The organism is Burkholderia sp. Leaf177, assembly GCF_001424345.1.
GTDB lineage: Bacteria > Pseudomonadota > Gammaproteobacteria > Burkholderiales > Burkholderiaceae > Caballeronia.
Window position 1 is genome coordinate 114,192 of the sequence record NZ_LMPF01000001.1, and the last position, 461,373, is coordinate 575,564.

Below are 461,373 nucleotides of genomic sequence, written 5' to 3' on the forward strand. Positions count from 1 at the left end.
ATATCTACAAGTCGGTGTCCGCCTTTGCGCCGATTGCCGCGCCTTCGCAATGCCCTTGGGGCGAGAAGGCGTTTTCAGGATATCTGGGCGATGATCGGGAAGCGTGGAAGCAGTACGACGCGAGCGAACTGGTGAAATACGCGAAGGCGAAGTTCGATGCGGGGATTTTGATCGACCAGGGTCTCGCCGATAACTTCCTTGCCACGCAACTGCATCCGGAGATTTTCGAGGCAGCCGCAAAAGCGGCGGGGCAGGCGGTGACACTGCGCCGGCATGAAGGATACGACCACGGGTATTACTTCATCTCGACGTTTATTGGCGAGCACGTGGCGTTTCACGCGCGGACGTTGTGTGGGTGAGGCGGCGTCAGGCGGAAGCGCTTGACGCGCTTCCCAAAAACTGCTGCCTATCTCCGCCCCAACAAACTCACGCCATAAACCGCTGCCGACAGCATCGTGATCCAGAAGCTCGTTGGCCAGTCGGTGTAATACGCCAGCGTCAATCCGACCCACGCTTGCCCCAGCGCGAAAACCGCCGCGAGCAATACGCCGGTCGATAAACGCGTAGCGATGTTTTGCGCCGCCGCGGCCGGTCCGACCATCAATGCAAAAACGAGCAACACGCCCACAATTTGCGTCGATGCCGCCACCGCCAGCGCCGTGATCGCGAGAAAAAGCACAGACACGAGTCGCAGCGATACACCCTTGGCCTCGGCCAGCTCTGGCTGCAACGACGCAAACAACAGCGGTCGCATGATCACGGCCAGCGCGCCGAGACTGACCACCGCGAGCCCGACCAGGACCACGAGCGTTTCGTGACTCACGCCAAGCACGTTGCCGAAGAGCAGCGCGGTCGCCTGGCTCGCGTACGCGGTGAAGAAATGCAGGAACAGCAACCCGAATCCCAGCGATAAAGACAGAATCACGCCGATGGCGACATCGCGTCCCGTCAGCTTTTCGCCGAGTGCGCCCATGCCGAAGCCTGCAGCAAGCGTAAAACCGATCATGCCCCAGAGCGGCGACACGCCGACGAGCACCGCGCCGGTCGCGCCGGTAAAACCGACGTGGGACAAGGCGTGACCCGCGAACGTCTGCCCGCGCAGCACCAGGAAGTACCCGACAATGCCCGCCAGCACCGCCACGATTCCCGACGCCGCAAAGGCGTTGCGCATGAATTCGTATTCAAACATCGTGGGAATGCGTTCCGGAATGGTGATGACCGTGATCGTGTCCATGATCGTGGTCGTGAGAATGCGAATGGCCGTCGGGACCGTCTTCGTGCGCGTGATCGAGCTTGTCGACTTCCACGTCGCCGGCCATGACAAAGATGCGGCCGTTCACGCGCATCACGTCGATGGGCGATCCATAAAGCTGCGAGAGAATTGGCTTCGTAATGACTTCATCGATAGTGCCAAGCGCCGCCCGGCCATTGCCGAGGTACAGCACGCGATCGATCGAGTTCAGCAGCGGATTGAGCTCGTGCGCCGAGAACAGCACGGTAATGCCGAGTTCGCGCTGCACGCGCCGCACGAGATCGACAACGCCGGTTTGATGACGCGGGTCGAGGCTGATCAGGGGTTCATCGAGGAGCAGAAGTTTCGGGTCGCCGAGCAGACATTGCGCGAGCAGCAAACGCTGCCGTTCGCCCCCCGACAACTCCGACAGAGGTCGCGCGGCGAGGGCGCGGCCATCGACGAGATCGAGCACGCGATCCACATCGGCTTGCGCCTTGGCACTCGTGCGTGGCAAACCCCAGCGATGTCCGTCGGCGGCCATCGCGACAAAATCGCGGCCACGCACGCGCCGGCCGGAAAGCCCGCTGCGAATCTGCGGCATATAGCCAATCGATGCATTGCCGCGCACAACGCTCGATCCATTTACGCGGATCGTGCCTTGGGACAAGGGCAGAAGCCCGAGCATGGCGCGCATGAGCGTGGTCTTGCCGGCGCCGTTCGGCCCGAGCACGCCGATAAACTCACCCGCCGCGACATTGAAGCTCGCGTCCTTCAGGATCGGCCGGCCGCCGAGCTCGAGCGTGACGTGCTCGACGGTAAGCGCCCCCGCTTTGATCGATGCCATCATCGAGCCGTATCCTCGAACGTCCAAACACTCATCTCGTCTTTCCCTGCAACGCAGCCGACAACGCGTCGAGCTGCGAGGTCATCCATGTCTGGAAGGTCTTGCCGGCGGGCAGCGTCTCGGTGACGCTGATGCTCGGCACGTGTGAATCGTGCGCTACTTTCAGCATGCGCTTGGTCAGCGCTTCCGTTGCCTGACTGTTATAGATCAGTACGTGCACCTGACGCTCGCGCAAATCCTTTTCGAATGCGGCGATATCCGACGCGCTCGGTTCCGTGTCGTTCATGGCGGCAAGCTGGAAGCGGGCATTGCGCATATCGAGGCCAATTGCGTCCGACATATATCCGAACACCGGTTCCGTCGCCGTCACGGGCACGCCCTTGAACTGGCTTTTGAGCGCGGCGACCCGCGTATCGATGGGTTTAGCCGACGCCAGGAACGTGCTCAGGCGTGCATCGTAATCCGCTTTGTTCGCCGGGTCCGATTGGACCAGATACGCGCTGACCGCTTTCGCGACCGTGGGCATGGTGGCCGGGTCGTACCAAAGGTGGGGATTATCGCCGGATTTCTTGCCCATCAGTTGGGCCGCGACGATCGTCGTGCGCCCTTTTCCCTTCGATGCCGCCAGCAGCTTGTCCATCCACGGATCGTAGTCGGCGCCGTTATACACGACAAGCGCCGCATTCTGCAACGCGCGCGCGGTCTTCGGGCTAGCTTCGAAGAGATGCGGATCTTCGTCCGGGTTGCTCAGGATGCTGGTCACCGCAACGTGATTGCCACCGAGTTGCCGCACGACATCGCCATAAAAGTTCTCGGCCGCGACCACCGCGACCGTGCCGCTGGCCGATGTTTGCGCCATGGCCGTGCCGCCGAAAGTCATGGAAAAGAGGGCGGTGCAAGTCAATAAGGCGGCGACAAGTTTGCTCATGGCGTTTCCTGAAAGTTTAAGAATAGCGGGTCGATCAAATCGTCGGCGATGATATAACGTATCACTCCATTTTGCATCCACGGACGTATTACAGATCGATGTCCGGAACGCGTTCAGCCGAGAACACGCTTCGCGCAAAGCCGCGCCGCTTGGGGTTTTCCCGCGGTTTTCGCACCCTTTGCGCGTCGCAGCATCGAAACATCGCAACGTGCCTTGACACCGCCTCACTCGTCACCGATCATTCGACCACGCAGAGAGCAATTGATCGCGCACAGAGCGTTCGCTCACTGCCTTTGTGACTCAAGCGCGGCCAAAGCACGACTCAAGCGCGAATAAAGCGGCCAAAGACGAACCGGAGACAACCGTGAAATTGCAGGACAAGGTAGCTATCGTGACGGGTGCGGCCAGCGGGATTGGCGAAGCGGTCACCAAACGATTTCTGGACGAAGGCGCGAAGGTCGTCGTCGTCGATCTGAAAGACGAAGCCGAACTGGCGCAGCGTTTTTCGGACTACGCGGGCAACGTGCTCGCCGTCAAAGCCGACGTCACCAAGCGCGAAGATCTCGAGCGCATCGTCTCGTCCACCGTCGACAAATTCGGCGGCATCGACATCCTGTACAACAACGCGGCGCTTTTCGACATGCGCCCGATCCTTGATGAATCCTGGGATATTTTCGATCGCCTCTTCGCGGTGAACGTGAAGGGCATGTTCTTCCTGATGCAGCTCGTCGCGCAGCAAATGGTCCGCCAAGGCCGCGGCGGGAAGATCGTCAATATGTCGTCGCAAGCCGGACGTCGCGGCGAGGCGCTAGTTTCCCACTATTGCGCAACGAAGGCCGCCGTGATCAGCTACACGCAATCGGCGGCATTGGGTCTCGCACAGCATGGCATCAACGTGAACAGCATTGCGCCGGGCGTGGTCGATACCCCCATGTGGGAAACCGTCGATGCGCTTTTCGCGAAGTATGAAAACCGTCCGCTCGGCGAAAAGAAGCGCCTGGTCGGTGAAGCCGTACCGCTTGGACGCATGGGCCTGCCGAACGATCTGACGGGCGCGGCGTTGTTCCTGGTATCGGCGGATTCGGATTACATCACCGCGCAGACGCTGAATGTGGATGGCGGCAACTGGATGAGCTAAGTGCCTGGGGCGGGCACGAAACCGCCCGCTACGAATTCAAGTTTCACGAGTACCAGAAAGTATGTAGTAGCCCGTATCAATCCGATCAGCCGATGATCGACGCGTCATGCAAGCCCGCAGCACGAGCGCCGTGCTAACGATAAAGGAGACGAAACAACATGAAACGCGCCACATTCACCCTTAAAAACCTGCCGATGCGCTCGTTCGCGTGCGCCGCTTTCGCCGCGGCCGCGCTTGTGCCGGTTGCCGCGAAGGCCGCGACCGTGACCATCGCGACGCTCAACAACCCGGACATGATCGAGTTGAAGAAGCTGTCGCCGGCGTTTGAAAAAGCCAATCCGGATATCCAGCTGAAGTGGGTGATCCTGGAAGAAAACGTTCTGCGTCAGCGCGCCACCACCGACATCACCACGAATAGCGGCCAGTTCGACGTGATGGCGATCGGCACGTACGAAGCGCCGCAATGGGGCAAGCGCGGCTGGCTCGTGCCAATGACGAATCTCCCGGCCGACTACGATCTCGACGACGTGGTGAAAACCGCGCGCGATGGTCTCTCGTACAACGGCCAGTTGTACGCGCTGCCGTTCTACGTTGAAAGCTCGATGACGTATTACCGCAAGGATTTGTTCGAAGCCGCCGGCCTGAAAATGCCGGATCAGCCGACCTACGACCAGATCAAGCAATTCGCCGACAAACTCACCGACAAAGCCAAGGGCCAATACGGCATCTGCTTGCGCGGCAAGGCGGGCTGGGGCGAGAACATGGCGTTTGTATCGACACTCGTGAACACGTACGGCGGCCGCTGGTTCGACGAGAACTGGAAAGCGCAACTTGATACGCCGGAATGGCACAAGGCGATCACGTTCTACTCAGACTTGCTGAAAAACGATGGCCCTCCGGGCGCCAGCTCGAACGGCTTCAATGAGAACCTGACGCTGATGTCGTCGGGCAAATGCGCGATGTGGATCGATGCAACGGTTGCAGCCGGCATGCTCTACAACAAGTCGCAATCGCAGGTCGCGGACAAGATCGGTTTTGCCGCAGCGCCGGTTGCCGTGACGCCGAAGGGCTCGCACTGGTTGTGGTCGTGGTCGCTGGCGATTCCGAAGACGTCGAAGTCCCAAGACGCTGCGAAGAAGTTCGCGACGTGGGCGACATCGAAGGAATACATCCAGTTGGCCGCGAAGGACGAAGGCTGGGCATCGGTTCCCCCGGGCACGCGCAAGTCGACATACGCGAACGCCGACTACAAGAAGGCCGCGCCGTTTGGCGACTTCGTGTTGAACGCAATCGAATCGGCTAACCCGAATGATTCCTCGATGAAGAAGATTCCGTACACCGGCGTTCAGTTTGTCGGCATTCCGGAATTCCAGTCGTTCGGCACGGTGGTTGGCCAGTCGATTGCCGGCGTGGTTGCAGGGCAGACGACCGTGGATGCAGCGCTGAAAGCGGGCAACGCAGCCGCGGACCGCGCCGTGAAGCAAGCCGGCTATCAGAAGTAATCGAGCACGCTCTAGCAGTCGAGGCCCACACTCCTGGCGCCTAATGTAGTACAGCAGGCCGCGCCGCTCTTCGTTGGAAGGGCCACGCGCGCGGCCTGCGCTTCATCGAGAGGTGACACGACCATGAGTCAACTTAATCCCCCCATATCGAACACGTACGCGGAATCCGCGGCCGAGCGCGACAAGAAACGCGCGAAGTCGGTGCGCTGGCTGATCACGCCATCGACTGCCGTATTGTTTTTGTGGATGGCCATTCCGCTCGCGATGACCATCTGGTATTCGTTCTCGAAATACAACTTGCTGAACCCGGACGTAAAGGGTTTTGCGGGTATCGATAACTACGAGTTCCTCGCAACGGATCCTGCATTTGGTCCGTCGATCGTTCATACGCTGGTTCTGATCGGCTCCGTGCTGGCGATCACCGTGATCGGCGGCGTGCTGCTCGCGGTGCTGTTCGACCGGAAGTTCATCGGGCAGGGCATTGCGCGCTTGCTGGTGATTGCACCGTTTTTCGTCATGCCGACGGTCAGCGCGCTGATCTGGAAGAACATGATCCTGCATCCGGTGTATGGCCTCGTGGCTGCCGCGATGCGAGGTTTGGGCATGCAGCCGATCGACTGGTTCGGCGAGTATCCGCTCTTTGCCGTCATCATGATCGTTGCGTGGCAATGGCTGCCGTTCGCGTTCTTGATTCTCTTCACCGCGATCCAGTCACTGGATCAGGAGCAGAAGGAGGCGGCGCGTATTGACGGTGCGGGCGCTTTCTCGATGTTCTTCTACATCACGTTGCCGCATTTGAAGCGCGCGATCGCCGTGGTCGTGATGATGGAAACCATTTTCCTGTTGTCGATCTTCGCCGAGATCTACACGACGACCGGCGGCGGTCCCGGCACCGCGACGACCAACCTGTCGTACCTGATCTACTCGCTCGGCCTGCAACAATTCGACGTTGGTCTGGCATCGGCGGGCGGCATTCTGGCGGTCGTGCTGGCGAACATCGTGGCGTTCTTCCTCGTGCGGATGCTCGCGAAGAACCTGAAAGGGGAGTACGAATCATGAGCCATCCCGTAACTGCAACAACGTCGGCGCCGTTCATCGATACGCTGAAGCGCAGCGTGCTGGGCGTGATTGCGTGGCTGTTCGCCTTGCTGCTGTTTTTCCCGATCTTCTGGATGACCATCACGGCGTTCAAGACCGAGCAGCAGGCGTATTCGTCGTCGCTCTTTTTCACGCCGACGCTCGACAGCTTCCGCGAGGTCTTCGCGCGCAGCAACTACTTTGCGTTCGCGTGGAATTCCATCCTGATCTCGGTGGGCGTTACGGTGATCTGCTTGTTGCTCGCCGTGCCGTGCGCGTACGCAATGGCATTCTTCCCGACCAAGAAAACGCAGAAGGTCTTGCTGTGGATGCTGTCGACGAAAATGATGCCGTCGGTGGGCGTGCTCGTGCCAATCTACTTGCTGTGGAAAAACACCGGCATGCTGGACACGGTGTGGGGTTTGATCATCGTTTATACGCTGATCAATTTGCCGATCGCCGTGTGGATGTCCTACACGTACTTCAACGAAATCCCGCGCGACATTCTGGAAGCCGGGCGTATCGACGGTGCGGCGACGTGGCAGGAGATCGTCTACTTGCTGATGCCCATGTCTTTGCCAGGGCTGGCATCCACGGGTCTGCTGCTCGTGATCCTGTCGTGGAACGAGGCTTTCTGGAGCATCAACCTGTCGAGCTCGAACGCAGCGCCGCTGACGGTTTTCATTGCGTCGTATTCGAGTCCTGAAGGTTTGTTCTGGGCCAAGCTCTCGGCGGCTTCCTTGCTGGCGGTCGCGCCAATCCTGATCGTCGGCTGGCTGTCGCAGAAACAACTCGTGCGCGGCCTGACCTTCGGCGCGGTGAAGTAGCGCAGTGACAAGTACATGTAGCACTTTAGAGGCCGATCCAGTGAACCTGAACTTGTCCCAAGCCGGCGCAGCGGATGTTTCCAGTGCAACCGCTGCCCATGACGATCACCTGTTGATTTGCGATTGCGATGGCGTGCTGATCGACAGCGAAGCCATTGCGGGCCGCATGCTCGTGCAGGAGATCGAGGCGCTCTGGCCCGGCGTGGACGCTGAACCTATCGTCACGCCGCTGCTCGGGTTGCGCATTGAAACGGTGTTGCGGCGTTCGGCTGAAACGCTCGGAAAAACGCTCGACTCCGCGCAGATCGATGCAATCCGCGCGGTCGTGGAAGCGTCGGCGGTTGAAGCGCCGGCGGTCGATGGTATCGATGCAGCGCTCGGCCGCATTGCGTTGAGAAAAGCCTGCGCGAGCAACAGTTTTACGTCGTATGTGGAAGCGGTGCTGAGCCGCACGGGCCTCGTGCGCTATTTCGGCGAACGGCTTTTTTGCGCCGATACCGTGGCGAATCCGAAACCCGCGCCCGACGTGTATCTCTCGGCGGCGCGCACGCTGCGCGTTGCGCCCGAGCGGTGCGTGGTGGTGGAAGACAGCGTGACCGGCGTGACGGCGGCTGCGGCGGCGGGCATGACCGTGCTGGGTTTCGTGGGCGGCGGTCATGCAAGTGAAGGACAAATCGATGCGCTGAAACGTGCTGGCGCAAGTGTCGTGTTCGACGAAATGGGGCAGCTCCCCGCGCTTGTCGAACAATGGCTGCAAAACGCAAGCTTTGAACTGCCCTGAGCCGCGTGCTCGCAGGAAACAAAGCGAAGTTAAAGACGGAGACTCCATCATGGCAAGCCTGAATCTGCGCAACATCAACAAGCGCTACGAAGAAACCGAAGTGATTCGCAGCGTGAACCTCGATATCGCCGACGGTGAGTTCGTCGTGTTCGTGGGGCCGAGCGGTTGCGGCAAGTCCACGCTGATGCGGATGATCGCCGGTCTCGAAGACATCAGCGGCGGCGATCTGAATATCGACGGCGTGCGCGTGAACGACGTGCCGCCCGCCAAGCGCGGCATTGCGATGGTGTTTCAGTCGTATGCGCTGTATCCGCACATGACGCTGTACGACAACATGGCGTTTGGCCTCAAGCTTGCGGGCGCGAAGAAGCCGGAAATCGACGCAGCAGTGCAGCAAGCCGCGAAGATCCTTCACATCGATCATTTGCTCGACAGGAAACCTAAGCAATTGTCGGGTGGTCAGCGTCAGCGTGTGGCAATTGGCCGGGCGATCACGCGTAAGCCGAAAGTGTTTCTCTTCGATGAACCGCTTTCCAATCTCGACGCCGCGTTGCGCGTGAAGATGCGTCTCGAGTTCGCGCGCCTGCACGACGAGCTGAAGACCACGATGATCTACGTGACGCACGATCAGGTCGAAGCCATGACGCTCGCGGACAAGATCGTGGTGTTGTCGGCGGGAAATGTGGAGCAGGTCGGCACGCCGAACCAGCTTTATCACGCGCCGCAGAACAAGTTCGTCGCGGGTTTTATCGGCTCGCCGAAGATGAATTTTTTCAATGGCGTAGTTACGCAGGTTTTAAGCGATGGCGTGCTGGTGAAGTACGAAACCGGCGAGACGCAGCTTGCCGCGGTGGAGCCGGGGAATGCCAAGGTCGGCGATTCGGTGACGATCGGCATTCGTCCGGAGCATCTGCACGCGGGAACGGCGGCGACCGTTGAACACGGGGTATCGGCGAAGACGATGGCCGTCGAATCGCTCGGCGATGCCGCGTATTTGTACGCGGAGTCATCGGTGGCGCCGGAAGGGATCATCGCCCGGATTCCGCCGCTCGAGCGCCATTCGCGCGGCGAAGTGCTGAAGCTGGGCGCCATGCCCGAGCATTGCCACTTGTTCAATGCCGAAGGGAGCGCGTATCAACGGAAGATCGTCGAGGTGTTGTCGGCGGCATGATTTTTTGAGCACGCATGAACAAACGCCCGGACATGTCCGGGCGTTTGTTCATGCGAGGCCTTTAAATCAGGCTTCCAAAGCCGCCTGCGCGCACAACTCGTCCGTCACCAAACCCGACAGCCATTTCCCTTTCAACGCGGCAATCACAGCAGCGCGTTTTCTTACCCCGCCAGCAAAGCCGATAGTCGGGCGCTTCGGCGGTGTATCGAGCCGCAAGCTCGTCACGCGCTCGCCGGTCGTCGATTCCACCCTGACACCTTCTGCATCGATAGGCAAACCGAGCAGCTCGGCCACGGCGCCGCCTTCCATCATCTCCTCAACTTCGGCCGTGGTGATGAAGCCGTCCTCATGCAGCGGGCAGTTGATCCCCATATTGCCGATCCCGACAAACGCCACGTCGGCATTCTCCGACAACGCATCCACGATCCTGTACAAGCGGTGATTGACCCATTGCGCGCGCTCGGCACGGCTGTCGGCCATCAACGGTGCGGGGAGCATGAAGTGCTTGCCGCCGGTCTTCTCTGAAAGATGCTGCGCGACGTCGTAGCGGTTCGATGAACCGTCCTGGGCGATTGCCCCGACCATCGAAACCAGCCTGTGTTGCGGTCGCTCCAGTTGCCCGATTTGCGCGACCACGGCCTTGAGCGTCCGGCCGCTGCTGATCGAGATGACGAGCGGTTTTTCGTCGGTGAGATAACGCTCCATGACTTGCGCGCCCGCGACCGCCAGCTTGCGGTCTACTTGCTCGGGCGAGTCGCCATCTATAGGCACGACTTCGCACATCGACAAGCCGTATCGCTTCGATAACCGCGCCGCCAGCGACAAGCAATCTGCCACGCGATGATCCACGCGCACGCGAATCAGGTTCTTTTCCACGGCGAACGCGACGAGCCGCTGCGCGACGGGACGCGAGATCTGCAGCTTCTCCGCAATTTCATTCTGCGTGTTTCCCGCGACGTAATAGAGCCACGCGGCGCGGGTGGCGAGATCGAGTTTTTCGTTGGACTTGGGCACGGGAGCTCGATGTCAGGTCGTTTATATCGAATGCAGATGTAGATCGCGCGCCGGAGAGGCGCGCGGATTTATCGATATTGTGCACGCGTGGCGCGGAAGGTTTCGACGAAAAACTTCCGCGCCGTGTGTTCAGGCAAGCCGCGGACGCGCCGGATCGAACAACGGCTTCACGTGCTGGTACAACTCGCGAAAGCCCTTCAGCCGCTGCCGCAAGATTGCGTGACGTTCCGGGTTCGGAATGAACTCGTCCTTGACCGGCGGTTTCGCGAGTACGACCGCGGGATCGCCGCCTGCCGCAAGCCAGCCAAGACGTGCCGCGCCCAGCGCCGCGCCCGTCTCGCCGCCACCGTGTGTGCGCGTGCGGGTGTTCAGGGCATCGGCCAATAACTGGCCCCAGTATTTGCTGCGCGCGCCGCCACCCAACAACGACAACGCGTGCACTTCCGTGCCGGCTGCCTGCAATGCATCGAGGCCATCGGTCAGCGCCAACGTCACACCTTCGAGCACCGCATATCCGAGCAACGCGCGATCGGTGGCGTGCGTCATGCCGAAGAACACGCCTTGCGCGTACGGGTCGTTGTGCGGCGTGCGTTCGCCGCTGAGGTACGGCAGGAATAATGGCGCGATTTCGAGCGCGGCGGGATCGAGTGCTTCGATTTCGGCGAGCAGGGTAGGTTCATCGGTGGAAGTCAGTTTGCAGACCCAGCGCAAACAACTCGCCGCCGATAACACCACGCTCATCTGATGCCATCTGTCGGGAATTGCGTGGCAGAACGCGTGGACAGCCGATGCCGGATTCGGCCGGAAGCGGTCGCCCACCACGCACAACACGCCCGATGTTCCCAGCGACAGGAAGCCATCGCCCGGTTCCGTTGCACCGATACCCACCGCGCTCGCCGCGTTGTCGCCCCCGCCGGCCGCGACGATCACGCCGTCGCGCAGACCGAGTTCGCGTGCGAGTTCCGGCAACAACGTGCCCGACGGTTCGCTGCCTTCCGCCAGCGCCGGCATTTGCGCGCGCGTCATGCTGCACGCGGCGAGCAGTTCGTCGGACCAGTCGCGGCGCGCGACATCGAGCCATAACGTACCCGCTGCATCCGATGGATCCGACACTTTCGTGCCCGTCAGATGCAGACGCAGATAATCTTTCGGCAACAACACGCATGCTGTGCGATCGAAAATTTCCGGCTCGTTGTGCTTCACCCAAAGCAGTTTCGGCGCGGTGAAACCGGGCATCGCGAGATTACCGGCTATCCGATGCAACTCCGTCGCGGTTTGCGTCAGCTCGTCGCATTCCTTGTCGCTGCGCATGTCGTTCCAGAGAATCGCTGGACGCAGCACGCGATCTTCGGAGTCGAGCAGCACGGCGCCGTGCATCTGTCCCGACAATCCGATACCGCGAATCTGCGCGAATTCTTCCGGGAATTTATCGCGCAAGGCGAAGAGGGCGGCGCGCGTGCCGTCCCACCAGTCGAGCGGATTTTGTTCCGACCAGCGCGGTTTCGGACGCGATACGGTGAACGGCGTACCCGCCGTGCCGATGACGCTGCCGTCGCTGGCGAGTAACAAGACTTTAACTTCGGAGGTGCCGAGATCGATGCCTAAATACATGGACGAACCCTTGATGAAGGCTTGAAGCGGAGAAAACCGGAGGCGCTAATGTAGCGCCGCTGCCGGTCTTACGCCATTGGCATAACACCGGACGCGGTTTTGAAGAGTGTCGGTGGACCTGTGCGCGACTGGCTCAGGCGCGTTTCGCGAGCCATGCATCGACACGGCCGAGCGCGGCACGCAGCACACGTTCGAGATCGGTGCTCTGCGCGAGGCTGCCCCAAAGCAGTTTATCCGCGACGAACGCCTTCACCGGATCAGCTGCTTCGAAGAATGCGTGCGCGGTCGCGGCGTCCATCACGCCGTCCTGATACGCGTACGGCAGCTTGCCTTCGTGCCAGCGTCCGAGGAAACGGAAGAACAGCGCGGGCAGCATGGCGGTCGCGTCGGGATCGGTCTTGCGTGCAAAACACTCACGCAGCGTTGGTGCGATAAACCCCGGGATCTTCGAAAAGCCATCGGCGGCGACGCGCTGGTTCGTGTCCTGAATGTACGGATTGACGAAGCGATCGAGCACGACATCGCGATATTTCGCCAGGTCGATGGGACTCGGCGTGAGGCACGGAATCACGTCTTGCGTCACGTAGTCATCGGCGAGAGCACGGATTTCCGCGTCTTGCGTCCCTTCGTGAATGTACTGGTAACCGACCAGCGTCCCCGCCCACGCAATGCAGCTGTGCGTGGCGTTCAGGATGCGGATCTTGGCTTCCTCGTAGGGATGGACCGAGTCGACCATTTCCGCGCCGACCTTCTCCCAGGCAGGCCGTCCGGCGATGAATGCGTCCTCGATCACCCATTGGATGAACGCTTCGCCCATGACCGGGGTTTTGTCGTCGAAACCGGTGGCGGCCAGCACGCGCTCGCGGACATCCGGCGTGGGACGTGGCGTGATGCGATCGACCATTGCGTTCGGGCAGGACGTATTCGCGATCATCCAGTCGCGCAGTGCCGTTTCGCCGCGCAATTGCAGGAATTCGAGCATGCCCGCCTTGAACCGGTCGCCGTTGCTGCGCAGGTTGTCGCAGTTTTGCAGCGTCACTTTGCCGGCGTTTTGTTTCATGCGGGCATCGAGGATTGCGGCGAGCGCGCCGTAAATGGTCGTGCGCGCGCCTTTCAGGTCCGCGGCCAGGTCCGGATTGGCGGTGTCGAGTTTGTGGTGTTCATCGAGGTAATAACCGCCTTCGGTCACCGTGAACGATACGATCTTGCACTCCGGCGCCGCGCCTGCCGCGACCAGCGCGTCCAGGTCCGCGGCCCATGGCACGACTTTCTTGATCGAGCGGATGGTTTCGTATTTGCGTTCGCCCTGCGGCGTGACGGTTTCGAGCGTATAGGCGCCGTTTTGCGCGGCGAGCGCTTCGAGCACGGGATTCATGTCGCCGCGGATGTTGCCGACGGTCAGCGACCATTGGGTATCGCCGGATTCGATTAGTTTGTGCAGATACCACGCCTGGTGCGCACGATGAAAAGAACCCGCGCCGATGTGCAGGATCACATCGGGGGTTGTTTGGTTTCCGGACGTCATGGTGTCTTCCTCTGATCTGGATGCGCCGCAGGCGGGGCCGGGCGCGGTGCGCTGTTTCATGCCATGGCGTGGTTGGGGTGGGTGGCTAAACCGCCAGTTTCACGTATTGGCACGATCAATTGCTCGTTGTGTGAGCGAATGATCGTATTCGGATCGGGGAATGTCAAGGCGCTATGCAGCAATTTGAATCGGACGGGGATGGGCGGGGGGGCGGTGGTTGGGGTTAATGCTAGGTTGCTGCTGTTTAGGTCTTCGCGGGTTCTGTCTTAGCTGTTCTTTTTAGCACTGTTAGCCACTGTCCGTGGCGGGACTTCATTTCACGAGGTTTGGCCCTGGCGCTTGGGCGGTTGTTTGTAGCGGTCGGGGTCGGTGCTGGGTTGCTGCTTTTCAAGTCTTCGCGGGTTTCATGCTAGCTGACTTCTTTAGCACTGTTAGCCACTGTCCGTGGCGGGACTTCATTTCTTTGTCCAACGGCGACAAAGAAACGAAGCAAAGAAAACGCCTCTCACTGTCCGTGGCGGGACTTCATTTCTTTGTCCAACGGCGACAAAGAAACGAAGCAAAGAAAACGCCTCTCAACCGCTAATTCTTAAGTGTCCACAGCGTGCAGTGACAACTGTGTGGCACGCAAGAAGCACCCTCAGCGCAAAACCCCGAACACTTGAAACCCTCCCCCTCCGTCCACGGCAACCCACACGCTTCGCCACCAGTGTGGGAATCCACTAACCAGGCCTCCGCGCTACGCGCGCTGGCGCCCAAATAGAACGGGCGACGATATTAACGGCGATGTTTGCAGCTCAAGATGCTTTGATCTGTTATGGGCTAAACCGTTGTTATATGTGTGACGGGTTTCCGTATTAACGGATTCCGACGCTGGTGGCGAAGCGTGTGGGTATCTGTTGCCGGAGGGGGAGGGTTTCAGGAGGACGTGGTTATGCGCTGAGGGTGCTTCTTGCGTGCCACGCAGTTCTGGTTGCACGCTGTGGACACTTAAGAATTAGCGGTGGAGAGGCGTTTTCTTTGCTTCGTTTCTTTGTCGCCGTTGGACAAAGAAATGAAGTCCCGCCACGGACACTTAAGAATTAGCGGTGGAGAGGCGTTTTCTTTGCTTCGTTTCTTTGTCGCCGTTGGACAAAGAAATGAAGTCCCGCCACGGACAGTGGCTAACAGTGCTAAAGAAGTCAGTTGAGACAGAACCCGCGAAGGCCTAAGCAGCAGCAACCCGGCATCAACCCCGACCGCTACAAACAACGCCCAAGCGCCAGCGTCAAACCTTGTGAAATGAAGTCCCGCCACGGACAGTGGCTAACAGTGATAAAGAGATCAGCTAGAACCAAACCCACGAAGGCCCAGGCAGCGACAACCCGGCATAAAACCCCAACCGTTACAAACAACCGCCCAAGCGCCAGCGTCAATCCCACCACTACCCCTCATGCACTTCAAACGCAGGCCCCTGCACAAAATTCACATCAAACTGCTGCAAGGCATCGAACTGCGCCTCATCCACCACGTTGCTGAAGATCAGCGGAATCTTCAACCGGTGCGCATACCCGACCAACGGCTTGACAACCGAATCCCGCAACGCCGCGCCCGCATCCATCTTGATGAAATCAAGCCGCGCCATATCCGATACCGCCATGACCTGCCCCGCGTTCGCGAGATTCCCCGCCACCTTGAACCCATACTTCTGATAGCTCTTGACGAGATACCCAAGAAACGTCCGGTGCGCCACCGCCGCCGACGGCAACTCGATCACAATCCGCGCCGGATTCAATCCGAACTCGATCAGCACAGAAGAAAAGTGCTTCCCATGGTCGTATTTGACGCTCTTCAGCAAGCGCTCATGCACCCGCAAGAACAACAATCCAGGCCGCTGCGCGCCAAAAAAATTGAACGCGTGCAACGCGCGTGACAGACGATCGAGCTCAACGAGCCGCGGGTCATCGTCGAGTTGAGCAAAAGGATCGAACGGCGCGCCGTCGGCCGTGAAAGTCAACGCCTGAAAGCCCAGTTCATCGCCGAAACGCTCCGCGCTTTCCACCGATGCCGTCAGCGATTGCGGCAAGCCGCGCGTGCTGACATCGAAGATGGGCTCGTAAGCGCTCGCCAGCGCAAAGCCGTCGTAGAACGCAACGGCCGATTCCGCGCGCGCCCCTTCGCCCATGACAATGCGCGCGCCCGGAAACGGATAGTCCGAGGCGCGCGCGACAAGTTGCTGAACGGTCGGCGCAATCATTTAGGCGTTGCTCTCTTGCAATGTAGCGTCGATGGTAGCAGCGCCACGCATGACGCTTTGCACAAAATCCGCATATTGATATAAGTCCGCGCCTAGGGTTAACAGCAGTTCTACCTATCGTAATTCGTTTTACCATGCGTAAAAATTGCAGATGGATAAAACGATGAACCCAGAAACGCCCACTGTTTTCACTAGCCATACCGATGCCAGCCAGCATTACCAATCGGGCTTCGCCGCCGATTTTGCGACCGAGGCATTGCCCGGCGCATTGCCTCTCGGACGTAATTCGCCGCAGCGCGTGAACTATGGTTTGTACGCCGAGCAGCTTTCGGGCACGGCGTTCACCGCGCCGCGCGGGCATAACCGGCGCTCGTGGTTGTATCGGATCAGGCCGGCAGCCGTGCATCGGCCGTTCACGCAAATGGAGGCGGGCAACAAACTCGTCGCGAACTTTGCCGACGTGCCACCCACGCCGCCGAATCAACTTCGATGGGACCCGTTGCCCATGCCCGACGCGCCAACGGATTTCATCGACGGCTGGGTGACGATGGCCGGCAACGGCGCCGCCGAAGCCATGCAAGGTTGCGCGATCCATTTGTACGCCGCGAGTCAATCGATGCAGGACCGGTTCTTCTACAACGCCGATGGCGAGTTGCTGATCGTGCCGCAAGAAGGGCGCTTGTCGATTGCAACGGAACTCGGGCGCATCGATATCGAACCGTTCGAAATCGCGGTTATTCCACGTGGCGTGCGCTTCTCGGTCGCGCTGCCGGATGGCGCGGCGCGCGGTTATATCTGCGAGAACTTCGGCGCGTTGTTGCGCTTGCCGGACTTGGGTCCCATCGGCTCGAATGGTCTCGCGAACCCGCGCGATTTCCTTACGCCGCACGCATCGTACGAGGATCGCGAGGGCGCGTTCGAACTCGTCGCGAAATTGAACGGCGTGTTGTGGCGCGCGGACATCGATCATTCACCGCTCGATGTGGTCGCGTGGCACGGCAATTACGCGCCGTACAAGTACGATCTGCGCCTGTTCAATACCATTGGCTCGATCAGTTTTGATCACCCCGATCCATCGATCTTCCTCGTCTTGCAATCACAGACGGATACGCCGGGCGTCGATGCCATCGACTTCGTGATTTTTCCGCCGCGCTGGCTCGCGAGCGAGAACACGTTTCGTCCGCCGTGGTTTCATCGAAACGTTGCAAGCGAATTCATGGGCCTGATCCATGGCGTGTACGACGCGAAGTCCGAAGGCTTCATGCCAGGCGGTTCGAGCTTGCACAACTGCATGTCGGGACATGGGCCGGATGCGGGAACATTCGATAAAGCGTCGAACGCGGATACATCGAAGCCGGTAAAAGTAGGCGACACGATGGCGTTCATGTTCGAAACGCGCACGCTGATCAAGCCGACGCGTTTCGCGCTCGAAACCGCGCAATTGCAGGCGCACTACTACGAATGCTGGCAGGGGCTCACCAAGCATTTCAACCCCGGGCAGCGCTAAGCGTCCTTGCTCAAACCGCCTGCCCGATTCCCATGCGGCGCGCGCGTTTATCGAGCGTAGCAGAGAGCAACGTCAAGCCGAACGCGCCGCACGCCATCAGCACGCCGACCCACGGAAGCGTGCCCAGCGACGCGCCCGCGCCGATCGCCATGCCGCCGAGCCACGCGCCCGTCGCATTGCCGAGATTGAAGGCGCCTTGATTGAGCGTGGAGGCGAGATTGGGTGCATCGCTCGCACGATTCACAATCAGCATCTGCAACGGCGGCACGATCCCGAACGCAAGCACGCCCCAAACGAAGATGGTGATCATCGCGGGAATCGCGGCGTGCATGGTCGCCGCGAAAATGGCCTGTATAACGATGATCGCCACGAGAAACGTCAGCAGCGAGCGCAGCAGTTTCCAGTCGGCGAGCTTGCCGCCAAGCGTGCTGCCAACGGTCAGTCCAAGCCCGAACAGCAACAACACGAGCGTGACCGCGTGCGGAGAAAAGCCGGTGACATCTTCGAGAATCGGCGTGATGTACGTGAAAACAGAAAACAGACTCGCCGATGCCAGCACGCTGATACCCAGCACCATCAGCACTTGCGGATTCTTGAGCACCCGGAATTCGCGCAGGATGCTGGATTCGCGCATTTCGATGTGCTTCGGCAAACACACCCACAACGCGCCGGCCGCCGCCAGTCCAATCAGCGTGACGACCCAGAACGTGGCGCGCCATCCGGCGGCCTGACCGAGCGCGGTGCCGAGCGGCACGCCGAGCACGTTCGCGAGCGTGAGCCCCGTGAACATCAACGCAATGGCTTGCGCGCGGCGGTTCGGCGCAACGAGGTCCGCCGCGACGACCGAGCCGATGCCGAAGAACGCACCGTGACAGAACGCCGTGGCAACGCGCGCAGCCATCAGCACCCAATACCCGGGCGCAACGGCGCACAGCATATTGCCGATAATGAACACGCCCATCAAAACCATCAGCGCTTTTTTGCGCGGCATTTTCGAAGTGACGATGGCGAGGATCGGTGCGCCTATGGTGACGCCGAGCGCATAGCCGGACACGAGCATGCCGGCAGCGGGTATCGATACACCAAGATCGCGCGCGACGTTGGGCAGCAAGCCCATGATCACGAATTCGGTCGTGCCGATGCCGAACGCGGCGATAGCAAGGGCGAAGAGAGGCAGGGGCATGAGGTACGCGGCGCTTTGAGCTGCCGGTCGCGCGTTATCGGGGTGAAGAACGCAGGCTCGGGCGGCTGAAGGGTTCAAATTGTACCGAACGTTTTACGATTTGATCGGTGGAAACCCTGAGATTTCAAGCGCTGATTCAATGAGTTGGCCATTTCGCCGATGAATGTTGCTTTTCGTCATCGGCAGGTCTAGTTTGCGGAATGCCGTTTTCCCAGAAGGATTTTTAATGAACGTTTTTCGTGCCATTTTTCCGTTGCTGCTGGCCATGTGCTTCGTGCCCGGCGCCTTCGCACAAGACGCCGATTCGAGCGCCGGACCCATCCGGACCAAGGCGGGAACCGTGACGTTCGTCCAGCAGGGAAACAACGTCGATGCTCAGCTCGACGGCGCAACGTTCGATCGTTTCAACGCTCGGCGTATCACGCATTTTGTCGAGCCGTCCGGTGCGCGCATGATCGTCGAGGCCTTCGATAACGGCGCGCCCGAACTTCTTCTCTACGACTTCACGAAACGCCCGCCGGCGGTCGAGCGCATCGGACGACGCATGAAACTGACCGGCGTGTTCTGGCAGCGCGATGAAGTCGTGCTCAAAAGCGCCGAAGGCTGGTACAGGTTCCAGCGCGGCACGCTGACGAAGCTGGTTTCATCGAAGACGATCTATCACTGAGCGCCGTTAAGAGGACGCACCGGCATCACGCGTTCGCCCGCGACCACGAAGATGCGTTCGTTGCGGGCGTTTTCGTTGACCTCGTAACCGCCCGTGAACGCGCCGAATGCCGGGAGCACGCCGGCATCGGCGGCGAAGCGAAAGCACGGCAGGCGCACGCTGTCACGCCGCGTCGCCACGCGATACACCGGATGCTCATGCCCGGCGAGCGCGAACGCACCCGGCACGCGCTGCGGGTAATGACACAACGCCCACGGACCCAGCCGATACGGTTCATCGACCACTTCCATTTTCAGCGCTTCGGGCGGGCCGCCCGCGTGGCGATCGTGATTGCCTTCTACCAGCACGAGCCGCAAATCGGCATGCCTCGCGCGCCACTCGGCGAGCGCGCGCAACGTTGCCAGCGCGTGCGATTCCCTCGCGTGCAGCAAGTCGCCGAGAAACACTACACATGCTGGCCGATGCATCGAGATCAACGCATCGAGCCGCGCCAGCGTCTCGGCGGTCGATCCTTCCGGCACCGGAATGCCGCGCGCGCGAAACACGGCGTCCTTGCCAAAATGTGCATCGGCGATAAACAAGGTTTTCAGCACCGGATCGAATGCCGCGCGCGCCGCCGATAACACCAGCGCATGGCCGCCCGCATCCACCGTCAACGCTTCGATCATCATGCGCGCGCCGCCTTCTCCAGATCGGCGAGCATGCGCGCAACGCGATCCGAGAGCTTCTCGGTGCTTACCTTTTCGCGAAGCCGCGCGATGATCAGCGGAAACGCAAACGGCGTCGGTTTCTTCGGATGCGTAAGCGCGAGCCGGCTCGTGCTCATGCTTTGAAGCGCGGCCCGCATGCGTTCGAGTTCGAGTTCCTGCAACATCACTTCTTCCTCGGCCTGCGCGAGCAGCAGGTTGTCGCTGTCGTGCTGACGAAAAACTTCATAGAACAATCCGCTCGATGCCTGCAATTGCCGCGCGCTTTTTTGCTGGCCGGGATGGCCTTGAAAGATCAGCCCGGACACGCGCGCGATTTCGCGAAAACGCCGCGCCGCAAGCTCGGATGAATTGAGGCTCGCGAGAATGTCGTGTTCGAGATTATCGGGCGAAAATAGACCTTCCTGTATCAGCGTTTCCCAGTCGAATGGCCGCGCGGAGAGCAACTCGAAACCGTAGTCGTTCATCGATATGGAGAAGGTGCTGGGTTGATCGCGCGCCACGCGCCAGCCGATCAGCGACCCCAGTCCGATATGCGCCATGCGTCCCGCGAACGGATAGCAAAACAGGTGATGCCCTTCGCGCGAGCGGATCATTTCGACCAGCAGTACGCCGGGTTCCGGCAACGCGGACCACTTCGCCTGCAACTCCAGCAGCGGACGCACGGCCTGCATCTCGGGTTCGTCGTAGACGCCGTTGACGGCGCGCGCGAGCATCATCAGCGTGGCTTCCGCGAGCTCGGAAGAAAGCGGCATGCGGCTGCCGGCCCATTGCGGCATCGCGCCACGAGACGACGTCGCGCGCTTCACGTACGCCGTCATGTCGCGCACGCGGATCAGTTCGAGCGCGCGGCCGCCGAAGGTGAAGACGTCGCCGGGTTTCAGGCGCGAGATGAACGATTCCTCCATCGCCCCGATCCGGCCGCCCGTCATGTACGCCACGTTGATGGTCGCGTTCGCGACGATCGTGCCGACGTTGTTCCTGTGGCGCCGGATCAGATCCTCGCGCGGCACGCGATACACGCCGTCGGAATCGGGCATCACGCGATGAAAATCCGGATACGCCGCGAGCGACGTGCCGCCGCGTTCCACGAAGGCCAGCGCCCAGTCGAATTCCTGCTGCGTGAGATCGCGATACGCGTAGGTGTTGCGAACTTCACGGAAGAGATCCGGCGCCTTGAAGCCCCCGCCAATGGCAATGCTTACCAGATGTTGCACGAGGACATCAAGCGGCTTGTAGGGCATCTCACGGCCTTCTATGTGCCGTTCCTCGACCGCCCATCGTGCAGCGGCCGCTTCGACGAGTTCGAGCGCATGCGTGGGCACGATGGTCACGCGCGACGCACGTCCCGGCGCGTGTCCCGATCGACCCGCGCGTTGCATCAAACGCGCGACGCCCTTCGGCGAGCCGATCTGGAACACGCGATCGACCGGCAGGAAATCGACGCCGAGATCCAGGCTCGACGTACACACCACGACTTTGAGCTGACCGTTCTTCAGGCCGAGTTCAACCCATTCGCGAACTTCCTTGTCGAGCGACCCGTGATGCAGCGCGATCAGCCCGGCCCAGTCGGGCCGCAATTCCAGCAACGCCCGATACCAGATCTCCGATTGCGAGCGCGTGTTGGTGAAGACGAGCGAACTGCGCGCGTTATCGATTTCAGCCGCGACCGGTTCGACTTGCCGAACGCCGAGATGTCCGCCCCATGGAAAGCGTTCGATCGTATCGGGAATCAGCGTATCGACAATCAAGGTTTTCGGTTGCGCGCCGCGCACCGAGACGCGCGGCGTTTTCACGGGCGCGAGCAACGCGTCTTTAGCCAGTTCGAGATTGCCGAGCGTCGCCGATAAACCCCAGACCTGCAGCTCCGGCCGCCAGTGTGCGAGACGTGCGAGCGCAAGCTGCGTTTGCGTGCCGCGCTTGTTGCCGAGCAACTCGTGCCATTCATCGACGACAACAAGGCGCACGTGCTTCATTTCGTCGATGGCGTTCGCGCGAGTGAGCATCAACGTGAGGCTTTCGGGCGTGGTGACGAGCGCCGACGGCATGCGCTTGTTTTGCCGCGCGCGTTCGGCGGATTGCGTGTCGCCCGTGCGCAAGCCAATGCTCCACGGCACGGCGAGTGCGGTCACGGCGGATTGAAGTGCGCGGGCGGTATCGGCGGCAAGGGCGCGCATCGGCGTGATCCACAACACGGTCAGCGGTGCGGGACTTTTTTGTTCGCGCCCATACGCGGCCAATGCGCCGAGCCATACAGCCCAGGTTTTGCCCGCGCCGGTCGTTGCATGCAGCAGGCCGCTCGCGCCGCCTTGAATCGCTGCCCATACCTCACGCTGAAACGGAAATGGCTGCCATTCGTTGCGCTCGAACCAGGCGTTCAGGCGGGTATCGAAGGGCGTGTCTTCAATAGCCGGATCGACTACGACCGGCACCGGTTGAAACAGCTCGGCAAGCGCGTCCGATTTTGCCTGAGCCGCGCGCGTTTTCGGCACCCGGCGCGGACGCGGACGTGGCGTGCTCATTGTGCGGCTCCATCGAGGAAACCCTTGAGCATGTCGAGCGTATCGGCGTCGTCGATCTGCTTGTCCGTGCGCCATCGCAACATGCGCGGGAACCTTACCGCGATGCCCGATTTATGGCGCGGACTCGCTTGTATTCCTTCGAAGCCGATCTCGAACACGAGCGTCGGCGTGACGCTTCGCACCGGTCCGAATTTTTCGATGGTCGTCTTGCGCACGATGGCATCGACCTTGCGCATTTCTTCGTCGGTGAGGCCGGAATAGGCCTTTGAGAAAGGCACCAGCGTGCGCACGCCATCGGCTTCGTCCCACACGGCGAACGTGAAGTCGGTGTAGAGATTCGCGCGCCGGCCGTGACCGCGCTGTGCGTAGAGCAGCACGGCGTCGATGGCATACGGCTCGACCTTCCACTTCCACCACGTTCCCGATGCCTTGGTACGGCCAACGCCGTACATCGAATCGCGGCCTTTGAGCATCAGGCCTTCCACGCCGCGTCCGCGGCTTTCTTCGCGCAACGCGGCCAGCGCGCTCCAGTCACTGGCATTCACCACCGGCGATACACGCAGCAAATCCACCGCGAGTTCGTTCGCCAATGCATCGAGTTGCGTGCGGCGTTCTATCAAAGGCGTCATGCGCAGGTCGCGGCCATTGGCTTCGAGCAGATCGTAGGCAAGAAACGTTGCGGGAGAATCGGCCAGCACTTTCTTCGACAAGGTCTTGCGCGTGATCCGCGGTTGCAGGCGCGCGAACGGCAGAGGCGCGTCGGCGCCCGGTTCCCATGCGAGGATTTCGCCATCGATCACGGTGCCGTCGGCCAGCGCTTCGCCCAACGCGGCGATCTCCGGAAAGCGGTCGGTGATGAGATCCTCGCCGCGCGACCAGACCCACACGCGCCCGCCGCGCTTCACCAGCTGCGCGCGAATCCCGTCCCACTTCCATTCAATGACCCAATCCGCCGGCACGCCGAGCGTCGCGGGATCAGCCTGCAACGGATGCGCCAGGAAGAACGGATAAGGCAAGCCGATATCGCTTTCATGCGGCGCGGCGGTTTCATCGTCGGCTGACGTTTCGGGCGCGATCAGCCGCAGATAACGCGCGGCGTCCGGCGCTTGTCGCGAGTCGGTCCAGCCGACCATGCGTTGTGCGATGCGCTTGTGATCGACGCCCGCGACTTCCGCCAGCGCGCGCACGACAAGCTGCCGGGCGACGCCCACGCGAAAGCCGCCGCCGATCAGCTTGGTCAGCAGGAAGCGCTCGCCCCAGTCGAGTTCGTCCCAGTAACCGAGCAAACGTGTCTTGAGTTCATCGGGTTCGACGCCGCGCAGAGTCAGTACGCGCCCTTCGATCCATTGCGCGAGCCCAAGCTCGGACGTGCGTTGCGCCGGCGGCAAGATATGCGCGATGGTTTCGGCGAGATCGCCGACGGCCTGATACGACTCTTCGAAAAGCCATTCGGGCAGCCGGGCGCGCTCGCGGGCGAACTCGCTGAGAAGGCGCGTGGGCACGGATTGACGCGGCTTGCCGCCGCTCAGGAAATACGATGCCCAGGCCGCGTCCTCGGGTTCCGCCGCCGAGAAATACGCGATCAGCGCCTCGAGTTTTTCTTTCGTCGATGTCGTGCCGTCGAGCGCGGTGTACAACGCGGCGAAGCGCTTCATTGATGGGCCGCCTCAGCTTGAGTGGCTTGAGTGGCTTGACTGACTTCGGCGGCGTCGGCGGCGTCAGCTTCGATAGCGTCGTCGCCGTATTCGGTCGTGAACGCGCCGGCTTCAAGTCCTTGTTCGCGCAGCCAGCGCACCATCGGTTCAATCTGGCCATGCGTGACGATCACACGTTCAGCACCGGTTGCGCCGATAGCCTGCTGCAAGCCAGGCCAATCGGCGTGATCGGACAGCACGAAACCGCGATCCAGCCCGCGCCGGCGCCGCGTGCCGCGCAGGCGCATCCAGCCGGAAGCGAAGGCGTCGCTGTAATCGCCGAAGCGCCGCATCCACGTGCTGCCTTGCGCCGACGGCGGCGCGACGACCAGCGCGCCCTTGAAAAAGGCTTTGTCCTTCGCGGCAATATCGCTGACAAGACGCGTCTCGGGCAACGCCACACCGGCCGCCCGATAAGCCCGGTTCAGCGGCTCGACCGCGCCGTGACAAAAGATCGGCCCGATGCTGGCGTCGATACCCGCGAGAATCCGCTGCGCCTTGCCGAACGAATAGCAGAACAGCACGGAAGGGCGTCCTTCGGCTGCGTTGTGCCGCCACCATGAATCGATGCCGCTGAAGGTGACGTGCGACGGGTCCCATCGATAAATCGGCAGCCCGAAGGTGGATTCCGTGATGAAGGTATCGCAGCGAACGGGTTCGAACGGTGCGCAAGTCGGGTCCGGGTCGACCTTGTAGTCGCCCGATGCAACCCAGACGCGGCCCGCATGTTCGACGCGCACTTGCGCCGAACCGAGCACATGGCCGGCGGGGTGGAGCGACACGGTCACGCCATTGATCACGAGGCGCTCGCCATACGGAACGCCTTGCAAGTCGATGCCCGGCAATCGCGAGAGCAATACGCCCACGCCTGCTTCCGCCGCGAGGTAACGCGCGTGCCCAAGACGTGCGTGGTCGGCGTGGGCGTGCGTGATGATTGCCCGTTCGACAGGCCGCCACGGATCGATAAAAAAATCGCCGGCCGCGCAATAAAGGCCTTCCGGCCTTGCAACAATCAGGTCTTTCGATGCGTCCAACCGCCCACCTACTTGAGAAAGGCACCATGCCGCAGGTCGCGGCCGTTAATGCTTTCGGTCAAGCAAATGCTGTGCCTTTACGAAAAAGGCGCCCGCAAATTAGCAATAAATTAGTAATCGTATGAAGAATTAATTTGATGGTGAAATGTCCGGACAAATCAATTAAATGGTTTGAAATTATCTTATTAAATTCGGTATTAACGAATGCAGGTTTTTCTAGTTCGACGCTTTAAAAATGCGTTTGATTGAGCGGCGCACCGTTAAACCAGGCTCTTACATTTTCAAGGGTTGTGCTGGCAATTTCGCTCAATGCTTCTCGCGTAAAAAACGCTTGGTGACCGGTAACGATCACATTGGGAAATGACAACAGACGCGCAAGGACGTCGTCCTGAAGAAGATGATTCGAATGATCTTCGAAGAAAATCCCGCCTTCTTCTTCATAAACATCCAGGCCGAGATGGCCGAGTTGGCCGCTCTTCAATGCATCGACGAGTGCGCTGCTGTCGATTAAACCTCCGCGTCCCGTATTGATCAGCATTGCGCCGTGTTTCATCTGCGAGAGCGCACTTGCGTCGATCAGGTGATAGGTGGAAGGCAGAAGCGGGCAATGCAGACTGACGATATCGGATTGAGCCAGCAGTGCCTCAAGCGGCAAATACTGCGCTCCGGCGTCGAGCAAGTCTTGTGCAGGCGGCCCTGGATCGTGTGCAAGCAAAGTCATACCGAAACCCGACATGATTTTGCCAAACACACGTCCAATGACTCCTGTACCGATAATGCCGAGTGTTTTACCGTGAAGGTCGAAACCCAGCAGGCCGTTAAGCGAAAAATCACCATCGCGGGTTCGGGCATAAGCGCGATGCAGCTTTCGATTAAGCGTGAGGATCAAACCCGCCGCATGTTCGGCAACTGCATGAGGCGAATAAGCGGGCACTCGGACCACGCCGATACCAAGCCGCTTTGCAGCGGCCAGATCGACGTGATTAAAACCTGCCGAGCGCAGCGCCACCAATTGCGTGCCGCCGTCGCGAAGTGCCTCGAGGACCGCTTCGTCGACGACGTCATTTACAAATGGACAAACTACCTTGCAACCATGCGCCAGAACTGCCGTTTGCGCGTCGAGTTGCGATTCCTGGAACTGCAGGGCGTAGCCGAAAGCCGCGTTTGCCTCGGTGAAGACGTCGCGATCATATTGACGGCTGCTGAAGACGATCATTGAGATCGGCATCGATATATAACCCCGCTTTCATGCATTAAAACGATCTAGTTGGCAATAGCGCTTGCTGGCCGCGCCATTGAAAGCCGGGCCAGGACGCTGTCCGGATGCTGCGGTACGCCGACTTCTCCGCCGGGGCCCATGTGCTCGAGAGTGTAATCGATGAAAGCGCGCGTCTTGGCAGGCAAATACTGGCGTCCGGGATAAACGATCGATACCTTGACATCGGGGTCGTCGATTGCATAGTCGCCAAGTACGCGCACCAGTGATCCGTCTTCCAGATCTTTCGACACGATGCCTTCCGGTACGATCGAGATGCCCATGTGCGCGAGCGTGCCGAGCCGCACCATTAGGGCGCTGTTGACCGTATAAACAGGCGCGAGCGTGACCTGATCGGCGCTGCCGTTGCTGCGGTGGCGGAAGTGCCAGGTGGCGCTGCGCATTTCGCTGGGTAGTGCCACGAACGAATGGTGCAGCAGGTCGGCGGGCTGGCTCGGCGAGCCGTGTTCTTCTAGATAGGCCGGCGTGGCGACCGGAATCAGCGTGTTGGTGGCAACGGGACGCTCCACGAGCGCTGTGCTCGACACCATGAATGCAGTCACGATGCCCACATCGAAACCATCTTCGACCAGATCGACATGACGCTCGGAAAGTGTCAGCCGGACATTAACCTTCGGATAAACCTGCCGGAATCCGTCGATAAGCGGCGTAAGCGCCATTAATGAAAGTGATCCGGACGCCACCACGCGCAATGTGCCGCTGGGGTCGCCTTCCGTATGGGCGACCATGGATTCCAGATGATCGAGTTCTTCGAGTAATGCGCGGCAACCTTCTAGATAACGCGTGCCGGCTTCCGTGAGTGAGAGGTTGCGAGTCGTTCGATTGATCAGGCGTGTACGCAAATGCGCTTCGAGCATCGCAATGGCGCGAGTAACTAGGGCGTTCGATACATCAAGTTGTTGTGCGGCCCGTCTAAAGCTTTCGGTTTCCGACACCCGCACGAACACCCGCATAGCATGAATTTGATTCATCGTCTCTTACCTCTCAGTGTCCTGAATAAATGTTGCCGCATTGCGTATCACCCACGTATGCGGCGTTTTTTGTTTCAGTATCAATCAAGCGCATTGACACCATGCGGAATTGCAATATGTACTTTATTTCTCGTCTGCATTCCGCAATATCGTAAGACTTTCACATTTGGAAAATCATTGCAATGAAAAATTACACTTCTACCGATTTTGAAGTGGATCATCAGATTTATGCAGGATTTTGTTTCACACATACATCCAGGCATTCGCGCCTATGACGCCCTTTATAGCCAGCAGTTATCTCTGATAGAAGCGTGAGAACGTTTAAGACGGTTGCTTTTTCCGATCATACGAGCGTGTAAAAATTCGAAAACTTTGCTCGAATGAGGTATTGGTATCGATACCGCATGCGTTACAGAGCAGTGACTATAAGGAGTTCAAACCCGGGTTATCAGTATCTTGACAAGTGTTGCCGGGAGACATGCGGATGTGTCAATTAACTTCCGGGATAATAATCGATTTAACTGAATTGTTAATTCAAAGGCATTGCGGTATTTGATCGTTGCAAATCGATATTCAATCGAGGCGATAATTTCATGATCTGGAACCTGTTGGCGCGTCAGCCCGAAATTGCCTTATTCGCTAGTCTGGCTATTGGATTTTTCATTGGTTCTTTCAAGTTGGGTCCCATTCAGTTGGGCGGTGTGTGCGGAACGCTGATCGTCGCCTTGATACTCGGACAAAGCGGTGCGCGGCTTTCTCCGGATTTGAAAAACATCGCCTTTGCACTGTTTATTTTCGCGCTTGGTTTCACCGGCGGGCCGCAATTCTTCGCCAATATTGGAAGAGGCTGGCGGTATGGGCTTTTGTCGATTGTGGAAATCATCGTCGTGCTTGGACTCGTGCTCGGCGCCGTGGCGTTGTTCAAGCTGGATCGCGGAACCGCCGCCGGCCTGCTCGCGGGCGCCGCGACGGAATCCGCTGTAGTCGGCACGGCCTCCGAAGCCATCGGCAAACTGGCTCTGCCTGCCGCGGAGATCGCGCGGCTGCAGGCAAATATTGTCACTGCGTATAGCGTCAGTTACCTGTTCGGGCTCGTCACCATCGTCCTGTTCACCAGCCAGATCGCGCCGTTGATGTTGCGCGTGAACCTACGCGACGAGGCCGAGCGCCTGTGGCGGACGCTCGGCGGCGACAGCGCGCTCGGGGAAGGGCAACGGCTCGCGGCGCCCTCGCTCGTGGCGCGTGAAGTGCGCGTGACGAACGCGGCCCAGATGCGGGTCGATGCATTGGAACAGCAGTTCGGCAACGAGATCACGGTTGGGCGCGTGGTGCGTGGCCGCGCGATAGTCAAGGCGCAACCGGGTCTGGTTCTGAGGCGCGATGACCGGATCGTGATCGGCGGCCGGCGTGCGGTGCTGGTGGAAGCGCTGCCATCGATTGGCGAGGAAGTCACGGGCAGCGACGTGGCCGACGTCTACGCCGAAACGCTCGATGTCATGCTCACCCGGCGCGAGGCACATGGCTTGACGGTTGCGCAAGTGCGCGCCCGCGCCACGGCAGCCGATGGTCACGGCGTCTACATCGCGGCCGTCACGCGTCTGGACAGCACGATCCCGGCGCTGCCCGGAACGGAGTTGCATCGCGGTGATGTACTGACGCTGATCGGCGCGCCCGAAGACGTCCGGCGCGGCGCGGCGAAGCTGGGTTACATCGTGCAGGCAACGATCAAGACCGACTTCGTGTTCCTCGGCATTGGCGTGATCCTCGGGATTCTGATTGGACATCTGAGCGCGCGGCTGGGCGATATCCAGATCGCGCTCGGCACGGGCGGCGGCTGTCTGCTGTCCGGCTTGCTGTTCGGCTGGATCCGATCGCGCTTTCCGGTGATCGGCTCGCTGCCTTCGGCCGCGGCGCAAGTGCTCAAGGATCTCGGCTTGTGCACGTTTATCGCGGCGGTGGGTCTTGGCGCCGGCGCCGATGCAATTCGCCTTATCCGCGAGTACGGCATTGCCTTGCCGCTCGCCGGTGTTGTCATCACGCTCGGGCCGGCGCTGATGTCTCTCGTGATCGGACGATGGCTGTTGAAACTCGAAGTGCCCATGTTGCTGGGCGCGATCGCAGGCCAGCAATGCAGCACGCCTGCAATAAGCGCACTTGTCGGCGTGACGGGAAACGCAACACCTGTTATTGGTTACACGATCACGTATGCATTGTCGAACGTGCTGCTGCCGCTGATGGGTCCGTTGATAGTCGGGCTCGCCGGCAAGCTCGGATAACAAGCCTGGAAATCGCCTTGAAGCGCGAATCGGCACGCGCTGACCAGGAAGGTCGGACGGGAACACAAATCTAGCGAGGGCATCATGGAATGGATACATCAGATTCTCACGAAGTCTCCGGAAATTGCGCTCTTCCTGTCGCTTGCGGCGGGGTATTTCATCGGCCAGATCAATTTTGGGAAATTCCAGCTAGGCGGCGTTGGCGGCTCGTTGCTGGCCGCCGTGGTCATCAGCCAGTTCGGCGTGCAGATCGATAACGGCGTGAAGTCCGTGATGTTCGCCATCTTCATCTATGCAGTCGGTTACGACTCGGGCCCGCAGTTTTTCAATTCCTTGTCGCGCAAGACGCTTCGCGAGATCGCGATGGCCGTGTTTCTCGCGGTATCCGCGCTTATCACCGTGCTCATCTGCGCGAAGCTCTTCGGGCTGAACAAGGGCATTGCGGCTGGACTGGCCGGCGGCGCGCTGACGCAATCGGCGATCATCGGTACTGCGGGCGATGCCATCGCGCGCCTCGGCTTGCCTGTCGCCGAAACCAAGTCGCTGCAATCCGATGTCGCCATTGCCTACGCCGTGACCTACGTGTTCGGCTCGCTCGGTGCGATCATCGTGTGCGTCAACATCCTGCCGAAGTTCATGGGGCAAGGCTTGAGAGAAGCTGCGGTCGAAGCCGAGAAGAGCTTGCTCGGCGGGACCACCGCGCGCGGGCCGGGCCAGACGGCGGCGTTGCCGGAACTCGTCGGACGCGCGTATCGGATAACCGGAAACAATGCGGCAGGCGTGGTCACCGGAACGGGTGGCGGAGCAGGCCGGACAGTTGCCGAAATCGAGCTGGCCGGATCGGACATGATTACCATCGAGCGGATCAGGCGTGCCGGCAAGCCGCTCGAACCGCGTCCCGACGTGATGCTGCAAGTCGATGACGTCGTGCTCGTAGTCGGACGACGCGAGGTGATGGTCGCGACGGCGCCGAACATTGGCGAAGAAGTGTCGGATACGGACGGCATCAGCGTCGTGATGCAGAACCGGCAAGGCGTCTTCACGCGCAAGGGCATGAATCACATGACGATTGCCGCGGTACGCACGACGGTCGATCGCGACCTGCGCCACGGCGTTTTCCTGCAGGAAATCAGGCGCGCTGACCAGCCGCTGCCGATCCTGCCCGAAACCCAGCTCGAACACGGCGATGTGATCACTTTCTACGGTTCGCCGCAGGACACAAAACGCGCCGTCGACGCAGCCGGTTACGAACTCCCCGTCACTAACAAGACCGACTTCATTTATATGGGCGTCGGGATTGTGCTCGGTTTGCTGATTGGTTTGATCGTGGTGAATGTGGGCGGTGTGCCATTGACGCTGGGTTCGGGCGGCGGCTGCCTGCTCGCGGGGTTGCTGTTTGGCTGGATGCGCGGCAAGCATCCGATGTACGGCGTGATGCCATCGGCGGCATCGCAATTGATGAAAGATTTCGGACTTGCCGCGTTCGTGGCCGCGGTTGGTTTGAACTCGGGATTGCAGGCCGTGGTGACGGTAAAACAAAGCGGCATGACCATCTTTTTGTTGGGCGTGGTCGTGACCGTACTGCCGCTCATTCTGACGATGATCTTCGGTCGCTACGTCCTCAAGTACAACAATGCCGCGCTGCTGGCGGGTGCGCTGACCGGTTCGCGCAGTGCAAATCCTGCGTTTGGCGCGTTGCTGGACAAAACGGAAAGCGCTGTTCCCACTGTGCCGTTCGCGATCACGTACGCGCTGGCCAACGTCTTGCTGACGTTGCTGGGACCGCTGCTGGTCGGTCTGGTCTAAAAAACGCGTGAAGGCAAGCTGAAAATGGGCGTGCCTTCGCGCGATGAAAAGTTGAACTGCGACGCTCATCCCGAGCCCAACCAGACTTCGAGACTGAGTGAGACTTCCGATGACATCAAAGCAAAAAACAGTTCAATTGCCGTCTGGTGAACAGATTCCCGCGTTGGGTCAGGGAACGTGGGAGATGGGTGAAAAATCGCGTGTGCGCGCCGATGAAATCAAGGCGTTGCAAACCGGCGTGGACTTGAGACTGACGTTAATCGATACGGCGGAAATGTATGGCGATGGGGACAGTGAAAAGCTCATTGCCGAGGCGTTGGGACATCGGCGGAATGATCTGTTTATTGTCAGCAAGGTTTATCCGCACAACGGCAGTGAATCCGGCGTTAAGGCGGCATGTGAACGCAGCTTGAAGCGTTTGCAGACAGATCGAATCGACTTGTATTTGCTGCATTGGCGTGGCGGAGAAGATCTGGAGGGCGTAATTGCCGGATTCGAGAATCTCGTTTCGGCCGGCAAGATCCGTCACTGGGGCGTGAGCAATTTCGACACAGACGACATGGTCGAACTTTTTGCGCTTGAAGGCGGTAACCGCTGTGCGACTAACCAGATCCTTTACAACGTTGCGCGCCGCGGTCCCGAGTTCGATCTTTTACCTTGGATGCGTGAGCGGAGCATGCCTGCGATGGCGTACAGCCCGGTCGATCATTCGCGCTTGCCAAAACACAGCGTCCTCAACGATATAGCCGCCGCACGCAACGTTTCCCCGATGCAAATCGCGCTTACGTGGGTGTTACAACAACCTCAAGTCCTGGCGATCCCGAAGGCGTCCACTGTGGCGCATGTCCGGGAAAACGCGGCGGCGCGGGACATGGAGTTATCGGCGGAGGAAAGGGCTCAAATCGATGCGCATTTCAAACCGCCGAAATCAAAGCGGCCGCTGGAAATGCTTTAAGCCGCGAATTTAATAGCGTTGCGTTAGCCAACGAGCGTAAGAACTTGCCCGAGACCACTGGTGGCGAAGCGTGTGGATGTAGGGATACGGAGGGGAAGGGTTTCAACTGTGCGGCGTTATGCGCCGAGGGTGCTTCTTGCGTGCCACACAATTAAAACTGCACGCTGTGGACACTTAAGAATTAGCGGTTGGGAGGCGTTTTCTTTGCTTCGTTTCTTTGTCGCCGAAGGACCAAGAAATGAAGTCCCGCCACGGACAGTGGCTAACAGTGCTAAAGAGAACAGAAAACAAGAAACCCGCGAAGACCCAAGCAGCAGCACCCTGACCACCACCAAAAAAACCCCTCACATACACCCATGATGCGAATGCACGGACCCCAAAACCGCGACCTCGGCCGGCGTCCGTTTCAACGCATCTTCATCGACTTGTTTCGCATCGGCGAGAAACTCGTCCACCATCGTAGAAACTGGCGTATTAGTCAAACATAGCGAAACCGCTTGCGTCTCATTAGGATTCAACTGCGAGTGCTGTCCAAGAAACAGCACCCCATATTGATACCCTCGCACGATCCCTCGCACTGCGCCGATACATTGCCCTAACGCTGCGTTATCGCCTTTTTGGGCGCATTCCTGCGCGAGTGTATAAGCTGAAAAACTCGGATCGACGGAAGGTGTTTGCGGCGCTGCCTGCTGCGCGTGGGCCAAAGAACCAGCCCCAAACAATGCAACTGCAACAGGCACAAAAGCCGCGAAGAAATTAAGTTTCATGTTGTAACCCTCGTGTCGGACGATGAACACGATAAGAGGTGACGCACGACGATTGGTTCCATCGGCAATCAGCATCAAGCCCCGCTCACCCGACCTTCTGCAATTGCTTCAACTCTTCCAGCGGAATATGACAACGAATCCGATGCCCATTCGCGGCATCGACGTACGGTGGTTCCTGCTGCTCGCACACAGCGCCAATCTTCCTCGGACATCGCGTATGAAACACGCAACCCGAAGGTGGATTCGCCGCGCTCGGCAATTCGCCCGATAAACGGATCCGCTCCCGCGCAATGCTTGCTCCATCGAGCGCCGGCACCGACGACAACAGCGCTTCCGTATAAGGATGATGCGGACCATCGAAGACATCGGCGGCGCGGCCGATTTCCATCAGCCGTCCGAGATACAGCACCGCGATCCGGTCAGACAGATACCGCACCACATGCAGATCGTGCGAGATGAAAACGTAGCTCACGCCGCGCTCGCGCTGCAGGTCGGCGAGCAGATTCAGGATCGCGGCCTGCACGGAAACGTCGAGCGCGGACGTGGGTTCATCGCAGACGACCACGCGTGGATCGCCTGCAAAAGCACGCGCAATCGCGACACGCTGTTTCAAGCCGCCGGACAACTGCTGCGTGCGCGAGCTCAGATACCGCTCGGGCAATCGCACGGCGGCGGTCAGCGATTGCAGACGCGCTTCTTTCGCGGCGCCGCGCAACGCGCCCAGTTTCGACAACGACCGCGCGATCAGCCGCCGCACCGAATGCGCGCGGTTCAACGCCGAATCCGGATTCTGGAACACGATCTGCAGCGACTTCACTTGTTCGTCATTGCGGCTCGTGACGCGCGGCGGCAGCGTGGCGCCATCGAGTTCAATGGAACCGCCTTCGTCCGGCGACAACAAGCCGAGCAGGAGCTTCGCAAGCGTCGTTTTACCGCTGCCCGATTCACCCACGAGGCCGAGCGTTTCGCCGAGCGCGAGTTCCATCGATACATCGTGAACAGCGCGTATGGATTCCCCGCCGACATTGAACGTCTTCGATAAACCCACCGCCCGCAACGCGATAGCCGTCTCATCTCGCTCGACACGCTTGCTCAACACCTCGGGCGTCGCGCGTGGCAATTCGGTTGCGCGCTCGTGGTAATGGCATCGCGACATCTGGTCGCCGTGAGCGGCCTGAACGCGATAAGGCGGCGGCGCTTCGCGATGACAACGCTCATCGGCCAGCTTGCAACGCTGTGCATAGATGCACCCTTGCGTCACGGTTCCCGGCAGCGGCAGCGAGCCCGGAATGGTGTCCAGGCGGCCCGTGTCCTTGCTGCGCCCCGTGGTCGGCAGGCAGCGCAACAGCCCGACCGTGTACGGATGCCGTGGCTTGGCGAATACATCTTGCGTTGCACCTTCCTCGACCAATTTCCCTGCATACAGCACGCCGACGCGATCGCACATGCGCCCGATCACCGCGAGGTTATGGCTGATGAAAAGCACCGCCGTGCCGAGTTCCTCGCGCAGTTGCGCGATCAGGTCGAGCACTTCGGCTTCCACGGTGGCGTCGAGCCCGGTCGTGGGTTCATCGAGGATCAGCAGTTCCGGGTTGCATGCAAGCGCCATGGCAATTACCACGCGCTGTTGCATGCCGCCCGACAACTGATGCGGGTAACTTTCCATCACGCGTTCGGGCGACGAAATGCGCACGCGCCGCAGGATATCGATAGTGCGTTCCAGCGCCTCGCTGACCGACGACCCCGCTAGTTCGAACGCCTCCGACACTTGCCGCGCGATCGTCAGCGATGGATTCAGCGCGCGGCCCGGGTCCTGATACACCATCGATACCGCGTTCGCACGCATGTTCCGCAACGCGTCGGCGTTCATCGAGGAAATGTCGTGTCCGGCGATGGAAATCTTGCCCGCCTTCACACGCCCGTTGCGCGGCAGATATCGCAGAACCGCGAGCGCGGCCGTGGACTTGCCGCAACCCGATTCGCCGACGAGCCCATACGCTTCGCCACGTTTTACCCGCAGCGATATGTCTTGCAGGACTTCACGATCCCGCCCGCGCATGCGATATGCGACCGTCAATCCGACGATGGTCAGCGCATCGGTTTCGGCGCTTTTCGATCCATCGAAAATGGGGAAAGCGGATGGAGGCGGGCCGTTCATCGGTCGAGGACTCCCTGAATGCCATCGGCGACGAGGTTCACGCCTACGACCAGCGAGGCGATCGCGGCGGCATCGAACACGACCGTCCACCATGCGCCGCCTGCCATCAGCGTGTAGCACTCGGACAGCGCGAGACCCCAATCCGCCGATGGCGGCTGAATCCCGAAGCCGAGAAACGACAGCGTCGCCACCGAGAAAATCGCGTAGCCGAGCCGCACGGTCGTCTCCACGATGATCGGTTGAAGCACGTTCGGCAGAATTTCCGCGAACATGATGTAGAACGCGTTTTCGCCACGCAATTGCGCGGCGAGCACGTAGTCGAGGTTGCGTTCGGCGAACACGGCGGCACGCACGGTGCGCGCGGTGATGGGCGTGAACGTGATGCCGATCACGAGAATCACGGTCAGGTTGCTCGCGCCCACGGCGGCGAGCGCGAGCAGGGCGACGATCACGAGCGGCAGCGCAAGAACGGCGTCGATCAGGCGGCCGACCACGTTGTCCACCCAGCCATCGAAATAACCGACGATCAAGCCCACCGCCGTCCCCGCAACCGTGCCGAGCAGCGTCGCCAATGGCGCGATGGTCAGGATGTCGCGCGCGCCGACGATCACGCGCGCGAAGACATCGCGGCCGAGCTGATCGGTGCCGAACCAGTGCGTGCCGTCGGGTGGCGTGAGCGAATTGAGCGGATCGGACGCGTAGGGATCTTGCGGCACGACCCAATGTCCGCCGATTGCGCACGCGACCCAGAACAACAGGATCAGCGCGCCGGCCAGAAACGTGGGCGAGCGCAACAGCGCTTTCGTGCGTTCGTATTTTGGCGCCTTGTATGCCGGCGCGGCGGTCGTCGTGCTCATTGCGCGTTCCTTACCCGCAAGCGCGGATTGAGCACTACATACAATGCATCGGCGATGAGATTGGCCGTCGTATAGATCACGCCGATGGTCAGCACGCCCGCTTCGAGCATCGGGAAATCCTTGCCTTTCGCGGCGTTGTAGATCAGCGAGCCGATGCCCTGATAGTGGAACAGCGTCTCCACCACGACCAGCCCGCCGATCATGTAGCCGAGCTGCGTTGCGGCGACGGTGACGGTTGGCAGCAATGCGTTGCGCAACACGTGCCGCATGATCACCACGCGGCGCGGCAAGCCCTTCAGGATTGCGGTGCGCGTGTAATCGGCATCGAGCGCTTCAACGGTTCCGGCACGCGCCATCCGCGCGATATAACCAAAAAACACGAGCACGAGCGGCAACACCGGCAGGATCAGATGCTTCAGTTGAACCAGCACGTTCGCGCCGGGCGGATACGTGGCTTCGATCGGCAGCCATTGCAGCCAGATGCCGAACACGAGAATCAGCACAATGGACGAAACGAACTCAGGCACGACTGTCGCCGATAACCCCGTGATGCTGATCGTCCGATCGATCCATCGGCCTTCGTGAAGCGCAGCGTACACGCCGCCGGCAATTCCCAGCGGCACCACGACAATGAACGCTAGCGCGCCGAGCTTCGCCGAGTTGAGCAAAGCCGCGCCAATGAACGGCGCGACCGGCGCGCGATACGAATACGACTCGCCCATGTCGCCGCGAAGGAAATGCCCGATCCAGCCGGCGTATTGCGTGAGCAACGGCCGGTCTACGCCAAGCTGATGATTGAGTGCGGCGACCGCGCGTGCGTCGGCGAGAGGACCGAGGATTGCACGGCCTACATCGCCGGGAAGCAGCTGGCCGCCCGCGAACACGATCACCGAAAGCAGCCCCAACGTGATGGCTGCCAGAAACAGCCGCACGCCGATAAACCGCGCGATGCGCAGCGCGCTGCCTGCATTGGAACGTGACGCGGCTTTCGAAGCGACCGGTGGAGAAACCGTGTTCATGGATCGAGGCGTCCTGTGATCATCGACGAATCACCCACTAAGCGCCAAGCGTCGCGCGTTCGAAATACAACTGCGAAATGGCGTTGAAACGCACGCCCTTCACGTTTGCCCGCGTGACGATCAACTGGTCGTAGAAGTACGGAATGATGACCGGGGTTTCATCGAGCAGAAGATTTTGAATCTGGCCGGAAAGCTTTTTCTGCGATGCCACGTCGAGCGCCGCCACGAAATCCGCGACGAGCTTGTCGTATTGCGGGTTCTTGAAATGCGCTGCGTTCCACGTGCCTTCGCTTGTCAGCGGCGCGTTCAAAAAGACATTCGGCACGCCACGATGCCCGTAATCCGTGATGCCGAGCGGCGAATCGAGCCAGTCCGATTTGCCGTACGTACCCGCGCCGTAATACAACTCCTGGCTCTCGACCTTCAGCGTGATCTTGATGCCGATCGCCTTCGCCGCGTTCTGAATCACGACCGCAAGATCGGGAATCTCCATGTACTTTTCGGTCGTGAGCGTGACATCGAAACCATTCGGTACGCCGGCCGCCGCGAGCAGTTGCTTGGCTTTCGCTATATCCAGCTTGCGTTGCGGCACGCTCATGTCGCTCGATGGAAACACCGGCGAAAACGGGCTGTCGTTCCCGAGCGCCGCATGTCCCTTGAACAAACCCTTCACGATCACTTCCCGATTCACCGCGAGCGCGAGCGCCTGACGCACGCGTTTGTCCTTGAACGGACCCGTGTCGGTGCGCATGTGGATCTGGCGATGCGCGCTCGACTTCACGCCGAGCACCTTGAACTCCGGGTTCGTCATCATGCTGACGCCGCCCTGGACCGTAAAGTCGCCCATGACGTCGGCCTGGCGTCCTTGCAGCGCGAGGAGTTCCGATTGTTCGTCGGCGTAGAAGGAAAACTTGATACGTTCCGGCAGCGCTTTTTCGCCCCAGTAATCCGGATTTCGTACGAACGACGCACCCACTTTCGGCGTGTACGACTCGAACTTGAACGGGCCCGTGCCGGGAAACGACTTCTCGTACGTGCCGCTGAAGTTTGCCGGGAGGATCACGGCGTTATACGTATCGGAGGAAACGTAGTACGGGAAATTGCCGTTCGGCGCATCGAGATGAAACTCGACCGTCATATCGTCGATGGCCTTCACCGCGCCTTTCGACAACACGCCTTTCAGCACCGACAACGCGGCCGAACCGCTGCCCGGATCGGCCAGCCGGTTGAAGGTTGCGGCGACGTCTTTTGCGGTCATCGGCTGGCCGTCGTGGAACTTGACGTTCGGGCGCAGCTTGAACGTCCACACATCGCCTTTTGCGTTGGGCTTCCACGAAAGCGCGAGGGAAGGGCGCAGCACGAGCGCCTGACCGTCGTCGTCGATCAAGAACTCACCTGTTTGATTGATCAGCGCCAGTCCGGCCGGATCGGTCACGGTCAGCGGATCGACCTGACCGGATGGCGTCAGATGCGCCACGCGGATCGTGGCTCCGGGCTTGCCTGCAGGCGCCTGGGCACGTGCCGAGGGCATGCCGATCAAGCCACCCGCCGCCATCGAAAGACCGAGCAGACTCGCGTGCCTCAACAATTCGCGCCGCGAGAGCCGGCCTTCCTTGAATTCATCGATGGCGTGATTGCCCAGTTCTCCCGCTGAGTTGCGCGCGGAATCGAGCGCGGAATCGGAGAAAAAAGGCGAGTTGGTTTTCTTCATCGGGCTGTCCGGTTCGGGGTTCGGGTTGTTGTTCTCGACTCGACGACACTGCGCGCACCAGCGCGGTCCAAAGCCGCCTGCCGATGCACATCCAGTTTAGCGGAGCAAATTGCGTTCCGATTCCCGGTCCGCGTTTCGCCGCGCAAAATATTCGCGCCAGGAACGCGCGTTTTATCAGTGCTGATGCGGATGCTTGTGGATTGGATCGACCCAGAACACTTCTTCGGGTTGCTCGACCGCGTCGATATTCAGGTTCACCACGACCGCATCGTTGTCGCTTCGCACGAGCACGCATTCGAGCGGTTCATCGGTCAACGCATTGATCTCCTGATGCGGCACGTACGGCGGCACGAAGATGAAATCGCCGGGGCCGGCTTCAGCCGTGAATTCCAGATGATTGCCCCACTTCATGCGCGCTTGTCCGCGCACCACGTAGATCACGCTTTCCAGCGCGCCGTGATGATGGGCGCCGGTCTTGGCGTTCGGATGGATCGTGACCGTTCCGGCCCAGATCTTCTGCGCGCCGACCCGCGCTGCATTGATCGCGGCGGCGCGGTTCATGCCGGGCGTCTGCGCGGTGTTGGTATCGAGCTGGTCGCCCTTGATGACCTTGACGCCGTTCTCGCGCCAGTCGGTGTGCTCGTGCTCATGTTCGTGCTGATGCTCGTGATTATGGTCGTCGCTCATTCTGTTCCCCGGCTGGACGATGGATTAAACACATGAAAAAGTCCGCTGCCACCGGCAGGCAACAGCGGACTTCATATGAACTGCCAAGCTTATAACTTGACGAGATTTACTTCGACTTCGAATTGACGATGGCTTCCGCGACGTTGTTCGGCGTCTCGGAGTAATGTTTGAACTCCATCGTGTACGTGGCGCGGCCCTGCGTCAGAGAGCGCAGCGTGGTCGAGTAGCCGAACATTTCCGCCAGCGGCACTTCGGCGCGAACCAGTTTGCCGCCGCCGCCCGCAATGTCTTCCATGCCTTGCACGATGCCGCGCCGTGACGACAAATCGCCCATCACGTTGCCCATGAAGTCTTCGGGCGTTTCCACTTCCACGGCCATCATCGGCTCGAGCAGCACCGGCTTGGCCTTCCGCATGCCGTCCTTGAACGCCATCGATCCAGCCATGCGGAACGCGTTTTCGTTCGAGTCCACGTCGTGATACGAGCCGAAAGTCAGCGTCACTTTCACGTCGACAACCGGATAACCCGCCAGCACGCCCGCCTTCAGCGTTTCCTGAATACCTTTGTCGACCGCCGGAATGTATTCGCGCGGCACCACGCCGCCCTTGATGGCATCGACGAATTCATAACCCGTGCCGGGCTTTTGCGGCTCCAGCTTCAGCACAACGTGACCGTACTGGCCGCGTCCGCCCGACTGCTTGACGAACTTGCCTTCAATGTCTTCCACCGGAATGCGGATGGTCTCGCGGTACGCCACCTGCGGCTTCCCGACGGTCGCTTCCACGCCGAATTCACGACGCATCCGGTCGACGAGAATTTCCAGGTGCAATTCGCCCATGCCGGAAATGATCGTCTGGCCGGACTCTTCGTCGGTCTGAACGCGGAACGACGGATCTTCCTGCGCAAGGCGATTCAACGCGATGCCCATTTTTTCCTGGTCGGGTTTCGTCTTCGGCTCGACCGCTTGGGAGATCACCGGTTCCGGGAAAATCATGCGTTCCAGGATGATTGGATGAGCGGGGTCGCAGAGCGTGTCGCCCGTCGTGGCTTCCTTCAAACCCACGGCCGCGGCAATATCGCCGGCGCGCACTTCCTTGATTTCCTGACGCTCGTTCGCGTGCATCTGGAGAATCCGGCCGAGCCGTTCCTTCTTTTCCTTGATCGAGTTATAGACCGTGTCGCCCGAATTCACGACGCCCGAATACACGCGGAAAAAGATCAGCTGGCCGACAAACGGGTCCGTCATGATCTTGAACGCGAGCGCTGCGAACGGGTCCTCGTCGGTCGGATGACGCTCCGCTTCCTTGTCGTATTCGTCCACGCCCATGATGGCGGGCACGTCCGCCGGCGACGGCAGATAGTCGATGACCGCGTCGAGCATCGCCTGCACGCCCTTGTTCTTGAACGCGCTGCCGCAGAACATCGGCACGATTTCGCTGCGCAGCGTGCGTGAACGGATGGCAGCCTTGATCTCGTCCTCGCTGATTTCTTCGCCGCCGATGTACTTGTCCATCAGCGCTTCGTTCGCATCCGCGGCGGCTTCGATCATCTTTTCGCGCCATTCCTCAGCGGTTTCGCGCAAGTTCGCAGGGATTTCCTGATACTCGAACAGCACGCCCTGGCTCGCTTCGTCCCAAATGATCGCCTTCATCTTGACCAGGTCGATCACGCCCTGGAAATGATCTTCGGCACCAACGGGGATTTGCATCGGCACGGCGACGCCTTTCAGGCGTTCGCCAATCTGCCGCTGAACGCGGAAGAAATCGGCGCCCACGCGGTCCATCTTGTTGACGAACGCAATGCGCGGGACCTTGTACTTATTGGCCTGGCGCCACACGGTCTCGGATTGCGGCTGCACGCCGCCGACCGAGTCGTAGACCATGCACGCGCCGTCCAGCACGCGCATCGAGCGCTCGACCTCGATGGTGAAGTCGACGTGTCCGGGTGTATCGATGATATTGATCCGATGTTCCGGATAATTTCCGGCCATGCCTTTCCAGAAGGCCGTGGTCGCGGCGGAGGTGATGGTGATGCCGCGCTCCTGTTCCTGCTCCATCCAGTCCATCGTCGCCGCGCCGTTGTGAACCTCACCAATTTTGTGGTTCACGCCGGTGTAGAAAAGAATGCGTTCGGTGGTCGTGGTCTTGCCGGCATCGATATGAGCGCTGATACCAATATTCCGATAGCGGTCGATGGGAGTCTTGCGGGGCACTTGAACCTCCTGTTGATTGGATGGAGCTTTTTGATGCCAGACCGGCACGAAATGCTGAAAAGGGCGGTTTGGCGGCTCCGGAGCAAAGCGCTATGCGCGTTTCGCTGGTTTATTAGGATAGCGCGTCGAGACTCTCTTTGCAGGAATCTTGCCAGGGCGGGAAAAACGGTAAATTGGCGCGCGCAAAGCGAAGAAAGCGCTTCAAGCGCCTTGGAATGCAAAAAGCCGGCGCGCGCTCGAAAGCGGCGACCGGCTTTTAAGTCTGGTGTGGCGCGGCCGGCGTTCCGGGCGCCTCCTAATTCGCCTACTGAACGGGCGGCAAGCCCTGAATTTTCATGCCCGGCTTGATTCCCTTCGCGGTGAACCAGCCTTTGCTCATCTCAAGCGCGTACACGCCGTTGTTACGCGGACAGTGGTTATTTTCCGTCTCGGCCTGCATTTCATCGATATCCGTCACCGTGCCGTCTTCACGAATAAACGCGATCGACAACGGGATCAACGTGTTTTTCATCCAGAAGCAATGCACGGCGCGCTCATTGAACACGAACAACATGCCCTCGTTGGGCGCGAGTTTCGTGCGATACATCAGGCCTTGCTCGCGATCGGCATCGTTTGAAGCGATGGCGGCGTCGATCACATACATGCCGGCCGTCAGCTTGGTGTGCGGAAAGTCGCCGGGCTGCTTGGCGCCCGCCGGCATTTGCTGCGCATGAGCGCCCAGCGAAACCAGCGGCACCGCGAGCGCTACGAGCGCACGGCGAACCAGGCGGCCAAGATCGAACGATGAAACTGAGCGGGGCGAAAAACAGGAAAGCCACGAAAGACGCACGGCGAAACTCCTCACGGGATAAAGCCGGTTCAGTGAATGATCCGGCATGACTGGCGCATGTTACTTGAGCACGTGCAAAAAGAAAAAGGCAGAACCTGTGTAGGTGTCTGCCTTTGAACGCCGCTTGACGCGGCAGCACTACTTGGTTTTAGCGTCGCGTTACCGCGATCTCTAACCAATTGATGCGACTTACTCCGACGCGGCCGAAGCTGCAGCAGCCGAAGCTGCCTTGTGGTGCGTAGCCTTCTTGTGGGTCGACTTCTTGTGTGCCGACTTGTGAGCGGTCGAAGCAGCTGCAGGAGCCGATGCTTCCGGTGCCGAAGCTTGTGCGAATGCAGCCGTTGCGAACAGGCCAGCGACGAGAGCAGCGATCAGTTTGTTCATGTTGTGAATCCTCAGCTTTAGTTTGATTTAACCTTGTGACCCGGTCGATGGAGTCATGTCGGTAAACGAGCCATCCACCTTTTGGTTGACAGGGGTTTCGAACAAAATCTCGATCCCGCTGCGAGCATTTAAACCTTACGCAAAGCCTTCATAAAAGGCTTATTCGTTGCAGTTCTTCGCTAATGCCGGATGGCGGTTTTAAGGCATCTGCTGCGAATAACGCCGCACGCGGGGAGTCGGTTGACGACAATTCTCATCGGAGTTAAATAAGAATTCGTTTGGAAAACGAAATGAATTCGTAATTTTCCGCGGACGATGAAACGAGCTTCGATTTAAACGATGCCGTTCCATGGCGCGCGAGGAGACAGGTTCATCGACGCACCGGGTTCAAGGCCGAGGCTGAATATATCCAGCGCACCTATTCCCACGCGCACCAGACGCAAGGTCGGATATCCGACCGCCGCTGTCATGCGGCGTACCTGCCGGTTGCGCCCTTCGGTAATCTGCAATTCGATCCACGTCGTGGGGATTGCAGCGCGGTATCGGATAGGCGGGTTGCGCGGCCAAAGCGCTTCCGCCGATTCAACACGTTTCACTTCGCATTCACGCGTGACGAAGTCGCCAAGGTCCACACCCGCGGCGAGGCGTTCGAGCGCTGCCGAGTCGGGCGCGCCATCGACTTGCGCCCAGTATCGTTTCACGAGTTTGTGACGCGGTTCTGAAATGCGCGCTTGAAGTGCGCCGTCGTCGGTGAGAAGAAGCAGGCCTTCGCTGTCGGTATCGAGCCGGCCCGCCGGATAGACGCCGGGCGTCTTCACCCATTCAGCCAGCGACGGATGTTTTTCGTGCGCCGAAAACTGGCAGATCGTGCCGAACGGTTTGTTGAGGGCAATCAGCGGCATGGAATCAGTGCAATGTTGATGCAACGTGAATGCGTTGGTTGACGAATGCCCGCATCTTAAAGCACCGCCTCCCGCAACCCGGCATGAGGCGCGGTCCGGGCGGACGCTCCATACCGTGGGCTAGAATAGCCTTCGAAGCCGTCTCGGACGTGCTTCGGCCTTGATAGCGAGGCCGTTTGCATCGTCTGGCTACCTCTTTTTGCCGCCGATCTCGTGCATTTCCTTAATCTACAGCCCAGCTTTAATTGGAGTCGATCATGCCGTATCAGCACATCAAGGTTCCGACGGACGGTGAGAAGATCACCGTCAACGCCGATTACACCCTCAACGTGTCAGACCAGCCGATCATCCCGTTCATCGAAGGCGATGGTACGGGCGTGGATATCACGCCGGTGATGATCAAGGTCGTCGATGCAGCCGTGGAAAAAGCATACGGCGGAAAGAAGAAAATCCACTGGATGGAAATCTTCGCCGGCGAGAAGGCGACCAAGGTGTACGGCCCGGACGTATGGCTACCTGATGAAACGCTGGACGTGCTGAAGGAATACGTCGTCTCGATCAAAGGACCGCTCACCACGCCGGTTGGCGGCGGCATCCGTTCGCTGAACGTCGCGCTGCGCCAGCAACTCGACCTGTACGTCTGCCTGCGCCCCGTGCAGTACTTCAAGGGCGTGCCGTCGCCGGTGCGCGAGCCGGAGAAAACCAACATGGTCATCTTCCGCGAGAACTCGGAGGACATTTACGCCGGGATCGAATGGCCGGCGGAATCCGACGGCGCGAAGAAGATCATCAAGTTCCTGCAGGAAGAGATGGGCGTGAAGAAGATCCGCTTTCCGGAGACATCGGGTATCGGGATCAAGCCGGTTTCGCGTGAAGGCACGGAGCGCCTGGTTCGGAAGGCAATTCAATATGCCCTCGACAACAACCGCAGTTCCGTCACGCTCGTGCACAAGGGCAACATCATGAAGTTCACGGAAGGCGCATTCCGTGACTTTGGCTACGCGCTGGCGCAGAAGGAATTCGCGGCTGAGCTCATCGACGGCGGCCCGTGGATGAAGATCAAGAATCCGAAGGGCAATGACGTCGTGATAAAGGACGTGATCGCCGATGCATTCCTGCAGCAGATTCTGTTGCGTCCGGCTGAATACGACGTGATCGCGACGCTGAACCTGAACGGTGACTACGTTTCGGATGCTTTGGCGGCGCAAGTTGGCGGAATTGGCATTGCGCCGGGCGCCAATATGTCCGACTCGGTTGCCATGTTCGAGGCTACGCACGGCACGGCGCCGAAATACGCGGGCAAGGATTACGTGAATCCGGGCTCGGAGATTCTCTCGGCGGAAATGATGCTGCGCCATATGGGCTGGACGGAAGCCGCCGACATCATCATCAAGTCGATGGAAGCATCGATCCTGGGAAAACGCGTCACGTACGACTTCGCGCGCCAGATGGAAGGCGCGACGCAAGTGTCGTGTTCGGGGTTCGGGCAGGTGCTGGTCGAGAATATGTAGGCTGTAATGCTGTAGATATTTCGAGCCTTGGGGCGATTTGATCACCCCGGGGCTTTGCTTTGTACGCCGGACTTATGAGCGGGTTTGTTGCCGTTTGAATCATTGTCATAACTTGTCGTATTCGGCTCTTTTCGCGCCCAGCAGTGATACTCTGAATCTTTCCGAATCACTGTGTATCCATACAGCATTTTGCGGTGAGACAACGATGCGTCCGACCGAGAAACCTTTAGCAAGCTTGTGCTCTCGATGGCTCGCGCGCGAAACACGCGGGTTGCTCGGCGGGCTTCTTGGCGGGGTTATCGGCAGCGTGGCGGCTTTCGCGCTGATCAATCGATTCGCTTCTACCAGTGCTGTAGCTGGCGTTGACGCGGTGGCGATCGCAAACACATTTATCGTCTACACAACGCTCATGATTACCGCGGTCGCTGTATTCCTGACCGCAGCAGGGTTGATTTTCGCTCAGCATTTCGCAGTAGAGAAGGAGCGACATGTCGCGGATGCGTTTGCCGCGTTGGTGGCGGAAATGGCCCGTACGAATGGATATGCTGTAGAGGTCGTAAAGGAGGTGATGAAGAACGCTGAAGTGGTTCAGCACTTCGACGATCAGGTGAAAGAGAAGCTTAATGAGGTCATGCGCGCGCGAATGGACCATGCCGATCAACGGAAGGCGCAGGCGCTCAACGAGCGTGATTCATTGTCACGAATAGCCAGCGACCTGGAAAATGCGTAGTTGTTGAGAGGAGAGCGAAAAAATGCAAGCGCTATTCACCGTACCCGACCTTCGCACCCCTTCAGCGCTGGCGGACTATTTGTTGGCCGAATGCCAATACAAGATGTATGAGTTTGCACCGCCTGTTGATGTTGATGAAGTCGCCAAGCTTCTTCGGATCACTGTATCCGAACGCCCCGATCCATCTGCAGGCGCGACTATAGGAAAGATCACGTTAAGCGAGGCAGGACCAGCGGAGATCTGGATCAATCCAGCTGAAAATGCGTACGGACCGAGACGTCGATTCACCTTGGCGCACGAGATCGCGCATTTCTGCATGCACCGGTCGAGTGATCGTCTCGAGTTTGTTGATACGAGGAGCACCATGAACCGCACTGAATCCTACTGGAACAGCTACGAATCTGAGGCCAACCGTTTTGCCGCGGAAATGCTGATGCCGCAGCAAATGATCGAAAGTTTGGGACGGGAAGTCATCGACTCGTATAAAGCAGAACACAAGGTGGAGAAAATGCCGATAACACGCTTCGTTGACGTAATGGCCGTCAAATTCCGCGTGTCTCGCCCTGCAATGGAGTTTCGACTCAAGAATGTAGGAATCGGCACGTTTTGACGAGATGCGCATTCGGCGCGCATCGACGCAGGATCATCGCGCATCCAATCCTTCTTTCCACTCGTCCCCCAACAAAAAAACCCGGCTCGGAGCCGGGTTTCGAGGACAGTGCGCTATTTCGAACGGTCAGGCAGATTCCTGGATGTTCGATGCCTGTTTGCCCTTTGGTCCCTGGACAATCTCGAAGCTGACCTTCTGGCCTTCCTTGAGCGTCTTGAAACCATTCATCTGTATCGCCGAGAAATGTGCAAACAGATCTTCGCCGCCTTCATCGGGCGTGATGAATCCGTAGCCTTTCGCGTCGTTGAACCATTTGACCGTACCTGTTGACATCACTTCCCCTCTTACTCTCGTCGCTACCACGAGCACGCTCGAAAAGCTCGACGGCCCACTATGTGAACCGCCCCCTCCTCACAAGCTCACCTCGGCCTTTCTTCACCTGAAACACTTCGGAAAAAAGTGCCAATTTGATTGTTTAATCTCTTAAATCAGGTGTCAAGAAAATTTTGAGATGGCCGTAAAGCCGTTGTAAATGTCTCATTTCAAGGGTTTTTCCCGCTTTCCGCGTATCCCGCCGCACAAGCACGCCATCTTGAAAAGTCGCATAATCGACGCACATGCAGTACAGGCCGGAAGCGGCACGCGGCATGCGTAGTGATGGCGGGCTTCAAACGGTTTTGTTCAAAGCTGCAAAGTTGTCGGGGAAGTGATCAAGGCAGGCCGCACCAGGTGAACAATTCGTTTTTTTGAGAGCTGTGCGATACTGGATTCAATGGTGTTTCAAGAGGGCCGGTTCGGTAAAAAGGGCCGGCGGAATTCAGCAAGCGACAGGTTGCGCGAAGTGTGCGGCGACATCGATTCGGCCTCTATGGCGAACGGAGTTTTGGCGAGATGGCGAGCCTGTCCAAGTTGTTTAGAATGGGCGTATGGCGATCAATCCCAACAAGCAGGATGGCACCGTACTGGAGCGGCAGGAACAAAAGCTGAAACAGCCGTCCATGTACAAAGTGGTGCTGTTGAATGACGACTTCACGCCGATGGAATTCGTCGTGTTCGTTGTGCAAGAACATTTCAATAAGGATCGTGAGACTGCGACGCAGATCATGCTGAAGGTTCATCGCGAAGGCAGGGGAGTTTGTGGGGTCTATACGCGGGACATCGCGTCGACCAAAGTTGAGCAAGTCGTTAGCCACGCGAGGCAAGCGGGTCATCCGCTGCAGTGTGTGATGGAGGAAGCATGATTGCCCAGGAACTGGAAGTCAGTCTGCACATGGCGTTTATGGAAGCACGTCAGGCGCGGCACGAGTTCATTACGGTCGAGCATCTTTTATTGGCCTTGTTGGACAACCCGACCGCGGCTGAAGTGTTGCGTGCATGCGCAGCAAACATTGAAGATTTGCGGCAGAACCTGCGCAATTTCATTCATGACAATACGCCTACCGTGCCCGGCACGGACGACGTCGATACTCAGCCCACGCTTGGTTTTCAGCGCGTAATCCAGCGCGCGATTATGCATGTGCAATCAACGTCGAATGGCAAGAAGGAAGTTACCGGCGCGAACGTGCTGGTGGCTATCTTCGGCGAAAAGGATTCGCATGCCGTCTACTACCTGCAACAGCAGGGCGTGACGCGCCTCGACGTCGTCAATTTCATCTCGCATGGCATCGCGAAGACGAATACAGGCGACGCGGCGAAGGCAAGCAGCGACGCGAATCCGGAAGCGGAAGACGCGGCTGCGCAAAAGGAAACTCCGCTCGCGCAATTCACGCAGAACCTCAACCAGCTCGCGAAGGACGGCAAGATCGATCCGCTGATCGGCCGCGAACTGGAAGTGGAGCGCGTGGTTCAGGTGCTGTGCCGTCGCCGAAAGAACAATCCGCTGCTCGTAGGCGAAGCTGGCGTGGGTAAGACCGCCATTGCCGAAGGCCTTGCGTGGCGCATCACGCGCGGCGAAGTGCCGGACATTCTTGCGGACGCCCAGGTGTATTCGCTCGATATGGGCGCGTTGCTGGCGGGTACTAAATACCGCGGTGATTTCGAGCAGCGTCTCAAGACCGTGCTGAAAGAGTTGAAGGAACGCCCGCATGCGGTGTTGTTCATCGACGAAATTCACACGTTGATTGGGGCGGGCGCGGCGTCGGGCGGAACGCTGGATGCATCGAATCTGTTGAAGCCGGCGTTGTCGTCGGGTCAGCTGAAGTGCATTGGCGCGACCACGTTCACGGAATATCGCGGGATCTTCGAGAAGGACGCAGCGTTGTCGCGTCGTTTCCAGAAGGTCGATGTCGCCGAGCCGACCGTCGAGCAGACTGTTGCCATCTTGCGCGGACTGAAGTCGCGTTTCGAAGAGCATCACGGCGTGAAGTATTCGTCGGGCGCTTTGTCGGCTGCGGCTGAGTTGTCGGCGCGTTTCATCACGGATCGTCATCTGCCGGACAAGGCTATCGACGTGATCGATGAAGCGGGCGCGGCTCAACGCATCCTGCCGAAGTCGAAGCAGAAGAAGACTATCGGCAAGAACGAGATTGAAGAGATCATCTCGAAGATTGCACGCGTGCCGGCGCAAAGCGTTTCGCAGGACGATCGCAGCAAGTTGCAGACGCTGGATCGCGACCTGAAGAGCGTGGTGTTCGGGCAAGACCAGTCTATCGATGCGCTCGCGGCCGCCATCAAGATGGCGCGTGCGGGTCTCGGCAAGACGGACAAGCCGATCGGCGCGTTCCTGTTCTCGGGTCCAACGGGCGTCGGCAAGACGGAAGTCGCGAAGCAGCTGGCGTTCACGCTGGGTATCGAATTGCTGCGCTTCGACATGTCCGAGTACATGGAACGTCACGCGGTCAGCCGGCTGATCGGCGCGCCGCCGGGTTATGTTGGTTTCGATCAAGGCGGTTTGCTGACCGAAGCCGTCACGAAGAAGCCGCATTGCGTGCTGTTGCTGGACGAAATCGAAAAGGCGCATCCGGACATCTACAACGTGCTGTTGCAGGTCATGGACCATGGCACGCTGACCGATAACAACGGTCGCAAGGCGGATTTCCGTAACGTCATCATCATCATGACGACAAACGCGGGTGCCGAAGCGATGCAGAAATCGGTGATCGGATTCACGAATCGCCGGGAAACGGGCGACGAAATGGCCGATATCAAGCGCATGTTCACGCCTGAGTTCCGCAATCGTCTCGACCAGATCATCAGCTTCCGTTCGCTCGATGAAGAAATCATCATGCGTGTGGTCGACAAGTTCCTGATGCAATTGGAAGATCAACTGCACGAGAAGAAGGTCGACGCGGTATTTACGGACGCTTTGCGCAAGCATCTCGCTAAGCACGGTTTCGATCCGTTGATGGGCGCGCGGCCGATGCAACGCCTGATTCAGGACACGATTCGTCGTGCGCTGGCTGACGAGTTGCTCTTCGGCAAGCTGATGACGGGCGGTCGTGTAACGGTCGACGTGGACGAAAACGACAAAGTGTCGCTGACGTTCGACGAAAGCCCGGTCCCGCGCAATCCGAATCCGGAAGCGGTCGAGGTCGAGTAAGCAGCAAGCAGTGGATGACTGAAGTCAGGTGACACGCGTGTAAGGTGTGTCATCATCGGCGAGGCGGCGCGGAGAACTTTTCCGCGCCGCCTCGCTTTTTTGTGTCCGCGATCGTTGCGGATCTTGACTTCAAGAGGTTGATTTGAGCTTTGAACGTGGGTCGTTCGAGACTATTGTCGAACGGGAGAAAGGGCTGCACCGGAGCCTGACGGCCGGACAGATGTCGATGATCGCCATCGGCGGCGCGATCGGAACGGGATTATTTCTGGGCAGCGGTTTTGCAATCGGCTTTGCCGGACCGAGCGTGTTGCTGAGTTACGCGATAGGCGCGGTCATCGCGTTATTGCTGATGGGCGCGCTCGCCGAAATGACCGTTGCGCACCCAACATCGGGATCGTTCGGCGCGTATGCGGAGTTTTACATCGGACCGCTCGCGGGTTTTCTCGTGCGATACGCGTACTGGTCGGCGGTCGTCTTCGCGGTCGGCACCGAGGTCAGCGCGGTCGCCGTTTTCATGAAGTACTGGTTCGCGAACGTGCCTGGCTGGTATTGGATCGTCGGATTTTCAGGCACGTTGATCGCGGTGAACGCGGCGAGCGTGAAGGTGTATGGCGTTATCGAATACGCGTTTTCGATGCTTAAGATCGTTGCGATCGTCGCGTTCATTTTGCTCGGCGCCGTGTTCGTGTATGGCGCGCGGGTTTCTTCCGGCGTGGGTCTCGGCAATTTCACCGCGCACGGCGGATTTTTCCCGCACGGCTTGAAAGGCATGTGGTTCGCGGTGATCGTGTCGATCTTCAGTTACCTGAACATTGAGACGATTGCGGTCGCGGCGGGGGAAGCGCGGGACCCGCAACGCGCGGTTGCAAAGGCGTTCAGGTCGACCGTGTTCCGGCTCGTGCTGTTCTATTTGCTCACGCTTGCATTGATGCTTGCGATCGTTCCGTGGACGCAAGCCAGCACCGACGAAAGCCCGTTCGTCAAAGTGATGGCCGCGACCCACGTGCCGTACGCGGCCGGTGTGATCAATTTCGTGGTGCTGGTCGCGGCGCTTTCGGCCATGAACAGCCAGCTTTACATCACCACGCGCATGATGTTCAGCCTGTCGCGCGCGGGTTACGCGCCAGCGCGTTTCGGGCGCCTCAGCGCGAACGGCGTGCCGACCGCAGCGCTTTCCATCTCCACGATCGGCATTGCGCTCGCGACCATCCTGACCGCGTTCTGGCCAGCGATGGCCTTCGGTTTGATGATGTCGCTCGCCATCTTCGGCGCAATGTTCGCGTGGCTGATGATCTTCGTCACGCATCTGTTTTTCCGCGCGCGATATCGCGGTCCTTCGTTGTCCTTTCGCATGGTCCTGCATCCGGCCGGCAGTTTGCTCGGCGCGGCCCTGATGGCGGCGATCATGATCACGACCGCGTTCACCGACGAATTTCGCATGACACTTGTCTACGGAACCGCGTTCATGGCCGTCCTGATTGGCGTCTACGGCATCTGGTATCGAAAACGCGCTTGAAACGCGGGTAAACACCGAAGACAACCGCTTTGCGTATCTTTCGTTTCGAAACTAGAATCTTTCGAAACGAAAGTGCAAAGGTGGTTTGTCCGTGCTGGCCAATAAAAACTCGCTTCATCGGCGTCTGCGAATTGTCGAACTTGTCCGCAAGAGGGGCGAGGTTTCGGTCGATGAACTCGCAACCGCGTTCGATGTATCGAGCGTCACGATCCGCTCCGATCTCAATTACCTCGAGCAGCAGCGCTACCTCATTCGTGCGTTCGGCAAGGCGCGCTACGTGGCGCAGCGGCCGGGCGAAAACGTTTTGTCGGCGGTATCCGCGAGCGCCACGCGCCAGGCCGCCGATATGGCCATTGCGCGGCTGGCGGCGGATTTCATCGATGACCACGCGTCTGTGTTTATCGGCGCCGGCGTGATCACGCACAAGCTTTTGCCCTTGCTCGCGGATCGCGCGAATCTTGCGCTGACGTTGAACGACATTGCCATGGTGCCAACCGTCCAGCGTTTCATGCGATGCGAGTTGCGCCTTTCCGGCGGAACCCTGGACGACGATTCAACCGTTCTGCTCGGGCCCGATGCGGAGCGCTCGTTGTCGGCTTTATCGCTGGATCTGGTCGTGCTCGAAGCGATGGGTTTTGATCGCGAAGGCAATCTGCTGTGCGCCGATCCCCGTCTCACCGACGTGTATAAAGCGGCGTTGAAGAACGCCAAGCGGATTGTCGTCGTCGCTTATCAACCTGCGCTGCAAGGCGAAGGCAAGGCGTTTTGTCACGTAAGCCGTCTCGGCGGACTGGTCCTCGATGACGCTATCGACCCACCAACGCTCGATCTGATTCTGAAAGCCGGGCTGGATGTCACCCGGCGTGAAGAAGGCATCCTCGAATTTCGTAATCAGCAACCCTAAACAATATCTGGAGACATGTTCATGTTTCGTCGTTCAATGCTGGCTGTTCTTGTCACCGCTGTTACCGCCACGGCCGCAAACGCCGCCGATGTAAAGATTGGTGCATCGCTGCTTACACAGCAGCATCCGTTTTATGTCGAACTTGCCAACGCGATGAAAGCCGAAGCGGCGAAGGATCACGCGCAGATCGATATTGCAATTGCAAACCAGGACCTGAGCAAGCAGATCGCCGACGTGCAGGATTTCGTCACGAAGAAGGTCGATGTGATCGTGATCTCGCCGGTCGATTCCAAAGGCGTGAAAGCGGCCGTGCTGACGGCGGAGAAGGCGGGCATTCCGGTGATCACCGTCGATATCAGCGCCGCAGGCGTCGAAGTCGCATCGCATATTGCCACCGATAACTACGCCGGCGGTCTGCAAGCCGGCGCGTTGATGTGCAAGGTGCTCGGCGGCAAGGGCAAGGTCGGCGTGATCGATTACCCGACGATCCAGTCCGTGATCGACCGCGTGACGGGTTTCAAGAAGGCGCTGGCCGCGTGCCCGGACGTGAAGATCGTCGCAATCCAGCCGGGCATCACGCGCGCCGACGCGTTGAGCGCCGCGCAGAACATGTTGCAGGCGAATCCTGATCTGGCAGGCATCTTCGGTTTCGGCGATGACGCCGCGATGGCCGCAGCGGTCGCGGGAAAATCGGCGGGGAACAAGGTGAAGGTAATTGGCTTCGACGGCATGCCTGAAGCGCGCGCCGCGGTCGATAAAAACCCGAACTTCGTTGGCGTGATCCGTCAGTATCCGGACAAGATGGGTGCGCTCGCAGTCGATACCGCCATGAAGGTCGCGGCCAAGCAAGCGGTGCCGAAGCTGCAGCCGGTGACGCCGGGGCAGTATCTGAACGCGTCGGTGAAATGAATAGCGTATTGAAACCTCGCGCGGATCGAGCGTTGCTCGAGCTGCGCGGCATCGCGAAATCGTTCGGTCCGGTCGAGGCGATCAAGGACGTTTCGCTCGCGATTTTGCCGGGCCGCGTGCATACGCTGCTCGGTGAAAACGGCGCGGGAAAGTCAACGCTGATGAAAATTCTCGCGGGCGTTCATGCGCCCACGCGCGGCGAGATCCTGATGAACGGCGCGCCCGTTTCGTTCGCGAATCCCGGCGAATCGCAGAGTGCGGGCATCGCGATCATCTATCAGGAACTGAGTCTCGCGAAGAACTTGAGCGTCGCGGAAAACATGTTCGCGGGGCACGAGCCGCGACGTTTTGGTGTTGTCGATTTCAAGCGTTTGTATGCCGAAGCGCAGGTTTTGCTCGATGACCTTGGAATCGATATAGATGCAACCGCGCCCGTTTCGCGTCTTTCCATGGCGCAGCGCCAGCTCGTGGAGATTGCCAAGGCGTTGAGTCGCGATGCATCGCTCGTGATCATGGACGAACCCACGTCTTCGCTAAGCGATCGTGAAGCGGAGATCCTGTTTCATATCGTCACGAAGCTGACGGCGAAAGGCGCGGCGGTCGTCTATATCTCGCACCGAATGGACGAGATCATGCGCATCTCCGACGACATTTCGGTCATGCGCGACGGCCGCTACATTGCGACGTTGCAGAAGGACCAGACGACCATTGGCGCATTGATCGCGATGATGGTCGGCCGCGAAATGAACGATGTTTATCCGCGGCGAGAAACGCCTTTTGTGCGGCCGTCCTTGCCGTTGCTGAAGGTCGATCACCTGACTTTGCCCGGCCAGTTCGAAGACATCAGCTTCGAGATTCACGCCGGCGAAATCCTCGGTTTCTTCGGCTTGATCGGCGCGGGACGCTCGGACGTGATGAAGGCATTGTTTGGCATCGGCCGGCCGAGCGGCGAGATTTCGATGAGCGGCAAGCGCCTCAAGTTGCGCAATCCGGCGCACGCCATTCGAGAAGGTATTGCGTTCGTCACGGAAGACCGCAAGCACGAAGGTCTCGTGCTGATGCATTCCATTGCCAACAACGTGACGATGGCAAGTTTCGAAGAACACGGTTCGCGCTTCGGCATCTTGAACCGGCGCTTCGAACGCGATGAAACCGCGAACGCCATCGCGCGCATGAACATCCGCGCATCGGGTCCGTTTCAAGCCGTTGGAAACCTGAGCGGCGGCAATCAGCAGAAGGTCGTGTTTTCGAAATGGCTGGCGCTGAAACCAAAAGTCCTGATCCTCGATGAACCCACGCGCGGCGTGGACGTCGGCGCGAAATTCGAAATCTATCGCGTGATTCGCGAACTCGCGGCAAGCGGGACGGCGATCATCCTCGTTTCATCGGAATTGCCGGAAGCGCTTGCCATGAGCGACCGGCTTGTCGTGATGCGTGAAAAACGCATCGTCCATGAATTCAACGCTCAAGGTCCGACGCAGGAAGAAGTCATGTCGTACGCAACGGGAGCCACCACAGCATGAACCCGACTCAACTCAGCGGCGCGGCAACGCGGCGCTCGCACGCAAGCGGCGCATTCAATCGGGCGCTCCGGCATTACGGCGGCATTGTCGTCGGGCTGATCGTCTTGTGCGGATTTTTCTGGGCGTTGTCGCCCAACTTCATGTCCGTGAACAATCTGCTGAATGTCGTGATGCAGGTTTCCATCATCGCGATACTCGGCTTCGGCATGACCTACGTGCTGCTGCTCGGCGATATCGACTTGTCGGTCGGCGCGACCATGGCGCTGGTCGGCACCGTCTGCGCATTCGCGCTGGAGCATGTTGCATCGCCGTTCCTTGCCGTGCTCGCCGCCATGGGCACCGGGCTCGTTCTCGGGGCCATCAACGGCTCGCTTTCGGCGTTGCTTACCATTCCGTCGTTCATTGTCACCGTCGCGACAATGGGCGTGTTTCGCGGCTTCGCGTACTTGACGTCGAACGGCGTGCCGATTTCCATCGACAACGACGCATTCGCCTTCCTCGGCAACGGTTCCGTGCTCGGCATTCCGCTGCCCATCTGGATTCTTGCGGTCTTGCTGCTGCTGAATCACTTCGTGCTCTCGCGTACCGTGTTCGGACGCAAGGCGTATCTCGCGGGCGGAAATCGCGAGGCAGCGCTGTATTCGGGTATCGATGTGAACCGTCTGCGAATCATGATCTTCATGATCTCGGGATTGCTTGCAAGCATTGGCGGCGTGCTGATGACGTCGCGGCTTTATTCCGCGCAGCCGAACGCGGGTATTGGCTATGAACTCGATGCCATCGCCGCAGCTGTCCTCGGCGGCACGAGTCTCTCGGGCGGTTACGGAACGATCACCGGAACGCTGATCGGCGCGCTGATTATCGGCGTCATCAACAACGGCATGAACTTGCTGAGCGTTCCGTATTTCTATCAACTCATCGTGAAAGGCATCGTGATTCTGGTCGCGGTGTGTATCGATGTTCAAACGAAAAAACGTCATGCCTAATTCAAACGGTGTTCCCTCGAAGGCCGGCACCATCGTCGCGATGGGCGAGATCCTGGTCGAGATCATGGCCACGAAGATCGGCCAGCGCTTTAGCGAACCGGGCACGCTGATTGGCCCGTTCGCGAGCGGCGCGCCGGCGATTTTCATCGATCAGGTCGCGAAACTCGGCAGCCCGTGCGCCATGATCGGCTGCGTGGGCGACGACGACTTCGGCGTGCTCAACGTAGAAAGATTGCGCACCGACGGCGTGGACGTTTCCGGCATTGCCGTGCTGAAGGACGCGACCACGGGCAGTGCGTTCGTCACGTATCGGGAAGACGGCGATCGCGATTTCATCTACAACATCACGAACAGCGCGTCGGCGCAATTGTCGGTCGCGAACTTGCGCGAAGACTTGCTCGCGAACTGCGGCAATTTCCATGTGATGGGTTCGTCGCTGTTTTCGTTCAGGATCATCGAAGCGATGAAACAGGCTATCGAAACGGTGAAGAAGAACGGCGGCACGGTAAGTTTCGATCCGAATATCCGCAAGGAAATGCTGCGGATTCCGGAGATGCGCGACGCGCTCGATTTCATCCTCGATTACACCGATGTCTTCCTGCCGAGCGGCCACGAAGTGACGCTGCTCGCGAGCGCGACGTCGGAGCGCGGGGCTATCGATGAACTGCTCGAGCGCGGCGTGAAGGAAGTGGTGGTGAAGCGCGGCGCGCAAGGCTGCAGTTTCTTCAATGCCAATGGCGAGACGCATCGTCCGGCGTTCAAGGTCGAAGAGCTCGATCCAACCGGTGCGGGCGATTGCTTCGGCGCAACGTACATCAGTTGCCGCGCGCAAGGCATGGACGTGGAAACGGCGCTCAACTATGCAAGCGCAAGCGGTGCGCGGGCGGTCGGCGTGAAGGGTCCAATGGAAGGCACGGCGACGTTCGCCGAACTCGACGCGTTTTTGGCAACGGCAACCACGGAGTGATGTGATGAATTCGATCGTCTCGCGTTTGAGCAATGCGCATCCGGCGTCGGCGTGGCTGGCCGGCATCTATTCCATTTGTTCCGCGCATCCGTGGGTGCTCGAAGCGGCCATGCGGCAGGCGCTGGAAGACGGGACGCCGTTGCTGATTGAATCGACTTCGAATCAGGTCGATCAATACGGCGGTTACACGGGCATGAAGCCGGCGGATTTCGTCGAATTCGTGCGTTCTATTTCCGAGCGCGTCGGGTTCCCGCACGAACATCTGATTCTCGGTGGCGATCATCTCGGGCCGAATGCATGGCGTCATCTGCCGGCCGAAGAAGCAATGAAGCGCGCGGAAGCGTTGATCGACGCGTATGCATCGGCGGGATTCACGAAGATTCACCTCGATACCAGCATGGCTTGCGCCGATGATCCCGAGCGTTTGTCGGATGCAGTCGTTGCCTCGCGGGCCGCGCGTTTATGCGCTGTCGCCGAAGCGGCGGTCAAGCGCGCGAGCTTGAGCGTGAGTCCGGTGTACGTGATCGGCACGGAAGTGCCGGTGCCGGGCGGCGCGGCGGAAGAGCTTGAAATCGTCGAACCGACATCGCGTGAAGCAGCGATCGAGACGGCGCTGGTCCACAAAAAAGCGTGGCAAGAACAAGGCGTTCAGGACACGTGGCCGCGCGTGATTGCGCTGGTCGTGCAGCCGGGCGTGGAGTTCGATCATACGAAGGTGATCGACTACGTTCCGTTACGCGCCGAGTCGTTGAAAAGCGCGCTGGACGATCTTCCCGGCATGGTCTTCGAGGCGCATTCCACTGATTACCAGACGCCTGAAGCGCTGACGGCTTTGGTCGCCGACGGCTTTCGCATTCTCAAGGTGGGTCCCGGCGTGACGTTCGCGTTGCGCGAGGCGCTGTACGCTTTGGCGGATATCGAAACGCAATTGGTAACGGCGGACAAGCGCTCGGATTTGCGCGCGGTTGTCGAGCGCGTGATGCTCGACAATCCAGGCAATTGGGAAAAGTATTATCACGGCGATACCGAACAGCAACGCGTGTTACGCACGTACAGCTATAGCGATCGCGTGCGTTATTACTGGGCCGATCCGCAGATCACGAAGGCTGCGCAGAAGCTGCTGGATAACCTGAGCGCGTTGAAGATTCCGGAGAATTTACTCAGTCAGTTTCTGCCCGATCAATATTGGGCCGTGCGCCACGGACGATTGAAAAACGAGCCGCTCGCGCTCGTTCAGGATCGCGTGCGGCAAGTGATCAGGACTTACGCGGCGGCGTGCCGCGCATAGCGCTTTTTAATTGCGCAAAGCTCAGTGCTTGCCCGTGCTGCCGAAACCACCGGCGCCGCGCTCGCTCTGGGCGAAGTCATCGACAATATTGAACGTTGCCTGGACCACCGGCACGATCACCAATTGCGCGAGGCGTTCGAGCGGGTTCAACGTGAATGCGGTCTCGCCGCGATTCCACGTCGATATCATCAGTTGTCCCTGATAATCCGAATCGATCAATCCAACCAGATTACCAAGCACCACGCCGTGCTTATGGCCCAAACCGGAACGCGGCAAGATCAGCGCCGCATAACCCGGATCTTCAATATGAATCGCCAACCCGGTCGGCACGAGCGTCGTCTGGCCCGGCTCGAGCGTGATGGGCGCGTCCAGGCACGCACGCAGATCGAGGCCGGCGCTTCCCGGCGTGGCGTACGCGGGCAAGTAATCGCGCATGCGCGCATCGAGGATCTTGATATCGAGTTTCATGGATTCTGTTTGTTGAGTTCGAATGCGTCGGCCAGCAATTCATACGAGCGCAGCCGCGCCTGATAACTTCCCGCGACGCTCAGCACGATCAGTTCGTCGGCATCGAAGCGTTGCTGGAGTTCGTGCAATTGTTCGGTCACACGTTCCGGCGTACCGATAATGCTGCGGTTCTTTTCGCGCGCAATCACGTTCAGTTCACGCTCGCCGAACGCCTGGTTAGCGCCTTGCGCAATCGATGGAATCGGCATGTTCAATCCATAAGCCATCTGCACGCGACGCAAATCCACGGCGCGTTCGAGCGCGGCGGCTTCGGTTTCGGTGTCGGCGCAAATCACGAACACGGCGGCCGCGAGATAAGGCTTCGATCCATTACGCGACACAAAGCGCTCGCGATACGCCTCCGCCACCCGGTGCCCATATTGCGCGTTGATGAAGTGCGCGAACGCGAAGCGAATGCCCAGTTGCGCCGCGAGCAGGCCGCCGAAATCGCTGGAACCGAGCATCCATAATTCGGGACGCGTTTCGATTTCCGGCTGCAGCAGAACGCCATGCGCGAGATGATCTTCGGGCAGGGTTCCATCGAAGAGGCCAACGAGTTCGCCGACCTGCTGCGGAAAAATATCGCCGCGATTGTAGTCGCCGGCAGCCACCGCTTGCGCCGTGCGCATATCGCCGCCGGGCGCGCGTCCTACGCCCAGATCAACACGATTCGGGAACAGCGCTTCGAGCATCAGGAATTGCTCGGCCACTTTGAACGAGCTGTAGTAGGGCAGCATGACGCCGCCCGAACCAATCCGCATGCGCTGCGTGATGCTGCCGATTCGCGCAAGCAAGACTTCCGGACACGGATTCGATACCCCCCGCAAACCGTGATGCTCCGCGCACCAGTAGCGCGTGTAGCCGAGTTCATCGGCGAGACGCGCGAGATCGAGCGTGGCCGCGATGGCGTCCGCGGTCGTGTGGCCGTGAATGACCGGCGTTTGATCGAGTACGGAAAGTTTGATGGGCATGATGGCTCGAGCAGTCAGGACAACAGCGATCCGCCGCGTGGCGCGCGCTTCGCAATCTCGGCGATAAGCAAGCGAGCCAGCAGTTTTTTATCGGCGCGAGGCAGGCGCGTGATGCCTGAGGCTTCGAACAGCACGACCTCGTTGTCGTCGAGACCAAACGTCAGCGGCCCGAGATTGCCGATCAGCAAAGGCACGTTCTTGCGCGCGCGTTTGTCTTCGCCGTGCACTTCCAGATCGCCGCTTTCCGCCGCGAAGCCGACGCAAAACGGCGGGTTCGGCAGACGCGCGACGGTCGCAAGAATGTCCGGATTTTCGACGAAAATGAATGTAGGCATGGCGTGATCGGCGGCCTTCTTGATCTTGTGTTCGCTCACGTGATCCACGCGCCAGTCGGCGACGGCCGCCACCGCGATAAAAATGTCCGCGTCCGCCGTGGCATGCAGCACCGCGTCGTGCATTTGCTGCGCGGTTTGAACATCTTCGCGATACACGCCCCAGGGCGTCTCGAGCCCGACCGGCCCGGCCACGAGATGAACGTCTGCGCCAGCTTGAGCGGCCGCACGCGCCAACGCAAAACCCATCTTGCCGGATGATCGATTGGTGATGCCGCGCACGGGATCAAGCGGTTCGAACGTCGGGCCGGCCGTGATCAACACGCGATGCCCTTGCAATATCTTCGGCTGGAAGAACGCGCAAATTGCTTCGAACGTAGCCGATGGTTCCAGCATCCGCCCATCGCCTACTTCGCCGCACGCCTGGGCGCCGGAATCCGGGCCGAGCACTTGCACGCCGTCGGCACGCAGTTGCGCGACGTTGCGTTGCGTCGCCGGGTTCTGCCACATCTGGCGGTTCATTGCGGGAACCACGAGCAGCGGACAATCGCGCGCCACGCACAACGTGGACAGCAGATCGTCGCAATTGCCATGTGCAAGCTTGGCGATAAAGTCGGTGGACGCTGGCGCGATCACGATTGCATCGGCTTCACGCGATAAATCGATATGCGCCATGTTGTTCGCAATCCGCGCGTCCCATTGCGACGTGTACACGGGCCGCCCGGACAGCGCCTGCAGGGTCACGGGCGTGATGAACTGCGTGGCGGCTTCGGTCATGACAATCTGAACCGTCGCGCCCGCTTTCACCAGTAGCCGCGTGAGCTCAGCGATCTTGTAGCAAGCGATACCGCCCGACAGCCCGAGTACCAGATGCTTTCCTGCGAGTTCTGCCGTGTCCAACGCTGCCTCCGTGAGTCTCGCCGTAAGGCGGTTATTTGGCCCCGCGCACGCGCCGCAGTTCATCGAAAACGAGCAGCACCGCGCCGATGGTAATCGCGCTGTCGGCGAGGTTGAACGCCGGCCAGTGCCAGGTGTTGACGTGGAAATCCAGGAAGTCGATCACATGCCCGTAAGCCACGCGATCGATCACGTTCCCGAGCGCGCCGCCCATGATCAGCGCAAGCGCCGTGCAAAACAGACGTTGCGTGCCGTGGCGCTTGAGCAAATAGATGATCACGATCGCCGCGACCACGCCGAGCGCCGTGAAACCCCAGCGCTGCCATCCGCCGGCGGCCGCCAGAAAGCTGAACGCCGCACCTTTGTTATAGACGAGGAACAGATTGAAGAACGGCGTCAATGCGTGCGGTTCGGCGTAGCTGAACACGCGCGCAACGGCAATTTTCGAAAGTTGATCGAAGAGAATCACGATCAACGAAACACCCAGCCACGGCGCGAGGGAACCACTGCTTTGTTTCGACATCGTCCTTGCCATTATGCTGCGCTCCGCTTTTCGCCTTCGCCGAAGAGGTTGCTGATACACCGGAAACACAATCCCGGATGTTCCGCCGATGCCCCCACGTCCGCCGTGTAATGCCAGCAGCGCTCGCATTTCAGGTACTTCGATGCAATCACGTCGACGCCTTCATCCGCTTCCTTCGCCACTTCCACAACCTGCGCCGCCGACGTTATCAGCACGAAGCTGAGATCGTCGCCAAGACTGGTCAGCGCCTGGTAACGCGCGCCGCTCGCACGCACTTCCACTTCAGCCTGCAACGACGAACCGATCAGGTTGGCCGTGCGCGCCTCTTCCAGCGCCTTGGTAACGTCGCTGCGCGCCGAGCGGATCAGCGTCCACTTGTCGAGCAATTCGCCGGCATCGGGCACTTGCGGGTAGTCGTGATAAACCTCGGTAAAGATCGTATCGCGGCCGGGTTGCAGGACCTTGTACGCCTCTTCCGCCGTGAACGAAAGATACGGCGCGACCAGCCGCAACAAGCCATGCGCGATGTGATGCAACACCGTTTGCGCCGCGCGGCGTTCGTGCGAATCCGGCTTCATGGTGTAGAGCCGATCCTTGATCACGTCGAGATAAAACCCGCCGAGGTCTTCCGAGCAGAACGTCGCGAGCTTTGACACCACCGGATGGAACTCGAATTTCTCGTAATGCGCGAGGACGTCGTCTTGCAGGTTCTGCGCGAGCGCGACGGCGTATTTATCGATATCGAGCCATTCTTCGACCGGACGCGCGTCTTTCTCGAAGTCGAAATCGGAGAGATTGGACAACAGGAAACGCAAGGTATTGCGGATCCTTCTATACGTCTCCGTCACGCGCTTCAGGATCTCTTCCGAGATCGCGAGTTCGCCCGAATAATCCGTCGATGCAATCCACAAGCGGATGATTTCCGCGCCCAGCCGGTTCGCCACATCGTGTGGATCGATACCATTGCCGAGCGACTTCGACATCTTGCGGCCTTCGCCGTCTACGGTGAAACCGTGCGTGAGAAGGGCGTTGTACGGCGGCCGGCCATCGAGCATGGAAGCGGTCAGCAACGACGAATGAAACCATCCGCGATGCTGGTCCGAACCTTCCAGATACAAGTCGGCCGGGAATTGCAGCGAATCCTTGTGCGAGCCGCGCAGCACGTGCCAGTGCGTCGTGCCGGAATCGAACCACACGTCGAGCGTGTCGCGATTTTTCTCGTACATGTTCGCTTCGTCGCCGAGCAGTTCTTGCGGATCGAGCGTTTGCCACGCCTCGATGCCGCTCACCTCCACGCGCTTCGCCACTTCTTCGAGCAGTTCAAGCGTACGCGGATGCAATTCGCCCGTTTCCTTGTGCACAAAAAACGCCATTGGCACGCCCCATTGGCGCTGACGCGAAAGCGTCCAGTCCGGGCGATTCGCGATCATGCTGTACAAACGCTGCTTGCCCCACGCTGGGAAAAACGCCGTATTTTCGATGCCTTCCAGCGCCGTCTCGCGCAACGTGCGCGTCGTATCGTTCGGCTTTACATCCATGCCGGCAAACCACTGCGACGTCGCGCGATAAATGATCGGCGTCTTGTGGCGCCAGCAGTGCATGTAGCTGTGCGTGTACTTCTCGGTTTTCAGCAGCGAATGCGCGCCGCGCAGCGCTTCGATGACCTGATCGTTCGCTTCCCAGATCGACAGGCCGCCAAAAAGCGGCAACGATTCGATGTATCGTCCGTCGCCCATGACCGGGTTGATGATGTCGGAGTCGGTCATGCCATGCGCCTTGCACGACACGAAGTCTTCCACGCCATATGCCGGCGACGAATGCACGATTCCCGTACCGCTTTCGGTCGTCACGTACTCGCCGAGATACACCGGCGCCGTGCGCTTGTAGCCCGGATGCGCCGCGCTCAACGGGTGATGAAAACGCAGGCCGCTCAGCTTTTGGCCCGTCGTGGTCGCGATGGTCGTGCCCGTCACGCCGTATTGCTTCAGGCATTCTTCCACGCGATCTTCGGCCAGGATCAGCAGCCCTTTTTCGGTATCGACGAGGCTGTAGACAATCTCCGGATGCACGTTCAGCGCCTGGTTGGCGGGAATCGTCCAGGGCGTCGTGGTCCAGATCACGATGCCGCCGTCCTGCTTCGGCAACGCGGCGAGTTCGAACGCCTGGGCGGTTTTCTCCGGCTCGGCGAAAGCAAACATCACGTCGATGGTCGGATCGGTCTTGTCCTTGTATTCCACTTCGGCCTCGGCCAGCGCGGAACCGCAATCGAAGCACCAGTTCACCGGCTTCAGCCCGCGATACACATAACCCTTCTCGAGGATCTTGCCCAACGCGCGGATTTCGCCGGCTTCGTTGACGAAGTTCATCGTCTTGTACGGGTTGTCCCAATCGCCGAGCACGCCCAGCCGGCGAAAGCCGACCTTCTGCTTTTCGATCTGCTCGCTCGCATATTTGCGCGCTTTTTCCATTACTTCGCGCGCCGGCAACGACTTGCCGAACTGCTTCTCGATCTGGATTTCGATAGGCATGCCATGACAATCCCAGCCCGGCACATAAACCGCGTCGAAGCCCGCCAGATTGCGCGCCTTCACGATCATGTCCTTCAGGATCTTGTTCACTGCATGACCGAGATGGATGTCGCCGTTCGCATACGGAGGACCGTCGTGCAGGATGAACTTCTTGCGGCCTTTGCTCGCGGCGCGGATCTTCTCGTAGATCTTGTTGTCCTGCCATTCCTTGACCCATTGCGGCTCGCGCTTGGGCAAATCGCCGCGCATGGGAAACGGTGTGTCGAGCAGATTGACCGGATATTTCGACTGGGGCTTGGCTTCTTTCTTGTTGCTCATGGATGACTCGATATGGATTCGATGAAGCGGCGGTTCCGGATTTGGCTCGCATCCGGGAACGGGCTCGAAATGCTTGAAATGGTGTGAGCGAGGCTGCGGGCAGCGCGTCGGGATTTGCGGCCCGGCGCCACGCGCTCACCTAATTCGATCTGTTGCCGACGTTGCGAAGCCGCTGTCGCGGCCGCTCGAATTGACGTCGGCGGCGAAATACGCGCGCGCATTGGTTACGTCGCGGGCGATGGCCGCTGTCAGGGTTTCGAGGTCCACGTATTTTTCCTCGTCGCGCAGCTTTTGCAGGAATTCGATCCGCACGAGCTTGCCGTAGGCGTCGCCATGCCAGTCGAGCACGAAGGTTTCGAGCAGGACGCGGCCGGAATCGTCGACGGTCGGACGGATCCCAAGACTCGCCACGCCCGGCAGCGGTTCGGCTTCGAGTCCGTGCACGCGCACGGCAAAAATCCCCGCGAGCGCCGGACGCTTGTGGGCAATCGGAACGTTGAGCGTGGGAAAGCCGAGATCGCGCCCGAGCTTTTGCCCGTGCACCACATGGCCGCTGATGACGTAAGGACGGCCGAGCGCTATGCGGGCCGCGTCGAGATCGCCTGCAACCAGCGACGCCCGTACGCCCGAGCTCGAAATACGCGCACCGTTCACGTCCGCGACGGTCGCCATTTGCTCGACTTCGAAGCCGTATTTACGTCCTGCCGCTTCGAGCGATTCGAAATCGCCTGCGCGTTTCGCGCCGTAGCGGAAATCGTCGCCGATCATGACCCAGCGCGCGTGCAGCCCGTTCACGATGACATCTTCGACGAACCTGTCCGGCGACTGCGCGGCAAATGTCTTGTTGAAATGCTCGACCACCACGCGATCCACGCCGTTCGTACGCAACGCTTCGAGCTTGTCGCGCAACATGGCGATGCGCGGCGGCGCGCCGGCGGGATTGAAGAATTCGCGGGGATGCGGTTCGAAAGTCATGACGCATACCGGCAGCCCGCGGGCGTCGGCGGCGGCGCGGACGTGCGCGAGCAGCGCCTGGTGACCGCGGTGGACACCGTCGAAATTGCCGATGGTCAGCGCGCAGGGCGCGCGGCTTTCGGCATTGGGTAGGCCGCGGAAGACTCTCACAATATCGGCTGGGTCGGCGGTTGACGGTTAAATTGGCTGCAGCGCCTGAAGCACGAGTGCCGCAAAGCGTTCGATTATAAACGCTCGAACGGATCGGCGGACGCCGCGCCCGCTTTGCGCAGTGCCGAATCGGACGGTTTTACGGGCATCGAATGATAAAATCGCCCGATGAAAAAAATCGTCATCCTGATTTCCGGGCGGGGAACCAACATGGAAGCCGTCGTGCGAGCCTGCGCGCGCGAAGGCTGGCCGGCCCGGGTGACGGCCGTGATCTCGAATCGGCCCGATGCCGCCGGACTTGCGTTCGCGGCGGCGAGCGATATTGCAACACATGTGGTCGATAATCGTGAATTCGAGACGCGCGAAGCCTTCGATCAGGCGCTTGCACGCAATATCGACAGGTTTGAACCGGATCTGGTCGTGCTTGCGGGTTTCATGCGCGTGCTGACCGACGCTTTTGTCGATCGTTACGCGGGACGCATGATCAACATTCATCCGTCGCTGTTGCCGTCTTTTCCAGGGCTGAAAACGCATCAGCAAGCCCTCGATGCCGGCGTGCGCGTACATGGCGCAAGCGTTCATTTTGTTACACCGGCGCTCGATCATGGTCCGGTCATCGCGCAGGCAGCGGTGCCGGTCCTGCCAGGCGACGACCCGGCCACGCTCGCCAACCGGGTGCTGGCTGCAGAACACATTATTTACCCACGCGCGGTGCGCTGGTTCGTCGAAGGGCGTCTTGCCATCGACGGCGAGCGTGTCGTGCTCACGCCACCAGAGCCGCAATGGCTCTTTGCCGACATTGCCGGGGAGGGCGTATGAGGCTTCATGGATTTTTGATAGGACAGACAGAGACGTTGCTGGCCGACGTTTTGCGTTTCAGCGGTCCGGCGGATGCCGCCACCAGCCGCTTCTTCCGCGCGCATCCCAAGCTCGGGCACAACGAACGCGGGGTGATCGCCGAAGCGGTGTTCGCGGTCTTGCGCCGGAAAATGGAGTTTTCGCATCTGGCGGAAAGCGGCGCGGGCAACCAGGCACGGCGTCTCGCGTTGCTGGGCTTGATGCAGACGGCGGGTTTATCGGCGGTAAAACCGTTCATCTCCGCCGACGAATACCAGTGGCTCAACCAGGTTTCGAAGATCGATCCGGGCAGTTTGCCGGTACGCGTGCGCACGAATCTGCCGCAGTGGATCTACGATTCCATGACCAAGCGCTTCGATACCGACGAGCTCGCCCAACTCGCCGCCGCGCTGAATTACCCGGCGCCGCTCGATTTGCGCGCGAACCCGATCAAGGCGACGCGCGATCAGGTGATCAAGACGCTGACCGAAGCGGGTATCGACGCCGGCGAAATGCCGTTCGCGCCGTATGGCGTGCGAGTTGACGGCAAGCCTGCGCTGACGCGCCTGCAACCGTTCCAGGACGGCTGGATTGAAGTGCAGGACGAGGGCAGCCAGCTGCTTTGTTCGCTCGTCGCGCCCCGTCGTGGCGAAATGATCGTGGATTTTTGTGCAGGCGCGGGCGGCAAGACGCTGGCGCTCGGCGCAATGATGCGTTCCTCGGGCCGTCTCTACGCTTTCGACGTTTCCGATCGGCGCCTCGCGAAGCTCAAGCCCCGCCTGGCTCGCAGCGGTTTGTCGAACGTGAATCCGGTGTTGATCGACAGTGAGCACGACGCCAAGATCAAGCGGCTGGCGGGCAAGATCGACCGTGTTCTCGTCGATGCCCCGTGTTCCGGCCTCGGCACGCTGCGGCGCAATCCGGACCTGAAATGGCGTCAATCGCCGGAATCGGTGGCCGAGCTGACGCCGAAGCAGCTTTCCATTTTGACCAGCGCGTCCCGGCTCGTGAAAGTGGGCGGCCGTCTCGTATATGCCACGTGCAGCATGCTCGAAGCGGAAAACGAAGGTGTCGTGACGCAATTTCTCGCAACGCATCCGCAGTTCAAGCTGGTTCCGGCGAAGGATGTGCTCGCGGAACAGCGCATCGACCTCGATACCGGCGACTATCTGCAACTGTGGCCACACAAGCACGGCACGGACGGATTTTTCGCGGCGGTGCTCGAACGGCTGCCAAATCCGGCAAAAGAGACGCCTCCGGAAGAGGTCGTTGCTGAATAAGTGGTATTTGCCTATGTCGACGACGGATTGGCGGCAATTCGTAGTCAAGCTTGCTAAACAGGGGAAATCGGCGTTGAGCGCACTAAACGCGACGGGAAATGAGCGGTCAAAATTCCCGTTGCTTTTGCGCGAAATCAAAAATTTCCTCCATCGACACAAAGACTTGGAACGCATGACGTAGAATGCCGTCGAACCACGTGCATAATCCTTTCATGCACCCAACAGCCGTCGATACTGTTTTCGTTCGGCTAAATTTCACCGCCTTTTAGGTAAATTGCCTTGCTGAATTCATCGCTTGAATTTTTCGCCAACGGTTTGCTGGACCTCACGTGGTGGCAGATCCTGTCGTTCACCCTCGTGATGACACACATCACGATCATCGGCGTGACCGTCTATTTGCATCGCTGCCAGGCGCACCGCGCGCTGGAGCTGCATCCGGTCGTCAGCCATTTCTTCCGTTTCTGGCTGTGGATGACCACCGGCATGCTGACCGGCCAATGGGCCGCGATTCACCGCAAACACCACGCCAAATGCGAGACCGAAGAAGATCCGCATAGCCCGCAAACGCGCGGCATCTGGAAAGTCCTGCTCGAAGGCGCCGAGTTGTATCGTTCGGAAGCCAAGAACGAGGAAACCATGCGCAAGTTCAGTCACGGCACCCCGAACGACTGGATGGAACGCAATGTCTACACGCGTTACCCGATTCTCGGCATCAGCATCATGATGGTTATCGACGTTGCGCTGTTCGGCATTGTCGGTCTGTCGGTCTGGGCCGTGCAGATGATCTGGATTCCGTTCTGGGCCGCAGGCGTGGTCAACGGTCTGGCTCACTGGTGGGGTTATCGCAACTTCAATTCGGCTGACGCGAGCACGAACATCTTCCCGCTCGGTATCCTGATTGGCGGCGAAGAGCTGCACAACAATCACCACACGTACGCGACCTCCGCGAAGCTGTCGAACAAGTGGTACGAATTCGATATTGGCTGGATGTATATCCGCATCATGTCGGCGTTCAAGCTGGCGAAGGTCAAGAAGATTGCGCCTACGCCGCGTTTGTCGACGTCGAAGCCGGTGCTCGATCACGACACGCTGCAAGCCGTGCTGTCGAATCGCTACGAAGTGATGGCGCGTTACGGCAAAGCGATGAAACGTGCGTATCGTCAGGAACTGTTGAGGCTGAAGGACGGCGGTTCCACCGACAAATATCAGTTGATGCGCGGTGCGCGCAAATGGGCGCATAAGGAAGAAGCGGGTCTCGACGAGCCGCAACGCCAGCAGTTGCCGGCGCTTTTCTCGGATAACCACAAGCTGCGCACTTATATTGAGCTTCGTCAGGATCTGGCTGCCATGTGGGACCGTTCCAATGCATCGCGCGAACAGTTGCTTGCGCAGTTGCAGGACTGGTGTCACAGGGCGGAGCAAAGCGGTATCAAGGCGCTGCAGGACTTTGCTTCGCGCCTTCGCCGGTACGCCTGAACGGCGACTTGAAACGCAAAACCTACGTCACTGATATCCGTTAAAATTTTATGACGTTACGAGACCCCGCTCTGGCGGGGTTTTGTCGTTTTGGAGCGGCCATATTGCGCGCCGTTTTCACGAGATTGGAGACAAGCAGCAATGGAGCAGACGATAAAAAGCGTCGAGTACGACCGGCCGCAAGGATTGACGTGCGGCATTGGTCAGGCATGGGCAAAAGTGCCCGATATGCCGTCGCGCGAAGAAAAGCATCAGTTGAAGGAGCGGATTCGAGCGTTGCTCGTGCGTGAGAAGGCGGTGCTCGTTGCGCACTATTACGTCGATGCCGAGCTACAGGAACTCGCCGATGAAACCGGCGGTTGCGTCGCGGATTCGCTGGAAATGGCACGCTTCGGGCGCGATCATGCGGCGCAGACGCTGGTTGTGGCCGGCGTGCGTTTCATGGGCGAGACCGCGAAGATTCTTAGCCCCGAAAAGCGCGTGCTGATGCCCGATCTCGACGCCACGTGTTCTCTCGACCTCGGTTGTCCCGCCGACGAATTTTCAGCTTTCTGCGATGCAAATCCCGACCGGACGGTCGTTGTGTACGCGAACACCAGCGCGGCCGTGAAAGCGCGCGCGGACTGGATGGTGACATCGTCGATTGGACTGGAGATCGTCGCCGATCTTCATGCGCGCGGCGAAAAAATTCTTTGGGCGCCGGACCGGCATCTGGGCTCGTACATCCAGAAAAAAACCGGCGCCGACATGCTGTTGTGGCAAGGCTCGTGTCTCGTGCACGACGAGTTCAAAGGCGTCGAGCTCGACCTGCTGCGCGCCGAATATCCCGATGCTAAGGTCCTCGTCCATCCGGAATCGCCGGAAGGTGTGGTTGCGTTGGCGGACGTTGTTGGATCGACCACGCAATTGATCGATGCCGCCGTGAAGCTCGATGCGAAGCGTTTTATCGTCGCGACGGATCTCGGGATTCTGCACAAGATGCGCCTTGCGGCGCCAGGGAAAGAATTCATCGAGGCGCCAACGGCCGGCAACAGCGCGAGCTGCAAGAGTTGCGCGCATTGCCCGTGGATGGCCATGAACGGCTTGACCAATCTCGCCGCGGTTCTCGAGCGCGGCAACAACGAGATTATTGTCGACCGTGCGATCGGCGAACGGGCGCGTGTTCCTATCGACCGGATGCTCGATTTCGCCGCGCGCCACAAGAAGCGCGTGCAGGCAAGCGGCGATCTGGCGAAAGACGGGTCGTTATTTTCAAACGTTGGAGCGGCGTGAATGTCTTCTGCAAGTCAGTTGGTCAGTCCTTTATTCGATGAAATCCGTGCCCATTACGGTGCGGCCTTCGAGCACGCGCTGGAGCGCAACGTGACCGATGCGCTTGCCGAAGATATCGGCGATGGCGACCGCACCGGACTTCTTGTGCCGGCGAAGATCGAACGGACGGCGCGGATCATCGTTCGCGAAGAAGCGGTGCTGTGCGGCGTGCCGTGGTTCGAAGGCGTGATGCGGCGCGTGGATGCATCGATTCGGGTTGAATGGCTTTATCGGGAGGGTGCGCGCATGCGCGCTGATTCGCCCGTCGTGCTGCTGCGCGGTCCGGCGCGCGCCTTGTTGACGGCCGAGCGTAACGCGTTGAATTTTTTGCAATTGCTGTCCGGCGTGGCGAGCGCGACGCGGCGTTATGTCGATGCCATTGAAGGCACGCGCGCGCAGATCCTCGATACCCGCAAAACCCTGCCCGGCTTGCGTCTCGCGCAGAAATACGCGGTTCGTGTGGGCGGCGGCGCGAACCAGCGGCTGGCGCTTTACGACGGCATCCTGATCAAGGAAAACCACATCGCAGCGGCGGGCGGCGTGGGCGCGGCGATGGACGCGGCGCTCGCGCTGAACGCCGGCGTGCCCATTCAGATTGAAGTCGAAACGCTGGCGCAGCTTGAAACGGCGCTGGCGCATCGGGCAGAATCAGTTCTCCTCGATAACTTCAGCTTCGACGCCATGCGTGACGCCGTGCGCCTGACGGCCGGGCGCGCGGTGCTGGAAGTATCCGGTGGCGTGAATTTCGACAGCGTGCGCACGATCGCCGAGACCGGCGTGGACAGGATTTCCATCGGCGCGCTGACGAAAGATGTTCGCGCCACGGATTATTCAATGCGTCTGGAATAATCCGCCTCGACCTCAATGCATGACGATCATGGCGTGCAACGCGCCATGATCCTGAGCTCCCTCCCGCTTTCCTTGCCACGTCGTGTCTAGACAACTTTGTGACGTTCCCTGCAAGGTGCGCTGTTTCTCCTCCCAGTTACCGCCGCCAGCCATCGTAACTTCTGCGTAAGCCTTATCCATCAAGACGCTCGGTATTTTCCCTAGCTTTTCCCGCTTGCGTGCAAAAACCGTTGCAAGCCCTTTTTGTTCAATGCATGCTTGTCTATACAAGTTGGCGATCCGCCAATCGGTCAATCACTTATTTTCGGGAAAGTGGCTCAACATGACAGGCAAAATGAACTTGCTGGCTCGACTGGTGGCATCGGCGGCCGTTGGTGTCATCGCATTCGGCGCCGCGAGCGCACAAGCGAAGGACTGGAAATCCGTCACGATCGCCACCGAAGGCGCGTACGAACCGTGGAACCTGACCTTGCCGGGCGGCAAGCTCGGCGGCTTCGAGCCGGAACTGATTCAGAACGTCTGCGACCGCATCAAGATCCAGTGCAAGCTCGTCACGCAAGACTGGGACGGCATGATTGCAGGTTTGCAAGCGGGCAAGTTCGACGTGCTGATGGACGCGATCTCGATCACGCCGGAACGCGAAAAGATCATCGCGTTTTCGAAGCCTTATGCGTCCACGCCCGCAGCATTCGTGGCTTCCGGCGACGCGCCCGCCGCGCTCGCCAAGCAGCCGGGAGCCGGGCAGGTCGTCAAGCTCACCGGCGACGCAGCCCATGACAAAACCACCGTCGACGCACTTCGCGTGGCGCTGAAGGGCAAGACCATCGGCATTCAGTCGGGCACGGTGTACACCAAGTTCATCGATACGAACTTCAAGGACGTCGCCACCATCCGCGAATACAAAACCGCGCCGGAGCATGATCTGGATCTGGTGGCGGGCCGCATCGACGTAGCGTTCGATGACAGCACGTACTGGGCATCGGCGTTCGCGAAGCCGGAAAACAAGGGCCTGGCATTCACGGGACCGAAGATTTCCGGACCGGTCTGGGGACCGGGCGAAGCGCTCGCATTCCGCCAGTCCGACAAAGACCTCGTAGCGAAATTCAACGAAGGCATTGCTGCGGCGCTCGCCGACGGCACCGTCAAGCGTCTCTCGATGAAGTGGATGAAAGTCGACGCCACGCCTTGATCTGATCACGGCCCATCAACGCTCGAAGAAGACGCACCACTGCAGGAGATAAACGATGAATCTGGTTCAACTACTCGGCTTCGGCGAGCAGGGTTGGGGCGGCGCGTTGCTGATCGCGCTGCTCATGACCGTGCTTCTGACCATCGCCGCGCTCGCCGTGGGCGCTGTGTTCGGCGCAATGGTCGCGTCGGCGAAACTGTCGCGCAGCCGCACGCTGAGGGTCATCGGCGATGCTTATACAACGCTGTTTCGCGGCATTCCCGAACTGCTGATCATCTATCTCTTTTACTTCGGCGGTTCTTCGGTGATCACCGCCGTCGGGCAGTTTTTTGGCGCCGATGGGTTTATCGGCGTGCCGCCGTTCGTGGTCGGCGCGCTCGCCATCGGGCTGATTTCGGGTTCTTATCAGGCAGAGGTTTATCGGTCGGCGGTGCTCGCGGTATCGCGTGGGGAAATCGAGGCGGCGCGCGCAATCGGCATGTCGACGCCCACGATGTGGCGGCGCGTCCTGATCCCGCAAGTCGTGCGATTTGCGCTGCCGGGAATCGGCAACGTGTGGCAGTTGAGCCTCAAGGATTCGGCGTTGATCGCGGTAACAGGGCTCGCCGAACTGATGCGCACGAGCCAGGTCGCGGCCGGATCGACTCACCAGTACTTCACCTTCTATGTGGTCGGCGGCGTGCTTTATCTGGTCCTCACGAGCCTCTCCAACCGGGTCTTCGATCGCGCCGAGGCACGTATCGGCCGGTCGTTTCGCGGCTCGCTCGCGCGCCATTAAGACACACGTTCCCAAGCGAATCCGACCATGAACATCGATTTCGAATTTCTCGGCGATACGTTGTCGAAACTCCTCGCCGCCGTCCCGACCACGCTGGGGCTTTTTTTCGCCTCGCTGATTGTGGGCGGGCTGCTTTCCCTCGTGATCGTCGCGATGCGCGTAAGCCCGAACTGGGCGATCAACCGTTTTGCGCGCGGCTACATCCTGGTGTTCCGCGGCTCGCCGCTCCTGATCCAGATGTTTCTCGTCTATTACGGGCTCGGGCAGTTTCCGGCGGTCCGCGCGAGTATCGTCTGGCCCGTGCTGCGCGAACCGTACGCGTGCGCAATCCTCTCGCTGGCGTTGTGCACGGCCGGCTACACCGCCGAAATCATTCGAGGCGGTCTGCAATCCGTGCCGCATGGCCAGATTGAAGCGGCGCTTGCGTGCGGCATGTCGCGCTGGACGGTGTTGCGCCGGATCATCGCGCCGATAACGCTGCGCTACGCATTGCCCGCGTATTCGACCGAAGCCGTGCTCCTCGTCAAATCGACGGCGCTCGCAAGTCTCGTCACGGTTTGGGATGTGACCGGCGTCGCGCAGCAGATCATTCAGCGAACCTATCGGACGATGGAAGTTTTCATCTGCGCCGCGGCCATCTATCTCGTGCTGAATTTCATCATCGTGCGTGCGCTCGGGATGCTCGAAAAGAAGCTCTCGCCGCATTTGCGCGACCGCAATGGCTCGGCGCCGAAGAAGGCCGCTTCATCGCCTGCTTCGCTCGAGGCGGCGACGGTGCCGAACACGCATATCGATTCCTGAAACAGAGGGAGAACTCATGAACACCCGCAATTCCATCGCGCTTTCGGCGAGCAACATCCACAAGTCTTTCGGCGATGCGCACGTGCTCAAGGGCATTTCCCTCGATGCGCACGAAGGCGATGTGATCTCGATTCTCGGCGCGAGCGGCTCGGGAAAAAGCACGTTCCTGCGCTGTATCAACATGCTCGAAACGCCCGACGACGGCGAAGTGAAACTGGCGGGCGAAGCCATCGAAATGAAACGTGGCCGCGACGGCCGCCTGCAGCCGGGAAACCGCAAACAGGTCGACAGGATTCGTTCGCAGCTCGGCATGGTGTTCCAGAGTTTCAATCTCTGGTCGCATATGACGGTGATGCAGAACGTGATCGAAGGACCGTTGCGCGTTCAGAAGCGCACGCGCGCCGAATGCGTCGAGGAAGCCGAACAATTGCTGACTAAGGTCGGTCTGTACGAAAAACGCGATGCTTATCCCGCGCATTTGTCGGGCGGTCAGCAACAGCGTGTTGCGATTGCGCGTGCGCTGGCCATGCACCCGAAGGTCATGCTCTTCGACGAACCCACGTCCGCGCTCGATCCCGAACTCGTGGGCGAAGTGCTGCGCGTGATGCGCGCGCTCGCCGAAGAAGGGCGGACCATGCTGGTCGTGACGCATGAAATGGGCTTTGCGCGGCATGTATCGAACCGGGTGATGTTCCTGCATCAAGGACAAGTCGATGCCGAAGGCGCGCCCGACGATCTCTTCAATGGACGATGTTCGGAGCGCTTCCAGCAGTTTGTATCGAGTCATCATTCCCGTACTGCTAACTAATTTGCAAGCGAGGTTGACGTGCTGGCCAGTTCCCTTTTACAGGCGCCATCGATTGATTCCGTGGTCATCGGCGCCGGGTTGAACGATGGTATCGATCATGGATATAAAACGGCCGTGGTGAATCTCGATGCGCCTCTCGGCTGGCGCGATATCGCGCGGATCGCGAACGGCGCGAAGCTGGTTTTATCGCCCGATGCACGCGCTCGAATCGATCATGCGCGCGCGCTGGTCGAGCAAATCGTCGAGCGCCGGATTCGCGCTTATGGCGTGAATACGGGTGTGGGCGCGCTGTGCGATGTGGTCGTGTCGCCGTCCGAGCAGCGCACGTTGTCGCGCAACATTCTGATGAGTCACGCGGTTGGCGTGGGCGAACCGCTGCGGCGCGAGGAGACGCGCGCGATCATCGCGGCGGCTGTCAACAATTTCGCGCACGGGAACTCGGGCGTGCGGGTCGAGCTGGTCGATCTGCTCGTCACGCTGCTCGATAGCGGCGCAATTCCCGAAGTGCCGGCGTTCGGTTCGGTCGGTTATCTGAGCCATATGGCGCATATCGCGCTGGTGTTGATCGGCGAGGGATTTGTCCGCGATGACAACTCCAGCCGTTGCAGCGCGGCGCATGCGCTGCAACGGCTCGGGCGCGAACCGCTGGTGCTCGAGGCGAAGGAAGGCCTGAGCGTGGTCAACGGCACGCCGTGCGTGACGGGGCTTGCGTCGCTCGCCCTGGCGCGCACCGAACGCCTGCTGCAATGGGCCGATACCATTTCCGCGATGACCTTCGAAAACCTGCGCGGCCAGGCCGCTGCGTTCGACAGCGATTCGCTCGCGCTGCGGATATCGCCGGGATTGTCGGTCGTGGGCGCGCATTTGCGCGAGCTTCTTGCCGACAGCGGAATCATCGCGGCATCGTTTGGGCGCAGCACGCAGGACCCGCTGAGCTTGCGCACGATTCCCCATGTTCACGGCGCGGCGCGCGATGTGTTCGCAACCACCGCCGAAGTCGTGAACCGCGAGCTGGCCTCCGTCACCGATAACCCCGTGGTCACCGGCACGCTCGCCGCGCCGCGCGTGTTTTCGCAGGCGCATGCTGTGGGTGCGTCCATCGGCCTCGCGATGGACAGCCTGAGCACAGCCGTTGCCGAAGTCGCCGCGATGGCCGAGCGGCGTATCGACCGGCTGGTGAATCCGCTGGTAAGCGGCCTACCCGCGTTTCTCGCCGATAGCGGCGGCACGTGTTCCGGCTTCATGATCGCGCAATACACGGCGGCGTCGCTCGTCGCGCACAACCGGCGGCTCGCGATGCCCGCGAGTCTGGACGGCGGCATCACGTCCGGTTTGCAGGAAGACCATTTGTGCCACGCGACGCCGGCTGCACTGAAGGCGCTGGAGATCATCGCGAACGCGGAGCGGATTTTTGCCATCGAATTGCTCGCGACAACGCAAGCCTACGACCTGCAACCCGCCGACCTCGCGCGCGCGCCGAAAACGGACGCGGTGTACCGGAGCGTGCGTGCGGTGATCTCGCGGTATCGCGACGACCGTCCTCTCGCCGGCGATATCGCCGCTGCCGTTGCTTTCGTCTGCGAAGCCGCTCCAGCGTTTTGAATCCTGCTGTATAGACAGATTTATGCCGCTATTCAATGGCGGCTTTTCCTTTTATTTCGCTCGCCGACGCCCGCCTGGCTTGATTTTCGTTTCATTAAAGTAAACCCCTACGCGATTGCATAAAGCTTCACTTGCGCTCCTTTTTATTTTAATTCAGACTTGTATATACAACTTGCCGACCGACGCGTGAACCTTACTGAAAGCCGCGCCACTGGTCCCAGGTCACCGAATATTTTCCATCCTGTCCGAGGAGTGCCTTGATGAAAAACCACAATCCGCGTCCCCTGCGCGCACCGCGCGGCACCGAGCTCACGTGCAAGAGCTGGCTTACCGAAGCGCCGTATCGGATGTTGCTGAACAATCTCGACCCCGAAGTCGCCGAGAATCCGGACAAGCTGGTCGTGTACGGCGGTATAGGCCGCGCTGCGCGTAACTGGGAATGCCTCGACAAGATCCTGGAAACGCTGCAACGCCTGGAAAGCGATGAATCCCTGCTCGTGCAATCGGGCAAGCCGGTCGGCGTGTTCAAGACGCATGCCGATGCGCCGCGCGTGCTGATCGCGAATTCGAATCTCGTGCCGAAATGGGCGACCTGGGAGCATTTCAACGAACTCGACCGCAAGGGTCTGTTCATGTACGGCCAGATGACGGCCGGAAGCTGGATCTACATCGGCAGCCAGGGGATCGTGCAAGGTACGTACGAAACCTTCGTGGAAGCGGCGCGCCAGCATTTCAACGGCAGCTGGAAAGGCCGCTGGATCCTGACGGCGGGCCTCGGCGGCATGGGCGGCGCGCAGCCGCTCGCGGCGACGCTGGCGGGGGCGGTATCGTTAAATATTGAATGCGATCAGACGCGTATCGATTTCCGCCTGCGCACGCGTTACGTCGATAAACAAGCGCGAGACATCGATCACGCGCTCGAACTGATCAAGCAGCACACGGCCGCCGGCGATGCCATTTCCATCGCACTTTTAGGCAATGCCGCCGAAGTGCTGCCGGAGCTCGTGGGCCGCGCGAAAGCCGGCGCCATCAAGCCGGATCTGGTCACCGATCAAACCTCGTCGCACGATCTGATCAACGGTTATCTGCCGGCCGGCTGGAGCCTGGAAAAGTGGCGCGCGGCTTCGCTGGATGCATTGCAACACGCGGAACTCAAGGCCGCCGCGCAACGTTCGTGCGCCCAGCACGTCCAGGCCATGCTCGATTTCCACGCAATGGGCATCCCGGCCGTCGATTACGGCAACAACCTGCGTCAGGTCGCGTTCGACGACGGCGTGAAAAACGCCTTCGATTTCCCCGGCTTCGTGCCCGCGTACATCCGCCCGCTTTTCTGCGAGGGCAAGGGCCCGTTCCGCTGGGTCGCGCTTTCCGGCGATCCGGAAGACATCTACAAGACCGACGCCAAGCTCAAAGAATTGTTCCCGCACAACGCCGGCATGAATCGCTGGCTCGATATGGCGCGCGACCGCATCGCGTTCCAGGGTTTGCCGGCACGGATTTGCTGGCTGGGCCTGGGTGAACGTCACGTTGCCGGTCTCGCGTTCAACGAGATGGTCAAGAACGGTGAGCTGAAAGCGCCGATCGTCATTGGCCGCGATCATCTGGACACGGGTTCTGTTGCAAGTCCGAATCGCGAAACGGAAAGCATGAAGGACGGCACGGACGCCGTGTCCGACTGGCCGTTGCTGAACGCGCTTTTGAACACGGCCGGCGGCGCGACGTGGGTCAGCCTGCATCATGGCGGCGGCGTTGGCATGGGATATTCGCAGCACGCGGGCATGGTGATCGTTGCAGACGGCACGGACGCTGCCCACAAGCGTCTCGCGCGCGTGCTGGTCAACGACTGCGCGTCGGGCGTGATGCGTCATGGCGATGCCGGTTACGAGCAAGCCATCGAATGTGCTAAAAAGTTCGGTCTCGACCTTCCGTTCATCACGACCTGATATGTCATTTGCTTTCAGCACCATCCGCGCGGCCGATTTGAAGGCCGTGCCGTGGAAAAACGGCGGCGGCGCGACGCGGGAAATCGCGGCGTCGCCGAAGGGCGCCGCGTTCGACGCATTCGACTGGCGCGTGAGCGTCGCGGATGTATCGGAGGCGGGCGCGTTTTCGGTGTTCGAAGGGATCGATCGGGTGCTGACGCTGATCGAAGGCAAGGAGATGGTGCTCATCGATTCCGACGGGCCGGAGTACGTTCTCTCGCGCTGGGATTCGGTCGCGTTCGCGGGCGAAACGTCGATCAGCGCAGAGTTGCCCCATGGTCCCACGCGCGATCTCAATCTCATGTTGCGGCGCGATCGCGTGTCGGGAAATGTGTCGGTGCGCCGCGCTGCCGAAGCGCTTCAAGTGGAGCAGGGCAGCGTGGTGCTGGTCTGCGCGCTGGGCGAATTTGCGGTGGATGGCGAGCGATTGTCGCAAGGCGATGCACTGGTTATCGATGCAAGCGAGAATGGCGCGCTGAGCATCGAGCCGCTTTCGCATGATGCGGTTCTGATCGACGTCCGCATCGTTTCAAAGGATCACGGCCATGGCCCTCGATAAAACCCTGCAGATCTGGCGCAACGCGCGTCTTTCGCCGCGCGCCGATCCGGCGGACATCGTGGAAAACGCGGCGATCGTCGTACGCGGCGACCGCATTGAATGGTTCGGCGCCGAAGCCGAAATGCCTTCTGCGTATGACGACGTTTCAAGCCACGATCTGCAGCAAAGAATCGTCACGCCAGGACTGGTCGACTGCCATACGCATCTTGTCTACGCCGGAAACCGCGCGGAAGAATTCGCGATGCGCCTCGAAGGCGCGAGTTACGAGGACATTGCGAAACGCGGCGGCGGCATCGTCTCGACGGTACGCAACACGCGCGCTGCGAGCGAAGACGAACTCTTCGCGCAATCGCTGCGACGCCTCGACGCGTTGCTCGCCGAGGGTGTGACGGCGCTGGAGATCAAGTCGGGTTATGGCCTGGATCTCGCGACCGAACGCAAGATGCTGCGTGTCGCGCGGCGTCTGGCCGAAACCCGGCCGGTGACGATCTCCACGACCTTCCTCGGCGCGCACGCGTTGCCGCCGGAATACGCCGGTCGCGCCGATGACTACATCGCCCACGTTTGCAACGAGATGTTGCCAACGCTCGCAGCCGAAGGCCTGATCGATTCCGTCGATGTTTTTTGCGAGCGCATTGCGTTCACGCTGGAACAAGCCGAGCGCGTGTTCGTTGCGGCATCGAAGCTGAATCTGCGCGTGAAGATGCACGCGGAACAGTTGTCGCTGATGGGCGGCGCGGCGCTCGCGGCGAAGCATCGTGCTTTATCGGCGGATCACCTCGAATTCCTCGATGAAGCCGGCGCCATCGCCATGCGCGAAGCCGGCACGGTTGCCGTGTTATTGCCCGGCGCGTTCTATTTCATCCGCGAAAAACAGCTTCCTCCTATCGATTTGCTGCGTCGCCATGGCGTGCCCATCGCGCTCGCAACCGACAGCAATCCGGGTACATCGCCGAGCACGTCATTGTTGTTGATGCTCAACATGGGCTGCACGCTGTTCCGGTTATCGGTGGCCGAGGTGCTGGCGGGCGTCACGCGTCACGGCGCAAAAGCGCTGGGTCACGCCGATGTCACCGGCGAAATCAAGCTCGGCGCGAAAGCGGATTTCGTCGCGTGGGACATCGAAACGCTTGCGGAACTGGCGTACTGGACCGGGCTGGAACGCTGCGCGCTGGTCGTGCGGCACGGCGCGGTCACTAAAGACAAACGGAAAACCGCATGACAAAAAACAGCCTGTTTGCAGAACACGCGCGCTTGCAGGACGGCTGGCGCCGCGACGTGCTGCTCGAATGGGACGAGCACGGCACGTTGTTAGCTGTCACACCAGACGCCACGCACGCTTCGGGCGTGCAGAAAGCCAACGGCCCCGTGCTCGCTGGCATGCCGAATCTGCACTCGCACGCGTTCCAGCGCGCCATGGCCGGGCTCACCGAATATCGTGCGAATCCCACGGATAGCTTCTGGAGCTGGCGCGACCTGATGTACCGCTTTGCGGCGCGTATTTCGCCGGACAGTCTGGGCGATATCGCACGCTGGCTTTACATCGAAATGCTGAAAGCTGGCTACACGTCGGTCTGCGAATTCCATTACGTGCACAACACGCCGGACGGCGCGCCGTACGCGAATCCCGCCGAAATGGCCGCGCGCGTGGTGGGCGCGGCCGAGCAAACCGGCATCGGCATGACCATGCTGCCCGTGCTGTATCAATACAGCGGATTTGGCGCGCGCGAACCCACGCCGGGCCAGGCGCGCTTTATCCACTCGCCGGAATCCCTGCTGGACGCGCTCGTTTCGTTGCGTTCAACGCAACCGGAAAACGGCAATCGCCGATACGGCGTTGCGCCGCACTCGCTGCGGGCGGTATCGAAGGAAAGCTTGACGCGCATGCTCGCCGGCCTCGACCGTGAATTTCCGGGCGCGCCGGTGCACATCCACGTTGCAGAACAGACGGCGGAAGTCGATGCCTGCCTCGACGTCCTGAAAGCGCGGCCGGTGCAATGGCTGCTCGATAACTTCAATGTGAACGCGCGCTGGTGCCTCGTGCACGCAACGCACGTCGATGAAAACGAAGTCCGCGCGATGGCCAGAAGCCGCGCCGTTGCGGGTTTGTGCCTCACGACCGAAGCCAATCTTGGCGACGGCATTTTCCCGACGCACGCTTATCTCGCCGATAACGGCCGCTTCGGGCTCGGCTCGGACAGCCATATCGCGCTCGACTGGCGCTCCGAACTGCGTTTGCTCGAATACGGACAACGTCTTACGCGACGCGAGCGCAACGTGCTGGCATCGGAGCAACAAACGCACGTGGCCGATCGTCTTTTCGATGCCGCCACGCAAGGCGGCGCGCACGCGACCGGCCGCGCGGTCGGCGCGCTGGAAGCGGGGCGCCGCGCGGATTTCATCGTGCTCGATCCCGACCATTCGGCGATCGCCGGCCAGGCGCCGGACGCGTGGTTATCGGGCGTGGTGTTCTGCGAGCATGGCGAGACGCCCGTGCTGGATGTTTGTGTCGGCGGTAAAGTTGTGGTCGAAGCGCGCCGGCATCGCGATGAACGCGAGGCGTTCGGGCAGTATCGGAAAACGCTGGCGGGCTTGCTCACATAAAGGAACGCATTCATGACCGATCAGGTTTTCACCTTGAAGCGCGGCACGGCGCCGCTGCTGATTTCCATCCCGCACGCCGGCACGCAGATTCCGGCTGATATTGCGGCGACAATGAATCCCATCGCCCGCGAAGTCGACGATACCGACTGGCATCTCGAACGCCTCTACGCGTTCGCGGTGGAAATGGGTGCGTCGATTCTCGCGCCGTTCAATTCGCGCTACGTGATCGACCTGAACCGTCCGCCGGACGGTGCGAACCTTTATCCCGGACGCGATACAACCGGCCTGTGTCCCGTCGATACCTTCAACAGCGAGCCGCTCTACCCGGAAGGCGGCGCGCCAACAGAAGCGCAGATCGCCGATCGTCGTGAAAAATACTGGCGGCCGTATCACAACGCGCTCGCCGATGAACTCGGGCGTTTAAAAGCCGCGCACGGCAAGGTGTTGTTGTGGGAAGCGCATTCCATCCGCTCGCACGTGCCGCGTTTCTTCGATGGCAAGCTCTTCGACTTCAATCTCGGCACGGCGGGCGGCGAAAGCGCGGTGCCAGGTCTGGCCGAGAAACTCGAAGCGCTGGTTGTGGAGAACGGCGCGTACACGGCTGTTGCGAACGGGCGCTTCAAGGGCGGTTACATCACGCGGCATTTCGGCGAGCCGCAGGATGGCATCCACGCGGTCCAGCTGGAACTCTCGCAGATCACGTATATGGAAGAAACGCGGCCATACAAATACGATGAAACCCGCGCCGGGCAAGTCGCTCCGGTGATTCAAACCCTCGTGCAGCACGCGCTGGACGCAGTACGAGCGTCTTAGCTTTCCCGCCGCCTCACCACCGGCGGCGTGAGTACGGTCGGAAGCGCCTTCGGCAAAGTCTCCGGCCAGTCGCGGCTGAAATGCAGGCCGCGGCTCTCACGCCGTGAACATGCGCTTTCCACGATCATGGAAGCGACATCGACCAGATTGCGCAGTTCGAGCAGATCCCGGCTCACCTTGAAGTTCGCGTAGTACTCGTGGATTTCATCGCGCAGCAATGCAATCCGATGCTGCGCGCGAGCCAGGCGTTTATCAGTGCGCACAATTCCCACGTAGTTCCACATCAGCCGACGCAACTCGTCCCAGTTGTGCGCGACGACCACTTCCTCGTCCGGATCGGACACGCGGCTTTCGTCCCACGCCGGCAGCGGTTCGTGCGCGCTCGTGACATACCCTTCGGTCTCCATGGCCTGAGCGGCAGCGCGTCCGATCACGAGACATTCGAGCAGCGAATTGCTGGCAAGCCGGTTCGCGCCGTGCAATCCGGTACACGACGTTTCTCCCACGGCATAAAGCCCCGCGCGATCCGTGCGACCGGCCAGATCCGTGACCACGCCGCCGCACGTGTAATGCGCGGCCGGCACGACGGGAATTGGCTCTTTGGTTATATCGATACCAAACTCGCGGCAACGCGCCAGGATGGTAGGGAAGTGCTCCTGCAGGAACGCTTCGGGCTGATGGCTGATATCGAGATACACGCAGTCGATACCGCGCTTCTTGATCTCGAAGTCGATCGCCCGGGCCACGATATCGCGCGGCGCAAGCTCGGCGCGTTCGTCGTGCGCGGGCATGAAGCGAGTGCCATCGGGCAAGCGCAGGATGCCGCCTTCGCCGCGGACCGCTTCGGAGATCAGGAACGACTTGGCGTACGGATGAAACAGGCAAGTCGGATGAAACTGGATGAACTCCATGTTCGACACGCGGCAGCCCGCGCGCCATGCCATTGCAATGCCATCGCCCGTCGCGGTATCCGGGTTCGTGGTGTACAGATACACCTTCCCGGCACCGCCCGTCGCGAGCACCGTATGCGGCGCTTCGATTGTGATGGTGCGTCCGGTGGATATATCGAGCGCATACAAACCGTGACATCGATGCCCGGGAAGCCCGAGATGCTCGGACGTGATCAGGTCGATCGCGTGATGATCTTCCAGAACCGTAATATTGGGATGGTTCCGCACGCGTTCGTTGAGCGTGCTGACGACGGCGTGGCCGGTGGCATCGGCGGCGTGAATGACGCGCCTGTGGCTATGGCCGCCTTCGCGCGTCAGATGAAAGCCGAGCTCGGCGGAAACGTCCTTGGTGAACGGCACGCCTTGTTCGATCAACCATTCGATAGCGGCGCGCCCGTTCTCGACGATAAACCGCGTCGCCGCCGCGTCGCACAGCCCGGCGCCAGCGACGAGCGTGTCATCGAAGTGATTGTCCGTGCTGTCGCCGGAATCGAGCACGGCTGCAATTCCGCCTTGCGCCCAGTCGCTCGCGCCATCGCTGACGCTGCGTTTGGCGAGGATCACGACGCGTCGCGTGTCCGCAAGATTCAGCGCGACGCTCAGGCCCGCGAGTCCGCTGCCGATGATTGCCACATCGAAGTTCATCCTGCTACGTCTCCGTTATTGTTTGTCCGCCACGACCTTTTCGATTCACGCCTATAGCATGTGAAAAAGTATGGCCGACAAGCATAACGTGGAGCACGCAATCCGGTCACTTTGCCGTTTGGCAAGTAGGGCGAAGAACCAAAGAAACTTAAGCGCTGCGCGAAAGCAAAAAGCCTCGCGTAAGCGAGGCTTTTTGTGCAGCGATACAAACGAAACCAAGACCTTATTTGATCTTCGTTTCCTTGTATTCAACGTGCTTGCGGACAACGGGATCGAACTTCTTGATCGCCATCTTTTCCGGCATGTTGCGCTTGTTCTTCGTGGTCGTGTAGAAGTGACCCGTGCCAGCGGTCGATTCCAGCTTGATCTTGTCGCGTGCGCCCTTGGCCATATTCGTGCTCCTTAGACTTCACCACGTGCGCGCAAATCTGCGAGCACGGAGTCGATGCCGTTCTTGTCGATCAGGCGAAGGCCGGCGTTCGAAAGACGCAGACGAACCCAACGGTTTTCGCTTTCAACGAAGAAGCGACGGTTTTGCAGATTGGGCAGGAAACGACGCTTGGTGCGGTTGTTCGCATGGGAAACGTTGTTGCCGCTCATCGGCCCCTTCCCGGTTACTTGGCATACACGTGCCATGAGAGCACTCCTAAGACGCTTTAATTCTGAGTTCGAACGGCAAGTACACTTTGGACCGCTACGGGCTGCCGGAGAGGCTTGCCCGAAATGACTGCGTACGCTCGGAACAGGTTGGTTGAAAGAAGCAAACCGAGATTCTACCCGCAAAAAACTAGCAAAATCAACTCTTTTTGGTATCGGACGAGGTATTGCGCCACGCCACGTACAGCGGGATTTAGGGCTTTCAAGGCCGTCCGGGCGGCGTTTCGGCCTCGTTCGTATATTTAAAGCAGCATCAACCTGGCATCCAGCCTTGTCGTGAAAAAGAAAATACTTCGTTCGACGCCACGACCAGATGGTCCAGCAGCCGGATGTCGATGAGCGCAAGCGACTCGTGCAGCATGCGCGTAAGCCGACGATCACTCGCGCTCGGCGTGACGCCGCCGGACGGGTGATTATGCGCGACGATCAGGCTCGCTGCGTTCAGCGTCAGCGCCCGGCGTGCGATTTCCCGCGGATACACGGCGACTCGCGAAAGCGATCCTTTGGCCGATTCGTCTACGGTTATCAGGCAATGCCGGATGTCCAGAAACAGCGTGACAAACACCTCATTGGGACGGTTGCCGATCAGCCATTTCAAATAGTCTTCCACTGCCTGAGGTGCGTCCAGCAGCGGCCGGTCGCGGGTTTTTTCGGCCAGCGCGCGCTGACACAGCTCGGAAACCGCCAGCAACAGCGCCGCTTTGGCCGGTCCGATTCCGCCGAACATGCGTAATTCGGTCGCGGTCGCTCCGAGCACCCCGCGAATCGATTCGAACCGGGTCAGGAGATCACGCGCAACGTCCACCGATGTCATGCCGGGCCGCCCCGTGTTCAGGAACAACGCCAGCAATTCCGCATCCGACAATGCGTGCGCGCCCTGCTGCAAGAGCCGTTCTCGCGGACGATCGTGTTCCGGCCAGTCCAATATACGTGGAACGGCCGGGTTCTTTTCTTCAGCGAAAGGCGACAGTGGGGGACTGGTCAGGCTAATTGCGCTGGTCGGCACTATTTCAAGACGGGCATTCATGGTGTGCTCGTGCCAAAGGCAAAATGGTTGCAATGAGTCACAAGCGGTCGCGTAGAGCGGTCGGCGAGCCCGAGGCACTGTGGCTTACAATGGGGGTTTCGCGCCTGCCAGGGCGCCTTACTGATGGCTTGCCGGGCACTTAAGCTCGGCGTCAGGCGTTCGGTAACGCGGCTTCCAGGCGTCAGCCGGGCTTCTTCCACTGCTGCGTCCCATCTGGACGCGCGGCTTCTTATTGGACAGCGAGGCTGGCTGACCAGGTGATTACGGCGTTTACGGCTAATACGATCAAACATGAGCATCATCGATATCTCCGAAGTGAAACCCGGTTCGCACGTCACACTTCATTACCGGCTGGCGCTTGAGGGTGGTGCGGACATTGTCAGCACGTTCTCCGACAAACCCGCCACGCTTTTGTTGGGCGAGGGCCATCTTGCTCCGCCGCTTGAAGACATTCTGATGGGTCTGAAGGTTGGGCACCACTCGACCTTTCGGCTGACGCCTGAGCAGGCGTTCGGTCCGCGCAACCCGGAAATGCTTCAGTGGGTATCGCTCGCCACGCTGCGCGAGAACGCCATGATCGGCGAGAACTTTTCTCCCGGCGACCTCGTGGAGTTCAATGCGCCTGGCGGCGGCCGCTACGCCGGCGTGCTGAAGGAAGTCGGCGAGACCTCGGCATTGTTCGATTTCAACCATCCGCTTGCCGGCCAGCCGCTGGCGTTCGAAGTGAAAATCATCGGAATTCTGTAGCCATGAGCTCCACTGACACCCTTCTCGATGTCGAAATTCTCCTCGCCCAGCCGCGCGGCTTTTGCGCGGGCGTCGATCGTGCGATCGAAATCGTGGAGCGGGCGATCGCATTGTTCGGCGCGCCTATCTACGTGCGCCACGAGATCGTGCACAACGCCTATGTAGTTGAGGATCTGCGCAAGAAAGGCGCGGTTTTTATCGAAGATCTGGCCGATGCGCCCGAAGGCAGTACGCTGATTTTTAGCGCGCACGGGGTATCGAAGGCGGTTCGCGCCGAAGCCGAGACGCGCGGTTTGCGTGTTTTCGACGCCACGTGTCCGCTCGTGACTAAAGTGCACATGGAAGTCGCGAAGATGCGTCAGGACGGCTTCGATATCGTCATGATCGGTCACAAGGGCCATCCGGAAGTGGAAGGCACCATGGGGCAGAGCGGGCAGGGCATGCATCTGGTCGAGGATATCGAGGACGTGGAAGCGCTGGCGCTCACGGACCCGAACCGTATTGCGTATGTGACGCAAACCACGCTGTCGGTGGACGACGCGTCGGCCATCATCAATGCGCTGAAGTTGAAATATCCGTCGGTGAAAGAGCCGAAGAAGCAGGATATTTGCTATGCCACGCAGAATCGTCAGGACGCGGTCAAGTTTCTGGCGCCTCAATGCGATGTGGTGATCGTGGTTGGCAGCCCGAATAGCTCGAACTCCAGCCGTTTGCGCGAAGTGGCGGAAAAACGCGGCATTCCTGCTTATATGGTGGATTCGCCGACTCAAATCGATCCTGAGTGGGTTGAAGGGAAAAAGCGCATTGGGGTGACGGCGGGTGCGTCGGCGCCGGAAGTGCTGGCGCAAGCAGTGATTGCGCGGCTGCGTGAGCTGGGCGTTCGGAACGTGCGGCCGCTCGAAGGCATCGAAGAGAAAGTGTCGTTTCCGCTGCCACGTGGATTGACTTTGCCTTCCGAGAAATAACCGCGCTTCTATAATTTAGGCAAGGGATCGAGATCCCGGAATTCGTTTGGAAAAACCGCTCCAACTTCTTGTTGGCGCGGTTTTTTTTTCATCAAGAAATCGCGAGGTTTGTCGTCAACACAGCAGCACGGGACGCAAATTATCTTCAGCGTTGATTCAAGCAACGCACTATTTAGGTGCATCCGTCGAATATCGTTAAATCGCGGACCGACGATCCACATCGGTGTTTACCCATAACGCCAGTCCATGGTGCAACTCATGCACCGCCGCGGAGCGCAACCCGGTTGCGCCTTCGCGCGGTTTTGCGCGCCGAAGAGGGGTTGCAATGGAGGAAAACCCCTGTCAATCAACAATATTGCACGTCTCAAAAACCGAGTTACAATGCGCGCGTTCCAAGCCGGATGGGCTGGAAACACCAGCTTTTCAAGGCGCCGGAGACCTACTGAATGCGAATTAAGTTTGGCTTTGTCGTGACCATCGCAGCGGCAGTCGCTATGGCCACGGCATGCAGCAAAAAGAATGAAACCGAGCCGGCTGCGGGGGCATCGGCGGCGTCGGAAGCATCGGCAAGCGTTGCAGCGAGTGCGCCGGCGGCATCGGTATCGGCGGCATCGGCTGCGGATAGTTCTGCGAGCGCGGCGTCAGCGCCCGTTCCCGCCAGCAATGCAACCGTCGTCAAGATTGGCCATGTCGCGCCGCTCAGCGGACCGCTGGCTCACCTCGGGCAAGACAATGAGAATGGCGCGCGGCTGGCTATTGAAGAGATCAGCGCGCAAGGACTGACCATCGACGGTCACGCGATTCACCTCGAACTCGACGCGCAAGACGATGCCGCCGATCCCAAAAAGGGTGTCGCAGCAGCCCAGCAACTGGTGGCGGATCACGTGGTGGCGGTGGTCGGGCATCTGAATTCGGCGGTATCGATTGCGGCATCGAAGATCTATGGCGACGCGAACGTGGCGCAGATTTCCGGCGCCACGACAAACCCCGCGTTCACCCAACAAGGTTTGAAAACGACGTTCCGCGTGATACCGACGGACGCTCGCCAGGGCGCGGTTCTCGCGAGCTACGCGGTGAAGACGTTGCGCGGCAAGCGCATCGTGGTCGTGGACGATGCCAGCATCTACGGCCGCGGCCTCGCGAATGAGTTTGCGAAAGCGGTGGTGGCGAACGGAGGCCGGATTGCGGGTCATGAAGCCACGACCGACAAGTCCAAAGACTTCAAGGCAATCCTGAACAAGATCAAGCGCGTCCAGCCCGACGTAGTGATGTTCGGCGGCATGGACGTGACGGGCGGCCCGTTCGCGAAGCAGGCGGCGGCGCTCGGGCTGAAGGCGAAGATTCTCGGCGGCGATGGAATCTGTTCAGCCGACCTGGCCACGCTCGCGGGCAACGCGTTGCCGAACGTGGTCTGTACCGAACTCGGCGTGGGCCTGCCGAAACTCGATAAGGGCGCGGACTTCGAGAAGCGTTACGAAGCGCGTTTCCACTCGCCGGTCCAAAGCTACGCGCCGTTCACGTACGACGCGGTGTACGTCATTGTCGATGCAATGAAGCGCGCCAATTCCGTGGAGGCGCCCAAGGTGCTGACGGCAATCGGTTCTACCGATTTCAACGGGCTGACGGGTCACATATCGTTCGATGACAAAGGCGACCTGAAAGGCGGCGGCGCGATCACGCTTATCGATTTCAAGGATAACAAGAAGAACGTCATTGACGTCATAACGCCGTAACCCTGCTGCAGCGCCGCGCGGCGTTTGCACCGGACCTAAGGCAATCCCCTAGATACGTAGTCAGTTTCGGACGTTTTAAAGTTTTTTTTCAAGTACGCGCGGTGCCGTTGCGTTTTTTTCTTCCCTTCGGTTTATCGGCCAGCGATAAAGCGTAAATCTAGTCGCACGGGCTAAGGAGCCTTCAATGGATATTTTCATCCAGCAGATTATCAACGGGCTGGTGCTAGGCAGCGTCTACGCCATCATCGCGTTGGGTTACACGATGGTGTACGGGATTCTCGGCATCATCAACTTTGCGCACGGCGACGTGCTGATGGTCGGCGCCATGGTCGCGCTTTCTGCGATTGGCGTGATGCAGAATCACTTTCCCGGCATGAACCACGCGTTGATGCTGGTCGTCGCGCTGGCGATCGCCGCAATCGTCTGCGCGGTGGTCGGCTACACCATCGAACGCGTGGCTTACCGGCCGTTGCGCCGCGCGCCGCGTCTGGCGCCGCTGATCACGGCTATCGGCGTGTCGATTCTTCTTCAGACGCTCGCCATGATGATCTGGGGCCGTAATCCGCTGGCGTTCCCGCAACTGCTGCCGACCGATCCTATCAACGTGATCACCGCGACGGCCGATCGTCCGGGCGCCGTCATTTCGATGACGGAAATCGTGATCATCGTGGTCGCGTTTCTCGTGATGGGCGGCTTGTTGCTGCTGGTTCACAAGACGAAACTCGGCCGCGCGATGCGTGCAATCGCCGAGAACCCGGGCGTCGCGTCGCTGATGGGCGTGAACCCGAACTTTGTGATTTCCGCGACCTTCATGATCGGCTCGGCGTTGGCTGCCCTGGCCGGCGTGATGATCGCCTCCGAATACGGCAACGCGCACTTCTACATGGGCTTCATTCCGGGCTTGAAAGCATTTACCGCGGCGGTGCTAGGCGGTATCGGCAATCTCGGCGGCGCAATGGTCGGCGGCGTGCTGCTGGGATTGATCGAGCAACTGGGGGCGGGGTATATCGGCAATCTGACGGGCGGCGTGTTCGGCAGTAACTATCAGGACGTGTTCGCGTTCGTGGTGCTGATCATCGTGCTGGTGTTCCGTCCGTCGGGCTTGCTCGGCGAACGCGTCGCAGATCGCGCTTAAAACAGGGAGACCAAGAATGACTTCAATTCAACCGATCGAGCCGTCGACCACGCTCATCCCTGAACGCAAAACGGCGAAGAACTACGTGGTGACCGTGCTGGTCGCCGCGCTCGTGGTCCTGGCGCCGATGATCATCGGCGCAGCCGGCGGCAACTACTGGGTTCGCGTGCTGGACTTCGCGATGCTCTACGTGATGCTCGCGCTGGGCCTGAACGTGGTGGTGGGTTTTGCCGGGCTGCTGGACTTGGGCTATATCGCGTTCTATGCAGTTGGCGCTTATGTGGCTGCGTTGCTTTCGTCGCCGCAGCTGACGTCGCAATTCGAGTGGATCGCGCACATGTTTCCCGCCGGCCTGCATGCGCCGATCTGGGTGATCGTGCCGGTTGCCATGGCGCTGGCCGCCACGTTCGGCGTGCTGCTCGGTGCGCCTACGCTGCGTCTGCGCGGCGATTACCTCGCTATCGTGACCTTGGGCTTCGGGGAAATCGTCCGGATTTTCATGAACAACCTGGATCGTCCGGTCAACATCACGAACGGACCGAAAGGGATTACGGGCGTCGATCCGGTGTCGCTGTTCGGGTTTGATTTATCGAAGACGCATTCGTTGTTCGGATTCAATTTCCCATCTGTCTACAACTATTACTACCTCTTCGTGCTGTGTTCGCTCTTCGTGATCTTCGTGTGCGTGCGCTTGCAGCATTCGCGCATCGGCCGCGCCTGGGCCGCGATCCGCGAAGACGAAATCGCCGCGAAAGCGATGGGCATCAACACGCGTAACGTGAAATTGCTGGCATTTGCGATGGGTGCATCGTTCGGCGGTTTGTCGGGCGCGATGTTCGGCACGTTCCAGGGCTTCGTATCGCCGGAATCGTTCACGTTCTGGGAATCCATCGTGGTGCTCGCTTGCGTGGTGCTCGGCGGCATGGGCCACATTCCGGGCGTGATTCTGGGCGCGGTGCTGCTCGCCGTGTTCCCCGAATTCCTGCGCTCGACCATGGGTCCGCTGCAGAACGCCATCTTCGGTCATCAGATCGTCGACACCGAAGTCATCCGCCAGTTGCTGTACGGCCTCGCGATGGTGCTGATCATGCTGTATCGCTCGGAAGGCCTGTGGCCGTCGCCGAAACACGAAGACAAGATCGCGAAGATCGCAAAGCGCGCCGGCAAGAAGCCGGTCCGCGCCTGACGCCACAAGCGGAGAAAACACAATGAGCGATAAACCCATTCGACTGTCGGTCAAAGGCGTGAATAAGCGCTTTGGCGGTTTGCAGGCGCTGTCCGAAGTCGGCCTCGAAATCCGGGAAGGCCAGATCTATGGCTTGATCGGCCCGAACGGCGCCGGCAAGACGACGTTCTTCAACGTGATCACGGGCTTGTACACGCCGGATTCGGGCTCGTTCGTGCTCGACGGCACGCCGTACACGCCGACCGCCGTGCATCAGGTGGCGAAGGCCGGCATTGCGCGCACGTTCCAGAACATTCGCTTGTTCGGCGGCATGACCGCGCTCGAAAACGTGATGGTCGGGCGGCACGTGCGCACGAAACACGGCTTGATCGGCGCGGTGTTGCAGACGCCGTCCGAGCGTCGCGAAGAGAAGGAAATCAAGGAGCGCGCGCTCGAATTGCTCGAGTACGTGGGCGTGCTGCAATACGCGGATTACACGTCGCGCAATTTGTCGTACGGGCATCAGCGCCGTCTGGAAATCGCGCGCGCTTTGGCGACCGATCCAAAACTGCTCGCACTCGATGAACCCGCCGCCGGCATGAACGCCACGGAAAAGGTCGAACTCACGCGCCTGCTCGACAAGATCCGCAGCGACGGCCGCACGATCCTCTTGATCGAACACGATGTGAAGCTGGTGATGGGATTGTGCAACCGGATGACGGTGCTCGATTACGGCAAGGTGATCGCCGAGGGTCTGCCGCAGGACGTGCAGAAAGATCCGAAGGTGATCGAGGCTTATCTCGGGGCAGGGGTTCACTGATGGCAACAATGAATGGTACGAACGGAATGGCCGCGGGCACGGCGATGCTCAAGATCAAGGGCCTGCAGGTGAGTTACGGCGGCATTCACGCGGTGAAGGGCGTGGATCTGGAAGTCGGGCAGGGCGAGCTCGTGACGCTGATCGGCGCGAACGGCGCGGGCAAGACGACCACGATGAAAGCCATCACCGGCCTGAAGCCGTATTCGGCGGGTGACATCGAATACATGGGCAAGTCGATCAAAGGCGTGCCCTCGCATGAATTGCTCAAGCGCGGTCTCGCGATGGTGCCGGAAGGCCGCGGCATTTTCGCGCGTATGTCGATTCTGGAAAACATGCAGATGGGCGCGTATCTGCGTAGCGACAATGACGAGATCCAGAAGGACACCGATCGCATGTTCGGTTTCTTCCCGCGTTTGAAGGAGCGCGCGGCGCAATACGCGGGCACGTTGTCGGGCGGCGAGCAGCAAATGCTGGCAATGGCGCGCGCGTTGTTGTCGCGTCCGAAGCTGCTCTTGCTCGATGAACCGTCGATGGGTCTTTCGCCGATCATGGTCGAGAAGATCTTCGAAGTGGTGCGTGAAATTTCCGCTGAAGGCTTGACCGTGTTGCTGGTCGAGCAGAACGCGCGTCTCGCGTTGCAGGCGGCGAATCGTGGTTACGTGATGGATTCGGGTCTCGTCACCATGTCGGGCGACGCGAAGACCATGCTCGATGATCCGAAGGTTCGCGCGGCATATCTGGGCGAATAATATCGGTTGAGTAAAAAACCGCATGCCTTCAACAAGCATGCGGTTTTTTTACGCCTGAAGCCGTTTGCCGAGACTGACGACTTCGTCCATTTGATAACCGAGCTTCGCGTAGAACGCACGCGTCTCCGGCTTGTTCGCCATGATCTGCAGATTGAGCTTCGGACATCCGATCACAGCAAGCGCGCGTTCCGCATGCTCGACCAGCGCGCGCCCGTAGCCATTGCCGCGCTGATCCTCGGCGACGGCCAACGAATAAAGCCATCCGCGATGCCCGTCGTAACCTGTCATCACCGTCCCGATCACACGCTCGCCAATCACGCCGACAAAGAACAATTCCGGCTGCATGGCGAGCTTGTTTCGTATCGATAAACGCGGATCACGCTGCGGTTTTCCCGGCACCGCATATTCGGGGAAGACAGTTGACCAGAGCGCGAGCACGGCGTCCGTGTCGCGCTCATCGAATACGCGGATGATCACAATTTGTCGAGGATGGAACGCAGCATCGACATCATCTGGTCGATCTCGTCCTTGGTCACGTTCAGCGCCGGCATGAAGCGCAACAGGTTCGGGCGCGCGGCGTTGAGCAGCAACCCGTCAGGACCCATGTCGCGCGCCATTTCGACGATCTTCGGACCGTTGTCGTTGTTCAGGAGCAGCGCGCGCAGCAGACCTTCGCCGCGCTCGCCGTTGAAACCGCGTTCTTCCGAAAGCTGCAGCAAGTGCGCCTTCAGATACTCGGCGCGTTCACGCACGCCTTCCAGGAATCCGGGCGCTGTGATTTGCGAGATCACCGAAAAACCCACGGCGGTGGTCAGCGGATTGCCGTTATACGTGCCGCCTTGATCGCCGGGTTCGAAACACGCGACTTCCTTGGTCGACAGCAACGCCGCGAGCGGCACGCCGCCGCCAATACCCTTGCCGAGCGTCATGATGTCCGGATCAACGCCCGACAACTCGTACGCGAACAAGGTGCCGGCGCGGCCGCAACCGCTTTGCACTTCATCCACGATCATCAGCAAGTTGTGCTTTTTCGTCAGCTCGCGCAACGCTTGCATGAATTCGCGCGTGGCCGGGATCACGCCGCCTTCGCCCTGAATGGGTTCGAGCATGACGCCGACGGTTTTATCGGTGATGAGTTTTTCAACCGATGCAATGTCGTTCAGGTCAGCCTTCGGAAAGCCCGGCACTTGCGGCGCGTAAATGGTGTCCCAACCCGGTTTGCCCGATGCCGACATGGTCGCGAGCGTGCGCCCGTGGAAGCTGTGATCAAAGGTGATGATCTCGTACGCGCCGCCCTTGAACTTCTTGCCCCACTTGCGCGCAAGCTTGATCGCGCCTTCGTTGGCTTCGGCGCCGCTGTTGGCGAAAAAGACTTTGTCGAAGCAGCTATTGGCGGTCAGCAGGCCGGCGAGCTGGGCCATGGGTGCGTTGTAGAAAGCCGGCGACGGGTTGATCAGCGTGCGCGCCTGTTTGTCCATGGCTTCGATCATGCCGTCGTTGCAATGGCCGAGACTGTTCACGGCCCAGCCCTGGATGAAATCCAGGTATCGCTTCTCGTTGTTGTCGTAGAGCCAGGAACCCTTGCCGTGCGTGAACACGATCTCGGGACGGTTCGTGATGAACATCAACGATTCGACGGGATACTCTTGGAAATTCATGACGGCGGACTCCACAAAGACAGCAAAGGAAAAAAGCGGCGAAGTTTGAGACGGCACCAGAAATGCAAAAAGCCACGGATGTCCGTGGCTTCATGTTGGCGAAATGTGCGCAGGCTTGAAATCAAGCGCCAATCCGTGACGAGCCAGCGGCATCCCTAAGGGAGCAGCGAGCGGCGACGTCGAAGATTGGTCTGGAGGCTGAGCATTTGCGAAGAATACGATAGGAAGTTCCTGCGTGTAAACCGTGACGGCCGATTTTTATTCCACCGTCACGTCCAGAACTGGAACGATCAAACCGGATTCGCGAGATCGGCCGCGCTGGTGAACGAGTCGGCGAAGAATTCGTCCTCCGGCAAGCGGTGATGATTCGTAAAGTCGCGTTGCGCCGATTCCACCATCACAGGCGCGCCGCACGCGTACACCTGATATGCGCTCAAGTCTGGCAGATCTTCAATGACAGCACGATGAACAAAACCCGTTCGGCCGGTCCAGCCATCGGATGCGTCGGGTTCGGACAAAACCGGCACGAACGAGAAGTTCGGCACTTCTTTGGCCCAGGTTTCGGCGAGTTCCGTCATGTACAGATCCTGCTTGCGGCGGCCGCCCCAATAAAGCGTCATTGGCCGGTTCAGATTCTTGAACACCGCATGTTCGATGATCGCCTTGATCGGCGCAAAGCCCGTACCGGAGGCAAGCAAGATGATCGGCTTCTCGGAATCTTCCCGCAGGAAGAACGTGCCGAGCGGACCTTCGAAACGCAAGATATCGCGCTCTTTCATGTTGCTGAACACGTGATCCGTGAACGTGCCGCCGGGCATGTGACGAATATGCAGCTCGATGGGGCCTTCGTGATGCGGCGGGCTCGCCATCGAATAACTGCGGCGCTTGCCGTCCTTCAAGATGAATTCGATGTACTGCCCGGCCAGATATTGCAGCCGTTCGTTGGCGGGCAATTGCAGCTTCAGTTCCACCACGTCCGTGCCCTTGCGCTCCAGCGCGTTCACGCGGCAAGGCAGCTTCTTGACCTGAACGTCGCCAACACCCGCGACTTCGCGCACATCGACCACGAGATCCGCTTTGGGCGTCGCGCAGCAAAGCAGCGCCATGCCGCGGGTTTTTTCATCGTTCGACAATGCCGACGACGAATGCGGCGCCTGCTCGACTTCGCCAGAAATGATCGTGCCCTTGCACGACCCGCAGGCTCCGTTCTTGCAGCCGTAAGGAAGTCCGATGCCCTGGCGCAGCGCTGCGAGCAGCACCGCTTCGTCGGGTTCTACCTGAAACTGCCGGCCGCTTTGCCGGAGCGTAACGTTGAAAGCCATAGATCCTGGATGTGTTGGATGAAACAAAAGCCAAAGCGCTCGCGGCTACAATCGACAGCATGATCGCCACTCGAAAACTTCGCCGCGCGCGCGTGCTGATTGCCGGTTGCGGTGATGTCGGCCTGCGCTCCGTGCCGCTACTTGCGCAACGTGCCGCCGCGCCCCGCGTGATCGCGTTGTCCAGCCAGCCCGCGCGCGCCGCCGAACTGCGAGCGGCCGGCACGACGCCGCTTATTGGCGACCTCGACGATCGACGCAACCTGCGTCGTCTTGCCGGGCTCGCACATACGGTCCTGCATCTTGCGCCGCCTCAAAAAACCGGCGATGACGACGTGCGCACGCGTGCACTGATCGCAGCATTAAGCGCGCCGCGACGCTCCGTGGCGCGTGCTGCGACCGCAGCCGTAGCGCGGCAACGGGCGCGGCGCGGATGGTTTCGGGCAACTTTCAGGCGCGGTGCCGGAGCATCAAAAAGACTGTCTATTGTACCCGACCGGGTTTCGTCCGCCGCCGCTCGCAGCCGGCCCGTACGCGTGGTTTACGCGAGCACGTCCGGTGTTTATGGCGATTGCGGCGGCGCGTGGATCGATGAAACCCGTCCCGTGCGGCCGGATAACGGGCGGGCGAAACGGCGGGTATCGGCGGAAACGCAATTGCGTCGAGCAACTCGACGCGGCGTGATGAGCGCATCGATTGTGCGGATTCCCGGCATTTACGCGGGCAACCGCTTGCCGCTTGCAAGGCTGCAAAAGGGCACGCCTGCGCTCGCGCCCGCCGACGATGTCTTCACCAATCACATTCACGCCGACGATCTCGCGGCCATCATGGTTCTGGCAATACAGCGCGCGCGCCCGCAGCGCGTGGTGCATGCATCGGACGACAGCGAATTGCGCATGGGCGATTATTTCGATCGCATTGCCGATGCTTACGGCCTGCCGCGCGCTCCCCGCGTTTCGCGTGAGGAAGCCGAAGCACAACTCGAACCGATGATGCTTTCGTTCATGCGCGAATCGCGGCGTCTGCGCAACGTCCGGCTGCGTGACGAACTGCGTTACGTGCTGCGGTATCCGAGCATCGACGATTTCCTGAAGAGCATTCCAGTCACATCAGGATTGGCAACGTCTCCAGCAGAATGAAACACAGCAACGCGCCGATAAGCGCCCCGATCAGGTTCGGCTGATAACGGTGGCGAAGGTGCATCGTCACCATCAAACCGACAATAAACACGACGCTGATTGCCACGAAAGCGATCATTGCAATGGTCATGTGGGCGGCCATGATGGCCCTCCTGCTTTTTCTAATAGTCGTGAAAGCAGTATAGATTTACGTCGTAAGAAAGGCATGCTGCAGTGCAGATACGGCGATTGCGTTTTTGCAACAGTACTGAAAAATCAACGTGAATCGATAAACGCCGCGACATCGGCAAGAACCGTCGAGCGTCCGCGCAAGGGCAACGCCAGCGCCGAAACAATCCGCACATGGCTGAAACCCTCGTAATGTTTCACTTCCACAGAATCGCCGTGCCGGCGCAGAACAGCCGCAAGGCGATCGGTGTTGCCCGGATCGACGGTGGTGTCGTCGGTGCCGGCAGCGAGGAACATGGGCGGTTCGTGGCCGGTGACGTAGTTGACCGGCTGACTTTCGGAGCGCGTGGCGGAGGGGAATACGTCGAGCAGCGTGCGGTCTTTTATCGGCAGGAAATCGTAAGGGCCGGCGAGTCCGATCACGCCGCGCAGGTCTGCCTTCGACATCGATTGCGTCGCCAGATAACGCGGGTCAGTCGCAATCAGCGCAGCCAGATGCGCGCCGGCCGAATGGCCCATCACGAACAAGCGGTCCGGATCGCCGCCGAATTCATGCGCGTGATCGCGCGCCCAGCGCACGGCGGCTGCGGCGTCATCCACAAAACCGGGAAAAGCCGTTTCCGGATATTTCCGATAATCAGGCAACACAGCCACGTAGCCGCGCGAAGTCAGCGCCTGGGCGACAAAAAGATAGTTGCTGCGGCTGCCGTTTTGCCAGCTTCCGCCGTAGAAAAACACGACGATTGGGCGCTTGTCTTCGGTCGCGGCAGGCTGCGAGGGAATGTAGACATCGAGCTTCTGTTCCGGATCCGAGCCATAGGCAATATCGGCTGTTTTCCGGTAGCCGCTCGACGGAATCGTGGCGTTTAGAAGCTTGACGGGGCTGCATGCGGCAAGTGCTGTAGCGAACAGGCTGGCAAAACCGAGCATAAGGGTGCGGCGTTTTTGTTGGTCTGGCATGAAGTTCTTGAGGCGAAGGGATGCCAGATTTACGTTCGGCGCAGCCGGATGGATGCATCGTGATCAGGCTTGCCTGAGGTCCGCGAGGTCCGCGTCGGTCAGCCAGCGCCACTGGCCGCAAGCGAGATCGTCCGGCAAACCGTATCCGCCAATCCGTTCCCGATGCAGCCCTTCCACACGATTCCCCGACGCCGCGACCATGCGCTTGACCTGGTGATACTTGCCCTCCAGCACGGATAGTTCCAGCAACCGCTCGCCACGTCGATTCGCCGATACCGCGGCGATCGCTCGAGACTCGCCATGCAGCAGGACGCCGTCGCGAAGTGCGCCGAGCTGGGTGTCATCGAGTGGATGCTTCGTGGTTGCGAGGTAGACCTTCGGCACCTTCTTTTTCGGCGATGTGAACGCGTGGACAAACGCGCCGTCGTCGGACAAGAGCAGCAGGCCGGTCGTGTCCTGATCGAGCCGTCCGACGCACTGCACGCCGCGCTCCGCCAGTTGCGGCGGCAGCAGATGAAACACGCTCAAATGATGCTGCGGATCGCGTGAACATTCATAGCCCGGCGGCTTGTTCAGCGCCAGATACGCTTTCTCGCGATACTGCCAGCGCGTGCCATCGACCTGGAACTCGAAGGATGCGAGGGCGTCGGACGTGATTGTCGTGTCCGGATTGGTGCACGCCGATCCGCCAATAAAAACGCGCCCGTCCGCAATCATCGCGCGGCATTGGCGGCGCGAGCCGAAGCCCTGCGTGAAAAGAATACGTTCGAGATCCATCGGGCTGATGCCTGGCGCAATTGAAAAGGAGGGCGGGCGCACATTCTAGCAATGCACGCGAAACGCCATCTTTCATGGATATGCCACCGAGCGCCGTCTATGCTTTTCCAGATCACCGATCAACATTCACCATCCACCATCTGCGAAAGGAAGCTGAAACCGCATTGACGCATCATCCACTCGACACCCCTCTTTTTCCTCAAGGAGCAGGACATGGCAAAAAACACGGTTGCGGAATTTCTGGCGAAGACATTGGCCGCAGCGGGCGTCGAACGAATCTGGGGCGTAACGGGCGACAGCCTGAACGGACTTGCCTATAGCCTCGATCAGGTTGGATCGATCAAATGGATGCACACGCGGCACGAGGAAGTCGCGGCGTTCGCAGCCGGCGCCGACGCGGCGTCCACCGGCAAGCTCGCCGTCTGCGCCGGGAGTTGCGGCCCGGGCAACCTGCATCTGATCAACGGCTTGTACGACTGTCACCGCAACCAGCAGCCGGTTCTGGCGATTGCCGCGCATATTCCGTCATCGGAAATCGGGCTCGGGTACTTCCAGGAAACGCATCCGACCGCGATTTTCAAGGAATGCAGCCATTACGTGGAGCTGGTTTCCAATGCCGCGCAGTTTCCGCGCGTGCTCGCCCGCGCGATGCGCACGGCGATCGAAGAACGCGGCGTGGCCGTGATCGTGTTGCCGGGCGATGTTGCTTTGAGCGAAGCGCCTGCCGAGACGCCATCGTGGTCGCCGACGGGACCGTCGACCATCCTGCCGTCGGATATCGATATTGAACGGCTCGCGGCCATGCTCAACGAGTCGGACGCGGTCACGCTCATGTGCGGCAGCGGCACCGCCGGCGCCCACGACGAAGTCGTCGCGCTGGCCGACGCGCTCGGCGCGCCCGTGGTCCACGCCATGCGCGGCAAGCAGTTCATCGAATGGGACAATCCGTACGACGTCGGCATGACAGGGTTGATCGGCTTCAGCTCCGGCTACCACGCCATGATGTCGTGCGACACGCTGCTTTTGCTCGGCTGCGATTTCCCATATCGCCCGTTCTATCCGACCGACGCCAAGATCATCCAGATCGACTGGCGCGGGTCGAAGCTCGGCGCGCGTGCACCCTTGTCGCTCGGGCTGGTGGGCACGGTGAAGGAAACGGTCGCGGCCGTGTTGCCGAAGATCACGCGCAAGCCGGACCGCGATTTCATCGATACCGCGCGCAAGCACTATGCATCGGCGAGAAAAGGGCTGGACGAACTGGCGACGCCCTCAGGTCCCGGTCGTCCGATCCATCCGCAATACCTGACGAAGCTGATCGACGAAGCCGCCGACGAAAACGCCATTTTCACCGCCGATGTCGGTACGCCAACCGTCTGGGCCGCACGCTACCTGACCATGAACGGCAAGCGTCAGCTGCACGGCTCGTTCAACCACGGCTCCATGGCGAACGCGATGCCGCAGGCGCTCGGTGCGCAGGGCGCGCATCCGGGGCGGCAGGTGATTTCGCTATCGGGTGACGGCGGTTTATCAATGCTGCTCGGCGACCTCCTGAGCGCCCGCCAACTCGAATTGCCGATCAAAGTGGTGGTTTATAACAACAGTCTGCTCGGCTTCGTTTCCATGGAGCTGAAGGCTGCCGGTTACCTCGATACCAACGTCGATCTCGCCAAGACCGACTTCGCAGCTATCGCGCAGGGCGCGGGTATTTTCAGCATCCGCGTGGAGGAGTCGGAGGACATTGCAGAGGCGCTGCAGAAGGCTTTCGCGCATCCGGGGCCGGCGCTGGTGGACGTGGTGACGTCCAAGCACGAACTCGCGATGCCGCCCAAAGTCGAGTTGGCGCAGGCCAAAGGATTCAGCCTCTACATGTTGCGGGCGATCCTGAACGGTCGCGGCGATGAAATCGTGGAGCTCGCGAAAACTAATTTCCGATAGGAATATTCTGATTTCGTTGAAATTCTAGCTATTTCGAACAACAATGCGGTGCTGCAATCGATTTACAACTCCAGGGAGATTGGCAATGAAGAAGTTCTCGCAAATTGCATTGGTTGGTGCACTCGCATTCGCGTTTGCAGGCGCGGCAATGGCTCAGGGAGCAGGCGGTGGTGGCGGTTCGAAGACCGACGAAAGCAAGCCGCCGGTCAGCCCGGTTGAACCGAAGCCGCATCTGCCGCATTTGAAGCATCACAAGAAAGCAGCATCGGAAGCGGGCGGCACGACGTTGCACAAGCAAGACAAGGCATCACATTTGAAGGGTGCATCGGCTGCCGCGGCTGCGTCGGCGATGGGCACGAACGACAAGGGCGCACCGCAGTAAGCGGCCCTTCAGTAGATATGGAAAAAGCGGCACGCGTGAGCGTGCCGCTTTTTTTTGTGCTGCTTTTTTCGTCCTGCTTAGTCTTCGCTGGTTGCCGCAGCCTTCGGGCCACGGCCGCGTGGCGCTGTCTTGCGTGCCGTTTTCTTCGCGGCCGCTTTTTTCGCCGCGGGCGCTTTCTTCGGCTGTGCGGTTTGGGCTACATCCGCACTTTCGACCAGTTCGGCTTGTGCGGGAGTCGCCGCTTTCTTCGATGCAACCTGACGCCCGCGCCGCGCCGCGCCGCGTTTTGGTTCAGGCGTTTCGCTGATCTCGCTCAGCAAGGCAAGCGCTTCTTCCTCGCGATGCTTGATGGCGGGTATCGGCGCGATGGCAGGTTCTTCGGCAGCCGGCGCAACAGGTTCGAAGAACGGCTGTTCGGGAACCGCAGCGGGCTGGACAACGGGGGCATCGGCAAATAGCGGCTCGCGCGCTTGCTGCGGCCGAGGATTCCGTCCGTTCCTCCGATTGCGCTCCCGGCCCGAACCCTGACGCGGTTCGGGCTGCTTTTCAGTCTGCAAGTCGGGCTGTGCGTCGGAATGCTCGTCGGACTCTTCTTCATAGAACGGCGATACCGGGCGTCGCGATTGTTCGCTCGGCGTGCTTCTGCGTTGCCATTCGTCGCCGAAATCGGTCTGCGCTTCTGCTGGAGCGTCGGGTTGCGCGGCGGCCTGCACTTCGGCAGGCGCATCAACTTGCGCCTCTGCAAAGAGTGGCTCGGACGCTTGCGGGCGCGTATTGCGGCCTCTGCGGCGATTGCGTTCGCCGCCCGATCTCGCCGCCTGGCGATTTTCCGGTGCCGCGACCGGCGTTTCAACTTCGCGCGATGTTTCAACCGCCGTCGTTTCCACTGCAGCCACCGTCTGCGTCCGATACACAAACGCGCCCGATTTCTCGTCGCGTCCAACTTCCAGCAAGCCTCGCGATTGCGCTTCCTCGAGCAAGTTGCCGAACGCGCGGAAGCCGTAGTACGACTCGTTGAAGTCGGGCTTGCGCCGCTTGATCGCGCTCTTCAATACCGACGCCCAGATCTTCCCGCTCTCGCCGCGCTCGGAGGCGAGGTCGTCGAATGTTTCGACCGCAATCGCGATGGCCTTCGCCTTGCGCGCCTCGATTTCCTGCTTCGGCTGGCGGTCGTCGTCGGAACCGCGTTTGTTCGATGAAGACGCCGATGCCGCCGCCGCATTTGCATCGCGTGCATCGCGGGCTTCACGCGCCTCGCGAGCTTCACGTTTGGCGATGGCGCGTTGCTGCTCGCGCACGAGGTCATCGTAGAAAATGAATTCGTCGCAGTTCGCGACGAGCAGATCGGAGGTCGAGTTTTTCACGCCCACGCCGATCACTTTCTTCGCGTTCTCGCGCAACTTGGACACCAGCGGCGAAAAATCCGAATCCCCGCTGATGATGACGAATGTATCGACATGCGACTTCGTATAACAAAGGTCGAGCGCATCGACCACGAGGCGGATATCCGCCGAATTCTTGCCCGACTGGCGCACATGCGGTATTTCGATCAACTCGAAACTCGCTTCGTGCATGGCGGCTTTGAAACCTTTATAGCGATCCCAGTCGCAATAAGCCTTTTTCACCACGATGCTGCCCTTGAGCAGCAGGCGTTCGAGCACCGGCATGATGTCGAACTTGTCGTACTTCGCGTCGCGCACGCCGAGGGCGACGTTTTCGAAGTCGCAAAACAACGCCATGCTGACGCTTTCGGGGAATGAGGCCATAGAAACTCCAGCGGAATGCCGGGTGTGCACGGCAGTATTGAATTGTGCGCACATGATATCTGTTTGCGCGCCGAGGTTTGCGGCGCGGGAAACAATCAGCGCCCGGCGGAAGGCGCCGCTGGAAAACATCGCTCGCAAATAAAGTCGATGAACACGCGCAACTTCGGCGCGACGTGTTTGCCCGAAGGCCACATGATGCGAAACGTTCCGCCGGTCTCCGAGCAGTCATCGAGCACGCTCACAAGCCGGCCGGACGCCAGATGTTCGTGGATCGCGAAGTCCGGCAGGTAGGAGATTCCAACGCCCTGCAACGCAAAACCGATTCGTGCAACGAGGTTGTTGCAGACAATCGACGGCGGCAGTTGAAAGTCGGATTGCACACTGTCCCGATGAAGCGGCCAGACCTCCAGCTTTCCGGTGTTGGGATATCGGAATTGAATGCACGTGTGTTGCATCAGATCGTTCGCGCGCTGCGGTTTTCCGTGCTTCTCGAAGTACGCCGGCGAGCCCGCCAGCAGCATGCGGTAGGCGCCCATGCGGCGGCTCGTCAAACGTGAGTCGAGCACGTCGCCGGTGCGGATGACGGCATCGAATCCTTCTTCGATGATATCCACCTGCCGGTCGGTGAAATCCAGGTCGAGATCCACCGCCGGGTGCGCGAGTTTGAAGGCTGCCATGACATGCAGGAACGGCTCGGTGACAAGCGGCAGGCTGACCCGCAAGCGGCCGCGCGGCGCGACGTTCACCTGAGACAGCTCGGCTTCGGCCGCCTCGATCTCGGCCAGAATGCGGCGGCTCCGTTCGAGAAACAGCGCGCCTTCGGATGTCAGCGCGACGCTGCGCGTACTCCGATGAAAAAGCCGCACGCCGAGTTTTTCTTCCAACGCGCTCACGCGTTTGCCAACCGCGGACGCCGATACACCCAGCAGCCTGCCCGCCGCGACGAAACTGCGTGTCTCCGCGACCTGCACGAATACGTTGAACGCGCTGATGCTGTCCATTTTCACTCCAATTGCGGAGGAGTGGCTCCGCACAGAGCGGAACTCTACCCTACTTACTCCGCAACGTTGCGTTCCCTACGATAGGACATCGCCAATTTAATCAAGGAGTTCAACGTCATGAGCGCCAATATGAATCGTTGGGAAATCCCGTCGCTGGGTTTGGGCAAACTTGCTTTGCGCACCGCGCCGCGCCCCGTTCCGAAACCGGGCGAAGTGCTCGTGGAAGTCGAAGCGGTATCGTTGAATTATCGCGATGCCGAAGTCGCCGATAACGGCATGGGCAACGTCCTCGAATTTCCATTTACGCCGGGCTCGGACATGGCCGGACGCGTCGTGGACGTCGGCGAGGGCGTGACGCGTTTTGCCGTCGGGGATCGCGTGATTTCGGCCTACATTCCAGGTTGGATAGATGGCGCGCCGCGTTCATGGGCCGAAGCGCCCACGCAAGGCGGACCGCTGCCCGGTATGCTGACCGAGTTCATCGCGACGCCGGCCGAGTGGTGCGTGGCCGCACCGGCAACGCTCACGGCCGCCGAGGCCAGCACGCTGCCGGTCGCGGCCGTCACCGCTTGGATGGCGCTCGTGGAGTTGGGTCATCTGAACGCCGGTCATACGGTTGTGGTGCAAGGGACGGGCGGGGTGTCGCTGTTCGCGGTCCAGCTCGCGGCGGCCAGCGGCGCGACGGTGATCATCACCAGCAGCAGCGACGCAAAGATCGCCCGCGCGCTCGAACTCGGCGCCACGCACGGCATCAATCGCCACACGACACCCGAATGGCAGAACGAAGTCCGCACGCTGACCGATGGCCGCGGCGCCGACCATATTCTCGAAATGGCCGGTGGCGAAAATCTGGCGCGCTCGTTGAAAGCCGTGGCGACGGGCGGCCGGATATCGGTGATCGGCTTACTGGAATCGAACGAGTTGACGCTGCCTATATTGCCGTTGCTTGGCAGCCGGGCGTCGATAGTGGGAATCGCGGTCGGGCCGCGTCGCGTGCTGGAAGACGTCGTGCGCATGATCGACCGGCATGGCATCAAGCCGGTTATCGATGCGGTTTATCCGTTCGAGCAAGTGCCGCAAGCGTTCGAACATTTGCAGCGCGGTCCGTTCGGCAAAGTCGTGGTGCAGGTAGCCAAGGCTTGATGGTTGTGAAGGTCGCGATGGCCGGCGCGCATCCTGTTACGGTCCCGCTTAGTCGACCCGCCCGTAGCCCATGTCCTGCAACAGCAATGCGTAAGCGCGTTGCTCGTCGCCGCCGCATTCCGCGATCAGGCTGCGCCAGTTGCGTCGCGCGAAATAGCGGCGAACCACGGAAAAGACAGCGAACCGCATTGTCCATGCAACGAGCGTCACGCCGATGTATTGAACAACGGGCAAGAAGTACCAGGCGCTCAAGGTGAAGCCGGTGAGAACGAGCGTGACCAGCACCATGAGCGCGTTGACCGTCGCCATCTGTAGATAGAGTATTCGCGCTGGGTCTGCCATGTCGTTCTCATCGACTTGCGTTGCGGGACGTCGGAGAACAACGCGTTCCCCGAGACTATGGGAGGCTTTACGGCAAATTTTGGGGAAACTTGAGAACGCCAGTTCGTGTTCGCATGACAAGGAACACGATCGATAGCCAAGAACGGCTTGCTGCGTAAAGACTGAAACGCGATGACTGAGACGCGAAGACTAGAACGAGAACGTCAGATATTTGCGTGGTGCCCGGGGCCGGAATCGAACCGGCACGCCTTGCGGCGGGGGATTTTGAGTCCCCTGCGTCTACCAATTTCACCACCCGGGCAAACAGCATTTGAACTTGCCGACAGACACGGAATAAATCCGACGCCAACCGGCAAGTCAGCGATTATGCCTAAATTCGTTTCCGGCGGCAAGCCTCAGGATGTTTGTCCGGGATAACGATTTGCACTGGCTCATTCACCGGCTCATTCACTGACTTAGATACGTGAACTGGCCGTTCTTGATGATGCCCATCACGCTTGCGCGCTGATCGAGTCCAACGTGATCCGTGACGCTGGTATTGACCACGCCATTCGGCACGACCAGCTCATGCGCGTGTTCCAGCTCCGCGCGCAACGCGACGCGAAACGCCGGCGTTCCCGGTTGTCCGGCCTTCAACGCGCGTCCGACCGCGTCCTGCAATCGCGGATAAACACCGGCTGCATCGCCGGCAAACTGGGTCACCGTGTTCTTGCCGTACTTGGCCTCGTAAGCGTCCACAAAAACAAGCGCCGCTTTCTTTGATGGATGATCCGAAGGCAACGTCCGCGCGACCACGACCGGTTGCGTTGGGAACAACGTGCCTTCCACGTCCTTGCCGCCGAGCTTGATGAACTCAGGCGTCGCAATGCCGTGCGTCTGGTAGATCGCGCCCTTGTAGCCGCGCTCGACCAGCGTGCGTTGCGGCAACACGGTCGGCGTGCCCGCGCCGGCAATCAGCACGGCGTCCGGCTTCGCGGCCATCAGCTTCAGGATCTGTCCGGTCACGCTGGCATCGGTGCGATTGAAACGCTCGCTCGCGACCACCTTGATATGCCGCAGCTCCGCGAACTTCGAGAACTCGTTGAGCCAGCTATCGCCGTAACTATCGGCGAAACCGATGAAACCAACCGTCTTCACGTTGCGATTGACCATGGTGCGGGTCATGACGTCGGCCATCGCGCGGTCGGTTTGCGCCATCTTGAACGCCCACACCTTCTTGCCTTCCTGCGGTTCGACCACCGACGCCGAGCCGATCAGCGTGATCATCGGTGTCTGATATTCAGCCACCGGATCGAGCGCCGCGAGCGCTGCCGGCGTGATGTTCGGTCCAACGATGACATCGACCTTGTCTTCGGTAATCAGCTTGCGGATATTGCGCACGGCGGCGCCCGGATCCGATCCGTCATCGAGAATGATGTATTCGGCCTGCTGGCCCGCGATGGTCTTCGGCCACATGAGCATGGCGTTCTTGCTCGTGATGCCGATAGCCGCCGCCGGCCCCGTACTCGACAAATCGATGCCAACCTTCAACTGCGCGCTGGCCGCCGCGCTAAAAAAAGCGACCGCGCTGAACACGAGCGCCGGCCGCATGAACTTCGGCAACTTCATTGGAAAAGTCTCCGCGAAGAGGTGTGGTTTGGGAAAACGGGTCAAAGTTCGTAGCTTTCGTGCTCGCCGGAAAGCGCCTGTTCAATGAGCTTGCGGTTCATGGAAGGCGAAAGCAGCTCAACGAGCGTGTAGACATAACTGCGCAAATACGCGCCTTGTTTCAGCGCGAGCCGCGTGACGTTCGTGCCGAACAGATGGCCAACGGGCATGGCGCGAAGATGTTTATCGCGTTCCGGATTGAAGGCGATATCCGCGAGAATCCCCACGCCCAGCCCAAGTTCAACGTATGTCTTGATCACGTCGGCATCGATGGCTTCAAGCACGATATCCGGGCTCAAGTGGCGCAGCGCGAACGCCTGATTGATCTTCGTGCGGCCGGCGAACGCGTTGTCATAAGTGATGATCGGGTATTGCGCGAGGTCATCGAGCGTCAGCAGCTTGCGCTCGAGCAGCGGATGATCCGGCTGGACAACGGCCACGTGATGCCACTGGAAACACGGCAGCGAGACCAGTTCTTTATAGTTGGCGATTGCTTCGGTCGCGATCGCGATATCCGCCTGATCGTGAATGACCATCTCGGCGACCTGCGTCGGGCTTCCTTGCAAAATTGAAAGGTGAACCTTGGGGAAGCGCTTTTTGAACTCGGCGATAGCTGTCGGCAACGAGTAGCGCGCCTGGGTGTGCGTGGCGGCAATCACGAGGTTGCCCTGATCCTGCGCGGCGTAATCCTTGCCTACGCGCTTCAGGCTTTCGACTTCCTGCAAGATTTTTTCTACCGATGCCAGGATAATTCGTCCCGGCTCCGTCAGCGAACGTACCCGTTTGCCATGACGCGTGAAGATCTCAACGCCGAGTTCATCCTCGAGTTCGATGATCGCCTTCGATACCCCCGGCTGCGACGTGAACAGCGCTTTAGCGGCTTCGGTAAGGTTGTAATTCTGCCGGACGGCTTCGCGAACGAAGCGGAACTGGTGCAGATTCATATATAACCCATCCGCATATCAAAGTAATTTATCAGTCGTTTGTAATATATAGGAAGTTTATTACCATCGAGACAATTTTTCCAATATCGATATCTGTATTTGTCATAAGCAAATAAGAGCAACGTCCGAACGGCGTTGCGGCACATGACTCTACTTATACCGACGTGCGGCGTGGCTAGGACGCCGTACTGATGGAACTACTAAAACTGGGGCCCCCGAATGTATCAATACGATCAGATCGACCAGAAAATCGTCGACGAACGCGTCGCGCAATACAGCGACCAGGTACGCCGCCGTTTATCCGGCGAGTTGAGCGAAGAGGAATTCCGGCCGCTGCGCCTGCAGAACGGCCTCTACATGCAGCGTCACGCGTACATGCACCGGATTGCAATTCCTTACGGCAATCTGCGCAGCGACCAGATGCGCATGCTCGGCACCATCGCGCGTGAACACGATCGCAATTACGGCCACTTTTCGACGCGCACCAATATTCAGTTCAATTGGATCCAGCTCGAAGAAACGCCTGAAATCCTGCGCAAGCTGGCGTCGGTGCAGATGCACGGCATTCAGACGTCGGGCAATTGCATCCGCAATATCACCGCCGATCAGTTCGCAGGCGTGGCGCCCGATGAAATCGTCGATCCGCGTCCGTGGGCTGAAATCCTGCGTCAATGGTCGACGTTCCACCCGGAATTCGCGTGGCTGCCGCGCAAGTTCAAGATTGCGGTGAACGGTTCCGTGGAAGACCGCGCGGCCGTGCAAGTGCATGATCTCGGCGTGTACCTGAAGAAGAATGCGGCGGGCGAAGTTGTCGCGAGCATTCTTGCGGGCGGCGGGCTGGGACGTACGCCAATTGTGGGCGCGGTGATCAAGGAAGATCTGCCGTGGCAGCATCTCCTGACGTATTGCGAAGCTGTGTTGCGTGTGTATAACCGCTACGGCCGTCGCGACAATATGTACAAGGCGCGGATCAAGATTCTCGTGAAGGCGCTGAGCCCGGCGAAATTCGCGCAGCAAGTGGAAGAGGAATGGGCCCATCTGAAAGAGGGTCCTTCAACGCTTACGCAGGAAGAAGTCGACCGCGTGTCGCAGTTTTTTGCGCCGCCTGCGTATGAAAAGCTGCCGGACACGGATGCATCGTATGAAAAGCATCTGATCGATAGCAAGCCGTTCGCGCGCTGGATCGAGCGCAACGTGCGGCCGCACAAGGTGCCGGGTTACGCGTCGGTGACGTTGTCGCTGAAACCCACGGGCATTGCGCCGGGCGACGCAACCGACGTGCAGATGGAAGCCGTCGCCGATCTCGCCGACGAATTCTCGTTCGGTGAACTCCGCGTCTCGCACGAGCAGAACCTGATCCTCGCGAACGTGAAGAAGCGCGACTTGCACGCTGTCTGGGAACGCGCGAAGTCGCTGGGTTTCGCGACATCGAATATTGGTTTGCTGACCGACATCATTGCGTGCCCGGGCGGCGATTTTTGCTCGCTCGCGAACGCCAAGTCGATCCCGATTGCGCAAGCTATTCAAGAGCGTTTCAGCGATCTCGACTACGTGTACGACCTGGGCGACCTGACGCTGAACATCTCCGGCTGCATCAACGCGTGCGGTCATCATCACATTGGCAACATCGGTGTTCTCGGTGTCGATAAGGACGGCTCGGAGTGGTATCAGGTCACGCTCGGCGGCGAGCAAAGCTCGGGCGCAACCGGCGCGCACCTTGGCCGCGTGATCGGACCGTCGTTCTCAGCCGAAGAGATGCCCGACGTGGTGTCGCAAGTGATCGATACGTTCGTTGAAAATCGCATGGAAGGCGAGCGTTTCATCGAGACGTATGGTCGTATTGGCATCACGCCGTTCAAGGAACGCGTGTACGCGTCGCGCCAGCCGGCGCATGCCTGAGGAATAAAGCACATGGCTTTGATTATCAAGAATCGCGAAGTGGTCGATGACAGCTGGCACGTTGTGCGTGCCGGCGAAGACGGTACGTTGCCCGCGGTCGATGCGTTGCTGCCCGGCAAGGTGATTGTGCCGTTCACGTGGTGGAAAGAGCACAAGACATCGCTTGGCTCGGCGCACAAGAAAGAACCGATCGGCATCTGGCTTGCACCCGACGATGAACCCGCTGAACTCGTCGAGGACTTCGACAAGATCGCGCTCATCGCCGTGGACTTTCCGAAGTTCAGCGATGGCCGTGGTTTCAGCATCGGCCGTTTGCTGCGCGAGCGTTATCACTGGAAGGGCGAGTTGCGTGCCATCGGCGACGTGCTGCGCGACCAGTTGCGCTTTCATGAGCGCTGCGGTTTCGATGCGTTCGCCGTTCGCGCCGACAAGGACATTCGCGATGCTTTGAACGCGTTCAACGAACTCAGCATTCCGTATCAGGGCGCGTTCGACGACCCGAACCCGTTGTTCCGTCGCCGTGAAAAAGCAGCCGGAGCCGCTGCATGAATGCCGAACTGCAAGCCAAAGTCGAACGCCTCGACGCTTTGCTCGATTCCATCGCGCAACGTCATGCGAACGTCAAACTAGCCAGCAGCCTGGCGGCGGAAGACATGTTGCTCACGCACGCGATCCTTTCGCGGGGCGTGAAGATCGGCATCTTTTCGCTGAATACCGGACGTCTGCACGCTGAGACGCTCGGCATGATCGATCGCGTTAAAGAACGGTATGGCTACGACATAGAACAGTTTCATCCGCAGCCCGAAGCGGTCGAGGCATACGTTCGCGATCATGGTCTGAACGCGTTCTATGAAAGCGTCGATCTGCGTAAAAGCTGTTGCGGCATTCGCAAGGTCGAGCCGCTGAATCGTGCGCTGAGCAACGTGAGCGCATGGGTGACGGGACAGCGTCGCGAGCAATCTGTCACGCGCGTGGAATTGCACGAGGAAGAACACGACGCGCCGCGCGGGATCGCCAAGTTCAATCCGCTTGCGGACTGGACCGAAGCGGAAGTCTGGGATTACCTGAAGGCCTTCGATGTCCCCGTCAATCCGCTGCATGCGCGCGGTTATCCGAGCATTGGCTGCGAGCCGTGCACGCGCGCAATTCGTCCGGGCGAAGACAGCCGGGCAGGGCGCTGGTGGTGGGAATCGCGGGACACGAAGGAATGCGGCTTGCACGTGACGAACATCAAGATCGTGGAAGACCGCAGCGCGGCGCCCAGTTCGGCGCTCTGAACGTATTTGATATTGACGCATGGCGCCACCATCTGGTGCTGTGCAAAGTAACCGAGGAACGACGCATATGAGCAGCACGCTCGATTCAACAGTCAACGCGCCCATCGCCAATCGCGAGACGCGGATGGACCATCTCGACTGGCTCGAAGCAGAATCCATCCACATCCTGCGCGAACTCGTCGCCGAATGCAGCAAGCCGGCGTTGCTGTTTTCGGGCGGCAAGGATTCGGTCGTCGTGCTGCATCTTGCGTTGAAGGCTTTCGGTCTCGGATCGGGGCGCAAGACCGTGCTGCCGTTCCCGCTGGTTCATATCGATACCGGTCATAACTTCGATGAAGTCATCGATTTCCGCGATCGCCGTGCCGCTGAAATTGGCGCGGAACTCGTGATCGGTCATGTCGAGGATTCAATCAAGAAAGGCACGGTGCGTCTGCGTCGCGAAACGGATTCGCGCAACGCCGCGCAAGCGGTGACGTTGCTCGAGACCATTGAAGAACATGGTTATACGGCGTTGATTGGCGGCGCGCGTCGCGATGAAGAAAAGGCGCGTGCGAAAGAGCGCATCTTCTCTTTTCGCGATGAGTTCGGCCAGTGGGATCCGAAAGCGCAGCGCCCGGAACTGTGGAGCATTTATAACGCGCGTCTGCACAACGGCGAGCACTTGCGCGTGTTCCCGATTTCGAACTGGACCGAACTGGATATCTGGCAATACATTGCGCGCGAAAAGCTCGAATTGCCGTCGATCTATTACGCGCACGACCGCGAGATCATTCGACGCAACGGCTTGCTCGTCCCGCTGACGCCGCTCACGCCGCTGCAGGAAGGCGAAGTGTCGGAAGTCGCGCAAGTGCGTTTCCGGACCGTGGGCGACATCAGCTGCACGTGTCCGGTTGCAAGCGACGCCGACGACGTGGAAAAGATCATCGCGGAAACGGCTGTGACGGAAATCACGGAACGCGGCGCCACGCGCATGGACGACCAAGCGTCCGAAGCCGCGATGGAAACGCGCAAGAAACAAGGTTATTTCTAAGCATCACGCCGTAATAAGGAACAGGGAAACATCATGAGCATTCATCAACCCGAAGACCTCGGCGTGTTGCGTTTCATCACTGCAGGCAGCGTGGACGACGGCAAAAGCACGTTGATCGGCCGCTTGCTGTTCGATAGCAAGGCCGTGCTTTCGGATCAGCTGTCGGCGTTGTCGCGTGCGAAGAACAAGCGCACCGTCGGCGATGAAATCGATTTGTCGCTGCTGACCGATGGCCTCGAAGCCGAGCGCGAGCAGGGTATTACCATCGACGTGGCGTATCGATATTTCGCGACCGCGAAGCGCAAGTTCATCATCGCCGATACCCCCGGCCACGAGCAGTACACGCGCAACATGGTGACGGGCGCATCGACGGCGCATGCCGCGATCATTCTCGTGGACGCCACGCGCGTCACGTTCAAGGACGGCGTCGCGCAATTGCTGCCGCAGACCGTGCGCCATAGCGCGATCGTCAAGTTGCTCGGGCTGCAGCACGTGATCGTCGCGATCAACAAGATGGATCTGATCGACTTCAGCGAGTCGCGTTTCAATGAAATCCGCGATGCATACGTGAGCCTCGCGCAACGGCTTGGCATCGGCAATGTGCGCTTCGTGCCGGTATCGGCGCTGAAGGGCGACAACATCGTGACGGCCAGCGAACGCATGCCGTGGTACGCCGGCGAACCGCTGCTCGATCTGCTCGAAGCGCTTCCGGTTGCGCAGCCCGTTGATCAGGCGCTGCGTTTTCCGGTGCAATGGGTCGCGCGTCAGGATGGCAGCAAGGCCGACGATTTCCGCGGCTACATGGGCCGCGTGGAGTCGGGCGAAGTGAAGCTCGGCGACACGATCACCGTGCTCCCCGCCAATCGCGATGCAACGGTGGCCGAGATCATCGCGCCGGTGCCGGGCGGCGTGGGGCAAGTGGACCGTGCGTTCGCCGGTCAGACGGTGACCATTCGCCTCGCGGAAGATATCGATGTATCGCGCGGCGACACGTTCGTGCCGCGCAGCGCGACCGGCGAAAAGATCGAACCCGCGAAGAAGCTCGACGCCGACCTTTGCTGGTTCGACGAAGAGCCGCTTTCGCCGCAACGCAAGTACTTGCTCAAGCAGACCACGAACACGGTGTTCGCGCGCATCGGCGCGATCAAGGAAGTGCTCGACGTGCATACGCTGCTGCATTCGGTGGACCGTCGCGACCTGAACATGAACGACATTGGCCGCGTGGCGCTGACGCTGCAAAAGCCGATCGTCTGCGATGCTTATGACACGCATCAAGGCACGGGCGCGTTTGTTCTTATCGACGAAGCGACGCATCACACGGTTGCGGCCGGGATGATTCGCTCGTTTTCAGCCTGAAATATGACTATGGGAAAGGTTTATCTGATCGGCGCCGGGCCCGGCGCTGCGGATCTGATCACGGTTCGCGGTGCGCGTTTGCTGAGCCAGGCACACGTGGTTTTGCACGACGCGCTGATCGAGCCCGCCATGCTCGATTACGCGCCCGATGCACGCAGGATCGCGGTCGGCAAGCGTTGCGGACAGCGTTCGACGGCGCAGCATTTCATCAACAAGCAGATCGTCGATGCCGCGCGCGAGCATGGCATCGTCGTGCGTTTGAAGGGCGGCGATCCAATGCTTTTTGGTCGCGCCGATGAAGAAATGCGCGCGCTCGAAGCTGCGGGTATCGAGTATGAAGTGGTGCCGGGGATTACCGCAGCGCTGGCGAGCGCCGCGACGCTGAAGCGTTCGCTTACGTTGCGTGGGGTATCGCGAAGTGTGGCGTTGGCGACCTACAGCCGCGCGCCGAACAGCGATGAAATCCGCGAGCAGGCAAGCGCCGATTCTCTCGTGTTCTACATGGGCCGTGACAGCGCGCCGGAAATTGCACAGCAGTTGATCGATTCGGGGCGGGCGGGTTCGACGCCTGTGGCTATCGTCGAGGCTTGCAGTACGGAACGCGAGCGTTCGCTGACGCTGACGTTAGCCGAAATGGCGCGGGGTGATGCGCAGGGTTGGCTCGATGCAACCCAGCCAAGTCTGTTGATGATCGGCGAGGCGTTTGCGGAACGGGTTTCGGCGGGAGTCGGGCAGATGGAAGCGGCTCTGCAAGTCGCGGCTTGAGGTTCCAGATTGAAGAATCCCCTGCGGGTTGATGACCGGCAGGGGATTTTTTTATCGCGCTAAACCTTTTCCACTTCGCGCAACCCGATGTTCTGCGGCTTGCGAAACGCCGAGGCGATCTTGTCGCATTCGGACTTGGGAACATCGAACGCTTCGAAATAGGTTCGCCACTCACGCACCACGCCGGACAGGTGCTGGATGATTTCCGCTGCGGCATGTTTCCGAAGGCCAAACCGGCCCGCAGCGGAAAGCGCATTATCGAGCGTCGCCAGGCGGCCCATTGCCGGACCAACGCCCAGCACCAGGAATCGTTCGGTACCGACCTGCGGTTTTGGAACAACATCGTAAAGGTCGCTCAAGCGCCATCCCTTGTTCGCTCCGTCCCATACAAACGCATGATTACGAAGATGATCGTCGTCGTTCGTCACGAGGATGTTGAACACCATGCGTTTGAACAACTCGACCTTGTCGGACGCGACAAAGCCACGTGCGCCACGCTCGCTCAGCGTGTCCGCGAGATCCGTGTAGGTGGCGGAGGCGGTATCGCTTTCATGCATCTTGAGCATGGTGAGCGCGCTGACAACGTGCCGTCTGCCGAAGCCTCCCTCTGCCAACTGCACGCGATCGAACCGCTCGATCAACATTACATCGCGTCCGTCGGGAAGGTGAATGCGCTTGGTGGCCGGCACCCTCATGCCGCATTGACGGGCTAGCTCCAGCGTCGCGCGCTCCACCAGCGGCACGTTGAAACCGTCCCGCGCCACCGGGAATTTCGCGACCCACTGGCGGTTATCGTCGAGCAGGACGGCCTTCGGCCGCGCACCGCCAAACGTTGCGCCCACGCTGAAAAGCAATTGCAGTTTTTTCGGAACCGGCTTGCCCTCCTGAATCATCGCAGCGGCATCGAGCAAATAGGACAGTGCGTTTGCGTCCGGCAATTTTCCGGGCTCCGCGGGCGCGGTCGGCGAATCTCTGAAATCGAGCGCGCCTGTGCGGTGCGGACCGGCATGCGCTAGATAGTCAGTCTCGGGCAGACCGTCTGGCGCAGCCCGCAGCATATTTTCGATAACGCGCCGTCCCCAGGAGTCCGGCGCTGCGTCGCGAATCGCGCCGAATATCGCCAGTCCGGCTGGCGGTTGAAACACCACTTCCTTCGTTTTTTTTGCTTCGTCCAAAGGCATGCTGACGGGGTCTACCGGAGTGGTGTTTGCGCGTTGCAAATACTTGTTTCCGTATACAAAGGTCGACGCGATCGGCCTGATTCCTTCCTCAAGGAGTTCAAGCTTGCCGGCAGGCACGGCTTCCGCCATCCCTTCCAACGTAATGAAGACGTATTTGCTCCATGTCGAGGTGTTAAAAATCATAATCGTCCGTCTTCGCTGCGCTCTTGCGTGGGCGCACACGGGCCTCGATCTGACGCCGTGCTTCGCCTATCCGGTCGTTTTGGGGATTGGCGAGGGGTTCGAGTGTTCCAAGCAGGCCTGCCCGGTCGAATGCTTGCAGCCACGACGCGAAACTCACGGAAACGTCGCCGCTTTCGATGCGTGCCAAGGTGCTAGGGCTCATGTTGGCCCGCTCGGAGAAGTCTTGGCGCGTCATGTTGCGTGCGATGCGCGCGGCGGCAACCGCCCGGCCAAACGAGGTTGCCCGTTGATCCAATTCCGCAGAAATAAAGTCTTTGTTGTTTCGCTTCATTTTGTCTTATCTGACACATAAACCCGCTCAACTAGTCAGTATAGACAATTATCGCCACGTATCGATTTTTCAGAGCAAAAAAATAGTCATATCTGACAAATTAAACCACTTAGTTGGTCAGATATGACTATTCTCAGGCGCTCGCGCTCGACTCTGGAGCGGCGCGACACGGAATCTGCCTAGCTTGGTGGGATCTGCCTCAAACAATACGCCGCCACCGCATCCAGCACCGCGTCATCTTCCCCGACCGCGACCGCGCACTTGATTTCAACCGATGGAAACATTTCGCGGCATCGGTCCAGCAATTCTGGAAGATCGCGCCGGATATGGCCGCCCTGGCCAAAAAACACGGGAACAACCGTAACGACGACACACCCGTCCGCCCCGAGCTTTTCAATCGCCGTGGGTAAATCCGGCGTCATCAGTTCAAGGAACGCGAGCGAGACCGGATCGCTGCGCTGGGCGCGCAGTTTTACAGCGAGTCGTTCGAAAGGCTCGGCCCAACGCGGATCGCGCGCGCCGTGCCCAAACAGAATCATGCCGTGCTTGCTCATTGCGTGCTCCACAGAGGACGAACCGAACGCCTAGTGCCGATCGACCCAGCGCAGGCCGATCAATCCGACTATCAGATAAGCCAGCGCCGGCGCCGCAGCCGTCACGGGCGCGGGCCACGTATTCAACGTTCCGATGTGAGAAAACAGCGTGTTGATCAGCTGGAAACTCATCCCGATCATGATCCCGCCGAACACCTTCACGCCGACCACGCCGGCGCGCGTATGCAGGTATGCAAACGGCAGCGACAACACCAGCATCACCAGCACGGCGAGCGGATACAGAATCTTGCGCCAAAACGCGATCTGATAACGCTGCGAGTCCTGATGGTTCTCCGTCAAATGCTGGATGTAGCGGAACAGGTTGAACATCGACATCCGGTCCGGCGAAACCAGCAGCACCGACAAGATTTGCGGCGTCAATTCCGAGCGCAAGGAATACTCGGGCAAGGTAGTCTGCTGCGCCCGATAAACAGGGTTCAGCGCGTCGCCGGGATTGACCTTTTGCGGCGGTGCATCGACGAGTTGCGTGTCCGTCACGCCCGTCAGCTTCCAATGGCCCGGCGGCTGATATACGCCGCTTTTGGCAATGCGCACGTTGGTCAGGCGCAACAAGGAATCGAACTCGTAAATGCGTACGTCGGCAATGGTCGTATCCGGATTCAGCGTGCCCACGTTCACGAAACGCGTAACTTGCTCGCCGTCGGCGCGCGCGGTCAGCGTGTCCTTCACCCAGACGCCGGATTCGAAGTTCATCGATACCGACGACCCCAGCGCCTCCAGCCGCACCTTCTCCGAGAGCTGGTCGGAGTAGGGACCGACGACTTCGCCAATGACGTAGGTGAGCAGGACCATCGGAATGCCGATCTTCAGCAGTGAGCGCAGCGCCTTGCCGGTCGACAATCCCGATACACGGAAAATGGTGAACTCGGACGCCGCGGCCATTTGCGCGAACACATAAATGGCGCTGATCAACGCGGCGACGGGAATGATTTCGTAGAAGCGCGACGGCGTTTGCAGCGCCACGCGCAGCACGGCCAGACCGAATTTATAGTTGCCGTGCCCGACCGTGTTCAACTCGTTGATCAGATCGAAGAAGAAGAACAGGCCGGAGAATGCAAACAGAATAAAAACGAACGCGAGATAAATCTGACGCGCGAAGTACCGTTCGTAAATGCGCATGCGTCAGGCCCCTTTCGAACGCGTCAGGTTCGACAGCCGGAATAGCGGCCGGTTGCGAATGCGCATCCAGAAGATGAATGCCACGAGCACCGAAACCAGTATGTGCAGCCCGACCAGCCCGACGCCGAACGACACGCGCCCCTGTTCAATCCACGACTGCACCACATTCAGCAGATTCGAATAAGTCAAATAGATCAGCACGGCCATGACGAGGTTGATGGTGCGGCTGCGGCGCGGATTCTGGTACGAAAGCGGAATGGCCAGCAGCATGAGATTGAGCGCAATCAGCGGCAGCCCCGCGCGCCACGCAATTTCAGCGAGATTCGTGCGGCTCGGATCGGCCAGCAATTCGTTCGTGTACATGCCTGTAGTCGACGGCGTATTCACGAACTGCTGGCTCTGGATCTTGACGCCGTATCGCTCGAATTCCATGATCCGGAAATTCGGCTGGCCGGGAATGCCGTCGTATCGGCGGCCATTTTCAAGCACCACGAAACGGTCGCCGTTCGCGTGCGTTTCGGTATGACCATTCTTCGATACCACCACGTTCACCTTGCCGCCTTCCGTGCTGGTCACGAAGACGTTTTGCACGTGCCCCTGATCCGGCGACATCTTTTCGATGAAAAACACGCGGTGACTCGTCTGCGATTCGCGGAACTGGCCGGGCGCGAGCAGCGACACTTCATCGCGTTGCTGGAAACGCGCCTTGATAAGCTTGCTCTGCTGGTTCGACCACGGCCAGCCGATGAACGCAAAGAAAATGATAAGGATGATGATTGGCGTGGAAAACACGGCGACGGGCTTGATCAGCGCAGTCTGGCTCACGCCGGAAGCGAGCCACACGACCATCTCCGAATCGCGATACCAGCGCGTCAGCACGAAAAGAATGGAGACGAACAGCGTAACGATCAGCATCACGGCGAGATAGCCGATCACGGTAAGCCCGATCAGCACGACGACATCGCGCGGATCGACCTGGCCTGACGCCGCGAAGCCGACAATGCGGATCATCATGGTGGTCAGCATGATGGTCAGCAGCACCATGAAGACGGCGCCGGCGGTGTACGCGAGTTCACGCTGAAGAGAGCGTTGGAAGATCATTGATTGATAGCTTGAAGCCGGCGGCGACGGACGGTTGGACGATGTGCGGGCCCATCTTGGCGGTCGCATCTGGCCGCCATGCGATGACAAACGTACGAACTGGACGAAGTCATGAGGGCAGACATTCGATCCGGGCATCGCTACCTGTGACCGCCTCGGAAAAAATAGCGGATAATTGCGGCTTTTAGCCTTCAGCCAAGATTTTATCCGAGGATAAGCGCGATGGACTTTAGCATAAAAGCCTGTGATTGGAGCAAAGGCTCGGCAAATGGTTTCCTTAACGGAAAAGCCGATGTAGTAGTGCTCGGCGTGTTCGAAGCGCAGACGTTGACGGGCGCAGCCCGCGAGATCGATTTGGCGACCAAGGGTCTGCTCACGCGCACCGTGAAAGCCGGCGACATGAGCGGCAAGGCGGGTTCCACGCTGATGCTGACCGAAGTGACGGGCCTGGGCGCATCGCGTATCTTGCTGGTCGGACTCGGCAAGCAGGACGGTTTCAACCAGAAGGCTTATACGGAAGCTGCACGCGCCACATGGCGTGCGCTGCTGGCCACGAAAATCGCGAATGTCGCGTTCACGCTGGCCCAGTTGCCCGTGCCCGAGCGCACCGGCGACTGGGGCGTGCGCGCGGCGATTCTCGCGCTGCGCGAGCAGACCTACAAGTTCACGCAGATGAAAAGCAAGCCGGAAAACGGCGATCGCGCGTTGAAAAAGGTCGTGTTCAGCATTGACGTAACCGACGAGAAAGCCGCGAAGCTCGCGGCCAAACACGCCACGGCGATCGCCAACGGCATGGACCTGACGCGCGATCTCGGCAACTTGCCGCCGAATGTCTGCACGCCCACGTATCTCGGCCAGACCGCGAAAAAACTCGGTAAGGAATTCAAGCTGAAGGTCGAAGTGCTCGGCCAGAAGCAGATCGAAGCGCTCGGCATGGGTTCGTTCCTCTCGGTGGCGAAGGGCTCGGTCGAACCGCCTGCGTTCATCGTCATGCATCATCAGGGCGCGAGCGCCAAGGCAGCGCCGGTCGTGCTCGTGGGCAAGGGCATCACGTTCGATACCGGCGGCATCTCCATCAAGCCAGGCGACAGCATGGACGAGATGAAGTACGACATGCTCGGCGCCGGTTCCGTGTTCGGCACAATGCGCGCCATCGCGGAAATGGGGTTGAAGCTCAACGTGATCGGCGTGGTTCCGACCTGCGAAAACATGCCGGCCGGCAACGCAGTGAAGCCGGGTGACATTGTCACGTCCATGTCCGGCACGACCATCGAGGTGCTCAATACCGACGCCGAAGGCCGCCTGATCCTCTGCGACGCATTGACCTACGTGGAGCGCTTCAAGCCGGCCGCCGTGATCGATATCGCCACGCTGACCGGCGCGTGCGTGGTTGCGCTCGGCCATCACAACACGGGCTTGTTCTCGAAGGACGACGCGCTTGCTGGCGAATTGCTGGATGCATCGAAGGAAGCAATCGATCCGACCTGGCGCATGCCGCTCGACGACGAATATCAGGATCTGCTCAAGTCGAATTTCGCCGATGTCGCGAACATCGGCGGACGCCCGGGCGGCGCGATTACGGCCGCATGTTTCCTGTCGCGTTTCGCGCAGAACTACCCGTGGGCTCACCTCGATATCGCGGGCACGGCGTGGAAAAGCGGCGCGGCGAAGGGCGCGACCGGCCGGCCGGTGCCCTTGCTCACGCAATTCCTCGTGGATCGCGCGGGGCAATGAGTTTGCCTGTAGTTGTAGAAGCAGAGCTCAGACCGGAGGCGCGGGCATGACGCGTATCGACTTTCATTCGAATGTGGGTGACTCGATCGCGTACGCCTGCCGCCTCGCGCGCAAGGCGTACATGAGCGGCCAGCCGTTGATCGTGCTGGCCGAACCCGAGCGGCTCAAACGTTTCGACGAAGAGTTATGGACGTTCAAGCCGCTCGAGTTCGTGCCGCATTGCATGGCGGACAGCGCGCTGGCAGCGGAAACGCCGGTGTTGCTGGCCGCGTCGCTCGATGCGGCGCTCGACAACCAACGGCATCAGATTCTGCTGAATCTGGCCGCTGTCGTGCCGCCGCAGTTCGCGCGCTTCGAACGCTTGCTGGAAGTGGTCGGCAATGACGAGCACGAACTCGTGGCGGGACGGGAGCGCTACCGGTTCTATCGCGATCGCGGGTATGTGCTCAACAATTACAAACAGGGCGCCGGGGCGTGAAACCCCGGGGTGGCGCGCGGCGGCCTGACGGGTATCGTGGGGTATGATCCCCGAAAACGCCGGCCGCTATCCCCAAGACGTGCCTGCTATCAAGACGGAGTCCACTCGTGCCCATCACCACCGCGCCCGACACGGCTGATTCACCCGATAACTTCGATTCCTCCATTCCTGTTCTCACCGATGTCATCGTGCCGGGACGCACCGAGCGCGCCCGCGTGGCGCCGCGTGCGCCCGAACCGGTGTTGTCGCCTGCTGTCACTACGGCTGGCGACGATGTGCACGACACCGACCGCGACGCCGATCACATCGCGGAAAGGCTGCGCGGACGTTTCACGCACTTCCTCACGGGCGATGGCCGCGCGTTGATTGAAGAGCGATGCCGCGAATCGTTGCAGGAACATTCAACGTGGCTCGTCAGCCAGATCACGCGTGAAGTCGCGCTGGCGCTCGAAACCGAGCTGACGGAGTGGGTGCGGGAAGCGGTTGCGGACGAACTGGAACGGCGCGGCCGTCCATAGTCCCGGGTTTTACTTCAACGAAAGAATCCATTCCGCCAACGCGCGCGCCTGTTCGGGCGTGACCTGCGTGTTGGCGGGCATCGGCACGATCCCCCAGTTGCCTACGCCGCCTTCCGCGATTTTGTGCGCCACGATCTCGCGAGCATTCGGGGCATCGGCGTATCGGGCGGCGACGTGATTGAACGACGGCCCCATGAAATCCCGCGATATCGAATGGCAACTCATGCAGTTGCTGCCCTGAGCGAGCGTGAGACGCGGATCGGGGGTTTGCGTTTGTTGCGCTTGTTGCACCCCTTGCGCATGGACAGTCGCATTTGCTGCGCCGCAAACGAGCATCGCTGCAATCCCCGACTTGCTCAATCGAATACCGAACGCCATGTGGTCTCCGCTGGTTTTAACTTCGCCGTTTGCGCCACAGTATAAAAGACAAGGGCGCACGATCTGCATCGTGCGCCCCGTGGACGTTCGGCTGCGAACCAACGATCAGCCCGTCACAGCGCCCTTGTTTGCCGGCTGTGCCAACGCGGCGTATTTCGCCAGCACGCCGCGCGTGTATCGCGGCGCAGGTTTTTTCCACTCGCTGCGGCGGCGTTCGATTTCCGTGTCGTCCACGTTGAGTTGGAGCAACAGCTTGTGCGCATCGATGGTGATCGAATCGCCTTCCTTGACCAGCGCAATCGTGCCGCCCACGAACGCTTCCGGCGCGACGTGGCCAACGACCATGCCCCACGTGCCGCCGGAGAACCGGCCGTCGGTGATGAGACCGACGGATTCACCCAGTCCCTGGCCGACGATCGCCGAGGTCGGTGCCAGCATTTCCGGCATGCCCGGACCACCTTGCGGCCCGAGATAACGCAACACGACGATATCGCCGGCCTTGATCTGCCCCGCGACGATCGCGGTCATCGCGGTTTGCTCGTCCTCGAACACGCGCGCCGGGCCGGTGATCACCGGGTTCTTCAGGCCGGTGATCTTTGCGACCGCGCCGTCCGTCGCCAGATTGCCCTTCAGGATCGCGAGATGGCCTTCGTCGTAAAGCGCTTTGTCGATGGGGAAAATCACGTCCTGGTCAGCGCGCGGTTTCGACGGAATGTCCTTCAGTTCTTCCGCGATGGTCTTGCCCGTGATCGTGATGCAATCGCCGTGGAGCATACCGGCGTCGAGCAAGATCTTGAGCACTTGCGGGATGCCGCCGGCCTTGTGCAGGTCGGTCGCCACGTATTGACCAGAAGGCTTGAGGTTGCAGATCACCGGCACTTTTTTGCGCATGCGCTCGAAATCGTCGATGCTCCATTCCACTTCCGCCGCGTGCGCGATCGCGAGGTAATGCAGCACGGCGTTGGTCGAGCCGCCCGTTGCCATGATCAGCGCGACGGCGTTTTCTATCGACTTCTTGGTGATGATGTCGCGCGGCTTGAGATCGACTTTCACGGCTTCGACGAGCACGCGCGCCGATTCCGCGGCCGAGGTGACTTTCTCCTCGTCGGGGTTCGCCATCGTCGATGAATACATCAGCGACATACCCAGCGCCTCGAACGACGAACTCATGGTGTTCGCCGTGTACATGCCGCCGCACGAACCGCTCGACGGGCACGCGTTTTTCTCGATGCCGTCGAAATCTTCCTTCGACATGCGTCCCGCCGAAAATTCGCCTACGGCCTCGAACGACGAGACGATGGTCAGGTCCTTGCCCTTCCAGTTGCCCGGGCGAATCGTGCCGCCATACACGTAGATGCCCGGCACGTTCATGCGCGCGAGGCCGATCATGCCGCCCGGCATATTCTTGTCGCAGCCGCCGATCACGACCACGCCGTCCATCCACTGGCCTTGCACCGCCGTTTCGATGCAATCCGCGATCACCTCGCGCGAAACCAGCGAATATTTCATGCCTTCGGTGCCCATCGACATACCGTCGGAAATCGTCGGCGTGCCGAAAGTCTGCGGGTTTGCGTCGGATTTACGGATCGATTCCACGGCGGCATCGGCCAGCTTTTGCAGGCCCGAATTACACGGCGTGATGGTGGAATGACCGTTCGCGATGCCGATCATCGGCTTGTCGAAGTCTTCTTCCTTATAGCCGAGGGCGTAATACATCGAGCGGTTCGGGGAACGCGCGACGCCTTGCGTGATGTTTTTCGAGCGGCGATTGAAGGCCATGTGGGGCTCCTAAGAATATTCTTGTCTAATCGCAGAAGCATGGAGCCTCCGCGAACGCGTGTCCAATATATTATTCAGGGTCTATAAGGTCGTGGAAGGTATCAGTGGAAACGCGGAACATCGAACTTAGATTGTTGCGATATTTTGTGACGGTTGCCGAGGAAATGCATTTCGGGCGGGCAGCGGGGCGACTCGCGATGACGCAGCCGCCGTTGTCGCAGGCCATCCGGTCGCTCGAGGAGATGCTCGGCGTGGCGCTGTTCGTGCGGACCAAGCGCTCGGTCGAGCTGACGCCCGTGGGCAAGGATTTGCTGCCTGAGGTGCGCCGGCTGCTGGCAAGCGCTGATTCCTTGAGGCCGCTTGCCCAGTCGCTTGCGCGAGGCGAGGCGGGGGTTTTATCGCTGGCATTCGTTTCAACCGCCGACTACGGCCTTTTGCCCTTGTTGCTGCGCGATTTCGGCGCGCGTTATCCCGGCGTGCGGCTGCAACTCGTGGAGGCGACCAGCGACGTGCAAGTGGAAGAACTGGTGGCCGGGCGCATCGATGCCGGTCTGGTCATTCCGCCGCTGCCGCCACGTCACGCGGTGGCGTTATCGTATTTGCCGATCGCGCGGGAGCCGCTCGTCATCGCGATGTCGAGCGACGCCGCCGCCGAATTGGGCCACGGTGCCGACGAATGGTCGGATACGCCGGTCAGCCTCCATCAACTCGTCGATGCCCCGCTCGTGATCTTTCCGCGGCGTCTCGCGCCGGATTTCTATGACATGATCATGGGTTGCTACGGCGCTGCCGGCCTGACGCCACGCATCGGGCAGGAGGCCATTCAGATGCAGACCATCGTCAGCCTGGTCTCGGCTGGAATGGGTGTCGCGCTCGTGCCGCAATCGCTGCGTCATCTGCGAAGGACCGGAGTGGTGTATCGTCCGTTGCTCGAATCGGGGCCGGTCGTCGAGACCGGGCTCGTGTGGCGCGCGGCGGAGGTCAGCCCGGTGCTCGCCGGTTTTATCGATATAGTGCGCGCTCATGCGGCCACCGTGCCCGCGCTGCCGTGACCCCTACACGTTAATAGAAACATGCTCATTCACCCGAATTTCGATCCCATTGCCATTCATCTCGGCCCGCTCGCCGTGCGCTGGTATGGCCTGATGTACTTGCTGGCGTTCATTCAATGCATTGTGATCGGACGGATCAGGTTGCGTCTGCCTTACGTGTCGGCGCAAGGCTGGACCACGAAAGATATCGACGACATCCTGTTCTACGGCGTGCTCGGAACAATTCTGGGCGGCCGGCTGGGTTATGTGGTGTTCTACAAGTCGAGTTTTTATCTTGCCCATCCGCTCGATATCTTCAAGGTGTGGGAGGGCGGCATGTCCTTTCACGGCGGCATGCTAGGCGTTATCACGGCAATGATCCTGTTCGCGTGGCAGCGCAAGCGAACGTGGCTGCAGGTTACCGATTTTGTAGCGCCAATGGTTCCGCTCGGTCTGGCTGCAGGACGCTTCGGCAACTTCATCAATGGTGAGTTGTGGGGCCGCGTGACGAACCCGAACGCGCCCTGGGCCATGCTGTTCCAGAACGCTTCTCCTGACGACGCCATCTGGCTGCAAAAGCATCCGGATCTCGACGCGCAATGGCATCTGCGCGAAATTTTCGATCGATACCAAATGCTGCCGCGCCATCCTTCGCAGTTGTACGAGATTGCGCTGGAGGGTTTTGCGTTGTTCATCGTGATGTGGCTGATGTCGCGCAAGCAGCGGCCAGTCGGCGCAATTTCCGCGGTGTTCCTGATCGGGTACGGCATCGCGCGATTCACGGTGGAATTCGCTCGCGAGCCGGACGATTATCTCGGGCTGCTGGCCGCGAATCTTTCGATGGGACAATGGCTTTCGTTGCCGATGATCATCGTGGGAATCGGCATGCTGGTCTGGTCGTACAAGCGGGGACGCATGGTGCCTTCGGACCCGGCGAAAATTTCCTGAGCTACGAATCAGCGTGTGCAAAACGAAAAAGCCTCGCTTCGAAGTCAGTTCGAAGCGAGGCTTTTTCACGCCGAAGAGTGGCTAAGCTTATCGATTCATCTGCACCGATCCCGACACATTCACCGTCACGGTCGACGTACCCGCTTCCAGCGCCATGGGTGCGGCCATTTTCGCGTCCGCGTTCATGCTTCGGGCGGCCATCATCATGACCGGTCGCGGCGATGACCCGTTGTGCCCGATATTCACTTCGCGAATCGCATACCCGCTATAGCCGAATGCCTGCGATGAAGCCTGCGCCTGCTGCTTGAACGACGCAATCGCGCGCGTCGAGAGCTTCTGCTCCGCTTCGCGCTGCGCCTCGGGCGACAGCGAGAACGTCACGCTGCCCACCTGCATGGAATCGCTCATCTTCCCCGCAAGTTTGGTCGCGGCCGTGAAATCCTTCGATTCCAGCACGACTTCCGTGCGGCCGCGCCACGCGGAAATGCGGCCATCGCGATCGGTCGACGGATACACCGTGAACGCGCCGCTGTGCGCCGTCACGTTATCGACACCTTTCGCCATGCGCAGCGCGGCATCGGCACGCTGATTCAGCACGCTCGTAAGCGATGCCGCGTCCTTCGCTTCCTGCTCGTAGAAGAGCGTGATGTCGACGACATCCTGAGGCACTTCTTCGCTCGCTTGCGCGGCCAACGACAGCACGCCGGACGGCTGCGCCTGCATGACCGTGCTTTGCGCCGATGCGTTTTGCGCCATGACAGCGCCTGCAAGCAGGGCGATAGCCGCGAGTGTCGAAGTGGTATTTTTCTTTGTCATCGTTTAACTCCGTAAGCATGAATGCACGTCATTGTGACCGATGCTTAGGCGACGCTCGCACTCACGAAGTTCCCTACAATCGAGTTACAAAAGATGTTCGGTGATAAAGCGCCATTGCGCTTCGGTAACAGGCGTGATTGATAAACGATTACCCCGCGCAAGGACCTGCATATCCGCAAGCTCCGCGTGATCGCGCAACGTGGCGAGCGGGATGAGCGGCGTCTTCTTGACGAAGTGGACATCGACGAGAAGCCAGCGCGGATTGTCCTGCGATGACTTTGGATCGTAGTAAGGACTCGATGAATCGAATTGCGTGGGATCGGGATACGCGGCGGATGAAACCTTCGCAATCCCCGCTATGCCCGGTTGCGGGCAACTCGAGTGATAGAACAGCACGCCGTCGCCGAGTTGCATGCCGTCACGCATGAAGTTGCGCGCCTGGTAATTGCGCACGCCAGTCCACGGTAAGGTTTTTTTCGGAGCGCGGGCGAGATGGTCGATGCTCGCTTCGTCCGGTTCCGACTTCATCAGCCAGTAGCGCATGAACGTCGTCCGCAAGAAAAGTGCGCTGCTTCAAACTTCGCAAAGTGCGCACGATACAAAAGAAAACGGCATCGGAAAAAATCCGACGCCGTTAGCTTGATCAGCCTGTTGCTTGCAGCTTCACGTTAAAAAAACGCATGCTACAGAATGAGGTCCCCGCCCAAGCCGCTAGGCCGGCATCCTGAACCTGGGTTCAAGATTGGTCGCAGTAAGCAGCACCTTGGGCTCATCAGACAGAGTGACGCGCTCGCCAGTGCTACAAGATCCCACAACCGTGCACAATGGCATTGGTTCAAGGAATATATGACCTTGGCAAACCAGGCAGGGAGCAATCACTGTACACCAATCGCCCCGCCGATGCAGCATTGATACGTGAAAACTTTGTGTCTCTCTCTGCTTGATCGCGCAATGCAATAACGTTCTTGACTTTGCGCGCGCGTGCTTGACAAAGCGCGCCGTTAGCAAACATCTGCGCTCGATTTACTGCGCTTCGTATTGTGAAATCACGACGCCAAGTTGCTCGTTCATTTGATGCATGGTGCGACGAATTTCTTCGGCCGGGAACGCTTCGCCGTGGCGTACGCTGCTTTGCAACTTGAGTAATTCCGACGCAAGCGACAACGCAGCCATTACCGCAATCCGATCTGTACCGCGCACGCTGCTTGCATTGCGCACCTTCGACATTTCAGCGTCCACGCGCGCAACCGCTTCACGCAACGCAGCTTCGGTTTCCGGCGAACAAGCGAGCCGGTAGGGCGCGCCGAGAATGGATACCTCGATCTGCTTGGTCGTCATGCCTTTTCTCCATGATGGTGTGATTCCTCATGCAACGCGCCGCTCGCCGCTTCGGCGGTGTCCGGTTCGCTGCTGGCATCGGGAGGCAAAAGGGCAAGCTGGTTATCCGGCTCGGGTGCGTTTTTCGCGCGCGGCAATTTTTCGAGAATTGCGTTGAGGCGAACTTGTGCGTCATCGATTTTCGCCGATAACGAATCGCGCTCCGCCGCCAGGGCGTCGCGCTCTTCGCGCATGTTCGCGAGCTCTTCCTGCGCAAGTGCAAACTCCGCGCGCAACTGGTCGAGTTGCTGGGCGAGTGCATCGTGCGCTTGATGATGGCGTTCGCTGATTTTAATCAGCCGGCCGATATTTTGTGACAGTGATTCGAGTTCGTTGAGCATGTGCTGCGTCCTCTTAAGACCTCGCATTTTAGCGCGCTTCGCTGGCGCTTCAGAAATTTGGTTCGTTTCCAGACGTAACAGCAGTTTGATGTCAATGCATCGGCGCAAGCCTTTATTCGTAAGGGGAAATGATTTTTCGAGTCGTCTTTCAACGTCTTTTGACGCTTGTAAAACGGCTCGCAGGACGGCTTTTTAAAGCGCTCGGAAACGCCTTCCGAAGCGTCGCTTCAACTGCATTCAGATTCTTCTGCATGCACGGAAACGCCGATGAATCGAACGCTCAATCAAATGCAGAAACGCTAATCCAGGTAATCCGTGCGACGCAGGGTCCCGCTTTCTTGACGCGTACCTGTGGCGCTCTTAAACTCGCGGCACCTTGGTGCTCGCGCATGCTCGATCCAGCGTGCGCAGTTAAACGGGAAGCAGGAAGCAACGTCCGCCCGGACTGCGCCAACCTGCGCTGCCCCCGCAACGGTAAGCGACCGCAACGCAAGTTGCAAGCCGGTTCCACGCGTGATGTCCGCTCGCTTCACAGCCGTTTCATGGCATTTCATCACCTGAAATGACACGAAATAGCGCGGATGAAACGCTCATGCCACTGCGTTCAATACGCGGGAAGGCGGACCGACGCGTCGCCAGCCCGGATACCGGCCTCGGGGAGAGCACGGCCTTACGGCTGCGCTCGTCACGCATGGACCTGCGGGGAGCGGGTCACGCATGCCTCTACCGGATCATCCTGCAACCATGGCTTCACCCGTTACCCGCGCAGTCCTGCTGTTTTTCGGCAGTTTACCCGTTGTCGCAAATGCTCAGTCCTCGACCGCTTCATCAGGCGTGGCAAGCGACCCTGTCACGCTCGCGCCCGTCGTGGTGACGGCCACTCGCGCGCCGCAAACACTCGCGGATTCTATCGCGCAGACTACGCTCTTCGATCAGCAGGATATCGCCGATTCAAACGCCACCGACGTCGCCGGCCTGCTCACGCTCGCCCCCGGTGCGCAGATCACGCGCAACGGCGGCCCGGGTTCTAGCGCGAGCGTGTTCTTGCGCGGCGCGTCATCGGCGCAATCGCTCGTGTTGATCGACGGCGTGCGCGTCGAATCGGCCGGGCTCGGTGCGGCGCAACTCTCGCAACTGATGCTCGATCAGATCGATCGCGTGGAAGTGGTGAACGGCAATGTGTCGGCGCTGTATGGGTCGAATGCGGTTGGTGGCGTCGTGCAGATCTTCACGAAAGATGGCGGCAATCATCCGCCGCGCTTTAACTTCGAAACCGAACTGGGCAGCTATCACACGCAGCGCCAGCAGGTCGGCGCGAACGGCGCGCTCGATCAAGACGGCCGCACCACATTCAACGTGACGCTTTCGCGCGAAAAGACAGACGGCTTTTCGTCGATAGACCCAGCGACCTCGCCGAATGTGAATCCGAACGCGAACGGGTATTTGAACGAAAGCGTGTCGGCGACATTGCGTCATCAGTTCAGCGATAAATGGGACGCCGGCGTGCGCTTTCTGCAATCGAACGGCATCAACAGTTTCGATGACGCGTACGGCCATCCCACCGACGACAACGAATCGCACAACCGCGTGCGTTCCACTTCGGTCTTTGCAAACGGCAAGATCACCGACAACTGGACCACGCATTTCACCGTGGCGCAGGGCCAGGATCGCGCGGACACGCAGTTGAACGGCGTCTACAACAGCAAGTTCAATTCGGAAAATCGTCAGTACACGTGGCAGAACGACATTGCGCTGACGCCGGATCACAAGTTCGTATTCGGCTACGAACATCTCGATCAGACGCTTGACTCGGATCAGGTCGCAGCGCCCGATCGTCATGTGAATTCGGGCTTTGCGGGTTACGTCGGCAATATCGGGGCGAATCAGTTCCAGGCGAACGTGCGCCGCGACCAGTATTCGGACTTCGGCGGCGCCAATAGTTATTACCTCGGCTACGGCTACCGTTTCGACGCGCACTGGAAAGCCACGCTCAGCTATTCCGATGCGTTCCGCGCGCCGACTTTCGACGATCTGTACTATCCCTTCAGCGGCAATCCGTCGATACAACCCGAGCGCAGCCACTCGGTCGAAGCCGCGTTGCAGTATGCATCGAGCACGGCCGGCATCTTGCGGCTGACCGTGTTCCAGACGCGTTACACGAACCTGATCGATTACGTATCGGATGGCGGCGGGTTTTTCATCGCGCAGAATGTGGGGCGCGCGAAGGTGCAGGGGCTCGAGGGATCGTGGCAGGGACACGTGGGACGCACGGATGTGCGCGCGTCGTTCACGCTGCAAAATCCCGTCGATGAAACCAGTCAGCAAGACCTCACGCGCCGCGCCCGGCGTTTTGCGACGCTCGCCGTGAACCGGTCGATAGGCGGCTGGCGCGTCGGCGGCGAATGGCTCACGAGCGGCGCGCGCGAAGATTTTGATTCGACGCTCGGCGGTTATGGTTTGGTGAATCTGTCGGCACGATATGACATCACGAAGTCGTGGTACGTCGGCGCGCGTCTCGACAACGTCTTCAACAAGGACTATCAGCTTGCGTATTCGTACAACACGCCGCGTCGCGGCGCCTACATCACGCTCGGCTGGCAGCAGCGGTGAGCGTTAGACGCATGGACGCCCGGCGCGCCGTGATCGTCTGGAGTGCGCTCGCGTTTGCCGCGCTTGCAGTGTTCGTCGCGTCGCTGGCAATGGGAAGCGTGCCCATGTCGCCTGTGCGCGTGCTGCATGCGCTTGTATCGCCGGGTAACGACGTGCTCGATGAAATCGTGCGCACGCTGCGCTTGCCGCGCGCGCTCGGCGGGTTTGCATCGGGCGCGTTGCTTGCAATGGCCGGCGCGTTGCTGCAAGTCTTGTTGCGCAATCCGCTGGCTGAACCTTACGTGCTGGGTGTATCGGGCGGCGCTGCAGCGTTCGCGCTCGCCGCCATGCTGTTTTCGATGTCCTGGTGGAGCGTCGATCTTGCCGCGTTCGCTGGCGCGTTTTTATCGATACTGCTTGTCTTGGGTCTCGCCCGGCGCGAGTTGTGGCGCGGCGAACCGCAGGATGCATCGCCGAGATTGTTGCTGACGGGCGCGGTGATCGCGGCGGGATGGGGCGCGTTGATCACGCTGATGCTGGCAGTGGCGCCGGAGAATCGCTTGCGCGGCATGGTGTTCTGGCTGACCGGCGACCTGAACGGCGTGGCGATGCCGTGGCCCGCGTTGATCGCGTTGCTGGTCGCGCTGATCGCTATCGTGCCGGCCGCGCCGCAACTCAACGTGCTGCTGCGTGGCGATATGGCCGCCGAAGCGCTCGGCGTGCGTGTCGTGCGCTTGCGTTTGCGCGTGTATCTGGTGGCGTCGCTGGCGGCCGCTGCGGCCGTTACGACTGCCGGGACGATTGGCTTTGTCGGGCTGGTCGTGCCACATGTGTTGCGGCTCGCGTTCGGCAACGACCAGCGCATGTTGCTGCCGGCATCGGCGTTGGCCGGAGGACTTGCAGTGATGGGCGCCGACCTGATCGCGCGCACCGTGATCGCGCCCGCGCAATTGCCGGTCGGCGTGATCACTGCGTTGATCGGCGTGCCCGTGTTCTTGTGGATGCTGCTGAGGCGCACGCGATGAACAGCCTTCACGTCAATCGACTCACATTGCGCGCGGCTGATCGTGTGTTGATCGCCGATCTCACGCAGACGTTCGCGCCTGGCGAGATGTGGTGCATCGCGGGACCGAACGGCGCGGGCAAGACGACGTTGATATCCGCGCTGGCGGGGTTGTCGAAGGACGCATCAGACGCGATTTCCCTGGATGGCCGATCGCTTGACGATTGGCGTTCGAACGACCTTGCGCGCCGCCGTGCATTGATGCCGCAAGCCGCGCACGATGCATTCAGCGCGACCGTTCTCGACACCGTCATGCTCAACCGTTTCCCGCATCTGACCGGCTGGGGTTGGGAAAGCGATGCAGACCGCGCCGCCGCGCACGCTGCCTTGGAAGCGCTCGGCCTCGCTTCGTTTGCATCGCGTGACGTCCAGTCGCTCTCCGGCGGCGAACGTCAGCGTGTCTCGCTCGCCGCAACTTTATGTCAGGACGCGCCGCTTTTGCTGCTCGATGAACCGCTTTCGCATCTCGACTTGCATCATCAGATCGACTGCCTGGAAGTCTTGAGCGAATGGATCGAAGCTAACAACCGCAGCGTGATTTTCTCGTGTCACGATCTGAATCTCGCCCGGCGTTTTGCCACGCACGCTCTTTTGCTCGACGGCGCCGGCGGCACGTCTGCCGGACGCGTGCGCGACGTCCTCACACCCGAGCGCGCGAGCGTTGCGTTCGGCTATCCGCTAACCTTGATTGAGCAGGACGGACATGAAGCGCTCGTGCCCGTGATGCGTTCTATTCCACGATGAACCCGACCATGCCCAAAAATCTTCCGCGCCCCGAACCGCTCGACCGGTCCATGACAGCCGAGCTTCAACATGTCATCGATACAAAAACCAAACCGCCCGGCAGTCTCGGACGGCTTGAATCGCTAGGGCTTCAAATCGGGCTGATTCAGCGGACGATTCGTCCGTGTATCGAGCGTCCCGCGATGATCGTTTTCGCCGGCGATCACGGCATTGCGGCCGAAGGCGTGAGCCCGTTTCCGCAGGAAGTGACGGTGCAGATGGTTGCGAATTTCATCGCGGGCGGCGCGGCGATCAACGCGTTATCGAAGGCATCGGGCATGACGCTCGAAGTCGTGGATGCAGGCGTGGCGAGTGCATCGCCTTCCGCCGAAGGTTTCGTCGATGCCGCCATTCGCCGCGGCGGCACGCGCAACTTCGCGCACGAACCGGCCATGTCGCGCGACGAAGCCTTGCAAGCCATTGCGCGCGGCGCCGAACGCGTGCGCCATCACGCGGCGCTCGGAACCAACGTGATCGGCTTCGGCGAAATGGGGATCGCGAATACATCGGCGGCCGCGTGCTTGATGAGCCGTATTTGCGGGATTGAAATAGACGCGTGCGTTGGACGCGGCACGGGACTGGACGACGCCGGCCTGAACCACAAGCGCGACGTGCTTGCCGCGGCGTTGAAAAAGCATGCGCCGTCCGCCGATCCAATCGATACGCTCGCCACGTTCGGCGGTTTCGAAATCGCGATGATCGCCGGCGGTTTTCTGGCGGCGGCCGAGGCGCGCATGACGATTCTCGTCGATGGATTCATTGTCACGTCGGCGCTGCTCGTTGCGCACGCGATCAATCCGGCCGTGCTCGATTACTGCGTGTTCGCGCATGCATCGGATGAAACGGGACACGCGAAGATGCTCGATTATTTCGATGCAAAACCGTTGCTGCAACTTGGATTGAGACTTGGCGAAGGCACTGGCGCCGCGCTCGCGCTGCCGTTGTTGCGCGCGGCCGTTGCGTTCATCGACGAAATGGCGAGCTTCGAATCGGCGGGTGTATCGGACAAGAGCGCGTGATCGCGACATGAACCGGGCATCGCAGGAACTTCGGTATTTTTTCACCGCGCTCGGGTATTTCACGCGCGTGCCGGTGCCGCGCTGGGTCGGCTTCGAGTCGCATTATCTGAACGCGGCGGCGCGGTATTTTCCGCTGATCGGTGCGATGATCGGCGGGGTCGGCGCGGTGGTTTATCTCGGCGCGCTGCAGGTTTTTCCGGCGAGCGTGGCCGTGTTGTTATCGATGGCCGCAACGCTTCTTTTGACCGGCGCGTTCCACGAAGACGGTCTCGCCGATTGCGCCGATGCCTTCGGCGGCGCGTACACGCGGGAAGACGCGCTGCGCATCATGCATGACTCGCGGATCGGCGCGTTCGGCGCGATTGCGTTGATCGTGGTGCTGGCTTTGAAGTGGCAGACGCTCGCCTCGATGCTGCCCTTGCGTACTGCATGGATGATCGTCGGCGCGCACGCCGCGAGCCGCACGTTCGCGATCAGTTATTTGTGCACGCTCGACTACGTTCGCGCGGAAGGCAAGGCGAAACCGGTCGCGCAGAAGATGAGCCTGAGCGCGTTCGTATTGGCCGCGGCGATCGGATTGCCATGGCTGTTTTGGCCCGACTGGCGGCTTGGCTGCGTGTTGATCGCGGCGCTCGCGGCGATGCGGTTTTTTATCGGACGATATTTTGTCAGGCGCATTGGCGGTTATACCGGCGATTGTCTCGGCTTCGCGCAGCAGCTTTTCGAACTCGCAATTTACCTGATTGGACTTGCATGGATCTCGTCCTGATTCGCCATCCGGCTGTGGGTATCGATGCCGGGATTTGCTATGGAAGCACGGACGTTCCGCTTCTCGCGGACGTTGGCGAATCGGCGCGTTTGATTAAAACGCGTTTGAAAACGCTGATGACGCCGGAAGTCAATGCCGCCTGGTACACGAGTCCGTTGAGCCGATGCCGCTTGTTAGCCGAATCCCTGGGTCAAATCAAGATCGATCCACGCCTGCAGGAACTCGATTTCGGCGCGTGGGAAGGAAAGCGTTGGGAAAGCCTCGATCGCGCGATGCTCGATGCATGGGCGGCGGATCTCGAGCACGCGCGCGAGCATGGCGGCGAGAGCGTTGCGCAGTTTGCAGCGCGTGTTGTTGATTGGGCGGATTCGGTTTTCGCAGTTGATCAAGGAAAACCAATACACGTCGTCACGCACGCCGGCGTCATGCGCGTTCTGACCGGTCATCTGCTCGGCGTAAAACGCGCGAACGTCATTCAGTGGCCGCTCGATTTCGGCGCGGTCGTCTGGCTAAAGCGCGTGCGCGGCGAATGGTTGCTCGTGCGATGGAACGTGTGAACCTACTTCGAACGCCTCGCCCGCGCCGCGTCCAGATCCTCGCATAACGCCTTTGCGCCGAGCGCGAGTCGCGGTGTCGGGCGGTTGATCAGATCGCCGTCGATACCGAACAGATTGCCGCGCGCGACGGCTTTCATGGAAGGCCATTTGCGCCATGTTTCAAGCGATGGCAACGCGCGTGCCGATTTCGTCGCGCCCGGCGTTGCGGTGACGATGGCCTCGGGATCGGCGACGAGGACGGCTTCGGTAGAGATTGTCGGAACAAGCGGTTTCAGATCGGCGAAAACATTTCGGCCGCCGCACAATTCGATGACTTCGCTCACCGTGCTCGAACCGTTGAGCGTCATCAGCGGATCATCCCAGACTTGATAAAACACGCTGACGGGCGATAGTTTTGCGTAACGTGATCGCAAGTCATCGATGTCATGGCGGAACGCATTCGACGCCTTTTTCGCCTCATTCGATGTACCGAGCAGGAGACCGAGTTTATCGATGGTCGCCGGAATGTCTTCGAGCTGGTGCGGCTCGCTGAAGAACATCGGCACGTGAAGTTCACGCAGCCGGTCGAGTTGACGCAGTGCATTGCCATGCCGCCACACGACAATGAGATCGGGCTTCATCGCGATAATGCGTTCGAGGTCGAGCGATTTGTTATCGCCAACACGCGGTATTGATTTCGCTTGCGGCGGGTAATCGCTGTATTCGACCGCGCCGACGATCCGATCGCCGCCGCCCGCCGCATAGAGCAATTCGGTCACGTGCGGCGCGAGACTGACGATGCGTTGCGCCGGCGCGTTCAGCGTGACGGTTGCGCCGGAATCATCGGTGACGGTGAGGGCGTGCGCCTGCGTGGCGACAAAAAAGAAGAGTGCAATAACAAAGCGAACGGTCATGTCATTGTTCGCCAGCGACTTGTTCAAACGCCTGCGAGAACCTCGACCATTCGTCTTCCGATCCTGTTAGTCCAATCCGCAAACTCGGCGAAACGCCATGTTCGAACAGCCGCGTCCAGATGCCTTTTTCCGCCAAAGCGCGTTGGAGATTCGCGGCGGTCGGGGTTTGAAACCACGCGAAAAGCGGCGTTGAATACGGCTTGAATCCCAGAGAGCGGATCAACGCCGAGAGTCTTGCACTTTCCCGTGCAAGCGTTGCGCGCGTCTCCATTTGCCAGGCGCGATCGTTGAATGCAGCCGATACCGCGTGCCGTGCCGGACCGCTCACGGTCCACGCGCCGAGCGTCTCGTTCAATGCATTGCGCAACGGTTGCGCCGCGAGCACGAAGCCCGCGCGAATTCCTGCCAGGCCATAGAACTTGCCGACCGATCGCAGCACGATCAATCCTTCGCGGTAAGTCTCTGGCGCCAACGAAGCATTGTCGTAAGCATCGGCGAACGCTTCATCGATGATCAATGTGCCCTCACGCGCCGCCAGTTGTTCGTGCCATCCGAGCAAAACATCACGGTCCAGATAAGTCGTAGTCGGATTGTCAGGATTCGCGACGATCACATGATCCACGTCTTCCGGTAACGTAACGGACGTCACATCGAGCGGCACAACCCGATGCCCCGCGCGCTCAAACGCCGGCGTGTACTCGCCGTAGGTCAGCGGCGCGACGGCCGCGACGCCTTTTTGAAGCAATCCTGGCAACGTGCGAATCGCCGCCTGGCTTCCCGCAACGGGCAACGCGCCAGGCGCGCCATAATGCTTCGCGGCGAGTTCGGCGAATCCATCGGCGTCTTCGGGCAAGCGGCGCCACGCATCGACGGGCACCGCAGGAACCGGATACGCCCGCGGATTGATTCCCGTCGATAAATCCAGCCAGTCGCCCAGCGCAATGCCGTATTGCTTGGCGGCTTCGCGTAAATTGCCGCCGTGTCGGATTGGTTCAGCCATGAAATCCCGCGCCCATGAAAGCCAGCACGAGCAAGAGCACGAGCCAGAGCACCGTCGTGCGCTCGACCAGCCGCAGCGCCGCGACCACATGTTTTGGCGCCGCGGTCACGCCGAAGCCCAGGACAGGGCGCGTCTCGAGCGCGCCGTGATACATCGCGGCGCCTCCGAGCAACACGTTCAAACTTCCCGCGCCCGATGCCATCACTGGTCCCGCATTCGGGCTGTCCCACAGCGGCGCTTGCGTCTGCCAGCAGCGCCACGCCGTGCGGGTATCGCCGAGAAGGGCATAACTTGCCGCCGTGAGACGCGCGGGCACGTAGTTCAGGACATCGTCGAAACGAGCGGCAGCCCAGCCGAAACGCAGATAGCGCGGCGTTTTGTAGCCCCACATGGCGTCGAGCGTGTTCGCGAGCCGGAACATCAGCGCGCCCGGACCGCCCGCGATCACGAACCAGAAAAGCGCGCCGAAGATCGCATCGTTGCCGTTTTCCAGCGCGGACTCGACGGCCGCGCGCGAGAGCGCGGCTTCGTCGGCGTTGGCGGTTTCACGCGATACGATCCGCGCCGTCAACGAACGCGCCTCAGGAAGATCGCCGCGCCCGAGCGCACGCGCAATCGGCACGATGTGATCGCGCAGGCTTTTCGCGCCGAGCGCGAACCATAAAAGCGCGATGTGCACGGCGCAGGCCGCAGCGAACGGCAGCACGCTCACCAGAATCCAGCTGACAAATACCGGCGGCACGACGGCAATCAGCCACGCGAGAATGCCCGCCGGGCGGGCGCGAAATCCGGTATTCATCCTGGCTTCAATCCGTGTTGCAAGGCGCCCAAACGACACCAGCGGATGCCGCGTCGCCGGTTCGCCAAAAATGCGATCGGCGACAACGCCCGCTATTGCGAGCATCGCCGTGACGTAGAACGAGAGCAGCAGCATGGTCAGCCTTTGAGGACGAGTGGCAGACCCGCCACCATCATGGTCACGCGCGCGCTCGTGGCGGCGACGCGCTGGTTCAGGCGGCCGAGTTCATCGACGTAAAGTCGTGTCACCGATCCCATCGGCACAACACCCAGACCTATTTCGTTGCTCACCACGATCACCTTTCCCTTGACCTGTGACAAGGCGGAATCGAAGGCGTTGAACGCTTGCAAAGGCGGGCCGTCGGGCGCGGTTCCATCGGCGGGGAAAAGCAGATTGGCGAGCCACAGCGTGAGGCAATCGATCAGCACCACATGCCCTTCGCGATCCAGTTCGCGCAACACGCCGCCCAGATCGAGCGGCGCTTCGACCAGCGCCCAGTGCGCCGGCCGTCGTTCGCGATGCAGCGCCACGCGTGCCGCAAATTCGTCATCGCCGACGCGCGCCGTGGCAACGTACGTGACGGGCAAACCGCTATCGGTGGCGATGCGTTCGGCGAACGCGCTTTTTCCCGAGCGCGCGCCGCCGAGAATGAAGGTGAGGTCGGGGGAAGTCATCGCAATATTGTACCGGCGGGCGCTAACATAGCGGCTTGCCTGATACCCCGACCGACACCCCGACCAATATGCACTTTGCACCGCGCGGCACGCTGATGATCCAGGGCACGACTTCCGATGCTGGCAAGAGCACGCTGGTCGCAGGTTTATGCCGGCTGGCCTTGCGTGGCGGCATGAAAGTCGCGCCGTTCAAGCCGCAAAACATGGCGCTGAACAGCGCGGTCACAGTTGACGGCGGCGAGATCGGCCGCGCGCAGGCCTTGCAGGCGATCGCGGCGGGCGTCGATGCCGAGATCGACTTCAATCCCGTGCTGCTCAAGCCGACGAGCGATCGCGGCGCGCAGGTGATCATCCACGGCCACGCGCACGCGAATCTCGATGCCCGTGCGTATCACGCGTACAAAACCGTCGCCTTCGATGCCGTTCTCGCGTCGTACGCCCGCCTTCAGCAGCGATTCGACACGATTATCGTGGAAGGCGCGGGAAGCCCGGCCGAGGTGAATCTGCGCGATCGGGACATCGCCAACATGGGTTTCGCCGAGCGCGTGGATTGCCCGGTCGTGCTGGTGGCGGATATCGACCGTGGCGGCGTGTTCGCGCATTTGCTGGGGACGCTCGCGTGTTTGTCGGAGAGCGAAAGGGCGCGGGTTCGTGGATTCGTGATCAACCGTTTTCGCGGCGATATCAGCCTACTTCAGCCCGGCCTCGACTGGCTCGAAGCACAGACCGGCAAGCCGGTGCTCGGCGTGGTGCCTTATCTGCATGGCCTGACGCTCGACGCCGAGGACATGTTGCCAAGCCAGCTCCACGCGCGCGGCGAAGGCGCCGAGGTGCTGAAAGTGATCGTTCCGGCGCTGCCCCGAATCAGCAATCACACTGATTTCGATGCCCTGCGCGCGCATCCCCAAGTGGATTTTTCATACGTGCGCGCCGGGACCGCGCCGCCGCCGGCCGATCTGATCGTGTTGCCGGGATCGAAAAGCGTGCAACGCGATCTTGCATGGCTGCGCGAAAACGGCTGGGATCGTGCGATCGAACGGCATCTCCGATACGGCGGCAAAGTCCTCGGAATTTGTGGCGGCATGCAAATGCTGGGTCGTACCGTCGATGACCCCGAAGGTTTCGAAGGTCCCGCCGGCTGCGTGAACGGCCTCGGGTTACTCGAACTCGATACCACACTCACCGCCAACAAGCTGCTCGATAACGTGACCGGACGGTTGACCATCGGCGGTGACTCGGCGCTCGTGCGCGGCTACGAAATCCACATGGGTCGCACGACGGGCGCCGCGCTTTCGCGGCCAGCGGTCATGCTGAACGGCAATCGACCGGATGGCGCCGTTTCCGCAGACAATCAGATCGCCGCGACTTATCTGCACGGCGTTTTCGATACCCCTGAAGCCTGTGCGGCGCTGCTCGAATGGGCCGGTTTGCGCGATGCCCAGGCGCTCGATTACCCTGCGTTGCGCGAAGCGTCGCTGAACCGTCTCGCCGACACGCTGGGCGAATCGCTGGACCTGAACGCGCTCGCGGCTTTATTTGCCTGAAGGCATTCTTCGGCTGCCGGTCAATACAGGATCATCTGGGTGCATCGAAACAGCGCGATGGTTTTTCCTTCGCCGTTCGTGACGATCGCGTCCCAGACCTGAGTGCTGCGCCCGAGGTGCACGGCAGTTGCCTTCGCCGTGATCACGCCGTCGCGCGCGGTTCCCACGTGATTGCTTTTCAATTCGATGGTCGTGAAATTTTTCGCGCCCTCGGGCAAATGCGCGATGCACGCATAACCGCAACATGTATCCGCCAATCCGACAACGGTCGCGGCGTGCAGAAACCCGTTGGGCGCGAGGACTTGCGGCCTCACGGCGAGTTTTCCAGTGAGCGCGCCGCTTTCCACCGATACGACTTCCACGCCTAGCAAATCGGGCAGCGTGCCGCGCTGACGCTCGCGCAAATGTTCGAGGGTGACATCGGGGCGAAGTACGGCCATTTGGGATTGTCCTTGGCTGAATGGGTGGGTGATTGACGCGTGCGTGGATTGAAACAAGCAAATCCGATAGTATCAACGGCTCGAACTTTTCACTTATTACAGCGCTTACAGCACGACCGGGTCTCGAAAGACCGCATCATCAGGACCCGTCGCGCTGGCAAAACACGTGGAATGGATCTATGACGGTGATCGTGGTGGCAAATCCGAAGGGCGGCGTGGGCAAAAGCACGCTTTCGACAAATCTGGCCGGGTATTTCGCGGCAAACGGCGAATGGGTCGCGCTCGCAGATCTCGACAAACAGCAGTCCGCGCACGGCTGGCTGGGGCTGCGGCCCGATACGCTGCCGAAGATCGAGGAGTGGACCACCAACGTGGACGCTCCGACCAAGCCGCCAAAAGGACTGGAAAAAGCGGTCATCGATACCCCCGCCGGCATTCACGGCACGCGCCTCGCGCTGGCGCTCGAACTGGCGGACAAAGTGATCGTGCCGCTCCAGCCATCCATGTTCGATATTCTCGCTACTCAGGAGTTTCTCGTCCGCCTCCAGAAGGAAAAGGCGATCCGCAAGGGAAGTATCGAGGTGGGCGTGGTCGGAATGCGTGTCGATGCCCGCACGAAATCTGCGGATCAGCTGCATCGGTTTGTCGAAGGGCTCGACCTGCCGGTGCTGGGTTATCTGCGCGATACGCAAAACTACGTGCAGGCCGCCGCGCACGGATTGACCATCTGGGACGTGGCGCGAAGCCGCGTGGAGAAGGATCTGGAACAGTGGCAGCCGATTATTGAATGGGTGTCGAAGAAGTAAGCTTTCACCATGAAAAACGCCGGCGGCTTTTTAGGGCGCCGGCGTTGTTTAATTCAAGTCCGCGTCAGATTTCCAGATTGTCGATCAGGCGCGTCGAACCGAGCTTGGCGGCGGCCAGCACAACGAGCGGCGCGTCCGTGTCAGCCGGCCCGGGCGGCAACAGATCCACGCGCTTTCTCACCGCAATGTAATCCGGCTGCCAGCCGCGCAATGCGAGCGAATCCACGGCTTCTTTTTCAATCGATGCATAGTCGCGGTTACCCGAAAGCACGGCGTCGCGCACGCGATTCAGCGCTTGCGCCAGCACCGGCGCTTCGGCGCGCTCGGCGGCCGCCAAAAAGCGATTACGCGAACTGAGCGCCAGGCCGTCGGCGTCGCGTACGGTTTCGGCGGCAACAATCTCGGTTGGCAGCGCGAATTGGTGGCACATCTGCCGCACGATCATCAGTTGCTGGTAATCCTTCTTGCCAAACACGGCCACGCGCGGTTGCACGCAAGACATCAGTTTCATCACGACCGTGCATACGCCCTGGAAAAAACCGGGGCGGAATTCGCCTTCAAGGATATCGCCCAGATTGGTCGGCGGATGCACGCGATATTGCTGGGGCTCCGGATACAAATCCGCTTCTGTCGGCGCGAACAGCACATACACATTCTCCGCCTGAAGCTTCTCGATATCGTCTTGCAGCGTTCGCGGGTATTTATCGAAATCCTCGTTCGGGCCGAACTGGAGCCGGTTCACGAAAATACTGGCGACGACCGGATCACCGTGCTGGCGCGCAAGGCGCATCAGCGAAAGATGGCCTTCGTGCAGGTTGCCCATGGTCGGGACGAACGCGGTTCGGTTCTGGCCGCGCAACTGGTCGCGCAGTTCATGGATCGAGCTGATGACTTTCATCTAGCGGGTGACTCCTTGCGGGCAGCGCGAAGAACACGCGGCTCCGAGGGAAAAAGAGAGGGGTTGTGCAAGATCGCGTCAGATAAACAGGATTCACGCTTAAGCCGGTGAATACGCGAGTCTCACATAGATAGGCGCGTACGGCTCGGCCTGGGTAATCTCGATCAGCGATTCGCGCGACAACTCCAGCATGGCGATGAAATTCACGACCACGACTGGCACACCGCGCGTGGGATCGAAGAGATCGCAGAACTCCATGAAACGGGCGTTCTGCAGACGCCGCAAGATTACGCTCATGTGTTCCCGCACCGACAATTCTTCGCGCGAGATCTTGTGATGCTCGACCAGCCGCGCCCGTTTGATCACGTCGGCCCACGCGGCCCGCAGGTCGTTCACATCCACGTCGGGGAAGCGCTGCGCGGAGCTTTGCTCCACGTACACTTCAGCACGCAGAAAGTCGCGGCCGAGTTGCGGAATATGATCCAGGCGCTGCGCCGCGAGCTTCATTTGCTCGTATTCGAGCAGACGCCGCACGAGTTCGGCACGCGGATCTTCGGCTTCTTCGCCGGTATCCGCCTTCTTGACTGGCAGCAGCATGCGCGACTTGATCTCGATCAGCATGGCTGCCATCAGCAGATATTCCGCCGCCAGTTCCAGGTTCGATTCGCGAATCTGGTCGACGTAGCCAAGGTACTGGCGCGTCACGTCCGCCATCGGGATGTCGAGGACGTTGAAATTCTGCTTGCGGATCAGGTACAGCAACAAGTCGAGCGGACCTTCGAACGCCTCGAGAAAGATCTCGAGCGCATCCGGCGGGATATACAGATCCGTTGGCAGCTTCCAGAGCGGCTCGCCGTACAAGTGCGCGAACGCTACGCCGTCAATGGTATTCGGCGTGGAATCGGTCGCGGGCGCGGCGAGTGCGGCGGCGCGATCGTCCTTGTCCGTTCCCGAATGATCCGCAGCGTGCTGCGCGTCGCGCGCGGAATTCACGTTCAGAAATTCTGGTAATAGACGTAGGACGTTTGCTCGACCCGCGATGTTTTCAGCTTCGCGCGTTCGTCCAGATCGACCGGCTGCTTGTCCCACAGGAGCGCGCGGCCCTTGCGCTGTTCGTCTTCCAGCGACGGCTTTTGCTCTTTCAGCTTGTTGATGAATTGGGTGATGTCCGACTGGTACATGATTCGACTTCCGTTGGATCAGAACGATTCAGAAACGGGCGCGGCGCAACACAGATGAAACGTAAGGTGAAACGCCGCCGGGAACAAACGCAATTTTACCGCAAGCATCCGGGCGTGGAGCGGAAACCGGACGCGAACGCCGCGCGTTGGCCATCCGGTCTATAAAAACTACTAGCTTCGCAGCAAAACGCCGGGTCGGTAAAAACCCTGTCATTAATTGCAAAATCGCGGAACAAGCACGGCAAAGCGCCGTCCAAGCGGCACTTCCGCGTTTTTCGCATTGTGCTGAGCGCTCGTCCTGCGTGCCTGAGCGTCGGCATGGCTCGGAAAAACCGCGCCCTCTGCGAAATGCCTGAATGGACGCTTCGGGACAGCCGGCGCCGCCAATGTGGTGAAATAGCGCCTGCCGGAATATCCGCTTGTTTGGCGGGTGTTTTCTCATTGCCAACTCATTGTTTTATCCAACCCGGAGGTCACGTTTGGCGGGGCGCCTGTTTGATCCGCTGCGCTTCAAGCGCGGGCAAGCCGAGCATCGGCGGCTGGAAACGCCGCTGGTTGCATCGTCGAAAGCGCCTTCCCGTGCGCCGTCATTCGTGCGACGCGCCGTCTGGTCGCTCCACGCGCTGGCGCTTTGCGTCTTCGCCGTGCCCGCGCACGCCAAATACGACGTGGATATCGACGCACCCCGCAGCATCCGGTCGCTTCTGAAAGACCATCTGGATCTGTCGCGTTTCAAGAAACGAACCGATATCAGCGACGAACAATTCGACTTCCTCGTCACGGCCACGCCGCAAGAAGTGCGCGATCTCGTTGCAACCGACGGCTATTTCACGCCCGTCGTGCGTACCGACGTCAAAAACGACGGCGAAAAACGATCCGTCACGATCTCCGTCGATCCCGGCCCGCAAACCAAGGTTGCCTCCGTGTCGCTGACCTTCAAGGGCGCCATCACGGAGGAGGATCGGGCGCAGGAAAACACCGCGCGCTTTGCGTTTTCGATTCGCGAAGGCGATCCGTTCTCGCAAGGCGCTTGGGACGATGCGAAAAATGCGTCGCTGAAAGCGCTTCAATCGCGGCGTTATCTGGGCGCGAAAATTTCGCAATCAAAGGCGCGGGTGAATCCACGCACGCATATCGTGGATTTGTCGGTGACGTTCGATAGCGGTCCCACCTTCACGTTCGGCAAGCTCGACGTTTCAGGCGTGCGGCGTTATCCCGAGCAGATCATTCACAACGTGAATCCCATCCACGAAGGCGATATCTACGACGTCGCGCGCGTGAACGAATTGCAGCGCCAGTTGCAGAACACGCCGTATTACGCGTCGGTTGCCATCGACGCCGATAACGACGTGACCAAGCCCGTCGAAACGCCGATGCACCTGAAGGTCAGCGAGTATCCGTACAACAGCGTGCGCTACGGCGTGGGTTACGCAACCGATACCGGGCCGCACATTCAGGGCGCCTATAGCTATCTGGATACGTTCGGGAAGGCGTATCCGTTCACGGTGTCGGGCCGTATCGATCAGACGCAGCAATATGGACAGGTTCAGCTTGCCATGCCGCCGGGCAACCGGGCGTGGGTGAACAGCGTGCTGGCTTCGTACACGAACACCAATGTGTCCGATACACGCATCTACAGCGCGCGCGCCGGCGTGCAGCGTTCGCGTTCGCTGCAGAACATCGACACGACGTATTCGCTGCTTTTCTATGCCGATCGGCTAACGCAGAACGTCGGACCGCCTACAACGAGCCGTGCGCTGGTACCTTCATGGCAATGGGTGCGCCGTAACGTGGACGACCCGCTGTTCCCGCGCTCGGGCAATCTGATTCGTGCCGAAGCTGATTTTGCTGTCAAAGGCATTCTCACCGACCAGACGTTCGGCCGCGTGTACACGAACCTGCTGCAATACCTGCCACTGGGCAAGCGCGACTTGTTCGTGTTCCGCGCGGAATTCGGCGGCGTGTTTACCGGCGGCGGGTCGAGCGGCATTCCGGCGTCGCTGCTGTTTCGTGCGGGCGGCGCAAATTCGGTGCGGGGTTACGGGTATCAGAGTATCGGTCACGACGTCGACGGTTCAGTGTTGCCGGTCAAATACTTGTTGACTGGCAGCACCGAATATCAGCACTGGTTTTCGCACGACTGGGGTGGCGCGGCTTTCTTTGATATAGGCGCGGCCGCCGACACCTGGAGCGAGCGCGTTTTCGAACCCGGCGCAGGCGTCGGCGTGCGCTGGCGCAGTCCGGTCGGACCCGTGAACGTGGACATTGCGTACGGTTTCAAGAACCGCGATATCCGTCCGTATCTGACGCTTGGAATTGCCTTTTGATGAGTTTGCATAACGTGTTTTTTCGCGCATGACGGAACAGAACGGCCAATCGCCCGCAGAGCAACCGGACCCTTCGGAGGGCCGGGGAGACGGCGCGTCCGAAGGCGGCAAACCGGTTCCAAAGAAGCGCGGCGGCTGGCGACGTTTCGCGAAATGGCTGGGCGGAATTGTTCTAGTGCTGGTGCTGTGCCTGGCGCTCGGACTTGCGCTGATCTTGTACGGCCTGAACAGCGAGCGCGGGACGCGGTATGTCTGGCAGGCTGCAACGTCGCTGCTCGGCGGGCGTTTGAGCGGCACGCTCGATGGCGGCGCGATTGCAACTGGCTTGCACTTGCGCAACGTTCGCTGGAAAGGCGCCGACGGCACGGATATCGGCGTGGACAAGGTGTCCGGCAAATGGGAACTGACGCGCGCGCCGTTGCGTTTCACCATCGCCTATTTGCATGTTGGAACGGTCGATGCCCGGATCGCGCCATCGCCGAAAAGTAGCAGTCCGGTCGAGTTGCCGAAGGATCTGCGCTTGCCGATCCAGCTTGTCATCAGCGACGTCACGCTCGATAAGCTGCGTCTTCACGAAGGCGCGACGACCACGGAATTTTCCGGGCTCGCGCTGTCGGGTCATAGCGATGGCCGTCATCACGCGGCCACTGTCCAACGCCTCGATACACCGTTCGGCGCAGTCACGGCGGCGCTGAAACTCGACGGCGGCGCGCGGCCGTTTCCCTTGACCGGGGACGTCGGATATTCGGGCAAGGTGAGCGACGAAACCGTTCAGGTCGCCGCGCGCCTTTCGGGATCGCTTCAGAACCTGACGGCGGATATTGATGCAAGCGGCATGAAGTTGAAGGGCAACGCGCACGTGGAGGCCGAGCCGTTCGGCGAGGTGCCGCTCAAGCGTGCGCTCGTCACCGTGGATCACGTGAATCCACAGGCATTCAGTCCGAGCGCGCCGTTCGCGGATCTGGCGCTGCGAGCCGAACTCAAGCCGGATCCGGCAACGCCGAACGCGCTGGTCGTGACCGGGCCGGTTTCCATCGTGAATGCGAAGCCGGGGACGGTGGACAAGCAGTTGATTCCGTTGATCGACGCCCAGGCGAACGTGAAGCTCGATGCCTCCGAGCAAGTCATCTCTGATTTGAACGTGCGGCTTTTGAAAGATGCAACGCTTACGGGCGGTGGGACGCTCAAAGACGGCAAGGGCGAGTTCGACCTGAAAGTAGCCAGGCTCGATTTAAGTCAAATTCAATCGACCATCCGGCCAACGCAGTTCGGTGGACCAATTGGTATCAAGCTTGCCGGCGATACACAGACCATCACGCTCGATCTGAACGACGCCAAGGCCGCACTGCGCGCGCAAGGCAAGATCACGCTCGACCCGAAGCAGACCGCATTCGATGCCGTGAAGGTCAGTGTGGGGAAGGGTCATGTGGAGCTGAACGGCGCGCTCAAGAAAGACGTGCATTCGAGCTACGACCTGAAGGCGAAGATCGTCGATTTCAATCCGTTGCTGCTGTCAGATCAATTGCTCGCAACGCCGCCGCCAGCGAAGGGCGCAAAGCGGCCCGCTGCGAAACCGCGGACCATAGAAGCGCGCGTCAACGGCACGCTTTCCGCAACCGGTGTACTCGCGCCCACGCTCACCACGAAAGCGCAATTCAAGCTCGGCGAAAGCGTCTACGACAATTTGCCGCTGACCGGCGCGGGCACAATCCAGGTGGTGGGAACGCGCATCTTGCCGAGCAACGCGACGCTTTCCATCGCGGGGAATAACGTCGATCTGAATGGCAGTTTCGGTACGCCGAGCGACCGGTTGCGCTTTCGCATCGACGCCCCGCAGCTCGAGCGGCTTGGTTTCGGTCTGGCGGGCCTCGTGAAGGCAGACGGCGATCTCACCGGTTCCTTCGCGCATCCGAATGTCGCGGCGAATTATCAGGCCGACAGCGTGGTGTTCGGCGCCAGTCGCGTCGGTCATGCAGAAGGGCGTGCCGAGGCGCGCGACGGCGCGAACGGCGCGCTCGTCTTTACGTTGAAGGCGCGCGATGTCAGCACGGACGGCGTCGATCTTTCCAGCTTCAACGCCGACCTGAACGGCACGCGGGCCAATCACACGCTCAACGCAACAGCCGTCGGAAAGTTGCGCGGCAATGCGGTCAACCTGACGCTCGCGGCAAACGGCCGCCTCACCGACGCCCGCGACGGCGCGCATTGGGACGGCACGGTCACGCGTTTATCGAATAAAGGCACGCCGAACCTGAATCTCGACGCGCCGCTGACCGTGAGCTACGCCCCCAACCATATTGCGCTGGGTGCAACGCGGTTGTCGGCGGAAGGCGCCGTGCTCGACCTGAAATCGTTCGCATTCGACAGCGGCCGTATCAGTTCTGTTGGCTCGCTGACCAATCTCTCCGTGTTGCGAATGCTCGACATCCGCCAGGAACTGATGGGTGGTCCGCCGCCGATCAAGACCGATCTCGTCTTCGACGGCGACTGGAACTTCGCGCTCGGCGCGACCGCGACGGGCTACGTGCAAGTGAAGCGGCGCGGTGGCGACGTGTCCATCGACGCCGCTCGTGGCGTCGCCGCTTTAGGCATCACGGACATTGCCGCGCGTGCCGATTTCACCGGCGGCAACCGGCTCAACGCCACGTTGCATGCGCAGGCGTCGCGCATCGGCGTGATCGATGCCAACGTCCATACAACGCTGGTTTCGCGCGATGGCGTGCTGACCGTATCCGACGATGCGCCCGTGAGCGGCGGCATTGAAGCCAACGTGCCGACGCTGCGTACAACGGGCGGATTGATCGGCCCGACGTATTTGCTCGATGGCCGGATCGGGTTGAAGCTGACTATCGCGGGAATCGTCGCCAAGCCGACGGTGTCCGGCATGTTGACGGGCGACGGGTTGTCGGTGACAGTCATCGATCAGGGTGTGCAGTTGAAGGACGGCGTGATCCGCATTGCGCTTTCCGAGAACCTCGTTGATCTTCAGCAGGTCGAGTTCCACGGCGCGAGCGGCACGCTGCGCGCAACCGGAAAAGTGCGGCTCGATCAGGATCAGCCGGATCTGACGGCGAGCATTATTGCGGACAAGCTGGAACTGTTCGCTTCGCCGGACCGGCAGTTGCAGTTGTCCGGTAGCGCGTCGGTGGCGAACGGGGGGTTGAAGGGCGGCATGAATATCGACGGCAAGTTCACCGTCGATCACGCGCTTTTCGATCTGCCTGAGCAATCAGCGCCTTCGCTCGGTGACGACGTCGTGATCGTGCGGCCGGACGGTACGGTGAAAGGCGAAGACCAGGCCGTGGTGGCCACCGGCGACAAACCCGTGGGTGCGTTTGCGCCGCGCGCGAATATCGATATAAACCTTGGGCAGAAGTTCCGCTTCCGCGGTGCGGGCGCCGACCTGGGTCTCGCCGGCACCATCACCGCCATGAGCGCGCCAAACATGCCGTTGCGCGCGGTCGGCAACGTGCGGGTCACGCCGGGCTCGACGTACACGGCGTTCGGGCGAAAGCTCGGCATCGAGAACGGATTCTTCACGTTCAACGGGCCGGTCGCCAATCCCGGCATCAACATCCTCGCAATGCGACGCAATCAGGAAATCGAAGCCGGCGTGCAGGTTACAGGAACGGTTCAGGCGCCCAATGCCAAGCTGATTTCCGAGCCCAACGTGCCGGACAACGAAAAGCTGTCGTGGCTGTTGTTTGGTCATGGCACGGACCAGGGCAACAACGTGGGCCAGCAAAGCGCGATGACCAACGCGCTGGCATTGCTCGGAAGCGCGAGCGGCAAGCGGATCGCGCAGACGTTCGGGCTCGATGAGTTTTCCATCGGCACCAGCGAGGTCGGGCTGACCGATCCGCAAGTCGTGATGTTGTCGAAAGCCATCAACGAACGTCTGGTGCTTGGTTACGAGCAGGGCTTGCAGTCGGCCAGCAACGCCATCAAGATGACGCTGAACCTGTCGCGCTTCTGGTCCGTTTCGGCATACGGCGGCACGTTCCAGGGACTCGATCTGCTTTATACGCGGCGCTTCGATTCGTGGGCGCGAAGGAACGGGCCTTCGGAAAGGTAGGCATGTAAAAAGGGCCGTTCAACGCGAGTTGAATGGCCCTTTGCTTTACGCTCAGCCGGGATTTACTTCACGCGCATTCCCGGCTTCGCGCCGCTGTGCGGTTCGAGAATATAAAGTCCCGGTTCGGCTTTCTCGTCCGCCGCCGATGCCGCCAGCACCATGCCTTCCGAAAGACCGAATTTCATCTTGCGCGGCGCGAGGTTCGCGACCATCACCGTGAACTTGCCGATCAGATCCTGCGGCTGATATGCCGACTTGATGCCGGAAAACACGTTGCGCGTTTTCTCTTCGCCAACGTCCAGCGTCAGTTGCAGCAGCTTGTCCGATCCTTCCACGGCCGTGCAATCCACGATCTTCGCAATACGCAAATCGATCTTCGCGAAGTCATCGATAGAAATCGTGCCTTCAGCTTCCGGCGCTTTTTCCTTCGTGGCTTTCTTCGATGCCGGCGCAGCCACCGCCGCAGCCGCGGTTTGCCCCGGCGCGATCGATTCACGGTTCGCCGCAATCAACGCCTCGATCTGCTTCGGATCGACGCGCGTCATCAAGTGCTTGTAAGCGTTGATCGGCTGCGATGAGCTGAGCGGCGTGGCTGCATCGGCCCAAACAAGCGGCTTGATGCCCAAAAATGCCTCCACCGATTCCGCCAGCAACGGCAACACTGGCTTCAACGCCAACGACAACAACCGGAATGCTTCCAGGCTGACGCTGCAGGTTTCGTGCAGCGCGGCTGCGTTCGCCGGATCCTTGGCTTGATCCCAGGGCTTCGCGGTATCCACATAACCGTTGACCGTATCGGCGAGATCCATGGTCGTGCGCAGCGCGCGGCCATATTCACGCGCTTCGAACAGCGCCGCGATTTGCGGAACCGCCGCGCGCAATTGCAGCAGCAGCGGATGATTCATCGCGCTGTCCTGCACGCGGCCATCGAAACGCTTGATCAGGAAACCCGCCGCCCGGCTCGCAATGTTCACGTACTTGCCGACCAGATCGCTGTTCACGCGCGCCTGGAAATCATCGAGATTCAAGTCGATGTCTTCCATGGTGTGGTTCAGCTTCGCGGCGAAGTAATAGCGCAGCCATTCCGGATTGATGCCCGTATCGATCACGCTTTTCGCCGTGATGAACGTGCCGCGCGACTTCGACATCTTCGCGCCATCGACGGTCAGAAAGCCGTGCGCGAACACGTTCGTGGGCGTCCGGTGACCCGAGAATTGCAGCATGGCCGGCCAGAACAGCGTATGAAAATACAGGATGTCCTTGCCAATGAAGTGATACTGCTCCGTCTTCGATCCTGGCCGGATCCACTCTTCGAAATCAAGGCCGCGTGCATCGGCCAGATTCTTGAAACTGGCGTAATAGCCGACGGGCGCGTCCACCCACACGTAGAAATACTTGCCCGGCGCGCCTGGAATTTCGAAGCCGAAGTACGGCGAATCGCGCGAGATGTCCCAGTCCGCGAGCTTCGCTTCGCCTTTGTCGCCCAGCCATTCGCGCATCTTGTTCGTGGCCTCCGGCTGCGCCAGACCGCTGACCCAGCCGCGGAGGAAATCTTCGCAACGCGGGTCGGAGAGGCGGAAAAAGTAGTGCGTCGATGTTTTGCGGACCGGCGTTGCGCCCGAGACAACCGAATATGGGTTGATCAGGTCGAGCGGCTGGTACGTCGAGCCGCAGACTTCGCAGTTGTCGCCGTATTGGTCCTTCGCGCCGCACTTCGGGCATTCGCCCTTGATGAAGCGGTCCGGCAGGAACATTTCCTTGACTGGATCGTAGGCCTGCTCGATATCCCGTGCATCGATCAAACCGGCTTCCTGGAGCGACGTGTAGATCGATTCGCACAAGACGCGGTTTTCCTCGGCGTCGGTGGAGTAATAGTTGTCGAAGGAAATGCCGAAGCTGTCGAAATCGCGTTTGTGCTCTTTGCCGACGCGTTCGATCAATTGTTTCGGCGTGATGCCTTCCTGCTCGGCGCGCAGCATGATGGGCGTGCCGTGGGTATCGTCAGCGCCGACGTAATACACCTCGTGACCGTGCATTCGCAGCGCCCGAACCCAGATATCCGTCTGGATATATTCGACCATATGGCCGATATGAATCTGGCCGTTCGCATATGGAAGCGCCGACGTGACGAGGACTCGGCGATGGGCGGGTGCGGAAATCGGTGCTGACGATGACATAAGGCGCTGACCTGCGGTTAAAAGTCGGTGATTGCGTAAAAAAGCGAACCACGATTCTAGCAGGAGGCGAACAGCACGCTGGGCGCGGAGGAAGGCGACGCAGGCGAGGCGAAAACCCCAGCGTTCACAAATTCTGGACGAAAAAAAACCGGGGCAATATAGCGGGCCCCGGAGCAACAACGACAAGAGGAGAATGGCACGTGGCGGCACTGCCAGCCACCTACCGTTAATACAGACACGCGGTGTGCGGCCAAAGTTTCAACTATTTTCCGGGTTTCTCGCGAATCTTCACGATATTTTCCAGAACCGGTCAAAACCCCGGCCGCACTGCCAAAAGAGTCAATTCCCCTTGTAAATCAAGCCGCTTACTGTACTTGTCCCGGTTGTGCCGTCGCGCGCAGATAAATCTCCACGCGGCGATTCTGTGCGCGACCAGCTTCCGTTGCGTTATCGGCGATAGGCTGGGTCTGGCCCATGCCCGAAGCTGCCAGGCGCTGACCTGCTACACCGTGACCCGCCAGATACGATGCCACGCTTTGTGCACGGTTCTGCGACAAAGTCTGGTTGTAAGCCGGTTGGCCCGTGCTATCCGTATGGCCGACCACCTGAGCGATCAGCTCCGGATGCTGCACCAGCGTTTGCGTGACCTGGTCGAGCACAGGCGCGAACGTCGGCTTGATGGCGTAGCTGTTGGTATCGAACGAGATTGCGTTCGGGATATTGACCTTCAGCGAGCCGTCCTGCTGCTCGGTCACTTGCGTGCCGGTGCCTTTCGTGGCGCCCGTCAGCTTGCCCTTGATGGCCTGCCAGTTGTAACCGGTGATGCCGCCAGCAGCAGCGCCGACGCCTGCGCCGATCGCCGCACCCTTGCCGCCGCCGAAAATTGCGCCAAGGCCCGCGCCGGTCGCGGCGCCAATACCCGTGCCCACCGCTGCATTATTGCCCTGCTGCGAAGCGCAACCGGCGACCAATGCACCAGCTACGGCGATTACGGACAAGCGCGTCATCATTTTCGAGTTCATTGTCATTTCTCCAGGATTCAATCAAGACAGCCGCGCGGTGCACGTGGAAGTTCCCTGTGGGGTCTTCCGGCGTGCCGTTGCGCCTGCCACTACAATACGGCCAAGGATTCAACCGCTTAAAACGATGCGTCCCCAGACCATGGCAGCGTGGGATAGTGCAGCGCACGCGTGCGCCACGCAATGTCGTGCAACAATTCCTTTCAAATTTCATACCACGTGCGCGAAAGTGTTCGATCCCTTTTCGCAACAAGCGTTCCCACGGAGTTCCGATGAGTCTTGATCGCGCCCAGATCGACACCGCCCTCGGCGGCCTGATCGATCCCAATACCAGCCGCACTTTCGCGGACACAAAAAGCATCCGCACCGTGACCATAGACGGCGCACATGTCAGCGTCAACGTCGTGCTGGGATATCCGGCAAAGAGCCAGTTCGATGCAATTCGCGCGCTGGTTTCGGAAGCCGTCGCCCGGGTTCCAGGCGTACAGGACGTGAAAGTGGACGTATCGTCGCAGGTCGTCGCTCACGCCGTCCAACGCGGCGTGAAACTGTTGCCGAACGTTAAAAATATCATCGCCGTGGCTTCGGGGAAGGGCGGCGTCGGCAAAAGCACGACTGCCGTGAATCTGGCGCTGGCGCTGGCGTCGGAAGGTGCATCGGTAGGCATGCTCGACGCCGATATCTACGGCCCGTCGCTTCCCATGATGCTCGGCATCAGCGGCCGCCCGGAATCGCCCGACAATCAGTCGATGAACCCGCTCGTCGGCCACGGCATCCAGGCCAATTCCATCGGCTTTCTGATCGAGCAGGACAATCCCATGGTCTGGCGCGGCCCGATGGTCACGTCCGCGCTCGAACAGTTGCTGCGGCAGACGAACTGGAAGGATCTCGATTACCTCGTCGTGGATATGCCGCCGGGGACGGGTGACATCCAGTTGACGCTATCGCAGAAAGTTCCGGTGACGGGCGCCGTGATCGTGACCACGCCGCAGGACATCGCACTGCTCGACGCCAAGAAAGGTTTGAAAATGTTCGAGAAGGTCGGCATTCCCATTCTGGGAATCGTCGAGAACATGAGCACGCATATCTGCTCGAATTGCGGCCACGAAGAACACATCTTCGGTGCGGGCGGCGGCGAGCGGATGTCGAAGGAATACGGCGTGCCGGTGCTCGGCAGTTTGCCGCTTGACATTGCCATCCGCGAGAAAACCGATGCCGGCCAGCCAACCGTGGTGTCGCAACCCGACAGCAAGATTGCCGACGCGTACCGGTCGATTGCCCGCAAGGTCGCGATTTCGATTGCGGAGCGCCAACGCGACATGACGTCGATGTTCCCGAGCATCGTGGTGCAGAACACCTGAGCGGCGAGCGACGTCGGGCCCCGTGCGTGTCGCGGTATCATGTTGCCTTCGATTGGCGCGGTCAGGTGAGCACACGGGGTGGTCGCGGCGTCGCCATGAGGATTGCATGAAACGAAGATTCAACGGGCCTGGATCGAGCAGCCTGCCTGCCGCGACAAACCCGGCCTTGGGCCCGATTGCACGCTTCTGCACACGCGCGGCCACGGGGTTCGCGCTCACCGCCGGCACATTGCTGCTGAGTGGCTGCGGCATATTCTTCCAGAACCACGAAAAACGCGCCGATGCGACGCTGCAGTCCACCGCGGGCAGCAGCGTAAGCGGGTCGTTGACTTTCATTGAACGCGCGGATGGCGTGCAGGTTTCATACAACCTGTCCGGCATGCCGCCCAACAGCGAGCACGCGCTGCAGATCCACGAACGCGGCGACTGCATTGTCTCGAATCCGTCCGATGGCGGCCCGGTGTTCTCGCCGGCAGCGGATCGCAGCCGGTCATCGAAAGTCGAAGGCGACCTGGCGACCATCCGGGCTGACGCAAACGGCTCGGCCACTGGGTTCATTGTCGCGCCCGATCTCTCGCTCGACGGCGTGCGCTCGGTTCTTTCACGCGCGGTCCTGCTTCATCGCGATACGTCCGACTCGTATTCGCTCAGCCCGCACGGCGCCGGTCCGGCACTCGCATGTGGCGTGATTCGTCAATGAAATCAGCGCTCTAAAACGTTCGGCCCGGCTTCTTGGCCAGGTCGCGTCGCACGGGCCATCACATCAAGTAAAATACGCGCTTCTCGGCGGGTCCTACTGGCTTCGGCATGCATCTGCATGCATTCCAGGTTCCCGGCCACGCCCTGTTTCATGCACGGCGGCTTCACTCGAGCCGCTTCTTTCGTTGGGTAGCGTTCCCTATGAGCATCAAGTCCGACAAGTGGATCCGGCGCATGGCCGAAGAGCACAAGATGATCGAGCCGTTTGTGCGCGATCAGGTGCGTGTGTCCGAAGACGGTAGAAAAATCGTGAGTTACGGCACATCGAGCTACGGCTACGACATTCGCGTGGCAGACGAATTCAAGATCTTCACGAACATCAATTCCACGATCGTCGATCCGAAAAATTTCGATGAGAAATCGTTTGTCGATTTCAAGGGCGACGTCTGCATCATTCCGCCGAATTCCTTTGCGCTGGCGCGTACGGTCGAGTATTTCCGGATTCCGCGCTCGTGCCTGACCGTGTGCCTGGGGAAATCCACGTACGCGCGCTGCGGGATCATTGTGAACGTGACGCCGTTCGAACCCGAATGGGAAGGGTATGTGACGCTCGAATTCTCGAATACGACACCTTTGCCTGCCAAAATCTACGCGAACGAAGGCGTGGCGCAGGTCCTGTTTTTTGAAAGCGACGAAATCTGCGAGACGTCCTACGCCGATCGTGGGGGCAAGTATCAAGGGCAAAGCGGCGTAACGCTGCCGAAAACCTGACGTTTCTGCTGCTACGAAACGTCGTTGCAACACTTTTTGAAAGACCGCTGGACTCGAGCATGCACAACTCGGCCAGCGGTCGTTCCATTTGGAGATTCGCCTCATGAAGTTTCGTTTTCCCGTCGTCATCATCGACGAAGATTTTCGTTCCGAGAACATTTCGGGTTCCGGTATTCGTGCGCTCGCCGAGGCGATCGAGCGCGAAGGCGTCGAGGTGCTCGGGCTGACGAGTTACGGCGATCTGACGTCGTTTGCGCAGCAGTCGAGCCGCGCGTCGTGTTTTATCCTGTCGATCGATGACGACGAATTGCTGCCATACGCCGACAACAACGTGGTGCTGGCCGAGGGCGACACGCCGGAACTGGCATCCGCAATCGTCGCGTTGCGCGCGTTCGTGCAGGCCGTGCGCCGGCGCAACGCGGACATTCCGATTTTCCTGTACGGCGAAACGCGCACTTCACGGCATTTGCCCAACGACATCCTGCGCGAGCTGCACGGCTTCATCCACATGTTCGAGGACACGCCGGAATTCGTCGCGCGCCATATCATCCGCGAAGCAAAGGTGTACCTCGACGCGCTCGCACCGCCGTTCTTCAAGGAACTCGTGCAATACGCCGAAGAGGGTTCGTACTCGTGGCACTGCCCGGGACACTCGGGCGGCGTGGCGTTCCTGAAGAACCCGCTTGGTCAGATGTTCCACCAGTTTTTCGGCGAGAACATGTTGCGGGCCGACGTCTGCAATGCCGTCGATGAACTCGGCCAGCTGCTCGACCATACCGGTCCCGTGGCGGCATCGGAACGAAATGCGGCGCGCATTTTCAGCGCGGACCATTTGTTCTTTGTGACGAATGGCACGTCGACATCGAACAAGATTGTCTGGCACGCGACCGTTGCCCCAGGCGACATCGTGTTGGTCGACCGCAATTGCCACAAGTCGATCCTGCACGCCATCACCATGACGGGCGCAATCCCGGTGTTTCTCACGCCAACGCGTAATCACTTTGGCCTGATCGGACCGATTCCGCGCGACGAGTTCAAACCGGAAAACATCCGCAAGAAGATCGAGGCGAATCCGTTCGCGCGCGAGGCGCTCGCGAAAAATCCGAACGTGAAGCCGCGCATTCTGACCATCACGCAAAGTACGTACGACGGCATTGTCTACAACGTCGAGATGATCAAGGATCTGCTCGGCGACATGCTGGACACGCTTCATTTCGACGAAGCCTGGCTGCCGCACGCCGAGTTCCACGAGTTTTATCAGGACATGCACGCCATTGGCGCTGGCCGTCCGCGTACGGGCGCGCTGGTGTTTGCCACGCACTCAACGCACAAGCTGCTTGCCGGGATTTCGCAGGCGTCGCAGATCGTGGTGCAGGATTCCGAGAACAGCACGTTCGACAAACATCGCTTCAATGAAGCGTATTTGATGCACACGTCGACCAGCCCGCAATACGCGATCATCGCTTCGTGCGACGTGGCCGCGGCCATGATGGAGCCGCCGGGCGGCACGGCGCTCGTGGAAGAATCGATTGCGGAAGCGCTCGATTTCCGCCGCGCCATGCGCAAGGTCGACGACGAATACGGCGACGACTGGTTCTTCAAGGTCTGGGGACCGGAAGCGCTGGCTGAAGAGGGCATCGGCGATCGCGAGGAATGGGTGTTAAAGCCGAACGACCATTGGCATGGTTTCGGCGCGCTCGCCGAAGGCTTCAACATGCTCGACCCGATCAAGGCGACCATCATTACGCCGGGACTCGATGTAGACGGCGAGTTCGGTGAAACGGGCATTCCGGCCGCGATCGTGACGAAATATCTGGCGGAGCACGGAATCATTGTGGAGAAGACCGGGCTGTATTCGTTCTTCATCATGTTCACGATCGGGATCACGAAGGGCCGCTGGAATTCAATGGTCACCGAGCTGCAACAGTTCAAGGACGACTACGACAACAACCAGCCGTTGTGGCGCGTGTTGCCGGACTTCATCGCGCAGCATCCGTCGTACGAGCGCATGGGATTGCGCGATCTTTGCGAGCAGATCCACAGTGTTTATCGTGCCAACGATATCGCGCGGCTTACCACCGAGATGTATCTGTCGAGCATGGAACCGGCCATGAAACCGTCCGAAGCGTATGCAAAGCTGGTGCATCGCGAGATTGACCGGGTGCCTATCGACGAACTCGAAGGGCGTGTCACGACCATCTTGCTGACGCCGTATCCGCCGGGCATTCCGTTGCTGATTCCGGGCGAGCGCTTTAACAAGACCATCGTGGATTACTTGCGATTTGCGCGCGAATTCAACGAGCGCTTCCCGGGTTTTCATACGGATATCCACGGGTTGGTCGGCGAGATGATCAACGGGCGGATTGAGTATTTTGTGGATTGCGTCGCGCTCGAGCGCTGAGCCGGTGCGGTAGATTGCAATGAACAAGGCCCGCAGAACGCGGGCCTTGATTTTTTAAGTCACGATAAACCTGCGTTCAGTCACACCCGGCTCCGGCAATCCTTTCGGTGGACGCTTGAAATCGGGATCGGCGGTCAAGTCGTGGAGCATTGTTTCGATTGCATCGCAGAGCGCGCTCAGCGCCAGATCGTTTTCTTCCAGGCCGAACGGATCTTCGATCTGCGCCGCAATCGCTTCCAGCGACATGAACGCGTACGCGACCAGAAGCGCGAACAACGGCGTCAATGCGCCCGCGCCATCGACAAGGCCAAACGGCAGCATCACGCAGAACAAATAGACCGTTCGATGGATCATCACCGAATACGAGAATGGCAAAGGTGTGGACGCGAGCCGCTCGCAACCGCCGATCACGCCGGACAATTCGTTGAGATTCTGCTCGAAGGCGAGCAAACCGTAACCATCGAGCGCGCCTTCGCGTGTGCGCGTGGCGGACCATTCGCCGAGCCAGCGCAAGATCGTCGTCGATCGATTTTGCGTCTTGACGGTGCGCTGATATAACGCAGGCGTCAGACGCGTAGCGAGATCAGGAAGCGGATCGGTGCGGCGCATTTCATGGCGCAGCGCGTGACCGAGCGCCCCGATCGCCGCGATGAACGCGTGCGTGTCTTCACGCTTGACATCGCGTGGCAGCGTCAATGCCTGACGCGCCAGCGAGCGTCCATGAATGGACAGCGATCCCCATAATTTGCGGCCTTCCCACCAGCGCTCATAACTCGCGCTATTTCGAAAACCGAGGAACACCGCGAGCGCGATGCCCACCAGTGCAAACGGCGGCGTGCCCAGTCCGACGGGGTAATTGCGCACGTGGTCGTGCATCACGATTGCCGCGATGGACAGCAGGAAGATCAGCGCGAGCCGCGGCAGCAGCTGCGGCAGCACGGACCCGCGCCAGACGAACAACATGCGGAACCAGTTGAGTTTGGGGCGGATGATCATGGGCGCTTGGTTCGGTCGGACGCGAAGTGTGAAGAGCCTGTTTTTGCAGATGGTCCGGCGACACTGTAGCCAAATCGGCTACGAACGTAGCCGATTTGGCTACGTCTTGCGTCGACGACTACTTCAGCCCAACCCCACCCGCGCCGCCGTCACCGCTGCCCGAACCTGTTCCGGTGCCGTCCCACCCGCGTGATTCCGGCTCGCCACCGATCCTTCCAGCGTCAAATACTCGAACACATCTTCACCGATTAGATGCGCGACGTTCGGCAACTCCGCGCGCATTTCATCGAGCGTCAGATCCGCCAGATCGCAACCGCGATCCACGCAAATGCGCACGGCGAGCGCGACGGCCTCATGCGCATCGCGGAACGGCAAACCGCGCTTCACCAGATAATCCGCCAAGTCCGTCGCCGTCGAAAATCCCTGCAACGCGGCAGCGCGCATGGCGTCAGGCTTGACCGTGATACCCGATGCCATTTCAGCAAAAATGCGCAGCGTGTCGGAGACGGTATCGACGGTATCGAACAGCGGTTCCTTGTCTTCCTGATTGTCCTTGTTGTACGCGAGCGGCTGGCCCTTCATCAGCGTCAACAAAGAAACCAGATTGCCGTTCACGCGCCCCGTCTTGCCGCGCGCGAGTTCGGGCACGTCCGGATTTTTCTTCTGCGGCATGATCGACGAGCCGGTACAAAAGCGATCGGCCAGATCGATGAAACCAACTCGCGGGCTCATCCACAACACAAGTTCTTCGGAGAAGCGCGACACGTGCGTCATGATCAACGCCGCAGCCGCCGTGAATTCGATAGCGAAATCGCGATCCGACACAGCGTCGAGCGAATTGGCGCAGATGCCATCGAAGCCGAGCGTTTTCGCGACGGCATTGCGGTCGATCGGATAGCTCGTTCCGGCCAGCGCCGCGGCGCCAAGCGGCAAGCGATTCACGCGCTTGCGGCAATCGATCATGCGTTCGCTGTCACGCGTGAACATTTCCACATACGCGAGCAAGTGATGCCCGAACGTCACGGGTTGCGCGACCTGCAAATGCGTGAAGCCGGGCATGATGGTTTCCGCATTCAGCTCGGCAATATCGATCAACGCGCGGCGCAGTTCAATCAGCAATTCGCCGATCCGGTCGATCTCGCCGCGCAGCCACAAACGGATATCGGTTGCTACCTGGTCGTTACGCGAGCGGCCGGTATGCAGGCGTTTGCCGGCATCGCCAATCAACGCTGTCAAACGTGCTTCGATATTCAGATGCACATCTTCCAGATCGAGTTTCCATTCGAACTCGCCGCGCTCGATCTCGCCCTGGATCTGCGTCATGCCTTTCTGGATGGCCTGAAAATCCGCATCGCCGATGATCTTCTGCGCGGCGAGCATGGCGGCGTGGGCGAGCGAACCCTGGATATCAACGAGTGCGAGACGCTTGTCGAAGAACACCGATGACGTATAGCGCTTGACCAGATCGGACATTGGTTCGTTGAAGCGAGCCGACCAGGCTTCGCCTTTCTTGTGCAGTTGGGACGTCATAGTGATGTTCTTAAGAGGACAAAAACGCGGAATTGCCGATTTTACAGGCAATGACAAACCTGCAGCCAAACCTCTGCGGCACGCAATAGAAAAGGGCGTCTCTCGACGCCCTTGAAGATTCACCGCATGAAAACCATCACGCTGCCGGAATGACCTTACCCGTATAAACCACCGGCCCGGTCGGTCCGTTTGGATTCGGCGAGCCGCCAACTGGTTCGACGGAAACCGCCAGCACCGGATACGCGTTCACAGAAGCCGCCTTGAACTTCGCGGTTCCGCCAACCGGCAGCACGCCGAGCGACACCGGATGTCCTTCCTTCGGCAGGCCCCAGAGCTGCATGGATTTATCGGAGGGATCGGACGAACCGCTCAGGCGGCGCACCGTAACTTCCGAAGTCCGGTCATCCCACGTCACGAGCATGCGAGCGTTGGACTTTTCGTCAGCCAGCGTTGCCACATAGCCGATACGCGGTTCTTGCGCCACTTGCGGCGCGGGCGCAGGCGCGGGCACGGGAGCAATGGTGGAAAGCTCGCGTATCGATACCACCAGCGCGATCGCAGCAATCGCGGTGGCCGCGATCGACCAGCCGCGCCAGAACGAGAGGTTCTCGAACCAGCCCGGCTTCGGTCGGACGCGCTCAGGCGCCGCCGGAACCGGGCGAGCCGCCGCTGCATCGCGCCGGGCATTGACCAGATTCAGCCGCCGCTCGATGGCGGTCCAGATCTCGGGCGGCGGTGCGACAGCCGGTCCGAGTTCCGTCATGGCCGCGAGCCGCAAGCGCCAGGTTTCAACAGCAAGCCGTATGGCCGGATCGTGCTGGGAAATACTTTCGAAGCGTCTTCGTGAACCGCCTCGCAGCACGCCGAGCGTGTATTCGGCTGCGAGCTGATCGACGAGGCCTGCGTATCGATGCAGATCCATCACAACCCTCCCAGGCACGTCTTGAGTTTTTCCAGGCCGCGACGAATCCACGACTTCACTGTGCCGAGCGGTACTTTGAGAACATCGGCCACTTCGCTGTGGCTCTGGTCACGCAGATAGGCAAGCGCCACGGCCTGGCGCTGATTGGCTTCGAGCCGGTCCATGCAGATGGCGAGTTGCCGTGCTTCCTGGCTCATCAGCATCTGGTCGGAGGGATCTGCCTCGTTCGCCGGCAGGGTATCGTCCAACGCATCGCTCCATTCGGTTTCGGCGCTTGCCCCGTTGGCTTTCTGCCGCCGCAAATAATCGAGTGCCCGGTTGCGGACGATCGCCGCCATCCAGGTCATTGGCGCGGACAGGCCTGCTTTGTAGTCCCCCGCGTATCGCCAGATATTGACGAACGCGTCTTGCAAAACTTCTTCGGCCCACTCGCGCTTCACCAATATACGAAGCGCGAGGCCAAACAGTTTCGATGAAGTTAAATCGTAGAGCGCGCGCAACGCGGCGGCGTCTTCGCTGGCAACACGGTCGAGCAATTGCACGAGGGTGTCGGGAGTCGGGTCGTGAGAGAGGATTGTCGTCATGGGACCGGTCGGGTGGGCGGCGCGATCGATATTACCGAAATAATCGCTTTGAGCCGCATTGGTTTTTTTGCATCCGGATGAATCCGTTTCACTTTTTCAAACGTAATAACGGATACGAGCCTGCTTCTTGGTCACGCGAACGGTTCGCGTAACCGGCGCGGCTCACCATGTGTCCCCGTTCTCCTCTGGCCTTGGCCGGGGAGAAGCGGCTTTGCCCGGTCCCAAATAGGCCGGGCATTTTTTTGCGCTGCGTGCTCGTGATTCGGGTCGCAGTAATCGTCTGCATTTTTCCTGCGTCAAGCGCCGACGAGCATCACGAGCTTCAAATCCTCCCGATGCGCCGGCTTGAACGTGATCTGGTCATATACAAGCCGGCCGCGCGTGGGATGGTTGAATTCCCGCGTGCCGCCTTCGCGCTCGCCTACATCTTGCGATGCCCAAAAGCGCCCAAAAGCGTCGCTTGCCGCGCTGAGTGAATCGATCAACGCGCGCGTCGGGGCATCGTTCAAATGGCGGATCGAATCCGCCCGAAACTCGGCCACGAGCCTGCGCGCCCGCGTTTCCCAATCCACGATCAAACTCTGCGCTCCGGCCCCGGTAAACGTGAAGGAGAGCAGGTTCCGATCCTGATCCCGCGCGCCATCCAGCCAGCCTATGAACAATGCCGCCGCTTGCGCATTCCATCGAAGGGCGTTCCATTGGCGGTCGAGGACGTAGGCGGGGGCATCGATCAATTCCACCGATTTCAACAGCGACGCTGGTGCGTCCTGCGCCGCCGGATCAGGCTCGGCGGGGTCGCGCTGGGCGGCGAGTTCGAACAGATAGGCGCGCTCGGCACGCGAAAGCTGCAGCGCAACGGCGATGCGCGCGAGGGCATCGGCGGAAGCGGAAACCGGCCGTCCCTGCTCGATCCACGTGTACCAGGTCGGACTCACGCCGCACAATTGCGCGACTTCCTCACGACGCAAACCCGGCGTACGGCGTCGCGGACCGGGCGGCAGGCCGACGGCCATAGGAGAAAGCCGCTCGCGATGCGCGCGAATGAATTCGCCGAGCGCGCGGGCCGGCGTTGCATCGAGTGGTGGCGCGGCAGTGGCTGCGGCGACAGGTGACGACAAGGTCATGAGTACGTGCTGAAAAGAGGTTCGACGCGCGTTCGGGTAGTTTAGATACCAGAATAACCGCACAACTTGTACCGGTACAAGGCGGCGCTTATTGTAGCGTTGCCGTGCCCGAGAAAACACTGACAGAAACCTGGAGTTGCCCCATGAAACATCACGATCAGGTCGCCGATGCCTTCGGTTCGACCGCCGCCGCTTATCTCACCAGCGCCGTCCACGCGACGGGCGCGGATCTGCAGGAACTCGCGCACGAGGTCGCGGCGGTCCCGGACGCAGTCGTGCTCGACCTGGGTTGCGGGGCCGGCCACGTGAGTTTTTCGGTGGCGCCGCACGCTAAAAGCGTGGTGGCGTATGACATCGCGGAACAGATGCTGACGACGGTTGCCGCCGCGGCGAAGGATCGCGGGCTCGAAAACATCACGACGCAGCAAGGTCCCGCCGAGCGTTTGCCTTTTGCCGATGCCACGTTCGACCGTGTGTTGAGCCGCATGAGCGCGCACCATTGGCACGATGTCCCGGCGGCGCTCAGGGAAGTCCGGCGCGTCTTGAAGCCGGGCGGGCGCGTGGTGTTCGTTGATATCGCGGGCGCGGATCATCCATTACTCGATACCCATATCCAGGCCGTGGAAGTGCTGCGCGATGGCTCGCATATCCGGGATTATCGTGGGGACGAGTGGCTGGCTTTATTCGGGCAAGCGGGATTCAGGGCGGAGATTCGCAGCCGATGGCGCCTGCCGCTTCAATTCGATACGTGGGTTGAGAGAATGCGCACGCCGCCGGAAAGGGTGGCGGCGATTCGCTCGATCTGGAAGAACGCGCCCGATGAAGTGCGCCAGTATTTCGCGGTTCAGGACGATGGATCGTTTGAACTGGATGCGTTGATGATTGGGGCGGAATGATGGGAAAGCCGGGTGGGATTCGAACCCGCCCGGCTTAAAACGAAATCACCCCGTATTTCGCAACCCCGCGGCAATCCCATTAATCGTCAAATGAATCCCGCGCCCGAGCCGCACGTTGTCATCGCCCGCGCGGTGCCGCTTCAGCAACTCAACCTGCAAGTGATTCAGCGGATCCAGATACGGGAACCGGTTTTTTATCGATCGCGCGAGCAGCGGATTATTCGCAAGCCGTTCGCTGTGGCCCGTAATCTCCGACAACACGTTCGACGTCCGTTCCCATTCCGCCACGATCCGGCTGAACACATGCTTGCGCAGTTTTTTATCGGTGACGAGCTGCGCGTAACGCGATGCCACCGCAATGTCCGTCTTCGCCAGAACCATGTCCATGTTCGAGAGCAAATTCGCAAAGAACGGCCAGGTCTTGTGCATCTTCTTGAGCGTACCAAGCCGTTTGGCGCGCTCGGCGGCGTCCGGTGCGGTATCGAGAAAATCGGTCACCGCGCTGCCGAAGCCATACCAGCCGGTCAGCAATAAACGGCATTGCCCCCACGAAAAACCCCACGGAATCGCCCGCAAATCCTCGATCTTGCGCTGCTTCGGATCCTGCAATTTCCGTGATGCCGGCCGGCTGCCGATATTCAACTCGGCAATCTCGGAGATGGGCGTCGATTCGAAGAAATACTCCTTGAATCCCGGCGTCTCATAAACCAGCGCGCGATACGCGGCCATCGCGGAATCCGACAGCGTCTGCATGGTCGCTTCGAAAGCGGGCAAATGCGCGGGCGTGCTTTCGTGCGGCAAAAGCGATGCTTCCAGCGTCGCCGCCACCACGAGCTCGAGATTGCGCCGGCCGATTTCCGGATTGCCGAACTTGCTCGCAATCACTTCGCCTTGCTCGGTGGTGCGGATCTGGCCATCGACGGTACCCGGCGGCTGCGAGAGGATTGCCTGATACGTCGGACCACCGCCGCGCCCGACCGTACCTCCGCGACCATGAAAGAGCCGCAGCGTGGTTTTATGCTGCTTGAACAAGGCAACGAGCGCCAGTTCGGCCCGATACAATTCCCAGTTCGATGTAAGGAAACCGCCGTCCTTGTTGCTATCGGAGTAACCGAGCATGACTTCCTGCTCGCCGCCTTGCAGCTCGACCAGTTTTTTCACGCCGGGCAGCGCAAAGAAATCGCCCATGATGAGCGGCGCGTTGCGCAAGTCCGCGATGGTTTCGAACAGCGGAATCACCATCAAGCCGTTCTGCGCGGGATTTTTCTCGTGACCCAGACGCCCCTGCAGCAACCCGGTTTCCTTTTGCAGCAACATGACTTCGAGCAAATCGCTGACCGTTTCCGTATGCGAAATGATGTAGTTGCGCACGGCGCGCGTACCGAACTTCTCACGCGTCACGCGCGCCGCTTCGAGCACGCCGAGTTCGCTCCTGGCAAGATCCGAATAGTCGAAATAGGGCAGGCGCAGCGGGCGCGGCTGGGCCAGTTCGTTGAGCAGCAACGTGATCTTGTCGGCTTCGGGCAGCGCGGCATAGTCGTCCTGAACGCCCGCGCGCGCCAGCAATTCGGCGATCACGGCTTCATGTATGTCGGAACTCTGACGCAAGTCGATACTCGCCAGATGGAAGCCGAACACTTCCGCCGCGCGCGCCAGAGGCGACAAACGCGGCGCCGACAAATATTCGCCATGATGCGCGGCCAGCGATTCGATCAACACATTGAGATCAGCGCCAAATTCCGTCGCCGATGCATACGGTTTCGCCGGATGACGGCTGCGCGCCGCGACCACGCCGACGCCGAGACGTTCGTCGGCGGAAGCTACAAGCCTTGCATACACGCCGATCAGCGCTCGCCGATACGGCTCATCGGTCCGATGCGGCGACGAATCCGGAGAGTTATCGGCGAGCTTCTTGAGCGCATCGCTCGCGCCGGCCAGCAAGTTCGACACCGATAATTCCGCGCCGAGCCTATGCACCTGCTCCAGATAATGTTCGAAAATCACCGTGGCCTGCCGCGTGATGGCGTGAACCAGCGTGGGTGCGGTGACGTTCGGATTGCCGTCGCGATCGCCGCCAATCCAGCTTCCCATTTGCAGGAACGCCGGCAGACGCGCGGGCAGGCCGTGCTCGGCGAGCGCGGCTTCAATATCGGCGTAAAGCGCGGGGATTTCTTCCAGGAACGTCGCGCGGTAATACGACAGCGCGTTTTCGATTTCATCGGCGACGGTCAGGCGTGCATCGCGCAACATCCGCGTTTGCCACAGCGATGTGACGCGGGCGCGCAGCATCGATTCATTGTGCGCACGCTCGCGCACGGTCAGTTCCTGGTCGCGTTCGGCGAGCAACCGCGCGACTTCGTGCTGCGCATCCAGAATGCTCTTGCGCGAAACTTCGGTCGGGTGAGCGGTCAGGACGGGCACGATCAGCGCGTCATCGAAGAACTTTTGCAGCGTGACTTTCGCCGACGAAGCATTCGGGCTCGCCTTCAATCGTTCGATGGCATAAGCCATCGTCCCGGCTTGCGGCGTGGAACCGGCAAGCGCATGAATCCGCCGACGCCGGTTGTGATGCCGGTCCTCGGCGATATTCGCCAGATGTGAAAAATAGCTGAACGCGCGCACGACGCTCACCGTTTGCTCGGGCGAAAGCGATTTCAGGCGCTTGTCCAGCGCTTGCGACGCCTCGCTGTCTTCCTCGCGACGAAATTTGACTGCGGTCTGACGAATCGTTTCGACGACATCGAACACTTTGTCGCCTTCCTGCTCGCGCACGACGTCGCCGAGAAGGCGCCCGAGATAACGGATGTCCTCGAAGAGCGGCAGGTCTTTGTCATCGCGCGTTCGCGAAGTATGTTTGGACGGCTTGTCGGCCACTTTCACAGCGGGTTTCTTGACGACGGGGGCACGCGCTTTGGAAGCTTTGGCCGGGGACGACACATCGGCCGCGATGGCCTTGACGGACGAACCTTCATCCTTCGATACCGCATTGCGGCGGGGGCGGGCATTGCGCGCCGATCCGGGAGAGCTCACGTTGAATTCCTCTTGTTAGCCAACTTTAAAGCCACAGACTAAATAAGGAAGCGTGCGGGGCGCCGTGCATGAAACGACGTCCGCCTGCTCCGCCAAGCTGCTTACAGTGTTACTGGCGTTGCGGCTGAAACTCGAGAAATCAAAGGCGATCGGGCGCGGCCGCGCTAACGAATGCATGCCCCATCCACTACGCGCGCCGCATGTTGCGGCTTTGTGCCCTGCTGTCTCCGTCCTGCCGCATCGCGCCCGGCCCGTTGCGCGGCGCTTCGGCGCGGCTCGGACTGTAATTGGGCTTTGGCGTGCGTGCTACCATTGTTTGTTATCCATCCCGTCATTCGATTGACCCGCAATGAACTCCGAGACGCCTTTCACGCCACCGCCCCGTACTTTAGTCATTGCCTCGCGGGAGAGCCGTCTTGCCATGTGGCAGGCTGAGCACGTGCAGTTTGCGCTGCACAAATTATATCCATCTTGCGACGTCAAAATCCTCGGAATGACGACTCGCGGCGATCAGATTCTCGACCGGACCTTATCGAAGGTTGGCGGCAAGGGGCTCTTCGTCAAGGAACTCGAAGCAGCACTCGCTGACGGTCGCGCCGACCTCGCCGTGCATTCGCTGAAAGACGTGCCCATGGAACTGCCCGATGGTTTCACGCTGAGCACGATCCTCGAGCGCGAGGATCCCCGCGATGCCTTCGTTTCGCCGCATTTTGCATCGCTCGCGGAATTGCCTCACGGCAGCATCGTGGGGACGTCGAGCTTGCGTCGCGAAGCCATGCTGCGCATGCATTTCCCTCATCTCGACGTGCGCCCGTTGCGCGGCAATCTCGATACGCGTCTCGGCAAGCTCGATCGCGGCGATTACGCGGCGATCATTCTGGCCGCGGCCGGGCTGATCCGGCTCGGGCTGGAATCGCGGATTCGCGCGCATCTGTCGCCGGAAGAAAGTCTGCCGGCGGCGGGGCAAGGCGCGCTTGGCATCGAAATCCGTGCCGGCCGCGACGATCTCGCCGCGTGGCTCGCGCCGCTGCATCACGAGGCCACGGCCGCGGCGGTCGAAGCGGAACGCATGGTGTCGCGCTCGCTCGGCGGCAGTTGCGAAGTGCCGCTCGCGGCGTATGCCGAATGGCGCGAAGGCGCGCTGCATTTGCGCGGATGTGTATCGACAGTCGATGGCACGCGTGTGCTGCGAGCCGAAGGATCTTCGAACGCGGCTGATGTCGAGTCCGCGCTCGATCTCGGCGCTCGTGTCTCCGCTGAACTCGAAGCGCAGGGCGCAATGGACATCGTCCGCGAATTGAGCACAGCGAGCGGCGCACGTATTCCTCCTGCTGCAACGCCTGCCGACTGATGGCGAGCACTCACGATTCCACGCAACCACCGGCCGATGCCACCACGCGGCGATCCACCGTTGTCATCACGCGTCCTTCGGGCCAGTCGGCGGAACTTGTCTCGCTGCTCGAACGGGCGGGGCTCGCGCCGTTCGAGTTTCCGCTCATCGACATAGGTCCCGTCGCCGATATTTCCCCGCTGCAAGCCGCGCTCGGCGAACTGTACGCGCCCGCCGAACTCGGCTTTGCGCTCGTTGTGTTTGTATCGCCGAATGCCGTCCAGCATGCGTTCGCCGCGCTCACCTCGCCCTGGCCGACGCACGTTGCCATTGGCGTGGTCGGTCCCGGCAGCGTGGCGGCGCTGTCGCGCCAGGGTGTCGCCGCGCCCGCGTACACGGTGATCAGTCCAGGCGCCGACGCCAACATCACCGAAACGCCCACCGATCCCCGTTACGATTCCGAAGCGTTGCACGCGGCGATCACGGCGCATTTCGGCGCCGATGGCCTCAAGGACAAACGCGTTTTGATCGTGCGTGGCGATGGCGGCCGGGAATGGCTCGCCGACACGCTGGGCGAATCCGGCGCGAAGGTCGAGAAAGTGGCGGCGTACACGCGCATCGTGCCCGAGCCGTCCATGCGCGACTGGGAGCGGATTCACGCGTTGCTCGCGGGCGAACCGCACGCGTGGCTGCTCACAAGCTCGGAAGGCGTGCGCAATCTCGAGGATCTGGCACGCGAATATCTCACCGCCGACGAAACCCTGACGCTCAAGCAGGTGCCGCTCGTCACGCCGCATCCGCGTATTGCCGAAGCCGCGCGGCAGGCGGGTTTTGATAGGATTACGGTGTCCGGCGCCGGCGACGAACGCATTGTTCAGGCGTTCAGCACGCTCTTCGCCACTGCTTCGAAACCGGACCCAAAAGCCGCAGCCCGAGACGAACCGGACGCGCAGGTTGCAGAGGCACAAAAACATGGACACACGGCCCCGGCGGCAACGCCGTCCAGCCAGTCCAGTCAAAAAACCAACCAGGAGTCCGCGCCGACGGATTCCAGGCCGGCCTTCGCGGCGGCTCACCAACCGGCTCAATCACGCATGACTGATTCGATCGATTCCAGCAAGACCGCTTCAAAATCCGATGCCAAGTCCACGGCGTCGGCTCCGCCTTCGAATCCGCCGAACACGCCGTTCACGCCGTATGAATCGCAGGTGAAAGAGCGGCGCGGCGGCGCGGGCACCGCGCTAGTCTGGCTGGTGCTCGTGATTGCCATCGTGGTGGCGGGCGTGGGCGGTTTCATGCTCAACCGCAAGTTCGATCAACGCGATGCGCAGCTCGCGCAGCGTTTGCAATCAAGCGACGCACAAACCGCCGCGTTGCGCGCACAAGCCGATCAGGCCGCGAGTTCGGTCAACGCCATCAACACGCAGATCATCCAGTTCCAGGGCAAGCTCACGGACGCGCAGGCGCAAAGCCAGGCGCTGCAACAGCAATATCAGGATCTCGCCAGCAACCGCGACGACTGGACGCTGGCTGAAGTCGAGCAGATCCTGTCGAGCGCCAGCCAGCAGCTGCAGCTCACCGGCAACGTCCAGCTCGCGCTGTTCGCGCTGCAAAGCGCCGATACGCGTCTTGCCGCTACAACCGGTCCGCAGATCGTGACAATCCGCAAGGCCATTGCGCAGGACATGGACAAGTTGCGCGCAACGCCATCCACTGATTTGACGGGTCTTGCCATCAAGCTCGATACCGCCATCGACCAGATCGATCGTTTGCCGCTCGCCGGCGAAGCGCCGATCGTGCCGTCCACCGCTCATGCCGATACCCCCGGCGACAGCGCCGCCATCGCCGCCGCGACCAATCAGCCGCGCTGGAAAGTCTGGCTGCAGCAGATTGCGGGCGGCATCGGACAGCAGTTGTCGAGTCTCGTGTCGGTGCGCCGTATCGATAACGCCGACGCCATGCTCGCCTCGCCGGATCAAGGTTATTTCGTGCGTGAAAACGTGAAGCTGCGCTTGCTGTCGGCACGTTTGTCGCTGCTTTCGCGCAGTGAACCGGCGCTCAAGTCGGACCTCAATGCCGCGGATACGGCGCTTGGCCGTTACTTCGATCCGTCGTCGGGTAAGGTCAAGTCGGTGCGCGATCTCATCAAGCAGGTCAACGACGCGTCGACCGCCGTCACCGTCCCCGACCTGAACGCGAGTCTCGCGGCGGTCCATCAGTTCAAGCGAGGCGGATGATGACGATGCGTGGACTCATCTGGTTTGTGCTCCTGTTCGCGGCGGCCGCCGCGCTCGCGCTGGTCGGTGTGTTCGACGGCGGCCAGGTGCTGCTCGTGATCCCGCCATATCGCGTGGATGTGTCGCTGAACCTGTTCGTGGTCGCGCTGGTGGTGACGTTCATCGTGCTGTACGCGGTGCTGCGCGCCATTCGCAGCGTGTGGAAAATGCCGCAGCGCGTGTCGGCGTACCGGACGCGTTCGCGGCTGGCGAAGGCGAACGCGGCATTGCGCGATGCCATCGGCCACTTGTACGCCGGGCGTTTTTCGAAGGCGGAAAAGTCGGCGCGCGATTCTCTGAACGTCGATGAAAACGCCGGTGCGGCCGGGTTGATCGGTGCAAAAGCGGCGCATGAAATGCATGAGTACGCGCGTCGCGACGAATGGCTCGCGAAGGTGACGGACAGCGACTGGCAGGACGCGCGTTTGATGGCCACCGCCGACATGCGTGCCGATGGTCGCGATGCCGACGGCGCGCTCGTTGCGTTGACCGAAATGCAGGCGCAGGGCGGACGTCGATTGCACGCGCAGCAGATCGCGTTGCGCGCGCAGCAGCAGTTGAAGAACTGGGGCGAAGTGCTGAAGCTCGTGAAGACGCTGGAAAAGCGCGAGGCGCTGCATCCGGCGGTCGCGGTGCGTTTGCGTCAGGTCGCGGCTGAAAATCTGCTGCGCGATCGCCGGCACAATCCGGATGCATTGCTGGAGTTCTGGCAGACGTTGTCGCCAGTTGAACGGCAATCGCCGCGTCTGGCCGATCTGGCCGCCGAGTTGCTGATCGCGCTGGATCGACGCAACGACGCGCGCAAGATCGTGGAGGAAGCGCTCAATCACAATTGGGACGCGCGCTTGCTGCGCCGGTATCCCGATTGCGCGTCGCCGGGAGATGCGTTGCCGTTGATTCAGCGTGCCGAAGCCTGGCAGAAGGAACGCACGGAAGACGCCGACTTGCTGTTCACGCTCGGCCGTCTTTGTCTACATCAGCAGTTATGGGGCAAGGCACAGGCGTTCCTGGAATCGGCCTTGAAACTCGCCGATAACGAACCGCTCAAGATTCGCACGCATCGCGCGCTGGCGCGTTTGCACGAACAACTCGGCGATAGCGACAAGGCGAGCCAGCATTATCGTGAAAGCGCGCTGGCAATGAACGTGGTCTGAGTTCTGGTTGCTTCAGAAAAACCGCGAGCTTCTTCTTACGAAGGCTCGCGGTTTTTTATTGCTTATTGAGGCAGGGAACGTCGGCCGGATGCCGGATTCCCCGTGCGCGGATGCGGCACGGTCGGGACGACGGGAAGGGCGGTCAGCGCGGTTTCGTCGGTGGGAGAAAGGAGAGAGTTCAGCGAGAGCACGTCGCTGTCGGTGAGACTTGCCGTAGACGCTTTCAATTTCAGCGAGTTGATCAGTGTGTCGTAACGCGCTTTCGCGAGATCGCGCCGCGCGGAAAAAAGCTGATCTTGTGCATTGAGTACATCGATATTGATCCGCACGCCGACCTGATAACCCAGCAAGTTCGATTCAAGCGATGTCCGCGCCGACCGCTCGGCGGTTTCGAGCGCGCGAACCTGCGCAAGTCCGCTCGATACTCCCAGAAACGCCTGTCGCGCCGATAACGCCGCCGAACGCCGCGCGCTATCGAGGTCCGATGCCGCCTTGTCCTCAAGCGCGAGCGTTTGCCGCACGCGGCTTTGCGTCGCGCCGCCTTCATAGAGCGGAATGGTGAGCTGAACGCCGACCGTTGCGTTGGTGTAATACGCGCCGAAATTGCCAAGTTCGGCCGCCGCAGCCGGAATGCCCGGGCCGATAGACCCCGCGCCGCTGCCAAAACCGCCGCCGAAATTCCCGCCGAAGTTGCCCGCGCCCGCCGCACCCAAGCTGCTTTTTGAATAACTTGCGACCAGATCGAGCGACGGATAGTGGCCCGCCTTCGCCTTCAATGTCTCGCGCTGCGAGTTCGCCGTCGCCAGTTGCTTGAGCACTACGTCGTAATTGGTGTCGCGCGCCATGTCCACCCATTGCTGCATATCCGCGGGAACCGGCTGCGGGAGTGTCACGCCTCGAGCAAGTCCATCCACCCGTGTCACCGGATGCCCGACGATCTGCTCGAGCGACGCCAGTTTCACCTCGAGATCGTTCTGCGCCGCGATTTCCTGCGATACCGCCTGGTCGTATTTGGCCTGGGCTTCGTTGGTATCGGTGATGGTGGCGCTGCCGGCAGTGAAGGAATGTTTCGCCGATTCGAGCTGCTCGGCAATGGAAGCCTTCTGCGATCGGACGATCGCGAGACTATCCTGGGCCGAAAGCGCGTCGAAGTAAGCCTGGCCGAGCCTCACGATCAAATCCTGGCGAGCGGCGGCGAATTGAGCTTGAGCCGTTGTCAGCGCAATCTGGCCTTGCTGATAGCCTTGCCAGTTCGCAACGTTGATAAGCGGTTGAGTCAGCGAAACAACAAAACCATTGCTGTTCCCATTCGATGCCGGGAAGCCGCCGCCAAACTCCGTGCGTTGCTCGTTGGCAGACACCGATGCCGACAATTGCGGCAGCAACTTTGCGCGCGCTTGCGGCAATTGTTCGCTGTCGGCAGTCAGGCTGGCGCGAGCGCTTTGAAGCTGCGCGTCGGTGTTGAGCGCTTCGTCGTAGAGTTGATCGAGGCCCACGGCCATGGCCGGTGAGCACGCTAACCCGGCGCTGATGCTGGACAGCGCCAACGCAAACATCGGGCGCATGGAAATTCCGTGATAACTAAAAGGCCTGCAAATCAATACGTGGGGATGGCCGGATCGACTTGTTTCGACCAGGCGTCAATGCCACCAAACAGATTAAAAACTTGCGTGAAGCCACGCGACTCCAGAAACATGCCGACTTGCGCGCTGCGTGCGCCGTGATGGCAGATGCAGACGATCTGCGCGTCGTCGTCCAGTTCTTCGCTGCGTGCAGGAATATCGCGCATGGGAATGGCGACAATGTTGGCCATCCTGGCCGTTTCAAGTTCCCAAGGTTCGCGGACGTCGAGCAGGACAGGGGCGGGACGCGACGAGTCGGCGAGCCATTCGGCCAGTTCGGTTGCGGACAGATTTTGCATGGGATTCCGGTGAAAGCGGCAAGCATCGGCCAAGCGGATTTGCTCGAACGATGTGCTGACTGAGTTTGCCAGTTGGAAGGATCGGACACGCACGGTTCAACCCGTACGCGTCCGGATTCCCGGGAAAACTTAAAACTTGAAGCGTGAAGGCTGTACGGCGTTTTTGAGCGGTCCGATCAGCGTTTCGAAGATATCTGCAACGCGGAATTGCTTTTCGTCCACGCGCGTGATGATCTGCGCCTTCATGACCGGCGCGCCGCCAACGAACGCCGCGAGCCTACCGCCGATCTTCAACTGGTCGAGGAATTCCTGCGGCATGACCGGCAAGCCACCTGACACACAAATGATGTCGAAGGTTTCGCCCTGGTTCCAGCCGCGCGCGCCGTCGCCGAGTGCGACTTGTGCGTTCGACACACCATTGGCGGCAAGATTTTCCTCGGCCAGCTTGGCGAGTTCCGGCTCGATCTCAACGGTCGTCACGGAGCGGCCGCGTGCGCCGAGCAGCGCTGCCATGTAGCCTGTGCCCGCGCCGATTTCCAGCACGATTTCGTGCTTTTTCACAGCCAGTTCCTGCAACACACGCGCTTCGACGCGTGGAAACAGCATGTGCTGGCCAGCCGGCAGCGGAATTTCGAGATCCGCGAACGCGATGTTCCGGTACGCGGCTGGGACGAAATTCTCACGCTTGACGATCGACAGCAGGTTCAGGACGTCCTGGTCCAGCACATCCCAGGGACGGATCTGCTGTTCGATCATGTTGAAACGCGCTTGCTCGATGTTCATTTTCAGTCTGCGGGTCGATCGACCGTTGAGGGTGGAGTTGACTTATTGAGCAGCGCCGCGACACAACGCGATGCCGTAAATAAGCCGAAAATCGAAGTCGGATTGTAGCAAATCAACAAGCGCCGGAAAGTCGTGGCGACACGCGTTAGCCATTCGGCCGAGGAAAAGCGCCTGGGTCGAAGCCATCAATGGGGCAAGCGCACGTCGAGTTTCAGCGTCAGCAGCCTCGCGACGAGGATGAACGCCGTGGAAAGCAGCACGTTGTAGACGCCCAGAACGCCGATTGCGTCGAGTCCTAGATATAGCCAGCATCCGGCAAACGCACACACCGCGTAGGGCCGCGAGTCGCGCAGGATCAGCGGAACTTCGTTGCACAGCACGTCCCGAATGATGCCGCCAAAAACGCCCGTCACCACGCCCATCAAGGCCGCGGTGAACGCGGGCATTTGCGCATCGAGTGCGATCGACGTGCCCGAAATGCTGAACAAGCCGAGACCGATGGCATCGGCGACGAGCAACGCGCGCTGGTCGAACAGGCGCGTCGTCAGGCGCAGGAAAATCGGCGCCGTGAGCGCCAACGCGAAAATCACGATCACGTAATCCTGATGCTCGACCCAGTAAAACGGCCGGCGCGACAGCAGCACGTCGCGCACGGTGCCGCCGCCGAACGCCGTTGCAAGCGCGACCAGAAAAGCGCCGACGGCATCCAGCCGGCGCTTCCTTGCTTCGATCAAACCTGAGATTGCGTATGCGAAGATTGCGAGCCCCTCCATGATGGAGATGGCCAAAGTGAGCCTGGGATGCACCGTCAAGGCCTCTTTCGCTGTTCGCAATGGCTGCGGATATCGCGATCTTGCGGATGTCCGTAATTGTGCGACGTGCCTCCCGGCTGCAGCAGCACGAGCACGGCGCCGGCGCCGCCGTCGTGCGGACGCGCCTGACAGAACGCGATCACTTCCTCTTTCTGCACGAGCCACGCGCGGACCTTGCCCTTCAGCACGGGCTCGCGGCCAATCGACCCGAGGCCTTTGCCGTGAATCACGCGCAGGCATCGCAGGCCGCGTTTTACGGCTTCCCTGATGAATTCCGATAACGCCTCGCGTGCTTCCTCGCGCCGCATTCCGTGCAGATCGAGCTGCGCCTGCACGATCCACGCGCCGCGCCGGAGTTTTCTCACCACTTCTTCACGCACGCCGTGGCGGCAGTAGGAAAGGCTGTCGTCGGAATCGAGCAGGCTTTCGGGGTCGTAATCATCGGAAAGCGCCTCGTGCAGCACGGCTTCTTCGTCGAGGCGCGTCTGGAGCGGCAAAGGCGGGGGCGGCACGCGCGGCAACGGCACGCGCTCCGCAACGTTCAACGGTTCCACTTCGCCGATGGCGTGCCGGAACACGTCGGCATCGGCCAATGCCTCGCGTTCGGCCACGATAGCCGCGGCGCGCTGGGCACGGTGCCGGACGGCTTGCGCCTGAAGCGATTCACGCAGCGTGGCGAGTCCGGCGAGACCTTCGCGTTTGAGCGCCGCCGCGAGTTCTGCCTGCGTCGGCGGTGCTTTCGCCGATGCCGCGGCTACGCCCGGCGCCTTGTCGCGCGGTCGTCTGGGCCGGGGTTCGTTCGGATGTGGCAGGTTTTTGGGCATTGCTGGGCAGAGGAAAACGCACGGCGGCGCAACGCGGATCGGCCGCTTCCGGAGCCTCTTTTTAACATGGACGCCGGCGAAATGGACGCGCCCGAAGCGCGCCTGGCCGATTTTTGCCGCGCCCGAAACGAAAACGCCGGCTGATCCTGGGAATCGCACCGGCGTCTGATTGTTTGCGCGGCTTGCTATACATCAGCGCAATGGTTCAGCGGATTAACGTTCCGCTTCGGCGCTCATGGACCGGACAGCCGGGTTTTCGTGAATGCTTTCCAGATAGCGCTGTGCGTCGAGCGCGGCCATACAGCCCGTTCCAGCGCTCGTGATGGCCTGGCGATAAATGTGATCCTGCACGTCGCCGGCGGCAAACACGCCGTCGATGCTCGTGCCCGTCGCATTACCCTGCAAGCCGCCGTTCGTGATGATGTAGCCGTTTTTCATCTCCAGCTGGCCGGCGAACAAGTCCGTATTCGGCTTGTGGCCAATCGCGACGAACACGCCTTGCAGCGGCACTTCGGTCGTCGTGCCGGTTTCCGTGCATTTGATCTGCAAGCCGGTTACGCCGGTCGCGTCGCCCTTTACTTCATCCAGAACGTGATTCCATTTGATGTCCACCACGCCTTCTTTTTCCTTCGCGAGCAGACGGTCGATCAGGATAGGCTCGGCGCGGAATTTGTCCCGGCGATGAACCACCGTAACTTTCTTTGCAATACCCGCCAGATAAAGCGCTTCTTCCACCGCCGTATTGCCGCCGCCGATCACGGCCACTTCGCCGTTCTTGTAGAAAAAGCCGTCGCAGGTTGCGCACGCGGACACGCCCTTGCCCATGAACGCCTCTTCCGAAGGCACGCCGAGATATTGCGCCGATGCACCCGTCGCGATGATCAACGAATCGCACGTATATTCGCCCGAGTCGCCGATCAGGCGGATTGGCCGTTCGGTCAGCTTGGCAGTGTGGATGTGATCGAACACAATCTCCGTGTTGAAGCGCTCGGCGTGTTCCAGCATGCGCTGCATCAATTCCGGACCTTGCACGCCCAATGGGTCGCCAGGCCAGTTTTCCACGTCGGTCGTGGTCATCAGCTGGCCGCCTTGCGCCAGACCCGTGATGAGCAGCGGCGACAGGTTCGCGCGCGCCGCATAGACGGCGGCGGAGTATCCGGCGGGACCGGAACCGAGAATCAGCACTTTTGCGTGTTTGGGCGATGACATGAGAGCAATCCGTTTGGTTAGGGCCAAACCGCTGGGTGAACAAGCGGTTTATGGGCAAAAAGCGCGAGCGGTCAGAAAAACTGTACCGGCTGCGCTTCAATGCCGATGACCTGTAAATAGGCGCGAATTTGCCATTATAAAGAGTGTCACCAGGCCCCGCCGAGTGATCCTTTCAATGGCGGCAATAGCGTGCGCGAGCCCGTGTCCAAGCCTGGCGTACGTGACGGACGCGTGTGTTGCGGGTGTTACAGGGTGAAACCGTCGTCCATTTTTGTCCGATCATCGCAATGCAGCGTTTACAATGCGTCCTTAACTCTGTCGGCTCGCCGTGGGTTTCATAGCGGGTCAAAAGCCTTACGGATCAATGGCAAAAGCTACCTATTCTGCAAGTGCGCAGGCATTGCCTCACCGCATGTCGCGACTTTTCACCGAGATTCGATGGATTCTGCAGGTCGCGCTCGGCGTGTTCCTGCTCATGGCGCTCGTAAGCTACAGCCGCCACGATCCAAGCTGGACCCACGCCGCGCAGGTCGACCAGATCGCCAATTGGGCCGGGCGCGTAGGCGCCTGGACCTCGGACATCCTGTTGCTGCTGTTCGGCCTTTCGGCCTATTGGTGGGTGGTGTTGCTCGCGCGTCGGATCATCGCGAATTATCGAAGGATCACGAATCAGGAGTCTTCCGCCGAACAACCGGCGAAAGATCGCACGTGGCTCGCGGAAGCTTTCGCGTTCGTGCTCGTGCTGCTGGCGAGCGACGGTATTGAAGCGCTGCGCATGTGGTCGCTCAAGGTTCAGGTGCCGCGCGCGCCGGGCGGCGTGGTCGGCGAGGCCGTGGCGCACGCGGTTTCCCATGCATTCGGCTTTACCGGCGCCACGCTGATTTTGCTGATTGCGCTTGCGATCGGCTTGTCGCTCTATTTTAACTTTTCCTGGCTTTCCGTCTGCGAAAAAACCGGCGACGGCATCATGGCCACCATCACCGGCGCACGTCTGCGGCGCGAAGCGGGGCGGGACCGGAAGCTCGGCGAAGTGGCGGCGGAGAAGCGCGAAGGCAAAGTGGTGCGCGGCCGCGTCAAGATCGAGGAGCAGGAACCGGTGATGATCGTGCCGCCAGTTGCCACGGCCAAGTCGGCGCGCGTGGAAAAAGAAAAGCAGGTGCCGCTTTTCACCGATCTCCCCGGCGATTCCACGTTGCCGCCGCTCGCCTTGCTCGACGCCGCGCCGGAAGTGAAGGAAACCATTTCCGCCGATACGCTCGAATACACGTCCCGTTTGATCGAGAAAAAGCTGAAGGATTTCGGCGTGGAAGTGGCGGTGGTCGCGGCTTATCCGGGGCCGGTAGTGACGCGTTACGAAATCGAGCCGGCCACGGGCGTCAAAGGGTCGCAGATCGTCGGCTTGGCGAAGGATCTGGCGCGCTCGCTTTCGCTGGTTTCCATCCGCGTGGTCGAGACCATTCCGGGCAAGAATTTCATGGCGCTGGAGTTGCCGAATCAGCGCCGCCAGACCGTGCGTTTGTCGGAGATTCTCGGTTCGCAAGTTTATGCCGATGCCGCTTCGCCTTTGACCATGGGCCTCGGCAAGGATATTGGCGGGAAGCCGGTGTGCGCGGATCTCGCGAAGATGCCGCACTTGCTGGTGGCCGGTACGACGGGTTCGGGCAAATCGGTGGGTATCAACGCGATGATTCTTTCGCTGTTGTACAAGGCCACCGCCGACGAAGTGCGCATGATTCTCATCGATCCGAAGATGCTCGAAATGAGCGTCTACGAAGGCATCCCGCATCTGCTCTGTCCGGTCGTGACCGACATGCGGCAAGCCGGGCACGCGCTCAACTGGGCCGTTGCCGAAATGGAACGCCGCTACAAGTTGATGAGCAAGATGGGCGTGCGAAATCTCGCGGGTTTCAACAACAAGATCGACGAAGCCACGAAGCGCGAAGAGAAGATTCCTAACCCGTTCAGCCTGACGCCGGACGAGCCGGAACCGCTGAACCGGCTGCCGACCATCGTGGTCGTGATCGACGAACTGGCCGACCTGATGATGGTCGTCGGCAAGAAGGTCGAGGAACTGATTGCGCGGATCGCACAGAAAGCGCGCGCGGCCGGCATTCACCTGATTCTCGCGACGCAGCGGCCGTCGGTGGACGTGATCACCGGCTTGATCAAGGCGAACGTGCCGACGCGCATGGCGTTCCAGGTTTCATCGAAGATCGATTCGCGGACCATTCTCGATCAGCAAGGCGCCGAGTCGCTGCTCGGCATGGGCGACATGCTTTATCTGCCGCCGGGTTCCGGCTTGCCGGTGCGCGTGCATGGCGCGTTTGTATCGGATGAAGAAGTGCATCGCGTGGTGAACAAGCTGAAGGAGCAGGGCGAGCCGAATTACATAGAAGGGATTCTTGAAGGCGGCGTGGTCGGCGACGGCGAAGAAGGCGCGCCGGGAGCGGCCGGCGGCGGTGATGGCGAAGCCGATCCGCTCTACGATCAGGCTGTCGAGATCGTGATCAAGAACAAGCGTGCGTCCATCTCGCTTGTGCAGCGGCACTTGCGGATCGGTTATAACCGTGCAGCGCGGTTGCTCGAGCAAATGGAAAATTCGGGACTGGTGTCGAGCATGTCTTCGAACGGCAATCGCGAAATCCTCTCGCCGGCGCGCGAAGCGGAATAGGCGGAACAGGTTTCTGGAGGTTTTATTGTTATGCAGTCAGTGTTGAAGTCGATTCATCGAGTGGTTCAAGCAGGCGTTCTGGGTGCTTCCATGCTGCTGGCATCGCAGGCGTTCGCAAGCGGCACGGAACAATTGAAGGCGTTTGTAGCACAGGTTCATGCCGCGCACGGGACGTTCGTTCAGCGTGAGGTGAAAGCGCCGAGCAAGGCGGCATCGGCTACGGCTACTCAGAGCGCCGCGCCGAGAACCTCGGGCACGGCGAGCGGCACGTTCACGTTCGCGCGGCCCGGCAAGTTCATCTGGTCGTACGAGAAACCCTACGCACAAGTGCTTCAAGCCGACGGCGACAAGCTGTATGTCTACGACAAGGATTTGAACCAGGTCACCGTGCGCGAGCTGGGTAATGCACTCGGCGCGAGTCCGGCAGCCATTCTCTTCGGCAGCAATGATCTGGACAAGAATTTCACGCTGCGCGACGCGGGCGTGAAGGACGGCATCGACTGGCTGGAATTGACGCCGAAAGCGCAGGACACGCAGTTTCAGCAGGTTGGCATCGGCTTCAGAAACGGCAATCTGGAAGCCATGGAATTGCACGATGTATTCGGTAACGTGACTTTGCTGACGTTTTCGAATATCGAGAAGAACCCGCCGCTGAAGAGCAATCAGTTCAAATTCGTGGTGCCAAAAGGCGCCGACGTGATCAACGGTTAACCAGCGTTCCGAATCGCGAGGCGGCGACCGCCTCGCTCTTTCGTGCTTGCCCGTAACCGACGAAATCAAGCCGACGAAATCAAGCGACCCAATCAAGCCGACGACCGGCTTTCTTCCCGCCGTCCCCCGCCCATCACCAATGCCAGATAAGCCAGCGCGCCGATTGCAAGCGACGGCAGCGTGGCGCCGAGATTCGGCATCCATTGATTGATCGCGTGGTACGCCGCAATCCCGAGCGCCCATGCAACAAACCCGCTGACATGCCAACCGCCCGAAAACGCGTACGGGCCGTGGGCGTCGGTGAGCGCGGCCACCGTCACGCGGCGTTTGCGCACGATAAAATGATCCGCGAGCACCACGCCGAAAAGCGGCGCAAAGACCGAGCCGATCAGCAGCAGGAAGTTCTGGTACTTGCCCATTTGCACAAGCAACGCGATCAACGTGCACAACCCGCCGAACGCCGCCGATAACAACGGCACGCTCGCTTTCGCCCAGAAGGTGCCGGTCGAGACGGCGGCCGAATGGATATCGGCGAAAGCGTTGTCGATTTCATCGATAAGAATCAGCAGCAGCGCAATCCCGCCCGCGGCTTGCGCAAACGCCACGGTCAGCAGTGCGTCGCCACCGCCCGCCGTCAGACCATAGAACGCGCCGAGCGCATAGAACCAGATATTCGCGATGCCGTAACCAAACAGCGTGCCGCGAAACGTGCCGCCCGCGCTGCGGCCAAAGCGCGTGTAATCGGCAATCAGCGGGAGCCATGAAAGCGGCATGGCTACAACCAGATCGATACCCGCGCCGAACGGCATTTCCCCGGTGCCGGGGCGGCTCATCAACGCGCTAATGTCTTGTTTCGACAGCAGATTCCACGTCAGCCATCCCGCGCCGCCGAGCAGCAGCCACATGCCCCACGTGCGCAAAAATCGCCGGACGAAGGACAGCGGGCCGGTGATCGCCAGGACGGTTGCCAGCACGCCGAAGATCAGCGTCCAAATGAGCGGTATCGACACACCGAAGGATTGTTTGGCGAGGGCATCGGCGGAATCGCGCATCACGATGATTTCAAACGATCCCCATCCGACCAGTTGCACCGCGTTGAGCACGGCGGGCACGGACGCGCCGCGCAGTCCGAGCGTAGGACGCAACGACGACATGGCCGCGAGCCCGGTATCCGTGCCGACCACACCGGCGAGCGCGAGCAACAACACGCCAATCACCGTGCCGATCCCGATGGCCGCAAGCGCGTGCGGCAACGACATGCCGGGTACGAGCAGCGCGCCGGCCTGCGCCACCAGCAACCCGATGCCAAGCGAGAACCACAGCGCGAAGGCGTCCGATGTACCGAATGCGCGGCGCGCGGCGGGAACCGGCAGCAAGGGCGCGTACGTGGAGGCGGCTGTGTCCGTGGTGTTCTCTTGTGCCATTCGGTTTCGTCCTTACTTGCAGATGTTGGCCGGCTCGCGTTCGGTTTGCCAAGCAATCCCTTCAAGCGGCAACTGTCATAATCGACCATCGCAGCATTTTGAAGCAGCGCGGGCATTTGTCTCGAAAAGTGCACGATTATCGCTGTGTTCGCCGTTGTCCAGACACATTCGGAATCTCTCATCGCGCCATGTTCGAAGAAAACCGTGCCAATGTTCCCCTCGCCGAGCGTCTGCGTCCCCGTACCATCGACGAGGTGATCGGCCAGAAACACCTTCTCGGTCCCAACAAGCCGTTGCGCGTTGCGTTCGAATCCGGCGAAGCGCATTCCATGATTCTCTGGGGGCCGCCGGGCGTCGGCAAAACCACGCTCGCGCGGCTGATGGCGGCGGCGTTTCATGCGGAATTCATCTCGCTTTCGGCGGTGTTGTCGGGCGTGAAGGACATTCGCGAGGCTGTGGAACTGGCGCAGATTCATCGGGCGAACGGGCATCAGACGCTTGTTTTCGTCGATGAAGTGCATCGGTTCAACAAAAGCCAGCAAGACGCATTTTTGCCGCACGTGGAGTCCGGTTTGTTCGTGTTCGTGGGCGCGACGACCGAGAATCCATCGTTCGAGGTGAACAGCGCGCTGTTGTCGCGGGCGGCGGTGTACGTGCTGAAAAGCCTCGATGAGAGCGAGCTTGACGAGTTGCTGGAACGCGCGCAGGGCGAATTGGGCGGCCTGACTTTCTCCGATGACGCGCGCGCCGCGCTCATCGGTTCCGCCGACGGCGACGGCCGCAAGCTCCTCAACAACCTGGAAATCGTGGCGCGGGCGGGCGCGCAACAAAAGTCGACGCACATTAACGGCGAGTTGCTCGGCAGCGCGCTTACCGAAAATCTGCGTCGTTTCGACAAAGGCGGCGACGCGTTCTACGACCAGATCAGCGCGCTGCATAAATCGGTTCGCGGCAGTAATCCGGACGCCACGCTCTACTGGTTTTGCAGGATGCTCGACGGCGGCGCCGACCCGCGTTATCTCGCGCGGCGAATCGTCCGGATGGCTTGGGAAGATATCGGGCTCGCCGATCCTCGCGCTGGTCGCATTGCGTTCGATGCCGCCGAAACCTACGAGCGCCTGGGAACGCCGGAAGGCGAACTTGCGCTTGCTCAGGCGCTGATTTATCTCGCGGTCGCGCCGAAGTCGAACGCTGGCTACATGGCCTATAACGAGGCGCGGCGGTTTGTCGGCAAGGATCAGTCACGCGGCGTGCCGGTTCATTTACGCAACGCGCCGACCAAGCTAATGAAAGAACTCGGATACGGGCATGAATATCGGTACGCGCACGACGAACCCGACGCCTACGCGGCCGGCGAAACCTATTTGCCCGATGGCATGCGCGACCCGCATTGGTACGAGCCGACGCCGCGCGGCCTGGAGGGCAAGATTGGTGAAAAGATGGCGCGTCTCGCACAACTCGACGCCCAATGGCGGCGCGAGCATAAGGACGACAAATAAGCGCCGTTTTTATCGCCGATAAACATAGAAACGCGGCGTCAAATCAAGCCAAACGGCTAACGCGGCCAAACCTCGCCAACTTGCCTGCCTCGCTGCGCTAAAATCGCGGATTCGCATACTTGGAAGAACCGGCCCCGCCATGCTCGACATTCAACTCCTGCGCAAAGATCCCGACGCTGTCGCCAAGCGGCTGGCTCAACGCGGCTACACACTCGACGTCGCGGCATTCGCGGCAATTGAAGCGGAACGGCGCGAAATCCAGACGCGCACGGAAGAGCTGCAAATGCGCCGCAATACGCTGTCGAAGCAGATTGGCGCAATGAAAGGGCGCGGCGAAGACACCATGGCCGTGATGGCGGAGGTAGGCGGTATCGGCGAAACCATGAAGGCTTCGGCGACCCAGCTCGACGACATCCAGAAACGTCTCTCCGACCTCATGCTAGGCGTGCCCAACGTGCCGCATGAAAGCGTACCAATCGGCGCCGATGAATCCGGAAACGTGGAAGTGCGCCGCTGGGGCGCGCCGCGATCGTTCGACTTCGAGGTGAAGGATCACGTCGATGTCGGCGCGCCGCTCGGCCTCGACTTCGAAACGGGCGCGAAACTCTCGGGCGCGCGTTTCACGTTGCTGCGCGGACAGATTGCGCGTTTGCATCGGGCGCTGGCGCAATTCATGATCGACACGCACACCGAGCAGCACGGTTATACCGAGGCGTACACGCCGTATATCGTGAATCCGGAGATTTTGGTGGGCACGGGGCAATTGCCCAAGTTTGCTGAAGACATGTTTCGCGTGGAGAAGGGCGGCGAGGAAAACACGGTCACTCAGTACCTGATCTCGACATCTGAGATTTCGCTGACGAATACAGTGCGCGAAAGCATTCTTGAAGCGTCGGCGCTGCCGGTCAAGCTGACGGCGCACTCACCGTGTTTCCGCTCGGAAGCAGGTTCTTACGGACGCGATACGCGCGGCCTGATTCGCCAGCATCAATTCGATAAAGTCGAGATGGTGCAGGTCGTGTCGCCCGAAAAATCCTACGACACGCTCGATGAAATGGTCGGCCACGCCGAAGCCATTTTGCAGAAGCTGGAATTGCCGTATCGCGTGATCACGCTGTGTACCGGCGATATGGGTTTCTCGGCAACGAAGACATTCGATCTGGAAGTCTGGTTGCCGGCGCAGAACACGTATCGTGAAATATCGAGCTGTTCCAACACCGAGGCTTTCCAGGCGCGGCGCATGCAGGCGCGTTTCCGCAATGCACAGGGCAAGCCCGAATTCGTCCATACGTTGAACGGTTCTGGGCTTGCGGTCGGGCGGACGCTGGTTGCGGTGCTGGAAAATTACCAGAACGCGGATGGTTCGGTGACCGTGCCCGTGGCGCTGCGGCCGTACATGCGCGGCGTTGAAAAGCTCCAGGTCTCGACCGCGGAATAACGACTCCCTGTTGTAACAAGCTCACGAAAAGGGGCTTGGAAATCAGTTTGGAGTCGTCTATAATCTTTCTCTCGCTGGACATCGACCCGTTCAGCGAGAGCCGCAACAAGCATCGTGCGGTTTGCAGTATCTGGAAAGGTGGCAGAGTGGTCGAATGCGCTGGACTCGAAATCCAGTGTACCTTTAGGGGTACCGTGAGTTCGAATCTCACCCTTTCCGCCAAATTCAAAAACCCCCGCTGATCGCAAGATCAGCGGGGGTTTTGCTTTGTGGCTTCAGCACTTGGGCAGCAGGCCCTGAATATCGGAAATCGACTTGCCGTCCGGATTCCTGCCGATCGAACTCCGGCTCAAATTGTTCGATGTCCGGCAAGCCCAGTTGTCGGGCTTTTCAAGCGCCGGCGTCTGTCGGTTGGCCCAATCGTCAACGCCGGATGCCGGCGCTGGTTCAGCGGGCTCGGACGACATTCCGACAATAGCGGGCGGACGGTACATGTATTGGGGCGTTATCGACAGTGAGACCGGATCGTCGGGGCCCGCGGCGTGTGCAACTGGCAAAAAACATAATGACTTGGCAATAACAAGGGCGGACACCACGCTGCGGCGGATTCGCGTAACAAATTGATTCATGCATATTTCCGTTTAAAAATACCGGTTGCAGCAAATGCTACGTTGTTTGCAACGGAATCTATTTAATCAAAAAACAGTATTAATTCGTATTTTTAAACGCATTCACATTAACCAATTGGTTTTATAAACACGGGAATAAGATTGTTTTCAAGGAATGGCGCGTTCTTTGAAAAAGCGATGCAAAGCGCCACGCAGCGGGCGCTCGCGCGTCGCTCAGTGCGTAAATCATAACGCCAATTAATCGTTCGAAAAGCGTCTGGCCGGTATCTCTCGACTCAGCAACTTAATCACTTGGTTCGTTGCATATTCAGGCTGTAAGCGCTTGGCATAAACACCGCAACGTTGAAAAAACCAATTGCCATGAACGCGTAATGGCATCTGCGTACGGGCGCGACATTCTGGTCTTATTCAGTCCCGCCACAAATCAAGTCGTACACCGCGCGATATTGAAGCGCATTTCCGGCTCCGGCAGCCGACCGTAGTCTCCAGCCGATTTCTGCACTTTCACCGTCGATCCATATTGCGACGGCGTCAGCGTCACGAGCCACGCGTTTGGTCCGACCACGAGTTCCGACGTGTTACCCATTTTCGATGTCGACACAGACGGCAGGCGATCTTCGAGGCAATTGAAAACATCCGATGCCGCGCGCCGCGACGATACGTATATCAGCGGGTTCGATGCACGAAGTTCGGGACCACTGGCGGAGCTACACGCCGTGAGCGCGAACGCCGCAAACATCGCGGTCGAAAGAGGAGCAAAAAGAGCGAAGGAAATGACACGACTTGAGATCATTGGCGAAACACGAGAGTCAAAACATTAAGCGAATAGAGCGTAAACCGCTCGACGAAGCAAGTCCGGATCACGACGCACACAGCGCTTCGTGGTTGCACGGCGACTCCGAAACCATTGGAAAAAGAGCGGGAAAGCGCGCGATGCTATCATCGCCGGCATCCTGAAATAATGCGCGGCGGATACATCGATTTCGTATCGACATGACGCGCGCCGACACACCAACGCTCCATGGCCATCACACTCAAGTCGCCCGCCGACATCGAAAAGCTTCGAATCTCCGGACGTCTCGCCGCAGAAGTCCTTGCGATGATCGGAGAGCACGTCAAGCCCGGCGTCACCACGGAAGAACTGGATGCAATCTGCAACCGCTTTATTGTCGATGAGCTGAAGGCAATCCCGGCGAACGTGGGTTACATGGGCTTTACGAAAACCATTTGCACATCGGTGAATCACGTGGTCTGCCACGGCATTCCGGGCGCGCGGGAATTGAAGGATGGCGATATCGTCAACATTGACGTCGCGATCATCAAGGACGGTTATTTCGGCGATACAAGCCGCATGTATTACGCGGGTACGCCCAGCCGCGAAGCCAGGCGTCTTTGCGATACGACTTACGAAGCCATGCTTGCCGGTATTCGCGCGGTGCGTCCCGGCGCGACGCTGGGCGACGTGGGTCATGCGATCCAGACCGTGGCGAACCGCGAAGGCTATTCGATCGTGCGCGAGTATTGCGGACATGGAATTGGACGTCTCTATCACGAAGATCCGCAAGTACTGCATTACGGACACCCGGGCGCGGGTTTGCGGCTCAAGCCGGGACTGGTCTTCACCATAGAACCCATGGTGAACGCAGGTCGTGCTGCGACGCAGCAATCGCGCGATGGCTGGACGGTGACGACGAAGGACCGGTCACTATCGGCGCAATGGGAGCATATGGTTGTCGTCACTGACGACGGCTACGAACTGCTCACACCCTGGCCCGATGGCACGGGTGAATATTCGGCGCCCTGAGACCTGGACTTGCCCGGCACGAACGTCATTAGGGCGGCTTCGCACGTTGCCTGCAATAATGATTTGACTCGTTTGCCTGTTCAGTTGAAGCTACGAATTAGACTAAGCTGGCTAAGACAGTCTAAGAACATAGCTAAGAAGACAGCTTAAGAAGCTTGTGAAAGCTTGAGAGAAAAACACCCGCATGAGTCCTTCACTAACTGTTCACCGGATTGCCTCTCATCAAGGTGCTGTCCTGCGCGAGCTTCGCACGGCCTCGTTGCGCGAAGCACCGTATGCGTTCGGCGAGACGCTGGAGGAAGCGTTGTCCGCCGACGTCGCAAGCTTCGACGAAACGGCTGATCGCCACGCGAACTCCGAGATCACGGCATCGTTTATCTTGTACACGGAAGGTCATCCGGCGGGCCTTGTCGGCGCGTTCATTGAAGAGGCGGCTCAACCGCGCGCCTTCGTTTATGCATTGTGGGTGGCGCCGGCAGTGCGGCATCTGCGAGGCGGCGAGCTGCTGGTGAATGCCGCCACGCAATGGCTCGCGGAACGTCGCGTGCATGATGTCTTCGCGTGGATCGCCGATGGCAACCGCAACGCCATGCGCTTCTACGAACGCCTGGGCTTTGGTCCGACCGGCGAACGGCGCCGCATTCCTGCGCATCCCGAGGAATTCGAAACGCTGCTGGTGCGCCGCGTAAGCGATCAAACCACATAACTTCCGGCGCGCGTTCGCGGCAATCGTCGCAACACGCGGGGCCATGCGTGATAACGTGGCCGGTCGTTTGTATCCTTTATTTGTATCCTCTGCGCTGTCCTCTTTCTTTCCAGCTGAACTTCACGACGGCCGACATTGCGACGGCAATCTGAAATTTTTCTGTTGCCCGCGCTCACGCCTGTAAAATACGCAAAAATTTTGGCTTTACCTATGTCGCTCAAAAAAACGCCCTTTTTCGAATTGCGCAGCGGCTCTGTCGACACGCTTCTGTTTGTCGTCAAGACTACCGACCTCGACGCGATGCGCACGGAACTCACGCGGCGCTTCGAAGCGACTCCCGAGTTTTTTGCGGGCGATACCGTCGCCATCGACGTACGTAAGCTCGACGCCGGCGAACGTATATCGGTGAGCGAGCTCGCGGCGTTGCTCGACAGCGTGCGCATGCGTCCTGTCGGCGTGGTCGCGTTGCCGGAACAGACGTGGGCAGCAGAAGGCGCGTTGCCGCTGCTCGAAGCGCGCGACCGGCGTGGCGCGCCCAAACCATCGGTCGATGCCAACGTCGAGAACACCGAAGCCGTCGCCGTGATCGAAGCCGCCGTCGCGCAAGCGCCGCCGCCGAGCGCGCCGGTGCCGAAGACCACGATCATCGACCGGCCGTTGCGTTCTGGGCAGCAGGTGTATGCGAAGGGCGATCTGGTCGTGCTCGGGCTCGTGAGCTACGGCGCGGAAGTGATCGCGGAAGGCAACATTCATATCTATGCGCCGTTGCGCGGCCGGGCGCTCGCGGGCGTCCACGGCAATCTCGATGCGCGCATCTTCTGCACGTGTCTCGAGCCGGAACTCATTTCCATCGCCGGGATTTACAGGACGACAGAAACACCGCTCGGCCCCGACGTCCTGGGCAAGGCGGTGCAGATCTGGCTCGACGAAGAAAAATTGATGATCGAACCGCTGCGGCTGACCTGATTGGCCTGATGGAAAAATCAGCCAAGGTGCGCCCGATGGGGACGGCGCGCTCCCGGACAGAACGCCAGCGGATTTAATTGACGAACACAAGGTACAGGAATGGCAAAAATCATTGTGGTGACTTCGGGCAAGGGCGGCGTCGGCAAGACGACCACCAGCGCGAGCTTCGCATCGGCCCTCGCGTTGCGCGGGCATAAAACGGCTGTTATCGACTTCGACGTCGGCCTGCGCAATCTCGATCTCATCATGGGCTGCGAACGCCGCGTGGTGTACGACCTCATCAATGTGATCCAGGGTGAAGCGAATCTGAACCAGGCGCTGATCAAGGACAAGAAGTGCGAGAACCTGTTCATCCTTCCGGCATCGCAGACGCGCGATAAAGACGCGCTGACGCAAGAAGGCGTGGAGAAGGTCATCAACGACCTGATCGCAATGGACTTCGAATATATCGTCTGCGACTCGCCAGCCGGGATTGAATCGGGCGCGCTGCTCGCCATGCATTTCGCCGACGAGGCGTTGATCGTGACGAACCCGGAAGTGTCGTCGGTGCGCGACTCGGACCGGATTCTCGGCATTTTGTCGTCGAAGACTAAGCGCGCAATCGAAGGCAAGGAGCCGATCAAGGAACATTTGCTGATCACGCGTTACAACCCGAAGCGCGTGAGCGAAGGCGAGATGCTGTCGCTCACCGATATCCAGGAAATCCTGCGCATCGACCTGATTGGCGTGATTCCGGAATCGGAAGCGGTGCTGCATGCATCGAACCAGGGTTTGCCGGCCGTGCACCTCGATGGCACTGATGTGGCTGAAGCGTACAAGGACATCGTTTCGCGCTTTCTGGGCGAGGAAAAGTCCCTGCGCTTTATCGATTATCAGAAGCCAGGTCTGTTGCAACGCATTTTCGGCAACAAGTAAGGGGACGCAATGTCGATTCTTTCGTTTTTGCTGGGCGAGAAAAAGAAGTCCGCTTCGGTCGCGAAGGAACGCTTGCAGTTGATCATCGCGCACGAGCGCGCGGGTGGCCAGCCGGCCGCTGATTATCTGCCGGCGTTGCAACGAGAACTCGTTGCCGTGATTTCCAAGTATGTGAAGATCTCAAGCGACGATATTCGCGTGAGCCTCGAACGTCAGGACGATCTCGAAGTGCTCGAGGTCAAGATCGAGATTCCATCGGCGTGACGTAATTCGAGTAACTCGAAAGCTGTTGAGAAAGCCGGAATCGATGGTTGATTCCGGCTTTTGTGTTTTTACGGTTTATCGTTTGCGCGCCTTAGCGTGTCTTAGCGTATATGGACGATGCCGAATTACATCAATATTCCGTTGCAGTTTAGCCATCGCGGTTACACCGCCGATGTCGGCTGAATCCTGGCTTCGCGCATTGATTGGGTATCGCTGCAGATTGCGTGCGGCGATCCACTCAAGAGGCCGATCATGAAAATTCGTTTGTTTATCGCCCAGGCGGCCATTGCGATGGCCGGTGTTGCTGCCGTCGCGGGAAGCGCGTCGGCTGAAGTTGTCATCATCGCGCCGAATGCGCCGCCGCCCGTGCGTGTAGAGGCCGCGCCGCCCGCACGCGTTGGATATGTCTGGGATCAGGGACATTGGCGCTGGGAGCACGGCCGGTACGTGTGGAACCCGGGACACTGGCAAGTCGAGCGCGTGGGTTATCACTGGGTGCCGGGACACTGGTTCGCGCGTCATGGTGCGTGGCGTTATGCGCCGGGGCATTGGGCTTGAGATCGTTGCTGACGCGTTGGGCGGCACTCACGCCGCCCTTACCACCATACCGGAGCATCCGATGAAAACGAAACTCCTGATTATCACCTTGCTGGCGACGCTGCTGGGCGGGTGTATTGTCGTGCCGGCGCATTCTTATGCTTATCGGCCGGCGGCGCGCGTTTATGTCTATTGAGCGTTATTTGGTCGCCGGCTCTTCTGCCTCGACCGGACCCTCCGGCACTTCCGGCGATGCTTTCGGCACGGGCGCAGGTAACGGCGTCATGTAACGCTCGGCAAGCGCCTCGTACAGCGGCGGCGCGAAGAAGCGCGACACGCGGCTTGCAATCAACGCCGTTGCCATGAGTGAAATCACCAGCGCGTGGCCGTTGATCATCTCCATGACAATCACAAACGACATGATCGGCGACTGCGTGACGGCCGCGAGATAACCGACCATGCCGAGGGCGATGAGCATCGACAACTGCATGTCGCCGAAAACCATGTGCAGCACGTTGCCGAAGCCCGCGCCTATGGAAAGCGATGGCGCGAAGATGCCGCCGGGAATGCCGGGCAAATACGAGCCGATCATCGATACCATCTTCAGCAGCGGATAAAAGACCGAAAGTTGTTCGTGGCCTTCGAGCAATCCGCGCGCTTCGGCGTAACCGCTGCCGAACGTCGTTCCGCCTGAAACGAGGCCGACGATCGCGATGATCAAGCCGCAGATCATCGCGAAAATGACGGGTTTCGATGCATGCAATTCGCGCAGGCGCGCGGGAATCCACTTCGACGTATTGAGCAGCAGCCAGCAAAACAAGCCACCGGCGATTCCCGTCACAACGGCCGTCAGCACTACCGCGAGCGCCAGCAGGTTGGGAAAATGCGCGCTGACCTCGATGGTCCCGAAATACGTATAGTTGCCGTTCAGCCCCAGCGCGACGATCCCCGCCAGGATGATCGCGGTGATCAGCACGCCGCTCGTGCGGGCTTCGAAACTGCGTGTGAGTTCTTCGATTGCAAACACAATGCCGGCGAGCGGCGTATTGAATGCCGCCGATAACCCCGCCGCCGCGCCCGCCAGCACGAGTTGCCGTTCAATGCGCGCGTTCGATCGCGGGAAAAGGCGGCGAAGGTTGTACATGAGCGCCGCGCCGACCTGCACGGTCGGGCCTTCGCGGCCGATGGTGAAGCCGCCGAGTATCGCGAGAAAGGAGATGCCGAATTTCGCGATCACGATTCCCGGCGATAAAAGCCGTGTCCCAAGTCCCGGCGGGCTGTGCAATACCGCAATGACTTGAGGAATGCCGCTGCCTTCGGAGCCGCGAAAAAACTTGCGTGTGAGCCAGACGGACAACGCGGCGACGGCCGGCGTGAGGATAAGCGGCAACCAGACGTGATCGTGTTGGAACGTGCGGAAGCTGTTGTAACCCCAGTCGATCAGCCGCGCGTAAAACACGGCGACCAGTCCGACGACGATGGCGCCGACCCAGAAAATGCCGTATCTGTACCAGATGCTGCGTGCGCGCCGGATAGTCAGGCGGGGAAGGGAGCGGAGCAGGCGATTCATAAGCGGTGAGCCATGCGACCGGCTGTCGGCAAAGCCGTGATTATATCGATGCGCGTGTCATCGATATAAAAGGGTGATATCAATTCGGATCGAAAAGAAAAATGGGACGCTGGCAATACGCCTGCGCCCCATAAAACACTCTCGTCGGGGTGGCGAGAGCGGAGAGAAATTGGTAATGAGAAAGTAAGTTTAATTGAAGCCTTTTGTATAATGCGCAAACGTTTGAACAGACGCACAGGTGAATGAAAGATTTATCGACTAGTGTTAGAGAAGTCGAGAATTAGCGGTGGTACTTAATTCAAACAGGCACGGAAATTTTGCTAGCCGGTGACCATTTCAAACGCTACGACCGCCGCAATTGCGCCCAGATTTGCGATCAAAGCCTGGAACGCAATTCCGCGCCAGCTCGTTGTCTGAAATCTTACAGCTAGCATTAGCGCGCTGAATAACGCTATGGCAATGACTACGACAACATGCGCACTGTGGAGATGTATCCGCATGGGGCCAGCCTCATTATGTACAAGGTTTGTTCGAGTATAGACAGCGCATCCCGGTACGCAAGTTGCGACGTTCCGGATAAGAGCGAACGCTGCGGCTCTCCAGATGTAAGTCAATGATCTGACGGGAATTTTCCGAAGACATTTAGTACTAACCCGAATTCGCCGGCTGGACTGATTTTATTGCTGCTTTCAACTACTTTGCATTCTTGCAGACACGTCGTTTTCACGGAGTCGCATCCATGAGTTCCCCGAATCGCCGTTCCCTCGAAGTCGATTTTTTTCGAGGACTCGTGCTGCTCGTCATCGCCGTGGATCACATTTCGGGAAGCGTGTTGTCGCACTTCACCCTTCATAGCTATGCGTTTTGCGATTCCGCCGAGGTGTTTGTGTTCCTCGGTGGTTATGCGTCGGCAGCGGCCTATACGTCGCTCGAAGCAAATCGCAGCCATTCAGCCGCATTGCGGCGGTTCTTGAAGCGGAGTTGGGAAATTTACCGGGCGTATCTTTTTACGGCTGTCATGATGCTGCTCGGCGGCGCGTTGCTGATGTGGCTGCGCATCGATACCCCCATGCTGCAGATCACCGAATGGCCCGCGTTCCTGGCCCGGCCGCTCAGCCTTTCCTTCGATATCGCCACGTTGCGGCATCAGCCGTATTTATCGTCGGTATTGCCGATGTACGCCATGTTCGCGCTCGCCGTTCCGTTCGTGGTGCCGCTTGCCGCAAAAAAGCCGGTTGTCGTGCTGTTCGGCAGCCTGGGAATGTGGCTGTTTGCGTCGTCGCTTGCGCAGTGGTTGCCGTCCGCGTACGCCGAAGGCTGGTCGTTCAACCCGTTTGCGTGGCAGTTGATGTTCGCCATGGGCATCCTTTCACGCGTCCAGCCGATCAGCGCCGAATTCCATAACTCGAAAACGGCGCGCTGGCTGACGCGTGCTGCAATCGTCGTGTTTCTGACGTTTGCGTTCGCGAAGCTTTTTCTCGAAACGCAGGCGCCTCCGGGATACATGAAGCAAAACCTCGCAACCCTGCGCATCGTGAGTTTTGTGGTGGTCGCGTGGTTGTTCGCGCAGGCGGTGCACGCCGGATGGATTCGATCGATTGCGCAAAGTCTGCCGAGCGTGGTGAACGTCGGCAAACAGGGACTCGTGTGTTTTATCGCGGGCGCGTGCATGTCGCTGGTTATCGACACAGCGTTGCGCGTCGTATCGCTCGGTTCGTATCAATGGATGGCGGGACTGACCGGCGACGCCATCGCCATTGGCAGCCTGATCTGGCTCGCCGCTTTCTGGCGCGACCGGAAGGCCGCGCAGCGCACGCGCGTGCCCAAGCATCCCGCCGTACCGGCGCATGCGGCTAACCGGCGGGATCAGTAAAACGCGTTAAAGCTTGATCCCGCGCGTTTCCCGCATGCACAGCACGCCGATCAGGCTGATCGCCGCCGCCACGGAAACGTAGCCGCCAACCCAGGACAGGCCGCCGCGATTCGCAAGCAATTGCGCAATATACGGCGCCACCGATGCACCCAGAATCCCGCCCAGGTTGTACGCCACGCCCGCGCCGGTGTAGCGCACGTTGGTCGGGAAAAGCTCGGGCAACAGCGCGCCCATCGGGGCGAACGTCACGCCCATCAAGAACAGCTCGATAGTCAGGAACAGCGCGACCGCGTACGTGTTGCCGCTGCCGAGCAATGGCGCCATTGTGAAGCCGGACAGGATCGCCGCAATGCAACCGACGATCAGCACCGGGCGACGGCCGAATTTATCGCTGGCGAGCGCTGAAAGCGGTGTCGCGATCGCCATGAAAATGACCGCGAAGCACAACAGGCCGAGGAATTTTTCGCGGGTGAAATGAAGCGTGGAAACGCCGTATGACAGCGAGAAAACGGTCGAGATGTAGAAGAGGGTGTAGCAGACGATCATCGCGATGGCGCCGAGCAGCGTTGGGCCAAGATAGCGGCTGAGCAGCGTGGCAACGGGCACGCGCACACGTTCTTGCTTTTCGATGGCCGCGCGAAACGCCGGCGTTTCCGCGATTCTCAGGCGCACGTACAGGCCGAGCGCCACCAGCACGGCGCTGACAATGAATGGCACGCGCCAGCCCCAGCTGCGGAATTGTTCATCGGTTAAGGAAAGCGCAAGGCCAAAGAACAATCCGTTCGATGCCAGGAATCCCACCGACGGCCCCAGTTGCGGGAACATCCCGAACCAGCCGCGCCTGTTTTGCGGCGCGTATTCGGTCGCGAGCAGCGCCGCGCCGCCCCATTCGCCGCCCAGGCCAATGCCTTGCCCGAAGCGCAAGATGCACAGCAGCACGGGCGCCAGACTGCCGATGGACGCATATCCCGGCACGAAACCAATCAGCGTCGTGGAAACGCCCATGACCAGAAGCGATGCAACCAGCGTCGATTTTCGTCCGATCCTGTCGCCGAAATGGCCGAACACGAACGAGCCGATCGGCCGCGCTATAAACGCAATGCCGAACGTGACGAACGCCGACAACGCTTGTGCGGCCGGCGAACTGTGCGGGAAAAACACCGGGCCGATCACCAGCGCGGCCGCGGTCGCGTAGACATAGAAGTCGTAGAACTCGATCGCCGTCCCGATGAAACTCGCGAAGATGACGCGGGAGCTGCTCATTTTTGCATCGCTTGCGGGCGATGCAGGCAGTGAAGATGAAGCTGACGACATGGCGTCTCCGTTTCGCCCATCGCACGCGTTCTGGAGCGCGACGCGGGGCATTTTATTAAGGCAAATGAAGCAAATAAGGCGATCAGGTTGCGTCGAACGGCGCGCGGGTGCGGCGCGGTATCGAGCGGGCGGGGCGCATTGCACGAACGCCGGATGGGCAGCGGCAATGGCTTTGACCGGCATGGCCGGTTACCGGTGTAACGGATAGGTATCGAAAATTATAACGATCGTGCGTGGCGACGGGCAAGGAACTGTTTCTGGAAGCGCAATGAAAGCTCCTTCAATCGATGGTCGTTGCCTGCGGCGAATGCGCGCTCCTCAGCTGGAACTGGCCGTTGTCGTTAAAGAGCCAGCCTTCGAAAAGATCGAGATGACCGTTGCCATCGAGCAGACGTGACGGCGGTGGAGGCAATGGTGAAGCGCGGCGCAGCGAGGCGAGCGCGGTGGCTTCGGCTTCGTCGTCGCCATTCGTCCGATACACCGAAGAGCGGATCACACGCCCGTTGCGGTCCACCGTGTACGCGACCACGACCAGCGAGCGCAGCATGGCTTGCGGCGTGCCTTTGAGCACCAGCGACGGGTTGCGCTCGAAAATGTGTTGCGCCACGCGCACTTTGTATTGATCGAGCGTCGCGCCCGCCACCGCCGCGGCAGGTTTTGGCGTTTCGAGCGCGCCGGGCGGCGGAGTGATCGTGCACGCCGCGAGCGTGGCCAGGAGCACGACGCCAGACGCCAATTGCCCGCTTTTCAAGCTGAAGATCATGGTCGACGAAACTCCACGGGAAAACGCTGCATCAGCCTCAAAGATACCCGCCGGGACCACGTCTTGCTGCCCTAATTTGCATGCCCACATTATCACCATGCAAGGAGAGAACCATGAACAGCGATCCGACCGATCTGACCAACCCGCAGCCGGCAGAACACAGCGACAACGAGGCGAGCAAGATGCCCGAGCGTGACGATGAACACCGCAAGCAGGCGCCAAGCGACCAGCCTGGAAAGAAGCCGGGCGAAGGCGAGCCGGACGTCGGTTGATGCATTGAGTCTGTTCACGCCGGCGCGGACTTCTTGCCGCGCCGGCGTGGTTTTGGCTCGACGCCGATACGTTCATCGCGTGCGAGCACGAGCTCGGTAATCCTTTTCACGACGTCTTCAAAAGCCGGATCGTCCTGCGACACATAGAGCCATTTCCCTAGCACCGGATGTGGCTGCAAAGCCGGCATTTCATCGATTAGCGCAGCATGCCGGTCCCGCGATGTACAAACCAGCAAGCCATTCCACGGGTCTCCGCGATCGGCGGCGACCAGGCACAACAATCCATCCATATAAGCGGCGTCACAACCGAACATCCGCTTGGTGATGTAGGTCGGATCGCGCTCGAAGGCCTCGAAGATCCACGCGAGTGAATTATGGACGGCAGAAGGCATCGTTATTTGCTCTCGATATAGAACTCATATCCTGGCGGTTTCGCTCAGAAGCCATTCACGGAACGCGACGAGCCTCGGCAACGCGGCGCATTCCTTCTTGTAGACGACAAAATACGCGAGCGCCGACGGCAACGTAATGTCGGGAAACAGGCGGATCAGCCGGCCGGAACTGAGATCATCGCGTGCCAGGACGCTTCGCGCCAACGCCACGCCGTGCCCATCTATTGCCGCCTGCAAAACCGCCGCGGAATTGTTGATCTTCAAACCTGCGCGACCCGCGACCACGTTCGTCCCGGCATTTTCGAGCCACGAATTCCAGGTATCCCACGTGACAAAGCCCGCTTGACGATCCACGGAAAGATCATCGATCAACGTCATGTTTGCCAGATCGGCCGGGCTGCGCAAGCCGGGATTGCGTTCGAGAAACGCGCCCGAGCACACAGGAAAAACCTCTTCGTCCATCAGCTTTTCGGCTTCGAGTCCGGGCCAGTGCCCGGCGCCATAACGCACGCCGATATCGATACCTTGGGCCGCAAAATCCACGAGTTTCAGGCTGGTATCGAGACGAACATCGGTGTCCGGCCACGCCGCCTGAAACCGGTCGATACGCGGTAACAGCCACTTCGCCGCGAACGCGGGGCTGACCGTAACCGTCAACACGCCGCCCGTCGACGCTTCCTTGAGGCGCGCGAGCCCGAGATTCAGCCGGTCGAATCCTTCGCGGATATCGGGGAGCGCCCGGATTGCGATGTCCGTTGGGACGAGACGCGCCCGCCCGCCGCCGCTTCGGTGAAAAAGCGGAAAGGCAAGCCACTCTTCCAGACTTCGAACGAGCTGTCCAACGGCCGCGGGCGTGACGTTCAACTCTGCCGCCGCGGCGGAAAAGCTCTGGTGTCGCGCGCTTACTTCAAACGCTCGCAGTGCATTGAGAAAAATAGGCGTAGTCATGCCGATAAAGTTTTTCTTTTAGAAGCGGACAGAATAACTGATTTGTGAACGCGTTCGTTCAAGCTAACAATACTCTTCAACAAGGAAGCAGGGAGCGAGGCGTTCCTTCCCTTGGCTGAACTTTCCGGAGTATTGAAATGCATAGTTTTTCTTCTAAAGTCGCGATTGTCACGGGCGGTGGATCGGGTATTGGCAAGGAAGTCGCGAAGCGCCTTGTGCAGGCTGGCGCGAGCGTGGTTATTGGTGGGCGTGACGACGCGAAGCTCAAGCTGGCGGCTGCAGAAATCGATCCAACCGGCGCCAACGTCCGCACATTCGCGGGCGACATTGCGTCGCCCGCAACGGCCGCCGGTCTCGTGAACCTGGCGACGCAAGCTTTCGGCGGCGTCGACATCCTGATCAACAACGCCGGCGTGTTTGCGCCCAAGGCGTTCCTCGATGTGACTGAGTCGGAATACGACTGGTTCATCGATACCATTCTCAAAGGCAAGTTTTTCATGGCCCAGGCGGCAGCACGGGCGATAAAACTTCGCGGCGGCGGCGCCATCGTTCAAACGGGATCGTTGTGGGCGTTGCAGGCGATCGGCGCGACGCCATCAGCCGCATATTCGGCGGCGAACGCGGGCGTGCATGCGTTGACGCGCAATCTCGCGATCGAGTTGGCGCCGGAAAATATCCGCATCAATACGGTGGCGCCGGCGGTTGTGGAGACGCCTGTGTACAACACGTTCATGACCGACGATCAGGTCAAGGCGACGCTGCCTACGTTCAATGCGTTTCATCCGCTCGGGCGCAATGGTCAGCCAGCGGATATCGCCGAGGCGATCCTGTTCTTTGCATCGCAAAAAGCATCGTGGATCACCGGCACTGTGCTTCCCGTCGATGGCGGTGTCATGGCCGGACGTCAGGCTTGAATGAGGGAATGTTTATCGCGATGCGTGGCTGGCGCGCGGTGTTGAATATGAAATAGCGGATGGAGTTCGTCCGCTTGTTTATTCGCCGTCGGACGCCGGCGTGAGGAAAACATACGGCTTTAGTTCGGGATGCCCAAAAAAACAAAAACCCCGTAACTCAAAAAGTAACGGGGTTATTTCCATGTTCTTGGCGGAAGCGGTGAGATTCGAACTCACGGATGGGTCACCCCATCGCTAGTTTTCAAGACTAGTGCCTTAAACCACTCGGCCACGCTTCCACGTTTCACAAATTACAACTAAACCAATCACCGGAACGGCGCTCCCTTCCGGCAAGGCGCGTATTGTAGCGCAACTTCGCCGGCTGTTTAAGCCTTCGAAAGCGCGTCACCCTTCCAGCGATTTTGTCGCCCGCAAACCGGGAAACAGGCGCATCCAGAGCAGCGCGACGACAATCGTCCCCACGCCGCCGATCAACACCGCTGGCACCGCGCCAAACAAGCCCGCGGTCATGCCCGATTCAAACTCGCCAAGCTGGTTCGATGTCCCGATGAACAACGAATTGATCGCGCCCACGCGACCACGCATATCGTCGGGCGTCTGCAACTGGACGAGCGAATTGCGCACCACCACGCTGATCACGTCCGATGCACCCAGCGCACCGAGCGCGAGCATCGAAATGACGATGTTGCTCGATAACCCGAACACGATCGTCGCGACGCCAAACGCAATCACGCCGCCAAAAAGCGCCGTTCCCGCACGCTGCCGCAACGGAAAGTGCGCCAGATATATCGATCCCGCGAGCGCGCCAACCGCGGGCGCCGCGCGCAACATGCCGAGCGCCCAAGGGCCGGCGTGCAAGACGTCGCGGGCGAACACGGGCAGCAAGGCCGTCGCGCCGCCCAGCAGCACGGCGAAAAGATCCAGCGACAACGCGCCGAGAATCACTGGTTTGCGTCGAATGAAAGCAATGCCCGAGAACAGCGATTCAAGCGAGACCGGCGTACGCATGCGCACGGCTTTTTCGATTTTTATCGATGCAAGCAGCAGCGCCGCCCCCACAAACGCCACGCTCACCGCCCCATAAACCACGAGCGCGCCGAGTCCGTAGAGCAAACCGCCCATTGCGGGCCCGAGAATCTGCGCGGTCTGGTTCGCGGACGTGGACCACGCCGTTGCATATTGCAACTGCGCGCGCGGGATCAGGTTGGGCAGCAACGCGGACATGGACGGAGATTCGAATGCCCGCGCCGATCCGGCAACGGCCGCGATCACATAGATCAACTCCTGGCTCGTCACGCCACGCCATGTCGCAATACACAAGGTCAACGCCGCCACGCCCTCGATTGCCTGGCACACGAACGCGATCGTGCGCCGGTCGTATCTGTCGGCAACATGGCCGACGACGAGCGTGAGCATGAACATCGGCAGGAACTGGGCGAGGCCGACGAGCCCGAGTGCGAATGCACTATGCGTGATCGAATAAATCTGCCAGCCGATGGCAACCGACATCATCTGGAACGCCACCGATGACATGACCCGAGCGCTCCAGAAGAGCGCAAACGGCCGGTGACGCATCACCGAGCCGGGTGGTACAGCAGGAGATGAGGCGCTCAATTAACGGTTGTCCTTGGGCGTTTTCGAGTCAGGGTTCTTGAGGAACAGCGCCTGGAGATCGTTGAGAAAATCCTGGCCGCGTTGCGTTGGCGCGATGGTTTCGATATCGCGCGTAATCAGGCCGCGCTTCTCTGCTTCTTTTAGCGCCGGTTCGATTGCGGACATCGCGAGGCCGGTTCGTTCGTTGAACGAATGCACCGGAAATCCTTCCACGAGCCTCAACGTGTTGAGCATGAATTCAAACGGCAGATCGCGCGGACCGACTTCGTTCTCTTCCTGCACGGCCGCGCCGCCGAGCGCTTCGTCCATGTACGTGGCGGGATGTTTGTATCGGACCTGACGGACGATTTTCTGCGGAAACGACAGCTTCGTGTGAGCGCCTGCGCCGATGCCGAGATAGTCGCCGAAGCGCCAGTAATTCAGGTTGTGCCGGCTCTTGCGATTCGGCTTCGCGTACGCCGACACTTCATAACGCTCGTATCCCGCCGACGCCGTGCGCTCGTGGATCCAGTCCTGCATGTCGGCGGATTCGTCGTCATCGGGAACGGGCGGCGGGTACTTCGCGAACATCGTGTTCGGTTCGAGCGTCAGGTGATACAGCGACAAATGCGGCGGCGCGAAACTGATCGCTGTTTCTATGTCGGCGCGGCATTCGTCGAGCGTCTGTTTCGGCAGCGCGAACATCAGGTCGAGGTTGAAGTTATCGAAGTTCCTGGCGGCAATTTCCACGGCTTGACGCGCTTGCGTGGCGTCGTGAATCCGGCCGAGCGCTTTCAAGTGCGTTTCGTTGAAGCTCTGGATTCCTATCGATAAACGATTCACGCCGCTCGCCCGGAACTGCGCGAACTTTGCGGCTTCGAACGTGCCGGGATTCGCTTCGAGCGTGATTTCGGCGTCGGCGTCGAGAGGCAGCAGCGCGCGGGCATCGGAGAGAAGACGGTCCAATCCTTTCGCCGACAACAAGCTGGGCGTGCCTCCGCCAATGAAGATGGAATGCACCTGACGGCCCCAGACCATTGGCAATGCTTGCTCGAGGTCGGCGCGCAATGCATCGAGATAACGGTCTTCCGGGAACGTCTGGCCCTTCCACTCGTGTGAATTGAAATCGCAATACGGACACTTCCTAACGCACCACGGGAAATGTACATAGAGCGACAACGGCGGCAACGAAGTCAGCCGGATACTGCCCGGCGACGTGAACGCCTTCACCACGTTGATGGCCTGCGGACCCGTGCTCACGATACGTCCTTCAGCCGTTCCAGCAGTTGACGCAGCGCGATCGCACGATGGCTGCTGGCGTTTTTAACGGCGGGATCGAGTTCGCCGGCAGTTTTTCCAAGCGATGGCACGAAGAAATGCGCGTCGTAGCCAAAGCCGTTTTCGCCGCGCGGTGCATCGACCACTTCGCCATGCCAGCGGCCTTCCGCAATCAGCGGCTCGGGATCGTCGGCATGACGAACGAGCACGAGCACGGAGAAGAAATACGCGCGGCGATCGGCTTCGTTCGCAAGATCCGCGACGAGCCGCGCGTTATTCGCGGCATCGCTTTTTTCGCCGCCGTTCTGCAATTGCGCGTAGCGGGCGGAATAGACGCCGGGCGCGCCGCGCAATGCGTGCACGCACAGGCCGGAGTCGTCGGCGAGAGCGGGAAGCCCTGTTGCTTTCGATGCATGCCGCGCCTTCGCCAGCGCGTTCTCGACGAAGGTCACGTGCGGTTCTTCGGCCTCGGAAACACCGAGTTCGCCTTGCGTCACCAGATCGATGCCGGCCGTGCTCAGGAGCGCGGCGAATTCGCGCAACTTGCCCGCATTATTCGATGCAAGGACGACCCGTTTCAATGCTGTATCAGACACGGAGCAACTCCAGCGCGACTTTCTGTTTCGCGATCAACGTTTCGATCCCGCTTTGAGCCAGATCCATCAACGCGTTCATTTCGGCGCGCGTGAACGGCACGCCTTCGGCCGTTCCCTGAACCTCGACAAAACCGCCGGCGCCCGTCATGACAACGTTCATGTCGGTATCGCATTTGGAATCTTCGTCGTAGTCCAGATCGAGCACGGGCTGGCCGTTGTACACGCCGACGGAGATGGCCGCGACGAATTCGTTGATCGGCGATTCCGCGATTTTTCCGGTAGCGATCAGCTTGGTAACGGCATCGTGAGCCGCGACGAAAGCGCCCGTGATGCTGGCCGTGCGCGTGCCGCCATCGGCCTGGATCACATCGCAATCGATATGCAACGTGCGCGCGCCGAGTTTGTTCAGGTCGAACACGGAACGCAGTGCGCGTCCGATCAGGCGCTGGATTTCCTGCGTGCGTCCGGTCTGCTTGCCGCGCGCGGCTTCGCGATCGTTACGCGTGTTCGTCGCGCGCGGCAGCATGCCGTATTCGGCGGTGAGCCAGCCCTGATCGCGGCCGCGCAGGAATTCGGGCACACGCTCGGAGATGCTCGCGGTGCAGATCACTTTGGTATCGCCGAATTCGACAAGGACGGAACCTTCCGCGTGCTTCGTGTAGTGACGCGTGATGCGCACGTCGCGCAACTGGTTCGCGCGGCGGCCACTCGGGCGTGCAGACGGGGCGGGCGAGGTCAGCGGGGATTCTGTCATGGAGGCGATCTGGTGATATAGCGGTGAAGGAGGGCCGTCGCTGAGCAATAAAAGCGTGAGAACGCCGGGCCGGAACACAAATTTTATCCGCAATCGGGATGAGCGTCCGGTTGGCCGTGCGCGTGCGGCATGCGTTCCACGGCCTTTCCTGGGGGCATATCGGCAAAAATGGGATAATGCCAGCTTCCCCGCCCGGCCAACATTGCATGCCATTCGCGCAGCTTCACGCCGGGCGTACGAAGTGAACATCGATCTTCAAAAACGGACGCGACAATGATCTACAGCATGACAGGCTATGCGAGCGCCACGCGCGAAGTTGCGTCGGACGGCGCGGGCGCAAACGGCTCGGGCGTGGGTGTATCGGTGGAATTGCGCACGGTGAATTCGCGCTTTCTCGACATGAATTTCCGCATGCCGGAAGACGTTCGCGCGTGCGAACCGCAATTGCGCGAAATGCTGATGAACAAGCTCTCGCGCGGCAAGGTCGATATCCGCATCAACCTGAATCGCGCCGAGCAAACGACCATTTCCGGCGTGCTCAACCGCGATGCGCTGTCGCAACTCGCCGCGCTGGAGCGCTCGGTGCTCGACGTTTTCCCCGACTCCGAGCGCATGCGTACGGGCGAAATCCTGCGTTGGCCGGGCATTTTGTCGGAGAGCGGCGTGTCGGCGGAAACCTTGCGTGACGCGGTGCTGGCGTGCGGCAAGCAGGCGATTGCAGAACTCATCGATGTCCGCGCCCGCGAAGGCGCCGCGCTCAGCGCCGTGTTGATCGCGAACGTGACCGAGATGGAAGCGATCGTTGCGCGCATCACGCCGCTCGTGCCGGAACTGATCACGAAGCATCAGCAGAAGATCGTGGAGCGCCTGCAGATTGCGCTTGGCATTGCGGCGCCGGAAGGCACGACGCAAACCAGCATTCCGCGCGAGGAAATCGCCGAACGGATCCGCCAGGAAGTGACCATGTACGGCATCCGTATCGATATCAACGAGGAATTGCAACGCCTCACCGCACATCTGACGGAAACGCGTCACGTGCTGCAAAAGGGCGGAAAAGTGGGCAAGCGGCTCGACTTCATGATGCAGGAACTCAATCGCGAAGCAAATACGCTGGGCTCGAAGGCGGCGGCAAAAGAACTCGCAGATGCATCGATGACACTGAAACTGCTCATCGAACAGATGCGCGAGCAAGTGCAGAATCTGGAGTAAGCACAAATGAACGACGCTCAACGCAATACCTACGCCGGCGTTTATCCGGGCAATCTGTTCATGGTCGTGGCGCCGTCGGGCGCGGGCAAGTCGACGCTGGTCAATGCGCTACTCGCGCAAGATCCGGCCATTCGCCTGTCGGTGTCGTACACCACGCGCGACCCGCGGCCAGGCGAAGAAAACGGCGTGCAATACCATTTCGCTTCTATCGATGATTTCATGGCGCGTGACAACGCCGGCGAGTTTCTCGAAAGTGCGGAAGTGCACGGCAATTACTACGCAACGTCGCGCGTATGGATTGAAGAGCAGATGAAAAGCGGCCATGACGTGCTGCTCGAAATCGACTGGCAAGGCGCGCAACAGGTCAAGAAACGCTTTCGCAACGCGGTGGAAATTTTCATCCTGCCGCCGTCGCTGGATGCGCTTGAAGAGCGTTTGAAAAAGCGCGGTCAGGACTCGCCGAACGTGATCGTGCGGCGTTTGCTTGCGGCGGGAAGCGAGATGGCGCACGCGCCGGAAGCGCAATACGTGCTGATCAACGAGAACTTCGATCAGGCGTTGACTGAGCTGCGCTGTCTCGTTGCCGCGACACGTCTGCGTTTCGGTTCGCAATATGCACGCCATACGAAGTTATTCGTCGAGTTGGGCATACACTCGCCACACGCCGAGTGAGCGGGCTTTCCGGTCACATAAGGTAGAATGAAGAACATATCGAGAAGGAATCAACCATGGCCCGCATCACTGTCGAAGACTGTCTGAAAATGATCCCCAATCGCTTCGAGCTCGCGCTCGCAGCAACGTACCGCGCGCGCCAGCTCGCTCAAGGCCACACGCCGAAGATCGAAAGCCGCGACAAACCGACCGTTGTAGCGCTGCGCGAAATCGCGGCGGGTCAGGTCGGCGTGGAAATGCTCAAGAAGGTTCCGGTCTGAGTTAAAACGCTCGGTTATCGGCCAGGCATTTCGAACCAACGCGCATCTTTGCTAAAGCGTCAGCTAACCACGGAGGCGACCATGAATCCTGTTCCATCGTCCGTCTCTGTGGATACGCACCACGACGAACCGGGCAGTGACGCCCAGGTTGAGCTGAACGCAGAAAACCACGCGCATGATCACGAGCACGACGGCGACTCTCCGTCGGCTGCACGCAAGTACATCGACGCGGTCCTCGAACAATCGTTTCGCCATTTGTTCGGGCCGACCGCCACTCCGGAAAAACCGCGCCGTCACGACGTCGTTTCCATTGCGAAACTGACAACCGAACTGGCCGCGTATCTTTCGCCGGAAGAAATCAAGCAAGTCAAACAGGCTTTCCATTTCAGCGATGAAGCCCATCTCGGGCAGTATCGTCAAAGTGGCGAGCCTTACATCACTCATCCGGTTGCGGTCGCGGAAATCTGCGCAAGCTGGAAACTCGACGATCAATCCATCATGGCGGCGTTGCTCCACGACGTGATCGAAGATCAGGGCGTGACAAAAACCGAGATCGCGGAACGGTTCGGGCCGAAGGTTGCGGAACTCGTCGATGGCTTGTCGAAGCTCGACAAAATGGAGTTCCGCAATCGCGAGGAAGCGCAGGCGGAAAACTTCCGCAAGATGCTGCTCGCCATGGCGCGCGACGTACGCGTGATTCTCGTGAAGCTCGCCGACCGGTTGCACAACATGCGTACGCTCGGCGCCGTTCCGCCGGAAAAGCGTCGTCGTGTGGCGCGCGAAACCATCGACATTTATGCGCCCATCGCGCATCGGCTCGGGCTGAACAACACGTATCGCGAATTGCAGGATCTGAGTTTTGCGAATTTCAATCCGCATCGATACGCCACGCTCGAGCGCGCCGTAAAGGCCGCTCGCGGCAATCGGCGGGAAGTGGTCGGCAAGATCATGGAGTCGGTGCAGCGCACAATTGCGGACGCGAAGATCAAGGCCGACGTCACGGGCCGCGAGAAAACCATCTTCAGCATCTACAAGAAGATGCGCGACAAGCAGTTGTCGTTTTCGCAAGTGCTCGACGTGTACGGATTCCGCGTCGTGCTGGACACCGCGCTGGAATGCTATACGTGCATTGGTGCGTTGCACGCGCTCTACAAGCCGGTTCCGGGCAAGTTCAAGGATTACATCGCGATCCCGAAAGTGAACGGCTATCAGTCGTTGCACACCACGCTCGTGGGTCCGTTTGGCGCGCCGATCGAATTCCAGATCCGCACGCGCAAGATGCACGAAATCGCCGAAGCGGGCGTCGCCGCGCATTGGCTGTACAAGAACGGCGGCGCGGATCTCAACGATGTGCAAAAGCGTGCGCATCAATGGCTCAAGTCGTTGCTCGACATCCAGAGCGAAGCAGGCGATTCCAGCGAGTTCCTCGAACACGTCAAGATCGATCTGTTTCCGGACGCGGTGTACGTGTTCACGCCCAAGTCGAAAATCATGCCGCTGCCGCGCGGCGCCACGGCACTCGACTTCGCGTATTCCATTCACAGCGATCTCGGCAATCAATGCGTCGCGGTGAAGATCAACAACGAATTGCTGCCGCTGCGCACGGAGTTGAAGAGCGGCGATATCGTGGAAGTGATAACGGCGCCGTATTCGAAGCCGAATCCCGCGTGGCTCGGATTCGTGCGCACTGGCAAGGCACGTTCGGCGATTCGCCATTATCTGAAGACAATGCGCCTGAACGAATCGGTGCAACTGGGCGAACGGCTTGTCGATCAATCGCTCAAGGGCTACGGTCTTGCGCTTTCCGAGGTCACGCCGGAAGTCTGGGAAAAGCTCGTTCAGTGGACCGGCAACAAGAGCCGCCAGGAAATCTTCGCGGATATTGGCCTTGGCCGGCGCGTGGCCGCGGTGATGGCGAAGCGCATCGAAGTGTTGATGAACGGACGCGACGACGACGATTCCCCGCGCGAAAGCTTCACCACGAACACCGCGCCGCCGGTTGTGATCACCGGCACGGAAGGCATGTCGGTGCAATTGTCGGCTTGCTGCCGCCCGATTCCCGGCGACGACATCATGGGGTATATCGGCATTGGGCTGGGCATGGCGATTCACACCACCGAATGCCGCGTCGCGCAGCGTATTCACAGACGTGACCCCGGCCGATGGATCGACGTTGCCTGGGCGCCGCAGCCGGGCCGTCTCTTCGACGTGGCCATCAAGGTGCTGGTGAGCACGTCGAAGGGCGTATTCGCCCGGGTGGCGGCCGACATCACATCCGCCGATGCCAACATTGTCCACATTGCCATGGACGAGGACGTGACGCAGGAATCCACCGTATTGCGCTTTGTGATCCAGGTCAGTGACCGTGTGCATCTGGCAAACGTGATGCGGCGTGTCCGGACCAATCCGGACGTGATGCGCATTGCGCGTGAGCGGCCGAGTGACGAGCCGCATCATCGCAATAACGAAGGCGGCATGCGGATCGATCGCGAACGCGGCGACTACTGACGTTCTGGCGCCGACGTTATCGGAGCGGCCGGCGCGCCACGTTTGAGTCGCTGCCGCTGGAACGCGACCTGCGTGCCCTGTACCCATTCTGCGTACAACGAGGGCACTTATGAAAACATCAGAACTTGAAGGCGCCGAGCTCGACTATTGGGTCGCGCGAGGGCTGCACGACTTCATCCGCGAGATTCATTTCACCGATGGCGGCCAGACGCTCGCCATTCGCGGCAACGATCGCGGACGAGCGTGGGACGGACGGTTTCTGCCGTCATCGTCATGGGAAGCCGCTTCGGTCGTGCTGGAGCGCGCGTGCAGGCTAGAAATGAGCGACCACGGACGTGGAGAAGTCGTTTGCACCGCGGTGTTCGGCAAAGCTGGCGCGGAGGTGGAAGGGCGCGGCGCGTCGCTGAGAATTGCGTTGCTTCGCGCATTCCTGCTGCACGCGTTCGGCGAGACCGTGGACAATGAATATCCGCGCCGCTCGCAAATGCTGCTCGGCGAGCGCGCGGAGCCGTTGGGCGAGCAAAGCGCGATTGCATCGGTGGACGATGCCCCGGCGCCCGATGGCAGGATTGGCGACATTGGCTCGACTGCCCGGCAATAAGGCTAGGCGCGAAAAACTGCTGCACAAACAAAAAGGGCCTTCCGTGAGGAAGGCCCTTCTCAAATTGGTGCGGCTGGCAGGATTCGAACCCACGACCCCTTGGTTCGTAGCCAAGTACTCTATCCATCTGAGCTACAGCCGCATGTGCAACAGGGTAATACAAAAACGGACAACGACAAACTAATACGTGAAACGCCTGCAGTGTTCGGCCAACAAAGCGCTTTGAAAAAGTGGTGCGGCTGGCAGGATTCGAACCCACGACCCCTTGGTTCGTAGCCAAGTACTCTATCCATCTGAGCTACAGCCGCACGCGAGACCAAGAGTATAGCCAAGCTCTCCCAAAAAAGGAAGAGTCATGGCGCGATTTCTGTAATGCCGATCTCCTTCGTGTTACCTTGCTTGGGAGCGTTCTCGCTTTTCTACACGTCATTTTGAGCGGTTTGCACCATGAATAAAGCATTTGTCAAAGAGTCGGACGAAAGTGACGACGACCTCGATATTGAACAGCCACCCGGCGTTCCACCCGGTACCAAAAACTACATTACGCCTGCGGGGCATCAGCGTCTGCGCGACGAACTGCTGCATCTGCTCGATGTGGAACGTCCGGATGTCGTGAAGTTGCTCTCGTGGGCGGCTTCGAATGGCGACCGGTCGGAGAACGGCGATTACATCTACGGCAAGCGGCGCTTGCGCGAAATCGATCGGCGTATCCGTTTCCTGACAAAGCGGCTGGACTTGGCCGAAGTGGTAGACAGCAGCCGGCAGGAGAATGTCGATCAGGTGTTTTTCGGCGCGACCGTAGCGTACGCCGGCGACGACGGGGAAGAGCAGACGGTGACCATCGTCGGCGTGGACGAGGTGAATCTGGACATTGGACACGTGAGCTGGATATCGCCCATCGCGCGTGCGCTGCTCAAAGCAAAGGTTGGCGACACGGTGACGCTTCACACGCCGGCCGGCGTGCAGCAGATCGATATTCTCGACGTGCACTATCCGCCGAAGGTTTGAGCGCCAAGAGCGTAAAAGCTCGGGACGAAAAAAAAGCGCCGCAAGCGGCGCTTTTTTCACATCGGTACTGCTTGAATCGAAGCTTAGAAGCGGTGACGAATGCCAACCGTTGCCGACACTTGATTCGGGGTCGACGACATGCCTACGCCCGTGATCGGAGCGCCGAGGCCGGTGTCGCCCAGGTCAATCGCGTGAACGTATTCACCTTGCAGGTACACGTCAGTGCGCTTCGACAGCGAGTAAGCCGTTTGCAGGGCGAACTGATGGAACGAAGGCTTCGCGCCGTCAAGACGTGCGTCCGTGTACGTGTACTCGCCTGCCAGGCTCAGTGCCGGGGTCAGCGCGTAACGGCCGTTCAACTCATAGTTGTTGAAGCGAGCATAGTTGTTCGTCAGGCCAACACCGTTGGTTGCGCTGATTGCGCCGCCAGAGATGCCAACTGCGTCTTCAAGCTTCGTTTGCGTGAACACGAAGCCAACCGTTGCCGGGCCGAACGCGTAGTTCAAGCCAGCACCGAACGTGCGCTGCAGGCCAGCCACGAACGTGTTGTCGCCAGCAACTGCACCGCCGCTGTTCGACAGTGCTGCAGCAGCACCAGCGCCCGTGACGTTGTTGTTCAGTTGCAAGTAAGCAGCAGCGATGTTCAACGGACCGTAGTTGTACGATGCGCCAACGCTGTAAGCCCGGTTGTTCGAGAAACCGTCAGCCTGGTTCGAGAACCCGTACTGAGCACCGAACTTGAAGCCAGCGTAGTTCGCGCTTTGGTACTTGATCGAGTTGTTGATACGGAACGAGTTGTCGAGGTTGTCGTTGTCGAACGGGTGGGCGAACTGCGTACCACCGTACTGCGTACCGGTCAGAGCCAACGGGCCCAGGTAGTCAACCACTGAGTCGTATTGACGACCAAGCGTTACAGCACCGTATTGCGTGCTCGACAGACCAACGAATGCTTGACGGCCGAATTCGCGACCACCTTGACCCAGCGTGCCGTTAGCAATGCTGAAGCCGTTTTCCAACGTGAAGATTGCCTTCAGGCCACCGCCGAGGTCTTCAGCGCCGCGCAAGCCCCAACGGCTGCCGTTCACCGAACCGCTCGTCATCTTGAAGTTGTGTTCGCCGCCTTGGTTGTTCGTGTACGTCAGGCCAGCATCGATCAAACCGTAGAGCGTCACGCTGCTTTGTGCGTGAGCGGCGGTTGCAAATACGCCCGACAGGGCGGCGACCATGAGAGTCTTTTTCATCTTTGTAACTCCGAGAGCAGTTTGGGTCTGACAACCCAGGCTTGAAGGAAACCTTCACTCCGACGCGCTGCGAGAGGCGCTGTCAGGTGATTTCATGTGCAATGAATTGACACAGTCGTTTCCGGACCAGACGAAGTGTAAAGACGGTGTTACAGCGATGGCATTCCGATTTCCGCAATAAAGTATTCTGTTATCGGCAATGATGGGAAAATCCCGGAGAGGGCTTTACTGGCAAGGGTTTGCGGGGGATTGAGAAGAACACAAGGCGCGTGTCAACAAAGTGTCGTTGCGCAATTGCTACAAGTTCTATAGTTAAAATACAACGCCAATAATCCGAAATGTCGATTGTTGACGGAACCGCAATAGATGATTGCCAGAACTGGGGATGATTCTCGTCTGATGCATGGCTATACTTAAATCGCTGCTTTCCGAAGCAGACTTTTTCGTTGACGGAAAAGATCTCCAAACCTTGTCAGCGCGACTTCCCAGTCGCGCTTTTTTTTTTCAAAGCAAATCCACGGGGATTCGCTCCGAGCGCTATCTAATTAGTAGTCTCTGCGAAACCTAATAGGCGAGTTCCATTTCCTCTTCAGGATGCTCCGGCGTTTCGACGGGCTTGCTGTTATCAAAAACCGCCGGGCTCGAAATCGTCCAGTCTTCCATTACGTAACGGCGGGCATCCATTGGAGAGGACAACAGGTTTTGCCAATGATCGCCATGCCATGCAGGATCGAAATCCAGTAAAGACGTCGTTTGTGCTTCCGATGTTTCCACTGCGGGCTGAGGGGCCACCCAAGTCCTGATCCACGAAAACATGCTTTTGAGTTCGGTCGTCACGGCCTGACCTCCTTAAAAAGTGTTTGCGGTACACGTTTATGATGCCGACGGTCGCCCTCGGTAACAAGACTCGTAAACGCTTACGATTCGATAAATCCGGTTACAACCCGGGTAAATACTTCCGAATCCATATAGAGTTGGCTTAGAAGGGCAATTGTTGCGATGAATCCGCCTTTCGTCCTTCGCATTCAATAGTGCGAATTGCAGGAGATTAAGGAACCCGCTTTACCGTGGGATAAAATGCAAGATCGGATTCCACTTCACTTTTAGCGGTCAGCACCCTTGCTCCCAATCGTTCCCAATCTCTTCTCCGCAGAGCCGCTGGTTTTTGTCGACCTGGAAACAACGGGCGGCAGCCTGGGTGTTCATCGAATCACTGAAATTGGCGTTGTTGAAGTAGGGCCATCTGGCGTGACGCAGTGGAGTTCGCTCGTCAATCCGCAGCAGCCCATTCCATTTTTCATCCAGCAGCTCACCGGAATCAACGATTCGATGGTGCGCGAAGCGCCAACTTTCGATGCCCTCGCGCAGGATCTTCTGACGCGTCTCCACGGCAGATTGTTTGTGGCGCACAACGCGCGCTTCGATCACGGCTTCCTGCGCAGCGAATTCAAGCGCGCGGGCATGAAGTTCCAGCCGGACGTGCTGTGCACGGTGCAATTGTCGCGGGCGATCTACCCAGCCGAACGGCGGCATGGTCTCGATGCGCTGATCGAACGGCACGCGCTTGTCCCGTTCGCGCGCCATCGCGCACTCGCCGACGCCGATCTTCTCTGGCAGTTCTGGCAGCACCTTCACAGCACGCATTCCGCCGATATCCTGCGCGGCCATATAGAACAGGTGACGCGTCGTTTCCGGCTGGCTGGGGATATCGATGAAGACACGATCGAGCGCATCCCGGCGGGTTGCGGCGTATATGTGTTCTACGGTGAAAACGACGTTCCGCTGTATGTGGGGCGCAGCGTGCGCTTGCGTCAGCGGGTGCGCGCGCATTTGTCGGGCGTGAAGCGATCGGCGAAAGAGCTGCGGCTCGCCGAACTGGTCAGGCGCGTGGAGTGGACCGCGACGGGCGGCGAGATTGGCGCGATGCTCGAGGAAGGGCGTTCGATCGCGCGGTTTGGTCCGGCGCACAACCGCAGTTCGAAACTACGTCGCGACGATCCGCGCGGCGCACCGTGGATGTATCCCGGGGCGATTGCTATCGAAGAAGTGAACGCCGAGACGGGCCAACGCGTTTGGCATGTCGTCGATGGTTGGCAATTTTTCGGCACGGCAACATCGCTCGATGAAGCCGCGCGCCTGCGTTCGTCTTCGGTATCGGCGAACTTCGAGCTGGCGACTTACCGGATTCTCAGCGAGCGTTTGTCGCGCGGATTGAAGATCGTGCCGCTCGGCGCCGCGGTTCCGTTCAATCGCGAAGTCGCCTAACTCACAAGCATCTAACCTACAGCGCCCACGCCGCCAGCCGCGCAGACGTGCGACAACGCGCGGGCAAGCGGCGCGTTCTGAGCCGAGTCGTAACGCGTCATGTGTTTCCATCGCGCGATGCTGTCGGCGAGACGCAGCGGGCAATCGTCGGCGTGACGCAACTGCTCCACGCCAGCGAGCGCGCGCAAAAGCGAGTCCGTTACGCGGTCGAGCTGCGGGCGAGTATCCCGGGCGAGATCCGGAGGCGTGCCTTCAGGCGGCCGGGATTTGCGCCAGTTATCGAAGAGGGCGTTCTGCACGTCCTTGCTCGCCTCGATCTGATCCCGAAAGAAAGCTTGTGCGAACGCCGGATCGATCCCGGCCGCCTTCGCACGCGCATCGATGCGTGCAAGCAGCGCGGCTTCGCGAGGTTCATCGGTGATGGATTCGTGACGCGCCCACTTCCAGCGCGCGACCGGTTCGGCCAAGGCCAACCGTTGCGACGACAACGCAATGAGATTGGTGAGCGGGGTATCGTCGCCATCAGCGAATGCGTTCGATGAAAACGCCGCGACGATCGTCATGGACGTCGCCGTTACAGCAATGGCCCGCAGGAATGAAGTGGAAAGCATGAGTGGCTGGTAGCGTGCAAAGAGCCGCAGCTTAACTCAAGGTTTGAATGTTGGTTTTGCGCGATACACGCGTGTCAACGCGGCACCGCTAAAGAGAGATGCCGCGATGTTCAAGCGTGCAAAAGCCGCAGTCCGCTCAGGGTCCGCATGGAACGTGCATGCGCGCAACGCATGCGACGAGTTGCACGAATTACTTCGAGTCGCACAGGTTGCGTTGTTCGTCGAAGAAAGCCCGGACGTGCTCAGGCAATTCCGCAAGGAACTCGACTGCGACCGGGTCTTGATCCGGACAACGCACCGTGTCGGGTGCCGGGATTTTGGTCGGTTTGGCGTCCATCACTTTCTCTCCTTGTATAAGGTCGATTATCAATCTCGACTCTGGCTTCGCGCTAGCGTCGAATGCGCGGCTGGAACTTTTCCCTGTTCCTTTGTTGCTTTAACGGAACACCAATGGCGTGACTTAAACGTGTCACAGTTAATAACCAGGTATTTGCCGTTATCCCTTTATTGCCGATACCGAATGTTGCTTTGCGGCAAATATTTCATCAAGCGCTTCAAACTCATCTCAATGCGCCAAACGCGTTACTCCCGCGGCGCAAACCGCCGTATAACCTCGTCCTTCTTATGTTGATAACGGCAGTATTTCGGCCCGGTTGACCGATTTATTATCTTTTAAAAAACTTTCTGATTTCGATGTGTCTGGAAACGCACACTGACATACAAACGGATGTTCGCAAATCAGCTAAATCCGAAACATCGATAAAGCGACGCGAAAATGTTTTTTTTGCGACCAATTTAAGCCGCGAGCTTAAAGCGTTACTTTAACTACGTGACGCTAAGCGTTACGGCAAAACATTTATCGTTGGAAGCGGTATCAGTTGGATTGCGCTGCGATCGAGTCGATGGCGCCCGTGGCAAGTGCCAAAGCTGCGGCGGCCGATAACGCGCCGCTGTAACTGTCCGCGTTTGCGTTTTTCGCTACGAGCAACTGGTTTTGTGCGAGCAGGGCGTCGGTGATCGAGCCGACACCTTGGCGGTAGGCATCGAATGCGGCGTCGTAGGTGGTCTGCGCGGCGCCCAGCAATTCCCTCGCGGCGGCGTTCGCAGCCAGACTCGTCTGCAGCGTGTTCTGCGCCACGACGATCTGGCGGACCGCGTCCTCGCGGCTTCGGACAAGGCGCGTCGATGCGCTGTCGGCGTCGTTGCGTGTTTGCGCGAGAACGGCCTGGCGCAAGCCGCCGTCGTACAGCGGAATCGTTACGCCGACGATCACGCTGCCGCCGTAACGCCCGCCGCTCAGATTCACCGTCGGCAATTGCTGGCCGATGCCCGGCACCGCCGATATCGAAGAGTTGCCCGTGTTGTATGCACCGTTCGCCGCCAGAAAGACCTTCGGCATGAATTCCGACTCGGCCGATTTCACTCTGGCAAAGTTGATCCGCTCTGCGGCGTAGGCGCTCAGGACGTCGGGACGGCGCGCGATCGCATCCGAAACAATCCGTTCTATCGAATCGCTCACGGGCGCGGGAAGCGCGCGCGCCGGCATTTCCGCGATCGCGGGTTTCGATAACGGCGATATTCCCATTGCGGAAATCAGCGCCAGATAAGCGTTGCTTTCTACGCCTTGCGCCTGCACCAGCGCGAGCTTCGCCTGCGCCCGGTTCTGCGCGGCCTGCGCGACTTCGATCACCGTGCCAATGCCATGCTTGTAACGCGACTGCGCCGCCGCGTGGATTGCGTCGGCGTTATCGAGACCTTGCCGGGTCGTGACGATGCGCGCGCGCGCCGCCTGATACATATAGAACGCGACGCTGACGTCGAAAATCACTTGCTGATGAACCGCGGTGAAGCCGATGTTCGCCACCACCGATCCCTGCGACGCAGCCTCGACGCGGGCCGCGCGTCCGCCAAAATCGAACAGGAGCCATTGCAGCGACAACACCGATGTCGCGCCATGTCCCGATCCACTCGCCGAAGATCCATCGAGCGCCGATGAGTTCGGGCCCTGGGCGTTCGCGTACTGGCCCATTGCTGCTATCGACAATTGCGGAAGGTAAGCGCTTTTTGTGATGCCTGCGGCGAGTGCTGCGTTGCGTGCATCGTTCCATGCGATGCGAGTCAGCGGATTCGCCGCTTCCGCCATATCGATCAGTTCGGCTAGCCCGTACGCGTGCCCTTGGGACAGCGCGACGGGAGGCGGCACGGCGGCGAGCGCGGGGTTCGCAGGCAATTGGTAGCTGCTTGCCAGTACTGATGTTGATGCCGTTGATCTCGCTGCCGGACCCGGCACGATGGCGCCAGCCGCGTCCGTCTTCGGCTGCCACGGGTGATTGGGGCTTTCCGGCGCCATATCGATAGACGATGTAGCGCAGCCGGCCAAACCTGCCGTCAGGATTGCAAGCGCGAAGGAAGGCTTAAGCCGCGGCATGAGTGGTGAAGCCCTTCGCCGCGTTGGTCGGCGCGGCGTGTTCCAGTTGGCTTAGGCGCGAATTGCCGAGGTTCTGCAAAGCGGCGAATGTGTCGGTTTCGGTTTCGGCTGGCGGCATTGCGGCGGCGCCGCTGCTACCGTTTTCGCTCGAAAGACGATCCATCCAGGCATCGATGGCGGTATCGCCCGAATTTCGTTCCGCGAGTAAGAAAATGGGCGTTTCGAGCACGCCGAGCTTGGCCAGCGCGTTGCGGCGTTCAGCGATCCACTGCGCATCCGGGCGAACCCACGAGGGCTCGTAATGCATCATCGCAAGATCCTGTTCGAGCGCGCCGAGACGCGCCATGGCGCTTGCTGCCTGCATACGTCGAGCGCGACTGTCAGCGAGCGTCGCGATCTTTTTCCATTGCTGTTTCAGCGCGATAAGACCGGCATCGACGCGCCCTGCAACACTCACCGGCCAAACGCGCGTGAAGATCAGATACACGACCACGTTGCCGATCAGGATGCCGATCGTGCGATCCCGCGCGATGGTCAGATCGAAAGCGGGCGCCGGCCCCTGAATCACGCACATGAAGAACACCAGCGCAATCTGAAATCCCGCATACGCGATGCGCGGCGAGCCGAAAGCGATCCACGCCGCGAACCACGAGCCGATAAACACAATCGCCATCAAACCGAGAGCGGACGTCGTCACGGGCATCATGAACACGATTGCAGCCGTGCCGAGAATCGCGCCGATAAAACACCCGCCAATGCGCAGCGTCATTTTTTCGACGGTTTCGGCGGTTGTGCCGAGCGACACCATATAGACGGTGATGAAGCAGGTATGGATGCCCGGCCAGTTGATCTGCGTGTAGAGCAGATAGCAGAACATCGCGGCCGCCGTCGTTTTCAGCGCGTAGCGGACGTGCTCGGGGTTCGTGAAAGCGTCGGGCAGAAAGAACCCTCCGGACTTGGCGGCGGGTCGTGGGCTTTCCGTATTGGCATCGGTTTCGATCACCGCGAACCGGGTGACCGCGCGCTGCAGATCCTCGACCGCGATTCGCGCGAGCGTGGGCAGTTCTTTTATGTCGGGCAGATCGAGTTCGATATCGACCGGATAACCCCCGGCTTCGAGCATGCGCGCCATGTTTTCGAGCGCCTCGGCAATCGGCGCGGCGAATGATGCCGGCAGCCGCCCCGACGGTTCGCGTGCCGCGAGATCGACTGCGACAAGAATTGCGAGCGTCGATGAAGTCGCTTCCCCGAGCGCAGGGATATCCGCGCGTGCCGACGAGCCATCGACTGCCGAAAGCTTCAGCCACGTGCGGATCGATGCATCGCCCTCGCGCAGGCACGCCTTCAGTGCGTCGCGTGTTTCTTCTGCCTTCAGCAGAGCTCGCGCCGCAATCCGCAAACGCCTTCCCAGCGCGCGGCCCACGAGCCGCCGCGGCGACGGCGCCAGGAGCAGGTTGACGCAAACCGATACAGCGAACGGGATCGCCGTCATCAGCCAGGCGTAGAGCAGGGCGCGCGTTGCCACTTCGCCGAACGGGACGCTGCCGAGTTCATCGAGCAAAAAACCGATGATCATCGCCAAGATCGCGCCCACCGGCCGCAGCTTGCTCGCCGAAGTCACGAACAGCAGTCCGAACGACAGCCCCGCGATGCACGCAACCCGCCAAAGAGGGTTGTCGAGAGCAAACATGGCCACGACCAGCACAATGCCGATAAACACGGTCACCAGCACGAGCATCGCAACGCCTTGCACGATGCTCATCACCCGGTCCGGCTGATTCAGGAAGAACACGACATACGCTGAGATGGCGGCTTCCATCGTGCCGTAGGCGCTCGTCACATATGCTGTCAGCGCGCAGATCAACGCGATCCGGCACGCCATTGCGGCACGTCCGGGAAAGGGCGCGAGCAGCTTCAGGATGTCGGCGGCGCCAGGCCGGACACGATCAGCGGCAGGCAGCGCCATGCCGCACCTCGACCATCGCACTCGCACCGACGCGGACCAGTTGCGCGGCCGGCTCGTCCAGACGCACGCGCACGGGGAAACGCTGGGCGACGCGCACCCAGTTCACCGATTGCTGCACGATAGGCAACGACCGCGGCAGATTGATGCGGTCGGAATCGGACACGCCCGCGCCGATGCCCGTCACTTTGCCGTGGATCGCGCGGCTTCGGTCGATCATGGAATAGACGGTCGCGCAATCGCCGGGCTGGATGCGCGCAAGTTCCGTTTCGCGAAAATTCGCGACGGCGAACCATTCGTCCGAATGGACGAGCGTGAAGACGGACTGATTCGGCGCAACTGTTTCGCCCGCGAGCACCGAAAGGCCCGTGACAAATCCATTGTGCGGCGCGCGCACGATGCTCGACTCCAAGCTGTGTTGTGCGATCGCGAGCGCAGCCTCACGTGCAACCACGATCGCGATTTCGCCAGCATCGTCGCCGATCGTCTGCGCGCTCGCCTGCTTCTGTTCCTGTGCCTGTTTGAGAGACAGCGCGGCATCGCGTTGCGCGACTTGCGCCTGATCGAGTTGCTGGACGGGCACGTAGCCCTTTGCCGCGAGCGGAGTGAGGCGCTGAACACTGCGCGTAGCGAGCTCGTAGTTGCGCGCGGCTTTCCCGCTCTGATCGCCGGCGATGACCGCGTTCGCACGCTCGCCGACGATCCTTTTGCGGCGCGTTTCGAGCGCCGCTCGGGCCAGATCGAGGTCGGCCTGAGTTTGTGCAACGAGGAGACGGAACGGAACCGGATCGACTTCAAAAAGCACATCGCCTTTAGCAACGCGCTGGTTGTCAGTCACATGCAACCGGACGATACGGCCACCGACCGGCGACGCGATGTGAACGACATCGGCATCGATTGTCGCGTCATCGGTCGAGGGAAAGCGCGTTGTCCGGTCGTAGGCGAAATATGCCGCCGCCAGTCCGAGCACGATGATCACGCCCGCGATTGCGCGGCCTTTTACAGACCCTTGGCGCTTGCCTGCGATTTTCATAGGAGGTGCCCTGTTCCCGCGAGCCAGAAAAGCGCGGCAACCATCACGCCGATAGCCATACAGACAAAGAGCTGAAACGGGACGACCTGTGCGTAGCCGGTTGAAACGAATATCCGATGTGCGATGAGCGCTGCAACGAATCCGACCAACCCGCTTATCAACGAGAGGGGAAAGTAAGCGCCGAAGATTTCATACGAAGGCGCGCCGTGCATCGTGCATCCCTGCATGAACAAGGTGAGGGCGGAGGTAGCAGGAAGACGCCGCCTGCGATAAACGATTGGGTCGCGGGCGCTCGTTCGAATTGGCTTGGATGGCATCGCGGACGCGTTTGGTTGAAAAGGACCCCGAGGAAGCAATGTTAATCAGGGGCACTTTACCAGCGCGTTAAATTCATTTCGACAAGTTCCGGAAATGCGCAATTTTTAGTGCGTATTTGAGGAGAACGTGCAGTAAATAGAAATTATGAGATATGCACGATGTTTGGGGATTTATATGTGCTCGAAACGGAATCCACAAAACAAAAAGCCCAGTCGCAGTGACTGGGCTTGATGCTTGATTCTGTTGGTGCCGGAAAGAGGAATCGAACCCCCGACCTTCGCATTACGAATGCGCTGCTCTACCGTCTGAGCTATTCCGGCATCAGAGAAACGAGATTATAAGGACCCTTCGCGGAGTTTGGCAAGCCCTCGGGTCAATTCTTTTCCGCGTGATATTGCGTGACGCGCTCGACCTCGCTCTTCGAACCGAGGAAGACCGGCACGCGCTGATGCAAGCTGGTCGGAACGATGTCGAGAATACGCTGCGCGCCGTCTGTAGCAGCGCCGCCTGCCTGCTCAACGATGAACGCCATCGGATTCGCTTCGTACATCAGGCGCAGCTTGCCCGGACGATCGGGCGTGCGTTTGTCGGCCGGATACATGAACACGCCGCCACGATTCAGGATGCGGTGCACGTCGGCGACCATTGAAGCAATCCAGCGCATGTTGAAGTCTTCCTTGCGCGGACCGTCCTTGCCTTCGTTCAGTTCGTTTACATAACGCTGGACCGGCGCATACCAGTGACGGCTGTTCGATGCGTTGATTGCATACTCGCGCGTCTCGGTCGGGATCTGCATGTTGCTTTGCGTGAGCACCCACGAACCCAGTTCTCGATCGAGCGTAAAGCAGTTGACGCCGTAACCTGTCGTCAGCACGAATACGGTTTGAGGACCATAGACCGCGTAGCCAGCCGCGACTTGCGCCGAACCCGGCTGCATGAATGCCTCTTCACTCGGTTCCATGCCATCCGGGCATCGAAGCACCGAAAAGATCGTTCCAATAGACACATTCACGTCGATGTTCGAAGAACCATCGAGCGGATCGAATGTGAGCAAATAGTTGCCCTTCGGGTAACGATTCGGGATCGGGAAGATTTTTTCCATTTCCTCCGATGCCATCGCGGCCAGGTTGCCGCCCCATTCGTTGGCTTCGAGCAGGATTTCGTTCGAAAGAATGTCGAGCTTCTTCTGCACTTCACCCTGTACGTTCTCGCTGCCGGCCGAGCCGAGCGCTTCGCCCAGCGCGCCTTTGCTGACCTGATAGCTGATCTGCTTGCAGGCACGCGCCACGACTTCGATCAACAAACGCAGGTCGGCGGGAAGGTTCTGGTGTTCGCGCTGCTGCTCAATCAACAACTTGGTCAGCGTGGTGCGACGGGAAATCGATGAAGGGGTCGACATTGCGTTGGGCTCCGGGAGCGTTAAGACGAATGCCCCAGATTCTACCCGCTCGGGTTGTGTGTCTTGATGTCACAGAAAACATGGCGCCTATTCGACACAAAAAACCGGCGCCGAAGCGCCGGTTTCAATACAGCAAGAGCCCAAGGCGGATTATTGACCGAGCGCTTTCTCGACGATTTCCCGCACATCCCGCGATTTAACCTTCGATGCAACCTGTTCCAGCGCCGCATGCGCCTTTTCGCGCAAGGCTGGCGTGTAACGGCGCCATTGTTCCAGCGTGCGGGCGAGCCGTGCCGCGACTTGCGGATTCATGGCGTCGAGCGCAATCACTTGTTCCGCCCAGAACGCATAACCGGAACCATCGGCCGCGTGGAATTGCGCCGGATTAGCACCGCAGAAGCTGAAAATCAGCGAACGGGCGCGATTCGGGTTCTTCAACGTGAACGCGGGATGCTGCATCAACTCGCGCACAATATTGAGCACATTGCGTTTCGGCCCGCCACGCTGCGTGGCTTGCAGCGAGAACCATTTGTCGATGACAAGCGGTTCGTTCTCGAACCGTTTATAGAAGTCGCTGAGCGCGGCGTTGGCGGCGGAGGTATCGGCTGCGCCCGAAGCGCCCGCCGTCAGCAATGCCGACAAAGCCGCCGAGCGGTCTGTCATGTTGTTTGCGGCGTCGTACTGCGCACTTGCGAGTTCGATGGCCCGCGCCGGGTCATCGAGCTGGCTCAGGTAGGCGAGGGCGAGATTCTTCAGGCCGCGTTTGCCGGCGTCGTCTGGCGTCGCGCGGTATTCGCCAGGCGTCCGGTTGGCTTCGTAGACGGCGAGCCACCGGTCGCGCAGGCCAGTCGCGAGGCGTTTGCTCACGAACACTCGCGCAGCATGCACGGCGGCCGGGTCGGAAACGGCCATTTGCTCGGCAAGGTATCCCTCCGATGGCAACATCAGCGCGAGTTCACGGAACGCGGGCGTGAGCGTGGTGTCGTCGAGAACCTGGGCGAAAGCCGAGACAACCTGATCGTCGAGCGTGAGCTCCTCTCCCTTCGACGCACGTTCCGTCAGGGTAAGCAGTTCACGCGTGGCGAGGCGCTGGCCGGCTTCCCATCGATTGAACGGGTCGCTGTCGTGCGCCAGCAAGAACGCCAGTTGCTCGTTCGTGTAGTCGTACTCGACAACCACTGGCGCAGAAAAATTGCGCAGCAGCGACGGCAGCGGTTCTTCGGTGACGTCGACGAAAGTAAAGGTCTGCTCGGATTCCGTGAATTCGAGCACGCGGGTCGTGCCTTGCGCTTCTTTCTCGCCTTCGAGTGTCAGCGGGAGATCGGCGCCGCTTTTACCAATCAAGCCCACAGAGAACGGAATCAGCAACGGGCCTTTTTGCGTCGCGCGTGCGGCCTCCGACGCTTCGCCGTAGCCCTGTTTGAGCGTCAGCGAATATCGCTTCGCCGCTGCGTCGAATTGGGTGCGAACCGTTATGCGCGGCGTTCCCGCCTGGCTGTACCATCGCTCGAATTGCGCCAGATCGCGGCTGTTGGCGTCGGCCATGGCGTGACGGAAATCGTCGCACGTCACGGCCTGACCGTCGTGCCGCTGAAAATAAAGGTCCATGCCACGCCGGAAGCCATCGCGCCCAAGCAGCGTCTGGTACATGCGCACGACTTCCGAGCCTTTCTCGTAGACGGTCATCGTGTAGAAATTATTGATCTCGACGTAGCTTTCCGGGCGAACCGGATGCGCCATGGGACCCGCGTCTTCGGCGAACTGCATCTGACGCAGGACACGGACGTCGTCAATCCGCTTGGTTGCGCGGGCAGCGTCGGCGGCGGCGCCGGGTTCGAGGCCGGCGGCCATATCGGCGGAAAATTCCTGGTCGCGGAACACGGTCAGCCCTTCTTTCAGGCTCAGCTGGAACCAGTCGCGGCAAGTTACGCGATTGCCCGTCCAGTTGTGAAAGTATTCGTGGCCGACGACCGCTTCGATGTTCCCGAAATCGACATCGGTCGCCGTTTCCGGATTGGCCAGCACGTACTTCGTGTTGAAGATGTTCAAGCCCTTGTTTTCCATTGCGCCCATGTTGAAGTCGCTCACGGCGACGATCATGAAGCGGTCCAGATCCAGCTCCAGCCCGAAGCGGCGCTCGTCCCATTCAATGGAATGCACCAGCGAATCCATGGCGTGCTGCGTTTTGTCCAGGTCGTGCGGCTCGACCCAGACCTGCAGAAGTTTCTCCTTGCCCGAACCCGTCTTCATGCGCTGTTCGAGCTTGACCAGCTTGCCCGCGACCAGGGCAAAAAGGTAACTCGGTTTCTTGAACGGATCTTCCCAGCGGGCGAAGTGCCGGCCGTTGTCCAGATCGCCTTCCTCGATCAGATTGCCATTCGACAGCAATACCGGATACGCCGTCTTGTCGGCGCGCAGCGTGACCGTGTAGGTGGCCATCACGTCAGGTCGGTCGAGAAAATACGTGATTCGGCGAAACCCTTCGGCTTCGCACTGCGTAAAGAAGTTGCCGCTTGATACATACAGGCCGGACAGCGTGGTATTCGTTGCCGGATTGCACGTACTTTCAATAGTCAATTCGAACGCGTCCGGAATATTGCTTACCGACAGACCGTTCTCATTGACACGGACGTCCGCGTGCGGGCGCCCGTCGAGCGTGGCGCCGATAAACTCCATATGCTCGCCGATCAACTCCAGACTCGCGGCCGGCGCGGCGTCGGGATTGCGGCGCAAACGCATGGTGTTGCGAACGACGGTTCGCTCAGGCACGAGATCGAACTCGAGCGCGACGGTATCGATCAGGAATGCGGGCGGCGTGTAGTCGGCGCGGCGGATTACGGCGGGAGCGGTCGAGTTGGACATGTCGGGTCGAATTGAGTTGAGAGCGGTGCCTCGGCTTTGGGTCAATCGAGGCGGCCTTGTGTCGGATCATTGTACAAAGGCGCGGGCAAACGTGGGCCCGATTCCGGAGGGGTCGGCCGATTGGCCTATTTCCCAAACGTCGATAGGGCATTACAGTCTTTCAACGGGCAGGACAAGGCGACATGAACACGGCGCCTGCGGTACCCGGCGCTGCCCGCTCGCGGATCCAACGCTGGAAATTAACGGAAACAGAGGTCGGCCATGACGTTCGGACGGTTGTGCGGGGAATGGAAAAGTGCGGCGCGCATTGCGCTTATCGCGGGTTTCGCGCTGCTCGGCGGGTGCACGACATACGTCCAGACGCAGGTCTCAGCATTTTCGGACTGGTCGGGAAGCGACGCCACGCGCACTTATGCGTTCGCGCGTTCGGCAGAGCAACAGAACAGCATCGAACAGAAAACGTATGAAGCGCTTGTTGCCAATGAGCTCGCTACGCACGCGTTTCGCCAGGTGCCAGACGCGAGCGCGAATTACCGGGTGGAGCTGTCGTATTCCATTCGCGGTGACTTCGTGACCGTCCGGCAGCCGGTCTATTACGATCCGTGGCCCATGTACGGCGGCTGGTACGGGCGCCCATACGGCTGGGGCGGTTACGGGGCGTGGGGCGGCTGGGACATGGGACCGGCAGGATACGTGGATCAAAGCTATCCGGTGTTCGTCCACGCCCTCCAGATCCGCTTGACGGACAGGGCGAGCGGGCGGGAGGTGTACAAGGTGAGCGCGAGTAATTCGGGCGGCGAATCGTCCTTGGTGCGCGCAATGCCGTACCTCATCCGAAGCGCACTGACGGACTTTCCGTTGGGTAACGGGACGGTACGCACAGTGAAGATTCCGCTCGATAAAAACGGCGGTGCCCGCAACGAAACCGCAGTCGCGGCGGGCGACGCCAGCAGGCCGGCGAGCGCACCCGCAGCGGTGCCTGTACCGCTTCAATAAGGATCGGAAGAAAAAAATACCGACGAGGTTGCGGTCGTCTCGCCTTTTCAACGTTTAGCGTGGCGTGCGGAAACATCCGAACGGGTGCTAAAAATCAGCATGCTTTGTGTCCAAATCTGAACGAAATGCGGCCTTGGCGCGCACTAAATCCGGTGACCCCATATATGCAATTAAATTCGAAACGAGATATATTTCGAGGATGAACAATCCCTGCAACGCCACATTCCGTGCCCTTCCTGAGCCTCCAACCTGGGATGCACGACTCGCCCGGCGCCTGGTAACGCCGCTCGTTGGCACCCCGATCACCCCCAATCACTTGACCACCTTGCGCCTGCTCATTGGCATGGTGGGCGCGTACTATCTTTCGGTTGGCACTTTCTGGACGTGCAGCCTGGGCGCCTTCCTGATTGCGGTATCGAATTTCGTCGATCATACGGACGGCGAATTGGCGCGGATCAGCGGTCAATCGAGCAAAATCGGTCATTTTTACGATCTCGCATGCGATTCTTTTGTGACCGTATTGCTATTCGTCGGGCTTGGTTTTTATGTGGGTGTTCACCATCCTTCCATGATCGTCCCGGCTCAGTGGCTGGGTGGCGTCGCGGGCGTGGCGGTTGCGCTAATCTTTTTTCTACGCATGCGCATTGAGTCGATGGCGGGCAAGACCGGGACCAAGCAGGCGTCCATGGCGGGCTTCGAAACTGAAGACGTCTTGTATCTGCTGCCGGTGGTGACCCTGCTCAATGGCATGACCCCGTTCCTTATTGCGGCGTCCATTGGCGCTCCGCTTTTTGCCGTATGGGTCGTAGTGGACTATCAGCGCGTGGTACGGCGCGTTGCACGGAACACGGCCTCCAATGCGCGCAATAAAGACGCCGATGGTCAAGACTTGCAGGCTGTTCAATGAATTCAACTATTACTCCGGCGCCCACGCCCACCTTTGGCGGCAATCCTGTTAGCCGCAAGGGCCCGCAGGCTGTCGACGAAACCCTGGCCGCGCATCTCGAGCGCTCCTCTTCGGACCGTCAGCCAGCAAAGCTGCACAAGACCTTCGATGACCAGGGCGCGTTCCTCTATCTTGAAGACTTCTTGCCGCGCGAATTCACCGAAAAGCTGGTCGAAGCCGTGCGCGCCGTTACGCCGGCGATCAACCGGAACTACATTCCGGGGCATAAGGCAGGCGGCAGCGTAAGCCGCCATGCAATCGACGAACTGGCGCCATTCATTGCCGAGTTGTATCGTTCACCGGCGCTGATCAGCTGGCTGGAAAAGATCAGCGGCGACACACTTCAGGAGTCTCCCGCAGACGATCCACACGCCTACGCACTGTACTTTTATACGAAGGCGGGGGACCACATCGGCTGGCATTACGATACGTCGTACTACGAAGGCCGCCGCTACACGCTGTTGCTCGGTGTCATGGACGATTCGTCGTGCCGTCTTGACTACGAGCTGCACACGCGCACACCGGAGATCCCCGACCAACCCGGCTCGGTTCAAATCCCACCGGGCGGCCTTGTTTTCTTCGATGGCGACAAGCTTCGCCATCGCATCACGCCTGCGCGCGGGAACGAGTTCCGCGTATCGCTGACCTTCGAGTACGTCACGAATCCGAATATGCGGCCGTGGCAGCGCTTTATCTCGAACATGAAGGATTCGATCGCGTACTTTGGTTTCGGCCAGGTGTTCCGCCGCAAAGGCGGGAAGAACAGCGCAGCATGAGCCGCGCTGGAACTGTCCTCCTGTCGCTCGGCGTGGTGTTGTTCATCGCGCTGCTTGGCTGGCAGGGATTCGGTTCCGTCGCTTCGGCGCTGGCGGCTGCTGGCTGGGGACTTCTCGCGGTCGCGGCATTTCATTTCCTGCCAGTGGTAATCGACGCACTGGCGATCGAGATTCTCTTCGCCCGTAATCAACGCGACGTCACATTTCGCGACGCACTGCTCGCGCGCTGGACCGGCGAGTCCGTGAACAGCCTGATGCCGGCCGGTCAGATCGGCGGTCCCATGCTGATGGTGCGTTACCTTTCGCAGCGCGGCATGCGTTCCCGCGACGCCGCCGCCGTCATCACCGTCAGCACGACCATGCAGTCCGTCGGCCAGATGATTTTCGCGATGCTCGGCCTTGCGTTGCTGAGCAGTTATGCGTCGGGCGTCGGCATGCTGTTGCCGGTGCTGATCGTGATCGTGGTGTGTTCGCTGATGGTCATCGGCTTTTTCTTCGCGCAACGCGCCGGATTATTCGGACGGGCAACGCGCTTTGCTTCCCAGTTCGCCGCGCGCTTTTCGAAGAAGCGCGACTGGTCGTCGCTGGTATCGCGCGCGGAAGCTGTCGATGGCGCCGTGCTCGATCTCTACAAAAAACCCGGACCGGTCGCCGCCAGTTTTGCGCTGAGCCTGGTTGGCTGGATCGTGGGCACGGGTGAAGTCTGGCTTGCGTTGCATCTGCTCGGCTCGCCGGTCGGCTGGGGCGAAGCGCTGATGCTGGAAAGTCTCGGCCAGGCCATCCGCGGCGCGGCGTTCGCGGTGCCCGGTTCGCTCGGCGTGCAGGAAGGCGGCTATCTGCTGCTCGCGCGCCTGATCGGTTTGCCGCCCGAAGCCGCTCTCGCGCTTTCGCTCGCCAAGCGCGCGCGCGAATTGCTGCTGGGTCTGCCGGGCATCGTTTATCTGCATTTCGCTGAAAAGGGCTGGCAGCGCCGTCGTCTCGCGCGTGTGCCGGATATCGAATAAAGCTTCATCCATAGGATCAACATGCGCGCAATCATCCTTGCCGCCGGCATGGGATTACGTCTCGTTCAGCCGGAAGGGCAGCAAAAGCCGAAGTGCCTGCTGCGTTTTGGCGATTCGTCGCTGCTCGAACGTCATTTGCAACTGCTGAAAACCGCGGGCGTCGATGAGATCGTTTTCGTGCTCGGTTTCAAGCACGAAGTCGTGGAAGCGGAACTGGCCACGATCGCCTGGAAGCCGCATACGGAAGTCGTGGTGAACAACGAGTTTTCGCTCGGCAGCGTGTTGTCGGTGCATACGGCGGCCGAAGCGCTGACGCGTGGCGGCGATGTGCTTTTGATGGACGCCGACGTGCTTTACGACGAACGTATTCTCGAACCACTGGTCGCGGGCGCGGGTCCGGTGAACCGCTTGTTGATCGACCGTGATTTCGAAGCCGGCGACGAACCCGTGAAACTCTGCGTGGCGAACGGCGTCCCGGTGGAGTTGCGCAAACAGGTGCTGGCGGATCTGCAGTACGACGTGATTGGCGAATCGGTGGGATTTTTCCGTTTCGATGAAACCGCCGCACGCCGTCTGGCCGAGATTGTCGCGGGTTATGTCGCGACAGGCCGCGCGAACTTGCCGCATGAAGAAGCCGTACGTGATTTGCTGCTGGAACGCAGCCAGATATTCGACGTCGCCGATGTGACCGGCGCGCCGTGGATCGAAATCGATTTTCAAAACGACGTTAAACGTGCGGCCGACGAAGTCTTGCCGCAACTGCGTCAGCTTGCTGGAGCCCTCCGATGAACGCACCGTATCAACTACCCGCGGCTTACGCCCGTTCCCTTCGCCTGCGCGAAATGCTCCAAAGCAACGAGCTTGAATTCCTGATGGAAGCGCACAACGGCTTGTCGGCGCGCATTGTGAAGGAAGCCGGCTTCAAGGCAATCTGGGGTTCCGGCCTGACGATCTCCGCGCAGTTCGGCGTGCGCGACAACAATGAAGCCAGCTGGACGCAAGTGGTCGACACGCTCGAGTTCATGGCCGATGCCAGCGACCTTCCCATTCTGCTCGATGGAGACACGGGCTACGGCAACTTCAACAACGTTCGCCGGCTGGTGAAGAAGCTGGAACAGCGCGGTATCGCGGGCGTGTGCATTGAAGACAAGCAGTTCCCGAAGACCAACAGTTTCCTGAACGGCGAGCGCCAGCCGCTCGCCGAGATGGACGAATTCTGCGGCAAGATCAAGGCCGGGAAGGATTCCCAAAGCGATCCGAATTTCTCCATCGTCGCGCGCGTTGAAGCGCTGATTGCCGGCTGGGGCATGGAAGAGGCGCTCAAGCGCGCCGAGGCGTATCGGCAGGCCGGGGCAGACGCCATCCTGATCCACAGCAAGCTGTCCAAGCCCGACGAAATTCTCACGTTCGCGCGCGAATGGGCAGGCCGCGGGCCGCTCGTGATCGTGCCGACCAAGTACTACAGCACGCCTACCGACGTATTCCGCCAGGCTGGCATCAGCACGGTGATCTGGGCGAACCATTTGCTCCGTGGCGCGGCGTCGACCATGCAGGCTATCGCCAAGGAAATCCACACAAGCCAGACGCTCGTGAACGTGGAAGACCGCGTGGCGAGCGTGAACGAGATTTTCCGCCTGCAGGACGCCGAAGAATATTCGACGGCCGAGAGCGTGTATTTGTCGTCGGCGAGTGCATCGCGTAACGCGGTCGTGCTGGCGGCGAGCCGGGGCGCAGGCCTCGAAGCCGTCACCGCCGATAAACCCAAGGTCATGCTGCCGATCGCCGGCAAGCCGCTGCTGCGCCGGCTCGTGGAAGCGTTCAAGAAGGAAGGCATCAACGACATCACGGTGGTCGGCGGTTATCGCGCGGACGCTATCGATACGTCGGGCATTCGCCTGGTCGTGAACGACAAGCACGAGCAAACTGGCGAACTAGCTTCGCTGGCTTGCGCCGCGAAATCGTTCACCGCGGACACCGTGATTTCTTACGGCGATCTTTTATTCCGCAGCTACATTCTTCGCGACTTGGTCGAGTCGGACAGCGACTTCTGCGTGGTCGTGGATTCATCGCAAACGCCGCAAGCAGGCGTCACATCCACAGACTTTGCATATTGCTCCACCGCCGATGACCGCGCGCTCTTCGGCCAGAAAGTCTGGCTCGAAAGCGTCACGAGTTCGGCTGGTCCGGCGGACGTGGCATCGAAGACGCCGCAAGGCCGATGGATGGGTTTGCTCAATGTGCGTGGCGCGGGCCGCGAGCGTCTGGTCGCCAAGCTCGAACAATTGCAGCAACGCGATGACTTCGCCAGGCTCGACATGGCCGCGTTGCTCAACGCGCTGATCGAGGCAGGCGAGCGCATCGAAGTGCAATACGTGCACGGCCACTGGCGCGGCGTGAACGATCTCGACGAACTGCGTCAAGCCGGCGATTTCGCGCACGGGCAGGCACCGTACGGATCGAACGGATCGGCGGGCGCGGAGGCAGGCGCGTGATCGAAGCTGCACAATTTGTCGAAGCCGCGCGCGAGCGGGGTTTTGACTGGTACGCGGGCGTGCCGTGCTCGTACCTCACGCCGTTCATCAACTACGTATTGCAGGACGAGTCGCTGAATTATGTATCGGCGGCAAATGAAGGCGATGCGGTTGCGTTGATCGCGGGCGTGGCGCTGGGTGCATCGGGTGCGTTCAAAAAACGGCGCGGTGTATCGATGATGCAGAACTCTGGGCTCGGCAACGCGGTGAGTCCGCTGACGTCGCTGACGTGGACGTTCAGGCTGCCGCAATTGCTGATTGTTACGTGGCGCGGCCAGCCCGGTGTCGCCGATGAACCCCAGCACGCACTGATGGGTCCGGTCACGCCGGCCATGCTCGACACCATGGAAATTCCGTGGGAATTGTTCCCCACCGAAGCCGATGCAATCGGCCCGGCGCTCGATCGCGCGACCGCGCACATGGACAGCACTGGCCGGCCGTACGCGCTTGTGATGCAAAAGGGCAGCGTCGCGCCTTTCAAGCTCACGAAGAAAGGCTTGAGCGGCGTGCGTCGGCGGGCGTTGAACGAGCGCGCCGAAGTCAGGACGCAATTCGAGAGCGGAGAGCTTTCCTCACGTCACGACGCGCTTGAACGCGTGATCGCGCATACGCCGAAAGACTCCACGGTCGTGCTGGCATCGACGGGATTTTGCGGGCGCGAACTCTACGCAATCGATGACCGCGAGAACCAGTTGTACCTCGTTGGATCAATGGGATGCGTGACGCCCATGGCGCTTGGTCTGGCGTTATCGCGGCCGGACCTGAACGTGATCGCGCTCGACGGCGACGGCGCCGCGCTCATGCGCATGGGCGTGTTCGCCACGCTCGGCGCGTACGGCCCGTCGAACCTCACGCACGTGCTGCTCGACAACGGCGCGCACGAGTCCACCGGCGGTCAGGCGACCGTGTCGCAAGGCGTGGAATTCGCGCGCATTGCGTCGGCGTGCGGGTACGCGCTGGCGCTCGACGGCGACGACCTTTCGGTGATCGACCAATTGTTCGAAGCGAATGATATCGATGGCGTTCGCTTCGCGCGCCTGTCGATCAGCATCGGCACGCCGGGCGACTTGCCACGGCCGTCGATCACGCCGGAAGACGTGCGCGCGCGCTTGCAAAAACATATCGGACGCTAGACATCATGCTGCTGCTCAATCCTGGCCCCGTCACGCTGACCGAACGCGTGCGCAAAAGCCTTTCGCAAACCGACTTGTGTCATCGCGAGCCGGAATTTTTCGATCTGCAGGACGAAGCGCGTTTGCGTTTGCTCGCGGCCTATTCGCTCGATCCGACCGTCTGGACGGCCGTATTGATGACGGGTTCGGGCACGGCCGCCGTCGAAAGCATGATCGCGGGAATGGTGCCGCAAGGCGGCCGTTTGCTGATCGTCGAAAATGGTGTGTACGGCGAACGGATCGCGCAGATCGCGACGCAATACGGTATCGATCATGAGGTCGTGAAGTATGCGTGGATGGAAGCGCCCAACACGGATGCGATCATCGCCAAGCTGGACGGTTTTACGAACGTGGCGATCATCCATCACGAGACCACGACGGGGCGCCTGAACAAGATCGATGAGTTGAGCACGGCGTGCAAGGCGCGCGGTATCGGCTTGTTGCTCGATGGCGTCAGCAGTTTCGGTGCAGAGCATATCGACTTCGATGGCGGCGGCATCACCGCGGTCGCCGCGACCGCCAACAAATGCCTGCACGGCGTGCCTGGCGCGGCGTTCGTGATCGCGAAACGCGAAGCGCTGAAACACGCGGCGAGCCGCACGTATTACCTCGGTATCACGCGTTTGGCCAAATTGCAGGACGAGCGCAACACGCCGTTCACGCCGTCCGTGCACGCGTATTACGCGCTGGTTGAAGCGCTGCGTGAATTCGAGGAAGAGGGCGGTTTGCAGGCTCGTCATGCACGTTATGCGGCGCTCGCCGAGCAGGCGCGTTCGGGGCTGGCGGCGTTGGGTATTGAAGGCGCGTTGCCGGATGGCGAATCGTCGGTCGTGTTGCGCGCGTACCGGTTGCCGGCGGGAACCACGTATCCGGTTCTGCACGACGCGTTGAAGACCGAGGGTTTTGTGATCTACGCGGGGCAGGGCGGTTTGTCGAACGAACTATTCCGCATCTCCACGATGGGCGCCATAAACGCCGCGGATATCGACCGGCTGGTTGCATCGATTGCGAAGATCGTGCGCTGATCTGCAAGGCACTGCCTGAACGATGAAGGCCGCGACAACGTCATGTTGCCGCGGCCTTCGTTTTTGCAACTGATCAATCGCGATTGCAGAAAATCGCCGTGATGAACGGTGCAACGTGATGGATGATGGCATCGCTTCCGGCCGCGCGCACTTTCTCTTTCACCGATTCTTCCCCGCCGATCACCACTGCGCCATACGCCGATTCCGCGATCGGCGCGCCCGTGCCTGTTTTGAAGATTGCGTCGTCTTTCTGGAAACCGACGACAGCGAACACGCCGAAGTCGAAGGCGGTCAGATGGCTGCCGCGCGTGGGCTTGAACGCGTTGATGGAGTTGGCTTCCACGCGCATGGGCGTGGCTTCGATTACGTGATCCTGCTGCAGGGGCGCAATAAACGCGTGCGCGTCCGCCTTGCAATCGAGCAAGGAATCCAGCGCGTAGGCCGAAGCGTGTGCGGAGGCGGCGGCGATCAAGACGGTCAAGCCGAATCGGACGGCTCGATTGAATGGTTTCACGAGTGGCTTCATGAAAGGTAAGCAGGCGCTCGGGCAATGCCAAAGGCTAAACTTTACCGGGAAGCGGCGAAACGCGCTCAATCTGTAATATTGTCCGATCCGGCTTTCATTCCCGTAACTATAAATCGAGTGCCGACCGCCGCGTTACGCGGCAGCCAGTTCCGCTGTCACGCCACGCCGCACGCCCCGCTGATGCACGCATTGACCTGCCGAGTAAGTCTCGAACACGGCGCGGTCATCGCCGAGCATGGCGAACGCGAACAACAATTCTTCCAGCGATTCCGCCCGTGTCGTGCGGCGTGCGAGAAGCGGCGTGCCAGCCGGATCGAGCACGACGAAATCCGCTTCGCTGCCGGGTTTCAGCGTCCCGACCTTGTCGGCCATGTCGAGCACTTGCGCCGCGCCTGTCGTCGCCAGCCAGAACATGCGCGCCGCCGTCAAATGATGCCCCGTCAGCCGCGCGATCTTGTGCGCTTCGCCCATGGTTTGCAGCATCGAAAACGAGGTGCCGCCGCCTACATCGGTTGCGAGCGCCACCGGCATTTTCGCCGCGCCGGCCTTTTCGATATCGAATAGGCCGCTGCCTAGAAACAGATTCGATGTCGGGCAATGCGATGCCACAGCACCAGTTTCGGCCATGCGTTGACGATCGGTATCGTCGAGGAAAATGCAATGGCCGTAGACCGCGCGCTGACGCAGCAAATCGTAGTGATCGTAGATATCCAGATAGCTGCGATGGCCCGGAAACAGGCTTTCGACCCACTTGATCTCGTCGGTGTTTTCCGCGACGTGGCTCTGGATATACACGTCCTGATGCTTGCGCGCGAGCACGGCGCAGGCTTCGAGTTGCGCCTCGGTGGAAGTCGGCGCGAAACGCGGCGTCAACGCATATTCCTGCCGGCCGCGGCCATGCCATTTCGCGATGAGTTCGGCGCTGTCGTCGTAACCTGATTGCGCCGTGTCACGCAGATATTCCGGGCAATTTCGGTCCATCAGCACCTTGCCGGCGATCATGCGCAAGTTGCGCGATTCGCTCTCGCTAAAAAAGGCATCGGCGGATTGCTTGTGGACCGTGCAATACACGAGCGCGCTGGTGGTGCCGGACGCCAGAAGTTCATCGATGAAAAATCCCGCCGTTTCGCGCGCGTACGTTGGGTCCTCGAACTTGCGCTCGGTCGGGAAGGTGTACGTGTTGAGCCACGGCAACAGACCTGGCGCGGGTGAGGCGATCATGTCGGTCTGCGGATAGTGAATGTGCGAGTCGATAAACCCCGGCACGATCAGCTTGTCGCGCAGGTCCTTCGTAATGGCGTCGGGCGCGATTTTCGAGCGCAACGCCGCATACGCGCCCGCCGCCACCACGCGGCCGTTTTCGACCAGCAACAAGCCGTCGGTTTCATACACGGCGTTGCTATCGGAGAAAGCGGGGTCGTCGCGGAACGTGAGAAGTTGCGCGCGGTAAGCGGTCTGGCGGGCGGGCGTAGGCATTTAAAACGTCTCCAGTAAAGCGTGTTATAGCTGTGTCAAAAGCAGCAACGAAAGCGCGGCGACGATCCACATCGCCGGCTTGATTTCTTTTCTGCGGCCCGTGAAGAACTTGATCACGACAAACGCGAGGAAACCGTACGCAATGCCGTCGGTGATCGAGTAGGTCAGCGGGATCAGGATCATCGCGAGGAAGGCGGGAATGGCTTCGTCGAAACGGCCCCATTCGATCTTCGTGATCGACTCCATCATGAACACGCCGACAAGCACGAGCGCCGGCGCGGTTGCGATGGCGGGCACGAGCGAAAGCAGCGGCGAGAGGAACAGGAACGGCAGAAAGCACAAGCCGGCGATCACCGCGACAAGACCCGTACGTCCGCCCGCCGAAATTCCCGCTGCCGATTCAATGTAGGCGTTCGCCGGGCTCGTGCCGAGCGGCGCGGAAATGAGCGCGGAGAACGAATCGACCATCATCGATTCGCGGATGTTGCGCGGGTTGCCGTCTTTGTCGTAGAGCTTGCCGGCTTCCGAAATTGCCATGAACGTCGAGAGCGCGTCGAAGAACGACGTGAACAGCATCACGAAGATGAACGGCCAGTAGATCACCTTCAGCGAGCCGAAGATATCGAGCTGGCCGAGCGCCGAAAAGTCCGGCGCGGAGAACAGCCCGTTCCAGTTCACCAGCGTTTTCGTGGCGATTGCGGCGGGCCAGTACGCGGTGCCGTCGCCCCAGAAGCGGCCGATCGGAATCGCGATCACGGTCGTGAAAACAATGCCGAGCATCAACGCGCCGGTCACCTTGCGCGCGACCAGGATGGTGGTCATGGCAAGCCCGATCAGGAACGTGATCACCACCGGATTGAGCGATGCCGAATGCACGATCGTCACCGGATCGCCGACCACGAACTTCGCGTTGACCAAACCGATCAGGCTGATGAAGAGGCCAATGCCGCACGATACCGCGTGCCGCAGGTTCGCCGGAATTGCATCGACAACGAGCTTGCGCGCGTTGAACAACGCGAGCACCGCGAAGATCACGCCGGCCCAGAATACGCAGCCGAGCGCCGTCTGCCACGGCATCTTGCCGCCGTGAACCATGACGAACGCGAACAGCGCGTTCATGCCCATGCCGGGCGCAACCAGCACGGGATTGCGCGCGTACAAACCCATCGCGCAACTGCCGAGAAAACTGACGATCACAGTCGCCGTCAGCGCCGCGGGAAACGGCACGCCGGCTTGCGACAAGATGCCGGGATTGACGACGATGATGTACATCGCCGTGAGAAAAGTCGTGATGCCCGCGACGACTTCCGTCTTCGTGCGCGAACCTGCGGCGCGGATGCCGAAGAAACGCTCGAGCGTGGTGCTGTCCTGAGTAATCGATGCCATGACGTTCCCGCGCGTCAGGCTGCTGCGTGCCAATAGGCATCGAGCTTGGCGACCATGGCGTTGCGTTCTTCGTCCGTCACGAACGACGCTTCCAGGCTGTTTTTCAGCAGCGTGTAGACCTCGGCATCGGAGAGATTCAGCGCTTCCTGGATCGCAAAATAGTTGGCGTTCACGTAACCGCCGAAATACGCCGGATCGTCCGAATTGATCATCACGGCCACGCCCTGGTCGAGCAGCGCCTTGAGCGTGTGCTTGGTCATGTCGTCGAAGACGCGCAGCTTCAGGTTCGACAACGGGCAGACAGTCAACGCAATGCGGGCGTCGGCGAGACGCGCGACCAGCGCCGGATCTTCCATGCTGCGCACGCCATGATCGACGCGATCGACCTTCAGCAAATCGAGCGCTTCGTACACGTATGCCGGCGGCCCTTCTTCGCCTGCATGCGCCACGAGCTTGAGGCCTTTATCGCGCGCTTTGGCAAATACGCGCTCGAACTTCGATGGCGGATGTCCGCGTTCGGATGAATCCAGTCCAACGCCAATCAGCCGATGCTTGTATTGATCGAACAATGGCAAAGCTTCATTGAAGGTCTTGAGCGCGTCTTCTTCCGGCAGATGGCGCAGGAAACACAGGATCACCTTGCTCGTCAGCCCGCGTTTCTCGCCTTCAGCCAGCGCGCTTTCAATACCGGCAACCGCCGTCGCGATGGACACGCCGCGCTCGGTGTGGGTTTGCGGATCGAAGAAAATTTCGGTGTGCGTGACATGGTCCGCGAGCGCGCGTTCCACATACGCCATGGTCATGTCGTGGAAATCGCGCTCGTGCAGCAGCACGCTCGCGCCGGCGTAATAGATATCGAGGAACGATTGCAGGTCGGTGAACGCGTAGGCCGCGCGCAACGCTTCGATGGAATCGTATGCAAGTGTCACGCCATTGCGCTTCGCGAGTTCGAAAATCAGCTCGGGTTCGAGCGACCCTTCAATATGAATATGGAGTTCGGCTTTGGGCGCGCGGGCGATCTTGTCGGCGAGAGTGGGATTCATGTCGTTGTGCTCAAAAAAGTTCGGGATCACGCGGTTTGCGGATGCTGCGCGGAATTGTAGCCGTGCGCGGCGTGTTCCTCGACCTTCTGCAACAACTGGGCTGCAACTGAAACGGCGATCATTTCCGGGGCTTTATCGGCAATGCCGGGCACGCCGATAGGACAGGTCATGCGGCCAATCCGCGCCGGTTCAATACCCCGCGCCGCCAGCTTCCTCTCGAACTGGACCTTCTTGGTATGCGATCCGATCATGCCGAAAAACGCAAAATCTCCGCGATGCAGGATGCGTTCCGCGAGCGCGAGATCGAGCGCGTGGTTGTGCGTCATCACGAGGAAATAGCTGTTCGGCTGCGCCTCGTCCACGGCGGATTCCGGCGTGCCGCTCGCGTCCATGGTGACGTTTTGAGGAAGGTGATCGACCGGCGGGAAGGTTTCATCGCGTTCATCGACCCAGACGACGCGGCACGGCAAATTCGCCAGCACCTTCACGATCGCCGCGCCCACGTGTCCCGCGCCGAACAAAACCACTTGAAACTCGCGCAACACAATGGTCTCGGTGAGCAGGGCGCCGCTTTCATCGAAACCCGCGCCGTCCCAGAGCAGACAATCCTGCGTGTCCACGCCGGGTTCGGGATCGGACAGCATCACCGCCTCTGGAAAGGGACCGAAACCGACGCTGCGCACGGTCGAATGTCCCTGCGCGAGACGTTTATTCAGCGACGTCACCCATCCCAGATCGCCGATATCCAGCCGCTCGAACGCCAGCACGACCGCGCCGCCGCAACATTGCCCGAGGCTCGGTCCGAGCGCGAAACGCTCCAGCCGCCGCATGCGCGGACTGCGCGCGCCGTCTTTCAGCACTTGCCGCGCGGTCTCGATCGCTTTCCATTCCAGATGCCCGCCGCCGATGGTATGACGCGTGTCGTCGCGGGTAACGAGCATCTTCGTGCCGGCTTCGCGCGGCGCTGAACCCTGCACGCGCGCGACCGTCACCAGCACGACGGCGTCGCCGTGTGCGAGAAGGTGTTGCAGATCGTGCAGCCAGGCTTGCATGGGGTGCGCTCCTAGTTGACCGTTGCCGGCTGCGCGATGTCCGCGGCAGCCTCGACTACTTGCTTCGATGCCTGCGCGTCCAAAGCGTTCAGTATCGATTCAGGCGTGGCGGGGGCGCGCAAGACGGGGGCATAGGTCGAATCCGGCGCGGCCGAAGCAATGGCCGCGCGAATCGCGAGCAGCACGGAGAAGCCGAGCAGCAGCGGCGGTTCGCCCACGGCTTTCGAGCGGAATACGGTTGGCTCGACGTTCTGGTTCTCGAAGAGCTTCACGTTCATCGCGGCAGGAATGTCGCTCACGGAAGGAATCTTGTATGTCGATGGCGCGTGCGTCATCAGGCGGCCATCGCGATTCCACCAGAGCTCTTCCGTGGTCAGCCAGCCCATGCCTTGAACAAAACCGCCTTCCACCTGGCCGATATCGAGCGATGGGTTGATCGACTGGCCCGCGTCGTGGAGGATATCCGCGCGCAGCAAACGCCATTCGCCAGTCAGCGTATCGACGACGACTTCCGAGATCGCCGCGCCGTACGCGAAGTAGTAGAACGGCTGGCCGGTCAGCGTCTTCGAATCCCAATTGACCTTGGGCGTGGCGTAAAAGCCATCGGACCACAACTGCACGCGCGCGAGATAGGCGGCTGCGACGAGTTGATCGAAGGGCATCTGGCCGCCGTTCGATTCCACCACGCCGTTATGAAAACGCACGTCTTCGGGACGTCCGCCGAGTTGCTTCGCGGCAAGTTCCGCGAGCCGCGCGCGCACGGTGAGCGCGGCGGCTTCGGCCGCTTTGCCGTTCAAGTCGCTTCCCGTCGATGCCGCCGTCGCCGATGTATTGACGACCTTGGAGGTATCGGTCGCCGTCACGCGAACCCGCGATAACGCCACGCCCAGCGCGTTCGCCACGACCTGCGCGACCTTCGTGTTCAAGCCCTGGCCCATTTCCGTGCCACCGTGATTCACGAGCGCGGAGCCGTCCTTGTAGACATGCACGAGCGCGCCGGCCTGATTCAAGAACGGCACGTTGAACGAGATGCCGAACTTGACCGGCGTGAATGCAATGCCGCGCTTGAGCACGGGACTCGTGGCGTTGAACGCGGCGATTGCGCGACGCCGCTGCACGTACGCGCTCGATGCCACCAGTTCATCGGTCAAAGGCTGAAGCACGTTGTCTTCAACGGTCTGGCCGTAGGGCGTCACGTTGCGCTCGCCGATGCCGTAATAGTTCACGCGACGAACATCGACAGGATCGCGCTTCAATCTGTGCGCGATTTCATCCATCAGGACTTCCATGACGAGCGCGCCTTGCGGACCGCCGAAACCGCGAAACGCCGTGTTCGATTGCGTGTTCGTGCGGCAGCAGAGCGCGGTGATATCGACGTCTTTCAGGAAGTACGCGTTATCGAAATGGCAGACTGCGCGCGTGGCGACCGCGCCCGACAGATCCGCCGAATAACCCGCGCGCAACGCGATTTCCACGCGTGCGCCTTGCAGACGACCGTCGTCGTCGAAACCGGCTTCGTAGGTGTAGACCGCGTCGTGGCGCTTGCCAGTGATCATGAAGTCGTCGTCGCGATCGGCACGCAGCTTGACCGGCTTGTGCAGCAAATGCGCCGCCAACGAAGCGATGCACGCGAAGATTCCCGACTGCGATTCCTTGCCGCCGAAACCGCCGCCCATCCGGCGGCATTCGCACTGGACGTTGTGCGTTGGCCAGTCGAGCATGTGCGCGACCAGATGCTGCATTTCGCTCGGATGCTGCGTTGAGCTGTAGACGAGGATTGCGTCGTGTTCCTTCGGAATGGCGTACGCAATTTGCCCTTCGAGATAGAACTGTTCCTGGCCGCCGACTTCAAATTCACCTTGAAGCCGATGTTTCGCCGCCGCCATTTTTCCATCGGGGTCTCCGCGCTTCAGATGCAGCGGCGGCAACACGAACGCCTTCTGCGCCTTGGCATCGCGCGGGGTGAGGATGGCTTCCAGCGGTTCGTATCGGATCACTTCTTCGCTTTTGGCGAGCGCCGCCGCGCGACGCGCCAGATCATGCGTTTCCGCGATAACCGCAAATACCGGTTGCCCGAGGTAATGCACTTCGTCTTTGGCGAGAATGGGATCGTCGTGCAGCACGGGGCCGCAGTTGTTCTCGCCCGGAATGTCGTCGGCGGTAAAAACGGCGATCACGCCCGGCGCGGCCAGCACCAGGTCGAGGTTGATCGAGACGATGCGCGCGTGCGCATGCCGCGACAAGCCAAGCGCCGCGTGCAACGTGCCGCGCACTTCGCCAATGTCGTCCACATATGTGGCTTCGCCGCTCACGTGCAGATGCGCCGATTCGTGCGGCAAGCCGACGCCAATCGCGGCGCGCTCCGGCTTTTCCGCCGATGGCGCGTCAAAAGTTTCACCGGTGCGCGCCGTGATTTCGCTGTCGGCGGCGCTGTCGAGGAGGGGATCGGTACGCTTGTTCATCGCGTGGTCCTTGGTGCTTTGGGTGCTGCGTTTATGCGGCTCGTGAAAAATCCGCTTATTGCGTGTCGAACGCGAAAGCGTTGACGTCGTGGAGTGCGAGCGGCTCGTTCTCGCGCGTTTCCAGGAAGAAACGCCAAAGCACGTTGCGCGCCACTTTGCTTCTGTAGGCGCTCGACGCGCGCATGTCGGTGAGCGGCTGGAAATCGACGTCGAGCGCGCGCATGGCGGCCTGCACGTTCGCCTCGTTCCACTCCTGATTCACCAGAACGGCTTCGGCATTCGATGCCCGCTTCGGCGTGGCCGCCATGCCGCCGAACGCGAAACGCGCGGCAGTGACGCGGGTTCCATCGAGCGTCACGGCGAACGCCGCGCACACGGCCGAAATATCGGAGTCGTAGCGCTTCGAGACCTTGTAGGTGCGGAAACGCAGATTCGCCGATGCCAGCGGCACGCGAATCCCCGCCACGAACTCGCCCGGTTCCAGCGCCGATTTCTGGTAGCCGAGGTAAAACTTGTCGAGCGGCATCGAGCGGATTTTGTTCGCGCGTTGCAGCACGATTTCGGCATCGAGCGCGATCAGTGCAGGCATGGAATCGCCGATGGGCGAACCGTTCGCCACGTTTCCGCCGAGCGTGCCGGCGTTGCGGATCGGCCGCGATGCAAAGCGCGTCCACAATTCCGCGAGTTCCGGGTAAATGGACGCGAGCGCGCCATAAGCATCTTCGAGCGACGCCGCCGCGCCGACGGTGAGCCACTGCGCGTCGCGCGTAATGGCCTTCAACTCGGTCACATTGCCAATGAAGAGGATATCGCCGAGATTGCGGAATTGCTTGGTGATCCACAAGCCGATGTCCGTGCTTCCGGCAAGAATCCGCGCATCCGGATGTTCGGCGCGCAGCCGGGCAAACTCTGCGAGCGTCACGGGCGCGAAAAACGTCGGACGGCCGAACGCGGCGCCGCGGGCATCGGGCGCGGTGTATTCGAGCGTGTCCTTGCGCTGTACCGATTCGAGCTGCGCTTTCAGCTTCTCGCGATCGAGCGCCACGCGTGGATACTCGAACATTTTTTGCGATGCATCCACGATCGGCCGATACCCCGTGCACCGGCAGAGGTTGCCGGAGAGGGCGGTGTTGATTTCATCGCGGGTAGGCAAACCGGCGTCGCTCGGCTGATTTTGATAAAGCGCCCACATCGACATCACGAAACCCGGCGTGCAGAAACCGCATTGGGAACCGTGGCAATCGACCATGGCCTGCTGGACCGGATGCAGCGTGCCGTCTGTCGCACGCATGTCCTCGACGGTGAAAAGCGCGCGGCCGTCGAGCGTCGGCACGAACTGGATGCAGGAATTGACCGCCTTGAGCTGCGGTTGCCCGTCGCCATCCAGCTCGGCGATGACAACCGTGCACGCGCCGCAGTCGCCTTCGGCGCATCCTTCCTTGGTGCCGGTGCATTGATCGTGTTCGCGCAGATGCTGGAGCACCGTGCGTGTAGCGGGTACGTCGTGCACTTCGCGGATTGCGCCGTGCTGAAAAAACCGGATGGTTTGCGTTGTCATATAGAAGTCCGAGACATTGCGGATCGGGCGCGCGTTACGCGAAATCGGCGTTGGGCAACAAAATTGCCGGCCGAAAGAGCGCACGTGGATCGCCATCCAGAAAATAAGATATCACCGCAATATCTCGAAAAGATTCCGATGAGCGTATCCAGATTATGCGAAGAGACGAATGAGAGGAGAGGTGCGTGCAACGACGCGGCTGAGGCAGGAGGCGGGTAAAGCGCGGGATTTGGGGCGCAATTGCCGGATTGGGCGTTTTGAAAGGGGTTAGGGGTTTCTGGTTCGGCGAAGGCAGGGAGCCATCGCCGAATCGGTTTGAATCTGTATTTATTTGATGATCAGCCGCGCATCTTACGTTTGGACCACAGACTGCCGGCGACCGCGAGGAACATCACAGTGAACGCAACGAGGCCCCACTGGGGAAGCGAAAGTCCAAGAATCGGCGGATAAGGCGTCTCGCACAGTCCGGCGACCTTAAACACCTGCGGCAGCCACTGCGCGGGCGGAAGCGAATCCACCAGGGGTTGCAGCGCGTCGAAACCGCAACTGAAACCCGGATGCGCCTGAACGTAGACATGCCGCGCGGACGCAACCACGCCTCCCAGCGCCGAAAGCACCACGAGCACTTCGAGCAGCGCGATCCCGCGCCAGCCTCTGAACGATGCCCCGAGCAACGCGAACACCGCGATCAGCACGAAGAAATAGCGCTGGATGATGCACAGCGGGCAGGGATCCTCGCCTTTCACGAACTGCAGATACAGCGCCCCGCCAACCAGCCCGAGGCTTACCAGCGCGAGCAGGACCAACAACCGCCGTTCGCGGCGAATCACGCGATCGTCCCCGTGCATGGTGAAGTGATTCAAGGAGTTATTCATATTTCCAAGTTGTTCGAGAAAAAAGCGCCTGAAATTGCGCATCCGGCGATGGAATTCTATCGCGTTGCTTTTGTGTTGCTTTCGCGTTGTCTATTACCGGTTTATCGGGTGGTCTCGAGCACGGCTTCGACTGCACGGCCGATGGCAAGCAATGCGTCGTCGCCAAACGGCGCACCAGCCAGCATCAGTCCGACCGGCGCCTCGCCGCGCGGATGGCACGGTAGCGACAATGCGCAACTATCGAGGAAATTGAAGACCGACGGATTGCGCAAGATCAGCGCATTGACGCGGCCAAACGCTTCGTCGTCGTGTTCCAGGTCGGCGATTCGCGGCGGCACGACCGGCACTGTCGGACACACGATTGCGTCGAACCGTTGCCAGAGCGTACGCGCCTGCTCGATCATCGCGGCGCGCGCCTGCAAGAGATCGAGATAATCGGCAGCGGTCGCCGGCGCGCCTTTCACAATCCGCGCACGCACACGGGGATCGTACTGATCGGCATGCGTCGCGAGCAACGGCCGATGCCACGCGTACGCTTCCATGGACGCAAAGCTGTAGCGGCTGATTTCACCCATCCGGTCGAGCGGACCGAATCGAACGTCCTCGACCAGCGCACCTGCCGCCGACAAATGTCCGATGGCAGCCGAATACGCGCTCGCCACGGTTTCGTCGACATCGTCCATGACGAAGTTGGTCAACACGCCGAGGCGCACGCCGTCGAGCGGCCGGGTTGCGGGCACGATGGCGTCGCGGCCGGCCAGGATCCGGTCGACCAAGGCGCAACATGCCACCGATAAACCGATCGGCCCGAACGAATCGAGTGTTGTGGACAAAGGCACGCCGCCTTGCGTAGGCACGCGCGCGGCCGTGGGCTTGAAGCCGGTCAGCCCGCACAGCGCGGCCGGGATGCGGATCGAGCCGCCGGTGTCCGTGCCGAGCGCAATCGCCGCCATGCCGTCGGCAACCGATGCCGCCGCCCCGGAAGACGAGCCGCCGGCAATGCGTTCGTCGCCTGTCACATTGCTTCGATACGGCGAGCGCGGCGTTCCGTAGTGCGGGTTCAGCCCCAATCCGGAGAACGCGAATTCGCTCATGTTGGTACGTCCGACGATCACGCCGCCCGCACGTCGCAACCGCGCGACGGCAACTGCGTCGGCCTTGGCGGGAGGCGTCCCGGCAAGCGCTCGGGAGCCTGCGCGCGTGACTTGGCCTTCAATATCGAAGAGATCCTTGATCGATACCGGTATGCCCGCAAGCGGCGACAGGACGGTGCCGGCCCGGCGCAGCGCGTCGTGCGCGTCAGCGGCGGCGCGGGCGCTGTCGGCATCGACGTGAATAAACGCAGTCGCGCCTTGCCCCAATGGATCCGCAATGCGCTCGAGTGCCTGTTCTACGAGCGTCCGGCTAGTGGTCTTGCCGTCGCGAAGAGCGGCGGCGAGCTGCGCGAGTGGAGCGAATTGCGGCGAAGTGATGGGCATGTTCGACAAGGATTGGTGGCGTGAACGGGACATGCAGCGAGGCGGCGCGCGATGGGCCGGCCGTGCCCGAAGTGGCTGTCATTCTATTCCAGCCGGAAGCTGCAGGTAATCATTACCCAGCTGAAAAGCGCACGTTAGCCATTCGGCTGATGGCGGCGATCGGGCTCGATCAATAAGCTTGGGGTTCCGCCTGCTGCGTTGATTCAGGTGCGGAAAACAACGATACAAATAAAAACCCAAGCGTTTGGGTTTACTTGAACGCTCTCAACCTATAGAGTGACCACATGCCAACGATTTTTCGCATCGGCGCTGCCCGCGTCGTGATTTATCTGAACGACCATTTGCCTGCCCACGTTCATGTGCTGGACGGAAATCAACACGCTGTTTTTAACTTGCAGTGTCCGCATGGACCGCCGGCGCTGCTCAAGAACCACGGTTTTTCACATGCCGCTGCAAACACCTTCGCCCGCCGGATGCAGAACGTGGTCGGCTCGCTGTGCACTGAATGGAAGACACTTCATGACTGCTTTAGTTGAAATCACCGAACGCCAGATGCGCGACGCCGAAGAGCGCGCGCGCAAGCATGTTGCGGAAAATCCGGTGGCGCTTTCGGCAACGTTCGTTCCGGAAGACGGCCGGCTCTCAATCGAGTTGTCGAATGGTGCATTGTTCGCCATTCCCGCCCGGTTGATTCAGGGTCTGGAAAACGCGTCGAACGAGGAGCTCAGTGAAATCGAGATCACGGCTTCGGGAACGGGCCTTTATTTCCCTGCCGTCGACGCCGATATTCTCGTGCTTCCGCTGCTATCGGGCGTGCTCGGATCACGTTCGTTCATGGCAAGGCGAATGGGCAAGGCGGGTGGTGCCAGCCGCAGTGCTTCAAAGGCCGAAGCGGCGCGAATCAACGGCGCCCGTGGCGGACGGCCACGCAAGGCCGCCGCGCCGAGCGACGAAGAAGGCGAGGTCCGGGCGAAAAAATAAGCTCGGATCCATGCGGCAATGCGCATTGCGCCGGCGTCAAAGCGGTCCCATGTCCGTTGCAGGCTTTGCCTTGCTCCGCCATTTCCTTGAAACCCATGCGCCGAAGTCATCCAGCACCGTATAGACCACAGGCACGACCACCAGCGTCAATAAAGACGACGTAATCACGCCGCCAATCACGGTCTGTCCGAGTGGCCCGCGCTGCTCGCCGCCTTCGCCCAGGCCGAGTGCGAGCGGCAGCATGCCGAAGATCATGGCGAGAGTGGTCATCAGAATGGGCCGCAAACGCACGCGCGCGGCTTCGAGCAGCGCGTCGGTGCGGGACATCGCGTGGCTTTTGCCGGACGCATCGAGCAAGGTTCCGCGCCGCGCCTGATTCGCGAAGTCGATCAGCAAAATCGCGTTCTTTGTGACGAGCCCCATCAGCATGATGAAGCCGATGATCGAAAACATGTTGAGCGTGCTGCCGAACAGCAGCAACGCGGCCAGCACGCCGATCAGCGTCAGCGGCAACGACGCCATGATCGCGAGCGGCTGCAGGAAGCTGCCGAATTGCGATGCAAGGATCATGTAGATGAAGATCACGGCCAGCGCGAGCGCCTGGACGGCGTAGACGAACGATTCGTTCATGCTCTTCGTGGAGCCGCCGAAGCGGTATCGGTAACCGGCGGGAAGGTGCATGTCGTCGAGCGTTTTCTTGACGTCGGCGGCGACTTCGCCCGGCGAGCGGCCGGTAACGTTGGCCGAGATCTCCACTTCCCGCGACAAATCCCGGCGGCTGATCACATCGGGCCCCGCTGTTTCGGTAATCGCGGCAACTTGTCGCAGCGGTACGAGCAAAGGCGCGCCGTTGGCGTCGGTGCGGCTGGTGGCGATCATCAGCTTCGACAAGTCGTCAACGTTGCGTCTTTCAGCCGATGGCAACCGAACGCTCACGTCGTAATCCTGATCGTCGGGCGCGCGCCAGGTGCTGATGGCGTCGCCTGAGAGCAGTGGACGCAGCGCCTGACCGACTTCCGCCACGCCAACGCCCAGGTCCGAGGCGAGCTCGCGGCGGATATCGATGGCGACAATCGGCTTGTCGTCTTTCAGGCTCGCGTCCAGATCAACAAGCCCCGGGATTTTTGCAAGGCGCTTCTGCGCCTCGGCTGAAAGACGGCGCAACTCGTCGAGGTTGTCGCCCTGAAGGCTGAACTGAACGGCTTTGTTCGATCCCGCGCCATCCGACATGCCAATCTCGGTCACGGTAATCCCGGCAATGCGCTTCAGCCGTTCACGAAAGACCTGATTCAACTCCTGAACACCGCGCGTACGATCACGCCGTTCCTTCAAATGCACCGTGATCAACGCATTGTTCTTGCCTTGCGCGTTGCCCGAATTGACGGTCGCGTAGCTGTAGCGGACTTCCGGGTATTGCGCGAGCACGTTTTCGACCTGGCGGACCTTCTCGGCGGTCGCTTCCAGAGAGGTTCCGACCGGCGTGTTCAAGCCAATTTGCGTCGTGGAAAAATCGGCGTTCGGCACGAACTCGGTGCCAATCAGCGGCACGAGAAAAAGGCTGCCGACAAACGTCGCGGCCGCGACGACCAGAGTCGTCACGCGATGCCGGAGCGACCATCCGAGCAGCCGCTGATAAAACCGCGCAAGCCGCTCCACGCCATGCTCGAAGTACGCAAGAAAGCGCGCCAGATATTTCGTGCCGCGAACATGGAGCGCGGGATCGGGCCATATCGATGAAAGCATCGGGTCGAGCGTAAACGACACGAACATCGATATCAGCACGGCTGCCGCGACCGTCACGCCGAACTGATGAAAGAAGCGCCCGATGATCCCGCTCATGAACCCGACCGGCAGGAACACGGCGACGATGGAAAACGTCGTCGCCAAAACGGCGAGCGCGATTTCCTTCGTGCCGTCGAGCGCGGCGGTGCGGTGATCCGCGCCGAGCTGAACGTGCCGCACGATGTTCTCGCGCACCACGATCGCATCGTCGATCAGCAATCCCACGCACAGCGACAACGCCATCAGCGTGATCACGTTGATGGTGAATCCGGCCATGTACATGAACGCAAATGTGCCGATCAACGCAATCGGCAACGTCAACCCGGTGATCACGGTGCTGCGCCACGAGCCGAGGAACAGGAACACGATCGCAATGGTCAGCAGCGCGCCTTCCAGCAACGTGCCCTTGACCTCGCTCACGCTGTTTTCGATCTCGCGGGAAGAATCGTCGGTGATATCGAGTTTTACGCCTGGCGGCAGGGACTTTTGCAGCGTTTCGACTTCGGCGCGAATGCCGTGCGCCACATCCACGGTATTTTCGCCCTGCGCCTTGATCACCGATAAAAACAGCGCCCGGTTGCCATTCAACAGCGCCATGCTGTCCGGCTCTTCCTGCCCGTCGACCACTTGCGCGACCTGATCGAGCGTGACCGCATGGCCCGCGTTCGCGGTTCCCCGGCGCGCCACGATGATCCGCTTGAAGTCATCGGGCGTCTGGAAGCGGCCCTTCACCTGCACGGTCTGCTCGATTCCCGCCGAAGTCAACGGCCCCGCCGGAATCTCCTGATTCTCGTTCTGCACGGCGCGGATCACTTGATCCACGCCAACGGAAAGTGCTTGCAGCCGGTCGGGGCTGACATCGATACGAACCTGCCGTTTCACGCCGCCCACAATGCTCACCGATCCCACGCCACGCACCGTTTCAAGCCGCTTGCGCACGATCTGATCGGCGGTAGTGGTGAGATCGCGCGTGCTCAATAGCGAACCCGGCGCGTTCGAAACGGCGACGGTGACGATCGGCATATCGGCCGGGTCGTAACGCAACACGCGCGGTTCCTTCACGCCATCGCGCAGGTCGGGACGAATCAGCGCCACCTTGTCGCGCACATCCTGCGCCGCCTGCATCACGTTCACCGATAGATCGAACTGGACGATCACGACCGACAACGCGTCGTACGAGTGCGACGAAATCTCGTCGATACCGCTGATCGTGTTGACCGCTTCCTCGACTTTGCGCGTGACGTCGGACTCGACCGATTCCGGCGATGCCCCCGGATACGCCGTCTGCACGACGACCACGGGAAAGGTGATATCGGGAAACTGATCGACCTTCAGGCGCTGATACGAGAACAGGCCGATCACGAGAAACGCCGCCATCATCATGGCGGCGAAAACCGGATTGTTGATGCTGATTCGCGTGAACCACATGGCGCGCGGCTCCGCTATTTAGAGGTGACGGCTGACGACGCCGCGGCATTCGTGCCCGAACCGACCAGCCGCACCTTGCTGCCGATACGCAATGCCCCAAGATTGTTCGCGACCACTTGCTGGCCTTCCTTGAGCGGCGAATCGACGAGTTCGGTCCAGCTCGAGCCATCGGCGTCGCCGGTTGCGCCTGTCGTGACCGGGACTTCAACGAGCTTGCCGCCGGTGATGGCGTAGACGCTATGGCGCGCACCGTCCGTGCGAACCGACGTCGCCGGCACGACCACGGCATTCGCCGTGCTGCCGACTATCACGCTGCCGGTTCCGAACATTCCGACGCGTAAGGTCGACTGCGGATTTGCCACGCGCACATAAATCATGATCGAGCGCGAGCCGGCTTGTGCAGCCGGATTGATGCGCGTGACCGTGGCGTTGACGGGAGAATCGATGCCATCGAAACGAATGCGCACCGGCTGGTCGACCCGCACGCGTCCGATCTCGCCCACGGGCACGGGCGCTTCGAGTTCGAGCTGGGTCAGGTCGACGACATCGAATAGCTTTGCGTCCACGGCCACATGCTCGCCCGGTTCCACGTTACGCGATGCAATCTGCCCGCCGAACGGCGCGCGCACGATGGTATCCGCCACGGATAAATTCGACGACGACAACGCCGCGCGCGCCGCTGCCAGATTCGCGGCGGCGATAGCGTACTGGCTTTGGGCGGTATCGAAGGCGTTCTTCGAGATGAATCCTTTTTCAACGAGCACGCGGTTGTTTTCCAGCGTCTGTTTCGCGATATCCAGCTGACCGGCCATCGCGGCCATTTGTCCGCGCGACTGGTCGGCGCGGGCGGCGTAGTCGCGGGCATCGATCGTGGTCAGGATTTGTCCGGCCTTGACCGTGTCGCCTTCGCGCGCGCGGACGTCAAGCGCAGAACCCGCGACCTTCGCTTTCACGGCCGCTTGCGTGACTGCGCGCAGCGACCCGGTGAGCGGCAGCGTTTCGGACAGCGTATGACGCGTGACGACGGTGAGATCGTCCGGCGTGAATTCGATGACCGGTTCATCGGCCGATGCGGAAGGCGCTAACGCGGACGCTTCGGACGTTGCACGTTTCTTGAGCGAATAGGCCACGCCGATCGCCAGCAAAATAACGACAACGATTACCGCAACGACGCTTGCCCGTTTTCTAGATAAATGCATTGCCTGCCTGTGGAACGTGGAGCACGCCGCACGATAGCGCGTTTCACGGCGACGGGCGGCAAAACTGCCAAAGGTATCGCGAGGAGGCGGGCGCTGCAAGGGCAGCCGAGTAAAGCCGGATACAGCCCGATCAGATGGTTCTTGAAAAGCGCTGAGACGCGGTTTTTCCAAGATACCGGTCGAAGATCATTGCCACGTTGCGCACTAGCATGCGTCCGTCGGCAAGTACGTTGATGCCGCTGCTCGTCACTTCGACCAGCCCGTCCGCGGCGAGCGGCTTTAGCCGTTCCAGTTCGCTTGCGAACGCGACTGGAAAGCGGATGCCATAGACCGCCTCGATGGTGTCGAAGCGCAACGAAAATTGACACATCAGTTGAGCGATGACATCGCGGCGCATGCGGTCGTCGGCGGTGAGACGCACGCCACGCGTAATGGCGAGCTCGTCCCGGTCGATCGCCTCGCCATATCCCGCCATGTCCTTCGCGTTTTGGGCGTAGACGTCGCCGACCTTGCTTATCGATGAAACCCCGAGGCCGATCAAATCGCAATCCGCCTGCGTGCTGTAACCCTGGAAGTTGCGTTGCAGCGTTCCCGCGCGCTGGGCGATCGCGAGTTCGTCGGTGGGAAGCGCGAAGTGATCCATCCCGATATACACGTAACCCGCCCCGGTCAGCTTCTCGATAACCCGTTCGAGGATTGCAAGACGCACGGCGGGCGAGGGCAGCGCGTTTGCATCGATAAGCCGCTGCATCTTGAAAAGGCTCGGCATATGGGCGTAGCCGAACACGGACAAACGATCCGGCAGAAGGCCGATGATCGTATCGAGCGTACGGCTGAAACTTTCCACGCTTTGATGCGGCAAGCCGTAGATCAGGTCGACGCTGACGGACTTATAACCTTCCGCGCGCGCCGCCGACATCACCGTTTCGGTCATCTCGAACGGCTGCACGCGATTGACCGCTTGCTGCACGCGCAAGTCGAAATCCTGCACGCCGAAACTAAGCCGGTTGAAACCGAGTTCGCGCAACAGATGAATGGTTTCCGCCGACGCTTCGCGGGGATCGATCTCGATGGAATACTCGGCCTGCGCGTCGGGAACCAGCGTGAACGACTCGCTTGTCGCGACCATCAACTCGATCATTTCCTCGTTCGATAAAAACGTCGGGGTGCCGCCGCCCCAATGCAATTGCGTGATGGGACGAGTGGTGTCGAAGAGCGCGGCTTGCAAGACAAGTTCACGCTTCAGCCGATCGAGATACGGCCTCGCATGCGCACGGTTTTTCGTCGCAATCTTGTTGCAGCCGCAATAGAAACAAACTGTGTCGCAGAAGGGAATATGGAAGTACAGCGAAAGATCCGCCGATGCCGCGCCCGGGTCCGCCGCCGCTCGTTTGTAATCGTCGCGATCAAAGGATTCGGTGAACTGAACGGCGGTCGGATACGACGTGTAGCGCGGCCCGGCCGCGTCGTATTTGGTGAGCAGATCGGGGCGAAAGAGGGACATTGCTGACAAGCCGTGGATGGATCGTTCGAGTCTAGCCCACGTATTTCCACGAATCTTGCGTGATAACGCCGCAGCAGCCAGGTGGCACAATGACGGGTTACTGGTATTGAAAAAGTCCCCATTCATGGACGTTGTCACCGCTCCGAACCGCTTTGTCCACGCGTGCCGCGAAGCCTGCGGCGCGTGCTGCATCGCGCCGTCCATTTCGAGTGCGATTCCCGGCATGCCCAATGGCAAGCCGGCGGGCGTTCGCTGCGTGCAGCTGGGCGACGATCTGCGTTGCGCAATCTTCGGCGATCCGCGCAGGCCGGCTTGCTGCTCGGGCCTTCAGCCATCGGCACCCATGTGCGGGGACACGCGTGACTTCGCGCTTGCTTGGCTCACGCAACTTGAAATCGATACACAACCCGAGCAACCCGAGCGCGTTTGAACGGTCGAATGCTTTAATCAAGTCACTGGAGAAACACGCATGACTCAAGCCGTTGCGCCGAAGCGGCGCCGGTTCCTGCTCGCGGCCATTGGCGGCGCGGGCGCTGTGGCGCTGGGAACTCAACTCAATGATCCGGCGCGTGCCGCATCCATCTTTCCGTTCATCCCCGATCACTACACGTTCAGCCGCGCCGATGTCCAGGACGCCGTGCAGCGCAAATTTCCGCTGCAACGCACGGCATCGCAGATCTTCGATGTCACGCTCGCCAATCCGCTGGTCGGTCTTGCGCCGGACCGCAACCGCGTCACCGTGCGCGTCGACGCGCGTCTCGCGACGCCGTTCATGCCGAATCCGGTGACCGGCGTGTTCACGATGTCCAGCCAGCTTGCGTACGACGCGGCCAGCCGTTCGGTCATCCTGATGTCGCCGACAGTCGACGACAGCCAGGTCACCGGCGACGCCGCGCAATACAGCCAGCAGATCAACGCGGCCGGCGCGGTCATCGCGACACAGTTTCTGGATCGTTACCCAATCTACACATTCAAGCCCGAACAATTACAGTTTGCCGGAGTTAATTACGAACCCGGTACAATCACCGTCCTTACAAACGGCATACGCGTGCAGATCGTCGAAAAGTAACGTTTTCGATAGATTTCCGCCCGCGGCATGCCTGAACGACCGGCCGGCAACGGCCGACCAATGCCAAAAGGGCGGAGCGATGGACGGGATTCTGTTTTGCAAGGCGCTGATTCTGGGCGTGGTGGAAGGCTTGACCGAGTTTTTGCCGGTATCGAGTACGGGGCATTTGATCGTTGCCGGCAGCTTGCTGAACTTTACGAACGCGCAGGCCAAGACGTTCGACGTCGTGATCCAGTTCGGCGCGATCTTGGCCATCGTCTGGGAATATCGGCGCAAGATTGGATCGATCGTGGCAGGCCTTCCCACGCAACCCTCGGCGCGCCGGTTCACGCTGAATGTGATCATCGCGACCATTCCGGCCATCGTGCTCGGGCTTTTGCTCGAAAAGCACATCAAGGCCGTCTTGTTCGCGCCGGTGCCGGTTTCGGTGGCGCTGATCGTGGGCGGCCTTGTGATCCTTTGGGCGGAGGCGCGCAATCGCGACAGCGTTGTACCGCCACGCGTGACTTCCGTCGATGACCTGAGTTATTCCGATGCGCTCAAGGTTGGCCTCGCGCAGTGTTTTGCGCTGATTCCGGGCACTTCGCGCTCGGGATCGACGATTATCGGCGGAATGTTGTTCGGGCTCGAGCGCAAGGTTGCGACCGAGTTCTCGTTCTTCCTGGCGATCCCGATCATTTTCGGCGCTACGATCTACGAGCTTGCAAGGGACTGGAAGTCGCTGACAGTGGACTCGCTCGGGCTCTTCCTGGTCGGACTGGTGGCCGCGTTCATCAGCGCGTTCATTTGTATCCGATGGTTGCTGCGTTATGTCGCCACGCACGATTTCACGGCTTTCGCGTGGTATCGGATCGGATTCGGATTGCTGATTCTGATTGTTGGTTACAGCGGCGGTTTGAGCTGGGCTGAATAAGCCTTCGCCGTCAAATGCATGCAAACAGTCCGGTCCAACGTAAGCTGGACCGGCCTGTTTCGTTTTCAGCGATGCGTTTGAAATGCGTTGATCAGCGTCGTTTGAACACGAGATCCCACACGCCATGCCCGAGCTTCAGACCTCGACGTTCGAATTTCGTCACCGGCCGATAATCCGGGCGCGGAGCGTAACCGGTACTTGATGTGTTTTCAAGCGCCGTTTCTGCCGATAACACCTCGAGCATCTGTTCAGCGTAGTTCTGCCAGTCGGTCGCCAGATGCAAATATCCGCCCGGCTTCAGCCGCGATATCAGCAACGCGACGAACGTCGGCTGGATCAGCCGGCGCTTGTGGTGACGCGCCTTGTGCCACGGGTCGGGGAAATAAATGTGAACGCCGTCGAGGCTTTCCGCCGCGATCATCTGCTCGAGCACTTCCACGGCGTCGTGCTGGACGATGCGAATGTTTTCCAGCCCTTGTTCGCCGATCAGCTTCAGCAGCGCGCCCACGCCAGGCTCGTGCACTTCCACGCCGAGAAAATCATCGCTGGGACGTGCCGTGGCGATTTCCGCCGTTGTCGCGCCCATGCCAAAGCCGATTTCCAGCACGCGCGGCGCTTGCCGGCCGAATGTCGCGTCCCAGTCGAGCGGAACGGGCGCGTACGGCACGACAAAGCGCGGGCCGAAATCATCGAGCGCGCGCCGTTGTCCCGTCGATACCCGTCCGGCGCGTGTCACAAAACTGCGGATGCGGCGGTGCGGACGAGCGTCGGACGTCTGCTCGCCTTCGGTGGCGCCGTCGTTGGCCGTATCGGCGTCGTCGGGGTTTGAGGTGGGATCGTGGATCATCGGCAAGGACGGATTGGGTAGTCGAAAATCAAAAAGCCGCCTACAAGGGCGGCTTTTCGCAAATCAAAAACTGGAGCGGGCGATGGGAATCGAACCCACGTCTGTAGCTTGGGAAGCTACGGTAATGGCCATTATACGACGCCCGCGAGACCGCGATTTTACGCGGATCGGCCGGGTTCCCGCAACCTCGGCCGCCTTGTGAACCATTTCACACGCCGAATGTGGTCATCGTCACGGCAAGGCGCGTCACGATCATCAGCAACACCTGCACGATCACAAACAGCAGGATAGGCGACAAATCGATGCCGCCCATGCGCGGCAGGATCCGCCGCAGCGGTTCCAGAAACGGCGCCGTTAGCTGATAAAGCAGCGGCATGGCCGGCGATTGCGGATTGAGCCATGACAACAGCGCCATCAGGATCGTCATCCAGATGATCAGGTTGAGCGCCCATTTAATGACCGTGATCACCGCGACGAGCAACAGCGTGGGCAGCAATACCGGCAATCCTGCCGGATCGACGCCGGCCAGCAGCACCATGAGAATCAGGAACACGAGCGCGGCAATGAACGCCGCAATGATGCTCGCCAGATCGATGGACTTCGTGGCCGGCAAGATCTTGCGCAACGGCAGCACGAGCCAGTTGGTCGCCTGCATTACGGCGTTCGATACCGGGTTATAGGGCGGCATGCGGACAAACTGCATCCAGGCGCGCAGCAACAGCGCGGCGCCGAACAGCGTGAATACAGTGTTGAGTACAAAACGGGCGATCTCGCCGAACATCTCAAATCCTTTTCAAGGCAAAAAGCGCGGCACTCGCGGCCGCGCGGGGTGTCACGAGGGCAGTGTAAAAGCGGCGCGAGCGCCGTGTACCGGCCGGCTGCTTAGCTGCTGGCGCGAATCTCACTGATCTGCACTACCGGCGGATCGCCGTCGGTGTAATTCGGCATGTCGTCCGAGAACGCTTTCATATGCGGCGCGACGGCCGCCGTGAAGGCATCGACGGAATCGAACAATAAATGGCCCGCGCCCGCGTACGCAGGCTTCGAACCCTGCGCGCCGCCACCAATGCCTAGGTCGGCCGACCAGCCTTTCAGCGCCGCGCCCAGCAAGCCGGCGACCCACGGCATATGGTGCGAGCAGTAGTAATCGATGTCGAAGCGCGCATTCTCGCGATACGGATACAAAAAGCTGACCTTGATCATTGTCTTTCTCGTAGCTGAATGAATTGGCGTCGAGGCGGCCGGATTCCGAGGAGTTCCTGACCAGCGTTCAACCTGGGCATTCGAACGGCTGTTTTCGCAGCAGTGGCCCGGCGCGCCAGCCGAATCCCCCGGCGGCTTTGCCACATTGGCGCACCGGGCATCACCATAGCATGGCTTGAGCGCGCCTTGGGACGGTTGCCGCACGCTTGCATGCGCGGCGCGAAAGCAGGCGGTCGGCTGATTCTAGTGCCCATGCGTTCGCCGTCGCACCGATGGCGCCATCGAGGCAAGTTAAAACTACAACATGGATATGCCGTGCGAGTGCCGGGATAACGAATGCGTCCCGGGCGATGCCGGAATACCGCGCCATGCAAAGGGCACGCTATTTGCTCCAAAGAAATGTAATGACTGAATTGAGCATGGCGCAGTTCGATGTGAGCGCTGGTTCAACAGTGAAATGCGTACTGATTTCGAGTATCAATTGTTTGCCAGCGCTGGATTCGCAACGTTCGGGGGTCACCATGAGTATTTTTGCTTATCGGAAACATCTTCGCTTTCTCAGTGAGACGCATCGGCGTCAGTGGTGGGATCAACGCAAAAGGCTGACGCCACGCGTTCGGATAAGTGGAGCGTACGTACCGCCCAACGTCACGCGCGAATTCGCGTATGTGAAGGTGGGTTGAAAGGAGAAAATTCGGCTCACGTTCACGAGTTTTGTTTGCAAGAAAGATAGCCCCGCTCGATGGTTCTCCGTCAGCGGGGCTTTGTCTTTTTTCGCGCTCGACAGTCAATTGTAATTATTAATTTCTTTGGTGACATTTGGAATAACCGTTCGATGCAAGGCATAACTGGCAGCGAATCCGGCAAACCCTTAACATCGTTCGCTTCGCGGTTCTGGCTATACCAGTCAACGCACATAGTCACTTGAAAATCGACGAAAAACGGCCACTTCCAAGAACGTGGCAATTGCAATTTGCAACAAATGCTTAAGGTGGGTTTCAGGGATTTTAGCTACATTGAATGCATATGTCGTTGCGGTATCCCGTCATGTGCACGGGTCCCGCAGCGGGGAGAAGAAAAGTGAAAAAGTTCGTCCCGTTTCTGGTTGCAGCAGCCATCGGCGCAGGCTTCGCGAGCGCTGCCCAAGCTCATGTATCTGTAGGTATCGGCATTGGGGTGCCGGCTTATCCGGTCTATGCCGCGCCGCCGCCGCCCGTGTATTACGCGCCGCCGCCCGCTCCGGTGTATTACGCTCCGCCCGTGGTTTATGCGCCGCCAGCGGTGGTGGTTGGTGGCGGCTACTACGGCCGGCCGTATTGGGGTGGCTATCACGGCGGGTACGGTTACCGCGGCGGTTATCGTGGCGGATATGGCGGATGGCGTCATTGATTGCCGGCTTGGCGAATTAGGCCAAACCACTGTTCGATAAAAAGCGGCGCAACACGGCTCGACCGGTTACGCCGCTTTGCTTTTGTACGGGTTAATCGAGTTAATCGAACGTTAGCCATTCGGTCAGCTTTTCAGAGGCATCGCTATTTTGGGACAATGGCGTTCCTTCCCAACCGCCGCCCGATCCAGATGCCACTCCTTCCAGCTCCCTCTTATGCCGACGTAACCGATGCCGCCGAGCGCATTGCCGGCGCCGCGCACGGCACGCCTGTGCTGACTTCGCGTACGGCCGACGCGCTTACCGGCGCCAGCTTGTTCTTCAAGTGCGAAAACTTCCAGCGCATGGGCGCATTCAAGTTTCGCGGCGCATTCAACGCGATCTCGCATTTCTCCGATACCCAGCGCAAGGCCGGCGTCCTGACCTACTCGTCGGGCAATCACGCACAGGCGATTGCGTTGTCGGCGCGAATCGCCGGAATAAAGGCGACCATCATTATGCCGGAGGACGCGCCCGCCGCAAAAATGGAAGCCACGCGCGGTTATGGCGGCGAGGTGATTACGTACGACCGGTACTCGGAGGATCGTGAGGCTATTGGCACGAAGATCGCCGAGGAGCGCGGCATGACGCTGATTCCGCCCTACGATCATCCGCACGTGATTGCCGGGCAGGGAACGGTTGCAAAGGAGCTGATCGAAGAGACAGGGCCGCTGGATTACCTGTTCGTGTGTCTCGGCGGCGGCGGGTTGCTAGCCGGGTGCGCGCTGGCGGCGGCCGAACTCAGTCCGTCGTGCACGGTGATCGGCGTGGAACCGGAAGCAGGGAACGACGCCCAGCAGTCGCTTGCGCGCGGTGAGATCGTGCATATCGACGTGCCGCGTACCATTGCCGATGGCGCCGCGTCCACGCATGTCGGCCACTACAACTTTCCTATCCTGCAGCGCCTCGTGGACCGGGTTGTGACCGTGAGCGACGACCAGCTTGTCACGACCATGAAGTTCTTTGCCGAGCGCATGAAGATGGTCGTCGAGCCTACCGGTTGCCTCGCGGCTGCGGCGGTTCTTCAGAACGTCGTGCCCGTGGCTGGCAAGCGCGTTGGCGTGGTGATCAGCGGCGGCAATGTGGACATGGTCCGGTTCGCCGGGTTTATCGGCTGATATGGGATTGGCGGCGTCAGACCGGCGCGCCGCCGTTCAGGATCAGGTCGCGGTATCCATGCACGATCACGCTGTACGAGAAGTAAGCGAACAGCACCGCCGATAAAACGTGGCAAGCGCGCAGCAACGCCGTTCCCGCGCGCTTGCGGCCATGACTTGCGAGCGTGCAGATAAATACGGTCCACGCAAGGCCGCCGAAGAGGAATCCCGCGAGGAATATCGATGCGCTCATTTTGCCGGTAGCGCCGGCTTTCGCGATGAGCGCGCCGCCCACCGCGGCGAACCACAAAATGGCGCTCGGCGATGAAACCGCGAGCAACACGCCGCGCAGAAAGCTGCGCAGATGCGAGGGTCGCGATGTGGCGACATCGGCTTCGCCTTCGACCGGCGGCGCCGATGCCGGATAAAGCGCCTCGCGCGCCATCTTGAAGGTGAGAAACAGCAGCACGATCGAACCGCCGATCCACACGACCCAGCGCACGGCATCGAACTGAAGCAGCGCCGCCATGCCCGCGAGCGCCAGCGCGGCATAAATCAGGTCGCCGGCGCACGTGCCGAGGCCCAGCATCATGCCGGGTTTGAAACCGTGGGAAAGCGTCAGCGAGATGATCGCGACGTTTGCAATACCGATATCCAGACACAACGACAACGAGAGAAAAAATCCATCCGACAACAACGGCAACGCGTGCATCCAGGCTTGTCCCTTCTTGATTGTTGTTAAGTGAGGCAGTGATTACACGCGTTCAAGCGGTACGGAGATCTCAAGCCGCCCTGTTTCAATACCCATCGTGTTGCTCATTCGCGGATTGCGATAAGCACCGAGCTTCTCGCGTTGTGCGCCGGTGCCAATGTCGAGTTGCCTGAGCACGTCCATCACGATTGCGTAAAGTGCTGCGTTGTTGCCGTCCTCCACTTTCACCGCAATGCCCAGGGCTTCTCGCGAACCCGATGCGCGCACGCCGATCGCATAACTCGCCTCGGCTCCGACTTTGCCGACGAGTTCGCCATCGAAGGCGCGCATCAGCGCGGTACAAAAGCGTCGTTCGCCAGCGACGAGTTCCGGATACGTGGTCATCGCGCGATAGATCCGGGCGAGGGCGGCCGAGCGCTGCGAGGTTTGCTCACCCGAGCTGGCGTCCGCGATCCTGACGAACAGCCGCGCGAGCCGGTCCAGCGGAAAAGCCGGCGTGGGCAGGTTGCATCCGTCGATGGCCCAATGCACGCCATCGTCTGGAAGATCGCAAATCTCGGCCATGATCCGCTTGACCTGGACTTGCATAGGATGATCGGGCAAGTGATAGTCCGCGATCGCCGCGCCCAGCGCCTGCGCGCCCGCCAGCATCCCCGCGTGTTTGCCCGAGCAGTTGCTGCACACGCCCGTTGGCGTGAAGTCGCGTTTGATCCAGTCTTTCCAGACCGCGTCCGATAACGGCGGATGGCCGCCGCACCGAAGATCGGCTTCGGTTGCGTGCGCCTTGGCGAGCATCGCCTGAACGCGTTCGATGTGCCGCGGCTCGCTGTTATGCGATGCGCACATCAGGGCGAGGTCGGCGTCATCGAAACCAAAACGTTCGAGCGCGCCCGTTTCCAGCACGGCCAGCGCTTGCGCGGGTTTCGCGGCGGACCGCGCGAGCGTCATACGCAACGGATCGCCGAACGCATATAACAAGCGGCCCTCGGCATTGACCACCGCGACGTGCGCGGCGTGCGTGTTTTCCACCGATTCCCCACGATAAACCGTCGCCGCAATGCTCATGAACGTGTTCCTCCTGTAAAGCCGATCTCGTCCCAGAGGGCATCCACGCGGCGCTTGACTGCGTCGTCCATTACGATTGGCCGGCCCCATTCGCGATCCGTCTCGCCCGGCCATTTGTTCGTGGCGTCGAGCCCCATCTTCGATCCGAGCCCTGCTTTCGGCGACGCAAAATCCAGATAGTCGATCGGCGTGTTATCGACGAGCACGGTATCTCTCGATGGATCGATGCGCGTCGTGATCGCCCAGATCACTTCCTTCCAGTCGCGGATGTTGACGTCCTCATCGACCACCACGATGAACTTCGTATACATGAACTGCCGTAAGAAGCTCCAGACGCCGAACATCACGCGCTTGGCATGGCCCGGATAACTCTTCTTGATCTGCACGATCGCCATGCGGTAGCTGCAACCCTCGGGCGGCAGATAGAAGTCCGTGATCTCGGTGAACTGTTTTTGCAGCAGCGGCACGAACACTTCGTTGAGCGCCACGCCGAGGACCGCGGGTTCATCGGGCGGCTTGCCTGTATACGTAGAGTGATAAAGCGCGTCTCGGCGCATGGTGATCTTCTCGACCGTGAAGACCGGGAACCACTCTTGTTCGTTGTAGTAACCCGTGTGATCGCCATACGGGCCTTCGAGCGCGTGCTCGTATTTGCCCGACGCCTGATTCGATGGCCTCGGCGGCGCGCCTTCGGGCGCTTGCGGCACGGGACCATCTTGCGGATAAATGAATCCTTCCAGCACGATCTCGGCGCGCGCCGGAACCTGCAATGTGTCCACGCCTGGCGTCAGGCACTTCGCCAATTCCGTCTTCGCGCCGCGCAGCAATCCGGCGAACTGGTATTCCGACAGCGAATCGGGCACAGGCGTCACGGCGCCGAGAATGGTTGCGGGATCGGCGCCAAGTACAACGGCCACCGGATATGGCTTGCCCGGATTGGCAAGCGCGAATTCCCTGAAGTCGAGCGCGCCGCCTCTGTGCGCGAGCCATCGCATGATGAGCTTGTTGCGCCCGATCAGTTGCTGCCGGTAAATGCCGAGGTTCTGCCGCGTCTTGTTCGGACCGCGCGTGACGGTGAGTCCCCATGTGATCAGCGGCCCGGCGTCGCCCGGCCAGCATGTCTGAATTGGAAGACGCGCGAGATCGACGTCCTGGCCTTCCCACACGATCTCCTGGCACGGCGGCGAACTGACTGTTTTCGGCGCCATGTCCCACACGGCTTTGGCAAGCGAGAACAGCTTGCCGGCGTCCTTCAATCCCTTTGGCGGCTCGGGTTCCTTGAGCGCGGACAGCAATCGGCCGACATCGCGAAGGGACTCGAGCGCGGCTTTATCGCTGAGAAGACTGGGGTCTGAAGCGGCCTGCGCTTCCGTTTCGATACCCATTCCCAGCGCCACGCGCCGCGGCGTGCCGAACAGGTTGGCCAGCACCGGCATGGAGTGTCCGGTCGGTGTTTGAAACAGCAACGCGGGGCCGCCCGCACGCAACACGCGATCGGACAACTCGGTCATTTCAAGAACGGGGGAAACGGGCTGCTTGATGCGGCGCAACTCGCCGAGCGTTTCAAGGCGGGCGGTGAAGTCGCGCAGATCTTTGTATTTCATCGGCTGAAGAGTCGGGGCCTGCAAGGAAAGGAGGACTAGAGCCGGGGCGCTCGGATGCCCCAAGCGCGCGCGGGCGATTGTCGATTTTACCTGTGTTGATGTCGGTACGTCAGGTCACACAACGGCACAACTCGGACTCAGCCGCTGGAAAACCGCTTGGGAAGGTGGTTTGAGCCTCCTGAACACTGTTCATAATAACCAGAAGTAATAGGTTTTACATTTCTCAGCATTGACGGATCATTTGAGGCTGCTAGAATCCATCGACATTGACAACACCGAATGAAACTTTTTACCAGTGCCGCGGGTCTGTTGAAACGACGCTTTGCGTCACCCGGCCGGATTGTTCCGGTAAGTAGTGGCATTGGTCTTCTCGCCGGCGCTCTTCTTCGCCGGTTTTTCGCGTGGTGGCCTGTGTGCGCGCCCCGGCATGTTCTTCGTGCTGCGCGCACCCGGAATCGAAGTATTCCGGTTAGGGCTGTCCCAACGGTTTGTGCCGTTTTCCCGATACCGCTCGTGGGCTGTCCCAGAGCTGGCGGTATCGATTTCTGCGTGGCGTAGCGGTTTTTAACGTTTACATCTGTAGAAATCAATGCATTTGGGAGCTCCAATGAATGCTTGGTTTTCGTGGCGTCCTGACGCTGGCTTAGCGCTGTATCTACGCGCCGGGCTACGTCGCGCCAAACATATGAGTCTTACCGTGTTCAGCCTGGTCGGCTGCGCGGCCGTGGTTACGGCGCTTGCGCTGTGGCTGCTTCCCGCCTGGCGCGGTTCCTTCGCCGCAAAGTTGATGCCGATGGTTTCCGCCGCTGTCCAGGCCGGCCCGGCGCGTTTGCTTGCCGGCCAGCCTTTGCCGCCGTTTGCAATCGGTCATCAACGTGAAGAAGCATTGCGTAACGGCGAAGCGACGTCGCTCGGCTCGGCTGCCAGCGACGACGACAGCGCCCGCAAGCTGACCGGCGGGCTGAGCCTGGCGGTGTCGCCAAACGGGCTCGACCCGCGTACCTTGCCGACGGTTTCCACGCTCGCGAGCGCAATCTCGTCGCAGCGTGTGGTAGCCGATGCACGCGACGACCGCGTGCTGGTTTCATCGCGGGAACAGAATCTGGTGGCGAATTTCATTGCGCGGCGTTATCACGTAGCGCAAGACCCAGTGAGCGAACTGGTGCGTGCAGCGTTCGATACCGGCCGCGAAGTCGGCCTCGACCCGCTGCTGCTCCTTTCGGTAATGGCTATCGAATCGGGCTTTAATCCCTACGCCGAGAGCGGCGTGGGCGCACAGGGCCTCATGCAGGTCATGTCGAAGGTTCACTCAGACAAATTCGAGTATTTTGGTGGTTCGCACGCCGCGCTTGAGCCGCTCGCGAACATCAAGGTGGGCGCGCTGGTGCTGAAGGATTGCATCGCGCGTGGCGGTTCGGTGGCTGGCGGCCTGCGGTTTTACGTAGGTTCGACATCGCAGGACGACGGCGGTTACGGCGCTAAGGTTCTCGCCGAGCGCGCACGTCTTCGTGACGTCGCTCGCGGCCGCAACGTGCCGATCAACGCGCCGCAAGCGCCGGCACAGCCGGTTGCGCCGAAGACGGTGGTGGCGTCGGCGAATGCGTCGGGTAATGGTTCCACGGAAAAGCGGGTGCATTTCACGCTTGACGGTGTTCCGCCGATCGCGGCGCCTGCCAAGACTACGTCGCCGCAAGCGAGCGATCGCAATGAAACCGACGACGCCGCGGCGCAAGCCAAGCATGAACACGGCGGGTCGTGGGAGTTCGGCGCTTAATCAGCCGTTGCACAAATAAAAAAGCCGTTCCTGCATCAGGCTGGAACGGCTTTTTTAATGGCTGAATGGCTTCGCGAGGCGGCGACGGCTAGACCCGGAACAACGTCCCGAGACGCTGCACGGCTTCTTCCAGTTTCGAATACGCGGTCGCGTACGACAACCTGATGTAGTCCCGCGGCGCGTGAACGCCAAAATCGTTGCCAGGAACCAGCACCACACCGGCATCGTGCAACATCGAACGCGTCAGAGCCGTGCTGTCGCCGGCGGCCGGATGCGCGACGTGGCGCGTATCGGCGTAAACGTAGAACGCACCATCCGGGATCACGGGCACTTCGAACCCGAGCGTGCGCAACGCCGGCACGATGAAATCGCGTCGGCGAGCAAATTCCAGCCGCCGTGACTCATAGATGGCAAGCGTGGCTGGCTCGAAGCAAGCAAGCGCCGCGTGCTGCGCAAGCGCGGACGCGCAAATGAACAGGTTCTGCGACAGTTTTTCGACCGTCGATACCATTTCAGGCGGCACGACCAGCCAGCCGAGCCGCCATCCGGTCATGTTGAAGTACTTCGAGAAGCTGTTCACCGTGACGACATCGTCGCCGAGCGAAAGCGCCGATACCGGCTTCGCGTCGTAACTCAAGCCCTGATAGATTTCATCGACGATGGTAAAACCGCCGTGCGACCGCACGACATCGACGATTTTCGCCAGCTCCGCCGGTTCGATGGACGTCCCCGTCGGATTGGATGGCGACGCGAGCAATACGCCCCGCGTAGCAGGCGTCCAGTGCGCTTCGACCTGTGCCGCGGTCAGCTGGAACCGCTCGGCCGGACCGCTCGGGATCAGAACCGGACGGCCTTCAGTCGCCGCCACGAAATGGCGGTTGCACGGGTAGCACGGATCGGGCATCAGGACTTCGTCATCGCGATCGACCAGTGCCGTGCACGCCAGCAGCAACGCCGCCGATGCCCCCGCCGTCACCACAATGCGCGCCGGATCGATATCGAGTCCGAACACATCGCGATAATGACCGGAGATCGCCTCGCGCAGCGACGCCAGCCCGAGCGCGTTCGTGTACTGCGTAACGCCGCGCCGCAACGCGTCGGTGGCTGCCGCTATCACCGGTTCGGGCGCCGTGAAATCCGGCTCGCCGATACCCATATGGATGATGTCGCGCCCCGCGCGTTCGAGCGCCTGCGCTTCTTTTGCCAGTTCCATCACGTAGAACGGCTCAATGGCGTCAACGCGCGCGGCGTAGCGAATCGCTTTCCGCGAGACCGCGCGCAATGGGTCCTTGGCGAAATTCATCAGCTTCGTTGGCCGCGGCCTTGTGCTTCGGTCGGACGCAACTGGACGGCAAGTTTGTCCAGCACGCCGTTCACGTATTTGTGGCCATCAGAGCCGCCGAAGGTCTTGGTCAATTCGATCGCTTCGTTGATCACCACGCGATACGGAATGTCCAGGTGATGCTTGAACTCGAACGCGGCGACCATCAGCACCGCGCGTTCGACCGGCGAAAGCTGGTCGAGCGGCCGGTCGAGGCACGGCTGGAGTTCGGCGGAAATGATGTCCGCTTCCTTGATCACGCCGTGGAGCAGGGCGTCCAGATGCTCTTGGTCCGCTTTATCGTAACCTTGCGCGCCGCGCAGCTGCGCGTCGATCTCGCCGCCGGGCGAAGCCGACAGCAACCATTGGTAAAGCCCTTGCGTCGCGAGTTCGCGCGAGCGGCGTCGAGCGCTTTTCATGCACGGTCCTCGTCGTCTTCGTCTTCATCGTCGCCGCCGAGCTGTTCCAGCGCGACCGAAAGGTTGGCCATTTCGACCGCCACGCGCGCTGCGTCGCGGCCCTTTTCCGTCATGCGGGCCACGGCTTGTTCGTCGTTTTCGGTAGTCAGGACGGCGTTTGCGACCGGCGTGCCAAAGTCGAGCGCGATGCGCGAGATTCCCGCGCCGCTTTCGTTCGATACCAGCTCGAAGTGATATGTCTCGCCGCGGATCACGGCGCCGAGCGCGATGAGTGCATCGAATTGACCCGATTCAGCCAGCTTTTGCAGCGCCAGCGGAATTTCGAGCGCGCCCGGGACGGTGACGAGCAGCACGTCTTCACCGATCACGCCAAGCCGTTCGAGTTCTTCCGTGCAGGCATCGACGAGGCCATTGCACACAGGTTCGTTAAAGCGCGATTGCACGATGCCGATGCGCAATCCGTCGCCGTCGAGGTTCGGTTGATATTGTCCGATTTCCATTATTTATCCGTTTTCAGTGTTTTACGTGTGGTGTTGAGCCGGCGAGCATTCAGTCAGACAGAGCGCAAATGAGCGATCGAAGCGGCATCGCCGGAATCCGTGGATGGCGTTGCAGGGCAGCCGGGCATGGGAATGAAACCCGTCACTTCGAGTCCGTAACCGGACATGCTGCCGAGCTTGCGCGGATTCGACAGAACCTGCATCTTGCCCACGCCCAGTTCACGCAGAATCTGCGCGCCGATGCCGTAAGTCTTGAAGTCGATCGGCCGGCGCTTTAGTTCAGCCGCTTTATCTTCCTGTTCGAACGCCTCGAAGACATCGACCAGGTGCTCTTTTGTATCGCCGCAATTGAGCAGCACGATCGCGCCCAGGTCGCGCGCGGCGATTTCCTTCATGGCGGCATCGAGCGTCCAGGAATGCGTGGACGAATCCACTTCCAGCAGATCCAGCACCGACAGCGGCTCATGCACGCGCACCGGTGTTTCGCGATCCGGCGCGGGACGACCGCGCACCAATGCGATATGCGGCGAACCGCTCGGCTGATCGCGATACAGCACCGCCCGGAACGCGCCGTGCGCCGTCTGCATGGTGCGTTCGGCGACGCGCTGAACGATCGATTCAGTTCGCGAACGGTAATGAATCAGGTCGGCGATCGTGCCAATCCTGATGTCGTGCAGCTTCGCAAACTCGATCAAATCGGGCAGGCGCGCCATTTCGCCGTCGTCGCGAATCACTTCGCATATCACCGACGCCGGCGTCAAACCCGCCAACGCCGTCAGGTCGCAACCGGCTTCCGTGTGTCCTGCGCGAACCAGCACGCCGCCGGGTTGCGCCATGATCGGAAAAACGTGGCCCGGCTGAACGATGTGTTCCGCTTTCGCGTCGGGCGCGACCGCTGCCTTGATCGTGCGTGCGCGATCCGATGCCGAAATTCCGGTCGTCACGCCCTCGGCTGCCTCGATGCTCACCGTGAACGCCGTGCCGTATTGCGTGCCGTTTTTCTGCGTCATCAGCGGCAGGTTCAATTGGCGTGCGCGGTCCGGCGTGATGGTCAGGCAGATCAGCCCACGGCCGTGCCGCGCCATGAAGTTGATCGCTTCCGGGGTCACGAAATCGGCGGCGATGACGAGATCGCCCTCGTTTTCGCGGTCTTCTTCGTCGACGAGAATCACCATCCGGCCTGCTTTCAGCTCAGCGATGATCTCTGGAGTGGAGGCGAGCGTCATTGCGATGGTCGTCCGTTCGGGAAAGGGCGTATTTTACGCCACCGGGGAGGGCAACGCGGGGGTTTTGCCGGTTTCGAGGCGTGCCGGGCGTCAGACGGAAGCGGGCGGTGCCGAGGTCGATATCGAGTCACTGCCTGCCGAGTCAGTCAGGCGGGAAGCGAATCTGCGAAAAGTGCCTTCCCGCGAGGATCGCCTTGCGCGCGATTTGCGCCGATGAATCAATCAGACCTTGTTGCTCCAGAAACATGAGATAGGCGCGAGTGGAAACTTTCCGGCAATTGTTTGGAACCAGAAAGCTGGCGCGCGCGATCTTGTGATCCTCGAACAGGAAAACGCCGGTCCGCTTTTCGTCGAGGCCAAGGCCATTCATGGCTTCCTGGATGGCTAACTCGCCAAGATTGGCCTTACGGGCCGGGGCGGCTTTGTCGAACTGCATGTAATGGTGGAAAACTTTGGTCTCGACAACGGCCACGCCGTTTTCGCGGACCCAGGCAGCAATTCGCTCACTTGTAGGCGTCTGGTTGCGCGTTACTTCGTGCAGCACCATATCGACCAGTTCTACAGACCAGCCTGGTACGAGCAAAAGGTCGAGCGCATCTGCGTAGGCGAGCGTGATCAGCGGCCCTGCATCAGGAAGCAGGGTGGTATTGGCCGGCATCGATTATTTGCGCAGCGCGTTCAGGTCGTCGATCATGCCGCTCACAGTGGCTTCGGGTAATCGCGGCATAGGCAGATGAGCTCGCGCCATGAGCAGGAACAAGTCCTCGTCGCTGTCGATACCGAGCGCCAGCATGGCCTGATTGTCGTCGATACGACCAAGCGAAAAGTCGAGCAGCGTGCGGAAGTTCTGGTTGTTGCCTGCTTCCGCCGCTTCGAAAGTTTCGACCAGATAGCGCAGTTCGGCGTTAAAAAGTGCGTTGATCGACGTATCGGACTTTGCCGCGAGAATCTTGGCGCGCTTAAGCAGTTCCCGATCGACTGCGCCGGTGAAATTGACCGTCTCCGCCATCACGCACCTCTTCGTTGAATAGGCGAAAACTTTAGCACATAATCATGTGTTACACATAATTATGTGTTTCTAATTCGCTGTTTTCGATGCGCTTAGAATCCGCTCCACATACCGCGCGATCAAATCGATCTCCAGGTTCACCTTCGAACCCGCCTTGAGATACCGCAGGGTCGTCACTTCCACCGTATGCGGGATCAGGTTGATCGAAAACTCGCATCCATCTGGCCGATCGGTCACGCTGTTCACCGTCAGGCTCACGCCATTCACCGTCACCGAGCCCTTGTAAGCCAGGTACTTGCCAATATCCTTCGCCGCCATGATCCGCAGCTCATGCGATTCACCGACGGGTTCGAAGCGCGTCACTTCGCCCAAGCCATCCACGTGTCCCGATACCAGATGCCCGCCCAGCCGGTCGTGCGCGCGTAGCGCCTTTTCCAGATTGACATCGCCGGGTTGCGAGAGGCCGGCCGTCTTGTTCAGGCTTTCCCGCGAGACATCGACGGCAAACGATCCCGCCGATTTTTCGATCACGGTCATGCACGCACCCTGAATCGAGATGCTGTCGCCGAGTTCGACGTCCGCGAGCTCCAGTCCGCCCGATGCAACCGTGAGGCGCACGCCGGTATCGGCATCGGCGGGGGAGCCGAGCGGGGTAACGGCTTCAATGCGGCCGACCGCCGCGACAATTCCTGTGAACATGCTGGAAATTCCTTAGGAGTGGTGCGTTAGCTAATAGGTTGCGCGTGCGCTTTCACGTCGGCAAAACGCGCGAGGATCCGCACGTCGTCGCCCATCCGGTCTATGCGATGAAACCGCAAATGCGGCCGCGCTTCGAGTGTCCCGGGCGGCGTGAAGTCGAACATGCCGGGCGCGTTGCCAAGCAAACTCGGCGCGAGATAGATCAGCAATTCATCGATACAACCTTCCCGCAACAACGAGCCGTTCAGCTTGTGCCCGGCTTCCACATGCAACTCGTTGATACCACGGTCGGCGAGAATGCCGAGCATTGCCGGAAGATCGACCTTGCCGTGTTCATTCGTAAGCGGCGTGAACTCGATACCTCGTTCACGCAGCGCATCGGCTTTCGCGGGATCGGGCTCGGCGCCGCAAAAGATCCAAGGCGGCGCGCCTTCCAGAATCCGTGCTTCGAGCGATACATCCAGCCGGCTATCGATCAACACGCGCTGCGGCTGGCGCGGCGTGTCCACCGCGCGCACCGTGAGTTGCGGATCGTCCTCGCGCACAGTGCCGATTCCCGTCAGGATCGCGCATGCACGCGCCCGCCACGCGTGGCCATCGGCGCGCGCGGCTTCGCCAGTGATCCACTGGCTGTCGCCGTTCGGCAAACCCGTCCGGCCGTCGAGCGTGGCCGCGACTTTCATGCGCACCCACGGCCGGCGCCGCGTCATGCGCGACACGAATCCGATGTTCAGTTCATAGGCTTCGTTGGCGAGCAGGCCGCAGCGCACATCGATACCGGCATCGCGGAGAATCGCCAGCCCGCGCCCGGAAACAGCCGGATTCGGATCTTCCATTGCCGCAATGACCTTCGCGACCCGCGCCTCGATCAGTGCGTTCACGCACGGCGGCGTGCGGCCGAAATGACTGCACGGCTCCAACGTCACGTAAGCGGTGGCGCCACGCGGATCGTGGCCGCGGGCGCGCGCGTCTTTCAGCGCGCGGATCTCGGCGTGATCCTGGCCGGCAGGCTGGGTGAATCCTTCGCCGATGACATCGCCGTCCTTCACCAGCACGCAGCCGACGCGCGGATTCGGCGTGGTCGTGTACATCCCGCGCGCGGCCAGCGCCAGCGCGCGCTCCATGTGCGAGAAATCGGTCTGCGAGAACATTGCGGCGGCCTCCTTTCTTCTTTCTGCTTTCAGCTTGAAACGACTTGAGCGACTTGAGCGGCCTGAGCGACTCAGGCAGCAAGCCGGCCAAAGGCGCTGCGGGCGGCATCGAGTGTGGCGTCGATCACGGCGTCGTCATGGACGATCGAAACAAAGCCCGCCTCATACGCCGATGGCGCGAAGTACACGCCCGCATCGAGCATTTCATGGAAGAAAGCATTGAAGCGTTTCGTGTCGCTTTTCGTGACCTCGGCGAAGCTCGCCGGAATGCTCTCGGCGAAGTAAAGACCAAACATGCCGCCGATTGCGTCGGCCGAGAACGGCACACCGGCTTCCTTGGCGACGGCAGCGAGGCCATCGGCGAGACGGCGCGTTTGTTTTGTCAGCGTCTCGTAGAAACCCGGCGCCTGGATCAGTTGCAGCGTCTTCAAGCCGGCCGCGACCGCGATCGGATTTCCCGACAAGGTTCCCGCCTGGTAAACGCCGCCGAGCGGGGCGAGATGCGCCATGATGTCCCGCCGGCCGCCGAACGCCGCAGCGGGCATGCCGCCGCCGATCACTTTGCCGAGGCACGTGAGGTCCGGCTTGATGCCGTAGACCTCTTGCGCGCCGCCTAGCGCAACGCGAAAACCGCACATGACTTCATCGAAAATCAGCACCGAGCCGTATTCATCACAACGCGCGCGCAAGGCCTGAAGGAATTCCGGCGAGCCTTTCACGAGATTCATGTTGCCGGCCACCGGCTCCACGATCACCGATGCAATCTCCCCGCCGAACGCGGCAAACGCCTCGTTCAACTGCTCGACGTTGTTGTATTCGAGCACGGTAGTGTGTTTGGCGATGTCTGCCGGAACGCCCGCCGAGGTTGGGTTGCCGAACGTCAGCAGCCCCGATCCCGCCTTCACGAGCAGGCTGTCTGCGTGGCCGTGATAACAGCCTTCGAACTTGATGATCCGGTCGCGCTTCGTAAAACCGCGCGCGAGGCGCAGCGCGCTCATGGTCGCCTCGGTGCCGCTCGAGACCATGCGAACCTGTTCTATCGACGGAACCAGTTTGCAGATCTCTTCGGCAATCTCGATCTCGGATTCGGTGGGCGCGCCGAACGAGAAGCCGTTTGCCAGCACGCGCTGGACTGCGTCGAGCACTTCCGGATGCACGTGACCCAGAATCATCGGCCCCCATGAACCAATGTAGTCGATGTACTGCTTGCCATCGGCGTCCCAGAAGTACGCACCGTGTGCGCGTTCGATGAACCGCGGCGTGCCGCCGACCGAGCGGAACGCGCGCACGGGCGAATTCACGCCGCCCGGAATGGTTTTCTGGGCGCGTTCGAAGAGAGCTTCATTTCTGGACATGACTGGACCTGCGCTGGATGACGGGTTCGGCTTGAGAGGGCTGCGCCGCGGGCTTTTGATCGGAACCATCGAGTTCGATCGGGCGTCGGGAAGTGGTCCGGCGCGTCGGCACGGCTGCAGGAAATCAGGCTGAAATTGTACCGGAGTCGCCCGGATCAGGCCGCAAGGGCGGCAGTTCTGGCCGCCGTACGCAAGGTTCGCCAAATCCGGGCGCGTACAATGCTTACATTTTTAAGGCTTCGTTTAAGTCTGTTTTTGCGCGCCGCGCGCGATTTTCCCGGCTTCCGATCGAGTTTTGCGGCCCGCGTGCAACCAGCTTCTGCCTTTCTTCCAAGTTCCTTCTCGCCACTCATGCCCGAAATAATCAAGCGCCGTTCCGACCGCCGGCTGATCCTTCTTCTCGGTGCGCTCGCGGCGTGCGGTCCGCTTTCCATCGATATGTATTTGCCGAGCCTGCCGGCTCTCGCCGATGCATTCGGCACGACGCCGGCCGCCGCGCAGATCACGCTGACCAGTTTCATGCTCGGGTTCTCGCTCGGCATGCTCGTGTACGGACCGCTGTCGGACGCTTATGGGCGTCGGCCCGTCTTGCTCGGCGGCATCATTTTGTATGCGCTTGCAAGCGTGGGATGCGCGCTGTCGTTTTCCATCGATTCTCTTGTCGTGCTGCGCTTTTTGCAGGCGCTCGGGGCGGGGTCGGCGTCCGTGCTGGCACGGGCAATCGCTCGCGATGCCCACGCGCCCTCAGATGCGGCACGCGTGTTGTCGATGCTCGCAATCGTGACGTCGATCGGGCCGTTGCTCGCGCCGTTGATCGGCGGGCAATTGCTGCTGCTCGGCGGATGGCGCGCGGTGTTCGTCACATTGTCGTTGTTCGGGCTGGTGTGCGCCGTGACGACGTATTGGCGCGTGCCCGAAACGTGGCCGCGCGAGAAACGCGCTTCCTCAGCGGTCGGGCGCTCGTTTGCCGCGTACGGGCATTTGCTCAGCGATCCCGTTACCTGGGGGCACATGCTGTGCGGCGGGATGGCGTTCGCGTCGATGTTCGCGTATATCACCGCGACGCCGTTTGTTTATATCGACTACTTTCATGTGAAACCGCAGCACTATGGGTTCTTCTTCGGAATGAACATCATCGGGATTATTGGATGGAATGTGGTCAATACACGGCTGGTCGGAGTGCTCGGGTCGCCGAAGCTGATTTCGATTGCTTCGTTTGTTAGTGTCGTTGCCGCGCTTTGTACGGCGTTTGTTTGTATTACAGGGTTTGGCGGGTTGTGGTCGATCGTTGGGTGTTTGTTTTTTGTCGTGGGCGTAGTGGGGCTGCTTTCGGCGAATTGCACGACGGATCTCATGCATCGGTATCCGAGGAATGCGGGCGCCGCAGCGGCGGTTTTTGGGGCGGTGCAGTTGGCGTTGGGTGCTGTCGCCAGTCTGGCTATCGGGATGCTTCACGATGGCACGCCGAAAGGGATGGGGATCGTTATTGCCGTGACGGGGGTGTTGACTTTTGCCGGGCGGACGCTGGTTTTAAGGTGGCATGGGACGCCGGTTAAGGTGCGGGAGTAGGGCGTAGTCGTTTGCGGGTGGGGTTCCTGCTTTTTAAGCTTTCGCGAGTTCCCTGTTTTCTGTTCTCTCTAGCACTGTTAGCCACTGTCCGTGGCGGGACTTCATTTCTTTGTCCAAACGGCGACAAAGAAACGAAGCAAAGAAAACGCCTCTCAACCGCTAATTCTTCAACTGCTTGGCACGCAAGAAGTACCCTCAGCGTATAACCGCGTCCTGTCGAAACCCTCCCCCTCCGGCATTAGATACCCACACGCTTCGCCACCAGTGTGGGTAGCCATCAATACGGAAACCAACCTTGGCTGGAGGTATTTGCTCTCTGCGTGTTTCGGTTAGCCAATCGTCCTTTTCAAGAATGTGAATGTCGTGGCTTCTACCCTCGCGATGCTTTCCGCTTCCACGCCCGCGCCATGTCCGCCATCACGATTTTCCAGATACCAGACACGTTCATGGCCCTGCGACTGCATTTTCGCGGCCATCTTTCGTGCATGCCCCGGATGCACCCGATCATCCGTCGCCGATGACGTGAACAACGCCGGCGGATAATCAACTCCCGCTTTCACGTTCTGGTAGGGCGAGTAGGTCGCAAGGAAACGCAAGTCGGCAGCATCGTCAGGATCGCCGTACTCATCTATCCACGATGCTCCCTGCAACAACAAATGGAACCGCGCCATGTCGAGCAGCGGAACCTCCGATAACACCGCCCCAAATAACTCCGGCCGCTGCACAAGCATGACGCCCGCGAGCAAACCGCCATTACTGCCACCACGCACAGCAAGCTGTCTCGATGTCGTTACGCCCGATGCCACCAGTGCCTCCGCAACGGCAATGAAGTCGTCGAAGGCAACCTGGCGCTTTTCCCGCTGCGCCGCCTGATGCCAGTCCGGCCCGAACTCGCCGCCGCCACGAATGTTCGCGACCGCGTACAGACCGCCGCCCTCGAGCCATGCCATGCCAGTGGTCGCGTCGTAGTGCGGGTCGAGCGCAACCTCGAAACCACCGTAGCCATATAGCAAACACGGCGCCGATCGCTCACCTTTGATGTTCTCTTCGCGGCCGACCAGCCAGTAGGGAATCTGCACGCCATCGGGCGCCACGGCGTGCCGGCGTTCCGCGACAAGACCGGTTGCATCGAATTGAGCCGGAAGGCGCGCGAGCAATTGCCATTCGCTTTCGGGCGCGGCCAGATCGGCGAAGTACAACGACGGCGGACTCAGGAAATGTTCGACGTGCACGAGCACGGTGTCGTCACGTTTGCTGTCGATGGAATCCACGTACGACTGGCTCGCAGCCGGCAACGCAAAATCGCGGCGGGTCCAGTCGCCCTTCAGGTCAACGGGCGGCGCAAACAACTCGACGTGCGGCGAGCCATCGTTCATCTGCGATACAAGCAGCCAGTGCTTCGTGAAGTCGATATCAGCAAGCACGTTGCGGCCCGACGGCGCGAACAGCACGGTGAAATCGCGATCGCCATTCAGGAAAGCGTCGCGGCGGATAACGAGCAACGATCCGCCGGCATGGACGCGGCCGTTGACGCTGTACGGTTCGCGCGGTGTCACGAACAGCCAGCCGTTCCAGTGTTCAAGTTCGGCGTGAGGCGGGACATCGTATTGTTGCCACTCGCCGGTGGTTTCATCGAGCCAGTATTGCAACGTCTCGAAAAACGATGTCGCGCGCGACGCGAGGTGCAAATTTTCGAGTTGATCGTAATCCACGCCCGCCGAGACATCGCGGCGCTTGCCTTCGAATACGATAGGCGCATCGGCCAGCTTCGTGCCGCGCTTCCATTTGCGCGCCTGACGCGGAAAGCCGGAGGTGGTCAGCGCGGGTTTCTTGCTGTGCGCGCTATCGTCCCAGCCGACGTACACCGTGTCGCGATCGATCCACGAAATACCATGCTTGCCGACATCGGGAAGCGCGAATCCGTCCGCCACGAAGGTGCGTAGTTCGATGTCGAATTCGCGCACGAGACACGCGTCCGAGCCGCCCGGCGACAGGCTCACTAGCGCGCGGTCCCAGGTGGGATAAAGCATGTCGAAGTCGTGCAGGGCCCAGCGGGTTGCATCGGCGGGATTGTTGTTGAGATCGAGCTTGTCGACATCCAGGATGATCTGCCATTCCGCCTTGCCCGCAAGCCATGCAGCCCACGGTGTTCGACGCACGATGCCAAGCGGATTCGCCTCGTCCTGCCACGTGTTGTAGCCCCAGTCGCCATATCGCGAGCACGACACGATGCGTTCCTGCGACGTGTACGCTTTTTTCAGGCGCGCGGTGAGCGCATCGGTTTCGGGCGTCTTGCCGAACGCGTTTGTCGTGCGCGCGTTTTGCGCATCGACCCATTGATCGACGCGGGCGTTATCGAGCGCCTCGAGTTCGATGAACGGATCGGCATCTGTGCCGGCGGGCCATTCGAGTTCGGGATGTCGGCTGAAGAGAGAGTCTGTCATGTGGAGAGGCGCGCCTGCGTTGGATTGCCGGCAGAACGCCGACCGTGTTCGTGATGCGAAGCGGCGATTGTGCCTGATGACGTCACGGGACGCGGCGGCGAGCGAATTCCCACGAAAAATTGGCAGCAATTGCGATTTGCTGAAACTGATCAAGACCGACGCGATTTCGGAAAAATCCGATTCGATTGTGAAACGATTCGAAGGATTATTGCGTAGACGCACTAAAAATAAATAAATGTTCGACGTTTCGAAACTTAAGTATCCCTTTGATTTGAAGCGGCAAAGTAATGGCCGACTGCAATACTTTTACTAGGATAACAAACGATGACAACTGCAAAAGTTGGTGAAAAATGCCCGAAGGGCGGTGTCTGGTCTCCTAACGGAAATTCAAAAGTCACACGTTCAATCGGAATCGGCAACGTAATGCCGCCGACGCCAAACGGAGAGCCCTATTGGGTATTGGTAACGCCAACGGGCGACAGGTAATAGATTCGGGCGCAACTATCTATGCGCATGGCCTTGCCCCGCCGTTTCCAAGTTATCGGGATCGGCGCGTCGGCACAGCACCGGTAAATAAATTGGTCCCCACTACTGACCATTCTTTCCATAAGGAACACAAAAACATGAAAGAACCTGGACTTGATGACCGTCACCGGAACGAGGATGGCCGGATCAGACAAAAACGCAGCGATACCAAGAATGAAAACCTACCACGGCCGATTCCCGGGTTTCAACCTGACACTACTCTCGAAGAAATGCGAAGAAAGACAGGAAAGACAAGCGAGAAGGATGTGCGCGACGAAGCCAAACGCCGCCGATGACGCGACGCGTGAGTTAAAAATTGTTTTTGCACTTCACACATGAAAAAGCCGCGCAGCCCTTCCGGTCTGTGCGGCGTCCAGCCAACCTTTTCTAGCTATCAAGCCAACCGTTCTTCCGTTTTCGCATCGAACAGCACTGCCTTCGATACGTCGAACAACAGCGTCATGTTCGTCAACGGTTGCGGGTTCGCTGCCGGATGCACGCGGCTCACCACGCGTTTGCCGTTCACTTGCGTGAACACGAGCGTGTCCGGTCCCGTCGGCTCGATCACATCGATCTTGACTTCAACCGGCTGCAATCTCGCGTCTTCAACGTTGTGCGCGCTGCGGGCATCGGTAATGCGCTCCGGACGCAAACCGAGAATTACGTTCTGCCCGATCTTGCCGCGCACGGCTGCGGCATCGAAAGGCAGGTTCAGCACGGTACGCGATACACCCGTGTCGAGTTCGATACCCACGCCCGATCCGGCCTCGACCAGCTTGCCATCGATAAAATTCATCGGCGGCGCGCCAATGAAACCCGCCACGAACAGGTTCGAAGGCGAATCGTAGATGTCCTGCGGCGCGCCGAACTGCTGCACCACGCCGTCCTTCATCACCGCAATCCGGTCGCCGAGCGTCATGGCTTCAATCTGATCGTGCGTCACGTACACGATCGTCGTGCCAAGGCGCTGATGCAGCAACTTGATTTCCGAACGCATTTCAATACGCAGCTTCGCATCGAGATTCGAGAGCGGTTCGTCGAACAGGAACATGACCGGATCGCGCGCCAAAGCACGGCCCATTGCCACGCGCTGACGCTGACCGCCGGACAACTGGCCGGGCTTACGGTCGAGCAGATGCTGAATTTGCAGCGTGTCGGACACGCGCTTCACGATCGCGGCCTGTTCGTCCTTCGGCACCTTGCGAATGTTCAGGCCGAACGAGATGTTCTCGCGCACGGTCATGGACGGATACAGCGCGTACGACTGGAACACCATCGCAATGTCGCGATCTTTCGGCGAGAGGTTGTTCACCGTCTTGCCGTCGATCATGATGTCGCCCTTGGTGACCGTTTCCAGCCCGGCGATCATGTTGAGCAACGTGGACTTGCCGCAGCCCGAACCGCCGACGAGGATCAGGAACTGACCATCCTCAATGTCGATGTTCACGCCCTTCAGAACGGGGACGCCGTTCGCATAAGTCTTGTATACGTCGCGGATTGAAAGGCTTGCCATGCTATGAATCCTTTAATGTCTCTGCGCTGAGTGTGGTCGTCCGCGCATCTGTTGATCTTTTATCGCGGGCGCCGTTCAGTCGTTGACGACGCCCCGCGGAAATCAGCGATACGGCTAGCCCTTCACCGCGCCCGCTGTCAGGCCGCGCACGAAGAACCGGCCGGCGACCATGTAGACGAGGAGGGTGGGCAGAGCCGCGATGATCGCAGCAGCCATGTCGACGTTGTATTCCTTCACGCCCGTCGATGTATTCACGAGGTTGTTCAGCGCAACCGTGATCGGCATTGAATCCACGCCCGAGAACACGATACCGAACAGGAAGTCGTTCCAGATCTGCGTGAATTGCCAGATCAGGCAAACCATGAAGATCGGCAACGAAACAGGCAGCAGGATCTTGGTGAAAATCGTGAAGAATCCAGCACCGTCAATACGCGCCGCCTTCACCAGTTCCGCCGGAATGCTCACGTAGAAGTTGCGGAAGAACATGGTCGTGAACGCAATGCCGTAGACCACGTGCACGAGCACGAGACCAGTCGTTGTATTTGCCAGCCCGAGCATGCCTTGCAGGCGCGCCATCGGCAAAAGGATGGCCTGGAAGGGGATGAAGCAGCCAACCAGCAACAACGTGAACACGAGGTCCGCGCCGCGAAAACGCCAGTGCGTGAGCACGTAACCGTTGAACGCACCGACTATCGATGAAATCAGAACCGCCGGAATCACCATGCGCACGGAGTTCATGAAGAACGGTTCCATGCCGTCGCAACGCACGCCGGTGCACGATTGCGACCACGCCTTGACCCACGGCGCGAACGTGAACGAAGTCGGCGGCGTGAGCAGGTTGCCGGTGCGCAACTGGTCGAGGTCCTTGAAGGACGTCGAGAGCATCACGTAGATCGGGAACAGGAAATACAGGGCAAACAGGATCAGCGCCGCATAGATGACGGCGCGGCTGATCGTCATCTTAGATTCCATTGCGGGTGCTCCTCGATTCCAGATACATGAGCGGCACGAGCACGGCGACGACGGTTGCAAGCATCATCATCGACGAAGCTGCGCCCACGCCGAGCTGACCGCGGTTGAACGAAAACGTGTACATGAACATGGCCGGCAGCGACGACGACGTGCCCGGACCGCCCGCGGTCAATGCAACCACGAGGTCGAACGTCTTGATGGTGATGTGGCAGAGAATCAGCAGCACGGAGAAGAACACCGGACGCATGCTGGGAATCACGATCTTCCGATAGATGCGCGGCAACGATGCACCGTCCATCTGCGCGGCCTTGAAGATTTCGCCGTCCACGCCGCGCAAGCCAGCCAGGAACAACGCCATCACGAATCCGGTCGATTGCCACACGGCCGCGATCACGACACAGAAAATCGCTTTGTCCGGATTGCCGAGCCAGTCGAACGAAAAGCTCGTCCAGCCCCAGTCGTGGAACACTTTCTCGAGTCCCAGGCCCGGGTTCAGAATCCATTGCCACGCCGTACCCGTCACGATGAACGACAGCGCCATCGGGTACAGAAAGATTGCGCGCAACGCACCTTCATTGCGGATTTTCTGGTCGAGCAGGATGGCGAGGAACAGCCCGAGCCCGACGCAGATTCCAATGAATGGAATGCCGAACCAGCCGAGGTTCGCGGCGGATGTCCACCAGACGTCGTTGGAGAACAGCTCGGTGTATCGCTGGAAGCCGACGAAATCGTAGCGCGGCATCAGTCGCGAGTTCGTCAGCGACAGATACCCGGTGATCAGAATGAAGCCATACACGAACACGAGCGCAATCAACACGCTGGGTGCGAGTACTAGCTTGGGAATGTATGTATCGGCAAGCGCCGCCATGGGCGACGTGCGGCGGGGCGGGGTGCGCGATGTCTTGCTCGCGATACCGCTAGGGGAGGCAGCCACTTCTCGACTCCTGAAAATTTGCCGGCAAGAGTCTCAGGCCGGAACAGGTTTACAGCGATTTTTACGATAATCAACTGGTGCTTTCGGGCGCGCTTTCCTCAAAGAAAACGCGCCCGTGCGTCATGCTCAAACGCTTACATCGCGCTTCACTTCGTTCACTTCGCTTACTTTGTCTTCGCTGCGTTCGCGAGAGCGGCAACCGCGCTCTTCGAATCTTGCGTCGAGTTCATGAACTTCGTGACGACGTCGGTGATGGCGCCGGCGGTTGCATCGCCTTGTGCCATTCCGTGCGCCAGCGACGGAACATAACCGCCAGACTTCAGCGCCGTCTGTTCGTCGGCGTACGACTTCTTCGCGCAATCGTCGAACTTGGCCATGGGCACGCCCAGACGAACCGGGATGGAACCCTTGTTCAGGCTGAACTGCTCCTGGAACTCAGGCGTCATGATGGTCTTCGCCAATGCCAGCTGGCCCGGCGTTGCGTCCTTCGCGCCCTTCTGCTGGAAGAACACGAACGAATCGACGTTGAACGTGTAGGCCTTTTCCGTGCCTGGAACCGCTACGCAAACATAGTCCGTACCCGACTTCTTGTTTGCGCCGGCGAATTCGCCCTTCGCCCAGTCGCCCATGAACTGCATGCCGGCCTTGCCGTTGATGACCATGGCGGTGGCCAGGTTCCAGTCACGGCCGGTGCGGCCGTTATCGAAGTACGACTGGACATGGCGAACCGTGTCGAACACCTTGACCATCTGGTCGGAGCTCAGCGTCTTCGGGTCCAGATCCACAATCGCCTTCTTGTAGAAGTCCGCGCCTTGCGACAGCACGACGTCTTCCCACAGCGTCAGGTCTTGCCACGGCTGGCCGCCTGCTGCCACCGGAACGATGCCGTTCGCCTTCATCTTGTCGGCGAGGGCGAAGAATTCCGGCCACGTGGTCGGAGCCTTGCCGCCTGCCTTGTCGAGGGCTTCCTTGTTGATATACAGCCAGTTCACGCGATGCACCGAGAACGGCGCGCCTACGTAGTGACCGCCTGCGTGCATGATCTTGTCGATTTCCGGCGGCAGGTTCTTCTTCCAGTCGCCCGTTACCGAGTCGATGTTCACCAGCACGCCCTGGTCAGCCCATTCCTGGATCAGCGGACCCTTGATCTGGGCAGCGGACGGAGCATTGCCCGAGATGACCTGTGTCTTGAGTGCGGTCATGGCCGCGGCGCCTGCGCCACCGGCAACGGCGAAGTCCTTCCAGGTGTAGCCCTGCTTGGTCATGTCGTCTTTCAACACGCCAATAGCCTTCGACTCACCGCCTGACGTCCACCAGTGCAGCACGGAAACGGCTTCTGCAGCCTGAACCGCTTGTGCCGTCACGCCGCACAACAGACCTGCAGCGCCGAGCGCGCCCATGAGCTTGCGAAATTTCATTGTTTATCTCCTCCGAACACCTGAACAAAAAACGATTGGCCCCTGATGCCGCCAGGAAGCGATGGCTGGAACTGAACAGACTTGAAGTGGCCGGAGTCGGCGGTGTCAGCGGGATAAGACCGGTTCGCCTCGTCAGTAAATCGCGGGCGCGCCTGTCTAGCCGGCAGACCGAACCTCGGCCGCACGGCTCTCAAGAGATGAGTGTGTCGAATCGCAACTGTGTCTCCTCTTTTGATTTTTGCCCGTTCACACTGGCAGACCAGCGTGGCGTGCGTCCGGGGTTTTGCATAAAACGGTTCCGGTCATTGCCGATCTCGCGAAAGCGATATTGGCTCAGGTCCATTACCATGCAACCAGACATGAATCTCCGGGAAAACACGCATGTTCTGATTGACTAAGTGTTTTTTTCCGAGATCACGTTACCCCTTGATTTGAATTGTAGTTAAACTACAATTCAGTGTCAAAAAAAATTTTATCGGACTACGGTCCTTCAGAACACCTGCGGAGACACATGCAAAACGACTCGAATTTCACCTTCGTTCTATTCGGCGGAACGGGCGATCTTTCGATGCGCAAGATCCTGCCGGCGCTTTTCGAAGCGCATCGAGGCGGAATGCTGGCGCCGGGCGGAAAGATCGTCGCGGTGGCGCGCGCCTCCGAAGATCGCGATGCGTACTTGAGCTGGGTCGACGAACACGTCAAGCCGCACGTCTCGAAGAACGGTGTGGACGACGCTGTGTGGAAGGGTTTTCTCGAACGCATCGACTATGTACGGCTCGATCTCGGCAAGCCCGAAGATTTCAAGCTGCTGCGCGACGCCGTCAGCAAGCATGGCGGCACGCGCGTGTTTTATCTCGCGACCGGGCCGTCGCTGTTCGTGCCCATTTGCCGTGCGCTCGCCGATGTGGGATTGAGCGAAAACGCGCGCATCGTGCTCGAAAAGCCGCTCGGTTATGACTTGAAGTCATCGCAGGCAATCAACGACGCAGTCGGCGAAATCTTCGCGGAAGAACAGATCTACCGGATCGACCATTACCTCGGGAAAGAGCCGGTGCAGAACCTGCTCGCGCTGCGCTTCGGCAACGCGCTTTTCGAGCCGCTGTGGCGGCGCGAATGGGTGGAAAGCATCCAGATCACGATTGCCGAAGAACTCGGCGTGGAAGCGCGCGGCGACTTCTACGACAACACCGGCGCCTTGCGCGACATGGTGCAGAACCACTTGCTGCAACTGCTTTCCATCGTGACGATGGAACCGCCGCATTCCATGGATTCCGATTCCGTGCGCGACGAAAAGCTGCGCGTGCTGCGCGCGCTCAAGCCCGTCGATCCGCGCGATATCAGCAAGGTCGCCGTGCGCGGCCAATATCATGCAGGCGTGATCAAGGGTACGTCGGTTCCGGCTTACGCGACCGAACACGGCGTGCGTCCTGACAGTCACACGGAAACGTTTGTCGCGTTGAAAGTGGAGATCGAGAACTGGCGCTGGGCCGGCGTGCCGTTCTTCTTGCGCACGGGCAAGCGGCTCGCGGACCGCACGGCTGAGATCGTCGTGAATTTCCGGCCCGTGCCGCATTCGGCGCTCGGCGCAAACGCGTTGCGCGCCGGGACGAACCGCCTTGTGATCCGCCTGCAGCCGAACGAAACCATTCGCCTTTATTGCCTCGCGAAGCAGCCGGGCGAAGGCATGAATCTCGCAAGCGTCCATTTGGATCTTGCGTTCGACAAATTCTTCAAGGAAGGGCAGATGGAAGCGTATCAGCGCCTTCTGCTCGATGTCATCAACGGCCGTCTCGCGCTTTTCGTGCGGCGCGACGAGCAGGAAGCGGCGTGGCGTTATGTCGAGCCGATCCTGGACGAATGGGCTGGATCGCCGAAACCGCCGAAGCCTTATGCGTCGGGCACGTGGGGACCGGCGGCCGCGAGCGCCATGCTGGCGCAGCACGGCACGTGCTGGCTCGAAGAAGAGAATTAAGCCCGTTGTTTTAACGGGTCGGTGGGAACGTGTTCCAGGACGTTTGTGCTGTAGACATGTTGCAATTAAAGCCGAGACAAATCCCGTCGTGCGGCGCTTCCAGCGTTTGAAAGCGGCTACGGCGGGCGAAATGAAACCAAAACAAGGCAGCATGGAGGAGCAGTGATCCAGCTTCATACTTTTGATGAGCCAGGCGCCCAATCCGACGCTTTGGCAGAAGCGGTGGGCGACGCGCTTGCCGCAACGCTCGCGGCTCGCGGAGCCGCGTCGGCGGACGGCGCCGTGTCGGGTGCATCGGGTAACCAGACCCAGCACGCCACGCTCGCCGTTTCGGGTGGCACGAGCCCGAAGCCGTTCCTGAAAACGCTTTCCACGCACGCGCTCGACTGGGCGCATATCGATGTAACCCTCGTCGATGATCGTTGGGTGCCGGAAACGGACACCGCCAGCAACGCGCGTCTCGTGCGTGAGACGCTGCTGCAGAACGCAGCGAGCGGCGCGTATTTTCTGCCCCTCGTGGATACGTCGCGTCCGCTGGATGCGCACATCGCCGACCTGAATGGCGATCCACAGCGCCGCGTGCCCGATGTCGCCGTGCTCGGCATGGGCGAGGACGGCCATACGGCATCGATTTTCGCCGATGCCCCCGAGTGGGACTTCGCGATCAGCACGCCGGACCGGTTCATATCGGTACATCCGGGCAGTGCGCCGCATGCGCGCGTGTCGCTGTCCATGTCCGCGCTCAAGGGCGTGCAGCAGCTGTTCCTGTTCATCAGCGGACAGAAAAAACTCGATGTACTGAACGCCGCGCTCGCCGCACCGCAAAAGAACGCCATCTCCACGTTGGCCAACGCACAAGGAGTCAGGCTCGATGTCTACTGGTGTGCAAAGTAAGGCCGCAACCATAGCGGCCCAAAGCCAGCACGCCGATGGACCCCGGCTTCTGGCTGACATCGGCGGCACCAACGCGCGGTTTGCGCTTGAAACGGCGCCGGGGGTTATCGGCGAAATTCGCGTGTATCCGGGCAACGATTACCCCGGCATTGCCGAAGCGATGCAGCAGTACCTCAAGGATACGAAAGTCAGCCGCGTGAATCATGCGGCCGTGGCGATCGCGAATCCGGTGGACGGCGATCACGTTTCGATGACCAATCACGACTGGAGCTTTTCCATTGAAGCCACGCGCCGCGCGCTGGGTTTCGATACCTTGCTCGTGGTCAACGACTTCACCGCGCTGGCCATGGCGCTTCCGGGTCTCACCGACGCCCAGCGCGTGCAGGTCGGCGGCGGCTCGCGCCGGCAGAACAGCGTGATCGGTTTGCTCGGACCCGGAACGGGCCTGGGCGTGTCCGGGTTGATTCCCGCCGATGACCGCTGGATCGCGCTCGGCAGCGAAGGCGGCCATGCGAGCTTTGCGCCATCGAATGAAACCGAGGACATCGTCCTGCGTTTTGCGCGCCGGAAATTTCCGCACGTTTCATTTGAGCGCGTCTCGGCGGGTCCCGGCTTGTTGCTGATCTACCAGGCGTTATCGGAGCGCGATGGCGTGGCCGTGCCGGACGATCTGGAATCGGCGAGCATCACGCAGCGCGCGCACGATGGCGAGCCGCTGGCACTCGAAACCGTCAATTGTTTCTGCGGCATTCTCGGCACCTTCGCCGGGAATATTGCGGTGACGCTGGGCGCGCTGGGCGGCATTTTCATTGGCGGCGGCGTGGTGCTGAAGCTCGGCGAGCTCTTCACGAAGTCGCCGTTTCGCGAGCGTTTCGAGGCGAAAGGGCGCTTCCAGCAGTATCTATCGAGCGTGCCCACATTCATCATTACCGCTGAATATCCGGCGTTTCTGGGGGTATCGGCGATCTTGTCGGAGCAGTTGTCGAACCGTGCGAACGGCGGCTCGTCCGCGGTGTTCGAGCGCATACGCCAGATGCGCGATGCGCTGACGCCCGCCGAGCGGCGTGTGGCTGACCTCGCGCTCAACCATCCGCGTTCGATCATCAATGACCCGATCATCGATATTGCGCGCAAAGCCGACGTAAGCCAGCCGACGGTCATTCGCTTTTGCCGGTCGCTCGGATGCCAGGGTTTATCCGATTTCAAGTTGAAGCTCGCGACTGGTCTGACCGGCACGATTCCGGTGAGCCACAGCCAGGTGCATCTTGGAGACACCGCCACCGATTTCGGCGCGAAAGTTCTAGACAACACGGTCTCGGCGATCCTTCAATTGCGAGAGCATTTGAATTTCGATCATGTGGAACGTGCCATCGACATTTTGAATGGTGCGCGCCGGATCGAGTTCTATGGTTTGGGCAATTCGAACATCGTGGCGCAGGACGCGCACTACAAGTTTTTCCGTTTCGGAATCCCGACGATTGCTTACGGTGACTTGTACATGCAGGCGGCGTCGGCGGCGTTGTTGGGCAAGGGCGATGTAATCGTGGCTGTATCCAAGTCGGGTCGCGCTCCGGAGTTGCTGCGCGTGCTTGAGATTGCGATGCAGCAGGGTGCGACCGTGATTGCGATTACATCGAGCAATACGCCTTTAGCGAAGCGTGCGACGGTTGCATTGGAGACGGATCACATTGAGATTCGTGAGTCGCAGATGTCGATGATCTCGCGCATTTTGCATCTTGTGATGATCGACATTTTGGCGGTGGGCGTAGCGATCCGCCGGGCGGTGCCGAATGCGGGTGCGGACGTGAGTGAAGCGATGACAAAGGTCCGTGAAGCTGGCGATGACGACACGGGCGCGGTGCTGGACTGGCTGAGCCACGGCGCGGCGGGAATCGCCCGCGATTAAAAGAAGTAAACGCAAAATGCCGCCGATGCGATTTCGCATCGGCGGCATTTTGCGTTCGGGGAAGGCCTTACGCGCGGTTTAATTGACTGCCACAGACACTGGTGGCGAAGCGTGTGGGTATCTGATGACGGAGGGGGAGGGTTTCAGCAGGACGCGGTTAAACGCTGAGGGTACTTCGTGCGTGCCAAACAGTTAAAAACTGCACGCTGAAGACACTTAAGAATTAGCGGTTGGAAGGCGTTTTCTTTGCTTCGTTTCTTTGTCGCCGTTTGGACAAAGAAATGAAGTCCCGCCACGGACAGTGGCTAAAAGTGCTAAAAAGATCAGAAAACAAGAAACCCGCGAAAACTTAAAAAGCAGGAACCCCGTCCACCGGTGCCAACAAAAATAAAAAACGGTGCGATGCCCTTCCGGACACCGCACCGATACGCGCCTCTCGCAGCAGCGTGAAAACCAAATAAAGCTATAAAAACCTATGCTTTAAACAAACTCTCTCTGTCGTTATGCTCCGGCCAACCGTTCTAGATCAAATTAGAACGAGTGCTGGATACCGGCATAAACGCCGGTTTGGCTATGACCTGGCAGCGGGTTATCGGTGCTGACAGCCGTGCCCGGGTTATTCGCGTTCAGGCCGTAATTAGCACCCTTGCTGTTTTGAGCTGTTGCAACTTGAATATCAAGCAGCGTGCGCTTCGACAGATTGTACGAGCCGCCGACCGTATAGATCGTCGCATTGCCTGCACCGTTGTTGCCGTTCACGTGATAAGCGGCTGCAATGATCGCAGCTGCCGGGGTTGCTTGCCACGTAATGCCGCCCCATTCGTGATCGAGCGATGTCGGTTGGCCCGGCAGAACGTTCGTTGCGCCCGACGTGCGGATAGCCTGGTAAGCGCCCTGGATCTTGAACTGACCCAGGAACACGTTCACAGCAGCCGTGTATTCACGCGATGCCGCAAACACGCCGCCCGAAACGTTGCCCGCATTGATGTCGCCCGGATTGATACCGTACAGGCCACCGTTGTTCGCGTTGCGGATTTCATCGTACAAACCGCGGATCTGGAACAGGGCCGTCGTGTACGTGACCTGTGCGCCAGCTTCACGGCCTTGCGGCGTCGTGCCGTTTCCGTTCCAGTTCGTTGCGTTCGACAGCGCGTATTGACCGTAGAAGTCAAAGCCCGCGACCTTCGGCGACTGGTACGAAATGTTGTTGCTTGATTGCGGCCAGTTGCGGCCACGCACCAGCGAAGCCGACGACCAGTTCGACTGACCGAACGGATCGAAGTCCCACACGCCGTTGGAGATGAACAGCTCGCGACCCAGCAAGAAGGTACCGAACTGATCGTTGGCGATACCGACCGTCGCCCAACGATTGAAGATGCCGTTGTTGCCCGGGCCTTGACCGGTCATGGTGTTGAAGCTGCCTTCCAACTGGAACACGGCCTTGTTGCCGCCACCCAGATCTTCGACGCCTTTCATGCCCCACAGGCTGGTGCCCCAGTCGCCGCTTTCTGCGCGGAAACGGTGGCCGGTGCTATTGGCAGCGCCGGCAGCATTCGAGCCCGTCGGCACGCCCGTCATGTATTCCAAACCGGCGTCAAGACGCCCGTAGAGCGTCACGCTACTTTGAGCGTGTGCCGCAACGCCGACCGTCAGCAGCGAAGCCGCGAGCAAAGCTTTCTTCATCATCTCCTCCAACCCTGTCAAAAAATAGAAGCCCAAGTGCGGCGGTAGTGGCCCGGTGCCAGCGCACCGAACCGGAAACTATTTCGAGGGATGACACGCAAAGGGCGGGTGTGTCCGTGATCCAGGCAAAGAGTCCGCCCACGTCACAACCGACCCAGTGGATCGGTGTCTCCTCAGTTCTTTTTGAAGTAAAACTACTTTTAATGAACTTCGTTTCCGTACTTTGATTACTAATTTAGCAAATTACCTTTGTGCCGCCAAAAAAATTTATGATCTCCCAATCTTCTGTCTCAAAAATGCAATGGTTGGTGTGGTGCGACATCGCCGAAAATAATCGATTTCCGGGCCAAGTCCTTAGCAGGCAAGGCTGACACGTATTTCGACACTTAACGCTATGGATTGCATCTATTGACGTGCGTTGCGACTGCCGCTACTGCAAAAAGCGATCTGCGAGCCGAGCCTGTTTAGAGATACAGACTAAAAAAAGCGCCCTTCAGGGCGCTTTTCTTTTTGATCCAGAACAAACAAGTGAGCCTTTGTAGTTTTACTTCAGGCTTCCCGAGAGGAACTGCTTCAGCCGTTCGCTGCGCGTATTGCCAAAAACCTGATCGGGGTGACCTTCCTCTTCAATCAGCCCTTGATGCAGGAACACTACATGGTTCGACACGTTGCGCGCGAACGCCATTTCGTGAGTCACCACGATCATCGTGCGGCCTTCTTCGGCTAGCGTCTGCATCACCTTCAGCACTTCGCCCACGAGCTCGGGGTCGAGCGCGGAGGTGGGTTCATCGAAGAGCATGACGTCCGGATGCATGGCGAGCGCCCGTGCAATCGCCACACGTTGCTGCTGGCCGCCCGACAAGTGCGATGGATATTGCTTTTCCAGTCGCGGCGCGAGCCCGACCTTCTCGAGATATTTGCGCGCGCGATCCTGGGCTTCCTGCTTCGATAACCCCAGCACCTTCACCGGCGCTTCCATCACGTTTTCGAGCACGCTCAGATGCGACCACAAGTTGAAGTGCTGGAACACCATGGAAAGCCGCGTGCGCATGCGCTGCAACTGTTTCGGTTCGGCCACTTTCAGCGCGCCGAATTTGTCCTTGAGCGTGCGGATTTCTTCGCCATCGACGAATATTCGCCCCTGGTTCGGCTGCTCGAGAAAGTTGATGCAGCGGAGCATCGTGCTTTTACCCGATCCTGACGAGCCGATGACGCTGATGACATCGCCGGCTTTCGCGCGCAGCGACACACCTTTGAGGACTTCGTGGTCGCCGTACTGCTTGTGAAGGCCATCGACGAAAAGCTTGGTTGCCGGAGAATTCATTGTCTGCGTGGTCCTTGGGCTTATTTGCCTTGCGGCCGCAAGTAGGCGAGCCAGCGATGCTCCGCGCGGCGGAACAGCCACACAAGCGCGAACGAAATGCACAGATAAAGCAGCCCGGCGATACCGAACGCCTGGAACGATTGATACGTGGCCGAGTTCACATCGCGGGCAATCTTGAGGATGTCCGGCACGGTTGCCGTGAATGCCACGGTGGTTGCGTGCAACATCAGGATCACTTCGTTGCTGTAATAAGGCAGGGCCCGACGCAACGCCGACGGCAGGATCACGCGCCGGTACAGCGTAAACGACGACATGCCGTAGGCCCGCGCGGCCTCGATCTCGCCATACGGCGTGGCGCGAATGGCGCCGGCGAAGATTTCGGTGGTGTACGCGCACGTGTTCAGCGTGAACGCGAGCAACGTGCAGTTCATGCCATTGCGGAAAAATTCGTTGAGCAAGACGTGGTCGCGGACCACTTGCAGGCTGTAGAGGCCGGTGTAGCAGAGCAGCAGCTGGACGTAGAGCGGCGTGCCGCGGAAGACATACGTGTAGACCCAGACGCTGCGCGAGAGCAGCTTGTTCTTCGATACCCGCGCGACCGCCAGCGGAATGGAAAGACAGAAGCCGAGCACGATCGATACAACCAGCAGCCACATCGTGATGGCGAGACCGGTGATGCGATAACCGTCGGTGAAAAGATAATTGCGCCAGTATTCCTGGATGATTTCGAGCATGGATTCCGCCGCGTGGATGTGCTGGTGTCTTTTTTAGGGAGCCTGATTGGTGCTGAAAGCCTACAGATCGGCCTTGCGCACGCCGGAGGAATAGCGCTTTTCCAGCCACATCAGCACGAGATTCGACAGCGTCGTGATCATGAGATAAACCGCGCCCGCGAGCAGCGTGAAAAAGAAGAACCGCAACGTGCCCTTGCCCGCGTCCTGCGCGGCCTTGACGACATCGGCGAGCCCGATGATCGATACCAGCGCCGTCGCCTTCACCATCACCTGCCAGTTGTTGCCGATGCCCGGGAGCGCGAAACGCATCATCTGCGGAAACATGATCCGCGAGAAAGTCTGCCACGGCGTCATGCCGTAGGCGGCGCCCGCTTCTAGCTGGCCGCGCGGCACGGAAAGGAAAGCGCCCCGGAAAGTCTCGGTGAAATACGCGCCGTAGATGAACCCAAGCACGATCACGCCGGCCACGAATGGATCGATATCGATCTGATCCCAGCCCAGCAGATCGGTCAGGTGATTCAGCCAGATCTGGATGCTGTAGAAGAGCAGCAGCATGAGCACGAGGTCGGGAACGCCGCGAACGAGCGTGGTGTACACCGTGCCGACGCCCGATGAAAAGCGGTTTCTCGACAACTTCGCCGCCGCCCCGATCAGGCCGATCACGAATGCGAACACCAGCGACAAGACCGCCAGCTTGACGGTTTGCCATGTGCCCGAGAGGATGAGCGGCCCGTAGCCTTGCAGAAACATGGTGATTCCTTGATGACGTGCGCGTGGGGCCACGGCTTGCGCCTTTGCCCTCCCAACTGCGCTGTTGCCTGTTCAGCCGCGCTTTTTTGCCCGGACTTCCGTTCGACCGACGGCGTGATCCTTCCGGCGGTTCATTAGGTCATTCCAGTTCTTTGCGCCTCTTTTTACGTCTTCGTCCCGCTCCAGCCCGTGGCCGGCATGCTTCGCGCATTGCATAACGCGCCTTGGGCGGTGCCTATTCTAGATGTCCAAAATTGGTGCGCAGATTCCGAAAGACAGTTGAAAAGACAAAAAGCGCTTCGGCGATGAACCTGGGCCGGAATGTCCAGAGCCGCTTTCAGTGCGTTCTCATTCCTGTTCGACCATCCGTTCGACGCCAGCCGGCCCGGAAAAGGCCGGTATTCTACCCGAAGCGCTTATGCCCACCGGCTCCCGGCTCCCGCGCCATATCGATTACGCGCATTTTCGGGAAGGTGTGGTGCCTTCGCAGGCAGTTGTTCCGGAGCGTGCGCGCCCTTACATTCTCTCCATCGCAACATCACCGGGAGTTCGAAATGTTTGAAATTCGACGCGCAAACGAACGTGGTCACGCCAATCACGGATGGCTGGACTCGTATCACAGCTTCTCTTTTGCAGGCTACGACGATCCGCAGCATGTGCATTTCGGCGCGCTTCGGGTGATCAACGAAGACCGCGTGGCCGCCGGCCAGGGGTTCGGCACGCACGGGCATCGGGATATGGAGATCATCAGCTACGTGCTTGAAGGCGGCTTGGCGCACAAGGACAGCATGGGCAACGGCTCGACCATCCACCCCGGCGATGTCCAGCGCATGAGCGCCGGCACCGGCGTGCGGCACAGCGAATTCAACGGCTCGGCCACCGAATCCGCCCATTTCCTGCAGATCTGGATCATTCCGGATACTGCGGGCAATGCTCCGGGCTATGAGGAAAAGCATTTCGACGATGCCGAAAAGCGTGGCCGCCTGCGGGTGATTGCATCGCCCGAAGGGCGGGACGGCGCGGTGAAGCTGGGCGCCGACGCCGAGCTTTACACCGGTCTCTTCGATGGCGACGAGCGCGCCGAGTTCGACGTGCCAGCGGGCCGCCGCGTGTATGTTCACGTGGCACGGGGCGCGATATCGGTGAACGGCGAAGCGCTTTTTGCAGGCGATGCCGCGAAGATCGAAGATGTATCGAAGGTGACGCTCGACCGAGGAACGGGCGCTGAAATCATCCTGTTCGATCTGGCTTGAGGCTGGTCGAACGCTGATCCGGCAAGTAGATAGTCGTAGCTGAAAAAGGCCGTGGACCAGAAGTCCACGGCCTTTTCATTGCCCGGAGTGAATCAATGCATCAAAGCATCAAGGCTGTACCGCCGATGCCCCCGCAGCCGGCGCGCCACGGTGATGCTCCCAACGCTGATGCATCTTCTCCTGGCGTTCATGCATCTTCGCAAAACGCGCTTTCAAAGCCGAGCTGACCGTGGTCTTTTGCTGGTCATTCAGCGCGTTGTAGAAGTTCAGCCATGCGGCGCTCGTCTGGTCACGCAACTGCGCGTTCTGCGCTTCGATCTTCTGATGCGCGGCGTACATGGCGTTCAGATCCAGGATGGGCTGGTTCTTCATGGATTCCATTTGCGAGCGCATTTGCTGATGGCTCGCGCGCATTGCCTCATGGTTCTGCTTCATGGTTTGCAACGCGGATTGCCAGAGCTTTTCCTGATCCGCGTTGAGATTCAACTGGCTGTGCAGCTTGTCCAGTTCCTTCTTCATGCGCATTTCCATGCCGTGCCCGCGATGCATGCCGGGACCGCCGGGACCGCCGTGGCCGTCCATCATCATGCCGGGACCGCCCGGGGGTGGCGCATCCGGCGTGGCGGCGCTTGCAAAGTTGGCTGTACCGATGGACAGCGCAAGCGTCGCAGCGGTGATGGCGAGGAATCGGGACTGCTTCAACATGGCGTACTCCTTTTCGATTTGCGGAGCCCCGCTGGTGTGTTCCGGTTTGGTGCCGGGTTCAAGCGGGGCTAATCCGATCTGGCAGCGTCGTCTCAGTCGTCGCGCCTTCGGTAAAACACAGCGTAGAGATTTGATGCGATGTTCGTGTTACGAGCCGCTGGCGCGTTATTACGCCGGTTTACGCGTCGCTTTCGCGGTAACACCCGGTAACTGTTTACGGAGGGTTTGCAGCATCGGGAGTCGTGGACTGGCGTTAAACTGCGTCGCATGGCTACTCAAATACTTGTCGTCGACGACGACTCCGAACTGCGCGACCTTCTGCGCGACTATCTGGTCCGGCAGGGCATCGAGGTATCGGTGCTGCATGACGCGGGCACGCTCGAACGGCGCCTCGAACGCGAGCGCCCCGATCTGATCGTGCTCGACCTCATGATGCCGGGTGTCGACGGACTGACGGCGCTGCGCAAGCTGCGTGCATCGGGCGACGATATCCCCGTGATCATGCTGACTGCGCGTGCTGACGACGTGGACCGCATTGTCGGACTCGAACTCGGCGCCGACGATTATCTCGGCAAGCCGTTCAATCCGCGGGAATTGCTCGCGCGCGTGCAGGCCGTCTTGCGCCGCCGCCGCACGATTCCTTCTGCGGCGCCCGAGCAGCGCGAGCCGTTTTCGTTCGGGCGTTTCCGGTTGGATTTCCAGTCGCGCACGCTGCATCAGGACGAGACGCCGCTGACACTTTCCGGCAGCGAATTCGCCCTGCTGAAGATTTTTGTCAATCACCCCATGCGCACGCTGACGCGCGAACGCCTGCTCGAACTGTTGCACGGCCCGGAATACGATGGCACGGACCGGGGTATCGACGTTCAGGTGTGGCGTCTGCGCCGGATTCTAGAAACCGATCCGTCCACGCCGCGCTTTATCCAGACGGTGCGCGGACGCGGTTATGTGTTCGTGCCGGACGGCGAGCAAAATGCGTCGGCCCATTGATTCGCTGTTTGGCCGGCTGGTCGTGCTGGTCATCGGCGTGCTCGTGTTGTCGCACGTCGCGTGGTTCGCCGTCATCCGGGTCGAGCGCGATCAGACGCAAACGCGTTATGCCGTAGAAGAGGCTACGTTCCTGGTCGATGCCGTGCGCCAGCACATCGCGAATTCGCCGGATCAGCCGCTGCCTTCCAGCGTGCATGTCGTTGCCCCGACCAGTCCCGACGTTCCCCGTCCACTCGCCGACGCCGATACCGATCGCGTGCCGCCGCCGTTCGCGCGGTTCATCGAAGATTTGCGGGATCGTCTGCCCGACGGCACAGATGTCCGTGTCGGCGAGCCGGGCGGTCCGCCGAGCCTGTGGGTGCGTGGCGCACGCGACGCGAACTGGATCGTCGTGCCGGTTCAGCCGCTGCGTCCGCCGCGGTCGCGTGACCGTATGCTGCTGTGGCTCGCCATCATTTTCTCGACCGCGGTCATGGCGGCGTTGCTTGCCGCGTGGCAGCTCCAGACGCCATTGCGTTCGCTCGCACAAGCCGTGGGGCGTTTCGGTCGCGGCGAGCCTACGCCGCCGGTTCCGGAACGCGGCCCGCGCGAGTTGCGGCAACTGACGCACGGTTTCAACCAGATGGTGCGCGAAGTAGCGCAGGCGGAAAGCGACCGCGCCGTGATGCTCGCGGGCGTGGCGCACGATCTCAAGACGCCGCTTGCGCGGCTGCGGCTGCGTGCCGAAATGATGGAAGAGGCGAAGCTGCGTGACGGCGTGGTGCGCGACGTGGATTCAATGGCGCATATCGTCGATCAGTTTCTGGTGTTTGCGCATGACGGCACGGACCGTAGTGAACCGGTAGAAGTCGATCAGCAATGCGAGCGGATCGCGCGGAGTTACCGGGCGGTCGCTCCGGGCGCTCAACCGGTTCAGACGCGGCTCACGGCAGGACGCGCCTTTGCAATGCCGGCGGCGACGCTTGATCGATTGCTGTCCAATCTGCTCGATAACGCTCACGCCTACGGCGCACCTCCCATCGTGATCGAGACATCGCGAGGGGCGAAGGGCTGGATTCTGCGGGTGATCGACAGCGGCGGCGGAATTGCCGCGCAGGATCTCGTGAAGGCCAGCCGGCCGTTCGTGAGACTCGATCCTGCGCGCGGCGGCAGCGGCCATAGCGGGCTGGGACTTGCCATTGTGGAGCGGCTGGTGCGGCGAGCGGGGGGCGAGTGCGACATCCGTAATCGCGAGGAAGGCGGCCTCTCGATCGCAATGACTTTCCCGTTCGATGTCGTGGCGAAAGCCGCAGATCAATTGCATGTAGACGGCGTACTGAAGCACGCCTGAGGCCGGGCGGCGTTAATCGGGCCGCCGGCCGCCGCCCCCGCACGCTTCAGTCGAACAATGTATTGAGCGCGGAGGCCGCTTCGCTGTCGACCGTGTTGTAGGTCACGGTGGCGGCTTCGAAAATATAGTGCGTGGTGTATTTGCCCAGTCTTCCGAGAATCTCTTCCTGAATGACTTCGGGCGCAACGTCGAGCCTCAAATACCAGGTCGTGGACGAGAGCCGCGTCTGGAACGCGCCATACTCGGCCAGCAAGTGATCGAATGCTTCAGCGTCCTGATCGCGGCAGACAATGACCAGATTTCCCTTCATTCACCCCTCCTGATAACGGCAGATTGTCGACTTCGAGAGTCGATCATACCTGCTGTCACGTCGCTTGCCCCAGTAGACCTTCCGGCTAACCTCGCACGCAAGCAGTGTCAGGCGATGTCAGGCGACCTCAGGCCGTCTCGGGATGACGCGGCACCGGCGGGACGCTGTCGGCGGGATGCACCTCGCTGCGGTCGCGCCCGCCCGATTTCGCCGCGTAGAGCGCCAGGTCGGCGCGCTTGAGCAGGTTTTCCGCGGTATCGCCGTCGCAAAACGCAGTAATGCCTATGCTCACGCTCAAAGCGGTGTCGTCAGGCAGATGAGCGCAATGCTCCTGGTTGAAGCGCTTGCGCAGGCGTTCGAGCACCGCGTGAGCATCGGCGAGAGAAGTTTGCGGCAGCAGCAGCCCGAATTCCTCGCCGCCGAGCCGGCCGACGCCATCGCTCGCGCGCAATTGTTCCTCGCACATTCGCACGAAATGCTCGAGCGCGCGGTCGCCGGTCGCGTGGCCAAAACGGTCGTTGATCTGCTTGAAATGGTCGAGATCGGCAATCGCGACGGACAACGGCATGATCGAGGAACGGGCAATTTCGACTTCGCGCCGGAGCGTGTCGAGGAAATAACGCCGCGATAAAGCGCCCGTCAGCGCGTCATGGCGTGCTTCAGCCGAAAGCAGCGTATTGGCCGACTGCAACTGATTGGCGAGATGCCGCGTCGCCCGATGCAAGCGCCGCTCACGCAGATACGACACGGTGATCACCACCGCCAGCCCGACCACGCCGAGCGCCGTCAAAAACACGAGCAACTGGTCACGCCGCTGGTTGCGCACGATCTCGGACCAGTTCGGCAACGGATGCACGATATGCGCGGCCAGCCCGGAATTGAGCCCGGTTCGTTCGTCGTAAAGTGCGGGCGCCGAGCCATCGCTCGTGCTGAACAAGCCGCTGGAAAGCGTGGGAGAAAGCCACGGCGCGTCCGCCCGCAAGCGCTCGCCTATGCTGGTGATCCGCAAGGTCTGGAAGTCGACGCGGCGGTAGGCGTCGAGCCGCTCGCCGCGCGACATTTTCAGCACGGGAGAATTGGGCAGCACGCGGTTTTCGAGCTGGCTTTCATTGGCCATCACCACCACGCCGTTGCTATCGGTCACGAACGTCCCGGCGCGCGACACCCAATGGCGCAAGCGGTCGATACTCACTTTCGCGATCACCGCCCCGACGAGAAAACCATCGCGATAGATAGGCGTAGCGATAAAAATCCCCGGATCGCCGTTCGTGCGCCCGACCCCGTAGGTTTCGTTGAACGCGCCGAGCAGCGCCTTTTGAATATATCCGCGCGCCCGCATGTCGACGCCCACAAAGCTGTTCGAATCACTGGCATTGCTCGACGCCACACAGAAGCCTTGAGTATCGACAACCCAGATGTAATCCAGTCCTGTAAAGCCGCGTGCGTTGCGCAGGAAGTTGTCGACTTTTTCGAGCGCGGGCACGGTGAGCCACTTCGCCCGCCGGTCGGCTGCGGTCAGCGTGGCATCGACGGAAAAGCTGCGCGACTGGACCAGCGCGACCTGGATCATGTCCATCTCGGCAATGGTGGCGGGAATGGCCCGGGACATGGCGAGGTCGCTCGCGATGATCTGCGCGGTGTTATCGACGATGGACGCCGCCATTTGACGTTCCACGTGCATTGAAGTGGCCAGTTCTTGCTGTACCATTCGGTCCGATACCAGTCCGGCCGCAACCCAGCATACGCATGCAAGCAACGCGCAAGAAAGCGTCGCAATCGCATAGTGGAAGGTTGTCTTGTTCATCTGATCTGGCCTGTCTGACTGTCCCGCGGCCCCGCGCGACGAGCAATGTTATGAGTTTTGTGCCGGCACACGAGCATCTTACCGGGCGCGGCCTCGCGCGCCGATGGTACTTGCCCCAAGTGCTGTTGCTCAACGCCGACAGTGGCGCTGATTGCAAAAAAATGCTTGGCCTGCTCGACGCTGGAAACCTCGTCTGGAATGACCTCGAAATGGCCTCGGTTATTCCCGGATGTTTGGATTGGGCGACGTTTTCTTTCGCCCATCAAGTTTGTTATCGGCGGGAAGCTGCGTTTTTTTAATGATGCAGCACGGCTCGACGTTTTCCGTTGCATCGCCTTGCCAGATAACAAAACGTAAACCAGCAGGCCGCGGTTGTGCCTGAAACATAGGTTGGTGTAGTGTCATGCGTCCTGAAAACCGGCGTAAAACAGGCGTAGCGCCGGCACACAAGAATACAGACGCCGTACGATGCCCCGATTCGGGCGCGCCGGCTGCAACAAGCCTCAACGGGGAGGGCGTGTAATGGATTTTGGCTTTAACCTGACTCGCACGGCGAATGCTTCGGCATGGCGTCTTCTGCCGAATCGATGGGACTTCGTCGCGTTCCCGCTGATCATCTGCATTCTCGCGCTGACCGCGGTGGGATTTCACGAGACGCTTGCGCCTATCTCGACGCTGCAGACGCAGGCTATTTCGCTGGACCCGTCGAATTTGCCCGAGTACGCGTTGCGCACCACACTGCGCATGCTCGCGGCGATGGTCGCATCGCTCGTGTTCACGCTCATTTACGGCACGCTCGCGGCCAAGAGCCGGCGTGCGTCCATTGTGCTCGTGCCGATTCTGGATATCCTGCAGTCGGTGCCGGTGCTCGGCTACATCTCGTTTACGGTCACCTTCTTTCTCGCGCTGTTTCCGGGGCGCGTGGTCGGCGCCGAGCTCGCGGCGATTTTCGCCATTTTCACGAGCCAGGCGTGGAACATGACGTTCAGCTTTTACCAGTCGCTGCGCACGGTGCCGCGCGACCTGGACGAAGTCTCGCGCGGTTTTCACCTGACCAACTGGCAGCGCTTCTGGAAGCTCGAAGTGCCGTTTTCCATGCCGGGCCTCATCTGGAACATGATGATGTCGATGTCCGGCGGCTGGTTCTTCGTGGTCGCGTCCGAAGCAATCGTGGTCGGAAACCGGACCATCGTGCTGCCGGGGATTGGCGCTTATCTGGCCACCGCTATTGGCGAGCGCAATCTCGGCGCGATCGGCTGGGTGATCCTCGCCATGACGGTCGTGATCCTGGCCTACGATCAGCTGATGTTCCGCCCGCTGGTCGCGTGGGCCGACAAATTCCGCATGGAAAATACGAGTTCGGGGAATGTGCCGGAATCGTGGCTGCTTGACCTGATCCGGCGCACGCGCCTGATTCACCAGTTGCTGGTGCCGGCTGGCTGGCTGATCGGCAAGCTCGCGCGGGTGCCGCTGAAGCTGCCGTCGCTGCAAGGCGTGAAGCTGCCGCTGCTGGCGAGCGCCGCGTCCGTGTTCACATCTACACCAGCGCGGGCGCGCAATGCTTCCCGTATCGGCGATATTGTCTGGGCGTCGATTGTCGTGGCGCTGACCGTGTTCGTGGTCTGGAAAGTCAGCGTGTTTGTTTCGTCCGGCGTGTCGTGGGGCGAAGTCGGACACGTGTTCTGGCTCGGGCTCATCACGCTTTTCCGCGTCGTGGTGCTGATCGCGGTGGCATCGGTGATCTGGGTGCCGATCGGCGTGCTGATTGGCCTGCGGCCGGCGCTCGCGAGCAAAATCCAGCCGCTCGCACAGTTTCTCGCGGCGTTCCCGGCGAACCTGCTGTTTCCGGTATTTGTCGTGGTGATCGTGAAGTTCAACCTGAACCCGGATATCTGGCTTTCGCCGCTGATCGTGCTCGGCACGCAGTGGTATATCCTTTTCAACGTGATAGCCGGCGCGACGTCTTATCCGAACGATTATCGCGAGGCCGCCGCCAATTTCCACATCAAGGGCTGGCAATGGTGGCGCCAGGCTATTCTGCCGGGCATCTTCCCGTATTACGTGACCGGCGCGATCACGGCGTCGGGCGGGGCGTGGAATGCGAGCATCGTGGCCGAAGCGGTATCGTGGGGAAACACGAAGATCGTGGCGCACGGGCTGGGCGCGTATATCGCGGAAAGTACGGTCAACGGCGATTATCCTAAGATCATCCTTGGGATTGCGGTGATGTCGCTGTTCGTCACGCTCTTCAACCGGCTCTTGTGGCGCCCGTTATTCGCCTTCGCCGAAGCGCGCTTGCGGCTGGATTGATCAGCTGCCAAGTTAGTCGAATTTTTGATGTCAGGTCGCCAGCGGCCACACCATTTTGTAATCAGCAACACGCGAGCGCCCATGCCAACGCAGACGAATCCTTCCACTCATACGCCGCCATCGTCGCCCACACCGCCGCGCCTTGGCCGGGAAATATTGCACGTCGATCAGGTCAGCCGCGGTTTTAACAAGACGCAGGGCGAGTTGCTCGTGCTCGAAGATGTCAACCTGAAGCTGCACGAAGGCGAAATCGTCGGGCTTCTCGGCCGTTCCGGATCGGGGAAATCGACGCTATTGCGGATCATCGCCGGCTTGATCGAACCAACGGGCGGCCAGGTCACTTACCTGAACGAACCGCTGAACGGCCCCGCGAAGGGCGTGGCGATGGTATTCCAGACGTTCGCGCTGTTTCCGTGGCTCACCGTGCTGCAGAACGTGGAAGCAGGTCTGGAAGCGCAAGGCGTGCCGTCGAAAGAACGGCGCGAGCGTGCGCTGGCGGCCATCGACCTGATTGGTCTCGATGGCTTCGAAAATGCGTATCCGCGCGAATTGTCGGGCGGGATGCGCCAGCGTGTTGGTTTTGCGCGCGCGCTGGTCGTCGACCCGACGTTGCTGCTCATGGACGAGCCATTTTCCGCGCTCGACGTGCTGACCGCCGAGAACTTGCGTACCGATCTGCTCGACCTGTGGACGCAAGGCAAGATGCCGATCAAGTCGGTGCTGATCGTCACGCACAACATCGAGGAAGCGGTGTTCATGTGCGACCGGATCCTGGTGCTGGCATCGAATCCGGGTCGCGTGATGGCGGAGATTCGCGTGCCGTTCAAGCATCCGCGCAATCGTCTCGATCCCGCTTTCCGTCGTTTGGTAGACGACATCTACGCCAAGATGACCGCGCGCCAACTCGGCGAGGAAAAGAAGAAGGGACTGGAACTGAGCAGTTGGCTGCCGCAAGTGTCGACCAACCTGATGGCGGGTTTGATCGAAACGCTTGCCGCCGATCCCTACCATGGCCGTGCCGACATGCCTGAAATTGCGCGCACGCTGCATCTGGAAGTGGACGATCTGTTTCCTGTTGCAGAAGTCTTGCAGCATCTCGGTTTCGCCGATGTCCGCGAAGGCGATATTTTCCTGACGCCGCCGGCGCGCGTGTTCGCCGAGTTCGGCACGCAGGAACGCAAGATGATGTTCGCGGAGCATTTGCTGCGGCATGTGCCGCTCGCCGCGCGGATCAAGAAAGTGCTGAACGAACGGCCGGGGCATCGCGCGCCGCGTGTGCGTTTCGAGCAGGAGCTGGAGGATTTTCTCTCCGATAAAGCCGCCGAGGAAACGCTCGACGCCGTCATCAACTGGGGCCGTTACGGCGAGATTTTCTCGTACAACGACCAGACGGAGATCTTCAGCCTGGAAGACGTGGAGTCCTGATGCTTCATTGAGACACGCGTTATACGGCGCGGGATAAAAAAACGCGGCGCTCTGGAAACGGAGGCCGCGTTTTTTGCATCTGGACGTCCCGGTTTGTGTTGCCGTTTTCTCCATTTGCTTCGATTGCATTACCAGAATCCGGGTGATTGCCGGCCTTCGCCGTAACGCCCGCCGTCGTGGTTTCGTATCGGACGAAAACCCTTGTCGATTATGGCGTTCCGCTGATTCCAAACGCCAGATTGGATCGCTTTCCACAAGATTGATGAACTGCAAACCGTGCTCTACGCTGGGAATCCCGTCTCGCCGGCAGCCAAGAAGGAGCCCGAAACGATGCGTTTCCCCCACGCGCCGTCATCAAGCACGCGGTATTTTCGAACCAGACGGCTCTCGAGTTTCACGATCGGCGTGACGTGCCTGCTGCGCGTGCCATCGGCGTTGGGAAGCTGCGATAACCTCGCTCCCGTCAGCGGCGAAACCGCCACCTGCGATTCGAGCTTGCCGAATCCATCGGCGGCGGGCGTTGTAGCCGCTGCGGGAAGCACGGGAGTGACCGTGCGCATTCAGCCGGGCGCCGGTATCAGCGTGAACGGTGGCAGCGCTGTCGTGCTCAGGGATTCGAGCGCGGTTGTGAACCTTGGTTCGCTGCAAGCCAGCGGCGATACGTTCGACGCCATCACATCGGAAGGCAGCACAAACGGATTCGGCCATAACTCACTCACCAACGCGGGTTCGATCCACACGACCGGCGCCGAGTCCGAAGGCATGTACAACGGCTCCGCGGCGGTCACGATGGTGAACGCAGCGCCCGGCTCGATCAGCACAAGCGGAGCGAATTCGGCCGCGATGCTCGACAGGTCGGCGGCGGGGAGCGGGACGCTCATCAACAACGGCACGCTTGTTACCTCAGGCGACGGTTCGTACGGCATGGCCGCGATGACCTCCGGCGATTCGCTCGTCAACAATGGCTCGATCAGCACGACAGGAGCCGATGCGCACGGTTTTTTTGCAAATGGCGGACCGGGCAATACAGCACTGACCAACCACGGTTCCATCGATACTTACGGCGCCAACGCACACGGCATCGTTTCTCTCGATGCCTCGCCGGGCGTCGTCACGAATACGGGATCTGTCGTCGCGCACGGTCCAGCCGGACTTGGGGCATTCTTTGCGCAAAAGGTCACACTGTTGAACGCGGCCGGGGCGCGCATTGCGAGTGAACAGGACAATGGCATCGATGCCAACGGCGGCGGCACCATCACCAACGCCGGGACAATCGCTGGCGGCAACGTGGGGATCTCCATCGTCGGCGGCGATGCAAATATTGTGAACAGCGGTGCGATCACGGGCGGCAGGAATCTTGCGATTTTATCTACCGGGCCGTATGCCGTAACGATCACGAATACGGGAACGATCGCGGGCGGCGGCGGTGTCGCCGTCTGGACCGATACCGGCACGAACACATTCAACATGAACGGCGGCACGGTGAGCGGCCTGATTCGCCAAGGCAGCGGCGTCAACACGTTCGTCATGCATGCAGGGCAGGTCGATGACATCGATCAAGGTGGTTCGCAGCCGCGCTTCACATTGAGCGGCGGCCGCGTGCTGGGGAGCCTGATCAACGGCGGCACGGCGACGATTACCGGCGGCCGCATCGGCAGCGTCGCTTTGACGTCGGCGCAAAATGCTTTTGCGATGTCGGGCGGATCGATCGACGCAGATATGACAGCAGGCTCCGGGAACACGTCCGTGGTGCTTTCGGGCGGGATAATCGGCGGCGCGATGAGACTCGGCAACGGGACGAACACCATCACGTTATCGGGCGGCTCGATTACGCAAGGCTTCGCTTCGGGAGACGGGCAAAACACGTTCAAATGGCTTGATGGCGGCGTGATCGGCGGCGCGGTGACGTTCGGCGCAGGACAAACCGCTGCCACGCTGTCGAACCTGAGCGACGCGCAACTTTCCTCGACATCCATTTTCGACGCCGGCCTCGGGCGCGACACTTTGACGTTCGATCACGTCGACGCAAGCGCTCCGAGCCGCTTCGTGAACTGGGAAAGCATCGCGGTGACGAACGCCAGCCGTCTGACGCTCGATTCCCACCGCATCACCTTGGGCGACGCCGACACGCGAACAGGATCGCTCAGTATCGATTCGACCAGTTCGCTTGCGTTCAACGGCGGCTCATCGGCAATCATGGCAGCCGCGCCGGGCGCACGCGTGACGGTGAACAACGCTGGCGTCATCGACTTGACTGGCGGCACGCGAAATACGCTGGTAGTGGGCGGCGACTACGTGGGGCGCTCGGGAATTCTTTTGGTCCAGAGCGTCCTCGGCGCCGACGGTTCGCCAAGCGGAAAACTGGTGATATCGCAGGGAAGCGCTACCGGCAATACTTCGATTGGCGTGAAGAACGCGGGCGGCGCCGGCGCATTGACGCTCGCCGATGGGATCATGGTCGTGCAAACCGTCCGGGGCGCAACAACGGCTGCAACGGCGTTTTCGTTGGCGAGCCCGGTGAAGGCCGGCGCGTTCACCTACTACTTGTTTCGCGGCGGCGTTGCTGCCGGAACCACCGATAACTGGTATTTGCGCTCCAGCGTCGAGACAGTGCCGCCTGTTTTGCCTGTTCCGCCCATCGTGCCTGTGCCGCCGACCACACCGGCGCCACTGATACCGCCAGTCGGCCCAACGCCGCCAACCGAGCCACCGGCCACCCCGCCAACTCTGCCGGAGCCGCCTGTACCCCAATCGCCACCGTCAAATCCACCCGCGACCACGCCGCTCTACAGAATCGAAGTCCCGCTCTACGCGGCGGTTCCGTCGATCACGCGTGAACTCGTCATCGATCAGATCGGCACGTTCCACGACCGGCACGGCGAACAATCGCTTCTCGATGAAACCAACGCCTTGCCCGCAAGCTGGGGCCGCGTCTGGGGCAACCATGCACGCGTCAGCAGCGACACGGGCGTCGATCCACATTTCAGCGGTTTCACGGGCGGCACGCAAATTGGCCAGGATATTTACGCCGATTCCACCTCATCGGGGCATCGAAATCATTATGGTCTGCTGCTAGGCGCAGCGCGCGCATCGGGGAATGTGACGGGCTTCGCGCTCGGCATGCCTTCGGTTCAGGCAGGCAGCGTGGCTGTCGATTCGGCAAGCGCGGGCGCGTATTGGACGCATCTTGGCGCAGGCGGTTGGTACACCGACACCATCGTCACCGGCAGCGCATTGACCGTCAAACCATCGTCGAACGACGGCGTCAGTACGACCACGCATGGCCGTGCGATTGCCGGGTCGGTGGAAGCGGGATTGCCGCTCGCGCTGCTGGATGGATTGAGCATCGAACCGCAAGTGCAGGCGATCTGGCAGCACGTGTCGTTAAACGATGTGAACGACGGCATCTCGAGCGTCACTTTCAGTAACCCCAGCTCGTTCGCTGCCCGTTTGGGACTGCGCGTAACGGACCGCTGGCAGGCGGGCGGGGCGACCTGGCAGCCGTATGCGCGGGTGAACCTCTGGCGTTATTTCGATGCCGCCAGCAGCGTGGAATTCGGCGGCGCGACCTCCATTCCCGTGCAATCATCGGCGACGCTCGTGGACTTTCAAACCGGCTTGGCAGTGAATATCGGCGTGCGCGCCAGCCTGTTCGCAAACATCCATTACGCGATGAACATCGGCGGAGCGGGGCGCGCGACCATAGGCGGTGACGCCGGCGTGCGCTGGCGCTGGTGAAGGCCAGCGCGCTTGCCGTACTACTGCAGATTCCCCCACCGCGCGACAGCAGGTTCAGCCGATGCCCATTTCCAGCCGCCCGTGTTGTCGTTGCCCTTGCAGGCTTGCGCCAGGAACCAGTCCTGATGTGCATCGGGTTTGTCGCCGTCGGCCACGGAGAACGCAAACTCGCGGCATGTCGCGAGCGCGCTGCTGAACTCGCGCAACACGCGAACGTTGCCGTGACCGTTCTCCACCGGCAACACATGCTTCACCTTCCACGCTTTTTCATCGCCGACAGGGAGATCGCCCGCGGTCGTCGCAATGGCGATTTGCTGGTCGCTGTGCAGGCGCTTCATGAGGCGTGCGACGGCTTCGTCTGTCGCGGCCTGGACGACAATGCCCACGCCGAAGCCAATTGCGGGATTACTCGTGACCACGCCCGTCGATACACCCGCCGCAGCACCCGCCGCCGCGCCAATGGACGCACAGCCGCTCATGAATACACAGCTCGCCGCCATGCCGGCCGCGAGCATCAGGCTGAGGCCGGGCCTCATTGCAACGCGCCCCAACGCGGCGTGGCAGGTTCCGCCGACGCCCATTTCCAGCTCTGTCCATCGCGGCAGATCGAGGCTACGTAAAAGCCGCTATCGGCGGGTTTGTCCTTTGTGGCGTCGGTATCGACCGAGAAGACGATTTCCTTGCAGTCGAGCGTGCCCGTGCTGATTGTGCGGCTAACGGTCACGCGGCCTTTTTCATCGGGCTCGATAGGCACGGTATGCACGGCCGCCCATGTCGCCACTGCGCCGACCGCCAGCGGTCCAGCAGCGCCCGCGATCCGGTCCTGAGTGTAGGTGTGCATGACCCGCTGGCTGTATTGAACGCCGGCCTTGGCTGCAGCAACGGCGCCAAGGCCGATACCCGTTGCAACGGCGGCGTTGCTGGTCACGCTGCCGGCTATCGCCGCGCCACCGATACCCGCACCGGCCACAGCGCCTTCGCTATACAGGGAGTTGCAACCGGAAAGGGTGAAACTCGCGATGGCTCCAATCACGAGCGTGGCCATTGCCGCGGCATGAGCCGGACGCCGGTGAATCGATTTCTGCATGATGCTGTTCCTTCCTCACCTTTCTTTATTCTTTCGATGACAGCACCGGCTTGCTTATCCAAAAGTCGCGCGAAAACTTCGCGAACTATAGATAGCAAACGGAGCGCCCGGGCATTTTGAATGACGTAACGATGAGCCGGGCGAAGAAATTTGCAAGAAATTGCAAATAAGGAGAACGTGTTGCGTCGATTGAAAAACGGGTGTGACAGTCGAAGAGGTTCGATGAACCCGGCGGACGGGCCCATCGACACCTTGAACGTTATTCGTCTGTTGCGGCCGAGGCCGATGGCTCCGTTTCCCCGCCTTCGTTTTCATACGTACCGAGGCGGTTATAAAGCGTCTTGAGACTGACGCCCAGCGCTTTGGCGGCGCGGCGTTTATCGCCACCGCAATGCTTGAGCGTGCCTAAGATGATCTGCTTTTGCGCATCGGCGAGTGGCGTGCCGACCCACACGTTCATGGCATCGCCTTGTGTGATGGGCTTCTTCACGCGCGACGCAAGATGCGGATGCGCAATTTCCACCGTCTTCTCGGCGAGAATAAACGCGCGATACACCGTGTTCTTCAGCTCGCGCACGTTGCCCGGCCACGAATACGTGCGCAGCATATCGATCGCGCGTTTGCTGAACGACTTGTTCGTGCCTTCCTGTGCGTTCATCTCGGCTAGAAAATGCTGCGCCAGAAATTCGCGGTCGCTGTCGCGTTCACGCAGCGGCGGCGCGCGCAACGGAAACACGGCTAGGCGATACATCAGGTCTTCGCGCAACCCATTCTCTTTCACCGCAACGATCGGATCGCGATTGGTCGCGGCGATGACGCGGACATCGGAGTGAATCAGTTCACTACCGCCAACTCGAAAGAACGTTCCAGTTTCAAGAGCGCGCAATAGCTTGACCTGACGCACGGGCGACATTTCTGTCACTTCGTCCAGAAACAGTGTTCCGCCATTCGCGTGTTCAAAATAACCGAGGCGCCCTTGAACCGCGCCAGTAAAGCTGCCTTTTTCATGCCCGAAGAGTTCGGGCTCGATGAGGTTATCGGGAATCGCGCCGCAATTGACCGCAACGAATGGCGCATCGCGCCGGGAGCTTTGATCGTGAATTGTGCGAGCGATGAGTTCCTTGCCTGTTCCCGATTCGCCGATGATCAACGCCGTGGCATCGGTTCCGGCCACACGTTCGATTTGCGAGTAAAGCTCCAGCATCACCGGCGATGAACCATAAAGAAGTCCGTACGACTTCAAGCCGGCGATTTCTCCCGCGTTACGTTTCTTCTGCGATGGCGTATCGCCGGAGGCGACGGCCGGCGAGTCCAGATCGGTTGACGCCATGAATTTAATGTCCTGCAAATGTTGTTCGAGCGACAGAGTTGGCCGGGCGCCAGGACAAGGCGGCAGCGTCGTGCTGCGCTGGTTCCCGGCATGGATGGCAGGGAAGCAGGTTCGGCTCACTATCGCCGGAGGTGGCGAAGCATCATTTTAATGACAGCAGGCGCGGGCGTTTCGAAGAAAAGCGCGAGCATGCAATTCATCTCGTAATCCGTATTTAACCATCCGCGGCGACCACGCGGCAATGTGCTTTATCAGCGTCACAGGTCATAGCGTCATTATCGGCGGGTTATGTGCATATTGCGCTCGAACCTCGGAAAGCTTCACCGATACAACGCCGCATTTATACGCATCGCACGTAATTGTTACGTGCGATCCAGCGCGCATCTAGCAAGCCTTGATGCCGTGCACCGCCCAACAACGCGCTAAACGTTATGGCACGGATTCTGCGTCTCCCGTGTCATCTGCAAACGAAAGGCCGTGACCCGGCACAAAACGCCATGGAAGAATCCCTTCATTTCGACATCCACGTGCAGCAGCGCACGCGTTCCGCACAGCGTGTCCGTGCGCCGCATCGCGCCGACGAGCGTCCGGAACTCCTGGCAGCCGAGCCGATCAACGTATATCACTGGGCCGCGGTGGCATTCGTGACCGCACTCATGTGCGTGGTCATGGCATGGGCCGCCGGAACGCCGGCGCTTTCACACGCCGCAGGTCTTACGAGCTTCGTATTCGCCGCGTTCGGCAGCGCGCTCGTGCTTGGCGGCATGCTGCGGACACGCCACATGCGTCGCGAGGCGTCTGCATCATGACGGGCGCACCGATGGCGGCCGATCAATCACCAGTCAATGGCAAGGGGTTTCAAAACATGAGTCAAACGACAGTCCAGATCTCTTTGGGAAAGCAGAAGATCATCGAGGACATCAAGGTTTTGCTGAACGATTCCGAGGAACTGGTGCGCTTGAGCGCTTCGTTGCCTGCGGAAGGCGTGGATGCTTTGCGCACGCGCTTGCGCGATCACGTCGATACCGCCCGTCATGCGCTCGAAGCGGCGCAAACCGGCGCACAGGATAAATATCGCGCGAGCCTCGACGGCACGGTCCGCTACACGCGCGACAACCCGTGGCAAGCGCTTGGCATTGCGGCGGGCATCGGTTTTCTGGCGGGCATTATCGTGTCACGCTAAGCCGTACGAAGTCACCGATCATATGAAACAAGGAGAGAAATAATGGCACGACCGAAGATCGGCTTGTTCGGCGCATTGTTCGCAGTAGGAAGCGTGCTGGCGTGGAAATGGGCGCAAACGAAACGCAATACGCCGCGACGCTTGCCGCGCGAGCTGAACCGATGGGAAGACGAGGGCGGCAAGGTTGTCACGCCTTCAACCGCTGCGACCGTTGCACCCGTTGCAGCGCGGCCGGCCAACGGCAGCAATGGAGCGTTGGGCGGTACGCCGGACGCGTGGCATTTTCCGCATAGCTGATCGACTGATGCCGTAAGCGAAGTCAGTCTCAAAAATTGACTCAAACCTTGATCCAAACGCACGCTCCGGCGTGCGTTTGATCTTGATAAAGCCTTATAATCGATGCACCCACCGCAATAATCACGCTATATGGCAATTGTTGCTTATCGTAGTAATGGGTCATTGGCGGAAACGGAAATACTTTCATCTTTCGGCGTGCTTGAGTTTAATCGGTGCGCATTCGGCCTGGTGGACGAGCCTGCATTGTTGTACGTTTTCCGCGTGCAGCAACTCACGGTCAGCGCCCTCTAGAGACCTCCACGGTACGTTCAGTATCGTGTGACCCTCAACGCTTTGGATAAATTCGAGACGCATGCCACACGTATTGATTGTCGATGACGATCCCAGTACCCGCGAGGCACTAGCCGCGATCATCGGCGAAGATGGACTAACGACAGCAACTGCCGGCGACCTGCGCGAGGCGCGGATTCAGCTCGTGCGGCAGACGCCTGACGTCGTGTTCACCGATCTCAAGTTGCCCGATGGATCGGGCGTCGACCTGTTCGAAGATCTGGATCCGCGCTCGGGCGTGGAGATCATCGTCATTACCGGACACGCGACCGTCGAGTCCGCCGTGAACGCGCTGAAAATGGGCGCGACGGATTACCTCGTCAAGCCCATCAACATGCAGCGCGTGAAGGCGATCCTGAGCCGCCTGCCGCGCCCTGGCGACCTGAAGGCCGAGATTGGCACGTTGCGCGGCGAACTGCGCCGCATGGGCCGTTTTGGCTTGATGCTCGGTAATTCGCCGGCCATGCAAACGGTCTATGACCAGGTTGGCCGCGTGGCGCCTACGGCGGCTTCCGTGCTTCTGATCGGCGAATCGGGAACCGGCAAGGAAGTTGCCGCGCAAACGCTCCATGAGTTGAGCCTGCGTCGCAAGCATTCGTTTATTGCCGTGAATTGCGGTGCGATCTCGCCGAATTTGATCGAGTCGGAAATGTTCGGTCACGAGCGCGGATCGTTCACTGGCGCCGATCGGCAGCACAAGGGTTATTTCGAGCGCGCGAATGGCGGCACGCTGTTCCTCGACGAAATCACCGAGATGCCTATCGAGTTGCAGGTAAAACTTCTGCGCGTGCTGGAGACGGGCATGTTCATGCGCGTTGGCACTACGAAGGAACTCGAAACCGATGTGCGCCTGATTGCTGCAACCAACCGGGATCCTGAACAGGCCGTGCTCGAAGGCAAGTTGCGCCTCGACTTGTATCACCGGCTCAACGTATTCCCAATCAATTTGCCGCCGTTGCGCGATCGCGGTACGGACGTTGAGTTGCTCGGTCAGGCGTTTTTGGACGAGCTCAATTCACGCTACAACACGAAGAAGACATTCCCGGCGACCGTGCGCGACATGCTGGCGTCGTATCCGTGGCCGGGTAACGTGCGTGAGCTGAAGAACTACGTGCAGCGCGCGTACATCATGTCGGGCGCCGAGTCGGACAGCACGGCGACCGTGCCGTTGCAGATCTCGTTGTCGAAGCCATCGGCGGGAACCGCTGTGACGATTCCGTTCGGCACGTCGCTTGCCGAAGCGGATCGCCAGTTGATTCTCGCAACGCTGGAGCAATGCGGCGGCGTGAAAACGCGTGCCGCCGAGATCCTCGGTATCAGCTTGAAGACGCTTTACAACCGTCTGGTGGAATACGGCGACGACGCTGCCAGCAAGGCTGCTGAAAGCGAAGCGAGCGAAGCCGGCGACGCAGGCCGATAACCCGGTCTTTGCCGAATCAACGCCCGTTCATTGGGGCATCGAAAGATGTCTGCTTTGGACGGGCGTTTTTCGTTTCCTCGCGTGATCCAAGCGCCGATAATGCGGACAGGGCGCTGCGGAATGCAGGGCATGGCCCTTGCTGTGACTGGATGCCGACTCGCGGACGTTGTTGCAGGCTATTGCGGCCTATAACAAACGTTTAGCAATCTCGAATGCGAGTCGAATCGAGAGTCCTTGGCCGGACCCATTTTGCCGGGTCCGTACGAGCGTCACCAAGATAAGATCCAGGGAGCCCGCCATGATTGATCTTGCATCGCTGCAAAGTGCATCACATGCCCGGTTGCTGGCAATGTTGTATGCCCAGACCCCGCAACCGCCTGATCCTCCGTTCACACCTGAACCGCCGTCACCGTCGCCGCAAGAGCCGCCCGATACTGTTCCTGATCCAACGCGCGAGCCGCCGTCGCCGCCGAGCCAGCCGATTGGCGATCCGCCTCCCGCGCCAAACGAAACGCCTCACGTCTCGGGCACGTTTCATTGATACGACGCCACGGCTGATGGCTTGAAGAATTTTCCATCCTGCTGTAGGCATTACAACGCATGAGGCAACAATGACCGAAAAACAGAAATCGATTCGGTCATTGTTGCCAATCACATAGAGATCCGCCGCCGATCCACTCCCCGACGGCCTTCTTTCAGGAGGCATTCATGAGGCATCCCGCACTGCGCCGTTCCGCGCGCCATACATCCCGCCGCGAGGCGCGCGCCGATTCCCTCAAGTCCGCGATGTCCCCGGCTGATGAAACTTCGGCAACGCCGGACGCGGCGAAAGAACATTCACCGTCCGATCCCGCCGGGCAGAACCGTCCAGCGCCCGGAGCGCCGCCCGACGGCGACCACAATCAAGGCGGCGTCCGCAAGGAAGGCATCGACTACCAGCGCGATCTGGGCTCGGAGCAGGACGCCTGATTCCGAGAAACGAAGCGTGCGTCCGCGCGCTCGCGGCAACTGAAAACTTCCGCATTGGACGCTCTTGTCAGATGTTTCTATTCGTCTGTCACATTTATACACAACTTTCATCTTCCAGATTGTAAAAACGGCACGTGTCTTGCATTGCTATTCCGATCAATTCGAACGAGCAACGACAACTGATGAGGTGAAGCAGTAATGAGCAGATTGATCGTGGTATCGAATCGCGTCGCGCCAATCCAGGAAGGCAAGCCGGCTGCTGGCGGCTTGGCGATCGGCGTGCTGGACGCGTTGAAGGAGACAGGCGGTGTGTGGTTCGGCTGGAGCGGCGAGATTGTGGGCGAAGCATCGGCACCCGTGGTGGAAAAGCGCGGCAACGTCACATACGCGACCGTCGGGCTGACGCGGCGCGATTATGACCAGTACTATCGCGGGTTTTCAAACGCAACGCTGTGGCCGACATTTCACTATCGCAATGACCTGTCGCGGTTTGATCGTGAGGAATACGCCGGTTACGCACGAGTCAATGCGAGTCTTGCGAGGCAGTTGAAACCGCTGCTCGAACCTGATGACATCATCTGGGTTCACGATTATCACCTCCTGCCATTCGCGCAGGAATGTCGCGCGGCCGGCATCAAGAATCCAATCGGTTTTTTCCTCCATATCCCGTTTCCCGTTCCTGAAGTGCTGCGTACGGTGCCGCCGCACGAAGAGCTGATCAAGGCGATGTGCAGCTATGACATCGTCGGATTTCAGACCGATGCGGACAAACAGTCGTTCGTGGATTACATCGAGCGCGGGAATCTCGGGCATCTCAGCGAAGACGGCATGCTGCAGGCGCATGGCCATATGCTGAAGGTCGGTGCGTACCCGATCGGCATCTATCCCGATGCCATTGCGAAGGTCGCCGAGCAGTTCTCCAATCGCAAGCCAGTGAAGAGCCTGCGCGACAGCCTGCGCGGCCGCAAGCTGATCATGAGCGTCGACCGGCTCGATTATTCGAAAGGTCTCGCCGAACGGTTCCAGGCTTTCGAGCGTCTGCTGCTGCATGCGCCGGGATGGCACGGGCGGGTATCGATGGTGCAGATCGCGCCGCCGACGCGCTCCGACGTGCAGACCTATCAACGCATTCGACAGAATCTCGAAGGGGAAGCCGGGCGCATCAATGGACGTTTTGCGCAGCTCGACTGGACGCCGATCCAGTATCTGAACCGCAAGTACGATCGAAATCTGCTGATGGCGTTGTTCCGTTTGTCGCAAGTGGGTTATGTCACGCCGCTGCGCGATGGCATGAACCTCGTCGCGAAGGAATATGTCGCGTCGCAAGATCCCGCCGATCCTGGCGCGCTCGTGCTGTCGCAATTTGCCGGTGCGGCCGATCAGATGCCGGGCGCGCTCGTGGTCAACCCGTTCGACTTGTCGCAGATGTCCGAGGCGCTGGAACGGGCGTTATCGATGCCACTTGCCGAACGACAATCGCGTCATGCCGACATGATGGCGCCGTTGCGCGAGAACAATCTTTCCGTCTGGCGCGACTCGTTCTTGCAGGATCTGCGCAGCGTGGCGACGGCTGCGTCGGTGACGAAGAAAGCAGTGCGGCAGGTTTCAGAAGCGAAGCGGCCGGCGCGCGTAGCGAGCTAGTCCCTCAAACGTGCATCGATAAACCCCGCGACCGTTCATCCGGCGCGGGGTTTTTATTTTTGCGCGGACGTGCACGCGGAACGGCTTTTGCGTCGATGCATGTACGCAATCAGGAGGTCATCATGAGTGGAAGTACATTGGATCCGGACGAAGAAGGTGGTGTGGAAGTTGGGAAGGGCCACGGAACCGGCGCATTGGGACCGAGCGATTCATCGGACAGCGGATCGGACGTGCAGGGCGAAATGCGTTATCCCGGCGACATCGAGGACGAACTCGATCAGCATGCGCTCGGCCAGTCTGCAGCCGAGCTGAACAGCGATACAGATCGCAATGGCACTGGCGAGATGGCATCGGCAGATGGAGATAACAATCTGGAACTCGATTCGGACATCCTGCCCGATGAGGTTGAAGACGAGACCCGCGCAATCGACGATGAAACCGCCGACCCGGCGAACGATGAGGAAGAAGAGCCTTAAGACTCATTGTGGTCAGACAAAAACGGCGCGCCCTGCAAGGCGCGCCGTTTTGCTTTGTACCAGCGCGCATACGCCGACGGAACCCCATTCCGCGCTACCATCGCGAAAAAAGAACATCTGCGGGAGCGCATCTCTTGAACACGGCAACTACCAAGCCGAAAGGGCGAAGGCTGAAACTCTTCTGGTCATGGATCCAGGAGCCGATCGTCCAATGGTCGCAGGATCATTGCGTGATGTTCTCTGCTGCCATTGCGTTCTTCGCGGCGTTTTCGCTCGCGCCGACGCTGGTGATTATCATCGCGGTCGCGAGCATTTTCTTCGGCGCCGATGCCGTTCAAGGACGCCTGTTCGGCGAGATAGCGGGCGTTGTGGGCGCGGACGCGGCGCACGGGCTGGAAGCGATCGTTGCAAACGCCTGGCATGCCGATATCGCCGCTCGCACCGCGATTGTTTCAGGCGTTGGCGTTCTGGTCGGGGCGTCGGCTACGTTTTCATCGCTCCATACCGCGCTCAACGTGATCTGGCCGGCGCCAATTTCGAGCACGCGCGACAGCATCCTCGCCATCCTGCGCGTGCGGGCGATATCGTTCGCGTTCGTGGTCGGCGCGGGTTTGCTGATCGTGGCGCTGCTCATACTTGATGCCATCGTGGTCCTGATCGGGCAATGGATCCTCGGCACGAGCGGGCCTGCGTTCCTGATCGCGGCGCTTGCACAACGAGGCATTTCGCTTTTCATGATGATGCTGGCGTTCGCGGTGCTGCTCAAATTCCTGCCGAGCTCGCGCATGAAATGGCGTGACGCTGCGCTGGGTGCATCGGCGGCGGCGCTGCTCTTCGAAGGCGGCAAGCGCCTGTTCGCGTTCTACCTGCAACACGCGGGCATGACCAACACGTTCGGCGCGGCGGGTTCGCTCGCGATCATCCTGATGTGGTTGTATTACTCGGCGGCGGTATTTCTGCTCGGCGCGGAAGTATCGGCGACGGCGGGGCGCAGACGCCGCCAACAACTCTCCGGCTGGCGGTAAAAAAAGCGCCCTCGAGTCATTCCAAGGGCGCTTCTTCATTCAAGCAAATCAGCTTACGCGCGACGCAACTCGGCCGGGGGCACCTTCATCAAGTGACGATACTTCGCCACCGTCCGGCGTGCGACGATCACGCCCTGATCGGCGAGCATCTTGGCCAGGCTGACATCGGAAAGAGGTTCGCTGCTGCTTTCCTTCGCGATCATTTCCTTGAGCAACGCACGCACTGCCGCGGCTGAACACGTGCCGCCGCTTTCCGTACTCAACTCGCGCGGGAAGAAATGCTTGAACTCGAAAATGCCACGCGGCGTCGACATATATTTGTTGCCTGTCGCGCGCGAGATGGTCGATTCGTGGAGTTCGAGTTCGTCGGCGACATCGCGGAGAACCAGCGGTTTCAGCGCGATTTCACCGTAGTCGAAGAACGCCTTCTGATGCGAAACGATGCATTCAGCCACGCGCTGAATAGTCGTGAAACGCTGTTGCGCGTTGCGGATCAGCCAGCGTGCTTCCTGCAATTGCTGCGCAAGCGGCGAGCGGCTAGCACCTGCGGATTGCGCAAACAATTCCGCGTACATGCGATGGATTCGCGCACGCGGGAGAACCGCCGGGTTGATCGTCACGACCCAGTTCTTCTTGACCTGTCGCACGATCACGTCAGGCACCACGTAGTTGTCTTCCGCTGCGCCGTAGTTCGAACCCGGCTTCGGATCGAGCTTGCGCACAAGCGCGCAAGCGATGCGCAATTCGTCCGCGCTGCAGCCAATCTTCTTCTGCAATTCGGCCTGTTCGCGGCGTGCGAGCCGTTCCAGATGATGCATGACGATCTCGATCGCCACCGCGCGTCCGGGCGTTTCCGGCTCGAGCGCGTCCAGTTGCAGGCGCAGGCATTCGGACAGCGTGCGCGCGCCGACGCCGGGTTTGTCGAGCGACTGCACGAGCTTCAGCGCAATGTTCAATTCGGCTTCCGACAAGGCCGGTTCGATATCGACCAGTTCCGATAATTCCTGCAGATCCTGACGCAGATAACCGTCGTCATCGAGTGCTTCGATGATCAGTTGCGCCACGGCGCGGTCACGATCATTGATAGGGTAAAGGCGCAGCGTGTCGTGGAGCGTTTCGTGCAACGACGGTTCAATGCGAACCCAGTCCGCAGGATCGGAACCATCGCCGTCGCCATTGTTTCGCGTCGATGTGCGGCCGAACGGATCGGACGAGTACTCGCTCATGGAGTCTTCGTGTGACTGCGAGTCGTTGTTGTCCGAGCTGTCGTTGCTACTCTCGGCGGCCATGGGTGTATCGACTGGCGCTGTGGTTTCGCCGAGCGTCGGCGCGTCGCTCAGCGAGTTGCCGTTATCGTTGGATAGTGCGTTGTCTTCCGCTTGCGTCTCGTCGTACTCGAGGAACGGGTTGGTATCGAGTGCGTTGCGCAATTCCTGCTGGAACTCGAGCGACGAAAGCTGCAGCAAACGAACCGACTGCTGCAGACGCGGTGTGAGCGCAAGGCTTTGCTTGGTACGTAGTTCAAGGGAAGGCGGCATTGCGTGATGTTCCTATGTTTGGTCGTTCGTGTGCCCTTGAAAAGCAACACTCGTGCCAAGCGAGCGGAGGGCAGTATGCAATGTGCGTGAGTGCACGATTCGATAGAGATTTTTCTCGCGGGCTTTTCGTGTCGAGGCTTCGTTCGAGGTCGTATTCGCGCACTTTTTACACGGCCATCGGCAAAGCGCGGCGGTCCTGAAGATTGCGAATGGACGGCTCCGAGGCGGGAAACATCACACCTTTAAAACCCGTCGCAAGCTTTGCCACATGCGGTTCCCGGACACTCGCGCGGGTCAGATTTGCCGATCGACAAATGTCTCCCGGCACACTACTTGCGGTATCTGTCTCGCTACCGGAGGTGCTGATGGCGCAGCCGGTATGAGACGAGCAGGTTAGTGCAGCATGAAGCTGCGGCCGTACGAGGCGGCCTGCGATAAACCAGGGCAGCGGATTCCGCGGTCCTCTTAATTCGATAAGAAGGAGAATCTCTATGAAGTCGACCCAATTCCTGAAGGCAGCCGGCGGTATCGCTTGTGTCGTGTTTGCGCTGAACGTCAACGCGCAGACCGCTACGCATGCAACAGGTGCTTCCACGTCGATCGGCACGAAAGTCGATGACACTGCAATCACGACGAAGGTCAAGGCCGAGTTGCTGGGCGCGAAGAACATCAAGTCCACGCATATCCACGTGAAGACGCGTGCTGGCGTGGTATCGCTGACGGGTACGGTTCCGACCGCTGACGACAAGAGCGGTGCTGAAGAAGTAGTAGCGAAGGTAGACGGCGTTGACTCGGTCAAGAACCACCTGAAGGTTGTTCAGTAATTTGACGCACTGATGTGGACGGACTGAGAGCCGTCCGCATCTTTATAGCTTGTGAAAATTGCTGTAGCTGGATGTAATTGATCAGAAGTACGAAGAAGTAAAACAAACATCCGGACGCTCGGTTTTTCGAAGACGTCCGGCTTACAAGGAACTGGAGATGGTCATGAACAACCCCAAAAAATTTGCTTTGCTCGGCGCGCTTGCTTTTAGTTTGGCTGGACCCGTAATGGCGCAGTCGGGCGGTGGCGCGGCAGGTGGTGGCGGCGGAAATTCAGGTGGTCCGAATTCCGCGACGGGCGATCCGGAAATGTCGGCATCGGCACCCATGGCGATGCACAAGAAGGGAACGGGCGGCACGACGTTGCATCAGATGGACAAGAAGTCCCATCTGCATGGCGCGTCGGCAGCTGCGGCGGCATCGGCGTTGGGCACGAACGACAAGGGCGCTCCGCACTAAGCCAGACGTAGCATTACGCAACACAAGCAAAAAGCCGGGTTCTTCGATGAACCCGGCTTTTTTCTATGCTCGAACGACTTCAACCGACGCGCACGCCCTTCTGACGGCGCATAAAAAAAGCCGCCGCGCCTAAAGGCGCAGCGGCTTTCGCCGTGCGTTACATCGAAGGTGATTTACGACTTCGCAGCGGCAGCGTACTGGTTGCGTAGATCGCGGATACGGTCGTGATTTTGAATCACGCCTTGATACTGACGCTCGACAACCGCGCGCACGTCAGCCGGCAATTCCTTGTCCAGCGCCTCGCGATAATTCTTCTTCGCAACATCTTCACCGCGCTCACATTCATCGAGGATTGCATGGTCCGTGCGATGGCTCATTGCAGCCTTCACGTCCACCCAGCCGCGATGCAGCGCGCCGCCTACCGTACCGCCAGTCTCAGGCTTGCCGCCTAGACCCTGAACCACACCTTGCAACTCGCTCGCGCCGCGTGCGCAGTCGTCTGCGCGCCCGACGAAGAGCTGCTTGAGCGACGCATCCTTTGTATCTTCTGCAGCCTTCCGGAAGCCCTTTTCGCCGTCTTTCGACGTTTCAATCAGATCGTTGAGTACCGAGACGATGTTCGTGCTCATAAGAACCTCCTGTGAGTTATCGAAGATGGCCCGCGTCCGGGTTTTGCGAGAAAAGTCCCGCAAAATCCTTTCGGACCGAGGTCTCTCCTTAGTCGCAACGGGCGTGCCTGACTAGGCGCGCGGTTCTGCAAATTCCTGCACGGGTTCCGGCGGTATGACGGGGTCGAAGTCCGCCCAGCGGCCGTTACGCCATTGCCCCGATGCGCGCTCCACCTCCATGCCGCCGGCATCGCGCAGAATTGTCGCGGCTTCAGTTTGCTGTTCCGGCGAGCAATGCACGGCCACTAATACGCCGGATTGACGTGCATCGATTGCATTGGCCGAACCATGGTTATCCGAGCTGGTTTCGTCTTGCGGCGCGCGTTTCCCTGACTTCGAATGCGACATCGCGCCTGCGAGCGATCCAACATAAGCGCCCACGCCAGCTGCAACGGCTGCTGCAAGCCAGGGTGCCTTGAACACCAGGAAAATAGCCGCGCCGATGATCGCGCCAAGCACCGCGCCGATCGTCACGCCCTTGCCCGCGCCTTTCGACGAGTCCTTTGCGCCGGCGTTGGCTTTGTGGTCACCGCCCGTGTTCAGCCGCGAATGCTGGCCGCTCGGCGAGACGTAGAAAAGCGTGACGTCCTCTTCGACAAAACCGCGTGCGAAAAGACGCCGCGCGGCTTCCTCGGCTTTTGGAAACGTCTGAAATCGTCCAGCGATGATCAGCGACATAAGGACCTCCTGAAAACGTTGAATCGGATCAAATTGGACATGCGCGAATACGCGCGATGCAAACCGTCAGTCGGGCTCCATGCCCGCGACGCGAAACAGACCGCTGCGCAGCACGACGCTGTCGCCGCCATTGCGATCGAGCGCTTCGGCGCACACCGAGCGAATCCGCGCGCGGCCTTGCTCGAATGCGCTCAATAGGTCGTCCTCCCGTGCGGACGGCGCGCCGAAATGATCCTCGAGCGCCTCGGCCGAAATGGAACACACCACGGGATCGGAATCCACGAGCGCCGTGAAGTGCAGCGCGAGGTCATCGCCGTCGTAGATGGGGGAATCGTCGGCAAACTGGATATGCATGGTCGAATCCTCATAGGCCGGCCGGGAATATTGATCGCGCGGAATGTGCGGAACCATCGTGCCCGGAGAGGCGGTCATGATGCGATGCCTTTCGCCTTGGCTAGCTGTTGCGCCATGGCGTAATGATGTTTGATGATCGGCAGCGCCCTGGCTGCGGTGTTTTTGAGCAGCGCGTCGTTGCCCTTCATGCTTTCCGTGCTGAAGACGGTAATCGCCTTTTGATGGCCGGCCAGTGCGACTTGCTGGATGTAGGCTTTATCGAACGCGTCGCCGTGCAGCGTTTCGAGACTTCCCGTCACCGATGCATCCGCGCTCGGCGCCGCCGTGATTCCGTGACGCTTGGCTGCAACATCGTGGTTGCGCGCAAGCCGCGTGTGATCCGCGAGCATGCGCTGGGCGAAGGCTTTGACTTGTGTATCGGACGAATTCGATAGCGCCAGTTTGCTCGCGGCAATTTCGGTCGCGCCAGCAGTGCCGGCGTCCTGCACGAACTGCTGGTCAACGGTCGATAACTTGTCCTGCGCCGACCCCTGCGCCGAACTCGACGAACCCGCCGAAGCGCCGCTTGCAGCCGGTGCTGCCTGGCTATCCGATCCTGGACGCGCAGGCGCAACCGCGTTGCCGTTCTGGGCGTACGCGGCCAACGGTCCATACAACGCACAGAGCGAAAGCCCGATAACGAATCCGGATCGTGCAAGTCTTGTCATTCAAATCTCCATGACTCCTTCGTGCATTCAGAAGCCGATCCCATGAAAGGAACGACTTTCGTGAACGCAGCAAAGGGTGTGCCCAGAGATTGATTGGAAGAATGCCGATCAGACCGTTGCGGCCGTTTTGCTGCGTGAGATCCGCAACATGCTGACCAGTGCTGCCGCTGCTGCAAAACAGGCCGCGACAATGAGCGTGATAGTTGCGCCGTGCTGCGGCGCGACACCGAAAATCAGCGCAACGAGCGCCGCGCCCAGCGTCTGCCCGGAAAGACGCGCGGTGCCGAGCATGCCGCTTGCGCCGCCGCTGCGATTGCGTGGCGCGGATGACAGCATCTGGCGGTTATTGGGCGACTGGAACAGGCCAAAGCCCAAGCCGCACAGCGCCATGCGCCACGCGATATCGAATGGCGCGGGATGTGCGCCGGTAGTCGCCAGCAGCAGCAATCCGGCACTCAGAAGCGCAAGCCCGATACCGCCCAGCACGCCGGCGGAATACCGGTCCGAAAGCATGCCTGCGACCGGCGCAATGAACACGATCACCATGGGCCACGGCGTCATCAGGAAGCCGGTTTCGACCTGCGTCATGCCGAGCGTGTTCTGCAACAGGAACGGCAGCGAAACGAAGGTCAGCATTTGCGCGGTGAACGAACAAAACGACGTGGCGATCGATAACGCGAAAACAGGAATCCGCAGTAAATCGACGGGCAACAGCGGCGCTGTTTGCGTCAACTGGCGACGCACGAAAAAATAGCCGATCACGCCGGCCACCACGAATTCCGCGATCACGTATGGCCGATGTTCGCCGTGGCCGAGTCCATCGACAGCGGTAATCACGAGGCCGAACACCGCGGCGTTCATCAATGCGCTGAGGTAGTCGTACGGCCGGCGATGCCCAGGCGTGCGCGGCAACGCTTTCCAACCAACGGCGAGCGCCGCAATGCCGATCGGCACATTGATGGCGAAGAGCCACGGCCAAGGTGCCACGGCGAGGACGCCGGACGCAACTGTCGGCCCGATTACCGCCGATACCGCCACCACCGACGCGTTGATACTGACGCCGCGGCCCAGATGCTCGGGCGGATAGATCATGCGCACGAGCGCCGTGTTGACGCTCATGATGCCCGCCGCGCCGAAGCCCTGGATCACGCGCGCGACGGCGAGCATCGTCAGTGACCCCGACAACGCGCATCCGAACGATGCCAGCGTGAACAGCGCCAGCCCGGACATATACACGCGCCGATAACCAATCCGGTCGCCGAGCGACGCGAGCGGCAACAATGAAACGGTGATCGCGAGCTGATAAGCGTTGACGACCCAGATGGAGTCGGCGGGACTCGCATTCAGATTGCGTGCAATGGTGGGAAGCGCGACGTTGGCGATGGCGCCGTCGAGCACTGCGAGCGTGATGCCGAGCGCCACGACCAGAATGGCCCAATAGCGCTGGGGATACGGAAGGCCTTGTTCTGCGTCCATCGATGAAGAGAAAGAGGGGAGCCGCGAAGTGTAAGGCGCGCGCCTTTCAGCCGGTTTACTTTTCTGCGGCGGTCGACGAATGACCGCCGCCGGGCCGGGATCATTTCAATTCGTAAAGCCCGGTATAAGTCGCGGAATCGATCTCGTTCAGATGCGTCATGAAACGCGCGACGGCGTTGGTCGTGGAGGTATCGACGGGAAGCTGGGCAGCCTTCAATGCATGAATCCGGAAGATGTATCGATGCGCCTTGTCGCCGCGCGGCGGCGCCGTACCGCCAAATCCGACAGTGCCGTAATCATTGCGCAATTGCAGCGCGCCAGCCGGGAGCAGGCTGCCGTCGGCCTTGCCGGCGTTTTGCGGCAGCGACTGCGTGCCGGCCGGAATGTTCACCACGACCCAGTGCCAAAAACCGCTGCCCGTGGGCGCGTCGGGGTCGTAGACGGTCAGCGCGAGGCTCTCGGCTTCGGGCGGCACGCCTTCCCACTGCAAGGCGGGCGAGATGTTATCGCCGCTCACGCCGAATGCCTGTTGATCGAATTCGTGCGTCTTCGATAAATATCCGTTGGCCGCGAACTCATCGGACCAGATACGAAAATCAGCCATGGGAAATCGCCTCCTGTAACGGTTGGGTATTCCTTGCCGCGCGCAGCAAACATGCCTGCTGCCCGCGACTTTTGGCTTTCAGCATATTTTTGAGATATGTGCGCATAAAATAGCGGATACCGGACGATTTCAGCTTTGGAAGGATGGACATGCCGAACAACCTGGGACGCGCATTGCACAGTGTGAGCGCCGCGCCAAGCCATCGCGCGGACGACGCCGATATGTTCGAACTCGCGCCCGTTTCGCTGTGGCTGGAGGATTTCAGCGACGTGCGCGAAGTGTTCGAAGCCTGGCGAGCCGACGGCGTGGCGGACTTGCGCAGCTTCTTGCGTGCCGATACCGCGCGGATTGCGCAATGCTCGTCGCGCATCCGCGTGATCAAGGTCAACCAGCGCACGCTTACGCTCTTCGGCGCAAGAGATCTGGGCCACCTCGTCGACAATCTCAGCGCGGTTTTTCGCGACGACATGTTGCTCACTCACGCCGATGAACTCGAGCAGCTTTGGTCGGGCAAGACGCAGTTCGTCAGCAAGACGGTGAATTACGCGCTCGACGGAAAGCGCCTCGACGTATTGCTCAAGGCGGTCATCCTTCCGGGCCATGAAGCAACGTGGGACCGCGTGCTTGTGACCGTGGAAGACATCACGGAACTGGAGAACGTGCGCCGCAAGGCCGCGCTCAGCGAACTCTACGCGCGCGGTTTGTTCGAGCATTCGCCGGTCTCGCTCTGGGTGGAAAATTTCAGCACTGTCAAGTCGCTGCTCGACGATATCCGCGAACGGGGCATTGTCGACTTTCGCACCTTCACGAACGTGCACCCGGAGTTCATCGAACGATGCATGCAGGAAATCCACGTGCTCGACGTGAACCAGCACACGCTAACCATGTTCGGTGCGCCCAATAAAACCACGCTGCTGAGCCGCCTTGGGGATATCTTTCGCGACGAGATGACCGGCCATTTTCAGGAGCAGTTGATCGACCTGTGGGAAAACCGCCTGTTTCACCAGCGGGAAGTCGTCAATTATTCGCTCGAAGGCCACCAGCTCAACGTGCATTTGCAGTTTTCGGTGTTTCCCGGACACGAGGCGGACTGGGATCTCGTGCTGGTGGCGCTCACCGACATCACCGCGCGTAAAAAAGCGGAAGCGTACCTCGAGTTTCTCGGCAAGCACGACGCGCTGACCAAGCTGAAGAACCGTTCGTTTTATATCGATGAAATGAATCGGCTCGAACGCAAGGGACCGTTCCCGGTGACGGCCGTTGCAGTCGATGTCAACGGTCTCAAGGCCGTCAACGATCAGCTCGGCCACGCCGCTGGTGACGCGTTGCTGCGGCGCGCGGGCGAAGTGCTGGGCAAGGCAGTGGAGAAACCGAGCTACGCGGCGCGCATCGGCGGTGACGAATTCGTGCTGTTGCTGCCCGGCGTAGATGAACGCGGCGGCGCGGCGGTGATGGACAGCATCCGCCAGCTTGTCGAAGTCAACAACCAGTTCTATTCAGGCTTGCCGCTGAGCTTCGCGATGGGCGCCGCGACCGCACAGGACGGCGAGCGGCTCGAAGCCATGATGCAACGCGCCGACGCCGCCATGTACCTCGAAAAGCGCGCGCATTACGGCACATCCGATCAGTCGTAGCGTGCGTACTGACTACTTGCCGGCCGTCGATTCGTCGATACCGCGCAGGAGCGCCGGACAGGCCTCGCCGGTTTTTTGCGCGTACTCCTGCGGATTGCTCGTCTTGAGCGCCGCGAATCGATCGACGGTTGATTGCGCTTCTTTGTAGCCGAGGTTCCACTCGCCGTCGAAGTCGGGCGCGTCGGTAAAGCTCTTTCGCGCCACTGCCTTGAAATGCGCGATCTTCGATGCATCGATGTGGCAGATATCCGCCGCGCCGCGCGCAATATTCGCGCTCGTTCGAACGCCTTCAGCCGCAGCGCTTTGAGGAGTCGGCTGCTGCACAGCAGGATGACCTGGCGGGAGTGACTGGGCGGCCGAAGGTTCTGCTGGCTGCTTTTGGGCGTGCGCGGTGAGTGAAAAAGCGCAGGTGAAAACGCATGTGAAAGCGCTGGCAATCAACGCGTCTCTCACGCGCGGCGCGGCGTGTCGAAGAATCATGGGAAATCCTTGAATTGAGGCCTTCAATGGCCGGCGGGCGGGTTCGGAAGTATAGCCAAAGAGTTCCCTCCAAGCGTCGAGCGGGATGTACGTGACGCATCGCAAGGTGATTAAGGTGTGCAAAAAGCCCTTGAAAAACCCGTGCTAAACTAATTTCCACCTAAGGCGCTCTGCATAGAATTAGCCGATGAAAAAAGCAAGCAAAGTTACAGCGCCGGTTCGGGCGAGTTTTCGTTCAGGCACTCGGAAAAATGGTTCGGTATCCATATCGGTGCAAGATACATCCGGTGAAAAGCGAAAATACGATCCAGAACAAACGAAGCGAAATATCATCGAAATTGCCACCGCCGAGTTCGCTGCAATGGGCCTGGGCGGAGCGCGGGTCGATGCCATCGCCGAGCGCACCAGCACCACGAAGCGCATGTTGTATTACTACTTCGGCAGCAAGGAAGGCCTCTACGAGGCGGTGATCGAAGAGGCATACGGGAAGATCCGCGCGCTTGAGCAAGCGTTGCGCCTCGACACCATGGCGCCACGCGACGCGCTGCGCCTGCTGGTCGAGTTCACCTTCGATTTTCACGATACACAACGCGATTTCGTTCAGCTCATCGCCGGCGAAAATATCAGCGGCGGCAAGCACGCCGAGCATCTGCACGCTTTCAAGGCGCGTAATTCAAGCGTGGTGAAAACGATCAGGGATCTCATCGAGCGTGGCACTGCGGAGAACGTATTTCGCCACGGCATCGACCCATTCGATCTGCATTTGATGATCAGTTCGCTGTGTTTTTTCAGGATTTCCAACCGGCATACTTTCGCCATGGCGTTCGGACGCGATCCGGCGGGGCCGAGGTCGCGGTCGCGCCATCGGGCCATGATCGTGGATGCGGTATTGCGCTTCGTGGCGTGCTGAAACACGTATCTTCGATTACCCGTTTTCAGGCGCGTGACCTATGCTTGAATCATGGCTGTCGACCGGAACGGAGGGCGCCATGGACGGTTTTGAACATATTCTCGTTGGCCTGGCGCTGCTGGCCGCACTGGCGATCGGTCTGCTCGCGCACGACTGGCGCGACACGTATCGCGAACGCATGATGGGCCGCTCGGTCCACGATTCACTGCACGACTGGTGGATGCGGCATCGGCACTGAACGCGGTTTTTTAGCCACCTAGTCCGGCGTTACACCCGGCGCATCCACACGCGTCCGATGGCTCGCTTCGTAGGCATCGATCTGCAAATACAGCCGATGAACCGTCTGGATCTGCGTATGCGATAAATGCGACGCACGCGCAATCACCGCCAGGCGCTCCCGCCAATATGCCGGCGGGAGGATTGGGCTGAGCGCGTCGTCGATGAGCGACCGCCGCAGCACCAGTTCAAGGTGCGACAACTCCTGGTCCGCCAGCATCGCGGAGAATGCGCCCTGAGGCTTGATGTCTGTCATGAGTTCCATCAGTGCTCAACGGCTGCAATTTCTGAAACTTTAGTTATTGGCGAGTTGGTATAAACCCTTGAGCGGAACGCGCCTGATTCCTTACTGGATGGGCCGCGCGATCGCCCGGTCGAGATCCGCGCGCGCACGATTCACCTTGCGCTGCCACGCGTTGATATTGAGCTGGTCCGTACCTTTCTTTTGCGCCCGCGCCAGTTCACCTTCCCAGGCGCGCAGCGTGTTCCTTGCTTGCGCGATTGCGTCGTTGTGGCGTTTTAGCGCGCCGGACCTGCGTTGCTCGATGGCCTCGGGCGTGCATTCGGCGTTGGTTTTATCGAGCGCCGCTTGCAGCGAATCGAGTTGCGCGGTGTCGTCTCGGTTGAGCGCAATGGCCATCTGCCGTTCCAGGCTTTGACGATGGGCGTCGCAAGCATCGGTTTCCGGCGAAGCGTGGGCAACCGACAAATACAGACCGAGCGCGGTGGCGACAATCAATTTCATGGCGGAATCCGTGACTGACTAGTTAAGCGTGGGGCCGGTAATGGGCTTCGCCGTTATCCTGAACAGGCGAGGTCGGCGTATTTTAGCCAGTTGTGGATTGAGCGCGGAACGAGTTTTGCGCGGTTTGCACTGACTAGTTACTTTTTCACGAGGAATATGCCCATGCGTTTCGATTACGAAGGCTTTCACATCGACTGCCGGTCGCGGCACGATCAGGACGGCCTCTACTATGCGCAGGCGCATATCACGCGAGCCGCCGTCAAAGGGAACGCGCATCCGGAGCGGCACGAATCCGGCGACATAGACGCCTTCGATAACGACAGCGACGCCATCGCCTGCGCCCGGGCGTGGGCGATCGACTGGTGCAGCGAGCACGCAACCTGACGCTGTCGAGCCGGCGCGATACCGCGTGCTAGGATCGCGGCCTGCCAACGGGAGAAGCCATGCATTATTTGCACAATGAACATGCCATCGACGTGTTCGTCGAAAAGCGTGGAGACCGCTGGGACTGGTCCGTTCAGGCGGGCGCGTTGCCGCTCAAGAAGAACACTGGCGAGATGGCGCCGACCAGCAATGTCGCGGAAAACGAAGCGCTGATGTGGGCCAGGCGCGAGCTGGATAGACGGTTTCCGGTCGAGCGCGATTGAACGGCTTAAGTTCGCGTGGGGCGCGCCGTTAGCATGGCCATGGAACCTCTAAACCCCACATTCAATGCCTCCCGCGACCTCATCCGGGCAGCAGGCGAAACGCTCGAACTGATGTGCCGTTTGCGCGGCATTACGATCGAAGCGCTCACCGACGACGAACTCGGCGAGTTTTTCCTCAACGCGCTGGCCGTTGACGATTGACGACTGGTTCCTCACGCGGAAAAATTTGCCGCGGCTTTCTAAAGTTGTATCGGCCACGGCCGTTATCCGGGTCATGGACATGACCAATCCCACTGCGACCGCGTTCCGTAATCTCGTCCTTGCCGCCGACGAAACCCTTCACCTGCTATGCCGTTTGCGAGGCATAACGATCGATGACCTGTCGGAAGATGCGCTGGAAGCGTTCTTCTTCGAAGCGCTGGATGACGAATTCTGGGTGGCTTCGAAGTAGTTCTGGTGCGGGAGACTGGCTTGGTGTTTTGCCGGAGCCGGCGGGAACGAGCTGGACCGTATCTGGTCCCCCTGGCAGGAATCGAACCTGCATCTAGCGCTTAGGAGGCACTTGTTCTATCCATTGAACTACAGGGAGATGGATATGAGCGATGGACGGGGTCGGGGCTTGCCACGACATGTGAGCCGCCCCAATGCGTTCCGGCCGTTCGCTTCGCCCTAAACGGAGCACCAGATCGCACCGAACCCGCACTTACACCGCAATCGACTAGCAGGACCGGGCTCAAGCTCGCGATTTTACCCGATAGTTTGACTCAACCGCCGCGACGGAGTATATCAAAGAGCTCCGTGAAAAGCCGCCGCCCGGCATCGGATCAACACGGCTGAAGCAAGCCGGACAGGCGTTGCCACGCCGCCTTGAGCTTTATTACGGCGTTGTAGATATCTAACGTCGGAATGCCAGCGAAACCAAGGATCAGGCCGAAGCGCCCAATTTCATTGGCCTTGCTGCCGGGCAGCCATAACGGACTCAATGCGGTGATTTCGACGCCAGCCTCTTTTGCGAGCCGGATCAACAAGCTCTCGCGTTCCGCGCTCGGCAAACGAATGAGCACATGCAGCCCCGAACTCACCTGCGTCATGCTGCCTATCTGGTTCAGATGCCGGTCCCACGCATCGCGGAGCGCGTCGCGCCGTGCTAGCCCGGCGCGACGCATTCGGCGTACGTGTTGTTGAAAATGGCCGTCGGCAATAAAACTTGCCATGACTGCCTGGTCACTGATCGGCGGTTGCCGGTCGGACATGGTTCGCAGCAGGGTCAGGTCTTTGACGAGTTGAGGCGGGATGACCATATACCCGAGACGCAACCCTGGATACATGACCTTGGAAAAGGAACCGACATACACCACGCGGTTGCTTTGATCCAATGCTGCGAGTGGCGTGAGGGGTGTGCCGCTGTAGCGATATTCACCATCGTAATCGTCCTCGATAATCCAGGCATGACGCTCTTGCGCCCAACGCAGCAATTCGAGTCGCCGACCGAGTGACAGGGTCGCGCCGGTCGGGTATTGGCACGACGGGCTCACGTAAGCGATTCGTGCAGTCTTAATACCCGCCAGCTCGGCCGTAATCAAACCGTCTTCATCGACACCGACACCTTGCAATTTGGCGCCAAAGCAGGACAAGGCGCCCGCCGCCGCCCAGTAGCATGGATTTTCGATAACGACTTTGTCGCCGTTGCGTAACAGGAGAGCCGCGCAAAGACTGATTGCCTGTTGCGCGCCGGACGTGATCAAAATCTGGGACACATCGCACCTGAGTCCCCGGGCATTGTGTAGATAGTGGCCAATCAAGGTGCGCAACTGAAGGTCGCCGGCAGGGTCTCCATATCCCATTTGCAGGGTAGGCAGGCGGCGCCAGAAACGCGCTTGCAGACGAGACCAGATCTCAAACGGAAACTGGTCGATGGCTGGCATGCCAATGCGAAACGCGCGTGGAGCGCCATCGTGCACCGGATGCAGATCGAACGGCGCAGCCAGATTCTGGCGTGCATTCACCAGTTCCTGTACTTCGACCGGTCCGCGACTATCCGCTGCGCCAGCATGGGATTGACGCAGGTCGGCAACATAAGTGCCGTCGCCAATTCGGGGTTCCACAAATCCCTCCGAATACAGCCGTTCGTAAACGTTCACCACTGTGTTGCGCGATACCGCAAGCATCGCAGCAAGATCGCGCGACGCGGGCAATTTGCATCCGCCGCTCTCGGGCGTACCTATGATGAGTGCGCGCAGCGCGCCATACAGTTGCCTGGATTGTGAGCGACCAGGCTTGAGCGCGATGCCGGTCAACGCCAAGGGCAGGGACGATCTCAAGATTGGACCCCTTAATAAGACATGTTTTGGACCTTTATTCTGGCCGATCGCGAACCTACGATGTTTGCGGTCCATCAAGTTGCGCGCCGTCTGTGGCAAGGCTCGACGTGTTCCGGCGTAGAGCCTGCAAGATGAATCAAGAGCAGCAAATGGCGTGTTGCGCATTTTCGGCGCCACAGTGGCCACTCTCTATGCTGCGTCCACGAACAATTGTCCGAGTACCCGTCATGCCTTCAGATCAATTCACTATCTATTCATCACGCAAAATCATCACAATGTGCCCTTCGCAACCCGAAGCGAGCCATGTGGCCGTCAAGGACGGCCGTGTTCTTGGCGTGGGCACACTCCAGGAGCTGCAAGGCTGGGGCGACCATCGCATTGACGACACATTCGCTAATAAAGTGATCATGCCGGGCCTCATCGAGGCGCACTCCCACGCGACTGGCGGCGGCATGTGGCAATTTCCCTATGTAGGGTATTACGACCGCCCTGATTACACAGGCAAGGTCTGGAAAGGCTGCCGATCATTTGACGAAGTTGTTGCGGCATTGCAAGCGGTCGAGCGCACGCTGACCGATCCTCACGAGCCGCTGATTGCATGGGGCGTCGATCCGATTTATTTCGGCACCGAGAAGCTGGGCCGCGAGCATCTGGATCGGGTCTCGACCACGCGCCCGGTCGCGGTGATACACATGAGTATCCACTTGATGGGTGCCAATACCGCTACGCTGAACGACTGCGGCATATTCGACGATTGCACGATAGAGGGCGTAACCCGCAACGAAGACGGCAGCTTGCACGGTGAGCTGGTCGAGTTCGCGGCGATGGGGCCAATCCTCAAAAAATATGGCTTCTGGGATGCGCTCACCACCGAGAAGGCCATCCGCAGCTTTGGGCAGGAAGCTTTCCGTGCGGGTTGCACGACAGCGGCCGATATGGGTTTGACCGACTTCAGCAATCCCGAACTGATTGCCAACTATGTCCGGACTACTCGTGAATCTTTATTCCCGATCCGCTTGCTGGTCGCGTATGGCCCTCCGTTCATCAAAAAGCCATTTGTCGAGGCTGTCGAATTTGCGCCGGAAATCATGAGACATGGCCACGACAAGATGATGTTCGGGCCCATGAAGATATTCCTGGACGGATCGATCCAGGGCGGCTCAGGCCGCATGCTGCCGCCGTACTATTTTCACGACGCACATAACGGCGCCTGGAACTCAACCCCGGAACAGGTAGACGAGCAGGTCTACGAAATTATGCGCCGGGGTTATCAGGTGCATTGTCATTGCAACGGAGATGAAGCGTCCGAGGCATTTATCAACGCAGTTCAGAAAACCTTGAACCGGATTCCGGCCGCGGACCATCGCGCCGGAATGCAACATGCGCAAATGCTGCGGGAAGATCAGTTCAAACGAATGAAGGCGCTAGGCATCTGCGTCAACTTTTTCAGTAACCATATTTACTATTGGGGTGACGCGCACTATGCAAAGACCATGGGTCCCGAACGCGCCAACCGGATGGACCCGTGCGGGAGTGCGATTCGGCATGGGATCCCATTTGCCTTCCACAGTGACTGTGGCATTACACCGATCAACCCGCTATTCACCGGCTGGTGCGCCGTCAATCGAGTGACTGCATCCGGTCGAGTGCTCGGCGAACGCGAGCGCATCTCGGTCAGCGACGCACTTTACGCAATGACGTTAGGCGCCGCTTACACAATGAAGGTTGACCATCTGATCGGCAGCATCGAATGTGGGAAATTGGCTGATTTCACAATCCTCGAAGAAGATCCGCTCGCTGTCGAGCCGATGCGTCTGAAAGACATCAAAGTATGGGGAACGGTGTTGGGCGGACGCGTTCAGCCTATTCCAGTTTGAGTAGCCGGACGTTTCTTGCCCCCGGTCGCAAAGTAAAGTTTGCCGCCCTTCGTTCATGGATGGTTCATGCACCCGGGCGGGAGAAGTTGCGAATAAAAATATGTAATCCTTATCAATAAAGGTATCCAGTTATGTCTTCTGGCTCAAACGACGCCGCGTCGGCATCCGCCGCACCGCCGGGTGTTTCCACTTCCGGACTTGCCAAGTGGCTTGCTCTTCTGGTGCTGTGCCTCGCCCAGCTCTCAACGTCCGGCGACAACGCCACGCTCAGCATCGCCACCGGGGCATTAGTGAAGGATCTGAACGCACCTATGGAACTGGTGAGCATTGCCAACGCAATGTATTCGCTAGCCGCAGGTTCGTTGATGGTGGCCGCCGGCATGATCGGCCTGATGGTTGGATGGAAAAAGACCTTCCGGATAGGCTGTGCGCTGTTGTTCTGCGCAGAACTGACGGCGTTTTTTTCCCCCAACATGGAGGTGTTTACCTACGGCGCGCGTCTGTTGTCCGGGATAGGGGGCAGCTTCATGATTCCGTCGGTACTCGGACTGATCGCCAGTAATTACAAAGGCCGTGATCAGGCGGTCGCGTTCGGCGCAATTGGCGCGGCGAGCGGTGTGTCTTTTGCAGCGGGGCCGATCATCTGCGGCTTGCTTGTCGATCATCTCGGCTGGCGGTATGCATTCGCCGCGATTGCTTGCCTATGCGTTGTGATTTTCATCGGCTCCTTCGTTGTACCGACGCCTGCCAAACCGGCGCGCAAGGTCGTGTTCGACGCGCCCGGCGTGTTGCTGACCATGGTGGGCTTGTTCAGCGTAATTCTGGGATTTCTTAAAGTGTCGTCCTGGGGACTGTTTACGCCGTTCAACCCGCCATTCACGGTGGCTGGCCTGAGCCCGGCGCCGTTCCTTGTGCTCTTTGGCATCGTCGTGCTGGCGCTGATGCTGAAATGGGAGCGCCACCGGGAAGCCAAGACCGGGAGCGCACTCATTCCATTGTCGTTCGTCGGTACGCCGCAAGTACGCAATGGACTTTACCTGACCGCGTTTATTTTCCTTGCTTACGGTTCTGGCATCTTTGTTACGGTCAGTTTTGTTCAGGTGGTCGTTGGACTTACCGCTATTCAGACTGGGCTGATGATCCTGCCGTTTGCGCTCGGCGTCGTGATCTGTTCGCTGGGCCTGCCCGTGGTGTACAAAAACGCGAATCCGAAGCGGATGTGCCAGGCTGCATTGCTGATCGGCACAGCGGGGTCGGTTGCCTGTATTTTTGGTTTCGATTTATCCAGCTATACGGCGATCGTGCCATTCGGCATGGGCCTGATTGGTATCAGCATGGGCATGGTGTCGGCCTATGCCAGCTATTGCGTAACCAGCGCGTTGCCCGCGCGAGACGCCGAACAATCGGGTGGCGTGCAGGCTACCTCGCGCAATGTAGGCCAAGCCATTGGGGTGGCGGTGTGCGGAATGATCATGCTGACCGCGATCACAATGAGCGTGCAAGATGCGGCCCACGACGACGTTCGTCTGAGCAGCGCTACGCGAGCCCAGGTAGCGACTATTTCCGTGATCCCGTATCTGAGCGACGCCAAATTCTCGAGTCTCATGCTGGAACACGGCATCGCGCAAACAGATGTGCCGGTTCTGGTCGATGTCTATCAGCATGCGCGCCTTAAAGCTACACGCGCCGGCATGATTGCTACGGCGCTTATGACCTTGCTATTCCTGTTCGGCACCCGCAATTTGCCGACGCGTTCAAAGTCAAGTGCGCTGGAGTCACAGGGCGGCGAGAGCAACACCCGTCGCGGCACCGCTGACGCATGACGTGCGCCAATATGCTCCGTTGGTCTGACAGGTACGATGCCAGTTTTTTCGTACACCTTCACTAACTCAAGGTATGCGAATTTAAGTATTACTGTCACCGGGGCTTGAAGAAAACGGAGCATGTCAAATCTTAAAAAACCCGTTCGTGGGGCGTTATGGTTGCCCTTGCTGGTTTTATGTCTGGCGCAGTTTCTCGCGTCCGCTGATAACGTAACCCTGAGCATTGCGACGGGCGCATTGATGCGGGATCTGGACGCTTCGCTGGCCCAGATCAGCGAAGCCAACACAATGTACCCGCTTGTCGCGGGTACATTCATGGTCGCGGGAGGCATGCTGGGGATTGTGGTTGGATGGCGTCGCATCTTCCGTCTCGGATGTGTGATTTATTTGGCGGCCGAGGTGTGCGCGGTACTCGCGCCTTCAATTACGTTTTTTGTGTTTGCAGCGCGGGTGCTCGCAGGAATCGGCGGCAGTTTCATGATCCCTGCTGTTTTGGGTCTGATTACCAGTATCTACAGCGGCCGCGAACGCGCGGTTGCTTTCGGCGCGCTGGGTGCGGCAAGCGGCGTTTCGTTTGCACTGGCGCCGATCGTTTGCGGATTGTTGCTCGAACATTTGGGATGGCGTTGGGCATTCGGCGTAATGGGCACGCTCGTTGTATTAATTCTGGCCTGCTCGACGTTGATTCCAGCGCTCCCGCGTCCCGAGCAGCGTATTCGCTTCGATTCAGCTGGCTTCTTGCTATCCACCGTAGGTCTATTTCTGGTTGTCTTCGGGCTGTTACGCATGTCGTCGTGGGGAGTGATCACGCCCTTCAATCCACCTTTCACCCTATTTGGATTAAGCCCGGCGTTGCTTCTGGTGTCGGCAGGTATCGTCGTGCTTGCAATCATGCTGCGCTGGGAGATTTACCGCGATCGCCGCGTGGGCAGCGCGCTGATCCCATATGCTTTTTTGCAAACAATCCAGGTTCGCGCGGGACTTTATCTGACCGCTTATATCTTCTTCGCTTACAGCTCAGGAATCTTCGTGGTGGTGAGTTTCGCGCAGGTCGTGACAGGACTGGGCGCGGTTCATACGGGCTTGTTGATCGTTCCTTTCGCGATATCTCTTGCGGCGTGCTCTCTCGGCATGCCTTTGCTCATCAAACATCGCAATGTAAAGCGGCAATGCAGGGTGGGACTGCTGCTCGGAATAGGCGGCGCCCTGATCACAGCAATGGGAATTCACGAATTGAGTTTCAGCACGCCGATCGTCACCGCGGGTCTGTGTCTGATCGGCGCCAGCATGGGAACCCTCGCGGCCAATGCGCCTTTTTTAGTGACCAATAATTTGTCAACGCGTGACGCGCAGCAATCCGGAGGGGTGCAAGCAGCCGCGCGAGACGTGGGACAGGCGCTGGGCGTGGCCATGGTCAGCATGGTGATGCTGACTGGCATCACGTTCAGCATGAAGCAGTTTGTGATCGGGAACGCAACCTTGACGCCGCAGACACGCAGCGCCGTACAAGGCCTGACGGTGATCCCGTATATCAACGACGTGGGCTTCAAAACACTCGCCACCAATGCGGGAGTTCATCCCGTCGATTTTCCTGCGATGACGCAGCTTTATCGGCATTCACGTGCACATGTCACGCGCGCGGCCCTGCTGGCAATGGCATTGATGACCGTGCTGTTTCTTGCCAGCACGTGGCGCTTGCCAACAGGGCGGGCATCGGACACGTTGACCCCGTAGGGGAGCGCGCGGCAAAGGGCCGTTGGAATGAAGGGCCTCGCCGATGCTACGATGACGTTCTTCCCCTCTCGGGGAGGCGAGCTTGCATCGATCGAGAGAAACATGAAGTCGTCAAAACCCTTAAGCCCAATCGTGGCGTAACCTGTTTCCAACTTACTCATATATATATATCGCCTGATGGCGCGCATTCCACAAACGTCCATCGAGCAGTGGTCCGTCCTGCGCGTCATTGTTGAAAGCGGCAGTTTCGCGCAGGCCGCGGAGCAGTTGCATCGCAGCCAGTCGTCGGTGAGCTATAGCGTGGCGCAATTGCAGGAAAGACTGGGCGTCAAGCTCCTGCAGATCGATGGCCGCAAAGCCCAACTTACCGAGATTGGCCGCACGCTGCTTGCTGATTGCGTTCCGTTGATCGATGACCTGATACGTCTTGAAGAGCGTGCCCGGTATCTGGCATCGGGAGGCGAAGCGACTATCCGGCTACTCGCCGACAGCATTTTTCCCAAACGTTTTCTTTTCGGCGCGCTCTCCGCATTCGAAGCGAGCTATCCCCATGTTCAGGTGATACTGCGAGAAATGGTTCGGCAGGTCGCGCCGGACCCGCTCAGGGCATCTTTCGATCTTGCCGTCTCCGTGTGGACACTGGAGCACCCAGGCGCGCAACGTGTATTCGACGTCAGGCTGGTTGCCGTAGCGAGAGCCGACCACCCGCTGGCAAGCAGGAAGATGCCTACGCAGGCTACGCTCGATCGCTACCGCAAAGTAACGATTGGCGATGACCCGGCCGACGCTGCGCCGGCAGATATTGGGCAGAACCACGGTTTGCTCTGGCAGGTCAACACCGTTGAGGCCGCGATCGAGGCTGTCACGAGTGGCCTCTGTTATGGATGGCTGCCGCGGCATTTGATTCAAGACGATCTGATTTCCGGCCGTATTGTCGAATTGAAGCTGGGCCCACGGGCAGAGCGGCTGGTTCCACTGGTGCTGTCCTACGCCGATGAAGACCGCGCTGGTGGCGCAACACGCGCCCTGGCTTCCATGCTGCTGGATCTGGCCGCAAAAGGTCTTTAGCTGCGACGGGCTGCAAAGCTCTCGGGCAGTTCGCTCGGCGGACACGCAATCACCGTTTCATCGTTTAAACCGCAGTCCTCCGTGAACGTGACGTCCGCGAACTCGTCGATCACAAGCTTGGGATACGTCGGGCCTGCGTCGCGATATTTCAGCATCAGGTCGAGATGGTCGTTCTGAAAGCAGACCGTGCGCTTCGGATCCTGCACGATCCATTGCGGGAAAAAGATTACACCGTGGATCTGGTGCGTGGAGAGATTGAAGGCAACGCTCACGGTCGTCCCGGTTGGCTCATCCCACGAAATTTTGTAGACATCGCCGGAGAGACGGACGATATGCGCCAGTTGATCGCGGACCCATCGGCCACCGACCATGCCGCTGTGAATGCGGTAATCGATTGTCCGGTCGTTTTTTACGTACAGCTCGTATTGCCAGCCGTTTTCATACGTATAGATGAAGTGCTTGCCGATAAACGCTACAAGCGTTTCGGGCTTGGTGGATTCGAAGAGGTTCGGCATTTTCTGGCTCCGATGGATGGCCCGCGTTGGGGCGACGGAGAGAGATTAGGCCGATAAATCCGATCGGAAAAGCGCAAATATTCGGGTTAATCGATCGGGTTATTCGATATATCGATTTGGCCATCATCCGCTTTCCGGCAAGCGCCGCCACGCGCCTAGAACGCCGGCCGGTCGCCGCAAACATGCGACGGTCCCGAATGATAGCCGCCGCTTGCCACGCCCGCGACTAACTCCAAACCCACGCGCAAAGCATCGTCGGAGAACGTGCTGTCTTTTGGCCGGGCGAATGGCTGGATCGATCGATTCGTGCATTCATTTCCGAACGCGCCGTTCTGAAGCGGCGTTGCGCTCAGCCGGACATTGTCGGCGGCAGTATTGGCGTTGGCATTTGAAACCACACACGCGACACCCCCGGCGCTTACAAAAAGTGCAATCATCAGGCGCGTGATTTTGTTCATGGATCATTCTCGATAACGTTCGCGAAAATAGCGAGTCGATTATGGTGCCGAGTCGGTAATAGCGTCAATTTTCGAGTTGCGGTGAACAGCGTAGCTTCTGGACAAATATCATCTCCATCGAACATTGCCCATGACGGAACTGGAATCTGCTTCGGTCGTATTCTTCCTTTTGCTCGCGGCAGCCGGCGGTGGCGTGGTCATTCGGCCGCTGCTGCCGGAAGAACACAAGGCGTTCGAGACGGTGCAATTGCTGAAGCTGGTGATCGGCATGCTCGTCACGTTCGCGGCGCTCGTGCTGGGATTGCTGACGGCCTCGGCAAAGACCTTGTTCGATACCACCAACAACGACATCCGCACCTACGCCACCGCGCTGATCCAGCTCGACAACAGCCTGCGCCAGTACGGTCCCGACGCCGATAACCCTCGACAGATCCTGCGCACGTACACGGCGGCCGCGATTTCATCGACGTGGGCGCAGGAAGCGCCGCCTCCGGGCGATTATTTTCCGAAGAACCTCCCGCCCAATCCAAGCGCTCAGCATCTCGACAGCCGCGAGCTCGGCAGTCTTCTAGAGCGCGCGCAGCATGAAGTGCGGGAACTGCAGCCGCATGACCCTTACCATCAAAACATGGATAACGAGGCGCTGCGGCGCTTCGACGATCTCATCCAGCAACGATGGAAAATAGTCGAAGAGGCGCGCGGCTCCATATCGACGCCGTTCGACCGCATCCTTGTTTTCTGGCTGGTCGTCATTTTCCTGTGCTTCGGGCTGATCGCGCCGCGCAACGCGCTGGCATTCGTGATCATCACGCTCGGCGCGCTTTCCATTGCGTCCGCAGTACTCGTGATCCTCGACCTCGGCACGCCGTTTTCGGGGCCTATCATCGTGCCGAGCCAACCTCTGCGCGACGCGCTTGCGTACCTGAACCGATGACGTGCGCCAACTTCCGCCACCTACTGCAACCCCATGCTCTCGACGCTTTATACCGATCCGCGCCTTGTCGCGCTTTATGACGCGCTCAACCCCTTTGCCGCTGATACCGCCTTTTACCTCGCGCTTGCCGCGAGCAAGCATCGCGTGGTCGATCTGGGCTGCGGCACCGGCTTGCTCGCGTGTGAGCTCGCGGCACAGGGCGCGCGTGTTATCGGCATCGATCCGGCGCACGCCATGCTCCAGATCGCGCGCAATCGGCCGCACGCTGATCGCGTCGACTGGATTGAAGGCGATGCCGGCGCGCTCGCCGTATTGCCGCCAGCCGATCTCGTGCTGATGACGGGACATGTGGCGCAGATTTTTATCGATGACAGCGCGTTCCTCGCGACGCTCAAAGCCGCGCGGCATGCGTTGCGAACAGGTGGCGAACTGGCCTTCGATACCCGCAATCCTGCGGCGCGTGCCTGGGACGCGTGGACGCCCGCGCAGTCACGCAGAAAAATTGCGGTTGAAGGGATTGGCGAAGTGGAAGTTTGGCTCGCCGATGCCAGCGAAAGCGCGCAATCGGTCATCCGCTTCACGACGCATTACAAGTTCGTGGCTTCAGGGAACGAGTTGATATCGCAGAGCGAATTGCGATTTCGCGGCCAGGACGAACTCGCCGCGTTGCTGAATCAAGCGGGTTTCAACCACCTTGAGTGGTTTGGCGATTGGGATCGAACAAAAGTGTCGGCGGAGAGCCGCGAACTGATTGTGATCGCGCGATAAAGCGCGATCTGGCCATAAGCCTAGAACTCGACGGCCACGAAATCTTCTTTGCCCACGTCGCACAGCGGGCAGCGCCACGTATCCGGGATATCGGCGAAACGGGTTCCGGCTGCAATGCCATCTTCCGGCAAACCATCTTCTTCGTTGTAGATCCAGCCACAAATCAAACAAACCCAGCTTTTATATTCTAAAACTTCACTCACGACAGACTCTTTCTTCTCGTTCAACAAAAAACAGCGAATTTACTGCGGTTCGGCCGTGCAAATCCTGCACGAAAACAGTAAATCATTCTCACTGGCGAACCGCATGTTACCGGAATGTCGCAATCTGCTCATCGCGACTGGAGATTTGCCGCGCGATAAAGCTTGTTTCTCTGCTACCACGAAGGAGCTCACGCGACATGCGTGTCTTTCACGAGGTCGGTGTATCCTCTGCCGGGCGGATTTTGTGCACTTCCGCGAAGGCCTTTCGCCAATGGGTTTAAGCGATGCCATCGCGTGCTGCGTAAAGCTGTTTTGGCGGCCGGGATTGTTTATCGGCAGCCGCACTCTTCTTGGGAGCAAAAAAATGACGTTCAAGAAACTGTTGTCGGGATTGGTGTTGTCGAGCATGTTCTTCATGACCGCCGCGGCGCACGCCGAAGCGCGCGTTTTCTTTGTCGAGCCGAAAGACGGCGCGACCGTTACAAGCCCGGTGCATGTAGTGTTCGGCCTGGAAGGCATGGGGCTCGCGCCGGCCGGCGATCTCAACCCCAATAATGGCCACCATCATCTGTTGATCGATGCCGGCCCCATGCAAAAGGGCCTCGTTATCCCGGCCAACGACAAGTCGTTGCATTTCGGCAAGGCGCAGACCGAAGCGGACGTCAAGCTGACTCCCGGCGATCACACGCTGACGCTTCAATTCGGCGACGGCGCTCATCAGTCATTCGGTCCGGAAATGAGCCAGACGATCAAGATTCACGTGAAGTAACACGAGCGAAAGCGCGGCGCGGCGGACGTCATGAGAATGTCCGCCCAAATCTCAAAAATAACGCTGGCCGGATCGTTTATTTGTAACCAGGCAGGCCGCTTTATTAGGCCTGATGGCAGAGGGGCCCGGGCGCACCGGTCAAGACCGGTACAATGGCCGCTTCCCGTATTCGCACTTTTCCGGCCGCCTCCCATGTCGCTTTATTCCATTTCCGACGCGCAACTCGCGTTCGGCCACGTCGCGTTGCTCGATCACGCCGACTTTTCACTCGAAGCGGGCGAACGCGTCGGACTTATCGGGCGTAACGGCGCGGGCAAGTCGTCGCTGCTGAAGATCATCGCCGGATTGGCGAAGCCGGACGACGGCCTGGTCACGCGCCAGAACGAGCTCACGACCGTTTATGTGCCGCAGGAGCCGGAATTCGACCTCGACGCGTCGGTGTTCGACGTGGTTGCGTCCGGCCTGTCGCACGCGCGCCAATTACTCGACGATTACGACGCCGTTGCACACCAGCTCGCCGATGCACCCCACGAAGGTCCTGAGCACGATGCGCTGATGTCGCGCATGAATACGCTGCAATCATCACTCGATACAACCGATGCCTGGAACTGGCAAACCCGCGTTGCGACCACGCTGCAGCAGATCGGACTGGATGGCGACGTGCGTTCCGGCGCGCTTTCGGGCGGCATGAAAAAGCGTGTCGCGCTGGCGCGGGCGCTGGTCGTTCAGCCGGACGTGCTGCTGCTCGACGAGCCGACCAACCACCTCGACTTCGAAGGCATTCGCTGGCTCGAAGAGTTGCTCGTCACGCTGCGCACGGGATTGCTGTTCATCACCCACGACCGGGCGTTCCTGGACAAGGTTGCAACGCGTATTGTCGATCTGGATCGTGGACGTTTGCTTTCATATCCGGGCAATTACACCGCTTACCAGACGCGCAAGGCCCAGCAGCTTGAAATCGAACAGGTCGAAGCGGCCAAGTTCGACAAACTGCTGGCGCAGGAAGAAGTGTGGATTCGCAAGGGCGTGGAGGCGCGGCGTACGCGCAGCGTCGGGCGGATTGCGCGGCTGGTCGAAATGCGCAACGAACGCGCGGAACGGCGCAACGTGCAGGGCAATGTAAAGCTGGACGTCGGGCAGGGCGAACGCTCGGGCAAGATTGTCTCGGAACTGACAGACGTGACGAAGAGGTACGGCGATCGCACCATCGTCGACAATTTCACCGCCACCGTCATGCGCGGCGACAAGTTTGGCTTCATCGGGCCGAACGGTGCAGGCAAGACCACGCTGCTCAAGATGATCCTCGGCGAACTCGCTCCGGACAGCGGCACGGTGCGCACCGGCACAAATACGCAGGTTGCGTATTTCGACCAGATGCGCGCACAGCTCGACCTCGATAAAACCCTCGCCGACACCATCAGCCCCGGCAGCGAGTGGGTTGAAGTGAATGGCGTGAAGAAGCACGTGATGAGCTATCTCGGCGACTTCCTGTTTGCGCCGGAACGCGCGCGTTCGCCTGTGCGGTCGCTTTCCGGCGGCGAGCGCAACAGGCTGCTGCTCGCGCGCCTGTTTGCCCGGCCGGCGAACGTTCTGGTGCTGGACGAGCCGACCAACGACCTCGATATCCAGACGCTCGAACTGCTCGAAGAACTGCTTACCGATTACGACGGCACGGTCTTGCTGGTGAGCCATGACCGCCAGTTCCTGGACAACGTGGTGACGTCGGTGTTTGCATCGGAAGGCGGGGGCAAGTGGCGCGAGTATGTCGGCGGTTTCACCGACTGGCAGATCCAGAGCGACCGTTCCGAAAAAATAGCCGCAGACGCCGCCCGCGATACCGCCAAGCAAGCGAAGAAAGACGACGGCCCGAAGGACAGCGGCGCGGGACGCAATTCGCAGCGTTCCAACAAGCTTCCGTACAAGGAAGTGCGCGAATTGGAAGCCTTGCCGGCGCAAATCGCGGCGCTCGAGGCGGAGCAGAAGTCCATCGCGGCGAAGCTGGAAGATGGTTCCGTTTTCGCGAAAGATCCTAAAGAAGGCACGCGGTTGAGCGAACGGCACGCGGTTATCGACGAAGAACTGCTGGTCGCGCTCGAACGCTGGGAAGAACTGGAAGCAAAGCGCAAGTAGAGACGCAAGTAAAGACGCAAGTGAGCGCGGATAACGCGATCTTTGGCGCTGAGCCATTCGCGGTATCGAAAAGTTTGTCGAAATCAGTAAAATACGTCGCGTTTTCGGGCGCGCTGGCTGCAGTGGTGAAAGGCCGCATTGGGCTGCAAGCCGGCGTTCGCCGCCGCGGTTTCAAATTATCGACGCGCAATGTGGTGCCCGGCCAGCCATGTCTGGCTGGTCGCACCGGATTGACCCGTACTGTTCATGCATTCGCCGGTCGTCCTCGCCGGACTACCGGACCACCGTCCAGACATGTCAACGAAAAAACCCAGCGCCGCCGACGGCGGCAAGAACAGCGGATACAGCGAAGCATCGATCAAGGTGCTGAAGGGTCTCGAGCCGGTCAAGCAACGGCCCGGCATGTACACCCGTACGGAAAATCCGCTGCACATCATCCAGGAAGTCATCGATAACGCTTCCGACGAAGCGCTCGGCGGCTACGGCAAGCAAATCACGGTGACGCTGCATGCCGACCATTCGGTGTCCGTCGAAGACGATGGACGCGGAATTCCTTACGGCTTGCATCCGGAAGAAGGCGTGCCGGTCGTCGAGATCGTGTTCACGCGCCTGCATGCGGGCGGCAAGTTCGATAAAGCCGCCGGCGGCGCGTACACCTTCTCGGGTGGCTTGCATGGCGTGGGTGTATCTGTAACGAACGCGCTTTCCACGCGACTCGACGTCACCGTCTGGCGCGACGGCAAGGTGGCGGAACTCGGTTTTGCAAACGGCGACGTGGTCAAGCCGCTCGAAACCCGCGCGATGAATCGTGGCGAAAAGAAGTCCGGCACGCGCGTCACCGCCTGGGCCAATACCAAATACTTCGATTCCCCGAACTTGCCCGTGGCCGAGTTACAACGCCTGTTGCGCTCCAAGGCCGTGTTGCTGCCGGGCGTGGAAGTCACGCTCATCAATGAAAAAACCGGCGAACGCCAGACCTGGAAGTACGAGGACGGCCTGCGCGGGTATCTGCTCGAAGGCATGGGCGGCAGCGACTTGCTGATCCCGTTGTTCGAAGGCGAACGCTTCGCGGGCAACGCGAAATCGAGCGAGGAGACGTTTGCCGAAGGCGAAGGCGCGAGCTGGGTTGTGGCGTGGAGCGAGGAAGGGCCGTTGTTGCGCGAATCGTACGTCAACCTGATCCCCACGCCTGCGGGCGGCACGCACGAATCCGGCCTCCGCGATGGTTTGTTCCAGGCGGTGAAAAGCTTTGTCGAGTTGCATAACTTGCAACCCAAGGGCGTCAAGTTGCTCGCGGAAGACGTGTTCGCGCGGGTGTCGTTCGTGTTGTCGGCGAAGGTGCTCGATCCGCAGTTTCAGGGACAAATCAAGGAGCGCCTCAATAGTCGCGATGCGGTGAAGCTGGTGTCGTCGTTCTCTCGGCCGGCGCTCGAGTTGTGGCTGAACCAGCACGTCGAATACGGCAAGAAGCTCGCGGAACTGGTGATCCGGCAGGCTCAGGCGCGTACGCGTGCCGGGCAGAAGGTCGAGAAGCGCAAGAGTTCGGGCGTGGCCGTTCTTCCCGGCAAGCTGACCGATTGCGAATCCACCGACATCACGCGCAACGAACTGTTCCTCGTGGAGGGCGATTCGGCGGGTGGATCGGCCAAGATGGGCCGTGACAAGGAATTCCAGGCCATCCTGCCATTGCGCGGCAAGGTGTTGAACACGTGGGAAACCGAGCGCGACAGGCTGTTCGCCAACAACGAAGTGCACGACATCGCGGTGGCGATCGGCGTGGATCCGCATAGTCCGGATAGCCTCGACAACAAGGCGGATCTTTCGAATCTGCGTTACGGCAAGATCTGCATCCTGTCGGACGCGGACGTGGACGGCTCGCACATCCAGGTTCTGCTGCTCACGCTGTTCTTCAAGCATTTCCCTCAGCTGATCGAGCAGGGCAATGTGTGCATCGCGCGGCCGCCGCTGTTTCGTGTCGATGCCCCCGCTCGCGGCAAGAAACCGGCGCAGAAACTTTATGCGCTCGATGAAGGCGAACTCGAAGCCATCCTGGACAAGCTGAGGAAAGACGGCGTACGCGAAACGCAATGGTCGATCAGCCGTTTCAAGGGCCTGGGCGAGATGAGCGCGGAGCAGCTTTGGGACACGACCATGAATCCCGACACGCGCCGTTTGCTGCCGGTTCAACTCGGCGAGCTGGGTTTCGACGACACGGTCACGCGCATGACCATGCTGATGGGCAAGGGTGAAGCGGCGTCCCGGCGAAGCTGGCTGGAAGAGAAGGGCAACGAAGTCGAAGCGGATATCTGACCTGCTCAAGCCACCTCCGAATCTCGTCTGCCCTTGAACCTCGTCAACGCATAACACTGGAAATCCGATGGACGATCTCTTCGCGGAACAAGAAGCCGCGCCCGATGGCGAAAAACTGACGCTTGGCGATTACGCCGAGCGCGCGTATCTCGACTACGCGGTGAGCGTGGTCAAAGGCCGGGCGTTGCCCGATGTCAGCGACGGCCAGAAACCCGTGCAACGCCGCATCTTGTTCGCCATGAACGAGATGGGTCTGGCGAACACGGCCAAGCCGGTGAAATCGGCGCGCGTGGTGGGCGACGTGCTGGGTAAATATCATCCGCACGGCGACCAGTCGGCGTATGACGCGCTGGTGCGTCTCGCGCAGGCTTTCTCGATGCGTTATCCGCTGATCGACGGCCAGGGCAATTTCGGTTCACGCGACGGCGACGGCGCGGCGGCCATGCGGTACACGGAAGCGCGTCTTACGCCTATCGCCAAGTTGCTGCTCGATGAAATCGACATGGGCACCGTCGATTTCATGCCGAATTACGATGGCTCGTTCCAGGAGCCGAAGCTCTTGCCGGCGCGGTTGCCGTTTGCGCTTTTGAATGGCGCATCGGGTATTGCCGTGGGTCTCGCGACGGAAATTCCATCGCACAATTTGCGTGAAGTCGCCGCTGCGGCGGTCGCGATGATCCGCAATCCGAAGATCGAACATGCCGAATTGATGGACATGATTCCGGGTCCGGATTTCCCGGGCGGCGGACAGATCATTTCCAGCCCGGCGGAAATTGCGGCTGCCTATGAAACCGGCCGCGGCAGTTTGAAAGTGCGTGCGCGCTGGAAGATCGAGGACATGGCGCGTGGTCAGTGGCAACTCGTGATTACCGAATTGCCGCCGAGCACTTCCGGCCAGAAGGTGCTCGAGGAAATCGAGGAACTGACGAACCCGAAAATCAAGCTCGGCAAGAAGGCGCTGAGTCCCGATCAGTTGCAGACCAAGCAGACCCTGCTTGCATTGCTCGATACGGTGCGCGACGAATCGGGCCGCGACGCGCCGGTGCGCCTCGTGTTCGAGCCGAAGTCGAGCCGTATCGACCAGACGGAGTTCGTGCATTCGCTGCTCGCGCATACGAGCCTGGAATCGAACTCGTCTATCAACCTGGTCATGATCAGCGCCGACGGCCGGCCGCGTCAGAAGGGGCTTCGCGAAATCCTGCACGAGTGGATCGGTTTCCGCTTCACCACGGTCACGCGGCGCACGCAGCATCGGCTCGGCAAGGTGAACGACCGCATTCATATTCTCGAAGGACGAATGATCGTCTTCCTGAATATCGATGAAGTGATCCGCGTGATTCGTGAAGCCGACGATCCGAAGGAAGCGCTGATGCAGCGTTTCAAGCTCAGCGAGCGTCAGGCCGACGACATCCTTGAAATCCGGTTGCGTCAGCTTGCACGGCTCGAGGCAATCAAGATCGAGCAGGAATTGAAGGATCTGCGTGGCGAGAAGGAAAAGCTCGAGGAATTGCTGAACAGCGACGCGGCCATGAAGCGCTTGCTGATCAAGGAAATCGAAGGCGATGCCAAGACTTATGGCGACGAGCGACGCACGCTGATCCAGGCGGAAAAGCGCGCGACGTTCGAAGCACGCGTGGTCGATGATCCGGTTACGGTGGTGGTATCGCAGAAGGGCTGGGTGCGGGCGTTGAAGGGTCACGGGCTCGACCCGGCGAGCTTCCAGTTCAAGGCGGGCGATGGCATCTACGGCACGTTCCTCGCGCGCACGCCGGACGTTTTGATCGCCTGGGGCAGCAACGGGCGTGTGTATTCCGTGCCCGTTGCGCTGTTGCCGGGCGGTCGCGGTGACGGCGTGCCAGTGACGTCGTTGATCGAGCTGGAGTCGGGAACGCATCTGCTGCATTACTTCGCAGCTTCGGCGGATCAGCCTTTGCTGCTGGCATCGAGCAATGGTTTTGGCTTCATGGCCAAGCTCGGCGACATGGTCAGCCGCGTGAAGGCGGGCAAGTCGTTCATGACCATCGACGATGGCGCGGCTCCGCTGGTTCCCATGCCCGTGCTGCCGGGCGCCACGCATGTTGCATGCTTGACCAGCAACGGACGCTTGCTGGTGTTCGGTATCGATGAAATGAAGACGCTTTCGGGCGGCGGTCGAGGCGTGATCCTGGTTGCGCTCGAACCGAAGGAAACGTTGCGGCAAGCGCTGGCTATCGACAAGCGCGGGCTCGTATTGACGGGCGCCGGACGCGGCGGCAAGGTACGCGACGAAAAGCTGAGCTCGGCAGCGCTCGAAGCTTATGTCGGCAAGCGTGCGCGCAAGGGTCGTGCGCCGGATATCACCATCAAGGTCACTGATCTGCGTCCGGTTCTCGAAGGCTGAAACCTCGCGGTCGTCTCAAATGCCCGGGCTGATTGGCCCGGGCATTTCTTTATCTTGAAAAATACTTGAACTGGTTTCGCCTGGCAGAGTCGAACGCCGGAATGTCGCATTCAGCGACGGATAAACATGCAATCAGGAACACAGATGAACAAGGCAATTGAAGTGGCGCTGTTCCTGCATTTATTGGGCGTAGCGGTCTGGATTGGCGGGATGATATTCGCGCATTTTTGCCTGCGGCCGGCAATCGCGGATTTATCGCCGCAATTGCGTTTGCCTTTGTGGGAATCGGTATTCGCCCGGTTCTTCAACTGGGTTGCGGCATCGGTGCTCGTGATCCTGTTGACCGGTGGATTTCTGTTGTCGCAATTCGGCGGCGGACATGCGCCCTGGCCGCTGCATGCAATGGCCGGCATCGGCATTGTGATGATGCTGATTTTCGGACATATCCGTTTCAGCGTATTTCCGAAGATCCGTCGCGCGGTTCAATCGCAGAACTGGCCGGATGGCGCGCGCTCGGTCGGCACCATTCGGCGTCTCGTACTGATCAACATCGTGCTGGGAATCGTGACTATCGGCACGGCGGTTTTATCGCGCGGACTATAACGCGTCGCTGATTCATGCGTCGTTGATTCATAAACAAAAACCTGAAGCATTTCACTCTTTGTTCGATGGCTTCAATGCCCATCGCCAACGCGTTCCCGAGAGACTAAAGTGCTGAGTCAACTCGATTCGGAAACGGGTAATGAGCGCTTCAAAAAAATCGCAGGGACAGCCGGGCGCTTCGACAATCCGGGCAAAAAAAGAGCGGCGCTGGATTAGCGTACCCATCACGTTACTGGCAATCGCCAACGTGGCTATCGACACCGCGCACGCCACTGATCTGCCCAGTTCGAAAACGGGCTACGTGTTGAATCCCGGTGATAATCCATTCACCGTTGTTTCGGATGCCGTTATCGATACCATTGCTCAGGGCAGTATCGCGATTTACGGAAAATCCGATAAGGCAATTACATGGACGCTCACGAATAACGGCGTAGTTATCGGTGGCTATTTCGCCGTCGAATTCGACAGTCCCGTGTCGATCCTGAACAACGGTTCAATGCGCAGCAATACCACGACCGGAATCGCGTTATACAGCGGCGGCGAAATCGTCAATGCCGCCGGTGCGTCGATCCTGGGTCATTTCGATGCGGTTTTTGCAAATAGCTCGACCAGCGCTGTAACCAACGCGGGCACGATAAGCGGCTCAGCGGAGAATCTGACCAGCACGCAGTCGGGCATTCATTTGCCGAGCGGCGGCACCGTGACGAATCTCGCCACCGGAACGATCGTTGGATATGGTCCCGTCATCCTCTCCAATTCCGCGACTAAGGTTTTCAACGACGGGACGATCATTTCCCTGAACGGCACGGCGATCGATCTGAGCGCCGCGGCGACAGGCAGCGGCGCCGGAACCGGCAGCTTCGTTTCGAACAGCGGGAGCATCAACGGGTCGGGCGGTACAGCGATCCTGTTCGGGCCAAACGACGACACGCTGCGGCTGACCGGGACATCGACAATCCTCGGCGTCGTCGATGCGGGCGCCGGAACGAACACGCTGATCCTTGGCGGAACGAACAATGGCAGTTTCGACATCTCGGGCGTGGGTGCATCGGCGCAATATCGCGGCTTCACGCTCTTGCGTAAGGACGATCCGGGCGCGTGGACTTTTACCGGCGCGAACGGCGACGCAGAAACGTGGCTCATCAACGGCGGCGGCATTTCGGTAGCCGGGCAATTGAACGGCAGCCTGATCGCCCAAGCCGGCGTGACCGGTGTCGATATCGACGTGTTGCCGGGCGGATCGGTTGCGGCGAGCGCGGGGAATGCGGTATCAGTGAATGACAAGAGCCGCGTGGTCAACCGCGGTTCGATATCGAGCAACGCCGATGGCATGGCCGCAGTGCTCGCAACCGGCGACGCAACGAGCGTGGAGAACGCGGGCTCCATTGCAGCGCAAGGCGCGAAATCTGTCGGCGTCCTGATTGTCGTTCCATCGGGCGCAGCAAGCCTCGCGAACGAGCGCGGCGGATCGATCACGAGCGCGGCGGGAGATGCGGTCAAGGCGTCGGTTCAGGGTGGCGCGAGCGTTTCGATCACCAACGCGGGATCGATTGCGGGAAGCGCGGACAACGGGGCCGGCGTACTGATCGATGCAACCGCGGGCTCCGCGAGTCTTGCGAACCAGCAAGGCGCTTCGATCAAAGGCGCGTCCGGGGTTTTGGCGCCGGGAGCCGCGAATGTATCGATCACGAATGCAGGGTCGATCGCGGCGATCGGCATTGGAGGAACCGGTGTCGCGATCGATGCACCATCGGGCGTGGCCGTGCTGAGCAACGAGCGCGGTGCATCGATTTCGAGCGTAGCGGGCGACGCGGTCAAGGCGGGTTCGAACGTATCGATCAGCAATGCCGGCGCGATCGAAGCGAGTAATCCAGACGGAGCCGGCGTTGCGATCGATGCACCTTCGGGTTCTTCAAACCTCGTGAACAAGTTGGGCGGATCGATCACGGCTGCAGGCGGCGACGCGGTGCAGGCGGGATCGAACGTAGCGATTGTCAACGCCGGGCGTATCGCGTCGAATGGGGACCACGGGAATGGCGTCGCAATCAACGCTTCGGCAGGAACGGCCAGCCTCGTGAACCAGCGAGGCGCATCGATAACCGGCGCCAACGGCGTTTCGGCGCTGGCCAGCCGGGATGTTTCCATCGAGAACGCGGGGTCGATCGCGGCGCAAGGCGTGAACGGGACAGGCGTTTCCATCGATGCACCCAGCGGCGTTGCGAGCCTGACGAACGAGCAGGGTGCATCGATTGTCAGCGCTGCCGGCGTTGCCGTGCTCGCTGGATCGAACGTGTCGATAGTCAACGCCGGAACGCTCGACGGCCAGGTCGCCGCCGTGCGTTTTACGGGATCCAACAACCGCTTGACGCTCGGCAACGGCAGCAATGTAAGTGGTGATATTGACGGCGGATCGGGTTCGTCGAATACGTTGACCCTGGAAGGCGCGGGTACGTTGGCAAGCCGGACGTCCGGCTTTTCGACGCTGACCATGCAGGACGCCACGTGGACTTTGTCGGGTCCAATATCCGTCACAGCCGCCAGCATGATTCGCAACAGCACGCTGACGCTGACCGGCAGCTTGTCGAGCCCATCGATCACCATTACGCCCGATTCCACGCTCAACGGCACGGGCGCACTGAAGGGCATGGTTTCGATGCAAGGCGTCATCGCCCCGGGCGCCCCGGCCGTATCGGGACTGCAACCGCTATCTACGGGCACGCTTTCGGTGAGTGGCTCGTACACGCAAGCCACCGGAAGCCGTTACGAAGCCGACGTCACGCCTGAAAATCACGACCTGATCGCCGTCGATGGAACCGCTATTCTGCAAGGCGGCCTCGTGCGCGCGCGTCTCCGCGCGGCGTCCTTCACGCCCACCGACACGTACACCATCCTGAGCACGACAGACGGTCTTACGGGCATCTTTTCCGGCATCGAAACGCTCAATCCGTTTGTCTCTGCCTCGCTTTCCTACGATCCCAGCAACGCTTACCTCCACGTACAACGCGGCTTCCAGTTCGCCGGCGGAACCCCGAACCAGATCGCGGTCGAAGCGGCGCTCGATCATGGCGTAGCGGGCATCGGCGCAGGCGCCGCGCCAACGCGCGACTTCTTATCGATTGCAGGCGATTTGCTGAGCCTTGAAGGTTCGTCGGCATACGCGGCGCTCGATCAGTTGAGCGCGGAAGCCTACGCCGCGATCCCGAACGCGCAATTCGAAGCCGCGCGCCTCGGCATGAACGCGATCGACGACAGGCTGAGCGCCGCGCGTTTCGCGGGCGAGTGCGCGGCGGACGTTGCGACGCCTTCTTCGGTCAATCCCGGGCGAGTGTGTTCGTGGATCAGCGTGCTCGGCAGCACCGGCAAAATCGGCGGCTACGACACGTGGCTCGGCCAGCAAACGAGCGTGGGCGGCGTGATATCGGGCATCGATTACCGCATTGTGCCGAAGGTCATCGTCGGCGCCGCGCTCGCCGCCATGCATGGCAATACATCGACCAGCACCTTGCCCGTTCATGGCCAGTTCGATACCTATCAGGCCGCGTTCTACGGCAGTTACGTGCCGGGGACATACTGGCTGCAGGGATTATTAGGATACGCGCGCAATAGTACCGACATGAAGCGTTCGCTCTTTTTCACCGATACCCCACGCACAGCGCTCGGCAGCGTGGATGGCAACCAGTACTTCGCCACGCTGAGCAATGGCCTGGATATACCGGTTGGAAAAGTCGGCGTGGTGTCGCCGTTTGTATCGCTTGAATTGCAGCGTGCAGAGACGCCGGCGTTCAACGAAAGCGGCGCCGGCGCGGTGAACCTCGCCGTGTCGGCGAATACGGCAAATTCGATTCGATCGTCATTGGGTGCACGCTGGCGCAACGAATTCGATCTCATCGGCCATGCATGGAGTCTTAACGGCGAACTGGCCTGGGCTCATCAATACGGGACGCGCACACAAGCGGTCAGCGCAAGTTTCGAGGGTGCGCCAAACAGCGATTTCACGGTGCATGGCAGCGGCGCCGCGCGCGACGCAATGCAGGCCGGAGTCGGCGTGCGTGTTGCGTTAGGCCGGCGAGTGCATGCCGGTTTGCGCTACGACGGCGAGTTCGGTGCCGGCAGCCATGTGCATGCGGGAAGCGTGGGATTCGACTATCGGTGGTAAAGCACCGCTGGTAAAGCATTGGCGAGCAACTCAATCCAGCGCATTCGACGGCGCTTCGCCAAACGGAAGCGCGGCGACATCGGATACGAGGCCCAAACCGCACACCCCGAACCGGTCGAGCAAGGCCTGAACGCCATCGGCCGGTACCGCGCGAGAAAACAAGAAACCTTGCGCTTCGATAGGTCCAAGCCGCGACAGCCACGTAATCTGCTCTTCGGTCTCCGTGCCTTCCACAACCACCGTCAATCCGAGCGACCGCGCCAGGTTCACAATGGCCGAAACCATCACGCAGACGCTGCGATCGTGCGGAATGGCCTGGATGAACGACCGGTCGACCTTCAACGTATCGACAGCAAAGCGGTTCAGATATGACAGCGACGAATATCCCGTGCCGAAGTCGTCCAGTGCGATCCGCACGCCGAGCCGCTTCAGCGCCGCAATCTTTTCCGCGACGATATCCGGAAACTCCATCATCACGGTTTCGGTGATTTCGAGCTCGAGCTTGCCCGGCGCAATGCCGCTGTCGCGAATGGCGGCGGCCACTGTTTCAAGCAAATCGCCGCGCCAGAACTGCACCGCCGAGATATTCACCGCAAGCGACAACCCGTCATACCCTTGAGCCTGCCAAACGGCCAATTGCCGGCATGCCGTGTGAATCACGAAATCCCCGATAGGCACGATCAAGCCCGTGCTTTCGGCGACCGGGATGAATTCGTTCGCGGGGATGAGGCCGTGTTGAGGATGGTTCCATCGGGCAAGCGCTTCAAAGCCGGTGATGCAGCGGCGACTCAAGTCGATCTTCGGTTGGTATGCAAGGAACAACTGGTTTTGCGCGAGCGCGACCCGTAATTGCTGCTCCCACTTCATCAGATGGTCCGCGCGATGCGACAACTGCGGCGAATAAAACTGGAAGCAGTTCTTGCCGGCGTCCTTTGCGCTGTACATGGCGAGATCGGCTTTCTTCAGCAGGTCGATTTCGCTTTCGCTTGATATGGAATACAACGCAATGCCAATGCTCGCGTGCAGCACGAACGCGCTGCCGCGGACATCGAAGGGCGTAGCGAACATACGCGATACCGCTTCGGCCATTTCGACGGCTTGGCGTTCGACATCGGCGCCCTTGACCACGACCACGAACTCATCGCCGCCGATGCGCGAGAGCGTGCCATGGTCGCCGACGGTTTCCGCGAGCCTCGATGCCGTCATCTGCAGGACGATATCGCCGGCGTTGTGGCCGAGCGTATCGTTGACCGTCTTGAAGTTGTCCAGATCGATGAACAGCAGGGCGAGATGACCCACGTTCTCGGGCTTCACCACATCGTGCCTGAGCGTCTGCAGCGTGGAATACCGGTTGCGCAATCCCGTCAGCAAATCGTATTCGACCAGATGCGTCATCTCGCGCTCGCGCCCGAGCAGCTTGCCGATCAGGCCCGTCGCCACCGCGAAGAAGCCGAGCATGGCGAGCGAGATGAAGGTCGCCATCAGTAAATAGACGCGGCGCGTATGGTTGAAGTCGGTGAACTCTTCGGCCTGCGAAAGGCCGACCAGCACGCCGAGCGGATATCCATCGATATGCCGGTACGAAACGATGCGCGTGACGTCGTCAATAGGATCGACATAGATACCCGACGCGTGTTCCGACGTCGGGTACACGCCGCTTGCGGTAAAGACGCTCGCCGAGTCGCTGCCTGGCTCGCCCATTTTCAGCATGCGGCCGTTGGCCTTCGACGTGAACGAACCCGCGCCGGTGCTGCGCGCGAGCACGGAGCCGTTGTCCGAGATCACGGCAACAACGCCTTCACGGCCTATGGATGCAACGTTGTAAAAATCGCTCGTGAAATAGCTGGGGTTTTCGGACACGACCACCACGCCGGCAAAGGATCCATCGGGATGGTTCAGGCGCCGTGTGATCTGCAGTGTCCATTGTCGCGAGATGCGTCCAAGGACAGGCTTGCTGATATACAGCAAGTCATCGTTCGATAACGCGTGCACCTGGAAATGCTCACGGTCCGACAAATCGACGGGCTTCGGATTCGACTCGGCGGTGGTCGCGGTCAGCATGCCGTGTTCATCGATAATCGATACTTGCACCAGCGTGTCGCTTTGCACAACGCCTTTCTCAACCGTGCTCGCCAGGTTGAAATGGCCGGGCGTCTTCTCGAATTCGTACTTGACGAAGCGGGTGATCTGGTCGACCTGGTGAATTGCCTTGATCGTATGCTGTTCGAGCGCCGAAGAAAGAATCGCAGCCGATGCCATGGACGCGTGCGTTGCCGCTTCACGCTCGACCGAGAGGCGGGCGAAGATGACGGTCCAGAGCAGCGCGAGCACGAGCGCCCCCAGCGCGGGAATGGCGAACAATGCGCGACGTCTGCGGGGAAAGTCCGCGTGTTTCATGTCGCGTGGCGCTTTGGGCCGTGATCGATTCATGGGTTCGGTCAGTTCATGGACCCGGACGTGGCGGCGGGCGGGTGGTCCGGATCAAATTGGCGGTCCGGCGGTCCGCGGCTGACTCAACCCGGTTAGTGATTCAACCGGATATGGATGCATGTTGAGAATCGTTTGCGTATTTGCGCGCGAAATTGCCCGAAGCGCACCTGTATTTCTTACAGTTATTAATTGAATACGGATACTTGAACTTGCAGCGTCCCGGATTCGGCGTGCAGCCGAAACTCAGATATTACCAATGGCAACCGGTTTAGATATTACTGAAGGCGACCCGTTTAAGGAAGCACGGCGGCAGGATGGCGCATCGAGGTATACGCGGATAGTCTGAAACGACCACCCGTAGCGGCTTTGCGCCTTGAAACGTTGTTTCGCAGACGCGATTCAAGCATATAAAAAGCGTCCGGATTCATCATCCCGATGCCGAGCGGCATCGGGGAAAACAATCAAATGCAATAAACGCGGCGATCAAAGACGCGTTAATGGTTAATTCTCGACCGTTCAGGCGACTTCGGCGATCAACTCAATCTCGACGCATGCGCCAAGCGGAATTTGCGCGACGCCGAATGCGGAACGGGCGTGTTTGCCGCGCTCGCCGAATACGTCGGCGATCAGTTCGGACGCGCCATTAGTCACCAGATGTTGTTCGGTGAATTCGAACGTGGAATTCACGAGGCTCATCACCTTTACGATCCGCGTGACCTTGTTAAGGTCGCCCACGTGCGCGTGCAGCGTTGCAATCAGGTCGATGGCGATCGAGCGCGCGGCGGCTTGTCCTTCCGCCGTCGTGAGCGTTGCGCCCAGCTTGCCCGCCCACACTTTGCCGTCCTTTTTTGCAATGTGACCGGAGAGGAACACCGTGTTGCCGCTTTGCGCACTCATGACGTAGGCCGCGGCGGGTGCGCCGGCGGTCGGCAATTCAATGCCGAGTTCCTTCAGCTTGTCGTAGACATTCAGTTGAGCCATGTGAATTTCCCTTGAAATGATGGTGAAATCAAACCAGTGCGCGGATCAGCGCGCCGAGTTTTGCAACGCCTTCGTCGATCTTGGCAGGCGGCACTGTGACGAACGACAAACGCAGCGTGTTGTGCTCGGCTTCGTTCGCGAAGAACGGGCCGCCCGGAACGAACGCGACGTGCTGCTCGATGGATTGCTCGAGCAGTTTCATTGTATCGATGTGCTTTGGCAGCTTGACCCACACGAACATGCCGCCTTCCGGCCGGTTCCATTCCACGCCCGCCGGCATGTGTTTTTCAAGCGATGCCAGCATGGCCGCGCATTGATCGCGATACAGCGCGCGGATCTTCGGAATATGCGTTTCGAGGAAACCGTCCTTCACGACCTCATACACGATGCGCTGCGTGAGGCTCGGCGTATGCAGGTCGGTTGCCTGCTTGGCCTGGACGAGTTTGAAGTGCAGTTCCTCGGGCGCAATGATGTAGCCCACGCGCATACCCGGCGACAAGACTTTCGAGAACGACCCCAGATGCACGATGTGATCCGGCGCCATGGACAGCATGGTCGGCAACGGCGTTCCGGCGTAGTCGAGCGCGGCGTACGGATCGTCTTCGATCACCGGGAAACCGGCGCGTTGTGCAAACGCGGCAAGCGCCGTGCGGCGTTCGAGCGACAAGCGGCGGCCCGTCGGGTTCTGGAAATTCGGCTGCGCATACAAGAGACGTGCGCCCGCGGTCAAAGTCGCGTTCAGTGCTTCGGGAATCAGGCCGTGCTCATCGGTTGGAACTTGAACGTAGTTCGGCTCGTACATTGAAAACGATTGCAGCGCGCCGAGATACGTCGGTGTTTCGACCAGCACGCGGCTCGCGGGATCAATCAGGACTTTTCCGAGCAGATCCAGCGCCTGCTGCGAGCCGGTCGTGATCAGCACTTGCGACGGACGCACCGACGCGCCATTCACCGAATACCGTTGCGCAACCCATTCGCGCAACGGCAAATATCCCTCGGTCGCGCTGTATTGAAGTGCGGCAGCCGGACTGTCGCGCAGGATGCGATCGCACGCCACACGCATTTCTTCGACAGGAAAAGTCGCAGGCGACGGCAATCCGCCGGCAAACGAAATGACCTCTGGACGCTCCGTGACCTTCAGGATTTCACGAATGGCCGAACTGGTGAGCTTTCTTGCGCGTTCGGAAAGTTGCCACGGCTGGGCATGAAGGTCGGCTTGATTCATGGGGTCCTCGGTCGGTCTCGGTGGGCGGTACGGTGTGTCGGTCGTGATGCGGCGGATCATTATTATCGCGCCGCTTCAATGCTCTTCATGTTCTTCGTGCTGTCCGGTTTTTCCGGATGCTGAGTCGCTCGCGGAATCGCTTGCGGTTTCCATATCTTCAACGGCTTCGGTCAGGTCTTCTGCCTTCTTGCTTTTCGCGCGCTTTCGGGCAGGTTTGGCCGCAGCAAGTTCAGCTTGCTTCGCCGCCTGCATTGCAGCTTCGATTGCCTCGGAGGTTTCGCCCATCGTGACGATGGAGCCGTCCGGCAATTCGAATTCCGCGATCAGAACCGGCGCGCCTTGCGTCACTTCGACGTTCATCAAATGCGATGCGCCGAGCCACGCCATCTGTTCCAGAAGCAAATGCGCTCGCGGGTGAAACCCCGTCAGCGACTTCACGGCAATACCAGTTTCGGGCAACGATTCACTCGGATGCCGCGCCGTGTCCCACTGGATCAGCGAGGGCAGGAGTCCATCGCCGGAACCTTGCCATGCGGGAAACGAGCCATCGTCGGGAACGGTCAGGTTCCAGCTGTTCGTGCCGCGCGACATGGCTACAACAGGCGGGATGCGCTCAGGATATTGCGCCTGCCAGCGCGCCAGCAGTTTCGGCCGATCGACGCGCGCAACCCAATGCACGAGTTGCGGGCCTGTTTCAAGGCGACCGAGAAACTCGGGGTCATCGAGCGCAAAGAGGCGAGGGCGCGGCGAGTCCACACCCATATTGCCTGCAGCGGGATCGATTGCGATCACTTCCAGATACGCGCCGCCCCACAGGTTCAAAAGGCGATTGTGCGTGCGCATCAACGGATGAGCACCGCCCTCGCTCGTCTCCACGCCCAGTTTCGCGGCGATAAAACTCGCGCCTTCTTCGAGCGTGCGGGCGGCGATTACGAGATGGTCGAGTTGCAGCGGCGGAGCGGTCATGGTGCACGAACTACGTAATTACGACGTGAATGAGATGCGTGAATAAGCACGGCCAGGCTCGCCAGCATACCCGTTTCGCCCGGCTGCGCGGTCGCGTTAGCCATTCGGCCGGGTATTTGGCAGGTATTTGCCAAGCACGCGATACACCCCCGCCGCTCACCGCGAGGTTGCAAAAGCGGCCAGATTAGCATCGGCGGATTCTTAAAATGTATCGAGTTGCGCCGTGACAGTAACGGTACAATCTGTCCGATACTTTTCGGTACAGTAACCGCACGCATTCATCCGATGGAGCCCGGCATGTCCGTTCCGCTCGACCAGATTCCCGCGCCGCACGGCGCGCCGCAGCTTACGCTCGTCGACCAGCTGGTTCAGTGGGGCCGGCGCCGTATCGACGAACGCGTGTTTCGCCCGGGCATGCGCATGCCGTCGATCCGCAAGCTCGCCGTGGATAAGGGCGTGTCGCGTTTCACCGTGGTCGAAGCGTACGAACGGCTGGTTGCGCACGGGTATCTCGACTCGCGCCGTGGCTCCGGTTTTTTCGTGCGCGACCGCAGCGGTTCGAACGACGCCCATGTGCACCCGCAATCGGCCAGCGATCCGCAGCCGGTCACGAGCACCATCGACGTGGTCTGGCTGCTGCGCAACATGCTGCATACGTCGAGTCCTGCGAAAGGGCCGGGAATCGGGTATCTGCCGTCGAGCTGGCTGAACGGTGAATTGCTGACCGGCGCGTTGCGCTCGATCAGCCGGCAAAGCGGCGGGCAGATGCTCGGGTTCGGCACGCCGCAAGGCTTCTTGCCGCTGCGCCAGCAGTTGCAGACGCGGCTTGAAGAACTGGAGATCGGGGCATCGACGCAACAGATCGTGATGGTGTCGGGCGTGACGCAAGCCATCGACCTGATTGCGCGTGTGTTCGTGAAACCGGGCGATACCGTGATCGTAGGCGACCCCGCGTGGTTCCAGATGTTCGGCCGCTTCGTTGCGCAAGGCGCAAGACTCGTCGGCATGCCGTACACGCCCGATGGGCCAGATCTCGACGCGCTCGAAGAACTCGTGAAGACGTGGCGTCCGAAGATGCTCGTGATCAACTCCGTCCTGCAAAATCCCACGGGAACGTCGCTCACGGCCGCACAGGCGTTCCGCATCTTGCAGCTCGCGCAGACCTACGATTTCATCGTCGTGGAAGACGATATCTACGGCGACCTGTGCCCCACCAACTTCGCGGCCACGCGCCTCGCTAGCCTCGATCAGCTGAAGCGCGTGATCTTTCTCAACAGCTTTTCGAAGACGCTCGCGCCGAACCTGCGCGTGGGGTACATCGCGTGCGCGCCGGAAGTGGCCAACGCGATCGCGGATCAGAAGATGCTCGTTGGCATGACAAGTCCCGAACTCAACGAGCGCGTCCTGTACAAAGTCCTCACCGACGGCCATTACCGCCGTCACGTCGAGCGCCTGCGCGTGAAACTCGACAGCGTGCGCGAGAAGACCGTGCGCATGTTCGAAAAAGTGGGCTACAAGCCGTATCACGTCCCGGAAGCAGGCATGTTTTTATGGGCCGATACCGGCGTGGATTCGGAAGGGCTCGCGGCCTTCGGGCACGAAGCCGGATTTCTTTTGACGCCGGGAAGCCTCTTCTCGCCGCATCAGCTGCCGAGCACCTGGATGCGCTTTAACATTGCCAATTGCGGCGATCCGGGCTTGCCCGCAATGCTCACCGAGTATGCCGATCGAATGGGTTGAGGCAAACACGCAGAAAAAGGGGCCACAGTTTCGCTTCGAAGGGCGGCTCTTGAAATTGCCGCCGGCGACCTCATCTGCCGCAGAATTCGCGCGGTGTTTATCTCCACCGCTGCTGCTTAAAACCTGTCAACACTAGACCAAAGAGGAACCGACCATGGCACAAGAAACCATGAGCTTTCAGGCAGAAGTGAAGCAGCTTCTGCACCTGATGATCCATTCGCTCTATAGCAACAAGGAAATTTTCCTCCGCGAACTGATTTCGAACGCATCGGATGCGGCGGACAAGCTGCGTTTTGAAGGCATCGAAAACAGCGCGCTGTACGAAAACGATCCGGATCTGCGCATCCGCATTTCGTACGACAAGGCGGCCCGCACGATCACCATCGACGATAACGGCATTGGCATGAGCCGCGACGAAGCGATCGCGAACCTCGGCACGATCGCGCGCTCGGGCACGAAGGAATTTTTCTCGAAGCTTTCCGGCGATCAGCAGAAAGACGCTGCGCTGATCGGCCAGTTCGGCGTGGGCTTTTATTCGGGTTTTATCGTCGCGGACAAGATCACGGTTGAAACGCGCCGCGCCGGATTGCCGGCAAGCGAAGGCGTGCGCTGGGAAAGCGCGGGCGAAGGCGATTTTGTGGTCGAGCAGATCGAACGCGCGCAACGCGGTTCGAGCATCACGCTGCATCTGCGTCCGGAAGAGGACGAGTTCCTCTCCACGCACAAGCTGAAGTCGGTCATCCAGAAGTACTCGGATCACGTCGCACTGCCCATTTTGATGAAGCAGGAAGAGTGGGATGCCGAGAAGTCGGAGATGGTCACGAAGGACGAAGACGAGACCGTGAACCAGGCAAGCGCGCTGTGGACCCGCGCGAAGAGCGATGTCACCGACGAGCAATACAAGCAGTTCTATCAGCACATCTCGCACGATCACGACGAACCGCTCGCCTGGACGCACAACCGCGTGGAAGGCCGCAGCGAATACACGCAATTGCTGTATGTGCCGAAGCACGCGCCGTTCGATATGTGGAACCGCGATCATCGCGGCGGGCTGAAGCTTTATGTGAAGCGTGTGTTCATCATGGACGACGCCGAGCAATTGCTGCCGGCGTATTTGCGCTTCGTGAAAGGCGTGGTGGATTCGGCTGATCTGCCGCTCAATGTATCGCGTGAAATCTTGCAGGAAAGCCGCGACGTGAAGGCCATTCGCGAAGGCGTGACGAAGCGGGTTTTATCGATGCTGGAAGAAGTGGCATCTTCGTCCGCCGAAGCCAACGATGACACCACGGACGACGCCGACAAAGCCAAATACGCGACCTTCTGGAAAGAGTTCGGACAGGTGTTCAAGGAAGGCATCGGCGAGGATTACGGCAATCGCGAACGCATCGCGAAGCTTGTGCGGTTTGCATCGACGCATACGGATTCGTCGGCGGAGCAGACGGTGGCGCTGGCCGACTACGTGTCGCGCATGAAGCCCGAGCAGACGAAGATTTATTACGTGACCGCCGACACGTGGCAGGCCGCGAAGAACAGCCCGCATCTCGAAGTGTTCCGCAAGAAGGGCGTTGAAGTGCTGCTGCTGACGGATCGTGTCGACGAATGGATGCTGTCGTTCCTGAACGAATTCGATGGCAAGCCGCTGCAAAGCGTCGCGCGTGGCGACCTGGATCTCGGCGCATTGAACGACGAAGAGAAAGAGGCGCAGGAAAAGGTCGGCGAAGAACTGAAACCGCTGGTGGAAAGCATGAAGGCCGCGCTGGAGGGCAAGGTCAAGGACGTGCGCCTGACGTTCCGCCTGACAGATTCGCCCTCGTGCCTGGTAGCCGATGACGGCGACATGAGCGGTTATTTGCAGCGCATGCTGAAGCAGGCAGGTCAGGCCGCGCCGCAAATGCAGCCGATTCTCGAGGTGAATCCGGAGCATCCGCTGGTGAAAAAGCTTCACGCCGACGACGCGAATTTCAGCGACTGGTGTCATCTGCTTTTCGATCAGGCAATGCTGGCCGAAGGTGGATCGCTGGAGGATCCGGCGAGCTTTGTGAAGCGCACTAATGCGTTGTTGCTGGCGCGATGATTTAAAGAAAGTTAACGTTGTACGAGCGCCCTTTGGGGCGCTTTTTTTATGCCGTCATGAACAGCATGGCGAGATGAAGCAAAACAATGTTTTATTTATCGCGGATGTAGGAGTTGTCCGGTATGTAAAACAGGATCGATTAAGCAAAATGCAATGCGCAATTTCGCAAACAGTAAGCCTACGGTTTGCATCGCGCGATCAAGGTGTCGAACCGGGCTAGAACTGATGGTCTAGCCTGGCCATTTTCTTAAGAGGTCCTAATATGTCCAATAATATCAACGTCAACACTGCTCCTATCGCGCCTGAAGTGGTCGGCTACGTCGATCATTCCGTAAGCAACTACGCGGACGCTCCCGTTGGCGGCCCCTTTTACGATGCAACGCCCGGCATCGTTTTTAATAGCGTTCCCGGCGAAACGTACACCATGTATGACAACGGTGGGCTGATTGGTACTATCGTCGCCACGAAATCTGTTACGAACTGGACTATTCCTGCTGTGCTGGCCAATGGCCAGCATGAACTCGTGCTTGTTGCCAGCAACGACGCCGGTTTGGTAAGTCCGCAAGTCAGCATTCCCGTTGCTATTGTTGCGGGCCCGGGCGCTCCGCGTTTCAGTGGCTTGATCGATCACACCATCAGTAACTACGCTGACGCGGACATCAGCAAGCCGACACACGACGTCAATCCCACACTTACGTTTGCAGGCACAGCCGGCAACACAATCAGCGTGTTCGAGGGTAATCATCTAATCGGTACCGCGCTAATAACTGCATCAACGGTTCAGTTCACGCTCCCGACCATGTCCAATGGCATCCACAACCTGAGCATCATTGAAACGAGCGCAGCAGGCATCAGTGTGCCGACGCATCTTTCTCTGACGGTCGCAGCACCGGTCGCCGCGCCCGTCGCCGCACATGACGCGCCGGCAACGCCAGAGCTGCTCGGTATGATCGATCACACGGTCGACAACAACTGGAACTTCAATTCGGGCGAGCTTTCGAACGATCCGAATCCGACTGTTGTCCTCACAGCCAAGATTGGCGACGTACTGACCGTATCCGATAACGGCGTGGTGATTGGTTCGATCGTCGCGACGTCAGAGCAAATGTCTTGGACCCTGCCGACGCTGGCAGACGGCCGTCACAGCCTGACCATCACCGAGTCGAACAACAACGGCGTCAGCGATCCGCTGACGCTGAAACTCACGGTGTACGCTGACGGCGCTCTGGTCCCGGCCGATACCACGCCGGACGCGCCGCAACCGGCCGCCGACACCAACGTTCACACGGCTGTTGGCCTGCACGACGCATTTGTTGCAACGGGCGATCACCAGACTGTGGACCTGAACGCAGACCCGGCTGCCTACTTCAAGCAAACAAGCGCGCATATTGAAGGCGGCGAAGCAGGCGTTCACACGCTTCATCTGACGGGCAGCAACGAAGTGCTGGATCTGACTTCGCTGACCGGCAAGACGGCTGCTGCGAAGATTTCGGGTATTGAAGTCATCGATCTGGGCGGCCACACCAATTCGGTGAGCCTCTCGATTGTCGACGTGCTGAACCTCGGCCAGACCGATCTGTTCATGTACGACGGCAACAAGCAGATGATCGTCAACGGGTCGAATGGCGATACGGTCGATTTGCTGCACGCAAACGTAGCGCGCGTTCAGGAAGCCGACTGGGAAAACCATGGCACGGCCAATGTGGGCGGCGTGGAATACAACGTTTATCAGCATGAAGGCGCGCAGACCGAATTGCTCATCCAGCAAGGCGTGCACGTTGTAGTGCATTAAACAGTAGGGCGTTGATCTGCGTGCGTTTTCACAGCATGCAGATCAAGCAGGTTGAACCAGCCGTTTTCGGAGTGATCCGGAAACGGCTTTTTATTTAGCCTTGCGTTCCTTGTTCGCCTGCGCGACAACGGACGCCGCCAGCGTCTTGGTTTCTTTGGAGTATTTATCGCTGTGAAGAACCAGCGAAGCCTTGTGCTCCATTTGAGCGCCGGTCTGGTTTTTCGTATGCGTTTGCGATAAAGCCGATGCAGCCAGGCTTTTCGCAATAGCCGAAGCCTTCGGATCATGCAGCGTATGCGAAGCCAGCGTGGCAACGGCCTTCGACGTCTGTTTTGTATTTACCGACATGTTTTCTCTCATGGTTGACTGATTGCCGGTCATCTCCCGACCGGTTTCTCAGTCTTCCCGTACCGTCCGTCTACATCTATACGATTCGTCCTATTTACACGCGTGGTTTTATAATCTCGCGCATGCTGAATACCCTTATTGCGGCGCCCGGCGACTGGCGCATTCGTCCGCTTCCTGCTTTCACCTTCGATCAGAAAGACTGGCTTACGCGCGGCGGTTCGCTTACCGCGCATTTGCGCGAGCTCGGAACGGTCACCGTCAATGTCACCCGCGAAGCCGTCAGCCAACCCTGGCGCGACGAAGCCAGCGCATTGAACATCACGCCGCGCTTGCCGGTGTGGACGCGTGAAGTCGTGCTGAAAGTCGAGGGCGTGCCGTTTGTGGCGGCGCATAGCATCGTGCCGCTTCATGTCAGTTCGGGCGTGTGGCAAGCAATCCGTCGCTTGCGAACCCGGCCGCTCGCCGAACTTTTATACAGCGACAGCAGCGTCTGGCGTTCGCCTCTGACGTCGCGCAGGATCACGGCACGCGATCCACTTTACGTACTCGCGGCCACGCAAACGCTTCATGAAACGCCGCACGCATTCGTCGCGCGCCGGTCCGTATTCGTGCGCAAAAGCGCGCCGCTCATGGTCACCGAATGTTTCCTGCCCGCGCTCTGGTCGTTTCTCGAGCGCCGCGAAAAATGCTGAAAGGCTTCCCGCCCATCGCCGATAAAAACACGCACACGCTGATACTCGGCAGCTTTCCCGGCGTTGTATCGCTCGATGCCGCGCAGTACTACGCTCATCCGCGCAATCAATTCTGGCGTCTGGTCGGAACAGTGATCGGCGAGCCGTTGAACGAGCTTCCCTACGATGCGCGCGTGCTCAAGCTGCTCGGACATGGCATCGGCTTGTGGGACGTGCTCGCGGCGTGCGAGCGCGAAGGCAGTCTCGACAGCGCGATCCGCCATGCAAACCCCAACGACTTCGCGTCGTTCCGGCTTCACGCGCCGGGCTTGAAAAAGATTTGCTTCAACGGCAAGACGTCGGGCCGTTTCGAACCGGTCATCCGCGAAGCAGGCTACGAAACGCTCGTCCTGCCGTCGTCGAGTCCGGCGAATGCTATCCTCTCGTTCGATCAAAAATTGCGCATCTGGCGCGACATCCTTAAATGACCCAATTAATCAAACGCGCGTCGGCTGAAGCGCGCGCGTTCGGCAAGCGCAAAGACAAAAAGCACGATAAAAAACGCGCCAAGCGTGAACGCGATGACGACCTCGAAAACGCGCCGGGCATCGATATGCCGCGTATCGATGCCCCGCGCAAACCGCGCTTCGCGCCGGTGACGTTCTCGGAAGAGGGCGGCGTGCGTTTCCTGCATTTCGGCACCGAATGGGTGCAGGGCGCAATGCGCCTGAAACGGCCGAATCACATCGAACTCGAATACGCGCAGCAAATGATGGCGTGGCTGTTGTTTATCGAGACGCCCAAGCGTGTGGTGCAACTCGGTCTCGGCGCGGCTGCGCTGACGAAGTTCGCGCACGCGTTCCTGAAGCGCGCGAAGGTCGAAGCGGTCGAGCTGAACCCTTCCGTTGTGATCGCCGCGCGCACGATGTTCGAACTACCCAACGACGACGCGCGTCTCACCATCCACGAGCAGGACGCCTACGACTTCGTGAACGACGCCGCGAATCACGGCAGCATCGGCGCTCTGCAGATCGATGTCTACGATGCCACCGCGCGCGGCCCAGTGCTCGACAGCGTCGCGTTCTATCGTGCGTGCCGGGCTTGCCTGACGCCGTCGGCGGGCGTGGTGACGATCAACCTGTTCGGCGATCATCCGAGCTTCGTGCGCAACATGAAGCGCCTGAACGAAGCCTTCGATGGCCGCGTGATCGCGCTGCCTGAAGTCCACGATGGCAACCGCATCGCCATTGCGTTTGCCGGTCCTGCGCTGGACGTTCCATACGCACAACTGGAGCAGCGGGCGAAGCTCATCGAAAAGGAACTGAAGCTGCCCGCGCGTCAATGGGTAAAGGCGTTGTCGATCAGTGCAGATTCCGGCGATACACCCAGCTTTTCCGTCTGAGTAACAAGCGGTTCAACAGCGAACCCGGAGCCTTGACAGCGGCCTGGAAAGCCAAAATTACATAATGCTTTCTGGGCTCATTACGGTTCGGGTTCGCCCTGCTTGACCGGCTTTTATGCGTCCATATACTCCACGTGTTATTTCGGGGCGCTATTTAGGCTGGCGCTTTGCCACACGCCGTGCAAGTCGATGCATTGAGCCGCGCAGCCGCTAGCCAAGCAGCAATTTAAAGAGAAAAGAGGAGGCGTGATGGCTCAAGACGCGGTGACCGTTTCCGGTCAAGTGCGCAACAAACGGTGGCTTTGGCTGCTGATACTTCCCTGGATTGCCGTTGTCTGGGTGCCGTTTTACAACAAGATCGAACCGGTGCTCTGGGGTTTTCCGTTCTTCTACTGGTATCAGTTGCTCTGGGTTTTGATCAGCGCGGTCATCACGGCCGTGGTCTATAGAAAAACCAAGCCCATCCACGATGCTCCCAAGCTCAACCCGGGGAGCCCGCGATGATGAACGCCACCGCAACTTTCGTCTTCGTCCTGTTTTTCATAGGCGTGACGATCCTGGGTTTTGTCGCCGCTCACTGGCGCAAGGCCGATCTCGGTCAACTCGATGAATGGGGCCTCGGCGGCCGTCGCTTCGGCACGATCGTCACGTGGTTCCTGCTCGGCGGCGACCTGTACACCGCGTACACGTTCGTCGCGGTTCCGGCGCTCGTGTTCGGCGCGGGCGCCACCGGCTTCTTCGCGTTGCCGTACACCATCCTGATCTATCCGTTCGCGTTTGTCGTGTTCCCGAAGCTCTGGGCAATATCGAAGAAATTCGGTTACGTGACCGCCGCCGACTTCGTGCACGCGCGCTACAACAGCCGCATGCTGGCATTGGCCATTGCCGTGACGGGGATTGTCGCGACCATGCCGTACATTGCGCTGCAACTGGTCGGCATTGAAGTGGTGATCGGCGCGCTCGGATTCGATACCAAGGGGTTTGTCGGCGATCTGCCGCTGATCATCGCGTTCGCCATTCTCGCGGCCTACACGTACACGTCGGGCCTGCGCGCGCCGGCCATGATCGCGGTCGTGAAGGACGTGCTGATCTACATCACGATCATCGCCGCGATGATCATCATCCCTGCGCAGCTCGGTGGTTTCGGCGCGATCTTCCATGCGGTCGATCCTGCCAAGATCCTGTTGAAGGCGCCGGATGCCGCGAGCCTGAACGGATATAGCGCGTATGCCACGCTCGCGGTCGGGTCGGCGCTTGCGCTGTTCCTGTATCCGCACTCGGTGACGGCGGTGTTGTCGTCGAAGTCGGGTAACACGATCCGCCGCAACATGGCCTTGCTCCCGGCGTATTCGCTGGTGCTCGGTTTGCTCGCTTTGCTGGGCTACATGGCGTTGGCATCGGGCGTGAAGGACATGCCGGAATTCGCGCCTTACTTCAAGGCATACGGTTCGAACTTCGCGGTCCCGGCGCTGTTCCTGCACTTCTTCCCGTCGTGGTTCGTTGGCGTGGCGTTTGCGGCGATCGGTATCGGCGCGCTGGTGCCTGCCGCGATCATGTCGATTGCAGCGGCCAATTTGTACACGCGTAACGTGCACAAGGAGTTCGTGAACACGAACATGACGCCGGAGCAGGAAACCAACGTAGCGAAGCTGGTGTCGTTGCTGGTGAAGGTCGGCGCGGTCGTTTTCATCCTGGCGCTGCCGCTGACGTACGCCATTCAGTTGCAATTGCTCGGCGGGATCTGGATCATCCAGACGTTGCCGGCGCTGGTGCTCGGCCTTTATACGCGCGTTCTGGATCACCGTGGTTTGCTGCTCGGCTGGGCTGCGGGGATTGCCACGGGCACGTGGATGGCGGTATCGCTGAAACTGGCTGGATCGATTTTCACGATCCATCTGTTCGGCTACGCCATTCCTGGATACGCCGCGGTGTGGGCGCTGATCGTGAACCTGGTGGTATCGATCGTGGTGAGTATCGTGGTGCGCGTGATCGGCCTCAAACGTTCCGATGACCGCACGAGCCCCGAGGATTATCTGGATGTAGCGGAAACCTGATCCCTCAGGAGATCCTTCAGGAGCAGAAAGCTGGTAAAACGCCCGTAACGGATGTTGCGGGCGTTTTCTTTTTCCGGAGGCCGTTTTATTGTCAGGGTGTAATTTGTTATCCACGGAACCGCATGTCGTCCACCGAACCATCCAAGCCTCTTCGTAGCCACACGCGGCGCACGCTGCATGTGCTCGGCTCGCCGTATTTTCGATACCGCCACGCCAAGTATCTCCATGCGGCGCGGGTGGCGCTGGCGCTGCTTGCATCGATTGCGCTGACGTCGGGTATCGATATTCCTCACGGCGAGTGGTCCACGGTGACCTTGCTCGTCGTGATCGGCGGCTTGCAGCATCACGGCAATATCCGCAAGAAGGCGGCGGAACGCGCGGTCGGGACGCTGCTCGGGGCATCGCTCGGTCTCGGGCTGATCCTGCTGCAATCGGTGACGCACTCGACCATGATCACGTTCGCGCTGCTGGCCGTCATTACCGGCGTGTGCGCGTATCACGCGATCGGGAAGCCTGGCTACATTGCGTTGCTCACGGGCATTACCACCGTGATTGTCGCGGGGCACGGGAATCTGTCCATCGATGTCGGCCTGTGGCGCACGCTGACCGTGCTGATCGGCATTGTGATCGCGCTGGCGTTTTCGTTCGTGTTGCCGCAATACGCGACTTATTCGTGGCGTTATCGTCTCGCCGACAACATGCGCGACAGCGCGCGTATTTACGGAGCGATCGTGGAAGGGCGGCAAATACCCGTCGAAATCATGACAAAACGATTCGCCACGATGAACGCCCGGCTGGTTTCATCGCGTTCACTGCTGGCGTCGGTTGCAAAGGAGATCAACGCGCCGGTCGCCGTGCTCGAGGATATTCAGCGGCAGCATCGGTCGATCATCACCGCGCTCGAAATGTTGGCGTCTTCCGTTCCCGACAACGCGCCGGGGCTTGCCGCAAGCGGTCACGCGGAAGAACGCGCCGTGCGTCATACCTTGTTGCTGATGGCGCGCGCATTGCGATTCGGACGCGTGGGTTTGCTGCACGCGGCAACCGGATCGCCGGCCGCCGCTGCACGGCTCGAACGGACCGCGAGCATTGCCGCCGATGTCGCGCCCGAGTTGCAAGGCCCGTACTGGCTGGCGAAGCGGCTGGCCGAACAGGTGGATCGTCTGCGCCTGCGGCTGATCGAAATCGAGCGGCAATGGAACCTTGAAGGTGCGCAGCCGTTTCATCGATAAGTTTTGTCAGCGCGCTCAGCCGCCCATATCGTCCATTACGCTTACGATCCACGGTATGCCGAACTTGTCTGAGATCATGCCGAAACCGCTGCTCCAGAATGTCGGCTGCCATTCCATGCGGACGTTGCCTTCCGCGCTCAGCGCGTCGAACATGCGTTGTCCTGATTCATCGTCGTCGGCGACGATCGCGATGCTGAAGCCGGAGAACACCTGAGGCGCGGCGTTCACGCCATCGGACGCCATGATGATGCTCGAGCCTATCCTGAACGTCGCGTGCATGATCTTGTCCTGCCATTCGGGCGTTGCGGTCACGCCTTCGGGAGACTCCTTGAAGCGCAGCAGGGACAGCGTTTCGGCACCGATCGCGTGTTCATAAAACGCAAGCGCTTCTTCGGCGCGGCCATTGAAATACAGATAGGGTTCGAGACGCATTGGCACTCCTTATCGATGGGCGGCCCTCCGCCCGTCTCAAAAGTCTAGCCCACGCTTAACGGCTAAAAACGCCCTGTGCGGCCTCGGTTCGCACAAAAAAAGGCGCCGGCGAAATAGCGCCGGCGCCTGTTTCCAGACACGTAGTTTCTGTATTGCAGCCGCTAGATTACTTCAGCGCTTCGATCAGTTTTTCGAGTTTGATCGCGTCGGCCGCGAAACCGCGAATGCCTTCCGCCAGCTTTTCGGTCGCCATTGCGTCGTCGTTCAGAAGGAAGCGGAAGCTCGATTCGTCCACGTTGATCTTGTCGACCTTGTCGTTCGCCACGGCTTCCGGCGACAGCTTGCGCTCGACCTTGTCATTGCTGTCCGCAAGCTTCTTGAGCAGGTCCGGGCTGATGGTCAGCAAGTCGCAGCCGGCCAGTTCGGTGATCTGGTTGACCGTGCGGAAGCTTGCGCCCATCACTTCGGTCTTGTAGCCGAACTTCTTGTAGTACGCGTAGATCTTGCGCACCGACTGCACGCCCGGATCGTTCGCGCCGCCCATTTTCACTTCGTCCCAGTCCGCGCCTGCCGACTTCTTGTACCAGTCGTAAATCCGGCCGACGAACGGCGAAATCAGTTGCGCGCCCGCGTCCGCTGCAGCCGCGGCTTGCACCGGAGCGAAAAGGAGCGTCATGTTGCAATGAATGCCGTCCTTCTGGAGCGTTTCCATTGCACGGATGCCTTCCCACGTTGACGCGAGCTTGATCAGGATGCGCTTGCGGTCGATTCCCGCGTCTTCGTACAGCTTGATGATTTCGCGGCCTTTGTCGATGGAAGCCTTCGAGTCGAACGAAAGACGTGCGTCGACTTCAGTCGATACGCGGCCCGGGACGATCTTCAGGATTTCCTTGCCGAACGCCACCAGCAACTGGTCGATGATGTGGCCCGTCGACTTGCTTGCATGGTCCTTGACGGTCTTTTCGAGCAGCGGCTTGTAGTCGTCGTTCTGGACCGCCTTCAGGATCAGGGACGGGTTCGTGGTCGCGTCCTGCGGCTTGAATTCGCCGAGTTGCTGGAAATTGCCGGTATCGGCGACGACGGTGGTGTATTGCTTGAGCTGGTCGAGAGCGGAGGTCATATCTGGTCTTCGGCGCTTGGCCGTTGTCAAAGATGCGGAGTGCCCGCGGTGAAAGGGAGTTGCGAGGCCGCTCGTGCCGCAGCGGCGCCAAGGCTTCTGGCAATCGTCTCGCCCGAGAGTGCCATTCTAGTCCTGCCGCGCGATTTAGCGGAAACAGGCGGAAGGCGGTGCTATTTCCCGCTACCACAAAGTTGCTGCAATTCGAGTGCCCGCGCCCGAAGAGGTTCCGCAGCCCATTACACGCGGGCCATGTGAATTTTTCGCGTCGACAGGGGAAATCTACGCCCGGCGCGCGTTCAACACAATCTGCGTGATGACGCCCGCGACCAAACCCCAGAACGCCGATCCTATCGATAAAAGCGTCAGTCCCGAAGCCGTCACCATGAACGTGACGAGCGCCGCTTCCCGCTGACGCACGTCCTGCATGGCGTTGGTGAGACCGCTCATGATCGAGCCGAACAGCGCGAGCGCCGCGACCGATACCACCAGCGCCTTCGGCAGAGACCCGAACAGCGCCGCGATCGTGGCCCCGAATATCCCGGCGACGAGATAAAAAATGCCGCACCAGACGGCCGCCATGTATCGGCGGGAACGGTCTTCATGTGCTTCCGGGCCGGTGCAGATTGCGGCGGTGATCGCCGCCAGATTCACGCCGTGCGAGCCGAACGGGGCGAGCACGAGTGACGCTATGCCCGTTGTCGCGATCAACGGCGCCGACGGCGTGTCGTAACCGTCCGCCCGCAAGACGGCGATGCCGGGCACATTTTGCGAGGCCATGGCCACCACAAAAAGCGGAATGCCGATGCTGACCGCCGCCGCGAGCGAGAAGTGCGGCAAGGTGAAGACCGGGTGCGCGAGCGCGACGTGGAACTGGCTGAAATCGAGCAGACCGAGCATTCCGGCCGCCACGATGCCGACAAGCAGCGTCGTCAGGATCGCGTAGCGCGGCGCCAGGCGCTTGACGATCAGGTAGGTGAAGAACATGGCCAGCACGAGCGCCGTCTGGAACTGCGCGGCCCTGAAGATTTCGATGCCGATCTCGAACAGGATCCCCGCCAGCAAAGCCGCCGCAATTCCGGCGGGGATTCGGCGCATGAGCGTATCGAACCAGCCGGTCAGCCCGACCACCGTCAGCAAGACCGCGCAGACTACGAAGGCGCCGATGGCATCGGCATAAGGCACGTTCGGCAGCGACGTCACCAGCAACGCGGCGCCTGGCGTCGACCACGCAATCACGACCGGCGCGCGGAACCTGAGCGACAAGCCGATCGTACAAAGCGCCATGCCAATGGAAAGCGCCCAGATCCACGACGAAATCTGCGCATCCGACAAATGCGCGGCGCGCCCCGCCTGGAACATCAGCACGAGCGAGCTGGTATAGCCGGTCATCATCGCGACAAAACCGGCGACCATTGCCGAAATGGATGAGTCGGCGAATGGCCGGAAAGCCGTGGCGGACGGATTCATTTGAAGCCTTTCGAGAACGTTTCGCGCGGATCGTACTCGTTGGAAGGCGGGAAAGGCAGGCACAGTATGAAAAATAATCACCGTGCCACTTGAACTGATTCTGTTTTATTTGGAAAGCGCGCGCATTGCGGTTTCAAGTCCGGCGAGCGTCAGGCCATACATGCGTCCGCCCAGAATCTGCCGGATGATCGATACCGATTGACGATATTCCCAAAGCCTTTCCGGTTCGGGATTAAGCCACGCGAAACGCGGGAACTGGTCGGCAAGCCGTCTTAACCAGACTGCGCCTGCTTCGGCGTTGTTATATTCCACCGAACCGCCAGGCTGCATGACTTCGTACGGGCTCATGGTTGCATCGCCGACGAAAATCAGTTTTGTATCCGGCGAAAACTTGTGCAGGACGTCGAAGGTGGCCGTGCGTTCTCCGTGTCTGCGCTTGTTATTCTTCCAGAGATAATCGTAGACACAGTTATGGAAGTAATAAAACTCCAGATGTTTGAACTCGGATTTCGCCGCCGAGAATAATTCTTCCACGCGTTTGATGTGATCGTCCATTGAACCGCCCACGTCCAGCAGCATCAGGACTTTCACATTATTGTGGCGCTCCGGAACCATTTTCAGGTCCAGCCAGCCGGCATTCGCGGCGGTACTGCGGATGGTGTCGGGCAAATCCAGTTCATCGGCGGCGCCTTCACGCGCGAAGCGGCGCAGGCGCCGCAACGCCACCTTGATATTGCGCGTGCCGATTTCGACCTGATCGTCGTAGTCCTTGTAAGCGCGTTCGTCCCAGACTTTGACGGCGCTCCGGTTTCCAGCGGAATCACCGCCAATGCGAATGCCTTCGGGGTTGAATCCGCCATTGCCGAACGGCGACGTGCCGCCAGAGCCAATCCATTTACTGCCGCCTTCGTGTCTTTCCCTTTGTTCTTCGAAAAGCTCTTTCAGGCGCTCCATGAGTTTATCGATACCACCCAGCGCCTCGATCTGCCGTTTTTCTTCAGGCGTGAATTCTCTATCCAGCTTTTTCTTCAGCCATTCGAGTGGAATATCGAGCGCGTTTTCATCGAGTGCTTCGATGCCATGAAAATACGTGCCGAAAGCCTGATCGAATTTATCGAAGTATTTCTCGTCTTTAATCAGCGTCATGCGCGCGAGAAAATAAAACTCGTCGATAGACGGCCCGATTACCTGCGCTTTCAAAGCTTCGAGCAAGGTCAGGTATTCCTTGACCGATACCGGCAGCTTGGCTTTGCGCAATGAATAAAAGAAGTCGATCAGCATGACCGGCGTCCGTTTAACGGTTATTGCGGTTCATGAACAAGAGCCGCTCGAAAAGACTCAGGTCCTGTTCGTTTTTCAGCAGCGCGCCATGCAACGGCGGGATGATCTGCTTCTGGTCGCTCGAACGCAGCGCATCGGGGCCAATGTCTTCCGCGAGCAGCAGCTTCAGCCAGTCGAGCAATTCGGACGTGGATGGTTTCTTCTTGAGGCCCGACACGTTGCGCAGCTCGAAAAAGCTTTGCATGGCGGCGGCGACCAGTTCTTCCTTGATGCCCGGGAAATGCACTTCGACGATCTGTTTCATCGTCGTGGGTTCGGGGAACTTGATGTAGTGGAAAAAGCAGCGTCGCAGGAAGGCGTCGGGCAGCTCCTTCTCGTTGTTCGATGTAATGATCACGAGCGGCCGGTGCTTCGCCTTCACGAGCTCGTGCGTCTCGTACACGTAAAACTCCATTCGGTCGAGTTCGCGCAGCAAGTCGTTCGGAAATTCGATATCGGCCTTATCGATTTCATCGATCAGCAAAACGGTCGGCACGTCGGCATCGAAGGCCTGCCACAGCACGCCCTTCACAATGTAATTGCGGATGTCCTTCACGCGTTCGTCGCCGAGTTGCGAGTCCCGCAGACGCGAAACAGCGTCGTATTCGTAGAGCCCTTGTTGCGCCTTCGTGGTCGATTTGATGTGCCATTGCAAGAGCGGCATACCGAGCGCGGCGGCAACTTCCTCAGCCAGCATGGTCTTGCCGGTGCCGGGTTCGCCTTTGATCAGGAGCGGGCGTTGCAGCGTGATCGCAGCGTTGACGGCGAGCTTGAGGTCGTCTGTGGCGACGTACTGCGATGAGCCTTCAAAACGCATGACGCATCTCTCGAAGAGGGAAAATTGCAGTATAAGTCAGATGCCGTTTTGCCATTGAGCGCCCAAATACCGGGTATTCGGGCATATTCAAGATGTCCATTGGACACATTGTCGCAGGCCGCCGGGCCTTGATTGGCGGGGCTTTGCGCGATGCAGACCTTCCTTCCGCGGCCTGTGGACGCAGGGTAGGTCGCGCGGTACAATTAGCGCGATTTTTTTGGCCCGTGTGGCTGTAAATCGGACTTGTCTCAGAAGCGCGATCTTTTGCATTCGAGGTTCGGCCGATCGACCAGTCCCGAGAAAGTCCCGGAACGCCAGGCCTTTATAAGGTGCCGGATTTCCCCTCATGCCAGGTTAGAAGCTATGAATAAATTCGTCGGCAAATGTGCCGTGATCGCAGCGCTGTCGGGGCTTGCCGGCTTCGCGACCCAGGCATCCGCCGATGTCGTGGGCAACGCGAAAGCGGCCCAGGGCAAGGTTGCGATGTGTATCGGGTGTCACGGCATTCCGGGTTATCGCACCGCGTATCCCGAGGTGTACCGGGTTCCGATGCTCGGCGGCCAGAGCGCCCGCTACATCGAGAACGCGCTGCAAGCCTACAAGAAGGGCGATCGCCATTTCGAGACCATGCACGGCATAGCGGTCACGCTGACCGATCAGGATATCGCCGATATTGCTGCGTACTACGCCGCGCAAACCCCCTCTTCGAAGAACAATCCCGACAAGTGATCCCGCGCGTTGTCCTGATCATGCAAAGACATCAGGTCGAAAACGCCATCACCCGGCACTCACCATTCGCGGGATAGGAGAATTCATGAAGGCACTCGAAACAGTGTTGAAAACAGCATGCACGGCGGCCGCGCTAGCCGGCGTAATGGCCATGCAGCCGGCGTTCGCCGCCGACGCCAGCAACGGCAAGGTGCTCACCGAAGCGCATAATTGCGCGGCCTGCCACGGGCCGAATCTGAACAAGCCGGTGAGCGCGGAATATCCGAAGCTCGCAGGGCAGCACGCTGATTACATCTATTGGGCGCTGCGCCAGTATCAGATGGGCAACGGCAATCCGAACTTCGGCCGCGCCAATGCCATCATGTCGGCGCAGGTGCAAAACCTGTCGCAGGCGGATTTGAAGGACATCTCGGCGTACATTGAATCGCTGAAGGGCGACCTGGTGCTGAAGAAGTAGGTTTCTGCCAGATTGTTCGCGCATGAAAAAACACCTCGCGCCAAGCGAGGTGTTTTCGTTTGAGGCGCGCTTCAGGCGAGTTTCAATCGCGCGAAGCCCGCTGCTCGATCAACGCAAGATAAGCATCGGTATCAGGCGGCGTGTTGTTGCGCTGCGCTTCCCAAATTACCTGCCCGAGGCATTCCATGACTGCGTGCTGCGCGTCGTGCGTGGAACCCATTCGCCCGACCAGGCGCTCGTGCGCGCGGCGAATTCCCGGCGGTTGATCGATGGAAAGCTGCTCTGTGATCGCCAGATGCATGGACAAATGCAGGAACGGATTGCTCTTGCCCTGATCCGGCGAATAATCGGCGTGGGCGACATCGGGATCGGCGAGTTCTTGCTGATATTCGGGATGCTCGCCAATCCAGTCGGCCGCGATGCTTTCGAGCGGCGTCAGCACGCCGCCTTGCCGCTGCTTGCGCCAGGTTTCGGTGAAAAATTGGCGAACTTCGTCGCGGCTCGGGTTGAACATGGCGTTGTGTCGCTTTAGCTGAATCGTTGGCAGGCGGTCATTTTAAGCTGCATCGATCCAGCACGCTCGGGACCGCCGCAACGCTCATTCGATGGGCGCGGGCGTCTTCGGCCGGTATTCGCACAAGGGTTCGATTGCGCAATGCCAGCACTCGGGCACGCGAGCCTTGCATACATAACGCCCGTGCAGGATCAGCCAGTGATGCGCGTCTTGCTTGAATTCGTCGGGGACGAATTTTTCCAGCGCCGCCTCGACCGCCCGCACGTCCTTGCCGGGCGCCACGCCCGTACGGTTCGATACGCGGAAGATATGGGTATCGACGGCAATGGTCGGGTGCCCGAACGCTGTATTCAAAATCACGTTCGCCGTCTTGCGGCCAACGCCCGGCAGCGCCTCGAGCGCCTCGCGGTCATCCGGGACCTCGCCGCCATATTGCTCGACGAGAATCCGGCACGTCGCAATCACGTTCTTCGCTTTCGTCCGATACAACCCGATCGTCCTGATGTATTCGGTCACGCCGTCTTCGCCGAGCGCCAGCACCTTGGCCGGCGTGTTGGCAACCGGATACATGCGACGCATGGCCTTGTTCACGGAGACATCGGTGGCTTGTGCCGAAAGCAGCACGGAGATCAGCAATTCGAACGGCGAGTTGTGCTCGAGTTCGGTGGTGGGATGCGGATTCAGGCTTTGCAGCGTTTCGAAGATCGCGCGGCGTTTTTTCGGGTTCATCGGATCAGGCGTCGGGGCCGTTGTCTTTGTCGTTGTTCGGGTCAGTCAAACCGAGGCGGCGGCGCCGTGCCTCGGCTGCATCGATTTGCGCCTGGACCTCGGGGCTCACCGAATCCATGTTCTTTGGCCCCGTGCCGGCTTTTGCGAGTTCTTCTTTCTTCTTGCGCGCACGGTCCATCGCGGCCTGGATGATTGCGCGTTTTTTCGCTTGCGCTTCGTCCTCGGGCGTGACGGTTTCTGATTTCACTGCGTTTGCGCCGGTTACGCCCGGTTCCGCCCGTTTCGCCGATGCCGCCGCGCGCGCCGCCTTGCGCGCTTCGGCGGCATCGCGTTCACGTGCGAGCCGCGCCACGTGCTGGTCGTGCCGGACGCGCGCCGCGTCGGCTTGCGGCTGGCTCCATGCGTCCCAGCCGGTTTTATCGCCGGTAACGGGGATCATCGCGATGCAATCTACAGGGCAGGGCGGCACGCACAAGTCGCAACCGGTACAACGCTCGGGAATGATCGTGTGCATCTGCTTGGCCGCGCCCACGATGGCATCCACCGGGCAGGCCTGAAGGCACAACGTGCAGCCAATGCACAAGTTTTCGTCGATGAACGCAAGCGGCCGCGGCCGCTCCATGCCGTTTTCCGGATTCAGCGGAATGACCGGTTTGCCGAGCAGCCCGGCGAGCCGCGCCACGCCTTCCTCGCCGCCGGGCGGGCATTGGTTGTAGTTCGCCACACCCGTCGCGATGGCCTCGGCGTAGGGCCGGCAGGCGGGGTAACCGCACTTGGTGCACTGCGTCTGCGGCAGCAGGTCTTCGATCGGGTCAGCGAGGGTCGTGGGGGAAATTGCAGTCACTGCAGTCACATTAACGGCTTGAGGAAGGCGGCGCGGGTAGCGTATCGATCCGGGTGGACGTAAAGCGGACGGCCGAACCGTGCCTGAGCGACTCGGACACGACTGACGATTCGCAGATTCACGCGGTCTATACGACTTATTTCGGCGACGACTCGTGGAGATATGTTCTAGCGCTTATGTTTGCGCTCGTTTTGATATCGCGTTTGCGCGTTCGGTGCATTCGGCTTGTTTCGATGCTTCATGCCCGAGGCGGCATTATCGCTGAAATTCAAGCAGTTCCCAATCATTCCCAATTGCCAACGAGCTAACGATGTGCACATAATCAAATCGCTTTAGATTGACTGCAGGACGGTATTTCCAATCAAGTTGGCGCAACCGATCCATCGCATGCTTCTTTAGGACACAGGAATGCATGACGCTACTCTCAAAACGCGGTTTGTCGATCATGAAGCCACCATGAACCAGCCTAAAATCAAAAGAGATCCCGAGGGCACGCGTCGCAGAATCTTGCTTGCCGCCGCTGAGGAGTTCGCGGCAGGAGGTTTGTTCGGCGCACGCGTGGACCAGATAGCCCGGCGTGCCGAAACGAACGAGCGAATGCTCTACTACTATTTCGGCAGCAAGGAGCAGCTGTTCACAGCCGTGCTGGAACATGCATTCACAGCGCTTACCGACGCGGAAAAGTCGCTCGATCTGGATGGCGTGGCGCCCGTTGAAGGCGTGACGCAGCTGGCTCATTTCATCTGGAATTACTATCGTGAGCACCCCGAGCTTTTGCGGCTGGTGAATAACGAAAACCTTCACGAAGCACGATACATAAAGGGCTCAACGCGTATTCGCGAGCTTATCTCGCCAGTGGTCGCCAAGCTTGGGAAGATACTGGAACGTGGTCAGCAAGCCGGATTGTTTCGCAATAACGTGGATCCCTTGCGCTTCTATGTGACTTTATCGGGACTTGGGTATTACATCGTATCGAACCGGTTCACGCTCGAAGCCACGTTTGGACTCGACTTCAGCGCCGACGCCGAACGCGAAGAAATCATCAAGATGAATACCGAGTTGCTGCTCGCTTACCTGATGCGGCGTTAACCCTTGCAACCTCGCAAGCCTCAATGAAAAGGGTAAGGCGTAAATGAAACACGCCGCGTAAGAACGCGGCGTGCGGGTCATGCTATTTGATCGGTCAAACGATCACGCCGGAACTGCTTCCTTCTTGGGCGCTTTGTCGTGCGCGAGAATAAATTCACGCAGTTGCGGATACACCATCGTGCGCCAGCGGCGGCCCGAGAAAATGCCGTAATGGCCGGCTTTCTCCGCGGTGTAATGGCGCTTGTTCTTCGCTGCAATACCGGTGCACAAGTCGTGCGCGGCGCGCGTCTGGCCGCTGCCCGAGATGTCGTCGAGCTCGCCCTCGATGGTCAAGAGCGCCGTGTTTTTGATGTCCTGCGGACGCACGCGCTCGCCGTTCACATCCCACGTACCTTCGGCCAGGCGGAAATCCTGGAACACGATGCGAATCGTATCGAGGTAATAATCCGCATCCATGTCGAGCACGGCGTTGTATTCGTCGTAGAAACGGCGATGCTGCTCTGCATCTTCGTCGTCGCCACGCATCAGGTTTTGATAGAAATCCCAGTGTGCGGTGACGTGACGTTCGGGGTTCATCGCGACGAAACCAGCGTGCTGCAAAAAGCCCGGATACACCTTGCGGCCTACGCCCGGATAGTTCGCCGGGACCGTGTGGATCACGTTGTTCTCGAACCATTCGTACGAATGTTCGCTCGCGAGCGAATTCACCGATGTCGGGCTGCGCCGTGCATCGATAGGACCACCCATCATCGTCATGGTCCGTGGCGTGTCTTCGCCGCGGCTCGCCATCAGCGAGATAGCGGCGAGCACCGGCACGGTCGGCTGGCAAACCGAGATCACGTGCAAATCCTTCGCGCCGATATGACGGATGAATTCCTGGATATATTCCACGTAGTCATCGAGATGGAACGACCCGTCTTCGAGCGGAACCATGCGTGCGTCCAGCCAGTCGGTGAGATAAACCTTGTGGTCCTGCAGCAGCGTTTTGACGGTATCGCGCAAAAGCGTGGCGTGATGGCCGGAAAGCGGCGCACAGACCAGCACGATGGGTTCGGTCTTGAGATCGGTGACGGTTGCGCTGTCGTCGGAGAAACGCTTGAAGCGGATCAGCCGGCAAAACGGCTTCTCAATCACGGTCTGCTCAACGATAGGAATGGCGTGGCCGTTCTTTTCTATCTGATGCAACTCGAACTGCGGCTTTTCGTAATCCTTGCCAAGCCGGTAAAGCAGCTCGTAACCGGCCGCGAGACGCGTGGAACCGGGAACGTATGCGAGCGGGCTGGAAGGGTTGGTGAACGACTTCGACGCCGCTTCCGCCCATGCCGTAAGCGGGCTCAACATGGCCCGCTGGAATTCGTGAAGTTGATAGAGCATGTTTTACCCGTGTAAAACCGGCTGCGCATGTAGTCACGCGCGGGTCCGGCGATTGGCGTTCTGCTGGCGTTTGTTTCGTTCGCCGGTGGATCGAGGCACATTATTTCGCCGAACGACCGGTCGGAAACCTTCTCCGATCATAGCCAAGAACGTTGTTTTGTGCAACGCAACATACGTGGCGTTTACCTCAATGCGCAGCGGGTTTTTTCGCGAATTTCACTGATTCCAGGCGAATATTTGTGGAAAATTACAAAGTGCTTTCGTTCGCGTTGGCATTGGCGTTCGCTGCCTCGGCCGGATTGTCCTGGCGCTGCGCCGGCTGACCCGTGGCCTTGGCCATTCCCTGTTCGTGTCTCATCAGGTTCATGCCCGTGTGCACGAGTGCGACGTGCGAAAAAGCCTGCGGGAAGTTACCAACCTGACGTTTCGCAACCGTGTCGTACTCCTCGGCAAGCAAGCCGACGTCATTGGCAAGTCCCACGAGGCGCTCGAACATCGCGATCGCCTCGTCCATACGGCCTTGAAGCGCGAGGTTATCGACTAGCCAGAAACTGCAGGCGAGAAAGGTTCCTTCGCCCGGCGGCAGTCCATCCTGCACTTCGGCGGTGTGATAACGCTTGACCAGCCCGTCGTGCGTCAGGTCGCGTTCAATGGCATGCAGCGTGGCAATGACTCGCGGATCTTCAGGCGGCAGGAAACCGAGCAGCGGGATCAGCAGCAGGCTTGCATCGAGATCCTCGCCGCTGTACGTCTGCACGAACGAATTCATCGATACATTCCAGCTCTTCGAGCACACGTCCGCGTGAATCACGGTGCGCTGGTTGCGCCAATGTTCAAGCGGACCTTCGAGGCCGAATTGCTCCGCCGACTTGATGGCACGGTCGTACGCGACCCATGCCATCACCTTCGAAAACGTGAATTGCTGGCGGCCGCCGCGGGTTTCCCAAATACCTTCGTCGGGTTCCTGCCAGACGGTGTCGAGGTGATCGAGCATGGCACGCTGGATCGACCAGACGGTGTCATCGCTTTGCAGGCCGCCCACGCGCGCGAGATGCAGCGCGTTCATGACTTCGCCGTAGACGTCGAGTTGCAACTGGTCGACCGCGCCATTTCCGATACGCACCGGCTTCGAATTCTCGTAGCCCGGCAACCAGTCGACCTCCCATTCGGGCAGACGCCGTTCGCCGGCAATGCCGTACATGATCTGGATTTGTTGCGGCGAACCCGCCATCACGCGGCCGAGCCACGCGCGCCATGCACGGGCTTCATCGAAATAACCGCTGCGCATCATGGCAAGCAGCGTAATGGTTGCATCGCGCAGCCAGCAGTAACGGTAGTCCCAGTTGCGAGTCCCGCCCAATTGTTCGGGAAGCGACGTGGTCGGCGCCGCGACGATGCCGCCAGTCGGTTCATAGGCCAGCGCCTTGAGCGTGATCAGCGAGCGGCGAATGGCGGGACCCCAGCGGCCGTCCAGGTTGCTGCGGCCGGACCATTCGAGCCAATAATTTTCGGTGCGTGCGAATTGGGTATGCGGATCGCGCGCGGGCGGCAAGCGCAAGTGCGACTGCGAATACGCGAGCGAGAAGGGCACGCGCTCACCCTCGTTCACAGTGAACTCTCCGACCGTGCGCATGTTCTCGCCCGACAGTTCGATGGGCGTGCGCAACACGCATAAATCCGGCCCTGCGATGGCGCGAATGCCGCTGTCGTCAGGCAGGCGGCTGACCCATGGGATCGACGAGCCGTAGTCGAAGCGCAGCACCAGTTCCATTTTCATCTTCACGCTGCCGCGCCGGCCAACGACAATACGCACGAGGTCCGCCATGCCATCGCGAACAGGCATGAAGTCGATGAGCGAGACCCGGCCTTCGGGCGTTTCGAAATCGGTTTCGAGGATCAGCGTGTCGCCGCGATATTTGCGCGTAATCACGGGCGGCGGCGCGCCTTCAGGTAGATCGGGCGTGATAAGCCAGCGGCCGTTTTCAGGCGTGCCGAGCAACGCGGCGAAACACGCGCCGGAATCGAAGCGCGGCCAGCACAACCAGTCGACAGATCCCTCTTTCGATATCAATGCGGCGGTGTGGCCGTCGCCAACCAGGGCGTAGTCTTCAATCAGTGCGGGCATAGGCGGGGAGTGGTGTCGATGAAGCGATGGAGCGGTCGATTATGAAGCGCATTTGTGTTTCGTGTCTTGGCGTGCGTGCTTTGCGTGCCCGATATTTCGACGCGATCGCCAATTGAACGGAAAACGTAAGCTGAACTTGAAAACACGCCGGGCGGATGCCTAGAATAAAAATTCGCGCCTGAGCGATGTCCGCCGTCGAACCTGATCGCATCACGCGTCCACGCCTGCCTGACGTCTTCGAGGAAATCAAACGTGAAAGCCATGCCGAATCCGTTGAGAGCCGATTGCATCGCCATCCTGTCTGCTGCGAGCCGTATCGAAGATACATCCACGCTGGTCGATCTCGATTACAAACATCTGGGCTTGTCCAGGAATGGCTTGGAGGTTGCCGCCACCTTCTTGATCGAGCGGGATTGTTTTACGCGGCATCGGGAAACGAACGGCGCTGTTGCTGTCGGCGGGCTTTCGCTTCAGGGCCGCATGCGCCTTGAACAACTCGCCAACGGATGACGTGCGCTCTGAGACGCTTGATCTGAGTTTTTAATTTCACTGCTGCCGCCGGACGCTGGATCGCGGGATCGTCATGATGATCTAGCGCATCCCGGCGCGCGTCCCGTTGGAACCTCGTTCCCAAAGCACCGTCTTACCTGACCTTGCCTTACGCGTTCGCGCCCTGCGCGTCCGCGTAGGCAAGACGGCGTTCGAAGCATGAATCCACGTCAGAAATGCGTTGCGCTCAATCCGAACACGCCGATCAATCCGATGATGATCAGATAGATTGCGACAATAAAGTTGAGCAGACGCGGCACGACCAGGATCAAAATGCCTGCAATGAGAGCGACCAGAGGACCGAGGCTCAGGTGGATATCCATTATTGCTCCTTTGTTTTGATAGAAATGATGGTTGCGAATGGTCGCGATCGGTCGCGATTGATTGGACAAGGGCATGCATCGCGCGCCGCATAACCTGAAACAAGCCGTAATAACGAACGATCAGGAGGTTTCAATGCATTCCGTTTTTACTTCTTTTTCCCCGCGTAGCGCCCCCACGCAAACTTCATGCCGCAAGTCGAAATTCTTGGCGAAAGGCTTTGCGGCGAGCGTTGCAGCCGGGCTTTCGCTCACGGCCGGAATCGCCATGGCGCAAGGGGCCGGCACGGCACCGGGCGCGTCGCCGAACCCATCCGGATCGACCGATGGCAGCGTGTACAACCTGCTGGTCGGCACGTACACGGGCAGCGGCAAGAGCGAGGGAATCTATGTGTACAGGTTCGATACCGCCAGCGGCAGCATCACGCGTCTCTCCTCGGCGCAAACCGTCAATCCGTCTTATCTCGTGGTCAGCAAGGACCGGCAGCACGTCTATGCGGTCAATGAGTTGCCTGGCGACAATGGTCCGGCATCGCAGCGCGGCCGCATTAGCGCGTTTCGTTTCGATCCCGCGAGCGGCCAGCTCACCTTCGTGAACCGCGTCTCCTCCGACGGCAACGATCCCGCCTATCTCGCGCTGTCGCCGGATGGCCGCTATCTGCTCACGGCGAACTACTCGGTGGCATCGAATCCAGGCGGCAGTTTCGCCGTGTTTCCGCTGGAAGGCGAACGCGTCTTGCCGTCCATCCTTACGGTTCATCACGATGGCAGCGGCCCCGTGACCGGGCGCCAGGACAACTCGCACGTTCACTCCACGGTCTTTTCCCCGGACGGCCGTTACTTGTTCGCGCAGGATCTGGGCGCCGACAAGCTGTATTCCTACCGATACACCCCCGATGGCACACGCGGACTGTTCGGCCCGACCGAAGCCCGCTACACGCTGGTCAAGCCGGGTTCGGGACCGCGCCACATGGTTTTCGACGAAGCGGGCAAACACGCCTACGTGACGACCGAGATGAACGCGTCCGTGCTGGTCTACGATTACGACGACGGCAAGCTCACGCTCAAGCAAACCCTGCCAATGACCGCGCCGGGTTTCAAGGGCAAGATTGGCGGCAGCGCGATCCATATGTCGCCTGACGGGCGCTTCCTCTACACGACCAATCGCGGCGATGCAAACGAGATCTTGACCTACGCCGTCAATCCCGCCGATGGTCACCTCAAGCTGCTCAATCGCCGTTCCACCTTGGGCGCGAGCCCGCGGGAATTTGCCATCGATCCGACCGGCCGCTGGCTGATCGTCGGGAACCAGAACAGCGATACCGTCTACTTCTTCCGGCGCAATCCGGAGACGGGAGAACTCGCATCGGATCCGAAAAAGATCGAAATCGGCTCACCGGTCGATTTCAAATTCGTTTCGCCTTCCTGACAGTTTTCCATTCACGTCATATACCGGACCGCTGTGTTTCAAGCGGTCCGGTTTTTGCACTATAAAGTCGGTCTTATTCGCGGCGCCCGCCGGTTATCGGTCAAGCAAGGAATCAAACGTTGAACATCACGACAGCATCGAGCAGAGATATCACCCGTCCCGATTCCGGGGCGCCCGACGTTTCCCAGGCGCCGCCCGGTTTTATCTGCGCGTTCCGTTTTTCCGGCGCCGAGGCGTTGCGCCTTTCGTGGGATGAAGCGCGCCGGGAAATCGTGGGCGAAGGCCCGACGTGGCTCCATTTGAGCGCCAACGACGACACGGTGGAAAACTGGCTGACCGGCGTCACCGCCATGCCCGACGTCGCGCGCGAATTCCTCAACGGCGAAGACAAGCGGCCGCGCGTGCATATGGGTTCGACCTTCATGTACGGTGTGGTCGCGGATCTGGAGCGCGTCGCGGAAACGCCTGACGCCGATCCGAACGCGCAGGCCACGCGCCGGGCGACGGGCGCGCTGCGCTTTTACGTCGATAAAAATCGCATGGTCACCGTGCGCGCGCAGCCGTTGCAATCGACTGACCGGCTGCGTCACGCGGTGCTGGAAGGCACCATGTTCCGCGACACCGTCGATCTTTTCGCCGGTCTGATCCGCGCGCTGAACGATACGTTCGCGGATCGCATCGATGAAATCGGAGACCGGCTCGACGACGTGGAGGAGGGCGTGCTCGACGGCCGTCATTCGAACTGGCGCGCGGAACTGGGATCGGTGCGAAGACGGCTGGTCGAAGTGAAACGGTTCGTCGATCCCGAGCGCAACGCGCTCACGCAACTCGTGACGCGGCGGCTCGAATGGGCCGAACCGCGGTCGATGGAAACCTTGATCCAGGCCATTCAGGTGCTGAACGGACTTGCCGCAGGGCTCGAAGCGCAGTACGAACGCGCGAAGTTGCTCCAGGATGAAATTGCCGCGCTGCTTTCCGAGGACATCAACCACAAGTTGCTGTGGCTCGCGATCATGTCCGCGTTGCTGATGCCGGCGACGCTCGTCTCGGGCATCTTCGGCATGAACGTGGCCGGCTTGCCCGGCACGCACGACCATTATTCGTTCGCGGTCGTCATGGGCGTGATGGCGGTGTGCGCGGCCGTCACGCTGTTTCTGCTCAGACGCCTGCGCCTGTGGTGATCGCTTATTCCGGCTGGCCCGGCGCGAGCACTTCGCGATTGCCGTTGGTTCCCATCGGCGAGACGAGACCGGCCGCTTCCATTTGTTCGACGAGCCGCGCGGCGCGGTTATAGCCAATTCGCAACTGCCGTTGAACCGATGAAATCGATGCCCGCCGCGTACGCAGAACAAACGCGACGGCTTCGTCGTAAAGCGGATCGGCTTCGGCATCCTGGCTTTCGCCGAACAGGTCGGGCGTGCCGCCTTCGGACGTCGGCCCCGACAAGATTCCCTCTTCATACTCTGGCTCGCCGAACTGCTTCAGATACTCCACGACGCTATGCACTTCTTCATCGGCGACAAACGCGCCGTGCACGCGCTGCGGATAACCGGTTCCGGGCGGCAGGAACAACATGTCGCCGGCGCCGAGCAACGATTCCGCGCCCATCTGGTCGAGAATCGTCCTCGAATCGATCTTCGATGAAACCTGAAATGCCACGCGCGTCGGAATATTCGCTTTGATCAGGCCGGTGATCACGTCCACCGAAGGCCGCTGCGTCGCGAGAATCAGGTGGATACCGGCCGCGCGCGCCTTCTGCGCGAGACGCGCGATCAGCTGCTCGATCTGCTTGCCCGCGACCATCATCAGGTCGGCGAGTTCGTCGATCACGACTACGATCATCGGCAGCTTGGCGAGCGGTTCGGGCGCGTCGGGCGTGAGTGAAAACGGGTTCGTCAGCTTTTTGCCGGCCGCTTCCGCATTGCGGATCTTCTGGTTGAAACCTTGCAAATTGCGCACGCCCACCGCCGACATCAGCTTGTAGCGCTTCTCCATTTCCCCGACACACCAGTTCAGCGCGTTCGCGGCGAGCTTCATGTCGGTCACGACCGGCGCGAGCAGATGAGGAATGCCTTCGTACACCGACAATTCCAGCATCTTCGGGTCAATCATGATCAGGCGCACGTCTTCGGGTTTCGCCTTGAAGAGCAGCGACAGGATCATCGCGTTGATGGCCACGGATTTGCCCGAGCCCGTCGTGCCCGCGACCAGCATGTGCGGCGCGCGCGCGAGGTCGGTGACGACCGGATTGCCGATGATGTCCTTGCCCATTGCAATGGTCAGGAACGACTTGGAATCGCGATAGACATCGGCTTCGAGGATCTCGGACAGCCGGATCATCTGCCGTCTGGCGTTCGGCAATTCGAGTCCCATGCAGGTCTTGCCGGGAATGGTCTCGACCACGCGAATCGATGTCAGGCCAAGTCCGCGCGACAAATCCTTCATCAGGCCGACGATCTGGCTGCCGCGCACGCCTAGCGCCGGTTCGACTTCAAACCGTGTAATGACGGGTCCCGCAGACGCACCGACGACCGTGACGGGAACCTTGAATTCCTGCAGGCGTTGTTCGATCAACTGGCCTGTGTCCGCAAGATGTTGTTCGGAGACGGGTTCGACTTCGTCGGACGCGGCTTCGAGCAGGTCGAGCCCGGGCAGATCCACAGCCGACGCCGCTGGCGCATGAAACTCGAATTCCGTCGCGATGAAACCGCGTACCGGCGGGCGCGGGTCTTGAGGCGGCGTTTGAGTTGCCGGCAACGGCGGTTGTGCAGGCGCAACTGCGCGCGGGAAATGGACGACGTTGGACGGGTTCGGAGCGGAGTCTTCCGGTTCCGCTTCGATTTCCTCTTCGATCGCGGTTTCCGGCGGCAGGGGAGGGCGGGGCGTGCTCTCGACGGCGTGCGATGCCGACGTCACGTCGCGCTCGGTATCGTCGTCTAGCGCCTGATCGCGGCGGATGGCCCATGGCGGAAGATCGGCGGGACGCGCGGGCTCTGCGGGTTCTGCGAGCGTAGGGGCCGCTGGTTCTTCGACGCCGCTCGAATCAAGCGGTGCATCCGGCAACGGGTCGGGCTGAGCGTCGCTGTAATTTGTCGCCGGAATGGGCGGCGTCTCGGCGGAGGTTGTGTTTGTTGCCGCGCCGAAGTCATCGTGCAACGGAACGGCGGGTGAGTACTCGCCCGCGGCGCTGAATGTCGCCGATGGCTCGGGAATGGTCGGCGCCGGTTCTGTCGGCGGGTCCTGGACAACGCTCGTGAAAGTCGTCTCGGCGGCGGTGGGCTCCGGCGAATGCTCCAAAGTTCGAGGCACGGATGTTTCGCTGGTTTTGCCAACGAAAGTTGAAGCGCTAGGCGTCTCGGTACGGGTTACATCGGCTCGCGTTGTCCACTGCGCGGCAGTTTGCTCGATGGAACGCAGCGCCTCCTTGATCCGGTCGGGTTCCGGCGGCGGTCCGGCCGGCTTCGCGGGTGCGCTCCCGGCCGCAGACGCAGCGACCGCGAAGAATGATTCCTTGGTCACGACGGGCGCGGACACGTTGCCGCGAGTAGAAGCAGGCGATGAACTCGCCGATGGTCGCATCGAAGAATTGCGTGCTGCCTGAGCCGCGCGCGCCGCCGACGATCCGATGGAACTGCCAGGAGCGCTTCTCGTTATGCCCGAACGCGATACATCCGGACGACGAGGCGCGCTTGCGTCCACGGCGCGTTCGGCCGGACGCGGCGAGCCCGAGGTTGCGGGAGTCATTCCGCCCGTCTTCAGCCATCCAGCCGGCGCAACGGGTTCGAGCGGTTCAATCGATGAAGCACCGCGTCCGTGCGTGTCACGGCGTTCACCAAACGATGGTTCCACCGGACGAGCCGCCTCGGGTCCCCGCGCTTGCTGTTCGGCGTCGCTGCGCCGGGCCGGCTGTGGCCGCCATACCGTTGGCCGCTGATACCGGCTGCCTTGACGCGGCGTGGCGGGCGGAATGCCGAGCGGGGGTGCATCGGGCGAAATCCTGCTCGACGAACTCGCCACGCCTGCAACGCCACTGGCTCTTTCCGCCTTCTCGCGCGATGCCTTTTTGCGCAACGGTTTTTCGCGGACCACACGTTCTCGTGGAGTGAACGAGCCGGAGTCGAATCCCAGGCCGAACGCAACGTTGGCCCATGCAAACGCTTCGCGCCATTGAAAATCGAAGAACCACGGCAAACCGATCAACAGCACGACGGCCGCGCCGGCACCCACGGCGAGCGCGCCCATCGAGCTGACCACGCCGCCGTGGGCCGCGAACGCGATCAACAAAGCCCGACCCAGATGGTCGGCACTGGCGGCAAATTCAAACGAGTGGAACAGGGCGGCTTCGAGCGCGCAACTCGCGAAAAGCACGCAAAAAAAGCCAAGCCACAACCGGATCGTGCCGGGGCCGCGCAGGCCGCCGCCGTTCGGCAGAACGGACTTGACGATGCGCCAGAGAAGAGGGATGAACCAGACGGCCGAGATACCGAACCAGCCGAAAACTACCGTGTGCATGCAAGGAACCAGGAATGATGTAAGCGATGTGAGCAGCGAACCAAGGCTCGGAAAAAGCGGAACCGACGATAAAACCATACCGTCGAGTTTAACCGGCATGGACCCGGAGTTGACTCGGAGAACTTCGCTCAGGTTCTCGTTTTCCGGCTCCGGCCGTCATGCTGCAGAAATGTCCTCAAGGTTGCGTGTGCTCGTTGAACGTCAGCACGTCGCCGGTTTTCAGCGTGATCTGCAACTCCTTCGGCGGCCGCATCTGAACCCCGGTCTTGTCGATACCCGCCAGCCCTTGCAAGAACGGCTGCTCCAGCGCGCTGCCTGGACCGGGCGCACAGGCCATCCTCGTGGCAGCAAGCGGGCCAAACGAAAGCTTGCCATCGGTCAGGTCGTACGTGCCGCTAAAACGGTTGCATCCGGAAAAGCCGTTCGCGCGACGCTGGCCGCCTTCTGTCGATAAATTCAGCGTGACAGGCGTGGCGTCCGGAATCTGGCGCGCACGGCCGGATGCGTCGGTCCAGGTGGCTAGTTGCCATTGGGTATCGTCGAGAAGCTGGGTTGCGGCCGGATTGTACGGATCGGTCGGCGGCGCGGCGCTGTCCGGGTGGGTCGGCAAAGCGCAGCCCGCGAGCGTGCTACCCAGAACAAGCGCCGCAGCCGAAATCAAGGCCGCCATGGAAAGCCGGGATTGCGCGGAAGCAGCATGGACGTGGCTAAGCGCCGAATGGGGCGCCAGGCGCGAACGGGAAGGCTGCATCGACATGAAATATCCTCAGGCTGGCAAAACCGTAAGGGTATCGCACTCATCAGGCGATTGACCAAGGGCGTTTGCATCGGAATCGTTGCGATGTGTAAAGAAACGTCATGCGTGGCGGCCTTTCCAACAGGAGAAAACGCTCTGCTCGACGGACCGCGACTCCTGTCTGCGGCAGGGGTCGCGTGTTAACATTCCGGGCTTCACAGGCCTCTTTTCCGGAGCATCCATGCAGAGCGCGAAGTCCGCTGCGTCCCCTTTTCAAACTGGCACCATCGGCACGCCGCTTTCGCCCGGCGCGACCCGCGTGATGCTGCTCGGCGCGGGCGAACTCGGCAAGGAAGTGATCATTGCGCTGCAACGGCTCGGCGTGGAAACCATCGCGGTGGACCGTTACGCCGATGCCCCCGGCCATCAGGTCGCGCACCGCTCGCACGTGATCGACATGACCGACGGCGCGGCGTTGCGCGCGTTGATCGAGGCCGAGAAGCCGCATTTGATCGTGCCGGAAATCGAAGCCATCGCGACCGACACGCTGGCTGAGATCGAAGCCGAGCAACTCGCCGTCGTGATCCCGACCGCGCGCGCAACCCAGCTTACGATGAACCGTGAAGGCATTCGCCGCCTCGCCGCTGAAACGCTCGGCCTGCCGACGTCGCCCTACGCATTCGCGGATTCGCTCGATGAAATGAAAGCGGGCATCGGCGAGATCGGATTTCCATGTGTGGTGAAGCCGGTGATGTCGTCGTCGGGCAAGGGGCAGTCGGTGCTTAGAAGCGAAGCCGATATCGAACCTGCATGGCAGCACGCCATGGCCGGCGGCCGGGTGAATCACGGGCGCGTGATCGTGGAGGGGTTTATCGACTTCGAATACGAGATCACGCTGCTCACCGTGCGCGCAACCAGTCCGGAAACGGGCGATTTGCAGACGTATTTCTGCGATCCGATCGGCCATGTGCAAGTTGCGGGCGATTACGTGGAGTCGTGGCAACCGCAAGCCATGAGTGCGGCGGCGCTGGCGAAATCGCGCGATGTCGCGGAAAAAGTCACGACCGCGCTGGGCGGACGCGGCTTGTTCGGCGTCGAATTGTTCGTGCGCGGCGACGACGTCTGGTTCTCGGAAGTCAGCCCGCGACCGCATGACACGGGTCTCGTCACGCTGGCCACGCAGCGTTTCTCGGAATTCGACCTGCACGCACGCGCGATCCTCGGCCTTCCTGTGGATACGACGTTGCGCGCGCCGGGGGCATCGGCGGTAATTTACGGTGGGCTCGACGAAGCGGGCATCGGCTTCGAAGGCGTAGCCGAGGCGCTTGCGGTGCCGGATTCGGACCTGCGGCTTTTTGGCAAACCGGAAAGTTTCACCAAGCGCCGCATGGGCGTGGCGCTCGCGACCGGACGCAATACCGACGAAGCCCGGGAACGCGCGAAGCTGGCAGCGTCTAAGGTAAGACCCGTCTCCATTCGATGACGGCAATACGCTGTCCGTCTCGCGCGCACCACGCGCCACGCACGGGCAGCACGGAGGTTTCAAGTGAAATTGTGTGTGGTAGCCGCGCTGTGTGCGGTCGTGGTTGGATTGAGCGGGTGCGGATTGGCGGCGGCGCCGTGCCGTATTGCGTCGGCGGGCTTGAAGATCGTGCCGGTGGTCGGTCACGTCGCGGCGGCGCCGACCGATGCGTGCGCCGGGGTCATCGATCCTTGATTGACGCGCGGCGCGGCGGCTGACCGCACAAAATCACGAACAAAAGGATACCGAGATGGAACGTTTTTTTGAACGGATGCACGGGATCAGGAGGAAAATCGCTGCGACCTTCGGGGTGCTGTGTCTGGCGTCCGTCGCGCATGTGGCGTTCGCCATGCCGCTGACCGTGCCTCAAATCCAGACGGCTACGACCAACACATTGCGCTACAAATGCAACGGCGGTCGCGTGCTGACCGTCCAGTACATGAACACGAAGAACAAGCAGAGCTTCGCCTTGCTCACCGTGGATAGTCGCAAGATGCTGTTTGTCAACGTGCTCGCCGCGTCCGGCGCGAAATACGTCGGCGATCACTACACGTGGTGGACCAAAGGCCCTGAGGGCACGCTCACCGACGAAACCGCCGACCCGAAAGCCGCGCCCATGCTTTCGGAATGCAAGACAGGAACGTAATCCGATCAGTGCTTCATTTGCGATGAAAGCCCGTTTCGACGCCGGTCGAAGCGGGCTTTTTTTTACGTCAGCCAATTATCTGGAACATAGGCCGGTTGGCTAACGTGGAGGACCGTCGCGGCATCGAACGGCTATCCGGAGTATGGTTGCTATCGGGATGTTGGCTCGCGCAAACCGCGGGCTGCATCAAAGGACCGGCGGCTGCCGCGGGGCCTCACTTCGCCACAGCCGATTCATTCATTGCGTCGTGTGCACGGCATTTGACGTGCACGCCGCCATCAAGCGAGAGCTTTCATGAAAGCATCGGATCTGTTCGTCAAAGCGCTGGAAGCCGAAAAGGTCGAATACGTATTTGGCATTCCCGGCGAAGAAAATCTCGATCTCCTCGAATCGTTACGCCGTTCGAAGATCAAGCTGATCCTGACGCGCCACGAGCAGGCCGCGGGTTTCATGGCCGCAACGTATGGGCGCCTGACGGGCAAAACGGGCGTGTGCCTCGCGACTCTCGGGCCGGGCGCTACCAACTTCGTGACAGCGGCTGCGTATGCACAATTAGGCGGCATGCCCATGCTCATGGTCACCGGCCAGAAGCCGATCAAGTCCAGCAAGCAAGGCAGCTTTCAAATTGTCGACGTGGTCCGGATGATGGAACCGCTCACCAAATACACGCGGTCGATGGTCTCTATCGGCAATATTCCGGCGTCGGTGCGCGAGGCGTTTAGGCGTGCGGAAGAGGAGCGTCCGGGCGCGACGCATCTGGAATTGCCGGAGGACGTTGCGCACGAAGAGGGCGACGGCGCGCCGATTCCGAAAAGCTTCAGCCGGCGTCCGGTTGCGGAGGAAAAAGCGGTCGAGCGCGCTGTAGAGGCCATCCGCGAAGCGAAACATCCGTTGCTGATGATCGGCGCGGGCGGAAACCGCAAGACCACTACGAAGATGCTGCGTGAGTTTGTCGATCAGATCGGCATTCCGTTTTTCACGACGCAAATGGGCAAGGGCGTGATCGACGAGTCGCATCCCATGTGGCTCGGCAACGCCACGCTGTCTGATGGCGACTTCGTGCATCGCGCGATCGATCATGCGGACTGCATTATCAACATTGGTCATGACGTGATCGAGAAACCGCCGTTTTTCATGCGCAGCGGCGACGCGGGCGAAAAGACGGTAATCCATGTGAACTTCCTCGGTGCGCAGGTCGATCCCGTGTATTTCCCGCAAATAGAAGTGGTGGGGGACATTGCGAACGCCGTCTGGCAAATGAAGGAATTGCTGAAGGAGCCGCAAGAAAATTGGGATTTCTCGCGTTTCAAGATGATCAAGGAGCATTTCGACGCGCAGCTCGCGAAAGGCGAGCACGACGACCGCTTCCCCATGTATCCGGTCAGGATCGTGAAGGACGTCTACGACACCATGCCGAAGGACGGCATCATTTGCCTCGATAACGGCATGTACAAGATCTGGTTCGCGCGCTACTACCGGGCTCACGATCCAAATTCGATCCTCCTGGACAACGCGCTTGCGTCCATGGGAGCAGGTCTGCCGTCCGCGATCGCAAGCAAGATCGTGCATCCCGAGCGCAACGTGATGGCGGTTTGCGGTGACGGCGGCTTCATGATGAATTCGCAGGAAGTCGAAACCGCCGTGCGTCTGAAGCTCGATCTCGTGATCCTGCTGCTGCGCGACGATGCGTTCGGCATGATCCGCTGGAAGCAGGAGAACATGAACTTTCCTGATTACGGCATGACGCTGCAGAACCCGGATTTCGTGGCGTATGCGCAGAGTTATGGAGCGATCGGGCATCGTGTGGAAACAGCCGAGGCGCTCGCGCCCTTGATCCGCGAATGTTTCGCGACGCCGGGCGTGCATCTGATCGACGTGCCTATCGACTATTCGGACAACGAGCGCGTGCTGAACCGCGAGATCAAACGCCTGAGCGCGCAACTTTGAACAGATGAAGGGGCTGACATGCTGAAGAAAACCTATCCGTATTACCTGGCGAACGAGGCCGTGGCGGCCAACACGGACCTGGAAGTCACCGATAAATTCAGCGGCGAAGTTGCGACCCGCGTGGCGATGGCGGACGCGAAGGCAATCGATGCCGCAATCGGCCACGCCGTTGCCGCACAGCGCGCAATGCGCGAATTCAAGCCGTATCAGCGGCAAGCGGTGCTCGATCATTGCGTAAAGCGTTTCCGGGAACGTTTCGATGAACTCGCGGAGGCGCTGTGCATAGAAGCCGGCAAGCCGATCAACGATTCAAAGGGCGAAGTGACGCGTCTTATCGATACCTTCCGGGTCGCGGCCGAAGAATCGGTGCGTATCGACGGCGGCATGATCAATCTGGAAATTGCGCCGCGCGCCGCTGGATATCACGGGTACTACAAACGCGTGCCGATTGGTCCGTGCTCGTTCATATCGCCGTTCAATTTCCCGTTGAACCTCACGGCGCACAAGGTCGCGCCGGCAATTGCCGCGGGTTGTCCGTTCGTGCTTAAACCGGCGAGCCGCACGCCGGTGGGCGCGTTGATCATGGGCGAAGTGCTCGCCGAAACGGATTTGCCGAAGGGCGCGTTTTCCATTCTTCCGGCCCATCGCGATGGCGCGGATCTTTTTACTACCGACGAACGGTTTCGCCTGCTTTCGTTCACCGGTTCTCCGGCGGTCGGCTGGGAGCTGAAGAAAAAGGCGGGCAAGAAGAAGGTGATTCTAGAGTTGGGCGGGAACGCGGCGGCGATTGTCGACCGTGATCAAGCGGACAGGCTGGATTACGTCGTGGACCGGTTGGCATTCGGCGCGTTCTACCAGTCGGGGCAAAGTTGCATTGGAGTGCAACGCATCCTGGCGCACGCCGACATCTACGATGCGCTGCGTGAAAAGCTCATCGCCAGGACGAAGTCGTTGAAGATGGGAGATCCGAAAGACGAAAAAACGTTCGTTGGCCCGATGATCTCGGAATCCGAATCCAGACGGCTGGCCGGCTGGATGGAAAGCGCGGTGTCGAGTGGCGCGAAAATCATTGCGGGCGGGAAGGTGGAGGGCGCAATGTTCGAAGCCACGTTGCTGGAGGGCGTGAAGCGCGACCAGGATTTGTATCGCAAGGAGGCATTCGGGCCGGTTGCGATCCTCGAAAAATTTACGGATTTTGCCGGGGCGCTCGATACGGTCAACGACAGTGATTTCGGCCTGCAAGCCGGCGTTTTCTCCGATAGCCTCACAAACGTCAATCTCGCCTGGGACGGGCTGGAGGTGGGCGGCGTGGTGATCAACGACGTGCCGTCGTTCCGCGTCGACAACATGCCTTATGGCGGCGTCAAGGATTCCGGGCTCGGGCGGGAAGGCGTCAAATACGCAATCGAAGATATGACCGAACTGCGGCTGATGGTGGTTCGAGACGTGCCGAAACAGGCGTCGGGTGCTGCGCCAAAAGCGAAATAGGCCGTTGCGGGCGCTGCGCGGCATGGCGGAGACGCCCGGCTGGCGGGGTTTTCCGGTGTCCGGATGCACCAAACGATCTGCGCGTGGCGCCGGGCGGTGCAGTGCTACAATATCGGGCTTTCCCGTAGATTGAACGCCACAACCGGTGCAACTGCGGGGAAGGTCGTGACCGGCGTGCTTTTCATACCGGTTGCCGCCGAGGTAGCGGCACGCAAGCCGCTGCATACAACCTCGCCACTTGTAATTTGCCGTTTGAGCCGTTTGTACTATTGCAGGTACTACGCTGTCCGGTTGAATCAGACCGGATCAGGCAGAAATTCGCAGAGGTCGAAACCTTGCGAATCCGAAGTCCGCGAGTTGATCGCCGATTGCCAGTTGCAAGGCGAAACACGCGGCTTCTTTCTTCACGAAGTCCATGAGCGGTGGAATGACCGCTCGCGCGCCGCTCCGGCGCATTTTTAGCGAAAGCGAAGCCACCAAAGTCACCATGTCAGATCCCGTCGTCACGAACCCGTCCGCCGCTCAATCCGACGCGCCCGCCGCTCATCCCAGCGCTGAAAACAGCGTCGCGCCACAGGCGCCCGCTGTCGCAGCGGCTGAGCCCGTACCCACATTCGACCAGTTCGGCTTGTCCGCCGACATCCTGCGCGCGGTGGTCGAGTCCGGCTACACCGTCCCCACGCCCATTCAGGCGCAAGCAATCCCCGTGGTGCTCGCCGGCCGCGACGTCATGGGCGCCGCGCAGACCGGCACCGGCAAGACCGCGAGTTTCTCGTTGCCGATCATCCAGCGTTTGCTGCCAACGGCCAGCACGAGCGCATCGCCGGCTCGCCACCCGGTGCGCGCGCTGATCCTCACCCCAACGCGTGAACTCGCCGATCAGGTCGCCGCCAACGTGCAGGCTTATTCCAAGCACACGCCGCTGCGCAGCACCGTGGTGTTCGGCGGTGTCGACATGAATCCGCAATCCGAAGCCTTGCGGCGCGGCGTGGAAATCCTGATCGCAACGCCAGGACGCTTGCTCGATCACGTCCAGCAGAAAACGCTGAACCTGGGTCAAGTGCAAATGCTCGTCCTCGACGAAGCCGACCGCATGCTCGACATGGGTTTCCTGCCGGACCTGCAGCGCATCCTGAATCTGTTGCCGAAGGAGCGCCAGACTTTGCTGTTCTCGGCCACGTTCTCGGGCGAAATCAAGAAGCTTGCTGCGACGTATTTGCGCAACCCGCAAACCATCGAAGTTGCGCGCAGCAATTCCACGAATGCGAACGTGCGGCAAATCGTGTTCGAAGTCGCCGAAAGCGATAAATCCGGCGCGGTTACGCAACTGATTCGCGAGCGCGGTCTCAAGCAAGTCCTGGTGTTCTGTAACAGCAAGATCGGCGCAAGCCGCCTCGCGCGCGTGCTAGAAAAGGACGGAATCATCGCCACGGCCATTCACGGCGACCGCACGCAAGGCGAGCGCATGCAGGCCCTCGATGCATTCAAAAAAGGTGAAATCGAAGCGCTGGTCGCAACCGACGTTGCCGCGCGTGGTCTCGACATCACCGATTTGCCGGCAGTGATCAACTTCGACCTGCCGTTCAGCGCGGAAGATTACGTTCACCGCATTGGCCGGACGGGGCGTGCCGGTGCGACAGGCGACGCGTTGTCGCTGTGCAGCCCGAACGAGCGCAAGCAACTCGCCGATATCGAGAAGCTGATCAAGCGGCCGCTCGAAGTGATGACACTGAAGGTCGAATTGCCGGCGCGGCGTGAATCGTCCAGTGGTCGCCGCGACGAACGGCCAGCTCGTGCGGAGCGCGGTGAACATCGGCATGGACGCAGCGAAGAGCCGCGCCGCCGTTCCACGTCATTCGAGCGTTCGCATTCGCGCCAGCAACCTGTCGATGATTTTTTCCTGAAGCCGTATGTGGCGTCGCCGGCATCGGCCAGGAAAGCGCAGGATGAAGCGGCAGCGGAAGCCGAGCGCAAGAACACGCCGCGTCAACCTTTGGCGGCGTTGCTTGGCGGTTTGGGCATGCCACGCAGGACGCCTTCGGAGTCTTGAGAGATAGACGCATTTCGTAGCGAAAAAAGCGGCAGCAATGCCGCTTTTTGCTTTTTGTGAGTTGCCGGACTACGTCCCGAATCTCTGTGCCCATTGCGCTGTGGCATCGGAGAAAAATGTTTCCAACGAACCAATGGACGACGGTTCAAGGCCGAGATGCTTCGCCGCTTGCATCAACGCGACAAGAGGGTTAGTCGTGTCCAGCGCCGTTGCGCCTGTTTGTTTGCTGAGTTTCTCGCCGTGTTCGTTTTCCACTACGGGGACGTGCAGATAGACGGGCGTTGCGACACCCAGGCATTGTTGCAAGTAGATCTGGCGCGCGGTCGAATCCATCAGGTCCGCGCCGCGAACGATATGCGTGATGCCGCAATCCGCATCGTCCGTGACGACTGCAAGCTGATAAGCCCATTCGCCGTCGGCTCGCTTGAGCACGAAGTCGCCTACTTCAGTGGCGAGATTCTGCGTCTGCTTTCCCTGCCAGCGATCCTCGAAGGCGATGACCGCGGCATCGCCATCCGGCACGCGCATTCGCCAGGCTCGCGGCGGCTTGCCATGCAGCCCGTCGCGGCACGTTCCCGGGTACGCGAGCGTGGCGTGCCGTTGATGAGCATATGCGAGCGAATCAGCGATCTCGCGGCGCGTGCATCCGCAAGGAAATACAAATCCCGCCGATAACAGCCCGTGGAACGCGCGCTGATACGCGTCCTCGCGCTGACTCTGCCAGATGGGAGGTTCATCGGACTGCATGCCGAACTTGTGCAGCGTGTGAAGGATATCTTCCGCCGCGCCGGGTATCGTGCGCGGACCGTCCACATCTTCAATCCGAATAAGCCATGTTCCCCGATGCGCACGTGCATCGAGGAAACTGGCCAGCGAGCTCACCAGCGAACCAAAGTGAAGAGGTCCGGTAGGAGAGGGCGCAAATCGCCCGCGATACGCGGACGCTGCGCTCATGCCTTGTGCCGCTGCCCGCCCGGGCCGGGAAACGAGGCCCGGCCATCGGCGGTAATCGCAGCGTGCGCTTCGTCGCTATTGACGGCTTCGTCTTCCGTGCCCGAAGCGTCGTCACTTGGTACGTTTGCCGCCGGTTCCAGCGCTGCGTTCAAAGCCGTCCGGTGATCGAACACAAAACACTCGCCGTGGTAATGCGCGCCGCCCACTTCCTCGAAGTACTTGAGAATACCGCCCTCGAGCTGATAAACATGATCGATGCCGACTTCCTTCATGTGAATGGCGGCTTTCTCGCAACGAATGCCGCCGGTACAAAACGACACCACTGTCTTGCCTTCCAGATCCGCGCGATGCGCTTCGATCACGGCGGGAAATTCGCTGAATTTATCGATGCGGTAATCGAGCGCCTGATTGAACGTGCCCACATCGACTTCGAACGCGTTGCGTGTGTCGAGCATTACGACCGCGCGGCCTTCGTCGTCATGTCCACGGTCGAGCCATGCCTTGAGCGTCGCCGCCGGAACGGACGGCGCGCGACCCAGTTCCGGCTTGATTGCCGGCTTTTTCATGGTGATGATTTCGCGCTTCAATTTCACCAGCATCTTGCCGAACGGCTGCGTGGCCGAGATGCTTTCCTTGAACTCCAAATCGGCAAATTTCCCTTCGAAAAGAGCATCTGTCCGAAGGTAATGCATGAAGGTGTGGATGGATTCGGGCTCGCCCGCAACGAACAAATTGATGCCTTCGGGCGCGAGCAGGATCGTCCCGCGCAGGCCAAGCGACACGCAGCGCTCGACAATCAGCGGCCGCCATTCGGCGCCGTTCTCGATGGTCACAAATTTATACGCGGAAAGATTGATGATGCTCATGACGCAAATGCTCTTAAAGTGCTTGAAAACGGGCGTTACCGGATGAAAAAGCGGGAACGACGGGCGAATTCCGCATCCGTCGAATCCGTATTATCCCGCAAACGGCACGTGCTTCCGACTCGACCGATCGGCTAACGATACGGCACTTTTTTCATGATGTGGATCGAGTCTGTTTGACCCCTGACCGAATGGCTAACGCGTGCTTTCCGCCGGGTATTTCGCGAATAGGCGGATGTACAATATTGGTCATGTCAGATCCCCGTTTTGTCCATCTTCGTGTTCACTCCGAATTCTCGATTGCCGACGGCATCGTGCGCCTCGACGACGTTGTCAAGGCCGCGGCCAAGGACGGCCAGGGCGCGCTCGCGCTAACCGACCTCGGCAATGCATTCGGCCTCGTCAGGTTCTATAAGGAAGCGCGCAGCAAGGGCGTGAAACCCATTGCCGGCTGCGACGTCTGGATCACTAATCCAGCAGATCGCGACAAGCCTTCGCGCTTGCTGCTGCTCGTCAAGAACCAGCGCGGGTATCTCAATCTGTGCGAACTGCTTTCGAAAGCGTGGCTGACGAATCAGTATCGCGGGCGCGCGGAAGTCGAGTACGAATGGCTCGAAGGCGGATTGTCCGAAGGGTTGCTGGCGCTGTCGGGCGCGCAGCATGGCGATATCGGCATGGCGTTTGCCGCCGGTAACGACCAGGCCGCGATTCGTCACGCCGAGCGCTGGGCCAAGCTGTTCCCGAACGCGTTTTACATCGAGTTGCAACGCGCTGGGCATCCGGGCGGCGAGACCTATATTCAGCAAGCTGTCGGGCTTGCCGCGCAGTTGAAGTTGCCGGTCGTCGCCACGCATCCCATGCAGTTCATGACCCCGGACGATTTCACGGCGCACGAAGCGCGCGTGTGTATTTCCGAAGGCGACATGCTCGCGAATCCGCGCCGTCAAAAGCGCTTTACAACCGAGCAATATTTCCGCACGCAAGAGGAAATGTGCGCGTTGTTCGCGGACCTTCCGTCGGCGTTGGCGAACACGGTCGAAATCGCGAAGCGCTGCAATCTGAAGCTGGAACTCGGCAAGCCGAAGCTGCCGCTTTTCCCGACGCCCGACGGCATGTCGCTCGACGACTACCTCGTGCATTTGTCGAAGGAAGGGCTGGAAAAGCGTCTCGTCCAGCTTTATCCCGACGAAGCCGCCCGCGAGGCGCAGCGCGAGACGTATTACGCGCGCCTGGAATTCGAGTGCAAGACCATCATCGGGATGGGCTTCCCGGGTTACTTCCTGATCGTTGCCGACTTCATCATGTGGGCGAAGAACAATGGCGTGCCGGTCGGACCCGGTCGCGGATCGGGCGCGGGATCGCTCGTCGCGTACGCGTTGTTCATTACCGACCTCGATCCGCTCAAGTACAACTTGCTGTTCGAACGATTCCTGAACCCGGATCGCGTGTCGATGCCTGACTTCGACATCGACTTCTGTCAGGAAGGGCGTGACCGCGTCATTCAGTATGTGAAGCAGAAGTACGGCGCGGATGCGGTATCGCAGATCGCGACTTTCGGCACGATGGCAGCGAAAGCGGCCGTGCGCGACATTGGCCGCGTGCTCGATCTCGGCTATATGTTCACGGACGGAATCGCGAAGCTGATTCCGTTCAAGCCGGGCAAGCACGTGACGATTGCGGACGCGCTGAAGGAAGAGCCCACGCTGCAGGACCGCTTCGACAACGAAGACGAAGTGCATCAGCTGATCGAGCTTGCGCAGCGCGTGGAAGGGCTCACACGCAACGTCGGCATGCACGCGGGCGGCGTGTTGATTGCGCCCGGCAAGCTCACGGATTTTTGCCCGCTCTACACGCAAGGCGAAGACGGCGGCGTGGTCAGCCAGTATGACAAGGACGACGTGGAAGCCGTCGGGCTCGTGAAGTTCGACTTCTTGGGTTTGACCACGCTGACCATTCTCGACTGGGCTGAACGGTATATCCGCCGGCTGGACCCATCGAAGAAAGACTGGAACTTGTCGCAGGTTCCGCTCGACGATCCCGCTTCGTTCCAGATTCTCAAGAAAGCGAACACGGTCGCCGTGTTCCAGCTGGAAAGCCGCGGCATGCAGGGCATGCTGAAGGACGCGCAGCCTGACCGGTTCGAAGACATCATCGCGTTGGTGGCGTTGTATCGACCGGGCCCAATGGACCTGATTCCGAGCTTCTGCGCGCGTAAGCATGGCCGCGAAATCGTGGAGTATCCGGACCCGCGCGTGGAATCCGTCCTGAAAGAGACCTACGGGATCATGGTCTATCAGGAGCAGGTGATGCAGATGGCGCAGATCATCGGCGGATATTCGCTCGGTGGCGCCGACTTGCTGCGCCGCGCGATGGGCAAGAAGAAGGCCGAAGAGATGGCCGAGCATCGCGAACTCTTCCGGCAGGGCGCGGCGAAGAATGGCCTGACGGCCGGGAAAGCCGACGAAATCTTCGACTTGATGGAGAAGTTCGCGGGCTACGGTTTCAACAAGTCGCACGCAGCCGCGTATGCACTACTCGCGTACTTCACGGCGTGGCTCAAGGCGCATCATCCGGCTGAATTCATGGCGGCCAACATGTCGCTAGCCATGGACGACACGGACAAGGTCAAGATCCTGTTCGAGGATTGCCTCGTCAACAAGATGATCGTGTTGCCGCCGGACATCAACCAGTCGGCTTACCGGTTCGAGCCGGTAGCCGAAGCCGACGGCAAGCGTTCAAAGACCATTCGATACGGCCTCGGCGCGGTGAAGGGCAGCGGGCAGAGCGCTATCGAAGAAATCTTGCGCGCGCGCGAAGAAGCGCCGTTCACCGATATCTTCGACTTCTGCATGCGCGTGGATCGCCGTATGGTGAACCGGCGCACGGTGGAAGCGCTGATCCGGGCCGGCGCGTTCGATTCGCTGCATGATAATCGGGCGCAACTGATTGCATCCGTGTCGCTCGCCATGGAGGCCGCGGATCAGGCGGCGGCCAATGCCATGCAGTCCGGTCTCTTCGACATGGGCGACGAACCGCAACAAGGCCACGAACTCGTCGACGAACCCATGTGGTCGGACAAGAAGCGCTTGCAGGAAGAGAAAAGCGCGCTGGGCTTCTATTTGTCGGGCCATCTTTTCGATGCCTACAAGACCGAAGTCCGCCGCTTCGTGCGCCAGAAAATCGGCGAGTTGAAAGAAGGGCGCGAGAAGCTCGTAGCGGGCGTGATAACGACTATGCGCACGCAAATGACTCAACGCGGCAAGATGTTGATCGTGAATCTCGACGACGGCACCGGCCAATGCGAAGTCACCGTGTTCAACGAACAGTTCGAAGCGAACAAGGCGTTATACAAGGAAGACGAGTTGCTCGTGGTGCAAGGTCAAGCCCGCAACGACGCGTTCACTGGCGGGATTCGCTTTACGGTTGAAGCCGCAATGGATCTGGAGCGGGCTCGCAGCAGATACGCGCAATCCGTGAAGGTCGAAATGAACGGCAACGCCGACGCACTGCGATTGAAGAAAGTGTTGGAAGCTCACAGCGCGCCGCCCGAGCAAGCAGCGGCTCCAGCGGTGGTTCAGCCTTCATCGCGCGGTGGATCGCGCGGCGGAGACCGCGACGGTGGTGGCCGCGGCCAACGCGCGCCTGTGCAGATCCCGAATGGCCTGAACGTGAGCATTTTGTATAGAAGCGAGCATGCCGAAGGCGAAGTGCGGCTCGGCGACGAATGGCGCGTCAAGCCAACCGACGATCTGATCACGGCCTTGCGCGGGGAGTTCGCGGGTAGCGCCATCGAAATCGTTTATTGATGTGCGCCGCGAACAAGGCGTGGGCGAATCTCGGCATCTCCGCCAACGCGCTCAAACAAAGCGGCGGCCTCGAGCGTTACGCGCTGGACCTCGTTCGCGGACTCAACGCGGCTGGTTTTACCGGCGAGCGCAAGCCGGCGTTTTTCGCCCGCAAGATCGATACGTCGCAGCCCGAAAGCGCAATGGTCGCAGCGCACAGGATCAATGTTTCGCTGCTGCCATCCAAGCTGCGCGACACGTATTTCAACTGGGCGCTCAAGCGCGCACGCAAAAATGCCCGGGTCGATGTGCTAATTGGGTGCAATCGCGTGGAGTCGTCGGAGATCGCGATTTGCGGGGGAACCCATATTGGCTTTCTGACCGCGAGCGGGCGTCAAGAACGCCCTTCGGACGGCCGTCAGATCAAGATAGAGCGTTTGCAGTATCGGCAGGCCAAGATAATCGTCGCGCACTCGGAAATGATGCGCGACGAACTGCGCACGTTCTATGCCGTGCCCGACTCAAAAATCCGCGTGCTTTATCCGCCTGTGGATGGTGCGCGGTTTTCGGCGGTGTCTGCTGAACAACGCGCAGCGCTGCGCAAACAATTCGGTTTCGCCGATAACGAAAACATTCTGCTGTTTCCATCCAGCAGTCACGAGCGCAAGGGTTTGCCGCTGATCGAAGCGGCGTTGCGAGACAGCGGTTTGCCCGTGGTGATTGCCGTCGCCGGGCGGCCGCCGGCGCAGACATCGGACAGGCTCAGGTACATCGGGTACGCGAAGAATATCGAGGATGTGTATCGTGCGGCGGATTTCACGATTCTCGCGTCCACTTATGAGCCGTTCGGGCTGGTGGGTATCGAATCCGTGATGTGCGGAACGCCGGTGATTTTCCCGACGAGCATCGGCTGCGTGAGCGCGATTGCCGACAATGCCAAGTTCACGTTTCAGCCCGGAAATGCCGATGACCTTCGCCGTGCCGTGCAGCGTGCACTCGATGCAAAACCGGCAAGCGTATCGGCTGAATCCATTCTCTACGATACAAGCATCGCGGCACACGTCGACGCGTTACTCGAACTCGCCGTCAGTGCGGCTGGTTCAGCTGTGCAAGCTTGAGAAAACGGTAATACACGGTCTGCGCGTTGAAGACGGCGATCATGAAACCGGCGCGGCCATCGAGAAAACCGCGTCGCAGGAAGTAGGTGCGCACGAACGCCCACACGCCGCGCAGCACCGCCGTGCTGAAGCTGCCGCGTTTGCCCGCCGCGTGACGCTGTTGCGCTCCGGCCGTCGAATAAGTATCGAGCTTGCGCAGCACGGTTTCGAAGTCCTCGTACGAGTAGTGCATCAGCTTGCCTTTCAAACGCGCGACCTTGGTTGCGCCGGGCTGTGAAAGCACGAGCCGTTCGTGCACGAGGTCATCGGAAAAACGCGCTGCGCCGCGTTTGAAAAGCCGCGGAATCCAGTCCGGATACCAGCCGCTGTGATGAATCCAGTTCCCGCAAAAATTAGATAAACGGTCGACCGCGTAGACATCGGCTTGTGGTTTCGCGAGCGCTTCGCGGATCGCGAGACCCAGTTCCGGCGACACGATTTCATCGGCATCAATGGACAATACCCAGTCCGTAGTCAGCGCATCGAGCGCGCGGTTCTTCTGCGGGCCGAAGCCGGGCCAGTCCCGCACTTCTATGACGCGTGCGCGATGCGCCTCTGCTATGCCGGCGGTGGCGTCGGTGCTGCCGCCATCGATCACGACGATTTCATCGGCGAATGAAACGGCTTCGAGACACTGCGCGAGACGGGCCGCAGCGTTGAAAGTGATCAGGGCGATGCCGAGCGTTGGGCGGGTCATGGGGCGTGAATAAGATACGTGAATTGCTATAATTTGACGCTAAAAGCACCAGCCGCGAGTGCTGCGTTTATAGTCGCTGTTACGGCAATGTGCCCGAAGCCAGCCGGACCTTTTCGTGTGTGCTGACAAGACTGACGAAGCACAAATCGAACACCATACGGGGCGTAGCGCCTGAAGTCTGCAGCCGGACATCGTTATACCAGAATCGGGCTGCCCGGCTTGCCGACGCAACGAACGCACTAGAAGTACACGTGTTGATTCGTCCTGGCGGACGCGACCGTTGAATCATGCTCACAATACCAACCGCGTGACGCCAGCAGCGAATAATCGGGAATCAATTTGGGATCCATCACTGCAATGAAACCGCTGAGAATTTTGCACAGCGAATCGTCCAACGGATGGGGCGGTCAGGAACATCGTACGTTCAAGGAAATGCTTGCGCTGCGTGAACGCGGTCACACGCTGGAACTCGTGTGCGTCCCAGGCGCGCGGCTCGGCGAGCGGCTTGGTGCCGAAGGATTCACAATCCACACAACGCCCATGCGCTCCGGCATGGACATCAGCGCGGTTGCGCGCATACGGCAGCTTTTGAAGGAACGCAGTTTCGATGTGCTCAACACGCACAGCGGCCGCGACAGTCTTTTGGGCGGCGCCGCGGCGCGGCTTGCCGGCACGCCGCTGATCGTGCGAACGCGCCACCTCGCGCTTGCCATCACGTCGCGCGCGACCTACACGTGGCTGCCGCATAAGGTGGTGGCCGTGAGCCAGTCGGTGCGGCGTTATCTGGTCTCGGAAGGTGTTCCGGAAAAAGACGTCGTGACGATTTATACGGGCATCGTGAAACCGCCTTCCGTGAGCCGGGCGGCATCGACTTTGCGCGCAGAACTCGGCCTTGGCGAAGACGCGGTGATCGCCGGCACGGTCGCAATCCTGCGCGACAAGAAAGGTCACGCTGATTTGATCCGGATTGCGAAACCTCTGATTGAACAAAGACCGAATCTGCATTTTGTCTTTGCCGGCGACGGTCCTCTCTTCAATGAAATCCGCGCCAGCGTGCAGGACAACGGCCTCACGGATCACGTTCATATGCTCGGCTTGCGCCGCGATATTCCCAACGTGCTCGCCGGCTTCGACCTGTTCGTCTTGCCGACGCATCAGGAGGCGCTGGGCACATCGTTTATCGAGGCCATGGCGGCGAGATTGCCCGTGATTGGTTCGGCGGTGGATGGCGTACCCGAAGTGATCGAGGACGGCGTGAACGGCCTGCTCGTTCCGGCGCACGACGACCGCGCGCTTGCCGCCGCGTTGTTGCGTCTGGTCGATGCACCCGACGAACGCCAACGTATGGGCGATGCCGGTTTGCAGATCACGCAAACGCGTTTTTCCGTCGATACCATGGCGAACGAAATGGCCGCTTTCTACGTCAGCAGCCTGAGCGAACGAGGTCTTGCATGAGGACGGCGCGTGCCGTGCCCGTTCTGATGTATCACCATGTGAGCCCGGCGCCGGGCGCGGTGACCGTGTCGCCGGCGAATTTCGCGGATCAGATGGCGATGCTCGCGCAAGAAGGCTACACAACGCTTGGCGCAGATGCCTTCAGTGCGTATCTGGCGGGCGAGCCGGTGCCCGAAAGGTCTGTGGTGCTCACCTTTGACGACGGTTATCTCGACAACTGGGTTCACGCGCATCCGGTACTCGCGCGGCACGGGTTCACGGCGATCGGGTTCCTCGTATCGGCATGGATCAACAGCGGGCCTGTGCGAGCGAACACGGCGAACTCATCACCGGGCGTACCCGAACTGCTGGGCCACACGGCATCGAAGGCGGCGATCGAAGCGGGCGAAACGGACAGGGTCATCGCGCGCTGGTCTGAAATCCACGCAATGCGCGAGGCCGGGACGTTCGAATTCCATAGTCACACGCACACTCATACGCGCTGGGATCGCGTGAGCCAGGACCCGGCCGCCAAATGCACCGGCCTTCGCCAGGATCTGCTTGAAGCTCGTGCAACGCTCGAACGCAATCTCGGCGAGGTATCGGATCATCTTTGCTGGCCGCAGGGCTATTTCGATGCCGACTATCTCGAAGAAGCCGCCGCGTCAGGTTTCCGCCATCTCTACACGGTGCAGCCGGGCACGAATGTCCGACGCGGTAACCCGGGCAACATCTTCCGGCTCGACGTGCGCGACAAACCCGCGCCCTGGCTGAAAAGCCGCTTGTGGGTTCACAGCCGGCCGCTTCTCAGCCGCCTCTACCTCAAAATCAAATGACGATGGACCGATGCAGCCACGCATTCAGGCCCACGCGAGTCCCGACACTTTCGAGTATTTACCGCCATGCATGATCGACACGTCTCCGTTATTGGCCTGGGCTATGTGGGATTGCCCGTCGCCATCGCTTTTGGCATGCAACGCCGCACGATCGGCTTCGATGTCAGTCCGAACCGGCTCGCCGACCTGCGCGCGGGTCTGGATCGGAACGGCGAGGTCAGCCGGGACGAACTGGCGCGCGCGCAAATCGAGCTGACCGACAGCATCAAGACCTTGAAGCAAGCTGACTTTCACATCGTCGCCGTACCCACGCCGATCAGCGCCGGCGCGCAGCCGGACCTGCAGCCGGTGATCCGGGCGTCCGAAACGGTCGGCCGGGCGCTCAAGCGCGGCGATATCGTGGTGTATGAATCGACGGTTTATCCAGGCGTCACAGAGGAAATCTGCGTGCCGATCCTCGAGCGCGAATCGGGCTTGCGCTTCGGCACGGATTTCACCGTGGGATACAGTCCCGAGCGCATCAACCCCGGCGACAAGCTGCACACGTTCTGCAACATTGTGAAGATCGTCTCCGGGTCGGATGCAAGCACGCTCGATCGGGTCGCCGAGGTGTATGGCTCGGTCGTGACGGCAGGGGTGTATCGCGCCGGCTCCATCAAGGTGGCCGAGGCCGCGAAGGTGATCGAGAATACGCAGCGCGACCTGAACATCGCGCTGATGAACGAGGCGGCGATCATCTTCGATTATCTCGATATCGATACCCGCGAAGTGCTGGACGCCGCCGGCACCAAGTGGAATTTCCTGCCGTTCACGCCCGGACTGGTGGGCGGTCATTGCATCGGCGTGGACCCCTATTATTTGACGCACAAGGCCCAGGTTTCCGGCTACACGCCGCAGCTGATCCTGGCCGGGCGGCGCGTGAACGACGGCATGGGCCGGTTCGTCGCCGAGCGCGCCGTCAAGACGCTGATCCGCACCGGCCGCGCGCCGCTTGGCGCCAGGGCGGTCGTGCTCGGGTTGACGTTCAAGGAGAATTGCCCGGACCTGCGCAATTCCAAGGTGATCGATATCGTTCATCATCTGGAAGACTACGGCCTGCACGTCCAGCTCCACGATCCGCTCGCTGACCGGCAAGAGGCTTTCGACGAATACGGCGCCACTTTGACGTCTTTCAATGCGCTGGAACCCGCCGATCTTGTTGTTCTCGCGGTGCCGCATCGAGATTTCCTGCAAAATACGGGCGCATTGATCGCACTGGCGAAACCGGGTGCCGTGTTTGCCGACGTCAAGTCGAGTTTGCCGCTGGAGGAGATCCGCGCGGCGGGGCTTGTCGCCTGGCGTCTGTGAGCGGCTTGGAAGCCTGGATCGCTTGATCGCGGACTCGGGCGTGGTTTTGACGCGCATCAATCGCAACCCACACACTCCAATTCTCAAGCAGGAACGCTGTCCGATGAGCCGACTTTCTGGACGCATGCGCATCATGGGCCGCGCATTGCCCCGGCTGACGTTGAAGCCGTTGCGCCGGAAGCCGCAGGTGGTGAGGCGTGTTCTGATCGCGCATCACTTGTTGCTTGGCGACACGCTGTTGCTGACGCCGCTCATCGCGAAACTGCGGGCGCAACATCCGGATGCGCAGATTGTGCTGACCTGCCCGAAACCCATCGTGCCGCTGTATGACGGCAAGCCGTTCGGCGTGGACGTGATTCCGTTCGATCCGCGTGATGTTCAGTCGGTCAAGGCCATACTGCGCTCCGGGCCGTACGATCTCGGCTTCGTGGCCGGCGACAATCGTCATGCGTGGCTTGCACTCGCGGCAGGATGCCGATGGATCGCCGGCCACGCGCACGATGTCCCCGCGTGGAAGAACTGGCCGCTCAACGAAGCCGTCTCGTATCCGGACACGCCCGGCGCCTGGGCCGACATTGCGGCCCGCCTGGTCGAAGGTCCGCCGCCGCGTCCGTACAAGATGGGTGACTGGCCGGCGCCCGCGCCCGCAGCGCTCGCGGAAGCCGATGCACGTGTCTTGCGGAAGCCTTACGTCGTGCTGCATCCGGGCGCAAGTACCGACGTCAAGCGCTGGCCCGACGAGCGTTGGCGATCCCTGGCGGCGTTCGTGGAAACGCTCGGTCTGGCGCCGGTCTGGAGCGGTGGTCCCAGCGAAACGGAGTTGATCGACGCAATCGATCCCGCCGGCCGGTATCCGAGCTTTGCCGGCCGTATCGACTTGCGTCAGGTGTGGCACATGTTTGCCGGCGCGCGGGCGATCGTCTGTCCCGATACCGGCGTGGCGCATCTCGGGCGTCTGACCGGCGTACCGACCATCGCGCTGTTCGGGCCGGGCAACGCGCTGATACACGGCGCGGGAAACTACTGGCGCGATGCGCCGTTCACGCCGGTTACTATCGCTGACATGCCGTGCCGCGATCAGCCCGACATTTTCAGGCGATATGTAGCGTGGGCGCGCCGCTGCGATCGCAATACATCGACGTGTGTCGCGTGGCGCGGCGACCATGCCGATTGCATGGGACTTATTTCGCTCGAGGCTGTCTGCAACAGCTTGCGGGCGGCTCTTGCGGGAGTGCAATGACGAAGATGTGCATGCAGGTGGAACGCGTTCTGTGGGTGGCGTGTCCAGTCATTATGTTTGTCGCGATGTTCGCCCACATGACCGCGCTCGAAAACATGGCGCTGGGGCTGGTGGGCATCGGTACGCTCGCCGCGGCCTTTTCGCCGGACCGGCCGTCGCCATTGCGCTGGCCGTTGCTATGGCCCATCGCCGCGTGGGCTGCGTGGGCGCTGATATCCGTTTCGTGGTCGCCGTTTCCGCGCGACAGCATGCATGCGTGGCTCGACGAAGTCCTGTATCCGCTCGTGTCGTTCCTGGCCTTCTGGCTTGTCGGAACGCGCACCGGGCGAGCGCAGCAGATCGTGTTAATCAACTGGGTTGCGTGCCTGCTGCTCGTGGGCGGCAGTTTGTATTACTGGGGCCGCCTGCAGCCACCCACCGATCCCGCCGATGTGCTCCTGCATTACTACAACCGTGTGGGCCACACGAGCACGCTCGCAATCTTTTCGATAACGCTCTTCACCGGCCTGCTGATGGACCGCCGCTGGCGGCTTTTCGGGCTGAGCGGGATCGTGCTCGCGCTGGTGATCGGCCTGGCGACGCTCAACCGTTTTTTCTGGCCGGCCGCGGGCGTCACGCTGGTGATCGCGGCTTACCCGTTGTATCGGAAACATTTGTTGCTTGCGGCGCTGAGCGTTCTGGTGATCTGCGTCGCCGCGGTCGGAACGCTCGAACTGAGCGTGCGCCTGCGTCTCGGACACAGCATGCCGAAACCTGCCGCGCGCGAGGTCACGGTTGCCGGCGACAAGATGTACATGCCGGAGGTTCTGGCTGGTATCGGCGACGCAATGTCCTCGGATACGCGTCCCAAACTCTGGGCTTTCTACGGTCGGGAAGGCGAAGCGCGCACATGGACGGGCGTGGGTTTTGGCAAGCCTTTGCCGGGACGTGTCTTCCAGGCCGAGATTCCGCCGACCTTGCTGGAACGTGAGCCGCAGGCGCTGACGCACGCGCACAACCTGTTTCTGAACACGTGGCTCGAGACGGGCATAGTTGGCGTGGTGCTGGAAATATCGTTGCTGCTGGCTTTGATCTGGCGATTCTGGCGGCTGCGGCACGCGGTGCCGTGGGTGAGCGCAGCGGGAATCGCCTTGGTGATGGGCATGGTCGCCAAGAATTCGACCGATGACTTCATGTGGCAGACCACGGCGCTCGCGTTCTGGTGTTTCTCAGGGTTCCTGATGGGCCAGGGCGAAAAGCTGGCTGGAATGCTTCCTAAAGCGCGAAAGGACCCGGGCGTTTAAAAGACCGGCAGGGCGCTTCTGAACTTCCGCAAGAGCCGCAAGCGCCATAAAACTCGCAACGCACGGCCGTCGTCAGAGGCCGAAAGGCGTTAATGAGACACGGCACCTCGCCGGATTACAATGTCGGTTTGCCGAATCGGCACTGTGCAAGGGCAACGAGTGCTCAAGGCACAAGCGCCGCGAGAACGGCGATTCCCGGCCCCAGGCGCGCGCAGCAAGCACAACAAAGGAAACAACTTTTGAGTCAACAGCCCACCTTGAGCAAAACGATCGGCGGCGGCAAGACGACCTCGCCGGCCGCTGTCATGACCCGGCTCTGGCCATACATCCGGCCGCTGCTCGGCATTGTTGCGCTCGGCCTGATCGCGATGGGTTTTGTCGCCGCGAGCGAAGCCGGTATTCCCATGCTGCTGAAGCCGCTGCTCGACCACGGTTTCGGCGCGCATGGCAGCGCGAGTGCGAAGTGGATCGTGCCGGCTGCCGTCGTCGGTCTCGCGGTCGTGCGCGGCGGCATGCAATACGCGTCGGGCTATCTGCTTTCGTATGTCACCAACAAGATCCTGCTCGAACTGCGCCTCAAGATGTTCGACCGGATGATCAACACCAGCGCCGGATTCTTCCAGCGCGAAACAGCCAGCACGATCATCAACGCGATCGTGTTCGAGGTGAACCAGATCCTGAACGTGCTGCAAAGCGTTGTCGTGACGCTCGTACGCGATTCGCTGACGGTGATTTTCCTGCTCGGCTACCTGTTCATCCTCAACTGGCGGCTTACGCTGGTGATCGCGGTGATCCTGCCGGCCATCGGCTGGCTTGTGAGCAAGATCAACCGTCGCTTGCGGCGTCTCAATCGCGAACATCAGCTGCTGACCAACGAGCTTTCGTACATCGTGGAAGAGACGGTCGGCGGGTACAAGGTCGTGAAGGTGCACAACGGCCAGAAGTACGAAAACGACCGCTTCACCGACATGAGCAATCGCCTGCGCGGTTACTCCATGCGCATGACGGTGTCCGGTGGTCTCGCGCAGCCGCTGACGCAGTTCCTGGCATCGATTGCGCTCGCGATCGTGATCACCATTGCCGTGGTGCAGTCGGCGAACGACCAGACCACGGTCGGCGGTTTCGTCGCGTTTGTCACGTCCATGCTGCTCGTGATCTCGCCGCTCAAGCATCTGATCGATATCAACCAGCCGCTGCAGCGCGGCATGACGGCGGCTGAACTCATCTTCGGTCTTATCGATGAACCCGTGGAGCCCGAAGGCGGCGGCCTTCCGTTGCAGCGCGCACGCGGCGAGGTCGAGTTCCGCGACGTATCGTTCAGTTATGGAACGAGCGCCGGGCCCACGCTCAACGCCGTGTCCTTCAAGGTCGCGCCGGGCGAGATGGTGGCGCTGGCGGGCGCGTCGGGCAGCGGCAAGACGACGCTGGTCAACTTGCTGCCGCGTTTCTTCGATCCGGCCAGCGGCGCCGTGATGGTCGACGGCGTGGCGCTTCCCGAATACAGTCTGCACGACCTGCGCAGCCAGATGGCGATGGTGAGCCAAGACGTGGTGCTCTTCAACGACACGATCGCGGCCAACGTCGCGTATGGCCAGACGCCGGATCGCGAGCGGGTAAGCGCGGCACTTGCTGCGGCAAATCTCGCGGACGTGGTCGCGGCCATGCCCGAAGGCATGGAAACACGCGTGGGCGGCAACGGCATGCGGCTTTCGGGCGGCCAGCGCCAGCGGCTCGCCATCGCGCGCGCGATTTACAAGGACGCGCCGATCCTGATTCTCGACGAAGCCACGTCCGCGCTCGATTCCGAGTCGGAGCGGCATGTGCAGGAAGCGCTGGAAACGTTGATGAAAGGGCGCACGACGCTGGTCATCGCGCACCGGTTATCGACTATTGAACGCGCGGATCGCATTCTCGTCATGGAAGCCGGCAAGATCGCGGAGCAGGGCAGCCATGCCGAATTGCTGCGGCTGAATGGCTTGTACGCGAACTTGCATCGGATCCAGTACCAGCAGCAGGCAGCCTGAAACACAGTGCCGCTTTGAACAAAGCGCGCCCGAGGGCGCGTTTTTTTCGAGCTGCCTCAGGACTGAACCGTATTCGCCGGCGCAGCCGCTTCGCGCGCTTTCATCCGTTTGCGATAGATCAGCGTCCACACGGTCAGCCCGCCATAGATCCCGTAACCGACGAACGGCGAAACCAGCAAGAAGCGTTCGATTGGCCAATGCCACGCGAGCCACGCGCGCAGCAGATTTTCCCCGGTCAGCCCCAGGCCCCAGGCGAACGTCATCAGACGGATCGAGCGGCGCAGTTGAGGACGGCTGTCCCACATCGCTTCAAAGCGCTCGGCGCCGCCATCGGATTCGCGGGCAACCGTCGCGCGCGCAAGATAAAACGTCAGCGGCCGGCGCGCGGCAAGCGACAGCAGGAAGGCCAAGCCAATGGCGCCGGAAGCCATCGATTCACGCATCAGCAACAAGCGCGGACTGCCGCCAAGCGCCATCAGCACGATAGACAGCGCAATGCCGATCAGCACGAGCACGCTCAGTGCATCGACCCGACGGGTCCTCGCAAACTCGACGAGACTCCACACGATTGGCGGAACCGCCGACGCATAAAGCGCGCCGAGCTCACCCCAATATGGCAACGCGAGTTTGTACGCGAGCCACGGCAAAACCAGATTCACGACCAGTTCAATAACCTGATCGGGGCGAATCTTCATATTGAAAGGCGGAGTTTTCAATGGCGTGTGTTCACGTGAAAATCGACACGACGATGGCCAGCCAGAGCGCGCCCACGCCCGCCAGGAACGCGCGGCGTGCGTGGCGGATGAGGGATTCGTCGTCGGGATGCTCGACAGGGGATGTTGCGAACCACGGTACAAGACCGAGACATATGAAGCCGGAGAGCGCGAGGACGGCGACGGTGACATCGGCGAAATGCCATTGGGTTGATTCGTGGATGCCCCAATAACCCAGGAACACGATGCCGATGGAAAACACCGTTGCCGCCGCCGAACTGAGTGCTGCAACGGTACCTGCGGGATAGGCCATTCCCAACCTCCACGACCGCGTAAAGCGCGGATTGTAGCAATCATAGGCGACTACGCTTACGCAATCGGGACAGCAGCCGGCTCAGCTTTCGCCAGAGCCCTGGACATCGGCGCGGGGCAGGTCGTCGAGCTCGGATTTGGCCGATGCTTTTTCGCGGGTCATCGACTTGAATTTGCGCTGCATGAACCTTTGCGCCGATACCACGATAAAAAAAGCCAGCGGCGTGAACACGAGTCCGAGAACGGTCGCCGTGATCGCGCCGCCGAACACGCCGGTGCCGATCGAACGCCGGCTTTCCGCGCCCGCACCGCTCGAAACCAGCAAGGGCGTGACGCCCAAGAGGAATGCCGCCGATGTCATCACGATCGGCCGGAAGCGCGCGCTCGCCGCGGCGACGATCGCTTCGGCGAGGGCCATGCCATCGGCGTGAAGGGTGCGCGCGAATTGCACGATCAGAATCGCGTTTTTCGCCGACAACCCGATCACCGTGATCATGCCGACCTTGAAGTACACGTCGTTGGGCATGCCGCGCGTGTACATCGCGATCACGGCGCCGATCATGCCGAGCGGCACGATGGTCAGCACCGCGAGCGGAATGGTCCAGCTTTCGTAAAGCGCGGCAAGCGCCATGAAAACCGCCAGCAGCGACAAGCCGATCAGCACCGGCGTGAGCCGCGCCGCGCGCGTTTCTTCCAGCGCGGTATCGGTCCAGTCGAAACCGACGCCAACCGGCAACAGCTGCGCGAGGCGTTCCATCTCGGCCATGGCCGCGCCGGAGCTCACGCCATTGGCCGGACGGCCGCTGACATCGAGGGAAGGCGAGCCGTTGTAGCGCGTCAGCACGGAAGGACCCGTGGTCCAGTGCAGCGAAGCGACCGACGACAACGGCACCATCTGTCCGGCCAGATTGCGCACGGAGAGGTTCATGAGGTCGGTTTCGGTCATGCGCGAAGGCGCGTCGGCGGCGATCATCACGCGGCGCATCCGGCCGCCCGAAGGGAAGTCGTCGATGTAAGTCGAGCCGAAGGTATTGCCGAGCGCATCGCCGATTTTGTCGAACGGAACGCCGAGCGCATAGGCTTTCGCGCGGTCGATATCGAGCACGATACGCGGCGCGTCGGGCAGCGCTTCCGAGCGGACATCGGCGAATGCGGGATTGCGCCGTGCTTGCTCGAAGAGCTGCTCGCGCGCCGCGGTCAGCGCCTGAATGCCGATGCCGCCACGATCCTCCAGCCGCATCACGAAGCCTTCCGAATGGCCCATGCCGGGCACGGGCGGCGGCATCTGCGCGGATACGGTCGCGTCCATGATGGTCGAAAGCGAGCGGTTGAGCTTGTCGCGCAACGCGCTTGCATCGAGATCGCGCGCGGACCAGTCCTTCAGATCGACAAAACACATCGCCACGTTCTGGCCGCTGCCCTGGAAGCTCCAGCCAACCACGCTCGTGATATTCGATACCGCCGGTTCGCGTCGAAGAATGGCCTCGGTTTGTTCGACGGCTGCGAGCGTGCGCGCCTGCGTGGCGCCGGCCGGCAACTGGATCATTACCTGAAGCTGGGCCTGATCTTCCTGAGGCAAAAAGCCATTCGGCATATGCAAATAGAGCAGGGCGCATGCGCCGGCGAGCACGAGATACACCACGAACATGGAACCTGCCCGACGCAAGACGCGCGTGACGAGCCCGCTGTATTTGCGCGAGGTCCAGTCGAACATCGCGGAAAAGCCGGACGAACCGTGAGCGCCGTGTGTGCCGTGTTTCAGCGATTCGCGCGGCGGCGTTTTCAGCAGGTTCGCGCACAACGCGGGCGTGAGCGACAACGCGGTGAACGCGGAGACGAGGATCGACGCGATCATCGCCACGGTAAATTGCCGGTAGATCCCGCCGACGCTGCCGGGGAAAAACGCCATCGGCACGAAAACGGCGGTGAGCACAGCCGTAATGCCGACAATCGCGCTGCCCATCTGCTGCATCGCGCGACGCGTGGCGGCCTTTGGCGCCAGGCCTTCCTCGCGCATGACGCGATCCACGTTTTCGACGACCACGATGGCGTCATCGACGAGAATCCCGATCGCGAGCACCAGCGCGAACATGGTGAAGACGTTGATGGACATGCCGAGCGCATACAGCGCGAGCAGCGCGCCGGTGAGCGCGACCGGAATCACGACGGTCGGCACGAGCGCATAACGCAAGTCGCGCAGGAACAGCCACATGACCAGGAACACGAGCAGCACGGCTTCGAGCAAGGTCAGCGCAACTTCGTGCAGCGCGACGTGGACGAACCGGGAGGTATCGAAGGGAATCACGACCGCCACGCCCGGCGGCAGGCTGCGCGACAACTCGGCGAGCTTCGCGCGGATCGCGTCCGATGTTTCGATGGCATTGCCCTGCGGCGAGAGCTTGATGCCGACCGTTGCCGACGGCTTGCCGTTCAGCCGCGAGAACGACGCGTAACTGTCACGCCCGACTTCCACGCGCGCCACGTCTTTCAACCGCACCGCCGAGCCGTCAGGACGCGCCTTCAAAACGATCTCGCCGAATTCATCCGGCGAGATCAACTGGCCGCGCACGGTCACGGTCGCCGTCAATTGCTGGCCCGCGACGAACGGCACGTCGCCGAGCGTGCCGGCCGTCACGGTGGCGTTTTGCGTGGCGATGGCTTGCGTCACGTCGGCGGCCGCGAGATTGTATTCGCGCAGCTTCATGGGATCGATCCAGACGCGCAGCGCTTCGCCCGCGTCCCATAGATCGGCTGCGCCCACGCCGGGCGCGCGCTTCAGGTCGCGCAGCATGTAGCGGTTGATGTAATCGCTCAGCATGACGGAATCGCGCTTGCCGTCGGTCGCGGTCAGCGCCACGAGCATCAGGAATGTGCCCGTCGACTTGAACACGCTGATGCCTTGCTGAACCACTTGCTGCGGCAGCCGCGATTCGATCTGCTTCATGCGGTTCTGGACATCGACCATGGCGATGTCCGGATTCGTGCCCGCCGAAAACGTGGCGGCGATCTCGAGTTCGCCGAGGCTGTCGCTTGTGGTCTCGTAATATTGCAGGCCTTCGGCGCCATCGAGACTTTCTTCGATCACGCTCGCGACCGTGTTGTCGACGCTTTCCGGCGATGCACCCGGATACATAGCCGAGATCACGATGCGCGGTGGCGTGAGCCGCGGATATTGCGCAACCGGCAGGAACGGCGTGACGAGCGCGCCCGCGACGAAAATCGCGAGCGCGACGATCCATGCAAATACCGGTCGATCGATGAAGAAAGACGACACGCGGGTCCTGACGATTTAACGAGTTTGATCCGGGCTTTTTATGAAAAAAGCGTCTGCCGGGCGTGATTGCGCGGCTGGCGGAGCTCACGGAAAATCGATCTTAAAAACATAAAAAGACCGTGTCCAGTCTTATTAAAAGGAATGCCGGGGTCGGGCGCGCTTCATATTTATTTAATAATGGCGGCACCGCGTTATCTTTTCGCGATTCCCAAATGCTCGATATGTTTTTAGTGCATTAACTATTATCAAACCTGATGCGGCCGGGGATGGAGCGAATAGTCGATACACGCGCAAACCGTAGGCCGCGCGCGCAGCCTGCAGGACTCATGCTCAGCCGAAGTTCGATGCCGAACCGGACTTCGTTGCTTCGAGCATCAGGATGACGGCGTTGACCTGTCCAATGCGTTTGCGCTGGGCCGGCATGAGCTTCATGGACAGCATTGAATCCACGCGCTTTCTCCAATACGACAAAGACAGTCCATGGCTCGAAGCAATCTTGTTCACCACGCGTTCCAGATGCGCGAGGTCTTTCTCGATGAGATAGTTATTCAATTTGATTCCCCGTTTGCGCCGTGATTTTTTCGGTCGCTGTTTAATGGTGCTCCGCTTGGTTCAAGGCTTCCTGCCTTTTGTAATCAATAGAGCGTTGGTCATTTCCAGATTCGCACTGGTCGATGCGATGTGCTTGTGATCGCACGAGTCGTGCCACATATGCGCAAATGCGTTGAACGCCCGCCGTGCTTCGCGCAGCCATATGGAAAGGCGCCGGATGGTTTGTTTGTTACGCGCGTTCGTTACGTTACGCGCGCGGATCCTTCGTAACGTGGGTCGGAGTTTGCATCGACCTTTCAATTAAGCGTCACCCGGCCATTTATCGATAAAAATATTTGGGCACAACGCGCTTCGGTTGAATCTGGCCGCAATCAGCTTGCGTATAAACGATCGGTATCGATCGAGGGGACGTGAAATTACTAAGCTTGAAACGGCCATATCGACGCCAGTCGCATTTTTGTCTGCTCCAGAAAACAATGTTTATTTGAAGAGTGGAGAGAGCAATGCACAACGACCTTACCGAATTCGAACTGGACTGGCTGCTCGAACTGGGCATAAACGGAAGTGGCAGAATCCCTGCGGCGATTGCCGCGCATTTCCGGGAGCTGGGTTACGCCGAACTGATCTTCTCGACAACCTGCATCACCCGCAAAGGCCGCGAAACGCTGATGGCGGGAATGCAGGCGGGGACTAGCTCGAAGATCAGAGTGAGGCCGGGGGTTTTGCTGGACTGAACGCAAGGTGCGAGACACCCCGGCGAGATTACATCAAAACAATGTCGTATTGTTCCTGGCTCAGGTTCGACTCGACCTGCAAGGAAACCGGCTTGCCGATGAAATCCATCAGCATGGCCAAATGCTGCGATTCTTCTTCCAGAAACAGATCGATAACCTGCTGCGAAGCCACCACGCGAAACTCGCGCGGATTGAACTGGCGCGATTCGCGCATGATCTCGCGCAGCACGTCGTAACACACGGTTCGCGGCGTCTTGACCTGACCTTTTCCATCGCACGTGGGGCACGGCTCGCACAACACATGCGCGAGCGATTCACGCGTGCGCTTGCGTGTCATTTCAACCAGGCCTAGCTGCGAAAATCCATTCACGGTCACGCGAGTCCGATCGCGCGACAACGCCTTTTTCAATTCCCCGAGAACCTGATCGCGATGCTCGGCGTTCTCCATATCGATGAAATCGATAATGATGATCCCGCCCAGATTCCTCAACCGCAATTGCCGGGCAATCGTATGAGCCGCTTCCAGATTCGTTTTGAAAATCGTGTCGTCGAAATTGCGCGCGCCGACATAACCGCCCGTATTCACGTCGATAGTCGTCATGGCTTCGGTCTGGTCGATCATCAGATAACCACCAGACTTCAAATCCACGCGACGCGATAAAGCACGCTGGATTTCCGCCTCGATGTTGTACAAGTCGTAAAGCGGCCGCTCGCCGGCGTAGTGATGCACGCGCGAAGCCACGGCGGGCGTGAACTCGGCCGCGAAGTCCGCGAGCATCTGATACGTCTCGCGCGAATCGACTTGAATGCGTGAGGTTTCATCATTGACGAAATCGCGCAAGACACGCTGCGCCAGATTGAGATCCTGATGCAGCAGCGAAGTCGGCGCCACACGCGTGGCTTGCGCAACGATCGTTGCCCACGTTTTCCGCAGATACGCGACATCGGCGGCGAGTTCTTCGCTCGTCGCATCTTCCGCGATCGTGCGCACGATGTATCCGCCTTTTTCATCGACGGGCAGAACCGCTGTAAGCCGCGCGCGAATGGCCTCGCGCTCGGCCTCGCTTGCGATCTTCTGCGAAATCCCGATATGTGGTTCCTGCGGCAGATAAACCAGCGTGCGCCCCGCGATGCTCACTTGCGTGGAAAGCCGCGCGCCCTTCGTGCCGATAGGATCTTTCACCACCTGCACCATCAGCGCCTGCCCCTCGAACACGATCTTTTCGATAGGAATATGCGGCGCGCTCGAATGCGTTTCGCCTGCAATGCGCGGATGCCAGATGTCGGCCACATGCAGGAACGCGGCGCGCTCGAGACCAATGTCGATAAACGCCGATTGCATGCCCGGCAACACTCGCACGACCTTGCCGAGATACACATTGCCCACGCGGCCGCGCGACAGCGTGCGCTCGACGTGAAGCTCTTGCACCGCGCCTTGCTGAACGAGGGCAACGCGGGTTTCCTGCGGTGTGACGTTGATCAGAATTTCTTCGTTCATGGACGGTTTAGAAGTCGACGCGCGCCACGCGCAGGAGTGCGGCTGTTTCGAAAAGAGGCAGGCCCATGATACCCGAATAGGACCCTTCAATCCGTTCGATAAACGCGGCCGCGCGTCCCTGAACGCCATACGCACCGGCCTTTCCGAGGGGTTCGCCGGTGGCTGCGTATCGTTGCAGTGCAGCACGTTCGACCGCGGCGAAGCGCACGATTGAACGCGACAACACAGGTTGTAGCAACGTACCTTCAGCATCGACTACGGCGAGCGCCGTCAGCACTTCGTGATCGCGGCCGGAGAGGCGTTCGAGCATCGCGACCGCATGGCTGGCGTCATCGGGCTTGCCCATGATGGCGCCATCGAGCGTGACGGTTGTATCGGCGACGAGAATGGGTGAGCTCGCGTGCTCGCCCTTTACCCGGCGAGCGTACGCGGCCTCGGCTTTCGCAGCGCATACGCGCAGGACGTAGGCATCGGCGGCCTCGCCGGGAAGCTCTGCTTCGAGCGCTTCGGCGTCTTCATCGGCACGGGGCAGCAACAGTTCGTACGTGACGCCCAGTTGCTGCAGCAGCTCCTTGCGCCGGGGACTTTGGGATGCGAGATAAACAAACGGGAACGTGGTCGATGGCATTGAGGCAATCCTCGAAGCGCGCGTTGACGGTTCAGCGCCTTCGATGGCCCTGCCGTTCACGCGCGATGATAAGGGTGGTTCTGCGTGATGCTCCACGCGCGATAAAGCTGCTCGGCCAGAAGCACGCGAACCATGCCGTGCGGCAGCGTCAGGCTCGACACACGGAGCAACACTTCGGCACGTGCCTTGATTTGCGGATCGAGACCGTCCGCGCCGCCGATCACGAAGGCCACGTCGCGCCCATCTTGCTGCCAGTCGGGCAGGGCGGCGGCGAGTTGCATCGTGGTCCAGTCGCGGCCGCGTTCGTCGAGCGCAATAACACGTGCGTTTTTCGGCAACGCTGTTTCAATACGCCCACGTTCGGCCGCCATCACGCTCTCGGCGTTACGGCCCGACGAGCGCTGTTCAGGCTTGATTTCGCGCAGCTCCATGCGCAGCTCGGGCGGCATGCGTTTCGCATACTCTTCGAAGCCGGTTGCGATCCAGTCGGGCATCTTGTGGCCGACTGCGAGGATATGAAGTTTCATGGCGTACGTCGCACGAACCGACCGCTTTCACGCAAAGCGGCACGTTCGCTGGAACCGGGAATTCAGCGGCGCGTGGTCTTGCGCGCGGGTTTGGCTGCCGGCTCGTCTTCCTCGTCGTCTTCGTCCGCGCTCACGCGCGCGCCGCCGAAGCCGCCCGCGCTTTGCAGTTTCACGCGCACGGGTTTGTCGCCCCAGACTTCTTCGAGGTTGTAGTACTGGCGCAGCGCCGGTTGCAGGATATGGACGACGGCGTCGCCGCAATCCACCAGCACCCATTCGCCGATTTCTTCGCCTTCGGTGCTGATGACGTCGCCGCCCAGCTCCTTGACCTTTTCGCGGACGCTGTTCGCCAGCGCCTTGGTCTGACGATTCGACGTGCCGCTCGCGACGATCACGCGGTCGAAGAGGGCGGTCAGGTGAGTGGTGTTGAACACCTTGATGTCCTGCGCCTTGACGTCTTCCAGACCGTCGATGATCGCGCGTTGAAGCTTTTGAATTTCCATATTTTTACCGATGGTTTTTACCGATGATACAAGTGGTGTTGAACAATATAGTCCCATACGGCGGACGGAACATTACTCTCGGCAGCGATCCCGCCCGCCGCGTGCGTTTTCAGGCGTTCGCCCGACTGCTCGCGGATTTCGGTGGCGGACACTTCAAGCGCCAGCGCCGAGTCGATCAGCAAATGCCCGTGCGGCGTGGCCTGGAGCACATCCGCGCTCGCGCTGCGTGCCGCGATTTCCTCGGCCACGACGGGCGAAACCGTCGATACGTCGAACCCCGCGCGCGTTTCCACGCACACGTGCGCAAACTCGAAAAGACGTTTCCAGTCGCGCCACGAATCCAGATGCACGAGCTGATCGGCGCCTATCAGCAACGCCAGCGAAGCGTCCGGGCCTTCCCGCTCGCGCCAGCGCGCCAGCGTCTCCACGGTGTACGTCGGGCCGTCGTGATCGATTTCATCGGTTGCGACGGTGATCTTCAAGCCTTCGATATGCAGCGATTCCGCCGCCGCGCGAGTCATCGCAAGCCGATGATGCGCCGGCGTCACGTCTTTTTTCTGCCACGGCTGGCCCGCCGGCAGGAACACGAGTTCGGTCAGGTCGAGCAACTCGGCGAAACGCCGCGCGAGCGCCATGTGAGCGTTGTGAATCGGGTCGAACGTGCCGCCCAGCAAGCCGACGCGGTGAACGCAAGGAAGATTGGGTTTCAGTGGACGGTCCTCTTTGGGGACGGAATGAAACGGATACAGCGCCGGTTTCTCATGTTTCCGTGGCTATTTAAACCCACTCTCGCGCAACAAGGAAATCGGAATAAAGCCGCGCTTCGGGCGTGCCGACCTCCGGCTTCCAGTTGTATCGCCACGAAACGGCCGGCGGCATGGACATCAGAATGGATTCCGTGCGCCCGCCGCTTTGCAGCCCGAACAGCGTGCCGCGGTCGAAAACCAGGTTGAATTCGACGTAGCGGCCGCGCCGGTAGGTCTGGAAATCGCGCTGCGCTTCGCCATACGGCATATCCCGCCTGCGTTCGATGATCGGCACGTAGGCGTTGAGAAAGCTGTCGCCTACGCTTCGCATCATTGCGAATGATTCGTCGAAACCGGGTTCGGAGACATCGTCGAAGAAAATCCCGCCAATCCCGCGCGGTTCATTGCGATGCTTGAGATAGAAATACTCGTCGCACCATTTCTTGAAACGCGGGTACAGATCGGCGCCAAACGGCGCGAGCGCGTCACGGCATACACCGTGGAAATGCTGCGCGTCTTCCTCGTAGCCGTAATAAGGCGTGAGGTCCATTCCGCCGCCGAACCAGAACAATGGCGCCTCACCGGATTTCGTGGCGATCAGCAAGCGCACATTCATATGCACGGTCGGGCAGTGCGGATTGCGCGGATGCATGACAAGCGAAACGCCCATTGCCTCGAAACCCCGGCCGGCCAGTTGCGGGCGCATCGCACTCGCCGATGGCGGCAAGGAATCACCCGCAACATCCGAAAAACCGATGCCGCCGCGCTCGAAAAATTGTCCGCCCTCAAGAATCCGCGTGCTTCCGCCGCCTCGCAGCCGTTCCTCAGGCCCGCGCTGCCATGAATCGACGGCGAATTCGGTGCCATCGAACGCGCCAAGCGACTCTGCAATCTGCTTTTGCAAACCGGTGAGATAGGTGCGGACAGCTTGTACGTCGTAGGTCGAATCGGTCATCGTGCTGCTTTGCTTGATCGGTTGTGCCAGGAAGCGGGCGTGAAGGTTATCTGCCGCCATTCAGCGCGTTTCTTCCAAAAACGCACTGCCGGACGCGAAGGTCCGGCAGTGCTGTGCGTGCTTGCGGTGCTGAATCAGCCTTGGCGTTCCGATGCCTTGCGATTGAGCGCCCGAAACCCAATGTCCCGCCGATACTGCATGCCGTCGAACGCGATCTGATTGATCGTATCGTAGACGACGGATTGCGCGCCGCGAACCGAATCCGACAGGCCGACAACGCACAATACCCGTCCGCCCGATGTGGTCAGCTTGCCGCCTTCCAGCGTGGTGCCGGCGTGGAACGTCACGGCTTCCGGCGTTTCCGCCGGGATGCCGTTGATCCGGTCGCCGTTTCGCGGCGTGTCCGGGTAATTGTGCGCGGCCAGTACCACGCCGAGCGCCGTGCGCCGGTCCCATTCGATCTCGGCCGTGGCAAGCGTCCCGGCAATCGCCAGTTCCACGACCTTCGAGAAATCACCCTTCAGACGCGCCATGATCGGCTGCGTTTCCGGATCGCCCATGCGGCAGTTGAATTCGAGCGTCTTCGGATTGCCTTGCGCGTCGATCATCAGCCCGGCGTACAGGAAACCGGTGTAGCGGATGCCTTCCTGCTCCATGCCGCGTACCGTCGGCAAGATAATTTCGCGCATCACGCGAGCGTGCAGTTGCGGCGTAACGATTGGAGCGGGCGAATACGCGCCCATGCCGCCGGTGTTCGGGCCTTTGTCGCCGTCGAGCAGGCGCTTGTGGTCCTGGCTCGATGCCAGTGCCAGCACATGCTTGCCGTCCACCATGACAATGAAGCTGGCCTCTTCGCCATCGAGAAACTCTTCGATCACCACGCGCGCGCCGGCGTCGCCCAGCTTGTTGTCGGCGAGCATGGAATCGACCGCTGCGTGGGCATCTTCGATAGTCGTGGCAACGACCACGCCTTTCCCCGCAGCCAGGCCGTCCGCCTTGATGACGATAGGCGCGCCCTTCGTGTCCAGATAAGCATGCGCCGCCGCGATGTCAGTGAACGTTTCATACTCGGCCGTTGGAATGGCATGGCGTTTCATGAACGCCTTGGCGAAGTCCTTCGAGCTTTCGAGTTGCGCCGCTTCCCGGGTCGGACCGAAAATCTTCAGGCCTCGCGAGCGGAACAGATTCACGATGCCCGCAGCCAGCGGGCCTTCAGGACCGACCACAGTCAGCGCGATCTGCTCTTTTTCGACGAAATCAGCGAGTGCCGAAGGATCTGTAATGTCGACATTCAGCAGACGTTCGTCCTGAGCCGTGCCGCCGTTTCCCGGCGCGACATAAACCATCTGCACGCGCGGCGACTGCGCGAGCTTCCACGCGAGCGCATGTTCGCGACCGCCCGAACCGACGACGAGTAACTTCATTTAAAACCTCGAAGACCTTAAGAAATTCGTGGCGGCTGACTGCGTGATCCGGTTAAGTTTTTTCGCAACCGTTTCGCCGCGCCCCCGCAATGTTTTGCTTTGCTGCGTTCCGGATGATTGCCGGGCCGCGGTGCTTGAAGTAGGGGAGACGGTTCGCGCCGGTAAGCGGCTGCGTCACTCGACTTCCCGGCGGTCAAGCGCCGTTTGCGGCTTTTTGCGCCGCGTGCTTTTTTGCGCCGCCCTTTGGCGGATCCGGAATGGCTGCTGGACGCACATGCACCAATCGAGCCAGAACGCTTGCGCGAGCCAACTTTCGGACGCCGCGAATTCAAGCGCGCGAAAGACAAGCCCGTCGCTTATCGACGATCAACCGGCGATCAAACGGCGATTATTCTTCGTCGATTGTTGCGTTGGTATAAACCTCTTGCACGTCGTCCAGATTTTCCAGCGCGTCGAGCAATTTCTGCATTTTCGCCGCGTCTTCGCCCGTGAATTCGACTTCGGTCTGCGGCTTCATGATCACTTCGGACACTTCAGCCTTGAAACCGGCCGCTTCCAGCGCGTCCTTTACCTTCTGGAAATCGTTGGCCGGACAAACCACTTCGATACTGCCGTCGTCGTTCGTCACCACGTCGTCCGCGCCTGCCTCGAGCGCCGCTTCCATCAGCTTGTCTTCCGCCGTACCGGGCGCGTACAGGAACTGGCCGACGTGGTCGAACATGAACGCCACCGAGCCGTCCGTGCCCATGTTGCCGCCGAACTTCGAGAACGCATGGCGCACTTCCGCGACAGTGCGGGTGCGGTTGTCCGTCATGGTATCCACGATGATCGCCGCGCCGCCGATGCCGTAGCCTTCGTAGCGGATCTCCTCGTAGGTTGCGCCGTCCACACCGCCCACGCCGCGCTGGATTGCACGGTTGATGTTGTCCTTGGGCATGTTGGCGTCGTACGCTTTTTCGACGGACAGCCGCAGTCGCGGGTTTGTGTCCATTTCCCCGCCGCCCATGCGCGCCGCAACCTGAATTTCCTTGATAAGACGCGTCCAGACCTTGCCGCGCTTGGCATCGGTGGCTGCTTTCTTATGCTTGATGTTGGCCCATTTTGAATGACCCGCCATACCTTTCTCCATCGCGCACGAGCTTTTCTCGCACGCCTGTGTGTCAATTCGCCGTCAGTTTCGCCGCCAATTCGCTGCTTTATGAAGCTTTCTCGCCCAGCTTTTCAAGCCGGCGGCGCGTTATGTCGCGTTGCCTACCTGGCAGGGCTTGGCCGGGAGTACGGATTTTCCGCGGTCCCGTGCGGGCCTTTCGCCCACGCATCGCGCCGTAGCGTGCATTTGGCGGACCCGAATTTTATCATGGCGCGACCGTCCGGCAGGCTTGGCCCTACGTCGGCATTGCGATTAACCGCGTGTCTGCCGCGCTTCCCGTCAGTTTTTGGTTCCGAACAACCGGTCGCCGGCGTCGCCCAGACCCGGGACAATGTACGCGTGCTCGTTCAGATGTGAATCGAGCGATGCAACGTACAGCTTCACGTCGGGATGGGCATCGGAGAAAACCTTCACACCTTCGGGCGCCGCGACCAGCGCCACGAAGATGATGTTCTCGCCTAAAACCTTGCGCCGCTTCATGACGTCGACCGCGTGCACGGCCGAGTAGCCGGTCGCGAGCATGGGATCGCACAAGATGAACACGCGCTCTTCCAGGTCGGGGGGCAGGCGCACGAGGTACTCGACCGGCCGGTGATCTTCCGCCCGATACACCCCGATATGACCCACACGCGCCGACGGAATCAGGTCCAGCAGTCCGTCCGACATGCCTATGCCCGCGCGCAGCACAGGCACGATAGCGAGCTTCTTGCCGGCGATGACAGGCGCGTCGATGGTGACGAGCGGCGTCTCGACACGCTTCGTGGTCAACGTCAGGTTGCGTGTGATCTCATAGCCCATCAGCAGCGTGATTTCGCGCAGCAATTCGCGGAAGGTGCGTGTGGACGTGTCCTTGTCCCGCATGTGAGTCAGCTTGTGCTGGATCAGCGGGTGGTTGAGGATGAAAAGATTTGGAAAGCGGCTGTCCTGGTTCATGGTGTTCGCGCGGTTGCCGCGGCATTAAATGTGGATTCGGGTCGTGCTTGGGTTGCAGGTTGTCAATGCGGCCGCTTTCAAAACCGTGCGTGGCGGGCGGTTTCGATTGCTGAGCTTAAGCAGTGCAGTCAGTTTACCCAAATTGAGGGCGCAAAAAGCGGAGATTGCGTGTCGTTGGCCAACCGGTCTATTGCGCGGCCGACGTCCGATCCCTCATTCTTCTAGAATTGCATCACGCGTTTCCAATGCGTGATTGCGAGCCGGCATTCGGCATGACATCGAAAACCTCGCTTCGACGGCGCAACCGGGCCCAAGCGCAGGCAACTACACAGGGACAGCAATGGACATGGGAATCAAGGGGCGCACGGCGCTCGTGTGCGCGGCCAGCAAGGGTCTGGGACGGGGTTGCGCGGAAGCGCTGGCCGCCGAAGGCGTCGACCTCGTGATCGTGGCACGCACGGCTGGGCCGCTGGAGGCTACAGCCGAGCACATCCGCCAGACTTACGGCGTGAACGTGACGGCGGTGGCTTGCGACATCACATCGCCTGAAGGACACGCCGCGGCGCTGGCGGCGTGCCCGGCGCCTGACATTCTCGTGAACAACGCCGGCGGGCCGCCGCCGGGAGACTTCCGCCAATTTTCCCGCGATGACTGGATCAACGCGCTCGACTCGAACATGCTCACGCCGATCGAGCTGATCAAGCAGACGCTCGACGGCATGATCGAACGCGGGTTCGGCCGGATCGTGAACATTACAAGTTCGTCGGTGAAGGCGCCTATCGACGTGCTGGGTTTGTCGAACGGGGCGCGCTCGGGGCTGACCGGGTTTATCGCGGGATTGTCGCGAAAGGTTGCAGCAAGCGGCGTCACGATCAATAACCTGCTGCCAGGTTCCTTCGATACCGACCGGCTCGTCACCACGTTCGCAGCCGACGCGAAGGCGAACAACATCAGCGTGGAAGAAGCCAAGAAGCGCCGCATGGGCAAGCTGCCCGCCGGCCGCTTCGGCACGCCCGAAGAGTTCGGCAAGGCGTGCGCCTATTTGTGCAGCGTGCATGCGGGCTACATCACGGGACAGAACCTGCTGATCGACGGCGGCGCCTATCCGGGCACGTACTGATTCCGGACCAGCAATAAATCACACCGGAGAGATATCTGATGAACCCACGCGTCGCGTTGATCGCGCACGACATGAAAAAGGATGACATCGTGGCGCTGGCCGGCGAGTTTGCGGCGACGCTCGCGCAGTGCCGGCTGCTGGCGACCGGCACCACCGGCGCGCGTATTGCCGCGGCCCACGGACTGGAGGTGGAGCGCAAGCTTTCCGGGCCATTCGGCGGCGATCTGCAAATCGGTGCTGAATTGGCGGAGGGCCGGGTAGACCTGGTGATCTTCCTGCGCGATCCCATGACGCCGCAGCCCCATGAGCCGGACATCAACGCTTTGGTTCGCGCCTGCGACGTCCATAACGTCGCGTGCGCCACGAACCTTGCAACGGCGCGCATGATCCTGGACGACCTCAAGCTCCGGCTTGGCCGATCCGCATAGTTTGCTGTTCATTGGCGCGTGAGCGCCCGAAACACGGAGACAACAGTGACAAAAGCAATTCGATTCGAAAAAACAGGTGGCCCTGAAGTACTCAAATGGGTCGATGTGGATGTCGGCGCGCCGGGCAAGGGCGAGATTCGCGTAAAGCATCACGCTGTGGGCCTGAACTATATCGACGTGTATTTTCGTACCGGGCTTTACCCCATGCCGCTGCCTGGCGGGATTGGAATGGAAGCGGCCGGCGAGGTGACCGCGGTCGGCGAGGGCGTGACCGGGTTCAAAGTAGGGGACCGGGTGGCCTATGCTTCGCGGCCGCCCGGCGCTTATGCCGAGGAACGCGTCATGTCCACGCAATATGTGGTGAGCCTGCCCGATGCCATCAGCTACGAAGACGCTGCCTCCGTGATGCTGCAGGGTCTGACCGCGCAATATCTATTACGCAGGACGTATCGCGTGAAAGCGGGCGATACCGTGCTGATTCATGCGGCGGCTGGTGGCGTGGGCATGCTGGCTTGCCAGTGGGCCAAGGCGCTGGGTGCAACGGTGATCGGTACGGTCGGTTCGGATGAGAAGGCCGCGCTCGCCAAGGCGCATGGCTGCGATCATCCGATCGTCTATACGCGCGAAGACTTTACCAAGCGCGTGCGCGAAATCACGAATGGCGCGGGCGTCCCCGTGGTCTACGATTCGATCGGCCGCGACACCTACACGGCGTCGCTGGATTGCCTCGCGCCGCTCGGCATGTTCGTGAGTTTTGGCAACACGTCGGGTCCGTTGCCGCCCATCGATTCATCGGAATTCGCGGGGCGAGGTTCACTTTATTTCACCCGCCCGACGTTGTTCAGTTATATCGCCAAGCGCAGCGATCTCGAACAGATGGCAACCGAGCTCTTCGACGTGCTGACAACGGGACAGGTCAAGACAAGCGTACGGCAACGTTATCCGCTGGCGGACGCAGCGAAGGCTCACGAAGACCTCGAAGCACGTCGCACGACCGGATCCACGATCTTGCAGCCTTGAAGAACTGCCGCAACGTGTCACCAAGGCGGCGCGGTTCGGACTGACCTGCGCCGTCTTTTGTCTTTACACCATTTTTATGCGGGGATACGGACCTTTGACCCGGTCTTTACGCCGACACGCTTAATGTTCGAGCCATCGTATATTGCCCGCTACCCATGTGTAGAAAATTACACGTTTTAGACCAAACGGCGGAGGATACAAGTCAGCCTCGGTTGAGCATACTGGGACAGCTTCATATAACGATCCTGAACGCCAGAACATGAACCGCCCAAACCCAGACGAGCTGCTGGACAAGCTGCAAAGAGAAGAAGAAAAGCGTCATCGCGGACGGCTGAAGATTTTCTTTGGCGCGTCGGCAGGCGTTGGGAAGACCTATGCCATGCTGCTCGCCGCAAAGCGGCGCAAGGAGCAGGGCGACGACGTTGTCATCGGCATCGTAGAAACGCATGGCCGCGCCGATACCGCTGCGTTGACCGAAGACATTGAACAATTGCCGCTCGCGCAGATTGCGTACAGAGGTCACGCGTTGCGAGACTTCGATCTCGACGCCGCCTTGCTGCGTCGTCCGCAACTCCTTCTGGTCGATGAACTCGCGCATTCCAACGTTCCCGGCGCCCGCCATCTGAAACGCTGGCAGGACGTGCATGAGCTGCTGGGCGCGGGTATCGATGTCTACACAACGGTGAACGTTCAGCATCTGGAGAGCTTGAATGACATCGTGGGGCAGATCACTCAAATTCGCGTGTTCGAGACGGTGCCCGACCGCGTGCTGGACCAAGCCGACGAAGTAACGCTCGTCGACCTGCCGCCCGAAGAACTGCTGGAGCGGTTGCGCGACGGCAAGGTTTATATGCCGCAGCAGGCGGAGCACGCTGTACGCAATTTCTTTCGCAAGGGCAACCTGATTGCGCTGCGGGAACTGGCGCTGCGGCGCACGGCAGATCGCGTCGATGCCCAGATGCGTGAGTATCGGGCTGACCGTTCCATCGAGCGAATCTGGCAAGCGCGTGATCGGCTGGTGGTCTGCATAGGGCCGGGACCCGAAGCGCCCACGCTCGTTCGCGCGGCGGCGCGGCTTGCTGCAAGTCTGCGTTCGGACTGGATCGCGGTGTACGTCGAAACGCCACGCCTGCAAAAACTGTCCGATGCCCGTCGCGAGCGCACGCTGAGCGCGCTCAAGCTGGCAGCCGAACTTGGCGCGGAGACGGTCACGCTGGCCGGCGCGGATGCCGTTGCCACGTTGATTGGGTATGCGCAGGCTCGCAATGCATCGAAGCTCGTTGCTGGAGCATCAGCGCGGCACGGTCTTGATCGATGGGTAAAGCGGCCGTTCGGCGAACGGCTGGCCGAACGCGCCGGAGACCTGGACCTCACGCTGATTCGCGCGCGCGAAGGCGAGAAAGGCTCGGCTCATGCGGCGGCCGAAGAAAGTGGTGGACCCGACTGGCGCGACGCGCTGAGTAGTGCGCGCGAGCAACGCTCGGCGCCGCGCGGTTATGTGTACGCGGTGGCCATCTGCGCGGTCATTACCGTGCTTGCCAGCCAGATTCGCGACCGCTTCGATCTCGTTAATCTCGTGATGTTGTATCTGGTCGGTGTGATCTACACGGCAGCACGGATCGGGCGTGGTCCGGGCGTGCTTCTGTCGTTTCTGAGCGTGGCTGCTTTCGACTTTTTCTTCGTGCCGCCGCGCATGTCGTTGTCCGTAACCGACACACAATACTTGCTGACCTTCACCGGCATGTTGCTGACTTCGCTTGTCATCAGTCACCTGACGTCGAGTCTGCGGCGCGAGGCGCGGGTTGCATCGAAACGCGAACGCCGTACGGGCGCCATGTATGCCATGGCTGGCGAACTCGGCGCGGCGCTCGCGACCGAGCAGATCGTGGGTATCGGCATGCGGCATGTGAGTGAAGTGTTTCGCGCCAAGGTCGCGATCCTGCTGCCCGATTCCACCGATAAAGTTCGCCAGAAACTCGACCCGTCGGAACCGTCGGCCGAGGCCTGGTTGCTGAAGGAAAGCGTGCTCGATCTCGATGTCGGCCAATGGGTCTATGACCAGCAGAAGCCAGCCGGCCGGGGAACGGACACGCTGCCCGCCGCCGCTGCGCTTTATTTGCCGTTGAAGGCGCCAATGCGCACGCGCGGCGTGCTTGCAGTGACCACACGCAATGCCAGTGAACTCGATGTGCCCGAGCAAAAACGAATGCTCGATGCATTCGCCGCGCAGATCGCGCTCGCGCTGGAACGTGTGCATTACGTGGATATCGCGCGGGATGCGCTCGTCAGCATGGAGTCGGAGCGCCTGCGCAATTCGCTGCTGTCCGCGATCTCGCATGATCTGCGCACACCGCTTACGACTATCGTCGGCTTTGCGTCCATGCTGGCCGAAGCCCATGGCGACGCGCGTTCACCGGCAAATGCCGAGTTGATATCGGCTATTCACGACGAATCGCTGCGCATGACGAGCATCGTCACGAATCTGCTCGATATGGCGAGGTTGCAGGCTGGCGGCTTGCGCCTGAACCTGCAATGGTCGCTGCTCGAAGAAACGGTCGGGGCTGCGCTTCGTGCATGCCGGCGCGTGCTGGACGGCCGTCCGGTCGAAGTCCGGTTGCCCGCCGATCTGCCATTCCTTCAACTCGATGCCGTGCTGATGGAGCGACTCTTCTCGAACTTGCTGGAAAACGCCGCGAAATATACGCCGCCGGGTTCGAAGCTCGTGATCGGCGCCGAGACCATTAGCGCGGGCGGCGAACCATTCGTACGCGTATATATCGACGATAACGGTCCCGGTCTGCCGGCGAACATGGAAGACCGCGTGTTCGAGAAGTTCACGCGTGGAGAGAAAGAGTCGGCGAAGCCGGGTATCGGCCTCGGGCTCTCGATTTGCCGCGCGATCGTGGAGGCGCACGGCGGTACGATCGGCGCGAATAACCGCCTGAACGCGGCCGCCCCGGATGCGAAAATAGAAGGCGCGCGCTTCTGGTTCACGCTGCCCGTCGAGCCACCGCCGCCTGTCCCGTCTTTTTCCGATGAAGCCGAACAGGACTTCGCCGATTTCCCTCCGTCCGACCCGAAAAGCTCATGAGCGAACCTACATTGACTGTCGTGCTGATCGAGGACGAAAAGCAGATTCGCCGCTTTGTGCGTGCGTCGCTCGAGGCTGAAGGCATCGTTGTGCATGAAGCCGAAACGGGCAAGCAAGGGCTGGTTGAAGCGGCTACGCGCAAACCTGATCTGCTGATCGTGGATCTCGGTTTGCCGGATACGGATGGACTCGACGTAATACGCGAGCTGAGAAGCTGGACTGAATTGCCGGTGATCGTTTTGTCGGCGCGCACGCAAGAGGAAGAGAAGGTTGCGGCGCTCGATGCGGGCGCCGACGATTACCTGACCAAACCCTTCGGTGTATCGGAATTGATGGCGCGGATTCGCGCGCATTTGCGCCGGCGGAATCAGGCGGCATCGAGTGAGTCGCCGTTGGTGAAATTCGGTGAAGTTTCCATCGATCTCGGCCTGCGTCAGGTCACGCGAGCGGGCGCGCCCGTGCATCTGACGCCGATCGAATACCGGCTGCTTTCAACGCTCGTGCGGCACGCTGGCCGGGTGCTGACGCATCGACAGTTATTGCGCGAAGTGTGGGGGCCTTCTCACGTGGAAAGCCACCACTATCTGCGCATCTACATGGCGCATCTGCGGCAAAAACTCGAACGCGACGCAGCTCAGCCGGAACACATCGTGACCGAGACGGGCGTGGGTTATCGGCTGGTCGGCGCGGTTTGAACGATGTCGAGCGCGGCATTAATTGGCGTGTCGCCGCCGACAAACCCGATTACCTCGTCACGCACGTCGCGGGTAATGCACGCTACCGCAACGCGCGCCACGTCGTCTCGTGAAACTGGCAAGGTGCTTGCGTCGCGATCGGTCGCGAGGCCGATCGTGCCGCGGCCGGTTTCATCGGACAGCGCACCGGGTCGCAAGATCACATACGGAACGCCGCTTGCCTGAACGTAATCGTCGGCTTCGCGTTTCATCTTCGAGTAGTGCTTGAGCTGGAGCGTGCTGGATTCCGGCCAGTACGCCGAGATCGCGCTGATGACCACAAGCTGTTGCGTGCGGCGGCGTTTGGCGTAATCGGCCGTGCGCTGAACGGCGTCGCGATCGATCGCGCGCTCTTCGTTCACGCCCTCGCTCTCCGCCGATCCCGCAGCGTAGATCACGTGCGTGATGTCGTCGAACGCGTGGGAAAAATCGTGTGTCAGGTCGCCCAGGACGATCTGCGCGCCAAGCGCCGCGAACTCACCGCGTTGTGCCGATTTGCGCAGCAATACCTTGAAGGGAAGGGAGGCGGCGCGCAGTTGCCGGGCAACGTGACGGCCGGTACGGCCACTCGCGCCGATAAGCAGGACTTTCATCGCTGAAACGCTCCTTCTATGGTGGACAGAAGGAAACGTTAAGCCATTTCCGCAAAATCTGCTGGCGGCGTCGTGTTACTTCGTTTACTCCGTCACGCTCGCCGGTCTTTGCGGGTCGCGGCGAGCGCGGCGGTTTTCCGACCAGATCCGCACGCGGTCCATATAAAGGTACACAACCGGCGTGGTGTAAAGCGTCAGCAACTGGCTCACGATCAACCCGCCCACAATTGCAATCCCGAGCGGCGCGCGCATCTCGGATCCTTCGCCAGTTCCGAACGCAAGCGGCAACGCGCCGAGCAACGCGGCGGCGGTCGTCATCATGATCGGCCGGAAGCGCAGCAAGCAGGCTTCCTCGATTGCCGCGCGCGAAGTCGAAGCCCCGTGCCGCTGCGCCTGAATCGCGAAATCGACCATCATGATGGCGTTTTTCTTCACAATCCCGATCAGCAGAATCACGCCAATCAACGCAATGATGCTGAATTCAGTGCGAAATAACAGCAGCGCAAGCAATGCGCCGATACCCGCCGAAGGCAGCGTGGAAAGAATGGTGATCGGGTGAATATAGCTTTCGTACAAGATCCCCAACACGATATAAACCGCCGCGAGCGCCGCCAGGATCAGGATAGGCTGGTCCTTGGTCGAATCCTGGAACTGCTGCGCCGTGCCTGCAAAACTGCCGCGAACCGTGGCCGGCACGCCGATGGTCGCCATCGTCTCGTAAATGGCGGCGGTGGCGTCGGAAAGCGACTTGCCGGGGGGCAGGTTGAACGAAATCGTCGATGCCACGAACTGGCTCTGGTGATTCACCGAAAGCGGCGTGTTGCCCGGCCCGAACTTGGCGATGGACGAGAGCGGGATCATGGTTTCCTTCGACGTCGACACGGCCGCGCCCGAAGACGAACTCGATTTGCCGCTTGCCGCAATCGCGTTGGTTGCACTGTTGCGAATGGATGCAAGCGCGAGCGCGCTGTTGACGCTCGTCGAGGCATCGGCGGCGGTTGTCACGCTGGTCGCGGCGGAAGACGACGTGGTGGTCGTCGCGTTCGTCGATGCCGCGCCGTTCGCCGATCCGCCCGACGTGCTGATGTAGATCTGCCTGAGCATTTCCGGGTCTTGCCAGTACTTCGGCGCGAGTTCCATCACCACGTGATACTGGCTCAGCTCGTTATAAATGGTCGATACCTGTCGCTGGCCGAAGGCATCGTAAAGCGTGTTGTCGATCTGCGCCGGTTTGATGCCATAACGCGCGGCGGTCGCGCGGTCGAACGTGACGAACGATTCCAGACCGCCTTGCTGCTGGTCCGAGTTGACGTCGGCGAGTTCGGGGCGGGCGAGCAGGGCATCGGTGAGTTTCGGGCCCCACTTGTAAAGGTCCGCGGTGGAATCCGCGAGCAACGTGAATTGGTATTGCGCGTTCGATTGCCGGCCACCCGAGCGGATGTCCTGAACGGCTTGCAGGAAAGTGCGTGCGCCCGCCACGTTCGATAACGCCGGCCGCAGGCGCTGGATCACGGCATCGGCGGAAACCTTGCGCTCTTTCTTGGGTTTCAGCGAGATGAACATGAAACCCGAATTCGTCTGCCGGCCGCCGGTGAAACCCGCGACGCTTTCCACGGCGGGATCGGCTTGCACGATTTTCATCATGTCCGAAAACTTGCCCTTCATGGCCTGGAAGGACGTGCTCTGGTCAGCCTGGATTCCGCCGACGATCCGCCCGGTATCCTGCTGCGGAAAAAATCCCTTCGGCACGATGATGTACAAATAAACGTTCAACCCGACCGTCGCGATCAGCACCAGCAAGACGATTCTCGGATGCGCGAGCGCCACGCCGAGCGTGCGGCCATAACCGCGTTGCATGGTATCGAACTGACGTTCGAGCCAGCGCGAAAAACGGCCGGGCGGTTTCTGGTTGTGCGGTTCCTGCAAGAGCCGCGCGCACATCATGGGCGTGACCGTCAGCGACACAACCAGCGAAACAGCGATTGCGAGCGACAGCGTCAGCGCGAATTCCCGGAACAGCCGCCCGACAATGCCGCCCATCAGCAGGATTGGCAGGAACACGGCGACAAGCGAGATGCTCATCGAAAGCACCGTGAAGCCCACTTCCTGCGCGCCAAGAATGGCGGCTTTCATGCGCGGCACGCCGTTTTCTATATGCCGCGAAATGTTTTCGAGCACCACGATGGCGTCATCGACCACGAAGCCGGTCGCGATGGTCAACGCCATCAGCGAGAGGTTGTCGAGCGAGAACCCGAGCAAATACATGGCCGCGAACGTGCCGATGATCGATATGGGCACGGCCACGCTCGGAATCAGCGTCGCGCGCCAGTTCCGCAGAAACAGGAAGACGACCATCACGACCAGCGCCACTGCAATGATCAGCGTGGCTTCCGTGTCGTGCAGCGAGGAGCGGATCGTGATCGAGCGGTCGGCGGTCGGCGTGATCTCGATGTCGGCGGGAAGCGCAGCCTGCAGTTGCGGGACCATGGCTTTCACGCGGTCGATGGTATCGATAATGTTCGCGCCCGGTTGCCGGTACAGGATCACGAGCACCGCGCGCTTGCCGTTGATCAAGCCGAGATTGCGCAGGTCTTCGACCGAATCGACCACTTCGCCTACATCGCTCAGATGCACGGCCGCGCCGTTTCGATAAGCCACCACGAGGTCGCGGTACTGCGCCGCTTTCGTGGCCTGGTCGTTGGTGTAGAGCTGGAAGTGCGTGCCGTTGAACTCGATTGCGCCCTTCGGACTGTTCGCATTCGCCGATGCCAGCGCAGCGCGCACGTCTTCCAGGCCAATGCCGTAGTGAAACAGCGCGCCCGGTTCGAGTTCCACGCGCACGGCTGGATTCGCTGAGCCGCTGACATCGACTTCGCCGACGCCGGGTACCGTCGACAATGTTTGTTGCAACACCGTCGCCGCGGAATCGTAGAGCGAACCGGCCGTGCGGGTGGGCGAGGACAGCGCAAGAATCAGGATAGGCGCGTCGGCCGGATTGACCTTGTGATACGTCGGATTGCTTCTGAGCGACGTGGGCAAGTCGGCGCGCGCCGCATTGATGGCGGCCTGCACGTCGCGGGCGGCGCCATCGATGTCACGGTTCAGGCCGAATTGCAACGTGATCCGCGCGGAGCCGACCGAGCTTTGCGACGTCATTTCGGTGACATCCGCGATCGAACCAAGGTGGCGTTCCAGCGGACTTGCCACGCTGGTCGCCACCGTCTCCGGACTCGCGCCCGGCAAGCTCGCCTGCACCGAGATGGTCGGGAAATCGACTTGCGGCAAAGGCGCGACCGGCAACTTCGTGAACGCGAACAAACCTGCCAGCGCAATGCCGATCGCCAGCAGCGTAGTGGCGACCGGGCGCGCGATGAACGGTTGCGACAGGTTCATGCGCTTACTCCACTTCCGCCGCGGGGCGGGGCGGCGCGTTCCGGTTGAAACGCGCGCGCACGCGTCGGCCGAGCGAGTCGAAGCCGAGATAGATCACCGGCGTGGTGAAGAGCGTGAGCGCCTGCGACACGATCAAACCGCCGACAATCGCGATCCCCAAAGGTCTTCTTAGCTCCGACCCCGCGCCCCAGCCGAGCATCAGCGGCAACGCGCCGAGAAGCGCGGCCATGGTCGTCATCAAGATGGGCCGGAAGCGCAGCAAACACGCCTGATAAATGGCGTCGCGCGGCGTCTTGCCTTGCTCGCGCTCGGCCTCCAGCGCGAAGTCGATCATCATGATGGCGTTCTTCTTCACAATCCCGATCAGCAACACAATGCCGATGATCCCGATGATGTCGAGATCGTGCCCGGTGATCATCAGCGAAAGCAGCGCGCCGACACCGGCGGAAGGCAGCGTGGAAAGAATCGTGATCGGATGGATGAAGCTCTCGTACAGCACGCCCAGCACGATATACATGGTGACGATCGCGGCGAGGATCAGGAACAGCTCGTTGGAAAGCGACGCCTGGAATGCGAGCGCAGCGCCCTGGAAGCGGATCTGGAACGACGCCGGCAGATTGATGTCCTGCTTCGCCTGATCGATGGCCTTCACCGCCGCGCCGAGTGACGCGCCCGGCGCGAGGTTGAACGACACCGTGGTCGCCGGGAACTGACCGAGGTGCGTGACGAGAAGCGGCGCAGCGCGTTCATGGAACGTCGCGATCGCAGACAGCGGCACTTGCCCGTTCGACGCCGTTGATGACGGCAGGTAAATGCCGCTCAGGATTTCGCTGTAGTGCGCGTCGGTCGGCTCGTTTTCCAGGATCACGCGGTACTGGTTCGACTGCGTGAAGATGGTCGAGATGATGCGCTGGCCGAAGGCATCGTAAAGGGCGTTGTCGACGGTTGCCGGCGTGATGCCGAAACGCGCCGCCGTCGCGCGGTCGATTTCCACGTACACCGATTGCCCGTTCTGCTGCAGGTCGGTGGCGACATCGGCGAGTTCCGGCGATTGCTGCAAACGCGCGGTGAGCTTCGGCACCCATTCGGCGAACTCGGCCGAGTTGGGATCGGTCAGCATGAACTGATATTGCGTCGGGCTGACGGTGGAATCGATGGTCAGATCCTGCACCGGCTGCATGTAAAGCCGAATGCCGGGAATGTTCGCGACGTCCTGCTGCAGGTTGCGGATCACGTCGCTCGACGTGCTGCTGCGGTCGTCGCGCGGTTTCAGGTTGATCAGCATCCGGCCGCTGTTCAGCGTGATGTTGGTCCCGTCCACGCCGATGAACGACGTCAGGCTTTCGACGTCCGGATTCTTGAGGATCTGCGCGGCGAGCGCTTGTTGCTGCTGAGCCACTGCCTGGTACGAAGCCGCTTGCGGCGCTTGCGTGATCGCCTGTATCACGCCCGTGTCCTGGATCGGGAAAAATCCCTTCGGAATCCATATGTAGAGGAGGGCGGTGAACACTAGCGTAAGCAACGCGACAACCAGCGTGGAACGCTGCCGGTCGAGCACCCACGTCAACGCAACGGCGTAACGCCCGATCACGTAATCGATGAATTGATGCGCCCGTGCCGAGAAACGGTGCGTCTCGGTTGGCGGCGTATGGCGCAGCAGCTTTGCGCACAACATGGGCACGAGCGTGAGCGACACAATTGCCGAAATCACGATGGTCACCGCCAGCGTGATCGCGAACTCGTGGAACAAACGGCCGACGACATCGCCCATGAAAAGCAAAGGGATCAGCACGGCGATCAGGGAAACCGTCAGCGAGATGATCGTGAAGCCGATCTGCTTCGAGCCTTTCAGCGCGGCTTCGAGCGGCGCTTCGCCTTCTTCCACGTACCGCGCAATGTTCTCGATCATGACGATGGCGTCATCGACCACGAAGCCGGTCGCGATGGTCAACGCCATCAGCGAGAGGTTGTCGAGCGAGAAACCGCACAGGTACATGACGGCGAGCGTGCCGATCAACGAGACCGGCACGGACAAGCTTGGAATCAGCGTGGCCCAGACGTTCGCGAGAAACAGATAGATCACGAGCACGACCAGCACCACGGAAAGCGCGAGTTCGAACTGAACGTCGCGCACGGACGCGCGAATGGTCGTGGTGCGATCCGTGACGATGCGTACATCGAGCGCGGCAGGCAGCGCCGCCTGCAATTGCGGCAAGATCTTCTTGATCCCGTCGACGACGGCAATCACGTTCGCGCCCGGCTGGCGCTGCACGTTCAGGATGATGGCGGGCGTGTTGTCCACCCACGCGCCGAGCTTGGTGTTTTCCGGACCCGAGACCACGGTCGCGACGTCCGTCAACATCACGGGCCGGCCGTTCCTGTACGCGATGACCGCGCTTTGGTACGCGTTGGCATCGGTCAATTGGTCATTCGCGTTGATCGTGTAGGCGCGCGAAGGGCCGTCGAAATTACCCTTCGGCGTGTTGACGTTCAGGTTCGAAATGGTCGTGCGCAAGTCATCGATATTTAATCCGTACGACGCCAGCGCGCGCGTATTGGCCTGGATTCGCACGGCCGGCCGATTGCCGCCGCTGACCGACACGAGGCCCACGCCTGCGACTTGCGAAATCTTTTGCGCAAGACGCGTGTCGGCAAGATCCTGGACCTGCGTAAGCGGCAAGGTCTTCGAGCTGATCGCGAGCGTGATGATCGGGGCGTCGGCGGGATTCACCTTTGCGTAGATCGGCGGCGCGGGCAGGTCGGAGGGCAGCAGATTGCCCGCGGCATTGATGGCGGCCTGCACTTCCTGCTCGGCAATATCGAGCGGCAAGTCGAGACTGAACTGCAGCGTAATGACGGACGCGCCCGCCGAACTCTGCGACGACATCTGGTTGAGGCTGGCCATTTGCCCGAACTGCTTTTCGAGCGGCGCGGTGACCGACGTGGTCATCACATCCGGCGACGCGCCCGGGTAGAACGTCTGCACCTGGATGGTCGGATAGTCGACGGCCGGCAGCGCCGAGAGCGGCAGAAAGCGCAGCGCAACGAGGCCGACCAGCATGATTGCCGCCATCAGCAGCGCCGTGCCGACCGGACGCAGAATAAAGGGACGCGATGGATTCATGCGGTTTCGGTGCGGTTAGGGAGCATCAATGCGTTATTGCGGCTGCGGGCGATGACGGCCACGATGCGCGCCAGAAGCACCGCGCGCGCCTGATGCCGCCGACGCCGCCGCTGCACCCGACGCACCCGAGGCGCCCTTCGGTGCATCGGCGGGAATGGTGATCTTCGCGCCTTCCTTCAGTCGGTCCGAACCGTCGATCACCACGCGTTCGCCCACTTGCAGACCTGTTTTGATGCTCGTGCGCTCACCGTCGACCGGACCGATCTTCACGTTGCGCACCGTCACGGTGTTGTCCGGCTTCACCACATACACGAATGCCCCCGATGAACCGTTGAGCACCGCGGGCGTTGGAACGATGGTCGCGTCTTTGATGACATCGACCAGCAGTTTAGTGTTCACGAACTGGTTGGGAAACAGCAGCGCTTCCTTGTTGTCGAAGGTCGCGCGCAGCTTGACCGTGCCGGTGGTGGTGTCGATCTGGTTATCGACTGTTTCCAGATATCCGCTTTCCAGCGACGTTGTATTGGCCCGGTCGTAGGCCGTCACCGACATCTTCGAGCCCGCATGAAGCGGCTTCAGGATGGCGGTCAGATTGTCCTCGGAGGTCGTGAAAATCACGCTGATGGGCTGAAGTTGCGTGATGACAACCACGCCGTTCGTGTCGCCGGTCGTGACGTAGTTGCCCGGATCGACCTGTCGCAAGCCGACGCGTCCCGACACCGGCGCCGTGATGCGCGCGTAGTTGAGGTCGAGCTTGTACGTGTCCACGTTCGCCTGATCCGACTTCACAGTTCCTTCGAGCTGCTGAACAAGCGACGCTTGTGTGTCCACCTGCTGGCTCGCGATGGAGTCTTGCGAAAGCAGCACCTTGTAGCGCTGCAGATCGAGCCGCGCGGTCTGCAGCAACGCCTGGTCTTTCGCGAGCGTGCCTTGCGCGTTGCGCAGTGAGATTTCATACGGACGCGGATCGACTTGTGCCAGCAGATCGCCTTTCTTGACCATCTGCCCTTCGCGGAATGCGACTTCCTGCAGCGTGCCGTTGATCTGCGTCTTGACTATCACGGAAGCCAGCGGCGTAACCGTGCCGAGCGAGTTGATGACCACCGGCATTTCGCCCTGCGTGACGGTTGCGACGTGCACCGGTTGCGGCTGCGCGCCCATGCCCGGACCACCGCCGCGCCGGCCGCCTGCCTGACGCGCTTGCTGCGTGTTGTCGGCGGTTCCCCGGTTCCACGGATGCCAGGCGAACAAGCCGATCACGATCAATACCAGCACCACGATCCACAGCAGCTTGCGGCTGCGGGGCCGGGGCGCGGGAGGATGAGGAGTGGAAGCTTGGGAACTGGGCGAACGCATTTCAGTATGAGGCGGTGGCGCTGGGTGTTTTTTTTGTTCGTCCATCGTTTCAGTAGCTCGGTGAGTCGGTGGGCTTGGAAAATATCTTCACGCGGTGTCTTGATGCGCGGGTGCGGGCCTCGCTGAACGTTCGCATTGACGGTTCGAAAGGCGGCCGGAGCTGGCCGATCTTGAAGCCGCGCCGACGCCGCATGTCAGGCCCGGTATGGGCGCGATGGCGCCCGAAGCGGTTGGGCGAAGCGTCAGATGATAGCGTTTAAGCGATGGCCGGGCGCGCGAAGCATGATGCTACGTCCCGCGCTTCCTTGCAGTCCAGTTATCTTTCTTTCGATTGATTACGAGCGTTACACGACTGCGGTTACGCGTTGGAAAGGGAGGAGTGGTGGATTGCGGGCAAGAAGTTTACCGATTCCTGCGAAGGCGCTCGGCAGAGAGTTTATTGAAATAAAAATGAAAGTTTGGCATTAGCCATCGCTCGATGCGAAATGGATGCCGTACCTACGAGAAAGGTGCGGCATCCATTCATGTAGCGCTTATTCGCTCAAGCGTGCAGTCGGCGTACCGCCAATCTCATTCGTGATTTTCACGACACACTCAAGCAGTGCCGGTGCCACTGTTTCGAGCAGCGCTTCCCGGGGTGCCTGATACTCGGCGCCGCCGCAATTCACTGCGTAACGTTGCCCCGACGGCCCGACAAAACCCGCCGCAACAGCGTTCAGCCCGTGATGCCACTCGCCGGTAGAGATGGCGAAACCACGAAGCAAGGCGTCTTCGAGCCCGGGCGTCAAGCCGCTATCGATGCTGGGCCAATCGTCGCCCGACGCCATACGCAGGCTCTCGAGCAAGCTCTCCCGCTCAGCTTGACCAAGTGCGGCCAGATAGGCCCGGCCAACCGCCGTGCGCCCCAGATCCATGCGTGCGCCCACTTCGAGCCGCGATACCAGCACAGCGGAACGTGGCCGGATGGTATCGATGACGACCATATCCAGGCGGTCGCGTACAGCCAGATGAACGCTCAAGGTCGTCCGGTCAGCCAGCTCGATGAGAAACGGCCGCGCACGTGCCCTGATGTCGAAGTTGCGCAGGAATCCATTGCTGAGTTCAAGAACGGAAGCAGTAAGTACGAAGCGCTCACTGTCGGGCAATTGAAATAAAAGGTTGGCGCCAACAAGCGTGGCTGTCAGGCGCGAGATGGTAGGCTTAGGAATTCCTGTCCACTCTGCAAGCTCCCGGTTACTGACAGGAGCATCCGCGGCGGCGATCCGCCTCAGCACGTCCAGCCCTCGCGACAATGCAACGACCTCTTCTCCGTCGCGCCCTTTTTCTTTTTCCCGGCTCGATGGCCGGCTCTCAGTTGTATGCATTTATTTTTCGGAACTTGGTTTCGTTGGGAAGGGCGTTCGCCATCGATCCTCGATACTGACCGACGACGAGCGTCCCGCTTATCGGAATCGTATCAACCAACCGCTATAAGATGCATTTTCTGGACCCGTTTTTGTCATTAAAACTGTGTACCGTACCGTTGGATAGTCGCTCACCCCTCGAAATTTCGCTTGACTCGGTTTCGCATAACGTAAAAAATGGAACCCGATTTCGAAAGTACTGGTTAGAGATGTTTAACATGCTCATCAGTCACTCGATCACCAGCTCTCAGGTTCTAGCACGGCCCTCGGAATGGCTAGAACTTTTAAGGCGCTACGGCAACGTAGCGCCTTTTTTTTGCCCGCGATGCGCTCGCTGCTTCGGACGGGCATGAGATTGATTGCTATACCGCCGACCGCGTAATCCTTACGGCATCCTACTTTTCAAATCGCATCAGCTACATTGCTGCTGTTTAGTTCTTTCTGGTGAACTCCGGAACTCGCAAGTGCTGGCTGTGAGTTCGCGCCAGACGTCGAGCACGAATGTTTAGCGCCCCACATAACTGCACGCGTGCCCCATTAGTGCGCCGAAAACATCTTGCGCGGCTTGAGCAGGCGTGTGCCGCGCCAGGCCCAATAGATTCCCGCTGCCGCGAGTAATGCTGAACTGCTCAGGACCAGGATCGGGGAAATCTGCTGTGGTGATGGCTCACTCGTTGCAATGATCAATGCCGCGAACAGCGCTGCGCCCGCCTGGAGGAAAGCGCGTTTCGCGCGATTGCGATGCCCCGTAAAACGGATGGAACGCGAAACAGGTGCACGCGTGAACGGTTCAAAGAGAATCAGTCCGGCGATCAGGGCGACCAGCAAGTTCATGAGAATCATGACGACACTTCAACGTGGAAACAAGGATGGTCCGCACTATAGGAAGAGCGACTCATGAAATGAATCAGAAGCGTCTGAAAGCCGGTCCGATCATTAACATTTTGGATTGTGGGGTTTGAACCAGACTGGCGCAGATGCGAAAAACCAGGCCGAACGGCTAACGTCGTGTTGTGATCGGAAGACGAAGACCATCGGCGGTTATTATTGTCTGGCATCAGCGGTGGAATTTTCGAATGGACACCGGGCGAGTGCAGCAGACGCGCCGGGCAAGGAAGAAGAGAAATGAACAAGTTGAAAACGAAAGGAATGAACCGGCTCGCAAGCGTGGTCGTCGTGATCGGATTTCTCGCGGCGTGCGAAAAGCAGGATGCAGCGGCAGGGCAGGCCATGGGCGCGCTGAACGGCGTCGCGAGTCAGGCTGGGCAGAAGTTCGATCAGGCCGCGAACTATGTCGGGCAGCACGTCGATTCGGTCAAGCAATCGGCGCAGCAGAACATTCAGTCTGCAGGGACTTTGCCGGATATGTCGGCTAGCGGGGTCGCGGCTACGGCACGAGCTAATCTGGATGGCGCTGCAAGCGCGACGAACGCGGCCATCGCGAACGCAGCAAGCGATACCGGAGCCGGCTTGCAAACCGCCGGACGCAAGCTGCAGGAATGGTCGGCAAGCGGAACGTCGACATCTCAGGGTTCATCGAACGGAGTTCCGGGCACTGGCGCGGCCGGTTCGGGCGCGCCATCCGCCTCGTCCGATCCAGGCAACGCGCGCGCGGACATGGACAAATGAGGGTCGGTAAAGTTGGCCGGCGCGACGGCTTAACAACTACATTTCGTTACGTGCCTGACCGTTTCGTCTAAAGATAATTTCAGGACAGCGGATAAACTGGCGGTCTTTTACATCATTCCATACCGCCATGAAGCCAAGCCGAATCCGGGCGCTCGCTGGCGCGCTGGTATGCGCTGCGATTTTTATCGTAGCCTGCACAGGATTGTCGCTCGATGCTTACGCGGCGCCGCCCGCGCTGGCGTTGCCGTCGTTTCAGGAACTGGTTACCCCGCCAGCCGCGTCCGATGCCACCGCCGTCCCTGCATTTACGACCGGGGCGTCGGATACGCCCGCCAGTCCCGCGACCAACGCAGAGCTGACGCACTCGCTCGATACGGTGATCTCAGCGCTCGATAGCGACCGCCAGCGCACCGCGCTTGTCAGCCAGTTGAAGAAGCTCCGCGACGCCCGGCGCGACGCCGATTCCGGCACGCTGCCGCCGGTGACCGCGAGCGCCGCGGCCGCTGACGTGTCCGCGCCGGAAGCGAGCGCTGCACTCGAGGCATCATCGGCGAGTTCCACAACGGCGGCTTCTTCGGTCGTAGCGGCGATTACGCCGAAGACCGGCCTGTTGGGCGCAATCGCATCGGGTTTAGCGAATATCGAAGCCGATATCAGCCGCGGCCACACGCCGTTCAATTACTGGGGCGGGCGTTTGAACGCCGCCGGCAACGAGTTGTTCACCATCGCTTCGGGCCAGAGCCGCGAATCGTTTGGTCGCAGCCTCCTGAACTATTTCCTCACGCTGGCCGGCTGGGGCGCTTGTGCTTTTCTTCTCGTGTACCTGCAGCGGCGCATTCATGCTCGCTACAAAATTCACTTCGGGTTGCATCCCAATCCGAGCACTCGCGAGTTGCTGATATTCACGCTGCGCAGAGTCGGGCCCTATTTGTTCGCTTTCGTGGCGGCGCTGACTTTCGTGCGGATGATGCCGGTGTCCCTCGGGCGCACGCTCGCGATGGTCACGGCTTACGCGATCGTCGCCGGGGCGATTTTCTCGTCGATCTGCCTGATCATGTTTTCTCTGTTCGGCTCGGCGCATCGGCGAGTGGCGGTGAATGTGCTGATCGTCCATGCGCGCCGTCTGCTGTTTGTAATCGGCACGCTCGGCGCGCTCGGCGATGCCGCCGCCAACTACGATGTGGCTCAGCAGCTCGGTACGAATTTGTCGGCGCTGATTTCGACCATATCGAACATGTGCGCCGCGATCCTGACCGGTTACTTCGCGCTCGCGTTCCAGCGGCCGGTCGCTCACCTGATTCGCAGCCGTTCCTACGAGCAGCGAAGCCGCCACAAGGCCGCGACCGAAACCTTCGAAGTGTTCGGTTCGTTATGGCATTTGCCCATGCTGCTGCTCGTTGCCGTGTCCGTGATCGGGACGCTGGCGGGAATCGGCACGTCGGAAAACGTGTTGCAACTCGATATCGCTAGTGCCGGGTTGCTCGTGATCGGCCTGTTTCTCAGCGCGATCGTGCTGCACGTCACGAAGCTGCCCGAGCGCAAGACGCGACGCCAATCCGCGTATGTCCGACGACTGGTCCGATATTTTGGCCGCTTGCTGGTGCTGTTTATCTGGCTCGGGTTTCTCGAGCTGTGGTCGCATCTCTGGGGTTTTTCGCTCGCCAATCTGGCCGAGGAAAGCGTCGCGGCGCGCGGTATCACGCACGCGGTCAGCGCCATCTTGCTGACCATTTTCATCTCGTGGCTGGTGTGGATCATCATCGATACGGGGATTCAGGAAGCGCTCAATCCCAACGCGCCGCGCGGCAAGGGCCGCGGGCCGAGCATGCGCGCGCGCACCATGCTGCCGCTGATCCGCAACGTGGTGTTCGTGGCATTGCTGACCACCGCAGCCATCGTGACGGCGGCTAATCTCGGCCTGAACGTGACGCCGCTGCTTGCGGGCGCGGGCGTGATCGGATTAGCGGTGGGTTTCGGCGCGCAGTCGCTGGTAGCCGATTTGATTACGGGGCTGTTCATCATCATCGAGGACACGATTTCCGTTGGCGATTCCATCGAAGTCGATGGAGGTCATGCCGGCGTGGTCGAGACGCTGACCATCCGCACCGTGCGCTTGCGCGACGGGCAGGGCGCAATTCACGCCATTCCGTTCTCGCAGATCAAGATTGTGAAAAATCTGTCGCGTGATTTCGCCTATGCCGTGTTCGAGGTGCGGGTGCCGTTCTCGGCCGATGTCGATCAGGTCACGCAAATGATCCGCGAAGTGGGCGCTGAACTCAAAGCCGATTTCCGTTACAGGCGCGAGATGCTCGGGCCTATCGAAGTGTGGGGGCTCGACCGGTTTGACCCCAACTGGATGGTGGTGAAAGGGCAGATCAAGACATTGCCGCTGAAGCAGTGGAGCGTTGCCCGCGCGTTCAACGTCAGGGTCAAACGGAAGATGGACGAGGTCGGAATGGACGTTCCGGTGCCGCAAATGCAATTGCGGGTATCGAAGGAATCGTCGGGCAAGGATGCGCCGTGGGACGATCTCGACCAAGTAAAAGACCCTTTGCCGATGTCACCCGCGTCGCCAGTTGCCCGCAGCGCTGCAGCGGACGCCCGCGATATTTCGCATGAGCCTCAACCCGCGCCGCCAGCAACGGATCAATCAGTGCAGATTCCGCCTCAGATTCCGACGGCATCGGCGCCGGGCAAAGCGTAAACGGTTAGTCGGTTCGCACGATGTCGTTCACGTGCGTCGAGATTTGCGTGCCCGTCACGCCGTAGACATGGATGGAGATCGCGGTTTCTTCCGCTGCGGATGTATTCCCGAGGCAATGGATCGCGCCACGACCGGCGCCCACCACGGAAACCGCGCCGCGAGCGCGCGCATGCTGGCGTGTTTCGACTGCGCGATGTGTATTGGTATCCCAGGAAAACAGCGTTTCGGTCAGCGTTCCTTCAATGACCGTGTAAGCGCACCACGTATGGTGGCCATGTATGGGACTCATCTGACCGGGCCGCCAAATCAGGGCCGCGATGGCGTAACGGCCGAGTGGATCGGCGAACAGCAGATGCCGCGTGTAAGAGTCCGGACAGCTTTCGCGCTGCGCTTTCGATAAAAGCTCAGGTTCATCGGCCAAGCCGGCAAGTGCGTTTCGAACGCCATTCATGAAACCGGGCGATGCCGGGTCGAAGCAGCACGCGGTATCGAGTGCCTGGGTCAACCGGGCAAACGGCAATTCGATGTCAATGGCGTCTTGGAGTAAAGGCATGGCGAGTTCGTGGACGGACAACATTGGCGGCGCGCTGCGTTTTTCGGTACCTCATTTATACCGGTTTGCTCGTGGAAGAAGTTTCCATATAATTTCGTGAAGTAGCGTAAAAGTAGAATAATTTCCTACAAGGGGCGGCCTGGGCATGGACCTTATCGATCGCAAGTTGCTGGAACTGCTTCAGGAAGATGTCACGATGCCCATCGCCGAACTTGCGACGCGGGTCAACCTTTCGCAGACCCCTTGCTGGAAGCGCGTTCAGCGACTGAAGGAAGCCGGCGTGATTCGCGCGCAAGTCGCCCTGTGCGATCCCCGCAAGCTCGGCGTGGGAACCACGGTATTCGTGGCGGTTAAAACGAACCAGCACACACAGGATTGGGCGGACGCGTTCACGCGCGCCGTGCGGGATATTCCCGAGGTGGTCGAGGTGTATCGGATGAGCGGGGAAACGGACTATCTGATGCGCGTGGTGGTGTCGGATATCGACGACTACGACCGTGTGTACAAATCACTGATCCGCGCGATTCCGCTTTATGACGTCAGTTCGAGTTTCGCCATGGAACAGATCAAATATTCCACGGCACTGCCGGTCAGGCCACCGCTCGGCGTGACAGGGAATTAGTTTGCGCCGGGCATGTGGACCACGTCTTGCGCGGGTGTCGGAGGCAGGGCGCCGAAATCCATCTGAAATCGGTGTCGGGTAAGATCCTGCGTTTCGCCCAATCTCAAAAAGAGCTTCGATTTTCATGACCGATGACCGCCGCAAACAGGCCCCGACGCGCAAGAATCCTACTTTCGCGATCAGCATTCTTATCGTGGTCGTGGTGCTGCTTGTGATTGGAACGCTGTTCTTCAACGCGATCCGCGAAAAGCGCGACTACGAGCATGAGAACGCCACGCCCGCATCCAGCACGACAGTGCCTGCCGCGCCTTCTACGGGCGCATCTCAATAAACGCGCGGGCTCACAAGTCTTTCATTCCGGCAGATTGATGAGGCTCGCGTCTTTGCGGATCAGGAACGAGGCCGTCAGCATCTGCTTGCATTGATGCGCCAGAAGCTTCAGGTCCTGAACGGCGTCGAACGGAATATCTTCCGCGCGCTCGGCGCCGACCACCATTGAATCCAGCTCAACCGTCAGTTGCTTCGATTGCTCGGCCTGGTCGTCAGGCGCGGGCACGCCATCTTGCGCCTGCGTTAAATTGTCGCGAATCACGCTCAACGCACGTTGAACCGGTTGAGCGGCGTGACCCGCCGCGGATTTCCCTACGGATTGCAGCAAAGGCCCGGCAGCCGTGATCTGGGATGCAAGCACGTGACTGCGCACCAGCAAGTCGTTGAGCTCAGGAACGAATTTCTGCTGCGCTTTCGGCTCGAGCATCATGCGTTGAAAAGCCTGACCTAGATTTGCGAACGCGATGTGCACGTTCTTGCGCGCGAGGCGGTATTTGAAATCGCTGTCCAGGGCCGACGCCGCTTCGGCCGCCGCTGCCGATGCACCCGACTGGGCGGTTGCCGCAGCACTTTCGCCTGTCAACGGTTTGGATTTGGCGGCGGTGCTCGCGCTTGGAGCCGCAAGCATCGACGAGTTTTCGCCGTCCACCTTTAACGCCGGCCCCGGCGTTTCTGATCTCGCCAGCGCTGACGTAGCGGCTTCGGCGGTTGCCGCGTTGGCGTCGGCGAAAACAGTTGGATTCACTGCGGCGTTCGTGGCTTCCGGCTGCGCCGCCGGTTTGCCCGTCCACCACCAGCTTGCTTCAAGATAGTTGCGCATGGCGCCGATCATGTCGTGCACTTGCTTGCCCATAAGCCGGTATTCCCAGTACGGGAACAAATGGCTTGCAGCAATCGCGATGGCGCAACCCACGGCGGTATCGATTGCCCGTTCGCCGATCAGGCGCATCCCGCCCGGCGCGAGCAAGTGCAGCATTAGCAGCACATAAGCCGATGTAAAGACAACACTCGCCGTGTAGTTGAAGAGCAGAAGGCTGTAGCTCATAACCATGCAGGCGAACATGGCCACGAGCAGCACATGCGGATCCTTGACCACGAAAATCAGGCCGACGCACGCCGTGCATCCAATCGCCGTGCCGATGATCCGCTGCACGTTGCGCTGTTTGGTGAGCGAATAGCCTGGCTTGAGAATGATGACGGTGGTCATCACGATCCAGTAGGCATTGGTCAGCGGCAGCAAGCGCCCGAGCCAGAAGCCGATGCCAACGGCAATCGTCACGCGCAACGCGTGACGAAAGCTCGGTGACGACATGGTCAGGTTCGAGAAAATCTGCATGAACGGCACGCGCCGGCTCGACACGAAACGCGCGAGTTTAGGATCGACTCGAATTTCCGTTTCAGTGATGCCCGGATCGTGACGCGTCTGGCGTCGCATTTTATCGATGAGACGAGTCGCGCTCCATAACCGCCTGAAGGCCGACGACACCGCCGAATACGCCTCCGGATTTTTCTGTGGAACCTCGTGCTTGCGCATTTGATCGAGCTCGTACTCGATTGCGCGCAACTCCGCCTTCACATTGATCTTCGGACGCGCCGGCCGGTTCTGCAGCACGGCAAGACCAATGTCTTCGAGATCGAGCGCGGACTTGCGCATCAGATCCCGATAGAAGATCAGGATATCCGCGCCGCCGAACGTGTTGCGCACAAGCGGATAATCAGTGTGCGCACCCACGAACATCTCATGCAGATCCACTGCATTGATGAACAGGTTGAAAAGCATTGCGCGGCGCGGATCGAGCTTGCCGCTGCGCAATTTCGGCAGGTTGCGCAGCACGATGTCGCGCGCTGCATCCTGTCGTTCAACTGCCAGGATCTGCTTTTCGATCAGCTTTCGATAACACTCGTCAATATTGATATCGAGATCGTAAAACTCGGAACGCGCGAGCAGATATTCGGCGCAACTGAAGACACTTTCCGCGAGCGCCTGCCGTTCGATCCGATACACCATCCAGCGGCTGACGAAGGTAGCCCAGTATGTGTACCAGAGGCCGCCGAGCAAGATCCACGACGCATAAATCAGCGCTTGCATCGGCGTGAAATGCTCTTCCAGCGTCACGATCATCATGAAGAGCGTGGCGAAGCTGATCTGCGGCCAGCGATTGCCGTACACCACAATCAGCGACAAAACGAACGTGAGCGGCACGACGGTCAGCCACAACGTCACCACGTTCGCGCTCGCAATTCCAGTGGCGAGCGCCGACAAGAATCCGATCACCGTGCACGCCAGCATCTCGTTGTGCTTGTACTTCAACGGGCCGGGCATATCGACCACGCATGCGCCCAAGGCGCCGGTCGCTATGGTGAAGCCGAGTTCGCGATTGTGAAAAATGGTCAGCATCAGTACGGCCGGCAGCGAAACGCCGAGCGCGATGCGCAAGCCGCCGAAAAAGTACTGGCTATAAATGAATTTTCTGATCTCTAGCGAGTAACGCATCAACTTCCTAATTTCCCGGCGTGGTCCCGGCTGCCATGCGAGGCGCTCGGACCTGCCTTTCATTGTGGCTTCGAGTCTAACCCAACTCGACGGCATCGAAACCTAGGCCGATCGGCCGAATCGCGGTGGCGAACGGCCTTTGCTATCCTGTTGTTTCACCTCGCGACACGTCCCTGGCTTTTGCCGAACGAGCCGTTGCCTTTCACGCTCAACTAGCAGGATCCATGCTCGAACTTTTCTATTCGAACCGCCATGAAACGCTGTCGCAGGCGTTGCTGGACGACGTCGCCGCGTTCGCGCTCAACGACGGCAATCCATTCGCAAGCCAGACCATCATCGTGCCGAGCGCAGCAGTGCGCAGGCGGTTGGAACTCGATATGGCGGCGCGTTTCGGGATCTGCGCAAACGTGGATTTGTGTTATCTGGCGCAATGGTTGTGGGCGCGGATTGGGGGCGTGCTGCACGTGCCCGAGCATTCGCCATTTGCGCCAGACCGGCTGGTGTGGCGTTGCTTTCGGCTGCTCGGCGACGTGGCGGACGCGGCGCCCGAAGGTTCATCGCGATTACACGCATACCTCGATGCCGCCGACGATTCCATGCGCTACGAGCTCGCGCGACGCATTGCGACGGTGTTCGATCACTACCTGACATACCGGCCGGAATGGCTGCTGCACTGGCAGGCGGGCGGTTCGATCCTGGCGTCCGCTGCCGGCGCGATCGATGCAAACGGTCCGCGCCTGCCGAATGCCACCGCTATCCAGCGCGAAGACGAACGCTGGCAGGCCAAGTTGTGGCGCGCGCTTCTGGCTGACCTTGCCATTGACAACGAAACACGCAACGCCGAGGCACGTGATCCCACGCCGCCCGCATACAAGTTCCTGACTGAATCGCCGAAGCTCGACCTCGATGCCGTGATGAAAGCCGAATGGCCCGAGCGCGTGAGCGTGTTCGCGTTGCCGACCATGCCGCCACTGCATATTGCGTTGCTGCGCGAACTGTCGCGCTGGATCGACGTTCGTATTTACGCCATCAATCCTTGCCGCGAATTCTGGTTCGATATCGTCAGCGAAGCACGCGTGGAGCAACTCGAACTCGCTGGCAAACGGGACTTCCAGGAGGTCGGACATCCATTGCTTGCCGAATGGGGCCGTCAGACACAAGCTCAACTCCATATGTTGCATGAGCTGACGGAAAGCGCGGCGTCGCGGGAAGCCAGTCATTTCGAGCACAATGCCGCGCCGACCTGGCTCGCGCATGTGCAGAACGCCATCCTCGATCTCGATGAGCCTTCGGAATCCGGTGAGGCGCTTTCGCTTGAACCCGGGATCGAGATTCATGTTTGCCACAGCTTGTCGCGGCAGCTCGAAGTGCTGCACGACCGCTTGCTCGGCTGGTTCGACGAGGTAGAAGGGCTTCAGCCCTCGGACGTGCTCGTGGCGTTTCCGGACCTGGCTGCGGCCGGTCCGCTTATCGACGGCGTGTTTGGCACGGCGCCGGCGGGCGTGGCCGGGGAGCGCCGCCGGATTCCGTACCGGATCACGGGATTGCCTCCATCGCAGGCAAATCCTGTCGCGCGCGTGCTGCTTGACTGGCTCGCGCTTCCCGAGCGGAGCGTGGGTGCGCCCGAGTTGATTGAATGGCTGCGGGTGGATGCGGTAGCGGCGCGTTATGGCATCGACGCCGTCGCGCTCGAAACCGCGCAGACATGGCTGGCGGCGGCGGGTGCGCGCCGTGGTCTCGCGCCTTTGACTGTCACTGGCGTGGATGTTCCCGCTGCACGCCATACATTTTCCGATGCACTGACGCGGCTTTTCCTCGGCTATGCGCTGCCCGATGGCGGCGCGCCCGTCGACGAATGGCTTCCTGTCGAAGGCGCTCACGGTTCGGATTCGGAATTGCTTGGGCGGTTGACGCGTTTTATCGATGACATCGATGCTTTCGGCGAGCGCGTCGCCACCGCGCGCACGCCTGCGGCCTGGACGCAAACGCTGCTCGACGCACTGACGCAATTCTTCGACGCAGGCCTGCCATTCGCCGATTCAATCGCGGACGTGCGCGCAACGCTCGACTCGCTGATGCTTTCAATGAACGAGGGCGCCGCTGAAACGGAAATCTCCGCCGACGTTCTCCGCACGGCGCTGACCGATGCGCTCGACGACGCAGCGCGTGGCGGCGTGCCTTGGGGCGGCGTAACGTTTTCGTCGCTGACAAGTTTGCGTGGCTTGCCGTATCGCGTGATTTGCTTGCTCGGCATGGACGACGGCATGTTGCCAAGCCTCGCGCGTGCCGACGAATTCGACCTGATGGCGAGTTTCGGCAAGCTTGGGGACCGCCAACGTCGCGACGACGAACGCAATCTGTTCCTCGACTTGCTGTTGTCGGCGCGCGATCGCTTGTTGATCGCCTACACGGGACGCAGCATTCGCGATAACGCCGCGCTGCCGCCCGCTGCTTTGATCGATGAACTGCTCGATCATCTGGCCGAAACGGTTGCGGGAAAGGATGCCCCGCCGAAAGAACTCGAAGCTGCGCGCGGCCGCTTTGTATTCGAGCATCCGTTGCAGCCGTTCGCACCCGAGTATTTCAGCAAGCCGTTGTTCACCTACGAGCCGGAGCGCGCGGAACTCGCGCGTACGCTCGCGCTCGGCAAGACAGAACCGTCTGTCAGGTTCTTCAGCGTGCCGTTGCCGGCGGAGGACGTCGAGCCTATCGGCTTTGACGACTTCGAACGTTTCTGGCGCCATCCGGCACGTGCAATTTTGCGCGATCGTCTGGGCATCGCGCTGTTCGATGCCGAAACAGAACTCGGGGACACCGAACCGTTCGAGCTCGAATATCCCGGCCGCGCCGCGCTCGCTGATCGCGTGCTGCCGTCGCTTCTTGCGCTCACCGCCGATAGTGAAGCCCGCGCCCTCGATCGTGCACGGCGGGTCGCGCGTGCAAGTCCGGAAATGCCGGGCGGCGCGACCGGCGGCGTGTGGCAATCGCGCGAGATCGGCGCGTTGCATTCGCTTGCCAATCGTGTCCGGATTGCAACGGAAGAAGGCGCGTCGCGGTTGCCCTTTACGCTGGATATCCTTCCCCACTGGCCTGAGAGCGAGCCCGGCGTCGAACTGTTCGGCCGCCACGACGCCGCCTTGCGAGCCGACGCGGTTATGCTAATGCAAATTCACGGCACCTTGAATCTGCTGACCGAAGAAGGCCAGATCATCTACCGATACGACGTCCCGCGTGCCCGCGATTATTTGTCCGCGTGGCTCGCCCATCTCGTGTATTGCGCCGCGTTGCCCGATGGACCGCGCCGCACCGTGTGGCACGGACGCGGCGCGCAGTCGAGCGGTTTCGAACTGATGCCGGTTGCCGATCCTCACGCGCATCTCGCGACGCTTGCTGCGTTGTATCGCGCGGGTCGGCGCTTGCCCTTGCGATTCTTCCCAAAAAGCGCGTGGACGTGGGTGACGGAAAGCGAGTCCAAGGCGCAAGGCGTGTGGATATCGGATAGAACGCGCGGCGAGTCGGACGATCCTGCATTACGCATCGCGTTTCGCGGCGCCGACCTGCTGCGACTCGATCAAACCTTCGCCACGCTTGCTCGTATCGTTTTCGAACCGCTCAAGCAGCACATGCGGAGCGACGCATGATGGACACGCAAACAACAATGACGATTGACGAACTCGATGTCTTCGAGTGTTCGCTCGATGGCGTGAACCAGATCGAAGCATCGGCGGGAACGGGGAAGACGTGGAATATCTGCGCGCTTTATGTGCGGCTGCTGCTTGAGAAGAAGCTCGCGGCTGATGCAATCCTTGTCGTCACGTTCACGAAGGCGGCCACGGCCGAGTTGCATGAGCGCATTCGCTCGCGGCTCGTGCAAATAGCGCACGCAATGGAAACGGGCGACTCGGCGGGCGACGCGTTCATCGAGCGACTGTTTGAAACAACGCTCGAGCGCGTCGACCCTGAAGAGGCGCTCAAGCGTATTCACATTGCGCTGCACACTTTCGATCAAGCCGCCATCCACACCATTCACGCGTTTTGCCAGCGCGCGTTGCAGGAAGCGCCGTTCGCCGCGACCATGCCGTTCGCGTTCGAACTCGAAGCCGACGACAGCGCGTTGCGTTTCGAAATGGCGGCGGACTTCTGGCGTGAACGCGTCGAACCCGCGGCGGCGCGCGATGTGTCTTTCGCCGCATGGCTAGTGAGCAAGGGCGCAGGGCCGGCGTCGCTCGACGCGCAGCTTTCGCGCCGCCTGAAAAAGCCGCTGGCCGCGCTGCGCTGGGGCGAACTGGAAGTGGGCGCGCGGGAAGATGCGCGAGCATTATTCGATACCGCGTGCGCGCTCTGGCATGCAGAACGCGATTCAATCGTGCAATTGCTCGTGGATGCAGAAGCCAAGCTCAGCAAGACCACGCACAAGCGCGCATTGATCGATGCCGCGATTGCCGCGTGGTCCGATTATTTCGCCGATAACGACTGTCATGCCGCACCGCCGAAGGAGGCGCTGAAGCTCACTGCAAGCGCGCTGAAGAAAGGCACGAAGGTCAAGAACGAGCCGCCGGCGCATGCGTTCTTCGATCATGCAGAGACGCTTGCCGCAGCCGCCGCGGCTGCGGAAGCGGCACAGCGCGCGGCGTGGCTCGGGATCGTGCGCGAATGGCTCGACTACGCGCCGCTCGAACTGGCGGCGCGAAAACGCACCCGGCGTGTGGTCTCGTTCGACGATCTGTTGTCCAATCTTTATCAGGCGCTCGACGCCAATCCATGGCTCGCCGATGCCCTTCGTGCGCGCTATCCGGCCGCGTTGATCGATGAATTCCAGGATACCGATCCGCTGCAGTTCGCCATTTTCAGCAGGATCTTCGCGCCACAAGGGCCGTTGTTTCTCGTTGGCGATCCAAAGCAGGCCATCTATAGTTTTCGCGCCGCGGATTTGCACACGTATTTGAGGGCGCGCGCCGAGGCGTCGGCTAGATACACGCTTGCGGTCAATCAGCGTTCCACGGCGCCGATCATCGACGCTTGTAATCGCATTTTCAGCGCTAATCCGTCGGCATTCATCCTCGATGGCCTGACGTATCAGCCCGTGCGCGCGGGGACGCGCGAGCGTCAACCGTTAATCGATAACACGCCTTCAGCCGCGTATTCCGATACCGCCGATTTTTGCGTGTGGCTCTTACCGCAAGGTGAATCGGTGTTGTCGAAGACGAACGCGAACCGGCAAGCCGCCGAGGCGTGCGCGGCCGAGATCGTGCGCTTGTTGCGCGGCGCCCAGAACGGCGAAGTCGTCATAGGTGAGAAACCGTTGTCGCCAGGACAGATTGCCGTGCTCGTGCAGACGCACCGGCAGGGCAGTCTTGTCAAACGGGTGCTTGCGAACTGGGGCGTAGGCAGCGTGGAACTCGCGCAGGCATCGGTGTTCGGCACGCTCGACGCCGAGCAGATCGAGCGCGTGCTGGCGGCTATCGATACCCCGGGCGACCTGCGTCGCCTTCGTGCCGCGCTTGCAACCGACTGGCTCGGCCTGGATGCAACCGCGTTATGGAACATGGAGCACAACGAGACCGTAGAAAGTTCGGCCGACGCCATGAGCTGGGTCGACCGATTTTCCCGATACCGGATGTTGTGGCACGAGCGCGGCTTCGCTGTGATGTGGCGCACCCTCGCGCGTGAGTTGTTCATCGCGCAGCGGCTGGTTATCGGACCCGACGGGGAACGCCGCTTGACGAACGTCAACCATCTGGCCGAGCTGATCCAGGCGCGCGGCGCGGTGCAGCCGGGCATTGCGCCAACGTTGCGCTGGCTCGCTGCGCAACGCGCCGAACAAGGCGGCGGGGAAGACGCGCAACTGCGGCTGGAATCGGACCGCAATCTCGTTCAGATCGTGACCGTGCATAAATCGAAGGGCCTCGAATATGCGGTCGTTTTCTGTCCTTTCCTGAACGATGGCGCACTGCGCGATCCGCCTTCATCAGGACTTCCAGATGCCCGCGAGTATCACGACGATGGCTCGGCCGTCCTGCACTATGGCTATACGGACGAAGAAGGCGAACGCGCTTCCGGTCTCGCAACCCGCGAGCAGGCCGCCGAGCGCGCGCGGCTTGTGTACGTCGCGCTGACACGCGCCGTGTACCGGTGTTATGTGGTGGGCGGCGTGTATCTGATCGGCAAATCGGCGAAGGAATCGCGACGCAGCGTGCTCAACTGGCTGGTGGCGGGCGCGGGCCGCGAGTTCGGCGACTGGCTTGGCGAGCCGCCCGAAGAAGACGATGTGATCGACGCCTGGCAAGCGCTCGCGACCGGATCGATTTCGGTCGAGCCATTGCCGGTCATCGATGTGCGCGAGCCATTGGTCGTGCATCGCGATGCCGCGTTTGCGCCTGAGTCGCGAACAAGCAATCGCGTGTTGCGCGACAGCTGGCGGACCGCGAGTTTCAGTTCGATGATCGCCGCCGGCGCGCGCGAGGAATCGAACCAGCCGCAACTCGCCGACGAACGCCCGGACCACGACGGACGTATCGACGCAATCGTGTCTGCCGAACCTCAGTTGCCCGAGACGCCAGTTCAACTCGATCCCGACGATATCCTCGCGTTTCCGCGCGGACCATCGGCGGGGGAATGTCTGCATCGAATGTACGAGCTGGCTGATTTCACGGAACCCGCCACATGGTCAAAAGCCATCAAAGACGCACTGCACGAACATCCCGTCCCGCTTTCCGCCTTTGACGCGCCGGAGACGGATCTCGCCTTGATGATGTCGCGCGTCCTGAAGGACACGGTCAAGACCGAGCTCGTGCCGGGCATGTGCCTTGAAGCCATTTCGCCCAAGCGCCGATTGAACGAACTCGAATTCCTGTTCCCGGCACAATCGCTTGATTTCGCGGCATTACGGCGTGTGCTCGTGGTCCACGGTTTCCCGGATGTCGCGCTCGAAGCCGCTACGTTGCGTGGTTTCGTGAAAGGGTTTATCGACATGATCGTGGAGCACGAAGGCCGCTTCTGGATCATCGACTGGAAGTCGAATCATCTTGGTTTGACGCCCGCCGATTACACCGGTTCATCTCTCGACGCCGCCATGGCTTCACACGCGTACCACTTGCAGGCGCTGTTTTACGTGGTCGCGCTGCATCGTTATCTGAAGATCCGTTTGCGCGATTACGCGTTCGAACGGCACATTGGCGGCTATCTCTATTTGTTCATCCGCAGCGTGCGGCCGGAATGGAGCGTCGACGGCAAACCGGCCGGCGTCCACGTCGGCAAGCCGTCTTTCGAGCTGATCGAGGCGCTCGATCGCCTGATGCAAGGAGTCGCCGCATGAACGCGCCGGATCTGAATCTTATCCCCGACGAAAGCCTGGCGCTCGCCGATGGTTTCGCGCGGAGGATCGGCATGCTGTCGAAGCGTCTTCAACGCGATCCCGGCAACACCCGGTGGGCGCAGCGCGCCGCGTTCGCAGTAAGCCGGGCAACGACGCAGGGCCACGTGTGCATCGCGCTCGATGCACTGGCGCGCAGGTATGGCGAACAGCCTGACGTCGTGCGGACGGCATTGCTTGCAAGCGGCGTGGTGTGTGATGGCGAGGAAGCGGCCGCGGACTTGCTGCCGCTTGTCATCGATTCCGGTCAGCGCATCTATCTCGCACGTTATTTCGACTACGAACAGCGGCTCGCGCGCGCGTTGGTCGAACGTTCCCAGACGGATTTCACCGCGATAGATCCAGACGAGTTGAAAGCACGGGTAGGGCGGTACTTTTCGACTTCAAGAAACGCCGAGGACGGCATCGACTGGCAACGCGTGGCCGCAATAGTCGCGTTGTCGGGACGCCTGACTATTGTCAGCGGCGGGCCGGGAACGGGCAAGACAACCACGGTTGTCGGCGTACTCGCGTGTCTGCTCGACCAGAATCCGGGTTTGCGCGTTGCGCTTGCCGCACCCACGGGCAAAGCTGCGCAGCGCATGCAGGAAGCGTTGGCCGAACGCGCAGGCGATCTGCCGCCGGAGCTGGCGGCGCGCTTGCCCAATACATCGTTCACGTTGCAGCGGCTGCTCGGCACGCAGATGAACGGGCGCTTCCGGCATCATCGTGACAATCCGCTTCCATTCGACGTAATCGTGATCGACGAAGCGTCCATGATCGATGTCGCCCTGGCCGCGCATCTTCTCGAAGCTGTCGCGCCGGACGCGCGCCTCATCATGCTCGGCGACAAGGATCAGCTTTCGGCCGTGGAAGCGGGCGCGGTGTTCGCGGAGTTGAGCGCGCGGCCGGTTTTCAGCCAGCGCAGCGCGGAGCGGATTGCCGGTGCGTTGTCGCTGCCGGTGGAGCGTTTTATCGCCGGATTGCCGAGCGCCGAGGAAGATGATGCGCCGATCATGCCGGACGTCGAACCCGTGTGGTATCCCACGCGCGATGACGAGTCTTATGCCGAACTCGGCTGGCATCCGGCCGCGCCTGCCACGGTTATGCCCGAAGCGCAGAGTCCTTTGACTGATTGCGTGGTTTGGCTGCAGCGCAACTACCGGTTTGGGCTGGAATCGGATATCGGCAGGCTGTCGGTTGCCATTCGCAGTGGTTCGGTGGACGAAGCGCTTGCTGCGTTGGCAGCCGGAGGCAATGCAACGCTCATTACCGACGCCGGGCAGCATCTCGCCGATCGCACGCTCGCGTCGCTCAACGCTGGGTTCGAACCGTACGCACGCGCGCTTGCAGAAGTGCTGGCGTCGGGCAGCAACGCAACGCCGCTATTCGATGCCCTCAATCGCTTCCGCGTGCTTGCAGCAACACGTCACGGGCCACGCGGTGTCGATGAAATCAACGTGCGTGTGTCGGCGTGGGTAAGGGCGGCGGCATCGGTGACGCTAGGCGCGGGCGCGCAATGGTTTGCGGGCCGGCCGGTAATCGTCACGCGCAACGACTACGCGCTCGGGGTGTTCAACGGCGACATCGGCATTGCGCTGCCAACGCCGGGCGGTGCAATGCAGGTCTGCTTCCGTCTGGCCGATGGCACATTGCGCGCCGTTTCGCCCGCCGCGTTGCCGCCTCACGATACAGCGTTCGCGCTGACGGTTCACAAATCGCAAGGCTCCGAATTCGATCACGCCGCGCTCGTGTTGCCGAGCGCGTTCGGCCGGGTTTTGTCGCGGGAACTGGTTTATACGGCGATCACGCGCGCGCGCAGCCGTGTCGATGTAATCGGTTCGGCGGCGGTTTTCGCGCAGGCCGTCCAAACGCCGACGCGGCGTGATTCGGGATTGGCGGCGCGCATTGTGGAGGCGGCATCGTGAATTACATGATCGACTATGTAATCCAGCCGAACGAGGTCGAGCTGATCGCCGTGCGCGCGCAGGGCGCGGGCGGGCAGAACGTCAACAAGGTATCGAGCGCCATTCATCTGCGCTTCGATATCCGCGCGTCGTCGTTGCCGGAGTCGATCAAGATGCGTCTTCTCGCATTGCGCGACAGCCGTATCACGCGGGACGGCGTGATCATCATCAAGTCCCAGGAGCACCGGACGCAGGACATGAACCGCGCCGCCGCGCTCGCCCGGCTCGACGAGATGGTCCAGCGCGTGAGCATCGTTCGGCGCACGCGCGTGGCCACCAAGCCTACGCGTGCGTCGCAGGTGCGAAGAGTCGAAGGAAAGGTTCGCCGCGGCGCCGTGAAAGCGACGCGCGGGCGAGTGGTCGGAGATTGAAGCGGCGACAGCGGCTTTAGTGAGGAATCATCCACGTCAGCACGTTTTGCTGCAGCCAGACGAGCAGGCCGAGGAGCACGGTCAGCAGGATCGAATGCTTGAACGTCTTGGCGAATACCACGCCTTCCTTGCCTTTGAGTTCCGTGGTGGCAACGCCTGTGGAGATGTTTTGCGGCGAGATCATCTTTCCCATCACGCCGCCCGATGAATTGGTCGCTGCCATGAGGATCGGATTGAGGTTGAGCTGCCGCGCCGCGACCACTTGCAGATTGCCGAAGAGCGCGTTGCCCGATGTATCGCTGCCGGACAGGAACACCGCAACCCAGCCGAGGAATGCGGAGACCAGCGGGAAAAACGCGCCCACGGAGGCCACGCCCAATCCCAGCGTGTAGTTCATGCCGGAGTAGTTCATCAGGTATGCAAGCCCTACGATCGTCGCCACGGTCAGTATCGCGATGCGCGTCTGGATCCAGGTGTCGGCAATCGATGCACCGAATTCACGTGCCGGCAACTTCACGATCAGTGCGGTAATGATCGCGGCGACGAGGATCGCAGTGCCTGTGGCAAGTGGCTGGAAATCCCAGATCGCTGCATATGGCTGGTTGTAAAGCGTGATGAAGACGGCTTTGTCGAGTCCCGGCCACGCCACTTTTACATCGCCGATCATGAAGATTTTCGCGACCGTCCAAACGATCACGACCACCGACACCACGATCCACGGTACCCAGCCGTGTCCGCCGGAGAGTTGCCCGCGTGTTTGCGCGACGCGATCCACGTTCACGGCGAACCGTTCGTCAGGCGCCGGCTTCCAGACCCGGAGGAACGCGATCGTCAGGATGAGCGAGACGAGTGACGACAACACGTCAGTAAGCGCGTAGCTGATGAAGTTCGATGTCACGAATTGCGTGAGCGCGAACGTCCCGCCGGCAACGAGCAGCACCGGCCAGATCTTGAGCATGTTGCGAAACCCCGCATACACGCCGATCACATAGAACGGCAGCATCAACGCGAAGAACGGCAACTGGCGGCCGACCATCTTCGCAAGGGCATCGGTGGGAAGGTGGGTGACGGCGCCGAGCACGGTGATCGGCACGCCGAGTGCGCCGAACGCTACGGGCGCCGTATTGAAGATCAGTGTGAACGTCAGCGCTTCGAGCGTGGGAAAGCCAAGCAGGATCAGCAGCGAACTGGTGATTGCGATCGGTGTGCCGAAACCGGAAATGCCTTCGAGCAGCGCACCGAAAGAAAATCCGATCACAACAAGTACGATGCGCCGGTCGTTCGGCAGGTTATCGATCATCCACATGCGGAACGCTTCGAAGCGCCCGGAGCGTTGAGCGATGTTGTAGAGCAGGATGGCCGCGAACACGATCCACATCACGGGCCAGACAGCGAAGACCGCGCCTGCCGCCACCGAGTCGATGGCAAGTCCCGCCGGAAAGTGCCACACGGCGATGGCAACGACGATCCCGACAACGAGCCCTGCAAGCGAAGCCTGCCACGCGGGCCTGCGCGCCCATCCGAGCAAGACGAGCACCACGATAATTGGCAGCGCCGCGACGATGAAGGACCAGCCGAGCGATCCGCCGACAGGCGTCAGAATCTGATGGAACATAACGTCTCCTGGTTTTTATTTTTAAAGGACGCGCGGCGGTTCCGATTCTGGCGATCGGGATCGATTCAGCGTCAGCGCGTTATCGACGCGTTTTCGACGCGTTATTAAGCGCCCGGCTAATGCGTCTCGACTAAGAATAGAGCGATGTGAACAGACGTCAAGGAACGAATCCTTACTAGTTCATTGCTGCAGCGGATTGCTTCATCGAACGGTCGGCTCTTGCGCAGGCGCACTTGGCGAAACATCGGAAGACGATGCATCGCGGAGCACCCATACGGAAAGCACACCGAGGCAAGCTGCAAGCCAAAGCAGGATCAGCGCAAAGACCAGCATATGAGGGTTCCCGGACGGAGCGCGCGAAACGGCGCTTTCAGGGAAGGCCAGAGCTAAAAGCGTGCCAGATCGTTTAGGATTTGCGGCCGCTGTATTTGCGGCTCTGGCAAATAAACAAGCCACGCCAAGTGGCGCGGCTTATGTGAAAGCATTACATCGAGTGAGTAAGGCGGGAGTAAGGCGAACCCTTAATGGTAGTGACCGTGGCCGCCGCCGCCGCCGTGCCATCCGCCACCGCCGTGGCCACCGCCCCACCAGCCGAAGCCGATCGACACGGATGGTCCGCCATAACCATATCCGTACGGGTAACCGTAATACGCCGGGTAGGGCGCGTAGACCGGATAGCTGGGGTAATAAACTGGCGGCGGCGCATACGCCACAGGCGGCGCGGCGGAGGCATAAGTATTTGAGTTTTGCTGCGTGTTTTGCGTGGTGTCATTCGCCTGCGCGGCGCTCGATCCGGCGGTGGCGTCGGGCGCGACGGGTATTTCTCGCTGCGCCTGAGCCGTGCCGACCACGGGCGTACCGGCATAAGCCGGATATCCAGGATAGGCGGGGTAATAACCGTACGGCACGTAATAACAGCCGCTCAAGCTCAAGGCGCCCGCGAGGGCGGCTACTGCGAGCTTCGGGTTCATGATGCGACTCCAGGGTTGCGTCGAAACGCGATATTCGGAAGAACGAAACAGATATCAGGAGCCTAGCGCATCGGTGAAACGCCGGAAAGCATTGGCTAGCGCGCGAATATTTCCTCGTGTTTCATACTGCTGAATCGACCGGAAGCGGTGCCCGGCCAACGAGATTAAATCAGGCGGCCGGGTTGATCCAGGATGTTATTGGCTAGGTCTCACTTCCCAACCTGATTGCCAATAAGCCCGCCCGCCGCCGCACCGCCTACGGTTGAAAGCGCGTTTCCGCCGAGGGCTGCGCCCGCTACGCCACCAACGCCCGCGCCGATAGCTGTGTCCCGTTGACGAGTGCTCATTTGATCGCAGGCAGACAGGCCGCCGAGAAGGGTAACAACGAGAGCAGCAGCGCCAATCTGTTTGATCTTGTCCATTTCAACTCTCCAAATCGATAATCACGAAGGTGTGACAGGGTGTAGCGGAATTGGCATGTCCTGATCTCGCGTCCACCCCGGACGACCAGACAGTCCTGCCGATTCTTTCAATCCTGAAGCAGAAACAGTGCCCGATCGCCATATTCCGCTGAACAAAGCAAACGGCCCGCGACATTCAATATGTGCGGGCCGTTTTTACATCGGTGCAATGTCAGCTTTTACGTACGCTGGTAAATCTCCGAGCCTTTCTTCACGAACTCGATTGCCTTGGTCTGCATGCCTTGCTTCAACGCCTCGATATCCGATACCCCTTGTTTCGCCGCGTACTCACGCACGTCCTGCGTGATTTTCATGGAGCAGAAATGCGGACCGCACATCGAGCAGAAATGCGCGACCTTGGCGGAATCCTTGGGCAGGGTTTCGTC

Annotated in this window: 404 protein-coding genes, 8 tRNA genes, 1 other RNA gene, 1 pseudogene and 1 riboswitch (2 of these 415 running past the window's edge); of the genes and pseudogenes, 202 read left to right on the forward strand and 212 right to left on the reverse strand. The window is 60.2% G+C overall.

Annotation, left to right across the window (positions count from 1 at the left end):
* Positions 1 to 359 carry the final stretch of an S-formylglutathione hydrolase gene (gene fghA, locus ASG35_RS00505; RefSeq protein ID WP_056352817.1) on the forward strand. Its footprint begins 487 nt before the window's first position, so the window shows 359 of its 846 coding nt (coding positions 488-846); the start codon falls outside the window, past its left edge; it ends in the stop codon at positions 357 to 359.
* Positions 360 to 406: 47 nt separating this feature from the next.
* Here the strand turns inward: fghA and ASG35_RS00510 are convergent, their stop codons facing one another.
* Genes ASG35_RS00510 through ASG35_RS00520 form a run of 3 tightly spaced genes read right to left on the reverse strand, consistent with a single transcriptional unit; the run spans position 407 to position 2,958 of the window.
* A complete protein-coding gene (locus tag ASG35_RS00510; RefSeq protein WP_056352818.1) occupies positions 407 to 1,189 on the reverse strand; it encodes a metal ABC transporter permease in 783 nt (260 codons plus the stop codon).
* Positions 1,182 to 2,078, reverse strand: a complete 897-nt coding sequence (locus ASG35_RS00515; RefSeq protein WP_056352819.1) for an ABC transporter ATP-binding protein — start codon at positions 2,076 to 2,078, stop codon at positions 1,182 to 1,184. The genes ASG35_RS00510 and ASG35_RS00515 overlap by 8 nt, the downstream gene beginning before the upstream one ends.
* A gap of 31 nt (positions 2,079 to 2,109) precedes the next feature.
* The gene (locus ASG35_RS00520; RefSeq protein WP_235527429.1) at positions 2,110 to 2,958 is read right to left on the reverse strand and encodes a metal ABC transporter solute-binding protein; all 849 of its coding nucleotides are present in this window, start codon (positions 2,956 to 2,958) and stop codon (positions 2,110 to 2,112) included.
* Positions 2,959 to 3,370: 412 nt separating this feature from the next.
* Between ASG35_RS00520 and ASG35_RS00530 the strand changes: the two genes are divergently transcribed.
* From ASG35_RS00530 to ASG35_RS00555, 6 genes are all read left to right on the forward strand, one after another.
* The gene (locus ASG35_RS00530) at positions 3,371 to 4,144 is read left to right on the forward strand and encodes an L-iditol 2-dehydrogenase (RefSeq protein ID WP_056352820.1); all 774 of its coding nucleotides are present in this window, start codon (positions 3,371 to 3,373) and stop codon (positions 4,142 to 4,144) included.
* A 194-nt stretch (positions 4,145 to 4,338) separates the two neighbouring features.
* A complete protein-coding gene (locus tag ASG35_RS00535; protein ID WP_156392979.1) occupies positions 4,339 to 5,646 on the forward strand; it encodes an ABC transporter substrate-binding protein in 1,308 nt (435 codons plus the stop codon).
* A gap of 123 nt (positions 5,647 to 5,769) precedes the next feature.
* Positions 5,770 to 6,705: a carbohydrate ABC transporter permease gene (locus tag ASG35_RS00540; protein ID WP_056351532.1), complete on the forward strand. Its 936-nt coding sequence runs from the start codon at positions 5,770 to 5,772 to the stop codon at positions 6,703 to 6,705.
* Positions 6,702 to 7,550: a carbohydrate ABC transporter permease gene (locus ASG35_RS00545; protein ID WP_056351534.1), complete on the forward strand. Its 849-nt coding sequence runs from the start codon at positions 6,702 to 6,704 to the stop codon at positions 7,548 to 7,550. The genes ASG35_RS00540 and ASG35_RS00545 overlap by 4 nt, the downstream gene beginning before the upstream one ends.
* 52 nt (positions 7,551 to 7,602) lie before the next feature.
* The gene (locus ASG35_RS00550; RefSeq protein WP_056352821.1) at positions 7,603 to 8,331 is read left to right on the forward strand and encodes an HAD family hydrolase; all 729 of its coding nucleotides are present in this window, start codon (positions 7,603 to 7,605) and stop codon (positions 8,329 to 8,331) included.
* 49 nt (positions 8,332 to 8,380) lie between these two features.
* A complete protein-coding gene (locus ASG35_RS00555; RefSeq protein ID WP_056351536.1) occupies positions 8,381 to 9,502 on the forward strand; it encodes an ABC transporter ATP-binding protein in 1,122 nt (373 codons plus the stop codon).
* A gap of 66 nt (positions 9,503 to 9,568) precedes the next feature.
* Here the strand turns inward: ASG35_RS00555 and ASG35_RS00560 are convergent, their stop codons facing one another.
* The 4 genes from ASG35_RS00560 to ASG35_RS00575 all read right to left on the reverse strand — a co-directional run bounded on the left by ASG35_RS00560 (position 9,569) and on the right by ASG35_RS00575 (position 15,888).
* Positions 9,569 to 10,516, reverse strand: a complete 948-nt coding sequence (locus ASG35_RS00560; RefSeq protein WP_056351539.1) for a sugar-binding transcriptional regulator — start codon at positions 10,514 to 10,516, stop codon at positions 9,569 to 9,571.
* A gap of 129 nt (positions 10,517 to 10,645) precedes the next feature.
* Complete coding sequence (gene xylB / locus ASG35_RS00565) at positions 10,646 to 12,127, reverse strand: xylulokinase (protein ID WP_056351542.1); 1,482 nt, start codon at positions 12,125 to 12,127, stop codon at positions 10,646 to 10,648.
* A 133-nt stretch (positions 12,128 to 12,260) separates the two neighbouring features.
* Positions 12,261 to 13,652: a D-arabinitol 4-dehydrogenase gene (gene dalD, locus ASG35_RS00570; RefSeq protein WP_056351545.1), complete on the reverse strand. Its 1,392-nt coding sequence runs from the start codon at positions 13,650 to 13,652 to the stop codon at positions 12,261 to 12,263.
* A gap of 1,423 nt (positions 13,653 to 15,075) precedes the next feature.
* A complete protein-coding gene (locus ASG35_RS00575) occupies positions 15,076 to 15,888 on the reverse strand; it encodes an EAL domain-containing protein (RefSeq protein WP_056351548.1) in 813 nt (270 codons plus the stop codon).
* A gap of 163 nt (positions 15,889 to 16,051) precedes the next feature.
* Between ASG35_RS00575 and hmgA the strand changes: the two genes are divergently transcribed.
* On the forward strand, positions 16,052 to 17,395 hold the full coding sequence (hmgA, locus tag ASG35_RS00580) for a homogentisate 1,2-dioxygenase (protein WP_056352823.1): 1,344 nt from the start codon (positions 16,052 to 16,054) through the stop codon (positions 17,393 to 17,395).
* A 10-nt stretch (positions 17,396 to 17,405) separates the two neighbouring features.
* Here the strand turns inward: hmgA and ASG35_RS00585 are convergent, their stop codons facing one another.
* Positions 17,406 to 18,578 (reverse strand): MFS transporter, encoded by a 1,173-nt coding sequence (locus tag ASG35_RS00585; RefSeq protein WP_056351551.1) that lies wholly within the window; start codon positions 18,576 to 18,578, stop codon positions 17,406 to 17,408.
* A 226-nt stretch (positions 18,579 to 18,804) separates the two neighbouring features.
* Between ASG35_RS00585 and ASG35_RS00590 the strand changes: the two genes are divergently transcribed.
* Entirely contained in the window at positions 18,805 to 19,245 is a 441-nt protein-coding gene (locus tag ASG35_RS00590; RefSeq protein WP_056351552.1) for a hypothetical protein, read from the forward strand.
* On the opposite strand, the gene pdeM is transcribed toward ASG35_RS00590, so the two are convergent.
* From pdeM to ASG35_RS00620, 6 genes are all read right to left on the reverse strand, one after another.
* Positions 19,239 to 19,916: a ligase-associated DNA damage response endonuclease PdeM gene (gene pdeM / locus ASG35_RS00595; protein ID WP_056351553.1), complete on the reverse strand. Its 678-nt coding sequence runs from the start codon at positions 19,914 to 19,916 to the stop codon at positions 19,239 to 19,241. The two genes, ASG35_RS00590 and pdeM, sit on opposite strands and share 7 nt — an antisense overlap.
* Entirely contained in the window at positions 19,913 to 22,474 is a 2,562-nt protein-coding gene (locus ASG35_RS00600; protein ID WP_056351554.1) for a ligase-associated DNA damage response DEXH box helicase, read from the reverse strand. The genes pdeM and ASG35_RS00600 overlap by 4 nt, the downstream gene beginning before the upstream one ends.
* Complete coding sequence (locus ASG35_RS00605; protein ID WP_056351555.1) at positions 22,471 to 24,129, reverse strand: ATP-dependent DNA ligase; 1,659 nt, start codon at positions 24,127 to 24,129, stop codon at positions 22,471 to 22,473. The genes ASG35_RS00600 and ASG35_RS00605 overlap by 4 nt, the downstream gene beginning before the upstream one ends.
* Positions 24,126 to 25,202, reverse strand: coding sequence for a ligase-associated DNA damage response exonuclease (locus ASG35_RS00610; RefSeq protein ID WP_056351556.1), 1,077 nt, complete (start codon positions 25,200 to 25,202; stop codon positions 24,126 to 24,128). The genes ASG35_RS00605 and ASG35_RS00610 overlap by 4 nt, the downstream gene beginning before the upstream one ends.
* A 229-nt stretch (positions 25,203 to 25,431) precedes the next feature.
* Entirely contained in the window at positions 25,432 to 26,424 is a 993-nt protein-coding gene (locus ASG35_RS00615; protein ID WP_056352825.1) for a 2-hydroxyacid dehydrogenase, read from the reverse strand.
* 41 nt (positions 26,425 to 26,465) lie between these two features.
* Positions 26,466 to 27,449, reverse strand: a complete 984-nt coding sequence (locus tag ASG35_RS00620) for a LysR family transcriptional regulator (protein ID WP_056351558.1) — start codon at positions 27,447 to 27,449, stop codon at positions 26,466 to 26,468.
* A 593-nt stretch (positions 27,450 to 28,042) separates the two neighbouring features.
* Between ASG35_RS00620 and aspT (ASG35_RS00625) the strand changes: the two genes are divergently transcribed.
* From aspT (ASG35_RS00625) to ASG35_RS00635, 3 genes are all read left to right on the forward strand, one after another.
* Positions 28,043 to 29,725 carry an aspartate-alanine antiporter gene (gene aspT, locus ASG35_RS00625; RefSeq protein ID WP_056351561.1) on the forward strand — a complete coding sequence of 561 codons (1,683 nt, stop codon included), beginning with the start codon at positions 28,043 to 28,045 and terminating at the stop codon, positions 29,723 to 29,725.
* An 84-nt stretch (positions 29,726 to 29,809) separates the two neighbouring features.
* Positions 29,810 to 31,531 (forward strand): aspartate-alanine antiporter, encoded by a 1,722-nt coding sequence (aspT, locus tag ASG35_RS00630; RefSeq protein ID WP_056351563.1) that lies wholly within the window; start codon positions 29,810 to 29,812, stop codon positions 31,529 to 31,531.
* 109 nt (positions 31,532 to 31,640) lie between these two features.
* A complete protein-coding gene (locus tag ASG35_RS00635; protein WP_056351566.1) occupies positions 31,641 to 32,486 on the forward strand; it encodes an aldo/keto reductase in 846 nt (281 codons plus the stop codon).
* Positions 32,487 to 32,830: 344 nt separating this feature from the next.
* On the opposite strand, the gene ASG35_RS00640 is transcribed toward ASG35_RS00635, so the two are convergent.
* From ASG35_RS00640 to ASG35_RS00685, 10 genes are all read right to left on the reverse strand, one after another.
* Positions 32,831 to 33,253, reverse strand: coding sequence for a hypothetical protein (locus tag ASG35_RS00640; RefSeq protein ID WP_056352827.1), 423 nt, complete (start codon positions 33,251 to 33,253; stop codon positions 32,831 to 32,833).
* Between the two features lie 85 nt (positions 33,254 to 33,338).
* Positions 33,339 to 35,411, reverse strand: a complete 2,073-nt coding sequence (locus ASG35_RS00645; RefSeq protein ID WP_056351569.1) for an ABC transporter ATP-binding protein — start codon at positions 35,409 to 35,411, stop codon at positions 33,339 to 33,341.
* Positions 35,408 to 36,268, reverse strand: a complete 861-nt coding sequence (locus tag ASG35_RS00650) for an ABC transporter permease (protein WP_056351572.1) — start codon at positions 36,266 to 36,268, stop codon at positions 35,408 to 35,410. Before ASG35_RS00650 ends, ASG35_RS00645 begins: the two co-directional genes overlap by 4 nt.
* Positions 36,265 to 37,287 carry an ABC transporter permease gene (locus ASG35_RS00655; RefSeq protein WP_056351573.1) on the reverse strand — a complete coding sequence of 341 codons (1,023 nt, stop codon included), beginning with the start codon at positions 37,285 to 37,287 and terminating at the stop codon, positions 36,265 to 36,267. Before ASG35_RS00655 ends, ASG35_RS00650 begins: the two co-directional genes overlap by 4 nt.
* A 37-nt stretch (positions 37,288 to 37,324) precedes the next feature.
* Complete coding sequence (locus ASG35_RS00660) at positions 37,325 to 38,998, reverse strand: ABC transporter substrate-binding protein (RefSeq protein WP_056351574.1); 1,674 nt, start codon at positions 38,996 to 38,998, stop codon at positions 37,325 to 37,327.
* Positions 38,999 to 39,172: 174 nt separating this feature from the next.
* On the reverse strand, positions 39,173 to 39,685 hold the full coding sequence (locus tag ASG35_RS00665) for a cupin domain-containing protein (protein ID WP_056351577.1): 513 nt from the start codon (positions 39,683 to 39,685) through the stop codon (positions 39,173 to 39,175).
* Positions 39,686 to 39,791: 106 nt separating this feature from the next.
* Positions 39,792 to 41,897: an elongation factor G gene (fusA, locus tag ASG35_RS00670; RefSeq protein ID WP_056352829.1), complete on the reverse strand. Its 2,106-nt coding sequence runs from the start codon at positions 41,895 to 41,897 to the stop codon at positions 39,792 to 39,794.
* Between the two features lie 304 nt (positions 41,898 to 42,201).
* Positions 42,202 to 42,774 carry a DUF192 domain-containing protein gene (locus ASG35_RS00675; RefSeq protein ID WP_156392931.1) on the reverse strand — a complete coding sequence of 191 codons (573 nt, stop codon included), beginning with the start codon at positions 42,772 to 42,774 and terminating at the stop codon, positions 42,202 to 42,204.
* A gap of 141 nt (positions 42,775 to 42,915) precedes the next feature.
* Entirely contained in the window at positions 42,916 to 43,110 is a 195-nt protein-coding gene (locus tag ASG35_RS00680) for a hypothetical protein (protein WP_056351580.1), read from the reverse strand.
* Between the two features lie 332 nt (positions 43,111 to 43,442).
* A complete protein-coding gene (locus ASG35_RS00685; RefSeq protein WP_056351582.1) occupies positions 43,443 to 44,012 on the reverse strand; it encodes a pseudouridine synthase in 570 nt (189 codons plus the stop codon).
* 257 nt (positions 44,013 to 44,269) lie between these two features.
* On the opposite strand from ASG35_RS00685, the gene icd reads away from it, so the two are divergent.
* The 3 genes from icd to ASG35_RS00700 all read left to right on the forward strand — a co-directional run bounded on the left by icd (position 44,270) and on the right by ASG35_RS00700 (position 46,863).
* Positions 44,270 to 45,523, forward strand: coding sequence for an NADP-dependent isocitrate dehydrogenase (gene icd / locus ASG35_RS00690; RefSeq protein ID WP_056351583.1), 1,254 nt, complete (start codon positions 44,270 to 44,272; stop codon positions 45,521 to 45,523).
* 205 nt (positions 45,524 to 45,728) lie between these two features.
* On the forward strand, positions 45,729 to 46,253 hold the full coding sequence (locus ASG35_RS00695; protein ID WP_056351586.1) for a hypothetical protein: 525 nt from the start codon (positions 45,729 to 45,731) through the stop codon (positions 46,251 to 46,253).
* A 22-nt stretch (positions 46,254 to 46,275) separates the two neighbouring features.
* The gene (locus ASG35_RS00700; RefSeq protein WP_056351587.1) at positions 46,276 to 46,863 is read left to right on the forward strand and encodes an ImmA/IrrE family metallo-endopeptidase; all 588 of its coding nucleotides are present in this window, start codon (positions 46,276 to 46,278) and stop codon (positions 46,861 to 46,863) included.
* A 126-nt stretch (positions 46,864 to 46,989) separates the two neighbouring features.
* On the opposite strand, the gene ASG35_RS00705 is transcribed toward ASG35_RS00700, so the two are convergent.
* Positions 46,990 to 47,196 carry a cold-shock protein gene (locus tag ASG35_RS00705; RefSeq protein WP_035497884.1) on the reverse strand — a complete coding sequence of 69 codons (207 nt, stop codon included), beginning with the start codon at positions 47,194 to 47,196 and terminating at the stop codon, positions 46,990 to 46,992.
* A gap of 593 nt (positions 47,197 to 47,789) precedes the next feature.
* Between ASG35_RS00705 and clpS the strand changes: the two genes are divergently transcribed.
* From clpS to ASG35_RS00750, 9 genes are all read left to right on the forward strand, one after another.
* Positions 47,790 to 48,104: an ATP-dependent Clp protease adapter ClpS gene (gene clpS, locus ASG35_RS00710; protein ID WP_031359828.1), complete on the forward strand. Its 315-nt coding sequence runs from the start codon at positions 47,790 to 47,792 to the stop codon at positions 48,102 to 48,104.
* Positions 48,101 to 50,401 (forward strand): ATP-dependent Clp protease ATP-binding subunit ClpA, encoded by a 2,301-nt coding sequence (gene clpA, locus ASG35_RS00715; protein WP_056351588.1) that lies wholly within the window; start codon positions 48,101 to 48,103, stop codon positions 50,399 to 50,401. Before clpS ends, clpA begins: the two co-directional genes overlap by 4 nt.
* A 142-nt stretch (positions 50,402 to 50,543) precedes the next feature.
* Entirely contained in the window at positions 50,544 to 51,917 is a 1,374-nt protein-coding gene (locus tag ASG35_RS00720; RefSeq protein ID WP_056351591.1) for an amino acid permease, read from the forward strand.
* A gap of 91 nt (positions 51,918 to 52,008) precedes the next feature.
* Positions 52,009 to 52,821 (forward strand): DeoR/GlpR family DNA-binding transcription regulator, encoded by an 813-nt coding sequence (locus ASG35_RS00725; RefSeq protein ID WP_056352831.1) that lies wholly within the window; start codon positions 52,009 to 52,011, stop codon positions 52,819 to 52,821.
* Positions 52,822 to 52,842: 21 nt separating this feature from the next.
* Complete coding sequence (locus tag ASG35_RS00730) at positions 52,843 to 53,730, forward strand: substrate-binding domain-containing protein (RefSeq protein ID WP_056352832.1); 888 nt, start codon at positions 52,843 to 52,845, stop codon at positions 53,728 to 53,730.
* Positions 53,727 to 55,253 carry a sugar ABC transporter ATP-binding protein gene (locus tag ASG35_RS00735; protein ID WP_056351596.1) on the forward strand — a complete coding sequence of 509 codons (1,527 nt, stop codon included), beginning with the start codon at positions 53,727 to 53,729 and terminating at the stop codon, positions 55,251 to 55,253. Before ASG35_RS00730 ends, ASG35_RS00735 begins: the two co-directional genes overlap by 4 nt.
* Positions 55,250 to 56,239, forward strand: coding sequence for an ABC transporter permease (locus tag ASG35_RS00740; protein WP_056351598.1), 990 nt, complete (start codon positions 55,250 to 55,252; stop codon positions 56,237 to 56,239). Before ASG35_RS00735 ends, ASG35_RS00740 begins: the two co-directional genes overlap by 4 nt.
* The gene (locus ASG35_RS00745; RefSeq protein WP_056351602.1) at positions 56,232 to 57,206 is read left to right on the forward strand and encodes a tagatose kinase; all 975 of its coding nucleotides are present in this window, start codon (positions 56,232 to 56,234) and stop codon (positions 57,204 to 57,206) included. The genes ASG35_RS00740 and ASG35_RS00745 overlap by 8 nt, the downstream gene beginning before the upstream one ends.
* A 4-nt stretch (positions 57,207 to 57,210) precedes the next feature.
* Positions 57,211 to 58,494, forward strand: a complete 1,284-nt coding sequence (locus ASG35_RS00750; protein ID WP_056351605.1) for a D-tagatose-bisphosphate aldolase, class II, non-catalytic subunit — start codon at positions 57,211 to 57,213, stop codon at positions 58,492 to 58,494.
* A 21-nt stretch (positions 58,495 to 58,515) separates the two neighbouring features.
* Here ASG35_RS00750 and dut read toward each other — a convergent pair whose 3' ends face one another.
* From dut to ASG35_RS00780, 6 genes are all read right to left on the reverse strand, one after another.
* Complete coding sequence (gene dut / locus ASG35_RS00755) at positions 58,516 to 58,962, reverse strand: dUTP diphosphatase (protein WP_056351608.1); 447 nt, start codon at positions 58,960 to 58,962, stop codon at positions 58,516 to 58,518.
* A complete protein-coding gene (locus tag ASG35_RS00760; RefSeq protein WP_056351611.1) occupies positions 58,959 to 59,972 on the reverse strand; it encodes an LLM class flavin-dependent oxidoreductase in 1,014 nt (337 codons plus the stop codon). Before ASG35_RS00760 ends, dut begins: the two co-directional genes overlap by 4 nt.
* Before the next feature lie 14 nt (positions 59,973 to 59,986).
* Positions 59,987 to 61,204, reverse strand: a complete 1,218-nt coding sequence (coaBC, locus tag ASG35_RS00765) for a bifunctional phosphopantothenoylcysteine decarboxylase/phosphopantothenate--cysteine ligase CoaBC (RefSeq protein ID WP_056352835.1) — start codon at positions 61,202 to 61,204, stop codon at positions 59,987 to 59,989.
* Between the two features lie 31 nt (positions 61,205 to 61,235).
* Positions 61,236 to 61,736 carry a signal peptidase II gene (gene lspA, locus ASG35_RS00770; protein ID WP_056351615.1) on the reverse strand — a complete coding sequence of 167 codons (501 nt, stop codon included), beginning with the start codon at positions 61,734 to 61,736 and terminating at the stop codon, positions 61,236 to 61,238.
* Positions 61,736 to 64,570: an isoleucine--tRNA ligase gene (gene ileS, locus ASG35_RS00775; RefSeq protein ID WP_056351617.1), complete on the reverse strand. Its 2,835-nt coding sequence runs from the start codon at positions 64,568 to 64,570 to the stop codon at positions 61,736 to 61,738. The genes lspA and ileS overlap by 1 nt, the downstream gene beginning before the upstream one ends.
* 135 nt (positions 64,571 to 64,705) lie before the next feature.
* Positions 64,706 to 65,695: a bifunctional riboflavin kinase/FAD synthetase gene (locus tag ASG35_RS00780; RefSeq protein ID WP_056351620.1), complete on the reverse strand. Its 990-nt coding sequence runs from the start codon at positions 65,693 to 65,695 to the stop codon at positions 64,706 to 64,708.
* Positions 65,696 to 65,863: 168 nt separating this feature from the next.
* Between ASG35_RS00780 and purN the strand changes: the two genes are divergently transcribed.
* From purN to nadC, 5 genes are all read left to right on the forward strand, one after another.
* Complete coding sequence (purN, locus tag ASG35_RS00785; RefSeq protein WP_056351623.1) at positions 65,864 to 66,514, forward strand: phosphoribosylglycinamide formyltransferase; 651 nt, start codon at positions 65,864 to 65,866, stop codon at positions 66,512 to 66,514.
* Complete coding sequence (locus tag ASG35_RS00790; RefSeq protein ID WP_056351625.1) at positions 66,511 to 67,812, forward strand: RsmB/NOP family class I SAM-dependent RNA methyltransferase; 1,302 nt, start codon at positions 66,511 to 66,513, stop codon at positions 67,810 to 67,812. The genes purN and ASG35_RS00790 overlap by 4 nt, the downstream gene beginning before the upstream one ends.
* 279 nt (positions 67,813 to 68,091) lie before the next feature.
* Positions 68,092 to 69,288, forward strand: a complete 1,197-nt coding sequence (locus ASG35_RS00795; protein WP_056351628.1) for a DesA family fatty acid desaturase — start codon at positions 68,092 to 68,094, stop codon at positions 69,286 to 69,288.
* Positions 69,289 to 69,429: 141 nt separating this feature from the next.
* On the forward strand, positions 69,430 to 70,560 hold the full coding sequence (gene nadA / locus ASG35_RS00800; RefSeq protein ID WP_056351631.1) for a quinolinate synthase NadA: 1,131 nt from the start codon (positions 69,430 to 69,432) through the stop codon (positions 70,558 to 70,560).
* A complete protein-coding gene (gene nadC, locus ASG35_RS00805) occupies positions 70,561 to 71,448 on the forward strand; it encodes a carboxylating nicotinate-nucleotide diphosphorylase (protein WP_056351635.1) in 888 nt (295 codons plus the stop codon).
* A 12-nt stretch (positions 71,449 to 71,460) separates the two neighbouring features.
* Here nadC and ASG35_RS00810 read toward each other — a convergent pair whose 3' ends face one another.
* Positions 71,461 to 71,742, reverse strand: a complete 282-nt coding sequence (locus ASG35_RS00810) for a hypothetical protein (RefSeq protein ID WP_156392933.1) — start codon at positions 71,740 to 71,742, stop codon at positions 71,461 to 71,463.
* A gap of 28 nt (positions 71,743 to 71,770) precedes the next feature.
* Here ASG35_RS00810 and ASG35_RS00815 point away from each other — a divergent pair, with 28 nt between their 5' ends.
* The 10 genes from ASG35_RS00815 (at position 71,771) to hutG (ending at position 82,584) form a co-directional block, all read left to right on the forward strand.
* Positions 71,771 to 72,637 carry a transporter substrate-binding domain-containing protein gene (locus ASG35_RS00815; protein ID WP_056352837.1) on the forward strand — a complete coding sequence of 289 codons (867 nt, stop codon included), beginning with the start codon at positions 71,771 to 71,773 and terminating at the stop codon, positions 72,635 to 72,637.
* Between the two features lie 55 nt (positions 72,638 to 72,692).
* The gene (locus ASG35_RS00820; RefSeq protein WP_056351642.1) at positions 72,693 to 73,415 is read left to right on the forward strand and encodes an ABC transporter permease; all 723 of its coding nucleotides are present in this window, start codon (positions 72,693 to 72,695) and stop codon (positions 73,413 to 73,415) included.
* A gap of 27 nt (positions 73,416 to 73,442) precedes the next feature.
* Positions 73,443 to 74,216 carry an ABC transporter permease gene (locus tag ASG35_RS00825; RefSeq protein WP_056351645.1) on the forward strand — a complete coding sequence of 258 codons (774 nt, stop codon included), beginning with the start codon at positions 73,443 to 73,445 and terminating at the stop codon, positions 74,214 to 74,216.
* Positions 74,217 to 74,232: 16 nt separating this feature from the next.
* Positions 74,233 to 75,024, forward strand: a complete 792-nt coding sequence (locus tag ASG35_RS00830) for an ABC transporter ATP-binding protein (RefSeq protein ID WP_056351648.1) — start codon at positions 74,233 to 74,235, stop codon at positions 75,022 to 75,024.
* A gap of 90 nt (positions 75,025 to 75,114) precedes the next feature.
* Entirely contained in the window at positions 75,115 to 76,626 is a 1,512-nt protein-coding gene (locus tag ASG35_RS00835) for an HAL/PAL/TAL family ammonia-lyase (protein ID WP_082508206.1), read from the forward strand.
* 260 nt (positions 76,627 to 76,886) lie between these two features.
* Positions 76,887 to 78,569: a urocanate hydratase gene (hutU, locus tag ASG35_RS00840; protein ID WP_056351651.1), complete on the forward strand. Its 1,683-nt coding sequence runs from the start codon at positions 76,887 to 76,889 to the stop codon at positions 78,567 to 78,569.
* A gap of 1 nt (position 78,570) precedes the next feature.
* Positions 78,571 to 79,167 (forward strand): HutD/Ves family protein, encoded by a 597-nt coding sequence (locus ASG35_RS00845; RefSeq protein ID WP_056351654.1) that lies wholly within the window; start codon positions 78,571 to 78,573, stop codon positions 79,165 to 79,167.
* Positions 79,154 to 80,389, forward strand: a complete 1,236-nt coding sequence (hutI, locus tag ASG35_RS00850) for an imidazolonepropionase (RefSeq protein WP_056351657.1) — start codon at positions 79,154 to 79,156, stop codon at positions 80,387 to 80,389. The genes ASG35_RS00845 and hutI overlap by 14 nt, the downstream gene beginning before the upstream one ends.
* Entirely contained in the window at positions 80,386 to 81,771 is a 1,386-nt protein-coding gene (locus ASG35_RS00855) for a formimidoylglutamate deiminase (protein ID WP_056351660.1), read from the forward strand. The genes hutI and ASG35_RS00855 overlap by 4 nt, the downstream gene beginning before the upstream one ends.
* 12 nt (positions 81,772 to 81,783) lie before the next feature.
* Complete coding sequence (hutG, locus tag ASG35_RS00860) at positions 81,784 to 82,584, forward strand: N-formylglutamate deformylase (protein WP_056351663.1); 801 nt, start codon at positions 81,784 to 81,786, stop codon at positions 82,582 to 82,584.
* On the opposite strand, the gene nadB is transcribed toward hutG, so the two are convergent.
* From nadB to radC, 4 genes are all read right to left on the reverse strand, one after another.
* Positions 82,581 to 84,179, reverse strand: a complete 1,599-nt coding sequence (gene nadB / locus ASG35_RS00865) for an L-aspartate oxidase (protein ID WP_056351666.1) — start codon at positions 84,177 to 84,179, stop codon at positions 82,581 to 82,583. The two genes, hutG and nadB, sit on opposite strands and share 4 nt — an antisense overlap.
* Positions 84,180 to 84,402: 223 nt before the next feature.
* Positions 84,403 to 84,570, reverse strand: coding sequence for a 50S ribosomal protein L33 (gene rpmG, locus ASG35_RS00870; protein WP_006478046.1), 168 nt, complete (start codon positions 84,568 to 84,570; stop codon positions 84,403 to 84,405).
* A gap of 11 nt (positions 84,571 to 84,581) precedes the next feature.
* On the reverse strand, positions 84,582 to 84,815 hold the full coding sequence (gene rpmB / locus ASG35_RS00875; RefSeq protein ID WP_031359861.1) for a 50S ribosomal protein L28: 234 nt from the start codon (positions 84,813 to 84,815) through the stop codon (positions 84,582 to 84,584).
* Positions 84,816 to 85,089: 274 nt separating this feature from the next.
* Positions 85,090 to 85,863: a RadC family protein gene (gene radC, locus ASG35_RS00880; protein ID WP_056351669.1), complete on the reverse strand. Its 774-nt coding sequence runs from the start codon at positions 85,861 to 85,863 to the stop codon at positions 85,090 to 85,092.
* A 291-nt stretch (positions 85,864 to 86,154) separates the two neighbouring features.
* Between radC and ASG35_RS00885 the strand changes: the two genes are divergently transcribed.
* The 7 genes from ASG35_RS00885 (at position 86,155) to ASG35_RS00915 (ending at position 93,177) form a co-directional block, all read left to right on the forward strand.
* Entirely contained in the window at positions 86,155 to 86,610 is a 456-nt protein-coding gene (locus ASG35_RS00885) for an FKBP-type peptidyl-prolyl cis-trans isomerase (RefSeq protein WP_056351670.1), read from the forward strand.
* A 2-nt stretch (positions 86,611 to 86,612) separates the two neighbouring features.
* Positions 86,613 to 87,575, forward strand: a complete 963-nt coding sequence (ispH, locus tag ASG35_RS00890) for a 4-hydroxy-3-methylbut-2-enyl diphosphate reductase (RefSeq protein ID WP_056351674.1) — start codon at positions 86,613 to 86,615, stop codon at positions 87,573 to 87,575.
* A gap of 446 nt (positions 87,576 to 88,021) precedes the next feature.
* Positions 88,022 to 89,308: a branched-chain amino acid ABC transporter substrate-binding protein gene (locus tag ASG35_RS00895; RefSeq protein WP_056351677.1), complete on the forward strand. Its 1,287-nt coding sequence runs from the start codon at positions 88,022 to 88,024 to the stop codon at positions 89,306 to 89,308.
* A 184-nt stretch (positions 89,309 to 89,492) separates the two neighbouring features.
* Positions 89,493 to 90,443, forward strand: a complete 951-nt coding sequence (locus tag ASG35_RS00900; protein WP_056351681.1) for a branched-chain amino acid ABC transporter permease — start codon at positions 89,493 to 89,495, stop codon at positions 90,441 to 90,443.
* 16 nt (positions 90,444 to 90,459) lie between these two features.
* A complete protein-coding gene (locus tag ASG35_RS00905; protein WP_056351684.1) occupies positions 90,460 to 91,629 on the forward strand; it encodes an ABC transporter permease subunit in 1,170 nt (389 codons plus the stop codon).
* Positions 91,630 to 91,651: 22 nt separating this feature from the next.
* Complete coding sequence (locus ASG35_RS00910; protein WP_056351686.1) at positions 91,652 to 92,428, forward strand: ABC transporter ATP-binding protein; 777 nt, start codon at positions 91,652 to 91,654, stop codon at positions 92,426 to 92,428.
* Between the two features lie 44 nt (positions 92,429 to 92,472).
* Positions 92,473 to 93,177 (forward strand): ABC transporter ATP-binding protein, encoded by a 705-nt coding sequence (locus ASG35_RS00915; protein ID WP_442854800.1) that lies wholly within the window; start codon positions 92,473 to 92,475, stop codon positions 93,175 to 93,177.
* A 48-nt stretch (positions 93,178 to 93,225) separates the two neighbouring features.
* Here ASG35_RS00915 and ASG35_RS00920 read toward each other — a convergent pair whose 3' ends face one another.
* The 3 genes from ASG35_RS00920 to ASG35_RS00930 all read right to left on the reverse strand — a co-directional run bounded on the left by ASG35_RS00920 (position 93,226) and on the right by ASG35_RS00930 (position 96,157).
* Complete coding sequence (locus tag ASG35_RS00920; RefSeq protein WP_056351690.1) at positions 93,226 to 93,654, reverse strand: GNAT family acetyltransferase; 429 nt, start codon at positions 93,652 to 93,654, stop codon at positions 93,226 to 93,228.
* Positions 93,651 to 94,835: an acetylornithine transaminase gene (locus ASG35_RS00925; RefSeq protein WP_056351692.1), complete on the reverse strand. Its 1,185-nt coding sequence runs from the start codon at positions 94,833 to 94,835 to the stop codon at positions 93,651 to 93,653. The genes ASG35_RS00920 and ASG35_RS00925 overlap by 4 nt, the downstream gene beginning before the upstream one ends.
* A gap of 290 nt (positions 94,836 to 95,125) precedes the next feature.
* Complete coding sequence (locus ASG35_RS00930; protein WP_056351695.1) at positions 95,126 to 96,157, reverse strand: CDP-6-deoxy-delta-3,4-glucoseen reductase; 1,032 nt, start codon at positions 96,155 to 96,157, stop codon at positions 95,126 to 95,128.
* Positions 96,158 to 96,216: 59 nt separating this feature from the next.
* Here ASG35_RS00930 and ASG35_RS00935 point away from each other — a divergent pair, with 59 nt between their 5' ends.
* A complete protein-coding gene (locus ASG35_RS00935; protein ID WP_056352841.1) occupies positions 96,217 to 97,293 on the forward strand; it encodes an NAD-dependent epimerase/dehydratase family protein in 1,077 nt (358 codons plus the stop codon).
* Here the strand turns inward: ASG35_RS00935 and ASG35_RS31870 are convergent.
* The 3 genes from ASG35_RS31870 to ASG35_RS00945 all read right to left on the reverse strand — a co-directional run bounded on the left by ASG35_RS31870 (position 97,259) and on the right by ASG35_RS00945 (position 99,198).
* Positions 97,259 to 97,435: a hypothetical protein gene (locus ASG35_RS31870; RefSeq protein WP_200945667.1), complete on the reverse strand. Its 177-nt coding sequence runs from the start codon at positions 97,433 to 97,435 to the stop codon at positions 97,259 to 97,261. The genes ASG35_RS00935 and ASG35_RS31870 overlap by 35 nt on opposite strands.
* Positions 97,436 to 97,548: 113 nt before the next feature.
* Entirely contained in the window at positions 97,549 to 98,421 is an 873-nt protein-coding gene (locus tag ASG35_RS00940; RefSeq protein ID WP_082508172.1) for an alpha/beta hydrolase, read from the reverse strand.
* A gap of 63 nt (positions 98,422 to 98,484) precedes the next feature.
* Positions 98,485 to 99,198, reverse strand: a complete 714-nt coding sequence (locus ASG35_RS00945; protein ID WP_056351702.1) for a pseudouridine synthase — start codon at positions 99,196 to 99,198, stop codon at positions 98,485 to 98,487.
* Between the two features lie 213 nt (positions 99,199 to 99,411).
* Between ASG35_RS00945 and poxB the strand changes: the two genes are divergently transcribed.
* Both poxB and ASG35_RS00955 read left to right on the forward strand, forming a co-directional pair.
* Entirely contained in the window at positions 99,412 to 101,133 is a 1,722-nt protein-coding gene (gene poxB / locus ASG35_RS00950; RefSeq protein WP_056351706.1) for a ubiquinone-dependent pyruvate dehydrogenase, read from the forward strand.
* An 85-nt stretch (positions 101,134 to 101,218) separates the two neighbouring features.
* Positions 101,219 to 101,515 (forward strand): hypothetical protein, encoded by a 297-nt coding sequence (locus ASG35_RS00955; RefSeq protein WP_056351710.1) that lies wholly within the window; start codon positions 101,219 to 101,221, stop codon positions 101,513 to 101,515.
* A 77-nt stretch (positions 101,516 to 101,592) separates the two neighbouring features.
* Here ASG35_RS00955 and ASG35_RS00960 read toward each other — a convergent pair whose 3' ends face one another.
* Positions 101,593 to 103,254, reverse strand: coding sequence for an NYN domain-containing protein (locus ASG35_RS00960; RefSeq protein ID WP_082508207.1), 1,662 nt, complete (start codon positions 103,252 to 103,254; stop codon positions 101,593 to 101,595).
* A 122-nt stretch (positions 103,255 to 103,376) separates the two neighbouring features.
* On the reverse strand, positions 103,377 to 104,282 hold the full coding sequence (locus tag ASG35_RS00965) for a LysR family transcriptional regulator (RefSeq protein WP_056351713.1): 906 nt from the start codon (positions 104,280 to 104,282) through the stop codon (positions 103,377 to 103,379).
* A 117-nt stretch (positions 104,283 to 104,399) separates the two neighbouring features.
* Between ASG35_RS00965 and ASG35_RS00970 the strand changes: the two genes are divergently transcribed.
* Positions 104,400 to 105,425 carry a zinc-dependent alcohol dehydrogenase family protein gene (locus ASG35_RS00970; RefSeq protein ID WP_056351716.1) on the forward strand — a complete coding sequence of 342 codons (1,026 nt, stop codon included), beginning with the start codon at positions 104,400 to 104,402 and terminating at the stop codon, positions 105,423 to 105,425.
* A gap of 48 nt (positions 105,426 to 105,473) precedes the next feature.
* Here ASG35_RS00970 and ASG35_RS00975 read toward each other — a convergent pair whose 3' ends face one another.
* From ASG35_RS00975 to ASG35_RS00990, 4 genes are all read right to left on the reverse strand, one after another.
* Entirely contained in the window at positions 105,474 to 105,767 is a 294-nt protein-coding gene (locus ASG35_RS00975) for a hypothetical protein (RefSeq protein ID WP_156392935.1), read from the reverse strand.
* Positions 105,768 to 105,983: 216 nt separating this feature from the next.
* A tRNA-Leu gene (locus ASG35_RS00980) sits at positions 105,984 to 106,068 on the reverse strand.
* Positions 106,069 to 106,214: 146 nt separating this feature from the next.
* Positions 106,215 to 107,357, reverse strand: coding sequence for an ABC transporter substrate-binding protein (locus ASG35_RS00985; RefSeq protein ID WP_235527430.1), 1,143 nt, complete (start codon positions 107,355 to 107,357; stop codon positions 106,215 to 106,217).
* 59 nt (positions 107,358 to 107,416) lie between these two features.
* Positions 107,417 to 108,358: a CysB family HTH-type transcriptional regulator gene (locus ASG35_RS00990; protein WP_056351727.1), complete on the reverse strand. Its 942-nt coding sequence runs from the start codon at positions 108,356 to 108,358 to the stop codon at positions 107,417 to 107,419.
* Positions 108,359 to 108,577: 219 nt separating this feature from the next.
* On the opposite strand from ASG35_RS00990, the gene ASG35_RS00995 reads away from it, so the two are divergent.
* The 6 genes from ASG35_RS00995 to cobA all read left to right on the forward strand — a co-directional run bounded on the left by ASG35_RS00995 (position 108,578) and on the right by cobA (position 114,685).
* On the forward strand, positions 108,578 to 110,257 hold the full coding sequence (locus ASG35_RS00995) for a nitrite/sulfite reductase (protein WP_056351730.1): 1,680 nt from the start codon (positions 108,578 to 108,580) through the stop codon (positions 110,255 to 110,257).
* 12 nt (positions 110,258 to 110,269) lie between these two features.
* A complete protein-coding gene (locus ASG35_RS01000) occupies positions 110,270 to 110,806 on the forward strand; it encodes a DUF934 domain-containing protein (protein ID WP_056351733.1) in 537 nt (178 codons plus the stop codon).
* The gene (locus tag ASG35_RS01005; RefSeq protein WP_056351735.1) at positions 110,803 to 111,534 is read left to right on the forward strand and encodes a phosphoadenylyl-sulfate reductase; all 732 of its coding nucleotides are present in this window, start codon (positions 110,803 to 110,805) and stop codon (positions 111,532 to 111,534) included. The genes ASG35_RS01000 and ASG35_RS01005 overlap by 4 nt, the downstream gene beginning before the upstream one ends.
* Positions 111,535 to 111,601: 67 nt before the next feature.
* Positions 111,602 to 112,564, forward strand: a complete 963-nt coding sequence (cysD, locus tag ASG35_RS01010; protein ID WP_056351738.1) for a sulfate adenylyltransferase subunit CysD — start codon at positions 111,602 to 111,604, stop codon at positions 112,562 to 112,564.
* A gap of 30 nt (positions 112,565 to 112,594) precedes the next feature.
* Complete coding sequence (locus ASG35_RS01015; protein WP_200945680.1) at positions 112,595 to 113,920, forward strand: sulfate adenylyltransferase subunit 1; 1,326 nt, start codon at positions 112,595 to 112,597, stop codon at positions 113,918 to 113,920.
* Positions 113,921 to 113,929: 9 nt separating this feature from the next.
* A complete protein-coding gene (gene cobA / locus ASG35_RS01020; protein WP_056351744.1) occupies positions 113,930 to 114,685 on the forward strand; it encodes a uroporphyrinogen-III C-methyltransferase in 756 nt (251 codons plus the stop codon).
* 59 nt (positions 114,686 to 114,744) lie between these two features.
* Here the strand turns inward: cobA and ASG35_RS01025 are convergent, their stop codons facing one another.
* The 5 genes from ASG35_RS01025 to lptF form a co-directional block, all read right to left on the reverse strand.
* Positions 114,745 to 115,866, reverse strand: a complete 1,122-nt coding sequence (locus tag ASG35_RS01025) for a type II toxin-antitoxin system HipA family toxin (RefSeq protein WP_235527416.1) — start codon at positions 115,864 to 115,866, stop codon at positions 114,745 to 114,747.
* A 172-nt stretch (positions 115,867 to 116,038) separates the two neighbouring features.
* The gene (locus tag ASG35_RS01030; RefSeq protein WP_056351752.1) at positions 116,039 to 116,380 is read right to left on the reverse strand and encodes a helix-turn-helix domain-containing protein; all 342 of its coding nucleotides are present in this window, start codon (positions 116,378 to 116,380) and stop codon (positions 116,039 to 116,041) included.
* A gap of 179 nt (positions 116,381 to 116,559) precedes the next feature.
* Entirely contained in the window at positions 116,560 to 116,934 is a 375-nt protein-coding gene (locus ASG35_RS01035) for a sirohydrochlorin chelatase (protein WP_056351755.1), read from the reverse strand.
* Between the two features lie 30 nt (positions 116,935 to 116,964).
* Positions 116,965 to 118,113 carry an LPS export ABC transporter permease LptG gene (gene lptG, locus ASG35_RS01040; protein WP_056351757.1) on the reverse strand — a complete coding sequence of 383 codons (1,149 nt, stop codon included), beginning with the start codon at positions 118,111 to 118,113 and terminating at the stop codon, positions 116,965 to 116,967.
* A 3-nt stretch (positions 118,114 to 118,116) separates the two neighbouring features.
* The gene (gene lptF / locus ASG35_RS01045; RefSeq protein ID WP_056351760.1) at positions 118,117 to 119,214 is read right to left on the reverse strand and encodes an LPS export ABC transporter permease LptF; all 1,098 of its coding nucleotides are present in this window, start codon (positions 119,212 to 119,214) and stop codon (positions 118,117 to 118,119) included.
* Positions 119,215 to 119,436: 222 nt separating this feature from the next.
* Between lptF and ASG35_RS01050 the strand changes: the two genes are divergently transcribed.
* From ASG35_RS01050 to ASG35_RS32030, 3 genes are all read left to right on the forward strand, one after another.
* Complete coding sequence (locus ASG35_RS01050) at positions 119,437 to 120,948, forward strand: leucyl aminopeptidase (RefSeq protein ID WP_056351763.1); 1,512 nt, start codon at positions 119,437 to 119,439, stop codon at positions 120,946 to 120,948.
* Between the two features lie 46 nt (positions 120,949 to 120,994).
* Positions 120,995 to 121,426, forward strand: coding sequence for a DNA polymerase III subunit chi (locus tag ASG35_RS01055; protein ID WP_056351766.1), 432 nt, complete (start codon positions 120,995 to 120,997; stop codon positions 121,424 to 121,426).
* 107 nt (positions 121,427 to 121,533) lie between these two features.
* Positions 121,534 to 121,944, forward strand: a complete 411-nt coding sequence (locus ASG35_RS32030) for a DUF2486 family protein (protein WP_442854791.1) — start codon at positions 121,534 to 121,536, stop codon at positions 121,942 to 121,944.
* A 9-nt stretch (positions 121,945 to 121,953) separates the two neighbouring features.
* On the opposite strand, the gene ASG35_RS01065 is transcribed toward ASG35_RS32030, so the two are convergent.
* Positions 121,954 to 122,322 carry a c-type cytochrome gene (locus tag ASG35_RS01065; protein WP_082508174.1) on the reverse strand — a complete coding sequence of 123 codons (369 nt, stop codon included), beginning with the start codon at positions 122,320 to 122,322 and terminating at the stop codon, positions 121,954 to 121,956.
* 105 nt (positions 122,323 to 122,427) lie between these two features.
* Positions 122,428 to 124,101 carry a dihydroxy-acid dehydratase gene (gene ilvD / locus ASG35_RS01070; protein WP_056351768.1) on the reverse strand — a complete coding sequence of 558 codons (1,674 nt, stop codon included), beginning with the start codon at positions 124,099 to 124,101 and terminating at the stop codon, positions 122,428 to 122,430.
* A 104-nt stretch (positions 124,102 to 124,205) separates the two neighbouring features.
* Here ilvD and ASG35_RS01075 point away from each other — a divergent pair, with 104 nt between their 5' ends.
* A complete protein-coding gene (locus tag ASG35_RS01075; RefSeq protein WP_082508175.1) occupies positions 124,206 to 125,153 on the forward strand; it encodes a LysR family transcriptional regulator in 948 nt (315 codons plus the stop codon).
* Positions 125,154 to 125,174: 21 nt separating this feature from the next.
* Complete coding sequence (lgt, locus tag ASG35_RS01080; RefSeq protein WP_056351771.1) at positions 125,175 to 126,080, forward strand: prolipoprotein diacylglyceryl transferase; 906 nt, start codon at positions 125,175 to 125,177, stop codon at positions 126,078 to 126,080.
* A gap of 87 nt (positions 126,081 to 126,167) precedes the next feature.
* On the opposite strand, the gene ASG35_RS01085 is transcribed toward lgt, so the two are convergent.
* The 5 genes from ASG35_RS01085 to ASG35_RS01100 all read right to left on the reverse strand — a co-directional run bounded on the left by ASG35_RS01085 (position 126,168) and on the right by ASG35_RS01100 (position 128,614).
* Positions 126,168 to 126,896, reverse strand: coding sequence for an SIMPL domain-containing protein (locus ASG35_RS01085; protein ID WP_056351775.1), 729 nt, complete (start codon positions 126,894 to 126,896; stop codon positions 126,168 to 126,170).
* An 84-nt stretch (positions 126,897 to 126,980) separates the two neighbouring features.
* The gene (locus ASG35_RS01090) at positions 126,981 to 127,439 is read right to left on the reverse strand and encodes an EVE domain-containing protein (protein ID WP_056351778.1); all 459 of its coding nucleotides are present in this window, start codon (positions 127,437 to 127,439) and stop codon (positions 126,981 to 126,983) included.
* Between the two features lie 149 nt (positions 127,440 to 127,588).
* Positions 127,589 to 127,770, reverse strand: a non-coding RNA gene (gene ssrS / locus ASG35_RS30635) — 6S RNA.
* Between the two features lie 149 nt (positions 127,771 to 127,919).
* The gene (locus ASG35_RS01095) at positions 127,920 to 128,234 is read right to left on the reverse strand and encodes a cell division protein ZapA (RefSeq protein WP_056351781.1); all 315 of its coding nucleotides are present in this window, start codon (positions 128,232 to 128,234) and stop codon (positions 127,920 to 127,922) included.
* Complete coding sequence (locus ASG35_RS01100; RefSeq protein ID WP_056351784.1) at positions 128,231 to 128,614, reverse strand: hypothetical protein; 384 nt, start codon at positions 128,612 to 128,614, stop codon at positions 128,231 to 128,233. The genes ASG35_RS01095 and ASG35_RS01100 overlap by 4 nt, the downstream gene beginning before the upstream one ends.
* A 360-nt stretch (positions 128,615 to 128,974) precedes the next feature.
* A riboswitch (cobalamin riboswitch) is annotated at positions 128,975 to 129,284 on the forward strand.
* 74 nt (positions 129,285 to 129,358) lie between these two features.
* Here ASG35_RS01100 and ASG35_RS01105 point away from each other — a divergent pair.
* Genes ASG35_RS01105 through cobC form a run of 6 tightly spaced genes read left to right on the forward strand, consistent with a single transcriptional unit; the run spans position 129,359 to position 135,394 of the window.
* Positions 129,359 to 131,224, forward strand: coding sequence for a TonB-dependent receptor domain-containing protein (locus tag ASG35_RS01105; protein ID WP_056351786.1), 1,866 nt, complete (start codon positions 129,359 to 129,361; stop codon positions 131,222 to 131,224).
* An 11-nt stretch (positions 131,225 to 131,235) separates the two neighbouring features.
* Entirely contained in the window at positions 131,236 to 132,228 is a 993-nt protein-coding gene (locus tag ASG35_RS01110; protein ID WP_056351789.1) for a FecCD family ABC transporter permease, read from the forward strand.
* A complete protein-coding gene (locus ASG35_RS01115) occupies positions 132,225 to 133,010 on the forward strand; it encodes an ABC transporter ATP-binding protein (RefSeq protein WP_056352852.1) in 786 nt (261 codons plus the stop codon). Before ASG35_RS01110 ends, ASG35_RS01115 begins: the two co-directional genes overlap by 4 nt.
* Before the next feature lie 8 nt (positions 133,011 to 133,018).
* Positions 133,019 to 134,068 (forward strand): nicotinate-nucleotide--dimethylbenzimidazole phosphoribosyltransferase, encoded by a 1,050-nt coding sequence (gene cobT, locus ASG35_RS01120; RefSeq protein WP_082508208.1) that lies wholly within the window; start codon positions 133,019 to 133,021, stop codon positions 134,066 to 134,068.
* 7 nt (positions 134,069 to 134,075) lie between these two features.
* Positions 134,076 to 134,837, forward strand: a complete 762-nt coding sequence (locus ASG35_RS01125; protein WP_056351797.1) for an adenosylcobinamide-GDP ribazoletransferase — start codon at positions 134,076 to 134,078, stop codon at positions 134,835 to 134,837.
* A complete protein-coding gene (cobC, locus tag ASG35_RS01130) occupies positions 134,822 to 135,394 on the forward strand; it encodes an alpha-ribazole phosphatase (RefSeq protein ID WP_056351804.1) in 573 nt (190 codons plus the stop codon). The genes ASG35_RS01125 and cobC overlap by 16 nt, the downstream gene beginning before the upstream one ends.
* Before the next feature lie 2 nt (positions 135,395 to 135,396).
* Here cobC and ASG35_RS01135 read toward each other — a convergent pair whose 3' ends face one another.
* The 4 genes from ASG35_RS01135 to cobU are packed head-to-tail and all read right to left on the reverse strand — an operon-like array spanning position 135,397 to position 138,760.
* Positions 135,397 to 136,287 carry a cobalamin-binding protein gene (locus ASG35_RS01135; RefSeq protein WP_056351807.1) on the reverse strand — a complete coding sequence of 297 codons (891 nt, stop codon included), beginning with the start codon at positions 136,285 to 136,287 and terminating at the stop codon, positions 135,397 to 135,399.
* Between the two features lies 1 nt (position 136,288).
* A complete protein-coding gene (gene cobD, locus ASG35_RS01140) occupies positions 136,289 to 137,287 on the reverse strand; it encodes a threonine-phosphate decarboxylase CobD (RefSeq protein WP_056351810.1) in 999 nt (332 codons plus the stop codon).
* Complete coding sequence (cbiB, locus tag ASG35_RS01145) at positions 137,280 to 138,221, reverse strand: adenosylcobinamide-phosphate synthase CbiB (RefSeq protein WP_156392936.1); 942 nt, start codon at positions 138,219 to 138,221, stop codon at positions 137,280 to 137,282. Before cbiB ends, cobD begins: the two co-directional genes overlap by 8 nt.
* Before the next feature lie 2 nt (positions 138,222 to 138,223).
* Positions 138,224 to 138,760 carry a bifunctional adenosylcobinamide kinase/adenosylcobinamide-phosphate guanylyltransferase gene (gene cobU, locus ASG35_RS01150; RefSeq protein ID WP_056351813.1) on the reverse strand — a complete coding sequence of 179 codons (537 nt, stop codon included), beginning with the start codon at positions 138,758 to 138,760 and terminating at the stop codon, positions 138,224 to 138,226.
* Positions 138,761 to 138,828: 68 nt separating this feature from the next.
* Here cobU and ASG35_RS01155 point away from each other — a divergent pair, with 68 nt between their 5' ends.
* The gene (locus ASG35_RS01155; RefSeq protein ID WP_056351817.1) at positions 138,829 to 140,304 is read left to right on the forward strand and encodes a cobyric acid synthase; all 1,476 of its coding nucleotides are present in this window, start codon (positions 138,829 to 138,831) and stop codon (positions 140,302 to 140,304) included.
* A 20-nt stretch (positions 140,305 to 140,324) separates the two neighbouring features.
* Here the strand turns inward: ASG35_RS01155 and ASG35_RS01160 are convergent, their stop codons facing one another.
* On the reverse strand, positions 140,325 to 140,744 hold the full coding sequence (locus ASG35_RS01160) for a PaaI family thioesterase (protein ID WP_056351821.1): 420 nt from the start codon (positions 140,742 to 140,744) through the stop codon (positions 140,325 to 140,327).
* A gap of 179 nt (positions 140,745 to 140,923) precedes the next feature.
* Between ASG35_RS01160 and ASG35_RS01165 the strand changes: the two genes are divergently transcribed.
* Entirely contained in the window at positions 140,924 to 141,550 is a 627-nt protein-coding gene (locus ASG35_RS01165) for a ParA family protein (protein WP_056351823.1), read from the forward strand.
* Positions 141,551 to 141,614: 64 nt separating this feature from the next.
* Here the strand turns inward: ASG35_RS01165 and panC are convergent, their stop codons facing one another.
* From panC to ASG35_RS01180, 3 genes are all read right to left on the reverse strand, one after another.
* Positions 141,615 to 142,448 (reverse strand): pantoate--beta-alanine ligase, encoded by an 834-nt coding sequence (panC, locus tag ASG35_RS01170; RefSeq protein WP_056351827.1) that lies wholly within the window; start codon positions 142,446 to 142,448, stop codon positions 141,615 to 141,617.
* A 99-nt stretch (positions 142,449 to 142,547) separates the two neighbouring features.
* The gene (locus ASG35_RS01175) at positions 142,548 to 143,333 is read right to left on the reverse strand and encodes a segregation and condensation protein A (RefSeq protein ID WP_056352856.1); all 786 of its coding nucleotides are present in this window, start codon (positions 143,331 to 143,333) and stop codon (positions 142,548 to 142,550) included.
* Between the two features lie 110 nt (positions 143,334 to 143,443).
* Positions 143,444 to 143,632 (reverse strand): DUF3460 family protein, encoded by a 189-nt coding sequence (locus tag ASG35_RS01180; RefSeq protein WP_172811963.1) that lies wholly within the window; start codon positions 143,630 to 143,632, stop codon positions 143,444 to 143,446.
* Positions 143,633 to 144,168: 536 nt separating this feature from the next.
* Between ASG35_RS01180 and ASG35_RS01185 the strand changes: the two genes are divergently transcribed.
* Positions 144,169 to 145,956 (forward strand): autotransporter assembly complex protein TamA, encoded by a 1,788-nt coding sequence (locus tag ASG35_RS01185; RefSeq protein ID WP_156392984.1) that lies wholly within the window; start codon positions 144,169 to 144,171, stop codon positions 145,954 to 145,956.
* 28 nt (positions 145,957 to 145,984) lie between these two features.
* Positions 145,985 to 150,031 (forward strand): translocation/assembly module TamB domain-containing protein, encoded by a 4,047-nt coding sequence (locus ASG35_RS01190; RefSeq protein WP_056351834.1) that lies wholly within the window; start codon positions 145,985 to 145,987, stop codon positions 150,029 to 150,031.
* Positions 150,032 to 150,093: 62 nt separating this feature from the next.
* On the opposite strand, the gene metG is transcribed toward ASG35_RS01190, so the two are convergent.
* A complete protein-coding gene (gene metG, locus ASG35_RS01195) occupies positions 150,094 to 152,208 on the reverse strand; it encodes a methionine--tRNA ligase (protein ID WP_056351839.1) in 2,115 nt (704 codons plus the stop codon).
* Between the two features lie 365 nt (positions 152,209 to 152,573).
* Positions 152,574 to 153,230: an OmpA family protein gene (locus ASG35_RS01200; protein WP_056351842.1), complete on the reverse strand. Its 657-nt coding sequence runs from the start codon at positions 153,228 to 153,230 to the stop codon at positions 152,574 to 152,576.
* A gap of 269 nt (positions 153,231 to 153,499) precedes the next feature.
* On the opposite strand from ASG35_RS01200, the gene apbC reads away from it, so the two are divergent.
* The 4 genes from apbC (at position 153,500) to ASG35_RS01220 (ending at position 158,459) form a co-directional block, all read left to right on the forward strand.
* The gene (apbC, locus tag ASG35_RS01205) at positions 153,500 to 154,588 is read left to right on the forward strand and encodes an iron-sulfur cluster carrier protein ApbC (protein WP_056351844.1); all 1,089 of its coding nucleotides are present in this window, start codon (positions 153,500 to 153,502) and stop codon (positions 154,586 to 154,588) included.
* Positions 154,589 to 154,694: 106 nt separating this feature from the next.
* Positions 154,695 to 155,288, forward strand: a complete 594-nt coding sequence (locus ASG35_RS01210) for a superoxide dismutase family protein (RefSeq protein ID WP_082508176.1) — start codon at positions 154,695 to 154,697, stop codon at positions 155,286 to 155,288.
* A 200-nt stretch (positions 155,289 to 155,488) separates the two neighbouring features.
* Positions 155,489 to 156,058, forward strand: coding sequence for a dCTP deaminase (gene dcd, locus ASG35_RS01215; protein WP_056351848.1), 570 nt, complete (start codon positions 155,489 to 155,491; stop codon positions 156,056 to 156,058).
* A 103-nt stretch (positions 156,059 to 156,161) separates the two neighbouring features.
* Positions 156,162 to 158,459, forward strand: coding sequence for an arginine/lysine/ornithine decarboxylase (locus ASG35_RS01220; protein WP_056351850.1), 2,298 nt, complete (start codon positions 156,162 to 156,164; stop codon positions 158,457 to 158,459).
* A 54-nt stretch (positions 158,460 to 158,513) separates the two neighbouring features.
* Here the strand turns inward: ASG35_RS01220 and ASG35_RS01225 are convergent, their stop codons facing one another.
* From ASG35_RS01225 to ASG35_RS01245, 5 genes are all read right to left on the reverse strand, one after another.
* The gene (locus ASG35_RS01225) at positions 158,514 to 159,455 is read right to left on the reverse strand and encodes a bestrophin family protein (RefSeq protein ID WP_056351853.1); all 942 of its coding nucleotides are present in this window, start codon (positions 159,453 to 159,455) and stop codon (positions 158,514 to 158,516) included.
* A gap of 123 nt (positions 159,456 to 159,578) precedes the next feature.
* Complete coding sequence (gene argH, locus ASG35_RS01230) at positions 159,579 to 160,985, reverse strand: argininosuccinate lyase (protein ID WP_056351857.1); 1,407 nt, start codon at positions 160,983 to 160,985, stop codon at positions 159,579 to 159,581.
* Positions 160,986 to 161,121: 136 nt separating this feature from the next.
* Entirely contained in the window at positions 161,122 to 161,907 is a 786-nt protein-coding gene (locus ASG35_RS01235; RefSeq protein ID WP_056351859.1) for an anti-sigma factor, read from the reverse strand.
* Positions 161,907 to 162,491, reverse strand: coding sequence for a sigma-70 family RNA polymerase sigma factor (locus ASG35_RS01240; RefSeq protein ID WP_056351862.1), 585 nt, complete (start codon positions 162,489 to 162,491; stop codon positions 161,907 to 161,909). The genes ASG35_RS01235 and ASG35_RS01240 overlap by 1 nt, the downstream gene beginning before the upstream one ends.
* A 296-nt stretch (positions 162,492 to 162,787) precedes the next feature.
* Positions 162,788 to 163,615: a helix-turn-helix transcriptional regulator gene (locus ASG35_RS01245; protein WP_442854792.1), complete on the reverse strand. Its 828-nt coding sequence runs from the start codon at positions 163,613 to 163,615 to the stop codon at positions 162,788 to 162,790.
* Positions 163,616 to 163,758: 143 nt separating this feature from the next.
* Between ASG35_RS01245 and ASG35_RS01250 the strand changes: the two genes are divergently transcribed.
* Positions 163,759 to 164,511 carry a class I SAM-dependent methyltransferase gene (locus tag ASG35_RS01250; protein ID WP_056351864.1) on the forward strand — a complete coding sequence of 251 codons (753 nt, stop codon included), beginning with the start codon at positions 163,759 to 163,761 and terminating at the stop codon, positions 164,509 to 164,511.
* A gap of 45 nt (positions 164,512 to 164,556) precedes the next feature.
* Here the strand turns inward: ASG35_RS01250 and ppc are convergent, their stop codons facing one another.
* A complete protein-coding gene (gene ppc / locus ASG35_RS01255) occupies positions 164,557 to 167,541 on the reverse strand; it encodes a phosphoenolpyruvate carboxylase (protein WP_056351867.1) in 2,985 nt (994 codons plus the stop codon).
* 349 nt (positions 167,542 to 167,890) lie between these two features.
* Here ppc and hemC point away from each other — a divergent pair, with 349 nt between their 5' ends.
* The 3 genes from hemC to ASG35_RS01270 are packed head-to-tail and all read left to right on the forward strand — an operon-like array spanning position 167,891 to position 172,301.
* Entirely contained in the window at positions 167,891 to 168,892 is a 1,002-nt protein-coding gene (gene hemC / locus ASG35_RS01260; RefSeq protein ID WP_056351870.1) for a hydroxymethylbilane synthase, read from the forward strand.
* The gene (gene hemDX / locus ASG35_RS01265; RefSeq protein ID WP_056351873.1) at positions 168,892 to 171,108 is read left to right on the forward strand and encodes a fused uroporphyrinogen-III synthase HemD/membrane protein HemX; all 2,217 of its coding nucleotides are present in this window, start codon (positions 168,892 to 168,894) and stop codon (positions 171,106 to 171,108) included. The genes hemC and hemDX overlap by 1 nt, the downstream gene beginning before the upstream one ends.
* Positions 171,108 to 172,301, forward strand: a complete 1,194-nt coding sequence (locus ASG35_RS01270) for a heme biosynthesis protein HemY (RefSeq protein ID WP_056351876.1) — start codon at positions 171,108 to 171,110, stop codon at positions 172,299 to 172,301. The genes hemDX and ASG35_RS01270 overlap by 1 nt, the downstream gene beginning before the upstream one ends.
* 62 nt (positions 172,302 to 172,363) lie before the next feature.
* Here the strand turns inward: ASG35_RS01270 and ASG35_RS01275 are convergent, their stop codons facing one another.
* The 6 genes from ASG35_RS01275 to trxB form a co-directional block, all read right to left on the reverse strand.
* Positions 172,364 to 173,866, reverse strand: a complete 1,503-nt coding sequence (locus ASG35_RS01275; RefSeq protein WP_056351879.1) for a TolC family outer membrane protein — start codon at positions 173,864 to 173,866, stop codon at positions 172,364 to 172,366.
* Between the two features lie 32 nt (positions 173,867 to 173,898).
* On the reverse strand, positions 173,899 to 174,222 hold the full coding sequence (locus ASG35_RS01280; protein ID WP_056351882.1) for a rhodanese-like domain-containing protein: 324 nt from the start codon (positions 174,220 to 174,222) through the stop codon (positions 173,899 to 173,901).
* Between the two features lie 129 nt (positions 174,223 to 174,351).
* Positions 174,352 to 175,005, reverse strand: a complete 654-nt coding sequence (locus tag ASG35_RS01285) for a protein-L-isoaspartate O-methyltransferase family protein (RefSeq protein ID WP_056351885.1) — start codon at positions 175,003 to 175,005, stop codon at positions 174,352 to 174,354.
* A gap of 185 nt (positions 175,006 to 175,190) precedes the next feature.
* Positions 175,191 to 175,811: a trimeric intracellular cation channel family protein gene (locus ASG35_RS01290; RefSeq protein ID WP_056352863.1), complete on the reverse strand. Its 621-nt coding sequence runs from the start codon at positions 175,809 to 175,811 to the stop codon at positions 175,191 to 175,193.
* 2 nt (positions 175,812 to 175,813) lie between these two features.
* Positions 175,814 to 176,641, reverse strand: coding sequence for a Smr/MutS family protein (locus tag ASG35_RS01295; protein WP_056351888.1), 828 nt, complete (start codon positions 176,639 to 176,641; stop codon positions 175,814 to 175,816).
* A gap of 213 nt (positions 176,642 to 176,854) precedes the next feature.
* Positions 176,855 to 177,850 (reverse strand): thioredoxin-disulfide reductase, encoded by a 996-nt coding sequence (trxB, locus tag ASG35_RS01300; RefSeq protein ID WP_056351891.1) that lies wholly within the window; start codon positions 177,848 to 177,850, stop codon positions 176,855 to 176,857.
* A 364-nt stretch (positions 177,851 to 178,214) separates the two neighbouring features.
* On the opposite strand from trxB, the gene ASG35_RS01305 reads away from it, so the two are divergent.
* Both ASG35_RS01305 and lolA read left to right on the forward strand, forming a co-directional pair.
* On the forward strand, positions 178,215 to 180,521 hold the full coding sequence (locus ASG35_RS01305) for a DNA translocase FtsK (protein ID WP_056351893.1): 2,307 nt from the start codon (positions 178,215 to 178,217) through the stop codon (positions 180,519 to 180,521).
* Positions 180,522 to 180,551: 30 nt separating this feature from the next.
* Positions 180,552 to 181,232, forward strand: coding sequence for an outer membrane lipoprotein chaperone LolA (gene lolA / locus ASG35_RS01310; protein ID WP_056351897.1), 681 nt, complete (start codon positions 180,552 to 180,554; stop codon positions 181,230 to 181,232).
* 92 nt (positions 181,233 to 181,324) lie between these two features.
* On the opposite strand, the gene cytX is transcribed toward lolA, so the two are convergent.
* Complete coding sequence (gene cytX / locus ASG35_RS01315; RefSeq protein ID WP_056351899.1) at positions 181,325 to 182,656, reverse strand: putative hydroxymethylpyrimidine transporter CytX; 1,332 nt, start codon at positions 182,654 to 182,656, stop codon at positions 181,325 to 181,327.
* A 188-nt stretch (positions 182,657 to 182,844) separates the two neighbouring features.
* On the opposite strand from cytX, the gene ASG35_RS01320 reads away from it, so the two are divergent.
* From ASG35_RS01320 to ASG35_RS01330, 3 genes are all read left to right on the forward strand, one after another.
* A complete protein-coding gene (locus ASG35_RS01320) occupies positions 182,845 to 184,155 on the forward strand; it encodes a replication-associated recombination protein A (RefSeq protein WP_056351902.1) in 1,311 nt (436 codons plus the stop codon).
* A gap of 139 nt (positions 184,156 to 184,294) precedes the next feature.
* Positions 184,295 to 185,593 (forward strand): serine--tRNA ligase, encoded by a 1,299-nt coding sequence (serS, locus tag ASG35_RS01325; protein ID WP_056351905.1) that lies wholly within the window; start codon positions 184,295 to 184,297, stop codon positions 185,591 to 185,593.
* Between the two features lie 132 nt (positions 185,594 to 185,725).
* Positions 185,726 to 185,815 (forward strand) — tRNA-Ser (locus tag ASG35_RS01330).
* A gap of 53 nt (positions 185,816 to 185,868) precedes the next feature.
* On the opposite strand, the gene ASG35_RS31155 is transcribed toward ASG35_RS01330, so the two are convergent.
* Together ASG35_RS31155 and ASG35_RS32035 are read right to left on the reverse strand one after the other, a co-directional pair.
* A complete protein-coding gene (locus ASG35_RS31155) occupies positions 185,869 to 186,222 on the reverse strand; it encodes a hypothetical protein (RefSeq protein ID WP_156392938.1) in 354 nt (117 codons plus the stop codon).
* Positions 186,223 to 186,646: 424 nt separating this feature from the next.
* The gene (locus ASG35_RS32035; RefSeq protein ID WP_235527417.1) at positions 186,647 to 186,808 is read right to left on the reverse strand and encodes a hypothetical protein; all 162 of its coding nucleotides are present in this window, start codon (positions 186,806 to 186,808) and stop codon (positions 186,647 to 186,649) included.
* Positions 186,809 to 187,243: 435 nt separating this feature from the next.
* Here ASG35_RS32035 and map point away from each other — a divergent pair, with 435 nt between their 5' ends.
* The 6 genes from map to ASG35_RS01370 all read left to right on the forward strand — a co-directional run bounded on the left by map (position 187,244) and on the right by ASG35_RS01370 (position 191,435).
* Positions 187,244 to 188,026, forward strand: a complete 783-nt coding sequence (gene map / locus ASG35_RS01345) for a type I methionyl aminopeptidase (RefSeq protein ID WP_056351913.1) — start codon at positions 187,244 to 187,246, stop codon at positions 188,024 to 188,026.
* Positions 188,027 to 188,210: 184 nt separating this feature from the next.
* Positions 188,211 to 188,732 (forward strand): GNAT family N-acetyltransferase, encoded by a 522-nt coding sequence (locus ASG35_RS01350; protein WP_056351917.1) that lies wholly within the window; start codon positions 188,211 to 188,213, stop codon positions 188,730 to 188,732.
* A 210-nt stretch (positions 188,733 to 188,942) separates the two neighbouring features.
* Complete coding sequence (minC, locus tag ASG35_RS01355; protein ID WP_056351920.1) at positions 188,943 to 189,698, forward strand: septum site-determining protein MinC; 756 nt, start codon at positions 188,943 to 188,945, stop codon at positions 189,696 to 189,698.
* A gap of 99 nt (positions 189,699 to 189,797) precedes the next feature.
* On the forward strand, positions 189,798 to 190,613 hold the full coding sequence (gene minD / locus ASG35_RS01360; RefSeq protein ID WP_056351923.1) for a septum site-determining protein MinD: 816 nt from the start codon (positions 189,798 to 189,800) through the stop codon (positions 190,611 to 190,613).
* Positions 190,614 to 190,622: 9 nt separating this feature from the next.
* Entirely contained in the window at positions 190,623 to 190,877 is a 255-nt protein-coding gene (gene minE / locus ASG35_RS01365) for a cell division topological specificity factor MinE (RefSeq protein WP_056351927.1), read from the forward strand.
* A gap of 291 nt (positions 190,878 to 191,168) precedes the next feature.
* Positions 191,169 to 191,435 carry a YXWGXW repeat-containing protein gene (locus ASG35_RS01370; protein ID WP_442854801.1) on the forward strand — a complete coding sequence of 89 codons (267 nt, stop codon included), beginning with the start codon at positions 191,169 to 191,171 and terminating at the stop codon, positions 191,433 to 191,435.
* A 178-nt stretch (positions 191,436 to 191,613) separates the two neighbouring features.
* Here ASG35_RS01370 and ASG35_RS01380 read toward each other — a convergent pair whose 3' ends face one another.
* Positions 191,614 to 192,984 (reverse strand): chloride channel protein, encoded by a 1,371-nt coding sequence (locus ASG35_RS01380; RefSeq protein WP_200945669.1) that lies wholly within the window; start codon positions 192,982 to 192,984, stop codon positions 191,614 to 191,616.
* 739 nt (positions 192,985 to 193,723) lie between these two features.
* On the opposite strand from ASG35_RS01380, the gene ASG35_RS01390 reads away from it, so the two are divergent.
* Complete coding sequence (locus tag ASG35_RS01390) at positions 193,724 to 194,857, forward strand: OpgC domain-containing protein (RefSeq protein ID WP_056351940.1); 1,134 nt, start codon at positions 193,724 to 193,726, stop codon at positions 194,855 to 194,857.
* A gap of 6 nt (positions 194,858 to 194,863) precedes the next feature.
* On the opposite strand, the gene ASG35_RS01395 is transcribed toward ASG35_RS01390, so the two are convergent.
* Together ASG35_RS01395 and ASG35_RS01400 are read right to left on the reverse strand one after the other, a co-directional pair.
* Positions 194,864 to 196,120, reverse strand: a complete 1,257-nt coding sequence (locus ASG35_RS01395) for an MFS transporter (RefSeq protein WP_442854793.1) — start codon at positions 196,118 to 196,120, stop codon at positions 194,864 to 194,866.
* 331 nt (positions 196,121 to 196,451) lie between these two features.
* Positions 196,452 to 196,934 carry a TonB family protein gene (locus ASG35_RS01400; protein WP_056351943.1) on the reverse strand — a complete coding sequence of 161 codons (483 nt, stop codon included), beginning with the start codon at positions 196,932 to 196,934 and terminating at the stop codon, positions 196,452 to 196,454.
* Between the two features lie 113 nt (positions 196,935 to 197,047).
* On the opposite strand from ASG35_RS01400, the gene ASG35_RS31875 reads away from it, so the two are divergent.
* A complete protein-coding gene (locus tag ASG35_RS31875) occupies positions 197,048 to 197,206 on the forward strand; it encodes a hypothetical protein (RefSeq protein WP_200945670.1) in 159 nt (52 codons plus the stop codon).
* A gap of 14 nt (positions 197,207 to 197,220) precedes the next feature.
* Here ASG35_RS31875 and ASG35_RS01410 read toward each other — a convergent pair whose 3' ends face one another.
* Positions 197,221 to 197,598, reverse strand: a complete 378-nt coding sequence (locus ASG35_RS01410; protein WP_056351948.1) for a hypothetical protein — start codon at positions 197,596 to 197,598, stop codon at positions 197,221 to 197,223.
* Between the two features lie 24 nt (positions 197,599 to 197,622).
* Positions 197,623 to 198,546, reverse strand: a complete 924-nt coding sequence (gene gcvA / locus ASG35_RS01415) for a transcriptional regulator GcvA (RefSeq protein ID WP_056351950.1) — start codon at positions 198,544 to 198,546, stop codon at positions 197,623 to 197,625.
* 137 nt (positions 198,547 to 198,683) lie between these two features.
* Here gcvA and ASG35_RS01420 point away from each other — a divergent pair, with 137 nt between their 5' ends.
* Entirely contained in the window at positions 198,684 to 199,460 is a 777-nt protein-coding gene (locus tag ASG35_RS01420; protein WP_056351953.1) for an SDR family NAD(P)-dependent oxidoreductase, read from the forward strand.
* A gap of 188 nt (positions 199,461 to 199,648) precedes the next feature.
* On the opposite strand, the gene ASG35_RS01425 is transcribed toward ASG35_RS01420, so the two are convergent.
* The 5 genes from ASG35_RS01425 to rph form a co-directional block, all read right to left on the reverse strand.
* Positions 199,649 to 199,738, reverse strand: a tRNA-Ser gene (locus ASG35_RS01425).
* A gap of 106 nt (positions 199,739 to 199,844) precedes the next feature.
* Positions 199,845 to 201,035, reverse strand: coding sequence for an MFS transporter (locus tag ASG35_RS01430; protein WP_056352868.1), 1,191 nt, complete (start codon positions 201,033 to 201,035; stop codon positions 199,845 to 199,847).
* Positions 201,036 to 201,074: 39 nt separating this feature from the next.
* A complete protein-coding gene (gene hemW, locus ASG35_RS01435) occupies positions 201,075 to 202,313 on the reverse strand; it encodes a radical SAM family heme chaperone HemW (RefSeq protein ID WP_056351955.1) in 1,239 nt (412 codons plus the stop codon).
* Positions 202,310 to 202,927, reverse strand: a complete 618-nt coding sequence (gene rdgB / locus ASG35_RS01440; protein WP_056351957.1) for an RdgB/HAM1 family non-canonical purine NTP pyrophosphatase — start codon at positions 202,925 to 202,927, stop codon at positions 202,310 to 202,312. Before rdgB ends, hemW begins: the two co-directional genes overlap by 4 nt.
* The gene (gene rph, locus ASG35_RS01445; protein ID WP_327019635.1) at positions 202,920 to 203,666 is read right to left on the reverse strand and encodes a ribonuclease PH; all 747 of its coding nucleotides are present in this window, start codon (positions 203,664 to 203,666) and stop codon (positions 202,920 to 202,922) included. The genes rdgB and rph overlap by 8 nt, the downstream gene beginning before the upstream one ends.
* 288 nt (positions 203,667 to 203,954) lie before the next feature.
* Here rph and ASG35_RS01450 point away from each other — a divergent pair, with 288 nt between their 5' ends.
* From ASG35_RS01450 to ASG35_RS01470, 5 genes are all read left to right on the forward strand, one after another.
* Positions 203,955 to 204,890 carry a YicC/YloC family endoribonuclease gene (locus tag ASG35_RS01450; protein ID WP_056351962.1) on the forward strand — a complete coding sequence of 312 codons (936 nt, stop codon included), beginning with the start codon at positions 203,955 to 203,957 and terminating at the stop codon, positions 204,888 to 204,890.
* Positions 204,891 to 204,896: 6 nt separating this feature from the next.
* A complete protein-coding gene (gmk, locus tag ASG35_RS01455) occupies positions 204,897 to 205,562 on the forward strand; it encodes a guanylate kinase (protein ID WP_056351964.1) in 666 nt (221 codons plus the stop codon).
* A gap of 56 nt (positions 205,563 to 205,618) precedes the next feature.
* On the forward strand, positions 205,619 to 205,822 hold the full coding sequence (gene rpoZ / locus ASG35_RS01460) for a DNA-directed RNA polymerase subunit omega (RefSeq protein ID WP_031359151.1): 204 nt from the start codon (positions 205,619 to 205,621) through the stop codon (positions 205,820 to 205,822).
* An 81-nt stretch (positions 205,823 to 205,903) separates the two neighbouring features.
* The gene (locus tag ASG35_RS01465; protein WP_235527418.1) at positions 205,904 to 208,330 is read left to right on the forward strand and encodes a RelA/SpoT family protein; all 2,427 of its coding nucleotides are present in this window, start codon (positions 205,904 to 205,906) and stop codon (positions 208,328 to 208,330) included.
* 109 nt (positions 208,331 to 208,439) lie between these two features.
* Positions 208,440 to 208,931, forward strand: coding sequence for a phage protein NinX family protein (locus ASG35_RS01470; RefSeq protein ID WP_056351967.1), 492 nt, complete (start codon positions 208,440 to 208,442; stop codon positions 208,929 to 208,931).
* 65 nt (positions 208,932 to 208,996) lie between these two features.
* Here ASG35_RS01470 and ASG35_RS01475 read toward each other — a convergent pair.
* Both ASG35_RS01475 and ASG35_RS01480 read right to left on the reverse strand, forming a co-directional pair.
* Positions 208,997 to 209,073, reverse strand: a tRNA-Arg gene (locus ASG35_RS01475).
* A gap of 89 nt (positions 209,074 to 209,162) precedes the next feature.
* Positions 209,163 to 209,239, reverse strand: a tRNA-Arg gene (locus tag ASG35_RS01480).
* Positions 209,240 to 209,378: 139 nt separating this feature from the next.
* On the opposite strand from ASG35_RS01480, the gene greB reads away from it, so the two are divergent.
* Positions 209,379 to 209,939: a transcription elongation factor GreB gene (gene greB / locus ASG35_RS01485; RefSeq protein ID WP_056351969.1), complete on the forward strand. Its 561-nt coding sequence runs from the start codon at positions 209,379 to 209,381 to the stop codon at positions 209,937 to 209,939.
* An 83-nt stretch (positions 209,940 to 210,022) separates the two neighbouring features.
* Here the strand turns inward: greB and ASG35_RS01490 are convergent, their stop codons facing one another.
* Complete coding sequence (locus ASG35_RS01490; protein ID WP_056351971.1) at positions 210,023 to 211,180, reverse strand: porin; 1,158 nt, start codon at positions 211,178 to 211,180, stop codon at positions 210,023 to 210,025.
* A gap of 564 nt (positions 211,181 to 211,744) precedes the next feature.
* Entirely contained in the window at positions 211,745 to 211,996 is a 252-nt protein-coding gene (locus ASG35_RS01495) for a hypothetical protein (protein WP_056352870.1), read from the reverse strand.
* A 303-nt stretch (positions 211,997 to 212,299) separates the two neighbouring features.
* Between ASG35_RS01495 and ASG35_RS01500 the strand changes: the two genes are divergently transcribed.
* On the forward strand, positions 212,300 to 213,445 hold the full coding sequence (locus ASG35_RS01500) for an exonuclease domain-containing protein (RefSeq protein ID WP_056351974.1): 1,146 nt from the start codon (positions 212,300 to 212,302) through the stop codon (positions 213,443 to 213,445).
* Positions 213,446 to 213,456: 11 nt separating this feature from the next.
* Here the strand turns inward: ASG35_RS01500 and ASG35_RS01505 are convergent, their stop codons facing one another.
* The 9 genes from ASG35_RS01505 to pepN all read right to left on the reverse strand — a co-directional run bounded on the left by ASG35_RS01505 (position 213,457) and on the right by pepN (position 224,059).
* Positions 213,457 to 214,056: a chorismate mutase gene (locus ASG35_RS01505; protein ID WP_056351977.1), complete on the reverse strand. Its 600-nt coding sequence runs from the start codon at positions 214,054 to 214,056 to the stop codon at positions 213,457 to 213,459.
* A 190-nt stretch (positions 214,057 to 214,246) separates the two neighbouring features.
* Positions 214,247 to 214,393: a hypothetical protein gene (locus ASG35_RS31880; protein ID WP_200945671.1), complete on the reverse strand. Its 147-nt coding sequence runs from the start codon at positions 214,391 to 214,393 to the stop codon at positions 214,247 to 214,249.
* Positions 214,394 to 214,930: 537 nt separating this feature from the next.
* Positions 214,931 to 216,484 (reverse strand): TolC family protein, encoded by a 1,554-nt coding sequence (locus ASG35_RS01515; protein WP_056351984.1) that lies wholly within the window; start codon positions 216,482 to 216,484, stop codon positions 214,931 to 214,933.
* Complete coding sequence (locus ASG35_RS01520; RefSeq protein WP_056351987.1) at positions 216,471 to 218,450, reverse strand: FUSC family protein; 1,980 nt, start codon at positions 218,448 to 218,450, stop codon at positions 216,471 to 216,473. The genes ASG35_RS01515 and ASG35_RS01520 overlap by 14 nt, the downstream gene beginning before the upstream one ends.
* Positions 218,431 to 219,480, reverse strand: a complete 1,050-nt coding sequence (gene mdtN / locus ASG35_RS01525) for a multidrug transporter subunit MdtN (protein ID WP_056351990.1) — start codon at positions 219,478 to 219,480, stop codon at positions 218,431 to 218,433. Before mdtN ends, ASG35_RS01520 begins: the two co-directional genes overlap by 20 nt.
* Positions 219,477 to 219,797, reverse strand: a complete 321-nt coding sequence (locus ASG35_RS01530) for a hypothetical protein (protein ID WP_442854794.1) — start codon at positions 219,795 to 219,797, stop codon at positions 219,477 to 219,479. The genes mdtN and ASG35_RS01530 overlap by 4 nt, the downstream gene beginning before the upstream one ends.
* A 245-nt stretch (positions 219,798 to 220,042) precedes the next feature.
* A tRNA-Thr gene (locus tag ASG35_RS01535) sits at positions 220,043 to 220,118 on the reverse strand.
* A gap of 53 nt (positions 220,119 to 220,171) precedes the next feature.
* Entirely contained in the window at positions 220,172 to 221,197 is a 1,026-nt protein-coding gene (locus ASG35_RS01540) for a class 1 fructose-bisphosphatase (protein WP_056351992.1), read from the reverse strand.
* Positions 221,198 to 221,347: 150 nt separating this feature from the next.
* Entirely contained in the window at positions 221,348 to 224,059 is a 2,712-nt protein-coding gene (pepN, locus tag ASG35_RS01545; RefSeq protein WP_056351995.1) for an aminopeptidase N, read from the reverse strand.
* Between the two features lie 261 nt (positions 224,060 to 224,320).
* On the opposite strand from pepN, the gene ASG35_RS01550 reads away from it, so the two are divergent.
* The 8 genes from ASG35_RS01550 (at position 224,321) to ASG35_RS01585 (ending at position 232,509) form a co-directional block, all read left to right on the forward strand.
* The gene (locus ASG35_RS01550) at positions 224,321 to 225,055 is read left to right on the forward strand and encodes a DUF4136 domain-containing protein (RefSeq protein WP_056351998.1); all 735 of its coding nucleotides are present in this window, start codon (positions 224,321 to 224,323) and stop codon (positions 225,053 to 225,055) included.
* A 199-nt stretch (positions 225,056 to 225,254) separates the two neighbouring features.
* Positions 225,255 to 225,962 carry a CDP-alcohol phosphatidyltransferase family protein gene (locus ASG35_RS01555; protein ID WP_056351999.1) on the forward strand — a complete coding sequence of 236 codons (708 nt, stop codon included), beginning with the start codon at positions 225,255 to 225,257 and terminating at the stop codon, positions 225,960 to 225,962.
* Positions 225,959 to 226,777 (forward strand): HalD/BesD family halogenase, encoded by an 819-nt coding sequence (locus ASG35_RS01560; RefSeq protein WP_056352000.1) that lies wholly within the window; start codon positions 225,959 to 225,961, stop codon positions 226,775 to 226,777. Before ASG35_RS01555 ends, ASG35_RS01560 begins: the two co-directional genes overlap by 4 nt.
* Positions 226,774 to 227,781, forward strand: a complete 1,008-nt coding sequence (locus ASG35_RS01565) for a flippase-like domain-containing protein (protein ID WP_056352003.1) — start codon at positions 226,774 to 226,776, stop codon at positions 227,779 to 227,781. Before ASG35_RS01560 ends, ASG35_RS01565 begins: the two co-directional genes overlap by 4 nt.
* Before the next feature lie 21 nt (positions 227,782 to 227,802).
* Positions 227,803 to 228,570: a phosphocholine cytidylyltransferase family protein gene (locus tag ASG35_RS01570; protein WP_056352007.1), complete on the forward strand. Its 768-nt coding sequence runs from the start codon at positions 227,803 to 227,805 to the stop codon at positions 228,568 to 228,570.
* Positions 228,567 to 230,273, forward strand: a complete 1,707-nt coding sequence (aepX, locus tag ASG35_RS01575; RefSeq protein WP_056352010.1) for a phosphoenolpyruvate mutase — start codon at positions 228,567 to 228,569, stop codon at positions 230,271 to 230,273. The genes ASG35_RS01570 and aepX overlap by 4 nt, the downstream gene beginning before the upstream one ends.
* Positions 230,270 to 231,445, forward strand: a complete 1,176-nt coding sequence (gene aepY / locus ASG35_RS01580) for a phosphonopyruvate decarboxylase (protein WP_056352013.1) — start codon at positions 230,270 to 230,272, stop codon at positions 231,443 to 231,445. Before aepX ends, aepY begins: the two co-directional genes overlap by 4 nt.
* Before the next feature lie 5 nt (positions 231,446 to 231,450).
* A complete protein-coding gene (locus ASG35_RS01585; protein ID WP_056352016.1) occupies positions 231,451 to 232,509 on the forward strand; it encodes a 2-aminoethylphosphonate aminotransferase in 1,059 nt (352 codons plus the stop codon).
* A gap of 73 nt (positions 232,510 to 232,582) precedes the next feature.
* Here the strand turns inward: ASG35_RS01585 and ASG35_RS01590 are convergent, their stop codons facing one another.
* The 9 genes from ASG35_RS01590 to ASG35_RS01630 all read right to left on the reverse strand — a co-directional run bounded on the left by ASG35_RS01590 (position 232,583) and on the right by ASG35_RS01630 (position 244,365).
* Positions 232,583 to 233,023, reverse strand: a complete 441-nt coding sequence (locus ASG35_RS01590; protein ID WP_056352874.1) for a hypothetical protein — start codon at positions 233,021 to 233,023, stop codon at positions 232,583 to 232,585.
* A 144-nt stretch (positions 233,024 to 233,167) separates the two neighbouring features.
* The gene (guaD, locus tag ASG35_RS01595; protein ID WP_056352020.1) at positions 233,168 to 234,511 is read right to left on the reverse strand and encodes a guanine deaminase; all 1,344 of its coding nucleotides are present in this window, start codon (positions 234,509 to 234,511) and stop codon (positions 233,168 to 233,170) included.
* A gap of 24 nt (positions 234,512 to 234,535) precedes the next feature.
* Positions 234,536 to 235,897, reverse strand: coding sequence for an NCS2 family permease (locus ASG35_RS01600; RefSeq protein ID WP_056352023.1), 1,362 nt, complete (start codon positions 235,895 to 235,897; stop codon positions 234,536 to 234,538).
* Between the two features lie 14 nt (positions 235,898 to 235,911).
* The gene (locus tag ASG35_RS01605) at positions 235,912 to 236,940 is read right to left on the reverse strand and encodes an adenosine deaminase (RefSeq protein ID WP_056352025.1); all 1,029 of its coding nucleotides are present in this window, start codon (positions 236,938 to 236,940) and stop codon (positions 235,912 to 235,914) included.
* A 26-nt stretch (positions 236,941 to 236,966) separates the two neighbouring features.
* On the reverse strand, positions 236,967 to 237,992 hold the full coding sequence (gene xdhC, locus ASG35_RS01610; RefSeq protein ID WP_056352028.1) for a xanthine dehydrogenase accessory protein XdhC: 1,026 nt from the start codon (positions 237,990 to 237,992) through the stop codon (positions 236,967 to 236,969).
* Between the two features lie 11 nt (positions 237,993 to 238,003).
* Positions 238,004 to 240,454 carry a xanthine dehydrogenase molybdopterin binding subunit gene (gene xdhB / locus ASG35_RS01615; RefSeq protein ID WP_056352031.1) on the reverse strand — a complete coding sequence of 817 codons (2,451 nt, stop codon included), beginning with the start codon at positions 240,452 to 240,454 and terminating at the stop codon, positions 238,004 to 238,006.
* A 55-nt stretch (positions 240,455 to 240,509) separates the two neighbouring features.
* Positions 240,510 to 242,012, reverse strand: a complete 1,503-nt coding sequence (gene xdhA / locus ASG35_RS01620) for a xanthine dehydrogenase small subunit (RefSeq protein ID WP_200945672.1) — start codon at positions 242,010 to 242,012, stop codon at positions 240,510 to 240,512.
* A gap of 338 nt (positions 242,013 to 242,350) precedes the next feature.
* Positions 242,351 to 242,860 carry a disulfide bond formation protein B gene (locus tag ASG35_RS01625; RefSeq protein WP_056352876.1) on the reverse strand — a complete coding sequence of 170 codons (510 nt, stop codon included), beginning with the start codon at positions 242,858 to 242,860 and terminating at the stop codon, positions 242,351 to 242,353.
* A 128-nt stretch (positions 242,861 to 242,988) separates the two neighbouring features.
* A complete protein-coding gene (locus ASG35_RS01630; protein ID WP_056352037.1) occupies positions 242,989 to 244,365 on the reverse strand; it encodes an amidase in 1,377 nt (458 codons plus the stop codon).
* Positions 244,366 to 244,385: 20 nt separating this feature from the next.
* Between ASG35_RS01630 and ASG35_RS31160 the strand changes: the two genes are divergently transcribed.
* The 3 genes from ASG35_RS31160 (at position 244,386) to ASG35_RS01640 (ending at position 245,346) form a co-directional block, all read left to right on the forward strand.
* A complete protein-coding gene (locus ASG35_RS31160) occupies positions 244,386 to 244,541 on the forward strand; it encodes a hypothetical protein (protein ID WP_156392940.1) in 156 nt (51 codons plus the stop codon).
* A gap of 108 nt (positions 244,542 to 244,649) precedes the next feature.
* Positions 244,650 to 244,901: a DUF4160 domain-containing protein gene (locus ASG35_RS01635; protein WP_056352040.1), complete on the forward strand. Its 252-nt coding sequence runs from the start codon at positions 244,650 to 244,652 to the stop codon at positions 244,899 to 244,901.
* Complete coding sequence (locus ASG35_RS01640; protein ID WP_082508179.1) at positions 244,885 to 245,346, forward strand: DUF2442 domain-containing protein; 462 nt, start codon at positions 244,885 to 244,887, stop codon at positions 245,344 to 245,346. Before ASG35_RS01635 ends, ASG35_RS01640 begins: the two co-directional genes overlap by 17 nt.
* Positions 245,347 to 245,382: 36 nt before the next feature.
* Here ASG35_RS01640 and ASG35_RS01645 read toward each other — a convergent pair whose 3' ends face one another.
* The 3 genes from ASG35_RS01645 to hemN all read right to left on the reverse strand — a co-directional run bounded on the left by ASG35_RS01645 (position 245,383) and on the right by hemN (position 251,259).
* On the reverse strand, positions 245,383 to 248,556 hold the full coding sequence (locus tag ASG35_RS01645; RefSeq protein ID WP_056352045.1) for an efflux RND transporter permease subunit: 3,174 nt from the start codon (positions 248,554 to 248,556) through the stop codon (positions 245,383 to 245,385).
* A gap of 14 nt (positions 248,557 to 248,570) precedes the next feature.
* Complete coding sequence (locus tag ASG35_RS01650; RefSeq protein WP_162244382.1) at positions 248,571 to 249,686, reverse strand: efflux RND transporter periplasmic adaptor subunit; 1,116 nt, start codon at positions 249,684 to 249,686, stop codon at positions 248,571 to 248,573.
* A gap of 199 nt (positions 249,687 to 249,885) precedes the next feature.
* Entirely contained in the window at positions 249,886 to 251,259 is a 1,374-nt protein-coding gene (gene hemN, locus ASG35_RS01655) for an oxygen-independent coproporphyrinogen III oxidase (protein ID WP_056352053.1), read from the reverse strand.
* 124 nt (positions 251,260 to 251,383) lie between these two features.
* On the opposite strand from hemN, the gene ASG35_RS01660 reads away from it, so the two are divergent.
* From ASG35_RS01660 to ASG35_RS01670, 3 genes are all read left to right on the forward strand, one after another.
* Positions 251,384 to 251,689 carry a YkgJ family cysteine cluster protein gene (locus ASG35_RS01660; RefSeq protein ID WP_056352056.1) on the forward strand — a complete coding sequence of 102 codons (306 nt, stop codon included), beginning with the start codon at positions 251,384 to 251,386 and terminating at the stop codon, positions 251,687 to 251,689.
* Positions 251,690 to 251,728: 39 nt separating this feature from the next.
* On the forward strand, positions 251,729 to 252,328 hold the full coding sequence (locus tag ASG35_RS01665; protein ID WP_056352059.1) for a DUF1439 domain-containing protein: 600 nt from the start codon (positions 251,729 to 251,731) through the stop codon (positions 252,326 to 252,328).
* Positions 252,329 to 252,407: 79 nt separating this feature from the next.
* On the forward strand, positions 252,408 to 253,241 hold the full coding sequence (locus tag ASG35_RS01670; protein WP_056352062.1) for an undecaprenyl-diphosphate phosphatase: 834 nt from the start codon (positions 252,408 to 252,410) through the stop codon (positions 253,239 to 253,241).
* A gap of 91 nt (positions 253,242 to 253,332) precedes the next feature.
* Here the strand turns inward: ASG35_RS01670 and trmB are convergent, their stop codons facing one another.
* The 4 genes from trmB to ASG35_RS01690 all read right to left on the reverse strand — a co-directional run bounded on the left by trmB (position 253,333) and on the right by ASG35_RS01690 (position 255,291).
* The gene (trmB, locus tag ASG35_RS01675) at positions 253,333 to 254,088 is read right to left on the reverse strand and encodes a tRNA (guanosine(46)-N7)-methyltransferase TrmB (protein WP_056352066.1); all 756 of its coding nucleotides are present in this window, start codon (positions 254,086 to 254,088) and stop codon (positions 253,333 to 253,335) included.
* A 71-nt stretch (positions 254,089 to 254,159) separates the two neighbouring features.
* Positions 254,160 to 254,234: transfer RNA gene (locus tag ASG35_RS01680), tRNA-Gly, on the reverse strand.
* A 62-nt stretch (positions 254,235 to 254,296) separates the two neighbouring features.
* The gene (locus tag ASG35_RS01685; protein WP_056352069.1) at positions 254,297 to 254,869 is read right to left on the reverse strand and encodes a YggT family protein; all 573 of its coding nucleotides are present in this window, start codon (positions 254,867 to 254,869) and stop codon (positions 254,297 to 254,299) included.
* A 101-nt stretch (positions 254,870 to 254,970) separates the two neighbouring features.
* Positions 254,971 to 255,291, reverse strand: a complete 321-nt coding sequence (locus ASG35_RS01690) for an EthD family reductase (protein WP_056352072.1) — start codon at positions 255,289 to 255,291, stop codon at positions 254,971 to 254,973.
* Between the two features lie 1,080 nt (positions 255,292 to 256,371).
* Between ASG35_RS01690 and ASG35_RS01700 the strand changes: the two genes are divergently transcribed.
* On the forward strand, positions 256,372 to 256,680 hold the full coding sequence (locus ASG35_RS01700; protein ID WP_056352878.1) for a hypothetical protein: 309 nt from the start codon (positions 256,372 to 256,374) through the stop codon (positions 256,678 to 256,680).
* A gap of 189 nt (positions 256,681 to 256,869) precedes the next feature.
* The gene (locus tag ASG35_RS01705) at positions 256,870 to 257,835 is read left to right on the forward strand and encodes a threo-3-hydroxy-L-aspartate ammonia-lyase (protein WP_056352880.1); all 966 of its coding nucleotides are present in this window, start codon (positions 256,870 to 256,872) and stop codon (positions 257,833 to 257,835) included.
* A 16-nt stretch (positions 257,836 to 257,851) separates the two neighbouring features.
* On the opposite strand, the gene ASG35_RS01710 is transcribed toward ASG35_RS01705, so the two are convergent.
* From ASG35_RS01710 to ASG35_RS01720, 3 genes are read right to left on the reverse strand one after another with little or no spacing between them, the layout of a single operon-like run.
* Positions 257,852 to 258,526, reverse strand: coding sequence for a LysE family transporter (locus ASG35_RS01710; RefSeq protein WP_056352079.1), 675 nt, complete (start codon positions 258,524 to 258,526; stop codon positions 257,852 to 257,854).
* A 42-nt stretch (positions 258,527 to 258,568) separates the two neighbouring features.
* Positions 258,569 to 259,591, reverse strand: coding sequence for an asparaginase (locus tag ASG35_RS01715; RefSeq protein ID WP_056352082.1), 1,023 nt, complete (start codon positions 259,589 to 259,591; stop codon positions 258,569 to 258,571).
* The gene (locus ASG35_RS01720) at positions 259,588 to 261,195 is read right to left on the reverse strand and encodes a UbiD family decarboxylase (protein WP_056352084.1); all 1,608 of its coding nucleotides are present in this window, start codon (positions 261,193 to 261,195) and stop codon (positions 259,588 to 259,590) included. Before ASG35_RS01720 ends, ASG35_RS01715 begins: the two co-directional genes overlap by 4 nt.
* 607 nt (positions 261,196 to 261,802) lie before the next feature.
* Here ASG35_RS01720 and ASG35_RS01725 point away from each other — a divergent pair.
* Complete coding sequence (locus tag ASG35_RS01725) at positions 261,803 to 262,969, forward strand: transglycosylase SLT domain-containing protein (RefSeq protein ID WP_056352087.1); 1,167 nt, start codon at positions 261,803 to 261,805, stop codon at positions 262,967 to 262,969.
* Positions 262,970 to 263,057: 88 nt separating this feature from the next.
* On the opposite strand, the gene ASG35_RS01730 is transcribed toward ASG35_RS01725, so the two are convergent.
* The 9 genes from ASG35_RS01730 to hemL form a co-directional block, all read right to left on the reverse strand.
* Positions 263,058 to 264,272 (reverse strand): pyridoxal phosphate-dependent aminotransferase, encoded by a 1,215-nt coding sequence (locus ASG35_RS01730; RefSeq protein ID WP_156392942.1) that lies wholly within the window; start codon positions 264,270 to 264,272, stop codon positions 263,058 to 263,060.
* The gene (nusB, locus tag ASG35_RS01735) at positions 264,272 to 264,709 is read right to left on the reverse strand and encodes a transcription antitermination factor NusB (protein WP_056352089.1); all 438 of its coding nucleotides are present in this window, start codon (positions 264,707 to 264,709) and stop codon (positions 264,272 to 264,274) included. Before nusB ends, ASG35_RS01730 begins: the two co-directional genes overlap by 1 nt.
* Positions 264,706 to 265,209 (reverse strand): 6,7-dimethyl-8-ribityllumazine synthase, encoded by a 504-nt coding sequence (gene ribH, locus ASG35_RS01740; RefSeq protein ID WP_047896193.1) that lies wholly within the window; start codon positions 265,207 to 265,209, stop codon positions 264,706 to 264,708. The genes nusB and ribH overlap by 4 nt, the downstream gene beginning before the upstream one ends.
* A gap of 53 nt (positions 265,210 to 265,262) precedes the next feature.
* Positions 265,263 to 266,435 carry a bifunctional 3,4-dihydroxy-2-butanone-4-phosphate synthase/GTP cyclohydrolase II gene (gene ribBA, locus ASG35_RS01745; protein WP_056352092.1) on the reverse strand — a complete coding sequence of 391 codons (1,173 nt, stop codon included), beginning with the start codon at positions 266,433 to 266,435 and terminating at the stop codon, positions 265,263 to 265,265.
* Between the two features lie 142 nt (positions 266,436 to 266,577).
* On the reverse strand, positions 266,578 to 267,093 hold the full coding sequence (locus tag ASG35_RS01750) for a hypothetical protein (protein ID WP_056352095.1): 516 nt from the start codon (positions 267,091 to 267,093) through the stop codon (positions 266,578 to 266,580).
* A gap of 3 nt (positions 267,094 to 267,096) precedes the next feature.
* Complete coding sequence (locus ASG35_RS01755) at positions 267,097 to 267,444, reverse strand: hypothetical protein (RefSeq protein WP_056352097.1); 348 nt, start codon at positions 267,442 to 267,444, stop codon at positions 267,097 to 267,099.
* Positions 267,445 to 267,513: 69 nt separating this feature from the next.
* Positions 267,514 to 268,143, reverse strand: a complete 630-nt coding sequence (locus ASG35_RS01760) for a riboflavin synthase (protein WP_056352100.1) — start codon at positions 268,141 to 268,143, stop codon at positions 267,514 to 267,516.
* 26 nt (positions 268,144 to 268,169) lie between these two features.
* Positions 268,170 to 269,294 carry a bifunctional diaminohydroxyphosphoribosylaminopyrimidine deaminase/5-amino-6-(5-phosphoribosylamino)uracil reductase RibD gene (gene ribD / locus ASG35_RS01765; RefSeq protein ID WP_056352102.1) on the reverse strand — a complete coding sequence of 375 codons (1,125 nt, stop codon included), beginning with the start codon at positions 269,292 to 269,294 and terminating at the stop codon, positions 268,170 to 268,172.
* A gap of 71 nt (positions 269,295 to 269,365) precedes the next feature.
* A complete protein-coding gene (gene hemL, locus ASG35_RS01770; RefSeq protein WP_056352105.1) occupies positions 269,366 to 270,649 on the reverse strand; it encodes a glutamate-1-semialdehyde 2,1-aminomutase in 1,284 nt (427 codons plus the stop codon).
* A gap of 351 nt (positions 270,650 to 271,000) precedes the next feature.
* Between hemL and ASG35_RS01775 the strand changes: the two genes are divergently transcribed.
* The gene (locus ASG35_RS01775) at positions 271,001 to 272,218 is read left to right on the forward strand and encodes a Bcr/CflA family multidrug efflux MFS transporter (RefSeq protein WP_056352106.1); all 1,218 of its coding nucleotides are present in this window, start codon (positions 271,001 to 271,003) and stop codon (positions 272,216 to 272,218) included.
* A gap of 329 nt (positions 272,219 to 272,547) precedes the next feature.
* On the opposite strand, the gene ASG35_RS01780 is transcribed toward ASG35_RS01775, so the two are convergent.
* Positions 272,548 to 274,662, reverse strand: coding sequence for a prolyl oligopeptidase family serine peptidase (locus ASG35_RS01780; protein ID WP_056352884.1), 2,115 nt, complete (start codon positions 274,660 to 274,662; stop codon positions 272,548 to 272,550).
* A 623-nt stretch (positions 274,663 to 275,285) separates the two neighbouring features.
* On the opposite strand from ASG35_RS01780, the gene ASG35_RS31165 reads away from it, so the two are divergent.
* Positions 275,286 to 275,483: a hypothetical protein gene (locus ASG35_RS31165; RefSeq protein WP_156392943.1), complete on the forward strand. Its 198-nt coding sequence runs from the start codon at positions 275,286 to 275,288 to the stop codon at positions 275,481 to 275,483.
* A gap of 98 nt (positions 275,484 to 275,581) precedes the next feature.
* Here the strand turns inward: ASG35_RS31165 and ASG35_RS01785 are convergent, their stop codons facing one another.
* The 4 genes from ASG35_RS01785 to ASG35_RS01800 form a co-directional block, all read right to left on the reverse strand.
* A complete protein-coding gene (locus ASG35_RS01785; protein ID WP_056352109.1) occupies positions 275,582 to 276,700 on the reverse strand; it encodes an ABC transporter ATP-binding protein in 1,119 nt (372 codons plus the stop codon).
* A 114-nt stretch (positions 276,701 to 276,814) separates the two neighbouring features.
* Positions 276,815 to 277,672 (reverse strand): carbohydrate ABC transporter permease, encoded by an 858-nt coding sequence (locus tag ASG35_RS01790; RefSeq protein WP_200945673.1) that lies wholly within the window; start codon positions 277,670 to 277,672, stop codon positions 276,815 to 276,817.
* Positions 277,662 to 278,540, reverse strand: coding sequence for a carbohydrate ABC transporter permease (locus tag ASG35_RS01795; protein ID WP_156392988.1), 879 nt, complete (start codon positions 278,538 to 278,540; stop codon positions 277,662 to 277,664). The genes ASG35_RS01790 and ASG35_RS01795 overlap by 11 nt, the downstream gene beginning before the upstream one ends.
* A 230-nt stretch (positions 278,541 to 278,770) precedes the next feature.
* A complete protein-coding gene (locus tag ASG35_RS01800; protein WP_056352120.1) occupies positions 278,771 to 280,024 on the reverse strand; it encodes an ABC transporter substrate-binding protein in 1,254 nt (417 codons plus the stop codon).
* 511 nt (positions 280,025 to 280,535) lie between these two features.
* On the opposite strand from ASG35_RS01800, the gene zwf reads away from it, so the two are divergent.
* From zwf to ASG35_RS01815, 3 genes are all read left to right on the forward strand, one after another.
* A complete protein-coding gene (gene zwf / locus ASG35_RS01805; protein WP_056352123.1) occupies positions 280,536 to 281,996 on the forward strand; it encodes a glucose-6-phosphate dehydrogenase in 1,461 nt (486 codons plus the stop codon).
* Positions 281,997 to 282,158: 162 nt separating this feature from the next.
* Positions 282,159 to 282,890 (forward strand): 6-phosphogluconolactonase, encoded by a 732-nt coding sequence (gene pgl, locus ASG35_RS01810; protein ID WP_056352126.1) that lies wholly within the window; start codon positions 282,159 to 282,161, stop codon positions 282,888 to 282,890.
* Entirely contained in the window at positions 282,868 to 284,796 is a 1,929-nt protein-coding gene (locus tag ASG35_RS01815; protein ID WP_056352129.1) for a bifunctional transcriptional regulator/glucokinase, read from the forward strand. The genes pgl and ASG35_RS01815 overlap by 23 nt, the downstream gene beginning before the upstream one ends.
* A 531-nt stretch (positions 284,797 to 285,327) precedes the next feature.
* Here the strand turns inward: ASG35_RS01815 and ASG35_RS01820 are convergent.
* From ASG35_RS01820 to ASG35_RS01835, 4 genes are all read right to left on the reverse strand, one after another.
* Positions 285,328 to 286,479 carry a porin gene (locus ASG35_RS01820; protein ID WP_056352886.1) on the reverse strand — a complete coding sequence of 384 codons (1,152 nt, stop codon included), beginning with the start codon at positions 286,477 to 286,479 and terminating at the stop codon, positions 285,328 to 285,330.
* Between the two features lie 544 nt (positions 286,480 to 287,023).
* The gene (locus tag ASG35_RS01825) at positions 287,024 to 287,803 is read right to left on the reverse strand and encodes an ABC transporter ATP-binding protein (RefSeq protein ID WP_056352132.1); all 780 of its coding nucleotides are present in this window, start codon (positions 287,801 to 287,803) and stop codon (positions 287,024 to 287,026) included.
* Positions 287,804 to 287,823: 20 nt separating this feature from the next.
* Positions 287,824 to 288,537, reverse strand: a complete 714-nt coding sequence (locus tag ASG35_RS01830; protein WP_056352135.1) for an ABC transporter permease — start codon at positions 288,535 to 288,537, stop codon at positions 287,824 to 287,826.
* Between the two features lie 60 nt (positions 288,538 to 288,597).
* Complete coding sequence (locus tag ASG35_RS01835) at positions 288,598 to 289,287, reverse strand: ABC transporter permease (protein WP_056352138.1); 690 nt, start codon at positions 289,285 to 289,287, stop codon at positions 288,598 to 288,600.
* Between the two features lie 554 nt (positions 289,288 to 289,841).
* Here ASG35_RS01835 and ASG35_RS01840 point away from each other — a divergent pair.
* Positions 289,842 to 290,540, forward strand: coding sequence for a pirin family protein (locus ASG35_RS01840; RefSeq protein WP_056352141.1), 699 nt, complete (start codon positions 289,842 to 289,844; stop codon positions 290,538 to 290,540).
* A 108-nt stretch (positions 290,541 to 290,648) separates the two neighbouring features.
* On the opposite strand, the gene ASG35_RS01845 is transcribed toward ASG35_RS01840, so the two are convergent.
* Positions 290,649 to 291,245 (reverse strand): periplasmic heavy metal sensor, encoded by a 597-nt coding sequence (locus ASG35_RS01845; RefSeq protein ID WP_056352145.1) that lies wholly within the window; start codon positions 291,243 to 291,245, stop codon positions 290,649 to 290,651.
* Between the two features lie 267 nt (positions 291,246 to 291,512).
* Here ASG35_RS01845 and ASG35_RS01850 point away from each other — a divergent pair, with 267 nt between their 5' ends.
* Complete coding sequence (locus tag ASG35_RS01850) at positions 291,513 to 292,235, forward strand: response regulator (RefSeq protein ID WP_031362548.1); 723 nt, start codon at positions 291,513 to 291,515, stop codon at positions 292,233 to 292,235.
* A complete protein-coding gene (locus ASG35_RS01855; protein ID WP_056352147.1) occupies positions 292,219 to 293,565 on the forward strand; it encodes an ATP-binding protein in 1,347 nt (448 codons plus the stop codon). The genes ASG35_RS01850 and ASG35_RS01855 overlap by 17 nt, the downstream gene beginning before the upstream one ends.
* A 46-nt stretch (positions 293,566 to 293,611) precedes the next feature.
* Here ASG35_RS01855 and ASG35_RS01860 read toward each other — a convergent pair whose 3' ends face one another.
* Both ASG35_RS01860 and ASG35_RS01865 read right to left on the reverse strand, forming a co-directional pair.
* Positions 293,612 to 293,875, reverse strand: a complete 264-nt coding sequence (locus ASG35_RS01860) for a double-stranded DNA-specific endonuclease (protein ID WP_056352150.1) — start codon at positions 293,873 to 293,875, stop codon at positions 293,612 to 293,614.
* Between the two features lie 127 nt (positions 293,876 to 294,002).
* Positions 294,003 to 295,679: a sensor domain-containing diguanylate cyclase gene (locus tag ASG35_RS01865; protein WP_056352153.1), complete on the reverse strand. Its 1,677-nt coding sequence runs from the start codon at positions 295,677 to 295,679 to the stop codon at positions 294,003 to 294,005.
* Positions 295,680 to 295,729: 50 nt separating this feature from the next.
* On the opposite strand from ASG35_RS01865, the gene ASG35_RS31170 reads away from it, so the two are divergent.
* The 4 genes from ASG35_RS31170 to ASG35_RS01890 all read left to right on the forward strand — a co-directional run bounded on the left by ASG35_RS31170 (position 295,730) and on the right by ASG35_RS01890 (position 303,152).
* Positions 295,730 to 295,978, forward strand: coding sequence for a hypothetical protein (locus ASG35_RS31170; RefSeq protein WP_156392945.1), 249 nt, complete (start codon positions 295,730 to 295,732; stop codon positions 295,976 to 295,978).
* A 223-nt stretch (positions 295,979 to 296,201) separates the two neighbouring features.
* Entirely contained in the window at positions 296,202 to 297,989 is a 1,788-nt protein-coding gene (locus tag ASG35_RS01870) for an ABC transporter permease (RefSeq protein WP_056352157.1), read from the forward strand.
* A gap of 81 nt (positions 297,990 to 298,070) precedes the next feature.
* On the forward strand, positions 298,071 to 299,414 hold the full coding sequence (locus ASG35_RS01875) for an ABC transporter ATP-binding protein (RefSeq protein WP_056352159.1): 1,344 nt from the start codon (positions 298,071 to 298,073) through the stop codon (positions 299,412 to 299,414).
* 330 nt (positions 299,415 to 299,744) lie between these two features.
* Positions 299,745 to 303,152: an autotransporter outer membrane beta-barrel domain-containing protein gene (locus ASG35_RS01890; protein WP_156392947.1), complete on the forward strand. Its 3,408-nt coding sequence runs from the start codon at positions 299,745 to 299,747 to the stop codon at positions 303,150 to 303,152.
* Between the two features lie 20 nt (positions 303,153 to 303,172).
* On the opposite strand, the gene ASG35_RS01895 is transcribed toward ASG35_RS01890, so the two are convergent.
* From ASG35_RS01895 to ASG35_RS01905, 3 genes are all read right to left on the reverse strand, one after another.
* The gene (locus ASG35_RS01895) at positions 303,173 to 303,688 is read right to left on the reverse strand and encodes a hypothetical protein (protein WP_156392948.1); all 516 of its coding nucleotides are present in this window, start codon (positions 303,686 to 303,688) and stop codon (positions 303,173 to 303,175) included.
* Positions 303,685 to 304,239 carry a hypothetical protein gene (locus tag ASG35_RS01900; protein WP_056352171.1) on the reverse strand — a complete coding sequence of 185 codons (555 nt, stop codon included), beginning with the start codon at positions 304,237 to 304,239 and terminating at the stop codon, positions 303,685 to 303,687. Before ASG35_RS01900 ends, ASG35_RS01895 begins: the two co-directional genes overlap by 4 nt.
* A gap of 259 nt (positions 304,240 to 304,498) precedes the next feature.
* Positions 304,499 to 305,569, reverse strand: a complete 1,071-nt coding sequence (locus tag ASG35_RS01905) for a sigma-54 interaction domain-containing protein (protein ID WP_056352174.1) — start codon at positions 305,567 to 305,569, stop codon at positions 304,499 to 304,501.
* Between the two features lie 497 nt (positions 305,570 to 306,066).
* On the opposite strand from ASG35_RS01905, the gene ASG35_RS01910 reads away from it, so the two are divergent.
* The 9 genes from ASG35_RS01910 (at position 306,067) to ASG35_RS01950 (ending at position 312,910) form a co-directional block, all read left to right on the forward strand.
* Positions 306,067 to 306,378: a hypothetical protein gene (locus tag ASG35_RS01910; RefSeq protein WP_056352175.1), complete on the forward strand. Its 312-nt coding sequence runs from the start codon at positions 306,067 to 306,069 to the stop codon at positions 306,376 to 306,378.
* A gap of 56 nt (positions 306,379 to 306,434) precedes the next feature.
* Entirely contained in the window at positions 306,435 to 306,752 is a 318-nt protein-coding gene (locus ASG35_RS01915; RefSeq protein ID WP_056352890.1) for a DUF883 family protein, read from the forward strand.
* Between the two features lie 42 nt (positions 306,753 to 306,794).
* Positions 306,795 to 307,049 carry a hypothetical protein gene (locus tag ASG35_RS01920; protein WP_056352177.1) on the forward strand — a complete coding sequence of 85 codons (255 nt, stop codon included), beginning with the start codon at positions 306,795 to 306,797 and terminating at the stop codon, positions 307,047 to 307,049.
* Positions 307,050 to 307,401: 352 nt separating this feature from the next.
* Positions 307,402 to 308,799, forward strand: a complete 1,398-nt coding sequence (locus ASG35_RS01925; protein WP_056352181.1) for a sigma-54-dependent transcriptional regulator — start codon at positions 307,402 to 307,404, stop codon at positions 308,797 to 308,799.
* A 298-nt stretch (positions 308,800 to 309,097) separates the two neighbouring features.
* The gene (locus tag ASG35_RS01930) at positions 309,098 to 309,340 is read left to right on the forward strand and encodes a hypothetical protein (protein WP_056352182.1); all 243 of its coding nucleotides are present in this window, start codon (positions 309,098 to 309,100) and stop codon (positions 309,338 to 309,340) included.
* Positions 309,341 to 309,507: 167 nt separating this feature from the next.
* On the forward strand, positions 309,508 to 309,768 hold the full coding sequence (locus ASG35_RS01935; protein WP_056352185.1) for a hypothetical protein: 261 nt from the start codon (positions 309,508 to 309,510) through the stop codon (positions 309,766 to 309,768).
* Between the two features lie 198 nt (positions 309,769 to 309,966).
* On the forward strand, positions 309,967 to 311,409 hold the full coding sequence (gene otsA / locus ASG35_RS01940) for an alpha,alpha-trehalose-phosphate synthase (UDP-forming) (RefSeq protein WP_056352189.1): 1,443 nt from the start codon (positions 309,967 to 309,969) through the stop codon (positions 311,407 to 311,409).
* A 119-nt stretch (positions 311,410 to 311,528) separates the two neighbouring features.
* The gene (locus ASG35_RS01945; RefSeq protein WP_056352892.1) at positions 311,529 to 311,885 is read left to right on the forward strand and encodes a hypothetical protein; all 357 of its coding nucleotides are present in this window, start codon (positions 311,529 to 311,531) and stop codon (positions 311,883 to 311,885) included.
* 134 nt (positions 311,886 to 312,019) lie between these two features.
* A complete protein-coding gene (locus ASG35_RS01950) occupies positions 312,020 to 312,910 on the forward strand; it encodes a YihY/virulence factor BrkB family protein (RefSeq protein WP_056352193.1) in 891 nt (296 codons plus the stop codon).
* A gap of 53 nt (positions 312,911 to 312,963) precedes the next feature.
* Here the strand turns inward: ASG35_RS01950 and ASG35_RS01955 are convergent, their stop codons facing one another.
* On the reverse strand, positions 312,964 to 314,448 hold the full coding sequence (locus tag ASG35_RS01955) for an RNA polymerase factor sigma-54 (protein ID WP_056352196.1): 1,485 nt from the start codon (positions 314,446 to 314,448) through the stop codon (positions 312,964 to 312,966).
* A 491-nt stretch (positions 314,449 to 314,939) separates the two neighbouring features.
* On the opposite strand from ASG35_RS01955, the gene ASG35_RS01960 reads away from it, so the two are divergent.
* Complete coding sequence (locus tag ASG35_RS01960; protein WP_056352198.1) at positions 314,940 to 315,272, forward strand: BON domain-containing protein; 333 nt, start codon at positions 314,940 to 314,942, stop codon at positions 315,270 to 315,272.
* A 163-nt stretch (positions 315,273 to 315,435) separates the two neighbouring features.
* Entirely contained in the window at positions 315,436 to 315,729 is a 294-nt protein-coding gene (locus tag ASG35_RS01965) for a hypothetical protein (RefSeq protein WP_082508212.1), read from the forward strand.
* A gap of 173 nt (positions 315,730 to 315,902) precedes the next feature.
* Here the strand turns inward: ASG35_RS01965 and ASG35_RS01970 are convergent, their stop codons facing one another.
* The 6 genes from ASG35_RS01970 to ASG35_RS01995 form a co-directional block, all read right to left on the reverse strand.
* Positions 315,903 to 316,358 (reverse strand): PA2169 family four-helix-bundle protein, encoded by a 456-nt coding sequence (locus tag ASG35_RS01970; protein ID WP_056352205.1) that lies wholly within the window; start codon positions 316,356 to 316,358, stop codon positions 315,903 to 315,905.
* A gap of 111 nt (positions 316,359 to 316,469) precedes the next feature.
* A complete protein-coding gene (locus ASG35_RS01975; protein WP_056352208.1) occupies positions 316,470 to 317,075 on the reverse strand; it encodes a hypothetical protein in 606 nt (201 codons plus the stop codon).
* A 66-nt stretch (positions 317,076 to 317,141) separates the two neighbouring features.
* Complete coding sequence (locus ASG35_RS01980) at positions 317,142 to 317,507, reverse strand: DUF1488 domain-containing protein (RefSeq protein WP_235527419.1); 366 nt, start codon at positions 317,505 to 317,507, stop codon at positions 317,142 to 317,144.
* The gene (locus ASG35_RS01985; protein WP_082508182.1) at positions 317,504 to 318,136 is read right to left on the reverse strand and encodes a DUF4142 domain-containing protein; all 633 of its coding nucleotides are present in this window, start codon (positions 318,134 to 318,136) and stop codon (positions 317,504 to 317,506) included. Before ASG35_RS01985 ends, ASG35_RS01980 begins: the two co-directional genes overlap by 4 nt.
* 108 nt (positions 318,137 to 318,244) lie before the next feature.
* Positions 318,245 to 319,612 (reverse strand): MFS transporter, encoded by a 1,368-nt coding sequence (locus ASG35_RS01990; RefSeq protein ID WP_056352215.1) that lies wholly within the window; start codon positions 319,610 to 319,612, stop codon positions 318,245 to 318,247.
* A 100-nt stretch (positions 319,613 to 319,712) separates the two neighbouring features.
* Entirely contained in the window at positions 319,713 to 320,216 is a 504-nt protein-coding gene (locus ASG35_RS01995; RefSeq protein WP_056352219.1) for a YbhB/YbcL family Raf kinase inhibitor-like protein, read from the reverse strand.
* Between the two features lie 149 nt (positions 320,217 to 320,365).
* Between ASG35_RS01995 and ASG35_RS02000 the strand changes: the two genes are divergently transcribed.
* Positions 320,366 to 321,850, forward strand: a complete 1,485-nt coding sequence (locus ASG35_RS02000; protein WP_056352896.1) for a sensor domain-containing diguanylate cyclase — start codon at positions 320,366 to 320,368, stop codon at positions 321,848 to 321,850.
* A gap of 12 nt (positions 321,851 to 321,862) precedes the next feature.
* Here ASG35_RS02000 and ASG35_RS02005 read toward each other — a convergent pair whose 3' ends face one another.
* Positions 321,863 to 322,330: a hypothetical protein gene (locus ASG35_RS02005; RefSeq protein ID WP_235527420.1), complete on the reverse strand. Its 468-nt coding sequence runs from the start codon at positions 322,328 to 322,330 to the stop codon at positions 321,863 to 321,865.
* Positions 322,331 to 322,517: 187 nt separating this feature from the next.
* On the opposite strand from ASG35_RS02005, the gene ASG35_RS02010 reads away from it, so the two are divergent.
* Both ASG35_RS02010 and ASG35_RS02015 read left to right on the forward strand, forming a co-directional pair.
* Entirely contained in the window at positions 322,518 to 323,240 is a 723-nt protein-coding gene (locus ASG35_RS02010; RefSeq protein ID WP_082508183.1) for a TetR family transcriptional regulator, read from the forward strand.
* A 79-nt stretch (positions 323,241 to 323,319) separates the two neighbouring features.
* Positions 323,320 to 323,478: a hypothetical protein gene (locus ASG35_RS02015; protein WP_156392949.1), complete on the forward strand. Its 159-nt coding sequence runs from the start codon at positions 323,320 to 323,322 to the stop codon at positions 323,476 to 323,478.
* 18 nt (positions 323,479 to 323,496) lie between these two features.
* Here the strand turns inward: ASG35_RS02015 and ASG35_RS02020 are convergent, their stop codons facing one another.
* The gene (locus tag ASG35_RS02020) at positions 323,497 to 323,781 is read right to left on the reverse strand and encodes a hypothetical protein (protein ID WP_056352225.1); all 285 of its coding nucleotides are present in this window, start codon (positions 323,779 to 323,781) and stop codon (positions 323,497 to 323,499) included.
* An 81-nt stretch (positions 323,782 to 323,862) separates the two neighbouring features.
* Positions 323,863 to 324,261 (reverse strand): DUF1090 family protein, encoded by a 399-nt coding sequence (locus tag ASG35_RS02025; protein WP_056352228.1) that lies wholly within the window; start codon positions 324,259 to 324,261, stop codon positions 323,863 to 323,865.
* 162 nt (positions 324,262 to 324,423) lie between these two features.
* Between ASG35_RS02025 and ASG35_RS02030 the strand changes: the two genes are divergently transcribed.
* From ASG35_RS02030 to ASG35_RS02040, 4 genes are all read left to right on the forward strand, one after another.
* Positions 324,424 to 324,645: a hypothetical protein gene (locus ASG35_RS02030; RefSeq protein ID WP_056352232.1), complete on the forward strand. Its 222-nt coding sequence runs from the start codon at positions 324,424 to 324,426 to the stop codon at positions 324,643 to 324,645.
* Positions 324,646 to 324,704: 59 nt separating this feature from the next.
* On the forward strand, positions 324,705 to 324,908 hold the full coding sequence (locus ASG35_RS02035) for a hypothetical protein (RefSeq protein WP_056352234.1): 204 nt from the start codon (positions 324,705 to 324,707) through the stop codon (positions 324,906 to 324,908).
* Between the two features lie 39 nt (positions 324,909 to 324,947).
* A complete protein-coding gene (locus tag ASG35_RS31175) occupies positions 324,948 to 325,109 on the forward strand; it encodes a hypothetical protein (protein ID WP_156392951.1) in 162 nt (53 codons plus the stop codon).
* 79 nt (positions 325,110 to 325,188) lie between these two features.
* The gene (locus ASG35_RS02040) at positions 325,189 to 325,359 is read left to right on the forward strand and encodes a hypothetical protein (protein ID WP_156392953.1); all 171 of its coding nucleotides are present in this window, start codon (positions 325,189 to 325,191) and stop codon (positions 325,357 to 325,359) included.
* Positions 325,360 to 325,422: 63 nt separating this feature from the next.
* On the opposite strand, the gene ASG35_RS02045 is transcribed toward ASG35_RS02040, so the two are convergent.
* Together ASG35_RS02045 and pdxR are read right to left on the reverse strand one after the other, a co-directional pair.
* Positions 325,423 to 325,497, reverse strand: a tRNA-Arg gene (locus ASG35_RS02045).
* 235 nt (positions 325,498 to 325,732) lie between these two features.
* Positions 325,733 to 327,394, reverse strand: a complete 1,662-nt coding sequence (gene pdxR, locus ASG35_RS02050) for a MocR-like pyridoxine biosynthesis transcription factor PdxR (protein ID WP_235527421.1) — start codon at positions 327,392 to 327,394, stop codon at positions 325,733 to 325,735.
* A gap of 62 nt (positions 327,395 to 327,456) precedes the next feature.
* Between pdxR and ASG35_RS02055 the strand changes: the two genes are divergently transcribed.
* From ASG35_RS02055 to ASG35_RS02070, 4 genes are all read left to right on the forward strand, one after another.
* Positions 327,457 to 329,106: an amidohydrolase gene (locus ASG35_RS02055; RefSeq protein ID WP_056352243.1), complete on the forward strand. Its 1,650-nt coding sequence runs from the start codon at positions 327,457 to 327,459 to the stop codon at positions 329,104 to 329,106.
* Between the two features lie 221 nt (positions 329,107 to 329,327).
* Positions 329,328 to 330,929 carry an MFS transporter gene (locus ASG35_RS02060; RefSeq protein ID WP_200945674.1) on the forward strand — a complete coding sequence of 534 codons (1,602 nt, stop codon included), beginning with the start codon at positions 329,328 to 329,330 and terminating at the stop codon, positions 330,927 to 330,929.
* Positions 330,930 to 331,049: 120 nt separating this feature from the next.
* Complete coding sequence (locus tag ASG35_RS02065; RefSeq protein ID WP_056352249.1) at positions 331,050 to 332,663, forward strand: MFS transporter; 1,614 nt, start codon at positions 331,050 to 331,052, stop codon at positions 332,661 to 332,663.
* 177 nt (positions 332,664 to 332,840) lie between these two features.
* Positions 332,841 to 333,731 (forward strand): LysR family transcriptional regulator, encoded by an 891-nt coding sequence (locus ASG35_RS02070; protein ID WP_056352252.1) that lies wholly within the window; start codon positions 332,841 to 332,843, stop codon positions 333,729 to 333,731.
* Here the strand turns inward: ASG35_RS02070 and ASG35_RS02075 are convergent.
* Positions 333,728 to 334,246 carry a phenolic acid decarboxylase gene (locus tag ASG35_RS02075; protein ID WP_056352255.1) on the reverse strand — a complete coding sequence of 173 codons (519 nt, stop codon included), beginning with the start codon at positions 334,244 to 334,246 and terminating at the stop codon, positions 333,728 to 333,730. The two genes, ASG35_RS02070 and ASG35_RS02075, sit on opposite strands and share 4 nt — an antisense overlap.
* Positions 334,247 to 334,401: 155 nt before the next feature.
* Entirely contained in the window at positions 334,402 to 334,704 is a 303-nt protein-coding gene (locus ASG35_RS02080) for a hypothetical protein (RefSeq protein WP_056352258.1), read from the reverse strand.
* Between the two features lie 130 nt (positions 334,705 to 334,834).
* Between ASG35_RS02080 and ASG35_RS02085 the strand changes: the two genes are divergently transcribed.
* Positions 334,835 to 335,638 (forward strand): bestrophin-like domain, encoded by an 804-nt coding sequence (locus tag ASG35_RS02085; protein WP_056352261.1) that lies wholly within the window; start codon positions 334,835 to 334,837, stop codon positions 335,636 to 335,638.
* Positions 335,639 to 335,671: 33 nt separating this feature from the next.
* Entirely contained in the window at positions 335,672 to 336,406 is a 735-nt protein-coding gene (locus tag ASG35_RS02090) for a class I SAM-dependent methyltransferase (RefSeq protein WP_056352264.1), read from the forward strand.
* Positions 336,407 to 336,426: 20 nt separating this feature from the next.
* Here ASG35_RS02090 and ASG35_RS02095 read toward each other — a convergent pair whose 3' ends face one another.
* Complete coding sequence (locus ASG35_RS02095) at positions 336,427 to 336,609, reverse strand: rubredoxin (RefSeq protein ID WP_056352901.1); 183 nt, start codon at positions 336,607 to 336,609, stop codon at positions 336,427 to 336,429.
* A 364-nt stretch (positions 336,610 to 336,973) separates the two neighbouring features.
* Here ASG35_RS02095 and ASG35_RS02100 point away from each other — a divergent pair, with 364 nt between their 5' ends.
* The 6 genes from ASG35_RS02100 (at position 336,974) to ASG35_RS02125 (ending at position 348,957) form a co-directional block, all read left to right on the forward strand.
* The gene (locus ASG35_RS02100) at positions 336,974 to 337,378 is read left to right on the forward strand and encodes a DUF4399 domain-containing protein (protein WP_056352903.1); all 405 of its coding nucleotides are present in this window, start codon (positions 336,974 to 336,976) and stop codon (positions 337,376 to 337,378) included.
* 192 nt (positions 337,379 to 337,570) lie between these two features.
* On the forward strand, positions 337,571 to 339,508 hold the full coding sequence (locus ASG35_RS02105) for an ATP-binding cassette domain-containing protein (protein ID WP_056352267.1): 1,938 nt from the start codon (positions 337,571 to 337,573) through the stop codon (positions 339,506 to 339,508).
* Between the two features lie 294 nt (positions 339,509 to 339,802).
* Positions 339,803 to 341,818: a DNA topoisomerase IV subunit B gene (locus ASG35_RS02110; RefSeq protein WP_056352905.1), complete on the forward strand. Its 2,016-nt coding sequence runs from the start codon at positions 339,803 to 339,805 to the stop codon at positions 341,816 to 341,818.
* A gap of 67 nt (positions 341,819 to 341,885) precedes the next feature.
* Positions 341,886 to 344,198, forward strand: a complete 2,313-nt coding sequence (gene parC, locus ASG35_RS02115; RefSeq protein ID WP_056352270.1) for a DNA topoisomerase IV subunit A — start codon at positions 341,886 to 341,888, stop codon at positions 344,196 to 344,198.
* 144 nt (positions 344,199 to 344,342) lie between these two features.
* Entirely contained in the window at positions 344,343 to 344,801 is a 459-nt protein-coding gene (locus ASG35_RS02120) for a CopD family protein (RefSeq protein ID WP_056352274.1), read from the forward strand.
* A gap of 139 nt (positions 344,802 to 344,940) precedes the next feature.
* Positions 344,941 to 348,957: an autotransporter domain-containing protein gene (locus tag ASG35_RS02125; RefSeq protein WP_056352277.1), complete on the forward strand. Its 4,017-nt coding sequence runs from the start codon at positions 344,941 to 344,943 to the stop codon at positions 348,955 to 348,957.
* Positions 348,958 to 348,987: 30 nt separating this feature from the next.
* Here ASG35_RS02125 and ASG35_RS02130 read toward each other — a convergent pair whose 3' ends face one another.
* The 4 genes from ASG35_RS02130 to ASG35_RS02145 all read right to left on the reverse strand — a co-directional run bounded on the left by ASG35_RS02130 (position 348,988) and on the right by ASG35_RS02145 (position 354,559).
* The gene (locus tag ASG35_RS02130; protein WP_442854795.1) at positions 348,988 to 351,354 is read right to left on the reverse strand and encodes a bifunctional diguanylate cyclase/phosphodiesterase; all 2,367 of its coding nucleotides are present in this window, start codon (positions 351,352 to 351,354) and stop codon (positions 348,988 to 348,990) included.
* 549 nt (positions 351,355 to 351,903) lie between these two features.
* Positions 351,904 to 352,368 carry a RidA family protein gene (locus ASG35_RS02135; RefSeq protein WP_056352284.1) on the reverse strand — a complete coding sequence of 155 codons (465 nt, stop codon included), beginning with the start codon at positions 352,366 to 352,368 and terminating at the stop codon, positions 351,904 to 351,906.
* 28 nt (positions 352,369 to 352,396) lie between these two features.
* The gene (locus ASG35_RS02140; protein ID WP_056352907.1) at positions 352,397 to 353,593 is read right to left on the reverse strand and encodes an aminotransferase-like domain-containing protein; all 1,197 of its coding nucleotides are present in this window, start codon (positions 353,591 to 353,593) and stop codon (positions 352,397 to 352,399) included.
* Positions 353,594 to 353,668: 75 nt separating this feature from the next.
* Positions 353,669 to 354,559 (reverse strand): VOC family protein, encoded by an 891-nt coding sequence (locus ASG35_RS02145; protein WP_082508184.1) that lies wholly within the window; start codon positions 354,557 to 354,559, stop codon positions 353,669 to 353,671.
* A 297-nt stretch (positions 354,560 to 354,856) separates the two neighbouring features.
* Between ASG35_RS02145 and ASG35_RS02150 the strand changes: the two genes are divergently transcribed.
* The 3 genes from ASG35_RS02150 (at position 354,857) to ASG35_RS02160 (ending at position 360,165) form a co-directional block, all read left to right on the forward strand.
* Positions 354,857 to 356,299, forward strand: coding sequence for an aminotransferase-like domain-containing protein (locus ASG35_RS02150; protein WP_056352908.1), 1,443 nt, complete (start codon positions 354,857 to 354,859; stop codon positions 356,297 to 356,299).
* 154 nt (positions 356,300 to 356,453) lie between these two features.
* Positions 356,454 to 358,373: a molecular chaperone HtpG gene (gene htpG / locus ASG35_RS02155; RefSeq protein ID WP_056352286.1), complete on the forward strand. Its 1,920-nt coding sequence runs from the start codon at positions 356,454 to 356,456 to the stop codon at positions 358,371 to 358,373.
* Between the two features lie 262 nt (positions 358,374 to 358,635).
* Entirely contained in the window at positions 358,636 to 360,165 is a 1,530-nt protein-coding gene (locus ASG35_RS02160) for a hypothetical protein (protein ID WP_056352290.1), read from the forward strand.
* A gap of 90 nt (positions 360,166 to 360,255) precedes the next feature.
* Here ASG35_RS02160 and ASG35_RS02165 read toward each other — a convergent pair whose 3' ends face one another.
* A complete protein-coding gene (locus ASG35_RS02165; RefSeq protein WP_200945675.1) occupies positions 360,256 to 360,513 on the reverse strand; it encodes a hypothetical protein in 258 nt (85 codons plus the stop codon).
* 122 nt (positions 360,514 to 360,635) lie between these two features.
* Between ASG35_RS02165 and ASG35_RS02170 the strand changes: the two are divergent.
* From ASG35_RS02170 to ASG35_RS02195, 6 genes and pseudogenes are all read left to right on the forward strand, one after another.
* A pseudogene (locus tag ASG35_RS02170) lies at positions 360,636 to 361,193 on the forward strand (chorismate--pyruvate lyase family protein); the annotation flags it as partial.
* 5 nt (positions 361,194 to 361,198) lie between these two features.
* Positions 361,199 to 361,672 carry a DNA-deoxyinosine glycosylase gene (locus tag ASG35_RS02175; RefSeq protein ID WP_056352295.1) on the forward strand — a complete coding sequence of 158 codons (474 nt, stop codon included), beginning with the start codon at positions 361,199 to 361,201 and terminating at the stop codon, positions 361,670 to 361,672.
* A complete protein-coding gene (locus tag ASG35_RS02180) occupies positions 361,669 to 362,586 on the forward strand; it encodes a hypothetical protein (RefSeq protein ID WP_056352299.1) in 918 nt (305 codons plus the stop codon). Before ASG35_RS02175 ends, ASG35_RS02180 begins: the two co-directional genes overlap by 4 nt.
* 249 nt (positions 362,587 to 362,835) lie before the next feature.
* On the forward strand, positions 362,836 to 363,090 hold the full coding sequence (locus ASG35_RS02185) for a DUF3311 domain-containing protein (protein WP_056352302.1): 255 nt from the start codon (positions 362,836 to 362,838) through the stop codon (positions 363,088 to 363,090).
* A complete protein-coding gene (gene mctP / locus ASG35_RS02190) occupies positions 363,090 to 364,640 on the forward strand; it encodes a monocarboxylate uptake permease MctP (RefSeq protein ID WP_056352910.1) in 1,551 nt (516 codons plus the stop codon). The genes ASG35_RS02185 and mctP overlap by 1 nt, the downstream gene beginning before the upstream one ends.
* A 122-nt stretch (positions 364,641 to 364,762) precedes the next feature.
* Positions 364,763 to 365,872 (forward strand): FUSC family protein, encoded by a 1,110-nt coding sequence (locus ASG35_RS02195; protein WP_056352305.1) that lies wholly within the window; start codon positions 364,763 to 364,765, stop codon positions 365,870 to 365,872.
* Positions 365,873 to 365,887: 15 nt separating this feature from the next.
* On the opposite strand, the gene ASG35_RS02200 is transcribed toward ASG35_RS02195, so the two are convergent.
* From ASG35_RS02200 to ASG35_RS02220, 5 genes are all read right to left on the reverse strand, one after another.
* On the reverse strand, positions 365,888 to 366,304 hold the full coding sequence (locus ASG35_RS02200) for a VOC family protein (RefSeq protein ID WP_056352308.1): 417 nt from the start codon (positions 366,302 to 366,304) through the stop codon (positions 365,888 to 365,890).
* 166 nt (positions 366,305 to 366,470) lie between these two features.
* On the reverse strand, positions 366,471 to 367,424 hold the full coding sequence (tal, locus tag ASG35_RS02205) for a transaldolase (protein WP_056352312.1): 954 nt from the start codon (positions 367,422 to 367,424) through the stop codon (positions 366,471 to 366,473).
* Between the two features lie 279 nt (positions 367,425 to 367,703).
* Positions 367,704 to 368,891 (reverse strand): benzoate/H(+) symporter BenE family transporter, encoded by a 1,188-nt coding sequence (locus ASG35_RS02210; protein WP_056352315.1) that lies wholly within the window; start codon positions 368,889 to 368,891, stop codon positions 367,704 to 367,706.
* 105 nt (positions 368,892 to 368,996) lie between these two features.
* Positions 368,997 to 370,172 (reverse strand): vWA domain-containing protein, encoded by a 1,176-nt coding sequence (locus ASG35_RS02215; protein WP_056352318.1) that lies wholly within the window; start codon positions 370,170 to 370,172, stop codon positions 368,997 to 368,999.
* Positions 370,173 to 370,185: 13 nt separating this feature from the next.
* Entirely contained in the window at positions 370,186 to 371,028 is an 843-nt protein-coding gene (locus ASG35_RS02220) for an AAA family ATPase (RefSeq protein WP_056352321.1), read from the reverse strand.
* Between the two features lie 363 nt (positions 371,029 to 371,391).
* On the opposite strand from ASG35_RS02220, the gene ASG35_RS02225 reads away from it, so the two are divergent.
* Together ASG35_RS02225 and ASG35_RS02230 are read left to right on the forward strand one after the other, a co-directional pair.
* A complete protein-coding gene (locus ASG35_RS02225) occupies positions 371,392 to 371,757 on the forward strand; it encodes a c-type cytochrome (protein ID WP_056352325.1) in 366 nt (121 codons plus the stop codon).
* A gap of 85 nt (positions 371,758 to 371,842) precedes the next feature.
* Positions 371,843 to 372,214, forward strand: coding sequence for a c-type cytochrome (locus ASG35_RS02230; protein WP_056352328.1), 372 nt, complete (start codon positions 371,843 to 371,845; stop codon positions 372,212 to 372,214).
* Between the two features lie 82 nt (positions 372,215 to 372,296).
* Here the strand turns inward: ASG35_RS02230 and ASG35_RS02235 are convergent, their stop codons facing one another.
* The 3 genes from ASG35_RS02235 to rsxB form a co-directional block, all read right to left on the reverse strand.
* The gene (locus ASG35_RS02235; RefSeq protein ID WP_056352332.1) at positions 372,297 to 372,728 is read right to left on the reverse strand and encodes a DUF1841 family protein; all 432 of its coding nucleotides are present in this window, start codon (positions 372,726 to 372,728) and stop codon (positions 372,297 to 372,299) included.
* 84 nt (positions 372,729 to 372,812) lie between these two features.
* Positions 372,813 to 373,457 (reverse strand): endonuclease III, encoded by a 645-nt coding sequence (nth, locus tag ASG35_RS02240; protein ID WP_056352335.1) that lies wholly within the window; start codon positions 373,455 to 373,457, stop codon positions 372,813 to 372,815.
* A gap of 4 nt (positions 373,458 to 373,461) precedes the next feature.
* Positions 373,462 to 374,301, reverse strand: a complete 840-nt coding sequence (gene rsxB / locus ASG35_RS02245; protein ID WP_200945676.1) for an electron transport complex subunit RsxB — start codon at positions 374,299 to 374,301, stop codon at positions 373,462 to 373,464.
* Between the two features lie 456 nt (positions 374,302 to 374,757).
* On the opposite strand from rsxB, the gene ASG35_RS02255 reads away from it, so the two are divergent.
* On the forward strand, positions 374,758 to 375,390 hold the full coding sequence (locus tag ASG35_RS02255) for a TetR/AcrR family transcriptional regulator (RefSeq protein WP_056352913.1): 633 nt from the start codon (positions 374,758 to 374,760) through the stop codon (positions 375,388 to 375,390).
* A gap of 102 nt (positions 375,391 to 375,492) precedes the next feature.
* Here the strand turns inward: ASG35_RS02255 and ASG35_RS02260 are convergent, their stop codons facing one another.
* Entirely contained in the window at positions 375,493 to 376,764 is a 1,272-nt protein-coding gene (locus ASG35_RS02260; RefSeq protein WP_056352340.1) for a polyhydroxyalkanoate depolymerase, read from the reverse strand.
* Between the two features lie 247 nt (positions 376,765 to 377,011).
* Positions 377,012 to 378,889, reverse strand: coding sequence for a glycoside hydrolase family 15 protein (locus ASG35_RS02265; RefSeq protein WP_056352343.1), 1,878 nt, complete (start codon positions 378,887 to 378,889; stop codon positions 377,012 to 377,014).
* Positions 378,890 to 379,150: 261 nt separating this feature from the next.
* On the opposite strand from ASG35_RS02265, the gene ASG35_RS02275 reads away from it, so the two are divergent.
* Positions 379,151 to 379,399 (forward strand): hypothetical protein, encoded by a 249-nt coding sequence (locus ASG35_RS02275; protein ID WP_056352347.1) that lies wholly within the window; start codon positions 379,151 to 379,153, stop codon positions 379,397 to 379,399.
* 209 nt (positions 379,400 to 379,608) lie between these two features.
* Here ASG35_RS02275 and ASG35_RS02280 read toward each other — a convergent pair whose 3' ends face one another.
* The gene (locus ASG35_RS02280) at positions 379,609 to 379,761 is read right to left on the reverse strand and encodes a DUF3096 domain-containing protein (protein ID WP_075360510.1); all 153 of its coding nucleotides are present in this window, start codon (positions 379,759 to 379,761) and stop codon (positions 379,609 to 379,611) included.
* Between the two features lie 265 nt (positions 379,762 to 380,026).
* On the opposite strand from ASG35_RS02280, the gene ASG35_RS02285 reads away from it, so the two are divergent.
* On the forward strand, positions 380,027 to 381,187 hold the full coding sequence (locus ASG35_RS02285; protein ID WP_327019636.1) for a lactonase family protein: 1,161 nt from the start codon (positions 380,027 to 380,029) through the stop codon (positions 381,185 to 381,187).
* Between the two features lie 119 nt (positions 381,188 to 381,306).
* The gene (locus ASG35_RS02290; RefSeq protein WP_082508186.1) at positions 381,307 to 382,368 is read left to right on the forward strand and encodes a transporter; all 1,062 of its coding nucleotides are present in this window, start codon (positions 381,307 to 381,309) and stop codon (positions 382,366 to 382,368) included.
* A gap of 4 nt (positions 382,369 to 382,372) precedes the next feature.
* Here ASG35_RS02290 and ASG35_RS02295 read toward each other — a convergent pair whose 3' ends face one another.
* Both ASG35_RS02295 and ASG35_RS02300 read right to left on the reverse strand, forming a co-directional pair.
* Positions 382,373 to 385,699, reverse strand: a complete 3,327-nt coding sequence (locus ASG35_RS02295; protein WP_082508215.1) for an FtsK/SpoIIIE family DNA translocase — start codon at positions 385,697 to 385,699, stop codon at positions 382,373 to 382,375.
* Between the two features lie 175 nt (positions 385,700 to 385,874).
* Positions 385,875 to 386,456, reverse strand: a complete 582-nt coding sequence (locus ASG35_RS02300) for an META domain-containing protein (RefSeq protein ID WP_442854796.1) — start codon at positions 386,454 to 386,456, stop codon at positions 385,875 to 385,877.
* Positions 386,457 to 386,676: 220 nt separating this feature from the next.
* On the opposite strand from ASG35_RS02300, the gene purT reads away from it, so the two are divergent.
* The 6 genes from purT (at position 386,677) to ASG35_RS02325 (ending at position 394,088) form a co-directional block, all read left to right on the forward strand.
* On the forward strand, positions 386,677 to 387,918 hold the full coding sequence (gene purT / locus ASG35_RS02305; protein ID WP_056352354.1) for a formate-dependent phosphoribosylglycinamide formyltransferase: 1,242 nt from the start codon (positions 386,677 to 386,679) through the stop codon (positions 387,916 to 387,918).
* Between the two features lie 63 nt (positions 387,919 to 387,981).
* A complete protein-coding gene (locus ASG35_RS31885; protein WP_156392956.1) occupies positions 387,982 to 388,152 on the forward strand; it encodes a DUF6726 family protein in 171 nt (56 codons plus the stop codon).
* 55 nt (positions 388,153 to 388,207) lie between these two features.
* On the forward strand, positions 388,208 to 388,603 hold the full coding sequence (locus tag ASG35_RS02310) for an MliC family protein (RefSeq protein WP_442854797.1): 396 nt from the start codon (positions 388,208 to 388,210) through the stop codon (positions 388,601 to 388,603).
* A gap of 294 nt (positions 388,604 to 388,897) precedes the next feature.
* Positions 388,898 to 390,550 (forward strand): acetolactate synthase large subunit, encoded by a 1,653-nt coding sequence (locus ASG35_RS02315; protein ID WP_056352357.1) that lies wholly within the window; start codon positions 388,898 to 388,900, stop codon positions 390,548 to 390,550.
* Between the two features lie 18 nt (positions 390,551 to 390,568).
* Positions 390,569 to 392,038: an aldehyde dehydrogenase family protein gene (locus ASG35_RS02320; RefSeq protein ID WP_056352360.1), complete on the forward strand. Its 1,470-nt coding sequence runs from the start codon at positions 390,569 to 390,571 to the stop codon at positions 392,036 to 392,038.
* 487 nt (positions 392,039 to 392,525) lie between these two features.
* Positions 392,526 to 394,088 carry a DEAD/DEAH box helicase gene (locus ASG35_RS02325; protein ID WP_082508216.1) on the forward strand — a complete coding sequence of 521 codons (1,563 nt, stop codon included), beginning with the start codon at positions 392,526 to 392,528 and terminating at the stop codon, positions 394,086 to 394,088.
* 69 nt (positions 394,089 to 394,157) lie between these two features.
* Here the strand turns inward: ASG35_RS02325 and gluQRS are convergent, their stop codons facing one another.
* On the reverse strand, positions 394,158 to 395,042 hold the full coding sequence (gluQRS, locus tag ASG35_RS02330) for a tRNA glutamyl-Q(34) synthetase GluQRS (RefSeq protein ID WP_056352365.1): 885 nt from the start codon (positions 395,040 to 395,042) through the stop codon (positions 394,158 to 394,160).
* Complete coding sequence (locus tag ASG35_RS02335; RefSeq protein ID WP_056352368.1) at positions 395,039 to 395,908, reverse strand: sulfurtransferase; 870 nt, start codon at positions 395,906 to 395,908, stop codon at positions 395,039 to 395,041. The genes gluQRS and ASG35_RS02335 overlap by 4 nt, the downstream gene beginning before the upstream one ends.
* Before the next feature lie 239 nt (positions 395,909 to 396,147).
* Between ASG35_RS02335 and dnaE the strand changes: the two genes are divergently transcribed.
* Both dnaE and ASG35_RS02345 read left to right on the forward strand, forming a co-directional pair.
* The gene (gene dnaE, locus ASG35_RS02340; protein ID WP_200945684.1) at positions 396,148 to 399,711 is read left to right on the forward strand and encodes a DNA polymerase III subunit alpha; all 3,564 of its coding nucleotides are present in this window, start codon (positions 396,148 to 396,150) and stop codon (positions 399,709 to 399,711) included.
* Positions 399,711 to 400,808: a glycosyltransferase family 4 protein gene (locus tag ASG35_RS02345; protein WP_056352375.1), complete on the forward strand. Its 1,098-nt coding sequence runs from the start codon at positions 399,711 to 399,713 to the stop codon at positions 400,806 to 400,808. The genes dnaE and ASG35_RS02345 overlap by 1 nt, the downstream gene beginning before the upstream one ends.
* Here the strand turns inward: ASG35_RS02345 and ASG35_RS02350 are convergent.
* The gene (locus tag ASG35_RS02350) at positions 400,777 to 401,544 is read right to left on the reverse strand and encodes a glycosyltransferase family 2 protein (RefSeq protein WP_056352378.1); all 768 of its coding nucleotides are present in this window, start codon (positions 401,542 to 401,544) and stop codon (positions 400,777 to 400,779) included. The genes ASG35_RS02345 and ASG35_RS02350 overlap by 32 nt on opposite strands.
* A 357-nt stretch (positions 401,545 to 401,901) precedes the next feature.
* Between ASG35_RS02350 and ASG35_RS02355 the strand changes: the two genes are divergently transcribed.
* The 6 genes from ASG35_RS02355 to msbA all read left to right on the forward strand — a co-directional run bounded on the left by ASG35_RS02355 (position 401,902) and on the right by msbA (position 409,708).
* The gene (locus tag ASG35_RS02355) at positions 401,902 to 402,999 is read left to right on the forward strand and encodes a glycosyltransferase (RefSeq protein ID WP_056352380.1); all 1,098 of its coding nucleotides are present in this window, start codon (positions 401,902 to 401,904) and stop codon (positions 402,997 to 402,999) included.
* The gene (locus tag ASG35_RS02360; RefSeq protein WP_056352382.1) at positions 402,996 to 403,814 is read left to right on the forward strand and encodes a polysaccharide deacetylase family protein; all 819 of its coding nucleotides are present in this window, start codon (positions 402,996 to 402,998) and stop codon (positions 403,812 to 403,814) included. The genes ASG35_RS02355 and ASG35_RS02360 overlap by 4 nt, the downstream gene beginning before the upstream one ends.
* A 66-nt stretch (positions 403,815 to 403,880) precedes the next feature.
* A complete protein-coding gene (locus ASG35_RS02365; protein ID WP_056352384.1) occupies positions 403,881 to 405,161 on the forward strand; it encodes a nucleotide sugar dehydrogenase in 1,281 nt (426 codons plus the stop codon).
* A gap of 103 nt (positions 405,162 to 405,264) precedes the next feature.
* Positions 405,265 to 406,401, forward strand: coding sequence for a glycosyltransferase family 9 protein (locus ASG35_RS02370; RefSeq protein WP_056352924.1), 1,137 nt, complete (start codon positions 405,265 to 405,267; stop codon positions 406,399 to 406,401).
* A complete protein-coding gene (locus ASG35_RS02375) occupies positions 406,398 to 407,684 on the forward strand; it encodes an O-antigen ligase family protein (RefSeq protein ID WP_056352386.1) in 1,287 nt (428 codons plus the stop codon). Before ASG35_RS02370 ends, ASG35_RS02375 begins: the two co-directional genes overlap by 4 nt.
* 305 nt (positions 407,685 to 407,989) lie before the next feature.
* Positions 407,990 to 409,708: a lipid A export permease/ATP-binding protein MsbA gene (msbA, locus tag ASG35_RS02380; protein ID WP_200945685.1), complete on the forward strand. Its 1,719-nt coding sequence runs from the start codon at positions 407,990 to 407,992 to the stop codon at positions 409,706 to 409,708.
* Between the two features lie 56 nt (positions 409,709 to 409,764).
* On the opposite strand, the gene ASG35_RS02385 is transcribed toward msbA, so the two are convergent.
* The 4 genes from ASG35_RS02385 to ASG35_RS02400 all read right to left on the reverse strand — a co-directional run bounded on the left by ASG35_RS02385 (position 409,765) and on the right by ASG35_RS02400 (position 414,559).
* A complete protein-coding gene (locus ASG35_RS02385) occupies positions 409,765 to 410,403 on the reverse strand; it encodes a VC0807 family protein (RefSeq protein ID WP_056352390.1) in 639 nt (212 codons plus the stop codon).
* 31 nt (positions 410,404 to 410,434) lie between these two features.
* The gene (locus ASG35_RS02390) at positions 410,435 to 410,734 is read right to left on the reverse strand and encodes a hypothetical protein (protein ID WP_056352391.1); all 300 of its coding nucleotides are present in this window, start codon (positions 410,732 to 410,734) and stop codon (positions 410,435 to 410,437) included.
* Positions 410,735 to 410,815: 81 nt separating this feature from the next.
* Complete coding sequence (locus tag ASG35_RS02395) at positions 410,816 to 414,007, reverse strand: multidrug efflux RND transporter permease subunit (RefSeq protein ID WP_056352392.1); 3,192 nt, start codon at positions 414,005 to 414,007, stop codon at positions 410,816 to 410,818.
* A gap of 330 nt (positions 414,008 to 414,337) precedes the next feature.
* A complete protein-coding gene (locus tag ASG35_RS02400) occupies positions 414,338 to 414,559 on the reverse strand; it encodes a hypothetical protein (protein ID WP_056352393.1) in 222 nt (73 codons plus the stop codon).
* A gap of 503 nt (positions 414,560 to 415,062) precedes the next feature.
* Between ASG35_RS02400 and ASG35_RS02405 the strand changes: the two genes are divergently transcribed.
* Complete coding sequence (locus ASG35_RS02405; protein WP_056352394.1) at positions 415,063 to 415,293, forward strand: hypothetical protein; 231 nt, start codon at positions 415,063 to 415,065, stop codon at positions 415,291 to 415,293.
* A 28-nt stretch (positions 415,294 to 415,321) separates the two neighbouring features.
* Here the strand turns inward: ASG35_RS02405 and rng are convergent, their stop codons facing one another.
* The 9 genes from rng to upp form a co-directional block, all read right to left on the reverse strand.
* Entirely contained in the window at positions 415,322 to 416,791 is a 1,470-nt protein-coding gene (rng, locus tag ASG35_RS02410) for a ribonuclease G (protein WP_056352396.1), read from the reverse strand.
* A 7-nt stretch (positions 416,792 to 416,798) separates the two neighbouring features.
* Positions 416,799 to 417,419, reverse strand: coding sequence for a Maf family protein (locus tag ASG35_RS02415; protein ID WP_056352398.1), 621 nt, complete (start codon positions 417,417 to 417,419; stop codon positions 416,799 to 416,801).
* A gap of 56 nt (positions 417,420 to 417,475) precedes the next feature.
* The gene (gene rlmH, locus ASG35_RS02420; RefSeq protein WP_056352400.1) at positions 417,476 to 417,946 is read right to left on the reverse strand and encodes a 23S rRNA (pseudouridine(1915)-N(3))-methyltransferase RlmH; all 471 of its coding nucleotides are present in this window, start codon (positions 417,944 to 417,946) and stop codon (positions 417,476 to 417,478) included.
* A 62-nt stretch (positions 417,947 to 418,008) separates the two neighbouring features.
* Entirely contained in the window at positions 418,009 to 418,449 is a 441-nt protein-coding gene (gene rsfS / locus ASG35_RS02425; RefSeq protein WP_056352402.1) for a ribosome silencing factor, read from the reverse strand.
* Positions 418,450 to 418,466: 17 nt separating this feature from the next.
* Positions 418,467 to 419,123, reverse strand: coding sequence for a nicotinate-nucleotide adenylyltransferase (locus tag ASG35_RS02430; protein WP_056352406.1), 657 nt, complete (start codon positions 419,121 to 419,123; stop codon positions 418,467 to 418,469).
* Positions 419,124 to 419,226: 103 nt separating this feature from the next.
* Positions 419,227 to 420,150: an oxygen-dependent coproporphyrinogen oxidase gene (hemF, locus tag ASG35_RS02435; RefSeq protein WP_056352926.1), complete on the reverse strand. Its 924-nt coding sequence runs from the start codon at positions 420,148 to 420,150 to the stop codon at positions 419,227 to 419,229.
* A 134-nt stretch (positions 420,151 to 420,284) separates the two neighbouring features.
* Entirely contained in the window at positions 420,285 to 421,574 is a 1,290-nt protein-coding gene (gene purD / locus ASG35_RS02440; RefSeq protein WP_056352408.1) for a phosphoribosylamine--glycine ligase, read from the reverse strand.
* Between the two features lie 388 nt (positions 421,575 to 421,962).
* Positions 421,963 to 422,691 (reverse strand): YebC/PmpR family DNA-binding transcriptional regulator, encoded by a 729-nt coding sequence (locus tag ASG35_RS02445; RefSeq protein ID WP_056352928.1) that lies wholly within the window; start codon positions 422,689 to 422,691, stop codon positions 421,963 to 421,965.
* A 312-nt stretch (positions 422,692 to 423,003) separates the two neighbouring features.
* Positions 423,004 to 423,657 carry a uracil phosphoribosyltransferase gene (gene upp, locus ASG35_RS02450; protein WP_056352410.1) on the reverse strand — a complete coding sequence of 218 codons (654 nt, stop codon included), beginning with the start codon at positions 423,655 to 423,657 and terminating at the stop codon, positions 423,004 to 423,006.
* A 340-nt stretch (positions 423,658 to 423,997) separates the two neighbouring features.
* On the opposite strand from upp, the gene ASG35_RS02455 reads away from it, so the two are divergent.
* The 5 genes from ASG35_RS02455 (at position 423,998) to kdpE (ending at position 430,011) form a co-directional block, all read left to right on the forward strand.
* A complete protein-coding gene (locus tag ASG35_RS02455) occupies positions 423,998 to 424,777 on the forward strand; it encodes an SDR family oxidoreductase (protein WP_056352930.1) in 780 nt (259 codons plus the stop codon).
* Positions 424,778 to 424,812: 35 nt separating this feature from the next.
* The gene (locus ASG35_RS02460; RefSeq protein ID WP_156392958.1) at positions 424,813 to 425,205 is read left to right on the forward strand and encodes a methylglyoxal synthase; all 393 of its coding nucleotides are present in this window, start codon (positions 424,813 to 424,815) and stop codon (positions 425,203 to 425,205) included.
* A 45-nt stretch (positions 425,206 to 425,250) separates the two neighbouring features.
* Complete coding sequence (locus ASG35_RS02465) at positions 425,251 to 426,225, forward strand: quinone oxidoreductase family protein (RefSeq protein WP_056352414.1); 975 nt, start codon at positions 425,251 to 425,253, stop codon at positions 426,223 to 426,225.
* A 259-nt stretch (positions 426,226 to 426,484) separates the two neighbouring features.
* Positions 426,485 to 429,316, forward strand: a complete 2,832-nt coding sequence (locus ASG35_RS02470; protein WP_056352415.1) for a DUF4118 domain-containing protein — start codon at positions 426,485 to 426,487, stop codon at positions 429,314 to 429,316.
* Positions 429,313 to 430,011 (forward strand): two-component system response regulator KdpE, encoded by a 699-nt coding sequence (gene kdpE, locus ASG35_RS02475; protein ID WP_056352417.1) that lies wholly within the window; start codon positions 429,313 to 429,315, stop codon positions 430,009 to 430,011. The genes ASG35_RS02470 and kdpE overlap by 4 nt, the downstream gene beginning before the upstream one ends.
* On the opposite strand, the gene ASG35_RS02480 is transcribed toward kdpE, so the two are convergent.
* The 6 genes from ASG35_RS02480 to ASG35_RS02510 form a co-directional block, all read right to left on the reverse strand.
* Positions 429,987 to 430,643, reverse strand: coding sequence for an SDR family oxidoreductase (locus ASG35_RS02480; RefSeq protein ID WP_056352419.1), 657 nt, complete (start codon positions 430,641 to 430,643; stop codon positions 429,987 to 429,989). The genes kdpE and ASG35_RS02480 overlap by 25 nt on opposite strands.
* Before the next feature lie 84 nt (positions 430,644 to 430,727).
* The gene (locus ASG35_RS02485; RefSeq protein WP_056352420.1) at positions 430,728 to 434,036 is read right to left on the reverse strand and encodes an efflux RND transporter permease subunit; all 3,309 of its coding nucleotides are present in this window, start codon (positions 434,034 to 434,036) and stop codon (positions 430,728 to 430,730) included.
* A 4-nt stretch (positions 434,037 to 434,040) separates the two neighbouring features.
* Positions 434,041 to 437,160: an MdtB/MuxB family multidrug efflux RND transporter permease subunit gene (locus tag ASG35_RS02490; RefSeq protein WP_056352421.1), complete on the reverse strand. Its 3,120-nt coding sequence runs from the start codon at positions 437,158 to 437,160 to the stop codon at positions 434,041 to 434,043.
* Positions 437,161 to 437,193: 33 nt separating this feature from the next.
* Positions 437,194 to 438,561 (reverse strand): MdtA/MuxA family multidrug efflux RND transporter periplasmic adaptor subunit, encoded by a 1,368-nt coding sequence (locus ASG35_RS02495; RefSeq protein WP_056352422.1) that lies wholly within the window; start codon positions 438,559 to 438,561, stop codon positions 437,194 to 437,196.
* 488 nt (positions 438,562 to 439,049) lie between these two features.
* Positions 439,050 to 439,880 carry an IclR family transcriptional regulator gene (locus tag ASG35_RS02505; protein ID WP_056352427.1) on the reverse strand — a complete coding sequence of 277 codons (831 nt, stop codon included), beginning with the start codon at positions 439,878 to 439,880 and terminating at the stop codon, positions 439,050 to 439,052.
* A gap of 576 nt (positions 439,881 to 440,456) precedes the next feature.
* Entirely contained in the window at positions 440,457 to 440,762 is a 306-nt protein-coding gene (locus ASG35_RS02510) for a hypothetical protein (RefSeq protein ID WP_056352429.1), read from the reverse strand.
* A 282-nt stretch (positions 440,763 to 441,044) separates the two neighbouring features.
* Between ASG35_RS02510 and ASG35_RS02515 the strand changes: the two genes are divergently transcribed.
* Positions 441,045 to 441,548, forward strand: coding sequence for a hypothetical protein (locus ASG35_RS02515; protein ID WP_235527422.1), 504 nt, complete (start codon positions 441,045 to 441,047; stop codon positions 441,546 to 441,548).
* A gap of 127 nt (positions 441,549 to 441,675) precedes the next feature.
* Positions 441,676 to 444,252, forward strand: a complete 2,577-nt coding sequence (locus ASG35_RS02520; RefSeq protein ID WP_082508188.1) for a mechanosensitive ion channel family protein — start codon at positions 441,676 to 441,678, stop codon at positions 444,250 to 444,252.
* Positions 444,253 to 444,256: 4 nt separating this feature from the next.
* Here the strand turns inward: ASG35_RS02520 and ASG35_RS02525 are convergent, their stop codons facing one another.
* Positions 444,257 to 444,805 carry a cysteine dioxygenase family protein gene (locus ASG35_RS02525; RefSeq protein ID WP_056352932.1) on the reverse strand — a complete coding sequence of 183 codons (549 nt, stop codon included), beginning with the start codon at positions 444,803 to 444,805 and terminating at the stop codon, positions 444,257 to 444,259.
* Positions 444,806 to 444,950: 145 nt separating this feature from the next.
* On the opposite strand from ASG35_RS02525, the gene ASG35_RS02530 reads away from it, so the two are divergent.
* Positions 444,951 to 445,427 carry an Lrp/AsnC family transcriptional regulator gene (locus ASG35_RS02530; RefSeq protein ID WP_056352433.1) on the forward strand — a complete coding sequence of 159 codons (477 nt, stop codon included), beginning with the start codon at positions 444,951 to 444,953 and terminating at the stop codon, positions 445,425 to 445,427.
* A 124-nt stretch (positions 445,428 to 445,551) separates the two neighbouring features.
* Complete coding sequence (locus ASG35_RS02535; protein ID WP_056352435.1) at positions 445,552 to 445,758, forward strand: hypothetical protein; 207 nt, start codon at positions 445,552 to 445,554, stop codon at positions 445,756 to 445,758.
* 21 nt (positions 445,759 to 445,779) lie between these two features.
* Here ASG35_RS02535 and ASG35_RS02540 read toward each other — a convergent pair whose 3' ends face one another.
* Entirely contained in the window at positions 445,780 to 448,251 is a 2,472-nt protein-coding gene (locus tag ASG35_RS02540) for an FUSC family membrane protein (RefSeq protein ID WP_056352934.1), read from the reverse strand.
* Between the two features lie 224 nt (positions 448,252 to 448,475).
* Between ASG35_RS02540 and recC the strand changes: the two genes are divergently transcribed.
* From recC to arfB, 4 genes are read left to right on the forward strand one after another with little or no spacing between them, the layout of a single operon-like run.
* Positions 448,476 to 451,892, forward strand: a complete 3,417-nt coding sequence (recC, locus tag ASG35_RS02545; protein ID WP_056352437.1) for an exodeoxyribonuclease V subunit gamma — start codon at positions 448,476 to 448,478, stop codon at positions 451,890 to 451,892.
* Positions 451,889 to 455,566, forward strand: a complete 3,678-nt coding sequence (recB, locus tag ASG35_RS02550; protein ID WP_056352438.1) for an exodeoxyribonuclease V subunit beta — start codon at positions 451,889 to 451,891, stop codon at positions 455,564 to 455,566. Before recC ends, recB begins: the two co-directional genes overlap by 4 nt.
* Positions 455,563 to 457,530, forward strand: a complete 1,968-nt coding sequence (locus tag ASG35_RS02555) for an AAA family ATPase (protein ID WP_056352439.1) — start codon at positions 455,563 to 455,565, stop codon at positions 457,528 to 457,530. Before recB ends, ASG35_RS02555 begins: the two co-directional genes overlap by 4 nt.
* Positions 457,531 to 457,535: 5 nt before the next feature.
* A complete protein-coding gene (gene arfB / locus ASG35_RS02560; RefSeq protein WP_056352936.1) occupies positions 457,536 to 457,940 on the forward strand; it encodes an alternative ribosome rescue aminoacyl-tRNA hydrolase ArfB in 405 nt (134 codons plus the stop codon).
* A 16-nt stretch (positions 457,941 to 457,956) separates the two neighbouring features.
* Here arfB and ASG35_RS02565 read toward each other — a convergent pair whose 3' ends face one another.
* The 4 genes from ASG35_RS02565 to thiC form a co-directional block, all read right to left on the reverse strand.
* Positions 457,957 to 459,555: an L-lactate permease gene (locus ASG35_RS02565; protein ID WP_056352440.1), complete on the reverse strand. Its 1,599-nt coding sequence runs from the start codon at positions 459,553 to 459,555 to the stop codon at positions 457,957 to 457,959.
* A gap of 521 nt (positions 459,556 to 460,076) precedes the next feature.
* Positions 460,077 to 460,526: a hypothetical protein gene (locus tag ASG35_RS02570; protein WP_056352441.1), complete on the reverse strand. Its 450-nt coding sequence runs from the start codon at positions 460,524 to 460,526 to the stop codon at positions 460,077 to 460,079.
* Positions 460,527 to 460,735: 209 nt separating this feature from the next.
* Positions 460,736 to 460,948, reverse strand: coding sequence for a glycine zipper 2TM domain-containing protein (locus ASG35_RS02575; protein ID WP_056352442.1), 213 nt, complete (start codon positions 460,946 to 460,948; stop codon positions 460,736 to 460,738).
* Between the two features lie 218 nt (positions 460,949 to 461,166).
* On the reverse strand, positions 461,167 to 461,373 hold the 3' end of the coding sequence (gene thiC, locus ASG35_RS02580; RefSeq protein ID WP_056352443.1) for a phosphomethylpyrimidine synthase ThiC. Its footprint extends 1,725 nt past the window's final position; only the last 207 of its 1,932 coding nucleotides appear in the window; its start codon lies off the right edge, out of view — the gene reads right to left on this strand; the stop codon is at positions 461,167 to 461,169.

Excerpts from the sequence above, each read along its gene's own strand:
- ASG35_RS00510 (WP_056352818.1), bottom strand. The coding sequence starts at position 1,189 with ATGTTTGAATACGAATTCATGCGCAACGCCTTTGCGGCGTCGGGAATC.
- ASG35_RS00515 (WP_056352819.1), bottom strand. The coding sequence starts at position 2,078 with ATGGCATCGATCAAAGCGGGGGCGCTTACCGTCGAGCACGTCACGCTC.
- ASG35_RS00520 (WP_235527429.1), bottom strand. The coding sequence starts at position 2,958 with ATGACTTTCGGCGGCACGGCCATGGCGCAAACATCGGCCAGCGGCACG.
- ASG35_RS00535 (WP_156392979.1), top strand. The coding sequence starts at position 4,339 with ATGCGCTCGTTCGCGTGCGCCGCTTTCGCCGCGGCCGCGCTTGTGCCG.
- ASG35_RS00540 (WP_056351532.1), top strand. The coding sequence starts at position 5,770 with ATGAGTCAACTTAATCCCCCCATATCGAACACGTACGCGGAATCCGCG.
- ASG35_RS00545 (WP_056351534.1), top strand. The coding sequence starts at position 6,702 with ATGAGCCATCCCGTAACTGCAACAACGTCGGCGCCGTTCATCGATACG.
- ASG35_RS00555 (WP_056351536.1), top strand. The coding sequence starts at position 8,381 with ATGGCAAGCCTGAATCTGCGCAACATCAACAAGCGCTACGAAGAAACC.
- xylB (WP_056351542.1), bottom strand. The coding sequence starts at position 12,127 with ATGTATTTAGGCATCGATCTCGGCACCTCCGAAGTTAAAGTCTTGTTA.
- dalD (WP_056351545.1), bottom strand. The coding sequence starts at position 13,652 with ATGACGTCCGGAAACCAAACAACCCCCGATGTGATCCTGCACATCGGC.
- ASG35_RS00575 (WP_056351548.1), bottom strand. The coding sequence starts at position 15,888 with ATGATTGCGCCGACCGTTCAGCAACTTGTCGCGCGCGCCTCGGACTAT.
- hmgA (WP_056352823.1), top strand. The coding sequence starts at position 16,052 with ATGAACCCAGAAACGCCCACTGTTTTCACTAGCCATACCGATGCCAGC.
- ASG35_RS00585 (WP_056351551.1), bottom strand. The coding sequence starts at position 18,578 with ATGCCCCTGCCTCTCTTCGCCCTTGCTATCGCCGCGTTCGGCATCGGC.
- ASG35_RS00590 (WP_056351552.1), top strand. The coding sequence starts at position 18,805 with ATGAACGTTTTTCGTGCCATTTTTCCGTTGCTGCTGGCCATGTGCTTC.
- pdeM (WP_056351553.1), bottom strand. The coding sequence starts at position 19,916 with ATGATGATCGAAGCGTTGACGGTGGATGCGGGCGGCCATGCGCTGGTG.
- ASG35_RS00600 (WP_056351554.1), bottom strand. The coding sequence starts at position 22,474 with ATGAGCACGCCACGTCCGCGTCCGCGCCGGGTGCCGAAAACGCGCGCG.
- ASG35_RS00605 (WP_056351555.1), bottom strand. The coding sequence starts at position 24,129 with ATGAAGCGCTTCGCCGCGTTGTACACCGCGCTCGACGGCACGACATCG.
- ASG35_RS00620 (WP_056351558.1), bottom strand. The coding sequence starts at position 27,449 with ATGAATCAAATTCATGCTATGCGGGTGTTCGTGCGGGTGTCGGAAACC.
- aspT (WP_056351561.1), top strand. The coding sequence starts at position 28,043 with ATGATCTGGAACCTGTTGGCGCGTCAGCCCGAAATTGCCTTATTCGCT.
- aspT (WP_056351563.1), top strand. The coding sequence starts at position 29,810 with ATGGAATGGATACATCAGATTCTCACGAAGTCTCCGGAAATTGCGCTC.
- ASG35_RS00635 (WP_056351566.1), top strand. The coding sequence starts at position 31,641 with ATGACATCAAAGCAAAAAACAGTTCAATTGCCGTCTGGTGAACAGATT.
- ASG35_RS00640 (WP_056352827.1), bottom strand. The coding sequence starts at position 33,253 with ATGAAACTTAATTTCTTCGCGGCTTTTGTGCCTGTTGCAGTTGCATTG.
- ASG35_RS00645 (WP_056351569.1), bottom strand. The coding sequence starts at position 35,411 with ATGAACGGCCCGCCTCCATCCGCTTTCCCCATTTTCGATGGATCGAAA.
- ASG35_RS00650 (WP_056351572.1), bottom strand. The coding sequence starts at position 36,268 with ATGAGCACGACGACCGCCGCGCCGGCATACAAGGCGCCAAAATACGAA.
- ASG35_RS00655 (WP_056351573.1), bottom strand. The coding sequence starts at position 37,287 with ATGAACACGGTTTCTCCACCGGTCGCTTCGAAAGCCGCGTCACGTTCC.
- ASG35_RS00660 (WP_056351574.1), bottom strand. The coding sequence starts at position 38,998 with ATGAAGAAAACCAACTCGCCTTTTTTCTCCGATTCCGCGCTCGATTCC.
- ASG35_RS00665 (WP_056351577.1), bottom strand. The coding sequence starts at position 39,685 with ATGAGCGACGACCATAATCACGAGCATCAGCACGAACATGAGCACGAG.
- ASG35_RS00675 (WP_156392931.1), bottom strand. The coding sequence starts at position 42,774 with ATGCCGGATCATTCACTGAACCGGCTTTATCCCGTGAGGAGTTTCGCC.
- ASG35_RS00680 (WP_056351580.1), bottom strand. The coding sequence starts at position 43,110 with ATGAACAAACTGATCGCTGCTCTCGTCGCTGGCCTGTTCGCAACGGCT.
- ASG35_RS00685 (WP_056351582.1), bottom strand. The coding sequence starts at position 44,012 with ATGCCGCTGATTGCCCTCAACAAACCGTTCGGCACGATCTGCCAGTTT.
- icd (WP_056351583.1), top strand. The coding sequence starts at position 44,270 with ATGCCGTATCAGCACATCAAGGTTCCGACGGACGGTGAGAAGATCACC.
- ASG35_RS00695 (WP_056351586.1), top strand. The coding sequence starts at position 45,729 with ATGCGTCCGACCGAGAAACCTTTAGCAAGCTTGTGCTCTCGATGGCTC.
- ASG35_RS00700 (WP_056351587.1), top strand. The coding sequence starts at position 46,276 with ATGCAAGCGCTATTCACCGTACCCGACCTTCGCACCCCTTCAGCGCTG.
- ASG35_RS00705 (WP_035497884.1), bottom strand. The coding sequence starts at position 47,196 with ATGTCAACAGGTACGGTCAAATGGTTCAACGACGCGAAAGGCTACGGA.
- clpS (WP_031359828.1), top strand. The coding sequence starts at position 47,790 with ATGGCGATCAATCCCAACAAGCAGGATGGCACCGTACTGGAGCGGCAG.
- clpA (WP_056351588.1), top strand. The coding sequence starts at position 48,101 with ATGATTGCCCAGGAACTGGAAGTCAGTCTGCACATGGCGTTTATGGAA.
- ASG35_RS00730 (WP_056352832.1), top strand. The coding sequence starts at position 52,843 with ATGTTTCGTCGTTCAATGCTGGCTGTTCTTGTCACCGCTGTTACCGCC.
- ASG35_RS00735 (WP_056351596.1), top strand. The coding sequence starts at position 53,727 with ATGAATAGCGTATTGAAACCTCGCGCGGATCGAGCGTTGCTCGAGCTG.
- ASG35_RS00740 (WP_056351598.1), top strand. The coding sequence starts at position 55,250 with ATGAACCCGACTCAACTCAGCGGCGCGGCAACGCGGCGCTCGCACGCA.
- ASG35_RS00745 (WP_056351602.1), top strand. The coding sequence starts at position 56,232 with ATGCCTAATTCAAACGGTGTTCCCTCGAAGGCCGGCACCATCGTCGCG.
- ASG35_RS00750 (WP_056351605.1), top strand. The coding sequence starts at position 57,211 with ATGAATTCGATCGTCTCGCGTTTGAGCAATGCGCATCCGGCGTCGGCG.
- dut (WP_056351608.1), bottom strand. The coding sequence starts at position 58,962 with ATGAAACTCGATATCAAGATCCTCGATGCGCGCATGCGCGATTACTTG.
- ASG35_RS00760 (WP_056351611.1), bottom strand. The coding sequence starts at position 59,972 with ATGCCCATCAAACTTTCCGTACTCGATCAAACGCCGGTCATTCACGGC.
- lspA (WP_056351615.1), bottom strand. The coding sequence starts at position 61,736 with ATGGCAAGGACGATGTCGAAACAAAGCAGTGGTTCCCTCGCGCCGTGG.
- ileS (WP_056351617.1), bottom strand. The coding sequence starts at position 64,570 with ATGAGCAACAAGAAAGAAGCCAAGCCCCAGTCGAAATATCCGGTCAAT.
- purN (WP_056351623.1), top strand. The coding sequence starts at position 65,864 with ATGAAAAAAATCGTCATCCTGATTTCCGGGCGGGGAACCAACATGGAA.
- ASG35_RS00790 (WP_056351625.1), top strand. The coding sequence starts at position 66,511 with ATGAGGCTTCATGGATTTTTGATAGGACAGACAGAGACGTTGCTGGCC.
- nadA (WP_056351631.1), top strand. The coding sequence starts at position 69,430 with ATGGAGCAGACGATAAAAAGCGTCGAGTACGACCGGCCGCAAGGATTG.
- nadC (WP_056351635.1), top strand. The coding sequence starts at position 70,561 with ATGTCTTCTGCAAGTCAGTTGGTCAGTCCTTTATTCGATGAAATCCGT.
- ASG35_RS00815 (WP_056352837.1), top strand. The coding sequence starts at position 71,771 with ATGACAGGCAAAATGAACTTGCTGGCTCGACTGGTGGCATCGGCGGCC.
- ASG35_RS00820 (WP_056351642.1), top strand. The coding sequence starts at position 72,693 with ATGAATCTGGTTCAACTACTCGGCTTCGGCGAGCAGGGTTGGGGCGGC.
- ASG35_RS00825 (WP_056351645.1), top strand. The coding sequence starts at position 73,443 with ATGAACATCGATTTCGAATTTCTCGGCGATACGTTGTCGAAACTCCTC.
- ASG35_RS00830 (WP_056351648.1), top strand. The coding sequence starts at position 74,233 with ATGAACACCCGCAATTCCATCGCGCTTTCGGCGAGCAACATCCACAAG.
- hutU (WP_056351651.1), top strand. The coding sequence starts at position 76,887 with ATGAAAAACCACAATCCGCGTCCCCTGCGCGCACCGCGCGGCACCGAG.
- ASG35_RS00845 (WP_056351654.1), top strand. The coding sequence starts at position 78,571 with ATGTCATTTGCTTTCAGCACCATCCGCGCGGCCGATTTGAAGGCCGTG.
- hutI (WP_056351657.1), top strand. The coding sequence starts at position 79,154 with ATGGCCCTCGATAAAACCCTGCAGATCTGGCGCAACGCGCGTCTTTCG.
- ASG35_RS00855 (WP_056351660.1), top strand. The coding sequence starts at position 80,386 with ATGACAAAAAACAGCCTGTTTGCAGAACACGCGCGCTTGCAGGACGGC.
- hutG (WP_056351663.1), top strand. The coding sequence starts at position 81,784 with ATGACCGATCAGGTTTTCACCTTGAAGCGCGGCACGGCGCCGCTGCTG.
- nadB (WP_056351666.1), bottom strand. The coding sequence starts at position 84,179 with ATGAACTTCGATGTGGCAATCATCGGCAGCGGACTCGCGGGCCTGAGC.
- rpmG (WP_006478046.1), bottom strand. The coding sequence starts at position 84,570 with ATGGCCAAGGGCGCACGCGACAAGATCAAGCTGGAATCGACCGCTGGC.
- rpmB (WP_031359861.1), bottom strand. The coding sequence starts at position 84,815 with ATGGCACGTGTATGCCAAGTAACCGGGAAGGGGCCGATGAGCGGCAAC.
- radC (WP_056351669.1), bottom strand. The coding sequence starts at position 85,863 with ATGAATGCCCGTCTTGAAATAGTGCCGACCAGCGCAATTAGCCTGACC.
- ASG35_RS00885 (WP_056351670.1), top strand. The coding sequence starts at position 86,155 with ATGAGCATCATCGATATCTCCGAAGTGAAACCCGGTTCGCACGTCACA.
- ispH (WP_056351674.1), top strand. The coding sequence starts at position 86,613 with ATGAGCTCCACTGACACCCTTCTCGATGTCGAAATTCTCCTCGCCCAG.
- ASG35_RS00895 (WP_056351677.1), top strand. The coding sequence starts at position 88,022 with ATGCGAATTAAGTTTGGCTTTGTCGTGACCATCGCAGCGGCAGTCGCT.
- ASG35_RS00900 (WP_056351681.1), top strand. The coding sequence starts at position 89,493 with ATGGATATTTTCATCCAGCAGATTATCAACGGGCTGGTGCTAGGCAGC.
- ASG35_RS00905 (WP_056351684.1), top strand. The coding sequence starts at position 90,460 with ATGACTTCAATTCAACCGATCGAGCCGTCGACCACGCTCATCCCTGAA.
- ASG35_RS00910 (WP_056351686.1), top strand. The coding sequence starts at position 91,652 with ATGAGCGATAAACCCATTCGACTGTCGGTCAAAGGCGTGAATAAGCGC.
- ASG35_RS00915 (WP_442854800.1), top strand. The coding sequence starts at position 92,473 with ATGCTCAAGATCAAGGGCCTGCAGGTGAGTTACGGCGGCATTCACGCG.
- ASG35_RS00925 (WP_056351692.1), bottom strand. The coding sequence starts at position 94,835 with ATGAATTTCCAAGAGTATCCCGTCGAATCGTTGATGTTCATCACGAAC.
- ASG35_RS00930 (WP_056351695.1), bottom strand. The coding sequence starts at position 96,157 with ATGGCTTTCAACGTTACGCTCCGGCAAAGCGGCCGGCAGTTTCAGGTA.
- ASG35_RS00935 (WP_056352841.1), top strand. The coding sequence starts at position 96,217 with ATGATCGCCACTCGAAAACTTCGCCGCGCGCGCGTGCTGATTGCCGGT.
- ASG35_RS31870 (WP_200945667.1), bottom strand. The coding sequence starts at position 97,435 with ATGGCCGCCCACATGACCATTGCAATGATCGCTTTCGTGGCAATCAGC.
- ASG35_RS00940 (WP_082508172.1), bottom strand. The coding sequence starts at position 98,421 with ATGCCAGACCAACAAAAACGCCGCACCCTTATGCTCGGTTTTGCCAGC.
- ASG35_RS00945 (WP_056351702.1), bottom strand. The coding sequence starts at position 99,198 with ATGGATCTCGAACGTATTCTTTTCACGCAGGGCTTCGGCTCGCGCCGC.
- poxB (WP_056351706.1), top strand. The coding sequence starts at position 99,412 with ATGGCAAAAAACACGGTTGCGGAATTTCTGGCGAAGACATTGGCCGCA.
- ASG35_RS00955 (WP_056351710.1), top strand. The coding sequence starts at position 101,219 with ATGAAGAAGTTCTCGCAAATTGCATTGGTTGGTGCACTCGCATTCGCG.
- ASG35_RS00960 (WP_082508207.1), bottom strand. The coding sequence starts at position 103,254 with ATGGCGTTGTTTTGCGACTTCGAAAACGTCGCCCTCGGCGTGCGCGAC.
- ASG35_RS00965 (WP_056351713.1), bottom strand. The coding sequence starts at position 104,282 with ATGGACAGCATCAGCGCGTTCAACGTATTCGTGCAGGTCGCGGAGACA.
- ASG35_RS00970 (WP_056351716.1), top strand. The coding sequence starts at position 104,400 with ATGAGCGCCAATATGAATCGTTGGGAAATCCCGTCGCTGGGTTTGGGC.
- ASG35_RS00975 (WP_156392935.1), bottom strand. The coding sequence starts at position 105,767 with ATGGCAGACCCAGCGCGAATACTCTATCTACAGATGGCGACGGTCAAC.
- ASG35_RS00985 (WP_235527430.1), bottom strand. The coding sequence starts at position 107,357 with ATGCGGCCGGCGCTCGTGTTCAGCGCGGTCGCTTTTTTTAGCGCGGCG.
- ASG35_RS00990 (WP_056351727.1), bottom strand. The coding sequence starts at position 108,358 with ATGAATCTGCACCAGTTCCGCTTCGTTCGCGAAGCCGTCCGGCAGAAT.
- ASG35_RS00995 (WP_056351730.1), top strand. The coding sequence starts at position 108,578 with ATGTATCAATACGATCAGATCGACCAGAAAATCGTCGACGAACGCGTC.
- ASG35_RS01000 (WP_056351733.1), top strand. The coding sequence starts at position 110,270 with ATGGCTTTGATTATCAAGAATCGCGAAGTGGTCGATGACAGCTGGCAC.
- ASG35_RS01005 (WP_056351735.1), top strand. The coding sequence starts at position 110,803 with ATGAATGCCGAACTGCAAGCCAAAGTCGAACGCCTCGACGCTTTGCTC.
- cysD (WP_056351738.1), top strand. The coding sequence starts at position 111,602 with ATGAGCAGCACGCTCGATTCAACAGTCAACGCGCCCATCGCCAATCGC.
- cobA (WP_056351744.1), top strand. The coding sequence starts at position 113,930 with ATGGGAAAGGTTTATCTGATCGGCGCCGGGCCCGGCGCTGCGGATCTG.
- ASG35_RS01025 (WP_235527416.1), bottom strand. The coding sequence starts at position 115,866 with ATGCCTTTGGACGAAGCAAAAAAAACGAAGGAAGTGGTGTTTCAACCG.
- ASG35_RS01030 (WP_056351752.1), bottom strand. The coding sequence starts at position 116,380 with ATGAAGCGAAACAACAAAGACTTTATTTCTGCGGAATTGGATCAACGG.
- ASG35_RS01035 (WP_056351755.1), bottom strand. The coding sequence starts at position 116,934 with ATGAGCAAGCACGGCATGATTCTGTTTGGGCACGGCGCGCGCGATCCG.
- lptG (WP_056351757.1), bottom strand. The coding sequence starts at position 118,113 with ATGCGCATTTACGAACGGTACTTCGCGCGTCAGATTTATCTCGCGTTC.
- lptF (WP_056351760.1), bottom strand. The coding sequence starts at position 119,214 with ATGATCTTCCAACGCTCTCTTCAGCGTGAACTCGCGTACACCGCCGGC.
- ASG35_RS01050 (WP_056351763.1), top strand. The coding sequence starts at position 119,437 with ATGGACTTTAGCATAAAAGCCTGTGATTGGAGCAAAGGCTCGGCAAAT.
- ASG35_RS01055 (WP_056351766.1), top strand. The coding sequence starts at position 120,995 with ATGACGCGTATCGACTTTCATTCGAATGTGGGTGACTCGATCGCGTAC.
- ASG35_RS01065 (WP_082508174.1), bottom strand. The coding sequence starts at position 122,322 with ATGGCGTTCGGTATTCGATTGAGCAAGTCGGGGATTGCAGCGATGCTC.
- ilvD (WP_056351768.1), bottom strand. The coding sequence starts at position 124,101 with ATGGCCTTCAATCGCCGCTCGAAAAACATCACGCAAGGCGTCGCGCGT.
- lgt (WP_056351771.1), top strand. The coding sequence starts at position 125,175 with ATGCTCATTCACCCGAATTTCGATCCCATTGCCATTCATCTCGGCCCG.
- ASG35_RS01085 (WP_056351775.1), bottom strand. The coding sequence starts at position 126,896 with ATGACAAAGAAAAATACCACTTCGACACTCGCGGCTATCGCCCTGCTT.
- ASG35_RS01090 (WP_056351778.1), bottom strand. The coding sequence starts at position 127,439 with ATGCGCTACTGGCTGATGAAGTCGGAACCGGACGAAGCGAGCATCGAC.
- ASG35_RS01095 (WP_056351781.1), bottom strand. The coding sequence starts at position 128,234 with ATGACGACCAAGCAGATCGAGGTATCCATTCTCGGCGCGCCCTACCGG.
- ASG35_RS01100 (WP_056351784.1), bottom strand. The coding sequence starts at position 128,614 with ATGCTCAACGAACTCGAATCACTGTCACAAAATATCGGCCGGCTGATT.
- ASG35_RS01105 (WP_056351786.1), top strand. The coding sequence starts at position 129,359 with ATGGCTTCACCCGTTACCCGCGCAGTCCTGCTGTTTTTCGGCAGTTTA.
- ASG35_RS01110 (WP_056351789.1), top strand. The coding sequence starts at position 131,236 with ATGGACGCCCGGCGCGCCGTGATCGTCTGGAGTGCGCTCGCGTTTGCC.
- ASG35_RS01115 (WP_056352852.1), top strand. The coding sequence starts at position 132,225 with ATGAACAGCCTTCACGTCAATCGACTCACATTGCGCGCGGCTGATCGT.
- cobT (WP_082508208.1), top strand. The coding sequence starts at position 133,019 with ATGCCCAAAAATCTTCCGCGCCCCGAACCGCTCGACCGGTCCATGACA.
- ASG35_RS01125 (WP_056351797.1), top strand. The coding sequence starts at position 134,076 with ATGAACCGGGCATCGCAGGAACTTCGGTATTTTTTCACCGCGCTCGGG.
- cobC (WP_056351804.1), top strand. The coding sequence starts at position 134,822 with ATGGATCTCGTCCTGATTCGCCATCCGGCTGTGGGTATCGATGCCGGG.
- ASG35_RS01135 (WP_056351807.1), bottom strand. The coding sequence starts at position 136,287 with ATGACCGTTCGCTTTGTTATTGCACTCTTCTTTTTTGTCGCCACGCAG.
- cobD (WP_056351810.1), bottom strand. The coding sequence starts at position 137,287 with ATGGCTGAACCAATCCGACACGGCGGCAATTTACGCGAAGCCGCCAAG.
- cbiB (WP_156392936.1), bottom strand. The coding sequence starts at position 138,221 with ATGCTGCTGCTCTCGTTCTACGTCACGGCGATGCTCGCAATAGCGGGC.
- cobU (WP_056351813.1), bottom strand. The coding sequence starts at position 138,760 with ATGACTTCCCCCGACCTCACCTTCATTCTCGGCGGCGCGCGCTCGGGA.
- ASG35_RS01155 (WP_056351817.1), top strand. The coding sequence starts at position 138,829 with ATGCACTTTGCACCGCGCGGCACGCTGATGATCCAGGGCACGACTTCC.
- ASG35_RS01160 (WP_056351821.1), bottom strand. The coding sequence starts at position 140,744 with ATGGCCGTACTTCGCCCCGATGTCACCCTCGAACATTTGCGCGAGCGT.
- ASG35_RS01165 (WP_056351823.1), top strand. The coding sequence starts at position 140,924 with ATGACGGTGATCGTGGTGGCAAATCCGAAGGGCGGCGTGGGCAAAAGC.
- panC (WP_056351827.1), bottom strand. The coding sequence starts at position 142,448 with ATGAAAGTCATCAGCTCGATCCATGAACTGCGCGACCAGTTGCGCGGC.
- ASG35_RS01190 (WP_056351834.1), top strand. The coding sequence starts at position 145,985 with ATGACGGAACAGAACGGCCAATCGCCCGCAGAGCAACCGGACCCTTCG.
- metG (WP_056351839.1), bottom strand. The coding sequence starts at position 152,208 with ATGTCATCGTCAGCACCGATTTCCGCACCCGCCCATCGCCGAGTCCTC.
- ASG35_RS01200 (WP_056351842.1), bottom strand. The coding sequence starts at position 153,230 with ATGAACTCGAAAATGATGACGCGCTTGTCCGTAATCGCCGTAGCTGGT.
- apbC (WP_056351844.1), top strand. The coding sequence starts at position 153,500 with ATGAGTCTTGATCGCGCCCAGATCGACACCGCCCTCGGCGGCCTGATC.
- ASG35_RS01210 (WP_082508176.1), top strand. The coding sequence starts at position 154,695 with ATGAAACGAAGATTCAACGGGCCTGGATCGAGCAGCCTGCCTGCCGCG.
- dcd (WP_056351848.1), top strand. The coding sequence starts at position 155,489 with ATGAGCATCAAGTCCGACAAGTGGATCCGGCGCATGGCCGAAGAGCAC.
- ASG35_RS01220 (WP_056351850.1), top strand. The coding sequence starts at position 156,162 with ATGAAGTTTCGTTTTCCCGTCGTCATCATCGACGAAGATTTTCGTTCC.
- ASG35_RS01225 (WP_056351853.1), bottom strand. The coding sequence starts at position 159,455 with ATGATCATCCGCCCCAAACTCAACTGGTTCCGCATGTTGTTCGTCTGG.
- argH (WP_056351857.1), bottom strand. The coding sequence starts at position 160,985 with ATGACGTCCCAACTGCACAAGAAAGGCGAAGCCTGGTCGGCTCGCTTC.
- ASG35_RS01235 (WP_056351859.1), bottom strand. The coding sequence starts at position 161,907 with ATGGATCTGCATCGATACGCAGGCCTCGTCGATCAGCTCGCAGCCGAA.
- ASG35_RS01240 (WP_056351862.1), bottom strand. The coding sequence starts at position 162,491 with ATGACGACAATCCTCTCTCACGACCCGACTCCCGACACCCTCGTGCAA.
- ASG35_RS01245 (WP_442854792.1), bottom strand. The coding sequence starts at position 163,615 with ATGACCTTGTCGTCACCTGTCGCCGCAGCCACTGCCGCGCCACCACTC.
- ASG35_RS01250 (WP_056351864.1), top strand. The coding sequence starts at position 163,759 with ATGAAACATCACGATCAGGTCGCCGATGCCTTCGGTTCGACCGCCGCC.
- hemC (WP_056351870.1), top strand. The coding sequence starts at position 167,891 with ATGAACTCCGAGACGCCTTTCACGCCACCGCCCCGTACTTTAGTCATT.
- hemDX (WP_056351873.1), top strand. The coding sequence starts at position 168,892 with ATGGCGAGCACTCACGATTCCACGCAACCACCGGCCGATGCCACCACG.
- ASG35_RS01270 (WP_056351876.1), top strand. The coding sequence starts at position 171,108 with ATGACGATGCGTGGACTCATCTGGTTTGTGCTCCTGTTCGCGGCGGCC.
- ASG35_RS01275 (WP_056351879.1), bottom strand. The coding sequence starts at position 173,866 with ATGCGCCCGATGTTTGCGTTGGCGCTGTCCAGCATCAGCGCCGGGTTA.
- ASG35_RS01280 (WP_056351882.1), bottom strand. The coding sequence starts at position 174,222 with ATGCAAAATCTGTCCGCAACCGAACTGGCCGAATGGCTCGCCGACTCG.
- ASG35_RS01285 (WP_056351885.1), bottom strand. The coding sequence starts at position 175,005 with ATGAACATCGAGCAAGCGCGTTTCAACATGATCGAACAGCAGATCCGT.
- ASG35_RS01295 (WP_056351888.1), bottom strand. The coding sequence starts at position 176,641 with ATGCCCAAAAACCTGCCACATCCGAACGAACCCCGGCCCAGACGACCG.
- trxB (WP_056351891.1), bottom strand. The coding sequence starts at position 177,850 with ATGTCATCGCCCAAACACGCAAAAGTGCTGATTCTCGGTTCCGGTCCC.
- ASG35_RS01305 (WP_056351893.1), top strand. The coding sequence starts at position 178,215 with ATGGCAAAAGCTACCTATTCTGCAAGTGCGCAGGCATTGCCTCACCGC.
- lolA (WP_056351897.1), top strand. The coding sequence starts at position 180,552 with ATGCAGTCAGTGTTGAAGTCGATTCATCGAGTGGTTCAAGCAGGCGTT.
- cytX (WP_056351899.1), bottom strand. The coding sequence starts at position 182,656 with ATGGCACAAGAGAACACCACGGACACAGCCGCCTCCACGTACGCGCCC.
- ASG35_RS01320 (WP_056351902.1), top strand. The coding sequence starts at position 182,845 with ATGTTCGAAGAAAACCGTGCCAATGTTCCCCTCGCCGAGCGTCTGCGT.
- serS (WP_056351905.1), top strand. The coding sequence starts at position 184,295 with ATGCTCGACATTCAACTCCTGCGCAAAGATCCCGACGCTGTCGCCAAG.
- ASG35_RS31155 (WP_156392938.1), bottom strand. The coding sequence starts at position 186,222 with ATGAATCAATTTGTTACGCGAATCCGCCGCAGCGTGGTGTCCGCCCTT.
- ASG35_RS32035 (WP_235527417.1), bottom strand. The coding sequence starts at position 186,808 with ATGGGTAACACGTCGGAACTCGTGGTCGGACCAAACGCGTGGCTCGTG.
- map (WP_056351913.1), top strand. The coding sequence starts at position 187,244 with ATGGCCATCACACTCAAGTCGCCCGCCGACATCGAAAAGCTTCGAATC.
- ASG35_RS01350 (WP_056351917.1), top strand. The coding sequence starts at position 188,211 with ATGAGTCCTTCACTAACTGTTCACCGGATTGCCTCTCATCAAGGTGCT.
- minC (WP_056351920.1), top strand. The coding sequence starts at position 188,943 with ATGTCGCTCAAAAAAACGCCCTTTTTCGAATTGCGCAGCGGCTCTGTC.
- minD (WP_056351923.1), top strand. The coding sequence starts at position 189,798 with ATGGCAAAAATCATTGTGGTGACTTCGGGCAAGGGCGGCGTCGGCAAG.
- minE (WP_056351927.1), top strand. The coding sequence starts at position 190,623 with ATGTCGATTCTTTCGTTTTTGCTGGGCGAGAAAAAGAAGTCCGCTTCG.
- ASG35_RS01370 (WP_442854801.1), top strand. The coding sequence starts at position 191,169 with ATGGCCGGTGTTGCTGCCGTCGCGGGAAGCGCGTCGGCTGAAGTTGTC.
- ASG35_RS01380 (WP_200945669.1), bottom strand. The coding sequence starts at position 192,984 with ATGAATCGCCTGCTCCGCTCCCTTCCCCGCCTGACTATCCGGCGCGCA.
- ASG35_RS01390 (WP_056351940.1), top strand. The coding sequence starts at position 193,724 with ATGAGTTCCCCGAATCGCCGTTCCCTCGAAGTCGATTTTTTTCGAGGA.
- ASG35_RS01395 (WP_442854793.1), bottom strand. The coding sequence starts at position 196,120 with ATGAGCAGCTCCCGCGTCATCTTCGCGAGTTTCATCGGGACGGCGATC.
- ASG35_RS01400 (WP_056351943.1), bottom strand. The coding sequence starts at position 196,934 with ATGATCTTCAGCTTGAAAAGCGGGCAATTGGCGTCTGGCGTCGTGCTC.
- ASG35_RS31875 (WP_200945670.1), top strand. The coding sequence starts at position 197,048 with ATGAACAGCGATCCGACCGATCTGACCAACCCGCAGCCGGCAGAACAC.
- ASG35_RS01410 (WP_056351948.1), bottom strand. The coding sequence starts at position 197,598 with ATGCCTTCTGCCGTCCATAATTCACTCGCGTGGATCTTCGAGGCCTTC.
- gcvA (WP_056351950.1), bottom strand. The coding sequence starts at position 198,546 with ATGACTACGCCTATTTTTCTCAATGCACTGCGAGCGTTTGAAGTAAGC.
- ASG35_RS01420 (WP_056351953.1), top strand. The coding sequence starts at position 198,684 with ATGCATAGTTTTTCTTCTAAAGTCGCGATTGTCACGGGCGGTGGATCG.
- ASG35_RS01430 (WP_056352868.1), bottom strand. The coding sequence starts at position 201,035 with ATGCGTCACCGGCCGTTTGCGCTCTTCTGGAGCGCTCGGGTCATGTCA.
- ASG35_RS01450 (WP_056351962.1), top strand. The coding sequence starts at position 203,955 with ATGATCTACAGCATGACAGGCTATGCGAGCGCCACGCGCGAAGTTGCG.
- gmk (WP_056351964.1), top strand. The coding sequence starts at position 204,897 with ATGAACGACGCTCAACGCAATACCTACGCCGGCGTTTATCCGGGCAAT.
- rpoZ (WP_031359151.1), top strand. The coding sequence starts at position 205,619 with ATGGCCCGCATCACTGTCGAAGACTGTCTGAAAATGATCCCCAATCGC.
- ASG35_RS01465 (WP_235527418.1), top strand. The coding sequence starts at position 205,904 with ATGAATCCTGTTCCATCGTCCGTCTCTGTGGATACGCACCACGACGAA.
- ASG35_RS01470 (WP_056351967.1), top strand. The coding sequence starts at position 208,440 with ATGAAAACATCAGAACTTGAAGGCGCCGAGCTCGACTATTGGGTCGCG.
- greB (WP_056351969.1), top strand. The coding sequence starts at position 209,379 with ATGAATAAAGCATTTGTCAAAGAGTCGGACGAAAGTGACGACGACCTC.
- ASG35_RS01490 (WP_056351971.1), bottom strand. The coding sequence starts at position 211,180 with ATGAAAAAGACTCTCATGGTCGCCGCCCTGTCGGGCGTATTTGCAACC.
- ASG35_RS01495 (WP_056352870.1), bottom strand. The coding sequence starts at position 211,996 with ATGTTTTCGTGGATCAGGACTTGGGTGGCCCCTCAGCCCGCAGTGGAA.
- ASG35_RS01505 (WP_056351977.1), bottom strand. The coding sequence starts at position 214,056 with ATGCTTTCCACTTCATTCCTGCGGGCCATTGCTGTAACGGCGACGTCC.
- ASG35_RS31880 (WP_200945671.1), bottom strand. The coding sequence starts at position 214,393 with ATGGACGCCAAACCGACCAAAATCCCGGCACCCGACACGGTGCGTTGT.
- ASG35_RS01515 (WP_056351984.1), bottom strand. The coding sequence starts at position 216,484 with ATGCCGCGGCTTAAGCCTTCCTTCGCGCTTGCAATCCTGACGGCAGGT.
- ASG35_RS01520 (WP_056351987.1), bottom strand. The coding sequence starts at position 218,450 with ATGGCGCTGCCTGCCGCTGATCGTGTCCGGCCTGGCGCCGCCGACATC.
- mdtN (WP_056351990.1), bottom strand. The coding sequence starts at position 219,480 with ATGAAAATCGCAGGCAAGCGCCAAGGGTCTGTAAAAGGCCGCGCAATC.
- ASG35_RS01530 (WP_442854794.1), bottom strand. The coding sequence starts at position 219,797 with ATGCCATCCAAGCCAATTCGAACGAGCGCCCGCGACCCAATCGTTTAT.
- ASG35_RS01540 (WP_056351992.1), bottom strand. The coding sequence starts at position 221,197 with ATGTCGACCCCTTCATCGATTTCCCGTCGCACCACGCTGACCAAGTTG.
- pepN (WP_056351995.1), bottom strand. The coding sequence starts at position 224,059 with ATGTCCAACTCGACCGCTCCCGCCGTAATCCGCCGCGCCGACTACACG.
- ASG35_RS01550 (WP_056351998.1), top strand. The coding sequence starts at position 224,321 with ATGACGTTCGGACGGTTGTGCGGGGAATGGAAAAGTGCGGCGCGCATT.
- ASG35_RS01555 (WP_056351999.1), top strand. The coding sequence starts at position 225,255 with ATGAACAATCCCTGCAACGCCACATTCCGTGCCCTTCCTGAGCCTCCA.
- ASG35_RS01560 (WP_056352000.1), top strand. The coding sequence starts at position 225,959 with ATGAATTCAACTATTACTCCGGCGCCCACGCCCACCTTTGGCGGCAAT.
- ASG35_RS01565 (WP_056352003.1), top strand. The coding sequence starts at position 226,774 with ATGAGCCGCGCTGGAACTGTCCTCCTGTCGCTCGGCGTGGTGTTGTTC.
- ASG35_RS01570 (WP_056352007.1), top strand. The coding sequence starts at position 227,803 with ATGCGCGCAATCATCCTTGCCGCCGGCATGGGATTACGTCTCGTTCAG.
- aepX (WP_056352010.1), top strand. The coding sequence starts at position 228,567 with ATGAACGCACCGTATCAACTACCCGCGGCTTACGCCCGTTCCCTTCGC.
- ASG35_RS01585 (WP_056352016.1), top strand. The coding sequence starts at position 231,451 with ATGCTGCTGCTCAATCCTGGCCCCGTCACGCTGACCGAACGCGTGCGC.
- guaD (WP_056352020.1), bottom strand. The coding sequence starts at position 234,511 with ATGCCTACGCCCGCCCGCCAGACCGCTTACCGCGCGCAACTTCTCACG.
- ASG35_RS01600 (WP_056352023.1), bottom strand. The coding sequence starts at position 235,897 with ATGGCATCGATTACTCAGGACAGCACCACGCTCGAGCGTTTCTTCGGC.
- ASG35_RS01605 (WP_056352025.1), bottom strand. The coding sequence starts at position 236,940 with ATGAATCCCACTCTCGCCGACAAGATCGCCCGCGCGCCCAAAGCCGAA.
- xdhC (WP_056352028.1), bottom strand. The coding sequence starts at position 237,992 with ATGCAAGCCTGGCTGCACGATCTGCAACACCTTCTCGCACACGGCGAC.
- xdhB (WP_056352031.1), bottom strand. The coding sequence starts at position 240,454 with ATGAACAAGCGTACCGATCCCCTCCTCGACAGCGCCGCCGACAGCGAA.
- xdhA (WP_200945672.1), bottom strand. The coding sequence starts at position 242,012 with ATGACAACGCAAACCATCCGGTTTTTTCAGCACGGCGCAATCCGCGAA.
- ASG35_RS01625 (WP_056352876.1), bottom strand. The coding sequence starts at position 242,860 with ATGCACGGGGACGATCGCGTGATTCGCCGCGAACGGCGGTTGTTGGTC.
- ASG35_RS01630 (WP_056352037.1), bottom strand. The coding sequence starts at position 244,365 with ATGCCCATCACTTCGCCGCAATTCGCTCCACTCGCGCAGCTCGCCGCC.
- ASG35_RS01635 (WP_056352040.1), top strand. The coding sequence starts at position 244,650 with ATGCCAACGATTTTTCGCATCGGCGCTGCCCGCGTCGTGATTTATCTG.
- ASG35_RS01640 (WP_082508179.1), top strand. The coding sequence starts at position 244,885 with ATGACTGCTTTAGTTGAAATCACCGAACGCCAGATGCGCGACGCCGAA.
- ASG35_RS01645 (WP_056352045.1), bottom strand. The coding sequence starts at position 248,556 with ATGTGGTTCACGCGAATCAGCATCAACAATCCGGTTTTCGCCGCCATG.
- hemN (WP_056352053.1), bottom strand. The coding sequence starts at position 251,259 with ATGTCCCTCTTTCGCCCCGATCTGCTCACCAAATACGACGCGGCCGGG.
- ASG35_RS01660 (WP_056352056.1), top strand. The coding sequence starts at position 251,384 with ATGGACGTTGTCACCGCTCCGAACCGCTTTGTCCACGCGTGCCGCGAA.
- ASG35_RS01665 (WP_056352059.1), top strand. The coding sequence starts at position 251,729 with ATGACTCAAGCCGTTGCGCCGAAGCGGCGCCGGTTCCTGCTCGCGGCC.
- ASG35_RS01670 (WP_056352062.1), top strand. The coding sequence starts at position 252,408 with ATGGACGGGATTCTGTTTTGCAAGGCGCTGATTCTGGGCGTGGTGGAA.
- trmB (WP_056352066.1), bottom strand. The coding sequence starts at position 254,088 with ATGATCCACGATCCCACCTCAAACCCCGACGACGCCGATACGGCCAAC.
- ASG35_RS01685 (WP_056352069.1), bottom strand. The coding sequence starts at position 254,869 with ATGTTCGGCGAGATCGCCCGTTTTGTACTCAACACTGTATTCACGCTG.
- ASG35_RS01690 (WP_056352072.1), bottom strand. The coding sequence starts at position 255,291 with ATGATCAAGGTCAGCTTTTTGTATCCGTATCGCGAGAATGCGCGCTTC.
- ASG35_RS01705 (WP_056352880.1), top strand. The coding sequence starts at position 256,870 with ATGCCACTCCTTCCAGCTCCCTCTTATGCCGACGTAACCGATGCCGCC.
- ASG35_RS01710 (WP_056352079.1), bottom strand. The coding sequence starts at position 258,526 with ATGCACGCGTTGCCGTTGTTGTCGGATGGATTTTTTCTCTCGTTGTCG.
- ASG35_RS01715 (WP_056352082.1), bottom strand. The coding sequence starts at position 259,591 with ATGAGCATTGCGGCGACGGTTTATCGTGGGGAATCGGTGGAAAACACG.
- ASG35_RS01720 (WP_056352084.1), bottom strand. The coding sequence starts at position 261,195 with ATGAAATACAAAGATCTGCGCGACTTCACCGCCCGCCTTGAAACGCTC.
- ASG35_RS01725 (WP_056352087.1), top strand. The coding sequence starts at position 261,803 with ATGAATGCTTGGTTTTCGTGGCGTCCTGACGCTGGCTTAGCGCTGTAT.
- ASG35_RS01730 (WP_156392942.1), bottom strand. The coding sequence starts at position 264,272 with ATGAATTTCGCCAAGGACCCATTGCGCGCGGTCTCGCGGAAAGCGATT.
- nusB (WP_056352089.1), bottom strand. The coding sequence starts at position 264,709 with ATGAAAAGCGCTCGACGCCGCTCGCGCGAACTCGCGACGCAAGGGCTT.
- ribH (WP_047896193.1), bottom strand. The coding sequence starts at position 265,209 with ATGGAAATCGGACAATATCAACCGAACCTCGACGGCGACGGATTGCGC.
- ribBA (WP_056352092.1), bottom strand. The coding sequence starts at position 266,435 with ATGACGCTCGCCTCCACTCCAGAGATCATCGCTGAGCTGAAAGCAGGC.
- ASG35_RS01750 (WP_056352095.1), bottom strand. The coding sequence starts at position 267,093 with ATGCCGGCCAATACCACCCTGCTTCCTGATGCAGGGCCGCTGATCACG.
- ASG35_RS01755 (WP_056352097.1), bottom strand. The coding sequence starts at position 267,444 with ATGGCGGAGACGGTCAATTTCACCGGCGCAGTCGATCGGGAACTGCTT.
- ASG35_RS01760 (WP_056352100.1), bottom strand. The coding sequence starts at position 268,143 with ATGTTCACAGGAATTGTCGCGGCGGTCGGCCGCATTGAAGCCGTTACC.
- ribD (WP_056352102.1), bottom strand. The coding sequence starts at position 269,294 with ATGTTCTCGCAGACCGATTTCTCGCACATGGAGCGCGCGCTGGCGCTG.
- hemL (WP_056352105.1), bottom strand. The coding sequence starts at position 270,649 with ATGTCCAGAAATGAAGCTCTCTTCGAACGCGCCCAGAAAACCATTCCG.
- ASG35_RS01775 (WP_056352106.1), top strand. The coding sequence starts at position 271,001 with ATGCCCGAAATAATCAAGCGCCGTTCCGACCGCCGGCTGATCCTTCTT.
- ASG35_RS01780 (WP_056352884.1), bottom strand. The coding sequence starts at position 274,662 with ATGACAGACTCTCTCTTCAGCCGACATCCCGAACTCGAATGGCCCGCC.
- ASG35_RS31165 (WP_156392943.1), top strand. The coding sequence starts at position 275,286 with ATGAAAGAACCTGGACTTGATGACCGTCACCGGAACGAGGATGGCCGG.
- ASG35_RS01785 (WP_056352109.1), bottom strand. The coding sequence starts at position 276,700 with ATGGCAAGCCTTTCAATCCGCGACGTATACAAGACTTATGCGAACGGC.
- ASG35_RS01790 (WP_200945673.1), bottom strand. The coding sequence starts at position 277,672 with ATGGAATCTAAGATGACGATCAGCCGCGCCGTCATCTATGCGGCGCTG.
- ASG35_RS01795 (WP_156392988.1), bottom strand. The coding sequence starts at position 278,540 with ATGGCGGCGCTTGCCGATACATACATTCCCAAGCTAGTACTCGCACCC.
- ASG35_RS01800 (WP_056352120.1), bottom strand. The coding sequence starts at position 280,024 with ATGAAATTTCGCAAGCTCATGGGCGCGCTCGGCGCTGCAGGTCTGTTG.
- zwf (WP_056352123.1), top strand. The coding sequence starts at position 280,536 with ATGCAAAACGACTCGAATTTCACCTTCGTTCTATTCGGCGGAACGGGC.
- ASG35_RS01815 (WP_056352129.1), top strand. The coding sequence starts at position 282,868 with ATGTCTACTGGTGTGCAAAGTAAGGCCGCAACCATAGCGGCCCAAAGC.
- ASG35_RS01820 (WP_056352886.1), bottom strand. The coding sequence starts at position 286,479 with ATGAAGAAAGCTTTGCTCGCGGCTTCGCTGCTGACGGTCGGCGTTGCG.
- ASG35_RS01825 (WP_056352132.1), bottom strand. The coding sequence starts at position 287,803 with ATGAATTCTCCGGCAACCAAGCTTTTCGTCGATGGCCTTCACAAGCAG.
- ASG35_RS01830 (WP_056352135.1), bottom strand. The coding sequence starts at position 288,537 with ATGCTCGAAATCATCCAGGAATACTGGCGCAATTATCTTTTCACCGAC.
- ASG35_RS01835 (WP_056352138.1), bottom strand. The coding sequence starts at position 289,287 with ATGTTTCTGCAAGGCTACGGGCCGCTCATCCTCTCGGGCACATGGCAA.
- ASG35_RS01840 (WP_056352141.1), top strand. The coding sequence starts at position 289,842 with ATGTTTGAAATTCGACGCGCAAACGAACGTGGTCACGCCAATCACGGA.
- ASG35_RS01845 (WP_056352145.1), bottom strand. The coding sequence starts at position 291,245 with ATGTTGAAGCAGTCCCGATTCCTCGCCATCACCGCTGCGACGCTTGCG.
- ASG35_RS01850 (WP_031362548.1), top strand. The coding sequence starts at position 291,513 with ATGGCTACTCAAATACTTGTCGTCGACGACGACTCCGAACTGCGCGAC.
- ASG35_RS01855 (WP_056352147.1), top strand. The coding sequence starts at position 292,219 with ATGCGTCGGCCCATTGATTCGCTGTTTGGCCGGCTGGTCGTGCTGGTC.
- ASG35_RS01860 (WP_056352150.1), bottom strand. The coding sequence starts at position 293,875 with ATGAAGGGAAATCTGGTCATTGTCTGCCGCGATCAGGACGCTGAAGCA.
- ASG35_RS01865 (WP_056352153.1), bottom strand. The coding sequence starts at position 295,679 with ATGAACAAGACAACCTTCCACTATGCGATTGCGACGCTTTCTTGCGCG.
- ASG35_RS31170 (WP_156392945.1), top strand. The coding sequence starts at position 295,730 with ATGAGTTTTGTGCCGGCACACGAGCATCTTACCGGGCGCGGCCTCGCG.
- ASG35_RS01870 (WP_056352157.1), top strand. The coding sequence starts at position 296,202 with ATGGATTTTGGCTTTAACCTGACTCGCACGGCGAATGCTTCGGCATGG.
- ASG35_RS01875 (WP_056352159.1), top strand. The coding sequence starts at position 298,071 with ATGCCAACGCAGACGAATCCTTCCACTCATACGCCGCCATCGTCGCCC.
- ASG35_RS01890 (WP_156392947.1), top strand. The coding sequence starts at position 299,745 with ATGCGTTTCCCCCACGCGCCGTCATCAAGCACGCGGTATTTTCGAACC.
- ASG35_RS01895 (WP_156392948.1), bottom strand. The coding sequence starts at position 303,688 with ATGAGGCCCGGCCTCAGCCTGATGCTCGCGGCCGGCATGGCGGCGAGC.
- ASG35_RS01900 (WP_056352171.1), bottom strand. The coding sequence starts at position 304,239 with ATGCAGAAATCGATTCACCGGCGTCCGGCTCATGCCGCGGCAATGGCC.
- ASG35_RS01905 (WP_056352174.1), bottom strand. The coding sequence starts at position 305,569 with ATGGCGTCAACCGATCTGGACTCGCCGGCCGTCGCCTCCGGCGATACG.
- ASG35_RS01910 (WP_056352175.1), top strand. The coding sequence starts at position 306,067 with ATGGAAGAATCCCTTCATTTCGACATCCACGTGCAGCAGCGCACGCGT.
- ASG35_RS01915 (WP_056352890.1), top strand. The coding sequence starts at position 306,435 with ATGAGTCAAACGACAGTCCAGATCTCTTTGGGAAAGCAGAAGATCATC.
- ASG35_RS01920 (WP_056352177.1), top strand. The coding sequence starts at position 306,795 with ATGGCACGACCGAAGATCGGCTTGTTCGGCGCATTGTTCGCAGTAGGA.
- ASG35_RS01925 (WP_056352181.1), top strand. The coding sequence starts at position 307,402 with ATGCCACACGTATTGATTGTCGATGACGATCCCAGTACCCGCGAGGCA.
- ASG35_RS01930 (WP_056352182.1), top strand. The coding sequence starts at position 309,098 with ATGATTGATCTTGCATCGCTGCAAAGTGCATCACATGCCCGGTTGCTG.
- ASG35_RS01935 (WP_056352185.1), top strand. The coding sequence starts at position 309,508 with ATGAGGCATCCCGCACTGCGCCGTTCCGCGCGCCATACATCCCGCCGC.
- otsA (WP_056352189.1), top strand. The coding sequence starts at position 309,967 with ATGAGCAGATTGATCGTGGTATCGAATCGCGTCGCGCCAATCCAGGAA.
- ASG35_RS01955 (WP_056352196.1), bottom strand. The coding sequence starts at position 314,448 with ATGCCGCCTTCCCTTGAACTACGTACCAAGCAAAGCCTTGCGCTCACA.
- ASG35_RS01960 (WP_056352198.1), top strand. The coding sequence starts at position 314,940 with ATGAAGTCGACCCAATTCCTGAAGGCAGCCGGCGGTATCGCTTGTGTC.
- ASG35_RS01965 (WP_082508212.1), top strand. The coding sequence starts at position 315,436 with ATGAACAACCCCAAAAAATTTGCTTTGCTCGGCGCGCTTGCTTTTAGT.
- ASG35_RS01970 (WP_056352205.1), bottom strand. The coding sequence starts at position 316,358 with ATGAGCACGAACATCGTCTCGGTACTCAACGATCTGATTGAAACGTCG.
- ASG35_RS01975 (WP_056352208.1), bottom strand. The coding sequence starts at position 317,075 with ATGTCGCTGATCATCGCTGGACGATTTCAGACGTTTCCAAAAGCCGAG.
- ASG35_RS01980 (WP_235527419.1), bottom strand. The coding sequence starts at position 317,507 with ATGACCGCCTCTCCGGGCACGATGGTTCCGCACATTCCGCGCGATCAA.
- ASG35_RS01985 (WP_082508182.1), bottom strand. The coding sequence starts at position 318,136 with ATGACAAGACTTGCACGATCCGGATTCGTTATCGGGCTTTCGCTCTGT.
- ASG35_RS01990 (WP_056352215.1), bottom strand. The coding sequence starts at position 319,612 with ATGGACGCAGAACAAGGCCTTCCGTATCCCCAGCGCTATTGGGCCATT.
- ASG35_RS01995 (WP_056352219.1), bottom strand. The coding sequence starts at position 320,216 with ATGGCTGATTTTCGTATCTGGTCCGATGAGTTCGCGGCCAACGGATAT.
- ASG35_RS02000 (WP_056352896.1), top strand. The coding sequence starts at position 320,366 with ATGCCGAACAACCTGGGACGCGCATTGCACAGTGTGAGCGCCGCGCCA.
- ASG35_RS02005 (WP_235527420.1), bottom strand. The coding sequence starts at position 322,330 with ATGATTCTTCGACACGCCGCGCCGCGCGTGAGAGACGCGTTGATTGCC.
- ASG35_RS02010 (WP_082508183.1), top strand. The coding sequence starts at position 322,518 with ATGAAAAAAGCAAGCAAAGTTACAGCGCCGGTTCGGGCGAGTTTTCGT.
- ASG35_RS02015 (WP_156392949.1), top strand. The coding sequence starts at position 323,320 with ATGGACGGTTTTGAACATATTCTCGTTGGCCTGGCGCTGCTGGCCGCA.
- ASG35_RS02020 (WP_056352225.1), bottom strand. The coding sequence starts at position 323,781 with ATGGAACTCATGACAGACATCAAGCCTCAGGGCGCATTCTCCGCGATG.
- ASG35_RS02025 (WP_056352228.1), bottom strand. The coding sequence starts at position 324,261 with ATGAAATTGATTGTCGCCACCGCGCTCGGTCTGTATTTGTCGGTTGCC.
- ASG35_RS02030 (WP_056352232.1), top strand. The coding sequence starts at position 324,424 with ATGCGTTTCGATTACGAAGGCTTTCACATCGACTGCCGGTCGCGGCAC.
- ASG35_RS02035 (WP_056352234.1), top strand. The coding sequence starts at position 324,705 with ATGCATTATTTGCACAATGAACATGCCATCGACGTGTTCGTCGAAAAG.
- ASG35_RS31175 (WP_156392951.1), top strand. The coding sequence starts at position 324,948 with ATGGAACCTCTAAACCCCACATTCAATGCCTCCCGCGACCTCATCCGG.
- ASG35_RS02040 (WP_156392953.1), top strand. The coding sequence starts at position 325,189 with ATGACCAATCCCACTGCGACCGCGTTCCGTAATCTCGTCCTTGCCGCC.
- pdxR (WP_235527421.1), bottom strand. The coding sequence starts at position 327,394 with ATGCGCAACACGCCATTTGCTGCTCTTGATTCATCTTGCAGGCTCTAC.
- ASG35_RS02055 (WP_056352243.1), top strand. The coding sequence starts at position 327,457 with ATGCCTTCAGATCAATTCACTATCTATTCATCACGCAAAATCATCACA.
- ASG35_RS02065 (WP_056352249.1), top strand. The coding sequence starts at position 331,050 with ATGTCAAATCTTAAAAAACCCGTTCGTGGGGCGTTATGGTTGCCCTTG.
- ASG35_RS02070 (WP_056352252.1), top strand. The coding sequence starts at position 332,841 with ATGGCGCGCATTCCACAAACGTCCATCGAGCAGTGGTCCGTCCTGCGC.
- ASG35_RS02075 (WP_056352255.1), bottom strand. The coding sequence starts at position 334,246 with ATGCCGAACCTCTTCGAATCCACCAAGCCCGAAACGCTTGTAGCGTTT.
- ASG35_RS02080 (WP_056352258.1), bottom strand. The coding sequence starts at position 334,704 with ATGAACAAAATCACGCGCCTGATGATTGCACTTTTTGTAAGCGCCGGG.
- ASG35_RS02085 (WP_056352261.1), top strand. The coding sequence starts at position 334,835 with ATGACGGAACTGGAATCTGCTTCGGTCGTATTCTTCCTTTTGCTCGCG.
- ASG35_RS02090 (WP_056352264.1), top strand. The coding sequence starts at position 335,672 with ATGCTCTCGACGCTTTATACCGATCCGCGCCTTGTCGCGCTTTATGAC.
- ASG35_RS02100 (WP_056352903.1), top strand. The coding sequence starts at position 336,974 with ATGACGTTCAAGAAACTGTTGTCGGGATTGGTGTTGTCGAGCATGTTC.
- ASG35_RS02105 (WP_056352267.1), top strand. The coding sequence starts at position 337,571 with ATGTCGCTTTATTCCATTTCCGACGCGCAACTCGCGTTCGGCCACGTC.
- ASG35_RS02110 (WP_056352905.1), top strand. The coding sequence starts at position 339,803 with ATGTCAACGAAAAAACCCAGCGCCGCCGACGGCGGCAAGAACAGCGGA.
- parC (WP_056352270.1), top strand. The coding sequence starts at position 341,886 with ATGGACGATCTCTTCGCGGAACAAGAAGCCGCGCCCGATGGCGAAAAA.
- ASG35_RS02120 (WP_056352274.1), top strand. The coding sequence starts at position 344,343 with ATGAACAAGGCAATTGAAGTGGCGCTGTTCCTGCATTTATTGGGCGTA.
- ASG35_RS02125 (WP_056352277.1), top strand. The coding sequence starts at position 344,941 with ATGAGCGCTTCAAAAAAATCGCAGGGACAGCCGGGCGCTTCGACAATC.
- ASG35_RS02130 (WP_442854795.1), bottom strand. The coding sequence starts at position 351,354 with ATGAAACACGCGGACTTTCCCCGCAGACGTCGCGCATTGTTCGCCATT.
- ASG35_RS02135 (WP_056352284.1), bottom strand. The coding sequence starts at position 352,368 with ATGGCTCAACTGAATGTCTACGACAAGCTGAAGGAACTCGGCATTGAA.
- ASG35_RS02140 (WP_056352907.1), bottom strand. The coding sequence starts at position 353,593 with ATGAATCAAGCCGACCTTCATGCCCAGCCGTGGCAACTTTCCGAACGC.
- ASG35_RS02145 (WP_082508184.1), bottom strand. The coding sequence starts at position 354,559 with ATGACCGCTCCGCCGCTGCAACTCGACCATCTCGTAATCGCCGCCCGC.
- ASG35_RS02150 (WP_056352908.1), top strand. The coding sequence starts at position 354,857 with ATGTCCGTTCCGCTCGACCAGATTCCCGCGCCGCACGGCGCGCCGCAG.
- htpG (WP_056352286.1), top strand. The coding sequence starts at position 356,454 with ATGGCACAAGAAACCATGAGCTTTCAGGCAGAAGTGAAGCAGCTTCTG.
- ASG35_RS02160 (WP_056352290.1), top strand. The coding sequence starts at position 358,636 with ATGTCCAATAATATCAACGTCAACACTGCTCCTATCGCGCCTGAAGTG.
- ASG35_RS02165 (WP_200945675.1), bottom strand. The coding sequence starts at position 360,513 with ATGTCGGTAAATACAAAACAGACGTCGAAGGCCGTTGCCACGCTGGCT.
- ASG35_RS02175 (WP_056352295.1), top strand. The coding sequence starts at position 361,199 with ATGCTGAAAGGCTTCCCGCCCATCGCCGATAAAAACACGCACACGCTG.
- ASG35_RS02180 (WP_056352299.1), top strand. The coding sequence starts at position 361,669 with ATGACCCAATTAATCAAACGCGCGTCGGCTGAAGCGCGCGCGTTCGGC.
- ASG35_RS02185 (WP_056352302.1), top strand. The coding sequence starts at position 362,836 with ATGGCTCAAGACGCGGTGACCGTTTCCGGTCAAGTGCGCAACAAACGG.
- mctP (WP_056352910.1), top strand. The coding sequence starts at position 363,090 with ATGAACGCCACCGCAACTTTCGTCTTCGTCCTGTTTTTCATAGGCGTG.
- ASG35_RS02195 (WP_056352305.1), top strand. The coding sequence starts at position 364,763 with ATGTCGTCCACCGAACCATCCAAGCCTCTTCGTAGCCACACGCGGCGC.
- ASG35_RS02200 (WP_056352308.1), bottom strand. The coding sequence starts at position 366,304 with ATGCGTCTCGAACCCTATCTGTATTTCAATGGCCGCGCCGAAGAAGCG.
- tal (WP_056352312.1), bottom strand. The coding sequence starts at position 367,424 with ATGACCTCCGCTCTCGACCAGCTCAAGCAATACACCACCGTCGTCGCC.
- ASG35_RS02210 (WP_056352315.1), bottom strand. The coding sequence starts at position 368,891 with ATGAATCCGTCCGCCACGGCTTTCCGGCCATTCGCCGACTCATCCATT.
- ASG35_RS02215 (WP_056352318.1), bottom strand. The coding sequence starts at position 370,172 with ATGCTGATCGACTTCTTTTATTCATTGCGCAAAGCCAAGCTGCCGGTA.
- ASG35_RS02220 (WP_056352321.1), bottom strand. The coding sequence starts at position 371,028 with ATGCGTTTTGAAGGCTCATCGCAGTACGTCGCCACAGACGACCTCAAG.
- ASG35_RS02225 (WP_056352325.1), top strand. The coding sequence starts at position 371,392 with ATGAATAAATTCGTCGGCAAATGTGCCGTGATCGCAGCGCTGTCGGGG.
- ASG35_RS02230 (WP_056352328.1), top strand. The coding sequence starts at position 371,843 with ATGAAGGCACTCGAAACAGTGTTGAAAACAGCATGCACGGCGGCCGCG.
- ASG35_RS02235 (WP_056352332.1), bottom strand. The coding sequence starts at position 372,728 with ATGTTCAACCCGAGCCGCGACGAAGTTCGCCAATTTTTCACCGAAACC.
- nth (WP_056352335.1), bottom strand. The coding sequence starts at position 373,457 with ATGAACCCGAAAAAACGCCGCGCGATCTTCGAAACGCTGCAAAGCCTG.
- ASG35_RS02255 (WP_056352913.1), top strand. The coding sequence starts at position 374,758 with ATGAACCAGCCTAAAATCAAAAGAGATCCCGAGGGCACGCGTCGCAGA.
- ASG35_RS02260 (WP_056352340.1), bottom strand. The coding sequence starts at position 376,764 with ATGCTCTATCAACTTCACGAATTCCAGCGGGCCATGTTGAGCCCGCTT.
- ASG35_RS02265 (WP_056352343.1), bottom strand. The coding sequence starts at position 378,889 with ATGCCCGCACTGATTGAAGACTACGCCCTGGTTGGCGACGGCCACACC.
- ASG35_RS02275 (WP_056352347.1), top strand. The coding sequence starts at position 379,151 with ATGCCGAATCCGTTGAGAGCCGATTGCATCGCCATCCTGTCTGCTGCG.
- ASG35_RS02280 (WP_075360510.1), bottom strand. The coding sequence starts at position 379,761 with ATGGATATCCACCTGAGCCTCGGTCCTCTGGTCGCTCTCATTGCAGGC.
- ASG35_RS02285 (WP_327019636.1), top strand. The coding sequence starts at position 380,027 with ATGGCGCAAGGGGCCGGCACGGCACCGGGCGCGTCGCCGAACCCATCC.
- ASG35_RS02295 (WP_082508215.1), bottom strand. The coding sequence starts at position 385,699 with ATGCACACGGTAGTTTTCGGCTGGTTCGGTATCTCGGCCGTCTGGTTC.
- ASG35_RS02300 (WP_442854796.1), bottom strand. The coding sequence starts at position 386,456 with ATGTCGATGCAGCCTTCCCGTTCGCGCCTGGCGCCCCATTCGGCGCTT.
- purT (WP_056352354.1), top strand. The coding sequence starts at position 386,677 with ATGCAGAGCGCGAAGTCCGCTGCGTCCCCTTTTCAAACTGGCACCATC.
- ASG35_RS02310 (WP_442854797.1), top strand. The coding sequence starts at position 388,208 with ATGGAACGTTTTTTTGAACGGATGCACGGGATCAGGAGGAAAATCGCT.
- ASG35_RS02315 (WP_056352357.1), top strand. The coding sequence starts at position 388,898 with ATGAAAGCATCGGATCTGTTCGTCAAAGCGCTGGAAGCCGAAAAGGTC.
- ASG35_RS02320 (WP_056352360.1), top strand. The coding sequence starts at position 390,569 with ATGCTGAAGAAAACCTATCCGTATTACCTGGCGAACGAGGCCGTGGCG.
- ASG35_RS02325 (WP_082508216.1), top strand. The coding sequence starts at position 392,526 with ATGTCAGATCCCGTCGTCACGAACCCGTCCGCCGCTCAATCCGACGCG.
- gluQRS (WP_056352365.1), bottom strand. The coding sequence starts at position 395,042 with ATGAGCGCAGCGTCCGCGTATCGCGGGCGATTTGCGCCCTCTCCTACC.
- ASG35_RS02335 (WP_056352368.1), bottom strand. The coding sequence starts at position 395,908 with ATGAGCATCATCAATCTTTCCGCGTATAAATTTGTGACCATCGAGAAC.
- ASG35_RS02345 (WP_056352375.1), top strand. The coding sequence starts at position 399,711 with ATGTGCGCCGCGAACAAGGCGTGGGCGAATCTCGGCATCTCCGCCAAC.
- ASG35_RS02350 (WP_056352378.1), bottom strand. The coding sequence starts at position 401,544 with ATGACCCGCCCAACGCTCGGCATCGCCCTGATCACTTTCAACGCTGCG.
- ASG35_RS02355 (WP_056352380.1), top strand. The coding sequence starts at position 401,902 with ATGAAACCGCTGAGAATTTTGCACAGCGAATCGTCCAACGGATGGGGC.
- ASG35_RS02360 (WP_056352382.1), top strand. The coding sequence starts at position 402,996 with ATGAGGACGGCGCGTGCCGTGCCCGTTCTGATGTATCACCATGTGAGC.
- ASG35_RS02365 (WP_056352384.1), top strand. The coding sequence starts at position 403,881 with ATGCATGATCGACACGTCTCCGTTATTGGCCTGGGCTATGTGGGATTG.
- ASG35_RS02370 (WP_056352924.1), top strand. The coding sequence starts at position 405,265 with ATGAGCCGACTTTCTGGACGCATGCGCATCATGGGCCGCGCATTGCCC.
- ASG35_RS02375 (WP_056352386.1), top strand. The coding sequence starts at position 406,398 with ATGACGAAGATGTGCATGCAGGTGGAACGCGTTCTGTGGGTGGCGTGT.
- msbA (WP_200945685.1), top strand. The coding sequence starts at position 407,990 with ATGACCCGGCTCTGGCCATACATCCGGCCGCTGCTCGGCATTGTTGCG.
- ASG35_RS02385 (WP_056352390.1), bottom strand. The coding sequence starts at position 410,403 with ATGAAGATTCGCCCCGATCAGGTTATTGAACTGGTCGTGAATCTGGTT.
- ASG35_RS02390 (WP_056352391.1), bottom strand. The coding sequence starts at position 410,734 with ATGGCCTATCCCGCAGGTACCGTTGCAGCACTCAGTTCGGCGGCGGCA.
- ASG35_RS02405 (WP_056352394.1), top strand. The coding sequence starts at position 415,063 with ATGCACAACGACCTTACCGAATTCGAACTGGACTGGCTGCTCGAACTG.
- rng (WP_056352396.1), bottom strand. The coding sequence starts at position 416,791 with ATGAACGAAGAAATTCTGATCAACGTCACACCGCAGGAAACCCGCGTT.
- ASG35_RS02415 (WP_056352398.1), bottom strand. The coding sequence starts at position 417,419 with ATGCCATCGACCACGTTCCCGTTTGTTTATCTCGCATCCCAAAGTCCC.
- rlmH (WP_056352400.1), bottom strand. The coding sequence starts at position 417,946 with ATGAAACTTCATATCCTCGCAGTCGGCCACAAGATGCCCGACTGGATC.
- rsfS (WP_056352402.1), bottom strand. The coding sequence starts at position 418,449 with ATGGAAATTCAAAAGCTTCAACGCGCGATCATCGACGGTCTGGAAGAC.
- hemF (WP_056352926.1), bottom strand. The coding sequence starts at position 420,150 with ATGACCGATTCGACCTACGACGTACAAGCTGTCCGCACCTATCTCACC.
- purD (WP_056352408.1), bottom strand. The coding sequence starts at position 421,574 with ATGAAGTTACTCGTCGTCGGTTCGGGCGGTCGCGAACATGCGCTCGCG.
- ASG35_RS02445 (WP_056352928.1), bottom strand. The coding sequence starts at position 422,691 with ATGGCGGGTCATTCAAAATGGGCCAACATCAAGCATAAGAAAGCAGCC.
- upp (WP_056352410.1), bottom strand. The coding sequence starts at position 423,657 with ATGAACCAGGACAGCCGCTTTCCAAATCTTTTCATCCTCAACCACCCG.
- ASG35_RS02455 (WP_056352930.1), top strand. The coding sequence starts at position 423,998 with ATGGACATGGGAATCAAGGGGCGCACGGCGCTCGTGTGCGCGGCCAGC.
- ASG35_RS02470 (WP_056352415.1), top strand. The coding sequence starts at position 426,485 with ATGAACCGCCCAAACCCAGACGAGCTGCTGGACAAGCTGCAAAGAGAA.
- kdpE (WP_056352417.1), top strand. The coding sequence starts at position 429,313 with ATGAGCGAACCTACATTGACTGTCGTGCTGATCGAGGACGAAAAGCAG.
- ASG35_RS02480 (WP_056352419.1), bottom strand. The coding sequence starts at position 430,643 with ATGAAAGTCCTGCTTATCGGCGCGAGTGGCCGTACCGGCCGTCACGTT.
- ASG35_RS02485 (WP_056352420.1), bottom strand. The coding sequence starts at position 434,036 with ATGAACCTGTCGCAACCGTTCATCGCGCGCCCGGTCGCCACTACGCTG.
- ASG35_RS02490 (WP_056352421.1), bottom strand. The coding sequence starts at position 437,160 with ATGAATCCATCGCGTCCCTTTATTCTGCGTCCGGTCGGCACGGCGCTG.
- ASG35_RS02495 (WP_056352422.1), bottom strand. The coding sequence starts at position 438,561 with ATGGACGAACAAAAAAAACACCCAGCGCCACCGCCTCATACTGAAATG.
- ASG35_RS02505 (WP_056352427.1), bottom strand. The coding sequence starts at position 439,880 with ATGCATACAACTGAGAGCCGGCCATCGAGCCGGGAAAAAGAAAAAGGG.
- ASG35_RS02510 (WP_056352429.1), bottom strand. The coding sequence starts at position 440,762 with ATGATTCTCATGAACTTGCTGGTCGCCCTGATCGCCGGACTGATTCTC.
- ASG35_RS02515 (WP_235527422.1), top strand. The coding sequence starts at position 441,045 with ATGAACAAGTTGAAAACGAAAGGAATGAACCGGCTCGCAAGCGTGGTC.
- ASG35_RS02520 (WP_082508188.1), top strand. The coding sequence starts at position 441,676 with ATGAAGCCAAGCCGAATCCGGGCGCTCGCTGGCGCGCTGGTATGCGCT.
- ASG35_RS02525 (WP_056352932.1), bottom strand. The coding sequence starts at position 444,805 with ATGCCTTTACTCCAAGACGCCATTGACATCGAATTGCCGTTTGCCCGG.
- ASG35_RS02530 (WP_056352433.1), top strand. The coding sequence starts at position 444,951 with ATGGACCTTATCGATCGCAAGTTGCTGGAACTGCTTCAGGAAGATGTC.
- ASG35_RS02535 (WP_056352435.1), top strand. The coding sequence starts at position 445,552 with ATGACCGATGACCGCCGCAAACAGGCCCCGACGCGCAAGAATCCTACT.
- ASG35_RS02540 (WP_056352934.1), bottom strand. The coding sequence starts at position 448,251 with ATGCGTTACTCGCTAGAGATCAGAAAATTCATTTATAGCCAGTACTTT.
- recC (WP_056352437.1), top strand. The coding sequence starts at position 448,476 with ATGCTCGAACTTTTCTATTCGAACCGCCATGAAACGCTGTCGCAGGCG.
- recB (WP_056352438.1), top strand. The coding sequence starts at position 451,889 with ATGATGGACACGCAAACAACAATGACGATTGACGAACTCGATGTCTTC.
- ASG35_RS02555 (WP_056352439.1), top strand. The coding sequence starts at position 455,563 with ATGAACGCGCCGGATCTGAATCTTATCCCCGACGAAAGCCTGGCGCTC.
- arfB (WP_056352936.1), top strand. The coding sequence starts at position 457,536 with ATGATCGACTATGTAATCCAGCCGAACGAGGTCGAGCTGATCGCCGTG.
- ASG35_RS02565 (WP_056352440.1), bottom strand. The coding sequence starts at position 459,555 with ATGTTCCATCAGATTCTGACGCCTGTCGGCGGATCGCTCGGCTGGTCC.
- ASG35_RS02570 (WP_056352441.1), bottom strand. The coding sequence starts at position 460,526 with ATGAACCCGAAGCTCGCAGTAGCCGCCCTCGCGGGCGCCTTGAGCTTG.
- ASG35_RS02575 (WP_056352442.1), bottom strand. The coding sequence starts at position 460,948 with ATGGACAAGATCAAACAGATTGGCGCTGCTGCTCTCGTTGTTACCCTT.